The 461,373-nt window shown below is 63.4% G+C and carries 343 protein-coding genes, 1 tRNA gene and 5 pseudogenes (2 of these 349 cut by a window edge); 207 read left to right on the forward strand and 142 right to left on the reverse strand.

Annotation, left to right across the window (positions count from 1 at the left end):
- From LOY69_RS15100 to LOY69_RS15120, 5 genes and pseudogenes are all read left to right on the forward strand, one after another.
- On the forward strand, positions 1 to 8,084 hold the 3' portion of the coding sequence (locus tag LOY69_RS15100; protein ID WP_265074862.1) for an SDR family NAD(P)-dependent oxidoreductase. The gene continues 6,856 nt to the left of window position 1, outside the view; the window shows 8,084 of its 14,940 coding nt (coding positions 6,857-14,940); its start codon lies off the left edge, out of view; the stop codon is at positions 8,082 to 8,084.
- On the forward strand, positions 8,081 to 20,227 hold the full coding sequence (locus LOY69_RS15105; protein WP_265074863.1) for an SDR family NAD(P)-dependent oxidoreductase: 12,147 nt from the start codon (positions 8,081 to 8,083) through the stop codon (positions 20,225 to 20,227). Before LOY69_RS15100 ends, LOY69_RS15105 begins: the two co-directional genes overlap by 4 nt.
- Complete coding sequence (locus tag LOY69_RS15110) at positions 20,224 to 21,633, forward strand: cytochrome P450 (protein ID WP_110595677.1); 1,410 nt, start codon at positions 20,224 to 20,226, stop codon at positions 21,631 to 21,633. Before LOY69_RS15105 ends, LOY69_RS15110 begins: the two co-directional genes overlap by 4 nt.
- A gap of 65 nt (positions 21,634 to 21,698) precedes the next feature.
- Positions 21,699 to 34,151: an SDR family NAD(P)-dependent oxidoreductase gene (locus tag LOY69_RS15115; RefSeq protein ID WP_265073125.1), complete on the forward strand. Its 12,453-nt coding sequence runs from the start codon at positions 21,699 to 21,701 to the stop codon at positions 34,149 to 34,151.
- 274 nt (positions 34,152 to 34,425) lie between these two features.
- Positions 34,426 to 41,841: pseudogene (locus LOY69_RS15120) on the forward strand (beta-ketoacyl synthase N-terminal-like domain-containing protein).
- A gap of 37 nt (positions 41,842 to 41,878) precedes the next feature.
- Here LOY69_RS15120 and LOY69_RS15130 read toward each other — a convergent pair.
- A complete protein-coding gene (locus LOY69_RS15130; protein ID WP_110651709.1) occupies positions 41,879 to 42,745 on the reverse strand; it encodes a class I SAM-dependent methyltransferase in 867 nt (288 codons plus the stop codon).
- 160 nt (positions 42,746 to 42,905) lie between these two features.
- On the opposite strand from LOY69_RS15130, the gene fabD reads away from it, so the two are divergent.
- Both fabD and LOY69_RS15140 read left to right on the forward strand, forming a co-directional pair.
- Complete coding sequence (fabD, locus tag LOY69_RS15135; protein WP_265073126.1) at positions 42,906 to 44,939, forward strand: ACP S-malonyltransferase; 2,034 nt, start codon at positions 42,906 to 42,908, stop codon at positions 44,937 to 44,939.
- A 38-nt stretch (positions 44,940 to 44,977) separates the two neighbouring features.
- On the forward strand, positions 44,978 to 51,925 hold the full coding sequence (locus LOY69_RS15140) for a GNAT family N-acetyltransferase (RefSeq protein WP_265073127.1): 6,948 nt from the start codon (positions 44,978 to 44,980) through the stop codon (positions 51,923 to 51,925).
- Positions 51,926 to 52,220: 295 nt separating this feature from the next.
- Here the strand turns inward: LOY69_RS15140 and LOY69_RS15145 are convergent, their stop codons facing one another.
- Entirely contained in the window at positions 52,221 to 53,675 is a 1,455-nt protein-coding gene (locus LOY69_RS15145; RefSeq protein ID WP_265073128.1) for a TrkH family potassium uptake protein, read from the reverse strand.
- Positions 53,676 to 53,824: 149 nt separating this feature from the next.
- Between LOY69_RS15145 and LOY69_RS15150 the strand changes: the two genes are divergently transcribed.
- Positions 53,825 to 54,214, forward strand: a complete 390-nt coding sequence (locus LOY69_RS15150; protein WP_265073129.1) for a DUF2946 domain-containing protein — start codon at positions 53,825 to 53,827, stop codon at positions 54,212 to 54,214.
- A 159-nt stretch (positions 54,215 to 54,373) separates the two neighbouring features.
- Positions 54,374 to 54,955 (forward strand): putative natural product biosynthesis protein, encoded by a 582-nt coding sequence (locus LOY69_RS15155; RefSeq protein ID WP_170003477.1) that lies wholly within the window; start codon positions 54,374 to 54,376, stop codon positions 54,953 to 54,955.
- Positions 54,956 to 55,050: 95 nt separating this feature from the next.
- Here the strand turns inward: LOY69_RS15155 and LOY69_RS15160 are convergent, their stop codons facing one another.
- The 6 genes from LOY69_RS15160 to LOY69_RS15185 all read right to left on the reverse strand — a co-directional run bounded on the left by LOY69_RS15160 (position 55,051) and on the right by LOY69_RS15185 (position 60,620).
- Positions 55,051 to 55,614 (reverse strand): fasciclin domain-containing protein, encoded by a 564-nt coding sequence (locus LOY69_RS15160; RefSeq protein WP_265073130.1) that lies wholly within the window; start codon positions 55,612 to 55,614, stop codon positions 55,051 to 55,053.
- Between the two features lie 178 nt (positions 55,615 to 55,792).
- The gene (locus LOY69_RS15165) at positions 55,793 to 56,080 is read right to left on the reverse strand and encodes a c-type cytochrome (RefSeq protein WP_265073131.1); all 288 of its coding nucleotides are present in this window, start codon (positions 56,078 to 56,080) and stop codon (positions 55,793 to 55,795) included.
- Between the two features lie 242 nt (positions 56,081 to 56,322).
- Positions 56,323 to 57,495, reverse strand: coding sequence for an ABC transporter ATP-binding protein (locus LOY69_RS15170; RefSeq protein ID WP_265073132.1), 1,173 nt, complete (start codon positions 57,493 to 57,495; stop codon positions 56,323 to 56,325).
- A 27-nt stretch (positions 57,496 to 57,522) separates the two neighbouring features.
- Positions 57,523 to 58,365 carry a carbohydrate ABC transporter permease gene (locus LOY69_RS15175; protein ID WP_213666360.1) on the reverse strand — a complete coding sequence of 281 codons (843 nt, stop codon included), beginning with the start codon at positions 58,363 to 58,365 and terminating at the stop codon, positions 57,523 to 57,525.
- On the reverse strand, positions 58,362 to 59,324 hold the full coding sequence (locus LOY69_RS15180; protein WP_265073133.1) for a carbohydrate ABC transporter permease: 963 nt from the start codon (positions 59,322 to 59,324) through the stop codon (positions 58,362 to 58,364). Before LOY69_RS15180 ends, LOY69_RS15175 begins: the two co-directional genes overlap by 4 nt.
- A gap of 21 nt (positions 59,325 to 59,345) precedes the next feature.
- Positions 59,346 to 60,620 (reverse strand): ABC transporter substrate-binding protein, encoded by a 1,275-nt coding sequence (locus tag LOY69_RS15185; RefSeq protein WP_265073134.1) that lies wholly within the window; start codon positions 60,618 to 60,620, stop codon positions 59,346 to 59,348.
- Positions 60,621 to 60,785: 165 nt separating this feature from the next.
- Here LOY69_RS15185 and LOY69_RS15190 point away from each other — a divergent pair, with 165 nt between their 5' ends.
- Together LOY69_RS15190 and LOY69_RS15195 are read left to right on the forward strand one after the other, a co-directional pair.
- Positions 60,786 to 62,351, forward strand: a complete 1,566-nt coding sequence (locus LOY69_RS15190) for a carbohydrate porin (protein WP_213666363.1) — start codon at positions 60,786 to 60,788, stop codon at positions 62,349 to 62,351.
- A 126-nt stretch (positions 62,352 to 62,477) separates the two neighbouring features.
- Positions 62,478 to 63,374, forward strand: coding sequence for a carbohydrate kinase family protein (locus tag LOY69_RS15195; protein WP_265073135.1), 897 nt, complete (start codon positions 62,478 to 62,480; stop codon positions 63,372 to 63,374).
- A gap of 3 nt (positions 63,375 to 63,377) precedes the next feature.
- On the opposite strand, the gene LOY69_RS15200 is transcribed toward LOY69_RS15195, so the two are convergent.
- A complete protein-coding gene (locus LOY69_RS15200; RefSeq protein ID WP_102879344.1) occupies positions 63,378 to 63,767 on the reverse strand; it encodes a MerR family transcriptional regulator in 390 nt (129 codons plus the stop codon).
- 73 nt (positions 63,768 to 63,840) lie between these two features.
- On the opposite strand from LOY69_RS15200, the gene LOY69_RS15205 reads away from it, so the two are divergent.
- Positions 63,841 to 64,911, forward strand: coding sequence for an SDR family oxidoreductase (locus LOY69_RS15205; RefSeq protein WP_265073136.1), 1,071 nt, complete (start codon positions 63,841 to 63,843; stop codon positions 64,909 to 64,911).
- Between the two features lie 121 nt (positions 64,912 to 65,032).
- On the opposite strand, the gene LOY69_RS15210 is transcribed toward LOY69_RS15205, so the two are convergent.
- From LOY69_RS15210 to LOY69_RS15220, 3 genes are all read right to left on the reverse strand, one after another.
- Positions 65,033 to 65,893: a hypothetical protein gene (locus tag LOY69_RS15210; protein WP_102879342.1), complete on the reverse strand. Its 861-nt coding sequence runs from the start codon at positions 65,891 to 65,893 to the stop codon at positions 65,033 to 65,035.
- A gap of 124 nt (positions 65,894 to 66,017) precedes the next feature.
- Positions 66,018 to 71,474 (reverse strand): WGR domain-containing protein, encoded by a 5,457-nt coding sequence (locus LOY69_RS15215; protein WP_265073137.1) that lies wholly within the window; start codon positions 71,472 to 71,474, stop codon positions 66,018 to 66,020.
- Positions 71,462 to 72,664, reverse strand: coding sequence for a M48 family metalloprotease (locus tag LOY69_RS15220; RefSeq protein ID WP_265073138.1), 1,203 nt, complete (start codon positions 72,662 to 72,664; stop codon positions 71,462 to 71,464). The genes LOY69_RS15215 and LOY69_RS15220 overlap by 13 nt, the downstream gene beginning before the upstream one ends.
- Before the next feature lie 286 nt (positions 72,665 to 72,950).
- On the opposite strand from LOY69_RS15220, the gene LOY69_RS15225 reads away from it, so the two are divergent.
- On the forward strand, positions 72,951 to 74,642 hold the full coding sequence (locus LOY69_RS15225; protein ID WP_110595694.1) for a SulP family inorganic anion transporter: 1,692 nt from the start codon (positions 72,951 to 72,953) through the stop codon (positions 74,640 to 74,642).
- Positions 74,643 to 74,714: 72 nt separating this feature from the next.
- Here LOY69_RS15225 and LOY69_RS15230 read toward each other — a convergent pair whose 3' ends face one another.
- Positions 74,715 to 75,374, reverse strand: coding sequence for a hypothetical protein (locus LOY69_RS15230; protein ID WP_170003462.1), 660 nt, complete (start codon positions 75,372 to 75,374; stop codon positions 74,715 to 74,717).
- A gap of 339 nt (positions 75,375 to 75,713) precedes the next feature.
- Here LOY69_RS15230 and LOY69_RS15235 point away from each other — a divergent pair, with 339 nt between their 5' ends.
- The 4 genes and pseudogenes from LOY69_RS15235 to LOY69_RS15250 all read left to right on the forward strand — a co-directional run.
- A complete protein-coding gene (locus LOY69_RS15235) occupies positions 75,714 to 76,574 on the forward strand; it encodes an RNA ligase family protein (protein WP_265073139.1) in 861 nt (286 codons plus the stop codon).
- A gap of 14 nt (positions 76,575 to 76,588) precedes the next feature.
- Positions 76,589 to 77,734: an AAA family ATPase gene (locus LOY69_RS15240; RefSeq protein WP_265073140.1), complete on the forward strand. Its 1,146-nt coding sequence runs from the start codon at positions 76,589 to 76,591 to the stop codon at positions 77,732 to 77,734.
- Between the two features lie 117 nt (positions 77,735 to 77,851).
- Complete coding sequence (locus LOY69_RS15245) at positions 77,852 to 78,364, forward strand: Imm15 family immunity protein (RefSeq protein WP_265073141.1); 513 nt, start codon at positions 77,852 to 77,854, stop codon at positions 78,362 to 78,364.
- Positions 78,365 to 78,446: 82 nt separating this feature from the next.
- Positions 78,447 to 78,866, forward strand: a pseudogene (locus LOY69_RS15250) (transposase domain-containing protein); the annotation flags it as partial.
- On the opposite strand, the gene LOY69_RS15255 reads toward LOY69_RS15250, so the two are convergent.
- Complete coding sequence (locus LOY69_RS15255) at positions 78,852 to 79,451, reverse strand: histidine phosphatase family protein (protein WP_265073142.1); 600 nt, start codon at positions 79,449 to 79,451, stop codon at positions 78,852 to 78,854. The pseudogene LOY69_RS15250 and the gene LOY69_RS15255 sit on opposite strands and share 15 nt — an antisense overlap.
- 286 nt (positions 79,452 to 79,737) lie before the next feature.
- On the opposite strand from LOY69_RS15255, the pseudogene LOY69_RS15260 reads away from it, so the two are divergent.
- Positions 79,738 to 79,953, forward strand: a pseudogene (locus tag LOY69_RS15260) (IS3 family transposase); the annotation flags it as partial.
- 962 nt (positions 79,954 to 80,915) lie between these two features.
- On the opposite strand, the gene LOY69_RS15265 reads toward LOY69_RS15260, so the two are convergent.
- The 7 genes from LOY69_RS15265 to LOY69_RS15295 form a co-directional block, all read right to left on the reverse strand.
- Positions 80,916 to 81,899: a 5'-nucleotidase gene (locus tag LOY69_RS15265; RefSeq protein WP_265073143.1), complete on the reverse strand. Its 984-nt coding sequence runs from the start codon at positions 81,897 to 81,899 to the stop codon at positions 80,916 to 80,918.
- A 230-nt stretch (positions 81,900 to 82,129) separates the two neighbouring features.
- Positions 82,130 to 83,800: a hypothetical protein gene (locus LOY69_RS15270; RefSeq protein ID WP_265073144.1), complete on the reverse strand. Its 1,671-nt coding sequence runs from the start codon at positions 83,798 to 83,800 to the stop codon at positions 82,130 to 82,132.
- Between the two features lie 10 nt (positions 83,801 to 83,810).
- Positions 83,811 to 84,491: a hypothetical protein gene (locus LOY69_RS15275; protein ID WP_265073145.1), complete on the reverse strand. Its 681-nt coding sequence runs from the start codon at positions 84,489 to 84,491 to the stop codon at positions 83,811 to 83,813.
- Between the two features lie 321 nt (positions 84,492 to 84,812).
- A complete protein-coding gene (locus LOY69_RS15280; RefSeq protein ID WP_265073146.1) occupies positions 84,813 to 85,862 on the reverse strand; it encodes a hypothetical protein in 1,050 nt (349 codons plus the stop codon).
- Entirely contained in the window at positions 85,862 to 87,406 is a 1,545-nt protein-coding gene (locus LOY69_RS15285) for a hypothetical protein (RefSeq protein WP_265073147.1), read from the reverse strand. Before LOY69_RS15285 ends, LOY69_RS15280 begins: the two co-directional genes overlap by 1 nt.
- Entirely contained in the window at positions 87,407 to 88,216 is an 810-nt protein-coding gene (locus LOY69_RS15290) for a hypothetical protein (RefSeq protein ID WP_265073148.1), read from the reverse strand. It abuts the gene before it with no gap.
- A gap of 11 nt (positions 88,217 to 88,227) precedes the next feature.
- The gene (locus LOY69_RS15295; RefSeq protein ID WP_265073149.1) at positions 88,228 to 89,664 is read right to left on the reverse strand and encodes a hypothetical protein; all 1,437 of its coding nucleotides are present in this window, start codon (positions 89,662 to 89,664) and stop codon (positions 88,228 to 88,230) included.
- An 802-nt stretch (positions 89,665 to 90,466) separates the two neighbouring features.
- On the opposite strand from LOY69_RS15295, the gene LOY69_RS15300 reads away from it, so the two are divergent.
- From LOY69_RS15300 to LOY69_RS15335, 8 genes are all read left to right on the forward strand, one after another.
- Positions 90,467 to 90,802, forward strand: a complete 336-nt coding sequence (locus LOY69_RS15300; protein WP_102879333.1) for a hypothetical protein — start codon at positions 90,467 to 90,469, stop codon at positions 90,800 to 90,802.
- 92 nt (positions 90,803 to 90,894) lie between these two features.
- A complete protein-coding gene (locus tag LOY69_RS15305; protein WP_265073150.1) occupies positions 90,895 to 91,824 on the forward strand; it encodes a hypothetical protein in 930 nt (309 codons plus the stop codon).
- Between the two features lie 2 nt (positions 91,825 to 91,826).
- Positions 91,827 to 95,384, forward strand: coding sequence for a hypothetical protein (locus LOY69_RS15310; protein ID WP_265073151.1), 3,558 nt, complete (start codon positions 91,827 to 91,829; stop codon positions 95,382 to 95,384).
- Positions 95,381 to 96,748 carry a hypothetical protein gene (locus tag LOY69_RS15315; RefSeq protein ID WP_265073152.1) on the forward strand — a complete coding sequence of 456 codons (1,368 nt, stop codon included), beginning with the start codon at positions 95,381 to 95,383 and terminating at the stop codon, positions 96,746 to 96,748. Before LOY69_RS15310 ends, LOY69_RS15315 begins: the two co-directional genes overlap by 4 nt.
- Before the next feature lie 15 nt (positions 96,749 to 96,763).
- The gene (locus tag LOY69_RS15320; protein ID WP_265073153.1) at positions 96,764 to 107,188 is read left to right on the forward strand and encodes a hypothetical protein; all 10,425 of its coding nucleotides are present in this window, start codon (positions 96,764 to 96,766) and stop codon (positions 107,186 to 107,188) included.
- A 67-nt stretch (positions 107,189 to 107,255) separates the two neighbouring features.
- Complete coding sequence (locus LOY69_RS15325; RefSeq protein ID WP_102879328.1) at positions 107,256 to 107,765, forward strand: hypothetical protein; 510 nt, start codon at positions 107,256 to 107,258, stop codon at positions 107,763 to 107,765.
- Entirely contained in the window at positions 107,756 to 108,754 is a 999-nt protein-coding gene (locus LOY69_RS15330; protein ID WP_265073154.1) for a DegT/DnrJ/EryC1/StrS family aminotransferase, read from the forward strand. Before LOY69_RS15325 ends, LOY69_RS15330 begins: the two co-directional genes overlap by 10 nt.
- Positions 108,751 to 109,995 carry a hypothetical protein gene (locus LOY69_RS15335; RefSeq protein WP_265073155.1) on the forward strand — a complete coding sequence of 415 codons (1,245 nt, stop codon included), beginning with the start codon at positions 108,751 to 108,753 and terminating at the stop codon, positions 109,993 to 109,995. The genes LOY69_RS15330 and LOY69_RS15335 overlap by 4 nt, the downstream gene beginning before the upstream one ends.
- A 20-nt stretch (positions 109,996 to 110,015) precedes the next feature.
- On the opposite strand, the gene LOY69_RS15340 is transcribed toward LOY69_RS15335, so the two are convergent.
- A complete protein-coding gene (locus LOY69_RS15340; protein ID WP_265073156.1) occupies positions 110,016 to 110,840 on the reverse strand; it encodes an enoyl-CoA hydratase/isomerase family protein in 825 nt (274 codons plus the stop codon).
- Positions 110,841 to 111,004: 164 nt separating this feature from the next.
- Here LOY69_RS15340 and LOY69_RS15345 point away from each other — a divergent pair, with 164 nt between their 5' ends.
- The 7 genes from LOY69_RS15345 to LOY69_RS15375 all read left to right on the forward strand — a co-directional run bounded on the left by LOY69_RS15345 (position 111,005) and on the right by LOY69_RS15375 (position 117,241).
- On the forward strand, positions 111,005 to 111,814 hold the full coding sequence (locus LOY69_RS15345; RefSeq protein WP_253084759.1) for an AraC family transcriptional regulator: 810 nt from the start codon (positions 111,005 to 111,007) through the stop codon (positions 111,812 to 111,814).
- A gap of 85 nt (positions 111,815 to 111,899) precedes the next feature.
- The gene (locus LOY69_RS15350; RefSeq protein ID WP_265074899.1) at positions 111,900 to 112,535 is read left to right on the forward strand and encodes a LysE family translocator; all 636 of its coding nucleotides are present in this window, start codon (positions 111,900 to 111,902) and stop codon (positions 112,533 to 112,535) included.
- 190 nt (positions 112,536 to 112,725) lie between these two features.
- Positions 112,726 to 113,142, forward strand: coding sequence for an NUDIX hydrolase (locus LOY69_RS15355; RefSeq protein WP_102879322.1), 417 nt, complete (start codon positions 112,726 to 112,728; stop codon positions 113,140 to 113,142).
- A gap of 228 nt (positions 113,143 to 113,370) precedes the next feature.
- Entirely contained in the window at positions 113,371 to 113,976 is a 606-nt protein-coding gene (locus LOY69_RS15360) for an SCO family protein (RefSeq protein WP_102880055.1), read from the forward strand.
- Complete coding sequence (locus tag LOY69_RS15365) at positions 113,976 to 114,455, forward strand: copper chaperone PCu(A)C (protein WP_123390814.1); 480 nt, start codon at positions 113,976 to 113,978, stop codon at positions 114,453 to 114,455. The genes LOY69_RS15360 and LOY69_RS15365 overlap by 1 nt, the downstream gene beginning before the upstream one ends.
- A gap of 229 nt (positions 114,456 to 114,684) precedes the next feature.
- Positions 114,685 to 116,310 carry an ATP-binding protein gene (locus tag LOY69_RS15370; RefSeq protein WP_265073157.1) on the forward strand — a complete coding sequence of 542 codons (1,626 nt, stop codon included), beginning with the start codon at positions 114,685 to 114,687 and terminating at the stop codon, positions 116,308 to 116,310.
- Positions 116,297 to 117,241, forward strand: coding sequence for a hypothetical protein (locus LOY69_RS15375; protein WP_110651775.1), 945 nt, complete (start codon positions 116,297 to 116,299; stop codon positions 117,239 to 117,241). The genes LOY69_RS15370 and LOY69_RS15375 overlap by 14 nt, the downstream gene beginning before the upstream one ends.
- A 3-nt stretch (positions 117,242 to 117,244) precedes the next feature.
- Here the strand turns inward: LOY69_RS15375 and LOY69_RS15380 are convergent, their stop codons facing one another.
- From LOY69_RS15380 to LOY69_RS15390, 3 genes are all read right to left on the reverse strand, one after another.
- Positions 117,245 to 117,862 carry a class I SAM-dependent methyltransferase gene (locus LOY69_RS15380; protein ID WP_110651777.1) on the reverse strand — a complete coding sequence of 206 codons (618 nt, stop codon included), beginning with the start codon at positions 117,860 to 117,862 and terminating at the stop codon, positions 117,245 to 117,247.
- Positions 117,863 to 117,942: 80 nt separating this feature from the next.
- The gene (locus LOY69_RS15385; RefSeq protein ID WP_265073158.1) at positions 117,943 to 119,283 is read right to left on the reverse strand and encodes a DUF6687 family protein; all 1,341 of its coding nucleotides are present in this window, start codon (positions 119,281 to 119,283) and stop codon (positions 117,943 to 117,945) included.
- Between the two features lie 36 nt (positions 119,284 to 119,319).
- Positions 119,320 to 120,735, reverse strand: a complete 1,416-nt coding sequence (locus LOY69_RS15390) for an MFS transporter (RefSeq protein ID WP_110651781.1) — start codon at positions 120,733 to 120,735, stop codon at positions 119,320 to 119,322.
- Between the two features lie 214 nt (positions 120,736 to 120,949).
- On the opposite strand from LOY69_RS15390, the gene LOY69_RS15395 reads away from it, so the two are divergent.
- The 5 genes from LOY69_RS15395 to LOY69_RS15415 all read left to right on the forward strand — a co-directional run bounded on the left by LOY69_RS15395 (position 120,950) and on the right by LOY69_RS15415 (position 124,812).
- A complete protein-coding gene (locus tag LOY69_RS15395) occupies positions 120,950 to 121,627 on the forward strand; it encodes a helix-turn-helix transcriptional regulator (protein WP_180988385.1) in 678 nt (225 codons plus the stop codon).
- Complete coding sequence (locus LOY69_RS15400; protein WP_265073159.1) at positions 121,624 to 123,102, forward strand: alpha/beta hydrolase; 1,479 nt, start codon at positions 121,624 to 121,626, stop codon at positions 123,100 to 123,102. The genes LOY69_RS15395 and LOY69_RS15400 overlap by 4 nt, the downstream gene beginning before the upstream one ends.
- Positions 123,103 to 123,191: 89 nt before the next feature.
- On the forward strand, positions 123,192 to 123,662 hold the full coding sequence (locus LOY69_RS15405; RefSeq protein WP_102880054.1) for a sn-glycerol-3-phosphate transporter: 471 nt from the start codon (positions 123,192 to 123,194) through the stop codon (positions 123,660 to 123,662).
- 125 nt (positions 123,663 to 123,787) lie between these two features.
- The gene (locus tag LOY69_RS15410) at positions 123,788 to 124,498 is read left to right on the forward strand and encodes an AzlC family ABC transporter permease (RefSeq protein ID WP_265073160.1); all 711 of its coding nucleotides are present in this window, start codon (positions 123,788 to 123,790) and stop codon (positions 124,496 to 124,498) included.
- Positions 124,495 to 124,812: a hypothetical protein gene (locus tag LOY69_RS15415; RefSeq protein ID WP_102879316.1), complete on the forward strand. Its 318-nt coding sequence runs from the start codon at positions 124,495 to 124,497 to the stop codon at positions 124,810 to 124,812. The genes LOY69_RS15410 and LOY69_RS15415 overlap by 4 nt, the downstream gene beginning before the upstream one ends.
- Before the next feature lie 18 nt (positions 124,813 to 124,830).
- On the opposite strand, the gene LOY69_RS15420 is transcribed toward LOY69_RS15415, so the two are convergent.
- Positions 124,831 to 125,301 carry a hypothetical protein gene (locus tag LOY69_RS15420; RefSeq protein ID WP_265073161.1) on the reverse strand — a complete coding sequence of 157 codons (471 nt, stop codon included), beginning with the start codon at positions 125,299 to 125,301 and terminating at the stop codon, positions 124,831 to 124,833.
- Positions 125,295 to 125,750 carry a glucosaminidase domain-containing protein gene (locus LOY69_RS15425; RefSeq protein ID WP_242553852.1) on the reverse strand — a complete coding sequence of 152 codons (456 nt, stop codon included), beginning with the start codon at positions 125,748 to 125,750 and terminating at the stop codon, positions 125,295 to 125,297. Before LOY69_RS15425 ends, LOY69_RS15420 begins: the two co-directional genes overlap by 7 nt.
- A 224-nt stretch (positions 125,751 to 125,974) precedes the next feature.
- Here LOY69_RS15425 and LOY69_RS15430 point away from each other — a divergent pair, with 224 nt between their 5' ends.
- Positions 125,975 to 126,187, forward strand: coding sequence for a FecR/PupR family sigma factor regulator (locus LOY69_RS15430; RefSeq protein WP_265073162.1), 213 nt, complete (start codon positions 125,975 to 125,977; stop codon positions 126,185 to 126,187).
- Positions 126,188 to 126,198: 11 nt separating this feature from the next.
- Here LOY69_RS15430 and xerC read toward each other — a convergent pair whose 3' ends face one another.
- Entirely contained in the window at positions 126,199 to 127,143 is a 945-nt protein-coding gene (xerC, locus tag LOY69_RS15435; RefSeq protein ID WP_102864992.1) for a tyrosine recombinase XerC, read from the reverse strand.
- A 477-nt stretch (positions 127,144 to 127,620) separates the two neighbouring features.
- On the opposite strand from xerC, the gene arnB reads away from it, so the two are divergent.
- From arnB to LOY69_RS15490, 11 genes are all read left to right on the forward strand, one after another.
- Positions 127,621 to 128,760 (forward strand): UDP-4-amino-4-deoxy-L-arabinose aminotransferase, encoded by a 1,140-nt coding sequence (gene arnB, locus LOY69_RS15440; protein ID WP_102879314.1) that lies wholly within the window; start codon positions 127,621 to 127,623, stop codon positions 128,758 to 128,760.
- A gap of 5 nt (positions 128,761 to 128,765) precedes the next feature.
- Positions 128,766 to 129,785: an undecaprenyl-phosphate 4-deoxy-4-formamido-L-arabinose transferase gene (gene arnC, locus LOY69_RS15445; protein WP_102864990.1), complete on the forward strand. Its 1,020-nt coding sequence runs from the start codon at positions 128,766 to 128,768 to the stop codon at positions 129,783 to 129,785.
- On the forward strand, positions 129,782 to 131,788 hold the full coding sequence (gene arnA / locus LOY69_RS15450) for a bifunctional UDP-4-amino-4-deoxy-L-arabinose formyltransferase/UDP-glucuronic acid oxidase ArnA (protein WP_102879313.1): 2,007 nt from the start codon (positions 129,782 to 129,784) through the stop codon (positions 131,786 to 131,788). Before arnC ends, arnA begins: the two co-directional genes overlap by 4 nt.
- Positions 131,788 to 132,672, forward strand: coding sequence for a 4-deoxy-4-formamido-L-arabinose-phosphoundecaprenol deformylase (arnD, locus tag LOY69_RS15455; protein ID WP_110651792.1), 885 nt, complete (start codon positions 131,788 to 131,790; stop codon positions 132,670 to 132,672). The genes arnA and arnD overlap by 1 nt, the downstream gene beginning before the upstream one ends.
- Positions 132,669 to 134,318, forward strand: a complete 1,650-nt coding sequence (gene arnT, locus LOY69_RS15460) for a lipid IV(A) 4-amino-4-deoxy-L-arabinosyltransferase (RefSeq protein WP_265073163.1) — start codon at positions 132,669 to 132,671, stop codon at positions 134,316 to 134,318. Before arnD ends, arnT begins: the two co-directional genes overlap by 4 nt.
- A complete protein-coding gene (arnE, locus tag LOY69_RS15465) occupies positions 134,315 to 134,659 on the forward strand; it encodes a 4-amino-4-deoxy-L-arabinose-phosphoundecaprenol flippase subunit ArnE (protein WP_102879310.1) in 345 nt (114 codons plus the stop codon). The genes arnT and arnE overlap by 4 nt, the downstream gene beginning before the upstream one ends.
- Positions 134,656 to 135,069, forward strand: coding sequence for a 4-amino-4-deoxy-L-arabinose-phosphoundecaprenol flippase subunit ArnF (gene arnF, locus LOY69_RS15470; protein ID WP_110595721.1), 414 nt, complete (start codon positions 134,656 to 134,658; stop codon positions 135,067 to 135,069). The genes arnE and arnF overlap by 4 nt, the downstream gene beginning before the upstream one ends.
- Entirely contained in the window at positions 135,066 to 136,430 is a 1,365-nt protein-coding gene (locus LOY69_RS15475) for a UDP-glucose dehydrogenase family protein (RefSeq protein WP_110595722.1), read from the forward strand. Before arnF ends, LOY69_RS15475 begins: the two co-directional genes overlap by 4 nt.
- Positions 136,431 to 138,056: an ArnT family glycosyltransferase gene (locus LOY69_RS15480; protein WP_265073164.1), complete on the forward strand. Its 1,626-nt coding sequence runs from the start codon at positions 136,431 to 136,433 to the stop codon at positions 138,054 to 138,056.
- A 42-nt stretch (positions 138,057 to 138,098) separates the two neighbouring features.
- A complete protein-coding gene (locus LOY69_RS15485) occupies positions 138,099 to 138,614 on the forward strand; it encodes a GNAT family N-acetyltransferase (protein ID WP_265073165.1) in 516 nt (171 codons plus the stop codon).
- Between the two features lie 287 nt (positions 138,615 to 138,901).
- On the forward strand, positions 138,902 to 139,606 hold the full coding sequence (locus tag LOY69_RS15490; protein WP_265074900.1) for an HPP family protein: 705 nt from the start codon (positions 138,902 to 138,904) through the stop codon (positions 139,604 to 139,606).
- A 193-nt stretch (positions 139,607 to 139,799) separates the two neighbouring features.
- Here LOY69_RS15490 and LOY69_RS15495 read toward each other — a convergent pair whose 3' ends face one another.
- Positions 139,800 to 140,663, reverse strand: coding sequence for a LysR family transcriptional regulator (locus LOY69_RS15495; protein ID WP_110651802.1), 864 nt, complete (start codon positions 140,661 to 140,663; stop codon positions 139,800 to 139,802).
- A 263-nt stretch (positions 140,664 to 140,926) separates the two neighbouring features.
- On the opposite strand from LOY69_RS15495, the gene LOY69_RS15500 reads away from it, so the two are divergent.
- Both LOY69_RS15500 and LOY69_RS15505 read left to right on the forward strand, forming a co-directional pair.
- Positions 140,927 to 142,033 carry an enoyl-CoA hydratase/isomerase family protein gene (locus LOY69_RS15500; protein ID WP_265073166.1) on the forward strand — a complete coding sequence of 369 codons (1,107 nt, stop codon included), beginning with the start codon at positions 140,927 to 140,929 and terminating at the stop codon, positions 142,031 to 142,033.
- 4 nt (positions 142,034 to 142,037) lie between these two features.
- Complete coding sequence (locus LOY69_RS15505) at positions 142,038 to 143,189, forward strand: acyl-CoA dehydrogenase family protein (RefSeq protein WP_110595727.1); 1,152 nt, start codon at positions 142,038 to 142,040, stop codon at positions 143,187 to 143,189.
- Between the two features lie 398 nt (positions 143,190 to 143,587).
- On the opposite strand, the gene LOY69_RS15510 is transcribed toward LOY69_RS15505, so the two are convergent.
- Together LOY69_RS15510 and LOY69_RS15515 are read right to left on the reverse strand one after the other, a co-directional pair.
- Entirely contained in the window at positions 143,588 to 145,183 is a 1,596-nt protein-coding gene (locus tag LOY69_RS15510; protein ID WP_320110037.1) for a DUF2875 family protein, read from the reverse strand.
- Positions 145,183 to 147,348, reverse strand: a complete 2,166-nt coding sequence (locus LOY69_RS15515; protein ID WP_265073168.1) for a DUF3274 domain-containing protein — start codon at positions 147,346 to 147,348, stop codon at positions 145,183 to 145,185. The genes LOY69_RS15510 and LOY69_RS15515 overlap by 1 nt, the downstream gene beginning before the upstream one ends.
- A gap of 271 nt (positions 147,349 to 147,619) precedes the next feature.
- Here LOY69_RS15515 and LOY69_RS15520 point away from each other — a divergent pair, with 271 nt between their 5' ends.
- Positions 147,620 to 148,384: an SDR family oxidoreductase gene (locus tag LOY69_RS15520; protein ID WP_102879299.1), complete on the forward strand. Its 765-nt coding sequence runs from the start codon at positions 147,620 to 147,622 to the stop codon at positions 148,382 to 148,384.
- Between the two features lie 120 nt (positions 148,385 to 148,504).
- Here LOY69_RS15520 and LOY69_RS15525 read toward each other — a convergent pair whose 3' ends face one another.
- The 6 genes from LOY69_RS15525 to LOY69_RS15550 form a co-directional block, all read right to left on the reverse strand.
- On the reverse strand, positions 148,505 to 149,278 hold the full coding sequence (locus tag LOY69_RS15525) for an enoyl-CoA hydratase (RefSeq protein ID WP_102863560.1): 774 nt from the start codon (positions 149,276 to 149,278) through the stop codon (positions 148,505 to 148,507).
- A gap of 20 nt (positions 149,279 to 149,298) precedes the next feature.
- A complete protein-coding gene (locus tag LOY69_RS15530; protein WP_102879297.1) occupies positions 149,299 to 150,426 on the reverse strand; it encodes an acyl-CoA dehydrogenase in 1,128 nt (375 codons plus the stop codon).
- 12 nt (positions 150,427 to 150,438) lie between these two features.
- On the reverse strand, positions 150,439 to 151,629 hold the full coding sequence (locus LOY69_RS15535) for an acetyl-CoA C-acyltransferase (protein WP_102879296.1): 1,191 nt from the start codon (positions 151,627 to 151,629) through the stop codon (positions 150,439 to 150,441).
- A 12-nt stretch (positions 151,630 to 151,641) separates the two neighbouring features.
- Positions 151,642 to 152,403: an SDR family NAD(P)-dependent oxidoreductase gene (locus tag LOY69_RS15540; protein ID WP_123390772.1), complete on the reverse strand. Its 762-nt coding sequence runs from the start codon at positions 152,401 to 152,403 to the stop codon at positions 151,642 to 151,644.
- Between the two features lie 14 nt (positions 152,404 to 152,417).
- Positions 152,418 to 154,082, reverse strand: a complete 1,665-nt coding sequence (locus LOY69_RS15545) for an AMP-binding protein (protein WP_123390770.1) — start codon at positions 154,080 to 154,082, stop codon at positions 152,418 to 152,420.
- A 204-nt stretch (positions 154,083 to 154,286) separates the two neighbouring features.
- Positions 154,287 to 155,309, reverse strand: coding sequence for an AraC family transcriptional regulator (locus tag LOY69_RS15550; protein ID WP_110653176.1), 1,023 nt, complete (start codon positions 155,307 to 155,309; stop codon positions 154,287 to 154,289).
- A 388-nt stretch (positions 155,310 to 155,697) separates the two neighbouring features.
- Between LOY69_RS15550 and LOY69_RS15555 the strand changes: the two genes are divergently transcribed.
- From LOY69_RS15555 to LOY69_RS15585, 7 genes are all read left to right on the forward strand, one after another.
- Positions 155,698 to 156,969, forward strand: coding sequence for an ABC transporter substrate-binding protein (locus LOY69_RS15555; protein WP_265074901.1), 1,272 nt, complete (start codon positions 155,698 to 155,700; stop codon positions 156,967 to 156,969).
- Between the two features lie 157 nt (positions 156,970 to 157,126).
- Positions 157,127 to 158,053 (forward strand): carbohydrate ABC transporter permease, encoded by a 927-nt coding sequence (locus LOY69_RS15560; RefSeq protein WP_102879291.1) that lies wholly within the window; start codon positions 157,127 to 157,129, stop codon positions 158,051 to 158,053.
- Between the two features lie 10 nt (positions 158,054 to 158,063).
- On the forward strand, positions 158,064 to 158,894 hold the full coding sequence (locus LOY69_RS15565) for a carbohydrate ABC transporter permease (RefSeq protein WP_102863552.1): 831 nt from the start codon (positions 158,064 to 158,066) through the stop codon (positions 158,892 to 158,894).
- Positions 158,895 to 158,917: 23 nt separating this feature from the next.
- The gene (locus LOY69_RS15570; RefSeq protein ID WP_102879290.1) at positions 158,918 to 160,021 is read left to right on the forward strand and encodes an ABC transporter ATP-binding protein; all 1,104 of its coding nucleotides are present in this window, start codon (positions 158,918 to 158,920) and stop codon (positions 160,019 to 160,021) included.
- 31 nt (positions 160,022 to 160,052) lie between these two features.
- Positions 160,053 to 161,555 (forward strand): mannitol dehydrogenase family protein, encoded by a 1,503-nt coding sequence (locus LOY69_RS15575; RefSeq protein WP_265073169.1) that lies wholly within the window; start codon positions 160,053 to 160,055, stop codon positions 161,553 to 161,555.
- A complete protein-coding gene (xylB, locus tag LOY69_RS15580) occupies positions 161,552 to 163,045 on the forward strand; it encodes a xylulokinase (RefSeq protein ID WP_265073170.1) in 1,494 nt (497 codons plus the stop codon). The genes LOY69_RS15575 and xylB overlap by 4 nt, the downstream gene beginning before the upstream one ends.
- Before the next feature lie 13 nt (positions 163,046 to 163,058).
- Positions 163,059 to 164,003: a carbohydrate kinase family protein gene (locus tag LOY69_RS15585; protein WP_265074902.1), complete on the forward strand. Its 945-nt coding sequence runs from the start codon at positions 163,059 to 163,061 to the stop codon at positions 164,001 to 164,003.
- Between the two features lie 117 nt (positions 164,004 to 164,120).
- On the opposite strand, the gene LOY69_RS15590 is transcribed toward LOY69_RS15585, so the two are convergent.
- Positions 164,121 to 165,422 carry an OprD family porin gene (locus tag LOY69_RS15590; RefSeq protein ID WP_265073171.1) on the reverse strand — a complete coding sequence of 434 codons (1,302 nt, stop codon included), beginning with the start codon at positions 165,420 to 165,422 and terminating at the stop codon, positions 164,121 to 164,123.
- 647 nt (positions 165,423 to 166,069) lie between these two features.
- Between LOY69_RS15590 and LOY69_RS15595 the strand changes: the two genes are divergently transcribed.
- The 17 genes from LOY69_RS15595 (at position 166,070) to LOY69_RS15675 (ending at position 184,438) form a co-directional block, all read left to right on the forward strand.
- Positions 166,070 to 167,422 carry a UDP-glucose dehydrogenase family protein gene (locus tag LOY69_RS15595; protein WP_110653237.1) on the forward strand — a complete coding sequence of 451 codons (1,353 nt, stop codon included), beginning with the start codon at positions 166,070 to 166,072 and terminating at the stop codon, positions 167,420 to 167,422.
- The gene (locus tag LOY69_RS15600) at positions 167,419 to 168,438 is read left to right on the forward strand and encodes an NAD-dependent epimerase (protein ID WP_102879285.1); all 1,020 of its coding nucleotides are present in this window, start codon (positions 167,419 to 167,421) and stop codon (positions 168,436 to 168,438) included. Before LOY69_RS15595 ends, LOY69_RS15600 begins: the two co-directional genes overlap by 4 nt.
- A gap of 57 nt (positions 168,439 to 168,495) precedes the next feature.
- Positions 168,496 to 169,248 carry a sugar transferase gene (locus LOY69_RS15605; protein WP_102879284.1) on the forward strand — a complete coding sequence of 251 codons (753 nt, stop codon included), beginning with the start codon at positions 168,496 to 168,498 and terminating at the stop codon, positions 169,246 to 169,248.
- Between the two features lies 1 nt (position 169,249).
- The gene (locus LOY69_RS15610) at positions 169,250 to 169,894 is read left to right on the forward strand and encodes a CpsD/CapB family tyrosine-protein kinase (RefSeq protein ID WP_102863544.1); all 645 of its coding nucleotides are present in this window, start codon (positions 169,250 to 169,252) and stop codon (positions 169,892 to 169,894) included.
- A gap of 22 nt (positions 169,895 to 169,916) precedes the next feature.
- Positions 169,917 to 170,936, forward strand: coding sequence for a polysaccharide biosynthesis/export family protein (locus tag LOY69_RS15615; protein WP_102879282.1), 1,020 nt, complete (start codon positions 169,917 to 169,919; stop codon positions 170,934 to 170,936).
- Between the two features lie 11 nt (positions 170,937 to 170,947).
- On the forward strand, positions 170,948 to 172,540 hold the full coding sequence (locus tag LOY69_RS15620) for a GumC family protein (protein ID WP_265073172.1): 1,593 nt from the start codon (positions 170,948 to 170,950) through the stop codon (positions 172,538 to 172,540).
- Positions 172,525 to 173,652, forward strand: coding sequence for a glycosyltransferase family 4 protein (locus LOY69_RS15625; RefSeq protein WP_123390753.1), 1,128 nt, complete (start codon positions 172,525 to 172,527; stop codon positions 173,650 to 173,652). The genes LOY69_RS15620 and LOY69_RS15625 overlap by 16 nt, the downstream gene beginning before the upstream one ends.
- Positions 173,649 to 175,010: an O-antigen ligase family protein gene (locus LOY69_RS15630; RefSeq protein ID WP_170002835.1), complete on the forward strand. Its 1,362-nt coding sequence runs from the start codon at positions 173,649 to 173,651 to the stop codon at positions 175,008 to 175,010. Before LOY69_RS15625 ends, LOY69_RS15630 begins: the two co-directional genes overlap by 4 nt.
- A gap of 27 nt (positions 175,011 to 175,037) precedes the next feature.
- Positions 175,038 to 176,003, forward strand: coding sequence for a glycosyltransferase (locus LOY69_RS15635; protein WP_170002834.1), 966 nt, complete (start codon positions 175,038 to 175,040; stop codon positions 176,001 to 176,003).
- Positions 175,996 to 177,132, forward strand: coding sequence for a glycosyltransferase (locus LOY69_RS15640; RefSeq protein ID WP_102879277.1), 1,137 nt, complete (start codon positions 175,996 to 175,998; stop codon positions 177,130 to 177,132). Before LOY69_RS15635 ends, LOY69_RS15640 begins: the two co-directional genes overlap by 8 nt.
- A 1-nt stretch (position 177,133) precedes the next feature.
- On the forward strand, positions 177,134 to 178,132 hold the full coding sequence (locus LOY69_RS15645; protein ID WP_265073173.1) for a polysaccharide deacetylase family protein: 999 nt from the start codon (positions 177,134 to 177,136) through the stop codon (positions 178,130 to 178,132).
- Positions 178,129 to 179,436 (forward strand): lipopolysaccharide biosynthesis protein, encoded by a 1,308-nt coding sequence (locus LOY69_RS15650; protein WP_110653188.1) that lies wholly within the window; start codon positions 178,129 to 178,131, stop codon positions 179,434 to 179,436. Before LOY69_RS15645 ends, LOY69_RS15650 begins: the two co-directional genes overlap by 4 nt.
- Positions 179,436 to 181,361 (forward strand): hypothetical protein, encoded by a 1,926-nt coding sequence (locus tag LOY69_RS15655; RefSeq protein WP_265073174.1) that lies wholly within the window; start codon positions 179,436 to 179,438, stop codon positions 181,359 to 181,361. The genes LOY69_RS15650 and LOY69_RS15655 overlap by 1 nt, the downstream gene beginning before the upstream one ends.
- Complete coding sequence (locus LOY69_RS15660; protein WP_102863534.1) at positions 181,358 to 182,062, forward strand: GNAT family N-acetyltransferase; 705 nt, start codon at positions 181,358 to 181,360, stop codon at positions 182,060 to 182,062. The genes LOY69_RS15655 and LOY69_RS15660 overlap by 4 nt, the downstream gene beginning before the upstream one ends.
- A complete protein-coding gene (locus LOY69_RS15665; protein WP_102879273.1) occupies positions 182,059 to 183,183 on the forward strand; it encodes a GNAT family N-acetyltransferase in 1,125 nt (374 codons plus the stop codon). Before LOY69_RS15660 ends, LOY69_RS15665 begins: the two co-directional genes overlap by 4 nt.
- Positions 183,180 to 183,959, forward strand: coding sequence for a ChbG/HpnK family deacetylase (locus LOY69_RS15670; RefSeq protein ID WP_265073175.1), 780 nt, complete (start codon positions 183,180 to 183,182; stop codon positions 183,957 to 183,959). Before LOY69_RS15665 ends, LOY69_RS15670 begins: the two co-directional genes overlap by 4 nt.
- 215 nt (positions 183,960 to 184,174) lie before the next feature.
- Entirely contained in the window at positions 184,175 to 184,438 is a 264-nt protein-coding gene (locus LOY69_RS15675; RefSeq protein ID WP_102879271.1) for a DUF2790 domain-containing protein, read from the forward strand.
- 57 nt (positions 184,439 to 184,495) lie between these two features.
- Here LOY69_RS15675 and LOY69_RS15680 read toward each other — a convergent pair whose 3' ends face one another.
- A complete protein-coding gene (locus LOY69_RS15680; RefSeq protein WP_102863530.1) occupies positions 184,496 to 184,762 on the reverse strand; it encodes a DUF1652 domain-containing protein in 267 nt (88 codons plus the stop codon).
- Between the two features lie 339 nt (positions 184,763 to 185,101).
- Between LOY69_RS15680 and LOY69_RS15685 the strand changes: the two genes are divergently transcribed.
- On the forward strand, positions 185,102 to 185,407 hold the full coding sequence (locus LOY69_RS15685; RefSeq protein WP_102863529.1) for an NIPSNAP family protein: 306 nt from the start codon (positions 185,102 to 185,104) through the stop codon (positions 185,405 to 185,407).
- A gap of 89 nt (positions 185,408 to 185,496) precedes the next feature.
- On the opposite strand, the gene ilvA is transcribed toward LOY69_RS15685, so the two are convergent.
- On the reverse strand, positions 185,497 to 186,537 hold the full coding sequence (gene ilvA / locus LOY69_RS15690; RefSeq protein ID WP_265073176.1) for a threonine ammonia-lyase, biosynthetic: 1,041 nt from the start codon (positions 186,535 to 186,537) through the stop codon (positions 185,497 to 185,499).
- A gap of 301 nt (positions 186,538 to 186,838) precedes the next feature.
- Here ilvA and LOY69_RS15695 point away from each other — a divergent pair, with 301 nt between their 5' ends.
- On the forward strand, positions 186,839 to 187,039 hold the full coding sequence (locus tag LOY69_RS15695) for a ParD-like family protein (RefSeq protein WP_102863527.1): 201 nt from the start codon (positions 186,839 to 186,841) through the stop codon (positions 187,037 to 187,039).
- A complete protein-coding gene (map, locus tag LOY69_RS15700; protein WP_110597033.1) occupies positions 187,036 to 187,800 on the forward strand; it encodes a type I methionyl aminopeptidase in 765 nt (254 codons plus the stop codon). The genes LOY69_RS15695 and map overlap by 4 nt, the downstream gene beginning before the upstream one ends.
- Positions 187,801 to 187,803: 3 nt before the next feature.
- On the opposite strand, the gene LOY69_RS15705 is transcribed toward map, so the two are convergent.
- Together LOY69_RS15705 and LOY69_RS15710 are read right to left on the reverse strand one after the other, a co-directional pair.
- Positions 187,804 to 188,745, reverse strand: coding sequence for a magnesium transporter CorA family protein (locus tag LOY69_RS15705; RefSeq protein ID WP_110597034.1), 942 nt, complete (start codon positions 188,743 to 188,745; stop codon positions 187,804 to 187,806).
- A 7-nt stretch (positions 188,746 to 188,752) separates the two neighbouring features.
- The gene (locus LOY69_RS15710) at positions 188,753 to 190,339 is read right to left on the reverse strand and encodes a RimK family protein (RefSeq protein ID WP_102879267.1); all 1,587 of its coding nucleotides are present in this window, start codon (positions 190,337 to 190,339) and stop codon (positions 188,753 to 188,755) included.
- 93 nt (positions 190,340 to 190,432) lie between these two features.
- Between LOY69_RS15710 and rimI the strand changes: the two genes are divergently transcribed.
- Positions 190,433 to 191,536 (forward strand): ribosomal protein S18-alanine N-acetyltransferase, encoded by a 1,104-nt coding sequence (rimI, locus tag LOY69_RS15715; RefSeq protein WP_253085524.1) that lies wholly within the window; start codon positions 190,433 to 190,435, stop codon positions 191,534 to 191,536.
- Positions 191,537 to 191,633: 97 nt separating this feature from the next.
- Here rimI and LOY69_RS15720 read toward each other — a convergent pair whose 3' ends face one another.
- From LOY69_RS15720 to lpxO, 3 genes are all read right to left on the reverse strand, one after another.
- The gene (locus LOY69_RS15720) at positions 191,634 to 192,785 is read right to left on the reverse strand and encodes a PQQ-dependent sugar dehydrogenase (protein ID WP_102879265.1); all 1,152 of its coding nucleotides are present in this window, start codon (positions 192,783 to 192,785) and stop codon (positions 191,634 to 191,636) included.
- 78 nt (positions 192,786 to 192,863) lie between these two features.
- On the reverse strand, positions 192,864 to 193,238 hold the full coding sequence (locus LOY69_RS15725) for a hypothetical protein (RefSeq protein ID WP_102879264.1): 375 nt from the start codon (positions 193,236 to 193,238) through the stop codon (positions 192,864 to 192,866).
- Between the two features lie 162 nt (positions 193,239 to 193,400).
- Positions 193,401 to 194,300 carry a lipid A hydroxylase LpxO gene (gene lpxO / locus LOY69_RS15730; RefSeq protein WP_102863520.1) on the reverse strand — a complete coding sequence of 300 codons (900 nt, stop codon included), beginning with the start codon at positions 194,298 to 194,300 and terminating at the stop codon, positions 193,401 to 193,403.
- Between lpxO and LOY69_RS15735 the strand changes: the two genes are divergently transcribed.
- The 4 genes from LOY69_RS15735 to LOY69_RS15750 all read left to right on the forward strand — a co-directional run bounded on the left by LOY69_RS15735 (position 194,263) and on the right by LOY69_RS15750 (position 198,675).
- Complete coding sequence (locus tag LOY69_RS15735; protein WP_265074928.1) at positions 194,263 to 194,664, forward strand: hypothetical protein; 402 nt, start codon at positions 194,263 to 194,265, stop codon at positions 194,662 to 194,664. The genes lpxO and LOY69_RS15735 overlap by 38 nt on opposite strands.
- A complete protein-coding gene (locus tag LOY69_RS15740; protein ID WP_265073177.1) occupies positions 194,661 to 195,395 on the forward strand; it encodes an alpha/beta fold hydrolase in 735 nt (244 codons plus the stop codon). The genes LOY69_RS15735 and LOY69_RS15740 overlap by 4 nt, the downstream gene beginning before the upstream one ends.
- A 249-nt stretch (positions 195,396 to 195,644) precedes the next feature.
- A complete protein-coding gene (locus LOY69_RS15745; RefSeq protein WP_265073178.1) occupies positions 195,645 to 197,231 on the forward strand; it encodes an ABC-F family ATPase in 1,587 nt (528 codons plus the stop codon).
- Between the two features lie 256 nt (positions 197,232 to 197,487).
- Positions 197,488 to 198,675, forward strand: a complete 1,188-nt coding sequence (locus tag LOY69_RS15750; RefSeq protein WP_123390727.1) for an MFS transporter — start codon at positions 197,488 to 197,490, stop codon at positions 198,673 to 198,675.
- A gap of 1 nt (position 198,676) precedes the next feature.
- Here LOY69_RS15750 and LOY69_RS15755 read toward each other — a convergent pair whose 3' ends face one another.
- Both LOY69_RS15755 and LOY69_RS15760 read right to left on the reverse strand, forming a co-directional pair.
- On the reverse strand, positions 198,677 to 199,714 hold the full coding sequence (locus LOY69_RS15755; protein WP_110653195.1) for an alpha/beta hydrolase family protein: 1,038 nt from the start codon (positions 199,712 to 199,714) through the stop codon (positions 198,677 to 198,679).
- Between the two features lie 263 nt (positions 199,715 to 199,977).
- Entirely contained in the window at positions 199,978 to 200,589 is a 612-nt protein-coding gene (locus LOY69_RS15760; protein WP_265073179.1) for an FMN-dependent NADH-azoreductase, read from the reverse strand.
- Positions 200,590 to 200,719: 130 nt separating this feature from the next.
- On the opposite strand from LOY69_RS15760, the gene LOY69_RS15765 reads away from it, so the two are divergent.
- Both LOY69_RS15765 and LOY69_RS15770 read left to right on the forward strand, forming a co-directional pair.
- Positions 200,720 to 201,628 carry a LysR substrate-binding domain-containing protein gene (locus LOY69_RS15765; RefSeq protein WP_102863515.1) on the forward strand — a complete coding sequence of 303 codons (909 nt, stop codon included), beginning with the start codon at positions 200,720 to 200,722 and terminating at the stop codon, positions 201,626 to 201,628.
- An 11-nt stretch (positions 201,629 to 201,639) separates the two neighbouring features.
- A complete protein-coding gene (locus tag LOY69_RS15770) occupies positions 201,640 to 201,984 on the forward strand; it encodes an MmcQ/YjbR family DNA-binding protein (RefSeq protein ID WP_181433961.1) in 345 nt (114 codons plus the stop codon).
- Here the strand turns inward: LOY69_RS15770 and LOY69_RS15775 are convergent.
- Together LOY69_RS15775 and LOY69_RS15780 are read right to left on the reverse strand one after the other, a co-directional pair.
- Positions 201,981 to 202,403: a DUF1294 domain-containing protein gene (locus LOY69_RS15775; RefSeq protein ID WP_102879256.1), complete on the reverse strand. Its 423-nt coding sequence runs from the start codon at positions 202,401 to 202,403 to the stop codon at positions 201,981 to 201,983. The genes LOY69_RS15770 and LOY69_RS15775 overlap by 4 nt on opposite strands.
- Complete coding sequence (locus LOY69_RS15780; protein WP_102879255.1) at positions 202,400 to 203,230, reverse strand: undecaprenyl-diphosphate phosphatase; 831 nt, start codon at positions 203,228 to 203,230, stop codon at positions 202,400 to 202,402. The genes LOY69_RS15775 and LOY69_RS15780 overlap by 4 nt, the downstream gene beginning before the upstream one ends.
- A 295-nt stretch (positions 203,231 to 203,525) precedes the next feature.
- On the opposite strand from LOY69_RS15780, the gene LOY69_RS15785 reads away from it, so the two are divergent.
- The 9 genes from LOY69_RS15785 (at position 203,526) to LOY69_RS15825 (ending at position 211,634) form a co-directional block, all read left to right on the forward strand.
- Positions 203,526 to 205,160: a methyl-accepting chemotaxis protein gene (locus LOY69_RS15785; protein ID WP_102880051.1), complete on the forward strand. Its 1,635-nt coding sequence runs from the start codon at positions 203,526 to 203,528 to the stop codon at positions 205,158 to 205,160.
- 88 nt (positions 205,161 to 205,248) lie between these two features.
- A complete protein-coding gene (gene pnuC / locus LOY69_RS15790; RefSeq protein ID WP_102879254.1) occupies positions 205,249 to 205,812 on the forward strand; it encodes a nicotinamide riboside transporter PnuC in 564 nt (187 codons plus the stop codon).
- On the forward strand, positions 205,809 to 206,333 hold the full coding sequence (locus LOY69_RS15795) for an AAA family ATPase (protein WP_265073180.1): 525 nt from the start codon (positions 205,809 to 205,811) through the stop codon (positions 206,331 to 206,333). The genes pnuC and LOY69_RS15795 overlap by 4 nt, the downstream gene beginning before the upstream one ends.
- A 330-nt stretch (positions 206,334 to 206,663) precedes the next feature.
- On the forward strand, positions 206,664 to 207,116 hold the full coding sequence (locus tag LOY69_RS15800; RefSeq protein ID WP_102879253.1) for a hypothetical protein: 453 nt from the start codon (positions 206,664 to 206,666) through the stop codon (positions 207,114 to 207,116).
- A 1-nt stretch (position 207,117) separates the two neighbouring features.
- Positions 207,118 to 207,696 (forward strand): adhesin, encoded by a 579-nt coding sequence (locus LOY69_RS15805; protein ID WP_213666419.1) that lies wholly within the window; start codon positions 207,118 to 207,120, stop codon positions 207,694 to 207,696.
- 63 nt (positions 207,697 to 207,759) lie between these two features.
- Positions 207,760 to 208,755, forward strand: coding sequence for a heme utilization protein (locus LOY69_RS15810; protein ID WP_265073181.1), 996 nt, complete (start codon positions 207,760 to 207,762; stop codon positions 208,753 to 208,755).
- A gap of 64 nt (positions 208,756 to 208,819) precedes the next feature.
- Positions 208,820 to 209,500, forward strand: a complete 681-nt coding sequence (locus LOY69_RS15815) for a C39 family peptidase (protein ID WP_213666421.1) — start codon at positions 208,820 to 208,822, stop codon at positions 209,498 to 209,500.
- Positions 209,501 to 209,549: 49 nt separating this feature from the next.
- Positions 209,550 to 210,284, forward strand: coding sequence for a hypothetical protein (locus LOY69_RS15820; RefSeq protein ID WP_102879249.1), 735 nt, complete (start codon positions 209,550 to 209,552; stop codon positions 210,282 to 210,284).
- 54 nt (positions 210,285 to 210,338) lie between these two features.
- Positions 210,339 to 211,634, forward strand: coding sequence for a hypothetical protein (locus LOY69_RS15825; protein ID WP_123390718.1), 1,296 nt, complete (start codon positions 210,339 to 210,341; stop codon positions 211,632 to 211,634).
- A 69-nt stretch (positions 211,635 to 211,703) separates the two neighbouring features.
- On the opposite strand, the gene LOY69_RS15830 is transcribed toward LOY69_RS15825, so the two are convergent.
- Positions 211,704 to 213,029: a sigma-54 dependent transcriptional regulator gene (locus LOY69_RS15830; protein ID WP_265073182.1), complete on the reverse strand. Its 1,326-nt coding sequence runs from the start codon at positions 213,027 to 213,029 to the stop codon at positions 211,704 to 211,706.
- 353 nt (positions 213,030 to 213,382) lie between these two features.
- On the opposite strand from LOY69_RS15830, the gene LOY69_RS15835 reads away from it, so the two are divergent.
- Positions 213,383 to 213,649 (forward strand): hypothetical protein, encoded by a 267-nt coding sequence (locus tag LOY69_RS15835; protein WP_102863502.1) that lies wholly within the window; start codon positions 213,383 to 213,385, stop codon positions 213,647 to 213,649.
- A gap of 183 nt (positions 213,650 to 213,832) precedes the next feature.
- On the opposite strand, the gene LOY69_RS15840 is transcribed toward LOY69_RS15835, so the two are convergent.
- From LOY69_RS15840 to paaY, 4 genes are all read right to left on the reverse strand, one after another.
- Entirely contained in the window at positions 213,833 to 215,980 is a 2,148-nt protein-coding gene (locus LOY69_RS15840) for a phosphocholine-specific phospholipase C (protein WP_170002814.1), read from the reverse strand.
- Between the two features lie 241 nt (positions 215,981 to 216,221).
- Complete coding sequence (locus LOY69_RS15845; protein WP_265073183.1) at positions 216,222 to 217,232, reverse strand: adenylate cyclase; 1,011 nt, start codon at positions 217,230 to 217,232, stop codon at positions 216,222 to 216,224.
- 186 nt (positions 217,233 to 217,418) lie between these two features.
- A complete protein-coding gene (gene paaX / locus LOY69_RS15850) occupies positions 217,419 to 218,342 on the reverse strand; it encodes a phenylacetic acid degradation operon negative regulatory protein PaaX (protein ID WP_102863499.1) in 924 nt (307 codons plus the stop codon).
- Between the two features lie 64 nt (positions 218,343 to 218,406).
- Positions 218,407 to 219,000, reverse strand: coding sequence for a phenylacetic acid degradation protein PaaY (paaY, locus tag LOY69_RS15855; RefSeq protein WP_102879244.1), 594 nt, complete (start codon positions 218,998 to 219,000; stop codon positions 218,407 to 218,409).
- 448 nt (positions 219,001 to 219,448) lie between these two features.
- On the opposite strand from paaY, the gene paaG reads away from it, so the two are divergent.
- The 11 genes from paaG (at position 219,449) to nhaB (ending at position 231,578) form a co-directional block, all read left to right on the forward strand.
- Complete coding sequence (paaG, locus tag LOY69_RS15860; protein WP_102863586.1) at positions 219,449 to 220,240, forward strand: 2-(1,2-epoxy-1,2-dihydrophenyl)acetyl-CoA isomerase PaaG; 792 nt, start codon at positions 219,449 to 219,451, stop codon at positions 220,238 to 220,240.
- A 187-nt stretch (positions 220,241 to 220,427) separates the two neighbouring features.
- Entirely contained in the window at positions 220,428 to 221,747 is a 1,320-nt protein-coding gene (gene paaK, locus LOY69_RS15865; protein WP_102879242.1) for a phenylacetate--CoA ligase PaaK, read from the forward strand.
- Positions 221,748 to 221,925: 178 nt separating this feature from the next.
- Entirely contained in the window at positions 221,926 to 222,927 is a 1,002-nt protein-coding gene (paaA, locus tag LOY69_RS15870) for a 1,2-phenylacetyl-CoA epoxidase subunit PaaA (protein WP_102879241.1), read from the forward strand.
- A gap of 30 nt (positions 222,928 to 222,957) precedes the next feature.
- Positions 222,958 to 223,239 (forward strand): 1,2-phenylacetyl-CoA epoxidase subunit PaaB, encoded by a 282-nt coding sequence (gene paaB, locus LOY69_RS15875; RefSeq protein ID WP_110597045.1) that lies wholly within the window; start codon positions 222,958 to 222,960, stop codon positions 223,237 to 223,239.
- 8 nt (positions 223,240 to 223,247) lie between these two features.
- Positions 223,248 to 224,009 (forward strand): 1,2-phenylacetyl-CoA epoxidase subunit PaaC, encoded by a 762-nt coding sequence (gene paaC / locus LOY69_RS15880; RefSeq protein WP_110653204.1) that lies wholly within the window; start codon positions 223,248 to 223,250, stop codon positions 224,007 to 224,009.
- Positions 223,996 to 224,526: a 1,2-phenylacetyl-CoA epoxidase subunit PaaD gene (gene paaD, locus LOY69_RS15885; protein WP_265073184.1), complete on the forward strand. Its 531-nt coding sequence runs from the start codon at positions 223,996 to 223,998 to the stop codon at positions 224,524 to 224,526. Before paaC ends, paaD begins: the two co-directional genes overlap by 14 nt.
- 29 nt (positions 224,527 to 224,555) lie before the next feature.
- Positions 224,556 to 225,632 (forward strand): 1,2-phenylacetyl-CoA epoxidase subunit PaaE, encoded by a 1,077-nt coding sequence (paaE, locus tag LOY69_RS15890; protein ID WP_265073185.1) that lies wholly within the window; start codon positions 224,556 to 224,558, stop codon positions 225,630 to 225,632.
- Between the two features lie 49 nt (positions 225,633 to 225,681).
- Complete coding sequence (locus tag LOY69_RS15895) at positions 225,682 to 225,990, forward strand: DUF485 domain-containing protein (RefSeq protein WP_265073186.1); 309 nt, start codon at positions 225,682 to 225,684, stop codon at positions 225,988 to 225,990.
- Entirely contained in the window at positions 225,987 to 227,633 is a 1,647-nt protein-coding gene (locus LOY69_RS15900; protein WP_265073187.1) for a cation acetate symporter, read from the forward strand. The genes LOY69_RS15895 and LOY69_RS15900 overlap by 4 nt, the downstream gene beginning before the upstream one ends.
- A 63-nt stretch (positions 227,634 to 227,696) precedes the next feature.
- Positions 227,697 to 229,763, forward strand: a complete 2,067-nt coding sequence (paaZ, locus tag LOY69_RS15905) for a phenylacetic acid degradation bifunctional protein PaaZ (RefSeq protein WP_265073188.1) — start codon at positions 227,697 to 227,699, stop codon at positions 229,761 to 229,763.
- A 312-nt stretch (positions 229,764 to 230,075) separates the two neighbouring features.
- Positions 230,076 to 231,578 carry a sodium/proton antiporter NhaB gene (gene nhaB / locus LOY69_RS15910; protein WP_102879233.1) on the forward strand — a complete coding sequence of 501 codons (1,503 nt, stop codon included), beginning with the start codon at positions 230,076 to 230,078 and terminating at the stop codon, positions 231,576 to 231,578.
- A gap of 100 nt (positions 231,579 to 231,678) precedes the next feature.
- Here nhaB and zwf read toward each other — a convergent pair whose 3' ends face one another.
- Both zwf and gnd read right to left on the reverse strand, forming a co-directional pair.
- Positions 231,679 to 233,196 (reverse strand): glucose-6-phosphate dehydrogenase, encoded by a 1,518-nt coding sequence (gene zwf, locus LOY69_RS15915; protein WP_265073189.1) that lies wholly within the window; start codon positions 233,194 to 233,196, stop codon positions 231,679 to 231,681.
- Positions 233,193 to 234,173, reverse strand: a complete 981-nt coding sequence (gene gnd / locus LOY69_RS15920; protein WP_102879231.1) for a phosphogluconate dehydrogenase (NAD(+)-dependent, decarboxylating) — start codon at positions 234,171 to 234,173, stop codon at positions 233,193 to 233,195. The genes zwf and gnd overlap by 4 nt, the downstream gene beginning before the upstream one ends.
- 481 nt (positions 234,174 to 234,654) lie before the next feature.
- Here gnd and LOY69_RS15925 point away from each other — a divergent pair, with 481 nt between their 5' ends.
- The 5 genes from LOY69_RS15925 (at position 234,655) to LOY69_RS15945 (ending at position 239,772) form a co-directional block, all read left to right on the forward strand.
- Positions 234,655 to 234,828: a DUF6026 family protein gene (locus LOY69_RS15925; RefSeq protein ID WP_162884050.1), complete on the forward strand. Its 174-nt coding sequence runs from the start codon at positions 234,655 to 234,657 to the stop codon at positions 234,826 to 234,828.
- Between the two features lie 258 nt (positions 234,829 to 235,086).
- Positions 235,087 to 236,829, forward strand: coding sequence for a phosphoethanolamine transferase CptA (locus tag LOY69_RS15930; protein ID WP_110653209.1), 1,743 nt, complete (start codon positions 235,087 to 235,089; stop codon positions 236,827 to 236,829).
- 298 nt (positions 236,830 to 237,127) lie between these two features.
- Positions 237,128 to 237,352, forward strand: a complete 225-nt coding sequence (locus LOY69_RS15935; protein ID WP_102879229.1) for a hypothetical protein — start codon at positions 237,128 to 237,130, stop codon at positions 237,350 to 237,352.
- Positions 237,353 to 237,673: 321 nt separating this feature from the next.
- Positions 237,674 to 238,348, forward strand: a complete 675-nt coding sequence (locus tag LOY69_RS15940; RefSeq protein ID WP_102863484.1) for a heavy metal response regulator transcription factor — start codon at positions 237,674 to 237,676, stop codon at positions 238,346 to 238,348.
- Positions 238,345 to 239,772 carry a heavy metal sensor histidine kinase gene (locus LOY69_RS15945; protein WP_265073190.1) on the forward strand — a complete coding sequence of 476 codons (1,428 nt, stop codon included), beginning with the start codon at positions 238,345 to 238,347 and terminating at the stop codon, positions 239,770 to 239,772. Before LOY69_RS15940 ends, LOY69_RS15945 begins: the two co-directional genes overlap by 4 nt.
- Positions 239,773 to 239,824: 52 nt before the next feature.
- Here the strand turns inward: LOY69_RS15945 and LOY69_RS15950 are convergent, their stop codons facing one another.
- The 7 genes from LOY69_RS15950 to LOY69_RS15980 all read right to left on the reverse strand — a co-directional run bounded on the left by LOY69_RS15950 (position 239,825) and on the right by LOY69_RS15980 (position 247,095).
- Positions 239,825 to 240,316 carry a GNAT family N-acetyltransferase gene (locus tag LOY69_RS15950; RefSeq protein ID WP_102863585.1) on the reverse strand — a complete coding sequence of 164 codons (492 nt, stop codon included), beginning with the start codon at positions 240,314 to 240,316 and terminating at the stop codon, positions 239,825 to 239,827.
- Between the two features lie 157 nt (positions 240,317 to 240,473).
- Positions 240,474 to 241,601 (reverse strand): cell division protein ZapE, encoded by a 1,128-nt coding sequence (zapE, locus tag LOY69_RS15955; protein WP_102879227.1) that lies wholly within the window; start codon positions 241,599 to 241,601, stop codon positions 240,474 to 240,476.
- 104 nt (positions 241,602 to 241,705) lie between these two features.
- The gene (locus LOY69_RS15960; protein ID WP_102879226.1) at positions 241,706 to 242,044 is read right to left on the reverse strand and encodes a ketosteroid isomerase; all 339 of its coding nucleotides are present in this window, start codon (positions 242,042 to 242,044) and stop codon (positions 241,706 to 241,708) included.
- 52 nt (positions 242,045 to 242,096) lie between these two features.
- The gene (locus tag LOY69_RS15965; protein ID WP_102863480.1) at positions 242,097 to 242,816 is read right to left on the reverse strand and encodes a helix-turn-helix transcriptional regulator; all 720 of its coding nucleotides are present in this window, start codon (positions 242,814 to 242,816) and stop codon (positions 242,097 to 242,099) included.
- 221 nt (positions 242,817 to 243,037) lie between these two features.
- Positions 243,038 to 245,473, reverse strand: a complete 2,436-nt coding sequence (locus LOY69_RS15970; RefSeq protein WP_265074903.1) for a TonB-dependent siderophore receptor — start codon at positions 245,471 to 245,473, stop codon at positions 243,038 to 243,040.
- A 160-nt stretch (positions 245,474 to 245,633) separates the two neighbouring features.
- On the reverse strand, positions 245,634 to 246,590 hold the full coding sequence (locus LOY69_RS15975; protein ID WP_265073191.1) for a FecR family protein: 957 nt from the start codon (positions 246,588 to 246,590) through the stop codon (positions 245,634 to 245,636).
- Positions 246,583 to 247,095 (reverse strand): RNA polymerase sigma factor, encoded by a 513-nt coding sequence (locus LOY69_RS15980; protein ID WP_102879223.1) that lies wholly within the window; start codon positions 247,093 to 247,095, stop codon positions 246,583 to 246,585. The genes LOY69_RS15975 and LOY69_RS15980 overlap by 8 nt, the downstream gene beginning before the upstream one ends.
- A 257-nt stretch (positions 247,096 to 247,352) precedes the next feature.
- Between LOY69_RS15980 and LOY69_RS15985 the strand changes: the two genes are divergently transcribed.
- Together LOY69_RS15985 and LOY69_RS15990 are read left to right on the forward strand one after the other, a co-directional pair.
- Positions 247,353 to 248,792: a nucleobase:cation symporter-2 family protein gene (locus LOY69_RS15985; protein ID WP_102879222.1), complete on the forward strand. Its 1,440-nt coding sequence runs from the start codon at positions 247,353 to 247,355 to the stop codon at positions 248,790 to 248,792.
- A 167-nt stretch (positions 248,793 to 248,959) separates the two neighbouring features.
- A complete protein-coding gene (locus LOY69_RS15990) occupies positions 248,960 to 249,421 on the forward strand; it encodes an LEA type 2 family protein (RefSeq protein ID WP_265073192.1) in 462 nt (153 codons plus the stop codon).
- A 3-nt stretch (positions 249,422 to 249,424) separates the two neighbouring features.
- On the opposite strand, the gene glsB is transcribed toward LOY69_RS15990, so the two are convergent.
- A complete protein-coding gene (gene glsB / locus LOY69_RS15995; protein ID WP_102863474.1) occupies positions 249,425 to 250,333 on the reverse strand; it encodes a glutaminase B in 909 nt (302 codons plus the stop codon).
- Positions 250,334 to 250,838: 505 nt separating this feature from the next.
- Here glsB and LOY69_RS16000 point away from each other — a divergent pair.
- Positions 250,839 to 252,092, forward strand: coding sequence for a ferric reductase-like transmembrane domain-containing protein (locus LOY69_RS16000; protein ID WP_102879219.1), 1,254 nt, complete (start codon positions 250,839 to 250,841; stop codon positions 252,090 to 252,092).
- Here LOY69_RS16000 and LOY69_RS16005 read toward each other — a convergent pair whose 3' ends face one another.
- Positions 252,093 to 253,628 (reverse strand): MFS transporter, encoded by a 1,536-nt coding sequence (locus LOY69_RS16005; RefSeq protein ID WP_265073193.1) that lies wholly within the window; start codon positions 253,626 to 253,628, stop codon positions 252,093 to 252,095.
- 127 nt (positions 253,629 to 253,755) lie between these two features.
- On the opposite strand from LOY69_RS16005, the gene LOY69_RS16010 reads away from it, so the two are divergent.
- Together LOY69_RS16010 and LOY69_RS16015 are read left to right on the forward strand one after the other, a co-directional pair.
- The gene (locus tag LOY69_RS16010) at positions 253,756 to 254,670 is read left to right on the forward strand and encodes a LysR family transcriptional regulator (RefSeq protein WP_110653217.1); all 915 of its coding nucleotides are present in this window, start codon (positions 253,756 to 253,758) and stop codon (positions 254,668 to 254,670) included.
- Positions 254,667 to 255,215, forward strand: coding sequence for a GNAT family N-acetyltransferase (locus LOY69_RS16015; RefSeq protein WP_413787126.1), 549 nt, complete (start codon positions 254,667 to 254,669; stop codon positions 255,213 to 255,215). Before LOY69_RS16010 ends, LOY69_RS16015 begins: the two co-directional genes overlap by 4 nt.
- A 14-nt stretch (positions 255,216 to 255,229) precedes the next feature.
- Here LOY69_RS16015 and LOY69_RS16020 read toward each other — a convergent pair whose 3' ends face one another.
- Entirely contained in the window at positions 255,230 to 256,150 is a 921-nt protein-coding gene (locus tag LOY69_RS16020; protein ID WP_110596917.1) for a carbon-nitrogen hydrolase family protein, read from the reverse strand.
- Between the two features lie 84 nt (positions 256,151 to 256,234).
- On the opposite strand from LOY69_RS16020, the gene LOY69_RS16025 reads away from it, so the two are divergent.
- On the forward strand, positions 256,235 to 257,170 hold the full coding sequence (locus LOY69_RS16025; RefSeq protein ID WP_265073194.1) for a LysR family transcriptional regulator: 936 nt from the start codon (positions 256,235 to 256,237) through the stop codon (positions 257,168 to 257,170).
- On the opposite strand, the gene LOY69_RS16030 is transcribed toward LOY69_RS16025, so the two are convergent.
- Positions 257,142 to 257,396, reverse strand: coding sequence for a hypothetical protein (locus tag LOY69_RS16030; protein WP_011061196.1), 255 nt, complete (start codon positions 257,394 to 257,396; stop codon positions 257,142 to 257,144). The two genes, LOY69_RS16025 and LOY69_RS16030, sit on opposite strands and share 29 nt — an antisense overlap.
- 234 nt (positions 257,397 to 257,630) lie before the next feature.
- Between LOY69_RS16030 and LOY69_RS16035 the strand changes: the two genes are divergently transcribed.
- Entirely contained in the window at positions 257,631 to 257,951 is a 321-nt protein-coding gene (locus tag LOY69_RS16035; RefSeq protein WP_102863467.1) for a DUF883 family protein, read from the forward strand.
- Positions 257,952 to 258,007: 56 nt separating this feature from the next.
- Here LOY69_RS16035 and LOY69_RS16040 read toward each other — a convergent pair whose 3' ends face one another.
- Entirely contained in the window at positions 258,008 to 259,045 is a 1,038-nt protein-coding gene (locus tag LOY69_RS16040; protein ID WP_265073195.1) for an Ldh family oxidoreductase, read from the reverse strand.
- Between the two features lie 290 nt (positions 259,046 to 259,335).
- Here LOY69_RS16040 and LOY69_RS16045 point away from each other — a divergent pair, with 290 nt between their 5' ends.
- Positions 259,336 to 260,337: a FecR family protein gene (locus LOY69_RS16045; RefSeq protein WP_102863465.1), complete on the forward strand. Its 1,002-nt coding sequence runs from the start codon at positions 259,336 to 259,338 to the stop codon at positions 260,335 to 260,337.
- Between the two features lie 52 nt (positions 260,338 to 260,389).
- On the opposite strand, the gene LOY69_RS16050 is transcribed toward LOY69_RS16045, so the two are convergent.
- Positions 260,390 to 262,723 carry an acylase gene (locus LOY69_RS16050; protein ID WP_265073196.1) on the reverse strand — a complete coding sequence of 778 codons (2,334 nt, stop codon included), beginning with the start codon at positions 262,721 to 262,723 and terminating at the stop codon, positions 260,390 to 260,392.
- Between the two features lie 300 nt (positions 262,724 to 263,023).
- Between LOY69_RS16050 and LOY69_RS16055 the strand changes: the two genes are divergently transcribed.
- On the forward strand, positions 263,024 to 263,404 hold the full coding sequence (locus LOY69_RS16055; protein ID WP_102863463.1) for a fe2+ zn2+ uptake regulation protein: 381 nt from the start codon (positions 263,024 to 263,026) through the stop codon (positions 263,402 to 263,404).
- Between the two features lie 17 nt (positions 263,405 to 263,421).
- Here LOY69_RS16055 and LOY69_RS16060 read toward each other — a convergent pair whose 3' ends face one another.
- Positions 263,422 to 263,610 carry a hypothetical protein gene (locus LOY69_RS16060; protein ID WP_042941707.1) on the reverse strand — a complete coding sequence of 63 codons (189 nt, stop codon included), beginning with the start codon at positions 263,608 to 263,610 and terminating at the stop codon, positions 263,422 to 263,424.
- 171 nt (positions 263,611 to 263,781) lie between these two features.
- On the opposite strand from LOY69_RS16060, the gene LOY69_RS16065 reads away from it, so the two are divergent.
- Positions 263,782 to 263,910, forward strand: coding sequence for a hypothetical protein (locus LOY69_RS16065; protein ID WP_256596732.1), 129 nt, complete (start codon positions 263,782 to 263,784; stop codon positions 263,908 to 263,910).
- A 93-nt stretch (positions 263,911 to 264,003) separates the two neighbouring features.
- Here LOY69_RS16065 and LOY69_RS16070 read toward each other — a convergent pair whose 3' ends face one another.
- Entirely contained in the window at positions 264,004 to 264,918 is a 915-nt protein-coding gene (locus LOY69_RS16070; protein ID WP_102863462.1) for a LysR family transcriptional regulator, read from the reverse strand.
- A gap of 118 nt (positions 264,919 to 265,036) precedes the next feature.
- On the opposite strand from LOY69_RS16070, the gene LOY69_RS16075 reads away from it, so the two are divergent.
- Positions 265,037 to 266,032: an aldo/keto reductase gene (locus tag LOY69_RS16075; RefSeq protein WP_265073197.1), complete on the forward strand. Its 996-nt coding sequence runs from the start codon at positions 265,037 to 265,039 to the stop codon at positions 266,030 to 266,032.
- 48 nt (positions 266,033 to 266,080) lie between these two features.
- On the opposite strand, the gene LOY69_RS16080 is transcribed toward LOY69_RS16075, so the two are convergent.
- On the reverse strand, positions 266,081 to 266,617 hold the full coding sequence (locus tag LOY69_RS16080; protein ID WP_102863460.1) for a hypothetical protein: 537 nt from the start codon (positions 266,615 to 266,617) through the stop codon (positions 266,081 to 266,083).
- Between the two features lie 455 nt (positions 266,618 to 267,072).
- Between LOY69_RS16080 and LOY69_RS16085 the strand changes: the two genes are divergently transcribed.
- The 15 genes from LOY69_RS16085 (at position 267,073) to LOY69_RS16155 (ending at position 288,125) form a co-directional block, all read left to right on the forward strand.
- On the forward strand, positions 267,073 to 269,067 hold the full coding sequence (locus tag LOY69_RS16085) for a methyl-accepting chemotaxis protein (RefSeq protein WP_265073198.1): 1,995 nt from the start codon (positions 267,073 to 267,075) through the stop codon (positions 269,065 to 269,067).
- Positions 269,068 to 269,146: 79 nt separating this feature from the next.
- Complete coding sequence (locus LOY69_RS16090) at positions 269,147 to 269,602, forward strand: SRPBCC family protein (protein ID WP_102879210.1); 456 nt, start codon at positions 269,147 to 269,149, stop codon at positions 269,600 to 269,602.
- A gap of 85 nt (positions 269,603 to 269,687) precedes the next feature.
- Positions 269,688 to 271,454 carry a copper resistance system multicopper oxidase gene (locus LOY69_RS16095; protein ID WP_265073199.1) on the forward strand — a complete coding sequence of 589 codons (1,767 nt, stop codon included), beginning with the start codon at positions 269,688 to 269,690 and terminating at the stop codon, positions 271,452 to 271,454.
- Positions 271,444 to 272,373 carry a copper resistance protein B gene (locus tag LOY69_RS16100; protein WP_413787127.1) on the forward strand — a complete coding sequence of 310 codons (930 nt, stop codon included), beginning with the start codon at positions 271,444 to 271,446 and terminating at the stop codon, positions 272,371 to 272,373. Before LOY69_RS16095 ends, LOY69_RS16100 begins: the two co-directional genes overlap by 11 nt.
- A 154-nt stretch (positions 272,374 to 272,527) precedes the next feature.
- Positions 272,528 to 272,977: a DUF411 domain-containing protein gene (locus LOY69_RS16105; protein ID WP_102879207.1), complete on the forward strand. Its 450-nt coding sequence runs from the start codon at positions 272,528 to 272,530 to the stop codon at positions 272,975 to 272,977.
- On the forward strand, positions 272,974 to 273,411 hold the full coding sequence (locus tag LOY69_RS16110) for a YqaA family protein (protein ID WP_102863454.1): 438 nt from the start codon (positions 272,974 to 272,976) through the stop codon (positions 273,409 to 273,411). Before LOY69_RS16105 ends, LOY69_RS16110 begins: the two co-directional genes overlap by 4 nt.
- A 500-nt stretch (positions 273,412 to 273,911) precedes the next feature.
- Entirely contained in the window at positions 273,912 to 275,480 is a 1,569-nt protein-coding gene (glgA, locus tag LOY69_RS16115; protein WP_102863453.1) for a glycogen synthase GlgA, read from the forward strand.
- A gap of 14 nt (positions 275,481 to 275,494) precedes the next feature.
- Positions 275,495 to 277,291, forward strand: coding sequence for a malto-oligosyltrehalose trehalohydrolase (gene treZ, locus LOY69_RS16120; protein WP_265073200.1), 1,797 nt, complete (start codon positions 275,495 to 275,497; stop codon positions 277,289 to 277,291).
- Positions 277,288 to 279,369, forward strand: a complete 2,082-nt coding sequence (malQ, locus tag LOY69_RS16125) for a 4-alpha-glucanotransferase (protein WP_110596906.1) — start codon at positions 277,288 to 277,290, stop codon at positions 279,367 to 279,369. Before treZ ends, malQ begins: the two co-directional genes overlap by 4 nt.
- Positions 279,366 to 282,152, forward strand: coding sequence for a malto-oligosyltrehalose synthase (locus LOY69_RS16130; RefSeq protein ID WP_265073201.1), 2,787 nt, complete (start codon positions 279,366 to 279,368; stop codon positions 282,150 to 282,152). Before malQ ends, LOY69_RS16130 begins: the two co-directional genes overlap by 4 nt.
- A 21-nt stretch (positions 282,153 to 282,173) precedes the next feature.
- Positions 282,174 to 282,473 (forward strand): DUF2934 domain-containing protein, encoded by a 300-nt coding sequence (locus tag LOY69_RS16135; protein WP_123390651.1) that lies wholly within the window; start codon positions 282,174 to 282,176, stop codon positions 282,471 to 282,473.
- 115 nt (positions 282,474 to 282,588) lie between these two features.
- Entirely contained in the window at positions 282,589 to 284,748 is a 2,160-nt protein-coding gene (gene glgX, locus LOY69_RS16140) for a glycogen debranching protein GlgX (RefSeq protein WP_102879201.1), read from the forward strand.
- Positions 284,749 to 285,082: 334 nt separating this feature from the next.
- On the forward strand, positions 285,083 to 285,841 hold the full coding sequence (locus LOY69_RS16145; protein ID WP_102863443.1) for a PIG-L deacetylase family protein: 759 nt from the start codon (positions 285,083 to 285,085) through the stop codon (positions 285,839 to 285,841).
- Positions 285,842 to 285,925: 84 nt separating this feature from the next.
- Positions 285,926 to 286,744: an endonuclease/exonuclease/phosphatase family protein gene (locus tag LOY69_RS16150; protein WP_102879200.1), complete on the forward strand. Its 819-nt coding sequence runs from the start codon at positions 285,926 to 285,928 to the stop codon at positions 286,742 to 286,744.
- A gap of 403 nt (positions 286,745 to 287,147) precedes the next feature.
- Positions 287,148 to 288,125, forward strand: coding sequence for an autotransporter outer membrane beta-barrel domain-containing protein (locus tag LOY69_RS16155; protein WP_110653231.1), 978 nt, complete (start codon positions 287,148 to 287,150; stop codon positions 288,123 to 288,125).
- Positions 288,126 to 288,182: 57 nt separating this feature from the next.
- Here LOY69_RS16155 and glgB read toward each other — a convergent pair whose 3' ends face one another.
- The 3 genes from glgB to LOY69_RS16170 form a co-directional block, all read right to left on the reverse strand.
- Positions 288,183 to 290,417 (reverse strand): 1,4-alpha-glucan branching protein GlgB, encoded by a 2,235-nt coding sequence (glgB, locus tag LOY69_RS16160; protein WP_265073202.1) that lies wholly within the window; start codon positions 290,415 to 290,417, stop codon positions 288,183 to 288,185.
- Entirely contained in the window at positions 290,414 to 293,764 is a 3,351-nt protein-coding gene (treS, locus tag LOY69_RS16165) for a maltose alpha-D-glucosyltransferase (protein ID WP_265073203.1), read from the reverse strand. The genes glgB and treS overlap by 4 nt, the downstream gene beginning before the upstream one ends.
- Positions 293,765 to 293,901: 137 nt before the next feature.
- The gene (locus tag LOY69_RS16170; RefSeq protein ID WP_265073204.1) at positions 293,902 to 295,896 is read right to left on the reverse strand and encodes an alpha-1,4-glucan--maltose-1-phosphate maltosyltransferase; all 1,995 of its coding nucleotides are present in this window, start codon (positions 295,894 to 295,896) and stop codon (positions 293,902 to 293,904) included.
- Between the two features lie 555 nt (positions 295,897 to 296,451).
- Here LOY69_RS16170 and LOY69_RS16175 point away from each other — a divergent pair.
- The 8 genes from LOY69_RS16175 to LOY69_RS16210 all read left to right on the forward strand — a co-directional run bounded on the left by LOY69_RS16175 (position 296,452) and on the right by LOY69_RS16210 (position 304,855).
- Entirely contained in the window at positions 296,452 to 296,685 is a 234-nt protein-coding gene (locus LOY69_RS16175) for a DUF3203 family protein (protein WP_102879194.1), read from the forward strand.
- A 208-nt stretch (positions 296,686 to 296,893) separates the two neighbouring features.
- Positions 296,894 to 298,309, forward strand: coding sequence for a cytochrome c oxidase accessory protein CcoG (gene ccoG / locus LOY69_RS16180; RefSeq protein WP_102863435.1), 1,416 nt, complete (start codon positions 296,894 to 296,896; stop codon positions 298,307 to 298,309).
- Between the two features lie 155 nt (positions 298,310 to 298,464).
- Entirely contained in the window at positions 298,465 to 299,874 is a 1,410-nt protein-coding gene (gene mapR, locus LOY69_RS16185; RefSeq protein WP_053151441.1) for a GntR family transcriptional regulator MpaR, read from the forward strand.
- A gap of 803 nt (positions 299,875 to 300,677) precedes the next feature.
- Positions 300,678 to 301,733 carry a hypothetical protein gene (locus LOY69_RS16190; protein ID WP_123390633.1) on the forward strand — a complete coding sequence of 352 codons (1,056 nt, stop codon included), beginning with the start codon at positions 300,678 to 300,680 and terminating at the stop codon, positions 301,731 to 301,733.
- Between the two features lie 14 nt (positions 301,734 to 301,747).
- The gene (locus LOY69_RS16195) at positions 301,748 to 302,548 is read left to right on the forward strand and encodes a PoNe immunity protein domain-containing protein (protein ID WP_102879191.1); all 801 of its coding nucleotides are present in this window, start codon (positions 301,748 to 301,750) and stop codon (positions 302,546 to 302,548) included.
- 116 nt (positions 302,549 to 302,664) lie between these two features.
- Positions 302,665 to 303,450 carry a PoNe immunity protein domain-containing protein gene (locus LOY69_RS16200; RefSeq protein WP_110653287.1) on the forward strand — a complete coding sequence of 262 codons (786 nt, stop codon included), beginning with the start codon at positions 302,665 to 302,667 and terminating at the stop codon, positions 303,448 to 303,450.
- 14 nt (positions 303,451 to 303,464) lie between these two features.
- Positions 303,465 to 304,256 carry a DUF1911 domain-containing protein gene (locus tag LOY69_RS16205; RefSeq protein WP_265073205.1) on the forward strand — a complete coding sequence of 264 codons (792 nt, stop codon included), beginning with the start codon at positions 303,465 to 303,467 and terminating at the stop codon, positions 304,254 to 304,256.
- Positions 304,257 to 304,300: 44 nt separating this feature from the next.
- Positions 304,301 to 304,855 carry a hypothetical protein gene (locus LOY69_RS16210; protein WP_265073206.1) on the forward strand — a complete coding sequence of 185 codons (555 nt, stop codon included), beginning with the start codon at positions 304,301 to 304,303 and terminating at the stop codon, positions 304,853 to 304,855.
- Positions 304,856 to 304,970: 115 nt separating this feature from the next.
- On the opposite strand, the gene LOY69_RS16215 is transcribed toward LOY69_RS16210, so the two are convergent.
- From LOY69_RS16215 to LOY69_RS16255, 9 genes and pseudogenes are all read right to left on the reverse strand, one after another.
- Complete coding sequence (locus tag LOY69_RS16215) at positions 304,971 to 305,717, reverse strand: SDR family oxidoreductase (RefSeq protein ID WP_102879187.1); 747 nt, start codon at positions 305,715 to 305,717, stop codon at positions 304,971 to 304,973.
- Positions 305,718 to 305,855: 138 nt separating this feature from the next.
- Positions 305,856 to 307,931 carry a putative bifunctional diguanylate cyclase/phosphodiesterase gene (locus tag LOY69_RS16220; protein WP_253085939.1) on the reverse strand — a complete coding sequence of 692 codons (2,076 nt, stop codon included), beginning with the start codon at positions 307,929 to 307,931 and terminating at the stop codon, positions 305,856 to 305,858.
- Positions 307,932 to 308,152: 221 nt separating this feature from the next.
- Positions 308,153 to 309,646 carry an efflux transporter outer membrane subunit gene (locus LOY69_RS16225; protein ID WP_102879181.1) on the reverse strand — a complete coding sequence of 498 codons (1,494 nt, stop codon included), beginning with the start codon at positions 309,644 to 309,646 and terminating at the stop codon, positions 308,153 to 308,155.
- Positions 309,643 to 312,750 (reverse strand): efflux RND transporter permease subunit, encoded by a 3,108-nt coding sequence (locus LOY69_RS16230; RefSeq protein ID WP_102863428.1) that lies wholly within the window; start codon positions 312,748 to 312,750, stop codon positions 309,643 to 309,645. Before LOY69_RS16230 ends, LOY69_RS16225 begins: the two co-directional genes overlap by 4 nt.
- A gap of 37 nt (positions 312,751 to 312,787) precedes the next feature.
- On the reverse strand, positions 312,788 to 315,886 hold the full coding sequence (locus LOY69_RS16235; RefSeq protein ID WP_102863427.1) for an MdtB/MuxB family multidrug efflux RND transporter permease subunit: 3,099 nt from the start codon (positions 315,884 to 315,886) through the stop codon (positions 312,788 to 312,790).
- On the reverse strand, positions 315,883 to 317,205 hold the full coding sequence (locus LOY69_RS16240; RefSeq protein WP_265073207.1) for an MdtA/MuxA family multidrug efflux RND transporter periplasmic adaptor subunit: 1,323 nt from the start codon (positions 317,203 to 317,205) through the stop codon (positions 315,883 to 315,885). Before LOY69_RS16240 ends, LOY69_RS16235 begins: the two co-directional genes overlap by 4 nt.
- Positions 317,206 to 317,383: 178 nt before the next feature.
- The gene (gene tpx, locus LOY69_RS16245) at positions 317,384 to 317,884 is read right to left on the reverse strand and encodes a thiol peroxidase (protein WP_102863425.1); all 501 of its coding nucleotides are present in this window, start codon (positions 317,882 to 317,884) and stop codon (positions 317,384 to 317,386) included.
- Between the two features lie 318 nt (positions 317,885 to 318,202).
- A complete protein-coding gene (locus tag LOY69_RS16250; protein WP_265073208.1) occupies positions 318,203 to 318,880 on the reverse strand; it encodes a type 1 glutamine amidotransferase domain-containing protein in 678 nt (225 codons plus the stop codon).
- Between the two features lie 30 nt (positions 318,881 to 318,910).
- Positions 318,911 to 319,368 (reverse strand): annotated as a pseudogene (locus LOY69_RS16255) (SRPBCC family protein).
- A 387-nt stretch (positions 319,369 to 319,755) separates the two neighbouring features.
- Between LOY69_RS16255 and LOY69_RS16260 the strand changes: the two are divergent.
- The gene (locus tag LOY69_RS16260) at positions 319,756 to 321,378 is read left to right on the forward strand and encodes a J domain-containing protein (protein WP_110596851.1); all 1,623 of its coding nucleotides are present in this window, start codon (positions 319,756 to 319,758) and stop codon (positions 321,376 to 321,378) included.
- Positions 321,375 to 322,355: a YiiG family protein gene (locus tag LOY69_RS16265; protein WP_265073209.1), complete on the forward strand. Its 981-nt coding sequence runs from the start codon at positions 321,375 to 321,377 to the stop codon at positions 322,353 to 322,355. The genes LOY69_RS16260 and LOY69_RS16265 overlap by 4 nt, the downstream gene beginning before the upstream one ends.
- Positions 322,356 to 322,396: 41 nt before the next feature.
- Here LOY69_RS16265 and LOY69_RS16270 read toward each other — a convergent pair whose 3' ends face one another.
- The 3 genes from LOY69_RS16270 to LOY69_RS16280 all read right to left on the reverse strand — a co-directional run bounded on the left by LOY69_RS16270 (position 322,397) and on the right by LOY69_RS16280 (position 325,409).
- A complete protein-coding gene (locus LOY69_RS16270; protein ID WP_102879173.1) occupies positions 322,397 to 323,068 on the reverse strand; it encodes a DUF3313 domain-containing protein in 672 nt (223 codons plus the stop codon).
- Positions 323,069 to 323,244: 176 nt separating this feature from the next.
- Entirely contained in the window at positions 323,245 to 323,739 is a 495-nt protein-coding gene (locus LOY69_RS16275; protein WP_102879172.1) for a DUF934 domain-containing protein, read from the reverse strand.
- The gene (locus tag LOY69_RS16280; protein WP_102863418.1) at positions 323,736 to 325,409 is read right to left on the reverse strand and encodes a nitrite/sulfite reductase; all 1,674 of its coding nucleotides are present in this window, start codon (positions 325,407 to 325,409) and stop codon (positions 323,736 to 323,738) included. Before LOY69_RS16280 ends, LOY69_RS16275 begins: the two co-directional genes overlap by 4 nt.
- Positions 325,410 to 325,682: 273 nt before the next feature.
- Here LOY69_RS16280 and ccoN point away from each other — a divergent pair, with 273 nt between their 5' ends.
- Positions 325,683 to 327,110 (forward strand): cytochrome-c oxidase, cbb3-type subunit I, encoded by a 1,428-nt coding sequence (ccoN, locus tag LOY69_RS16285; protein ID WP_110653302.1) that lies wholly within the window; start codon positions 325,683 to 325,685, stop codon positions 327,108 to 327,110.
- 59 nt (positions 327,111 to 327,169) lie between these two features.
- Complete coding sequence (locus tag LOY69_RS16290) at positions 327,170 to 327,388, forward strand: cbb3-type cytochrome c oxidase subunit 3 (protein ID WP_110596855.1); 219 nt, start codon at positions 327,170 to 327,172, stop codon at positions 327,386 to 327,388.
- A gap of 197 nt (positions 327,389 to 327,585) precedes the next feature.
- Here LOY69_RS16290 and LOY69_RS16295 read toward each other — a convergent pair whose 3' ends face one another.
- The gene (locus LOY69_RS16295; RefSeq protein ID WP_102879170.1) at positions 327,586 to 328,077 is read right to left on the reverse strand and encodes a hypothetical protein; all 492 of its coding nucleotides are present in this window, start codon (positions 328,075 to 328,077) and stop codon (positions 327,586 to 327,588) included.
- Between the two features lie 156 nt (positions 328,078 to 328,233).
- Positions 328,234 to 329,040, reverse strand: coding sequence for a helix-turn-helix domain-containing protein (locus tag LOY69_RS16300; protein WP_253085928.1), 807 nt, complete (start codon positions 329,038 to 329,040; stop codon positions 328,234 to 328,236).
- Positions 329,041 to 329,118: 78 nt separating this feature from the next.
- Between LOY69_RS16300 and LOY69_RS16305 the strand changes: the two genes are divergently transcribed.
- A complete protein-coding gene (locus tag LOY69_RS16305; protein ID WP_102879168.1) occupies positions 329,119 to 329,811 on the forward strand; it encodes an aspartate/glutamate racemase family protein in 693 nt (230 codons plus the stop codon).
- Between the two features lie 277 nt (positions 329,812 to 330,088).
- Here the strand turns inward: LOY69_RS16305 and LOY69_RS16310 are convergent, their stop codons facing one another.
- A complete protein-coding gene (locus LOY69_RS16310; protein WP_265073210.1) occupies positions 330,089 to 330,601 on the reverse strand; it encodes a GNAT family N-acetyltransferase in 513 nt (170 codons plus the stop codon).
- Positions 330,602 to 330,692: 91 nt separating this feature from the next.
- Complete coding sequence (locus LOY69_RS16315; protein ID WP_146036623.1) at positions 330,693 to 332,588, reverse strand: hypothetical protein; 1,896 nt, start codon at positions 332,586 to 332,588, stop codon at positions 330,693 to 330,695.
- 254 nt (positions 332,589 to 332,842) lie between these two features.
- Between LOY69_RS16315 and LOY69_RS16320 the strand changes: the two genes are divergently transcribed.
- Entirely contained in the window at positions 332,843 to 333,238 is a 396-nt protein-coding gene (locus tag LOY69_RS16320) for a hypothetical protein (RefSeq protein WP_123390602.1), read from the forward strand.
- A gap of 66 nt (positions 333,239 to 333,304) precedes the next feature.
- Here the strand turns inward: LOY69_RS16320 and LOY69_RS16325 are convergent, their stop codons facing one another.
- The 10 genes from LOY69_RS16325 to LOY69_RS16370 form a co-directional block, all read right to left on the reverse strand.
- Positions 333,305 to 334,282, reverse strand: a complete 978-nt coding sequence (locus LOY69_RS16325; RefSeq protein ID WP_102879164.1) for a LysR family transcriptional regulator — start codon at positions 334,280 to 334,282, stop codon at positions 333,305 to 333,307.
- A gap of 171 nt (positions 334,283 to 334,453) precedes the next feature.
- Entirely contained in the window at positions 334,454 to 335,410 is a 957-nt protein-coding gene (locus LOY69_RS16330; RefSeq protein ID WP_265073211.1) for a peptidylprolyl isomerase, read from the reverse strand.
- Positions 335,407 to 335,892 (reverse strand): YbjN domain-containing protein, encoded by a 486-nt coding sequence (locus LOY69_RS16335; protein WP_102879162.1) that lies wholly within the window; start codon positions 335,890 to 335,892, stop codon positions 335,407 to 335,409. The genes LOY69_RS16330 and LOY69_RS16335 overlap by 4 nt, the downstream gene beginning before the upstream one ends.
- Before the next feature lie 20 nt (positions 335,893 to 335,912).
- The gene (locus tag LOY69_RS16340; RefSeq protein ID WP_265073212.1) at positions 335,913 to 336,560 is read right to left on the reverse strand and encodes a DNA repair protein; all 648 of its coding nucleotides are present in this window, start codon (positions 336,558 to 336,560) and stop codon (positions 335,913 to 335,915) included.
- A 17-nt stretch (positions 336,561 to 336,577) separates the two neighbouring features.
- Positions 336,578 to 338,269, reverse strand: a complete 1,692-nt coding sequence (locus LOY69_RS16345) for a putative porin (RefSeq protein ID WP_265073213.1) — start codon at positions 338,267 to 338,269, stop codon at positions 336,578 to 336,580.
- A 40-nt stretch (positions 338,270 to 338,309) separates the two neighbouring features.
- On the reverse strand, positions 338,310 to 339,026 hold the full coding sequence (locus LOY69_RS16350) for an energy transducer TonB (RefSeq protein WP_265073214.1): 717 nt from the start codon (positions 339,024 to 339,026) through the stop codon (positions 338,310 to 338,312).
- A gap of 3 nt (positions 339,027 to 339,029) precedes the next feature.
- Positions 339,030 to 339,455 (reverse strand): ExbD/TolR family protein, encoded by a 426-nt coding sequence (locus LOY69_RS16355; protein WP_011061113.1) that lies wholly within the window; start codon positions 339,453 to 339,455, stop codon positions 339,030 to 339,032.
- A gap of 11 nt (positions 339,456 to 339,466) precedes the next feature.
- On the reverse strand, positions 339,467 to 341,284 hold the full coding sequence (locus LOY69_RS16360) for a DUF2341 domain-containing protein (protein WP_265073215.1): 1,818 nt from the start codon (positions 341,282 to 341,284) through the stop codon (positions 339,467 to 339,469).
- A gap of 19 nt (positions 341,285 to 341,303) precedes the next feature.
- Positions 341,304 to 342,977, reverse strand: a complete 1,674-nt coding sequence (locus tag LOY69_RS16365; RefSeq protein WP_265073216.1) for a ShlB/FhaC/HecB family hemolysin secretion/activation protein — start codon at positions 342,975 to 342,977, stop codon at positions 341,304 to 341,306.
- A 32-nt stretch (positions 342,978 to 343,009) separates the two neighbouring features.
- On the reverse strand, positions 343,010 to 343,612 hold the full coding sequence (locus LOY69_RS16370) for a transposase (protein WP_019093945.1): 603 nt from the start codon (positions 343,610 to 343,612) through the stop codon (positions 343,010 to 343,012).
- Between the two features lie 976 nt (positions 343,613 to 344,588).
- On the opposite strand from LOY69_RS16370, the gene LOY69_RS16375 reads away from it, so the two are divergent.
- Entirely contained in the window at positions 344,589 to 344,852 is a 264-nt protein-coding gene (locus LOY69_RS16375; protein WP_123390584.1) for a short-chain dehydrogenase, read from the forward strand.
- Between the two features lie 213 nt (positions 344,853 to 345,065).
- On the opposite strand, the gene LOY69_RS16380 is transcribed toward LOY69_RS16375, so the two are convergent.
- The 7 genes from LOY69_RS16380 to LOY69_RS16410 all read right to left on the reverse strand — a co-directional run bounded on the left by LOY69_RS16380 (position 345,066) and on the right by LOY69_RS16410 (position 353,386).
- Positions 345,066 to 347,567, reverse strand: a complete 2,502-nt coding sequence (locus tag LOY69_RS16380; protein ID WP_185021121.1) for a DEAD/DEAH box helicase — start codon at positions 347,565 to 347,567, stop codon at positions 345,066 to 345,068.
- A gap of 179 nt (positions 347,568 to 347,746) precedes the next feature.
- Entirely contained in the window at positions 347,747 to 349,687 is a 1,941-nt protein-coding gene (locus LOY69_RS16385; RefSeq protein WP_123390580.1) for a DUF3732 domain-containing protein, read from the reverse strand.
- Positions 349,684 to 350,169: a three component ABC system middle component gene (locus LOY69_RS16390; protein WP_123390578.1), complete on the reverse strand. Its 486-nt coding sequence runs from the start codon at positions 350,167 to 350,169 to the stop codon at positions 349,684 to 349,686. The genes LOY69_RS16385 and LOY69_RS16390 overlap by 4 nt, the downstream gene beginning before the upstream one ends.
- 3 nt (positions 350,170 to 350,172) lie before the next feature.
- A complete protein-coding gene (locus LOY69_RS16395) occupies positions 350,173 to 351,384 on the reverse strand; it encodes an ABC-three component system protein (RefSeq protein ID WP_123390575.1) in 1,212 nt (403 codons plus the stop codon).
- 490 nt (positions 351,385 to 351,874) lie between these two features.
- Positions 351,875 to 352,252: a hypothetical protein gene (locus tag LOY69_RS16400; RefSeq protein WP_110596866.1), complete on the reverse strand. Its 378-nt coding sequence runs from the start codon at positions 352,250 to 352,252 to the stop codon at positions 351,875 to 351,877.
- 24 nt (positions 352,253 to 352,276) lie between these two features.
- The gene (locus tag LOY69_RS16405) at positions 352,277 to 352,840 is read right to left on the reverse strand and encodes a hypothetical protein (RefSeq protein ID WP_110596867.1); all 564 of its coding nucleotides are present in this window, start codon (positions 352,838 to 352,840) and stop codon (positions 352,277 to 352,279) included.
- A gap of 276 nt (positions 352,841 to 353,116) precedes the next feature.
- Complete coding sequence (locus LOY69_RS16410; protein ID WP_125063851.1) at positions 353,117 to 353,386, reverse strand: hypothetical protein; 270 nt, start codon at positions 353,384 to 353,386, stop codon at positions 353,117 to 353,119.
- 229 nt (positions 353,387 to 353,615) lie between these two features.
- On the opposite strand from LOY69_RS16410, the gene LOY69_RS16415 reads away from it, so the two are divergent.
- Positions 353,616 to 353,906: a type II toxin-antitoxin system HigB family toxin gene (locus tag LOY69_RS16415; protein ID WP_263010883.1), complete on the forward strand. Its 291-nt coding sequence runs from the start codon at positions 353,616 to 353,618 to the stop codon at positions 353,904 to 353,906.
- Positions 353,903 to 354,538 carry a helix-turn-helix domain-containing protein gene (locus LOY69_RS16420; protein WP_265073217.1) on the forward strand — a complete coding sequence of 212 codons (636 nt, stop codon included), beginning with the start codon at positions 353,903 to 353,905 and terminating at the stop codon, positions 354,536 to 354,538. The genes LOY69_RS16415 and LOY69_RS16420 overlap by 4 nt, the downstream gene beginning before the upstream one ends.
- Positions 354,539 to 354,592: 54 nt before the next feature.
- On the opposite strand, the gene LOY69_RS16425 is transcribed toward LOY69_RS16420, so the two are convergent.
- Positions 354,593 to 355,189: a hypothetical protein gene (locus LOY69_RS16425; protein ID WP_265073218.1), complete on the reverse strand. Its 597-nt coding sequence runs from the start codon at positions 355,187 to 355,189 to the stop codon at positions 354,593 to 354,595.
- 107 nt (positions 355,190 to 355,296) lie between these two features.
- On the opposite strand from LOY69_RS16425, the gene LOY69_RS16430 reads away from it, so the two are divergent.
- The 9 genes from LOY69_RS16430 to LOY69_RS16470 all read left to right on the forward strand — a co-directional run bounded on the left by LOY69_RS16430 (position 355,297) and on the right by LOY69_RS16470 (position 364,649).
- Positions 355,297 to 355,809, forward strand: coding sequence for a hypothetical protein (locus LOY69_RS16430; RefSeq protein ID WP_265073219.1), 513 nt, complete (start codon positions 355,297 to 355,299; stop codon positions 355,807 to 355,809).
- Between the two features lie 355 nt (positions 355,810 to 356,164).
- Positions 356,165 to 356,911 (forward strand): methyltransferase domain-containing protein, encoded by a 747-nt coding sequence (locus tag LOY69_RS16435; RefSeq protein WP_265073220.1) that lies wholly within the window; start codon positions 356,165 to 356,167, stop codon positions 356,909 to 356,911.
- A gap of 121 nt (positions 356,912 to 357,032) precedes the next feature.
- Entirely contained in the window at positions 357,033 to 357,842 is an 810-nt protein-coding gene (locus LOY69_RS16440) for a class I SAM-dependent methyltransferase (RefSeq protein ID WP_249735895.1), read from the forward strand.
- Positions 357,843 to 357,910: 68 nt separating this feature from the next.
- Positions 357,911 to 358,984, forward strand: a complete 1,074-nt coding sequence (locus LOY69_RS16445) for a M50 family metallopeptidase (RefSeq protein ID WP_265073221.1) — start codon at positions 357,911 to 357,913, stop codon at positions 358,982 to 358,984.
- 10 nt (positions 358,985 to 358,994) lie between these two features.
- Positions 358,995 to 359,153, forward strand: a complete 159-nt coding sequence (locus tag LOY69_RS16450; RefSeq protein ID WP_170003946.1) for a TglA family RiPP precursor — start codon at positions 358,995 to 358,997, stop codon at positions 359,151 to 359,153.
- 63 nt (positions 359,154 to 359,216) lie between these two features.
- The gene (locus LOY69_RS16455; protein WP_102879147.1) at positions 359,217 to 360,131 is read left to right on the forward strand and encodes a DUF692 domain-containing protein; all 915 of its coding nucleotides are present in this window, start codon (positions 359,217 to 359,219) and stop codon (positions 360,129 to 360,131) included.
- Positions 360,121 to 360,924, forward strand: coding sequence for a hypothetical protein (locus LOY69_RS16460; RefSeq protein ID WP_110653317.1), 804 nt, complete (start codon positions 360,121 to 360,123; stop codon positions 360,922 to 360,924). Before LOY69_RS16455 ends, LOY69_RS16460 begins: the two co-directional genes overlap by 11 nt.
- A gap of 3 nt (positions 360,925 to 360,927) precedes the next feature.
- Entirely contained in the window at positions 360,928 to 363,372 is a 2,445-nt protein-coding gene (locus LOY69_RS16465; protein ID WP_265073222.1) for a lantibiotic dehydratase family protein, read from the forward strand.
- Complete coding sequence (locus LOY69_RS16470) at positions 363,369 to 364,649, forward strand: MFS transporter (protein WP_102879144.1); 1,281 nt, start codon at positions 363,369 to 363,371, stop codon at positions 364,647 to 364,649. Before LOY69_RS16465 ends, LOY69_RS16470 begins: the two co-directional genes overlap by 4 nt.
- Before the next feature lie 105 nt (positions 364,650 to 364,754).
- Here LOY69_RS16470 and LOY69_RS16475 read toward each other — a convergent pair whose 3' ends face one another.
- Positions 364,755 to 365,948 carry a contractile injection system protein, VgrG/Pvc8 family gene (locus LOY69_RS16475; protein WP_265073223.1) on the reverse strand — a complete coding sequence of 398 codons (1,194 nt, stop codon included), beginning with the start codon at positions 365,946 to 365,948 and terminating at the stop codon, positions 364,755 to 364,757.
- Positions 365,949 to 366,114: 166 nt separating this feature from the next.
- Entirely contained in the window at positions 366,115 to 367,218 is a 1,104-nt protein-coding gene (locus LOY69_RS16480) for a polyamine ABC transporter substrate-binding protein (protein WP_102879142.1), read from the reverse strand.
- Between the two features lie 138 nt (positions 367,219 to 367,356).
- On the opposite strand from LOY69_RS16480, the gene LOY69_RS16485 reads away from it, so the two are divergent.
- The 3 genes from LOY69_RS16485 (at position 367,357) to LOY69_RS16495 (ending at position 369,656) form a co-directional block, all read left to right on the forward strand.
- Entirely contained in the window at positions 367,357 to 368,142 is a 786-nt protein-coding gene (locus tag LOY69_RS16485; protein ID WP_102863385.1) for a response regulator transcription factor, read from the forward strand.
- Between the two features lie 133 nt (positions 368,143 to 368,275).
- On the forward strand, positions 368,276 to 368,686 hold the full coding sequence (locus tag LOY69_RS16490) for a hypothetical protein (RefSeq protein ID WP_265073224.1): 411 nt from the start codon (positions 368,276 to 368,278) through the stop codon (positions 368,684 to 368,686).
- A gap of 187 nt (positions 368,687 to 368,873) precedes the next feature.
- Positions 368,874 to 369,656 (forward strand): DUF4253 domain-containing protein, encoded by a 783-nt coding sequence (locus LOY69_RS16495; RefSeq protein ID WP_265073225.1) that lies wholly within the window; start codon positions 368,874 to 368,876, stop codon positions 369,654 to 369,656.
- Between the two features lie 22 nt (positions 369,657 to 369,678).
- Here the strand turns inward: LOY69_RS16495 and LOY69_RS16500 are convergent, their stop codons facing one another.
- Positions 369,679 to 370,128: a GNAT family N-acetyltransferase gene (locus LOY69_RS16500; RefSeq protein WP_123390552.1), complete on the reverse strand. Its 450-nt coding sequence runs from the start codon at positions 370,126 to 370,128 to the stop codon at positions 369,679 to 369,681.
- A gap of 261 nt (positions 370,129 to 370,389) precedes the next feature.
- Positions 370,390 to 371,793 (reverse strand): PLP-dependent aminotransferase family protein, encoded by a 1,404-nt coding sequence (locus LOY69_RS16505; protein ID WP_265073226.1) that lies wholly within the window; start codon positions 371,791 to 371,793, stop codon positions 370,390 to 370,392.
- Between the two features lie 87 nt (positions 371,794 to 371,880).
- On the opposite strand from LOY69_RS16505, the gene LOY69_RS16510 reads away from it, so the two are divergent.
- The 3 genes from LOY69_RS16510 to LOY69_RS16520 are packed head-to-tail and all read left to right on the forward strand — an operon-like array spanning position 371,881 to position 373,404.
- Positions 371,881 to 372,327 carry a GNAT family N-acetyltransferase gene (locus LOY69_RS16510; RefSeq protein WP_170003931.1) on the forward strand — a complete coding sequence of 149 codons (447 nt, stop codon included), beginning with the start codon at positions 371,881 to 371,883 and terminating at the stop codon, positions 372,325 to 372,327.
- On the forward strand, positions 372,324 to 372,944 hold the full coding sequence (locus LOY69_RS16515; protein ID WP_265073227.1) for an FMN-dependent NADH-azoreductase: 621 nt from the start codon (positions 372,324 to 372,326) through the stop codon (positions 372,942 to 372,944). Before LOY69_RS16510 ends, LOY69_RS16515 begins: the two co-directional genes overlap by 4 nt.
- Before the next feature lie 28 nt (positions 372,945 to 372,972).
- Positions 372,973 to 373,404: a carboxymuconolactone decarboxylase family protein gene (locus LOY69_RS16520; protein ID WP_170003927.1), complete on the forward strand. Its 432-nt coding sequence runs from the start codon at positions 372,973 to 372,975 to the stop codon at positions 373,402 to 373,404.
- Positions 373,405 to 373,526: 122 nt separating this feature from the next.
- On the opposite strand, the gene LOY69_RS16525 is transcribed toward LOY69_RS16520, so the two are convergent.
- Positions 373,527 to 374,114, reverse strand: coding sequence for a TetR/AcrR family transcriptional regulator (locus LOY69_RS16525; protein ID WP_265073228.1), 588 nt, complete (start codon positions 374,112 to 374,114; stop codon positions 373,527 to 373,529).
- A gap of 149 nt (positions 374,115 to 374,263) precedes the next feature.
- On the opposite strand from LOY69_RS16525, the gene LOY69_RS16530 reads away from it, so the two are divergent.
- From LOY69_RS16530 to LOY69_RS16545, 4 genes are all read left to right on the forward strand, one after another.
- The gene (locus LOY69_RS16530; protein WP_265073229.1) at positions 374,264 to 375,364 is read left to right on the forward strand and encodes an alkene reductase; all 1,101 of its coding nucleotides are present in this window, start codon (positions 374,264 to 374,266) and stop codon (positions 375,362 to 375,364) included.
- Between the two features lie 54 nt (positions 375,365 to 375,418).
- A complete protein-coding gene (locus tag LOY69_RS16535; RefSeq protein WP_265073230.1) occupies positions 375,419 to 376,207 on the forward strand; it encodes an SDR family NAD(P)-dependent oxidoreductase in 789 nt (262 codons plus the stop codon).
- Between the two features lie 75 nt (positions 376,208 to 376,282).
- Complete coding sequence (locus tag LOY69_RS16540) at positions 376,283 to 377,152, forward strand: alpha/beta fold hydrolase (protein ID WP_265073231.1); 870 nt, start codon at positions 376,283 to 376,285, stop codon at positions 377,150 to 377,152.
- A gap of 66 nt (positions 377,153 to 377,218) precedes the next feature.
- Entirely contained in the window at positions 377,219 to 378,217 is a 999-nt protein-coding gene (locus tag LOY69_RS16545; RefSeq protein ID WP_123390541.1) for an NADP-dependent oxidoreductase, read from the forward strand.
- Between the two features lie 192 nt (positions 378,218 to 378,409).
- Here the strand turns inward: LOY69_RS16545 and LOY69_RS16550 are convergent, their stop codons facing one another.
- Complete coding sequence (locus tag LOY69_RS16550) at positions 378,410 to 378,799, reverse strand: hypothetical protein (RefSeq protein ID WP_265073232.1); 390 nt, start codon at positions 378,797 to 378,799, stop codon at positions 378,410 to 378,412.
- Between the two features lie 187 nt (positions 378,800 to 378,986).
- Here LOY69_RS16550 and LOY69_RS16555 point away from each other — a divergent pair, with 187 nt between their 5' ends.
- On the forward strand, positions 378,987 to 381,206 hold the full coding sequence (locus LOY69_RS16555; protein WP_110653347.1) for an OsmC domain/YcaO domain-containing protein: 2,220 nt from the start codon (positions 378,987 to 378,989) through the stop codon (positions 381,204 to 381,206).
- A 202-nt stretch (positions 381,207 to 381,408) separates the two neighbouring features.
- On the opposite strand, the gene LOY69_RS16560 is transcribed toward LOY69_RS16555, so the two are convergent.
- A complete protein-coding gene (locus tag LOY69_RS16560) occupies positions 381,409 to 381,774 on the reverse strand; it encodes a hypothetical protein (RefSeq protein ID WP_265073233.1) in 366 nt (121 codons plus the stop codon).
- An 84-nt stretch (positions 381,775 to 381,858) separates the two neighbouring features.
- Complete coding sequence (locus LOY69_RS16565) at positions 381,859 to 383,433, reverse strand: sensor domain-containing diguanylate cyclase (RefSeq protein WP_110653330.1); 1,575 nt, start codon at positions 383,431 to 383,433, stop codon at positions 381,859 to 381,861.
- A gap of 332 nt (positions 383,434 to 383,765) precedes the next feature.
- Between LOY69_RS16565 and LOY69_RS16570 the strand changes: the two genes are divergently transcribed.
- Both LOY69_RS16570 and LOY69_RS16575 read left to right on the forward strand, forming a co-directional pair.
- Entirely contained in the window at positions 383,766 to 384,356 is a 591-nt protein-coding gene (locus LOY69_RS16570) for a hypothetical protein (RefSeq protein ID WP_265073234.1), read from the forward strand.
- A 146-nt stretch (positions 384,357 to 384,502) separates the two neighbouring features.
- Positions 384,503 to 386,215 carry an amidase gene (locus LOY69_RS16575; RefSeq protein ID WP_265073235.1) on the forward strand — a complete coding sequence of 571 codons (1,713 nt, stop codon included), beginning with the start codon at positions 384,503 to 384,505 and terminating at the stop codon, positions 386,213 to 386,215.
- Between the two features lie 104 nt (positions 386,216 to 386,319).
- Here the strand turns inward: LOY69_RS16575 and LOY69_RS30580 are convergent, their stop codons facing one another.
- Together LOY69_RS30580 and LOY69_RS30585 are read right to left on the reverse strand one after the other, a co-directional pair.
- Positions 386,320 to 386,862 (reverse strand): methyl-accepting chemotaxis protein, encoded by a 543-nt coding sequence (locus LOY69_RS30580; RefSeq protein WP_371826212.1) that lies wholly within the window; start codon positions 386,860 to 386,862, stop codon positions 386,320 to 386,322.
- A pseudogene (locus tag LOY69_RS30585) lies at positions 386,857 to 387,633 on the reverse strand (PAS domain-containing protein); the annotation flags it as partial. The pseudogene LOY69_RS30585 and the gene LOY69_RS30580, both read right to left, overlap by 6 nt.
- Before the next feature lie 218 nt (positions 387,634 to 387,851).
- Between LOY69_RS30585 and LOY69_RS16585 the strand changes: the two are divergent.
- Both LOY69_RS16585 and LOY69_RS16590 read left to right on the forward strand, forming a co-directional pair.
- On the forward strand, positions 387,852 to 388,349 hold the full coding sequence (locus tag LOY69_RS16585; protein WP_110596888.1) for a hypothetical protein: 498 nt from the start codon (positions 387,852 to 387,854) through the stop codon (positions 388,347 to 388,349).
- A gap of 147 nt (positions 388,350 to 388,496) precedes the next feature.
- On the forward strand, positions 388,497 to 388,646 hold the full coding sequence (locus LOY69_RS16590; RefSeq protein WP_015635448.1) for a hypothetical protein: 150 nt from the start codon (positions 388,497 to 388,499) through the stop codon (positions 388,644 to 388,646).
- Between the two features lie 84 nt (positions 388,647 to 388,730).
- Here LOY69_RS16590 and LOY69_RS16595 read toward each other — a convergent pair whose 3' ends face one another.
- The 6 genes from LOY69_RS16595 to LOY69_RS16620 form a co-directional block, all read right to left on the reverse strand.
- Complete coding sequence (locus LOY69_RS16595) at positions 388,731 to 390,857, reverse strand: TonB-dependent receptor family protein (RefSeq protein ID WP_265073236.1); 2,127 nt, start codon at positions 390,855 to 390,857, stop codon at positions 388,731 to 388,733.
- A gap of 154 nt (positions 390,858 to 391,011) precedes the next feature.
- Positions 391,012 to 391,245, reverse strand: a complete 234-nt coding sequence (locus LOY69_RS16600; protein WP_102879127.1) for a DUF4287 domain-containing protein — start codon at positions 391,243 to 391,245, stop codon at positions 391,012 to 391,014.
- Complete coding sequence (locus tag LOY69_RS16605) at positions 391,242 to 391,745, reverse strand: hypothetical protein (RefSeq protein ID WP_110596890.1); 504 nt, start codon at positions 391,743 to 391,745, stop codon at positions 391,242 to 391,244. Before LOY69_RS16605 ends, LOY69_RS16600 begins: the two co-directional genes overlap by 4 nt.
- 128 nt (positions 391,746 to 391,873) lie before the next feature.
- Positions 391,874 to 393,448 (reverse strand): FGGY-family carbohydrate kinase, encoded by a 1,575-nt coding sequence (locus LOY69_RS16610; protein WP_110653336.1) that lies wholly within the window; start codon positions 393,446 to 393,448, stop codon positions 391,874 to 391,876.
- A gap of 20 nt (positions 393,449 to 393,468) precedes the next feature.
- A complete protein-coding gene (locus LOY69_RS16615; RefSeq protein ID WP_265073237.1) occupies positions 393,469 to 395,064 on the reverse strand; it encodes a glycerol-3-phosphate dehydrogenase/oxidase in 1,596 nt (531 codons plus the stop codon).
- A gap of 4 nt (positions 395,065 to 395,068) precedes the next feature.
- Entirely contained in the window at positions 395,069 to 396,664 is a 1,596-nt protein-coding gene (locus LOY69_RS16620; RefSeq protein ID WP_265073238.1) for an FAD-binding oxidoreductase, read from the reverse strand.
- 176 nt (positions 396,665 to 396,840) lie between these two features.
- Between LOY69_RS16620 and LOY69_RS16625 the strand changes: the two genes are divergently transcribed.
- Together LOY69_RS16625 and LOY69_RS16630 are read left to right on the forward strand one after the other, a co-directional pair.
- Positions 396,841 to 397,545, forward strand: coding sequence for a hypothetical protein (locus tag LOY69_RS16625; protein WP_265073239.1), 705 nt, complete (start codon positions 396,841 to 396,843; stop codon positions 397,543 to 397,545).
- 169 nt (positions 397,546 to 397,714) lie between these two features.
- Positions 397,715 to 397,789: transfer RNA gene (locus LOY69_RS16630), tRNA-Gln, on the forward strand.
- A gap of 13 nt (positions 397,790 to 397,802) precedes the next feature.
- Here the strand turns inward: LOY69_RS16630 and LOY69_RS16635 are convergent.
- Positions 397,803 to 398,711: a LysR family transcriptional regulator gene (locus LOY69_RS16635; RefSeq protein ID WP_265073240.1), complete on the reverse strand. Its 909-nt coding sequence runs from the start codon at positions 398,709 to 398,711 to the stop codon at positions 397,803 to 397,805.
- A 124-nt stretch (positions 398,712 to 398,835) separates the two neighbouring features.
- On the opposite strand from LOY69_RS16635, the gene LOY69_RS16640 reads away from it, so the two are divergent.
- The gene (locus LOY69_RS16640) at positions 398,836 to 400,041 is read left to right on the forward strand and encodes an MFS transporter (protein ID WP_265073241.1); all 1,206 of its coding nucleotides are present in this window, start codon (positions 398,836 to 398,838) and stop codon (positions 400,039 to 400,041) included.
- Positions 400,042 to 400,196: 155 nt separating this feature from the next.
- Here the strand turns inward: LOY69_RS16640 and LOY69_RS16645 are convergent, their stop codons facing one another.
- On the reverse strand, positions 400,197 to 400,616 hold the full coding sequence (locus tag LOY69_RS16645) for a hypothetical protein (RefSeq protein ID WP_265073242.1): 420 nt from the start codon (positions 400,614 to 400,616) through the stop codon (positions 400,197 to 400,199).
- Positions 400,617 to 400,812: 196 nt separating this feature from the next.
- Here LOY69_RS16645 and LOY69_RS16650 point away from each other — a divergent pair, with 196 nt between their 5' ends.
- Positions 400,813 to 401,265 (forward strand): hypothetical protein, encoded by a 453-nt coding sequence (locus LOY69_RS16650; RefSeq protein ID WP_110596895.1) that lies wholly within the window; start codon positions 400,813 to 400,815, stop codon positions 401,263 to 401,265.
- A 105-nt stretch (positions 401,266 to 401,370) separates the two neighbouring features.
- On the opposite strand, the gene LOY69_RS16655 is transcribed toward LOY69_RS16650, so the two are convergent.
- From LOY69_RS16655 to gspG, 10 genes are all read right to left on the reverse strand, one after another.
- Positions 401,371 to 413,751 (reverse strand): filamentous haemagglutinin family protein, encoded by a 12,381-nt coding sequence (locus LOY69_RS16655; protein WP_265073243.1) that lies wholly within the window; start codon positions 413,749 to 413,751, stop codon positions 401,371 to 401,373.
- Between the two features lie 192 nt (positions 413,752 to 413,943).
- Positions 413,944 to 415,104 (reverse strand): substrate-binding domain-containing protein, encoded by a 1,161-nt coding sequence (locus LOY69_RS16660; RefSeq protein ID WP_110653342.1) that lies wholly within the window; start codon positions 415,102 to 415,104, stop codon positions 413,944 to 413,946.
- Positions 415,105 to 415,255: 151 nt separating this feature from the next.
- Positions 415,256 to 416,413: a substrate-binding domain-containing protein gene (locus tag LOY69_RS16665; protein ID WP_265073244.1), complete on the reverse strand. Its 1,158-nt coding sequence runs from the start codon at positions 416,411 to 416,413 to the stop codon at positions 415,256 to 415,258.
- A 465-nt stretch (positions 416,414 to 416,878) separates the two neighbouring features.
- Complete coding sequence (gspF, locus tag LOY69_RS16670; protein ID WP_102863338.1) at positions 416,879 to 418,090, reverse strand: type II secretion system inner membrane protein GspF; 1,212 nt, start codon at positions 418,088 to 418,090, stop codon at positions 416,879 to 416,881.
- Positions 418,090 to 419,511 (reverse strand): type II secretion system ATPase GspE, encoded by a 1,422-nt coding sequence (gspE, locus tag LOY69_RS16675; protein ID WP_102879117.1) that lies wholly within the window; start codon positions 419,509 to 419,511, stop codon positions 418,090 to 418,092. The genes gspF and gspE overlap by 1 nt, the downstream gene beginning before the upstream one ends.
- Before the next feature lie 1,033 nt (positions 419,512 to 420,544).
- Entirely contained in the window at positions 420,545 to 422,935 is a 2,391-nt protein-coding gene (gspD, locus tag LOY69_RS16680) for a type II secretion system secretin GspD (RefSeq protein ID WP_265073245.1), read from the reverse strand.
- Entirely contained in the window at positions 422,932 to 423,513 is a 582-nt protein-coding gene (locus LOY69_RS16685; protein WP_265073246.1) for a type II secretion system protein M, read from the reverse strand. The genes gspD and LOY69_RS16685 overlap by 4 nt, the downstream gene beginning before the upstream one ends.
- A complete protein-coding gene (gene gspL, locus LOY69_RS16690) occupies positions 423,506 to 424,690 on the reverse strand; it encodes a type II secretion system protein GspL (protein WP_123390506.1) in 1,185 nt (394 codons plus the stop codon). The genes LOY69_RS16685 and gspL overlap by 8 nt, the downstream gene beginning before the upstream one ends.
- The gene (gene gspK, locus LOY69_RS16695; protein WP_102879111.1) at positions 424,687 to 425,670 is read right to left on the reverse strand and encodes a type II secretion system minor pseudopilin GspK; all 984 of its coding nucleotides are present in this window, start codon (positions 425,668 to 425,670) and stop codon (positions 424,687 to 424,689) included. Before gspK ends, gspL begins: the two co-directional genes overlap by 4 nt.
- An 8-nt stretch (positions 425,671 to 425,678) precedes the next feature.
- The gene (gene gspG / locus LOY69_RS16700) at positions 425,679 to 426,125 is read right to left on the reverse strand and encodes a type II secretion system major pseudopilin GspG (RefSeq protein ID WP_102879110.1); all 447 of its coding nucleotides are present in this window, start codon (positions 426,123 to 426,125) and stop codon (positions 425,679 to 425,681) included.
- A gap of 148 nt (positions 426,126 to 426,273) precedes the next feature.
- Between gspG and gspI the strand changes: the two genes are divergently transcribed.
- A complete protein-coding gene (gene gspI, locus LOY69_RS16705; RefSeq protein ID WP_265073247.1) occupies positions 426,274 to 426,660 on the forward strand; it encodes a type II secretion system minor pseudopilin GspI in 387 nt (128 codons plus the stop codon).
- A 3-nt stretch (positions 426,661 to 426,663) separates the two neighbouring features.
- Here gspI and LOY69_RS16710 read toward each other — a convergent pair whose 3' ends face one another.
- The gene (locus tag LOY69_RS16710) at positions 426,664 to 427,092 is read right to left on the reverse strand and encodes a type II secretion system protein N (protein ID WP_413787146.1); all 429 of its coding nucleotides are present in this window, start codon (positions 427,090 to 427,092) and stop codon (positions 426,664 to 426,666) included.
- A 127-nt stretch (positions 427,093 to 427,219) separates the two neighbouring features.
- On the opposite strand from LOY69_RS16710, the gene gspH reads away from it, so the two are divergent.
- The gene (gene gspH / locus LOY69_RS16715; RefSeq protein ID WP_265073249.1) at positions 427,220 to 427,684 is read left to right on the forward strand and encodes a type II secretion system minor pseudopilin GspH; all 465 of its coding nucleotides are present in this window, start codon (positions 427,220 to 427,222) and stop codon (positions 427,682 to 427,684) included.
- On the forward strand, positions 427,681 to 428,289 hold the full coding sequence (locus LOY69_RS16720; RefSeq protein ID WP_110653686.1) for a type II secretion system protein J: 609 nt from the start codon (positions 427,681 to 427,683) through the stop codon (positions 428,287 to 428,289). Before gspH ends, LOY69_RS16720 begins: the two co-directional genes overlap by 4 nt.
- Before the next feature lie 222 nt (positions 428,290 to 428,511).
- On the opposite strand, the gene LOY69_RS16725 is transcribed toward LOY69_RS16720, so the two are convergent.
- The 3 genes from LOY69_RS16725 to LOY69_RS16735 are packed head-to-tail and all read right to left on the reverse strand — an operon-like array spanning position 428,512 to position 430,699.
- Positions 428,512 to 429,462, reverse strand: a complete 951-nt coding sequence (locus LOY69_RS16725; RefSeq protein WP_102879105.1) for a FecR family protein — start codon at positions 429,460 to 429,462, stop codon at positions 428,512 to 428,514.
- 38 nt (positions 429,463 to 429,500) lie between these two features.
- Complete coding sequence (locus tag LOY69_RS16730) at positions 429,501 to 430,046, reverse strand: RNA polymerase sigma factor (protein ID WP_102879104.1); 546 nt, start codon at positions 430,044 to 430,046, stop codon at positions 429,501 to 429,503.
- Complete coding sequence (locus LOY69_RS16735; RefSeq protein ID WP_102863578.1) at positions 430,043 to 430,699, reverse strand: STN domain-containing protein; 657 nt, start codon at positions 430,697 to 430,699, stop codon at positions 430,043 to 430,045. The genes LOY69_RS16730 and LOY69_RS16735 overlap by 4 nt, the downstream gene beginning before the upstream one ends.
- 243 nt (positions 430,700 to 430,942) lie before the next feature.
- On the opposite strand from LOY69_RS16735, the gene LOY69_RS16740 reads away from it, so the two are divergent.
- The 3 genes from LOY69_RS16740 (at position 430,943) to LOY69_RS16750 (ending at position 433,875) form a co-directional block, all read left to right on the forward strand.
- Positions 430,943 to 431,257 (forward strand): hypothetical protein, encoded by a 315-nt coding sequence (locus tag LOY69_RS16740; protein WP_102879103.1) that lies wholly within the window; start codon positions 430,943 to 430,945, stop codon positions 431,255 to 431,257.
- A 182-nt stretch (positions 431,258 to 431,439) separates the two neighbouring features.
- Entirely contained in the window at positions 431,440 to 432,804 is a 1,365-nt protein-coding gene (locus LOY69_RS16745; protein ID WP_265073250.1) for a hypothetical protein, read from the forward strand.
- Between the two features lie 345 nt (positions 432,805 to 433,149).
- The gene (locus tag LOY69_RS16750; protein ID WP_265073251.1) at positions 433,150 to 433,875 is read left to right on the forward strand and encodes an META and DUF4377 domain-containing protein; all 726 of its coding nucleotides are present in this window, start codon (positions 433,150 to 433,152) and stop codon (positions 433,873 to 433,875) included.
- Between the two features lie 99 nt (positions 433,876 to 433,974).
- Here LOY69_RS16750 and LOY69_RS16755 read toward each other — a convergent pair whose 3' ends face one another.
- On the reverse strand, positions 433,975 to 438,834 hold the full coding sequence (locus LOY69_RS16755) for an NAD-glutamate dehydrogenase (protein ID WP_110653682.1): 4,860 nt from the start codon (positions 438,832 to 438,834) through the stop codon (positions 433,975 to 433,977).
- A 553-nt stretch (positions 438,835 to 439,387) separates the two neighbouring features.
- Between LOY69_RS16755 and LOY69_RS16760 the strand changes: the two genes are divergently transcribed.
- The 17 genes from LOY69_RS16760 to LOY69_RS16840 all read left to right on the forward strand — a co-directional run.
- Positions 439,388 to 439,744 carry a hypothetical protein gene (locus LOY69_RS16760; RefSeq protein WP_102863321.1) on the forward strand — a complete coding sequence of 119 codons (357 nt, stop codon included), beginning with the start codon at positions 439,388 to 439,390 and terminating at the stop codon, positions 439,742 to 439,744.
- 434 nt (positions 439,745 to 440,178) lie between these two features.
- Positions 440,179 to 441,138, forward strand: coding sequence for an AAA family ATPase (locus tag LOY69_RS16765; protein ID WP_003218556.1), 960 nt, complete (start codon positions 440,179 to 440,181; stop codon positions 441,136 to 441,138).
- Positions 441,139 to 441,143: 5 nt separating this feature from the next.
- Positions 441,144 to 442,085 carry a DUF58 domain-containing protein gene (locus tag LOY69_RS16770; protein ID WP_265073252.1) on the forward strand — a complete coding sequence of 314 codons (942 nt, stop codon included), beginning with the start codon at positions 441,144 to 441,146 and terminating at the stop codon, positions 442,083 to 442,085.
- On the forward strand, positions 442,082 to 442,576 hold the full coding sequence (locus LOY69_RS16775) for a DUF4381 domain-containing protein (RefSeq protein ID WP_110597237.1): 495 nt from the start codon (positions 442,082 to 442,084) through the stop codon (positions 442,574 to 442,576). Before LOY69_RS16770 ends, LOY69_RS16775 begins: the two co-directional genes overlap by 4 nt.
- Positions 442,569 to 443,645, forward strand: coding sequence for a vWA domain-containing protein (locus LOY69_RS16780; protein WP_102879098.1), 1,077 nt, complete (start codon positions 442,569 to 442,571; stop codon positions 443,643 to 443,645). Before LOY69_RS16775 ends, LOY69_RS16780 begins: the two co-directional genes overlap by 8 nt.
- Positions 443,642 to 445,384: a VWA domain-containing protein gene (locus LOY69_RS16785; protein WP_265073253.1), complete on the forward strand. Its 1,743-nt coding sequence runs from the start codon at positions 443,642 to 443,644 to the stop codon at positions 445,382 to 445,384. The genes LOY69_RS16780 and LOY69_RS16785 overlap by 4 nt, the downstream gene beginning before the upstream one ends.
- Positions 445,381 to 447,018 (forward strand): BatD family protein, encoded by a 1,638-nt coding sequence (locus LOY69_RS16790; RefSeq protein WP_265073254.1) that lies wholly within the window; start codon positions 445,381 to 445,383, stop codon positions 447,016 to 447,018. The genes LOY69_RS16785 and LOY69_RS16790 overlap by 4 nt, the downstream gene beginning before the upstream one ends.
- Positions 447,019 to 447,272: 254 nt before the next feature.
- Positions 447,273 to 448,517, forward strand: coding sequence for an exonuclease SbcCD subunit D C-terminal domain-containing protein (locus tag LOY69_RS16795; protein WP_265073255.1), 1,245 nt, complete (start codon positions 447,273 to 447,275; stop codon positions 448,515 to 448,517).
- On the forward strand, positions 448,514 to 452,155 hold the full coding sequence (locus tag LOY69_RS16800) for an AAA family ATPase (protein ID WP_265073256.1): 3,642 nt from the start codon (positions 448,514 to 448,516) through the stop codon (positions 452,153 to 452,155). Before LOY69_RS16795 ends, LOY69_RS16800 begins: the two co-directional genes overlap by 4 nt.
- On the forward strand, positions 452,152 to 452,778 hold the full coding sequence (locus LOY69_RS16805) for a glutathione S-transferase (protein ID WP_265073257.1): 627 nt from the start codon (positions 452,152 to 452,154) through the stop codon (positions 452,776 to 452,778). The genes LOY69_RS16800 and LOY69_RS16805 overlap by 4 nt, the downstream gene beginning before the upstream one ends.
- 1,031 nt (positions 452,779 to 453,809) lie before the next feature.
- Positions 453,810 to 454,451, forward strand: a complete 642-nt coding sequence (locus LOY69_RS16810; protein WP_253085812.1) for a DUF1345 domain-containing protein — start codon at positions 453,810 to 453,812, stop codon at positions 454,449 to 454,451.
- A gap of 623 nt (positions 454,452 to 455,074) precedes the next feature.
- Positions 455,075 to 456,919, forward strand: a complete 1,845-nt coding sequence (locus LOY69_RS16815) for an HAF repeat-containing protein (protein ID WP_265073258.1) — start codon at positions 455,075 to 455,077, stop codon at positions 456,917 to 456,919.
- A 281-nt stretch (positions 456,920 to 457,200) separates the two neighbouring features.
- The gene (locus LOY69_RS16820; protein WP_213665288.1) at positions 457,201 to 458,142 is read left to right on the forward strand and encodes a choline ABC transporter substrate-binding protein; all 942 of its coding nucleotides are present in this window, start codon (positions 457,201 to 457,203) and stop codon (positions 458,140 to 458,142) included.
- 30 nt (positions 458,143 to 458,172) lie between these two features.
- Entirely contained in the window at positions 458,173 to 459,105 is a 933-nt protein-coding gene (locus LOY69_RS16825; RefSeq protein WP_265073259.1) for an alpha/beta hydrolase, read from the forward strand.
- A gap of 156 nt (positions 459,106 to 459,261) precedes the next feature.
- A complete protein-coding gene (locus tag LOY69_RS16830; RefSeq protein WP_296414819.1) occupies positions 459,262 to 460,287 on the forward strand; it encodes a LacI family DNA-binding transcriptional regulator in 1,026 nt (341 codons plus the stop codon).
- Between the two features lie 75 nt (positions 460,288 to 460,362).
- On the forward strand, positions 460,363 to 461,145 hold the full coding sequence (locus LOY69_RS16835; protein ID WP_265073260.1) for a sugar phosphate isomerase/epimerase family protein: 783 nt from the start codon (positions 460,363 to 460,365) through the stop codon (positions 461,143 to 461,145).
- Positions 461,138 to 461,373: the 5' end (the start) of a sugar kinase gene (locus LOY69_RS16840; RefSeq protein WP_253085807.1), read on the forward strand. It continues 727 nt past the right edge of the window; the window shows 236 of its 963 coding nt (coding positions 1-236); it begins with the start codon at positions 461,138 to 461,140; the stop codon falls past the right edge of the window. The genes LOY69_RS16835 and LOY69_RS16840 overlap by 8 nt, the downstream gene beginning before the upstream one ends.

Below are 461,373 nucleotides of genomic sequence, written 5' to 3' on the forward strand. Positions count from 1 at the left end.
GTTGCTCGTCCTCGGCGGTGGCGATCCACCAGGCCTGTGAAAGCCTGCGCCACGGTGAAAGCCGCATGGCCCTGGCGGGCGGGGTCTATGCATTGCTGGACCAACGGGGGCTGATCAGCCTGTCGGCCATCGACATGCTCAGCCCCAGCGGCCAGTGCCACGCCTTCGATGCCGCCGCCGACGGCACGGTGATTTCCGAGGGGGTCGCCATGGTCGTGCTCAAGCGCCTGGAAGACGCCGAGGCCGAGGGCGACCCGATCTACGCGGTCATCGAGGCCTCGGGAGTCAACCAGGACGGGGTCAGCAACGGCATCACCGCGCCCAACGGCGAGGCACAAGAGCAACTGCTGCGCGACACCTGGCGCAGGTTTGGTGTCGACCCCGGGCACATCAGCTATGTCGAAGCCCATGGCACCGGCACCCGCCTGGGGGACCCGGTCGAGGCCAATGCGTTGATCCGGGCGTTCCGTGGCTTCACCGACGCCCAGGGCTACTGCGTGCTGGGCAGCGCCAAGGCCAACCTCGGCCATGCCGCTGCCGCAGCCGGTGTGATCGGCCTGATCAAGGTGCTGCTGTCGATCCGCCACCGCACCTTGCCGGCCATGCCGGGTTTTGAGCGGATCAACCCGCTGATCGAGCTCGAACACTCACCGTTCTACATCAACCGCCAAGCACAGGCCTGGCAAGCCAGTGGCGGCCAGCGACGGGTCGCGGCGCTCAATTCCTTTGGCCATAGCGGCACCAATGCACACCTGGTGATTGCCGAATACCCGGAGCTGCCGTCCCCTGTGCTCAGCACCGCAGCAGAGGTTGTCAGCCGGGTCATAGTGCTGTCGGCCAAAACCGTCGAAAGCCTGGGCGACAACGTCCGCGCCCTGGCGCGCTGGCTGGACAGAAGCGAAGCGCCACTGAGCGATATTGCCTTTACCTTGCAGACCGCCAGGGAACCGATGGCGGTGAGGGCCGCGTTGGTTGTCAGCGACCTGGACCAGTTGCGCACGCAACTGACCCGGCTGGCCAACGGCGACACCCCGGCGATGGCCGAGGGCGACAGCGGGCGACTGGCTCGGGACTGGCTTGCCGGAGGCTCTATTGACTGGGCGGCCCTGTGGCCGGCCGGTTCGGCCCGGCGTATTCATCTGCCGGGGTACCAGTTTGCCAAGGAGCGCTACTGGGCCGAGCAGACGTCGATCCCCCTGGTCCAGCCCGCAGCGGCGCAGCGGCTGGAGTCGCCTGCCACCGGGCTGTTTCTGGCGCGCCCGGTGTGGCAGGAGCCGCTCAGTAGCGGCGCTGATGCAAGCGCTGAGCTGGGCCAGTCTTTGCTGCTGTGGGTCGGCTTCAACGACGTCCAAGTGGCACAGTTGCAAGCCCTGAGCGCCGCCGCAGGCGTCAGCGGCGAGGTGCTGGCGTGCGCCAACAGCGGCCCGGCGGCCTGTTATCAGGCGCTGGCGATTGCGCTGCTGCAGCGTTTGCAGGCCCTCAAGGGCCGGGTTCACCTGGAGCTGATGATCGCCGAACAAACACCGGAGGACCGGCTGTACGCCGGCCTCGAAGGCCTGCTCAAAAGCGCCTGCCTGGAACAACCGGCCCTCAGTGCCAGGTGCCTGCTGGTCAAGACCGAGGACGAGCAGCCGTTGGCGGCCGCGCAACTGGCCCTGTTGCCTGGGCTACTGGGTGCCCGCCGCCTGCGCGCCCGCTCGGTGTTGCAGCGCCTCGACCTGCAAGGCCAGCACCAGGAACTGCAGTGGCAAGAGCTGGCGGACGATGTCGCCGCCGGTCGCACAAGCGATCGCCCCCTGTGGAAAGACCGCGGGGTGTACCTGATTACCGGCGGCGCAGGTGGCCTGGGGCTGATCTTTGCCCGGACGATTGCCGAGCAATGCCGGGATGTCACCCTGATTCTAGTTGGCCGCTCGCACCTTGATTCACGCCAGCAGGCGCAGTTGCAGGCCATTCGCGACCTGGGCGCCGCGGTGGTTTACCAGCCGCTGGACCTGACCGACGGCCAAGGGCTGGAGCGGCTGATTGCACAGATCTGCACGGCCCACGGAGGCCTCAACGGCGTGCTCCACGGCGCCGGGATCAACCGCGATCGGCTGCTGGCCCAGAAAACCCCGCAGGACGTGGTGGAGGTGTTTGCCGCCAAAGTGCTAGGCACCGATCTGCTGGACCGCGCCTGCCGTCGGCTGTACCTGGACTTCTTCGTGTTGTTTTCATCCTGTTCGGCGGTGCTTGGCAGCGTCGGGCAGGCCGATTACGCCGCGGCCAACGCGTTCATCGATCAGTTTGCCGAGCTGCGCAACCTGCGCGTCGAGCAGGGCCTGCGCTTCGGCCACACGCTGTCGCTCAACTTTCCCCTCTGGCGCGATGGCGGCATGCAGATCAGTGCCGCCGACCAGGCGCACATCCGCCAACAGACCGGCATGGCGCCGATGCAGTCGGTGCATGGCATCCAGGCGTTGCAACTGGGGCTAAGCGCCGGCCTGGCGCGGCTGTTGGTGATCGAAGGGGATCTGGCGCAGATTCGTGGTCAGTTTGGCGCCGCTGAGCCGGTCGATGCACAACCGGCGCCTGGCTTGCCCCGGGTGACGGTTGACCCTGCGCAGCTGTCGACGGCGGTTCTGGAGCGCCTCAAGGCGGTGTTCTGTGCCGTCACCAAGCTGCCGCCGGCCCGGGTCGAATGCGACGCCCCGCTGGAGCATTACGGCATCGACTCGATCATGATCATTCGCCTCAACCGGGCGCTGGAGGAGCGGTTCTCGGCGATGACGCAACTGCATCCGGCCGAGCGCCTGTTGTCGAAAACGCTGTTTTTCGAGTACCCCAGCCTCGACGCCCTGAGCGCCTACCTGGTGGCCGAACATCAGCGTGCCTGCCTGATATGGAGCGGCCTGGCCGAGGAGGCGCCAATTGCGGCGCCGGCCGTTGGCCAGGCCAGCCCAGTGCCCGCGTCGATGGCCATGGCCGCCGCCGAACCCATCGCCATCATCGGCATCAGCGGGCGTTATCCCCAGGCCGCCAACCTCGACGAATACTGGCGCAACCTCAAGGCGGGGCGCGACAGCATCACCGAGATCGCGCCGCAGCGCTGGCCGCTTGAAGGCTTCTACGTGGACTCGGTCGCCGAGGCGCTGAAGCAGGCTCGCAGCTACAGCAAATGGGGCGGTCTGATCGACGGTTTTGCCGATTTCGATCCGCTGTTCTTCAATATCTCGCCCCGTGAGGCGGTCAACATGGACCCCCAGGAGCGGCTGTTCCTGCAGTCCTGCTGGCAGTCCCTGGAAGATGCCGGGATCACCAAGGCGGACCTGGCGACGAAGTATCAGGGCAATGTCGGGGTCTTTGCCGGGATCACCAAGACCGGTTACGGCCTGTACGGGCCGGCACTGCGCGAGCAGGGGCAACTGGTCTTTCCGCGCACCTCGTTCGGCTCCACCGCCAATCGGGTTTCCTACGTTCTGGACCTCAACGGACCGAGCGAGCCGGTGGACACCATGTGTTCGTCGTCGTTGATCGCGCTGCACCGGGCCTGTGAAAGCCTGCGCCGCGGCGAGTGCCGCATGGCCTTTGCCGGCGGCGTCAATCTGTACCTGCACCCCTCCAATTACGTTGAGTTGAGCGCCGGGCAGATGCTTTCCAAGGATGGTCGCTGCCGCAGCTTCGGTGAAGGCGGCAATGGCTTCGTGCCGGGCGAGGGCGTCGGTTCCTTATTGCTCAAGCCCTTGTCCCAGGCCCTGGCGGATCGCGACAACATCCACGGGCTGATCCGCGCCGTGGCGGTCAATCATGGCGGTAAAACCAACGGTTACACCGTGCCCAACCCCCAGGCCCAGGCCAAGGTGATCCGCCTGGCCATCGATCAGGCCGGGCTCGACGCCAGCCAGATCAGCTACATCGAAGCCCATGGCACCGGCACCGAGCTGGGCGACCCGATTGAAGTCAGCGGCCTGACCCAGGCCTTCGCCCTTGACCATGTAGCCCTGGGCCACTGCGCGCTGGGTTCGGTCAAGGCCAACATTGGCCATCTGGAAGCTGCTGCCGGTATCGCCGGGGTCAGCAAGGTGATTCTTCAGCTCAAGCATCGGCAACTGGTGCCAAGCCTGCACGCGGCCACCCTCAACCCCAACCTGCGGCTGGACGCCACCCCGTTTTACCTGCAGCAGACCCTGGACGATTGGCGACCGGCCAACGCCGGACCGCGGATCGCCGGGGTCTCATCCTTTGGTGCTGGCGGCGCCAACGCCCATGTGCTGCTCCAGGAACACGACGAATACCGGCCGATGCCGCACGCCAGTGACGCCGAAGTGATCCTGCTTTCCGCCCGGGACGCGGACCGCCTGCGGGACTACGCCCAGGCCCTGCTGGCCTATATAGAGGCACGTCCGGGGCTGTCGGGTGCCGACCTGGCAAACCTGGCGTACACCCTGCAGCAGGGTCGGGAAATGATGGCGGCGCGGCTTGGACTGATCGTTGATGGTGTCGCCACGCTGGCGACCCGGCTGCGTCGCTTTATCGACCACGACACCACGGCGGATGCCGATTTTTATCGCGGCGACTTGCAGGGCAAGCGCCCGGCGGCCCAGGCCGATGCCGAGCAGGCCGCGCAGGTCAGCCAGTGGGTCGAGAGCGGCCAGTTGCACCAGTTGCTGCAGTCGTGGGTCAAGGGCGCGGTCATCGACTGGTCGCTGCTGCAGGCCCGGCGCAGCGGAGCGCTGCCGTACCGGATCAGTGCGCCGGTCTACCCCTTTGCCCGGGAAAGGTACTGGTTGCCGGCTGTGCAGCCTGGGGCCGGCGCGGTCACGCAAACGCCAGCGGCCCCAGCGCCGGCTGCCGCAGCCAGTGATGGCCTGAGCTACCTGGCGCGCTGGCAAGCCGTGGGACAGGGCGCTGAAGCGTCGAGCGTCGAGCCCGCGCCTGTGCAACAGCGCTGCGTGCTGATTGTCGCCGAGGCTGCGCTGCGGCCGGTGGCGGAGGCGATCACCGCGAACTACCTGCTCAGCGCCGGTTTTGCCACCGGTGCCGGCCGGGTGATACGCCTGGAACCGGGCAGGCACACGGCCTGTCTGGCAGCGGATCACTGGGCGCTGGATGCCTCTGATCCGCAAGCGCTGGAGCAATGCCTGGGCGCGGTGCCGGCCATCGATTGCCTGTATTTCTTCGCTGGCCATGCCGCGGCCGCCGACTGGCAAGCGCAGCTCGACAGCCCGCAGAACCACGAAATCCTGCTGCTGCGCTTGATCAAATGGCTCAAGCAGCACAGCCCTTGCCAGGCCATCGACAGTTACATCATCAGTCAGGACAACTTCGACATCAGTGGCGAGGCGGTGAGTGCCATGGGAGGCGGCCTGACGGGCATGGCCTATGCGATTGCCCAGGGCGAACACCGGTTCCGGGTGCGCAACCTGGATGTCGCCAGCCGCGAGCTGGCCGACAGCCGACGCCGCCCGCGCTTGTTGCGCCAGTTGCAGAGTGAGGCCGGGTTGGCTCGGGGAGAGGTGTTGGCCCTGCGGGACGGCGTGGCCTATCGCCAACGCCTTTTCACGTTGAGCTGGCAAGCGCAACCCTCGGCAGTCGACGGCGGTTTTGTCACCCCGGCGCTCAAGCAGGGGGGCGTCTATGTGATTCTCGGCGGCAGCGGCACGGTGGGCAGCATTATCAGTCGCTATCTGCTGGCCGATTATCAGGCCCGGGTCATCTGGCTCGGTCGCAGCAGCGCCGACGACCCCAAGGTGCAGCAGCGGCTCGCCAGCTGTGTGCAACGGGTTCAGGGCAGCGTGCAGCCGTCGCAGTTGCACTACCTGCAAGCCGACGCCAACGATCCGGCCTCGCTGCAACGGGCCGTGGCCTGGATCAAACAGCACCATGGGGCGATCAACGGCGCGATTTTCTCCGCCGTGGTGTTCAACCATGAAGACCCGATCACCCGCATCCCCGAGGCGCAGTTCGACGCCATCCTGCAGGTGAAAAGCCGGGGCGGCATCGAGTTCTACCGGGCTCTGGCCGATGAACCGCTGGATTTCATGTGCTACTTCTCCTCCGGGCAGAGCTTTGCCTTCTCGGGTGCGGCGCGGCTGGGCGCCTATGCCGCGGGCATCACCTTCGGCGACACCCTGGTGCGCAGCCTGCGCCAGCAGGCGGCGTTCCCGGTGGGGGCGATCAATTGGGGGTTTTGGCTGTCATCGCTGACCGAACAACAGGCAGCGGACCCGACGGCGCAACCCATGAGCCGCCACGCCGGGGCTCTGCAGGACCGCGAGGGTTTCGAGTGCTTTGCCCGCTTTATCGATGCCCTGAGCCAGGGCCAGCTCGATCAGTTGCTGTGCATGGCCGCCTCGGCGCCGGTCCAGCAGTTGATGCAGTTGCAACCTGAGCCCATCGTCCTGGGCCAGAGCGCCGGGCACGCGGCGGACGACGGCTGCGAGCGTTATCGCCAGGCGGCGGCGCCGTTGCTTGCGGCCCATGACCCGGCGCCGTTTGACCGTGCCATGGCGGCCATGACCCTGGTGCAACTGTGCCGCATGGGCCTGTTCAGCCAGCCGGGGCAGTTCGCCGACAGTGACGGGCTGCGGCGCCAGGCCGGTATCGGCGAGCAGTACGCTCGCTGGTGGGCCACCAGCCTGGAAATGCTGCAACAGCAGGGACTGCTGGAGCGCCGTGGCACGCAGGTCGCACTGACCGCGCCGGTGGATCTGCAGGCACTGGAGCAGCACTGGTGCCAGCTCAGGGATCAGTTGCTCGCCGAGCCACAACGCAAGGCCCAGGTGGAGCTGGTCGATGCTTGCCTGCAACAGCTGCCGGCGATACTCGGCGCACGGACCCAGGCCACCGACGTGATGTTCCCCCAGGGTTCGATGCACAAAGTCGAAGGGGTTTATCGTCACAACGCCTTGTCCGACTACTTCAACCAAGTGGTCGCCGGAGTGGTGCAACAGCACCTGGAGGGGCTGTCGATCCGTGAACCGCAACGGCAGATCCGCATTCTGGAAATCGGTGCGGGCACCGGCGGCACCAGTTCCATCGTGCTGCCGGCGCTGCAGCCCTGGCGCGAACGGATGGCCGAATATTGCTACAGCGACATCTCCCAGGCGTTCCTGATGTACGCCAGGAACACTTACGGTGCGGCCAACCCGTTTCTCACTTATCAGCTGTGGAACGTCGAACAGCCGCCGCAGGCCCAAGGCCTGGAACTGGGCGGCTATGACATCGTGATTGCCGCCAATGTGCTGCACGCCACCGGCAGCATTCGTCGCACCCTGGCCCATGCCGCGGCATTGCTGCGGCGCGACGGCATCGTGCTGCTCAATGAAATCAGTGACCGGTCGCTGTTCGCTCACCTGACGTTCGGCTTGCTCAAGGGCTGGTGGCTGTACGAAGACCCCGAACTGCGAATCCCCGGCACCCCGGCCCTGTACCCGCAGAGCTGGGCCCGGGTGCTGGGCGAGAGCGGTTTCCACAGCGTGGCCTTTCCAGCGCAATGCGCCCACGGCCTTGGCCAGCAGATCGTCGTGGCGCAGCGCAACGGCGTGGCCCCTGCGGCGCTGTTCGTGCCCGACGAAAAGCCCCAGCGCCAGCCCCAACCTGTGCCGCTTGCCACACGGCCACTGGCAGCGACTGTCGCCTCCGAGCCCCTGCCATCGGCGCCTGCGGCCAATGGCGGCGGCCGCGGGGCGCTGACCGCGTTGGCGCTGGACGGCCTGGCCAAGACCCTGCAGCTGGAACCGGGGCGGATTCAGGTGGATCAGCCGTTTGCCGACTACGGCATCGATTCGATCCTGGGCGTGAGCTTTGTCAGCCACATCGGCGCGGCCCTGGGCATCGAGCTCAACACCGCCTTGCTGTTCGACTACCCATCGCTGGAGAGCCTGGTGGATTACCTGCTCGCTCAATACCCGGCGCAGTGCGCGGCCTTGGGCGGTGATGCCGCGCCAGCGGCGGCAACCGAACCGGCGCCATCGGTGGGGCAACTGGAAGCGGCCTTTCTCTGCGGTGAACTGGCCATCGATGAATTGCTGCAACTCGTCAACCACAGCACTAGCGCACACCACGACGCAGCCCAGGCTACGGCCGGTAAAGGACAATCATGAGCAGCCAAGCATTTCACTCCATCATCGCCCGGCTGCAACAGCGCCAGATCAGCGCTGAACAGGCCCGGCAACTGCTGCAACAGCTCAAGGCCAGCGCCGAAACCAGCACCGAGGCCCGCGCCGAAACACCACCGGCGGTGCCGCCGCAGCTGCACGACGACATTGCCGTGATCGGCATGTCGGGGCAGTTTCCCGGCGCCGAGAACGTCGAACGCTTCTGGCACAACCTGAGCACCGGCGCCGATGGCGTGGTCGAGTTGGGCGAGCGTTACCTGGACCTGCAACGCAGCTATTCGGCCGAGCGCCAGCCCGGCAAGACCTACTGCAAATGGGGCGGTGTGCTGGCCGAGCGCGACGACTTCGATCCGCTGTTCTTCAACATCTCGCCCCGGGATGCGGAGTCGATGAACCCCCATCAGCGGCTGATCCTGCAGGAAAGCTGGAAGGCCCTGGAAGACGCCGGCTACAACCCGAAAAGTTTTCGCGACCAGGCGGTGGGCATCTTTGTCGGGGCGGAGCCGACCGGCTATTTCCACGAAACCTTCATCGGCGCCTCCGACGCGATCATTGCCTCGCGGCTGTCCTACTTCCTGGATTTCAAGGGGCCGGCGCTGGTGGTCAACACCGGTTGCTCATCCTCGGCCACGGCCATCCACCTGGCCTGTGAAAGCCTGCGCAACCAGCAAGCCGATCTGGCCCTGGCCGGAGGGGTCTTCGCCACCCTGGGCGAACCTGGGCTGATCAGCCTGGCGCAAATGGACATGCTTTCGCCCACCGGGCGCTGCCATACCTTCGATCAGCGCAGCGACGGCATTGTGCTGTCCGAGGCGGTGGGCATGGTGACCCTCAAGCGTCTTTCCCAGGCCCTGGCCGATGGCGACCCGATCTACGGGGTGATTTGCGCCTCGGGGATGAACCAGGACGGTGCCAGCAACGGCATAACCGCCCCCAGTGGCCAGGCCCAGGAGCGCTTGATCAGCGAGCTGTATCGGCGTTTTGCCATCGATCCCCGGCAGATCAGCTACGTCGAGGCCCATGGCACCGGCACGCCCCTGGGTGATCCGGTGGAGGTCAATGCCCTGGTCCGGGCGTTCCGTCAGTTCACCACCGACACCGGCTATTGCGCCCTGGGCAGCGCCAAGGCGCACATCGGCCATGCGTCGGCGGCGGCCGGGGTGGTCAGCCTGATCAAGATCCTGCTGTCGATGAAGCATGGCCAGTTGCCGGGGCTGCTGAATTTCCAGCAGCTCAACCCGCGGATCGAACTGGCGGGCTCGGCGTTCCATATCCACCCCGAGCCCCGGGAATGGCTGGCCGAGGCGCCGAAAATGGCGGCGCTCAACTCCTTTGGCCACAGCGGCACCAACGTGCACATGGTCATCCGACAAGCCCCGGAGCCTGCGGCCGCGCCGCTCAGCCACGAGCCGCGCCTGTGCCTGCTGCCGTTGTCGGCACGCACCGCCGACAGCCTCAAACGCTATGCCCGGCGTGTGCGCCAGGCCCTGCGAGATCCGGCGCTGCGCCTGGTGGATCTGGCGTACACCTTGCAAACCGGGCGGCAGGCCCAGGCCCATCGCTTGATCATCCTCTGCTCGGACAAGGAGCAACTGCGCCAGCAACTCAATGACTGGCTGGACGGCCACGCCTCCCGCGACGTCTATTGCGGGCAGATCGACACCGCAGAGGGGGGCGACATCGAGCTGCCGGACAGCGCCGAGCCACAGCGCCTGCAAGCCCTGGCTCAAGCCTGGGCCGCGGGAGGCAAGCTCGACTGGGACAGCTTCAATCGCCAACACCGGGGCGACGCCCGCCGAGTGCACGTGCCGGTCTATCCCTTTGCCCGGCAGAACTTCTGGATAGCGCCGGCGCAACGGGGCGCGGCGGCGGGCACGGTCAGCGCCGAAGGCTCTTGCGGCCCGCGCCAGTTGCATCCATTCCTGGCGCGCAACACCTCGGACCTGCAGCGTCAGCGCTTTACCAGCCGCTTTGATGGCGAGGAGTTTTTCCTCAAGCAGCACGTGGTGGGCGGGCAACGGATTTTCCCCGGTGTCGCCCATCTGGAAATGGCCCGGGCGGCGGTGGCGATGGCCACGCCAGGGCAACAGCCAACCCTGACTCAGGTGGTGTGGCTGCGGCCCTTGATCGTCGGCGCCCAGCCGCGCCAGGTGGATATCGAACTGATCCAGGATGAGGACGGGGCGATCCGCTTCGAGATCTCCAGCCGCGAACTCGATCCGCTCACCGGACAAGACACTGCAGAGGCGTTGCTGCACAGCCAGGGCCTGGCCGCTTTCACTTCGCCGCCTGCCCGGCAGGTGGATCTGGCGGCGCTCAAGGCGCGGATGAACGGCGGCCAGTTGAGCGCCGAGCAGTGTTACGAGGCCTACCGGGCCATGAGCTTTGCCCACGGCCCGGCTTATCAGGGCCTGGAGTCGGTGCACCTCGGGCAGGGTGAAGTGCTGGCACAACTGCGATTGCCCGCCTGTCAGCGCGATGGCCTTGAGGACTATGTGCTGCATCCGTCGCTCATGGACTCGGCGCTGCAAGCGGCCATCGCCCTGAGTCTGGGGGCCGACGTGGTGCTGAGTGAGGACCAGCGGCAACACTTGCCGCCGTTGACCCGACCAACCCTGCCGTTTGCCCTGGAAGGCTTGCAGATTCTGCAACCCTGCAGCGAACGGATGTGGGCTCGGGTCAGCTACGCCGAGCGCCGCGACGATCAGCAGGCCGATAGCGGCTTGCAGCGTTTGAACATCGAGCTGTTCGATGCCCAAGGCACGCTCTGCGTCTTGATGCAGGGCTTTACTTCACGGGTGCTGAGCGCCCCGAGCGAAGCACCAGGCGCCGAGCCTGAGTTGCTGGAAACCCTGTTGTTCCAGCCCCAATGGCTGGAGCAGGCGGCTCCGACGCTGCCCGCGCCGAGCCTTGGCCAGCGCCTGATCCTGCTCAGTGGCTTTGATCCGCAGTTGGCCGCCCAGGTGCAGCAGCAACTGAGCACCCAGGACGGCGCTTGCCAGTGCACGGTGCTGGAGGCTCCCGATCAGGACTGCGCGGTGGACTATCAACAGCTGGCCCTGGCACTGTTGCAGCAGATCCGCGGGCTGCTGGCCGGCGGTGGCGGACGCCGCTTGCTCCAGCTGGCGGTGCATAACCCGCGCGGCGAGCGGATGAGCGGCGGGCTGGCGGCAATGCTGCGCAGCTTGCAGCTGGAGGCGCCGCAGGTGCGCGGCCAGCTGATCGAGCTGGATCAACCATCGTCACTGGCACAACGGCTGGCGGAAAATATCGCCGCCGGCGATGTCGCCATCCGCTACCGGGAAGGCCGGCGCCAGGTTCAGTGCTGGCGGCCGTGCCCGCCGGTCGACCTGGCGATCGACGCGCCGTGGAAGGACCGCGGGGTGTACCTGATTACCGGTGGCCTCGGCGGCCTCGGCCGGCTGTTTGCTCAGGCCATCGCTGCCCGTGTCAGCGACGCCACGCTGATTCTCACCGGCCGCTCGGCATTGGCCGCAAACGGCTTGGCTGGGATTGATGCGGGCCGCAACCGGGTTCACTACCAGTCGCTGGATGTCAGCGACGCCCAGGCGGTACAGCGGTTGATCGACGGGATTGTCGCCGAGCACCACGGCCTCGACGGCGTGCTGCACTGCGCCGGGGTGATCCGCGACAGCCTGCTGATCAACAAGCAGGATGACGAACTGCGCCAGGTGCTGGCGGCCAAGGTCGCCGGCAGCCGCAACCTGGACCTTGCCACCGCTGGGTTGGCGCTGGATTTCTGGATCTGCTTTTCCTCCGGGACCGGTGTCGTCGGCAACGTCGGCCAGGCGGACTACGCGGCCGCCAACGCCTTTGTCGATCACTACGCCGCGTACCGCCAACAGCTCACCGTCCAGGGCCTGCGCCAGGGCCAGAGCCTGGCGATCAACTGGCCGTTGTGGAAAGACGGCGGCATGCAGGTCGATGCCGCCACCGCGCAGCACATGGCCCAAAGCACCGGCATGGTGGCCATGCCGAGCAACGCCGGGATTCATGCCTTGCGCCAGTGCGTGGCGCTGGCCTTGCCCCAGGTGCTGGTGATGCACGGGCGGCGCGAGCCGATGACCGCGCTGGTCAACGCGGCCACCGCCGCGGCACTGCCGGAGCCGCAGCCACAAGCGCTCTCAGCGCAGTCGGCATCGTTGTCGGCAGCAACGCAGCCGGCGGCGCCGCTGACTGAAGCCTTGCAGCGGGCGCTGATCGAACAGGTGTCGGCGCAGATGAAGATTCCCGCTGGCGATATCCGTCTGGATGTCGAGTTCAGCCAATACGGCTTCGACTCGATCAGCCTGACCACCCTGGCCAATACCCTGAAACAGCAATGGCGACTCAACCTGGCGCCGACGATCTTTTTCGAACACGCCACGGTCGGTCGTTTCTGCGCGTACCTGGAGCGCGAGCACCAGGCGGCGCTGGCTCCACGATTCGCGCCGCAGGCCAGCGCAGCGCCAGCCGCCGCGGCCCAGCCCCGGCAGCAAGCGCTGCCAACGGCGGCCCCGGGGCCAGGGGACGGCGTCAGCGGAGTCAGGCAAACGCCACCAGCAAACCGCATCGATGACGAGATCGCGGTGATCGGTATCAGTGGCCGCTTTCCCATGGCCGAGGACGTCGAGCAGTTTTTCCATAACCTCAAGGACGGGCGCGACTGCATCAGCGAGATTCCCGCCAACCGTTGGGACTGGCGCGAGTACTACGGCGATCCCCATCGCGAAGTCGACAAGACCAACGTCAAGTGGGGCGGTTTCATCCACGGCGTCGATCACTTCGACCCGCTGTTCTTCGCCATTTCGCCACGGGAAGCGCAGTTGATGGACCCGCAGCAGCGGCTGCTGATGACCTATGTCTGGCTGGCCATTGAAGACGCGGGCTACGCCAGCGCCGATCTGGCGGGCAGTGACACCGGGATTTTCGTCGGCACCGGCGTGACCGGCTACAGCAGCCTGATTGCCAAGGCCGGGATACCGGTGGAGGGCTACAGCGCCACGGCGATGGTGCCGTCGGTCGGCCCCAACCGCATGAGCTTCCTGCTGGATTTTCACGGCCCGAGCGAGCCCGTGGAAACCGCCTGTTCCTCGTCCCTGGTGGCGATCCACCGCGCCGTTCAGGCGATCCACAGTGGCGACTGCGCCATGGCGGTGGTCGGTGGGGTCAATACCCTGATCGCCCCCGAGGCGCAAATCAGCTTCAGCAAGGCCGGGATGTTGGCCCTGGACGGGCGCAGCAAGACCTTTTCGGCCCAGGCCAACGGCTATGCCCGTGGCGAAGGCGTGGGGATGATCGTGCTGAAAAAACGGGCCCAGGCCGAGGCCGATGGCGACAATATCTACGCGCTGATCCGCAGCACCGCGGAAAACCACGGCGGCAAGGCCAACTCACTGACGGCGCCCAACCCGCGGGCCCAGGCCGAGCTGTTGAAGTCGGCCTACCGCAAGGCCGGCGTCGATCCGCGCAGCGTCGGCTACATCGAGGCCCATGGCACCGGCACCGAGTTGGGCGACCCGATTGAAATCAACGGCCTGAAAATGGCCTTCCGCGAACTCAACCAAGAGCTGGGCAACGAGGCGTTGGCGCAGGGCTACTGCGGCGTAGGCTCGGTGAAGTCGAACATGGGGCACCTGGAGCTGGCGGCCGGGATCGCCGGGGTGATCAAGGTGCTGTTGCAACTCAAGCACAAGACCCTGTTCAAGAGCCTGCATTGTGAACAGCTCAACCCTTACATCGAACTCGACAACAGCCCGTTTTACGTGGTGCAGCACAATCGTCCATGGGCAGCCATCCAGGACCGCCAGGGCAACCAACTGCCGCGGCGGGCGGGGGTCAGCTCCTTCGGTTTTGGCGGTGCCAATGCCCATGTATTGCTGGAGGAGTACCGCGCACCGCAGGTGGAGCGCCCGCTGCTGGCAACCGGCGCGCGAGCGTTTGTGCTGTCGGCCAGAACCCCGGAGCGGCTGCGTGAGGCTGCCCGTCGCCTGGCGGCGTTCATCGCCGCACGAGCGCATCAGGACCCGCTCGAAAGCCAGGCCTACCTCGATGATCTGGCTTATACCCTGCAAGTGGGCCGCGACGCGATGCAGGAGCGGGTGGCGCTGTTGAGCGATTCCCTGAGCGATCTGCAACGCCAGCTCGATGACTTTGCGGCGACCGGCAAAGCCATGTATCGCGGCGTATCCGAGAGCGACAACCCGGCGCTGGCACTGTTTCGCCAGGACGAGGACATGGCTGGTGCACTGGCGGCCTGGATCGACAAACGCAAGTACCCCAAGTTGCTGGAGCTGTGGGTGCAGGGCCTGCAGATCGACTGGCGTCAGCTCTATCCAAGCAATCACCCGCTGCGGCGCCTGAGCCTGCCGGGCTATCCCTTCGCCCAGGAGCGCCACTGGGTCACAGACCTGGCCGGCGCTGCAGTGCCCGGCCGTGGGGCGCCGGCGGCGTGGCTGCACCCGATGCTTGAGCGCAACACCTCGGACTTCTATCAGCAGCGTTTCAGCAGCCGCTGGCAGGGCGACGAGGGCTGGTTCGTCGACCATCGGGTCAACCAGTGCAACACCATGCCCGGCGTCGGCTATCTGGAAATGGCCCGGGCCGCCGTGGTGCGCTCGCTGGATCGGCAGGCAGCGCAAAGCGGCACGCTGCAATTGAACAACGTCGTCTGGTTGACGCCCTATACGCCGACACCGGAGCGCAGCGAGCTGCATGTCGCACTGACACTGGAGCAGCACAAGATCGACTTCAGGATTTACTCGGACGCCGAGGGCGGGGTGCTTGAACACTGCAAGGGCAGTGCCCAGGTGATTGCCGCCGCCGAGGTGCCGGCGCTGGATCTGGCCACACTGTGCGCGGCGCCCTGGCAGCGCAGCCTGGAGGCGCACGAACTGTATCCGCTGTTTGCGGCGATGGGCATTGACTACGGCCCTGGCCATCGCGGTGTGTCCCAGCTGTGGTTGGGCGAGGGCAGGGTGCTGGCCCGCCTGGAGCTGGCGGCAGAGGGTTTTGCGGGGGATTGGGTGTTGCATCCGGGCATGCTCGATTCGGCGGTCCAGGCCTCCATCGGTCTGTTGCAAGACCACCAGGGCACAGGCCAGACGCTGCTGCCTTTCGCCCTTGAGCAAGTGCAGGTGTTTGCCCGGTGCCAAGCGCAGATGTGGGCACTGATCAGCCTCGACAGCCGCCACCCGGGCAGCGCGGTGCAGCGGATCGACATCCAACTGTGCGACGCCCAGGGCCAGGTGGCCGTGGCGCTGCGCGGTTTCAGTTCCCGGCCCATGCGTGATGGCCGCGGACAGCCGCTGGCGCAGGACAGCGAGCCGGTGCTGCCGGCGGGCTTGAGCCTGCTGGCCCCGCAATGGCTGATCGCCGACAGCCCGGCCAAGGTGATGCAAGCCTTGCCGACGCTGGCCATTGGTGCGTCCAGTGATCAGCGCGACTGGCTGGCCGGGTTGCACCCACAGATCCAGTTCGTGCCGACCCAGGCGTCCACCCTTGAGGCGCTCAGTGCTCAACTGGCCGCTTGTGCACCGTTCCAGCGCCTGATCTGGCTGGCTCCGGCGCAGCAGAGCACGCTGATGCTGTTCCGCTTGATCAAGGCCCTGCTGCAGTCGGGGTTTGCGCAACAGGCCTTGCAGCTGCAACTGATCTTCAACACCAGTGTTGCCGTGCACCCTGATGAACCCCTGGCGCCGGAACAGGCCGCCTGCCACGGGCTGGCCGGGTCCCTGGCCAAGGAGCAAACGCTGTGGCGGGTGGAACTGATGGACCTGCCGGCCCACGGCCAGGCACTGCCACAGACGCTGCCCGAGCCCGAAGTGGCCGGGGAATGCCTGGCCTGGCGTGACGGCGAATGGTTCTGCCAACGCTTGCTGCCACTGGCCGAGCGCGAGCCGGCCGAAGCGGGCGCCGTGCAGTACCGCGAAGGCGGCGTGTATGTGGTGATCGGCGGCGCCGGAGGCATTGGCCAAGTGTGGACCCGGCATCTGATCAGCCATTGGCGGGCCCGGGTGGTCTGGCTCGGCCGCCGCACCGCTGACGACAGGATCAAGCACTCATTGGAGCAACTGGCACGGTTGGCCCGGCAACACAACGCCGCGCCGCCGCTGTACATCCAGGCCGACGCCACGGACATCGGGCAATTGACCCAGGCCCGGCAGCATGTGCTCGAGGCCTGCGGGCCGATCAATGGCTGGGTGCATTCGGCCCTGGTACTGGACGATGGACGTCTGGCGCAGATGGACGAAGCGCAGTTCAGCGCGGTGTTCGATGCCAAGCGCCTGAGCAGCAGCGCCCTGGCGCAGGTCTGTGCCGCGGCGGACAACCCGGCGCTGGATTTCGTGCTGTTTTTCTCATCCATGATCGCCTTCAGCCGCGCTGCCGGTCAGAGCAACTACGCCGCCGGCTGCGCCTTTACCGATGCCTTGGCAGCCCAGCTCAGGCAGCGCGGCAGCTGCCCGGTCAAGGTCATCAACTGGGGTTATTGGGGTTCCGTGGGGGTGGTGGCCGATCCGGGCTACCGGGCGCTCATGACCGCCCAGGGCCTGGGTTCCATCGAACCCCAGGAAGGCATGGCGGCGCTGCAGCGGTTGCTGGCCAGCCCCTTGCCGCAATTGGGGCTGGTCAAGTTGCTGGAGCCCCGGGCGATTGCCGGCATCAACGGCCACTGGCAGCTCGATTGCTACCCGGCGCAAGCCGTACTGGCGGGCGCCGACTGGGTGCAGGTTGCCCAGGGCGCAGGCCCGGCGCCGCAACCTCATCCGGCGGCCAACGAGATGAACCGGCTGTTGCTGGCTCATATCTTCGCCTGCCTCGGCGCCCTGGCCGCCGGCGGGCCGCTGACCGAGCAACGGATCGCCGCCGATCCGGCGGTGGCGGCCAATCTGCGGGCCCAGCCGTTCTATCGCCGCTGGCTGCGCGAAAGTCTGGATTGGTTAGTGCAAAACGCTGATATCGATGAGCAGGGGCGGTTGTTGTCGGCCCTGCCTGATCAGGCGGCGTTGGCCGCGCAATGGCAGCTGGCCAGTGAACAATGGTGCCAAGACGCCGACCTGCAGGCGCAAGTGCAACTGCTGCAGACCTTTGTCCGGGCATTGCCGGGCATTCTGCGCGGTGAGCAGTTGGCTACCGCAGTGATGTTCCCCAATGGCTCGATGGACCTGGTGGAGGGCATCTACAAAAACAATCGGGTCTGCGATTACTTCAATGCCGTGCTGGGCCAGGTGGTCGTCGACGTCGCCCGCCGTCAGGCCGCTAACGGCCAGCCGCTGCGGATTCTGGAAATCGGCGCCGGCACCGGCGGCACCACTGCGGGGCTGATAAACAGCCTGGGCCCGTGGCAGCAGGGCATTGCCGAATACTGCTACACCGACCTGTCCCAGGCGTTCCTGAACCATGCCCAAACGCATTTCGCGCCCCGGGCGCCTTACCTGCGCACGGCGATTTTCGATGTGGGCAAACCCTGCGCCGAGCAAGGCATCCGCCTGCAGCACTATGACCTGGTGATCGCCACCAATGTGCTGCACGCCACCCCTGACCTGCGGCGCACCCTGCAAAACGCCAAGACCGCGCTGCGCCGGGGCGGGCTGCTGGTGCTCAATGAAATCAGCGACCGTTCGCTGTTCACCCACCTGACCTTCGGCCTGCTCGAAGGCTGGTGGCTGCACAACGACACCGCGCTGCGCATTCCCGGCTGCCCTGGTGTGTACCCCGAGCGTTGGCGGCAACTGCTGCTGGGCCAAGGTTTTGAGGACCTTGCCTTTCCGGCCTCGGCCAGCCATTCCCTGGGCCAGCAGATCATCGTTGCCGCCAGCGATGGCGTGGTCTGCCTGCCGGCCCGGGTCGACGTCGCGCCGCTGCCGGTCGCGCCCCAGGCGCCAAACCCCGGCCCCGAGGCCGAGATGGAAGAAGAGGTACTGGCCGGACACTGCCGGCAACTGATCACCGAGGTGCTGGCCAAGCTGGTGAACATGGCGCCCGAGCGTTTGCAGCGCGACACCGCGTTTGATCGCTATGGCATCGATTCCATCCTGCAGATCAGCCTGATCCAGGCGCTGGAAAAAAGCGCCGGCGAGCTGTCGCGCACCCTCTTGTTCGAACACAACACCATCAATCAGCTGACCCGCTACCTGGTGGCCGAACACCGGCCGGCGCTGACCCGTCATTTTGCCCCGCAACTGGCCGAACGCCCGGCACCGCTAGCACCGGCCGAGGCGCCGCTGCCGGCCCGTGGTCACACCCAGCTGCGGCCCGCGCCGCATACCTCAGGCAGGGTCGAGCCTCGGGCTGCGAGCCGCGACATCGCGATTATCGGGGTCAATGGGCGCTATCCGATGGCGGGTGATCTGGACGCGTTCTGGGACAACCTGCGCAACGGTCGCGACTGTATCAGCGAGGCCGGCGGCCAGCGTTGGTCAGCGGCCTTGAACGGCGACCAACGCTACTACGGCGGCTTCCTGGACCAGGTCGAGGCCTTTGATCACCAGCTGTTCGCGATTTCCGACGCCGAGGCGCAGCACTGCTCGCCGCCGCTGCGGCAGATGCTCGAAGTGGCCTGGCTGACCTTCGAGAGCGCCGGTTACAACAGCGATGCCCTGGCCCGGTTCCAGCAGGACGACACGCAGGCCATCGGAGTGTTCATCGGCTCGATGTACAACCCTTCCTCGCTGCGCGAGGACCCAGCTGCACAGGCGGCGATCAAGGCCAATGTCACCGACTGGCAGCTGCCCAACCGGATTTCCCACGCGTTCGATCTCAAGGGTCCGAGCCTGGCGGTCAACAGCGCATGCGCCAGTTCCATGTCGGCGATTCATCTGGCTTGCCAGAGTCTGTTGCAGGGCGAATGCGCGATGGCCATGGCCGGTGGCGTCAACCTGATCCTCGACCCGTCCCGCTACCAGACCCTCAAGCTGGCCAAGCTGCTGGGCAGTGGGCAATCGAGTCGCGGCTTTGGCCAGAGCGACGGCATGCTGCCGGGGGAGGGAGCCGGCGCCGTGCTGCTCAAACCATTGGCAGCGGCCGTGGCCGATGGCGACCGAATCCATGGGGTGATCAAGAGCACTGGCCTCAATCATGGTGGCGGCAAGCTGCAGTACTCGGCCCCCAATACCCGCCAGCAAGCCCGCCTGATCGCCCAGACCATCCAGCGCGCAGGCTTGCAGCCGGCGCAGATCAACTACGTGGAAGCGGCGGCCAATGGTTCGGAACTCGGCGACCCGATTGAAGTGGCAGCGTTGAAAAAAGTCTTTGCCGAACTGGCGCCGGGCAGCTGCGCGCTGGGCACGCTGAAGTCGAACATCGGTCACCTTGAGGCCGCCTCGGGGATCTCCCAGCTGACCAAGGTGCTGCTGCAACTGCAGCATCAAATGTTGGCGCCCTCGATCAATGCCGAGCCGCTGAACCCGCATATCCGTCTGGACGGCAGCGCCTTTTACCTGCAACAGCAGGCGTCGTCCTGGGCCACGGATGACAGCGGCCAGCCGCGCCGCTGCCTGATCAACTCCTTTGGCGCAGGCGGCACCTACGCCAGCCTGGTGCTGGAGGAGTATCAGCCAGCGCGACCAGCACTGAGCCCCATGCCCGGCGAGCAACTGCTGATCGTCGCCGCAGCCAGCCGGGGCAGCCTCTTGGCCTATCTGAACAAACTTCAGGGATTAATCGATGGGAATCGGCCTATCGATCTGTCAGATCTGGCCTACAGTTTAGCCCTGCGCGAACAGCGTCTGGCCCATCGCGCCGCCTTGGTGGTGGATGACTGCCAGCAATTGCGGGCACGCCTGACATTGTTGTTGGCCGGCACGCCGGATAACGGCTGCTGGCTGTCACCGCTGGATGGCATTGAAGAGGCTGAGCCGCAAATCGCCAGCGGATCACTGGCGCAAAAGGGCGAGGCCTGGTGTCGCGGTGCCGAACTGGATACTTCGGCGCTGTTTCCCCAGGGCGGCAATCGAATGCAACTGCCCGGTTATGAGTTTGAGCATCCACCGGCGCCGCCCCAGTCGGCCACGGCGCCCCGCGCGTTGTTCTCCAGTGATCTGTACCGGCGCATCAGCGGCGGTGAGCTGGACGCAGCGCAGTTTGCCCAGTTGCTCACCGGCACCACCAATGAACAGGGAAGGTTATGAGCCAGATTGAAGACACCACCGTACCCGCGCAGAGCACGGCCGACGCTGCCCAGCCGCGGCTCAAGGCTGCCCGGCCACTGGCGGCCAACATCAAGATCAAGGACGGATTCCCGGTGATGCCCGGCAAGATCCCCTTGCTCGGGCACGTGCACAAGATTGGCAAGGACGCCCTCGGCGAGTTGCGTCAGGCCGAGGCCGCGTGCGGGCCGATGTTCTGGACCTATTTCGGCAGCCAGTTGCCGGTGCTGCAAATCGTCGACGAGGCGGGGCTGGCGATCCTGCAGAACAAGTACACCGACAACTCATTCCTGCGTGAACAGATGCCGGTGATTACCGGCGAGGCGATGAACGCCTTCGATGGCCCGCGCCACCGCAATGCACGCAAGGCCAGCACCGATGCCTTCACCCCCAAGGGCCTGACCCGCGCCAAGGTGGGCCAGTTCATCGTGGAAACCATCGATCAGCGGCTCAAGCACTGGAGCCGGGAAAACCAGCTGGCGATTTTTCCCCAGACCAAGGACATCGCCCTGGAAGTGGTATTCCGGATTCTGGGGATTGCAACCCACGAGCTGGAGTTGTGGCGTCACCAGTACGAGGAGTTCTTCCTCGGCATGATTCCGTTGAAGATCAATCTGCCCGGTTTTCCGGCGTGGCGCTGTCGCAAGGCGCGGGGCTGGCTGGAGCAGCGAGTGGCGCAGATTGTCGCCACCACACGGGCCAACAATGACCACGACAGCCTGGTGGGGGCGATGATCCTGGGCCGCGATGAGCAGGGCAACGGCCTGTCCGAAGTCGAACTGGTGCACAACATTCTCGGGCTGGGGTTTGCCGGCTCGGAAACCACCGCGGCGGTGATGGCCTGGTCGGCGCTGATGCTGTCGCAGCATCCGGATGTCTGGCAGCAGCTGTGCGAGCAGGTCGCCGGGCTGGAAAGCCTGCCGGTGACCCACGAGGAACTGGTCAGGCAAGTGCCGCTGGCTGAAGGGATATTCCGTGAAACCATGCGCCTGTACCCGCCGGCGCCCTTTGAAATGCGCAAGGTGCACACCGAGTTCGAGTTGCTCGGGCAGAGGATTCCCGCCGGGGTCATGGCCGGGGTCAGCCTGCTGCACGTTTCCCGCAATCCCGAACGCTACCCGGACCCTGACAGCTGGCGACCGGAGCGTTGGCTGGGCCTGGACCGTGCGCTGAATCAGGTGGAAACCTGCCAGTTCGGCGGCGGCCCCCATGCCTGCCTCGGGCGCCATGTGGCGGCGCTGGAGATCACCCTGTTTATCGCCATGCTGGCCCGGGAGCTGGGGCCCAAGGGCAACGTGCCGCGCCTGGTGGGCAAGATGCCGCCGCCGGCCTACCTGCCGTTCCTGCGGCCCTCGAACAAAGCCTTCCTCGACTTCAGCGGCGCCTGAGGCGGCAAGGCGCAGAGTCGATTTCGTATTGCGAGCACTATCAGAACCAAGGATTGGAGAGAGCAGTGGACAGTAAAATCAGGGTTCTGCATGGCAAGATCCAACGGCAGGAAATCAGCGTCGAACAAGCGGCGCTGGAGTTCGAAAGGCTAAGGGCCCAGGCGCTGCAAGAGCCGGCGCCACGACGGATCGAAGCGCCACCGGCCAATGCCGAGCTCAGCGCCGCCGCCGTGTATCACTACGATGAACCGTGCCTGCGCGATCACCAGTTCAATCACCAGCAGATACTCCTGGGGCTGACCTACGCCAGCCTGGCACTGGAGCACGGGCTGGGCCAGCTCAGCGAGGGCCAGGCGCTGCAGTTGCAGAGGCTGACGTTTGCCGCGCCCATGGCCCTGGCCGCAGGCGAACAGCTTGAAGTGGCGATCCGTGCCGGGCAGCCCGGGTTCGAGGCCGTGTGCCGGCGTACGCCGCTGGAGCCCTGGCAGGTGGTGGCCAGTGGCGAATTGTTGGCGGTCGCGGCGGCGTCCCTGCCAATGAGCTCCCCGTCAGTGTCGCCAGCTGAGCTGCGCGCCGGCATGACCGCGGTGGAACTGGAGTCGATCTACCGGATCAGCGAGCAACTGCACATTGGCCAGAGCTATCGCACCCTGCAAGCGCTCTACCTGCAAGCCAACGGCCGTGAGGCGGTGTCGCGGGTGCTGCTCAAGGATGAGCGCCACTACGCCTTGCATCCATTGCTGATCAACAGCGCCTTCATGACCCTCATTCCCCTGTTGGCCGCGGAGCAACTGGCCAGTCATTACATTCCCCTGGGGATCAAGTCCCTGACGTTTCATCGGCGCCAGGCCCCGGCCAGCGGTTGGATTCATGCCCGTTTGCTGAAGAACTCCGGCGAACTGCTGTTGTTCGACGCTGACTTGTACAGCGACGACGGCGCATTGATTGCCCAGTTCAAGGGCTGCTCGCTCAAGCGCCTGCGCAGTGCCGGCCTGGTTGCCCCTGAAGCGCCGCACCGGACCGGCAGCGCCGCCGCGGTGGAAGACTATCTGCTGGCTCAGTTGCACGGCATTGGCGCGAGCCAGGTGGGCAAGCAGCAACGCCTGCGTAACCTGATGGACCTGGGCCTCGAATCCGTGCAACTGGTGCAGTTGGCGCAGTGCATCGCCAGCGCGGCGCAGATCGAACTGGAAGCCACGGTGTTCTTTGAGTACCCGAGCCTCGCCGAGCTGGCGACGTTTCTCTGGCAGGAACACCCCACGGCGTTCATCAGGCTGCTGGGGGAGCAGAGCGGGGCGGCGGTGCCAGTGCAGGTCGACTGGCCAGCCCAGCCTGTGACGGGGCCCGAGGTGATCAGCCAAACCCAGGCCACGCCCCAGGCGGGCAAGCTGCCCCAGAGCGATATCGCCATCATCGGCCTGCACGGGCAGTTCGCCGAAGCCGGGGATCTGGATCAGTTCTGGCGCAACCTCTGGCAGGACCTGGAGCTGATCAAGCCGGTGCCGGCGGATCACTGGGACATCGAGCCCTGGTTCGACGCCGATCCCGAGGCTCAGGACCGGACCTATTCGCGCTGGGGCAGCTTCATCGCCGACGTCGACAAGTTCGACGCCGGCTTTTTCAACCTGTCGCGCCGCGAAGCCCAGTGGATGGACCCGCAAGTGCGGCTGCTGCTGCAGAGCGCCTACACCTGCGCCGAGCATGCCGGGGTGATTGCGGGGCTGCGCGGCAGCAACACCGGGGTGTTCATCGGCTCTTGCTTCAACGAATACATCGACAAGATCAGCGAACTGGGCCTGCCGATGGACCCGTACATCGCCACCGGCAGCGGCACCATCGCCGCCAACCGGATCTCGTTCTGGTTCGACTTCAAGGGCCCGAGCCTGATGTTCAACACCGCCTGCTCCTCGTCGCTGGTGGCGTTGCATGCCGCCTGCATGGCATTGCGCAACGGCGAGTGCGGGATGGCCTTGGTCGGCGGCAGCAACTTGCTGCTGTCGTCCTGGCACTATCGTTACTTTTCGGCGATCCGGGCGCTGTCGCCCACCGGCCGCTGCCACACCTTCGACGCGCGCGCCGATGGCTATGTGCCCGGTGAGTGCGTCGCCACGCTGTTGCTCAAGCCACTGGCACAGGCACTGGCCGATGGCGATCCGATCCATGGCGTGATCAAGGGCTCGGCGGCGCTGCATGGCGGCTACACCCCCTCGCTCACCGCGCCGAGCGTGGCCGGGGAGGAAAACGTCATCGTCCAGGCCTGGCAGAACGCCGCGATCGATCCGCGCACCCTGAGTTACATCGAGGCCCACGGCACCGGCACCCGGCTCGGCGACCCGATCGAGATCAACGCGCTCAAGCGCGCCTTTGCCCGCTACACCAACGACCGGGGTTTCTGCCATATCGGTTCAGTGAAGGCCAACATCGGCCATACCGAGGGCGCCGCCGGCATTGCCGGGGTGCTCAAGGTGCTGCTGCAGATGAAACACAAGAAGCTGCCGGCACTGGGGCATTTCCAGCAGCACAACCCCCATATCAAGCTCGAAGACTCGCCGCTGCTGATCGACACACAGGGCTGCGACTGGCCGGAACAAGCCACGCCGCGGCGCGCGGGCGTCAGTTCATTCGGTTTTTCCGGGACCAACGCCCATGCGGTGCTGGAGGAGTATCGCGAGCAACGCACGTTCGCCACGCACCAGGGGCAGACGGTGCTGGTGCCCTTGTCCGCGCGCAATGAACAGCGTCTGCAGCAGCAGGTGGCGCGCCTGCTCGACTACCTCAAGCAACACAGCCCTGACCTCGCCGCGCTGGCCTACACCCTGCAAACCGGGCGCGAAGCCATGGCGGCCCGGGCGATTTTCAGCGTGGATAGCCATGAGCAACTGCAACAGCAACTGCAAGCCTGGATCGATGGCCAGCGCGCCGACCCGCCAGCCGGGCCGCTGATGACCTGCGAACAGGCCCTGGCTGCGGCTGACTTGGGGCAACTGGCGGCGCTGTGGCTCGCGGGGGCAGGCACTGAAAACGGCATCGACTGGGCGCAGCTCTATGGCAGCGGACGCCGTCCCGCGCGCATCGGCCTGCCGGGCTATGCCTTTGCCAAAGACCGTTACTGGCTGGAAGCGCCGACGCCCAGCGGCACTACCGCGACGCCTGAGACCTCGCTGCTCACCTGTAGCGAACAGTGGCAGGACGTCGAGGAACCCAGCGGCGGCGCCGGGATCAAGCGGCTGATCTGCCTGTTGGCCGAGCCAGGACTGCGTCGGCAACTGGCCGATGAGGTCCAGGCCCTGAGCCCGGACACCGAGCTGCTGTTCGTCGCGCCCGGCCCGCTCAATGAGCGTGACCAGGAGGGCCATTACCGGGTGGCAGTGCATCACCCGCACCTGCTGCAGCAAGGGCTGCAGCAGGTGCTGGGCAGCGCCGTTGCGACCCGGGTCCTGTATCTGTGGGGCATGGATGATCGCCGCTGGATCAGCGACAGCAGCCCGATTGTCGCCTTGCTCAAGGCCATGGCTGTCACCGCGGCGCCGGTGGCGCGGCTGTTGCTGGCAGGCCGGGCCAGCAATGGCCTTGAGCGTTGTCACCTGGAGTCCTGGATCGGCATTGAACGCTCCCTGGGCAGCCTGATGGCGTGCGCCGTCGAGGTGGCCATCGACGTGCCCGGCGCGGGTGCCGACGAGCGTCGCTGGTTGCAGCGCCTGTGGCGGCAACTGAGCGGCCAGCCGACGGGCAGCCGGCTGTACCGCGACACGCGGTCCCAGCGCCCGGTCCTGATAGCGGCCCCCGTGGAAGCTGCCGCCGAGCCGCTGGCCCTGGACCCACTCAATACCCTGCTGATCACCGGCGGCCTCGGCGAGCTGGGCTTGTTGCTGGCGGGCGAGCTGTCGAACCGCGCACGACTGCGCACTGACGGTCAATTGCAGTTGTTGCTTAACGGTCGCTCGCCACTGTCGGCCACCACCCGGGCACGGATCGACGCACTGAGCCATGAGCACTGCCGGGTGTTCCATGTCCAGGCCGATTGCGCGGATCGCCCGGCGCTGACGGCGGCATTGGCCCCGGTACTGGCGCAGAGCGGGCCGATCGATGGCCTGATTCATGCAGCCGGTCTGCAGGCCAGTGGCAGTGTTCTGGCCAGTTCGCCAGAGGCATTCGCCGCAGTACTCAATGCCAAGATCGGGGCCACTCAGGTGCTGGATCAGGTGCTGGCGGAGCAACCCCTGGCGTTGATCTGTCATTTCTCCTCCAGCTCGGCGTTGCTGGGGGATATGGGTGCATGCAGCTACGCAATGGCCAACCGTTTCCAGCAGGCCTATGCCCATTACGTACAGCGTGGGCGTGCCCGGCGGGTGGTGGCGATCAACTGGCCGCTGTGGCGCGAGGGCGGCATGGCGCTGGGCGAGCGCGAGTCCACCGAGTTCTACCTCAAGTCCAGCGGCCAGCGCATGCTGGAAAGCGCCGAGGGCCTGGCATTGCTGCGCCAGATTATCGGCAGCGATATCTCGCAGGTCCTGGTCCTGGCAGGCCAACCGGCGCGCTTGCAACAGCTGCTGGAGGGGATCAATCAACCGACGGCCAAAGCCGCGGCTAGCCGCCCGGCAGCCGTTCTGCCACGCGCCCCGGCCCACAGTCGCCCCGAACTCAAGGGCTTGAGCCTGGAACAATCCCTGGCCTGGGACCTGCGGGAACTGGCAAGCCGGCCGCTGCAGGCCGAACGGCAGAGCCTGGGGGAGGAGTGCAACCTCGCCGATTTCGGTTTCGACTCCATCAGCCTGGCCGAATATGCCGGGCTGTTGAACCGTCACTTCGGCCTGACGTTGACCCCGGAAGTGTTTTTCAGCCATTCGACCCTGGCCAAACTCGCCGCGCACTTGCTGGCGCAGCACCGCCAGGCGGTTGAAGCCTGCTACCTGCACCCCGTGACCCGCGGCCCGCAAGCCGAGCCAGAAGCACAACCCGAAGCACAACCGGCGCCACTGACGAGCTCTCCCAGCGCCTCGGCCCCGGCCACCGAGGCCATGGCCATCATTGGCATCAGCGGCCGCTTTCCCGGTGCCCGCACAACCGATGAGTTGTGGCAGGTGCTGGCCGAGGGCCGTGACATGGTCAGCGAGATTCCGCCCGAGCGTTATGACTGGCGCGAGCATTATGGCGACCCCCGGGAAAACCCGACCAAGACCCGCTGCATCTGGATGGGCAGCGTGCCGGGGATCGACGAGTTCGATCCGCTGTTTTTCGAGATTTCACCCCGCGAAGCCACCCACCTCGACCCCAGGCAGCGCCTGCTGTTGCAGGAGTCCTGGAATGTCCTGGAGGACGCTGGCATCGGCCCGCGTCAGCTGGCAACCCAGCGCGTCGGCATGTTCGTCGGGGTTGAGGAGGGCGACTTCCAGCGTCTGGCGGGCGAAGAGAGCCTGACCTCCAGCCATAACGGCATTCTGGCCTCCAGGCTGGCGTACTTTCTCAACCTCACCGGGCCCACCATGGCCATCAACACCGCCTGCTCGTCGGCTTTGGTGGCCTTGCATCAGGCGGCCTCCAGCCTGCGCAACCAGGAATGCGAGATGGCCATCGCGGCCGGCGTCAACCTGATCTTTTCCGCGGATGCCTTTATCGGCATGACCCAGGCCGGGATGCTCTCGCCGGATGGCAAGTGCTTTGCCTTCGATCATCGGGCCAACGGCATGGTGCCGGGGGAAGCGGTGTGCTGCGTGCTGCTCAAGCCCCTGGCCCGCGCTGAGGCCGATGGCGACCGGATCTACGGCACATTGCGCGCCAGCGGCCTCAACTACGACGGCAAGACCAACGGCATTACCGCCCCCAGCGGGGTGTCCCAGCAACGCTTGCTGGAAGAGGTTTATCGCCGCGCCGGGATCGATACCCAGGCGGTGGACTACATCGTCACCCACGGCACCGGCACCCAGTTGGGCGATCCGGTGGAGATCAACGCCCTCAACGATGCCTTTGGCGGCAACAGCCCCGGCCATTGCGCCCTGACCTCGACCAAGACCAACCTGGGCCATACCTTCGCCGCATCGGGGCTGGTCAGCGTCATCAGCCTGTTGCAGGCGCTGCGCCACGAAACCATTCCGGCCAGCCTGCATTGCGAGCAGGAAAACCACTACATCCAGTGGCAACAGAGCCCGTTCTACGTCAACAAGGCCAACAAACCCTGGCCCCAGGCCGGACGCGACCGCGAACGCCTTGGCGCGGTCAGTGCCTTCGGCATGAGCGGCACTAACGCCCACGTGGTTGTGCAAAGCTACAGTCAGCGCGCCGACGACGCGGCACTGCGGCGTCCCTGCTACGTGCTGGTGCTGTCGGCCAAGACCGCCGAGGCCCTGGAGGAAAAAGCCGCACAACTGAATGTTGCGCTGGAGCAGGGCGGTTACCAGGATGCGCAGATGCCTGCGATCAGCCATACCTTGCTCGAAGGGCGGCATCACTTTCGCTATCGCCTGGCACTGGTGGCCGCGGATCTGGAAGAAACCCGCTACGGCCTACAGTGCTACCTGGCCGGCGAGAAACGGCCCAACCTGTTTGCCGGTGAAGTGGAACGCGACTTTGCCCCGCGCAAAACCGTAGTGCGTTATATCGAGCAGTTGCTGGACGACAGCCTGACCTGCCATGACGCCGAGCTGCGCGAACTGTTGTCGGGGCTGGCGGACTGCTACCGCCAAGGTTATGAGATTGACGGCCGGCGCCTGTTTGCGGCGCCGCCCACTCGGGTTTCGCTGCCCGGTTATCCGTTTGCCCGCGAGCGCTACTGGCCCCAGGCGCGCCCGCGTTCGGCCGCCGCTGCCGGGCAGGCCAAAGAGCACCTGCACCCACTGCTGCAGCGCAATGTCTCAACCCTGGCGCGCCAGTGTTTTGTCAGCCGTTTCAGCGGTCGGGAGCGCTTTCTGGCGGATCACCGAATAGGCGATCAGCTGATTTTCCCCGGCGCCGCGTACCTGGAAATGGCTCGCGAAGCGATTGTCCGGGCCAGCGAGCGGCCCATGCAGCAGGTCACGCTGCGCAACCTGGTGTGGTTGCGGCCGCTGGCCTTTGCCCAGGGTGCAGACGCTGGCGAAGTCGAGCTGTTCTGTGAGTTGACGCTCAGCTCGGGGGACAGCCTGTCATTCAGGATCTACAGCCTCGACGGCACGGTGCAGCAGTTACATGCCCAGGGCGACGCGCTGCTGACCGATATTGCCCCCCCCATGCCGGCGGCGCTGGATCTGTCGCAACTGGCCGCTGAGTGCAACCTCGGCGAGCGTAGCCATGACGCGCTGTATCGCGACTTCGAGTCCATGGACGTGCATTACGGCAGCAGCTTCCGGGCGGCCGGGCAGATCCTTATTGGCCAGAACCGGGTGCTGGGCCAGTTGTCCGGCGCAGCCCTTGATCCGCAGATGGATGGCGTGCCATTGCCTCCGGGGATACTCGACAGTGCGCTGCATATCGCCGCGACCCTGGGTGCCGGGCAACAGGCGGCCGCTGCGGCACTGCCATTTGCCCTGGAAAGCCTGCGTCTGTACGGCTCGCTCGAACAATCCCTGCGCCTGGCGCCGTTGACGGTGATCGCCAGCCGCCGCGCCCTGCCGGATGGCGCGGCGGTAGACAAGGTGGATCTGCAGATTTGCAACCATGCCGGCGCATGCCTGCTGCACCTGGAGGGCTTCAGCTCGCGGCGCACCGGCGTTGAAGCCCCGGCGGTGTCCACATTGGCGCCGCGGGCGAGCGGCGAAGCACTCGGCCGTTTGATCCGCACCCCGTACTGGCAAGCCCTCGACAATCCAGGTCAAGCGCTGCCCAGCGATGCCCGGCCCCAACTGCTGCTGTTGGGGCTGCCGGACGCGGTCGTCGCGGATGTGCGGCGTCAGTTCGGCTCGCAAGTCAGCGTATTGCCCGGTGCACCGGGGGCGAGCGGCGCGGCGCACTACCAGACTGCGGCACTGGCCCTGCTTGAGTGCTTGCAGCAACGCCGCGCCGGGACTGGGGATTACCTGCAACTTTATGTCGGCCAGGGCCAGGACGACCTGCGCCTGACGGCCCTGGACGCATTGCTGAGTACGGCAATGATTGAAAACTGCGAACTCAAGGCCCGGCTGGTGGCGGTGGACCCTGACATGGGCGACGCGGCCATGAGTCAGGTCATCGCCCGGCAGAGTCGCTTTCATTGCGAGCAACGGGTGCGGGTCTTCGCCAGCGGCAGCCTCTACGCCCATCAATGGCGCGAACTGGCCGTGCAGCCGGCGCACTCCGATGAACCCGGGGCATTTCGCGATGGCGGGGTCTATGCCATCACCGGAGGGGCCGGCGGCCTGGGCCTGGTGTTCGCTAGGCAGATCGCCAGCAGTTGCCGCAACCCGGTGCTGTACCTGGCGGGGCGTTCCCAACCCAGTGCGGCGGCTCAAGGGATGTTCGAGCAACTGCAGGCTCTCGGTGCCCGGGTTGTGTACCGGTCGCTGGACGTCAGCGACGCCGCGGCGGTCAGCCAGTGGATGGATGGCATTTACGCTGAGCAGGGCCAGTTGCACGGGCTGATCCACAGCGCTGGGGTCATCCGTGACAGCCTGATCATGCACAAGTCCGCCAGCGACTTTGCCCAGGTGCTGGCGGCGAAAGTCGCCGGTATCGAGAACCTGGATCAGGCCATCGGCGAGCGACCGCTGGACTTTATGCTCTGCTGTTCGTCCCAGGCGGCAATGGGCAACCTGGGGCAGGCGGACTATGCCAGCGCCAATGCCTGGATGGACGCCTACATGCATTACCGGCAGAACCTGGCCGCCGATGGCAAGCGCAAAGGACGCTCGCTGAGCATCAACTGGCCGCTGTGGCGCGACGGCGGCATGGGCCTTGCGCCGGTGATCGAACAACAGCTGCGCGAACAGTTGGGCATCGTGCCGATGCCACAGGCCGAGGGCCTCGACAGTTTGCGCCAGCTGTTGACCCAGTCGGTCCACCCTCAGGCCTGGGTGGTGTATGGCCAGTTGTCGCGGCTGGCGAGCATTGGCCTGACGCCCGCTGTCCCGGCGCAGGCTGCACTCGAGCCTGCACCGCAGCCGGCCAGCGGCGCGGCGCAGTTGAGCGACAGCGAGCTGCGCACCTACATCGCGGCTTTTGTCACCCGGATCATCGCCAAGGTGACTCAGATCGATGAGGCGAAAATCCATCCGGCGGAAAAGTTCGAGGTCTACGGCTTTGATTCGATCATGGCCGTAGGGGTGACCAATGAACTGGAAAAACACCTGGGCTCACTGCCCAAGACCCTGTTGTTCGAACACGTCAACATTGCCGGCATGGTGGAGCACTTCGCGGTCAAGTATCGCCAGCGCTTTGCCGCGCTGCGGGCAGAAGAGGAGCAGCCACTGCCGGCCGCCGGCCCTGCGGTGCCTTCAGCGCAGCCACTGGCTGGCAAGCGTTTCGCCGTTGCCAGCAGCACGCCCACCTCGCCCGCCCCAGAGCCGGTGGAGGACAGTGACCTGGCGCAGTACGTCGCGGTGATCGGCCTGGGCGGTTATTACCCCGGTGCGGACAGCATCGACCAGCTGTGGCAGAACCTGGCCAACGGCGTCGATTGCATGAGCGAGTTCCCCGCCGAGCGCTGGGATCACCGCAAGCTCTACTACAAGAACCGTGAGGTGCTGGGCAAGAGCACCTGCCTCAACGGTTCCTTCATCAAGGACGTGGACAAGTTCGACTACAGCTACTTCAAGATGCCCAAGGTGTATGCCGATCACATGTCGCCGGAAGTGCGGCTGTTCCTGCAGACGGCGGTGCACACCTTCGAAGACGCCGGTTATTCGCGGGAAACCCTGCAAAGCCGCTATGGCGGCAATGTCGGCGTGTTGCTCGGTGCCATGAGCAACGACTACCACTACTACGGTTTCGAACACAATCTGTCCGGCGGTTCGATCGCGTCCGGCTCGGGCATGGCCACCATCCCGATGACGGTGTCGTATTTCTACGGCCTGACCGGCCCCAGCCTGTTTATCGACACCATGTGCTCGTCGTCCTCGACCTGCATTCATAGCGCCTTCCAGATGCTGCGCCACGACGAGACCATGATGGTGCTGGCCGGTGGCCTGAACCTGATGTACCACCCCTACACGGTGGTCAACACCTCACAGGGCAACTTCACCTCGATCACCTCGCAATCGGTCAACAGTTATGGGGTGGGCGCCGACGGCACGGTGATTGGCGAAGGGGTGGGAGCGGTGCTGCTCAAGCGCCTGGACCGGGCAATCGCCGACCGCGATCAGATCTACGGGGTGATCAAGGGCTCGGCGATCACCAACGCCGGCGAACGCAACGGCTTCAATGTGCCCAACCCGGACCTGCAGACCCTGGCGATTCGTCAGGCAATGGAGCAGGCCAAGGTGCACCCGGCGTCGATTTCCTATGTCGAGGGCCACGGTTCCGGCACCCGCCTGGGGGATCCGATCGAGGTGCTGGGGCTCAAGAATGCCTTTGCCGTCGACACCGACGAGAAGCAGTTCTGTTACCTGGGTTCGATCAAGTCGAACATCGGCCACCTGTTGGCCGCCTCGGGCGTGGCCGGGCTGACCAAGACCCTGCTGCAACTCAAGCATGGGCACATTGCGCCATCGATCCATTCCGGTTTGCTCAACCAGGACATCGACTTTGCCGATACGCCCTTCATGGTGCCGCAGCAGTTGACCCAATGGCGTCGCCCGGAGCGGATGATCCAGGGTGAACTGCAGCGCTTTCCACGGCGGGCCGGATTGACCTCGATTGCCGCCGGGGGCATGAACGCTCACCTGATTGTCGAGGAATATCCGCAGCCGGCAGACGCCGCCGGGCAGATCGCCGAGGAGCACCTGGCGTTTGTGTTCTCGGTGCACAAGCTGTCGCTACTGGTGGAGAACCTCAGCCGTTTGCGTGACTGGCTGGCCAGCAGCGAGGCCTCGCTAGCACAGATCGCCTACACGCTGCAGGTTGGCAAGAACAACCTGCGCAACCGCCTGGTGATCCGCTGCGACAGCCGCCAGGCGCTGCTGGAGGCGCTGACCGCCTGCATCGACGGGCAGTACGGCGGCGACACCTTCTACCGCTTCCAGGAAACCGATGCGGCGCAGCTACCCGAGGGCGACGGGCCTTTGACTTCACGCTTGAAGCAGTGGCTGGGGGGAGACAATCAGGTCGATTGGGCCAGCCTGTATCAGCGCCAGCCTCAGCGCATCAGCCTGCCGGCCTACGCGTTCGAAAAAAACCGCTGCTGGTACACCGAACCGGACTACGAGTCGGCCATCATCAATCCGCTGATGTTCACCGGAAAACTGCACCCCCTGGTGGCCGAGAACTGCTCGACAACCCAGCCCGGCGCGCTGTTTCGCACCGACTTCGTCCCGGCGCAATTGCTCGATTACCTGTACCAGGCACCCGGTGGGCAACGCATCAGCGCCTTCAACTTTGCCGATGTGGCCCTGGCGATGCCGGCGCTGGTGTCACGGTTTGCCGGCTGCACCCTGTCGGTGTCCTGTGCGTTCGAGCACTTCATCGCCGACTGGGCAAGCGTCAGCGGGCTCGCGTATCGCTTGCTGGAAATCGATGAAGGGCAGTTGGAACTCGAGTTCGATGTGCAACGTCCGGGGCAACCGTCACTCAACCTGGGGTTTGCCCTGATCAACCCGCTGACCGGCAACGAACCGGCGCTGGCCCAGTCGCTGCTGGACGCTGCCAGTGAGTTGCTGAACCAGACGCAGGCTGACGGCAGCTTGAGCGACGCCGATATCAGCCGGCGACTGGCCCAGGCCGGTTACGACTTTGCGCCTTACCTTGATCACCAGGGCAGGGGGGCCATCAGCCGCAGCGGCTTGCTGCTGGAGGGCCGGCCACCGATCAATCGGCACAATCACCATGCCGACAACCTGCAGCTGTCGCCCTACCTGGCGACCACCCTCGACAAAGCGCTTTATCTGCTGCTCGAAGAACTGGGACTGCCACAGGCTCGGGTCATCGTGCGCAACATCGAGCAGCTGTGTTGCTACGAGCCGCCCGCCGGGCCGTTTTCGGTGGTGCTGACGCAGATCGGCCTCAGCGGCGACGCCCTGGGGTTCAGCGTGCTGGTGCTCGATCAGCAGGCGCGGATCTGCCTCAAGGCCGAGCGGGTCAGCCTGCACCTTGGCGAGCAGGAGCGGGCGCATGTCCATCGGGATCACCCCTGGTTGGCGGGGGCGCTTGCCGCCGCCGGCGCGCCGGTTGCCCCCAGGCCGCAGCCCGTGGCCACCACGCCCCCGGCGCAGGATGGCCAGGCTGAAGCCGCCTTCGGCACGCGGATTCTGGCGTTTATCCAGCACCAGTTGCAGCACAAGCTGGGGTTTGCGCCGCAGGAGATCGGTGAGTCGGCGCAGGTCCATGACCTGGGGCTGGATTCGATCATGGTGATGCAGCTGACGGACAGCCTGAACAAACACTTCGGCACCCGGCTGATGCCGGACCTGTTCTATGAAAAGCAGCAGTTGGGCGAGCTGGCGGCAAAACTGCAAGCGGTCCAGGAACCATTGCATTGATCTGAAGAATTGACCCGGCTGGCCAGGCCGCCGGGTAAACCAGGACGGTAAGGGCATTCAGAACAATGGATAACACTACGTTGAACGATACACAGGACATCCGCCTGCCTAATCAGCGGCCCACTCAGCAACCGCCGCACCCCCAGGCACCCAGGCCGCGGCGGCAGATCGGCGCGGGGCCTCAAGGCGCCTTAGCGGCGCCCGTGCAGCCTCCCAGGGTGGCGATTGTCGGCTTCTCCGGGCGTTTTCCCGGCGCCGACACCGCCGAGCAGTTCTGGCAGTTGCTGCTGGAGGAGCGTTCGTCCATCAGCGAGTTGCCGTACTGGCATCTGCCGGGCATTGCCGAGCGTGTGCAACTGCGCGAAACATTCACCTGCCCGGGCGGCTTCATCAACGACCCCAGCGCTTTCGACGCCGACTTCTTCAAGATTTCCGCCCGTGAGGCCGAGGCCATGGACCCGCAGCATCGGCTGGTGCTGGAGCAGACCTGGGCGGCGTTCGAGGACGCCGCCATCTGTCCGCACGACCTGCGCGGCAGCAACACCGGGGTATTCATCGGAATCTCGTCCGCCGACTACAACGGCCTGTTGGCCCGTTCCGAGGCCGGGGCCCACGACGCCACGGGCAATGCCCACTCGATCATTGCCAACCGCATCTCTTTTGTGTTCGATTTTCACGGCCCCAGCGCCCCCATCGATACCGCCTGCTCCAGTTCGCTGGTGGCGGTACACAGGGCGGCGCAGTCGATCCTCAATGGCGATTGCACGGTGGCGGTCGCCGGCGGGGTCAATCTGTGCTTCGAACCCATGGTGTTCATCGGCGCGCTCAAGGCCGGCATGCTCAGCCCCACGGGGCGCTGCAAGGCCTTTGCCGCTGATGCCGACGGCTATGTTCGCGGCGAAGGCGTCGGTGTGCTGATCCTCAAGGACTATCAGCAGGCCCTGGCCGACGGCGACAACATTGTCGCGGCGATTATCGGTTCGGCGGAAAACCACGGCGGTCATGCCAACTCGCTGACGGCCCCCAACCCCAGAGCCCAGGCCGACCTGATCAAACAGGCCTGCCGCGGCATCGATATCAACAGCATCGGTTACATCGAGGTTCACGGCACCGGCACACGCCTGGGGGACCCGATCGAAATCAGCGGGCTCAAACAGGCCTTTGCCGAGCTGGGGGCCAACCCTGAACAGCGCTGTTACCTGGGCTCGGTGAAAACCAACATCGGCCACCTTGAATCCGCCGCCGGGATTGCCGGAGTGATCAAGACCTTGCTGGTCCTCAAGCAGGGCTATCTGCCCAAGAGCCTGCACAGCGAACAGCTCAATCCCTACATCGACCTGGCCGGCAGTCCGTTCGCGGTGTTGCAGACCGGGCGGGAATGGCCGCAAGTGTCCGACCGCCAGGGGCAAGCGCTGCCACGCCGGGCCGGGGTCAGCTCCTTCGGGTTTGGCGGAGCCAATGCCCATGTGGTGCTCGAAGCGGTTGAGCCGGTGATCCCGGGGAACGAGCCGCAGGGGGCGGCGTCGGTCTTTGTGCTGTCGGCCAAGACCCCTGAAGCGCTGCAGTCGCGGATCGAACAGTTGATCGACTTTGTGCAGCGCCAGCCGCAACTGCAGTTGGCGGAGCTTGCCGTCAGCCTGCAACTGGGCCGAGAGGCGATGGAGTACCGGTGCGGGTTCGTCGCGCACAGCCGCGACAGCCTCTTGAGCCAGCTGCGCGACAGCGGCGCCGGGGAGGGTGGCCCGCCTGCCGGCAAGATCGCGCCGGAGGCATTGCATCGGGCCCTGCAACAGCGGGATCTGGGCACCTTGCTCAGCCTGTGGCAGCAGGGCGCGACCCTGGACTGGCGGCAGCTCTATGAACAACCACGGCCACGGCGAATCTCGCTGCCGACCTATCCCTTTAGCCGCGAGCGCTACTGGATCAGCGAAGCTCCTGCCGCCTCACTCACGGGCGCCGCCTCGTTGCATCCCCTGGTGCAGCGCAACACTTCGGACCTGGCAGGACAGCGTTTCAGCAGCCGGTTTGACGGCAATGAATGGTTTTTCAGCGGGCACCGGGTCAACGGCCGCAAGGTCCTGCCCGGCGTGGCTTACCTGGAAATGGCCAGGGCGGCCGTGGAGCGCTCAATGGTCGATGCCGACGCTGTGGTGGCCCTGAAGCATGTCGCCTGGCGCCAACCCATGGTCCACGATGGCGGCGACCTGGACATCGACATCGAGCTGGTGGAGCAGGGCGAGGGCCAGATCCGCTTCGAGATTCGTGGCAGCGCGGCCGATGGCCCGAGCTATTGCACCGGCGTCGCCCTGGTTGGCAGCGCCGAACGCCTGGTGCCGCTGGACCTGGGCACCATCGCTGGCGTGACCAACCAGCAGCGACTGACCCCAGAGCAGTGCTATCAGGTTTTCGGTGAGATGGGACTGGCCTATGGCGAGTCCTTTCGCCGGATCAACACCCTGCAGGCGGGCAACGGCCAGGTGCTGGCCAGCTTGCTGCGTGGCGAGCAAGCCCCGGGCTGCGAACTGCCGCCGGGCCTGCTTGATTCTGCCTTGCAGGCGGCACTGGGGCTGGCGTTGCTGGAGCCACTCCAGGCGCAGCGGGAGCACCAGCCTTTGGTGCCCTTTGCCCTGGACCGGGTGGTGTTGGGCGAGCTGGATCTGCTCAAGCAGCCCTGCCAGGCCTGGGTGCGCTACAGCGCCGATCATCAGCCGGGACGCATCAACAAGCTGGACCTGGACATCTGCGACGAACAGGGCCGCATCGCGCTGCGCCTGCAAGGTTTCTCGTCGCGAAAACTAGCGGCGGCGCCCCCGTCCATGCTGGCGATGACCCCGGTCTGGCGCGACAAAGCCCTGATCGACCCACCCCAGCGCAGCCTTGCCCGGCAACTGATTGTGCTGGCCGGCGCTCAATCCCAGGACCTGGACCTGTTGACCCAGCGCTGTCAGGCCCTGGTGGGGAACCGCCGGCAGATCCACATTGTGCCTTTACCGGTGGTGACACAGGACCCGGCCATTGCGCTGCCGGCCTTGGCCGGGTTTGTGATCGAGCTGGTGCAGAAGAGCCCGGCAAACAGCCTGGTGCAACTGGTGCTGGCCGACCTCGAGCACGCCGGCCCGGTCTTCGCCTCGTTGCTGGCCCTGTTGAAGACGGCAAAAAACGAAGGCCTGATCGACGCCGCGCAGTGCATCGAGCTGCAGGGCAGCCTGCAGCCGCAGTGGCTGGTGGACAATGCCTTGCAGGACGACGAGCGGGTTCGGTACCGCGACGGTCAGCGTCAGGTGGCGTCCTGGCAGGAAACCCAGCTGGCCCAGGACACCGCGCTACCGTGGCGCGAAGGCGGGGTTTACCTGCTGAGCGGTGGCAGCGGCGGCCTGGGCTTGTTGCTGGCCGAACAGCTGGCCCGGCAAGGGCAGGGCGTCAGGTTGATCCTGGCCAGCCGTTCGGCCGGGCAACTCTCACCCGAGGCCAGTCAGCGGGTCGCCGCGATCAGGGCCTTGGGGGCCCAAGTGCAACTGCACGCGCTGGACATCGCCGACCGCGGCGCGGTCGAGGCCTTGATTGCCCAGTGCGAGCAAGAATGGGGCACCCTCAACGGGATTTTCCACTGCGCCGGAATCACCCGCGACAGCCTGCTGCAGCACAAGAGCGCGAGCGATCTGGCGGCCGTCCTGGCGCCCAAGGTGGCGGGGGTGCTGAACCTGGATCGGGCCAGCGCCCACCTGCCCCTGGACTGCTTTGTGTTGTATTCGTCGGTGAGCGCGGTGATCGGCAATCCGGGCCAGGGCGACTACGCCCTGGCCAATGCGTACCTGGACGAGTGGGCCGGCTGGCGTGGGGCCCAGGTGCGGGCCGGCCGCCGTCAGGGCCGCACGCTGGCGATCAACTGGCCGCTGTGGCGCAACGGTGGTCTGCAGATCGATGGGCAACGCGAGCAGCAGATGATCGAGCTGACCGGGATTGAGCCCTTGAGTGACAGCGGCGGCCTGGAGTTTCTGCAGCAGGCGCTGGCCCAGGCCAGCGGCGCCGAACGCTGGATGGTGCTCGAAGGCAACATTGCGAAGATCAAGCGGTTTATCGCCGGGCAGTGGCAGCCGGACAGGTTCGAGGAGCCACCCGCGCCGCAGGAGATGCCTGCAGCGACAGCCCTGGCGCCATCGACACCTTTGGCAGCGAGCGCGGAGAGCGATCTGCAGGCGCTGGCGATCCGCTACTTCAAGCAACTGCTGTCGACCACCCTCAAGCGGCCGCTGGAGAAGATCGACAGCGATGCGTCGTTCGAGCGCTACGGGGCCGACTCGATCATGCTCACCGAGCTGACCCGGCAGCTGGAGCGCCTGTTTGGCTCGCTGCCCAACACCTTGTTGTACGAGTACCAGACGGTGCGCGAGCTGAGCGCCTACTTCATCGGCCAGCATGCCCAGAGGCTGGACCAGTGGCTGAGGCCCGAGGGGGCCAAGGCCGGCGCACCCCGCGAAGAAACCAGCCTGATTGCCGAGGCCCCGGCCCGCCAGCGTGCGCGTAACCGGCAACAATACGAGACGCCCGCCGTGGCCGGTAACAGTCGCGATCTGGCGATCATCGGCATCAGTGGTCGCTACCCCGGCGCCGCAGACCTGGAAACGTTCTGGCACAAGCTGGCGGGTGGGGAAGACCTGATCAGCGAAGTGCCGAGCGCACGCTGGGATCACCAGGCGTACTTTGACCCGGCCCGTGACCGCTTCGACAAGACCTACTGCAAATGGGGGGCTTTCTTGACGGGGTCGAGGACTTCGATCCGTTGTTTTTCAACCTCTCGCCCCGGGAGGCCCACATCATCAACCCCAATGACCGGCTGTTTTTGGAAACCTGCTGGAACCTGCTGGAAAGTGCCGGGCTCACCCGGCAACAGATCCAGCAACGCTATCAGCAGCAAGTGGGTGTGTTTGTCGGGGTGATGTACCAGCAATACCAGGCGTTCGAGTCGGATCTGGTCCGGGAATCGCTGGTGTCAGTGACGTCCTACAGTGCCATTGCCAACCGGGTGTCGTATTTCTTCGATTTTCAGGGGCCGAGCCTGGCGATCGACACCATGTGCTCGTCGTCGATTTCGGCGATTCATGCCGCGGGTGAGGCGCTGCGCAATGGCGACTGTCGGCTGGCGATTGCCGGCGGCGTCAACCTGACCCTGCACCCGAAAAAGTACATCGGCCTGAGCGTCGGTCAGGTGTTGGGCAGCCATGCCGGCAGCCGCAGCTTTGCCGATGGCGATGGTTATCTGCCGGCTGAAGGCGTCGGCGCGGTATTGCTCAAGACCCTGGCCGACGCCGAACGCGACGGCGATCCGATTCTGGCGGTGATCAAGTCCACCGCGGTCAACCATGGCGGCCACACCCATGGCTTCTCGGTGCCGAGTGCAAAACTGCAGGCGGCGCTGATCGACGGCAACTTCAAGCGCGCCGGGATCGACCCGCGCACCCTGAGCTACGTCGAGTCGGCGGCCAATGGTTCGGCGATGGGCGATGCCATCGAGCTGAGTGCCTTGAGCCGTGTGTTCAGCGCAGCGGGAGTCGCCCCTCAGTCCTGCGCCATCGGCTCGGTGAAATCCAACATCGGGCATGCCGAGGCAGCTTCGGGCATGTCGGCGCTGAGCAAGCTGGTGCTGCAGTTGCAACACCGGCAGTTAGCGCCGTCGCTGCTACTGGGTGAGCTGAATCCGAAGCTGGACTTTGCTCACTCGCCGTTCGTGCTGCAACGCACACTGGCCGAGTGGCCGCAGCCGGTGCTGGAAATCGACGGCGTGGAGCAGCCGGTGCCGCGTCGGGCATGCCTCAGTGCCTTTGGTGCCGGGGGCTCCAACGCCCACCTGATCATCGAGGAGTACCCGAGCGCACCGATTCCGGACCTGGCAGCGTCAGAGCCGGACCTGATGCAGATCGTGCCGCTGTCGGCCCACAGCAGCGCTGCCTTGCAGCAGGGGCTGGAGCGGTTGGCGCGGCACCTGGATCGGCATCCGCAGGTTCGACTCCAGGACCTGGCCCATACCCTGCAGAACGGTCGTGAAGCGATGCCGCTGCGGCTGGCGTTGCGGGTGAGCAGCACGGCGCAATTGCGCGGGCTGTTGGCCGAGATCCTGCAGCGTCTGCAGCAGGGCCAGGCCCTGGCCAGCCTGGACAGCGCGGATTTGCCGTTGGCCCTGGGCAATGTCGACGAGGTGCCGGCGGCCCTGGCCAGCCTGCTGTCCGGCCCAGGTGCCGCGGCCCTCAGTGCAGGCCTGATTGCCGCCGCTGACCTGCAGCAATTGGCGCTGCTCTGGACCCAGGGCGGCGAGATCCCCTGGCACGCACTGGGGCACAACACCGGCGCGGCGCTGATCCCGCTGCCCACCTATGCCTTCGACAAGCAGCGTTACTGGCTGGAGCAGCCCTCGGCGGTCAAGGCGCTGCACGAGCCGCTCACGGCGGCCGCCAGTACGCACCATGTGGTTGGCCAAAAACCGCCGACGGCTGCCGAGCAGGGGCGGCAGCTGCTGGCCGACTTGCTGGGAATGCAGCCCCAGGACTTGTCGCCGAGCAAACCCCTGAGCGCTTACGGCGCTGATTCCATCGTGATGTTGCAGTGGGCCATGCAGGTGCAGGCGCAGATTGATCCCGGGTTGGCCCTGGCTGACATCCAGCAGTGCCAGACCCTGGGGGATGTCCTGCAACGGCTGAGCCGGGACGCCACGCCGGCCAGCGTGGCGGAGTCGGTACTGCCCGCGCATATCCTCGGTTTGCTCAGCGGCTCGACGACGCGCTTCCCGGAGTTGCAACGGCTCAACCCGGTGCAACAGGGGCGGCCGGTGTTCTGGTTCCATGGCGCCCTGGGGGGCAGTGAGATCTATCAGGGCCTGGCCCAGCATATTCAGCGGCCATTTTTCGGGCTGCAGGCCAGAGGCTGGATGACCGATCGGGCACCGTTGCAGGGGATTCAGGCCATGGCGGCCTACTACGTCCAGGTCATCCAGTCGGTGCAGCCACAGGGGCCCTATGACCTGGGCGGCTATTCCCTGGGCGGCATGCTGGCCTATGAAGTGACCCGACAGTTGCAGGAACTGGGGGAGACCGTCATCAGCCTGGTGATGCTCGACTCACCGGACGTGACCGGTGAACGTAGCGCACGCCTGGCCGACAAGACCCGCCTGTTGCAGACCGTCAACATGTCCTTGCAGATGACCCTCGGGCAGACGCCGGAGCGCTTCGCCGAGGTGTTGATCCACCGCGACGAGATCGATCTGGCACTGTCGCCAGCGGACTATCTGCAGCAGTTGACCGACCTGGCCCGACAGCGCGGCCTGAAGACCAGTGACCAGCGCTTGCAGCAGTTGATGGCGCAAGTGACGCAGATCCAGCAGGCGTATCAGGTCGAGCATTATCGGATTCAGCCCCTGCCCAGGGCGGCAGAGGTGGCCTGCTATTACTTTCGCAACGCCAGCGGTTTGTGGATGGGGGACCTGGAGCCGTTTTTCTCCACCGACAGTCAGGAGTTTGCCGCCTTCAACCATGCCTACTACTGGCAGGAGTGGCAGCGGCAATTGCCGAACTTCGAGATGATCGAGGTGGCCTCGGCCAACCACATGACGTTACTGACCCAGCCGGAGGTGTTCAGGGTGATCGCGCAATTTTGCGCGACCCTGTATGGCCAAAGGAGTGTGGAGAATGCCGTTGGCTAGTCTCCCGGACGGCTTCTCCACGGGCTGGCGCAACGGTTCAGGCGGCCTTTTGCAAACGCCAGAACTTGTACGCCAGATGGCCGTTTTTATAAGCCTTGATGCCGCTGTCGTCGAAGAAGTGGAACAGGGTATCGAACGCGTGCCAGACCTCGGGCGGCAGCGCCTCACGCTGCTGCTTTTTCTCCTCTACCAGGCTTCTGAGCAGGTGCTTGAGGTGGCCGTCCTGGCTTTCGAAGGCCCTGATCACGCCGTCGGAAATGTCACGGTGTTCTTCCACCTTGAAACGGGCGTGCTCAATCATGGCCTGGTGTTGGGCCAGCACGTTGCTGAAGAAGTCGACGCCTATGCTGTCAGGCTCGGACAGGGCGCTGGTGTTGTCGCCTTTCATGGTGTCGGCATAAAAAAAGCGCCCGTCCTGCTTCAACACCCGCTGCACCTCTGCACCAAAGGTGTTGAGGTCGGGGTAGCAATGGGACGACTCGATGTTGATCACGACGTCGAATTCGTTATCGGCAAACGGCAGGGCCATCGCGTCGCCGCCGACGAAGCTCAGCCCGGGCAACGCGTGCACCCGGTTGCACAGCTCGATATGGGCCGGGCAGAAGTCCAGGCCGGTTACCGACGCCGCGCCGGTGTAGCGGGCAAGGTAGGAGCAATTGCCGCCCCGGCCCGAACCGATTTCAAGGACTTTCTTGCCGCGCAGGTCGCTATCGCCCAACAGGGTGCGAATCAGGTTTACCGAACATTTTTGCTCAAGGTCTGCGTCGTTGATCCAGTCGAAGTCGCTGTCTTGGGCCAGGTAGCCGTAGTTGAGAAAGGTCAGGCGTTGGTCGGGGAACATCCGGGTCATCATGTCGTACCACTGACTGATCGGCGATACGGTTTCGGGTGCTGGTGTCGTCATGTCTACCTCCGTGTAAGAAAACCCAAATGGGGTCGCTCGAGGAGCATAGCGGGCGCAAGGCCAGGCCCCGGAAGATTTTTTTGTTGATGTCGCAGGCCGTTTCAGATCGGCTCCTATACTGCGAGCCGTCACCTCAGCCATCCATTTCAGGACGAAATTTATGCCGTATCTTTTTCAGGGACAGACGTCTTGCGTGGTGTTCATGTTTCCTGGCCAGGGTTGCCAGTTCTATCAGATGGGCCGCGAGCTCTATCAGAACAATGCAGTGTTCCAACGCTGGATGAACGAGCTCGATACGCTGATTCGCGCCGAACTGGGCCAGTCGGTGATCGCCGGGATTTACCACGACAACAACCCGCGCTCGCAGGTGTTCAATGACATTCGCCTGAGTCACCCGGCGATCTTCATGATCGAGTACGCCCTGGGCAAGACCCTGATCGAACACGGGATCACCCCCGATTACCTGCTGGGCGCCAGCCTTGGCGAACTGGCCGCCGCGGCGCTGGCCGGGGTGATGACGCTGCCTGAGGCGATTCGCCTGGTGGTGCGCCAGGGGCAACTGTTTCATCAACACCAGGCGCCGAGCGGAGAGGGCGCGATGCTGGCGATCCTGGCCCCGCAGGCGCTGTACCAACAGATGCCGGTGCTGCACGAACACTGTGACATCGCGGCTTACAATGCGCCGTCGCTGATCGTCGTGGCCGGCCCGTCCAGCCGCGTCGCCGAAGCCGAGCGCCAGCTCAATGCGCAGGACATCGTGTTCCAGCGTCTGCCGGTGAATCAGGCCTTTCATTCGCGTCATATCGATGTGCTCAAGCCGCCAGTCGAGGCGCTGTTCAGCCAGATTCGTCTGCAGCCGGCACAGATCCCGGTGATTTCCTGCCTGAACACCCAGACCTTGCAGGTGTTGGATCGCGACCACTACTGGCAGAGCATCCGCCAGCCGATCCGCTTTTCCCAGACACTGCAACGGATCGAGGCTGAGGCCGCCGAGCGTGGCCAATCGATGATCTACCTTGACCTCGGCCCCAGCGGCACACTGGCCAACCTGATCAAGCAGAATATTCGTGACCGCGCCTTGCCGACGATCCACGCGGTGCTGAGCCCGTTCGGGCGCGACCTGGAAAAATTCGACGAGGTGCTGACCCTGGGCCGGGCCTTGCAGCCGCTGCCGGCCGAGGCCGAGGCCGAGGCGATAGCCGTGCCAATGCCGCCAGTGGTGGCCCCCGAGCCGAGTCCGGTTGCGGCGCCGCTACAGGCAGCCGCGCATGCGGTCTTTGAGGTGCAACAGCCGAACCGCCTGGTACAGCGTCCCTCGGCGCCATTGGCGTCCGGGCCGAAGCGGGTCTATGTGTTTCCTGGGCAGGGCTCCCAGCGGCTGGGCATGGGCGCCGAGCTGTTCGAGCAGTTCCCCGAACAGGTGGCGCAAGCGGACCGCATTCTGGGCTATTCGCTGAAAACCCTGTGCCTGGAAGACCCCGAGCAACAATTGTCCAACACCCGCTTCACGCAACCGGCGCTCTACACCGTCAGTGCACTGGCGTTCCTGGCCAAACAGCAGGCCGACCCGCGCAAAGCCGACTTTCTCGCCGGTCACAGCCTGGGGGAATACTGCGCGCTGTTTGCCGCGGGGGCTTTCTCTTTCGAAACCGGATTGAAGCTGGTGAAAAAACGCGGCGAACTGATGGCACTTGCCAGCGGCGGCGGCATGGCGGCGGTGATTGGCCGCAGCCCTGAGGAGGTCAATTCGCTGCTGGTGCAGCACGGCCTCGGGGCTCTGGACGTCGCCAACTACAACTCGGCGTCCCAGGTGGTACTGGCCGGGCCCGTCGAGGCACTCAGCCATGCGCGGGAAATCTTCCAGGCGCTGGATATTACCTTTGTGGTGCTGCCGGTCAGCGCGCCGTTCCACTCCCGCTACATGCACAGCGCCATGGGCGCCTTTGGCGACTACCTCGCGACGTTCGACTATTCGCCGCTGCACACTCCGGTGATCGCCAACATCAACGCCGCGCCGTATCGGGACCAGGACCTGGTGGCCAACCTGACCCGGCAAATCTGCGGCTCGGTGCGCTGGCTCGACACCGTGCAGTACCTGATGCGCCAAGGGACCTTCGAATGCGAGGAGCTCGGGCCGGGCGAGGTGTTGACCAAGCTGGTCAAGAGCGTGCAAAACACCGCCGCCTTTTCGTGACCGCACTCGCCAATGGACGCCTTGTCATGGAAAGGACTATGAACGCCAGTTTCACCGATCAGTTGTTTGTCATCGCCAGTGTGCTGAGCCTGGAAAGCCGGCAGTTGATCTCGCGCCAGGCCATCAACCAGCCGTTCGACTTTGCGCCTTTTGTCGCCGCGGCTGCGGTCAATCCCGGGCCGCTGCGGGTGACCTTTGATGGCCTGAAAGCGGTTGGCTGGTTGAGCCAGCCCAGTGCCGAGCAGTATTTCTTCAATGGCCGGGCCTCGGCTATCGGCGCGCTGCCCGCGCAGGTGATCGAACTGTTTTCCTGGTTGGCGCCGCAGCGATTGCCACATGGGGATGACCTGCCGTGCCTGCGGCGTTGGCTGGCGCTGTCGGCGCTGGACTGGAATCTGCACTGTCCCGGGTTTGTTCATGGGCTGAACCAGTTGCTGTCGCTGGTGCTGTTACGCCGCTTGCAACTGCACGGGGCGCTTGACCTCGACAGCGGACGGGTTGATCTGCGGCGCATCGACCATGAGCCGGTCGACCCCGATGGTATTCGCCTGTTGAGTGACTTTCTGCGCCGCCAACAGTGGATTCGCCGCCAGGAGCGGCACCTGGTGCTGAACCCGCAGCATCGAGCCTGCCTGGCAGAACGGCTGAGCGAGCCTTTCCTGGCTTACTACGCCAGCCTGCCGGCCATCCTCGAAGACTTGTTGTTCAGTCAGGGCCAGCCATGGGCGGAGGTGTTGCAATGGCTCAAGGGGGCAGGGGAGCTGCAGCTCTGGCCGGGGGATCGGCCGGCGCTTGAGCGGCTGCTGGGCGAGATCTTCAATGCGCAGCCTTTGTCCTCGCAGCCGGACTGGATAATCGGCTTCGGCCGCCATCCCGGGGTTTGCTTGAGTGAGCTGTGGCAATGGTTGCGACAACACAGCGCGCGGGGCCAGGTGCTGGACAGCCAGCCGCTGCGCTGGCTGGTGCTGGAGGACGGGCTGGCGGGCGACCCGCAGTCCCTGCGCCAGCGTCTGCGCGACGCGGGTGTCGCGGCCACTGATCGGGTGATGTGGCTGGCTATCGGCCAGCAGAATCTGCAACCGCTGGAAGCGCTCTCGACGCCACAGCTGCCATTGCCTGCGCAGCGCTTCTACCTGGGTTTCGACGGCTCGGCGGTGCCGGGCGCCACGGTGCTGGGCAACCTGCAGCATTCGGCCAAAGCACTGGCCGCGTTGATCGGCGATCAACCGCTGGTGCTCAGCGAACGTCACTGGCGCCCGGACGGGCCTGTGGCGGATCACTTTGCCTGTTACTACCCGGTTGAGGCGGCGCAGTACCTGATGGCCCTGGCAGGGGCCGGGTTGTTTGCCGATCCGGGAATGCTGCACACGCAGCTCCAGGAGGGCGTCGACTGCGTGGCCAGCAGTGGTTGCTACAGGGCGCGTGATTATCAGGTGCGCCACGTGACGCTCGCGGACATGCCCGCGCTGCTGACCCTCGAACACGCCTGCTGGCCCGAAGGCGGCCGGGTCGATGAAGCCATCCTCCGGCGCCGCTTGAGCCAGGACCCCACCGGGCAACTGGCGTTGGAGTTCAGGGGCGAGTTGGTGGGGGTGATCTATTCCCAGCGCATCGCCCATAGCGACGGCTTGTTCAGGGTGGATTTCGCCAGCGTCGACCAGCTGTTTCACGGCAATGGCAGCACCGTCCAGATCCAGAGCCTGAACATTCTGCCGGCGCATCAGTACAGCGGCTACGGCGATCAGTTGCTGGAGTTCATGCTGCAATATTGCACCCTGCGCCATGGCGTCGACACCGTGGTCGGCGTGACTCGCTGCAAGGACTATCCCAAGTACCGCCATCTGGCCCTGGCGGACTACATCCACAGCCGTGACGCGCGCGGCGAGCTGCTGGACCCGGTGCTGCGTTTCCACGAGTTGCACGGCGCCGGTATCGAGCGCCTGGTGGCCGGGTATCGTCCCGCCGATGCCGACAATGGCGGGCATGGGGTTCTGGTGCGCTACGACCTGGCTCGCCGTCAGCCCCAGAAGGCTGCAGCGCTCACCGCCATGGCCGCTCAGCCAACCATCGCCATCGACGACGCCGTGCGCCAGAGCATCAATCATTGCCTGGGGCACGCCCGGGACAGCCGGGTGTCGCCGCGCCACAGCCTGATGGAACTGGGGCTGGACTCAGCCGACCTGCTAGGACTCAGTGAACAGTTGGGCATGACCTTGGGACTGCCCCTGGAGCCCAGCTTCTTCTTTCGCCACAACAACGTGGAAACAATCATCGCCGCGCTGCAAGAACGCCGCGCACCCCAGGGGCCGTCGCCCATCGACACTCAGGCAGCCCCAGACGAAACCGCGCCGCCAACGCCCGCCGGCCTGGACCCTGACTTTGCGGTGATCGGCATCAGCGGGGTATTCCCCGGTGGAGAGTTGCAGGGGTTCTGGGGGGCGATTCGCAATAGCCTCGGGCAGATCCGCCCGGTGCCCGGCGAGCGCGCCATGGCCGGACCGGTGGCGGGCTACATCGATGGGATCGAGTGTTTCGATCATGGTTTTTTCGCCGTCTCGGCGGCAGAAGCGGCGCTGATGGACCCGCAGCAGCGCTTGCTGTTGCAGCATGCCTGGCTGGCGCTGGAGGATGCCGCCATCGCGGCGCCTGACTTTGCCCGCCACCCCACGGGGGTATTTGTCGCAGCAGCGCCGAGCGAGTACCGCGAGGTCGTCGAGCTGCCCCGCACCAGCCCGTTTCTGCTGACGTCGTCTTCGCCGTGCATGTATGCCAACCGGATTTCCTGGTTTCTCGACCTGCGCGGGCCCAGCGAATACTGCAACACGGCCTGCTCGTCGGTGCTGGTGGCGCTGCATCGGGCCATGCAGGCGATCCGGGCCGGCGAGTGCCGACAGGCGCTGGTGGGCGCGGTCAACCTGCTGCTGTCGCCTGATGAAACGGCCGGCTACCGGCAGATGGGATTTCTCAGCGAACAGGCGCAAACCCGCTCATTCCAGGCCGGGGCCGATGGTTATGTGCGGTCCGAAGGCGTGGGCGTGTTGTTGCTCAAGCCACTGGCCGATGCCCTGCGTGACGGTGACCGGATTCATCTGAAGATCAAGGGCAGCGGAGTCGGCCATGGTGGGCGCGGACTTTCGCTGACCGCCCCCGATCACGACGGCCTGCAAGCGGCAATGGTTGCCGCTTACCGCAGCGCCGGGGTGACGCCCGACAGCGTCAGCTATGTGGAGGCCCATGGCACCGGCTCGGCGATGGGCGATGCCATCGAGGTCGACGCGATCCAGGCTGCACGCCGTCAACTAAGTGCTGGCAGGCAAGCCGGCACGCCCTGGAACATCAGTACCTTGAAACCGCTGATCGGGCATTGCGAGCTGGCCTCTGGCATGGCGGCCTTGTTCAAGGTGATCGATGCCGTGCAACAGCGCTATCTGCCGGGAATCCCGGGGTTGCAGCAACTGGGCCCGGCCATCAGGCTCGACCCGCAGCAACTGTCCCTTGCTCCCGAGAACCGGCCATGGCCGGCCCTCAAGGATGGGCAGGGGCAGGCATTGCCACGCCGGGCCAGCATCAACAGCTATGGCTTTGGCGGCGTCAGCGCCCATCTGGTGGTGGAAGAGTTTATCGCCCAGCCCCGACAGACGCCTGCGGCGACCGGGCTGCAACTGATCCTGTTGTCGGCACAAGATGCACAACGGCTGCGGGAGCAGGCAGGGCGCTTGAGTCAGGCTATCGGCCAGCTGGCACCGGTGTGTCTGGCCGACATCGCCTACACCTTGCAAGTGGGGCGCACAGCAATGGCTTGCCGCTGGACCTGCCTGGTGGACAGCGTCGCTGCTCTGCAACAGCAGCTCTCTGAGCTGGCCCAAGGTTTGCGCAACAACCTGGTGCAGGTTGACGAGCCGGCGAGCGCTGTTGACGGCGCGCTGGCCCAGGCACTGGCGCAACCAGACTGGCCGGCATTGGCCGAATACTGGCGACAGGGGTGGACGCTGGATTGGCACAGTCTGGCGCGCCAGGGGCAGCCCCGGCGCATTGGCCTTCCGGGCTACCCCTTTGCCCGACAGCGCCATTGGTTGGCGCCGCGACGGATTGCCCCCCATCAGCCGGCTGACCCCGGCACCGCGCCGCCAGCGAACAGCTTGCGCCAGGTCCTTGCCCAAGTGCTGGGTTGTGATCCGCAGAGCCTGGCAGGTTGCGAGTCACGGAGCCTGGCCAGCCTGGGCCTCAACTCCCTGGGCGCGGTGGGCCTCAAGGCCAGGCTGGAACAGCAACTGCACGTGTCGCTCTGCCTGGCACAACTGAGCCCGTACTTGAGTCTCGCCGAGGTCGAAGCCACTCTGGCGGCCCGCGAACCTCATGCGGAGGCTCAAGCCGGACCGGTATTGCAGCCGGCCCCCGACGCTGCCCATCAACCCTTTGCACTCAACGACATCCAGCAATCGTTCCTCTCGGGACGCACACTGCTGGCTGAGGCTGAACGGGTCGGTTGCCATATCTACCTGGAATTCGACTGGCCGGAACTGGATGTCTACCGGCTCAATCAGGCGTGGAATCGACTGTTGCTGCAGCACGACGCGCTGCGGCTCCGGGTGCTGGATGACGGCCGGCAACAGGTCGGCGAAGCCAAGCCTTATGGCTTCAACATCCGTGACCTGCGCCGCTGCGATCCCCAGGACCGTGAACGTTCCCTGGCGGCGCTGCGCGGATCGATGTCGCACAAGGTGTATCTGGCCGGCGACGACAGGCTCTTTGAAGTCGCCGTGTCGCTGCTGGATCGACAACACAGCCGGGTGCACTTGAGCATTGACGAGTGGATTGTCGATGCCACGTCCCTGGAGGTGCTGCTGCAGCAGTGGTTGATGTGGTATCGGGAGCCTGATGCCACGCTGGCGGATCAGGGGGTGTCGTTGCGTGACTATCAGCGGGCGCTGGAGTCTTGCAAAGACTCACCGCGCTACCGGCGCGACCTGCAGTACTGGCTCGACAAACTGGCGGCGGCGCCGCCGGGCCTGTACTTGCCCAAGGCACCGCGCCCGGCCGGCCGCCAGCGCCAACGGCTGACCTCGACCCTGGAGCCGAGCCGCTGGCAGCGCCTGAAAGAGCGGGGGGCGGCCCTGCAGGTTTCAGGCACGGCACTGCTGCTCAGCCTGTTTGGCCTGATCCTGCAACGGGCCCATGCCGGCCAGGCGTTCTCCTTGATCACCACCAGCTATGGCCGGCTGCCCCTGCACCCGGACATTGAGCGTCTGGTTGGCCCCCTGATCTCGACCCAATTCTTTGCCTTTGCCGCAGCCCGGGAACAAAGCCTGGGGGAATGGGTTCAAGGGGTGCAGCGCCAGTTGCTGGAGGACCTTGACCATGCCAGCGTCGGCGGCGTCGCGGCGCTGCGGGAAATCCGCCGGCGTGGCGAGCCATCGCAACCTTTCAAAGGCGGCGAGGTGGTCTTCACCTCGATGCTCAACAACCCGGTGCTCGACGCTGCCCCGAGCTTCGGCGATGCCCAGCACTACTGTGTGACCCAAACCCCACAGATCAACCTTGATCACCAACTGCGCGAGCGTGGCGGCGCACTGAGCCTGAGCTGGGACGTGGCCATCGACTGCTATCCCGACGGCCTGATCGAGCAGTTGTTTACCGACTATTGCCAGCTGCTGTGCCGGTTGGCGGACGCTGACGATCACTGGCAGGCATTGAAATCCACCGATCTGCTCCCTGTGGCGCCTTTTCAGCTGGCCTCCAGCGCGGAGCCAACCCAGCCCTTTGCACTGACGGATCAACAGCAGGCATACGCCTTCAGCCGCTCGCTGCACCCAGGACAGGGCGGGGCACAGCTCTACCTGGCCTTGAGCATCCCAGCCCTGGATGTTGCTCGACTGGCCCAGGCCTGGCAGCAATTGCAGGCCCACCATCCGCTGCTGCGCACGCGGGTTCTGGCCAACGGCACCCAACAGATCATGCAAAGCCCGCCAGGAGGACAACTGGAAACGCTGGGGCAGGGTGTCAGCCCCGCCCAAGTCGCCGAAGAGCTGCTCGGCCGGGTGACTGCACTGGGTGACTGGCCCTATGCCGTGCTCAAGGTCAGCAGCGCCGACGCAGGTCAGAGCCTGGTGCATCTGGCCGTGGACCTGCTGCTTGTCGACCTGCCCAGCCGAGACCTGTTGATCCGGCAACTGCTCAAGCTCTACCAGGGCGCAACACTGCCCCCGCTGACCATCCACTTCGCGGATTACATCGCAGCACTCGGACAGCACAAACGCAGCCCAGCGGCGCAAGACGCCGCGCTTTACTGGCAGGAAAAATTCCGCCGCCTGCCTCAGGGACCGCAACTCAACGCCAACCGCGACGTCAACGGCCTGTACCTGAAGTACGAGCACCGCCTCGACTGCTGGCCACTTCTGCGCAAACGCATCGAACATGCGGGCATCAGCGCCGATGCCTTACTGATCAGCGTCTATGCCTTTTGCCTGGCAAAACACTGCGCACTGCCAGCCTTCACCCTGGTGGCCCCGGGCTGGAAGCGCCCCCCCGTCCACCCACAGATCGACGCACTGGTCGGCGACTTCACCACCTTGAGCTGGGTCGACTTCAACAGCCAAGCCCTGACGTTCATCGAACAAGCCCGCCGTTGCGATCGGATCTTCACCGAGGATCAACAACACAGCGCCATCAGCGGCTTGCAGGCACTGCGCAAGGTCGCAACAGACAAGCAGCACCCACGCACCCTGGATTTCCCAGTGGTGTTTACCCGACTCAACCCACAAGGACCACTGGAGCTGCCCGAAGGCGTGACCCTGGTTGACAGTGCAAGCCGCACCCACGGCGTGGCGCTGGACAATCTGAGCATCGAGACGCCAGGGGCCTTGTTGATCCATTGGGATCTGGCGACTGATCGCCTGGCTGCGGCGCAGGGGGAGGCGATGTTTGGGGAGTATTGTCGATTGTTGGAGCGGTTGGCGGTGGAAGAGGGGGAGTGGGGGCAGCTCTAACCACCAGTTGTCATCAGTAAAGTTGAAAAAGCTACCCAACTCGCTGGGTAGCTGATTCAACACAACAAGGCGATAAGGATTGAGTCTTGGACTCGCAGAAAAAAGGTTATTTGTTCTACTGAGAGCGTTTGACCGATTTGCGCAAGTGCCGAACTCAATCGGCGCCAAGCTGCCACAAACGACGCTGTTGTTGATGAACTGTCGAATTTCGCTGAGGTGTATTTTTCGCTGGCTCGTTGCCGCGGCGGCTGGGGACTGTCATTGAACTTCGCCAGGACGCCAGAAACCGCAGCATTCAATAGCGCCAGAAAACCGGGGTAATCAGTACCAGCACCGTCAGGATCTCCAGGCGCCCCAGAAGCATGCCGATGGTCAGCAGCCATTTCGCCGCATCAGGCAGCGATGAGAAGTTGCCGGCAGGCCCAATGATGCTGCCCACCCCCGGGCCGACGTTGCACACTGCGGTTGCAGCGCCGCTCAATGCCGTCATCCAGTCCAGGCCGATCAGGCCAAGCCCCAGGGCCAGTAGTGCGATGGTGATGGTGAAGAAGAACGAGAACGTCAGCAGCGAGCGCACAATATCCTCGTCGATGGGATGGCCGTTGTACTTTTTCTGAATCACCGCCCGTGGGTGAATCAACTGCTTCAGACTGCTGATCAGCAGACTTGCAGCGACCTGGAAACGGAAAATCTTCAAACCGCCGGCCGTGGAGCCCGAGCAGCCGCCGACAAAGGTCAGGTAAAAGAACAGCAACACTGCAAAACTACCCCACGTGGTGTAGTCACCCACGGCAATGCCGGTGGTGGTGACCACTGACGTCACATTGATCGCCACAATCCGCAGTGCATCCCACCATCCGTAATCGCTGTTCCAGGACAGCCAGGTTCCCACCGCCAGGGAGATGACGATGAGGAAACCCAGGAAGCCACGGACCTGATGATCCTTCAACAGTGCACGCCGATTGCCTCGCAACGTCGCCACATAGAGCGTGAAGGGCAGGCTGCCGAGGATCATGATGACCACCGCGATCCAGTGTATGGCCGGTTGAGTCCAATGTCCGAGCGAAGCATCGGAAGTCGAAAAACCTCCAGTTGAAATCAGTGACATGGCGTGATTGACCGCTTCGAAAGGCGTCATCCCGGCAATCCACAGCGCCAGGGTTGCCAAGCCGGTGAGCCCCAGATAGACCAGCAGGATCGACTTGGCTGCGACGTGGGAGCGAGGCGCAACCTTTTCCGACCAGTCCGAGGATTCGGTCTGGAACAAGCGCATGCCCCCGACCCGTAGCAATGGCAGCACCGCCACTGCCATGCCGATGAAACCGATACCGCCCAGCCAGTGCAGCATGGAGCGCCAGATCAGCAGACCAGGCGAGGCCGAGTCCAGCCCGGTAAGGACGGTCGAGCCTGTGGTCGTGATACCAGACATCGTTTCGAAGAAGGCATCGGTGTAGCTGATTTGGTGAATGAACACCATGGGCAATGCGGCAAAGATACACACAACCAGCCAACTGCCCGTGGTCAGCAGGTACATGTCGCGGGGCCGCAGTTGAGTGCTTTTGGCGCTGCGTTGCACAACCAGCAACAGGCCCGTGACAAAGGTAATCATGCTGGACCAGAGGAACGCGGACAGCTCCTCGTTGCGGTCATGGATCAGTAACGTGATCATCGGAATAGCCATGCTGATGGCCAGGGTGATCAGAAAAATACCCAAGATGAAACCGATAAGCCGCATTGCCGCGATGGACATAAAAACCAGCCTGCTGAGTGATAACCGCGCAGCATCGGATATCTGTGCCTGGAGCGCTATAAAGTTTCAGTAAATTATTGCCGGGAGTGCGCTTACGCCATTGAAGTCCCGCTTCATCCGTTGTGTTGTTCGATGTTAAAGTCGCCGCCATGAAATTGTCCCGCCCCGACCGTTCGCTCATTGCCTGGACCCTGTATTTTTGTGTCCTGTTCAATGTGTTCGCCTGCGGTTTGGGGCACGGCCAGATGATGGGCTTTGCCCTCAACGGCGTGGGCGGGCAGTTCTGCTCCTCCCTGGGCAGCAAGGCTCCGGTGCAGACATCAGACTTCAGCGACCAGAGCGCCAGTACCTGGGCCGGCAGTTTTTCCTGCCCGGTCTGTTCGGGAGCCGCGCTCAGTCTGGTCCAGCTGTTTTGCCTGAGCTGGCTGCTGCGTATCGGCCAGCTCAGGCGCCGTGCGCTTGAACCGCGCTGCAAGGCGCCCCCACGCTATTCCTGGCCATCGGCCAACCCCAGGGCTTCTCCCCACGCTTGCGCATGACCTTTGTTATTCGCACGTCCCCCGGTCTATGGGCCGAGGACGTGTGCATGGTTATGGCTGAGATGGAAAGGAGCACGAGATGCCTCGAATCATTCAAGGTTGGCAACAGCGTCTGCTGCCCGTAGCCCGCAAAGCGGGCAAGCGCCGCTGGAGGCTGACATGCGCGCACTAGCAATCCCTTCTGGCGCCTCCCGTCTGGTGAGTAAAAGCACACGGGTAAATAACCACGGCGACTTTCTGCTGCCGTTTCCCGATTACCCGAGCAATGCTCGCAGCTTCGTGCACCTGGATGCGCGCCTGCTGCCGTACTGGCACACCCTGTTCGATGTCTGTCCGGGGCTGCTCAAGCTTGATCCTCCGGATGGCTTGAATATCTTCCGCGGGTTCATGACCTGGGCCTATCGCAATCATCCGCCGCTGAACTGGACCTATTACCTGAGCGTGTGCCGCTGGCTGCTGGGTTCACGCTACCAAGCGCGGATCAACGAGGAGCACATAGAGGCATTCATGAGCGCAGCGGCTGCGCGCTGGATCAACACCGACGACAGTCAGGCACGCGGCCTGGTGCTGGCCTGGCGCGAGTCACCGGACTGGGTGTTTGACTGGAAGGTGGCGTCGCGTTCGGTGCCGGCGGCCAATGGCGAGCCGGAAGAATATCCGCCGGTGCCTTGGGACTTTGCCTGGTGCCCGTTAAGCGGCAAGGGGGGCTCGGGTTTCCGGCGCTGGTTGCCGATTCCCTGAGCCCGGCATCGGTCCAACGCCTTGCGGTGCTTGCTGAGCGGCCTTGGCGCAAGCGCTGACTTCCGGCAGACGCAAGATCTGCCGGGGGCCTTGCATTACTGCGGCAGCAGCACGCTGTCCACCACATGAATCACCCCATTGGACTGCATGACATCGGCGATGCTGATCGCGGCCTTGGCGCCTTTGGCATCGATGACCCAGAGCTTGCCTTCATAGGGTTTGACGGTCAGCGCTTCGCCCTGGACGGTCTTGAGCGTGACCTGTCCGCCATTTTGCTTGGCCTCGGCCATCAGTTGCCCGGCGGTTTGGGTTCCGGGCACCACATGGTAGGTCAGGATCTTCGTCAGGTCGGCCTTGTGCTCAGGCTTGACCAGGGTCTCGACCGTGCCGGCCGGCAGCTTGGCGAACGCCTCGTTGGTGGGCGCAAACACGGTGAACGGGCCTTTGCTGTTGAGGGTGTCCACCAGCCCGGCGGCCTTGACCGCCGTGACCAGGGTGGTGTGGTCCTTGGAGTTGACCGCGTTCTCCACGATGGTTTTGCTGGGGTACATCGCAGCGCCACCGACCATCACCGTATCGGCGGCGAAAGCGCTGAGGGGGCCAGCGACGGAGAATACGGCGAAGCAGACAGCGGCCAGGCGTTTACTAAAGGTTTGCATGATGCAGCTCCTCGATTATTCGGCCCTCCTGATGAGGGTGCTGAATGTACGGTGCGCATCGGCAAACGGATGCAGCGCTGGCCGTTTTTTGTGACCAGCGCTCGGTCAAGCGACTCGGAAGCGCCTGCCCAGGCTGCGCTGCAAGCGCAGAACAGGGCCGGGCAGGGCGCGCGGCGCCTTACTTCGACATCCAGCTGATCACTGCTTGGTAATCCTCGGCGCTGCAATCCATGCACAAGCCACGGGGCGGCATGGCATTGAAGCCTTCGGTCACGTGCTTGACCAATACGTCAGTGCCTTGAGCCAGGCGCGGCTTCCAGGCTTCCTGATCGCCTTTTTTCGGCGCCATGGGCAACTGCCCGCTGTGGCAGGCGGTGCAGGCGCGGTTGAACACCGCCTCCGGGTCCTGGGCGGCGTGAGCCGTGGTGAATGCGAGTAAAGAGGCGGCAGCCAATAGGGTCTTCATGATGGTCCTCATCGTGTTCTTATCATCAGGTTGTCGTGCAGGTGCGCGATCGAGGCAGTGTAGGGAGGGGGTTCTTACGCACCCACTGCGACAGCCTGCCGCAGGTGCCGGCGGCGAGTGCTCGGTTGGGCGATCCGTCTGGAGGTGACCGTCGCCCTATGGCAGGTTGTCGCACATCAGGCCGGCAAAGCCTGCGTGCTACATTGCCGACCGACGGGATGCTTTCTCCAGGCAGGGTTACATCACGTCACTGAGTGCCGGTGTTTCGCGAGGAGCCCGGCACTCTCATGATCTACTACCGGCACCGCATGCGGCAGGTTTTCAACGGCTTGTGGGTGGCGCTTCAAGGCCGTGCCGTCGGCGGCGAACAGATGCAGGTTGTCGACTTCCAGCTGCAGTTCGACCCGATCACCCGCCTGCCATCCGGCGCTTACTTCACAACGACAGACCAGGGGCTCGTCCTGACCTGTTTCGAGGTGCACATAGGTTTCGCTGCCCAGGTATTCGACCCCGGTCACGACGATGCCGGCGGCTCCCTCAGCCGCTTTGAGGGAAATGTGCTCCGGGCGAATCCCCAGGCTCAGCGGCGTGTCTGCCGCCAGGTTCGAACTGTCGAAGGGCAGGGAGCTCATGCCCCAAACGGGGGTGTCGACCAGGCTGGTTTGGCCAGGTGTATGCAGGTGCACCGCCAGAAAGTTCATTCTGGGCGAGCCGAGAAAGCCGGCGACGAAGCGACTGGCCGGACGTTCATAGAGTTCGCGCGGTGAACCGACCTGCTCTACGCGACCGCCATTGAGCACGACAATTTTGTCGGCCAGGGTCATGGCTTCCACCTGATCGTGGGTGACGTAGATGATGGTCGAGCCCAGTCGAGCATGCAGGCGGGCGATCTCGTTGCGCATCTGCACCCGCAAGGACGCATCCAGGTTGGAAAGCGGCTCATCGAACAACAAGATGTCCGGTTCCCGCGCCATGGCTCTGCCCATGGCCACACGCTGACGTTGCCCTCCAGACAGTTCTTTGGGCTTGCGTTGCAGCAGTTTGTCCAATTGCAGGATGTGCGCGGTTTTCAGCACCCGCTCGCGCAAGCTGCTCTTTTCAGTCTTGGCCAGTTTGAGACCAAAACTGATGTTGTCGTAGACGCTCATGTGCGGGTACAGCGCATAGGACTGAAACACCATGCCGACGCCACGCTCGCGCGGCTCCAGGTCGTTGACCCGTCGCCCATCGATCAGCAGGTCGCCGGCGCAGATCGAATCCAGTCCTGCGACCAGTCGCAGCAGGGTCGACTTTCCACAGCCAGAAGGGCCGACGAAGACCACGAATTCGCCCGCAGCGATCTCCAGGCTGACATCACGAAGAATCCGCACGCCGCCCAATTGTTTGTTCACGTTATCTAGCTTCAGTTTGATCACGATGCTGTTCCTTGTAGTTGTTGGGCATCAACCCTTTAACGCGCCGGCCGTGAGACCGGAAACAATTCGGCGCTGGAAGATCAGCACCAGAATCACCAGGGGAACGGTGACCAGCACGGATGCGGCCATCAACAGTCCCCAAGGCAGCTCGTGGGGACTCCCGCCGGAAATCAGGGCGATGGCGACCGGCACCGTGCGCTGGGTGTCTGTGAGGGTGAAGGTCAGGGCAAACAGGAACTCGTTCCACGCGGCGATAAAGGCCAATAAGCCAGTGGTGACCAGTGCCGGCCAGAGCAGCGGCAGCAGCACACGAGTCAGCGCGACCCAGGGCGAAGCGCCATCCATGATTGCCGCTTCCTCCAGTTCGTGAGGGAGCTGCCCCATGAACGTGGTCAGCACCCAGACAGTGAAGGGCAGGGTGAAAATGGTGTAGCTCAGGATCAACGCCCAAGAGGTGTTGTACAGACCCAGGGCGCGGATCACTTCGAACAGCCCCGACAGTACAGCGACCTGGGGAAACATCGACACGCCGAGAACCATCATCAATACCGTGCCGCGCCCACGGAACTTCACCCTTCCCAAGGCATAGGCGGCCGTCACACTGAGGAACAGCGCCAGGGTCACCACGCACAGTGCGACCATCAGCGAGTTACCGATCGCCCGCAGGAATGAGGCTTGGTGAAGTACCGCCGCGTAGTGGGAGAAGTCGGGGCTGTCGATCCAGTAGCTGACTGCGAACAAGGCACTGGACGGCTTGAGTGAAGTCACGATGGCGTAATAGAAAGGGAAGACCGCATACAGCAACAGCACCCCGATCAGGCACCAGAATCCGCAGCGCAACAGCGCTTTTTTGAGGAGACGCGGGCTCATGCTCGAACCTCCATCTGACGGCGTCCGAGGTACAGGTAAAGCGTGGCGATTAGCGCAACGACCAGAAACAGCAGAGTCGAGGCCGCGCTGCCATAGCCAACATCCTGGAACTCCACCAGGTGTTGGCGGGCATAGACCGACATGCTCATGGTGCTGGACGAATTTGAGGTCAGCACATAGATGACATCGAATACCCGCAGGGAGTCGAGGATGCGGAAAATCGCGGCCACCAGCAATGCCGGCATCAACAGTGGAAGCGTGACGCGCCAGAACACTTTCAGCGGATGAATCCCATCGACCCTGGCGGCTTCGTAGCAATCGCTCGGCAACATCTGCAAGGCCGCCAGCATCAGCAGCGTGACAAAAGGCAAGGTCTTCCAGACGTCGACGATGATCACTGCCCACATCGACAGATCCGCATCTGCGGTCCAGGCCAGAGGCGCGTCTATCAGCCCGAGGCTCAGCATCAGGTGATTGATGATGCCGAACTGGTCATTGAGCATCCATGACCAGATCTTGGCTGAGACAATGGTAGGAATCGCCCACGGAATCAGAATCAGCGCTCGCACCAGGGAACGGCCTGTGAACTGGATGTTCAGCAGCAACGCCACCATCAGCCCCAGGACGACTTCCAGTCCCACCGACACCAGGGTGAAATACAACGTGTTGCGCACAGCGTTCCACCACTGTGGATCGACCAGGATGCCCGACCAGTTGGAACCGTCGTGGAACAGATAATTGCTCAAGCCGACAAAGGTGCCGCCAGCGGTGTCCGCCAGGTTGGCATCGGTCAGGCTGAACCAGAATGTGCGCAACAGCGGCCAGGCCGCCACCAGGGCCAGACACAGCAGCATTGGTGTCAGAAACAGCCATGCGGCGCGTACTCGGCGACGCTGTAGGGGCGTCTCCCGGGTGAGCAGGAGCGCGTCACTGGAGACGTGGGTAGTAGAGACAGACATGGTGATTTCCTTCCCTGTGGCTTACCAGTTCCGACGTTTGATGCGTGTGAGTTCGCTTTCCAGTTCGGCCAGTGCCTGATCGACAGGCAATTCGCCCGCCAGCACGCCATGCACGCGATCGAAGAACGCATTGGAGACCCGTGGATAGCGATCGGCGGTTATTGAGGCGGGGCGCATGACCCCGTCGTTGAGGATGCTGTGGAGCTGAGCGTAGTAAGGCATGGCCGCGAGCAGTTCGGGATCCTGATACAGCGACTCGATCACCGGGTTATAGGCGCCTATCAGGGCACGGTGTTTTTGCTGTTGGGCGCTGGTCAGGTAGCTCACCAGCTCTGCGGCCAGTTTGGGCTGGGTGCTGTAGCGCGATACCGCCAGGCCCCACCCGCCGAGGGTGGATGCATGGTTGCCGGTCTCGCCGCCTCGGGGCAGGGGAGCGACCCCAACCTTGTCTTTTACGGCACTGTCCTGGCTTTGCACCAGGGCCCAGACATAAGGCCAGTTACGCATGAACAGCGCATTTCCCGACTGGAATACGCCACGTCCTTCTTCCTCGGTGTAATTGAGCACGCCACGCGGGGAGATGTCTCCTACCCAGCTTTTGGCCAGGGTCAAGGCAGCTTTTGAGGCCTGGGTGTTAACGATGATGTCTCCTCGTGGATTGACCAGTCCGCCTCCCGGTTGGCTGCTGATCCACTCCAGCGCATTGCACGTCAGCCCTTCGTAGGCGCGCCCCTGAAATATGTAGCCCCACACATTGGGGTTGCCGGCGTTGCGCTCGGCCTGTTGCACATCTCTGGCGGTAGCGGTCATTTCCTCCCACGTCTGGGGCACCTGCTTGTTGTACTTCTCGAGCAAGTCCTTGCGGTAATACAGCAGGCCCGAGTCGGTGAACCAGGGCATGGTCACCAGCCGTCCGTTTACCGTGGCGTTATCAATCTGGGCCTGGAAGTAGCCTTGGGTCGCGTCGGCTGGCAGCCCCTCGCGCAGATCCATCAGATGTTTGGCCAGCATCCCCGGCCACACCATATCGATTTGAATGATGTCGATGTCGGTGGACTGCGCACTGAGGATCTGTTGGTAGAACGACAGCCTCTCGGTCGCCGAGTTAGGCGTGGAAACCACCTCGACGTGGTTGCCGGTCTGCTTCGACCACGCGTCGACTGCCTCCTTGCAGAGTTGTAACTCTGCACCTACCGCACCGCACGAGATCGTCAAATCAGCTGCGCTGGAGACAGACGGAAGTCCGGCACTGAGGGTGAGCAGCACTGCTGGAAGGAGAGATTTGAGCTGTTTCATGAAGGCCTCTTTATTTTTGTTTTTAGAGAAGTTAACGTTAACACGGCAAATGTAACAGCACATTTTCGATAAGGCATCTTTTTTGTCGAATTGGACCCTCACCACTCGCGAAAAAAGCGCTCTGTCGCTGGAACAAAACAATAAAAATAAAACAGGGAAATCCACATGCAGAAAGCATCAAGATGGCTACTTGCAGGCGTGCTCAGCAGCTCGGCGGCGACCTCTCAGGCCGCGACTCTGGAAGAGCGCATGGCCGCGTTCGAGGCCCGTGCCAGTGCAGCGGAAAAGCGCGCAGCCGCAGCCGAACAGCAAACCCAGGCACTTGCCAGAGAATTGCAACAGATCAAGCTCGCCACCTCCGCTTTGCAGCCTGCAGCATCCACTGCATCCCAGGCCACGAATCCCGTTGTGGACACCCGACTGGCAAAACTCGAAGCCCGCCAGGAAAGCATGGAAAAGCAGGCCAGCACTTCAAACCTCACTGATGGATTCAGCTTCAACGGCTACGCCCGTTCCGGATTGCTGATCGACGAGGGGCTTGGTGGTGGTCGCGGCGGCCCTTATACGACTCCGGCCGGATCGGTGGGGGGAGCAGTCGGGCGGCTCGGTAACGAAGACGACACCTACATGCGCATAGACCTGTCGAAAGAAATCTATGCGCAGAATGGCACCCGTTCCAAATTCACGGTGTCCATCGCCGACGGAGTGGAAAGCTCCAATGACTGGACCGCCGACGAAAGCAAACTGAACGTGCGCCAGGTGTTCACAACGCTCGACCATATCGCTGCGTTCAAGGGCAATCCCGTGTTCGAGAACGCCACCCTGTGGGCAGGCAAGCGATTTGACCGGGATAACTTCGATATCCACTGGATGGACTCGGACGTCGTCTACCTGGCCGGTACCGGCGGTGGAATCTACGACGTGCAGATGAACAAGGATTGGCGCTCGAATTACTCCTTGATCGGGCGTAGCTACGGGGATTTCAGTCAAGGGGGGCTTAATGCCGATGTGGCGAGTTACATCCTGACCTCCAACCAGTTCTTCGAGGAGGGCCAGTGGCAGTGGATGTTCAATGGCATCGGCGCAAAGAAAAACGATTTCGGTACCCGCACCAATAAAGCGGGTTTGACGCCTGCGGATTCCGGCTTGCACAGCATGCTGGCCAATCACCAGAAAAACTTTTTCGGCAGAGAAGGCTTCTTCAAAACGGCACTGCTCTATGGGCAAGGTCTGGGGGCAGAGGTCAAGAACGTTGGTTCGGATGGTGAACTGATTGACGAGGCCCGGGCTCTGCGTCTTGCTCTTTATGGCGAGACTCCAATTGCGCCTGACTGGCGCATCGGACCCAGCTTGCTGGCCGAGCAGAGCAAGGATAGATACGTCAAGGGTGACGACTACCGCTGGCTGACCCTGAACATGCGCTTGGCGAACACAATCAACAGCAACTTCGAGATGGCCTACGAACTGAGCTGGCAAACCATGGACCTCGACCCCAAGGGCTATCTACAACGTAATGCGGTCGACGGTAACTTCTGGAAATTCACCGTCGCCCCGACATTCAAACTTGACGTTGGAGACCTTCTCACACGTCCGGAAATGCGAGTGTTCGCAAGCTACATGAATTGGTCTTCGGATCTGGACAAGTACAGTACTTCAGACTCCTTCGGCAAGACGGACTTCAACGCCGGAGGTGTATGGCAATACGGTATACAAATGGAAACCTGGTTTTAATAGTTGAACGCGCCGGCAAACACGCCTTCAGCGCGTCTGCCGGCTGTTGTTGCATTGAGTAAGAGACTACCGCTCGGAACTGATCAGCCAGCAGTTATCCCGGTAACAAAAAATTGAGGAAATGAGATGGTATTGCCTCGCGCGGTCATATTTGGCGAAGCCCTGATCGACCTTGTCCAAGGCACGCCTGGACAGTGGAAGGGTTACCCCGGTGGTGCACCCTGGAACGTTGCACGAGCCTTAAGTCGCTTGGGTGTCAGCAGCGCTTTTGCTGGGTCGGTGAGCTTAGATTCATTGGGTGACGAGATCGTTTTGCAGTCGGAAGCGGCAGGATTGGATATGCGTTTTATCCAACGAGTCGATCGAGATCCTCTGGTCGCCATCGTTCCATCGAGCCGTCCTCCTAGGTACTTTTTTGCTGGAGAGGCCGATCTGTTTTTTGATCCGGACCTGATGCCCGAAGGATGGCTCAAGCAAGCAGAGCTGTGTCATTTCAGCTGCATCAGTTTAGCTCGGCAGCCACTTGCAGATACGCTGGTTAACATTGCTCAGCAGGCCAAAGCAGCCGGTAAACGGGTTAGCTATGATCCGAACTGGCGCAATTTAATGGGTAGCCATTATCGGGAGCAGACCTTCCCGACCATGACCAGCCTTGCTGACATGATTAAGCTGTCCGACGAAGACCTGCGGCACATTTATCCAGGGCTGAGCGAACAGCAGGCAATGCATGAGCTTCGCGCGCTTAATCCTCAGGCGCAGATATTGTTGACCCGAGGGGAACACGGGATGACCCTCCACACCCCGGACAGCCAACTCGATCAGGCGGCTATTGCCGTGAACGTGCAAGACACGGTTGGAGCAGGGGACGCTTGTATGGCCGGTTGGCTGGCTGCAGAGTTGTTGGGGATCGCAGGCTTGAGAGAGCGCCTGCGATTTTCAGCGGCTTGCGCATCCATATCCTGCCGCCATGCCGGAGCCCATGCTCCTTCGCTGGCTGATGTGGAAGGTTTGCTCACTACCTAGCGTTCAGTTGGAAGCGTTGCTCAATCGCTGAAGCTCAAGTTGCCTGGCGGCACTGGCTTCGAGGTTGGCACGCTCTTCATCCAGATACTGATAAATGCTTTGGAGGTTGGCGATCTTCTGTGTGATTTCTGCCATCTTCTTTTCAATTAACTTAGCGCCTTCAGCACAATCGATCTGCTTGTTGCGTTGCGCATCCAGAATCTCGCCTATTTCCCCCAGGGAAAACCCCATGCTTTGCGCGCGCTGGATAAAGTCCAGATCTTGCAGGGTTTGCGCTGTGTAAACGCGATAGTTGTTCGTTCGCCGCTGCGATGAGATCAGGCCGATTTGCTCGTAGTAGCGCAGCGTATGGCGACTGGCGCCACTGCGGGCCTCGATTTCACCGATCTTCATAAAACATCCCTTGACTGTAGAGTTGGGTCGATAGTTTACGCTTGATTTCTTACCTTAAACAAGGAACGGGGAAATGAGCGTGGAGTGCTTTGTCACGGGGGGTACCGGCTTTATCGGCCAACATCTGGTGGCTCATCTGAGTGCAAAAGGTCACACCGTTCGGGTGTTGATGCGGCGCCCAGAGCGACTGACTGAATTGCGCGAGCAAGTCGTCAAATTGGGAGGGAGTGCAGCCCGGGTATTTGCCGTAGCTGGCGATCTGGAGCGGGACAACCTCGGTCTGAGTCCTGCTGACCGAGAACAGCTAAGGCAGGCCAGAGTCGTATTTCACCTGGGCGCCCACTTCGCCTGGGGGCTGTCCTTGGAGCAGTCTCGTGCGGTGAACGTAGAAGGGGCAAAGCGGGTGGCGCTGTTGGCGGTGGAGCAAAACAGCCGGTTAGTGATGATCGGCGGCTACATGCTGAAAAACCATGAACATCTGCAACGCATCGGAATTGATCCTCGTTCTGCACAGCAGACCCATTGGCCTGCCGTCTACCGGCGTGTCGGCGGTTACGAGGCGAGCAAGCTGGAGGCGCATTTTGCGACCCTGGAGCTCATGTCCGCCAAGGGCGGGGAGATCACCGTTGTCCACCCCGCGACAGTTTGTGGCCACAGCCGCACGGGGCATATCCTTGACGGCCAGCCGCTGGTGGAGCTGATACGCAACCTGATACTGGGAAAGCTCACTGCCGTGCCCGGTACCGCCAAGCACTGGCTGCCACTGGTCACCGTGGATTACCTGGTTGAGCTGATGGTGGTGAGTGCTTTTGATCCTGCCATGGTGGGCCAGGAACTGCTGGCGCTGGATGAGCAAACTCCCAACTTGCAAGAACTGCTGGTACAGGTGGCACAACCTTTGGGCTTGAAGCCTCCCAGGCATCACATTTCGCTGCGATTGCTGAAGTTGCTGCTGAGCATTCCTCCCGTCGCCCGGTTTATGAATACAAAACCCGAAGCCTTGGACTTTATCCAGACCACTCGTTTTGATACGGCGGCGGTCGAGCAGTTTGCCAAAAGCCATGGAATCGCCAAGCCGGATATACGTCAGTCCTTGCAGCACACCGCAACGTTCGTCAACTCATCTTGCATAGCCAAGGGCTAAGCCCGCCGAGTTCGCCCTTCGGGGCGACACCGCAGTCATCCGCACTATGCTGCGGCAGCTGTGGCGGTGCTGATGGCCAGTGTCGAATCCAAGGCGTGCGGCTGGAGTACGCCTTTACACTTCAGAGGGCGATTAGCTTCCTGCTCGGGTCTTGCTGCATGAAGAGCAGGATGTCGAAAACCCGACCCGGTTCGACTTGAAGGGCAGGGTGATCGCTCTTCTGAACGGCCTTAATCAACAACTCCTTGTTTTGCCCCCAACAGTGGCCAAGCGAGAAGGGCAGTCTGCAGAGCTTTTGACCAGCAGCTTTGAGGGTGTCGCTGGGGAGCAGGTACTGAGTGCTACTGAATCCTCGAAAGCCCGCGTGCTTCAATCCATTCCTGACCTGGCTATCCAGTGCAGGCATGAATCCCGTTATGAGGAGTAATGCTTTCATGGGGTAGGTGACGTTGGTGTTATTAGCGAACAGCGCGTCTGCCAACATCCTCAAGACCCCGAGCAGCTCTGCATCAAAGTGAACCGCTGACGGATACATTCCCTCGGTGGTGAAGATCCGTCGATCTTCGGATGACAGCGCGAATGCCCCCAGTTGGTGAGTGTCAAAACGGACAAGCTTGGCGTGTAGGTCCGGATTGCAAAGCCCGGCTGCGGCTTCAGCCGGCAGATGCAGTATTGGGGCTTTCCGCGAGCCAGCGCCCCAGTTCAATAAGGCATTTCGAAGCACGTCGGCTAGTAACTCGGCGTTATGCGGCGTAAGTGTCGCCAGGTAGGCCTTGGAGATCTCCCTAACCCGAAAGAAGTCCTCATGATAGGAGGAGTTGAAGCTGTTGATCGCTGAACGAATATCTTGCTCTTCACCAATCACTCTAAGCATGTCTGATCCATTGAATAAGGCGGGCAAGCACTTTTGATTTGCGCCCTGGGGGTGATGAAATAGCGCAGCGTCCGGCGCCTTGCTCATGTTGTGGAGCTGAATGCTCATGAATTGATGTTCATGAGCATTCAGCTCTCTATGGGGCCGCCCCTTTTTCGGGTCGTTTTTTTCGGGTCGCTGCAGCGCGTGCAGATTGAATGCGCTTGTCTCTTTCGTGCTAGACCGACGCAGCTCACCCCTGGGCGATTGACCCTGCCTGCTCTTGATAGCCTTTGCGCAGTTTCTCCGCGATCAGCTTTTCTGCTTCACGCAAAGCGCGTTCGGGACTGTCGAGGGACTTGATCAGGGTCTGGCCCTTGGTGCCGATACGGCCGAAATTCACCATCACCTCAGCCTCGGCGACGCCGATACGCCAGAACTTGTTGGAATTGCCCTCACCAAAGGTGAACTCGCGCATCAAGGGTGACGCTTGAGTGGTGACTGGCGGCTGGGCTTGGATCTCGATGGTTTCCTCTGGCTGTTGCGGTTCTGGAAGTGCAGCGGCTTCCTCGCCCCTGAGTAACGCTTCGATGCGATTGAGCACCTCTTCTTGGTCGCGCAGCCAGTCATTACTGAGCACGTCGATGATCTTCCAACCAAAGCTGCGTAGTACCGTCGGGCGGAAAATGTAGCGCTCACGTACGTCAGGGGCGGCCGCGGTATCACTGTCCAGCAGTACGCCGAGGCTGAAGTGTTCACCACTGGCGTCACTGATCGCGAGGTCGCAACGGAACTGCGAACGTCCGACATATTCCTGAACCGAATGCCCGCGCTTTCGCAACGCGGCAGCGAGGGCGCCGCGCAGGTGATCCTTGGGCAGGCTGACGGCAAAGGACTGCTTAGCACCCGGATTGAGGTTGGCGAGGATACCCTGGGAGCGCGGCGCATCCCCGCTGGCACTGGCCTGGGCGAACTGCAGGAACGCGCGCAGTGCGGCGGCACCATCGTTGTGGGTGTTGGTGATGGCTTCGGACTCAATGCTGGAGACAATCGCCATGCGCTTGCGGGCGCGACTGAAGATCACATTGAGGCGTTTTTCCCCACCACGCTGGTTGATCGGGCCGAAGTTCATCAGCATCTTGCCGTTCGGTCCTGGTGCGTAACAGATGCTCAGGATGATCACATCACGCTCATCGCCCTGGACGTTTTCCAGGTTCTTGACGAACAGGCCATTGAATTGCCCGGCATCTTCACGCACGTACTCGCGCTCAAGCCGTGTGGCAAAGGCCGAATCGCCGCTGGCCAAGTCTTCCAGGGCCTGCTCGATGGCGCCTTGCTGGGCCTCGGAAAAGGCCACGATACCCAGGCTCAGACCCGTCTCCCGTTGCAGCAGCTCCCGTACCAGGTTGGCGATGTACCGCGCTTCGGCCAGGTTGCTGCGGCTGAGGTAGACACCGTCGGTCATCTTCAAGAAGCTGATCGGGCTGTCGAGCAGCGCGTCGGCACCGCGGATGACGGCCTGGGCGTCCGTGGAGTCCAGTGCGGTTTGGGCCGGGGCAGGGCGCTCGATACGACGGTCGGGAATGGTGATCAGCCGCCCTTCGTAGAACGCCGCGTTAGAAAAGCTGATCAAGGCTTCGTGGCGGCTGCGGTAGTGCCAGGCCAGGAGGGTTGCCGGCAAGTTTCGCGCGGCCTGGCTCAGCAGGCTGTCGGCATCAAGGTTGATTGCGATCTGCTCACCATCCTCCATGGCAATCAGTTCGTTGTCGTCCTGGTCGCCGGCACTGGAGAAGAAGTTGGTCGGTGGCAATTGCATCTCGTCACCGACCACAATCACCTGCTGCGCACGGCTCAGTGCCGGCACGGCTTCTTCGCTGGGGATCTGACTGGCTTCGTCGAAAATCACCACGTCAAACAGGTCCGGGGTCAAAGGCAGGGTGTCGGACACCGACAGCGGGCTCATCAACCAGATGGGCTTGAGGTCGTTGATCACGAGGCCACTGTCGCCACTCGCCATTTCGCGAATGGAGCGATAGCGCATGGTCTTGCCCAGTTCATGTTCCAGTTCACGTCGGCCTTTGGCGTAGGCTTTCTTGAACTCACGGGCCTGGGCGTCGAGTTGAGTCACCGACATCGCCGATTGCTTCACATGCTCCAGAAAACGCTGGTGCAACATGGCGCTAAGCACCTGCGCGTTGCTTTTGAGCAGGTTGCATTCAGCCTGGCTGACCGCGCGCGCGGCCAAACTCAAGGCCGGGCCGTCGAAGCGCGCCAGCTGCGGATTGGCGCGGTACAGGCGGGTCAGGTTTTCCTGGGCAATCAAACCGTCCAGTACGCGTTGCGCCAAGGCGTACTGTTGCACGACCGCCAGGCAGACAGGATCGGCTTGGTGCAGCTCATTGAGCAGGGGCAGGGTGTCGGGCAGTTCGTCGAGTTCTTCACGCAGATCGCGCAGGTACTCGGCCAACTCGACCAGGCTCAGCGCCGGGTCGAACACACAATGTTGCGCGACCAGCTCGGCCAAGCGCGCCACCGGCTGGCGCAGTCTGGCTTCCTGGCGTACACCGGACAGGGCGTCGGGATTACCCCGCAGGCCCTCAACCCATTGGCGCAACAGCGGTGATGCGCTCAGTTGCCGGAGCAAGGCTTGCAGGTTGTGCAGGAACAGGTCGACATCCGGGATGCCGTAACGCTCTTGCAGGCGTTGCTGCTCGGCGTGCAGCTCGGCAGTGACGCGATGCTCGCGGGCCAGGTTGTCTAGCACGCTCCCGAAACTGGGTCGAATCGCGTGCTGACTGAAGTCGTAGCGTCGTTGCAATTCACCGCGCAGCCGCCACCAGGCCGGTTGCAGCCAACGCAGCAGCGAGCCTTCCAGCCGCTGTACCAGATCGATGGCAGCCTGGGTGTCCTGGAGCGCGAGTTTTTCACGCCAGTGGTGGGTGGATTCACGGGCGTTGTGTTGCTGTACGGCCAGTGCTTGCAGCGCGGCCTGCTCGGCGTGCAGCGCTTGGGCGCCTGATGAGCCCGGTTCCAGCAGGTCGAGGTGCGCTGCCAGGTTGGCGCTGGTCAATTGTTCGGCGGCCTGGGTCAGCACGCACGCATCCGCCAGGCGGGTGTCCCCGGACAACAGGCTCGACGATGACTCAAAAAATTGCTCGACGCTGTCCATCAGCCCACTGGCTTCATCCAGGAACGCCTTGAGTTGGCCGTAGGCATGTTCGTGAGTAATCAGGCTTGAGGCCAAATGGCTGAAAGGATGACGTGCGAAGCTGTCGAGGCCGAAACGTTCTTTGAACGCCTGATACACGCGCCCCGTCAGCTCGCTTTGTGCCTGCCACTGACGCCATTCGGGTAAACGTTCCAAGGCTTCGGGGGGCAGCTTGGCAGCAACGGGCGGCAGTTCGATCAGATGACGTACCAGCTCGCGTACCGAACATGCCAAGGACTCCGGCGCCTCACGCATTGCCTGTTCAAAACGCTCGATCAAGCCCAGCTGTTGGCTCAGGCCAGCCAGCAAGGTGTCGCGCTGGGCTTGCAACTGCGACGACTGCGCATCACCGGCGATCCAGCGCTCATAGCACTCGCGCAGGTTGCTCACGAAGGCCTTCTTGTCGGTCTGGGAATCGTGGATCAGGCAGCACAACTCACCCAGTTGACTTTGTTGCAGGCGATGGAACACAACGTCCAGCGCTGCACGCTTTTCACAGACAAACAGCACGCGCAGGCCACGAGCGGCGTAGTCCGCGATCAGGTTGGTGATGGTCTGGGATTTGCCGGTGCCTGGCGGTCCCTGGATGATGAAGTTACGCCCGGTACGGGCCAGGCTGACGGCCGCATTCTGCGTGGCGTCGCCTGCCACCACGTTCCACTGTTCGGGCAACGGGGTCGGCTCGGGGGCCTGGACCTCGACGTCCCGAGGCTCGATGGAGAACATCCGGTCAAAGGCTTCGTTCTGCGCCGGTTCGTCGATCAACTGTGCATAGTCACGCACCAGCGACATCTTGCGATAATTGAAGTTGGCCAGGGTCACCTGGGTCAGGTCTATGTCCCAGGCGTAACGATGCCCCTGGTTCTCGGGCATGGCGAAGGTGCTGTTTTCGGCGCTGCTGGCAACCATCTGAGGGTGCTGGTTGCGCAGAACGGGCTTGGCGCCTATGGCCAGACGCAGCGGCAACTCGCTGGGCAGCACCTTCTGCTGGAACAACTGCAGGCCCAGCGGACGGAAATCTTCGCGGTCGTAGCTGAAATCCGGCTTCACCAAAGGCGTCGACATGCGCTGGCGGGCACGACGGCGCTGGAAGTGGTGCAGATGCTGCACGGCTTTCTGGTGGATCAGTTCGATTTGCGGTTTGCTTTGCAGGTGTAACTCGACGCCGGGCTCGGTCAGTTTGATCTGGCGCGCAATATCAGCGTGGATGTCTTCCACCGAAGTCTTTTGCAGGTCGACGGTTTCCGGCAACTGGATGTCGTAGAGCTGACGCAATTGATGACGCAGTACCGGGTTGAATTCGGCCTCGTTTTCGTCGCACTGCAACACGAACTGGTCACGTACCCCCTTTTTGCGACTCAACTCTACCGGCAACCACAGCAGCGGGGTGACGATGCGTTCTTCCGGCGTGTCCTTGAGGTTGTGCCAGCGCATGAACGCCACCACCAGGCGCAGGTTGCTGAAGCCGAATTCGGCGCGGTCGCGACGGGTTTCCTGGATGATGCGCTCCAGCGACGCCTGCAGCCAGGTCTGGTCTTCAAAGCGCAGCCATTGCTGCAGGCCGACAGGTTTGCCGCCCAGCACTTGTTCGGAGAATCCGCCGAAGGTCGGTTGCCAGGTGCACAGCGCTTCGGGCCGGATACTTTCAATGCGCATCACCAACGGAACGCTGGCCACGGTCAAGTTGACGCTGGTCTGGGTCGGCCGGAAATACAGCAGGCGATTGCGACGCGAAAGGTCAAACAACCGGTTGCGCAGATGTTCCAGCACCACAGTGCGTCGCGAAGCCGGGCCTTCGGCCTGGGCCAACACACGCTCGACATCCAGGCTGGCCGGCTGTTCGCGCCAGGACTCCAAGCGGCGTGCCAGCGAGCCCACATCAGTGGCGCGCTCATGGCGGTTGAGCTCGGTCATCTCGACGATCAAGTTGGCCAGCACCGGGTTGAGCCGGCCATTGAGCTGGAACAGGTTGCGCCGGTGCGCGGCGAACGACTTGAGGTCGTTGACGTCGGCAAAATCCAAGCCGCAGGCCAGGCACGCGAGCAACTGACCGAGCTGGAAAATATCGGTGATTTCGTCGTGATGCCCGAGCCGATGTTCCCAACTGTGCAAGTCCGTGAGGAACACCGGGTGGTTGATGGGTTGCTGCGGGTCTTCCTGGACTTGCAGGTCGGTAATGGCCACGCCGGTTTCCGAATCCCGGGTCAGGCGGACCTTGCCGACAATATTCAGCGCCGACTCTGGATTGGGCTGCACCTGCTTGATCGCCTCCAGCGCCAGGCGCGGCGACTGGCCGTCGGGGTGGCGCAGTTGCAGGGTGCGTTCCGGGCCTAGCACCACATCCAGGTAACTGAGCTGGGCAACATGCCCCCGCTCATGCAATTGCGCCACCTGGCGCAGCAGCGGCAGCGTCAGGAACAGCACATCGTCGATGGGCACGGCGGCGCCATCGTGGCTCTGCAGCAATTGAGCGAAGTTCAGCGGTTGAGTTATTGGGTCCATGTGTCGACCTCCGCCTTGAGCGCATGAACAATCGGGTCGAGCTCACGTTTGGGGAATTTGATATCGCGCTTGAGCACGTTGATGAAGTCGTCGGCGCTGCCGAGTTTTTTCGCCGTGCGAGCGGCATGCAGCAAGGCTTCATCCCGCAGGTCACGGTCGACCAGGCACAGGTCGAGCATGATGAAGTGCAGGTATTCGTGAATGCTCGCGTCGATGCGCTCGGCATTCAGCGTGCTGAGGTCCAGCGGTGTTTCAGGCGCCTTCCAGTCGGGAAAGAAGCCACGCACCTGATTGAGCACCGCCTCGGACTGCAACACCGTGTTGCCGATGAAGCGGGCGATGAAGCCGCGGGTGAGGGCGGTCAACTCGACCTGATCGGTCACGTCCAGGCGGTTGAGCGACAAGGGCCCGCGCAGTCGGCGGTGCAGCCAGGCGTCGGTATCCGGGAGCTGTCGCCACCAGCTTTCCACCGCTTGGGAACGCAGAAAAGTCTCCGGATGGGAAACGCCCTGGGACAACGGCGCATCCTTGCCATCCAGTTCACGGGCCTGTTGCAGATAGCTGGCGGCATCGACGCTGAGAATCCCGGTGTGGACCTTGACCAGCGAGGTGATGGAGGCTTGCGCACAGCCAGCCGCCAACGCCGCCCCGCGGTCGGCGTAGATTTCGGTGTGCAGGCTATATAAACGTGCGGTCTGTTCCAGGCTCGGAGGCGTGTACACATCGGCCATCGCGTGATTGAGAATCCGCTCGGCGGTGAGGTAGTCGCCCTCGTGCTCCGACCACAAGCGGTAATGCGCCAGTTCATGCCCCAGCAACGCCAGCAGCTCCTGAGCATCGAGTCGTTCAAGGATCGGCCCGTAGAACACCACATGCACCTCACCGGCCAGGTAATACAGGCTGGCATTCATGGTGCCATCGCCGGCCTGGTAGAGGGTCGCGGGGGCCTCGATCTGCAGGCGTTGCAACGCCGTCTCACAGGCCTGATAAGCCTGCGAGTGCGTTTCCGGGCTCAGGCGATAGGTGTCTCGCAGCAATTGGGCGCGCACATCCTGGGCGTGTTCCTGCTGAACGCCCAGGGATGAGGCCCAAGCCCACACCGCAGGTTCACTGGTTTTCAGGTAGTCGACCACCTGCTGGTGGTAAGGCAATGGCGTCAGGCTGGTGATATCCAGCGCGGGGGTACTCATCGTTCAAACATCCTTGAGGATACGGCTCCATGAGCTGCGCCTGCGCAGCAGAGGCTTGGGCTGGCATCCCGGTATCAGTGATCGGCAATAAAAGCGGAGCATACCTAGGGGTTAGTGAAATTACTTGTGAAAGTACATAACCCTTTCGATCGACGCAAAAGCTGCTCCAGCTCATGGCACCAAGTGGCCCGATTCGCTTGAATACGCGCCCGCGTCGCCTGGCCAAACAAGAGGGCCGCCAGAGCGCAACCAAACATTAGAACGCAATACTTCGAAAGGACCCGGCATGTCGTTATCGCGCTGTCTATCTGGCCTGTCCAACTTGTTGCACTACCGCCGCGAATGGTTTCGCGCCGACCTGCGGGCCGGGTTGTCCGTGGCGGCTATCCAGATCCCGATCGCCATTGCCTATGCGCAGATTGTCGGCCTGCCGCCGCAATACGGGCTCTACGCCTGTGTGCTGCCGATGATTGTCTATGCCTTGATCGGCAGCTCGCGGCAACTGATGGTCGGCCCCGATGCCGCCACTTGCGCCATGCTCGGCGGGGCCGTGGCGCCTTTGGCCATGGGCGACCTGCAGCGTACCGTCGAATTGTCGATGATCGTCACCGTGCTGGTGGGCCTGATGCTGATTGCCGCCGGGATCGCCCGGGCGGGTTTTATCGCCAGCTTCTTCTCGCGGCCGATCCTCATCGGCTACCTCAACGGCATCGGTCTGAGCCTGATCGCCGGGCAAATGGGCAAGGTGGTGGGCTTCAAGATCGAAGGCGACGGCTTCATTCTGGGGTTGGCGGACTTTCTCCAGCGGCTGGGGGAGATCCATGGCCTGACCCTGGCCGTTGGCCTGGCCAGCCTGGGCCTGTTGATCTGGCTGCCGCGACGCTACCCGCGGCTGCCGGCAGCGCTGCTGACGGTGGCGCTGTTCACCTTGCTGGCCGGGCTCTTGGGCTTCGACCGCTTCGGGGTGGCGATCCTCGGCCCTGTGCCGGCCGGGATTCCCGAGTTGTCCTGGCCCAAGACCACCCTGGAGGAAAGCAAGAGCCTGCTGCGCGACGCGCTGGGCATCGCCACCGTGAGTTTTTGCAGCGCCATGCTCACGGCCCGCAGCTTCGCCGCGCGCCATGGCTACGCGATCAACGCCAACCATGAATTCATCGCCCTGGGCCTGAGCAACCTGGCGGCCGGAGCCTCCCAGGGCTTTGCCATCAGCGGCGCGGATTCGCGTACCGCGGTCAATGACATGGCCGGAGGCAAGAGCCAGTTGGTGGGCATCATCGCCGCCCTGGCGATTGCGCTGATTCTGCTGTTTTTCACCGCGCCCATGGCGTGGATTCCGCAGCCGGCCCTGGGCGCGGTGCTGTTGATGGCGGGCTGGGGCTTGCTCGACGTCAAGTCCCTGAAGCAGATCTACCGCCTCAGCCGCTTCGAGTTCTGGCTGTGCCTGCTGACCACTGTCAGCGTGCTGGGCCTGGGCGTGCTGCCGGGCATCATCTTCGCGGTGACCCTGGCCATCCTGCGCCTGCTGTACAGCATCTACCAACCCACCGACGCGGTGCTGGGCTGGATGCCGGGCATCGAAGGCCAGGTGGACATCCGCCAGTACCCGCAAGCGCGCACCGTGCCCGGCCTGGTGGTGTATCGCTTCGACGACGCGATCCTGTTCTTCAACGCCGACTACTTCAAGATGCGCCTGCTGGAAACCGTGCAGCGCGAGAGCCAGCCCGAGGTGGTGCTGTTCAATGCCGAGGCGGTGACCGATATCGATGTCAGCGGCATCGCGGTGCTGCGGGAAATCCGCGAAACCCTGGCCGCCCAGGGCATCTACTTCGCCATCGCCCGTGCCCGCGGTACTTTCCTGGCGATGCTGGAACGCTCGGGGATGACCCGGGAAATGGACGGCCAGTTGCTGTTCAGTTCGGTGCGTTCGGGGATCAGGGCCTACCGCATATGGCGCAACAGCATGCGCGGCAAGCAGTGATGCAGAGGAGGGTGACCGGCAGGGAGCGACCCTGCCGGCGCTGGAGCGACGTTCAGCCGAGCCGGCGAGGCCTCACTGTGTGATGGTCATGCTGCTGGTGGCCTGGACCGAGCCGTAGCGGATGCGCGGATAAGTCGGATCGGCGTAGCTGAAATCCATCACTGTGCCGACGGAGCCGAAGTATAGGGCCTGGCAATTGAAGTTCACCGCCACCTGGCCGCCGTAAGGGGTGACCCCGATGGCGACCTGGGTCGGCCCGGTCCATTCGATCTTGCACCCCAGCGTACCGCCTGCTGCGCCGGCGTTGTATCCGCGACAGTTCAAGGTGGCGTTGCCGTTGCTGGTATTGGGAAAGCCCGCCCATTTGGCGATGGCCAGGTTGGCCGAGCAGGACGTGTTGACGCTGCTGGCGCCCGGGGCGAGCTTGTAGACCCCGGACGGTGGCGCAAGCGTTGCCGTGACGGGCGTCAATGGCAGGGCGGCAAGGCTCGATGCCGCCTGGTTTTCCACCACGGTGGTGGGCGACGGCGGGAGCTTGCACACCACCACGGCGCCGACGTCGTCGGACTTCTTCAACTCACCCAGCGCAGTGATATCGGCGCCGCCCTTCGACTCGCAGAAGAGTTTGCGTAACTGGGCTTTTTCTTCGCGGTCAGCCGTGGACGAGGCCTGGGCCAAAGGTGCAAGGGCCAGGCCAATGACGCCAGCCATCAGCACGCTTGAAAGTTTCATGATCGATTCCTTATCGGGGTTATGACTGGCTGCACCCTATGAGCACCAGGCGGTTTTTTTCATGACAAAAGCTCGGGTGTTGCGCGCAAACAGGGCCGCTGGAGTTTTGCCCTTTCGGGACTTGACCTGATGCCGCTATCTGCTGTTGAATGCGCGCCCTAAAGCCTCTGCAACCTTTTCTCCAAGTGGTGAAGCCAGTGCCCTACGCCAGCCAACACGCCTGATACCGACGACGGTCCATCCTGCCTGATGTCTGCCCGTGCCTATGCGCGGCGGCGCTTGATTGCCATGCCTGCCTGATCCTGTCGTTGGTTTTTCTCTGTTTTCGAGGACAAACCCATGCACACGGATGTTCGTGCCACCGCGCACAACCTGGAACTGCTCAAATACCCCCGCACGCCCCATCTGCAAGGCTCGCGCCTGCAAGATGGCGACACTGACACTGGCCAGGTGCGCTATGCCGCCCTGGCCGGGCAGTGGCTGGTGGTGGAAGAAAAACTCGATGGCGCCAACGCCGGCATCAGCTTCAGCGCAAGCGGCGAGTTGCGCCTGCAATCTCGCGGTCACTACCTCACTGGCGGTGGTCGCGAGCGCCAGTTCAATCTGTTCAAGCAGTGGGCCGTGGCTCACGAACACTGGTTGCTGGAGCGCCTGGAAGATCGCTTCGTGCTGTATGGCGAATGGCTGCACAAGAAGCACTCGGTGTTCTACGACCGCTTGCCACATTATTTCTGCGAGTTTGATGTGTGGGACCGCGCCACAGGGCTGTTCCTCTCCACCGCGGCGCGCCGGTGCCTGCTTGAGGGAGGGCCGGTGCTGTCGGTGCCGGTGCTGTACGAAGGCCCGGCGCCGCGCCGGCATGCCGAGCTGATGGCGCTGGTGGGCGATTCGCTGGCCAAGACCGAGCGCTGGCGCGAGGTGTTCGAGCAGGTGGTGCGCCGCGAAGGCCTCGACCTGGCCCGTGCCTGGCGCCAGTGCGACCGTTCCAGCCGCATGGAAGGCCTGTACCTGAAGCTCGAGGACGAGCAGCAGACCCTCGGCCGACTCAAGTGGGTACGCCAGGACTTCGTCCAGGCCATCCTCGATGCCGACCAGCACCATGCCAACCAACCCTTCATCCCCAATCAGCTGGCCGACGGCGTCGACCTCTATGCCCCGCGCCTGTCCATGGACTGGCAGGGCCCACGCCACGGCTACTGAAGGAGCATCCCGATATGGATATTCGACAACTGCAACAACTGGTCCCCGAGCCGGGGCGCGATATGGACGTCGCCGCTTGCCTGGCGACCATCCCGGCCCTGGCGCGCCTGGCCGATACACCGCAAGACCCGACCTACCACGCCGAGGGCGATGTGTGGATTCATACCCGCCTGGTAGTCGAAGCCTTGCTGGCCCAACCCGCCTACCAGCAGGCCAGCGCCGAGCAGCGCTTTGTGCTGTTCTTCGCCGCCCTGTTGCACGATATCGCCAAGCCCGACACCACCGTGATCGACCCGGATACCGGGCGTATCGGCCAGCCCGGTCACTCGCGCCGGGGCGCAGTGGATGCGCGGCTGCTGTTGTGGCGCGCCGGCGTGCCATTCGAGCTGCGCGAGCAGATCTGCCGCATCATCGCCGTGCACCAGGTGCCGTTTTTCGCCTTGCAGGGTGATCGCAGCGGCCGCAGCGCTGAGTTCCTGTTGCACAAACTGTCCTGGGAACTGCCGCTATGGATGCTCTGTGCCGTGGCTGAGGCCGATATGCAGGGCCGCGATTACGCCGGCAAGGCCGATGTACTGGACGCCATCGAACTGTGGCGCGAACTGGCGCAGGAGGAGGGCTGCCTGCACGGGCCGCGGGCCTTTGTCGACGAGTACACACGCATTCAGTACCTGCGTGGCGCCCGGGTACATCCCGACTACCCACTGCACGCGCCGCAGGGCTCGTCGGTGGTGATGCTCTCGGGCCTGCCGGCCAGCGGCAAGGACACCTGGACCGCGCAACATTACCCGGAGCTGCCGGTGGTGTCGTTCGACGACGCGCGCCAGGCCCTGGGCCTGCGCCACGGACAGAACGAAGGCGCCGCTGCGCATTACGCCATCGACCGGGCCAAGGCCTTGTTGCGCGAGCACAAACCCTTTGTGTGGAACTCCACGCACCTGTCGGCGCAGATGCGCAACCGCACCCTGGACTTGCTCTACGGCTACGGCGCCGAGGTGGAAATTCTTTACCTGGAGCGGCCCGAAGACGAAATCATGCGGCGCAACCAGAAGCGCGACACCTCGCTGCGCAACGATGATATCCGCCGCATGTTGTTCAAGTGGGAAGTGCCGCTGCCGACCGAGGCGCACCGGGTGGTTTATCAGGCGGTGACGGGGTGAGTGGCACTTACGTTCCTGATATAAGTCCGCACTTCATTAAAAGCATTCAAAGTTTATAGCAGAGCAAAAGAAAATAAATAAATGACTTAACAAGTACGGATGGAGCCCCTCCTAAAAATGAAGCTTACAGATATCTACAGCAAAATAATCAGCGAAGAACCGTACAATGACATGGATGTATTCTTCGAGAACTATGAAAGCTTTGAAGAAATTCCACTTGTGTCAAGATACAGTCGCTTAAAGCTCTTGAAGGATGAGCTGAGCGGCAGCGGGGCTTCTAACTTTCTGACAGGGCTCGCTGTGTTTCTTTTGAATACTTTAAGATTGTTAGAAGCATCAAGAAGTGAAAGTGTGTTTTTTGCCGTGAGCTTTACAGACTTTGAGGGGTTGGAGGAACAAGGCATCCTCATACCTAATATATTTATTTATCCAAAGCCGGCCTCGGTCGGTTTTTTGGAAAAAGTACGAGAAAATGATGGAGGTCTTGAGTCGTGGGAGATGCAAGAAGTAAAAAGCCATTTTTCTAACTGCGGGGTAGAAACTGCTTTTGATTTTTATGAAAGTAGATTTCATGACGCCGTTTGCGCTGAGGAGATTGTAAGGGTCTTTGCTGTTCCCAGGACTTGTTGAGTGCAAAGAACTCGTCTGTTCGATGAAGATGAGAAATTTCTTTGGCGCCAAGTTAACGTTCAGTCCGTAGCACTGTAGGTGTTACTCAAGTCAGCACTATGCCAAGGAAATGAGCGACGAAGACCGTTGGCGATTACGCCAGAAAACGGCGGTACCCATCGCTGAAAAACTGCATGAGTGGATGCTCGCCCAACGCGAGCTTGTGCCCGATGGCTCGGCTACGGCAAAGGCCTTGGATTACAGCCCCATCGACAACAACCAGATCGAGAACTTGATCCAATCGTGGGCGCTTGGGTGGTCAAACTGATTGTTTGCTGGGTCGCTGCGCAGCGGCAAGCGGGCGGCGGCGATCATGAGCTTGATCCAATCGGCACGTATGAATGGGCATGATCCGTATGCGTATTTGAAGGACGTGCTGACTCGTCTACCGACGCAGCGGGCAAGTGAGATTACGGAGCTGCTGCCGCAAAGCTGGCAGCAGCCGACATCAAGCTACGGGTAGAGAGCGTCTCAGAGTTTCAAAATCTTGTATAGGTATATTGAAGCTTTGCAAAAACAGCATGTTACCGTTTGAAAGTTGCCATTCGTAGAAGTCTGAAAAGTCTCCTATGGCCAGTGCTCGGACTACTTTTGCAACAAAGCCGTGTGCTACAAGCAAAACAGTTTTGGAGGGATATTTCGATTCCAGCTCAGCTAAACCGTCTCGCACTCGTTTCACAACGTCAGAGATCGATTCACCATTGGTCGGCCCAGCATCCCAAAGTCGCGTGATGTTTTGCGACCAGAGTTGTGGATAGCGCTTCTTGGCATCGCCTTGGGTCAACCCCTCGAAAACGCCGACATCCCGCTCTCTGAAGCAATCCATTATTTCAGGCGAGAGCTTGAGGCGTTCGTTCAGAATACTCGCGGTTTGTACCGCCCTGAGGCGTGGAGAAACGACAAGTACATCAAGGCTTGCGGGCAATTGCTCGCAAAGCGTTTGAGCTTGCTGGCGGCCCAGCGCGGTAAGTTCTGGATCAAGAGATCCAAGGTATCGATGTTCGGCATTAGCCCAGGTTTCACCATGCCGCACGATGTATAAATGCATGAAATCCGTCTCAACGAAATAAGAGATAGATTGTACCTTTCCATCGCCGGTGAACGCACCAAGACCGGGTTTTGGGACAGGTGTATTCCTCAGACGCTTACACAGGGATTGCCAGATTTGAGATAAGCATCCCCCACCATAGAGTCCGAAGCTGTTGGGCAGATCGTGCACTCGCATCAGTTTGGTTTGAGGTGGAATCTCTCCCAGTCAGCGGCCTGGCAGGGGAGGTAGACTAAATCGCCCATTCTCTAGATACCTCTTTGCCTTAGCCTACATGCCTGGATAAATGAAGCCCTACAGCAAACCTCTAGAAGAACGACAGCAAGACGATGATCAACACACTGAACTGCGTCGTCTGCGAGCAGAACTCAAGCGCGTCACTGAAGCAGGCCGCCGCATACTTGGTTGTCTGATCCGCAATCTGCACGTGCTAAAGACAATCAGCGATTACTGGATTTGATCAAGCATTCGCAAAATCCATGACGATCTGCGCGAGGTCGGTTCAGCTGTCGCCGGTAGAGTTTGAAAAGCGTTACGCAATGAGTTTGCAAGGTGTCTAGAGAATCCGGGGCGATTCAGTGGCATATGATTTAACATAATATACATTATGCGAATATTTGTATTGAGGCTTCTGGGCCAGTGGAGGCCAGATTTGCAGAGCCTGCTCCTGGCCTTCCAACCTCCGGCCTCTTCGTGATGTGGCCCTCCCTTAGAGATGGCGCCTAGCGTTTCCACCCGAAAGCCTCGCAATCCGCGCCTTCGCGAGCAATCAACCACCTCGGCAATCTCCATTTCATTGTTTTTTAATTCTGGCAGCATCGGCCATAACGCATGGTTTGGTCATTTTTTGTGGGATCGAGACGCCGTATGCCGACATTTCGACGAGGCTCGTTCAGTGCAACAAAGCGCCAGGATACGAGACATCTTTTAAAAATGGCTGACGCTCACTGTCAGATCGTTTCAGTCTCAACCGCCGGTGCACGATTAGCTACTGAGGTCGAATATCAACGAGAAAACTCGGGAGCCATAAAGGACTGTTTAACTCAACTAAATGTTTATTTAGTTGAGTTAAGTGAACGGTACGGCAGCCCGCCCTCCCTTCGTCACATTGGCGGCCTTCACTAGTGGCTGAACTTCAGCATGGAGGCGATGGTACTCCTCAAATTCTGAAGATACCTTTTGATCTACCAACGTGAGGTTCTCTCCGCTTCCGGTCGTTTGTTGCACACCTCACCGGCAGTCCAAGCGCATCACGAAATGCGATCAGTTGAGAGCGCACGGTAAATCTCAATGCCTCGCATACCTTACCGTGGGATGACTGGATGACGCCCGTGATGCAGCGCTTGTAGGAAAAGCTATCTTCGCTACCATCCAAACGGACAAGTCTGATCCCCCTATGTAAACCAAGTCGCACTCACAAGACGCGGGGTTTCAGCACCAGCAAGTGAATCTCAAGTAACCGTCTCACACTGCCTCATCAACCTGTCCAACATTAGGCGCAACCTCAACCTCCGCTGCCACATTGTTGGTGATGCCGAAAGGAATGTGCACAGACGGCGCAACCGCGCTGGTGGATTTAAGATGCCCGGATTGGTCGTCGAAGAAGATGTGCGGCTTCAATACGCCCAAAATTTTGCCTTTCTCGATGCCACCCAGGAAGAAAGCGTCGTTAGCCATGACGCCCCAACTCTTGAGCGTATTCATCGCACGCTCATGTGACGGAGCATTGCGGGCGGTGACGATCGAGACGCGTATGCGGTTTTCGTATTCAGGATTGAGCTTCTTGTGCTTTTCCTCGACGGTTTGGATCTTGGATATCCGCACCATGAACTCCTTCAGCGGTCCAGGGTTATGAGGCTGCATGACGTTCTTCACCTCATGGGCATGAAACTCTGTCAGCCCGGAAGACTGCATGATTGATTCAGATTCATCGCCGGCGAGTACGCCATCAAAGTCGAATGCGATGCGCAGGGTTTTGTCAGTTTCATCGTCCTCGAATTTTGAGTCAAGCACCTGCCCTGCCGGATATCCCGCCTTAATCGCGCCCTCCACGTCTTTCTTTTCACCAGACAAAAACAACGCGATATTCAGTGCAGGGATGTACTCATACGGGGATTTTCCTTGCATGAAAATCGCCCTGGTCATCCCCAGCCCATAGTGCTCGATTGTCTTCAGTACACGCAGCCCGGTGTCAGGATCATTCCGCGAAAGAAGGATCACCTCTACAAGCGGATCCTCAGGATCGTCGCTCAGGTCATTCACAGACAACAAACGCTTGATGAAAGGGAACGCAATCCCCTTTGGTAGCGGGTCATGGAGATGTTCTTGCTGAAATTTGCGGTACTCCTCCTCCCCCTGGCTCTTAAACACAGCGTCCGATGCCACTAGGTCAAACACAGCGCTGGAAGCCACTCCGATCACCAAGCGGTTTTCTAATTCGTAAGGCATTGCAACCTCTCTCGATCCTTTGAGCGCAAACTTTGACGGGCACTGAGGGTGCTCTGGGCGTGATCGCATTTGTACGACTAGTAAAGAGGATCCGTATGCGCATCTCATTAATGCGTTGACGCCCTGATCGGCGTGCCCGTGGATGCCCACCTGAGTCGTTTCAGATGACTTCGGTGGGCGTTTACTTGCAAATCATGGTCTTCTGCTCCGCAATAATCAGAGTCTTAAACCTAGCACTCAAGCGTCGCTTCAAGCGTAATCAGCAGGCTGTCATTGCGCCCCATAACCTCTGCCAATTCCGAATCCAAATGCTTGTGCAGAGCTTCCAGTTCTCGGCTGCGATTTACTCCTAGAGGATCCAGCTGATCGATCATGTACACGACAAAGACGCTTGTAACTCCAGTCAACGCGCCGATGATGACTGCGGAAACGACAGGGCCAATCAGTCCCAGACCAGGAATGGTCAATATAGACTTTTCAATAAACTCCTCCAGTGCAACGCCGCCAATGACCACTGCGCCGGCACAGATAACCTTCAAGGCTTCATGAGCGCCTTCCCTAAAGGCCATCCCTTTCGGCGGCATTGTCAGTGTTTTGAGTGCGCGTAATAGAGACATGAAACCTTCTCGAAACATGCGAATCACGCGTTTACTAGTGGTCATTAAGGTATTTAGGAAAACGGTGATCAGGTTTGAAAGCACACCAGCAACGAAGCCGGCTCCGCCGGCCGCTAGGGCTTCCTTCCATTTACTACCCACTCGCGATGCCACCCGCTCCATCCGGGAACGCAGCTCTGCCCACCAGCGATCATGACTGGCACCGTTACGATAGAAATCCTGAAGCTCGTCAAAACTCGCCGCAAAAAATTCGACAAGCATGAGACCAAACGCTTGCTGGAAGGCCATTTTTCCGCCCTCCTTCACACTGGTGTCAAGCAAGTTTTTTTTGAACTTTTCACTCTTATAATAGGCGTCGTGAAGCTTCGCTTCGTACTCTGCGCGAGCAGCCTTGTCCTTGGCAAGAATCAGGTCTGGGTTGTCAGCAATGGTTTGCTTCTCCAGGCTGAGCTTGAGCTCGTTCCGCTCCTTGATTGTCAATTCTGATTCGGATTTGGCTTGCAGTTCGGCTATCCGTTCACGCCGGCCAGGGCTTTCTTGCTGCAGGCGCTTAACCAGGGCCTCTACTTTCTGGTCGCCTTTGGATTGGTTGAAACGCTCCTTCGTAGGGTTCAAATTAGACTCGCTGTTTGCCAGGGATATGGCATCAAGACCTGCGAGATCTCGACCACGATCTCGATGGATTTCAGCAGCTGAAATCGTATGATCAAGGTTACGTTTATCGACTTGTTTCGGGGAAAAGATCTCGCCCGTGTAGGCGTCTTTAAGAATCCCTGCTGCCTGATCAGCAGTGTCCACACGGTTCTTATCAATGTAGCGCGAGTCACGATCAAAAGGTTTACGAATGGCCTTGTCCATAGGAGGAACTTTCGCGTACTTGTCGCGTGCCTCGTCGGTTGCGTAAACCTCTTTGCGGGCATTGTGGATGGTATCTACGTTACCCCCCACCTTGTCGTAGGCAGCCAGAACCTTACCCAGGCCAAATGGAACTGCCACCGCTTGGAGAACCTCGCGGCGACTGTCCCGCATCAGTTGATCAAAACGTTCCCCATCATAAGTCTTTGTGAAATCTTGTAGCGCTGCATCAAGCTGCGCGTCGGTGACATGCGTATCGAGGTCTACTGAAAGGGCGCTGAACGCTAAGTCGACTCGCTGGGTGTCGATGGGTTGTTGCAGCATCGCTAAAGCGTCTGCGGGTGTTGGAAGAGCGATGAGTACGGGTTGCTCGCGTAGCTGTTTCTGCAGTTGGCGGCGGGCTTTGAAGCGATCGATCCGATCCGTCATGTCACACTCCTTAAGCGCTGGCGCGCAACTGAACCCAACTGGACAAGAATCGCGTCTCAGCATCCGTGACTTCATCATCCAGGTGAATCACAAAACGAATGATCTCCTGGAACAGGTCTTGAGCATCACTGCCAACTTCCTGCGCGATCGCGAATGCTTCTTTTAACGAGGGAGGCTGGGCGATCTGAGCATCCAGAGCGCTACGAACTTGGGGAGGCAGCCACTTTGCCCCCATGCCTAGTAATAATTCGTCGATTTGCTCCTGTTCGTCCCGGCTCACCTGGCCATCGCAGGTTGCACACGCTTGAGCCACAGCTTGCATGGCTATGAGCATCTGGAAATAACTGTCGTTGTCCTTAATGCGGGAGGTGGCCTTTTCAAGTGCCGACTCAAATCTATTTTCGCGCTCCAAATACAACGCCTTTACCTTTGCCTCTCCTCTGGACTCCGCCTCCTTGATCTTTGCGTTTTCGCGATTTTTGCGGGAGGCCCAGAACTCAGTCATGGATTGGCCAAAGTTACCGACGTAATCCTTGGATGAGTCGAAACTGCTGCTTAATGCGTCCCGTGTCGATTCATAGGTGTCAGCGATGGCAATAGCAACGACGCCCGCAGCGTTGGAAACGGTATTGTGGGTGACGTCGAAAGCATTCGATGCAGCTGCCGTAGCTTTTTCCGAAGTCTCAGACACAGTGGTGATAGTGGAGTCGTAAGCATCGCTGACAACATCGACAACTCTGTCGGACGCATTAGATACAGCTTCCTTTGTGGAGTCGATGGCGTCAGAAATGCCAATTGAGGATCCAGTACCAACTCAAATGATCGAAAAAATGCCCCTGTTACTGGGGAACGGTGCGATCGTTAAATACTGAGATTTTCAACATGGAATGTCGTGTTCGCCTTGCCATACGCGGAGATACAGCAGCGATTAGTCGGGTCGTGATCACGGCCCTGCGAGAGTCAAACTCACTTTGCTTCTGAAGCCGTCAGCAAGGACTGAGAAGCGTAAGACTTAACGCCTGACTTCAACCTTGTAGAATTGCGTTTCTATCATCAACCGACGCCGGTCGGACATAACCGCGCCCTGAATCTGACTCGCCAATCGAACGTAGAACTTACATTCGCGCTGGTTGGCCAAATCTGAAATGGGGCGAGTAGCCTGAAGAAAATCCTCGTACGTCCGAGAGGTATTCGACATCAGCGCGGAGAAGTTCGGAAGTGCCTCTGCATCCGCTTGACGAGTCGGCGGCCATGCGGGCTCAAAGCTCAGTGAGTCGTCCTTCAAGTAGACCGTGAGAAACATCTCGGCCTTACCTGCCTCATTCGCCCAGCAAGGTGGGAGGTCACCTCCCTTACCCCTATTCAGCTTGTTCTGCAGAAACTGAACCTGCCCTTTCAGATCACTGTTGGTTTTCTGCAGCGTTACCGGGTTCGTCCCCTGCTTCTCAGCCTGAGCAAAGGCTTCTGCATTTTTGACGAGCTCTGAAATTTGCTCGGAGGTCGGGACGCCTTCTTGCCCTAACGCCGTTTTCAGCATTTGCTCGGTTGCCTGGAGTGCACCTATTCGCTTGATGACATCTGTGGGCTGAGCGTCCTTTTCCTCGTCTGGATTGACCACAAGCTTTTTCAGCTGATCAAACGACATCATCGTTTCAAGGATCAGGCGCTTGGCATCTTCGCCCTTGTTTTTACTGCCAGCTTCCTGCAAGGCCTTATCGATCGCGGCCAGAGCAGTCAGCTGTTCATCTTTCTGAGTCAGCAGCACCTTGAGGCGGCCAGCTTCTTCTTTTGCCTTGGAGGCGTCGACGAGCTTCGAAATGATCTCGTCTGGATTTTTCACCTTGAGCGAAACCATTCGCGCTTTGAGTTCATCACTCGCACGCTTGATCGCCTGTTCGCGATCATCGTTATTCTGATAGGAGGAGATTTTGTCTGCCATCTCCGTATTCTTATGGGTGAGCTCCCAAACCTTGTAGCCCATCAACAACAGCAGAATGAAACACAGAATGATCCAAATTTCGGTAAGTGAGAGCTGAAATACCTGATCGTTTTTAGAACTCATCAGGCAGTTCTCATGTCAGCCGGGCTCGAATTCTCCAACGCCAATGTTGCCTCGGCAATCGATTCGAGTGACGAGCCCGGAGCTGTTTCACCAATGCTTGGCGAACGCATCTCAGGATTGCTGATGAGATCAATCTTGCCCATTAGCTCGTCCAACAAATGTGAATGGGCCGTCTCGAGTCCGCGGTTGCTTGACTCGACATTGGCAGCCAACACTTTATGCGCATCGGTACTGGCCATCACCGCGTCTACCAAAGGCGTGAGCGTGGTGCGCATGTTGTCAGCGAGCGCCTCGTTGTTTTTGATACCAGCAACACTGATGGCGTTCAGCGCCCCCGTTACTTCCTGGGTGAAACGCTCTAATGTGCTGTCGTCTTTTACTGTGGTACGCAGCTCTTCAAGCTTGTCGGCCACCTTGGCGAACACTTGCTGATTAGCCTTCATGTCTTCCATGAAGTCTTCCCGCTGATCATCCAACGAATCCAGGTAGTCCTTCTGGAGGCGCTCTACTCGCTCCATCACCTCCTGACTCTGCGCCTTCATCGACTCCACGAGGCGCTCCTGACTTTCAACGATCGAGCCTACGGCAGTAACAGCTTGTCCTATCGATTCAGTTTTGGTGTTCAAGCTGCGAATAGCAGTGCCCACCATCCTGGCTGCTGTCTTGACGTCGAGAGCCAACGTCGAAACGCCTTCGTTGAGGCTTTCTGTGGTGCCGGACAGCGCATCAATAGCCGGGTTGAGCTTTTGCGAGAACAGGTCATCAGGGAACAAGGTCTGATCTAGCCTATCCTGAGCTTTCTTGCCGAAATCGAGAGCGTGCGTTTCCATGCGATCGAGCGTCTGCTCGCTCTTCTCACGCAGACCATTGATGGTGGTCAGTAAATCCGTACTCGCATCGTTGGCTTGCGTGAGGATGCGCTCGAAGGCATCGTTGCTTTGGCGGGTAGCGTTCGCAAAAAAAGCCTCCATTGCATTGGTGCTGTGCTGGGAGATGGCTGTGATTTGTTCATGGACGCTCTGCACGGCTTCCTTGGCGGCGGCCATAACCTGATCCCTGAAAACTTCAAGTTGCTGGCTGGCAGCATCAAACGACATGGCCAGGCTTTCGGCCGACTGAATGGCGCGCTCCTCGACTCCCTTCACCGCATCACTGGTGTCCACCCTAAAACCTGTGTGAAACACCCTCGCCGCCATGCCGATGGCGGTACTCACCATGGCCACGCCGAAACGGGCAGCCATGCCATTGAGATTGTCACCAATGGATTTGATGTCGATCAGGCAGACAATGATGCTGAACACAGTGAATAGAAAACCGAGGTAGTACACCGAGTCCGCAAATTTTGCGAGCGTGAGTTGAGTGTTCCATTTCCTTCTTACGTGGTAGCCCACTATCCAGTAACCACCCATTACCAACAACGGAAGCGCAAAGCCCAACCATTTCGGATCGTTCAACTGGAGGCTGGCGTAGGCAAAACCTGCCTTGAGGACTAGAGCGGCGAAGAAATAGGTCTTCACTCGATGGACGAGCTTGTTCGGTTCCATTTACAAACCCTCCATGGCAGCAATTGTTTCAACCGATGCCCCATTGGCTTCGAAATAGTGAGCCCAAAAATCGCCAAGACGATTGGTCTGTGGGGTTTGCTGTTCGTTTGCCAGCAAGTTGATCGTCACATTGGCACCGCTCAGTCCTGGTGCCTGTGCGTTGCGACCATAGGGAGATTTAGCGAAATCCGGGTAGTTGAGCGGTGTACCTTTATACATTGAGAAGTCAGGCATATTCGCCAGCATGTCCGAGTAGATGATGAGCTTGCGATCACCTTTCACATTGGCATGGTCGAAGCCATTGATACCCACCAGCTGGAGCATCTGAAAAATGGGCGACAGCTTGCTGTGCTCGTCGAGTGAAATCTGTCGCACCACTGCGTCGAGTGGCTTGGCAAACCTCTCATTGAAATCCTTATCGACAAACTTCTTGGTCGAAGTGAGCTGATTTCGATCACTCCATTGACCTGGGTTGCAGCGCTCGAAAATAGGCTTTTCGTGCTGCTCGAATTTCTCCCCAAGCAAGAACACGGAGAGCAGGTAGCCTTCCGGTATGTCGTTCAGCACCATCGACTTGAGACGCTGGGCCAAAGCAGCTTTCTGAGTGAACGGGAACGGCGAGGTATTATCAATCAACACTACGTACTGGCCTTTCGCGCCGTTGCTTGGGCACAGCGTCTCTTTGTCCAAAGTCTCGTGGTTCAATTTGTAGTAGCCAACGCCACAGAGCAGCGAGATTACTGCAACGCCGAGAACGCTTCCCCAAACCCAACTCCCAACGTGACTTTCACGCTTGGCATAAACCGACATTACTATCCCCCTTATACCAAGTCCTGCAATGGCTGAAGCTGGTTGTGTTGGTGATTGAAGGACGACTGGACTCTTGCACGAATCGGCTCAACCTCAGCGACCAATTCGCGCAGTAACTGCTCCTGCGCATCCAGGCGCGCCTCATCTTTTTGAACTCCGAAGTCCGGCATTTCCAGTGTTCCAAAGGTCACCGGGTGATCGAAATACTCAGGTGGTGGAGCATCATTGGGACGCGCCATCATGTTTTCGTTTTGGTAATACCGGGTCAGGCTCTGCAGCGTTTCATCAGCCATGACCAATGTTTCGCTCACCTGTTTTTTTACGACCGACTTCTGGTTCATGTTGAATTTGAAGGTCTGGATCGCCTTTTCAGCTACCTGCACACCGCTATCAATCTTCTGCAGTACGTCAGCCTTCTCGCTTTCAAGCTTGTTTCGCAGTCCTTCGATCAGTTCGATGTAGTTGCGGTGAGCCTCGGCATATTGAACCCAGACACCTGCATAGCCCGGATAGCGATCTGTAAAGCTGTAGCCATCCCATACGCCGATACATCCAAAAAATATTGTTCCGAAAAACAAAATCAGTGACTCGAAATCCTGAATGGGGAATACACCCTCGAGAACGCTCTGCCAGAGCAGCGGGAAGGCGTTTTGACTCCCGTCTTCGTAGACGGTCAATACATAGCGGAAATAGGAGATCAACACCCCTAACACCAGCATGACGGTGAGTGCCAAAGTGAAAGATCCCCACCCTCCGAGCCGTCGTGAGCCTTTGACATGGTTTTTGTACCTAAAACCAAGCCCCGCGAAAAAACAGATAAACACGTTGAAAAACGACAGCATGAAAGCCATCGAGAACCCGCTTAGCAAACCACCTTCCAGACCCGAGCCGAAAAATGTGGCATTGAGAACACCCTCCCCGACACAACAGACCAGCACCAGCATTATCTTCAGAAATTTATCGCCGCCACTGAGGCATTTCGCAGGAATATTTGGCAGGCGATTCTCGTTGCGAAAATCACTGAGAATCTGAAGTTTTGTTCTCGTATCTGCGCCAAAGTCCTTAATGCGAGCGTCCTCACGCGTAAGGTAATGGTCGGACGTGCGTATAAACTCGTTTCCCATCTCAATAGCGCGGTTCATTTCCAGCGTGATATCGATCGAGTCGAGGCGGTTCTGGATCTGCTTGATGCGCTGCTCACCGTATTTCACCGTCTGCTCTCGCATCCGGCCTAGCTCCGCACGAACGGCGTGCTCGGCAGCAGTCAACTGTGTGTCAGTGCTTCTCGGGATTCCCTTAGCGCCGTGCTCTCTAGCGATTTTTTGGAGATCGAGCTTTTTTTTAATCTTTTCAGGGTCGATTTTCGGTATGAGCGGATCGCTGTGCTCTGTTTCCTGGCTCGAAAAAATGGATGCAATAAAAGCAAAGAGTCGTTTTATAAAATGCATCGGAATATTTATACTCGTTATTTTTCAACGACTTATGACTCTCTATGCGCGTGCGAACTCCGCGACATGGATTGCCGTTGTTATCGTTTTGGAGGGTGGGCTCAGGAGTCTTCGTCGTCCGTAACGTACATTCACATCAAATAGCCACTAAGGTGGTAAAATGATGACCGTACTACTGTTCCGTGGCAAGTAGGCAACGTTGGTTTGCAGACTAACGGGACTTACCTAAGGCCTATTAGGACTGGACAACAAGAACCGCTAGCCGTCGCTCTAGAATTCCCATCTTCCCCGCCACGCGCCCTCACGGGATCCAGTAAAATTCGCCAGACTTAACCGTTCTGCGAGCTGATCGATGAGTACCCTGGTAAGGAGCGTTGAGGAGGCAAAACCGTTGCTCAAAGAGCTCAGAAGCATAGAGCGCCAGGATCTCGAAAATCCAATTGGTGACGCCTATGGACTGCCCTCTTTCCCATATCCCCTCGCCCCACAACTGCCGGCTTAGTTGCGGTTTCACTCTATCCGTGGGCATCGACGCAAAACTCGGGAGTGTCCAACTATTTTGTATTAACAGTGATAACAAAACGCTATTAGAGGCCTTGTTCCTCGAGCTCGCATTCAGGCAAAGAGCCTTTAAGTTATGCGGTCTACAGCGCTAAACGCGGTGTGTCCGGAGCATCGCCAGAGGGTCAAAAACGCCTTTCGAACGCTTGTTCAGCGACCTCGACAGACCAAGAAGCACACCTAGACTCTCACCCGGTTCAGCCAGCTGAATCATGCCCAACACACGAAAAGGATATTCAACATGAACGCCTTCACCTCGGTAAACACCGTCACCACCCCCCTGACCATCAACAGCCAGTCCACCGCGACCTACAACGGCGACCCCAACCAGACCACCAAAGTGACCTTCAGCTATCAGAACAACCTGCTGTGGGCCACCCAGGTCAACAACACCGCAACTGTCCAGACTCTCAGCGCTGACACCTCCGCCGGCCCGGTCATCCTGCGCAAGGGTGCCCAGGTCAAACTGCAGAACGTGGGCTCGGCGTTCAGCATCCTGTTCACCGGGGTGATTATCGACAGCGGCTCGGAAACACCGTTCAACAACACCAACATCGGGACCTTCACCCTGTCGTGATCGACTCGGGCTCCTAGGCCGGAGCCCATTTGCGAAGCCGGCATGGCGCCGGCTTTGCTTCATGCAATATGGGACATGGACGGTACCCTCGCGTGACCAGGCAACGGATGCTCTACACCCGGATTCTCTGGGCAACCCTCGGCGCGATCCTGGCGACTGCAATGTGGCTGATGACCACCGGCAGCCGCTTGCCAACGGTATCCAGCAGCCACGACCAGGCCCTTTCCAGCAGCGATGCCATCGCGCCAGCCGCGGATTGCGTCGACCTCTCGCCCTCCTCCTCTGCCACCACCAATGATCCTTGCGTACCGGGCCCCGTGCTGCTGCCCGGGATGAAGGTCAATCGCCAGGTCGGTCCGGTGATGTTCGTGCTGGTGGTGGACAGCAACGAAGCCCGGGTCAATGCCCAGGTTTCCCTCGGCGACGCCGCCCTGACCGGCTTGAACATGACCGCCGCCGCTCCCACCGCCGACTTCAATCTGGCCAACGGCGATGGCCAGCGAGTCTGGGGCAGCCTGGGCGCCTTTTTCTGCGCACCACCCAACACTTCGCACCTGCTGGCCGACTTCACCATCGAGAACCTGCGCGACAGCGGCAAACCCGTGACCCAGGCCTATCGTGGCGACCTGATCCGCTGGCAGAGCCCGATCACCAGTGTCCTGGCCCGCTACCGCCAGCCCTTGCTGCCGGACCTGCAGGTGATCGTGGAGCTGCTGGACCCTTACAAGGCCGACAGCAGCAACGCGCTGACCGCCCAGGTGAGTTTCTATTACGCCAGCGATCTGATCGACCGCTACACCCTCATGGCCACCGCCACCCCGGTGAGCCTGCGTCAGTCCAGCGTCGGACCGGTGCGCATCGAGGGCGGACTTCTGGACTTTCGTCCCGCCACCCAGGAGCAGCAAGGGCAGCTCAGCCTGGATGGCACTTTCCAGTCCGGTCACAACCCACCGAACCACTACGTTGGCAGCGTCGCCGACTGGTCGTGGATCCGTGGCCGCGCCGACAATTGCAGGGGATAGACATGACCAGCACGTCCGACTATCAGCAGATCGCCCACAGCGCCGCCTACGCCCTGCCGGATGCCAGCGGCTATGGCTGGCGCGGTTATGTCATGCCCAAAGGCACCGCGCCCGGGAGCCTGCCGGCCAGCCTGAGCCCGGCCGACGCCTTCGACAAATATGCCGGCCATTACCTGTTCGCCCCCAGCGAACCGGCCGCCCTGCGCAGCGACCCCACGGCATTCGTCAACGCCCTGTACGACTTTCTATTCGCCGTCGACCAGCGCAACTTCATCGGCCGCGCGCTGCTGTGGCTGCCCGGCTCCAGCCTGCCGGCGCCTCAGGCCTTCAACAGCTACGGCCTGCGCATCAGCGTGACGGCCCCCAGCCAGGTGCAGAACAACCTCAACCTGCAGCTTGGCGATCGCCTGACGTTCTTCATCAACTTCGGCACCTACGTCAAATACGACCCGGACTTCAACGCCCTGCGCCTCAAATCCAATGCCGGCATCACCATGGGCTTGATCGACAAGCTGGCGGCCGACAGCGGCCTGCAGCTGACACCGCCGCAACAGCCGCTGGCCTACGTGCCCCTGGACGGCAATCAGGCCGGCAGCCTGACCTACGCCTTGACTTACAGCAGCCAGCCCGCCCTCAAGTATTTCCCGACCGGCTTTACCTATGTGGCCAACACCACAGGCGGCCAGAGCGTGCTCAATTACCCGGTGTTCAACCCCAACGGCATGCCCGCCAAACTGACCATGGGCGGCGTGCTCGACCCGCTGGACCCGCTCAATCAGAACATCCCTGCGGCGCAACTGGCCGCCGGTCTGATCCGTACTGCCATGAGCTTCGCCAACACCGGCACGACCGCGTTGCCCAGCCAGTGGCGCAGCACCGCCGGCAACCCGATCAGCCTGATCCCGCTCAATGGCCTGGACGCCAACGGTTGGCCCCGGCCCTACGCCGCCAGCCTGGTGTTCTGTGCCCAAGGCGGCAGCTACAGCCTGACCCTGGCCGGCGACTTTGGCTTGAGCCTGCCGGCCGCCAGTGCCGGGCAGAACCTGCTGTGCGGGATCTTCGGCACCGAGTGGCTGAGCTTTACCGCCTACAACTCTTCCCTGAGTCCGCAGGACAACGACCGCTTGCGCCTGTTGGCGGCGCAAGCGGCCTATGCCCCGGTGTTTCCGTTCCAGACCAGCAGCCTGGTCACGCCCACCAGTGGCGCGGTCAGCGCCCTGCTGAACGGCGCGCACCGGACCTCCTGGTGCAGCCTGGTGGCCGGCGCCTCCACCCCGGCCTACAGCGCCCAGCCCGACGGCAGCCCGCTCTATGGCCAGAGCCGCAGCAACGGCGCCACACCGCTGCTGGCCCCGGCCGCGCCGAGCACCCCGCTGCCCCAGGACGCCGGGTTTGCTTTCCCGCTGGTGCCCTACGCGGGGGTCAGCAGCAACGCCAGCCTCAACCTGACCCAGTTTGAAAGCGAGATCCTCGCCGCCTCGCGCAAGAGCCTGATCAGCGCCGCGACCCTGCCGGGCAAACAAGCCGCGCGGGCCCGGCGCCTGCAACGGCTGCTGACCGCCGACGCGGCACAACCTGATCGGGCGACCACCCCGCAAGGCCTGCTGGTGGACCTGGACGCCGACGGCATCGGCTACGCCAAGGTGCTGCTGGCCCGCTCGCCATCCACCCAGGGGCCGCTGGACTTTGCCTTCGTGCAGCCCAGCGAGGCCCTGCACGAGGCTTTGCAGACCAACCAGCTGTTTCTGGTGGGGGTCAATCCGCTGCCGTTCTTCACCCAGGGCGCAAGCTTCAGCAACCGCATGGACATCGCCGACTGGCGCTTTATCGCCAACATCGGCGTCGGCGTGCAAACCACCAGCTACCGCAATGTGCTGATCATGAAGTACTGCGCCGGCAGCCTGAAGGAGCGCATCGACAACCCCAATCGCTGGACCATGCCCGAGACGTTCTCGAAAACCGCGGACCTGGCGCCGGGCCTGGAAACCCTGGCCTACACCGGTCTGTCCCAGTGGCTGCAGGACTTCATCGCTGTCGCAGAAGCCAAGGCCGCGGCCAGCCCCGACAGCCTCTACGCCGACTTCGTCGCCCAGGTCAGCGACCCGGCCTGGAACGGCTTCATGGTGCTCAACGCCGACCTGCCCCTGGACAGCCTGCCCGAGCAACTGGCCGGCATCGCCGCCGGCATCGACTACAGCCGCTTCCTGGCCCACCATTTTGGCGCCAGTGTCAGCCGCATCAGCCAACAGGGCGACACCCTGGATATCCAGGGCATCTCCACCCTGTTCGGCCTGATCGACTACCAGAACCCCGCCTATGAGCAGGCCCAGGCCAACGGCGCGACCCCGGACATGCCGGTGGCCCTGAGCACCAGCAACGGTTACGCCTTCAGTGTCCTGCAGTTGCAGGCGCTGTTCCGCCAATCCCGGCTGGTGACCTTCAACAGTCGCATCCAGCTGAGCCTGGACCTGCTGTTCGGCTCGCCGATCCGCGCCACCCTGCGCGCCGGCCAGCCCAGCGCGGTGAACGCCATGGTGCTCGACGGCAGCGCCCTGCAACAGAACGACACCACCACCTACGTGTTCGAGCAGAGCCAGAGCTACCTGTTCAACCTCGACAGCAACGTGCTGCCGGCCGCCTCGGTCAACCGCATCCAGTTCAACACCCTGGGCAGCCCGGACGGCGGGGTCACTACCGCCAGCCGCTTTCTGCTGTGGGGCAAGCTGGATTTCACCCTGCTCAAGACTTCGGACGGGCCCTTCGACCTGCTGTCCTTCGGCAGCGCCGACGGCAGCCCGAGCAACCAGGGCCTGGCCTACACCAACCTGGAAATCGCCATGGCCTTTCCCAGCGCCACACCCAATGCCGTGGGCTTTGCCTTCAACCCCGACAACCTCGGGTTCGACCCGGCCACCAGCCAGGTGCGCGGACAGAGTCTGTACAAGGGCTTCACCCTGCAGCTCAAGCAGTTCATCCAGGCACCGGCGCAGAAAAAGCCCGCGGACTATGGCTTCCTCCCGGTGCTGCCGCAGGACCTGGCGCTCAAGGCGCTGTCGGGCGCCTGGTCGGGCATCGTCTACAAGGTCACCATGGGCTCCCCCGGGTCCCTGGTGTCGGGCACCGGTTTCGAGTCCGACCTGCTGATCGCCTGGTCGCCCGGCAGCAAGAGCAGCGACGCCAGCCCAATGCTTTTTGTCGGCCTCAGCCTGCCCGGCGCCGCGCCGTCGGCCAGCGTGTTTTCCCTGCAGGGCATCATCAAGGTCTCCACCGGGCCGATCAAACTGCTGTACCAGACCATCCCCGGTCAGACCGACACCCAGGCCAGGTTCTTCAACCTGCAACTGACCGATATCGGCATCAAGATCCTCGGCATCGCCAAGTTGCCGCCGGGCGCCACCCTGCAGTTCTTCCTGTTCGGCGACCCGCAATCCTCCGGCAGCCTGGGCTGGTACGCCGCCTACGTCAAAGACCCGCAGAGCAAGACCGCCAGCCTGCTCGCCGTGGAGTCGGGCCAGTCCACGCAACCGGCATTGACCGGACCATCGGAGGTGACGCCATGACTCGGGTCCTGTACTGGAACATCGAGAGCTTCGGCTACAACAAGATCCGCCCGCTGAGCACCAAGCGCGATCGCAACGGCGCCCTGATTCCCGACCTTGACGCCGCCGACCGACTGGCTCTGATCCTGGCCCATATCACCGCGTTCAACCCGGACATCTTCGTCGTGGTGGAGACGGCCAGCGGTCCGAGCCATGGCCCCGGATCGCTGATCTCCCCCACCGGCGGCTGGCAGGGTTGCGCCGAACTGCTGCTGCGCATCCGCAACCAGACCGGCGTGCCCTGGAACCTGGTGCCGCCCCTGGTGGTCGGCCAGGCCGGGCGCGCCGAGGGCGTCGCGGTGTTCTACAAGCCGGTGATTCCGGCGGGCGGCGGCGTGGCGGCGGGCAAGCGCTTGTTCACCGGCCCCAACGCCTGGTCGCCGGCGGGCAATGGCATCAGCTTCAACCCCCAGGTGCTGGCCCCGCCGGCCGCCGGCAACTACCCGGCGTTGCAGACCCAGACCTGCTTCAGCGTGCCCAACCGGGCCATTCCGCCTACGGCGCTGAACCCGGGCAACCTCAACGAGAGCCGCTGCGCGGCGCGGGTCGCGTTCGTCGACAATTTCGGCGCCGCGATCAACTACGGCGGCTTGCGCGAACCCTACATGGTGACCTTCTGCGAAACCGTCGATGGCCCACCGGAGGTGGTGCAGCGCAACCTCACGCTGTTCGCCATCCACTCGCCGCCGCAATATGTCGCGGCCAATGCCTACCTCAACGCTCTGGCCAATGTGCGCGACATCAGCGCCGCCCTGGGCGCGCTGGAAACCCGGATCATCACCGGCGACTTCAACGTCAACCTGTTGAGCCAGAACGGCAACGATCCGGGGCGCTATGGTGCCCTCACCGCCCTGGGCTACGGCCTGCAACTGCAACCTCCGGCCCTGGCCCCGCCGCCGGCGCTGGAGGCCTACACCGGCTACTTCGCCACCCACCTGCGCAGTCGCAACGCGAGCATCTTCTGGTCGACCAACGCCGGGGCCGTGCCCTATCCGGGCTACCGCTACATCGGTTCGTCCAACAGCAGCAGCCTGTATTCCATCGACAACATCCTGGTGCGCGGCGGCGCAGCGGGCAATTTCACCATTGCCAACACCGTGGTCGGGGTGCCGCTGAACGTGGTCAACCCCGCGCCCGGCGGTGCGCCCATGGGCCTGGTGGCCATGGCCAGCGATTTCCAGGCGCCGCCGCTCGCCTGGATCCCGGCGCCCCCCGCCCCCGCCCCGGCATTCGCCGTGGGCGATCGGCAACGCTACCGCGGCTGGCGCAACCTGGGGCACATCCGCTCCACCAGCGATCACCTGGCCCTGTTTGTGACGGTCTGAACAAGGAGAAGACAGATGGCCAACAGCCCCCTGAGCAACCTCGCCGCGGCCCTGACCGGCGATGCCGGCGCGCCGTTCGTCCTCACCCGCGACTACCTGATCGCCGGCCTGGCGGATGCCACGGTCAGCGTCTCCGCGACCCTGGACAACGACCTCAAGGCGGCCTTCCAGTCGCCGGTCGCCGGGCTCACGGTCAACCTCACGGCGCAGAGCGTGCAGCCGCTGAACCCCGCCACCCAGAGCTTCAAGGTCACCGGGGTCAGCGCGCGCTTCCTGCAACAGGACATCCAGCAAGGGCTGGTACTGACCTTCGGCCTCACGGGCGCTGTCGGGGCCCAGAGCCTGAGCCTGGAAATCGTCACCACCCCAGCCAGCTGGACCTGGGCCGACCTGTCGAGCTTCGCCACCGGCATTCCCTTCAAGTGGACCGGAATCAGCAACGCGGTCTTCACCTTCAAGGCCAGCCAGGGCCCGCGCCAGAGCTTCGCCGCCCAGCTGACGCCCCCGCCCCAGCTCAGCACCGCGGTCGCGGTGGTGCAGAACCTGGGATTCCCGACCCTGGCCCTGCCCTTTACCGGCAGCATGGACTTCGCCAAGGTCGACGGGGTCGAGGTGTTCATGCCCACCACCACCTTGCAGGCGCCGTTCCTCAACGTCAGCGGCGGCCTGAAGCTGCTGTACCTGAACGTCGATACCCCGGTGTTCGGCCTGATCATCGGCCCGCCGGAACTGCAGGACGGCGAAGACCCGGCCGAAGCCTTCTACGACCAGCAGGTCAGCCTGTATTTCGGCCTCAACCTGAGCCTCACCGACCAGAACGGCAAGTCCGTCGACTACCAGATGCGCGCCCTGGCCCAGATCAACAACGGCAGCGCCTTCAATTTCTACCTCGGCCACAGCGACGACGGCAGCGCCCTGCTGACCCCGGCGACCATCATCGGCCTGCTGGACAACAACGGCAGTTTCTTCAGCGGCACGCCGCCGGTGCTGCAACAGTTTCTCTCCGGAATCGGCCTGCGCAGCCTGGCCCTGAGTGGCGTCACCCGCCCGAAACTGGCCCTGAGCACCGCCAGCGTGACCCTGGGCGCCGACCCCACGGTGATCAATCTCGAGCATCCCTGGGTGCCCCTGCAGGACCCGACCAACCAGCTGGTGTTCGGCGTCACCGATTTCGAACTGGTGTGGGGGATCAACTTCCTGCCCGAGGGCAACGCCCAGAGCTTTCTGTTCCAGACCCGCTTCCTGTTGTTGCCCGAGGTGTTCAAGGGCAAGACCGCGGACGAAAACGGCCTGTTCTTTGTCCAGTTCAATTCCGACCTGCAACTGCTGGCGCGCTTCGACGGCACGGCCAACCTCAATGACCTGATCGCCACCCTGACCGCTCAGTTGATCCGCATCCCCAAGAGTTTCGTCGACGCCTCGCTGTCCGACGTCGGCCTGAGCCTGGATGTGGGTGCCAAGAGCTACGCCTTCAACGCCGGTTTCGAGCTCGACCTGAACCTGTTCAGCGTCGCTGGCAAGCCGATTCTCTCGGTCACCGACGGCCAGCTGTACATCAAGGCCACCACGCCCACCAGCGCCAGCGGCAACAATGCCCCGGCGGTGACCACCTACCAGGCGGGGATCGGTGGCCTGGTCGGCATCGGTCCGTATTTCGCCAATGCCAGCCTCGACTACGACGGCAGCAAGACCCCGGCCACCTGGCAAGTCGCCGCGCAACTGGCGCAGCCGGTGGACGTGCAACAGCTGGTCAGCCAGTTCCTCAGCTTCGGCGGGACCTTCAGCTTTCCGGATTTCCTGCCCGGCCAACTGCTGGTCAACACACTGGAGGTGGACGCCAGCCTGAGCACCGGCAACACCCCGCTCGACAGCTACACGGTGGCCGGCAGCCTGCGCTGGACCTTCAACCTGGGCCAGGCCTTCAGCGTCGACACCCTGGCCACCCTGAGCCTGAGCTACGACGCCAGCAAGCCAGCGAACCAGCAGTACAGCGGCAGCGCCACCACCCTGTGGGATTTCAGCTTTCTCAACGACAGCGTGCTGCTGGGCTACAGCTTCGCCCCCGACAACCAGGGCAGCAACGCCCAGCTGACCCTGTCCTGGGAAGGCCTGACGGCGATCTACCAGGTCGACAAAAAGGCCCTGACCTTCACCCTGAAGAACTGGAGCCTGGGCCGGCTGATCCAGAAACTCATGCAATCGCTGAGCGACCCGTATTTCACCCTGAGCTCGCCCTGGGACGTGCTCAACCAGATTTCCCTCGACGGCCTGTCGCTGATCATCAACCTGGAAAACAGCAGCGGCAGTAGCGTGCCGAGCATCAGCGCCAAGTACACCCTGGCGAGCAAGATCGACCTGGGGTTCATGAGCATCGACGGCCTGGTGTTCGAGCGCAAAAAGGTCAATGGCGTGGACAAGATCACCCTGGGCATCGACGGTTCTTCGGTGTTCAAGGGCAACAACCCCCAGGAGCAGCAGGACTGGAGCAACCTGCTGGACCCGAGCAAAGGCCAGCCAGTGGACAAGCTGCCTACGGTGCCGGGCCAGGGCACGGACTACTTCAGCCTGCCGCTGCTGGTCCTCGGCCAGCGGGTGGCCATCAGCGGCTACGACAGCTTTGCCAACACCAAGGCGGTGATCGACGCCCTGAAGGACGTGCCGTCGACTACCGGTTCCAGCAACCCGCTGAACCCCAGCGACAGCGGCAGCAAGGGCGTGCCCTACTACAACCGCAACAGCGACTGGCTGATCGCCGGGCAACTGTTGCTGCTCAAGACCGGCAAGGACTGGACCGTCGACCTGATGCTGGTGTTCAACGACCCCAACCTCTATGGCCTGCGCCTGGCCCTGGCCGGGGAGAAAGCCAAGGCCCTGGGCAACCTGGTGCTGGACATCCTGTACAAGAAGATCACCGACGACGTCGGCGTGTACCAGATCGAATGGACCTTCCCCGACAGCATCCGCAACCTCAACTTCGGCGCGGTGTCCATCGTGCTGCCGGAGATCGGGGTGAAGATCTACACCAACGGCGACTTCTTCATCGACATCGGTTTTCCCTACAACCTGGACTTCACCCGCTCGTTCTCGATTTCCGCGATCGTCTACGGCGTGCCGGTGCTCGGCGCCGGCGGTTTCTACCTGGGCAAGCTGTCGTCGGTGACCGCCACCCAGGTGCCGAAAACCACCCAGGGCACCTTCGACCCGGTGATCGTCTTCGGCCTCGGCCTGCAGCTGGGCCTGGGCTACAACTTCGTCAAGGGGCCGCTCAAGGCCGGTTTCGCCCTGACCGTGTTCGGCATTCTGGAAGGCACCATCGCCGCCTTCCACGCCTATCGTCCGTCCACCGCCCTGGTGCCAGCCGGCAAGAGCGTGCAGGACGACTACTACTTCAAGATCCAGGGCACGGTCGGGGTCATCGGCCTGCTCTACGGCAGCATCGACTTCGCCATCATCTCGGCCGCGGTCAACGTGCGCATCACCCTGTCGCTGTCCCTGACCTACGAGAGCTACAAGCCGATTCCGATTGCCGCCCGGGCCACGGTGGAGGTCAGCGTCAAGGTCAAGATCGACCTCGGCCTGTTCAGCTTCAGCATCAGTTTTTCCTTCCATGCCGACGTCTCGGCGCGCTTCGAGATCAACGCCATCGAGAGCGGCCCGGCGCCCTGGGCCGAACCCGGCCTGCTGCTGGCGCGCCAGGCCCGCCATGACCAGCTGGCCAGTGCGCGGCGGGCCACCACGCCGCAACCGATGACGCTGCTGCGCGCCGCCGGCAAACCGCTGCTGAACCTCTACGCCACGCCGCAATTCACCGTGCTGTGCAACGAGGGCGCCAGCGACTACGCCGACCAGCAAGGAGCCTTCGTGTTCCTGCTGACCATGGACGCGCCCTCGCCGACCCGGGCCTCGGCCGACAGCGCCGGCAACAGCAGCTTCGAACGCCTGTGCGCCGACTACCTGCCCTGGCTGGTGGGCAGCCTGGGCTCGGCCAGCAGCGAGCAGGACACCCTGGCCGACATCCTCGGCACTTTGGTGGACAAGGCCATGCTTGTGGAGGACATCAAACGCCTGGCCGACCTGGCCAACCCGCCGTTCGGCATCAGCGAGCTGCTGACCTTCCTGTCGTCCTTCGAGGTCAGCATCACCCTGCCCGACGCCACCAACCAGGCGCAGATCCAGCAGGTACTGCAAGCCGGCTCGGTGCTGTTTCCGGTGTTCGACGGTCTGTCCCTGGGCGTGCCCCTGGCCAATGCCGGCAGCGCGACCGTGGATTTCGCCCACTACGTGGGCACCAACAGCACCTACCGCAGCAATGTCGCGCAGATGTTCAAGGAGCTGGCGGCGCTGGTGACCAGCGAGGAAACGCCGACGCCGGCACTGCGGGCCGCGGCGGACGACAGCGAATCCATGGCCGCGGTGATCTTCACCGACGCCTTCATGGTTATCGGCCGGCAACTGTTGCAGGTCGCGCTGAACGCCTTCGACGATTACGCCTACACCACGGCCAATGGCAATTCCGTCAGCGCGATCCTGAGCTGGACCAACGACCTGCGCGGCAACAACCTGACCCTGGACGACATCGTCCGGCCCAACGCCGAAGTCGCCCTGAGCGACGGCCTGACCCTGGATATCCCGCTGCCGGCCTACACCTTGCAGAGCAGCGACACCCTGGCCAAGGTCGCCGCGGCCTGGTCCGACAGCAGCGTGCCGGCGCGCTGGAGCACCAGCGCCTCGGGGCTGATCCTGGCCAATGGCAACTCGTTGGTGATCGCCGCCAATCAGGTGATCAGCCTGCCGGTGGGCAACGACATCCACCAGTGCACCACCGGCCCCGGGGAAACCTTCAACAGCCTGGCCCGGACCCTGGGCGTCACACTGGCGCAACTGGCCCAGGACAGCGCGCTCTACGCCATGCCCGGGCTACTGCTGGCCGGCCAGCCGCTGCTGCTGCCGAACCTGGCGTACCGCACCGCCGGCGACAGCCTCAACAGCGCCGGCGCGCGCTTCGGCGTCAGTGCCATGGCCCTGTTCAGCGACCCGGCGTCGGCCAACTTCAGGGTGGCGCCCCTGTTCGACAAGCCGCAGATCACCCTGACCTCACTCAACAGCCTGTACACCGAGGACCTGTGGAATCTGCTGGTGACCACCGACCAGCTGTCGCAACTGGCGGGCATGCTCTCGCGCTTTCTGGCCTACGGCCTGCGCCTGCCGGCGAACCCGGCGGGCATGGGCGGCCTGAGCCTGAGCTCGGCGTTTCTCTACCCCGCCCAGCAGAACGCCTATGGCCTGTACCAGTTGACCGGGCAGCAGTTCCCGACTCCGGCCGACCTCTTGCCCGGCAGCGACTTGCCCATCAGCCTGAGCCGGGCCGCCACCAGCCACGGGGTCGATCTGTCGTTCGTGCAGATCGCCGGGGCCAGCAGCGGCTCGATGAACCTGAATCAGGCCTACAGCAACCTCAGCGGGGTACTGGCCTACGCCCGGCAAGGCAAATTCCAGCCGGCGCCGCGCATCGAGCTGCTGCCCACCGTGGCCCACAGCCCGAAAGACTACGCGGTGAAAAGCGTGTCTCTGTGGTCGACCGCCGACCTGCAGCAATTGCGCAACCTCTGTCAGCCGGGGCTGCGGGCCAGCAGCGAGGGCGGCGCCAGCGTGCAGCCCATGCTCTGGTCCCTGCCCGACGGCCTGATCCAGCTGATCAACCAGCGGGTCGGCAACCTCGCCCGGCAGTTGCCGAAGCTGACGCAGCAGATCCCCTACCTGCCGGCGTTCACCCCGTGCGAGGTGTCCACCGACCCGGCGACCCTGGAAACCACCCGCCGCGAGATCCCGGCCTACAGCTACGCGACCCGGGTCGACTTCACCATCAAGCGCCTGCCCCAGGCCGAACCCGGGGCCATCGCCGGCAGCGGCAGCAACCTGTCCTACACCTATGAACTGCTCGGCCCGTCGGCCACCGATGCGCAGTTGCTGGAACGCCTACTGATCGCGGTCAGCGAGCTGGGCAGCGGGATCATCAGCGGCCAGTTCCTGCTGATGCCCCAGGGCAACGCCAAGGCCAGCAACCTGCTGAGCCAGGCCGCCAGCGATTTCCTGGCCTTCCTGACCCAGACCAACCTGTCCACCGAAACCAACCCGCCGCCGGCCCTGATGGCCGCGCGCCTGGCCGAAGAAGCCGGGCCGCGGGGCATCCTCAATCCGCCCGAGGAAGTGGTCAAGCTGCTCTGGGAACTGTCCACCGTGCGCTCCGGCGGCTACTACCTGAGCTACTACGATGCGATCGCCGCCGCCGGCCTGCCCGACAGCATCTTCGACGACAGCGGCACGGCCACCCTGACCCTGGTGGTGACCTACCCCCGCGACGCGCTCGACGGCCGCCTGTGCAACTTCGTCAACGCCTTCGTCAGCACCGACACGGTGATCCAGCAAGGCAGCCACATGACCCTGCGCTCGGCCGCCACCGCCGACAGCAGCCAACCGACCAGCGCCGGCGACAGCCTGGACAGCCTCGCGGCCTTCTACGGCATCGGCACTGGACGCATCGCCGAGCTCAATGCCGGCGTAACGCTGAGCAAGGCGGCGCAGGTGCCGGTGGACGGCATCATTCACCTGGTGACCCCGGCCGAGGCCAGCGCCGGCAACGGCCAGAGCGCAAGCATTCTCGACAACCTGGCGCGCTACTACTCGGTGGGCGCGCTACAGCCGATCAGCGCCACGCAGATCGCCAACCTCAACCCCGGGGTCAGCGCCGCCGGCGGCGTGGCGCTGTTCATCCCGGCCCTGACCTATGTCGTCGACGCCAGCCTGGCGCCGGGCAACAGCCTGCAGTCTCTGGCTACCTACTACGGCCTTGACCTGGACGCCCTGGCGGTGAGCGCCGCGCAGGTCACCGGGCTGTTCAGCGTCGGCAGCAGCCTGAGCATCGACACCCAGACCTTCGATCTGCAAGCGGTGTTCAAACAGGGCAACGCGGCCTTCAGTGTGCTGCGCAACAACCCGCCGCCGGTGGATTCGCCAAGCCTGGACCCGAACGGCTACGCCAGCGCCTACCTGTACAACCTGTACTCGGTGCTGTCCGCCGGGCTCGACGGTTCGCCCTGGTTCAGCGCCAGCGAGCTGGCCCTGCCCTTCGGCCCGCAGCGGCCGGACAGTGGCGTCGACTCGCCCGAGGCCCAGGCCCACCGCCAGGCCATGCGCGATCCGCAAAGCCGCGCCCGGGCCCTCAATGCCCTGGCCGAAGACAGCCAGTACAGCTACCAGCAGACCCTTGGCCTGGCCCGGCGCGCCACCAGCAATGCCGCGCCAGTGCCGGCCCGGCCCGGGCTGCCGAGCGCCGCGGACAACCCCTACCGTGGCGTGGGCAGCTTCGCCCAGGTCAACCTGACCTGGCTGGACATCTTCGGCAACATCACCGTCACCCCCTTCCAGGCCCCCACGCCTGGTTATCCCGGCAGCCTCAATCACCCGCCGCTGCCGCTGCGTTACTGCGACCGGCTGATCGCCCTGTCGGCCTGGCCCAATACCCGCAGCTTCTATACCTACGAAGCCGTTGCCGGTGGCGCGCAACTGGTGATCAGCCTGAGCCTCGACACTTCCAGCTATGACCCGGCCGGCGGTGACAACGTCAAGGAGCAGGCCAAGAAGGACCTGGGGATGTTCAACCTGATCTACTACCAGCTGAATCAGTCCTACAAGGATTTGCAGTTGCCCTGGTGCCAGGGCCGCGCAGTCAGCGTGGAGCTGGTCAACAGCCTGTTCGCCCAGCCCCTGAGCCGGCTCGACGACAGCCAGGCGCAGCCACTGCTGGACTACGTCAACGAGGTGATCCTGTACCTCGCCCAAGTGGTCCAGGGCATCCGCCCCGCCGCGCCGGCCACGGTGCAACTGAAGCTGGCGGTGGACATCGACGCCCTGGCTCCGGGCTCGATCCTGCCCCTGAGCCTGACCCTCAGCCTGCGCCGGGTGGCGGCGCTGGTGGAGCCGGATGTCGCCGGCCTGGAAGGTGGCGTGGCGGTGACCAGCACCCTGCTGCCGGTCCCCGACGCGCTGAGCGCCAGCACCAGCGGCTACAGCCAGTTCGCCCGGGCCTTCGAGGCCCTGTTCCAGCGGGCCGGGGCCTGGATGACCCGGGTCGGCAGCGGCACCGCGGACCCGGGCAGCACTCCGGACGGCCGCAGCCAGACCCTGTGGGCCGCGCGCTTCGCCCTCGGCGACGGCAACGACGGCATCCGTTACCGCATCGATCCGGCCCCGGGCTACTTCGCCGCCCAGCCGATCGCCCGCAGCCTGACCTCGGACAGCGTGCAGATCTACCCCAACTACCAGCCGGACCAGCCATTCCCGAGCGGCGATCCAGTGACCCTGACCCTCACCGGGGTCGATCAGAACCTGTGGTTCGAAACCGCCCTCAAGGCCATCGACGGCTTCCTCGCACCGACCTACGCGCCCTCGGTGTTTCTGCTCGACACCCTGCTGGGCAGCAAGGACCCGCTCAAGGACGGCAACCTGGGGAAAATCCTCAGCGCCAAGCAGACCCTGGCCGACGCTATTGCATCGACCATCAAGCCGGTGCTCTCGGCGGGCCCGCAGGATGGCCCGGCGCGGGCCGCGGCGGGCGAGAAGCTGCGCCAGACCCTGCTCAACCAGTTGTATTCGGCCTACAGCACCACCGCCATCGTCGGTTTCTCGGTGCAAGGCAGCGCCACCGGCGAGCCCCTGTCGTTGTACGGCCAGCCAACGGTGGCGAGCGCCGCCAAAGTGGCGGGCAACAGCGAAGCGCCGGAGGCCGGCAACGACAACTATGCCTTTGGCAGCGGTCGTATCGGCCTGCCCGACGCCCCTGGGGAGAGCGCCCTGGCGTTTGTCTTCAATTCGCGCAACGAGGCGGCAAGAAGCTACGTGCCGCTGGACCTGGAGCTGCAGATCAGCCACCTGGAGCATGACGTGCGCAACGTGCCGGGCATCAGCGGCTACACCCAGTCGAACTGGATCTCGCTGATCTCCGGCCCCTTGCGGGTGCCCCTGGCCGACGGTCAGACCCTGAACCTGCCGGTGCTGCTGCGGGCCCTGCCCGAGCCGCCGACCATCCAGGGGCAGACGGCGACGGCCTGGGCCCAGGTGCCGCAGCAAGTCTCGGACCTGAGCAAGTGGACCTACGCCTTCGACTCACTGGTGCGCGGCACGGCCCAGGACAGCCTGAATGTGGCCATCGCCCTCAACACGCCGACCGTCGATGCTGCGCTGCGCAGTGTCGACAAGAGCCTGGTCACCGCCCTGGCGCAATTCGTCAGTGTGTACCCGAGCATTGAAGTGGCGATGCAGGACAATCTCAGCGCGATCAACTTCGGCGAACCCACCGCGGTGCAGATTGCCGCGGCGCAACAGGCGGTGGAGGCCTTCGTCTACATCGTCCAGCAAGTTACCGAGGCCTACGATGCCTGGGCCCGGCCGCTGTTGCGCAGCGCCGCGGCGTTTGTCGCGCCCCAGGCCCTGACCTGCAGCTTCAGCCAGGTCCTGGCACCGGTGACGGTGGATGGCCAGGAGCGGGCCGAAACCCTGCTGCTGGATGTCAGCATCAATCAGGTGGCGGCCAGCTACGATCCGGCCAGCGGGCAGATCAGCGCCACCCTGCCAGAGTTCGGCAAGGTCAGCCTGCCGGTGCCACTGGTGCAGATCGCCCCGCAACAGTACGAGGCGGTGAGCGTGGTCGATCCGAGCAACCCGGGGCTGATCGCCTACCGCTACCGGCTCAAGGGCAGCCAGCCGGCCGTCTGGCTCGACTACGCGGACGCACTGCTGATCGACGAGCGCCGCACCAGCCTGCCGGCCCTCAACCTGTTCGACCACCAGAACGCCTGGGCCTCGCTGTCGGTGGAGCGCAACCGCATCCTGTTCCCCGCAGCGGATATCGGCACCCTGCAGACCAATGCGCTGTTCCGCTTCTCGACGCCGGTGGTGCGCTTTGTCGAAAGCATCAGCCCGCACATCAGCCAAGGCACCTTCTCCCTGGACAACCTGCCGGTGCCGAACGCCAGCCTGGACGACTACCTGGAGGTGTTTTTCGCCGCCCTGGGCGCCGGCAGCAATGGCACCACGGTGCAGGTCGGCATGGAGGGCCGCTACAGCTACGAGGTCGCAGCGCCCGGCGTGGTCGCGCGCACCGTGCTGCCGGCGGCGCTGCTGTTGCCGGTGGCGACCTCGCTGAACAGCCCGCCGGCCTTCACCAGCGCCTTCAGCCAGGCCATCGACCGCTGGCGGCTGGCCGAACAGGTCACGCTCCAGGGCAACGCCCGGGTCGACCTGACCCTGCGGGCCTTCAGCGCCGACGATCCGGCGCAACTGGCACGGGGCGCGGTGGCCGCGGACAACCAGCCACCGCTGCTGAGCATCGAAACCCTCTGGGTATCCGCAAGCAAGGTTCCACCGGAACAAGGAGGTGCATGAGGCCACCACTACCGCGCACTGTTGATGAAGATGACCGGTTTAAATCAAACATATTGGAGTACACCACATGAACGGACACACCAATCCCTCCTTTGACGAAGCCATGCCACTGGGGGTGTCTGATGCGCAATTCATCAATGACCTGCATGAGCTACTGGAGCGCCACGGCAACCTGGATCGCTTCGGACTCTGCCTGCTGCACGATCACTTCGCGGTCGCCGAGGACGAGATCCTGCTCGAATGCAACGACCATGAAGCCCGCACCCTGCACCTGGATGTGGTCAAGCGCGGCGCGCTGCCGGAGAGCAAGTTCACCAGCTGGCGCATCGGCGGCCCTCGGGCCGAGGCCCTCACCGCTTGCGCCATGGACAAGTGCAAGGTCGAAGCCCTGACCGCTTGTGCCATGGATAAGTGCAAGGTCGAAGCCTTGACCGCTTGCGCCATGGATAAGTGCAAGGTCGAGGCCCTGACTGCTTGTGCCATGGACAAGTGCAAGGTCGAAGCCTTGACCGCCTGCGCCATGGATAAATGCAAAGTTGAAGCCCTGACTGCTTGTGCCATGGACAAGTGCAAGTAGTTCCAGGTCCTGCCGATGGCCAGTGGCGGGCACGGGAGGCCGATCGGCTGCCGTGCTCGTCCTGGCTCGCGCAGTTTTATCAGCGGCGCCACGGTGCCTTGGTCGGTTCCGGCACCGCGGCGCTGGAACTGGCGTTGCGCCAGCTGGGGGTCACCGGCACCTGGCGGGTCGCGGTTCCGGCCGCCACCTGCCATCAAGTGGTGGCCGCCGTCCTCAATGCCGGCGCGATACCGGTGATTATCGAAAACGCCGCCGACCTGCTGCTCAGCAGCGAGGCGCTGGCGCCCCATATCCCTGGCCTGGACGCGGTGATCGCGGTCCATCAATACGGCTTGCCTTGCGACATCCCGGCCTTGCGCCAGTTGCTCGGCCCGCGCCTGCCCATCATCGAAGACAGCGCCGGTGCCTGGGATCTGTGCTGTCCCGGCGCATCACTGGTGGTCACCTCCCTGGGCCACGGCAAGGCCCTGGACATTGGCGGCGGTGGCGCGCTGTTCGGTGACCTCGCGGTGGATGGCGATATCGACGTCTGGTCGCCGGGCCAGCGTTCCCGCGCACGCCCGGCCTTGAGCCCGGCCCTGTCGATTCATGCCCTGCCGGCGCTGATACCCGCCGTCGCCAGGGCCCAGGCCCGCAGCCAGCGCCTGCGGCAGCAGATGCCCGGGCTGCTGGCACGCCTGCGCGATGCCGGCCTGGAGCCCTGGACCGCGGCTGGATCGGCGCTGCCCAACGGTCAATACCTGGCGATCCGCACCCGCGAACCGCAGTTGTTCGAACGCCTGCGCCACAGCCCCCATGCCGAAGCATTGGGGATATGCGCCCCGGCGTCCGGCGCGCTGCGGGAGCTGCCCATGCTGCGCGGCCGTGGCGAGGTGGCCCAGGGGCCGCAAGCCAGCCTGGAACTGCGCCGCAACTGGGTCCTGCTGGACCCGATCGCCGCCCTCGACCACCCCGGGCGCCTGGATGCCTGGGCCGGAGACACTCGATGAACAGTCCCGCCGCCTGGCAACCCCAGCACGATCTGAACCAGCCTTTCGCCGCAGGCCCACGGGTGCAACGACTGGCCGACTACGCCCAGAGCGGTCAGACGCTGAGTACGGAACAGTTGCTCGGGGTGGCCGGTGCGCGGGTGCTGTTCGCCAACTACCCGGCGCTGCGCGCCGACTTCGACGCCCCCTGGGAGGGGGCAACGGAGGAGTCCCAGCAGGCGGCCATCGATCGCTGGCTGCTGGACCACGCTGCTTATATATCCACCAGCCAGGCGGCGGCCCAGGGCATCAACACCCCGATTGCCCTGGACGATCGACGGGTAACGGGCTGGCGTCCGCCGCGTTATGGGCGCGCCGCGGTGCTGTGCGCGCCGGCCAGCGAGCAGGTGCTGTTCGACATCAAGGGCATTGGCGTGCCGCCGGACGAAGCCCCGCAGTTGCCCCATTCCAACGGCTTGCTGACCCTGGCCGAGGCGGTGCATGAAGTACTGATGGAGCACTTGGTGTTCGCCGCCATGAGCCACGCCGGCGGCGCGATCACGCCATTGCCGGCCTATGCCCTGATCGACCTGGGCTTCGATGCCTTGTGGCATGACGGGCGTGCGGCGGAACCGGCGGTGCTGCTGTTGCGTCGGGCCTGCACCCGCCCGCGCTGCCAGTGGCAACGCTATTGGCAGGGCCCCGAACTGGCCGGGGCCCTGATGCAGGCCGAGCTTCTGCTGCGGCGTTATGGCTTGACCGCCAGCAGCTGCGGCGCGGTGCGCTTTCACCTGTGCCAGGAGAACGGCGAGCTGCAAGTCAGGCGCGATGAGCAAAGGCTGGCGGTCAGTGCTCAGGTGGCCGAGACGCTGCACCGCCTGTTGAGCGCCAACCGGGGTGCGCCGTTACTGATCGATGGGGTCAATGTGCAACTGGCGGGGGTGTCCAGCGTGGCGCCGTTACAACTGCAGGTGATGGACTTTGGCCGCTATCAGTTTGCCGAAAGATTCGAACATCACCTGTACGCCTGGATCGACGCCGATTACCAGAACCTCAACGGCCTGTACCTGGCACCGGACGATCCGCGCTACGTCCAGCCCGATCCGCGCCTGAGCCTGGCACGCAGTGCCGAGGGCCGGTGTTTCGCCGAACTGCAACGCCAGGTCGAGGGGTTTCGCCAGGGCGGCGAACCCCAGCGTCTGTGCCAGGCGTTGCGCGCCGCCCTGGCAGAAGCCTGCCGGCCATTGCACGGCCAGGCCTGAGTCCTGGGGCTGGACAGGGCTCAGTGCTTGACCATGCCTGTCGCGGGGCGGCCTCCACGATCAGGGTGATCGCGCTCAATGAAGCGGCGCAGTCCTTCCTGGGTTTCAGGGGCGTGGATCGAGCGATTGAAGCACTGGGCTTCTATCTTCAAGCCTTCGGCCAAGGGCAATCCGTATCCCCGGATGGCCGCTTCCTTGTCCGAGCGCATCGCCGGTTGCGGCAGACCGGCCAGCACCTGGGCCAATTCCAGCGCGCGCTTGAGGGAGCGCCCGCTGGGCACTATTTCGTTGACCAGGCCGATGCGGTAGGCCTCTTGGGCATCAATCACCTTGCCGGTCAGAATCAGTTCCATGGCCCGGCCCATGCCGACAATCCGCGGCAGGCGCTGGGTGCCGCCGTCCGCCAGGCCGATGTTCCAGCGGCGGCAGGTGACGCCGAACGAGGCATGCTCTTCGGCAATGCGCATATCGGCAAAACAAGCCCACTCCAGGCCACCGGCATAGGCCACGCCATTGACGGCGGCGATCACCGGTTTATAGACGTCGACCCAACGGCTGGGGCCGATGATTCCGGGACGTTCGCCACGATCATGGGCGGCCATTTCCTCGGCGCTCGACGGCACCAGTTGCGCGGCGGCCTTGAGGTCGCCGCCGGCACAAAAGGCCCGGTCGCCGGTGCCGGTAATGATCGCTACCAGGGCCGTCTCGTCGTCGCGAAAACGCGTCCAGGCGTCGATCAATTCAAGGTGGGTCACAGGGCCGATGCAGTTGCGCTGCTCGGGGCGATTGAAGCGGATGACCACTACGGGTCCGTGCTGCTCGTAGGCGATTTCCTTGAAGTTCATGGCAGCTCCTGTTGCAGGTCGTGGCGCGGTTGAGCGAAACCCGAGTGCAGTATAGGCAGCCCTGGCGAGCGCTCCCGTCCGGCATCCGCGCTCAGCTCGAACTGGCACCCTTGCAATCCACCCTGTTAGCCTGCTCATCCGTCCCCTGACCGCAGAGCTGCAGCATGACGCCTTCAGCGCAATTCTGGCGCGACCCGAACCTGCCTTACGTAGAAAGCCGCCGAGCCTGTGACAGCCGCGCCAACTACAGGGCCCACAGCCACCCGACAGTGTCCATCGGCGCCGTGGACCGTGGCGTCAGCCTGTTCAGTGGCGGCGCCGAGGGACCCACCCTGATCCAGGCCGGCAGCGTGGTGTTCGTCCCGGCCCATTGCGCCCATGCCTGCAATCCCCAGCCCGACACGGCCTGGAGCTACCAGATGCTGCACCTGGAGCCGCGCTGGGTCGAAGGCGTGCGCCTGGAAGCACAGCAGCAGGCGGCATTGGCGCCTGGCCAGGTGCTGTTGAGTCACGACGGGGATCTGTACCAGCGCTTTTGCCGCCTCAACGACCTGCTGTTCTCCACCGCCAGTTGGCAAGACAAGGAAGCAGCGCTGATCGAGTTCATTGGCGACTTTCCGCTGCAGGGGCAGCCGGTGATTGCCCTGGCCGCCGATCCGGGCCTGGCCGGCGCCGGGGTCCGGCGGGTCATGCAATTTCTGCAACAGGAGGCGCAACAGGCTCACCCGCTGCAGCGCCTGGCAACGCTGGCGGGCCTCAGCCGCTACCAACTGATCCGGGCCTTTCGCGCCGCCACCGGGATGACGCCCCACGCCTACCAATTGAACCAGCGCATCATCCAGGCCCGCACCTCGCTGCAGGCCGGCGAGGCCCCGGCGGCCCTGGCCCAGCGTTTGGGCTTTGCCGATCAGGCGCACTTCCAGCGGGTGTTCAAGGCCCATGTCGGGGTCACCCCGGGTTTGTACAAGCGCTGAAGGCCGCGCAATTTTCTTCAATACCCCAGCGCTGACGCCCGGCAGACTTCCAGCCCCTTCTCGCCTCTGGAAGTCTGCCTTCATGATTCAACAGTTCCTGCTGGTCGCCGCCGCGCATTTTCTCGCCCTGCTCTCCCCCGGGCCGGACTTTTTCCTGGTGGCGCGCCTGTCCATGGCCAGCGGCTGGAAACCGGCCACCGGCGCCTGCCTGGGCATCGCCCTGGCCAACGGTCTGTTCATTGTCCTGGCCTTTGGCGGGGTCTCGGTATTGCGCCCCGACAGCTGGCTGTTCCTGGCGATCCAACTGGCCGGTTGTGGCTACCTGCTTTACCTGGGCTGGCTGTTCATCCGTCATGCGGGCACCAGTTCCCTGGCTGCGGTGGATGCCCAGGGCGACAGCCGGGCGCTGCACCGGGCCACCTGGTGGCGCGGCCTGGGCGCGGGTCTGCTTTCGGGCCTGCTCAACCCGAAGAACGCCCTGTTCTATGTCAGCCTGGCCTCTCTGGTAGGCGCCCAGACCAGCACCGCCTGGAAGCTGGTCTATGGCGTATGGATGTTCAGCGTGGTGCTGCTGTGGGATGTGTTGGTGGCGCTGGCCATTGGCAATGGCCGGGTACGGCAGCGCTTCTCCTGCGCCCTGCCCTGGCTGGAACGAATCACCGGGGTGATCCTGATCCTCATGGCACTGGCGGTGATCGCGGCCACCCTGTTGCGCCACTGAGCCGGGCACTTGAGTCAGGTTCTAAACGGGGCACTGAATCGACGGCCGTCCTGCACGTTGAAAGTTACAAATAAACAACAAAGCAACACGCGGTTGTCATCCTTGACAGTCGATAGTGTGCGAAGCGCACATCAGCTGCCGGGCAGGACCACGGGCCTTGCCCTTCTCCCCAACGCACAGGAGTACAGCCATGTCACAACAGCCTCGCCTGGGATGCGGCGCCGCTATCGTCCGCGATGGCCAGTTATTGCTGGTCAAGCGCCTGCGGGACCCCGAGGCCGGTTGCTGGGGATTGCCCGGAGGCAAGGTCGATTGGCTGGAACCGGTGGAACAGGCCATGCGCCGTGAAATCCTCGAAGCGCTCGGACTGACCCTGCAAGGCGTCAGCCTGTTATGCGTGGCGGACCAGATCGACGCCGAACGGCAGGAACATTGGGTTTGCCCGGTGTACCTGGCCTCCGCCCCGGCCATGGCGCCGCGTAACAACGAGCCGCACAAGCACAGCGACATCGCCTGGTTCGAGCTGGACCGGTTGCCCAAGCCCCTGACCCTGGCCACCCGCGCCGCCGTGCGGGCGCTGGTGCAGATCGCGGCGCTGGAAGATTGAACGCGCATATCGCCCAAGGCCCAGAGGTTGATCGTCCGGGGCATGGCTGCAACAGCAGGACCCGCCTCCGGGCAGCGTTCGACACTTGGCCGTGAGTCCGGCTCAATCCACAACCCAGACTGCGACCGATGGCCGCAGGCATTGGTCTAATTAGCCCGCCGCTGCTTTCGTCTGTTTGCTACCATGCGCGGGTTTTTGCCTGTCTGGCTGTTCAAAGGGCGTTATTTCATGAGTGTTTTGCTGACTCGCCGCACCCTGCTTACCAGCGCCGGGGTGCTTGGCCTGGGCCTGCTCGCCGGTTGCGACAACAGTCCCCGACTGTCCTTCAAATATGGCAAGGACCTGAGCAATCAGATTCTCGGCCGCACCTTCAAACTCACCGATTCCCAGGGCGAAACCAAGTCGCTGTCCAGCTACCGTGGCCTGATGCCGATGATCTTCTTCGGCTTCACCCAGTGCCCGGCGGTCTGCCCCACCACCCTGGCCCGCGCCGCCCAGGCCAAGAAGCTCATGGGCCGCGACGGCGACCGCCTGAAAGTGGTGTTCATCACCCTGGACCCCGAGCGCGACACGCCCGAGGTGCTTGACGCCTACGTCAAAGCCTTCGACCCGAGCTTCGAGGCGCTTTACGGCACCCTGGAAGAAACCGCGGCCACCGCCAAGGAATTTGGCGTGTTCTACGAAAAGATCCCCAGCGGTTCGACCTACACCCTGTCCCACACCGCCACCAGTTTCGTCTACGACTCCCGGGGCACCTTGCGCCTGGGTCTGTCCCAGTCCCTCAACGCCCAAGAGTGCGCGGAAGATCTGCTCACCGTCATGGAGGTCTGTTAATGAACTCGCAACGTCGCCCATCCCGGATCCAATCCGCCCTGCTGATGCTCTCCCTGCTGGGCCTGGCCGGCACCGCCAGCGCCGCGACCCAGGTGGACAACGCCTGGGTCCGCGCCACCGTCCCTGGCCAGCACGCCAGCGGCGCCTTCATGGACCTCACCGCCAGCAGCGACAGCAAGCTGGTTGAAGTGCAATCGCCCGTGGCCAAGAACGTGCAGATCCATCAGTCGAGCATGCACAACGACGTGATGAGCATGCAGCAAGTGGACGCCTTGGCCCTGCCGGCCGGGAAGAAAGTCAGCCTGGACAGCCACGGCTATCACGTGATGCTCATGGAGCTGACCGGCCAGATCAAGGCCGGCGACACAGTGCCCCTGACCCTGATCGTGGAAAACGCCAAGGGCGAGAAGGAAACCATCAAGGTCCAAGCCCAGGCCCGCGCGCTGAATGCGCCGGATCACAGCATGATGAAGCACTAAAGTGAGCTGAAACACAGGCTCCCGGGCCATAAAAAAGCCGCGCCAGAGACAGCAAGCGCGGCTTTTTTTTGCCTGGATCTCAACCGCGCGGGGCTATTTCCCCACGCCGATCCGTATGCCACTCTACGCGCCACTCGCCAAAAAACATGGCTAAAAGCCATTTCCCCGCGTTGACCCGATCGATCATCGAGCACGCCACGACCTGGGCAAGCACCATCAAGGATTCGATATGTCGCCAGACCGCACAGTGATTCATGTGCTTTTTTTCGCCGATAAGCCAGGGCAACCGGTGGTGTTGCCGCTCACCGACGACTATGAAGTGGCTTTTGAAAAAACATCTCCGATCACCGACCAGCCTTCTTACTGCCTGCAGATTGCACGGCGGTCGACGCCGATAGCCTCTGCCGAATTGAGCGTTGCGTCATTCACCACGCTTTATGGCGAAAATGGCAGTGGCAAAACCGCGATGCTGCTTGAGTTGTGCGAGGGTCTGGTCAACTGGAGTAACGACTCGAACATCAGTGTGCTTTGGGAGGACCGGACTGGCCTGCACCTGGCAAAAGGCACCTCGCTTCAAGGCGTCGAACTGCAAGCTGGTGAGGTGATGAATGAACTCAACAGATCCGCGATGCCTGATTTTTTCACGGCTTTCTATACGACCTCTCCTTTTGAAAGAGCCAGACTGAATCGTTTGAAGGCGCGGGGAGTCAAGGACCTCAGCACACAAGCGTGGCAGGCCAGGCAATCGGACCCGATCGCAGCATTCAGTGCCTATCCCTACCTCAAGGGGCGAGCCGATTTTGTTTCCACGACCCAGGTCAACATAACGGTCAAGCCGATCTCTCTGGTAGAAGCGCTCAGGACCTACGGCAGGCACGGTACTCGGACGTACAGCAATCTGCAGCCAGAACTCAAATCCTATATGCAAGAGTTGGATCGAAGCGCTTCGGTCGCAACCAAGTTCATCTTGTCCTTTACCCTGTTGAGGGCTACCGACAGGTTTTATGAACATCAACGTCATGAGTTGATAAATGCGTTGGTAACGATGATCCGAGAAAACCAGCCTTGGTTGGATGATCACCTGACATCCAACCTCGAGCAGCTCAACCTGCTTTCGAACGACCCATTGCTGATGGAACTGTTATTCGAGGCACAACAGGCCCTGGAGGTGGTCGCGAAACTCTTTGACGGTCTTCGCCAATGGAACCGCAGAGCAAGCCTGTCATACCTGAATCGAAAGATCGGTCAGCAGATCCGCCGGCATGAAGGCCTGCTTTCTGAAGTCGCGGCACTCGGTCTGCTGGAGCTCTCCTTTGAAGCACTGAGCTCCGGCCAGGCCAGCATGATGTCCCTCTACTGTTCGGTCGCCAAGGCCATCGGTGAGTTCGAGCTCCAGTCTGAAGCCAGCAGCCTGGTGTTATGCCTGGATGAAGCCGAGTTGTTCATGCACCCCAAATGGCAGAGCCTTTACATTCACGACTTGCTGGAATTCATTCAGCAGTTCGCAAGCGTTGCCAAACGCACCCACCTGTTCATTTCAACCCACTCGTTGCTTGTTGTAGCGGACACCCCCGCCAATCGCCTCTTCGACCTGGACTGCAAGCGATTGGACAATGCGTTCGGGTACACCGCCAAGCAGACCCTGACGAAGGTGTTTAAGGTCGACAGTTTCACCGGTTCCTGCAACGCCCAGCGACTGAGCGAATTGTCCAGGCTCCTCAACCGGGGCAGGCTCGACTCCCAGCAAATGAACAGGGCCTTGAGTATCACCAAAACCCTGGCCAGTGAAACGCTGCAATCCCACGTCATGGATCAACTGTTGGTGCTGGGGATGAAATCAGATGCTCAAGTTTAAGGCCCTCTCTCGCGAGGTCGAAGATCTGCACTTGAAAACCCTGGGAAAACGTTTCGACGAGGTACTCAATCACTGGACGGAACTCGACGACTACCCGGCCTGTGCCACTAAATTGCGCGAAAGGTTGAAAGACAGGCGCCGGGATATTCTCATCGGCGGCGTGCAGGAACTCCGGAGTGTGATTGATCAAGTCGAAGACGATGCGCAAGATCTATTGGAGTATTTAGTAAAGCGTCCTCGAGGCAAGAAAAGGAAAGATCATCCGCAAATGGAGCTTCTGATTAATAAGCTCAATGAACTATTCAACTACGCGAAATTTGACGATAAGGATGACGGATGGAATGCCTACAAGCTGGTAGCTCAGCACTCTCTCCGTATCTGCCCTTATTGCCATATGAACCATGTGAACTACCACGAACAACGGGCAAAGAACTCAGGGGAGCTGGAGCTGCGCCCACCTCTGGATCATTTTCTGCCTCAATCGATCTACCCGTACCTGGCCGTTTCGCTGTACAACCTCATCCCCTGTTGTGACCGCTGCAACTCCACGACGATCAAGGGCGCCAAGGACCCCAAGCAGACGATTCCGCACCCATTCGACGATTCCGCTCTCAGGATGAGTTTCAAGGTGGAGGGCTCCGCACTGGGAATACACGGACTCACTGATGAAGAGCTCGGACTGAGTGTCACCGGCGATGGCGCCTGGCAGAATTTCGCCGAATTCTTTCGCCTGCAAGAGCGTTATCAATGGCATCGCGCCGAAATGAACGACATGCTCCTGCGCATCCAGACCCTGGAGGAAAGTGATGATGTCCTTGAAAAGTTGATGATACGTCCGTTGTTCATCCTTGGTTTCGCCCCGTATGACGTTGAAAAACGTGCTCTGGGCATCTGCCTGCTGGATATCGCCAAAAACCTCAAGGCGCTTTGAGCCTCAGCAAATTCCCCGCGCCAACCACACCGTAAGCCCGCAGCACTCCGGGTCTTCACTGACCTGCTGCACCACCTCGAAACCATGGGTGTCGAGCAAGGTGCAGTATTCCCCCGGGTCCAGGCTCGCGTGGTACAGGGCCTCGCCTTCGAACTCGCCGATAGCCTCCCCTGCTGCAGGTCCGCTGGTGAACATCAGGGCGCAGCCGGGGCCGGCATGGCGTTCGAACACGGCGAACATGGCGCGCTGATCGTCCGGGCTCAGGTGGAACAGGCTGTTCCAGGCCAGAATGCCGGCAAAGTCCTGGTCCAGGGCCAGACCGCGCATGTCGGCATTGATCCACTGCTGTTGGGGAAAGCGCTGGCGACACTGATCCAGCAAGGCGGCGCTGCTGTCGACGCCAGTGACCGCGTATCCATGTTCGAGCAGATAGCGCGCTACCGGCTCGCCACCGCCACACCCCAGGTCCAGTACCTGCCGGCCAGTCCCCATGACCTGGCGAAAGCGTTCGAACCAGGCTTGTTCGCTGTGAAATGCCTGGGTGTTGGCCCTACGCGCCCGGTCCCAAGCCTGGGCATGACGCTGGTACAGATCGACGATGTGACGGGCGGATTCGTGCATCCACAGGCTTCCTTGTGCTGTTCGGTGGCCGCGGATTACAGCACAAGGGCGCCAGGCAAAGCGAAGTTGGCGGTGCTGCGTTATGTGGCCTGGCCGTTGGCATCCCAGGCCACCGGGGCGTGGCCAAGGAACTGACGCAGTTCGGCCAGCAACTTGTCGCTGGAGTGGCTGCTGGGCCGGTCGGCGACAAACCTCAGGCCCGGCATGATTGCCTGCACCCCGTCGTAGTGCCACTGCCCAGGAGTGCGCTCCGTTTCCTGCAAGGCCCGGGCGAAGATCGCCAGGTCCCGACGGGCCCGGGGAATGCCGCTGCTGCGCTCGACCCAGCTTTCATAACGCTGGCGGATTTCGATACGCCCCTGATTGACGATGGCCAGCACCGCGCAGCGGCTGCGATTGTGCAACGCCACCGGCGACAGGCCGAAGTACTCGCCCTCGCCCTGCCATGCGCCGTCAGGCAGGCGAAAGATCGCCAGATCGATGTCCGGGTACTCTTCGATCCGTGTGGCGGGATGCTCCACCAGCGCCGTGCTGCGCTGCAGCTCCTGCATGGCCGGGTCGTACAGCTCGGCGTAACGCCGGGTGTTATCCAGCACATCGGCCAGTTGCGGCAGCAGTGCGGTGAAACGCGCCATGAGTTGCCGGTCGTTGCCGCCCTGGCTGTGGCTGCGCACTCGGGCGGCCAGGGCATGCAGGGTAAAGGCGCAGTGCAGGGCCTGGGACGAAGTGCCCCGGGTGAAGTCGCCGAGTCGTGCGATATCGATCAGCAATTGACGGTGCCGCAGGGCCTGCTCGGGGGCCAGGAAGGCGTAGACCGAGGCCAGCCCGTCAAGATCGAAATGATCGCTGGTGATCACCTGCGCCTGTTCCACCCTCAGCCCCTGCTGGAGAAAGATCAGGGCGCTGGTGGTGGACAGGTTGGCCTTGTAGGCGCTGGGAGTCTTGTTGGCCGGCCAATGGGACAGGGTCAGCACGGTGGCCGGATTGTCGATGGAATCCAGGGAGATATTGGACCGTCTGCGGGTCTGGCCCAGGGGCAGGAATCCATAGGGGCTGTGGGGCCCCAGGCGCCAGGGTTGCAAGCCAAGCTCCAGCGGCGCTTCGCCGGCGCCGGGCGCCAGTCGCTGATGCAACTGCCGGGGCAGCTCCCGCAGCGCCGGCGTTGCGCTGCTGAGTTCGCCCGAACCGTCCAGGCGATAGCTGAACTGGCGCAGGTTCTCCCGGCGCAGGTCCCGAGGGTTGCCATTGCACACCCCGCAGCCCGGGCCGCCGAGGACGCTGAACAGATCGGTGAACTGATTGTCGGCAATGCCGATGGCGCGTCCCCCCAGCAGGCGAAGGTCCAGGTGCGCGAACAATGGGGCGACTCCTGGATCGAAAAGGAAGCCCTGTTCCTGGCAAGCGGTATTGAGGCTGTTCATCTGTATGTCCTTGAAGTGTGATGAGTCAGGCAGGCCTCAGGCCTCGGCCAGCGCCCGGGTATGGTGGCGCCGGACCTGACGCATGCTGATAAACAGCAGGGCCGATACCCCGGCGTAGAGACCGAACAGCCAGGCCGCGGCCTGGGCCGTACCGGCAACACCGGCGCTGGAGCTGAGTCCGGCCAGGTTGACAATCATCCCCGCCAGCGCCGCGCCCAGGGCCGTGGCCACCAGTTGCACCGTGGTGATCGAGGCGCCCGCCAGCTCCTTCTGGTCATCGGCCGCGTTTTCCAGGACTCGGGACAACAGATGGGGCCACGCCAGGCCGATCCCTGTGCCCACCAGCAACATGGCCAGGCACACCGCCCCCAGGCTCAGGAGCGGCGTGGCCGTGGCAGGCATGAACAGACAGGCCAGGAGCAGGCCGGCCACCACCAGAAACGGCCCGCTGGCGATGGCCCGGGCCGCGCCCAGGGGGCTCAGGCCAGAGCTGAAGATCGCCCCCAGGGTCCAGCCGGCCGCCATCAGCGCGGCGATGTAACCCGCCAGCAAGGGCGTCTGCTGATGCAGTTCTTGCAGGAACAGCGGCACAAAGACCTCGCTGGTCATGCCCACCACCAGCAGCGCCATGGAGAGGTACAGCGCCAGCAAGGGGCTGCCGGACTTCAGGCTGTCGCGGGGCAAGAGACGTTTGCCGGAGCGGTTCTCCAGCACCACCACCAGCAGCAACAGGCCCAGACCGACGCCCAGCCCCAAAGCGTTGTACCCGGGCGAAGGTGTGATGCTGCCAATGGAGATCGCCAGCACCACCGCGGTCAGCAACACCAGTTGCAGCCCGGGAATGGGGCTGCGGGGCGCCGTTTCGCGGCTTTTGCCCGGTAACAGGGCGATCGCCAGCAGCATGAACAGCAAGGTGCAGGGCAGCAGCACCCAGAACGCCGCACGCCAGGCGCCGTGTTCGGCGAAGACCCCGCCCACGGCTGGGCCGATCAGGGTGGCCGCGCCCCACATGGCGGAAATCAGCGCCATCGCCCGGGGCCATAGCGGCTCGTCGAACACCAGGCGGATCATCGCGTAGGGCAAGGCGAACAGCAGCCCTCCGCCCAGGCCCTGGACACTGCGCCCGATGATCAGCCAGCCCATGTCCGGGGCCAGGGCACACAGGCCGCAACCGAGCATGAACACCAGGCCGGCCAGGGCATAGGCGAGCTTCGGCCCCAGTATCCCCAGGGCCCGGGTGGACAGCACCGAACCTATGATCGAGGCCACCACGAACAAGGTGGTATTCCAGGCGTAGTAGTCCAGGCCGCCGATATCCTTGACCACCGAAGGCAACAGCGTGGTGACCAGGTACACATTGATTGCATGCAGCGCCACGCCACCGGCCAGGGCTGCCGAGCGCAGTCCGTTCTTGCCCAGTAACAGTGCTGACCATCCGTTTGTCGAAGCCATGCCTTGCTCCCTTAGGGTGTTCGATAAAGCCGCACTGTATTACACAAGCAATTACTTTGATAATTAATTTTTCATCGTCTCGCTCTCTTGCCCAATCCGCCGTTCAAAGCGCGACAATCGCCGGGCCCCTTGGCCGGAGCCTGTTATGCTTGCGCGGTTAGCAGCGTCCAGCACGCCCTTGATACCCCACTTGCGCATTGGTTAATGGCCCAGCATGTCCTCGATATCCTCCCCTGCCGAGAAGAAGAACCCCGGAGCCACCGCCGAGCGAATTCTGTTTCTGCTGAAAACCCGCGGCCCCTTGAAAACCGCCGACCTGGCCCCGCTGCTCAAGGTGTCCCTGGAAGCCACCCGCCAGCAGCTACAGAAACTGCTGGACGCTGAACTGATCGCCGGGCAGATGATGCCGGCCCAGGGCGCCGGGCGTCCGTCGCAGAAATGGGTGTTGACCGAGCAGGCCCAGGCCCGTTTTCCCGACACCCATGCCCACCTGACCCTGCAACTGATCGATTCGATTCGCGCGGTCTATGGGGCCGACGGCGTGGAACGCATCGTCACTGATATGGAGCGGGTCAACACCGCGCAGTACCTCGACGTCTGCGCCCCGCTACCAACCCTGGAAGAACGGGTCCGGGCCCTGGCGCAGATCCGTGAAGTCGCCGGCTACATGGCCAGTGTCGAGGCCGACGGCGAGGGCTGGCTGTTGATCGAGAGTCACTGTCCGATCTGTGTCGCGGCCCAGCAGTGCCAGGGTTTCTGCCGCTCCGAACTGCAAGTGTTCCAGGCCGCCATTGGCGATCTGGGCCAGGTGCAGCGCGTGGAGCACCTGATCACTGGCGATCGACGCTGCGTTTATCGCATCAGCGCCCTCCAACCGAGTCCCCGCCCGTGATCGCCCCGACCCTGTCGCGCCTGCTCAAGGGTGGCGCGCTGATCCTCGGCGTTGCCGCACTCACCCTGCTGGCCTGGCGTGCCTACGACAGCGAGCGGGGTCCGGCGCTGCAACCCTGGCACCTGCGGGTGCCCCATGAACTGAGCATCGAACAGATCGATCGCGCCGACTGGGCGGCCTGGATGCAGGCCGAGGAGCGTTTGTTTGCCGAAGTCCGGCGTGAAGTCAGCGACCGCCTGGACCCGACCCAGGTCCCGCCCTTCAACCGTTATCGCGTGGACAGCCGGGTCTACCCGCCCCGCTTTGCCACCGACTGGAACCGCTCCTACCTGCTGCGGCCCTCAGGCACGCCACGGGGCGTGGTGGTGCTGCTGCATGGTTTGACCGACTCGCCCTACAGCTTGCGCCACGTTGCCAGGCGCTACGTCGAACACGGTTACCTGGCCATCGGCCTGCGCCTGCCCGGCCACGGCACGGTGCCGGCCGGCCTGACCGACGCCCACTGGCAGGACTGGCTGGCCGCCACCCGCCTGGCCCTGCGTGCCGCTCGGGCCGAAGTCCCGGCGCCTGCGCCCTTGCATGTCGTCGGTTACTCCAACGGTGGTGCCCTGGCGGTCAAGTACGCCCTGGACGCCCTGGACAATCCGCAGTTGCCGCAGGCCCAGCGCCTGGTGCTGATTTCGCCGATGATCGGCGTGGCCCCGTCGGCGCGCTTTGCCGGTGTGGCCGGCTGGCCGGCGGTGTTTCCGGCCTTCAGCAAGGCGGCCTGGCTGAACCTGCGCCCTGAGTACAACCCGTTCAAGTACAACTCGTTTCCGGTCAATGCCGCGCGCCAGTCATGGCTGCTGACCGATGCCCTGCAAAGCCAGTTGCTGGCCCTGGTGGGCGACCCGCGCCTGAACCGGTTGCCACCGATCCTCAGCTTCCAGTCACTGACCGATGCCACGGTCAGTACCCCTGCCCTGGTCTCCGGCCTGTACCGGCAACTGCCGGCCAACGGCAGTGAGCTGGTGATTTTCGACCTCAACCGGGACCGGGACTTCGAAGGCCTGCTGGACCCCGCCAGCCTCACCTCCCTGGCCAGCCTGCTGCCGGCACCGCCGCGCAACTACAGCACCCGGGTGCTGACCAATGAAGGCAGCGACGGCGCGACCCTGGCCGAAGTCAGCACCCCCGCCCTGAGCCTGGACAGCCAGCGACGGCCCCTGGATCTAGCCTATCCGGCGGGGGTGTTTTCCTTGTCCCACGTGGCCTTGCCGTTCCCTGTGGACGACGGTTTGTACGGGACCCAGCCCACCCCCGGAGAAGACTTCGGCGTGCACCTGGGCACCATCGCCGCCCGCGGTGAACGCGGCGTGCTGGTGGTGCCCATGGAGGAACTGATGCGCCTGACCGCCAACCCGTTCTTCCCCTACCTGATCCAGCGCATCGAAGCCGATATAGATCAAGCAACAGTTCAATCATTGATTCGCTGAATAGCTGGATGTTAGCGTCTGCCCCCTTTTCCCCCTTGATTTCCGAGGGGGCACGACTGCCGCGATGGCAGGGAACCCTGATGAAAGCAATGCTTCGAACCCAAGCCGCGGGCCTGGCCCTGCTGCTGGCCGCCGCCAGCCAGACGCTGCAAGCCGCCGCGCAACAGGACTACTGGTACGTGCAGACCAGCGTCTACACCAACCACTGGAGCAACGATCCCGACCACAACAACCACCAGGATCTGATCGGCCTGGAGCGCAACTACGCCGACGGTCAATTGTGGGGCGTGAGCACCTTTCGCAACTCCTTCTCCCAGCGCTCCTACTACGCGTACCTGGGCAAGGCCTGGGAACACGCCGACTGGCCGGTCTACGCCAAGCTCAGCGGCGGCCTGATCCAGGGCTACAAGGGCGACTACAAGGACAAGATCCCGTTGAACCACTTTGGCGTGGCGCCGGTGCTGATTCCGGCGGTGGGCGTGCACTACGGACCGGTGGGCACCGAGCTGGTGGTGCTGGGCGCTGCCGCAGTGATGGTCAACGTCGGCTACCGCTTCTGAGCCCCGGCAAACTCGCACAATCGTACAAGACGCTGTCTCGCTGCCTTTCCTAGACTCCCTCGACCAATGACTGGGGCGCCGCTCCGGGTCTTTGCCTCGGTAATGAGCAAAAGGTGAGGAAACCTATGCAGGTCGAGCAACAGATGCCGTTCGCACAAAGCACGTCAGGTGCTCTGCGCAGGGTGGCCCCGGCCGCGCTGGCCATTGTCCCGGTGAGCATGCTGTTCGGCCTGCTGGCAGGTCGCGCCGACTGGTCACTGCTGGAGGTGGCACTGGTGGGGCTGCTGGGATTCACCGGCAGCGGTCAGTTCGCCGCCCTGCCCCTGGCCCAGTCGGGAGCCGGGTTCTTCACCCTGCTGCTGGTCTCGGCTTCGATCAACAGCCGTTACCTGCCCATTGCCTTCACCTCCAGCCCACGGTTGCCCCGGGGGTTCCTGCAAAAGGCCGCGGCGGCCCATATGCTGGGGGACGAGGCCTACGCCACCGAGCACGAACGGGACAATCCGGTCACGGTGCTGGTGATACGCGCAACGATCTTCCTGACCTGGGCACTGGCCGGGGTGCTGGGGGCATGGCTGGGCAAATGGCTGCCGCTGCAGTGGATCGGCACCGAGGTCAACCTGGGCTACCCGGCCAGCGTGGTGTTGATGTACCTGTCGCTGGCGCAGTTGCGCAGCCGCTTGAGCCTGGCGCACGAACGTCGTCTGGCCATCTTGTCGATGGTGGCGCTCTGTGTCGCGGTGACCCTGGTATTGATCATGCTCCTGGGCACCCTGTACTTCTGGATTCCCAGTGTGCTGATCAGCACTGTCCTGCTTTCCAGGGCCAAGCCATGAACGATTCGGCCTGGGTCACCATTGCTGCGCTACTGGCCACCAGTTGCCTGGTGCGGATCATTCCGGCGTTCGTGAGCATCCGCCTGCAACCCGGCCTGCAGCGTTGCCTGGAGCGGGTGCTGCCGGTGGCGGTGTTCATCAACTTCGCGGTGTACATCGCCTTCAGCGAGATGAGCCGCGAGCCCCTGGCAGCCTCGGTGTCCCTGTTGCTGGTGGGGCTCATTGCCCTGAGCAACAGCCTGGGCCTGATCAGCACCGCGGCGATTGGCACGGCGGCCTATTTTACGGTCCTGCACCTGAGCGCTGCGGCCTGATGCAGGCCGGTTTCGGGACTATGGTTGATCCTCGCAACCCAGTCCCTGGCGCTGGGGCTCTTCATCCGCCAGGGTCTTGCCGGTACGGGCCATGATCTGCCCCTGCAAGGCCCGCAACTCACTGCCGTCCAGACGCTTGCAGCTGTTGATTTCCCAGACATCGCCGGTGGCGGTACTCACCGAGAACAGCCCCCAGTACTCAGTGGCGCCGGCCTTGGGATCGTTGTAGCCGAGGCTGAAGTCGAAGTAGCCCGGATGCGGCGGCTGGCCGCTGTCGTCCTGCAGGTCACCATCGACAAAGACCCCGGGGTTGCTCAGTTGATAGTCCTGATGCTTCAAGGCTACCAGCAGCACTTCCTGGGCCTGCTCGCGGGTCAGGCCCGTGGCCTTGACCTCATCCGGCTGCAGCACTGCACCGGCACAGGCGACGAGTGCCGCGCAGGCCAGGGGCAGGCCCAGCAGCCATGCGTGGGGATTTTTTCTCAGCACGCCATGCGCCCTCTGACCGCGACAATGATCTTCGCCAGGTACTCGGCAAAACCGTTGCGGCCACCGGAGGCCGCGTCGCCACTGTTGTAGCCGCTGCGCACCAGGGCCTGGGCGAACTCCATGGGGTCGCGCTTGCTGCGCACCGACGAGCCATAGCGCAAGGCGAAGGACTGGGCACACTTCTGGAACGAGTCGAACTTCGCCACCTTGATGTTGGCGTTGCCCTGGGGCGCCTCGGCCCCGCTCTGCAGGGGCGCCGGGGCATGCAAGGAGAAATAGTTATTGAGCTCGCGGGCAATGCGTCCGGCGCCGTACTGGCTCTCCTGGGCCGCCAGGCCAAGGATGTTTTCCACCGGCAGGTCCAGTTGATCGGCGATCGGCTGGCAGGCTGCCTTGTATTTGCTGACAAAGGTCACGGCATTGGTGTTGTTGCACAGTTTGGCGCTCACGATTGCTCCCTCATTTGACTGGTCGATTCCATTTGCCACAGGTGAAACATGCCGATTATAGAGCAGCATCCAGGCCTTGCCTCAGGCCTGCGCACCGATACCAATGACTGATTTCACGCAAAAAATTGACGCTTTTTTCTCGTTATACACTCTAGATTGCAAGTGATTTCTACGTGCCGCGCCTGTTCCTCATGAGCGGCGCCACTTTGAACAAGGACCGCACGATGAACAGTCCTGCCAGCGAAGCAGATGAATACTTGATGATGCAGGCCGCCCACTGGTGCATCCGCCTGCGTGAGGCCGATTGCAGCCTGGATGAACGCCAGGCGTTCGAAGACTGGCTGCAGAGTGACCCAAGCCACGCCTTTGAGTACGCCAAAATGCTCGAGGCCTGGGACCTGACCGGGCATCTGTCCCCTTCCCGGCCGACCTATTGAACGGCTGACACTCACAGGTCGAAGCGGTCGATGGCCCGGCGTCGTTCATTGTCATCACGCATGTCATAGCTGGCGGTGGTCTGGATATTGGTGTGGTGCGCCAGCTTCTGGGCGATCGACAGGTCATGTTCCTCGATCACCCGGGTAATGAACGAACGACGAAAGTCGTGGGGCATGATGCGCACGCCAACCTGGGCGCCCCGCTGGCGGGCGATGTAGTAGATGGCGTGCTTGCTGATGCGTTCACGGGTGATATGACCACCGCGACGAATCCGGTTGAACAGGAAAGCGTCGTCCTCAAGGCCTGCCGGCAAGTCTGCGCGACGCAGGTCCAGCCAGGCCTGGAGCTTGTCGAAGGCCCAGGCCGGGGCGTACTTGATCAGTTGCTTGTTGCCCTTGGCCAGCACCTGCAGGCTGCGCTGGACGAAGTCCACCTGGGCCAGGTCCAGGTTCACCGATTCGGACTTGCGCATGCCCGAGCCGTACAGCACCGCGATGATTGCCGCGTCGCGCACGCCCTGGGGCCGCGGGTCGGCGGCACACACCGCCATCAGGTCCTGGATCAGCCCGCGCTTGAGATTGCGCCCCCGGGACAGGCGCGTACCGCCCATGGCCTTGACCGAGCGCATTTTCAGCAGATGGTCCTGGCTGATCAGACTGCTGCGCCAGGCTTCGTTCATCACCCCGCGCAGGGCATTGACGTACAGCGACGAGGTATTCGGGGCATAGCCGTCACGGCGCAATGTGGCCACCAGGGCCGTCACCTGCTCGGGTTGCAGGTGGTGCCAGGGGATGTCCTCAAGGTTGAGTTCGTCATACCCCAGGCGATCGGCGGCGTCCTGCAGCACGTAACGCAGGGTCGACTGGCTGGAGGGCGCCAGACGGGCCAGGTACAGGCGCAACGGGTTGGCCTTGTGAGCGTTGTCGGCAACGGCCGGTTGTTCCTGCGAAGTCATGCTCCCCCCGAAGGCAAAGACGATGCCGGAGCGCAGTTCCCTGCGCCGTTCATGGCCAAGTTCAAGACACCGTTCAAAGCCTCCTGCAAGCGCTCCTTAAAGTGCTTCTTCAAGCCCTTGAAATGGCTGCCGGCACCCCGCCGCACTACAACCTTGACAGCAAACTGAACACTAGCTGTCTGGCCCGCAGAAAAACGGACTTTTGCCCTATTTTTCATATTCGTTTCACATTTTTCCGCTTAATCTCAGCCACCAACAAGCCTCCTGCCGAACGCAGTGCTTTCTCAGGTTGTCAAGATAACACCTTGATCTGCATTTACTTTTAACAAACACCTTCTTTACTCAAACGCTGCATGGATCGCCACCCCGGCCCAATAACTGGATGAGCCTTGATGACTGCATGACCTCCCCCGCGCTCCATCAATCGTTCGTTCGCATCACCCCGTATTTCCGGCATCAGCTAAACCCGAGGTAACCATGAACCAGGCTTTCCTTCCTTTCTCGCGCCCGAGTATCGGCGACGAAGAGATAGCTGCAGTGGAGCAGGTTCTGCGCTCCGGCTGGATCACCACCGGCCCGAAAAACCAGGAACTTGAACAGCAATTCGCCGACCGCGTCGGCGCCCGCCACGCCGTGGCCCTGTCGTCGGCCACCGGCGCCATGCACATCACCCTGCTGGCCCTGGGCATCGGTCCGGGGGATGAAGTCATCACCCCGTCGCAGACCTGGGTCTCCACCGCCAACATGATCTGCCTGCTGGGGGCGACCCCGGTATTCGTCGATGTCGATCCCGACACCCTGATGAGCGACGCCGCCACCATCGAGGCGGCCATTACGCCACGGACCAAGGCCATCATCCCGGTGCACTACGCCGGCGCCGCCTTCGACCTGGACCCGTTGTACGCCCTGGCGGACAAGCACGGCATCCCGGTGATCGAAGACGCCGCCCACGCCGCCGGCACCACCTATCGCGGCCGCGCCATCGGCGCGCGGGGCACGGCAATCTTTTCCTTCCATGCCATCAAGAACATGACCTGCGCCGAAGGTGCGATGTTCGTCAGCGACGACCAAGCCCTGGCCGACCGGGTGCGCATGCTCAAGTTCCACGGTCTGGGGGTGGACGCCTACGATCGCCTGACCCACGGTCGCAAGCCCCAGGCCCAAGTGATCGAGCCCGGATTCAAGTACAACCTGGCGGACATCAACGCCGCCATCGCCCTGGTACAGCTGCAGCGCCTGGACGACATCAACGCCAAGCGCGAAGTGCTGGCCAAGGCTTACCTGCAGCGCCTCGAAGGCCTGCCGGTGCAACCCCTGCACCTGCCCCAGTACCCGCAGCAGCACGCCTGGCACCTGTTCATCCTGCGCATCGACGCCGAACGCTGCGGCCTGGACCGTGAAGCCTTCATGAAGGGCCTGCAGGAGCAGAACATCGGCACCGGCATCCACTTCATCGCCACTCACCTGCATACCTATTATCGACAGCGCTTCGCCGATGTGCGGCTGCCACACACCGAATGGAACTCGGCGCGTCTATGCTCGATCCCACTGTTCCCGGACATGACCCTCGACGATGTCGAACGGGTCTCCGATGCCATTGCCAACCTCCTGGACTGAAGCCTTTGAAACCTTACCCAATCCAGTTCGTGTCGATCGTCATTCCGGTCTACAACGAAGAACAGAGCCTGCCGGAGCTGCTGCGCCGCACCGAAGCGGCCTGCCGCCAGCTCAAGCACGACTTTGAAATCGTCCTGGTGGACGACGGCAGCCGCGACCAGTCGGCGACCCTCCTGCAAGAAGCCGCCGAGCGCGAAGGCAGCCCCGTAGTGGCGGTGATCCTCAACCGCAACTACGGTCAGCACGCGGCGATCATGGCCGGCTTCGCGCAGTGCCGCGGCGACGTGGTCATCACCCTCGACGCCGACCTGCAGAACCCGCCGGAAGAAATCCCGCGCCTGGTGGCCCAGGCCGAGCTCGGCTACGACGTGGTCGGCACTGTGCGCAACAACCGCCAGGACTCGGCCTTCCGTCGCTGGCCGTCGAAGCTGATCAACCTCGCTGTGCAGCGCTCCACCGGTGTGGCCATGAGCGACTACGGCTGCATGCTGCGGGCCTACCGCCGCACCATCATCGACGCGATGCTGGCCTGCACCGAACGCAGCACCTTTATCCCGATCCTGGCCAACAGCTTCGCCCGGCACACCACCGAGGTGCTGGTGGAGCACGCCGAGCGCGAGCACGGCGACTCCAAGTACAGCCCGATGCGCCTGATCAATCTGATGTTCGATCTGATCACCTGCATGACCACCACCCCCCTGCGGCTGCTGAGCATCATCGGTTTCGGCATGGCCGGCGTCGGCGCGCTGTTCGCCCTGATGCTGATCATCCTGCGGCTGATCTTCGGCGCCACCTGGGCCGGCGACGGCACCTTCGTGCTGTTTGCGGTGCTGTTCGTGTTCACCGGTGGCCAGTTCATCGGCATGGGTCTTTTGGGTGAATACCTGGGACGCATGTACAGCGACGTGCGGGCCCGCCCGCGCTTCTTCATCGAAAAAGTCTTGCGCAGCCAGCCGGCGGTCCCCGCCCCGGCTGTCACTGTCGACGGTTTAACTTCCACTCATACTGATCAGGTTTCGCCATGAGCAATAAAGCTGTTGTCTTCGCCTACCACGATATTGGCTGTGCGGGCATCGAAGCCCTGCTCAATGCAGGCTACGAGATCGCTGCCGTGTTCACCCACGCCGACGATCCCAAGGAGAACACCTTCTACGGCTCCGTCGCCCAGCTGTGCGCCCGCAAAGGCATTGCCGTGCATGCCCCGGAAGATGCCAACCACCCGCTGTGGATCGAGCGCATCAGCAAACTCGACCCGGACTATCTGTTCTCCTTCTACTATCGCAATCTGCTGAGCGAACCCCTGCTGGCCACCGCCCGCAAGGGTGCGTTCAACCTGCACGGCTCGCTGCTGCCGAGCTACCGCGGCCGTGCTCCGGCCAACTGGGTACTGGTCAAGGGCGAAACCGAAACCGGCGTGACCCTGCACCGCATGGTCAAGCGTGCCGACGCCGGGGCCATCATCGCCCAGCAGCGCGTAGCCATCGAACGCAGCGACACCGCCCTGAGCCTGCACCACAAACTGCGTGACGCCGCTGCCAGCCTGCTACGCGACACCCTGCCGGCGCTGGCCCAGGGCAAGATCACCGAGACCGCCCAGGACGAATCCAAGGCCAGCTACTACGGCCGTCGTACTGCCGCAGACGGCAAGATCGAGTGGAAACGCCCCGCCGAAGAGCTGTTCAACCTGGTCCGCGCGGTGACCCAACCGTACCCGGGCGCCTTCTGCGCCGTCGGCGAGCACAAGCTGATCGTCTGGAGCGCGGAAGTTGCCAAAGGCAACGAAGGCCAGGCCCCGGGCCGGGTCATCAGCGTCGACCCTCTGCGCATCGCCTGTGGCGAAGACTCCCTGGTGATCACCTCCGGCCAGCGCAACGCCAACGGCCTGTACCTGGGTGGCCCGCAACTGGCCAATGAGCTGGGTCTGGTGGACGGCTCCCTGCTGCGCGGTGCCGAGTCCGGCCGCAAGCCACGCCGCACCCGCGTGCTGATCCTCGGCGTCAACGGCTTTATCGGTAATCACCTGTCCGAGCGCCTGCTGCGTGACGACAAGTACGACGTCTACGGCCTGGACATCGGCTCGGACGCCATCGAGCGCCTGCGCAGCCATCCGAACTTCCACTTCGTCGAAGGCGATATCAGCATCCACTCCGAGTGGATCGAATATCACATCAAGAAGTGCGACGTGGTCCTGCCGCTGGTGGCCATCGCCACCCCGATCGAATACACCCGCAACCCACTGCGCGTGTTCGAGCTGGACTTCGAAGAGAACCTCAAGCTGGTTCGCTACTGCGTCAAGTACAACAAGCGGGTGATCTTCCCGTCGACCTCGGAAGTCTATGGCATGTGCCAGGACAACAACTTCGATGAAGACAGCTCCAACCTGATCGTGGGTCCGATCAACAAGCAACGCTGGATCTACTCGGTGTCCAAACAGCTGCTGGACCGGGTGATCTGGGCCTACGGCGCCAAGGGCCTGAACTTCACCCTGTTCCGTCCGTTCAACTGGATGGGCCCGCGCCTGGACCGCCTGGACTCGGCCCGTATCGGCAGCTCCCGCGCCATCACCCAGCTGATCCTCAACCTGGTGGAAGGCACGCCGATCCGTCTGTTCGACGGCGGCGAGCAGAAGCGCTGCTTCACTGACATCGCCGACGGCATCGAAGCCCTGGCGCGCATCGTCGACAACGACAACGACTGCTGCAACGGCCAGATCATCAACATCGGCAACCCGGACAACGAAGCCAGCATCCGTCAGCTGGGCGAAGAACTGCTGCGTCAGTTCGAAGCTCACCCGCTGCGCAGCAACTTCCCGCCGTTCGCCGGTTTCCGCGACGTCGAGAGCAAGGCGTTCTACGGTGCCGGCTACCAGGACGTGGAACACCGCAAGCCCAGCATCGCCAATGCCAAGCGCCTGCTGAACTGGGAGCCGACCGTGGAGATGAGCCAAACCATCGGCAATACCCTGGACTTCTTCCTGCGTGAAGCGATGCTGGAAATCGCCGATCGTTCCAAAGAAGAAGCTCGCTGATGCAGGCAGGTCTGCGCATTGACGTCGATACCTACCGCGGCACCCGGGAGGGGGTGCCACGGCTGCTCGAATCGCTGGACGAAGCCGGGGTCAAGGCCACGTTCTTCTTCAGCGTCGGGCCGGACAACATGGGGCGCCACCTGTGGCGTCTGATCCGTCCGCAGTTCCTCTGGAAAATGCTGCGCTCCAATGCCGCGGGCCTGTACGGCTGGGACATTCTCCTGGCCGGCACCGCCTGGCCGGGCAAACCCATCGGCCGCGACCTGGGGCACTTGATGCGCCAGACCCTGGCCGCCGGCCATGAAGTCGGCCTGCACGCCTGGGATCATCACGGCTGGCAGGCCAACACCGGGCGCTGGAGTCAGGCACAGCTGATCGAACAGATCCGCCGTGGCGTCGACAGCCTCAACGATATTCTCGGGCAAGCGGTGAGCTGCTCGGCGTCTGCCGGTTGGCGCGCCGATGAACGCGTCATCGAAGCCAAGCAACAGTTCGGCTTTCGCTACAACAGCGACTGCCGCGGCCAGAGCCTGTTCCAGCCACGACTGGCGGACGGCAGCCTGGGCGCCCCACAGATTCCGGTGGACCTGCCGACCTTCGACGAAGTGGTCGGGCCGGTGGTGGCCGCCAAGGATTTCAACCGCTACATCCTCGACCGGTTCAGTCCGGACAAACTCAATGTCTACACCGTGCATGCAGAAGTAGAAGGGATTCTCATGGCCAATGATTTCCGCCAGTTGCTGGCCAGCGCCAAGCAACGCGACATCCACTTTCAACCCCTGGGGCAGATGCTCCCGGCGGATCTGGCCAGCCTGCCGGCGGGCAAGGTCGTGCGTGGCGCGCTGGAAGGTCGTGAAGGCTGGCTGGGAGTGCAAGGCGCATGACCAGACGTTGGGCTCTGCCGCTGCTGCTGATCGCTTTCGGTCTGTTCTACCTGTTGCCCATGGCCACCCACGGCCTGTGGATTCCCGATGAAACCCGCTACGCGCAGATCAGCCAGGAAATGCTCCTGACCGGCAAATGGGCGTCGCCGCACTTCATGGGCATCCGCTATTTCGAAAAACCCGTGGCCGGCTACTGGATGATCGCCATCGGCCAGGCGCTGTTTGGCGACAACCTGTTTGGCGTGCGCGTGGCGTCGGCCCTGAGCACCGGCTTGAGCGTGGTCCTGGCCTACCTGTTGGCCCGGCGCCTGTGGAATGACCCGCGCAAGAGCCTGGCCAGCGCCCTGCTCTACATGAGTTTTACCGTGGTGGCGCTGCAGGCCGGCTACGCCAACCTCGATCCGCAGTTCACCTTCTGGGTCAACCTGAGCCTGGTTGCACTGTGGTTCACCTTCGACTGCCAGAGCCGACGCGGACAGATCGGCGCCTGGGTGCTGCTGGGGCTGGCCTGCGGCATGGGCTTCATGACCAAGGGCTTTCTGGCCTGGCTGCTGCCGGTGCTGGTGGCCCTGCCCTACGCCATCTGGCAGAAGCGCCTGCGCTCGCTGCTGACCTATGGCGGCATCGGCGTGCTGGTGGCGATTCTGGTCAGCCTGCCCTGGGCCCTGGCGGTGCATGCCCAAGAGCCGGACTACTGGCGGTTCTTCTTCTGGCACGAGCACATCCGCCGCTTTGCCGGTGAAGACGCGCAGCACGCCTCGCCCTGGTGGTACTACCTGCCGTTGCTGGTGGGCTTCTGCGTGCCTTGGGTGCTGCTGTTGCCGGCCAGCCTGAAGCAGGCCTGGGAACAACGGCGGCTGAACAGCAGCGGCTTCCTGCTGCTGTGGCTGGTGCTGCCCCTGGCCTTCTTCAGCCTGAGCAAAGGCAAGCTGCCGGCCTACATTCTGCCCTGCCTGCTGCCTGTGGCCCTGCTGATGGGCCACACCCTGATGGACCGTCTGACCGCCGGCAAGACCCGGATCCTTAGCCTCAATGGTGTGCTCAACCTGCTGGCCGGCCTGTTGGCCCTGCTGGCCTTGGTGTACTTCCAACTGAAGAAACCGGTGTATGTGGACGAGCCCCAGCACCTGGTCCTGGTATACATCCTGTTGCTGGGCTGGATCATCAGCAACCTGTTGCAGGCCATGCGCCCCTTGAGCCTGTGGGCCGCCCCGGCCCTGGGCAGCTTCCTGCTGGTGGCCCTGGCCCCGGCGGCGCTGCCGAACAAGGTGGTCTACAACAAGATTCCCGACCAGTTCATCATCGATCACGTGGCCGAACTGCGTCAGGCCAAGGCCCTGCTGAGCAACGACCTGGGCGCTGCCGCTGCGCTGGCCTGGCGCCTGCGTCGCCCCGACGTGACCCTTTACAACACCCAGGGCGAAGTGAAGTACGGCCTGGGCTACGAGGACACTGCGGCGCGCAAGGTCGACCTGAACCAAGTCCAGCCGTGGATCGAGCAAGCCCGTAAGCAAGGCTCGATCGGCGTGGTGATGCGGGTCAAGAGCAGCGACGAGGAACATGAAGTCGAGCTGCTGCCCAAGGACGCCAAGCGCTACGAGCAAGGCAATATCGTGATCTTCATCATTCCCCAGAGTCAGCCATGAGCCTGTTGCTGCTGTTGCTCGCCTGCGGGCTGACCTGCCTGGGCCAGGTGGCGCAGAAGTTTGCCGTGGAAAGCTGGCGTGACCAGCCCTCCGGCATCCTGCAAAAACTGCGTTCCGGCTGGCTGTGGCTGGCCCTGTTCAGCCTCGGCCTGGGCCTGCTGGTGTGGCTTTTGGTGCTACAACGCATGGAGGTGGGCGTGGCCTACCCGATGCTCAGCCTGAATTTCGTGTTTATCACCCTGATCGCCCGCTTCGTCTTCCATGAGCCCATCGACCGTCGCCATTGGCTCGGCGTGGCCCTGGTGATTGGCGGCGTGCTGCTGTTGAGTCGCCACGCATGAGCCGGGTCAAGGGTTTTGCCTTCGCCCTGGGCAGTGTGGCTCTGGTCAGCGGCGCCCAGTTGGGCATGCGCTGGAGCATGACCCGCCTGCCCGCCCCGGATCAGTGGCTGTCGGCGCTGAGTGCTGGCAGCGTCGATCTGGCCGCCCTGGGGGTGGTGATCGCAGCCATCGGTGCCTACGCCCTGTCGATGCTCTGCTGGCTCCTGGCCCTGCGCGACCTGCCCCTGGGCCGGGCCTATTCGCTGCTCAGCATCAGCTACGCCCTGGTCTACCTGCTGGCCGCCAGCCTGCCGCTGTTCAACGAACCCTTCACGCTTGCCAAAAGCCTCGGGGTGGCCCTGGTCATCCTTGGGGTCATCACCATCAACTCTCGATCTGCACCCGCGACAAGTCCCAGGAATACCCCATGAAAATCAGTGTATTTGGAAGTGGTTACGTCGGCCTCGTACAAGCCGCCGTATTGGCTGAAGTCGGCCACGATGTCATCTGCATGGACATCGACGAGCAAAAGGTCAAACAGCTGCAACAAGGCTACGTGAGCATCTTCGAGCCGGGGCTGGCCAGCCTGGTCAAGGAAAACCTCGAAGCCAAGCGCCTGCACTTCACCACCGATGAAAAACTCGCGGTGCAACACGGCCAGGTGCTGTTCATTGCCGTGGGCACGCCGTCCAGCGAAGACGGCTCGGCGGACCTGCGCTATGTGCTGTCGGTAGGCGACGCAGTGGCCCGCCACCGTGAGAAGCCGGTGATCCTGGTGGAAAAATCCACGGTGCCGGTGGGCACCGGCGACACCTTGAAGGCGCACATAGAGAAGGTCCTGGACGGCCGCCCGCTGCAGTTCGATATCGTTTCCAACCCGGAATTTCTCAAGGAAGGCTCGGCCGTCACCGACTGCCGCCGTCCGGACCGGATCATCATCGGCTGTGAACGCGAGGAAGTGCGCGATGTGATGCGCAACCTTTACGCGCCGTTCAACCGCAACCACGACCGCATCATGTTCATGGACCTGCGCAGCGCCGAGCTGACCAAGTACGCGGCCAACTGCATGCTGGCCACCAAGATCAGCTTCATCAACCAGATCGCCGAGCTGGCCGAGCACCTGGGGGCCGACATCGAATCGGTGCGCTTGGGCATCGGCGCCGACTCGCGGATCGGCTATCACTTCATCTACCCCGGTTGCGGCTACGGCGGCTCCTGCTTCCCCAAGGACATGCGCGCCCTGATCCACAGCGCCGAGCAAGCCCACTGCTCCAGTGACCTGTTGCAAGCGGTGGAAGCCATCAACGAGCGGCAGAAACACAAGCTGTTCGAACGCATCAAGGCGTTCTACAAAGGCGACCTTGAAGGCAAGACCTTTGCCCTCTGGGGCCTGGCGTTCAAGCCCAACACCGACGACATGCGCGACGCACCGAGCCGGGTGCTGCTGGACGCGCTGTTCGCGGCCGGTGCTGAAGTCCGGGCCTTCGACCCGGAAGCCATGCAGGAAACCCAGCGTCTGTACCCGGACGAATCGCGCCTGATGCTCATGGGCACTCCGGAATCGGTGCTCCATGGCGCCGACGCGCTGATCATCTGCACCGAATGGCAGCAGTTCAAGGCGCCGGATTTCGACCTGATCCAGCAGCGTCTCAAGGCCCCGGTGATCTTCGACGGCCGTAACCTGTACGACGCCGAACGCCTGGCGCGCAACGGTTTCACCTACTTCCCGATCGGTCGCGGTGAATCGCGCAACCTGCCGATTCCGCACCAGCAGTGGTCCACCGAGGCCTGAATGAACCCGCACTCCAGTTCCCCTGCGAACACATTACTTTGGCAATCGTTGGGGCTGGGGCTGCTGGCCTTGCTGCTGTTCTGCGCCGGCGCCGGCCACGATTCGGTCATCGGCTTCGACTCGCGCTTTGTGCTTTTCGCCAAGGAGATGCTGCGCCATGGGCCGGGGTTCTTTCCTACCACCTATGGCCAGCCCTATGCTGACTATTCCAGCGCCTCGACCCTGCTGGTGTGGCTGTTTTCCCTCCCCACCGGGCAGGTCACCAGCTTTACCGCCTGGCTGCCGACGGCCATTGCTTCAGCGCTGATCGTCAGCCTGATCTATCGCCTGCTGGCGCCCTACTCCCGCACCTGGGCCCTGCTCAGCGTCGCCTTGCTGCTGCTGAGCAATACCTTTATCAGCGAAACCCGTGCTGTCTCCCTGGACCAGATGCTCGCCGCAGTGTCCCTGGCGGTGTTCTACCTGGGTTATGCCCACGACCATTTCGGTGCCCGCCGGCACCTGGACTGGATCTTCCTCTTGCTGGTGCTTGGCTTTGCCATTCGCGGGCCCATCGGCCTGGTGATTCCCACCGGCATGCTGTGCAGCTACTACCTGCTGGGCGGTCAATGGCGCCGTTTGTTCGGCGTCGGTTTCAGCGCGCTGTTGCTGCTGGTGGCCTGCGTCGGCCTGCTGCTGTGGCTGGCCAAGCTCAGCGGTGGCCAGGCCTTTGTCGACGAGGTGATCCGCATGCAGTTCATGGGACGCATGGACGGCAGCGAAGGCTCCAGCGACGTCTTCTATTACTTCACGAGTTCCCTGGGCAACTACGCCCTGGCCTATCCCCTGGCGATCCTGGTTTGGGTTGCGGTGTTGCTCAATCGCCCTGCGGAACAGGGCCCGGCCCTGAAACTGTTGCGTCTGTGCACTGCTGCCGGGCTGATCGTAATGATCGGCTTGTCGATTCCCCAAGCGAAAAAGGCCCGCTACCTGCTGCCGATGCTGCCCATGGCGGCGATCGTTGCGGCTTATCCGTTCCAGGCCGGACGCGGGCGGGTCATGGGCTGGCTGCGGGGGCTGATCCAGGGCCTGTGGCTGCTGCTGCCCGGGTTACTGATGGTGGGACTGCTGGTACTGCGGCGCAAATTCCCTGAACAGCTCACCCACCTCTTGCCCATGCTGCTGATCCTCGGCCTGTTGCAAGCGCTGTCCCTGGGGTTGCTGTTCAAGCGCCAGTGGCGCGCCGTGGGCCTGGCCTACAGTGCGGTGCTGGCGGTCTGGGCCTGTTACATCGGGGTCTTCGAACCGGTGGAGCACCGTCTCTATGACACTCGCGCCTTCAGCCTCGGCGCCATGCAACTGATCGAGGCCGACCCGGCACCGGTAGTCCTGCACCGCATGGGCAAGGACGCCAAGGCGATCAAGTTCATGGTCAACCTGGATCGAGACCTGCAGCCACAGTTCACCGATCAGGCTGCCGCCCTGGCCCAAGTGCCGGCCCCGGCCTGGGTGATTCTTGATCAGAGCGATCTGCCCAGCCTGCAAGGCACGCCCCTGGCCGGGCTGACTCCGGTGCTGAGCGGGCGTTTCGACAAGAACGACTTCGTCTTGCTGCACCTGCCCAAGAGCGCTGCCACGCCACCCTGAAAGCGTTGCGCAACCCCCTGGCGGCTCCTTACACTCGCGCCCATGACTATTCAGATCCGCCGGGCGCGGGTGGCTGACGCGGCCTTCCTCCCCGCCATTGAAACCTCGGCTGCGGCACTGTTTCGCAGTGATCCGCAACTGGCCTGGCTGGCCGACGCCGAGGTGGCCGATGCCCAGAGCCATCGAGAAAACATCCAACACCACCCGGTCTGGGTTGCGCTGACAGAGGACGGCACCCGCTGCGCCTTTCTCAATGCCCAGGTCTGCGACCAGGAACTGCATGTGTGGGAAATTTCCGTTGCCACTGGCCACCAGGGCCAAGGCATTGGCAAGCGCCTGTTGCAGGCGGCACGGGAGTTCGCCCTGGAACAGCAGCTCACGGCCCTGACCCTCAGCACCTTCCGCGAACTGGCGTGGAACGAACCTTTCTACCAGCGCCAGGGCTTTGTCACCCTGCAACCTGCAAAGCTGAGCCCGCGCCTGCGCCAGGTCCTGGCCGATGAAACACAGCACGGCCTGCCCGAATCACGCCGCTGCGCCATGCGCCTGAGCTTGTAAAAACGCACTGCCACAGCTGGCTGTATGAGCTGGCTTGCCAGCGAAAGCGCCCTCAAGACCCAGCACCCGACTCAAAGCCCCTTTCGCCGGCAAGCCGGCTCCTACGCGGGGTGAAATACAGCAAAATAAATGCACTTAAACGGCATTATTATGAATTTGTCAGCTACACCAATGCTCGGCACACTGTGCCCGTTCCTCCCCCAAATGTTGGAACGTTCAAGGGCTTTCTGGTGATCCAGGCAAGCCCTTCTTTTTGCCCGTCGTTTAGCCCTGGACCGTTCTTGCCGATGTTTGCCCGCTGGAAACCCGCCGCCATCAATACCCGCCCACTGGAATGGAGCCGTGCCGCCATCGGCATGGCCCTGGGCACCCTGTTCAGTGTCTGGATCTGCGCCCAGGTGTTTGGCATGCCGGTGGCGCTGCACCTGATCGGTCCGCTGGGGGCCTCGGCGGTGCTGCTGTTTGCCGTGTCTTCCGGGGCCCTGGCCCAGCCCTGGTCGATCCTCGGCGGCTACCTGTGCGCCGGGGTCGTGGCCTTGCTGGTGGCTCATGTCCTGGGCCGGACCCTGGGCAGCGCCTGCCTCGCGGCGGGCATGGCCCTGGTGCTGATGTGCTGGTTGCGTTGCCTGCATCCCCCGGCCGGCGCCCTGGCCCTGACCCTGGTGCTGGCAGACCCGGCCAGCGTGGCTTTGGAGTGGCGGGAACTGGGTCCGGTGATGCTCGCGGCGGCCAGCCTGTTGGCCAGTGCCTTGGCCTACAACAACCTGACGCGGATTCGTTACCCCAAGGGCCCGAGCGATACTCCGGTGCTGCTGCCCTCGGCGGCCCCCGCCGACAGCCTGGCGATCACCGCCGAAGACCTCAAGCAGGCCCTGGCCGAGATGGAAGAATTCTTCGACGTCACCCCTGAAGACCTTGAGCAACTGATCCACGCCAGCGAAGCCCACGCCCGCCGGCGCAGCATTGGCCAGGTCCTGTCCTCGCGACCCTGATAGCGCCCCAACCTTCGCCCTCGCTGGTGCTGACTTGCCAGCCAAGACAGCTTCAGAAGCGCCGCACGCGTAAAAGGCCTGTTCGCTGGCAAGCCGGTTCCTGCAAGGGCATCGTCGATTGCGCGCCAGGCTTAGCCACCGGCTGGCCAGCGCAGGCGCGCTCAAGTGCGGTGCCAGGCTCAAGTCAGTGGGTTCAAACCATCGGCGACCAGCGCTGGGACCAGTCGTGGTCTTGTTCGATCACCTCGCGCAATACCGTAAAAGCCTGCTGCAGCTGCGCCGAGTCGCGCTCCCGGGCATACAGCAGGTAAGTGGGAAAACTGAATTCCGGGGCCTTTTCCACCCGTTCCAGCACACCGCTGTCCAGGTAGCTCTGCACCACCCGGGTGCGGAAATAGCCGCTGCCACCGGCGTCGAGGATGAACTGCAGCGCCAGGGGCCCAAGGTTGAAGCCCACCGCGGCCTTGGCCTGCTCCGGCAATGCGGCGTCGTGCTGACGGCGAAAATCATCGCCCCAGTCGATGTACACATAAGGCTCGGGACGTCCCGCCAGGCGCACCTGGATCAGTTTCTCCTCCAGCAGTTGCTCGACCTGCAATCCCGCGCAATACAGCGGCTGGAACACCAGCGCCGCGTCCAGCACGCCCAACTCCAGTTGCCGTTGCAGGCTCGCGCCTTCGGCGATCTGGGTGCGTACCGCATGGTTGGGCAGTGCCTGGCGCAGGCCTCGTACCCAATTGAGCATCAGCGGATTGCACAGGCTCAACTCACCGCCGATGTGCAGCACGTTGCGATAGCCCGCCAGCAACGGCAGGTCGCGCTGGGCGGCCTCCCAGGTCTGCACCAGCTGATTGGCATAGGCGATAAAGGCCTCGCCATCGGCGGTGGGTCGGGCGCCGGCGCGGTTGCGTACCAGCAGTTTGCAGTTGAGCTGGCCTTCCAGGTTCTGCACCCGGGCGCTGATGGCGGTCTGGGTCAGGTGCAGGCGTTCGGCGGCGGCGATCAGGCTGCCGCTGCGGACGATTTCCAGGAAGGTGCGGGCCAGATCGATGTCCATGGTGCCTCGCCGGCAAAAAATTCGAGCGCCATTGTAGCGGCGCTCGCACCGTCGTGCGCCTAGGCCGCGGACATTCGCCGGATCGGCACCGACGCTGCGGGCCAGAGCGCTGGCGCAAGATTGAGGGCGGCTTTTTCAACATGCAAAAATGCACAGTCAACCTGCAGTTTTCGGGGTTGTACTGGGCAAAATTGCACTGTTACGATCCGTCGATGCTCGCGCGCGAGCCTCATATAAAAAACAATAAAAGCAGGGAGTTAGTGATGACTGCTCAGGTTTCATCCCAGGCGACACAGGACCTCGACGCCACCCCCGACGAAGTGCTGGTCGAGGTGCGCAACCACATCGGTCACCTGACCCTCAACCGCCCCGCCGGTCTCAATGCCATCACCCTGTCGATGGTGCGTACCTTGCAGCAGCAACTGAACATCTGGGCCCAGGACCCGCTGATTCACGCCGTGGTGCTGCGCGGCGCCGGTGAAAAGGCTTTCTGCGCCGGCGGCGACATCCGCTCGCTGTACGACAGCTACCAGAGCGGCGATACCCTGCACGAGGATTTCTTCGTCGAGGAGTACGCCCTGGACCTGACCATCCACCATTACCGCAAGCCAGTGCTGGCCCTGATGGACGGCTTTGTCCTCGGCGGCGGCATGGGCCTGGTGCAAGGCGCCGACCTGCGAGTGGTGACCGAGCGCAGCCGCCTGGCGATGCCGGAAGTGGCCATCGGTTACTTCCCGGATGTGGGCGGCAGCTACTTCCTCTCACGGATTCCCGGCGAACTGGGCATCTACCTTGGGGTCAGCGGCGTGCAGATCCGCGCCGCCGATGCCCTGTACTGCGGCCTCGCGGACTGGCACCTGGAGAGCGACAAACTGAGCCTGCTGGACCAGCGCCTGGATCGCCTGCACTGGAGCGACTCACCACTCAAGGACCTGCAGGGCCTGCTGGCCAAGCTGGCGGTACAGACCTTGCCCGATGCGCCACTGCAAGCCTTGCGCCCGGCCATCGACCACTTCTTCGCCCTGCCGGACATGGCCAGCATCGTCGAGCAATTGCGCAGCGTGACGATTGCCGACAGCCACGAGTGGGCCAAGACCACCGCCGACTTGCTGGAAATCCGCTCGCCCCTGGCCATGGCCGTGACCTTGCAGATGCTGCGCCACGGCCGCCACTTGAGCCTGGAACAGTGCTTCGCCCTGGAGCTGCACCTGGACCGTCAATGGTTCGAACGGGGTGACCTGATGGAAGGCGTACGCGCCCTGATCATCGACAAAGACAAGACCCCCCGCTGGAATCCGCCGACCCTGGCAGCCCTTGAGGCTGAACGGGTAGCCAGTTTCTTCAGCGGTTTCGACGGCAGCGGGAGCTGAACTCATGCACGACATCGAATTGACCGAAGAACAAGTGATGATCCGCGACATGGCCCGGGATTTTGCCCGGGGCGAGATCGCGCCCCATGCCCAGGCCTGGGAAAAGGCCGGCTGGATCGACGACGCCCTGGTGCGCAAGATGGGCGAACTGGGCCTGTTGGGCATGGTGGTTCCTGAAGAATGGGGTGGTAGCTACCTGGACTATGTGGCCTACGCCCTGGCGGTGGAGGAGATCTCCGCCGGCGACGGCGCTACCGGGGCCCTGATGAGCATCCACAACTCGGTGGGCTGCGGGCCGATACTCAACTACGGCAGCGAGGAACAGAAGCACGCGTGGCTGCCGCGACTGGCCAGTGGCGAAGCCATCGGCTGCTTCTGCCTGACCGAACCCCAGGCCGGCTCGGAAGCCCACAACCTGCGCACCCGCGCCGAACTTCGCGATGGCCAGTGGGTGATCAATGGCGCCAAGCAGTTCGTCAGCAATGGCAAACGGGCGCAACTGGCCATTGTCTTCGCGGTGACCGACCCGGAACTGGGCAAGAAAGGCCTCTCGGCGTTCCTGGTGCCCACCGACACCCCGGGGTTCATCGTCGACCGCACCGAACACAAGATGGGTATTCGCGCCTCCGACACCTGCGCCGTGACCCTCAACCAATGCACGATCCCCGAAGCCAACCTGCTGGGCGAACGGGGCAAGGGCCTGGCCATTGCCCTGTCCAACCTCGAAGGCGGCCGCATCGGCATCGCCGCCCAGGCCCTGGGCATCGCCCGTGCGGCTTTTGAAGCGGCCCTGGCCTACGCCCGGGAACGGGTGCAGTTCGACAAACCGATCATCGAACACCAGAGCATCGCCAACCTGCTGGCCGACATGCACACCCGACTCAATGCCGCACGCTTGCTGATCCTGCATGCCGCGCGCCTGCGCAGCGCCGGCCAGCCGTGCCTGTCCGAAGCCTCCCAGGCCAAGCTGTTCGCTTCGGAAATGGCCGAGAAGGTCTGCTCCTCGGCGATGCAGATCCATGGCGGTTACGGGTATCTGGAGGACTATCCGGTGGAGCGCTACTACCGCGATGCGCGGATCACCCAGATCTACGAAGGTTCCAGCGAGATCCAGCGCCTGCTGATTGCCCGCGAGCTCAAGCACTATCAGCTCTAGGCACCAGTGGCGCCCACAAAAAATCGCAGCCCAGGCTGCGATTTTTTTGTGGCTGCTCCCCCGGAGCCGGCTTGCCGGCGAAGAAGCCTTTGAGCGTGGCGTCGCCCTGCTGGACGCCATCGCTGGCAAGCCAGCGCCTACACAAGCCTGCCCCTTCGCAAGCGGCTTTCTACAACAAGCGAGGTTCAACGGTCATGGGGGAAGCCTTCCTGTCTGAGGTATAGGCCGTCACGGGCGGGGCCGGACTGGCGAAGCAACGTCCAGAGGTCAGGGGCTGCTCAGCGGCTTGAACACCGTGATTGAGTAACAACAGGCAGCCCATCAACAACATTATGCGGTGCATCGAAACAGCCCTCTCCCTTTGACCCGGGTCTTCAGCGCAGCTTGATCAGCCAGCGCTAGAGATCATCCATCCAGTTGTCCTTGGGCCTCAGCTCAGCCAGAAACTCTTCCAGCGTGTAGTCCTCTTCCACAACCGGCCTCCGCGATGCGGCAGGAGCAGCCGGCGCTGGTTTTACCGAGGCGCCGTCGTCATGGCTGGCGGTTTGGGGCATCAGGTTGATGCCAAATTTGTTGCCAACGGGCTTTTGCCCAGGTGTCGGCGAGGTGATGGTGATAAGGGTCGCTTGATCCTTGCGACGCAGAGGCATGACCACGCTGGTGTCGGCATTCTGGTAACTGGCCATGGTCGCCAGCGCGATGCCCACGAACGGCGAGGCGGCGCCGGTATCGCCCAGGCGCTGGGTCAGGTCGTAGCCTTCGCGGGAGTCGAGCAGATCCAGAGAGCTGCGGGCAGCCGTCAGCGCAGGAAGCAATTCGGCCAGTGGCGTGCTGTTCAGGCCGCCGTCGTAGAACACCCGGGCTGGTGCTGGTGTAACGACATCAGTGGCTTTGCTCCAGCCAGCGGCCAGTTGAGCGGTCAAGGCTTCGCGCTTGAGGCGCTCGCCGTTATCCGGGCGCTGCAGGGAAACCGTGACCGGGCGATGAATCCTGGCCAGCACCGGCAGGGCGTCCCACTGTTCAAAAGCGCGCTCGGTCCAGGGTTGTGGGATGAACTCCGAAGGTTGGAACTCGACGGCAGGTTTACGCCAGCCCCAACCGGTGAATTCAGGATCGATCTTGTTCTGGTTGACCTTGGTGAAGGGGGCGTAATAGCGCAGCCATTCGACACGTTCGGGGCGACCGACGACCAGGGCGACCATTGCGTCGGTGAGTTCACCTGGTAAGCGAGGACCATTCCCCTGGCCAACCGGCCATGTACTTTTGTCCTTGCTTGCGAGCGCAAAGCTCATGTTATGACCTTCAGCGCTATAAACCAGAATGGCCGGTAAGTCTGGATTACGCTCGAATATTAGGAAAAGCTTCTCAAGCAACTCCTCGGAGGTATTTCTACAGACAATTCCATCAGGAAAATTACGAATGCGGTGCCAATGTAACCCTGCGGGGGTTCGCATATTGTCGACCATGACGGACAGACTATGTTGAGTTCTTTCAGGAGTGAAACGTAAATTCGGTGTCTTAGGGCTCCAATCACTTACCACGGTGATAGTCGGGATTGGCCACTTCTCCAAAAAGTCTCGTAATCCCATTTCCAGCGCATCTGCCTTACGCTTATCCCAAGCCATATCCTTATCACTAGCAGTTACCGGATACTTCTTCGGGTCTGTAGGCAGCACACTACCTACGTGCAGTGACTCCGTCTGTTTCAGACTCTGCTCTTGCAACACCTGCCAAAGTTGCCCTTGACGAAAAACATCCAAGCTCACACCGAGGCTGAGCACATCTAGGGTTTCCAATCGCGACGAGCTGGTGGGTGCACGGTAATGGGGTTCAACGGTCATGGAGTAAGCCTTCCTGGACGAGGTATAAGCAGACACAGCCGTGGCCGGACTGGCAAAGCAACGGATAGATGTCAGTGAAGACTCAGTGGCCTGAGTCAAGTGACTGATCAGTAATAGGCTGGAGAAAGACCAGTATGTAAACAAACGGCACATCAAACGGTTTCCCCAAAACTGACAGGAGTTCCCGCTTTACGTCCCGCCAGAGACTGGGTGGCTACCAGAGAAGGCATTTTATCCCTCACACTTGTCGGCAGTACGCCAGTCATGCGATACGCAGTTGTGGAGTCAATCAGCTTGCGAGACTCGACCTCTTCTAAAAAGTAAAGCTTCTCCACAGCCTCGTCTGGCAGATCTTGCTCCAAACTCTTTACCTCATACCCTCCTCCGTCTGTGCTCTCCCAATCCAACCGCCAATCCGCCACCCGACACAAATACGCATAAAACGTCACATCATCCACGCTCTCCCCCGCCCCTATCGCCACGTCATACGCCAGCACTCGACGGCTGTGTTCCGGGTTGTTTGGAATGGCCGAGTGGAAAGACAGCGCTTCTTCGTGCTCCTTGCCCTTGCCGCCACTTTGCAGGCGCATGCGTGCCTCGTAGGGTGTTTCTGAACGCGTCACCAGCACCTTGCCGTCATCGGTCGCTCGGGCGGCAAACACGTGGGTGGTTTCAGATATCTCCTTGCCTTCGTTGAGGGCCTTTTGAACGCTACCAATGTCGCGTCCGTGCTTGAAGGCGACGGCCTCATCGATTGCCTCCAGCCGGCTGTGCCGGGTGCTTTCGGGGGTCCAGGCTTTATTGCTGATCGCAATCGCGGCGTCGATGGGCGCCAGTTTGTCCTTGATCTGATAGACACCGCTGTTGGAGTCCGCTCCCGGCATGACCACCGTGCCATCGGCGTCAAAGTTGGTTTCAACGGGCACTGGCAATAACGGTGCGGTCAACATCACCGACTTCCCTTGCTCAAGGGAGGCGCGGGCCACGGACATCCGCTGCAGGCAAGGCAGACCGGTGTCTTCCCAGGTGTCCTCCCCCTGAAGCAGCAATGGGTAGGCATGGGGCGGCGTGTGCAAACCGATCAGTTCCTTTTCGCCACCGCGCTTGCGCAGGGTAAAGATTCGCTGGTGGAAACTCAGCGGCAAGGTCCGGCGCAATGGCTTGCCATACAGCTGCTCGTCAACACCCTGCCAGCCGATTCCCTGGACGTTGGCCAGGCCAACGGTCTGGTCCTGTGGGGTGAAATACAGGTAGACACTGCCTCGGTTATCGCGCTCGTTGAAGGCAATGCGCTTGGCGTCAATCGTGGTTTCGCAGGCGCTGCCACCGCTCCAGCCAGGCCCGCCAATAGCGCCATAACCCTGGCAGTTCTTGAGGGCGATACTCGACAAGGCCGGGTACGGATTGGGCGCTGCGGTAATGAACTTCAGGATGGCGTCAAGCGTCGCCAGGCGGGCCTCGGCCGTCTGCTGCGCGCCGAAGCCCTGAAGCTTCTCCATGTTGGGTTCGCACAGGCTGTAGGGCGAGTTGATCATCACCACGCCGTCGGCTGGCCGCACCTTGTCTTCATTGAGAAAGGCATGGGCCAATAACGTGATGAGCGTGCCTTGGCTGTGGCCCACCACATTCACCGTGTCGTTGGGGTAGCGCTTGCGGATGATCCTGATCAGCATCGCCAGGCGCATCGCCGCCAGCACCATGTAGCGGCGTCCAGGCGCGGAGAACAATGGGTGAGTCAGCTCTCCAGCAAACAGATCCAGGGAAATGAAGCCAAATAGCTTGCCGTTGAAACCCTTGCCCCACATGTCCGGCAGGTTGGTGGTGGCATTGACGAAGTGCCCACCCTCCAGGGTGCCCGCCTTGTCCAGGCGGTTTCTGTTGCGATCCATCCACTCGCCGTGGGGCGCATCCTTGATGATGTGCCGCTCTTCCTCGCGAAAGCCCCAGTAGAACGGAATGACCACGCTGCGGGCGTCGGTGCCATTGGCCGCGGCGGCGAACTTGCGCCGGTAGTACACCGCGTCGGGGTTGCGGGCCTTGCCCTCATCGTCCTCGGGCAAGCTGTAGCCGGCCGGACGCAGAAAGCCCGGATTGCTCACGCCATTGGGCAGGGTCGGCGCCATGTCCAGGCGCTCGTTGAGCCCCTCGCACAGGCCGCGCTCGATGCGCTCGTAGCAACCGGCCAGGTCGTTGACGCCGTGCACCACGATGGTCACGCAGGGCTTGGGGGGCGGCGCGATCAGGTGCACATCGCCACCGCCTGGCAGGGTGATCGCTTCACCGGTGCAAATGGTCCTCATCCGAACGGCGTCATTCATCGTGCTAGTCCTCCTTGATGGCACTGATGCGGCGCAAAACAAAGCCGGCGCCGCACCATAACAAAGGACCAGGACGATAAATCTAGGAGTTCTCTGAAAGGCGCTCGGACTCGGGGCGCCTGATTGTCACAGGTGCCGCCGAGGCAAAAAACATCGATTTGCCGGCGATCAGCGCTGTGCGTTGAAAAAGACATTCAACGCAAGATCCGGAGTTCAGCGCCGTTCGCCGCGGCCTAGGGTTGGCCCAACGCTCATGCAAAGGAGGTCAATCATGAAACAACTGCAAGACAAAGTCGCGATTGTGACGGGGGCCACGTCGGGAATCGGTCAGGCTGCCGCCCGGCTGTTCGCCCAAGAGGGCGCGCGCCTGATAGTGACCGGTCGTCGGGGCGACGCCCTGGATGCGTTGGTCGCCCAGATCCAGCAAGCCGGTGGCGAGGCACTCGGGGTTGCCGGTGACATTCGCAGCGAGGCACTGGCCGAACGTCTTGTGGCGCTGGCACTGGAGCGTTTCGGTGGCTTGGATATCGCGTTCAACAACGCCGGAATGACCGGTGAAACCCGGTCCGTCTCCGAGTTGACCCTGGGCCAGTGGCAGGCCGTGCTCGACTGCAACTTGACCAGTGCCTTTCTTGGGGCCAAGTACCAGTTGCCTGCTCTGCGCAGCCGGGGCGCAGGGTCGATCATTTTCACTTCCAGCTTTGTCGGGCACCACGTCGGTTTTCCCGGCATGGCGGCGTATGCCGCGAGCAAGGCCGCGCTGATCGGCTTGACCCAGGTCATCGCGGCTGAAGAAGGCCCCCATGGCATTCGCGCCAACGCGCTACTGCCCGGAGGCACCGACACGCCAATGGGCCGAGCAGCCACCGACACGCCAGAGAAACGCGCCTTTGTCGAAAACCTGCATGCCCTCAAGCGCCTCGCCCGTCCCGAGGAAATTGCCCGTGCGGCGCTGTTCCTCGCGTCGGACGCCGCCAGTTTCGTCAGCGGGACGGCGATGCTGGTTGAGGGGGGAGTTTCCATCAACCGCAGCTAGGGTCTGTTCCCGTTTGGTGACGAGCCGCGTTGCTGGGCCAAACGGGAACAGCCCCTAGGCGCTGCGGTTGAGGCTGCAGGGACGCTGGATGAACGCCGCGTCCTGCCAGGGGCGGTGCGCTTACTGATCCTTGAACTGCGGATCACGCTTGGCGATGAAGGCGGCCATGCCCTCTTTCTGGTCCTGGGTGGCGAACGCCGCGTGGAACACCCGGCGTTCGAAGCGCACGCCTTCGGACAGGCTGACTTCGAAGGCGCGGTTCACGCTTTCCTTGATCATCATGCTCACCGGGATCGATTTTGCGGCAATCAGTGCGGCGACTTTCAGGGCTTCTTCCACCAGGTCGTCCGCTGGGACGATGCGCGCGACGATACCGCAACGCTCGGCTTCCACGGCGTCGATAAAGCGTCCGGTCAGGCACATTTCCATGGCCTTGGCCTTGCCCACGGCGCGGGTCAGGCGCTGGGTGCCGCCCATGCCCGGCAATACGCCAAGGTTGATTTCCGGCTGGCCGAACTTGGCGTTGTCGCCGGCCAGGATAAAGTCGCACATCAAGGCCAGTTCGCATCCGCCACCCAGGGCGAAGCCGTTGACCGCGGCGATGATCGGCTTGCGCCGGTTGGCCACGCGGTCGCTGTCGCTGAACAGGTCGTCGAGGTAGATCTGCGGGTAGGTGAGTTCGGCCATTTCCTTGATGTCGGCACCGGCGGCGAAGGCTTTCTTCGAGCCGGTGATGACGATGCAGCCGATCTGCGGGTCGGCTTCCAGGCGGTCCAGGGCCTGGTTCACCTCGCCGACGATCTGCGCGTTGAGGGCATTCAGCGCCTGGGGACGGTTGAGGGTGATCAGACCGACGCGGTCCTTGATGTCCAACAAAATGGTTTCGTAGCTCATGAATCAGCTCCTGCTAAAAGTCAGAGATTGCGCGAAATGACCATGCGCTGGATGTCGCTGGTGCCTTCGTAGATCTGGCAGATGCGCACGTCGCGGTAGATGCGCTCCAGCGGGAAGTCGCTCAAGTAGCCATAACCGCCCAGGGTTTGCAACGCCGCCGAACAGACCTTCTCGGCCATTTCCGAGGCGAACAGCTTGGCCATCGAGGCTTCCACCAGGGCCGGCTTGCCGCTGTCGCGCAGGGCGGCGGCGTAGTGCACCATTTGGCGCGCCACGGCAATCTGGGTGGCCATGTCCGCCAGGCGGAACGCCACGGCCTGGTGCTCGATGATCGGCTTGCCGAAGGTCTCGCGCTCACGGGCGTAGTCGCGCGCCGCTTCGAACGCCGCCCGGGCCATGCCCACCGACTGCGAGGCAATGCCCACGCGCCCGCCTTCAAGGTTGGCCAGGGCGATCTTGTAGCCCTCGCCCTCCTCCCCCAGGCGGTTGGCCAGCGGCACCTTCACATCCTCGAAAAGGATCTGGCAGGTGTCGCTGGCGTGCTGGCCGAGCTTGTCCTCGATGCGCGCGACCTTATAGCCCGGCGAGTCGGTGGGCACGATAAAGGCACTGATGCCGCGCTTGCCGGCCGCCGGGTCGGTGACCGCGAACACGATCACCACCCCGGCGTTCTGCCCCGAGGTGATGAATTGCTTGCAGCCGTTGAGCACATAGTGATCGCCATCGCGACGGGCCCGGGTCTTCAGGCTGCTGGCATCCGAGCCGGCCTGGGGCTCGGTCAGGGCGAAGGCGCCGAGCATGGCGCCGCTGGCCAGGGGCTTGAGGAAACGCTCTTTCTGCTCGTCATTGCCGAATTTGAGGATCGGCACGCAGCCCACCGAGTTGTGCACGCTCATGATGGTGGAGCAGGCGCCGTCACCGGCGGCGATTTCTTCCAGGGCCATGGCATAGGCCAGGTAGCCGGTGTCGCAGCCACCCCACTGTTCAGGCACCAGCATGCCGAAGAAACCCAGCTCGGCCATCTCGGCAATGGCTTCCTTGGGAAAGCGGTGCTCGCGATCCCACTCGGCGGCGAAAGGCTTGAGGCGTTCCTGGGCAAATTGCCGGGCCGCGTCGCTGATCTGCAGTTGTTCGTCATTGGGCAACATCGGGATTCCTCGTTACAGGCATTCAACGGCCATGGCCGTGGCTTCACCACCGCCGATGCAGATCGCGGCCACGCCACGCTTGAGGCCTTTCTGGCGCAGGGCCGACAGCAGGGTCACCAGAATCCGCGCACCGGAGGCACCGATGGGATGGCCCAGGGCGCAGGCGCCGCCATGGACGTTGACCTTGGCGTGGGGGATTTCCAGCTTGCTCATGGTCACCAGGCTGACCACAGCGAAGGCTTCGTTGATCTCGAACAGGTCCACGTCCTGCAAGGACCAGCCGGTCTTTTTCATCAATCGCTCGATGGCCCCCACCGGCGCCACCGGGAACAACCCCGGGGTGTCGGCAAAGGCCGAGTGGCCATGGATCACCGCCAAGGGCTTGAGGCCGCGTTGCTCGGCTGCGGAACGACGCATCAGCACCAGGGCCGCGGCGCCGTCGGAGATCGAACTGGAGTTGGCCGCGGTGACCGTGCCGCCGTCGCGGAACGCCGGCTTCAGGGTGGCGATCTTGTCCAGCTTGGCCTTGGGCGGCTGCTCGTCATCGCTGATCAGCTTCGACTCTTTGCCGATCATCACCTGCAGGGGAACGATCTCGTCCTTGAACAGACCGTCCTTGATCGCCTGCTGGGCACGGGTCAGGGAGGCCACGGCAAATTCATCCTGAGCCTGACGGGTGAAACCGTTGGCCTCGGCGCAGTCTTCGGCGAAGGTGCCCATCAGGCGGCCCTTGTCGTAGGCGTCTTCCAGGCCATCGAGGAACATGTGGTCGAGGACCTTGCCGTGGCCCATGCGGTAGCCGCTGCGGGCACGGTCCAGCAGGTACGGGGCGTTGGACATGCTTTCCATGCCACCGGCGATCACCACCTCGGCGCTGCCGGCCAGCAGCATGTCGTGGGCCAGGATGGTGGCCTCCATGCCCGAACCGCACATCTTGTTCAGGGTGGTGCAGCGGGTGCCCTTGTCCAGGCCCGCGCCCAGGGCAGCCTGGCGCGCCGGGGCCTGGCCGAGGCCGGCAGACAGCACGCAGCCGAACAGCACTTCTTCTACTGCGTCAGCCGCAATGCCGGCGCGCTGCACCGCGGCGCGGATGGCCTCGCTCCCCAGTTGCGGGGCGCTGAGGCCTTTGAGCTCACCCTGGAAACCGCCCATGGGGGTGCGGACGGCGCTGACAATGACAATCGGATCGTGGGCAATGGACATGAGAATTCCTCCTTACTTGGCGGCCATACGCAAGGCACCGTCGAGACGGATCACCTCGCCGTTGAGCATGCTGTTTTCAATGATATGCCGCACCAGCGCAGCGTACTCGGCGGGTTTGCCCAGGCGCGGCGGAAACGGCACGCCAGCGGCCAGACCGGCCCGTACTTCCTCGCTCATGCCGGCCATCATCGGGGTTTCGAAGATCCCCGGAGCGATGGTCATCACCCGGATGCCGAAGCGTGCCAGCTCACGGGCCACCGGCAGGGTCAGGCTGGCAATCGCGCCCTTGGAGGCGGCATAGGCGGCCTGGCCGATCTGCCCGTCGAAGGCGGCGATGGAGGCGGTGTTGATGATCACCCCGCGCTCGCCCTCGGCATTGGCAGTGCTTTCGGCGATGGCCGCCGCGGCCAGGCGCAACAGGTTGAAACTGCCGATCAGGTTGACGTTGATCACCTGGCTGAAGCTGGCCAAAGCGTGGGGGCCATTCTTGCCGAGGATTTTCTCGCCCCGCACGATACCGGCGCAGTTGACCAGCCCGTTGAGCTTGCCAAAGGCCTTGACCGTGGCCTGCACCGCCGCTTCGGCCGCCGCTTCCTGGCTGATGTCCGCCACCACGCTCTGGCAGCCCAGTTGCTGGGCCTTGGCCGCCACGGCCTCGGCGTTGAGGTCCACCAGCATCACTTTTGCGCCGGCGGCGACGAGCATTTCAGCGCTGGCGGCACCGAGGCCCGACGCACCGCCACTGACGAGAAACACCTGGTTTGCAATGTCCATCATTCAAATCCTGTTCATGCGGTAGCTGTTGACGCCGCGGCCTCTTGAGCCTTGGCGATTTCCTGGTTGCGCAAGATAAAGCGCTGCAATTTGCCGCTGGGGGTTTTCGGCAAGTCGCTGACAAATTCGATTTCGCGGGGGTAGGAATGGGCCGCCAGGCGCTTGCGCACGTGCTGGCGCAACTCCTCGGCCAACTCCGGGGTGGCGCGGTACTGCTCGCTGAGCACCACAAAGGCTTTCACCAGCTCGGTGCGTTCGGGATCGGGCTTGCCTACCACCGCCGCTTCCACCACCGCCGGGTGTTCGATCAGGGCGCTTTCCACATCGAAAGGGCCCACCCGATAGCCGGAGGTGGTGATCACATCATCGCTGCGGCCGACAAAGCTGATGCTGCCGTCCTGGTTCAGCTCGACGGTGTCACCGCTGAGGTAGTAATCGCCGACAAAGGCCTTGGTCGGCACCCCGGCGTAACCGGCGAACCAGCACATCGGCGACTGCCTGCGGTCGATGGCCAGGATCCCCGGCTGACCGACACCCAGCTCCCGGTACTCTTCGTCCAGCACCACGATGCGGTGGCCCGGCGAGGCAAAGCCGGCGGCGCCGACATGCACCGGGTGGTCCAGTCCGTGGTGGTTGCACAGCACCATGCCCAGCTCGGTCTGGCCGTAGTGGTCGTGGATCACCACGTCCAGCTGCTCGGCGAACCAACGGATCACTTCCGGGTTCAGCGGCTCGCCGGCGCTGCTGACGATGCGCAGGCGGCCCTTGATCGACCGGGCGAACTGGTCGCCACCGGCGATCAGCAGGCGGTAGGCCGTGGGCGAACCGGTGAGGTTGGTGATGCCGTACTTGTTGATCACCCGGCAGGTGCTTTCCAGGGTGAAGGGGCCGTCGTAGAAAGTGATCGGGTGGCCCAGGCCCAGGGGCCCGGTGACGCCGAAATAGATGCCATAGGCCCAGCCCGGGTCGGCGACGTTCCAGAAGGCGTCTTCCGGGCGCAGGTCCACGGCGTCGCGGGTGTAGGCCTGGAACGCGACAATGGCCTTGAGCGGCACTTCCAGGGCCTTGGACGGGCCGGTGGTGCCGGAGGTGAACATCAGCAGGAAGGGGTCTTCACCACTGAGCAGCAGCGGTTCGCACTGGGCCGGGTACTGTTCCAGCTCGGCCCAGAAACTGAAATCGCCGCGCACGATGCCCTGGCCCTTGGCGCCTCCCACTGTGACGACGGGGGGGCAATCGGCGACCTCCAGGAGCTTGGGTCGGTTGACCCCATCGGTGACCACCACCTTGGCCTGGGAGCTGTTCAAGCGATGCTCGATGGCCTTGGGGCCAAAGGCAGTGAACAGCGGCTGGTACACCGCGCCGATACGCCAGGTGGCAAGCACCGTGATCAAGAGTTCGACATTGCGCGGCAACAGTCCGGCGACCTTGTCGCCCTTGCCGACCCCCTGGGCCAGGAGGAAATTGGCCAGGCGAGCGGCCTTGTCCTGCAATTCAGTGAAGGTGTAGGTGGCGCTGCTGCCGTCCCGGCCTTCCCAGAACAGCGCGATACGACCAGGCAATGCATGCCGGTCACAACATTCGACACAGGCATTGAGCGCCGACAGCGAGCCTGCAAGGGCGGCGTCGACGGTGTGCTGATAGTTGAACTCTTTGATAGCGGACAGGTAGTTGCGCATTGCCAGAATCCCTCGCTGTTCTTATTAGGATGGGAACCTCATGAAAACCGGGGAAATACTGGCGCCAGAGCCCTCGCGGAACAATGGTCAAAGCTATCAAGTTGCGTGACCGGTTTGGCCAAGCGCCCGCGCTGCCCCGGCGAGATGGCCGGATCTGTCGGAGCGGCGCATGGCTTGCGGGCCTCTTCGCCGGCAAGCCGGCTCCTACGAGAGGTCCGGGTCGTTGAGGATCAGGCTGCGATAGTGCCCGGGGTTGGAACCGGACCATTTGCGAAACGCCTTGTAGAACGAGCTGGTATCGGCAAACCCCAGGCGCCCGGCTATCTCGGCGAAACTCAGTTGCGGCTCCGCCAGCCAGACAATCGCCAGTTCCTTGCGCACGCTGTCCTTGAGGGCCTGGTAGCTCTGGCCCTCTTCCGCCAGGCGCCGGCGCAGGGTCGAGGCGGACATGCACAGGCTCTGGGCCAGGCTTTCACTCTCCGGCCACTGCTCCCCCGGCAATTGCCGCAGTTGCTGCTTGATGCGGCTGGCCAGGCTTTCGGGATCGCGGTATTTCACCAGGATATTGGCCGGGGCATGGGCCAGAAAGCGCTTGAGTTCCGCCTCGCTGCGCTTGATGGGCAGGTCCAGGCAGTCGGCGGCGATGATCATCCGCGTGCGCGGTCGATCAAAGCGCAGGTTGTCGGAGAACATCACCCGGTAGTCGTCGCAGAAATCCGGCTGCGGGCAACGCAGTTCGATGGCCAGGATCGGAATCCGCCGCCCCGCCAGCCAGCAGGCCACGCCGTGGACGATCATCCAGTAAGTGAAGTAGGTAAAGGCCCGCCGCGGCTCGTGTTCATCCTCCAGCAGGACGATTTCCGCCAGGCTCTGCTGGTGCACCAGTTGCGCCGGCAGGCGCTCGAACATCAGCGACAGAAAGCCCAGCACCGAGTCCAGCCCCGTGGCCAGGGTCGGCTGGGCCATGGCCGAGCGGCAGAGAAAGGCCAGGCTGCCGGACTTCAGCTTGCGCGGGTCCATACCGAAGAACTCGTCATCCAGACGCCGAGCCAGCAGGCGCCAGAGCCGCGCATAGGCACTGGCCGGGACCCGTGCCCGGCCCTGCTGCAAGCCCGCCGGATCGATGCCGACCTTGTGTAGCACTTCATCGGTGGCCGCGCCCGGAGCGCAGCTTTGCAGCAGCGCCTCACGCACCAGTTGCATGGAGATGGTGTCTTTTTCGGACATCGTGGCCAAGGGTTTCCTGGATCGGGGTTTAGGACGGCCATCTTAGGCAGTGATCGGAAAAATGCCAGTGGGCTTTGGGCTAAGAGTCACCTCCCGCCGCCCTTGAAACCGATACGGATTCGCGGGCTCCGTAGCGGCTTGAACCCGGGGCAAGCCCTGCAAATCGAGACCCGGGCCCTGGCAGCGGCAGCAAAGCAGTGCAAAAAAGTATCAACTCCAGTGTCATGGATGATTTGTCAGCGCCGCGTTTGAGGGCTGTAATCAGCCCACATTCTTCCTCTCTGGCGGAAGACATAACAACAATAACCGTCCTTCTGTCGTCAGCACTGGCGCAGAAGAGGAGTGACCGATGAAACCTTGCACCCAAGCCCTGCTCCTCAGCACCTGCATGACCCTCAGCAGCGTCACCTTCGGCGCCCAGACCCTGACCATCGCCACCGTCAACAACAGCGACATGATCCGCATGCAACGGCTGTCGAAAACCTTCGAGAGCCAGCACCCGGACATCAAGCTGAACTGGGTGGTGCTGGAAGAAAACGTCCTGCGCCAGCGCCTGACCACCGACATCGCCACCCAGGGCGGCCAGTTCGACGTGCTCACCATCGGCATGTACGAAGCCGCACTCTGGGGCGCCAAGGGCTGGCTGCAACCGATGCAGGACCTGCCCGCCGCCTATGACCTGGACGATGTCTTCCCTTCGGTCCGTGAAGGGCTGTCGGTCAAGGGCACCCTCTACGCCCTGCCGTTCTATGCCGAAAGCTCCATGACCTACTACCGCACCGACCTGTTCCAGGCGGCCGGCCTGAGCATGCCGGAGCGGCCGACCTGGGAACAGATCGGCGAATTCGCCGCCAAGCTCAACAAGCCCGAGCAGGAGCAATACGGCCTGTGCCTGCGGGGCAAGGCCGGCTGGGGCGAGAACATGGCCCTGATCACCACCTTGGCCAACAGCTACGGCGCACGCTGGTTCGATGAACAATGGCAGCCCGAGTTCAGCGGGCCAGAATGGAAGAACGCCCTGAGCTTCTATGTCGACAACATGAAGAAGTCCGGCCCGCCCGGGGCCTCCAGCAACGGTTTCAATGAAAACCTGGCGCTGTTCAACAGTGGCAAGTGCGCGATCTGGGTCGACGCCAGCGTGGCCGGCTCCTTTGTCACCGACCAGAGCCAGAGCAAGGTCGCCGAGCAGGTGGGCTTCACCTACGCGCCGCACCAAGTCACCGACAAAGGCAGCGCCTGGCTGTACTCCTGGTCCCTGGCGATCCCCGCCAGTTCCAAGGCCAAGGACGCCGCGAAGACCTTCACCACCTGGGCCACCTCCAAGGAATACGCAGCCCTGGTGGCCGAGAAGGACGGCATCGCCAATGTGCCGCCGGGCACCCGCGCCTCCACCTACAGCCAGGCCTACATGAGCGCCGCGCCGTTCGCTCGGATCACCCTGGAATCGCTGAAGGCCGTGGACCCGAGCAAACCGACCCTCAAGCCGGTGCCCTACATCGGCATCCAGCTGGTGACCATTCCCGAGTTCCAGGCCATCGGCACCCAGGTCGGCAAGCTGTTTTCCGCAGCGCTGATCAGCCAGACCACCGTGGACCAGGCCCTGGCAGCCGCGCAGCAGAGCACCGAGCGGGAAATGAAGCGCGCCGGCTATCCGAAATAACCCGGCACGCCTTGTAGGAGCCGGCTGGCCGGCGAAGAGGCCCTTGAGTCTTGCGCAGTGTTCAAGGACGCCTTCGCTGGCCAGCCAGCTCCTACGCGCAGCCCGGCCACGCCAGCGCAGTGTCGCGCCCCCTCATACCCAACTGGTTGTGATCCTCATGAATACCTCGACTGCCAAGCTCCATCTGCCAGCGCAGGCGGCCCCCCGCAAGCGTCGCCTGGCCAGCCCCGGCTGGTTCCTGGTCAGCCCCTCGGTGGCGTTGTTGCTGCTGTGGATGATCGTGCCCCTGGGCATGACCCTGTACTTCTCGCTGATCCGCTACAACCTGCTGTACCCCGGTGAAAACCAGTTCGTGGGCCTGGAGAACTTCAGCTACTTCCTCAGCGACTCGGGCTTTGTGCCCGGGGCCACCAACACCCTGTTGCTGGTGGGCAGCGTGCTGCTGATCAGCGTGGTGCTCGGAGTGCTGATCAGTGCCCTGCTGGAGGCCAGCGAATTCCTCGGCCGGGGCATTGTCCGGGTCCTGCTGATCTCGCCGTTCTTCATCATGCCCACGGTGGGCGCGCTGATCTGGAAGAACCTGATTTTCCACCCGGTCTCGGGGATTCTGGCGGCGCTGTGGAAGCTGTTCGGCGCCCAGCCAGTGGACTGGCTGGCCCACTACCCGCTGCTGTCGATCATCATCATCGTCTCCTGGCAGTGGCTGCCGTTCGCCATCCTGATCCTGATGACCGCCATGCAGTCCCTGGACCAGGAACAGAAAGAGGCCGCGCGCCTGGACGGTGCCGGCCCCATCGCGATCTTCTGGCACCTGACCCTGCCCCACCTGGCGCGCCCCATCGCCGTGGTGGTGATGATCGAGACCATCTTCCTGCTCTCGGTGTTCGCCGAAATCTTCACCACCACCAACGGCGGCCCGGGCTACGCCTCGACCAACCTCGCCTACCTGATCTACAACCAGGCGCTGGTGCAGTTCGACGTGGGCATGGCTTCCGCCGGCGGCCTGATCGCCGTGGTCATCGCCAACATCGCCGCAATCATCCTGGTACGGATGATCGGCAAGAACCTGACTGACCAGAGCTGAGGTGCCCGCCATGACCCTGCAACAATCCCGACGCCTGCAAAGCCTGCTACTGGGCACCCTGGCCTGGGCCATCGCGATCCTGATCTTCTTCCCGATCTTCTGGATGGTGCTGACCAGCTTCAAGAGCGAAATCGACGCCTTTGCCACGCCGCCGCAGTTCATCTTCACGCCAACGCTTGAGAACTACCTGCACATCAACGAGCGCAGCAACTACCTGGCCTTCGCCTGGAACTCGGTGGTGATCTCCTTCAGTGCCACCGCTTTGTGCCTGCTGATCGCGGTGCCGGCGGCCTACTCCATGGCCTTCTACGAAACCCGCAACACCAAGCGCACCCTGCTGTGGATGCTCTCCACCAAGATGCTGCCGCCGGTGGGCGTGCTGATGCCCATCTACCTGCTGGCCAAGAGTTTCGGCCTGCTGGACACGCGCATCGCGCTGATCGTGATCTACACCCTGATCAACCTGCCGATCGTGGTGTGGATGGTTTACACCTACTTCAAGGACATCCCCCGGGACATTCTCGAAGCCGCGCGCCTGGACGGCGCGACCCTGGCCCAGGAAATGCTCCGGGTGCTGATGCCCATCGCCAAGGGCGGCCTGGCCTCCACCGCGCTGCTGTCGCTGATCCTGTGCTGGAACGAAGCCTTCTGGTCGCTGAACCTGACCTCCTCCAATGCCGCCCCGCTGACCGCGCTGATCGCCTCCTACTCCAGCCCCGAAGGGCTGTTCTGGGCCAAGCTCTCGGCGGTCTCGACCCTGGCCTGCGCGCCGATCCTGATCTTCGGCTGGATTAGCCAGAAGCAACTGGTGCGCGGCCTGTCCTTTGGCGCGGTGAAGTAACCCTCGAATTCTGGAGACATCCCATGGCTCACCTGAAAATCAGCAACCTGCAAAAAGGCTTCGAAGGCTTCGAGATCATCAAGGGCATCGACCTTGAAGTGAACGACAAGGAATTCGTGGTCTTCGTCGGCCCCTCCGGCTGCGGCAAATCCACCCTGCTGCGGCTGATCGCCGGGCTGGAGGAAGTCAGCGACGGCAGCATCGAGCTGGACGGGCGCGACATCACCCAAGTCAGCCCGGCCAAGCGCGACCTGGCCATGGTGTTCCAGACCTACGCCCTGTACCCGCACATGAGCGTGCGCAAGAACATGTCCTTCGCCCTGGACCTGGCCGGGGTCGACAAGGCCCAGGTGCAACAGAAGGTCGACGAGGCGGCGCGCATTCTCGAACTGGGGCCGATGCTCGAACGCAAGCCCAAGCAACTCTCCGGCGGCCAGCGCCAGCGCGTGGCCATCGGCCGGGCCATCGTGCGCAACCCGAAGATCTTCCTGTTCGACGAACCCCTGTCCAACCTCGATGCCGCGCTGCGGGTGCAGATGCGCCTGGAGCTGGCACGCCTGCACCAGGAGCTGCAGGCCACCATGATCTACGTGACCCACGATCAGGTCGAAGCCATGACCCTGGCGGACAAGGTGGTGGTGCTCAACGGCGGCCGGGTGGAACAGGTGGGTTCGCCCCTGGAGCTCTATCACCGCCCGGCCAACCTGTTTGTCGCAGGCTTTCTCGGCACACCGAAGATGGGCTTTCTCAAGGGCAGCGTCAGCCAGGTGGACGGCCAGGGGTGCGAGGTGCAACTGCAGGCCGGAGCGCGCCTGCGCCTGAGCCAGAGCCATCCGCAGCTCAAGGTCGGCAGCCCGGTCACCCTGGGCATTCGCCCCGAACACCTGGAGCTGGGCGAGCCCGGCCCCGGCAGCCTGCCAGTCACCAGCGACGTGGCCGAGCGCCTGGGCAGCGACACCTTCTGTCATGTGCGCAGCACCTGCGGCGAGGCCCTGACCCTACGCATCCGCGGTGATCTGGCCAGCCGCTGCGGCGAGCAACTGCACCTGCGCCTGGACCCCGAGCACTGTCACCTGTTCGATGCCCAAGGCGTCGCTGTTCCCCGTTCCCTGCGCGCCGCCGCCTGATGGCCGCCGCCCGATTACCGAGAGCCCTTGCATGAAACTCAATCGCTTCAACCTCAGCCAGCTCCCGCCCCAGGTGCAGGTGCCGGCCTACAGTGCCGCCGACACCCGCCAAGGCATCGTGCACATCGGCGTCGGCGGTTTTCACCGGGCGCACCAGGCCTACTACACCGACGCCCTGATGAATCAGGGCCAGGGCCTGGACTGGAGCATCTGCGGGATCGGCCTGCGCCCCGAGGACCGCCGCGCCCGGGACGACCTGGCGGGCCAGGACTGCCTCTACACCCTGTTCGAACTGGGGGACGGTGACGACCACGAAGTGCGGGTGATCGGCTCCATCAGCCAGATGCTGCTGGCCGAAGACGGCCCCCAGGCGCTGATCGACAAGCTGGCCAGCCCAGAGATCCGCATCGTCTCCCTGACCATCACCGAGGGCGGTTACTGCATCGATGACAGCAGCGGCGAGTTCATGCTCCACCTGCCGCAGATCCAGCACGACCTGGCCCACCCCCAGCAGCCACGCACGGTGTTCGGCTTCCTCTGTGCCGCCCTGGCCAAGCGTCGCGCCGCGGGCATTGCGGCTTTCACCCTGATGTCCTGCGATAACCTGCCCCACAACGGCGCCGTGACCCGCAAGGCACTGCTGGCGTTTGCCGCCCGGCGCGACGCCGACCTGCACGACTGGATCGCCAGCCGAGTGAGCTTCCCCAATGCCATGGTGGACCGCATCACCCCCATGACCAGCACCGCCCACCGCCTGCAACTGCACGACCAGCACGGCATCGACGATGCCTGGCCGGTGGTGTGCGAGCCCTTTGTGCAATGGGTCCTGGAAGACCAGTTCGTCAACGGCCGCCCGGCCTGGGAACAGGTGGGCGTGCAGTTCACCGACGACGTCACGCCCTACGAAGAGATGAAGATCAAGCTGCTCAACGGCAGCCACCTGGCCCTGACCTACCTGGGCTTTCTCAAAGGCTACCGCTTCGTCCACGAAACCATGAACGACCCGCTGTTCGTCGCCTACATGCGCGCCTACATGGACCTGGACGTGACCCCGCAACTGGCGCCGGTGCCGGGCATCGACCTGGCGGCCTACAAGGACACGCTGGTCCAGCGCTTTTCCAACCAGGCCATCGCCGACCAGCTGGAGCGGGTGTGCAGCGACGGCTCGTCGAAATTTCCCAAGTTCACCGTGCCCACCCTCAACCGCCTGATCGCCGAGGGCCGCGATACCGAGCGGGCGGCCCTGGTGGTGGCCGCCTGGGCCCTGTACCTGCGGGGCGTGGACGAAAACGGCGTGCGCTACACGATTGCCGATCCGCGGGCCGAGTTCTGCCAGGCCCTGGTGGCGGACGACACCCTGCTGACCCAGCGCCTGCTGGGAGTGGAGGAAATCTTCGGCCCGGCGATCCCCAGGTCCGCCGAGTTCGTCGACGCCTTTGAGCACTGCTTCAACAGCCTGCGCGAGCATGGCGTCAGCCGGACCCTGGAACGCCTGCTGGCCAAGCCAGCGCGTCTAGCGCGGAGCGCAGGATGAGCACAGCCGCGCTGTACCTGGGTCTTGATTGTGGCACCCAGGGCACCAAGGCCCTGATCCTCGACAGCCACAGCGGCGCCGTCCTGGGCCTGGGCGCCGCGCCCCACAGCCTGATCAGCGGCGCCAACGGCCGACGCGAGCAAGACCCCGGGCAATGGCTGCAAGCCTGCATCAGCGCCACCCACCAGGCGTTGCAGGCGGCCGGGGTCGATGGCCGGGACATTCTTGGCCTTGCGGTCTCCGGCCAGCAGCACGGCCTGGTGCTGCTGGATGACCAAGGCCAGGTGCTGCGTCCGGCAAAGCTCTGGTGCGACACCGAAACCGTGGCCGAGAACCAGCGCCTGCTGGATCACCTGGGGGGCGAACAAGGGTCCCTGGAGCGCCTGGGTATCGCCCTGGCGCCGGGGTACACCCTGTCGAAGCTGCTGTGGACCCGGGAACAGCACCCCACCTTGTTCCAGCGCATCGCCCATATCCTGCTGCCCCACGATTACCTCAACTTCTGGCTGACCGGGCGCTGCTGCAGCGAATATGGCGATGCCTCCGGCACCGGTTACTTCAATGTCCGCCGGCGTGACTGGGACCGGGCCCTGTTGGCCCACATCGACCCCGAGGGCCGCCTGGAGCGTGCCTTGCCGGAACTGATCCAGGCCCAACAGCCGGTGGGGCCGATACTGCCGCAGATGGCCGGGCTCCTGGGCATCAACCCCCAGGCCCTGGTGGCCAGCGGCGGTGGCGACAACATGCTCGGGGCCATCGGCACCGGCAATATCGAGCCCGGCATCATCACCCTGAGCCTGGGCTCTTCCGGCACCCTGTATGCCTATGCCGAGCAGCCGCTGGTCAGCCACGCGTCGGTGGCGTCCTTCTGCTCGTCCAGCGGTGGCTGGCTGCCGCTGATCTGCACCATGAACCTGACCAACGCCACCACCCTGGTGCGCCAACTGCTGGAGCTGGACCTGGACAGCTTCAACCGCTTGGCGGGCCAGGCGCCAATCGGCGCCGAAGGCTTGTGCCTGCTGCCGTTCTTCAATGGCGAGCGGGTCCCCGCCCTGCCCCAGGCCCGTGGCAGCCTGCTGGGCATGACCCTGGACAACCTGACCCAGGCCAACCTGTGCCGCGCGGTGCTGGAGGGCACCACCTTCGGCCTGCGCTACGGCCTCGACCTGTTGCGGGCCAATGGCTTGCAAAGCCAGAGCATCCGCCTGATTGGCGGCGGCTCGAAGAGTCCGCTATGGCGGCAGATGGTCGCCGATATCATGCACACCCCGGTGATCTGCACCCGTGAAGCCGAAGCCGCCGCCCTGGGTGCGGCGATCCAGGCGGCCTGGTGCCATGGACGGCAGACGGACCCGGCCTTTAGCCTGGCGCAACTCTGTGAACGCTGCGTAAGCCTCGACCTCGACAGCCAGACCTGGCCCCAGGCCGAACAGGTGAAGGCCTACGAGCCGGCGTATGCGCGCTATCAACAGCATCTGGCAACCCTTTGAAGAGCGAATGACTATGTATCTGGTGTGTGGCGAAGCGCTGTTCGATTGTTTCAGCGTCGATGACGCAAGTACCCAAGCCAATAAAGTGCAGTTCCAGGCCATTGCCGGGGGCTCGCCCTTCAACGTGGCGCTGGGCCTGCGCCGAATGGGCATTGACGTGGCCCTGCTGGCCGGGCTGTCGCGGGATCACCTGGGCCAACGCCTGCGACGGGTACTGCAGGACGAAGGGGTCAACACCCGATACCTGCAGGAGTTCGACGCCCCCACCACCCTGGCCATGGTGGCGGTCGGCGCCGACGGCTCGCCCCACTACAGCTTCCGTGGTGAAGGCTGTGCCGATCGCCAGCTTCTGCAGGAGCACCTGCCGGAGCTGGAGCCGAGCGTGCGCGGCTTGCACATCGGCTCGTTTTCCCTGGTGGTGCAGCCGATTGCCGACACCCTGCTGGCCCTGGTGCTTCGTGAGCGGGGGCGACGCCTGATCAGTCTCGACCCCAATGTGCGACTCAACCCGCAGCCGGATATCCAGCTGTGGCGCCAGCGTATCGGTGAACTGGTGCAGCATGCCGACCTGATCAAGGTCAGCGACGAGGACCTGGCCCAGTTGTATCCCGGGCAGGCGCCCGAGGAACTGATCCAGGGCTGGCTGCAAGAGCATGCGCAGTTGGTGTTCCTGACCCGGGGCAGCCAGGGAGCGACGGTGTTCAGTCGCGACCATGGCAGTTGGTCGGTAGCGGCGCAGACGGTGGTCGTGGCCGACACCGTGGGCGCCGGTGACACCTTCCAGGCGGCGTTGATCGCCTGGCTCACCGAACAGGGCCTGGACTCGCCTCAGGGCCTGGGGCAACTGACCCCTGCCCAGATCGACAGCCTGCTGCGATTTGCCGTCCAGGCCGCGGCGCTGACCTGCACCCGCACCGGCCCGGACCTGCCCTACCGCCATCAACTGCAACCGCTGTAGGAGCCGGCTTGCCGGCGAAGAGGCCCGTCAGCCTTGCGCCGATTCGGGCGACGCCTTCGCTGGCAAGCCAGCTCCTACAACATTCAGCGCCACCGTGGTGCTTTTCCTGGGCCTTGGTCAGAGCAACGAGAAGTTGTAGCTGACGATCAGGCGGGTCTCGTCCATGTCACGGGCGATCTTCTGGTAGTTGCTGCGGTAAGTGGCGTTACGCAAGCGCAGGCTCACGTCCTTGAAGGTGCCGCTCTGCACCACGTACTTGAGCTCGCTGTCGCGCTCCCACTCGCGACCTTCACGCAGGCTGCCCGGCACCTTGATGTGGTCACCGCTGACGTACCGGGTCAGGAAGCTCAAGCCATTGAGGCCGAGTGCCTTGAAGTCGTAGTCGTAGCGCAGTTGCCAGGAACGTTCCTGGATCGCGGCGAAGTCGTTGACCTGGACGTAGTTCACCAGGTACGGGTTGCTGCCATCCAGGTAGGGCATCGAGTTGTCGCCATACATGCGCTGCCAGCCGGCACTGAACACATGGCCGCCCAGGCTGTAGCCCAAGAGGGTGCTCAAGGCACGGTTATCGATGCTGCCGGCGCGCTCGGCGCCACTGTCGGCGCTCTTGAGCAGGCGCAAGTCGCCCTTCAATACCCCGGGCCCCAGCGGCTGGTTGGCCAACAGGCCGACAAAATGCTGGCGGTAGATGTCTTCCAGCTCGGCGTAGTGGTACTGGCCCGTGAGGCGCTCATTGAACTGGTAGTCCACGCCATAGGTGTCGAAGTGGTCCGCGGTGGTGTTGCAGGCATAGCGCTTGTTCTTGCAGTGCACGCGAATGTCCTGGGCATCGGTGGAGTCCCGGGCGGTGTAGCGGTTCAAGCGCGCAGCCGTCAGGGTCAGGCCCTTGACCTCCTTGGACGTGAGCACGGCACCGTTGAACATCGTCGGCAGCAGGCGTCCGTCGTTGTACTTGAGCAATGGCAGGTCCGGCAGTTGCGCACCGTATTTGAACACCGTCCGGGACATTCGCACCTTGGCGGTCAAGCCCAGCTTGGCGTACTGATCCGCAGAACCCCGTGGGTCGTGTCCGCTGGAAGGCAAGAGACCACTGTTGCTGCGGTCAGGGCTGGAATCCAGCTTGATACCCAACATGCCCAAGGCATCCAGGCCAACACCCACGGTGCCTTCGGTGTAGCCCGATTGCAGGTTGAGGATGAAACCCTGGGCCGACTCTTCACGCTTGGAAGCCCCCTGATCAGTGCGGGTGTGACCGTCGCGAAAGTCCCGATTGAAGTAGACCGTGCGTGACTCCAGCTTGGCGCTGCTGTCCTCGATAAAACCACCGGCCTGGGCCAGCGGGGCAAATCCTGCGCACAGGACGACAGCTCCGAGGCCCAGGAGTGGGCACGGATTGAGTAACGCAAAAGGGGGACGCATGAACGGGCTCCAGCAGAAAATCAGTGACGCGAGGTAAAGAAAGACCCAGGTGAAATCCATCCCACGAATCAAAAGTCGCAGGCTGAATTGATTGAATCAATGAAGGTCGGCAATGATGGCAGATGGCCCGCCCTGCCCCCAACCCGACTTTAGTCTGACTCCCCCAGTCGCCGCGACTGCACTCACTGCCCAAGCCGTCGAACAGCCATAACCAGCAGAAAAGCTGTCAATTTTGGCAAATTTCAGCACGATAAGACCGGTCAAAAAACCTGACTAAATAATCAGAAAACCACCTGACCAAGACAGCGCAGTAGTCAATAGTGGCGAAAAAGCATCATATTTTTTACGTTTTTACCTACCGTTCGTCGGTTTTATTATCCTTTCTGAACAACTGATCAAGTATTTGACGCTTTCCATTATGACCATCATCAATCACTTTAACTTACTGTTTTAAAAGGATTTTCTATCAATAAAAGATTCGCCGAAAACGCCAGCGTCATTTATGCATCACTGCAAAACGTCAATTAACCGTCTCAACCTTATGATAGTGTCAAAAAAAGAGCGTGATAGCGGCCATGTGCCACACGCCTTTTTCAGAAGGTGAGGCATGCCCTCACCCAACACTCATCATGGACGAGGTCGTTCCCTTGGAAGTCAGCGTTTTTGGTACTGGCTATGTTGGCCTGGTGCAAGCAGTTGCCCTCGCCGATGTCGGGCATAACGTGGTCTGTGTCGATATCGACAGCCATAAGATTGCCCAGCTGCAACGTTCCATTCCTCCGATTCACGAGCCGGGTCTGGCGACCCTGATCGAAGAGAATCAAAAGGCCGGCCGACTGCACTTCACCACCCAGGCCAGCGATGCAGTGGGCCATGGCCAGGTGATTTTCATCGCAGTCGGCACGCCCTCCAACGAAGACGGCTCGGCGGACCTGGACCATGTCCTGGCGGTGGCCCGCAACATTGCCAGTCTGATGCACAGCGACAAGACCCTGGTGATCAAATCCACCGTACCGGTGGGTACTGCTGACCTGGTGATCGAGACGGTCGCCGAACAACTGGCGGACCTGGGCAAGTCCCAACTGCGGGTGCACGTGGCCTCCAATCCGGAGTTTCTCAAGGAGGGCTCGGCGGTGGCCGACTGCATGCGTCCGGACCGGATCGTCGTCGGCTGTTCCCACGAACGGCCCCGCCAGCAGTTGAGCGAGCTGTACGCACCGTTCAACCACAACCATGACCGCCTGATGTTCATGGATAACCGCAGCGCCGAACTGGTCAAGTACGCCGCCAACGCGATGCTTGCCACTCGCATCAGCTTCATGAACGAGATGGCCAACCTGGCGGAGCGCCTGGGGGTGGACATCAATGCTGTGCGCAAAGGCATCGGCGCCGACCCGCGCATCGGCTACCACTTCATTTATCCCGGCGCCGGTTTCGGCGGCTCGTGCTTCCCCAAGGACCTGCGGGCGCTGATCCACACCGCGGAAAGCCACGGGCTGGAGCCGCACATGCTCAAGACCGTGCGTGACGTCAATGAACAGCAGCGCCATGTGCTGTTTCGCAAGCTCAAGGCGCACTTGGGGGACAACCTCAAGGGCAAGGTCATTGCGTTGTGGGGGCTGGCTTTCAAGCCCAACACCGATGACATGCGCGAAGCCACCAGCCGCTACCTGATGGAAGCGCTGTGGCAGGCCGGGGCCAAGGTCCATGCCTATGACCCGGAAGCCATGACCGAATGCCGACGGTTGTACGGCTACCGCGACGACCTGCAGCTGTGCGCAACCCGTGACGACACCCTGCAAGGCGCAGACGCCCTGGTGATCTGCACCGAGTGGAAAGCCTTTCGCGTGGTGGACTTCAAGCTGCTGCACGACACCCTCAACGATCGCCTGATCGTTGACGGCCGCAACCTGTACAACCCGCAACAGGCAGCGGACGCCGGCCTGCATTACCTGAGCATCGGCCTGCCCTACCGCGTACCGGAGGCGCTGCGCGCATGAATATCCTGATCACCGGGGCCGCCGGTTTCATCGGCGCCCATACCGCACTGCGCTTGCTCAAGGATGGGCATCAGGTCACCGGACTGGATAATTTCAACGACTACTACGACCCCCAGCTCAAACGCGACCGGGTGCGCTGGGTCGAACAGCAAGTGGGACACTTCCCCCTGCAACGCCTGGACCTGGCGGACAGCGAGGGCCTGGAGCGGCTGTTCGCCGAAGTCCGGCCCCAGGTGGTGATCAACCTCGCCGCCCAGGCCGGGGTGCGCTACTCCCTGGAAAACCCCAAGGCCTACCTGGACAGCAACCTTTCAGGCTTCCTCAACCTGCTGGAAATGTGCCGGCGCTACCCGGTGGAGCACCTGATCTACGCCTCATCGAGCTCGGTGTACGGGGCCAACCAGCAGACGCCGTACAAGGTCAGCGACAACGTCGACCACCCGCTGTCGCTGTACGCGGCGAGCAAGAAAGCCAACGAGCTGATGGCCCACAGTTACAGCCACCTGTTCGGGGTGCCGGCCACCGGCCTGCGCTTCTTCACCGTCTACGGTCCCTGGGGCCGGCCGGACATGTCGCCGATCCTGTTCGCCGACGCCATCAGCCAGGGCCGGCCGTTGAAGCTGTTCAACTACGGCCTGCACCAGCGCGACTTCACCTATGTCGACGACATCGTCGAGTCCCTGGTACGCCTGCTGGGCAAGCCGCCGGTGCGCGACCCGCTGTGGGACCGCGAACAACCGGACCCGTCCACCAGCATGGCGCCCTGGCGGCTGTTCAACATCGGCGGCCAGCGTCCGGTGGAACTCAAGGAGTACGTGGCAACCCTGGAAAAGCTCCTCGGACGCCAGGCCCAGGTGGAGTACCTGCCCCTGCAGCCCGGTGACGTGCTCAACACCTGCGCCGACGTCAGTGCCCTGGAAAACCTCACCGGCTTCGGCCCCCAGGTGACCCTGGAAGAGGGCCTGAAGCACTTCGTCCAGTGGTACCTGAGCTACTACCCGGGCGGCGCGTCCTGAGCCCGCGCCCCTGGGCGTTTTTACCCAACCTTTGCTATGGAAGTATTCCCGGTGGATATGGAAAGACCCTTCTCATTGCCTGCAACCGAGGTGCCGGCGCCTGCTCGCATCGACCGGCGCAACGATCCGTTCCGGCGCAAAGTCCAGGCCGCCATCGAGCTGCAACAGCATGGCTGGATCAGTGGCCGCGACGGCGGCCGGCCCTGGACCCTGTCACGCAGCAAGCGCCTGACCTCGGCGCTGCTGGCGGCGACGCTGCTGGTGCTGCTGTCGCCGGTGCTGTTGACGGTCGCGCTGTTGATCAAGCTCAGCAGCCCCGGGCCGGTGTTCTTCGTCCAGTTGCGCACCGGTTTTCGTGGCCGGCGCTTCGGCATGTACAAATTCCGCACCATGGTGGTCAACGCCGAAGCCTTGAAGGACTCGGTGCGCCACCTGAACAAGCACGGCCCGGATTCGGTGGATTTCAAGATCGACCGCGACCCGCGGATCACCGGCATCGGCGGTTTCCTGCGGCGCACCAGCCTCGACGAATTGCCGAACCTGATCAACGTGGTACTCGGCCAGATGCGCATCGTCGGCCCGCGCCCGACCTCGTTCCACGCCCAGACCTACAAGGAACACCACCTCGGACGCCTGAGCATCTACCCCGGGATCACCGGCCTGTGGCAAGTGTCCGGACGCAGCGACGTGGACTTCGACGGTCGGGTCACCCTCGACATGACCTACATCTTCCAGCAGAGCCCCTGGCTCGACCTGAAGATCCTGATCAAAACCCCTTTCAAGGTCCTCAATGGCCATGGAGCAAGTTGAAATGGCGGCAGCAACCCTAGCCAGTCTGAAGATCCAGCGTCCCAGCGAAAGCAACCTGGCGGTGACCGTGCTCGACCGCGAGCTGCGGGTGATCCTGCTGACGGCGGCCAACCGCAACAGCGGCATCACCAGCAGCAGCCTGAGCATGGCCAGCGAACTGGCGCGCACCAGCCGCGGCCGGGTCCTGCTGGTGGACACCAGCCTTTCGGACAACAGCCTGACCCGGCGCCTGGACCTGGGCGAACGCCCGGGCTTTCTCGACCTGGCCCTGGCCGATACCCCGCCGCTCCTGGCGCAGTGCATCGAAAGCAGCGATGAACTGGGCTTCGATTTCCTGCCACTGGGCCGCCGCCAGCAATACGCCGAGCGCCTGACCCCGGAACTGCTGCAGGAACTGTTGCAGGCCCTGGCCGCGGACTATCGCTTCGTGATCATCGACGGCGATCCGGTGTACAGCAGCGGCGACATCCTCACCCTGAGCACTCAGGTGGACGGCGTGGTGCTGGTGGTACGCAGCGAGGAAACCCGCTGGGAAGTGGCCCAGGCCGCGGCGCAGCGCTTGATCCAGGCCGAGGCGAAGCTGATCGGCAGCGTGTTCAACGCCCGCAAGTACTACATGCCCAAGTGGGTTTATGACCGTCTCTGACCGGCACAAGGACCGTGTAACCATGAACAAGCCAAGACTCTCCCTGCTGGGCCTGTCGTTGCTGGCCGCCCTCGGCGGCTGCGTCAACCGCGAGCCGCAGCAGATGCCGGTGCAGATCCTCAGCGCCCCGGCCGACCAGGCCCAGCTCACCGAGGTCATGCCCATCGAACAGGTGCTGCGCCCGCAGGACGTGCTGGACGTGATCTTCCATATCGGCACCACCAGCCAGCAGCCGTATCGGGTGCAGCCCGGCGATCAGGTGGACGTGAGCTTCCTCACTGCCCCGGAACTGGGGGGCAGCAAGCTGGTGCTGCCCGACGGCAGCATCGACATGCCCTACGTGGGCAATCTCCAGGTCGCCGGGCTGTCCGCCGAACAGGCGCGCCAGGCCCTGGAAGCCCAGTACGCCAAGGTGCTGAAGAAGCCGCAGATCACCTTCTCGATCTCCCACGCCATGGCCCAGCTGGACAACCTGCGCACCAGCCTGACCAACCCGGCCACCGGCCTGAGCCGGGAGATCGTGGTGGGTTCCGATGGCCGCGCCAGCTTTCCGCTGCTGGGCAGCCTGTCCTTGCAGGGCAAGAGCCTCAGTGAGCTGCAGACCCTGATCAACCAGCGCTACGCCAAGGAAGTGGGCCAGGTCAGCGTCGATGTGCTGCTCAAGACCACCGCCGCCAACGAAGTGTTCGTGATGGGCGAAGTGGGCCAGCCCGGGGCCTACCCGATCCGCCGGCCGATCTCGGTGCTTGAAGCCCTGACCCTGGCCAAGGGCGCCGGACCCACCGCGCGCCTGGACTCGGTGGTGATCATGCGGCGCAAGGGCAATCAGGTCGAAGCCCGGGTCTATGACGCCGATGCGGCGCTGGACGGCAAGGCCCTGCAGTTCGCCTACCTGCAACCGGACGACATGCTCTACGTGCCCAAGACCCGCCTGGCCAAGGCCGGGGCCCTGAGCAAGCAGCTGGCGGACGTGATCATGTTCCAGGGTGTCGGGTTCAGCTTCGGCTACCGCGTCGACAACAAAGAAACGAACAACAACTGAGTTCCCTCTTGATGACCAAGATCGAAAACTACCTGCACGAGTTTCTGCTCGTGTTCTTTGTCAATCGACGCCTGATCAAGCGGGTGTTCCTCGGTTTCGCCCTGATTGCGCTGGTGCTGCCGCTGGTGCTCAAGCAGAGCTTCGAGATCACCGCCGAAGTCATTGTGCAGTCCAAGAAACTGTCGCAGACCGACGCCAACACCGTGCTCACCCCGGACAGCGACAAGTTCATCCCGCCGTCCCTGGCGGACATGGAGACCGAGAGCAACATCCTGCGCTCGCCGACCCTGATTCGCGACACCATCGACCAGCTGCGCCGCGAAGGCCAGTTCGGCGGCAGCGAAGGCCTGTTGACCCGGCTGATCTTCAAGCCCATCCGCAATGGCCTGATCGATCCGCTGCGCAACCATGTGTTCAACCCGGTACGCGGTTTCTTCGGCCTGGCCGTGGACCCGGTGCGTGACACCAGCCTGGATGCCTTCACCGATCAGGCGGTCAAGGATCTGAAGATCGGCACCCTGCCCGGCTCCAATGTGATCTCCATCGTCTACGCCAGCCCCAATGCCGCCGAAGGCACGCGCTTCGTCGAGCGCCTGCTGGCCAACTACCTGAAGAACCGCCAGGACCTGCAATCCAACGAACTGCCCGAAGCCTTCTACGAGCAGAAGAAGGCCCAGTACCAGTCGCGCCTGGATGACCTGGAAGGCAAGCGCCAGGCCCTGCTGGAAGCGGCCCATGCCTCCGACCCCAAGGAAGAGATCACCTTCCGCCTCAATGCCATCAACACCGAGGAACAGTCCCTCAACGGCTACCGCGACCAGGCCCTGGAGAACCAGCGCCGCCTGGATTACCTGCAGAAGAACCTGAGCGCCGCACGCAAGGCCGGCATCACCGACTACACCTTCCCCTTCGCCTTCGCCAACACCGTGGACAACGTTGCCTACGAAGACCGCGAGATCAAGCAACTGGGCGAACAACTGACCAATCTGGTCAGCCAGTACGGCACCACCGCCGACACCTACCGCGCCGACAGCGTGCCGATGCAGCAGCAGCGCGAGCAGATCGTGCGGGCCCGGGCGCAGTTCCTCAAAGTGGTGGAAAACCGTGTTCGCGAGCGCAGCAGCGACCTGCAGATCACCCAATCGGTGATCGCGCAGAAAACCGCGCGCATCAACGACTACAAGGCCCGAGTCCGCGACCTGCAGGAAGTGCTGAGCAAGCTGCGCCAACTGGACACTGAAATCGACGCCTTGCACAAAGCCTTCTTCACCTACACCCAGCGCTACGAAGAGAGCCGCGGCGAGCGCCTGATCAGTGGCGAGCTGTCCAACGCCCGGGTGCTCAGCCAGCCTTACGAACCCAGCGAAGCGGCCTTTCCCAAGCCGATGCTGATCATTCCCCTGGGCCTGCTCACCGGCCTGCTGCTGGCGATTGCCCTGGGTTATGTCTACGAGTTCTTCGATCACCGCTTCAAGCACCCGGCCCAGGTCAGTGATCACCTTGGCCTGCCGGTGCTGATGGTGCTCAACGCGGTTGAAGAGCAACAGGTCAATCCCTATCCACGCTGGACCTGGCGCTGGGCCTGGTATTGGGCCAAACAGTGAACGACCTGAGCCTGGCCGCACAGCCTATCGTGCACCTGATCCACAGCGGCGGCTTCTATGGCGCCGAACGCATGCTGCTGGATCATTGCCGGATCACTCCGGGACAGCATCGGGTGGTGTTCATCAATGCCCCGCAGAGCTTGCTGCAGCGGTTCAACGAGGCCGGAGTGCCCAGCCATAACTGCCACTGCTTGAAGGCGCTGCTGGCCCATCTGCGGCAGCAGCCCGGCCTGCTCAACGCCCACAACTTCAAGGCCCAGGTGTTCGCCTGGGTCTGTGCCCGGCGCCTGCAACTGCCCCTGGTGCTGACCCAGCACGGCTTCACGCCGCGCAGCCTGAAACAGAAGCTCTACACCTGGATCAGCCTGCGCCTGTGCCGCAGCCCTCAGGTGCGCCGGGTGGCCTGTGTGGCCCAAAGCATTGCCCAGTTGCACCGCCAGGCCGGCGTGGCCGAGGGCAAGCTGCGGGTCATTCCCAACGGCCTGCCCGAGCCCAAGCGGGTGCTGCCGGTGAACCAGGATGGGCCGCCGCTGCGGGAGGCCGAAATACGCCGCGACGAGATGGAGCCGATGGTGGGCTTCGTCGGACGCCTGAGCGCGGAAAAGGGCCCGGACCTGTTTCTCGACGCACTGATCAGCCTGTGCCGGCAGCGCCCCACGCTCAAGGCGGTGTTGCTCGGTGATGGCGAACAGAACCAGGCCCTGCGCCAGCGCATCGACGCTGCCGGGCTGTCGCTGCGGATTCTGTTGCCCGGTTACCAGCAGGACATGCAGCCCTGGCTCAAGCGCTTGAATGTGCTGGTGCTCAGTTCGCGCACCGAAGGCACGCCGATGATCCTGCTGGAAGCCATGCAGGCCGGCACCCCGGTGGTGGCCTTTGCCGTGGGCGGCATTCCCGATGTCCTGCAACACCGGCAGAACGGCTTGCTGGCCAAGCCCCTGGACAGCGTTGACCTGGAGCGGCGCATCGGCCAATTGCTGGATCAGCCGGCCCTGGCCGAGGAACTGGCCCAGGCCGCCCGCGTCACCCAGCGCAAGCACTATCACCTGCCCACCCTGGCCCGCAGTTGGGATGAGCTGTATCGCCTGGCCAGGGAGAGCACCCCGGTATGATCGCCGCCCCGTTTCTCGGCCTCCTGCTGGGCCTGGCCAGCCTGCTGCTGCTCGCCAGCCCCTGGCCGTTTCTGGCGCCGCTGGTGGTGGTCGGGCTGGTGGGCCTGGCCCTGCTCTATCGCCGCCCGGGCTGGGGCCTGCTGGGCATCTGCGCCCTGGTGCCCTTCGAGGGCCTGTTCAAGGACAGCGCGTTCTCCGGGGCCAAGCTACTGGGGGCCTCGCTGATCCTGATCATGCTGTTCAAGCTGCTGTTGCGGCACATCCCCGATACCCGCCTGCGCAGCAACCTGTGGCGGGCCCTGGGGCCGTTCCTGCTGTGCCTGCTGCTGAGCCTGATGTACAGCGAGAACCTGCTGGTGTCCCTGGACAGCCTGCGGGAGCTGGCCGTGGGCCTGGTGCTGTTCTTCGTCACCTTGCTGATCGCCCGGGAAACCAACCTGCTGATGCTCTGCCGCCTGCTGGCGGTCAGCGTGGCCATCACCTGCGTGATCGCGCTGATCTCCGCCAAGTATCAGGTCGGCGGCCGGGCCATCGGCCTGCTGCAGGACGCCAACTACTTCGCCCTGCTGATCGCCATGGCGGTGCCGCCGGCGATCCTCCTCGCCCTGCGCTCGCCCCACTGGCCGGGGCGGCTGTTCTGGGTCGGCATCAGCCTGACCCTGATGGCCGGGATGACCAAGACCGACTCGCGCTCCGGCCTGTTGGTGGTGCTGTTCACCATCGCCATTGGCCTGTGGCACTACCGCGACCGGCTCAAGGGCCTGCGGCCCAAGCACCTGGGGTTCGCCATGTTCGCCGTGGCGATCGTCGTGCCCCTGGGCATCGCCGTGCTGCCAGCCGAATACGTGGCGCGAATTCAGTCCCTGAGCATGCTCAAGTCCGGCGCGCATTCGGCGGACACCTCCCTGGGCCGACGGACTTCCTACCTGGTGGTGGGCGGCCAGATGATCCGCGAGAACCCGCTGCTGGGCTCGGGCCTGGGCACCTTCCCGATTCATTACGCGCAGACCGGCTTCGCCAGCAGCTTCTCGGAAAACATGAACGAGCCCGACCTGTTCCGCCGGGCCCACAACACCTACCTGGAACTGTTCAGCGAACTGGGCATTCCCGGCGGCTTGAGCTTCGTGGTGCTGATGCTCATGGGCCTGCGCAACTTCGAGCGGGCGCGCCAGGGCTTCCTCGCCCGGGGCCAGCGTGAACAGGCGGACATCGCCACCCACCTGGGCCTGAGCCTGTTGGCCATGGCGCTGTTCCTGCTGTTTCTCAGCGCGCCGAACCACAAGTACCTGTGGATCTTCCTGGCCCTGTCCAGCGTGCTACGGCTCGAAGCCGAAGAAGATCCGGCGCCCACCTCATAAATGCAAACCTGGCCAAGGGAGGCAAAGATGCAAAGGATCAGCGTGATCGTGCCCATGTACAACGAGGCACGTCACATCACCCGGACCCTGGACAGCGTGATCCTCGCCGCCCGGGTCGCAGCCATCGACTACGAGTTGATCGTGGTGGACAACGGCTCCACCGACCAGGGGCCGCAACGGGCCCGTGAGCTGGGGGCGCGAGTGCTGCTGTGCCCGGGCCTGGGCATCGGCGCCTTGCGCAATCGCGGCGCCGCCGTGGCCACTGGCGATTGCCTGGCGTTTCTCGACGCCGACATCGAGGTGCCCGGCAACTGGCTGCAACTCTGGCAGCAGGCCCTGGCGGACAACCGCGCCGAGGTCTTTGCCCTGGACTGCGCCGCCCCGGACTGCGCGCCCTGGTTCGCCCGGGCCTGGCAGCGCCGCAGCCTGGCGGGCAGTCAGCCGGCGCGCCTGCTGCATTGGATGCCAACCCCCAACCTGTGCCTGAAACGGGTCTGGTTCGAGCGGGTCGGCGGCTTCGACGAACACTTGCGCACCGGCGAAGACAAGGACTTCGGTCTGCGGCTGCACGCTGCCGGAGCCCGCCAGTTGAGCCTGTCTGAGCCCCAGGTGCTGCATTGGGGCTTTGAAGGCAGCTGGGGCGAATGGGCCGGCAAGGAGCGCTGGCGCCAGGGCAGCCACCTGCAGCTGCTCAAGGGGGGCGGCCTCAACCTGCGTCTGTTGCGCTTTCCCCTGCTGTGCCTGGCCTGCGCCTTGCTGAGCCTGCTGGCGCTGTTCGGCCTGCTGCTGGGCCAGCCGGGCGGCGCCGCGCTATGCCTGCTGCTGGGTTCCCTGGCGCCCCTGGTCCTGGCCCTGCGCCAGGGGCTGCGCCAGCGCGATCTGCTGTTTGTCCTGCAACTCTGGCTGCTGCATTGGGTGCGCTTGCACCTGGGCGCCGTGGCCCTGGTGCAGGGTCTGTTCAACCGTTCTGTCGTGAGACCTGACCGTGGCTAAAACTATTTTCTGGCTGTGCCTGTTACTGCCCTTCTATGCCTGGATCGGTTATCCCCTGCTGCTGGCCCTGCTCAGCCTGTTCGTGCGGCCGCGCCCACTGCAGACGGGTGAGCCGCTGTCGGTCAGCGTGATCATCGCCGCCCACAACGAAGGCCCGCACATCGAGCACAAGCTGCGCACCTTGCTGCAGCAGGACTACCCGGCCACGGACCTGCAGATCATCCTCGCCAGCGACGGTTCCAGCGACGATACCGTGGCCACCGCCCTGGCGGTGCGCGACTCGCGGGTGCTGGTCCTGGACCTGCCCCGGGTGGGCAAGGCCGGGGCCCTGAACGCCGCAGTGGAACTGGCGCGCAACGACATCCTGGTGTTCACCGACGCCGACAACCAATGGTCCGGCGACACCCTGGGCAAGCTCCTGGCGCCCCTGGCCGACCCACAGGTCGGCGCCTGCGGCGGGCACATGATCATCCCCGACCCGGGGCACAACCTGAGCCTGGGCGACAGCCTGTACCGGCACTACGAAGCCTGGTTGCGCCAGGCCGAGAACCGCACCGGCTGCATGGTGTCCGCCGACGGCGCGCTGCTGGCCCTGCGCCGCGAGCTGTTCCAGCACATTCCCGCCGAGGTCAACGATGACTTCTTCATCAGCACCTGCGCCCCGGTGGCCGGCAAGCGCATCGTCTATGTGGAGGAGGCCCAGGTCCTGGACCAGGGCGTGGACGAAGCCGGCAAGCAATATCGCCGGCGCCTGCGGGTCACGGTCGGCGGCCTGCAGAGCCTGGCTCAGCGCCGCGAGCTGATGAACCCCTTGCGCCACGGGGCCTACGCCATTGCCCTGATCAGCCACAAGCTGATCCGCCGCCTGGCCCCGGTGCTGTTGCTGCCATTGCTGTTGAGCAATCTGTGGCTGTGGAACGCCGGCGCTTTCTACAGCCTGGGCCTGGCGGCCCAACTGCTGGGTTACGCGGCCGGCGTGATGGGGCTGCTGGACAGTCGCGGGCGCCTGCCCAAGGTATTTCGTCTCGCCGGCTTCGTGCTGGTGACCCTGGCCGGCATGAGCATGGGCCTCTGGCAGTTTCTCCGCGGGCGGCGCTACGCCCTGTGGAACCCACAACAGAATCGCTGACATGGCCATCAAACAATCCTTCAAGCGCCTGCTGGGCAGCGCCTATCTGCACAGCTTCGGCCGTATCCGCCTGAGCGACGCCGGCGCGGTGCTGATGCTGCACCGGGTAGTGGCCGATTCCACGGACGCCAGCCTGCCCCATCGGGCGCCGCTGTGCGTCGGCCAGGGGCATTTCGAACACTTGCTGCGCTGGCTGCGTCGGCACTTCGACTGTGTGCCCTTGCAGCACCTGCTGGAGTTGCCTGCGGGCGACCGGCCCCGGGTGGCCCTGACCTTCGACGATGGCTGGCGGGACAATGCCGAGGTCGCCTATCCCCTGCTGGAGCGCTACGAGATGCCGGCGAGCATCTTCCTGTCCACGGACTTCATCGGCAAGCGCCAGGGTTTCTGGTGGGAGTCCATTGGTGAAACCCTGTGGCAACAGGCCGACAGCGCCGCCGCTCAACCGCTGTTGACACAGTTGCGGGCCCTGGCGCTGGCACCACCACCGGAGCTATTGCAACCCGGCGCCAGCCGCGCTCGCAGCGGCATCCTCGGGGGCTACCTGCAACAGCTCAAAGGCCTGCCGCCCCAGACCCTGCAAGCCCTGGCCGACAGTTGCCCCGACGACAGCGCGCCCCACAGCCTGGACTGGGCCCAGGTCCAGCGCCTGGAACGCTCGGCACTGGTGCGCTTTGGTCCCCATGGTGCCAGCCACGGCATTCTCACCCGGCTTGACGGCGCCGCGATGCGGGCCGATCTGCAGCGCTCCCACCACGCCTTGCAGGAGCACTGTCAGGCGCCGCTGGAGGTCTATTGCTACCCCAATGGCGATCACAATCCCGAGGTGCGCGCAGCGGTGGCCGAACTGGGTTATCGCTATGCCCTGGGCACCCGCCCGGGGCTGATCGAGGCCGATGGCAATCCGCTGCTGGCCCTGCCCCGCATCGATGTCAGCCACGCCAGCGCCGGACGCCCCGGGCTGCTGGCCTGGCGCCTGCTCCAGGGAGCCCGGGCATGAAGCGCGGCAGCTACCTCTGGCACCTGGCCCTGAGCATGGGCACCCGACTGGCGATGATCGGCCTGCGGCTGCTGCGCAACGTGTTGCTGGCGCGCCTGCTGGGCCCGGCGGATCGCGGCCTGTTCGCCCTGCTCAGCACCCTGCCGGACCTGATCGCGGCCCTGACCAGCGGCGGCCTCAATACCGCCGTCGGCTATGAAGCCGCCCGCCAACGCCCCATGGGACTGTTGCTGACTCAGGTGCTGGTCTACGGCTGCCTGCTGGCCAGCCTGCTGACGCTGGCCGGGCTGGCCCTGATGAACACCTGGGGCAGCCACTGGGAACTGAGCCTGCAACTGGGCGACCTGGCCTGGCTGTTGTTGCTGGCGGTGCCGATCACCGTGCTCAAGAGCGGTCTGTTGACCCTGCACAACGCGGACGGTCGGGTCGAAGCCTTCAATGCCCTGCGTCTGCTGGAATCCCTGGTGCCACTGCTGCTGTTCGTCGGGCTGTGGTGGATCTGGCGCGACCAGCCGCTGTCGGCGGCCCTGGTCAGCTGGCTGGGCGGCACCGTGCTGGTGGTGGTGGTCGGCTGGTGCTGGCTGCGCCGCTGGCATGACCTGCGCTTGCGCTGGCAGGCCGGTGAGCAGGGCAAGCTGCTGCGCTACAGCGCCCAGAGCCACCCGGGGGTGTTGTCGCAACAGTTGATGCTGCGCTCGGACTACCTGTTCATCGGCGCCCTGCTGGACCCCGTCGCCCTGGGCTGGTACGCCATGGCCAGCGCGGCCGCCGAACTGCTGCTGATCATTCCCGAGGCGGTGACCACGCCGCTGATGAAACGCCTGCTGCAACAAGGTTCCGGTATCGAAGAACTGACGGCCCTGGCCCTGCGCCTGACGGCCACGGTAATGCTTGGCGCCTGCCTGGGCATGGCGCTGATCGGCCAGTGGCTGATCGTCACCCTGTTCGGCGCCGCCTACGCCCCAGCCTACGACGCGCTGCTGGCCCTGCTGCCAGGGCTGTTCGGCCTGTGCTACGCCAGCATCCTGCGCCTGGACCTGCTGGGCAAACAGCGCCCCGGCAGCCTGTCGCTGCTGCTGGCCGGGGGCGCCCTGCTGAACCTGATCCTCAACGCGGTATTGATTGCGCCACTGGGCATCGTCGGCGCCGGCCTGGCCTCGTCGATGGCCTACCTGGCGGTGAGCCTGGTGATGCTCGGCCTGTACTGCCACCTCAGCGGCGTGGCCTGGTACCGCACCCTGATCCTGCTACCTGGAGACATTGTCTACGTGCGCCATCTACTGCGCCCTAAGGAAACGGCCTGATGAAACCCTGTTCCCTGCTCGCCCTGATGCTGATCGCGGCGGCCTCATCCCTGCACGCGGAGCCCATGCAATGGGGGGATATCCGCGACGGCAGCCTGTATCTGCAAGCCGACAGCGCCGACACCCTGCAACTGCGCTGGAGCCCGGCCTGGCAAAGCGACGCCAACCAGGAACAGCTGTACCTGCTGCAACCGGACGGCCAGTTGCTGCAACAGCTGGACATCCGCGCCGACCAACCTTACGGCCAGCGGGAGATCCAGCTGCCCGCCGCCCGCGGCGACTATCGCCTGCAAGTGCCGGGCTACAGCTTTCGCAACTTCAAGGTCGGCCACGACCGTTCGACCCTGGCCCAGTTCGAGCCGGCCAAGGTGCATTTCAGTGCCGATGTGCCCAGCGGCGTCGAGCTGTACTTTCGCGTGGCCGCCGGAGAGCAGGCGCAGCTGGCGGGCAAATACTACGGCGGGGTCAGCGTGCTTCAGGCCACGCGCCTGAGCGACGGCCAGCAGGTACGCCTGCCGTTGGTGGAGCACCCGCACTATGGGCAGTTCGACCAGAGCGCCTTGCCGGTGGCCCAGCAGGACGAAGTCTGGCGCCTGTCCCTGGGCGGCTCCGGCAAGGTGGCGTTCTGGCTCGACGGCACTGCCAACCTGTTCGCCCAGGACCTGCGTCAGCTGCACCCGCTGCAATGGACCCCGGCGCGGGTCGAGCTGCGCCTCAAACCCCAGGTGCGCGGTCCCAGCCCGCACCTGGGGATCGCCCTGCCCTATGCCGAACCACCGTCGTCGACCTTCGAACTGCTGCGCGCCCTGGGCCCGCAGGCTGCCAACTTCTACAGCTTCGTCGATGTGATCCAGCAAGAACCCCAGCGGGAAATCACCTTTCGCCGGCTGTACCGCGAAGACTTCAAGATCGAGCGCGACATCACCTTGCTGGCCGGCACCGGCCGCCGGGCCGTGCTGGACGCCGACAGCGCCACCCTGGCCGGGCTCGACGCCTGGCTGGCGGACAGCGTGCGGCTGGGCAACCAGGGCCTGCATTACCTGGCCTTTGCCGACGAACCCAACCTCAACTTCCCCAGCTACGCAGCGTTTGCCGCCTATTTTGCGCAAATGCTGGAACACACCAAGGCCAACTCCGACGCCCGCGCCGCCGGAGTGCGCATTGCCATGCCGGTGAGTTCACGACTGCTGGACGGTCCCTTTCGCATTGGCGCCGGGCAACGCCGGGGCATCGACTGGGCCCGGCAGTTGCTGGCCAAACACGGTGCCGACATCGATGCCCTGGCCTGGCACGAATGGATGGTCCGCGACCTGCTGGCCACCCGTCGCTATCGCACCAGCGTGCGCGCCGCCGCCGATCTGGTGGGCCTCGATGAGCAGGGCCGGCCACGCAAGGCGCTGTTGCTGAGCCAGACCAACATCTCCAGTGGCCCGGACCTGAGCCCCTATCAGCAGGACACCCACTACGCCGCGCTGTGGTGGACCTCGGTGGTGATCAACGCCTCCCAGGACGGTCTGCTGGACATGCTCAACTGGTTTCAGGCCGCCGACGAACCCGAATACCCCAAGGGCATGCTGTCCCAGCAGGATGCCCAGCGCTTCAGCCTGAAGCCGGTGGCCGTGGCCCAGCAGTTCATCCGGCAGCATTGGCTGGGCCAGGTCCAGGCCCTGGACAACCCCTCCTTTGAGGTGGATGCCCTGGCCCTGCGCGACGGTCAGCGCCACAGCCTGTTGGGGGTGGCCAAGACGCCGCGCACGCAAAACGTCGAACTGGGCGACGCCAGCATCTGCCAAGCGAACCCCACCCTCGAACTGCTGGGCGCCGATGGCCGCAGCCGTCACACCGAGCTGCACTGCAGCGATGGCCGGGCCAGCTTCCAAGTGCCCGGTGAAACCCTGTTTGCCTTGACCTGGAAAACCCTATGAGTCGCTTGACCGGCCTGCTGGCCAAAATCCGCCGCAAGGGCCTGCGGGGCAGCCTGCGGGTCTTTTCTGAACGCTTCTTCTATTACCACTGGGAGCTGCTGACCCTGGAGCGCTCCCTGGCCTTGCCGGTGCCCTGCCCCATCAACCCCAGCCGCTGGCCCCAGGTGCCCATTACCCGGGAGTTGCTGCCGGCCTTCGACAAGTACTTCAAGGCCCAGCTGCCGGCCATTCGCGGCCTGCTGGACAAGGGCAACCGGGGCAGCGCGCACCTGGACCCCGACGGCAACGTGATGATGATGGTCTGGGTCAGCGAGCGCGATTACTACGACGATCAGCTGTACCGCTGCTGGATGCGCATGCCGCCGGGCTGCCTGTATCAGTTCGCCGGTGAATGCGCGCCGCCGTTTCGCGGCTCGGGGGTGGTGATCCTGGCGCAGAAGATGCTCTGGGACGAGTACCGCGAGCGGGGCTTCAAAGCCACCCGGGCCCTGGTCAATGTGCGCAACGAGCCGGCGCTGAAGATGCACATGCGCCTGGGTTTCCAGGAAGTCGGCGAATCCCTGCACGTCTACTGCCTGCTGCGCTGCCTGCATTTCCACCGGCGTCGCCCTTATCACCAGACGCGCCTGCATCACTTGCGCCGGGGTCGCCTGGCCGAGTCACCGGCCCCAGCCACTGAAATAGACAAGGAGCGGACGTGAACCTGCGTTGGCAATGGTGCACCAGCCTGAGTGCCCAGGATTTCCCCGTAAAGGCCTATGAACAGCTGCGACAAACCGTCGAGCAGGCCACGCCGTTCAATCGTTTGAGCTGGTTGCGAGGCGCCGAACAGGCACTGCAGGATCAGCAGCTGCAGATTCTGCTGGGCTGGCAGGACCAGCGCCTGCTGCTGTGCCTGCCGCTGATCCGCGGCCGCGAATCCAGGGCCGGGCTGACCCTGCAGGTGGTCCGCCACCTGGGCCATCCCTTGAGCGACCGCCTAGCGCTGCTGGTGGCCGCTCAAGCACAAGACGCCATGCCCGCGGCCCTGCGGGAAATCCGCCGGCAACTGCCCCATGACCTGCTGCAATTCCATGAACTGGTGGATGCCGCCCCCCTGCTGGCGCCCTGGCGCCGGGCAAGCGGGTACAGCGAACAGTCCCTGAGCTGCCGCGCGCCAGAACACCTGATCGTCCCCAGCGACCAGGAAGAAGCCAGCGGCACCCTGCGTTACGAGCTGCGCCGGGCCAAAAAGCGCTGTGCGGAGATTGACGCCCGGGTGATCCGCGTGACGCCCCAGGCCGACGGTATCGATGCGGTACTGGACATGCTCCGCGAGGTGGAACAAGCCAGCTGGAAAGGCGCCGACGGCCTGGGGATCTTCTCTGGAGCACAACGCCAACAGTGGATGCACACGGCGTTGCATGGCCTGGCGGCCGAGGGTTGCGTGCGGGTGGTGATGCTGGAACACCAGGGCCGCTGCATCAGCTATCGCCTGGGCCTGCTGGAGCGCGGTCGCCTGTATGACTACAACATCGCCTTCCTCGCCGACTACGCCAACCTGGGCAGTGGCCGCCTGCTGCTGGACGAATGGATTCGCTGGGGCCTGGAGGAAGGCTGGCAGTGGGTGGACGCCTCCAGGGTCAGCCTCAGCCGCTCCAGCCATCAGTTGCATGAACGCATGAGCGGCCTGGTGGAGCACCAGCGCTGGAGCTTCTACTCCTGGCGTCCCCGGGGCCTGCTGGCCGGTGTTGCCGAGCGCCTCTGGCAACAGCTCAAACCTCATCTCAAGGCCTGGCGCGAGCGCCGCCAGACCACCACCGCACAAGGGGCTCGCCCATGAAACACACCCCGGCCGTCACCCGAGCGCAGCGGGTCATCGTCAACGCCGACGACTTCGGCCTCGACCTGGACTACAACCAACTGACCCTGCGTGCCTTCCAACGCGGGGTGATCAGCTCCGCCACCCTGATGGCCAACATGCCGGCCTTCGAGGATGCCTGTCGCTTGAGCCACGAGCACGCCTTGCTAGGACGCATAGGCCTGCATTTCAACCTCACCTACGGCGCGCCCCTGAGCCAGGGCATCCGCAGCCAGGCACTGTTCTGCAATGCCCAGGGGCAGTTCGACCTGAACCTGCCGCGCTCCGTCCTGCGCCTGCCGCCGGCAGCCGCCGAGGCCGTGTGGCAGGAACTGGCGGCGCAATGGCAGCGCTGTGTCGACCAGGGGCTGCGGCCCAGTCATATCGACTCCCACCAGCACGTGCACAATCTATGGCCGGTGGCGGCCATCGTTGCCCGCTTCGCCGCCCGCCAAGGGGTGCCGGTGCGCCTGGCGCGCAATGTCGGCGGCAATATCGGCCCCCTCAAGCGCCTGTTCAAAAGTGCGTTGAACCGGCGCATTGGCTGGCTCGCGGGACGCTGGGTGAACACGGTGTGTACGCCGAAGGATCTGCTGGACGGCTTCATCCCCGAGGGGGTGGTCGAAGTGGTGGCCCACCCGACGCAGTTGGCCGACGGCGATTTTGGCGACGATTACCTGCCCCCGGAACAATCCCTGGAGCAACTGTTGAACCGCGCCTTGCCCAGTCATCAGCGGATTGCCTACAGCGAACTGTGAAAGCGGACCGGGCGTGACCCGGGAGCATTCGGTCGCTGGATCGTATATGGGACGGGAACTAAATATTTCAAAATCTATCAATGATCTCTTAATGATAGATTAATCCTAAATCAGCACTCTGTTCCGGAGCGCACTGGCCCGCAACGCTTTCAGGGCTTCGTGCAGCGGGTTCAGTCCCCAGACTGAACCGTCATTGCCTGTAATGGAGAACCAGTATGAACACACACAAGCGCTTTGCCCTGGCCGCCCTGGCCCTGTGCGGATTCAGCGGCCTGGCCCAGGCCTCGGATGTCAATGTCGAGGTGGTGCCCTATGAGTACGGCATGCGCCTGGACGTCGCCAAGGTCATCTCCATGACCGAGCCGCCGACCAGCCGCTGTGAAGTCGTGACCGCCAATATGCGCTACATCAACAAGGCTGGAGAACTGGCGGAAATCTCCTACCAGAAGCACGCCCATGCCTGCATGTACGAAAACTGATGCGCCGTGCCCTAGCCAGAGCGGCCCGCGCTGGTGAGCGTTGTCAGGGGACCGCGCTCAATGGGCCCTGCGCTTGAGTCCAGACAGCCCGCCCGGGGCATTGGCCAGGTCGTAGCGCAGTTCGGCGATCAGTTCGTTGATTTCCCGGCAGCCATTGAGCTGCGCAGCGTCGATACCGCTGACCACCAGCTCGACCCGGTCGGTTTCATGGTCACCATAGACCTTGACCGTCATCGACAGGTCCGGGCTCAGGGTGCATTGGCAGCGTTTGGGCAGAAAGCTGCTCTCAATGATGTTGCGCAGTTCCAGGGCAGATAAAAACATGCTGACGCTCTCCTTTTATTCAACACGACCAATGATTGGGCGAATGCCTGCTGGCCGCGACGTCCATGTTCGCTAGCGATTCTGGCTCAGGTCCGTTTTGTCCTGACAGACGGAGCCAGACTACAGAGTAAGCGGCTTTGGCGACCTTGCTAAATTCGATTTCGCTCTCAGTACCAGGGGTTTTGACTTTAACGCCGGGAATGGCAGGCGGTTGCGCTGTTGGTTTGCCGCCCCGCAGAATGCCCGGGTCGTTGTGCCAGCCTTGCTCAACAGCGTGGCCCGCTCGAAGAGTCACACCTGATACAAGGCTGATCCTTGCCCTCGCCCGGAGTTCCCTCCTTGATTACCTGCCATGTCAAATACGTGATCGATCCCTACCAACTGGCCGAGTTCGAAGCCTATTCCAAAGCCTGGATCGCTGTGGTCAGGCGTTTGGGCGGCACCCATCATGGCTATTTCCTGCCCTCGGAAGGGGCCAGCAACATTGCCTATTGCCTGTTCAGCTTCCCGTCCCTGGCCGATTACGAAGCCTACCGCCAGAGCGCTCTGAGCGATCCGGACAGCGTGGCCCTGGTGGCGTCGGTGATGAAGAAAAAATTCATCCTCAGTTACGAGCGCAGCTTCCTGCGCCCGCTGCTCTCCTAAGAACCTGCCGGGCAGTGTTCCGCTTGCCGGCGAAGAGGCCTGAAAGGCGGGTGCCGCCCTAGCCGGCATCTTCGTTGGCAAGCTCGCGTCTACATCGGCAGGCTGCTCAAGGCGGCGCGTTCGACGACGTGGCGCAGGCTGTCGAAATTGATGTTGGCGCCGGAGTCGATGGCCACCAGGGTCTGGCCGCTGCTGCCGCTGCGGGCTACGTATTCCTTGATCCCGGCCACCGCCAGGGCGCCCGACGGCTCGGTGATGGAGCGGGTGTCGTCGTAGATGTCCTTGATCGCGGCGCACAACTGGTCGTTGCTGACGCTGATCACCTGATCCACGTGATGGCGGCAGATCTGGAAGCCATGCTCGCCGATCTGCGCCACTGCAACGCCGTCGGCAAAGGTCCCGACCCGGGGCAATACCACCCGTTCCCCCGCGGCGAGCGCCTGTTGCAGGCAATTGGAATGCTCGGATTCGACACCCACGATACGGATCTCCGGCCGCAGGTATTTGACGTAGGCAGCGATCCCGGCGATCAACCCACCACCGCCCACCGGGACGAAGATCGCGTCCAGCGCCCCCTGTTGCTGGCGCAGGATCTCCATGGCCACGGTGCCTTGGCCGGCAATCACATGGGGGTCATCGAAAGGTGAAATAAAGGTGCCCCCAGTGCGCTGGGCCAGGCTCAGGGCGTGGGCCAGGGCAAAGGGAAAGCTTTCGCCATGCAGGATCGCCTCGGCGCCACGACTGCTTACGCCCAATACCTTGAGCTCAGGAGTGCTGTCGGGCATGACGATGCTGGCCTTGATCCCCAGCTCCCGCGCGGCCAGGGCCACCCCCTGGGCATGATTGCCGGCGGACGCGGTGACCACCCCGCGCTGCCTTTGCTCGGCGGTGAGCTGGGCCAGACGGTTATAGGCGCCGCGGATCTTGAAGGAAAAGGTCGGCTGCAGGTCTTCGCGCTTGAGCAGGATCTGGTTGCCCAGCCGCTGCGACAAGGCGGGCGCCGCCTGCAGCGGCGTGCAGATCGCCAGGTCGTAGACCGGCGCGGCGAGGATCATCTTCACATAGCGTTCCAGCAGGGCCATGTCGGCGCTGGGCTGGGGCGTGCTGGCAAGACGGCTGGGGCAATGCATGATGGATCTCCTGGCTGTGTTCGGAGCCCGGGAGACAGAGAGAAAAAACCCGCCTCCAGGGCGGGTTGGGTGCAGTCGTCAGCAAGCCCGCCAATCAGGAATGGCGGTAATAATGCTTGGCTGGGAACGATTGGCAGAAAAAGTCATGGACCGGAAACTAACCGCGCCAGCCCCTGGCGGTCAACGCATTTCTGCGAGGCTCACGCACAGCAACACCGCTCCCCCACCTGCTCCCCGCTTGCGGCTGACTATACGAAACATATACGATTCATATATTCCCTCAAGAGAGCCCCCTATCCACATGGGTATCGTCAAAATCTCCGATGAACTGCACCAGCAGATCCGCGTCGCCAGTGCCGCCATGGACCGCTCGATCAACGCCCAGGCCGAATTCTGGATCAAGATCGGTCTCTTGGCCGAGCTCAACCCACACCTGGCCTATAACGACCTGATCAACAAACTGCTGCTGAACAAACCCGACCTGCTCAGGGGGCGCCCATGACCCAGGCCCTGATCAAGACCCCGGAACAACTGGCACTGATGCGCGAATCCGGGCGCCTGCTAGCCCAGGTGTTCGACTTTCTCGACGGTTTTGTCGCCGCCGGCCTGTCCACCCTGGAGCTGGACAGCGCGGTGGAACATTTCATCCGCCATGAGCTCAAGGCACGCCCGGCGAGCAAGGGTCAGTACAACTACCCCTACTGCATCAACACCTCGATCAACGAAGTGGTGTGCCACGGCATGCCGCACCCCAAGGCGGTGCTCAAGGACGGGGATATCGTCAACATCGACATCACCCTGGAGAAGCACGGCTACATCGCCGACGCCAGCAAGATGTACCTGATCGGCCAGGTCGGCCCCAAGGCTCAACGCCTGGTCGACACCACCTTCGAGGCCATGTGGGCGGCGATCAAGGTGGTGCGCCCGGGCGCTCGCCTCGGCGACATCGGTCATGCCATCCAGTCTCACGCCGAAGCCAGGGGTTACAGCGTGGTCCGCGAATACTGCGGCCACGGCATTGGCCGGCAGATGCACGAAGAACCGCAGATCCTGCACTTCGGCCGCCCTGGCACCGGCCTGGAACTGCGCGAAGGCATGGTCTTCACCATCGAACCCATGCTCAACCAGGGCAGTGCCCGGGTCCGCGGGCTCAAGGACGGCTGGACCGTGGTCACCCGCGACCATGGCCTTTCCGCCCAGTGGGAACACACGGTGGCGGTGACCCGCGACGGTTTCGAAGTGCTGACCCTGCAAGCGTCTTAAGGCTCACATGACCTTGTCGCCATGGCCGGTGAGCCGGCGCAGCCCCAGGGACATGGCCCCAGCGGCCAGCAACATGGCCAGCAGCAACAGCGAGTACGCGATCCACCACGGCGTGCCTGCGGTCATCATGCTGAATTCGGACATGCCGCCGATGCTGGCAATCAGGTTGAGCGGCAGGAACACCACGTTGATCAGGGTCAGTTTGCGCAGCAACTGGTTGGTGCTGTTGTTCATCAGATTGCCCCGGGCATCCATCAGCCCGGCGAACACCGTGGAGTAGATCTCCGCCTGCTTGTAACACTGGTTGTTCTCGATGATCAGGTCGTCGATCAGGCCGATGGCCTGGCTGCCGAACTGCTCCTTCTCGGCGTGGTTGCGCAGGCGGGTCAGCAGCGCGCCGTTGCTGTGCAAGGCATTGAGGTAATAGATCAGGCTCTCGCTGAGATTGAACATCTGCATCAGGTGGCGGTTTTCCATCGAGCTGTTGAACTTGTGCTGCAGCTCCCGGGCCACCAGCTTGATCACCTTGAGGTGGCCCAGGTAGTGATGGATGTTGTTGAACAGCAGGTCCAGCAGCACATCCAGCGGGCTGTGCAGGTTGTGCCGCGCCCCCAGCCCCTGGAGCGGCGTATCGTCGGGAGCGATCACCAGCAACCGGTCCGCAGAAAACAGCAGGCCGCAGGACGACACCTCGAAGGACAGGCTACCGCCGCCGGAATAGTTTTCCGGGCGCTTCCAGATCAGGAACAGGTAATCGGGATGAAACTCGATGCGCGACACCTCGTCCGGGTCCAGCGCCGAGGCCAGGGCGTGCTCATCGAGCTTGAAGGCACTGTGCAGCAAATCACGCTCTGCCAGGTCCGGGTTGCTGAACAGCATGACCTGGGCATCCAGTTCCGGGACGGCTTGCAGGCCGCCATGGGCCAGTCGATAGCTGTGGATCATCGCCGCCTCACCAGGCCTGGCCGCGACGCTTGAGCTCCAGGCGGCGCACGAACTCTTCCAGTACCAGGGAATACAGGTCGTCCTGCAGGTAGGCGTCCTCGATACCGGCGTCGAGATTGGGGTTGTCGTTGACCTCGATCACCACCACCTTGTCGCCGGACTGCTTGAGATCGACCCCGTACAGACCGTCGCCGATCAGGTTGGCCGTCTTCACAGCCAGCTCCACCACGGCCCGCGGCGCCTCGTGTACCGCCAGGGTGCGGCACTCGCCGTTGATGTCCTGGCCCTTGGCCTTGTGGTTGTAGATCTGCCAGTGGCCCTTGGACATGAAGTACTGGCAGGCAAAGATCGGCTTGCGGTTGAGCACGCCAATGCGCCAGTCGTACTCGGTGTAGAAGAACTCCTGGGCCAGCAGCAGCACCGAGTGCTCGAACAGTTCGGCGGTGGCCGCCAGCAAGGCCTGTTGGCTCTCGACCTTGATCACGCCTCGCGAGAAACAGCCATCGGGAATCTTCAGCACCAGGGGAAAGCCCAGGCGTTCGCCGACCCGTTCGAAGTCTTCCGGTCGCTCCTTGTAGAGGATCTCGGTGGCGGGCATCCCCAACTGATGGCCCTTGAGCAGGTCAGTGAGGTAGACCTTGTTGGTGCAGCGCAGGATCGAGGTGGGGTCATCCATCACCACCAGCCCTTCACTCTCGGCCTTCTTGGCAAAACGATAGGTGTGGTTGTCGACGCTGGTGGTTTCGCGAATCAGCAACGCATCGTATTCGGCAAGACGGGAGTAATCCTTCTTCTCGATCAACTCCACATCGATGCCCAGCCCCTTGCCAACCCGGATGAAGCTTTCCAGCGCCCGGGCATTGGAAGGCGGCAGGACTTCTTGGGGATCGTGAAGTATCGCCAGGTCATAACGGGCCAACTGCCTTGAGCGTGGAATACGCCAGACCTTGCGACTGAAACTGTCCAGAGAGTTGGCGAACTGATCTTCCTGATCCTCTCGCAACTTATGCAAGGCCCCGGACTTCACGCCTTCGATACGCCATGTGTTAGTTCGTTTGAAATCAACTAACAAGATCGGACACGGAAACAGCTCGAACAACTGACGAGCCAGTTCCTGCAAGGGCTCGATATGGGTCCGGCCAAAATACAGCGTCAGGGTAAAACCTTCGGTATCACTGTAGAGGTGATTGCTCAGGGCTTTTTCCAGGGCCTTGTCCAGGTCGTCCAGGGCCAATCCATAGAGGGCCTTGCGGGTCAGTTCACTGATGGTCCGTACCGATGGAATCACCCGGTGGCCGCGGGCTTCAGCCAGCAGCGAGCAGTAGTAGCCGTGTCCCAGGTACTTGTAGCTGCGGCACAGGTTGATCACCTGAACCCGTTTTCCCGGAGCACGTTCGCGGCTCTGCTCGAGGTACTCCTGGGCCGTGAGAATATCTTCACTGGGAAAGTAGGAAGCCCAGTCTTCCTTGCGTTCGACAATGATAATCACCTGACTTGAAGCTTTATCCCCAGGGGAAAAATAACTTGCCGAAGTGATTGTCGCCGGCAAACTTTGCTCGGATACTTCTCGCCAATGACCTTGTACCGCTGACATAAAGTTCGCTCTCGCTTAAGAACCTGACCCTTTCTATTAAGCACGAACTTTTTTCGAAGTCTCGTTTCGTTACGCAACTTTTACGGCGGTTATATGGATCTTGTCTTTCGCACTGCAACCCCCGACGATCTGCCGGCGCTGGTGGCCCTGGAACAGCAATGTTTCACCAGCGACCGGCTGACTCCACGCAGCTTCCAATGGATGATCAGCCGCGCCCACGGGCAACTGCTGGTGGCCGAGCATCAAGCGCGATTGCTGGGCTATGCCGTGGTGCTGTTTCATCGCGGCACCTCGCTGGCGCGGCTGTATTCCATCGCCATTGCCGAAGACGCCCGGGGCCTTGGCCTGGGCCGGCGCCTGCTGCAACGGATCGAGGCCTGTGCCCTGGAACACGACTGCGCCTATCTGCGCCTGGAAGTGCGCACCGACAACCCGGCCGCGATTGCCCTGTACGAACGCCATGGCTACCGGCGTTTTGCCCGCATCCACGACTACTACGAAGACCACGCCGACGCTTTGCGCCTGGAGAAACGCATTCTCCAGCACCGTGAGACCCGCAGCATCCGCGTGCCCTACTACCAGCAGACCACCGACTTCACCTGCGGTCCGGCCTGCTTGCTGATGGCCATGGCCGCCCTGCAGCCATCGCGGCCCCTGGAGCGCCGAGAGGAACTGCAGATCTGGCGTGAAGCCACCACCGTATTCATGACCGCCGGCCATGGCGGCTGCAGCCCCCAGGGCCTGGCGCTGTCCGCCTGGCGCCGCGGCTTTGCCGTGCGCCTGCAGGTCAACAGCGCCGGGCCATTGTTCCTCAGCGGCGTGCGCGACGAGCATAAAAAGGACGTCATGCGCCTGGTCCACGACGAGTTCTGCAAGGAGCTGGATGCCAGCGATGTGCAACAGGTACTGGGTGGCCCTCTGGACCTGCCGAGGTTACTGAGTGCGGGCGGCCAGCCCCTGGTGCTGATCAGCAGCTATCGCCTGACCCGCTCCAAGGCGCCCCATTGGGTGATAGTCACCGATTGCGACGAGGACTTCGTCTACCTGCATGACCCGGATGTCGACCATAGCCAGCATCGCCAACCGATGGACTGCCAGCACCTGCCGGTCAGCCACAGCGAGTTCGACAAAATGTGCAGCTTCGGCAGCAGCAAACTGCGGGCCGCCGTCATCCTCTCCACGCGCGCCCAAGCGTAGGAGCCGGCTTGCCGGCGCAGCGGCCCTGCCCTCGCCGCCCCTTGGTTGGCGAGCCCGCTACAGCAGCGAGCTGGCTCGGGGATGGGGATGGCGCGGATTATTCCAGGCCAACCTTGTACAGGCCGCCCTGATCCTCGTCGGTGAGGATGTAGAGATAACCGTCCGGGCCCTGGCGCACGTCACGGATACGCGCATTGAGGTCGCCCAGCAGGCGCTCTTCATGGGTGACACGGTCGCCATCAAATTGCAGGCGGATCAGTTCACGGCTGGCCAGGGCGCCGATAAACAGGTTGTGCTGCCAGGGTTTGAAGCGATCACCGTCATAGAACGCCATGCCGCTGATGCCGGGTGACTTCTCCCAGACATGATGAGGCCCCACGGTGCCTGGCGCTGTCTGGCCGCCGGCCTCGGGAATCGGTTGGCCGGAGTAGTTGACCCCGTGAGTCGCCAGAGGCCAGCCGTAGTTCTTGGCCCGTTCGATGAGGTTGATCTCGTCACCGCCCTTGGGTCCGTGCTCGTTCTCCCACAAGGTGCCGCTCCAGGGGTTGAGCGTCGCGCCCTGTGGATTGCGGTGGCCGTAGCTCCAGATCTCCGGACGCACCCCGGGCTGGCCGACAAAGGGGTTGTCGTCCGGCACCCGGCCATCGGCGTACAGGCGCACGATCTTGCCCTGGAGTTTGTCCAGGTCCTGGGCGGTGGCCCGGTTGTTGTTCTCGCCCAGGGTGATGAACAAGTAGCCGTCGCGGTCGAACACCAGGCGAGAACCGAAGTGGTTGCCGGTGGACAGCTTCGGCTCCTGGCGGAAGATCACCTTGAAGTCCTTGAGCCCGCTCAGGTCGTCGGCCAATCGGCCCCGGCCGACCGCAGTGCCGGCTGTGCCGTTCTCGCCACCGCCTTCGGCGTAGGACAGATACACCAGGCGGTCCTGCTTGAAGTCCGGCGACAGCACCACGTCCAGCAAGCCGCCCTGGCCATTGGCCCAGACCTTGGGCACCCCGTTCAAGGGGGCCGAAAGCTTGCCGTCCGGGCTCACCAGCCGCAGGCTGCCGGGACGCTCGGTGACCAGCATGCCTTGGCGATCCGGCAGGAAGGCCAGGGCCCAGGGGTGGTTCAAACCTTGCACCAGCGGCGTCAGGCTCAGAGTGCCCTGCTCGCTGGGAAACGACTGTTCGCCCGCCGCCGAGACCGGCAACGCGCTGCCCAGCAGGACGCTGGCGCACAAGGTGGCGAAAAGGGTTTTACGCAACATGCTCGCTTCCTTCTGTGGATCAAGAAATTCCTTCGCGCCCCCAGGCAGGCGGCGCCGACAACGCAGTACACCGGCATCTTAGCGCCGGTTGTTCGGATCGTTGGCTCGGGGGCTTTGCACTCGGGGATCGGGGTTGGGGCGCTGCACGCCGCCCCGGGGATAACCGTTGCCGATACCACCGTTCTCCAGGGTGGGCCGCCGGACGCTGGGGGCGGTGCTAGGGCCGCGCACAGGCGGGCTGATGGGCTGGGTGCCCTGCATGCTGTTGGGATTGGCCCGGCGAATGGGGTTGCTGTAGGGATCGTTGTTGCCGCTGTTGGGCAGGTTCTGCGCCAGCAGCAGAGTGCTGGGCAAGTGCGGGGACGGGAGCGGTTCAGGAGCGGCGGCCCAGACGGCGCCACTGGCCCAACTCAGCGCGATGAATGCGGCAAACCTGCGAGCCAGACTGTTCATGACAAGCCTCCTGAAGAGCGACAAGGTATCGAATACGATTCCACGCTACGCCCAGGGTTCGGCTTTGTTAATTAAATAATCCTGCAGAACATGTAACACCCGGTATCCGCGGCCCGCCATTGGCGGCGCCGCGTTACCGCTGTGCAGAAGGCGGATGGCCCATCAGATATAGATGAACAGCAACAGCAGTGCGGCGAAGATCGCCCACTTTTCCAGGTAGTAACGGGTGCGGTTGCGCTTCTTCAGTTCCTTGCCCCGCAGGCGGATCTTGTACAGCTTGTTGAAGGCACGGTTCAGGCCACCGGTCTTGTCCCCGGCATCGTTGGGCGAACCGGCAGCGGACATCACCGTGCGGCTGAACCAGCCGTTGAACGCCGCAGCCCAGCGATACTTCATCGGCCGCTCCACGTCGCAGAACAGAATGATGCGGTTCTGATCGGTGGTGTTTTCCGCGTAGTGGATGTAGGTCTCGTCGAACATTACCGCTTCGCCGTCGCGCCAGTGATAGCGCTCGCCATCGACCTCGATGTAGCAGCCTTCGTTGTTCGGCGTGGACAGCCCCAGATGGTAGCGATAGGAACCGGCATACGGATCGCGGTGACGCACCAGCTTGGAGCCCGGTGGCAGCTCGGCAAACATCGCTGCCTTGATCGAGCCGATGCTCTGCACCAGCTCGGTGGTGCGCGGGCACAGCTTCATCGCCGAAGGGTGGCTGTCGCCGTACCACTTCAGATAGAAGCGTTTCCAGCCGGTCTTGAAGAACGAGTTGAAACCCACATCGTTGTACTGATCCGAGCGCTTGATCTCACCGGCCTGCAACAGGTTCTGGCCCTCGGCACGAATCTCTTCCCAGTGTTCCTGCAGCTTGTTCATCTCGGGAAAGTCGGCCGGGTCCAGGTAGGGCCGGTTGGGAAACTTGGAGAACAGATAAAGGAAGCAGTTGATGGGGGCCAGGAAGGTGGAGTGATCACTCAGTTGGCGACCCAGCTTGTGGCGCACGCGCCCCCGCAGGTGTACGTACGCAATGGATAAAACGTATACAGCGGCAATGATGAGTTTCACGGAAATTGTCACACTTCAGAAGAGAGCATGCTGCGCCCCTGAAAGCCCGAAGGGCCAAAGGCAAATGGCAGCGTCTGAGTTGAAAAAAGCGCAATCGGCGAACATCTTCGTCGTCGATCCGACCCTCGGCGTCCGGCCGTCGGATCGCATTTTAGCCACAGTTTGTAACCAATGGTTAACTCAAATTTGTGAAAAGCTGCGCGACTTCTGTCGAAATTTGCCTGTATTGCGCCAGGTTTTGCTTCAGCTCAATAAAATGCCCTCCAGCGCTCTGGCCGGCACAAACGAGCTGTGTTGGCCGGACTCCCGAGGTATCCTGCCGGGCGCTTTTTTTCTTTGTACCCGGCAAGGATCGCTGAATTGATAGACCCCACACCGCTCCCGATCCTGGTCCTGCTGCCTGGAATGGATGGCACCGGCAGGCTGTTCGACCCCCTGCTCCACGCCCTGCCCCCGAACGTAGCGGTGCAGGTGCTGCGCTATCCCACCGATCAGGTGCTGGACTACCCCGCCCTGGTAGAGCGGGTATGGCAACAACTGCCGCTGGACCGTCCTTTCGTGTTGCTGGGCGAGTCGTTTTCCGGGCCGGTGGCCGTCAGCATCGCCGCCCGACGACCCAGCGCCTTGCTGGGGCTGGTGCTGTGCAGCAGTTTTGTGCGCAATCCACGTTCGGCACTGGCGCCGCTGTCACCGTTGCTCAAGCTGCTGCCCTTGCGACACCTGCCATTCTGGCCGATGGATGCCTTGTTGCTCGGCGGCTTTTCCACTGCCTCCCTGCGCAGTGCCCTGGCGGCAGCCATCGCCCAGGTGACGCCCCAAGTACTGCGGGCCCGGTTGCAGTCAGTGATTGCGGTGGATGCTAGCCAGGCCCTGGTGGCCACGGATGTACCGCTGCTTTACCTCCAGGCCCGCCACGACCGGCTGGTGCCGGCCTCGGCATCCATCCTGATCCGGCAACTGCGCAAGGACGCCCGACTGGTGGCCATAGACGGCCCCCACTGCCTGCTTCAGGCCGCACCCACTGAGGCCGCCGTGCACTTGCAGCGGTTCATGCACGAGTTGGCTCAGGCCCGGGTTGCACTTAACGGCAGTTGAACATCGGCCATTGCGGCGAAAATCCCTACCCGAGCGTCATACAACTGCTCGGTTACATATGCGACAATGCGCACAAATTCCAACATGCACCCCGCACTCTTTGCTCAGCAACCCGGCCCCGTCGCCGGAATGTTGCGCTCGACGTACGCCCGCTGGCTCAGTTCCACACCCAGACCGGCCCGACCTGGAAGGCTCCAGATCGCGCTTCGTGGATTCAAGGCTGGCGCTAAATCATTGGTAGGTAAGTAATTGATCTCCACAGCTAACATCACCATGCAGTTCGGCGCCAAGCCACTGTTCGAGAACGTTTCGGTCAAGTTCAACGGTGGCAACCGTTACGGCCTGATCGGCGCCAACGGTTGCGGCAAGTCGACCTTCATGAAAATCCTCGGTGGCGACCTCGAGCCGTCCGGCGGCCAGGTCATGCTGGAGCCGAACGTGCGCCTGGGTAAACTGCGCCAGGACCAGTTCGCCTACGAAGAATTCACCGTGATCGACACCGTGATCATGGGTCACGAAGAGCTGTGGAAGGTCAAGGCCGAGCGCGACCGCATCTACTCGCTGCCGGAAATGACCGAAGAAGACGGCATGGCCGTGGCCGAGCTGGAAACCGAATTCGCCGAGATGGACGGCTACACCGCCGAATCCCGCGCCGGTGAGCTGCTGCTGGGCCTGGGCATTCCCCTGGAACAGCATTTCGGCCCGATGACCGAAGTCGCTCCGGGCTGGAAGCTGCGGGTGCTGCTGGCCCAGGCGCTGTTCTCCGATCCGGAAGTGCTGCTGCTGGACGAACCGACCAACCACCTGGACATCAACACCATCCGCTGGCTGGAAAACATTCTCACGGCGCGTAACAGCACCATGATCATCATTTCCCACGACCGGCACTTCCTCAACAGCGTCTGCACCCACATGGCCGACCTGGACTACGGCGAGCTGCGCCTGTTCCCGGGCAACTACGACGAGTACATGATCGCTGCGACCCAGTCCCGCGAGCAGCTGCTGTCGGACAACGCCAAGAAGAAAGCCCAGATCGCCGAACTGCAGACCTTCGTCAGCCGCTTCTCGGCCAACGCCTCGAAAGCCAAGCAGGCCACTTCCCGGGCCAAGCAGATCGACAAGATCCAGCTGGCCGAAGTCAAGCCATCGAGCCGGGTCAGCCCGTTCATCCGCTTCGAACAGACCAAGAAGCTGCACCGCCAGGCGGTGACCCTGGAGCGCATGTCCAAGGGTTTCGATGGCAAGACCCTGTTCCAGAACTTCAGCTTCACCATCGAAGCCGGCGAGCGCGTGGCGATCATCGGCCCCAACGGTATCGGCAAGACCACCCTGCTGCGCACCCTGGTGGGCGAGCTGACCCCGGACGCCGGTACCGTCAAGTGGACTGAAAGCGCGGAAATCGGCTACTACGCCCAGGACCACGCCCATGACTTCGAAGACGACGTCAGCCTGTTCGACTGGATGGGCCAGTGGACCCAGGGCGAGCAGATGATCCGTGGCACCCTGGGCCGCATGCTGTTCTCCAACGACGAGATCCTCAAGTCGGTGAAGGTGATTTCCGGTGGTGAGCAAGGCCGCATGCTGTTCGGCAAGCTGATCCTGCAAAAGCCCAACGTGCTGGTGATGGACGAACCGACCAACCACTTGGACATGGAATCCATCGAGGCCTTGAACCTGGCCCTGGAAAACTACCCGGGCACCCTGATCTTCGTCAGCCACGACCGTGAGTTCGTCTCGTCCCTGGCCACTCGCATCATCGAGTTGAGCCCAAGCGGCGTGACCGACTTCAGCGGCACCTACGACGACTATCTGCGTAGCCAGGGCGTGATGTTCTAAAGCAGCAGCCTGTTTCAAGCCACAAGCGTCAAGAGAAGCCCCGTCCGTTGTGACGGGGCTTTTTCGTATGCGCCCCCCTCTCGTAGGAGCCGGCTTGCCGGCGAAAAGGCCCTTGAGTCGGCATTGCCCCTGAGAACGCCTTCGCTGGCAAGCCAGCTCCTACGGGGCGGAGGGGCAAGATAGTTAGCCTGCTTCCTTTTATGATCGCGGCACGCGATGATGCGGATCTCTAACCGCCGCCCGCGAACGAGCCTTCATGCCCGAGCCACAGACCTCCGCTCAAAGCTCCATGGCGATCACCCTGCAGATCGTCTCCATCGTCTTCTATACCTTTATCGCCTTCCTCTGCATCGGCCTGCCAATCGCCGTGCTGCCGGGCTACGTCCACGAACAGCTGGGCTTCAGCGCGGTGATTGCCGGGCTGACCATCGGCGCGCAATACCTGGCCACCCTGCTCAGCCGGCCCATGGCCGGGCGCATGTCCGACACCGTGGGCACCAAGCGCTCGATCATCTACGGCTTGCTGGGGATTCTCCTCAGCGGGCTTTTGACCCTGATTTCAGTGTGGCTGGAACACTGGCCACTTCTGAGCCTTGCCGTGCTGTTGGGGGGACGCCTGCTGCTGGGCGTGGCCCAGGGCTTGATCGGGGTCGGCACCATCAGCTGGTGCATGGGCCAGGTGGGCGCGGAACACACGGCACGCTCGATTTCCTGGAACGGCATTGCCTCTTACGGCGCCATTGCCATCGGCGCGCCGCTGGGGGTGGTGATGGTTGAGCAATACGGTTTCACCAGCCTGGGCATCGCCCTGTCGGTTCTGGCGGTGCTGGCCCTGCTGCTGATTCGCAACAAACCCTCGGTGCCGGTGATTCGCGGCGAGCGCCTGCCGTTCTGGGCGGTCTTCGGGCGCATTGCCCCCTTCGGCGCCAGCCTCAGCCTGGCCTCCATCGGCTATGGCACCCTGACCACCTTCATTACCTTGTTCTACCTGAGCCGCGGCTGGACCGGCGCCGCCTATTGCCTGACGGTGTTCGGGGTGTGCTTCATCTGCTCGCGGTTGCTGTTCATCTCCAGCATCAGCCGCTTTGGCGGCTTTCGCTCGGCCATTGCCTGCATGTGCGTCGAAACCCTTGGGCTGACCCTGCTCTGGCTGGCGCCGTCCACGGCCTGGGCGCTGATCGGCGCCGGGCTCACCGGCTTCGGCTTGTCGCTGGTGTACCCGGCGCTGGGGGTGGAAGCCATCAAGCAAGTGCCCAACAGCAGCCGCGGTGCCGGTTTGAGTGCCTATGCGGTGTTTTTCGATCTGGCCCTGGCCATCGCTGGCCCCTTGATGGGCGCGGTGGCCCTGAACCTGGGGTATTCGTGGATTTTCTTCTGCGCCGCCCTGCTCTCGATCACCGGCCTGGGACTGACGCTGCTGCTCAAGCGCCGGGCCGGTGCCTGAGTTACTGGTCGGCGGTCTGCATCCCTGCCCGGCTCGGCCGGCCCAGGGTATGGGTGAAGAACCTGCCGGCCTCGGCAATCAGGTTGCGATGGATATCCTCGCGGTCGACGCCGTCGGCATCGGTGCACAGGGCCGGCATGGCCGCCAACTGCTCGGCGCTGCACGGCGCCATGAACACGAAGTGCCCGGCGCCGGCCAGCAGCTTGAAGTCCGGAGCCACGGGCAGCTTGCGCGCCAGGGCCGCGGCATTCTTGTCCAGAGCCACCAGCTGGTCGCCATCGCCGCTGTAGAGCAGCACAGGCACATGCACCCCGGCCAGGGTCTGGCGACCGAATTTCAGGCTCAGGGGCGCCATCAGCATCAGTGCATGCACCCGCGGGTCGGCCACTGGCTGCAGATCCTCGCGGTCGACAATCAGTTCGCCCTGGGTATTGCAGGCATCGCGATCATCGGGACGTTCCTGGCAGTAACGCCGCAGGCGGTCCAGGTCAGGCGTGGCGCCGGACAGGATCAAGGCGGTCTCGCCGCCGGCGGAATAACCGATGACCCCGACCTGATCGGCATTGACGAAGGGCGACAGCATCGGGTCGCCAAGGGTGGCGGTTATGGCTTCGGAAATCTGGATCGGCCGTCCGTAGAGGTTGCTCAAGGTGCCCAGGCGGCTGTGGTCCTTGGAGTTGTCACCGGGATGAATCACCGCCACCACGACAAAACCCTTGCGTGCCAGGGACGTCGCCAGGTCATGCAGGGCCAGGGGTGTACCGGTATTGCCGTGGGACAGCATCAGCATCGGGAAGCGGCCGATGGCGACCTTGGCATCCCGGGATGCGGCGATCTGATACCCCTCGACCCGACTGGGGTGCTCGATGCCGGTGGACGGGTAAAAGGCAATGGCGCGCATCGGCTGCAGGTCCAGGGGATCGAGAAAGCTCATCTCATGGAAGCCGACGCTCCAGTGCGGGTGTGGCGCGGGAGCGGCCTGCACTGAAATCGGGCTGCCGAGCAGGCACATCAGTAACACTGCACAAACACGCTTCATCACACGCCCACCTTTGCCGCCGGATCGAGAAAGCCCGTTACCCCTGCCATCCCTTGCTGCCAAGGCCTTGAAGCAAGATTGGCCCATCAATGCGAATGCACCGCCAGGGAGCACGACTCCCGGCCTCGAAAAACCTGCATAACCTGGGCCAGCAACACTGAAAACGCCCACAAAAAAACTCCGCATTCTGATCACTTCAAGCAGTCATCAGAATACGGAGTCTAGTGGCGCTTGCCGTACCGGAAAGCGTCTTTACACAAGCCTTACGCCGCGGCGAAGAGCTGTTCGCTGATCTGCGCCTGGGCGTCGCTCATGGCTTTGTTGCGCACGTCTTCACCGTAGGCCAGACCGTGGGCACGAACGAATTCGATATCGGTGATACCGAGGAAGCCGAACAGCACCTTGAGGTAGTCCTCATGAGCCGCCCCAGTGGCCTGGCCGACATGCAAGCCGCCGGAGGTGGAGACCACTATGACCTTCTTGCCGCCGCACAGGCCTTGCGGGCCGGCTTCGGTGTAGCGGAAGGTCTGGCCGGCCACGGCAATGCGGTCGATCCAGGCCTTGAGCTGGGTCGGGATGGTGAAGTTGTACATGGGCGCCGCGATCACCACCGCGTCGGCGGCCTGGAATTCGGCCAGGGCCTGGGCGCTGAGTTCGGCTTCGTGCTTTTGCGCAGCATCACGCAGCTCGGCGGCGGTGCCGGCGGCCACCAGGGTCGCAGCGGAGAAGTGGCTGATGGCATCGCCGGCCAGGTCGCGATAGGTCACTGCCAGGTCAGGCTGGGCGGTTTTCCAGGCCTGGACCACGGCGTGGCTCAGTTGGCGAGACGCCGAGTTGTCACCCAGGATGCTGGAATCGATATGCAAGAGTTTCATGTGGGATCTCCAAGTGAGGACCGCCACTGGGCGATCGGATGCTGGCAATCCTACAGGTGAATTCAATAGCTGATTAGTCGGCATAAATGCGATAGTTCGTCCCATCAGCAGGACAATCGAGCCTTTCCCCATGCAAGACCTCAACGATCTCTATTACTTCGCCAAAGTGGTGGAAGCCGGTGGCTTCGCCGCCGCCGGGCGCCAATTGGGCATTCCCAAGTCGCGTCTGTCGCGGCGTATCGCCGAACTGGAGGAGCGCCTCAAGGCCCGGCTGCTGCAGCGCACGACCCGGCAGCTCAAGCTCACCGCCGTGGGCGAGCGCTACCTGCGCCATTGCCAGGCCATGTTGCTGGAAGCGGAGATGGCCGACGAAGCCGTGGCCAGCATGGCCAGCGAACCCCGGGGACGCCTGCGGGTGTCGAGCCCGGTGGGCCTGGCCCATGAATTGCTGACGCCACTGGTGAGCAGCTTTCTGGAGAAATACCCGCAGGTGCAGCTGGAGATGCTGTTGCTCAACCGCCGTGTCGACCTGGTGACCGAAGGCATAGATGTGGCCCTGCGAGTACGCGAGCAAGGCGACGAAGACCCTTTGTTGGTCACCCGGCGCCTGCGCCCGGCGCAAACGGCGATGGTCGCCTCCCCGGCCTTCCTGCGGGACAACCCGGTGACCCACCCGCAAGACCTGAGGCACCTGCCCATACTCGGCGCCCTGGAAGCCGACCGGCTGGTACACCTGCGGCTGCTGGATCAACAGGGCAACGCCTGCGACCTGGCCCTGGAAGCGCGCCTGGGCATCGATGACTTCATCGTCCGTCGCGCCTGCGCCCTCGCCGGCCTGGGCTGCACCGTGCTACCGATGCTGTACTGCGAGGCCGAACTGGCCAGCGGTCAGCTGGTGCAACTGCTCCCCCAGTGGTCACTGCCCGGCGGCTGGCTGCAAGCGGTGTATCCTCACCGCCGGGGTGTGCTGCCGGCCGTGCGGGCCTGGATCGAACACCTGAGTGAATCCTTCGAACGTTGTGGAGAACGTGCCCTGTGAAAGCTGCAACCCTGAATGAAGAGCAAGTGGCGCAATTCTGCCTGGGCCTGCCAGGCGCGCGGGAAGACTACAAATGGGGCGGCGTGCGGGTATTCTCGATTGCCGGCAACAAGATGTTTGCGTTGCAGAACCTGCGGGGCGAGTCCCTGGCCTTCAAGGTCGACCGGGAACTGTTTCTTGGCCATGTCGACCGTCCGGGCATTGCCCCGGCGCCCTACCTGGCCCGGGCTCACTGGATCATCATGCACAGCCCCTACCCGCTGGGGGCCGATGAACTCAAAGCCCTGCTGCAAGCGTCCCATCAATTGGTGGTGAGCAAGCTGCCCAAGCGCACCCAGGTCGGCCTGCTGCTCTAGAACAGGCTCAGCAGCCCGCTTTCCAGGAACAACCGATCAATCCAATAGACCTGATGCAAGGCCACGATCAGCCAGAACAGCGCCTGATAGGACACCTTGCGGGTCTTGTGCCGCAACAGTTGCTGAGCCAGCAAGGCACCGGGCCAGCCACCGGCCAGCTCCAGAGCGTGCAGGACCTTCTCCGGCGTGCGCTGCCCCTCGGCCCTGGCCCGGCGCTTGTCGTGCCAGTACAGCAGGAAGGTCAACAGGCTGACGGCGCCATAGGCGACCAGGGGGATGATCGAGATTGCTCGCCACCACAGGGATAACGAGCCGAACAACGGCAGTGCGCACAGCAGGCCCCATACCAGCAACTTGAGCTTCAGATTGTGGATGCGCGCGCCACTGCCGGCGCGCGGTTCGCTGCGGCCCGTCGTCACGGCTGGACCGCCGTCCAGTCGACCCAACCGAACTGCCAGGTCGCCAGGATCAGCAGGCCGAAGGCAATGCGATACCAGGCAAACGCCGCATAGCTGTGGCTGGCAATGAACTTCAGCAGGCCCTTGACCGCGATCATGGCGAAGATGAAGGCCGTGACGAAGCCGATGGCGAACACCGGAAAATCATCCGGCTGGAACAGGTCGCGGTACTTGTAGCCGGAGTACACCGCGGCCCCCACCATGGTGGGCATCGCCAGGAAGAACGAGAACTCGGTGGCGGTCTTGCGCGACAGGCCGAACAGCAGCCCGCCAATGATGGTCGAGCCGGAACGCGAGGTCCCCGGGATCATTGCCAGGCATTGGGCGCAACCGACCTTGAGCGCGTCCTTCCAGGTAATGTCGTCCACCGTCTCGGCATGTACCTGATGCTGCCGGCGCTCGGCCCACAACATGATGATGCCGCCAACCACCAGGGCCGAAGCCACGGTGATGGGGTTGAACAGGTAAGCGTGAATCAGGTCGGCGAAGATCACCCCCAGCACCACCGCTGGCAGGAAAGCGATCAGCAGGTTGACGGTGAAGCGCTGGGCCTTGGGTTGGGTGGGCAAGCCCAGTACCACATCGAAGATCTTGCGCCGAAATTCCCAGACAACCGCAAGAATCGCCCCCAGTTGAATGATGATGTTGAAGGCCATCGCCCGCTCGCCCCCGAAGTCGAGCAAGTCGGCGACGATGATCTGGTGCCCGGTACTGCTGATGGGTAAAAACTCGGTCAGGCCTTCGACAATCCCAAGTATCAATGCCTGCGCGGCGGTCCAAAAATCCATCAATCCCCCATAAGGCGATGCTCCAGGCATGCCTCTTTTTTAAGTATTCAAAGCCATTACTGCGACGAGCGTAGCCGAGTTTTCGGCGCCCATAAGATCAACACAAACCTATGAAAATTCTGTGAAAAATTCAGAAAGGTTCAGGTTTTGCGTGAAGGCGCCGAAATCCTAACAGACAGGCGCAAAATGCGCCTGTGGTGTTATTGGACTTCCGTAGGGTTGGCGCTCGAAGGCAGGCGTGCTTGGATGCTCACGGCCTTTTATGACAAGAACAAGAATCTGGAGTGACCGGATGATGAATAGCTTACGCAAGATGTCCATCAGTCAGCGTTTGTGGCTGATCCTGATCGTGGCGGTGCTGACCCTGGTGACCCTGGGCGTGATGATGCTCAAGCAGATTCATGGCGACCTGTACCAGGCCAAGGCGCAGAAGACCCAGCACGTGGTGCAGACCGCCGCCGGCGTGCTCACTTACTACCAGGGCCTGGAAGCCGCCGGCAGCATGAGCCGCGAACAGGCACAGAAACAGGCGCTGCAGGTGATTCGCGGGCTGCGCTACAACCAGAACGACTACTTCTGGATCAACGATCTGACGCCGGTCATGATCATGCACCCGGCCAACCCCAAGCTCGACGGACAGAACCTGGCGGCAGTCAAGGACCCGGACGGCTTCGAAGTCTTCAACGAAATGGTGGCCCTGGCCAAGTCCAAGGGCGCCGGCATGGTGGACTATCGCTGGCCCAAGCCCGGGGCCGAGCAGCCGGTGCAGAAGACCTCCTATATCCAGCTGTTCCAGCCCTGGGGCTGGATCATCGGCTCCGGGATCTACATCGATGACCTGCAACAGGAGTTCTATGCCCAGGTACTGCGGGCCTCCTCTGTCGGCCTGGTGATTGCCCTGCTGATGGCGGGCCTGGTGGTGCTGATCGTGCGCAGCATCGTCAGCCCGCTGCGCGAGACCGTGCACGCCATGGCCAATATCGCCAGCGGCGAAAGCGACCTGACCCGCAGCCTGGATACCCATGGCCAGGATGAAGTCACCGAGCTGGCCCGACACTTCAACGGTTTCACCGCCAAATTGCGTGGGGTCGTCACGCAGTTGCAGACCAGCGCCGCGGCCCTGGAACAGTCCTCCAACGAGCTGGGCAGCAACGCCGCCGAGGCCCAGGAGCGCAGCCAGCAACAGTCCCAGCAGATGGAACAGGTGGCCGCAGCCATCAGTCAGGTCACCAGTGGCGTTCAGGATGTTGCGAGAAATGCCGAGCACGCCGCCAGTGAAGTGCGCGAGGCCGAAGCCCAGGCCCAGCAAGGCCAGGTCAATATCGACGGCAGCCTGCAGCAGATCGATCAGCTGTCGAGCACCATCGATCAGGCGGTGGAAGTGATCCGCACCCTGGCGGCAGAAAGCACCCAGATCGGCACCGTACTGGAAGTGATCCGCTCCATTGCCGAACAGACCAACCTGCTGGCCCTGAACGCCGCCATCGAGGCGGCGCGGGCCGGGGAACAGGGTCGGGGTTTTGCCGTGGTGGCCGACGAGGTGCGCCTGCTGGCCCAGCGCACCCAGCAATCGACCGCAGAAATCCAGGGCATGATCGAGCGCTTGCAGAATCACTCGGAAGCGGCGGTCAAGGTGATTGGCGACAGCAGCCGCGCGTCGCAGTTGACCATCGAGCAGGCGGGCCTGGCCGGTACCAGCCTCAATGCCATCGGCCAGGCACTGCGTACCCTCAACGGCCTGAACGCCTCGATTGCCAGCGCCACCCTGCAACAGGCCCATGTGGTGGAAGACATCAACCACAACGTCGGCCAGGCGGCAGGCCTGTCCCAGGGCACCGCTCTGGCGGCCCAGCACTCCAGCGCCGCCAGCCGCCACCTCAAGGAGCTGTCGGAACAGCTCAATGGCCTGCTGCGTCAGTTCCGCGTCTGAGTCACTTCAGGGTCTGGGCCCCGGGCTGACGCCCAGGGCCCAGACTGGGTACAATCCGCCCCCTCCTCCACTTCCCCAAGGAACCGCCATGTCCGGGCTTGAACTGTTTGCCGCTGCGCTAGGCGTCATCGCCGTCTGGCTGACGGTTAAACAGAACCCCTGGTGCTGGCCCATCGGCCTGGTCATGGTGTTGCTCTACAGCTGGATCTTCTACGAGGTCAAACTCTATTCCGACATGCTGCTGCAGGTGGTCTACGCCGTGCTGCAGCTCTATGGCTGGTGGCAGTGGACACGGGGCGGCGACCGCCATCAGGGGCGCCCGGTCAGCCAGTTGCAGCCCGTCGGCTTGCTCCAGGGCCTGACCCTCGGCGCACTGGGCAGCCTGATGCTGGGAGCGGCCATGGCCCACTGGACCGATGCCGCGCAACCCTGGCTCGACGCCGCCCTGACCGCCTTCAGCCTGGTAGCCCAATGGTGGATGGCGCAGAAGCGCGTGCAATGCTGGCCGCTGTGGATCGCCGTGGATGTGATCTTCGTGGGTCTGTTCATCTACAAGGAGCTGTACCTGACCGCGGCCCTCTACGCCCTGTTCACCCTGCTGGCGGTCCAGGGCTGGCGCACCTGGCGCGCCGACCCGGCGTTGCAGTCGTGAAGGTACTGGTGCTGACCGGCCCCGAGTCCAGTGGCAAAAGCTGGCTGGCGGCCGAGCTGCAAGCGCACTTCGGCGGCCTCCAGGTGGGTGAGTACGTGCGCCACTTCATCGAGCAGGAGTGCCGCGATACCTGCCTGGCGGACATCCCCGAGATCGCCCGTGGCCAGTTGGCCTGGGAGGACCAGGCCCGGGCCCGGCAACCCGCCCTGCTGATTCTCGACACCCACCTGCTGAGCAACCTGCTGTGGAGCCGGACCCTGTTCGGCGACTGCCCGCCGTGGCTGGAAACCCAGTTGCTGGCCCGGCATTACCACCTGCACCTGCTGCTGTCCCCGGAGGATGTGGCCTGGAGCGACGACGGTCAGCGCTGCCAGCCGCAACTGGCGCAGCGTCAGGCTTTCTTCGACGCCACGCAGCAGTGGCTGGACCTGCACGCGCAGCCTTATCGGGTCATTCGCGGCGATTGGCAGGAGCGCCGGCAGCAGGCCTTCGCCCTGGTTCGACAACTGCTGCTGGACTGATCCCGCCGCAGGTGCGCCCCCCGCAGAGTGTCCATTCCTGAAACACTCCCCTGGCGATCAGGCCGCCATTTTCGGGGGCGGCGCCCACTGTCGGCGAAACTGTTGCGCCACTGATACACCCCCGCAGCAACCCTTGTTCCAGAGCATTGTCCCGGTTATGGCCAATGGCCGTCGGTGGTGTCTGTCTCAATCCTGAAACACCTGCTGCGCCCTTTTTCCCAGCATTTTCCCAACCCATTGATTCTTCGCAAGAAATCAAAAGCGGCACGGCTTCTGCTCTCTCCCTCTCAACGCTGACTAGGGCCAGCACTGAGAAGAAGGAATACCGCCGTGGGGACTCTGAACAAAAGTTTCACCCGCTTACTGCTGATCGGCTGTGCCGTCAGCGCGGTGTCCAGTCTTCCGGTTCTGGCGGCGGGCAATGGCGAGATCATCATCCAGCGCACCTTACAGGCACAGCCCCTTGGCCGTGCGCCTCTGCAGAAAGATCCCAATCCTGTTTCGGTCAATACCAACCCTTCAACGTTGGTCAATCAGATGACCGGCAATGAAATGACCGATGGCGATTTCGCCGGCATCAGGACTGGCGCGCTGATCCGCGGCACCGTGCTGTCCGGCAACAGCGGTGTACCGGGGATGAATGTCCTGAGCAACAGCAATAGCCATGGCCTGCCAGGCATGGCAGTGGGTCATGGTGGCGGCGCCGGGGCCAGTATTTCCGGCTCGATCAATCGGAGCATCAACACCGGCATGGCTCCCTTGAAAAATATCGGGGGCCAATAAGATGAATCGCTCAGTCCTGTTCCTTGCCTTGCTCGCCTGCTCCGGGGCCATGGCCGACTCCACCAATCAAGCCGCCGCCACCTCCAGCATCCAGAACTCCGGCACCGGCTACACAGGCAACTTCAACGTCAACCAGGCCGCCGGCGACCAGCAACAACAGACCAACGTGCGGGCCATTGCCATCGGCACCAACGCCACGGCCACCACCAGCGTCAACCAACGCATCACCACGCCAGCCGACCGCTCGGTCAATACCAGCAGCACCATCGGCGGCAACTCTTTCAGCAACGGCAGCGGCGCACTGGGCGTGAACCAGTCGGCCGGGGCCAACAACCAGATGGCCAATGCCCTGCGGATCAGCATCAGCGCCAATCCGCAAAGCATTGACGACAGCGCCCTGTCCCAACAGAACGTGGCGCTGTTACCAAACTCGGGAGCAACTGGCACTCAACAAGGCAGCCGCCAGGTCGTTACCAGCGACCAGGCCTTCACCGGCAGCCGTGGAGTGATTCAGGTGAACCAGAGTGCCGGGGTGGGGAACCGAATGGCTAACACCCTGAGCATACGGGTCGCAGATTGACCCCTCGTAGTGCAATTAGAAAGTACCAACACTTAACCAACTAATAAGCACCGGAGAAACACCATGAAACCTACAATGGCTCTCAAACCACTGGTTTTCGCACTGGCCGCAGTCATGGCAATGGCCGCCCAGGCAGGTGGAAATAACAACGGTCACAACGGCGGTCATGGCAATGGCCATGGCGATCATGATAGAGGTCCAGATCTCGGCACTCTGCTGCAAATCACCGCCGGGGCCGGTGCTGCAGTGATCGACGTGCAGACCAGCACCTCCAACGTGGTGAAAAACCAGGGCACCAACAACAACGCCAAGATGGACAACTCCCTCAACAACTCCAACGGCAACATGGGCGCCAACGTCGCCGCCGGCGACGGCAACCAACAAGACAACGCCGCTGCCCTGGCAACCGCTGACGAAAGCTTCATCTTCGGCAGCGCCGTGGCGGCTTCCAGCGCCACCCAGATCAATAGCAACAACCATGTGAAAAACTCTTCGACACAGAACAACGCTGTGTTGAACAACTCCGGCAACAACGGTTCCGGCAACATCGGCATCAACGTCACCGCCGGCAACTTCAACCAACAGAAAAACAACCTGGCCATCGCCGTGTCCGGCGGTCGCGTGGCAACCGCAGCAGCGGCGGCCAACCAGTCTACGACCAATCTGGTCGTAGAGAACAAAGGCGTCCAGGCCTACAAAAAAGACACCCTCTCGGGCGGCTTCGTGGCCTACGGCACCTACAAAGGCACCGGCAGCGGCAAGATCGAAGGCGACGATGGTCACGGCGGCGGCCATGGCAACAACAACCGCGGTGGTGGCCACGACAACGACGATCAAAAATTCACCTTCAAGGAACAAGGCACCATCGAACTGGCTGGCTACTGGACCCAGCAAGTGCTGACCAAAGACGGCTGGAAAAACCCAGTGGTCAACAACGCCAGCATGACCAACTCGATGAACGGCTTCTCCGGCAACGGCGGCGCCAACGTCTCGGCTGGTGTGGGCAACCAACAAAGCAACTCGCTGTCCATCGCCGCTGGCTGCAAAGCCTGCATGTAATCGCGATCGTAACGAAAGCCCCGGAAACGGGGCTTTTCCACAGTCCGACTCAGGCGTAACGATCATGCGTACTGCGATCCTCTCCCTCCTGCTGTGCCTCTGTGTTCCCGTTGAGGCTGCGCAGATGGCCGTCGCCGGCCTGCCCGGTGGCAACCTGATCTTCAAACAGGTGCAGAGCGTACGTGAACGCAAGTTCAGCGACATCGTCGAGCAGAAGACCGACTTCAGTTGCGCCGCCGCCGCGCTGGCGACCGTTCTGCGCCAGGCCTACTGGCTTGACGTCGATGAGGAGCACGTCATCAAGGGCATGCTGGTCAATTCAGATCAGAATCTGGTCCGCACCCAGGGTTTTTCCATGCTCGATATGAAGCGCTACGTGGAAAGCATCGGCATGCGCGCCCGAGGCTACCGGATTCCGCCCGACAAGCTCGAAGCGGTGACCATTCCGGTGGTGGTACTGATGGAAATTCGCGGCTACAAGCACTTCGTGGTGATGCAGCGGGCCCAGAAAGGCTGGGTCTACATCGGTGACCCGGTATTGGGTCACAAGCGTTACTCCCATGAAGACTTCGTCAAAGGCTGGAATGGAATCGTGTTCGCCATCATCGGTCCCGGCTACGACAAGACCAATGCCTTGCTCGACCCGCCTGCCCCGCTGACCGCGAAAAACAAGCTCGATGGTTTCTACCCGGTCAAAGACACGGACCTGATGGACTTCGGTTTTATCCAGAGCGACTTCTTCTAGAAGCCCGAACAATCATAAAGGGGCAGGACGCTCCGGGAGCAGCAAGCAGATGAAGACTTCATACTGGCTGGCAGCCGCCTGCCTGGCAGCAGCTCTTCCAGCCCATGCTGGTTTCAAGCCCGAACTTATCCAGGATCAGGAATTATCGCAGTTACGGGGCCGTTACGTGATGCCGGGGCGGATTATCAGCTTCGGCATTGTCATGAGCAGTACCTGGCGCAACGCCAGCGGTGACCTGATCGGTGCGACCACCTCGCTGCAGATCCAGCAAGCCACCATCAAACCGGAATTCTACGTCTCCACCATCACCCAGACCGGTGACGGCACCACGCCGCCCCCAGGCACCGGCAATGTGATCGGCGGCGCAGGCCTGGCCAATGGCCAGGGCGTGACCCAGAGCGTGAGAGCCGCCGGTGATGGCAACTCTGCCTACAACAACATCAGCATCAATGTCACAGAGGCTAACCAGGCGCCCGCCTTGGCCGCTGGGGCCGGCCAGGCCTTGATGAGCGGCCAGACCATCACCGGCAGCAACGCCGCCGGTAGCGTGGCAGTATCGGCCCTCAATGGCGGTATCCAGATGGCGATACAGGCCAACGGCAATCAGGGCAGCGCCCTGCAGCAAGTGGCCCAGGGCAATCTGTTGCAGAACACCCAGTTGATGGGTAACAGCAACCTGGTCAACAACCTGACTCAACTCAATGTGGTGCTCAGAAACAACGGGCCCAGCAACGGTGTTTTGGACTGCAACCTGACAACGCTAGACGCTCTACGCAAATTCTGATCTTGAACTACGCTGATTCTCGACCATTGGGGTTCAAAAGGGACGGTTTATTTCATGTATCGATCGGTTTCACTGCGCGCAGTCATGTGTTTAAGCACTCTATTTCCAGCGGCGCTGGTTCAAGCCGCGCCGGATGCCGATGTAGAGACCCTGAAACGCGAACTTCTGGAGCTCAAGCAACGTTACGAAGTGCAGCAGAAGGCCCTGGCGGTACTGGAGCAGCGAGTCCGGCAGGTAGAAGATCAACCCGCGGCACCACCGCCCAAGCGCCTGGCCAAATCGCCAGCTGATCTCAGAGGCAATCAACAGGTTGCCGGCACTGGCGCCGCAGCGGCGTCCGGAGGAGCAGCCGGGGGCGCTTCCTACGGTCAGTCGCTCAAGGATGATTCGGCTCCGGCCCAAAGCGTCAGCAACCTGTACGACGAGGCCAGTGGCTTCTTCGGTGGCGGCAAGTTCAGCGTCGAGACCGGCTTGACCTACGCCCGCTACGACGCTCGGCAACTCACGGTCAACGGCTTCCTTGCGCTGGACTCGATCTTTCTCGGCAACATCAACCTGGACCGGATCAAGTCCGATACCTGGACCCTGGACCTGACCGCTCGCTATAACCTCAACAACCGCTGGCAATTCGACATCAACGCCCCCGTGCTGTATCGCGAGTCCACCTTCCAGTCCGGTGGCGGCGGCGGTGCCGGCACCCAGACCACCGAAGAATCGGTGACCCGTGACCCGACATTGGGGGACGTGAACTTCGGCGTGGCTTACAAATTCCTCGACGAATCGGAGTTCTGGCCCGACGCCGTGGCGACCCTGCGAGTCAAGGCCCCCACCGGCAAGGAACCGTTCGGGATCAAGCTGGTGCAATCTGCGGGCAACAACAACCTGTACGTGCCTGAAAGCCTGCCGACCGGTAACGGTGTCTGGTCGATCACCCCCGGGATCTCCCTGGTCAAGACTTTCGATCCGGCGGTGCTGTTCGGCACCTTGGCCTACACCCACAACCTGGAAGAGTCGTTTGACGACATCAGTTCCACGGTTGGCAGCAAGACCCCTGGCAAAGTCCGCCTGGGCGACAGCTTCCAGATCGGCGCCGGTGTGGCTTTCGCCCTCAACGAGAAGATGAGCATGTCCTTCTCGGTGTCCGACCTGATACAGCGCAAGAGCAAACTCAAGCAGGATGGCGGCGATTGGCAGTCGGTGGTTTCCAGCGACGCCAACGCCGGTTACTTCAACGTCGGCATGACCATTGCGGCCACCGACAACCTGACCATTGTGCCCAACCTGTCCATCGGCATGACCGAGGACGCCCCGGCCTTCACCTTCAGCCTGAAATTCCCTTACTACTTCTGATCCACCGGCAAAAACGCCAAGGCCCGCGGCGATTCCCCAATCGCAGCGGGCCTTGGCGTTCTTGCCGCCCTAGCGGATCCGGTGTTTGTGCAGCAAACGGTAGAAAGTCGGACGCGAGATGCCCAGGACCCGGGCGGCAACGCTGAGGTTGTCACTGTGCCGGTTGAGCACGTCGCACAGGGCCTGACGCTCGGCGCGGTGCTTGTAGTCCTCCAGGGTGCCCATGGGCAGATCCTGGGCTTGCAGGCCTTGCAAGCCCAGATCACTGGCCTGAATCTGCCGGCCCTCGGCCAGTACCAGGCCCCGGCGCACCCGGTTGGCCAGTTCGCGGACATTGCCCGGCCAGTCGTGCTTGCCCATGGCCACCAGGGCGTCCTCACTGAAACTGCGTGGCCGGCGTCCGGTTTCCTGGCTGTAGAAGTGGGCAAAGTGGCTGGCCAGCATCCCTAAATCGCCATGACGCTCACGCAGTGGCGCGGTAATCACCTGCAGCACGTTCAACCGGTAATACAGGTCCTCACGAAAACGACCGCTGGTGATGGCCGCCTCAAGGTCCACGTGGGTCGCAGCCAGGACCCTGACATCCACCGGTATCGGCTGGCTGCCGCCCACACGCTCGATGTGCTTTTCCTGCAGGAAGCGCAGCAGATTGGCTTGCAGCTCCAGCGGCAGATCGCCGATCTCATCGAGGAACAAAGTGCCGCCGTGGGCCGCCTCGATGCGCCCGACCTTGCGCTGGTGCGCCCCGGTAAAAGCGCCCTTTTCATGGCCGAAGAGTTCGGACTGGATCAGGTGTTCGGGAATCGCCCCGCAGTTGATCGCCACAAATGGCTTGTCGTGACGCTGGGACTGGCGATGCAGGGTACGCGCCACCAGCTCCTTGCCGGTGCCGCTCTCGCCGCGGATCAGTACCGGCGACTCGGTGGGCGCCAGCTTGCTCAGCAGCTTGCGCAGGTCGCGGATGGGCCGGCTGCTCCCCAACAACTCGTGCTCGGGCTGGTCCACATGGACCGCGCCCTGGCCCCTGAGGCGGGCCATGCCGAAGGCCCGTCCAAGGGTCACCTGGACCCGGGAGACGTCGAACGGCAGGGTATGGAAGTCGAAAAACCATTCACAGACAAAGTCACCGACCTTTTGCAGGCGCAGGACTTCCGGACTCAGCACCGCGATCCACTCGGTGCCGCTGTGGCTGATCAGGTCCTTGACCGCTTCCGGACGCTCCAGGTGAAAGGGTTGCAGGCGCAGCAAGCCGACATCGCAGGAGCGCTCGCGGGCAGACTCCAGGTCACAGCTGTCCACATCCCAGCCAATAGCGCGCAGCCCGGGCAGAAGACGATGGCAGTCATCACAGGGGTCGACCACCAGCAAGCGGCGCTGCACGGGAGCTTCGAGCATGACTGGTCCTTGGCGCCAAAAGAGGGAAAAGTTATTAGAAACAGTGGTTTGGCAAACCTGGCTGTAACGTTAGCAAGAACTTGACGCTTGAATGTATCAATTGCTTATAGCGCTGCTTACCAAAGGAACTAACGCGCAGCCAGAACTTCGCCCCGAGCGACTGATTGTCGCAGTCTTTTTTTAAGAACCCCGTAACTAATGGTGTTGTCACAGGGCCCACGTACGAAAGTTGTAAAAACTTGTTTTTCAGTGTGACCCGATCACTACCTCAGTGCATCAGTACAAGTGACCAGCCGAACGGTAAGCCCAACCGACGGCACATCATCTGATTGGGCACATAGAGAGAAGACCCCATGAACGCCCCGCTCCGTAGAAACGAAGCACTTTTGATCGCCGACCGCGCATTCAAGCCTTTTCAATGCGTGGCCTGGGCCCCACAGGACGGGAACGGCGAGCTCAGCCTGAGCGTCATCGACCGCACCAGTACCCGTATCGGTCACACCCAGATTCCCAGCAGTGCCTACTCCGATCCAGCCCAACTGGAAGACCTGCTCAAACAAGCCCGCGCTGAACTGAGCCAGGAAGGTTATATCTTGCAGTCCTGGGCCATGCCCAAGTAAGTGATGCTGTTAGCGGATCACCCGAACAGGTGATCCGCTATTTAGGCAAAACAACTAAGCACGCTATCTATTTTTCCCTCGCTGCAACTTTTATCTTCAGCGTAGTGGTTGTTTTCGCTAGTGCAGAAGCTGCACCTCCTCGCTATTTCCAACCAGTGTCCCTTTTGCTTCATCGATGCCCTATCAGGGCCGCCCCATCAGCGGGTCACTGATACTGTGTGCCCCGGTTTCCAGTCGTCCGGCTACCCTGCGCAACCAGCCTGCGTCACTGCGCAGGGTCAAGTCATACCAGCCACCGCTGGACTCACAGGCGAAAACCTGGCGCACCTCTGCCCCCCCAGGCACGACCAGGGTCCATGGTCCCTGTTGGGTATAAGGGCAGCGATCGATAGTGACCGATACCCCACGCGTCCCCGGATTGCTCAGGGTGAACTGCAGTTGGTTATTGCTGGACGTCACCAACAGCTCAGGCTGGAGCTGTTGCAGTTGGCCGCTGAAGCTGCGGTGGAAGCCATTGGGACCCAATACCCACAGTTGGTAGCGCTCCACCACTGGCCAGCTGTCCTGCAGCGCCTTGCCGGCCTCCACCGTGTAGCGCCGCGGGATATCGCTCAGGTGCAGGCCGTCGTAGACATGGAACACCGCGCCCTGCTCGCCAGTGTTCTGCAGGCTCAGGGACAGGGTCTTGGCCTTGGGGTCCACCTGGCTGTCGACATGCAGACGATAAGGCAGTGCCCGTGAAGGTCGGGCCAGCCGCGGCTGGTGCGGTGGCAACTGCTGGCTGGCCAAGGGTAGCGGCACCTGGAGCAGCTTCTCCTGGCGCTGACGCAAAGCGTCGGCGGCCTGCCGGGTGGTGGTCTGCAGCGCCGGCAATGGCTCATGGTTGGGGTCGACGAAATTCAACGCCGACGTCAGGTCGCCACATACCGCCCGCCGCCATGCACTGATATTGGGCTCGCGCACGCCAAAGCGTTTCTCGAGAAATTGCAGCACCGAGGTGTGATCGAACACCTGGGAGTTGACCCAGCCTCCCCGGCTCCAGGGAGACAGCACCAGCATCGGCACCCGCGGCCCGGGGCCATACACGCCGCCATCGGGCAGCGGTTGCTGGGTCGAACCGGGTGGCGCCGGATGCTTGAACAGTTCGCTGTCGAAACCCAGCGTGGACTTGCCGGCAAAGCTGCCATCCTGACGCTGGGAAGGTGCCGACGGCGACGGCATATGATCGAAGAAGCCATCGTTTTCATCGTAGGTCAGCAACAGCACGGTCTTGCTCCAGACCTCGGGATTGCGAGTCAACGCCAGGAGAATCTCCTGGGTGAACCAGCCGCCCTGGACCGGACTCGATGGGCCGGGATGCTCGGAATAGGCGGCCGGCGCCACAATCCAGCTGACCTGGGGCAACTTGCCGGCCTGCACGTCATTGCGAAATCCACCAATGATCGCCTCCAGATTGCTGCCGCTGCTGGCCGGCAAGGTATTGCCATTGCCCTTGTACAACGCAGCGACGGCGTTCAAGGCATCGCTGTAAGGCACAAAGGCATTGAAGTCCTTGGGCGGTTGGGCCGGATTGCCCACCTGTACGCTGGCGGCGCGGTACTGACGGAAGCCGGCCAGGGGGTTGTCGCCGAAATTGTCCGGCAGGTGCTGGTAGACCTTCCAACTGACACCCTGCTCTTCCAGGCGTTCGGGATAGGTCTTCCAGCTGTAGCCGACGTTTACCGCACCCGGGCCATCCCATTCATTGACCACCGCGGCGACCTTTGCCGCGCTCGGGCCGTTGCTGCCGGTCCAGAGAAACAACCGATTGGGGTTGGTCCCGGCGTGTACCGAACAGTGATAGGCGTCGCACAGGGTGAAGGTATTGGCCAGGGCGAACTGGAATGGCAGCTCCTGCTCACGGTAATAGCCCATGGACGTCGCTGTCTTGTGGGTCGGCCAGGCACTCATGCGGCCATTGTCCCAGGCCGAATGGGCATCCACCCATGAATGAGGCGTGCCACTGACGCGCTGGGCGTTGCCTTTGCTGCTGTCCAGGTGATAGGGCATCACCAGCCGGCCCTTACCCTGTTGCTCCCAGACCGTGCGCTGACCGGGCAGTGGAATGGTAAAGCGGTCGCTGAAGCCCCGTACCCCGGGAAAAGTACCGAAGTAATGATCGAAAGAGCGATTTTCCTGCATCAGGATCACTACGTGTTCGACATCCATGATCGTCCCCGTACGGTTATTCGCCGGTATGGCCAGGGCTTGGCGAATAGCCAGGGGCAAGGATGAAAAGAATGAACCGATAGCGGCCGCTTGCAATAGCTTCCTGCGTGAAAGACTGGGCATGGGTCTTTGAATCCTTGTGGTTGCAGCGCGATATATGACGCTGCAAGCAAAAGTATTCATTTCAAATAACAAGGCAGTGACATTGCCATTGCAATTGCATCAAGCCGATATTGCCCAGACCTGCGACTTCGCAAATTGACCATGTTTTCAAGTTTGCAAAAGAATGTTTTATGAAGAAAACACCCGAGCCTGCAAACTTTTCATCAACAGCCAGGTCCAGAAACAATATCGACCCGTTGCCTTACTGAAGATTGTCCGCCACTTCATTGCGTTGAACCCGCAACGGATTGAACGCCAGCCGGATAAACTGCGGGTCCCGCGCGAGTTTGTAGTTCGGACCGACAAAGTACTCCTTGGCCCCCGGATCATTCTTGCCGAGATATAGAATCCAGGCCGTTGTAATACCGGCGAACTCGTTTTCCCGGACACTGCGCACCGGACTGAAATGGGTGGCGTTATGGGCCGTGGCACTCCATCCCGGCACCGCCTTGATCAACCCGCCCTGCCAGAGTCGCGGCCAGGCCCAGGCCGGCACCACCACATCCGCGGCCCCGGTAAGCACCAGGGTCGGGGTCTTGACGGTGGAGCCCAGGCCTATGGGCCCGGGTTCGATGGGCAGCGAGCCGATGTAGCGCAGCTGTGGATCGATGCCCTGCAAGGTGCCAGGCAGCAGGCTCGACGAGAGGATCGACGCCCCGCCGCCAGCGGAATGCCCCGCCACTATCGTGCGAGACAGATCGACCTTGCCGAACAACGGTGAGGTTGGGTCCTGGTTGAGCTTGCTCAGCTCAAGGGCACCCAGGACATGCATGGTGGGCGCGGTATTGATGAAGTCGGAGGAGATGATCACGATAAAGCCGTAACTCGCCCACAGCCTCATCAAATCGGTGTATTGCCCCTGATTGGAAAGGATGCCGCCAACAAAGTTGACCACCGGCAACTTGTCCAGAGCCCCTATATTGCTCGGATAATAAACACTGGTGGAAACCGGACTGGCAAACCCATAGGGAAAGGACGAATTGCATTGAACGCTGTTGTCCAGCAGCATGATCCTTGCCAATACACCCAACAGACCGCGACAGTCACTCAAGACCGCATTGGTAGTGACCTTGTAGGGCCCTGGAGACTTGGCATATTGATCATTGGCCAGCCCCAGCGCCGGAACAAGTTGCGAGGCACTGGCCAGACTCCCAAAAGCAACTAAGACTCCAGCCAAACATAGTTGCACTGCCACCTTGCGTATCGATCTCATTGATAGTTCCTTTATCTGCCTGCTTTCCCTGCAAGACCGGATACTCCCTCCTGGCCGTGCACTCACTACTGCCAATCACCTGAACTTCATCTCACTGCAACAAGCCTGAAACACTCAACCTTAGTTGCCCAGCGGACTCTGGCGACCCTAGAACAAGACAAATTCCAAGGTCAATCCTTATTCAAGCTAGAGCAGCCCACCGAAGCGCCGATAGAAGCTTTCCCCCACATCCGGTAGCGGACCATCAGCGCTCTCCAGAGCCGTGGCCAGCCACTCCTCGGCCTTGGCCTGGATCAAGCGATAGATGTTGCGACACAGCTGGCGCGCAGCACGACCCTCCCAATCGCCGGGAAGCAGTTCGTCCGGCAACTGCGGGTCGCGCAGCAACAGCTTGCGGTACTCATGAATCAGCAGCAGGCGAGCCAGGAAACAGTCGGATGGTTGCAACTGCTCCTGCTCGCGCAGGGCCTGCCAGAGGGGGCGAAACAGTTGGATGAATTCACTGTAATGGGCTGCCAGTTCGTCAATGTTCCAGCTCTCGCGCACCTGCTGGCGCAGGGCTCTGGAGCCGAGCACGTCCTCGGGTGCAGTGGCAAAGACAATGGTGTCGTCCTGGGCGCCAAGCTCCAGCAAGGTGGCATTGATATCGGCGCGATCGCTGCGCGGGCACGCCAGCATCAGCGGCGACATCGCGGCAAACCCCTGCCACTCCAACTCTTCACGCACTTGCTTGCGCAACTCCGGTTGCAGTTGTCCGAGCATTACCAGGCTCCAGGAACCATCCCAGGCCGGCACACCGGCGCTGTAGACCCGCTTGAACGCCTTGTCGAATCGTCGGCGACCGGCCAGGGTCAGGCTGTAGTAACTGCGGCGCCCGACCTTTTCGGCAGTCAGCCACCCCTCCTTGCTCAGGCGGAAGATCGAAGTGCGGATCAGCCGCTCGTTGATCCCCATGGGCTCCAGCAGTTGAATCAGGCTGCCCAGCCAGACGGTGCCGCCATGGGGTTCGATGGCATCGCCGTACAGGGTGATGATCAGCGAACTGGCGCGGATCGGGGTCTGCTCCTGAAAGCGTTTGATCAGATGGTTCAGTGGCGCTAGGGACGACATGGGCGTACCGGAAAAAAAGGAAGGAATATAGCCGGTTTCAGGCCGTCGCAGCGGCCCGGGGTGTTCATTGGCCGGCCTTGGGACGAAAGCCGCCGTCGGCGATTCGCGGCCGGTCGTCCTCGACCCGAGACAGCGGCTCACAGACTTGCATCTGCTCCAGGCAGCGACGGGTCAAGTGCTGGTACTCCCGAGTGCCGGCCAGCTTCCAGGCCACTTCCTCGTCGCTCAACTGACGCGTGACCCGCGCCGGCGCGCCCATCACCAGCGATTGCGGCGCGCATTCGAAACCGGCCTTGACCAGCGCCGCCGCCGAAACGAAGGAACGCGGCGCAATGAAGGCGTTGTCCATCACCACCGCATTCATGCCCACCAGCGCGTCGGCGCCAATCCGGCAACCGTGCAACACTGCGCCATGGCCGACATGGCCATTGCGCTCCACCACCGTGTCGCTATCGGGGAAACCATGCATCACACAGGTGTCCTGCAGATTGGCCCCCTCTTCGAGGACAATCCGGCCAAAATCCCCCCGCAGGCTGGCCAGGGGGCCGACATAGCAATGGGGGCCGACTATCACATCGCCGATCAGCACCGCCGAAGGGTGCACATAGGCACTGGGATCGACCACCGGAATCAAGCCATCAAGGCTGTAGCACGTCATGCTGCTTCCCTCTCTGATCAGCAGAAACTGCTGTTGTTGGAGCGGCTGGGGGGCGCTGCACTTGCCCGCGAATACAACGCCGAGAATGCACGACGCCACCCAATCCAGGATACCGATACAACGCGGACGGCATTTTGTATCAGGTTATTCTCGGTACACAACCGTTCTCCAAGACACAGGCCTGACTCGCCACAGGCGCCACAACCCGCAAAGCATAAAGGATACGGCCTCAATTACCGGCCCAAGGCAGCATCCCATCGACCTGCCGCCCCGAATAGAACGCAGCTGAAGCCGAAAGATAGGACACATTAACAATCTATTAATCTTGATTTTATGTATCACATTGGCGATATACTCGGCGAAAACCGGCTCCCGGGCCGACCCGACAATCGAGCCGGCAACCGGCCGCATCACTCCGAGGACATCCACCATGCCTCAACACCCGACCATGAACTTTGCCACCATCCTGTTCTCCATCAGCGAGGGCGTCGCCCTCCTCAGCCTCAACCGTCCCGAACAACTCAACAGTTTCAACCCACAGATGCATGGCGAGGTGCAGGCGGCCCTCAAGCACGTGCGCAACAACCCCGAGGTGCGGGTCCTGCTCCTGACCGGCGAAGGCCGCGGCTTCTGCGCGGGGCAAGACCTTGGCGAGCGCGACGTCGCCCCCGGCGATGCAGCGCCTGACCTGGGGGAATCCATCGAACAGTTCTACAACCCGCTGGTGCGTGAGCTGCGCGACCTGCCATTGCCGGTGATCTGTGCGGTCAATGGCGTGGCCGCCGGCGCTGGCGCCAACCTGCCCCTGGCCTGCGACCTGGTACTGGCAGCGCGCTCCGCGAGCTTTATCCAGGCCTTCTGCAAACTCGGGCTGATTCCCGATTCCGGCGGCACCTGGCTGCTGCCACGGCTGGTGGGCATGGCCCGGGCCAAGGCCCTGGCCCTGCTCGGCAACCGCCTGAGCGCCGAACAGGCCGAGCAATGGGGACTGATCTACCAGTGCGTGGACGACGCCTTGTTGCGCGATGAAGCCCTGAGCCTGGCCCGACACCTGGCGACTCAACCCACCTATGGCCTGGCGCTGATCAAGCGCAGCCTGAATGCCAGCCTGCACAACAGCTTCGACCAGCAACTGGAGCTGGAGCGCGACCTGCAACGCCTGGCGGGACGCAGCGAAGACTATCGAGAAGGTGTCAGCGCCTTCATGGACAAGCGCCCTCCTGTGTTCAAGGGGCGCTGACATGGCCCCGCTGCGTCGTACCGCAGAGACTGCCGCAGTGGGTGCCGGGGCATGGCCCCCCCCTGATCCTCCAGAGGCGCCAACCCGCGCCTGCTGAACTCCCCGCAAGCCCTTCGTGCCTCTTGCGGGTCATGCACTCAGAACCCGCAGTGACGGGTTGAACGACAACAACAATACGAGTGACACCATGAACATGCCGATAGCCAGAACCGTGCCCGAAGCGCCGCTGGACCCGATGGAAACCGCCAGCATCGACCACTTGCGCCAGCATCAGCTGGAGCGCCTGCGCTGGAGCCTGAACCACGCCTACGCCAACGTCCCCCTGTATCGCCAGCGCTTCGACGCCCTGGGCGTGCACCCCCAGGACATACAGCGCCTGGAGGACCTTGCCCAACTGCCCTTCACCACCAAGTCCGACCTGCGGGACAACTACCCCTACGGCATGTTCGCGGTGCCCATGCAGGAGGTGGTACGCCTGCATGCCTCCAGCGGCACCACCGGCAAGCCCACGGTGGTGGGCTATACCCGCAACGACATCGACACCTGGGCCCAGGTGGTGGCCCGGTCGATCCGCGCGGCCGGCGGCCGGCCCGGCGACAAGGTGCATGTTTCCTATGGCTACGGCCTGTTCACTGGCGGCCTGGGGGCACACTACGGTGCCGAACGCCTGGGGTGCACCGTGATTCCCATGTCCGGCGGCCAGACCGAGAAGCAGGTGCAACTGATCAAGGATTTCCAGCCGGACATCATCATGGTCACGCCGTCCTACATGCTCAACATCGCCGACGAGATCGAACGCCAGGGCCTCGATCCCCACAAGCTGGCCCTGCGCCTGGGAATCTTCGGTGCCGAACCCTGGACCGACGAACTGCGCAGCGCCATCGAGCAGCGCCTGGGCATCCGCGCCCTGGATATCTACGGGCTGTCGGAGATCATCGGTCCGGGAGTGGCCATGGAATGCGCCGAGACCCGCGACGGCCCGACCCTCTGGGAAGATCATTTCTACCCCGAAATCATCGACCCGCTGACCGCTCAGGTGCTGCCCGATGGCGAAATGGGCGAGCTGGTGCTCACCTCCCTGAGCAAGGAGGCACTGCCGATGATCCGTTACCGCACCCGCGATCTGACCCGCCTGCTGCCGGGGACGGCGCGGCCCATGCGGCGCATCGACAAGATCACCGGGCGCAGCGACGACATGCTGATCATTCGCGGGGTCAATGTGTTTCCCACCCAGGTGGAGGAGCAAGTGCTCAAAGCCGTGCACCTGGCCCCCTGTTACGAGATCCATCTGTATCGCCACGGCAACCTCGACAGCGTCGACATTCACGTCGAGCTCAAGAGCGAGCATCAGCAACTAGGGGATGAACAGCAGAGGGCCATCTGCAGCGAGCTCAGTCGCCACATAAAGACCCATATCGGCATCAGCTCACGTATCGTTTTACAGCCCCCCTTCAGCATCAAGCGTTCGGAAGGCAAGGCCTGCCGAGTGGTCGACCGCCGCAAATAACGTTGACGCAAGCACTGGAGCCCCGCCATGACGGGGCTTTTTTTCGCCCGCCATTCAAGCCGCGAGGCAAAGCGATACAGAAACAAAACATGACACGTTATTTTGTGTTTGATATTTATTTATGTATCACATATAAACATTCACAGCCTCACCCACACCTGCAACCCGGGAGACACTCATGTACGCACAGCTGGTAGAGACGGGGATCAAGCGCATCAAGCCGCTGGCAGAAATGTCCGAGCAGGAGCGCACCTTCCAGGAAAAGATCGACGGGGAAATCAAGATCGAGGCCAAGAACTGGATGCCCGATGCCTACCGCCAGACCCTGATCCGGCAGATTTCCCAGCACGCCCACTCGGAAATCGTCGGCATGTTGCCCGAAGGCAACTGGGTCACCCGCGCCCCGACCCTCAAGCGCAAGCTGCAACTGATGGCCAAGATCCAGGACGAAGCCGGCCACGGCCTGTACCTGTACAGCGCCATGGAAACCCTCGGCGCCGATCGCGACGAGGAAATCGCCAAGCTCCACAGCGGCCGGGCCAAGTATTCGAGCATCTTCAACTACCCGACGCTGAACTGGGCCGACATGGGCGCCGTGGGCTGGCTGGTGGACGGTGCCGCCATCGTCAATCAGGTGGTGCTGCAACGCACCTCCTATGGCCCCTACTCCCGGGCCATGGTGCGCATCTGCAAGGAAGAGAGCTTCCACCAGCGCCAGGGCTACGAAATCCTCCTGACCATGATGCGCGAGGGCAACCCGGCACAGCGGGAGATGGTCCAGGACGCCATCAACCGCCTCTGGTGGCCAGCGCTGATGATGTTCGGCCCCAGCGACGAACACTCCCCCAACAGTGCCCAGTCCATGGCCTGGAAGATCAAGCGCCAGAGCAACGACGAACTGCGCCAGCGCTTCATCGACCAGACCATCCCGCAGCTGGAATTGCTGGGCTGCACCTGCCCCGACCCGGAGCTGAAGTGGAACGCCGAGCGCGGTCATTACGACTTCGGCGAAATCCAGTGGCAGGAATTCTACGAGGTGCTCAAGGGCAACGGCCCGTGCAACCAGGAGCGCCTGGAGACTCGTCGCCAAGCCATCGACGACGGTGCCTGGGTGCGGGCCGCCGCCGTGGCCCACGCCCAGAAGAAAGCCCAGAAGAAAGCCAACAAGAACGCCGCCTGAGCGCGCCCAGCCTGATCCGGAGTCAATGCCATGTCTGAATGGACCCTTTACGAAGTCTTCGTGCGCAGCAAGCACGGCCTCAATCACAAACATGTGGGCAGCGTGCATGCCGCCGACGACGCCATGGCCATGAACAATGCCCGGGACCTGTACACCCGACGCAGCGAAGGCGTCAGCCTGTGGGTGGTGCCCTCGGCGCAGATCGTCGCCTCCTCCCCGGATGACAAGGACCCGCTGTTCGACCCTGCGGACGACAAGGTCTACCGCCACGCCAGCTTCTATCAGTTGCCCCCCGAAGTCGGACACATGTGAGGCCGGCCATGAACCCTGCAAACGATCTGATCAACCACCTGCTGCGCCTCGGCGACAGCGCCCTGATCCAGGGCCAGCGCCTGTGCGAATGGTGCGGCCGGGCCCCGGCCCTGGAAGAAGAACTGGCGCTGATGAATGTCGGCCTCGATCTGGTGGGCCAGGCCCGCAACTGGCTGGACTATGCCGCCGAACTGCTGGCCGATGGGCGCGACGCCGATCACCTGGCCTTCCGCCGGGACGAGCGGGCCTACCGCAACCTGTTGCTGGTGGAGCAGCCCAATGGCGATTTCGCGGTGACCCTGCTCAAGCAGTTTTTCTACGACGCCTGGCACCTGGAAACCCTCAAGGGCCTGAGCCAATCAACGGATGAACGGATGGCCGGCATCGCCGCCAAAGCGCTCAAGGAAGTCACCTACCACCTGCGCCGCTCCAGCGAATGGGTCGAGCGCCTGGGAGACGGCACCGAGGAAAGCCACCAGCGCATGCTCCAGGCGATCCCGCGGCTGTGGCGCTTCACTGGCGAGCTGATCGACCAACACGCCGCTGAAATCGAACTGCACCGGGCCGGCCTGTGGGCCGATCCGGCCCAGGTGGCCGACGCCTGGCGCGCCTGCGTCGAAACCCTGTTCGCCCGCGCCACCCTGCCCGTGCCCGAAGCCCCGAGCCACTTCTACCTGGATGCGCGCCAGGGCCTGCACACCGAGCACCTGGGCCCGCTGCTGGCCCAGATGCAATTCCTGCCGAGGGCCTATCCCGATGCGGTCTGGTGAATTGATCGGCAGCGACCAGGGTGCGCGCGCGCTGCAACAAGGCGATCTGGAGCTGGCCTGGAGCACCCTGGATCAGGTCATGGACCCGGAGGTGCCAGTGGTCAGCGTGCTCGACCTGGGTATCGTGCGCGACCTGGGCTGGCAGGCCGGCCATTTGCAGGTGGCGGTCACGCCGACCTACTCCGGCTGCCCGGCCACCGAAGTGATCGAGAGCGATATCCGCCAGGCCCTGGAACAGGCCGGTTTCCAGGCCCCGCGGCTGATACGCCAGCTGACCCCGGCCTGGACCACCGACTGGATCACCGAGCGCGGTCGCCAGCGCCTGCAGGCCTATGGCATCGCGCCGCCCTCGGGCAGCAGCAAGCGCAGCCTGCTGGGGGACGCGCCCCAGGTGCTCTGCCCGCAATGCGGCAGCGCCCATAGCGAACGCCTCAGCGAGTTCGGTTCCACCGCCTGCAAGGCCCTGTACCGCTGCCGCGACTGCCTGGAACCCTTCGACTATTTCAAGTGCATCTGAGCCGCTCGCCGCCTCAGAGGAGAACCATCATGAGCCAGTTCCATCCCCTGACTATCAAGGACGTGCGCAGCGAAACCCGCGATGCGGTGTCCATCGCCTTCGACATACCCCAGCACCTGCAAGCGCAGTTCCACTTCACCCAGGGCCAGCATCTGGTGCTGCGCGCCGAGCTTGAGGGCGAGGAGGTACGGCGCTCTTATTCGATCTGCAGCGGCGTCAATGACGGCGAACTGCGCATCGCGGTGAAGCGCGTCGTCGGCGGGCGCTTTTCGGCGTTTGCCAACGAACAGCTCAAACCCGGGCAGTCGCTGGACGTCATGCCCCCCGCAGGCCGCTTCCATGTCGAGCTTGATCCGGCGCGTCACGGCCACTACCTGGCGGTGGCCGCAGGCAGCGGCATCACGCCGATCCTGTCGATCATCAAGAGCACCCTGGAAGGCGAGCCGCTCAGCCGCTTCACCCTGCTCTACGGCAACCGCTCCAGCGCCTCGGCACTGTTTCGCGAACAGCTGGAAGACCTGAAAAACCGCTACCTGCAGCGCTTGAACCTGGTGTTCGTCTTCAGCCGCGAGCAGCAGGACGTCGACCTCTACAACGGCCGCATCAACCAGGAAAAGTGCCAGCAGCTATTTACCCGCTGGCTCGACGTCAGCCAATTGGACGCGGCCTTCATCTGCGGCCCCCAGGCCATGACCGAAACCGTGCGCGACAGCCTCAAGGCCGCCGGCATGGGCGCCGAGCGCATCCACTTCGAACTGTTCCACGCCGCCGGTGACAGCCAGAAGCGCCAGGCCCGGGAAGCCGCCCGCGCCCAGGACCCGCAGGTCAGCCAGATCACTGTGATCAGCGATGGCCGGGCCCTGGCCTTCGACCTGCCGCGCAACAGCCTGAGCCTGCTAGATGCCGGCAACGCCCAGGGCGCCGAACTGCCCTATTCGTGCAAGGCCGGGGTCTGCTCCACCTGCAAATGCAAGGTCGTCGAAGGTGAGGTGGAAATGGACAGCAACCACGCCCTGGAAGACTACGAAGTGGCGGCCGGTTACGTCCTTGCCTGCCAGTCGTTCCCGGTCAGCGACAAGGTGGTGCTGGACTTCGACCAGCTCTGAGCGAACCGGTAGTGCGCGTGCCCATAACAAGAACAACAGAGAAAACCTCATGAGCCCACAAGAGATAGACCGCATCACCTGCCACCCGGACTTTATCCAGCTGGTGCGGCGCAAACAGCGACTCTACTGGTCACTGACCCTGATCATGCTCCTGGCCTACTACGGCTTCGTCCTGCTGGTGGCCTTTCACCCCGGCCTGCTGGGCCAGTCGCTGTCCGGCGGGGCCACCAGCGTCGGCATGCCAGTGGGGGTGGCGATGATCGTCCTGGCCTTCGCCCTGACCGGCTTCTACGTTTACCGAGCCAACCAGCGGCTGGACCCGCTGAACGACAAACTCAAGCGCGAGTACCGGTCATGAAGCGCGGTGCAGGAGTCATCCTGCTGCCCTGCCTGCTGGCCTCGGACCTGGCCCTGGCCGCCGACGACAGCGCCCGCGCGCTGAACTGGAACGCCATCGGCATGTTCCTGGTGTTCGTCCTACTGACCCTGGGGATCACCCGCTGGGCCGCCTTGCGTACCCGCTCGGCCAAGGACTTCTACACCGCCGGCGGCGGCATGAGCGGCCTGCAGAACGGCCTGGCGATTGCCGGTGACATGATCTCCGCGGCGTCCTTCCTCGGCATCTCGGCGATGATGTTCCTCAATGGCTACGACGGCCTGCTGTACGCCCTGGGGGTCCTGGCCGGCTGGCCGATCATCCTGTTTCTGATCGCCGAACGCTTGCGCAACCTGGGCACCTACACCTTCGCCGACGTGGTCTCCTATCGCCTGGCCCAGACCCCGGTGCGCCTGACCTCGGCGTTCGGCACCCTGACCGTGGCCCTGATGTACCTGGTGGCGCAGATGGTCGGCGCCGGCAAGTTGATCGAACTGCTGTTCGGCCTCAGCTACCTCCATGCAGTGATGCTGGTGGGCCTGCTGATGGTCTGCTACGTGACCTTCGGCGGCATGCTGGCCACCACCTGGGTGCAGATCATCAAGGCGGTGATGCTGCTGTCGGGCACCAGTTTCATGGCCTTCATGGTGCTCAAGCACTTCGGTTTCAGCACCGAGGCGCTGTTCGCCCGAGCCAGTGCGGTACACGCCAAAGGCAGCGCGATCATGGCCCCCGGCGGGCTGCTGTCGAACCCCATCGACGCCATTTCCCTGGGCCTGGGAATGATGTTCGGCACCGCCGGGCTGCCCCATATCCTCATGCGCTTCTTCACCGTCAGCGACGCGCGGGAAGCGCGCAAGAGCGTGCTCTATGCCACTGGCTTCATCGGCTACTTCTATCTGTTGCTGATCGTGGTCGGCTTCGGCGCGATCGTCATGGTCGGCACCGAGCCCGAGTATCGCGACGCCAGCGGCGCCATCATCGGCGGCGCCAACATGATCGCGGTGCATCTGGCCCAGGCGGTGGGTGGCAACCTGTTCCTGGGTTTCATCTCGGCCGTGGCCTTCGCCACCATTCTCGCGGTGGTGGCCGGGCTGGCGCTGTCCGGCGCCTCGGCGGTGTCCCATGACCTGTATGCCTGCGTGATGCGCAAAGGCCAGGCCAGCACCCAGCAGGAAATGCGCATCTCGAAGATCGCCACCTTGTGCATCGGTGTCCTGGCGGTGCTGCTGGGGCTGTTGTTCGAGTCGCAGAACATCGCCTTTCTCTCGGGGCTGGTGCTGGCGATAGCCGCGTCGGTGAATTTCCCGGTGCTGTTTCTTTCCATGTTCTGGAAAGGCCTGACCACCCGGGGCGCGGTGGGCGGCAGCCTGGCCGGGCTGATCTCGGCGATTGTCCTGCTGATCCTCAGCCCGGCGGTCTGGGTCAATGTGCTGCACCACCCCCAGGCGCTGTTTCCCTACGCCAACCCGGCGCTGTTCTCCATGAGCCTGGCGTTCTTTGCCGCTTGGGCCTTGTCCGTCAGCGACCGCTCGCCCCGGGCCGAGCTGGAGCGCGGCCGCTACCTGGCGCAGTTCATCCGTTCCATGACCGGCATCGGCGCCTCCGGCGCCAGCCATCCCTGAGTTGCCTCCCGGCGCCCAGTACGCTGCGCCGGCCCTCAATTGACCCTTCGGAGCCTTTCTCCCATGCCACAGTCTCCTACCCTGCAAAGCTTTATCGGCGGCCGCTGGATCGGCCAGCACCCGGCCCAGGCCTTGCGCAGCGCCATCGATGGCCATGAAGTGGCGCGTACCCATGAAGAGCCCCTGGACTTCGCCGAAGCGCTGCAACATGGGCGCGTGAACGGCGCCCGGGCCCTGCTGGCCCTGGATTTCCAGCAGCGGGCCCAGCGCCTCAAGGCCCTGGCGCTGTACCTTGGCGAACGCAAGGAACAGCTGTACGCCCTGTCCCACCACAGCGGCGCGACCCGGGCCGACAGCTGGATCGACATCGAAGGCGGCAACAGCACCTTGTTCAGCTACGCCGGACTTGGCGCCCGCGAGCTGCCCTCGGGCAACCTGCTGCACGAAGGCCCGGCGCAATCCCTGAGCAAGCTCGGCAGCTTTGCCGGCACCCATATCCTGGTGCCCCGCGGCGGCGTGGCGGTGCACATCAACGCGTTCAACTTTCCCATCTGGGGCATGCTGGAGAAGTTCGCCCCCTGCTTCCTTGCCGGCATGCCGTGCATCGTCAAGCCCGCCAGCGCTACCAGCTACCTGACCGAGGCCGCCGTGCGCCTGATGCAGGAATCCGGCTTGCTGCCCGAAGGCAGCCTGCAACTGGTGATCGGCGGCACCGGCGACCTGCTGGATCGCCTGCAAGGCCAGGACCTGGTGACGTTCACCGGTTCCGCCGTCACCGCCGGCAAACTGCGATCCAACCCCAACCTGATCCGCCACTCGGTGCCTTTCAATGCCGAAGCCGACTCGCTGAACTGCGCGATCCTGGCGCCGGACGTGACCCCGGACGACCCGGAATTCGAGCTGTTCATCAAGGAAGTGGTGCGGGAAATGACGGTCAAGGCCGGTCAGAAATGCACCGCCATCCGCCGCGCCATCGTTCCGGCCAAACAGCTGGACGCCGTGGCCACGGGCTTGCGCGAGCGCCTGTCGAAGGTGGTGGTCGGCGATCCGTCGGTGGAAGGCGTACGCATGGGCGCCCTGGCCTCCCATGAGCAACAGCGGGACGTGGCCGAACGCCTGGAGAGCCTGCTGCACAGCAGCGATCTGTTGTTCGGCGCCCGGGACGGCTTCGAGCCCCGGGGCAACAACGTCAGCCAGGGCGCGTTCTTTGCCCCAACCCTGCTGCTGTGCCGTGATCCCCTGGCACAGGGCGGCGCCCACGATATCGAGGCCTTTGGCCCGGTCAGCACCTTGATGGCCTACGACGACCTGGACCAGGCCCTGGACCAGGCCCTGGACCTGGCCGCTCGCGGCAAGGGCAGCCTGGTGGCCAGCCTGGTGACCAAGGACCCGGGCATCGCCGCCCAGGTCATTCCCCGGGCAGCGGCCTGGCATGGCCGGCTGCTGGTGCTGGACCGCGAGTGCGCCGGCGAATCCACCGGCCACGGCTCGCCATTGCCGCAACTCAAGCACGGTGGCCCCGGTCGCGCCGGTGGCGGTGAAGAGCTGGGCGGCCTGCGGGCGGTCAAGCACTACCTGCAGCGGGCGGCTGTCCAGGGCTCGCCGAGCATGCTGGCGGCAGTGACCGGTGAATACGTGCGCGGCGCCAAGGTCATCGAAACCGAGGTCCACCCGTTCCGCCGGCACTTCCAGGACCTGCAGATCGGCGAGTCCCTGCTGACCCACCGCCGCACCGTGACCGAGGCCGATCTGGTGAACTTCGGCTGCCTGTCCGGGGACCACTTCTATATGCACTTCGACGAGATCGCCGCCAAGGACTCCCAATTCGGCAAGCGTATTGCCCACGGCTACTTCGTGCTCTCGGCGGCGGCCGGGCTGTTCGTGTCCCCGGCGCCGGGCCCGGTGCTGGCCAACTATGGCCTGGACAGCCTGCGCTTCATCAGCCCGGTGGGCATTGGCGACACCCTGCAAGCGCGGCTGACCTGCAAGCGCAAGATCGACCAGGGTAAACAGAGCCCCCAGGGCACGCCGCAGGGGGTGGTGGCCTGGGACGTGGAAGTGACCAATCAACTGGGTGAGCTGGTGGCCAGCTACGACATCCTGACCCTGGTTGCCAAGCGCACCCCCTGACCGCAGGCGCCGGCTTGCGAGCAAATGGCCCTCACGACGCTGTCGCTCTTGAGAACACCTTCGCCAGCCAGCTGGCTCCTACAAGAACTGGCCGCAACACCACCCGCTGTAGGAGCTGGCTTGCCGGCGAATGGCCCTCACGACGCTGTCGTCCTTGGGAACGCCTTCGCCAGCTAGCTGGCTCCTAAAAGTGGGTGCCGGCGCTCGTGCGGATGCTTGGGTGGGGCAGATTGTGGCAAAAGATTTCATGGGTTCTTGATTCTCAATCCGGCTTGCGGCAAGTTGCGCGCTTCTCACTATTAGGAGCAGCCCATGTCCGGCTCAATGGCCCAGGCGTTCGCGCACAATTTTCTCGGCCACTCACCCCGCTGGTACAAGGCAAGCATTGTCGCGTTCCTGCTGCTCAATCCGCTGCTGTTCTTCGCGGTCAGCCCGGCCGCAGCGGGCTGGTGCCTGGTGATCGAGTTCATCTTCACCCTGGCCATGGCCCTCAAGTGCTACCCCTTGATGCCCGGTGGCCTGCTGTTGGTGCAAGCGCTATTGCTGGGCATGGCCACGCCCCAGGCGCTGTACGACGAGCTGGTGCACAATTTCCCGGTGATCCTGCTGCTGATGTTCATGGTGGCCGGCATCTACTTCATGAAAGAACTGCTGCTGTTCCTGTTCTCCCGGCTGCTGCTGGGAGTGCGCTCCAAGGCGCTTTTGGGGCTGCTGTTCTGCTTTCTGTCGGCCTTCCTCTCGGCCTTTCTCGACGCCCTGACCGTGACCGCGGTGATCATCAGCGCCGCGGTGGGCTTCTACTCGGTGTACCACCGGGTAGCCTCCGGCAATGACCCGCGCCAGGACAGCGGCTATGGCGACGATCAGCATCTGCCAACCCTGCACCACGACGACCTGGAGCAGTTCCGCGCCTTTCTGCGCAGCCTGTTGATGCACGGTGCCGTGGGCACGGCGCTGGGAGGCGTATGCACCCTGGTGGGCGAACCACAGAACCTGCTGATCGGCCATGAGATGGGCTGGCACTTCGCCGAGTTCTTCCTCAAGGTGGCGCCGGTTTCCCTGCCGGTGCTGGCCGCCGGACTGGTGACCTGCGTACTCCTGGAAAAACTGCGCTGGTTCGGCTACGGCACGCTGCTGCCGGACAACGTGCGCAAGGTACTGGCCAACTACGCGGCCGAAGACGACGCCCAGCGCACCGCGCGGCAGCGGGCGGCGTTGCTGGTCCAGGGGCTGGCGGCGCTGATCCTGATTGTCGGCCTGGCCCTGCACGTCGCGGAAGTCGGGCTGATCGGCCTGATGGTGATAGTGCTGATCACCGCCTTCACCGGGATTACCGACGAGCACCGCCTGGGCAACGCCTTCAAGGACGCCATGCCCTTCACCGCCCTGCTGGTGGTGTTTTTTGCCGTGGTGGCGGTGATTCACCAGCAACAGCTGTTCGTGCCGCTGATCCAGTGGGTGCTGGCGCTACCGGCGGACCAGCAGCCAGGCATGCTGTTCATTGCCAATGGCCTGCTGTCGGCCATCAGCGACAACGTGTTCGTCGCCACCATCTACATCACCGAGGTGAAACAGGCCTTTGTTTCCGGGCAGATGAGTCGCGAACACTTCGAGACCCTGGCGATCGCCATCAACACCGGCACCAACCTGCCTAGCGTCGCCACGCCCAATGGCCAGGCCGCCTTCCTGTTTCTGCTGACCTCGGCGATTGCGCCGCTGGTGCGCCTGTCCTACGGACGGATGGTGTGGATGGCCCTGCCCTACACCGTGGTGATGGGCCTGCTGGGCTGGTATGCGGTGAGTTACTGGTTGTAGCGCTGGAGGATGTTTTAAGGGCTAAAGCGCTGATCCGGGTGCAACAGGGTGCCGTCCATATCGCTGAGCAGGAACGCGATGGACCGCACCTTGCCCCCCTTCACCCGAGGGCGTGCCAGACGCGGCCATCCCGGGCCAGCAACTCATCAGCGGCATCCGGGCCATCCTCACCCGCAGGGTAAGTCTGCACGCTCGCGTCCTGCTTCCAGGCATCGAGGAAAGGCTGTACGGCGCGCCAACCGTTCTCGATATTGTCCGCCCGCTGAAACAGCGTCTGGTCACCGACCAGGCAGTCGTAGATCAGCGTCTCGTAGCCGGTGGACGGCTGCATTTCGAAGAAATCCCGATAGGCGAAGCCCAGTTCGATATTGGCCATGTCCAGGCTCGGCCCGGGCTTTTTCGCCAGCAGGTCGAACCACATGCCTTCATTGGGCTGGATCTGAATCCGCAGGTAAGTCGGCGACAGCTGATCGACTTCGGTATCGCGAAACTGCGCGTAGGGTGCCGGCTTGAAGCAGATGACGATTTCGGTGTCGCGCACGCTCATGCGCTTGCCGGTGCGCAGGTAGAACGGCACCCCGACCCAGCGCCAGTTGTCGATCATCACCTTCAGCGCGACATAGGTTTCGGTGTTGCTGTCCGGCGCGACATTAGCTTCTTCGCGGTAACCCGCCAGGGCCTTGCCCGCCACTTCGGCGGCGCGGTACTGGCCGCGCACCGAGTTGGCCCGCGCCTCCTCCAGGGACCAGGGGCGGATCGCCCCCACCACCTTGGCCTTCTCGCCGCGCACTGCATCGGCGCCAAAGGCCGCTGGAGGCTCCATGGCCACCATCGCCAGGAGTTGGAACAGGTGGTTGGGCACCATGTCTCGCAGGGCGCCGGTGTGTTCATAAAAGCTGCCACGGGTTTGGACCCCGACGGTTTCCGCCGCGGTGATCTGCACGTGGTCGATGTAATGGTTGTTCCAGAACGCCTCGAACAGGCTGTTGGAAAAACGGCTGACCAGGATGTTCTGGACCGTTTCCTTGCCCAGGTAATGGTCGATGCGATAGATCTGCTTCTCGCTCATGACCTTGAGCAAGCAGGCATTGACGGCCTCGGCGCTCTGCAGATCGGAGCCGAAGGGCTTCTCGATGACCACCCGGCGAAAGGCCTCCGGCCCCTCCGCAAGCAACCCCGAAGCCCCCAGGCGCTGCACCACTTCACTGAAGAAGCGCGGCGCGGTGGCCAGGTAGAACACCGCGTTGCCGGTGCCGCTGGCGGCAATTCGCGCCGCCAGTTCGGCATAGGTGGAGTCGTCGAGGAAGTCGCCCTGGACGTAGCTGATGCCACGGGTCAGGCGGGCCCAGACGGCGGCGTCCACGGACGCCCCCTGGCCTTGTTTGCTCAGCACTTCATCGCGAAGGAAGTCTTCCAGCAAGGTGGCGAACTCAGCGTCGCTCACCGCGTTGTGGTCGACGCCGACAATCCGCAGCCCCTCATCCAGCAGACCGTCGCGGCTCAGGTTGTACAGCGCCGGCGTCAACAGGCGCTTGACCAGATCACCGCGGGCGCCGAACAGGAACAGCGTGGTCGGCGGCGCGGGCAACGCCTTGGACTTCTTTCGCGTAGAGGTCATTTCTTACCGGTCTCCACGTGGCCGCCAAAGCCGAAGCGCATGGCCGACAGCAGCTTGTCGCCGTAGGTGCCCTGGCCGCGGGAGCGGTAGCGGGAGAACAACGAGTTGGACAGCACCGGAACCGGCACCGCCTGCTCCATGGCTGCTTCGATGGTCCAGCGCCCTTCGCCACTGTCGGCCACGGCACCGGAAAAACCGTCGAGCTTCGGATCGCCGGCCAGGGCATCGGCGGTCAGGTCCAGCAACCAGGAGGACACTACGCTGCCACGCCGCCAGACTTCGGCGATGTCCGCCACATTGAGGTCGAAGCGCTGATCCTCCGGCAAGATGTCCGAAGACTTGGTCTTGAGAATGTCAAAGCCCTCGGCGAAGGCCTGCATCATCCCGTACTCGATGCCGTTGTGGATCATCTTGACGAAATGCCCGGCACCGGCAGGACCGGCATGGATATAGCCACGCTCGGCACGGTCGTCATCAGAAACGCGGTCCTTGGTCCGTGGAATCGAACCCAGGCCAGGGGCCAGGGCCGCGAACAGCGGGTCCAGGCGCAGCACTTCATCGGCATCGCCGCCGATCATCATGCAGTAGCCGCGCTCCAGGCCCCAGACGCCGCCGGAGGTGCCGACATCGATGTACTTCAGGCCCTTTTGCGCCAGGTCCCGGGCACGGCGGATGTCGTCCTTATAGTAGGTGTTGCCGCCGTCGATGATCACATCACCCGGTTCCAGCAACTGGCTCAGGGTGTCGATGGTCTCTTCGGTGGGTGCGCCGGCGGGCAGCATGACCCAGACCGCGCGGGGTTTTTCCAGGCCGGCCACCAGGGCCGGCAGGTCGGCGACGCCCTTGGCGCCTTCGGCGGCCAGGGTGCTGACGAAATCGGTGTTGCGGTCAAAGACTACGGTCTCGTGCCCATTGAGCATCAGGCGCCGTGCAATGTTGCCGCCCATGCGGCCCAGTCCAATAATCCCCAGTTGCATGTGCTGATGCTCCTACTGCAAAAAATTCAGATCAAAAATGTATAGCCCAAAGGGCTGGGTGCAAACGTCGAGGGGCGCAACTATACAAGGCGAGACGCTTCAAGACAGCGCAATCTTCAGACATAACGCCAGTTTTTGCGGCCACCTGCGCGCAACGCAGCGCGCCCAAGCCCGATCTCTTGCCCCTCGGCCGGCGCGAACCGCGTGGAGATTAGTCCCGGCACTGGGGGCGAAGTTTCTCAGAAACTGGGGGGATAACGACGCAAAACACCAGGAAGGCACAACGACCACGAAAAATAAAAAAGTTCCAATTGCGCTAAAAAGAAATAAAATTGCCGCCTTCAGGCTGCGTGAAAACGTCACGAGTGAAGGCAAGACGGTTGCCTGACACCGTCATTTTCGCGCTGCCGACGATAGTGCTTTGCGCAAGGGATGCGACCAGCGAAGCATAGTTGAGGCACTCCATTTGCGAGGTGAAGCAATGGGCACAGTACTACCGGCACGACCAGCACAGACTCTCTACGTGACCATTCGTCGTGACGAATTGCGCCAACTCAAAGACGAGCGCGATCAACTGCAACGGGAACTCGCCCAATTGCGCCTGATGTTGCAGAACCAGGGACAAGCCCCTGCCGTAGCGCTGCAGCGCCCCTGAGCAACCTCAGCTGTGCCCCGGAACGCAGGCCCGGCCTGCGTTCACCGCTCTACCCGCTCCCTTTCCTGCCACCTATCTCCCGCCACACCTGATCCCGCCGCCTGCTACGCCGGACAAAAATCCAACGCTGCGCTAACGAACTTTTCACACTTGCCTATCGATACTCCCGGCCATTGTGGCCGTCTTGTTACAGACGGCGGCCTTCATTCGCAGCGCTGAACCGGCGCGCAATGATCACGGAACGGCGGGGAGCGCTGAATGGCATTGTTCAAACGCAGTAACACGTCTGCGACAGGTTTTGACTGGATGGGGCTGCTCTGGCTGTTCCTGTTCTTCTGGTATTTCTCCGGCATCACCCAACTGCTGATTCAACTGACGGACACGTCCGGCTTCGCCGGTTTCCGCCAGGCGTTCTTCATGAGCGCCATCTGGCTGGCGCCGATGCTGCTGTTCCCGGCACGCACCAGAGTCATGGCGGCAGTGATCGGCGTGGTGCTCTGGGCCTGCTCCATGGCCAGCCTGGGCTATTTCTTCGTCTATCAGCAGGAGTTCTCGCAAAGCGTCATCTTCATCATGTTCGAGTCCAACCCCTCGGAGGCCGGTGAATACCTGACGCAGTACTTTGCCTGGTGGATGCTCCTGGCGTTCCTGGCCCACACCGCCTTCGCCCTCTTCCTCTGGACCCGCCTGCGCCCGGTGTACCTGCCCCGGGGCCAGGCCCTGGCGGCTGCCGTGGCAATCCTGGTGGCGATTGTCGGCTACCCGCTGATCAAGCAAATCGCTCGCACCGACACCCTGGCCGACGGCCTGGAGAAATTCGAAACCCGTATCGAACCCGCCGTGCCGTGGCAGATGGTGGTCGCTTATCGCCGCTACCGTGAGCAACTGAACGGCATGCAGGGCATGCTCGACAGCGTCAGCAAGATCCCGCCGCTGACCAACCTCAAGGACAGCATGGCCAACCAGCCGGCCACCCTGGTGCTGGTGATCGGCGAGTCCACCAACCGCCAGCGCATGAGCCTCTACGGCTACCCGCGCCAGACCACCCCGGAGCTGGACAAGCTCAAGGACCAGCTGGCGGTGTTCGACAACGTCATCACCCCGCGCCCCTACACCATCGAGGCGTTGCAACAGGTGCTGACCTTCGCCGACGAAGAAAACCCCGATCTCTACCTCAAGACGCCGTCCCTGGTCAGCGTGATGAAGCAGGCGGGCTACAAGACCTACTGGATCACTAACCAGCAGACCATGACCAAGCGCAACACCATGCTCACCACCTTCTCCGAGCAGGCGGACGAGCAGGTGTACCTGAACAACAACCGCAACCAGAACGCCCGCCAGTACGACGGCGACGTGCTCGAGCCCTTCTCCAAGGCCCTGGCCGACAGCGCCCCGCGCAAGTTCATCGTGGTCCACCTGCTGGGCACCCACATGAGCTACCAGTACCGCTACCCGCCAAGCTACGACAAATTCACCGATCGCCAGGGCGTGCCGGCCGGTGTGCGTGACGATCAACTGCCGACCTACAACAGCTACGACAACGCGGTGCTGTACAACGACTTCGTGGTCTCCAGCCTGATCAAGGATTACGCCAAGACCGACCCCAACGGTTTCCTGCTGTACCTGTCGGACCACGGCGAAGACGTCTTCGACTCCGCCGGCCACGACACCCTGGGACGCAACGAAGGCAAGCCCACGGCGCCGATGTACACCATCCCGTTCATGGCCTGGGCCTCGCCGAAGTGGCGGCAAACCCACGACTGGAACTTTGCTTCCGACCTCAGCCGCCCTTACAGCAGCTCCCAGCTGATTCATACCTGGGCCGATCTGGCGGGCTTGAGTTTCGACCAGCTGGACCACAGCCGCAGCCTGGTCAGCGACAGCTTCAAGCCGCGCCCGCTGCTGATTGGCGACCCCTACTCGCGCCAGAGCAAGGCGCTGATCGACTTCAGCCTGATGAAACCCAAAGCGCCGACGGAAGCGACCGTGGTCCAGAAATAAGAACCCGACTCGGGGGCCGCAACGGCCCCTTACCTGCAGGGGCCCGGCGTGCCGGCGAAGGCGCCATCCTGCCTTGCAGCGAGCTCTGCGACGCCCTCGCTGGCCAACCAGCTGCTACAGGCTTTGATTGTCTGCAGACACAGGCTGTGACTGCCTGCAGACACATAATGTCAAGAATGTAATATCCCGCTCAGGCTGACGTTAACCCTCACTTAATACACTTCGCTGAAACTTGCCCCATCACTTCTTGTGCAGGGACGAAACAAGTTACCGAACACTCTTAAGTAGGAAACGCAGTATGAAACTTTCAACTTTGGTATTTAGCGGTTTGATTCTCGCCACTTCCAGTGCAGCCTTTGCCGAAGGCGGAGCCGAGCATATGCAACGCTTTTACGAGAACTTCCGGGTCAATCAGCAACAGATTCACGGCGATAAAAACCAGAACCTCGCCAAGACCGAGCAAGACAAGGCCGGTACCCACTATTCCGCACCGGACGCCAAGCAACAACAGCCCGGCGCCTGATACCTCTTCAACGCAGTACCCACTCTGGACAATGTGCTCCTTTGGCAGAGATGGACGTTTGGCGCCCTCTATAGGGCGCCTTTTTTTATCCGCTGGCAGGCCCTCACTGTCACGCCAATGACAGGAATATTACAACTCTGTCATCCGCCACTTTCCCTGCGTGCAATCAACTAGCATGCCTGCGCCCAAGCACTCACCCGCTATCGGGTGACCTGGCTAATCCTATGAATTAGCTGATTAATTTTCTTGACCCTGTAGCTACTTCAGGCTTCACCCTGCACTCATTCGATAATGCCCAAGCGGTTTGGAGAGGATCTGGCAATGCGTATTCTGGTGGTTGAAGACGAACCCAAAACAGCGGACTACCTGCATCAAGGCCTGAGTGAAAGTGGTTATGTCGTGGACCGCGCCAACAATGGCGTGGACGGCCTGCACCTGATACAGCAACAACCTTACGAGTTGGTGATCCTGGATATAAACCTGCCGGGCCAAGATGGCTGGCAAGTGTTGGAACATATGCGCGGACATTCTCCGGCCCGGGTCATGATGTTGACCGCTCGCGGGCGCCTGGAAGACAAAGTCAAAGGGCTGGATATGGGCGCCGATGATTATCTGGTCAAACCTTTTCAATTTCCCGAGTTGCTGGCCCGGGTCCGGACCTTGATTCGCCGCAGCGAACCCGTGTCCCAGCCGCAAGTATTGCAAGTGGCCGACTTGCAACTTGATCCTCGCCGGCATCGGGCTTATCGCGGTGACCGCCGGATAGATCTCACGACCAAGGAATTCACCCTGTTGCATGTATTGATGCGCCACTCGGGGGAAGTGCTGACCCGCACGCAAATCATTTCCCTGGTCTGGGACATGAACTTCGACTGCGACACCAATGTGGTGGAAGTCTCCATCAGCCGCCTGCGGGCCAAGATCGATGATGCCAGTGAGGTCAAGCTGATCCACACCCTGCGCGGTGTCGGTTATGTCCTGGAAGTGCGCCAATGACGCACCAGCCGGCGGCGCCGACCAACAGCAGCCTGTCCATGCGCCTGGGGCTGACCGTCAGCCTGATGGGGGCGGCCCTGGTCCTGCTGCTGGCGACCCTGGCCTATCTGGCCCTGAACCACGAGTTGGACAACCTGGCGCGCAAGGGCCTGGAGAGCAAGCTGGAACAGATCCAGCACAGCCTCACCAGCGACCTCAAGAGCAGCGACCTGGCCGCCCGCCCCCACTCCCTGCTGGACCTGGTGATGGGCCACGACAATCTGCAATTGAACATCCTGAGCAGCGCCCCTCTGGCCGAACCCTTGCTCAATGTTGGCGGCATCGCTGAGCAACCGCTGCCCCGGGCCCTGAGGGAGAGCAGCGCCGAGGGTTACCTCGACTGGCGCGACAGCCGCGGCAATCCCTTGCTCAGCGCCACCCGGCAAATGAACCTGCGCAATGGCGAGCCGGTGCGAGTGGTGTTGAGCCTGGACCGTGGCAATGACCAGGCACTGCTCAGCGCCTACCTGCGCTCCACGGTGATTGCCCTGCCCCTGTTGCTGCTGCTGATCGGCATGGGTGCCTGGTGGCTGGTGCAAAGGGGCCTGCTGCCCCTGCAGCAGTTCACCCGGGTCGCCGCCAAGGTCACCACCCAGGACCTGACCCATCGCCTGAACCTGGACAAGCTGCCCCGGGAACTGGCGGAACTGGGCCAGGGCATCAACGTCATGCTGCAGCGCCTGGATGGCGGGGTGCAGCGCCTGTCGCAGTTCTCCGATGACCTGGCCCACGAACTGCGCTCGCCCATCAGCAACCTGATGGGCAAGGCCCAAGTGACCCTGTCCCGGGAACGTCCCCCAGAGGAATACAAGGCCGTGCTGGAGGCCAGCATCGAGGAGCTGGAGCGGGTCACACGAATCGTCGCCGACATGCTGTTCCTGGCTCAGGTCAGCCAGCCGGCTTCCCAGGCCCGCTTTGCCCGGGTGTCTCTGGGCGAGGAGGCGCGGCGGGTCATGGACCTGTTTGCCCTCAGCGCCGAGGACAAGCAACTGCAGCTGGAACTGCGCGGTGACGCCTGGGTGCTGGGGGATCGCCTGATGATCCAGCGGGCCATTTCCAACCTGTTGTCCAACGCCATCCGCCATTGCCCGGATCAGGGCCGGATCGAGCTGCGGATCGAGCGCCAACTGCAGAGCGTGAGCCTCGCCGTGGGCAATCCCGGGCCGGGCATCGCCGCCTGCCACCTGCCCCATCTGTTCGAGCGTTTCTATCGGGTCGACAGCAGTCGCGCCCGAGCCGAAGGCGGCACCGGGCTGGGCCTGGCAATCGTGCGCTCGATCATGAACCTGCATCAGGGCCGCACCGAGGTCGACAGCGTACCGGACAGCCTCACCGAGTTCCGCCTGGTGTTCCCCAAGCTCGACCCGGCATTGCACGACGCTTAGAGCAGTCAGCCCCGCTCCCCTACAGCACCAGGGCGGGGCCTGACATCGGACATTACAAAGCTTTGCTCCAGAACAGCATGCGGCCATGGGCGGGATCGAGCATGGCATTGGCGAAACCGCAGGCCTGGTAGGCGGCCTGGGCCTGGGCGTTGCCTTCCAGCACTTCCAGGGTGATCTTGCAGCAACCCCGTTGCCGGGCAATGTCCTCGACCTTCTGCAGCATCCGCTTGCTCAGGCCCTGGCCACGAAAGCTGTCCAGCACCACCACATCATGGACATTCACCAGAGGCCGGCAGGCAAAGGTGGAAAAGCCCTCGAAGCAGTTCACCAGCCCCACCGGCTGGCCACCGGCAAAGGCCAGTACGCTGAACGCCTGAGGTCGCTTGGCCAGCTCTGCCGGCAGTTGCTGAAGCTGGTCCGGCGCCAGGGCCTGGCCGCCGCCCATGGGGTCCTGGGCGTAATGATTGAGCAGCACACCTATGGCTTCGGCATGCACCGGGTTGCTGTAACTGGCTTGCAGCACCACGACATCGGCAACGTCCATGTTCATCCTCGATCAATGCAGTGAAAGTGAGCGTTCAGGGCTCAGGCAGCCTCGATTGTAGGCTGGGGGATTTGACCAAACGAAGATTTTTCTCCCTCCTTCTGCAGAAAAATCCTAATGATTGGCCAGGATGAACCACAGCCGGAAGCCCTTCCCCTCAAGCGCGAGGCTGGCTGGCAAACCGTTGCAACTGCATTTCCTGCAGGCGGCTCAAGGTGCGGCGGAAGGGAAACTCCAGGTAACCCTCGGTGTACAGCTGCTCCATCGGTACCTGGGCCTCCAGATAGAGCGGCACCTTGCGGTCGTAACATTCATCCACCAGGGCAATGAAGCGGCGCACGCTGTCGTCATGGATCGACAGTTGCGGCAATTCGCGATCCCCTGCCACCACCCGCTGGGCGCCATCCTCGGTGCCTCGGGCAATGCGTCCCGGGCGTTGCTGGGCACTGAGGTTGGGAACCTGGCTGAGGAGGATTGCGCTGAACCTGTCACACAGCGCCATGAAGTCCATGGCGGAAAACGGCTGTTCGCACAGATCGGCAAAACGGCACCAGATCACGCTGCCGGCGGCCTTGACCACCTGCACCGGCCGATAGCCGATCAGCAGCGGCTCAGTGGAGACCGCCTGGCCGCCGCTCAACTGCTGGAACAAGGGTTCCAGGGCGCTGGGCTGGCCCTCGGCACTGAGCCAGTAGCGCTGCGCGGCAGCCCCCGGGTGCAGACGGTGATCCTGCTCGCCGTCCACCGCCACCACTTGCATATGCTGGCTGATGGCGCTGATGGCCGGCAGGAAACGTTCACGATTGAAGCCCTCGGCATACAGCTGCTCGGGAGGCTGGTTGGAGGTGCAGACCATGACCACGCCCTGCTCGAACATCACCTGGAACAGGCGCCCGAGAATGATCGCATCACCGATATCGTTGACGAACAACTCATCGAAGCACAGCACCCGCACCTCTTCGGCGAGCTCTCGGGCCAGGGCTTGCAAGGGATCGGCGGTGCCGGTGAGCTGGAACGAACGTTGGTGCACCCAGCCCATGAAGTGATGAAAGTGCTGACGCCGCGCCGGCACCCGCAGGCTCTGGTAGAACTGATCCATGAGCCAGGTCTTGCCCCGCCCGACCGCCCCCCACAGATAGACCCCTTGCACCGCTGTACGCCCCTGATGCAGGGCCTCGTGGCAGTTCTGCAAGGCTTGCACGGCCCGCGCCTGTGCCTCGTCGGCGACGAAGCCGTCCTGCTCCAGGGCATGCCGATAGGCGCTCAAGGGGGAATCGAATGGCATGGGCCGCGGGCCTCCCGGCAAAAAAGCCGCAGTATGCCACCGCGCCCCACTCCATGGAGGAACCGGCTTGCCGACGAACCGCTCGACACACCGGTCGACAAGCCTCAGCGGGAGATATCCAGCCGTGCAATCCGTCCCTGCGGGTCCAGGCGAAAGGTGTAGCGCAGCGTCTGGGGGCTGGCGGAAAAATCCCCGCAGACCAGGCTGTCCAGCAACACCTTGCCGGTGCGCTGCTGGACCCCGAGGATCTGCAGTCGCGGACGCACGCGATGGCTGGCGTCCATCCAGCGGGCAATCTCCTGCGGCCCGACCCGGTGTTCTCGCTCGTCGAACACCTGGGCCTCGGCGGCAAAGATCGCCGCCGCCACCGAGCTGTCGCCAGTGTTGGCCGCCATCACGTAGGCGCGGATCGCCGGGGCCAGTGAAACGTCGATACCTGACATGAGAAAAGCTCCTGATGAGTCGATGATCGCGCCATGTTAAAAGCCCCGCGTGTCATTTCCTGTCAGGAGTGAATTGACCGCCCTGCTCGTCCTTTTGCAGGCACTGGCGCCAGGCCCGCAGCCAATCGCTGCGCCGCCCCGGATAGGCCTGTCCCTGCTCCTGGGCCGCGGCAATGCGGTCGGTACGAAAGGTCCGGTAATCGCCCCGCAGCTCACACCAGGCAACGATCACCCGGGCCTCGTTGAGAAACCCCAGAGCCAAGGGCCAGATCAGCCGCTGGCTGGGGTTGCGATTGACGTCGGCATAGTCGATCAACAGCTTGGCCTGGTGCCGGATCGCCTGGCGGAACACGTTCAACGACACGCTGTTGTCGGGAAAGCCCCAGCCCGCGGGGCCCGGCAGCAAGGTCGGATTGCGCAGGGCATCCTGGGCCGCCGGGGCCAGCACCGCGGCGATCTTGGCCATGGCATCGGCCGCGGCCTTGCTCAGCACCTCGTCGCCACGCTGATCGACATAACGCAAGCCCAGGACCACGGCCTCGGTCTCGTCGGCATTGAGCATCAAGGGCGGCAGGAACAGCCCGCTGCGCAACACATAGCCGATGCCCGCCTCACCGTAGATCGGCGCGCCCAGTGAAGTGAGCTCGGCGATATCGCGGTACAGGGTGCGCTCGGACACCTCCAGCTCCGCCGCCAGGGTGGCTGCGGTAACGGGACGGCTCTTGCCCCGCAGCATCTGCAACAGGGTGAGTAAACGGCTGGCTCGCGACACCTTGGGTGGACTCCGGAGAAAAAACACCGGCGCAGAATATCAGAGCCTCCTGACAGTCAGTGTCAGGAGGCTTGCGAGGCGAGACAGGCAATGTCCACGGATGCCACGGGCCCGAAGCGTGCTCCGCAACGGCTGGTGGTGCCGGTGTCGAAGGGCACGCCACCGAGGAAGACCTGCTGCGGGCCTTTGCCTGGGCCGTGCCGATCCCGGGGCATGGCCCCTCAGTAGGTCATGCTCCAGCTCAGGGTGTAGGTGCGGCCACGACCCTGGTAGTCATACAAGTAGTCCGGCCCATAGGTCGGTGAGTAGAACAGCTTGGCGCGCTGGCCCCAGACGGTGCTGTATTGCTTGTCCAGCAGGTTCTGGATACCGCCGCTGAAGGTGCCGAAGTCGGTGTCGTGGCTGCCCAGCAGGTCGAAGGTGGTGTAGCCGTCGATGGTGTTGGGGGCATCAACGCTGTGAGTGGCGTCGATGACCTTGACCGCATCGTCCTTGAGGGTGAAGGCGTGGTTGCCCTGCAAGCGAACGTTGCTGCTGTCACCCTTCCAGCCGACGAAGGCGGTGAGTTTCGACAGCGAGGCATAACGGGCGTCGCGCTTGCTCCAGCCGCCGTTCTTGTTCTCCTCCTCGGAACGCACGGCATGCAGGGTGCCGCCCACTTCCCAGCCACTCTGGAAGTGCCGGGTCAGGGCGCTCTCAAAGCCGTAGTCGCGGCTTTTCTGATCCTTGACGTCAATGGTCAGGGTGGCCTGGTCGGTGCTGATCACCTTGTCCGACCAGATGTAGTACAGCGCCGCCTGGGCCTCCCAGTCGCTATCGGAGAAGCGCCAGCCGGTCTCCACCTGGCGGCTCTTGATCCCGGCCAGGGGGTTGTCGTCGACGCTCAGGCCCGGCTTGCCGTAGAACTTGGCCGGGTCCGGCAGATCGAAGCCCTCGCCGTAGTTGACCCAGACCTGATGACCGTTCTTGAAGTCGTAGATGCTGCCCAGGTTGTACAGGTTGACCGCATATTGGTTGCTGCCACCGGGGACGTTCTTGAAGCGGCCGACATCCACGTCCATCTGCTGACGCCGGTAGCCGCCGGAAACCGTCAGGTTGTCGGTGGCATGCCAGTCCAGCTGGGCGTAGCCGGACAGGCCGTCGACCCGATAGCTGGGATAGCGCGGCGCCTTGCTCAGGGTCACCAGATCCAGACCGCCACTGTCCGAGGAAATCTGCTGATCGAAGGTGCTCTGCTCGGCGTTGAAGCGCTCCCGGTCCAGGTCAACGCCGTAGGTGAGCTTGAAGGCATCGAGCTCCTTGGCGAACAGCGCCTTGAGGCTGGTGACCTCGAAATTCTGCTGCGACGCGGCAAAGTACACGCCCTTGGAGCCCGCGGGACTGCCGCTGTTGTAGTAGGGGAACGGGAAGAAGTTGTTGTCTTCCTTGCGGTACGAGGCCTGCAGGTAGAAGTCCTGGCCCAGCACATCGCTGTGGTGATAGTTGGCGTTGAGCAGCAGGCGCTTGGTACGCGGCTCCAGGTCGGTGGAATAGCCGCCCCGCAGCTCGGCGTTTTCCAGGTTGGACGGTGCCCGGTACTTGAGGTTGGGGAAATAGATCCCGGTGCTGCCGTGGTTGCCCGAGTCGTAGTACTGGGCCAGCAGGTCCAGGCTCTGCTCGTCATTGAACTGCAGGGCCAGGCTGCCCATCAGGTCCAGGGTGCGGTTGTACTGCAGGTCGGTCTGGGTGTTGTCGATGAAGATCTGTTTGCCGGCGCCGTCATAGAACGCCTGGTTCTGCTCCCCCGCCACCGCCAGCCGGCCGCTGATGGCTTCGTTGCCGCCGCTCACCGACTGGGCGACGCGGGTGCTCAGGTCGTCGCTGTTGTTGAAGCCACTGCTGGCCCCCAGCTGGGTCTCGAACCGCGCCGGGCCCGGTTCGCCTTTCTTGGTGACGATATTGATGATGCCGCCGGTGGCGCCGCCGCCGTAGATGGCGCTGGCCCCGGACAGCACTTCGACGCGCTCGACGTTGAACGGCGAAATGCTGTCGAACTGCCGGGACAGGCCCCGGGAACTGTTCTGGCTGACCCCGTCGATCATCACCAAGACGTTGCGCCCGCGCATGTTCTGGCCATAGTTGGTGCGCCCTTCAGGGGCCAGGTCGAGGCCCGGCACCAGCTTGCCAATGGCTTCCTTGAGGCTGACGCCAGTGCTCAGTTGCTCGCGCAGCTGGCTCTGCTCCACCACCCACACCGTGCCGGGGATCTCACTGATGGCGGTGCTGGTGCGCGACGCCACGCTGACCTGGGTCGGCTTGAGGTTGAGGCTGGCGGCCGGCGCCGCGCGGCGCAGGATCACAGTACGCGAATCACTGAAGGACCAGCTCATGCCGCTGCCGGCCAGCAGTGTCTGCAGGGCCTGGGCCACCGTGACCTCGCCATTCAGGGCCGGTGCTTGCAGGCCGTCCACATCAGCGGTGGTGTACAGCAGGCGCAGGTCGGCCTGATCGGCAAAACGGGTCAGCGCCTGATCCAGGGGCTGGGCCACCAGCTTGAGCGCCACCCGGCGCTCCTGGGTGCTGCTGCCCTGGCTGGTGGAGCTGGCGTCCTGCGCCTGGGCCAGCAGTGGGCTCAAGGCACCGGCGAACAGCGCCTGGGCCAGTAATGTGCGGCGCATGAGGTGTTGACCGCGCCCCAGTATCGACAGCTTGAACATAGCTTTCACGTGTTCCTTCCCAGCCCGTTGAAATGACGTCAATGAGAATGATTGTCTTCTCAGTCTCACTACGACGATTGGCCGGGAAAGAACTTGCAGTGCCCCAAGCAAAAAAATCCACTCAGTGCAAAACCGCCAGCCACGGCAGGTAGGTAACCTGCAGCGGATAGCGCTGCTGCAAGGCCTGCAGCGAACCCTGCGGGTCGTGCAGATCGAACACACCGCTGATGGCCAGGGCCGCCAACTGGCTATCGGAGATCAGAATGCGACCATGCTGATAACGCTCCAGCTCGCCAATCACCTCCCCCAGGGGGCGACCGTTGAAGATCAGCTTGCCCCGCTGCCAGGCGGTGAGACTGGCAGCGTCCACGGCTTGCTGGGCCAGCAGCGGCTGGCCGGATTGATACTGCAGACGCTGATCGGCCTGGAGCAGCACTGGCGCATGATCACCAGTGAACTGCACCTGGCCTTCACGCACCACCACCGTCAACCGGCTGCCGTCGCGGCGCAGGCTGAAGGCGCTGGCGGCACTGTGCAGGTATTGGGCGTCGGCCTGCACCACAAACGGCCGTCGCGGGTCGGCAACCGGCTCGAACAGCGCCTCGCCAGATTGCAGGATCACCCGGCGCTCGCCCGCCGAGTACGCCACCGACAATGCGCTACCGCTGTTGAGCGTGACCCTGGAACCGTCCGCCAGGGTGATGTGCTGTTGCTGGCCGACCGCGGTGTGGTAGTCCGAGGTCAGGGCCGGCCACTGCCACCAACCGACGCCGCTGGCCACGGCCAGTACCAGGGACGCCACCAGCGCCGGCCAACCACGCCAGGAACCGGTGGCTGTCGCCGCCCGGTGCTGTTCGGCGGCCCGGGTCTGGCCCAGGTCGCCCCACAGCTGCTGCGCCTCTTGCGCTGCTGCCGCGTGGGCCGGGCTGGTCTGGCGCCATTGCTGATAGGCCATGCGCTGGGCCGCCGTGGCGTTGCCGGAATGCAGCAACACCTGCCATTCGAGTGCAGCGTCTTCAAGGCTTTGGGAGTGTTCGGTCATGGGGATGTCGGCGGCGGGCAAGGGGGAATCACTCATGATGCTGTTGCAGCCAGTCGCGGCAATGGCGCAGGGCCTGGCCGATGTATTTTGCCACCATGCTTTCGGAAACGCCCAGGCGTAACGCAATCTGCGCCTGAGTCAGGCCTTCCAGGCGATTGAGCAGCAAGGCCTGGCGGGCGTTGTCCGAGAGTTGCGCCAGGGCCTCGTCGAGCACCGCCAGGCGTTCCTTGGCCAGCAGCACCGCTTCCGGCGCCGGTGCCGGGTCCACCACTTCACTGTGTTGCTCAGTGTCGCTGAGATTGGCCGCCAGACGCTGCTCGCGGCGCAGGGTATCGATGGCCAGGTTGCCGGCAACGCGAAAAATGAAACGGCGATCGTTGTGCACCTCCACCGTCTGCTGGTCGACCTTGAGCAGCTTGAGATAGGTGTCCTGGGCCACGTCCGCCGCCCGTTGGCGATCGCTCATGCGCCGGGTGAGAAACTTCAGCAGATCGTCGTAGTGCTCTTGAAAGCTGCGCAGCAGGCTGGGTATGGGCAGCATCGAGGGAAGGTCCGCAAATCGGGGAGGCGGATTATTCCACAACGGCAAATGAGAAACAGTATCTTTCGTATCCCTGCAAAATTGACCCTTTGCGCCTGTTTGCCCTTCTGACAACAGGACCTTTCTGGCATCCTGCGCCTCCTTTTTCTGACCGGGTGCGCAAGTCTTGTCTGATGCCATGACATTGCGGCCCAAGTCCCGTCCACTTTCCGGCGTGCGCCCTGGCGTTTTCGCACGCCACTGGCAGGCCTTCTCCCATGACCGCACCTGATCGTTCCCCTCCCCGCTACAAGTCCGACCTGATCTACGGCCTCAATGACCGTCCGCATTTCAGCGCGGCGATCTTCGCCGCCCTGCAACATGTGCTGGCCAGTTTTGTCGGCATCATCAGTCCAACCCTGATCTTCGGCGGCGTGCTGGGCCTTGAGAGCGAACTGCCCTACCTGATCAGCATGGCGCTGTTCGTCTCCGGCCTGGGCACCTTCGTCCAGGCCCGGCGCCTGGGGCCCATCGGCTCGGGGCTGCTGTGCGTGCAGGGCACCAGCTTCTCGTTTATCAGCGTGCTGCTCAGCGCCGGCTTCATGGTCAAGGGCCGTGGCGGCGACACCAATGAGATCCTCTCCACCATCTTCGGCATCTGCTTTGTCGCGGCCTTTATCGAGATGTTCCTCAGCCAATTCATCGGCAAGCTGCGCAAGCTGATCACCCCGGTGGTCACCGGTACCATCATCACCCTGATGGGCCTGTCGCTGATCAAGGTGGCAGTCACCGACATGGCCGGCGGCTACGGCGCCAGCGACCTGGGCGCGGCGAGCAACCTGGGGCTGGCGGCCCTGGTGCTGCTGACCATTGTCGTGCTCAACCGTTTCAATCACCCGATGCTGCGCCTGGGCTCGATCGTCATCGGCCTGACCCTGGGCTTCGTGGTGGCCTGGATGCTGGGCCGGGTGGACATGGCGGCCATGCCCGAGGTGCCACTGGTGAGCGTGCCGGTGCCGTTCAAGTACGGTTTTTCCTTCGACCTGATTGCCTTTATTCCGCTGGCGGTGATCTTCCTGATTTCGCCCCTGGAAGCGGCCGGCGACCTGACCGCCAACTCGATGATTTCCCAGCAGCCGGTGAAAGGCCCGCTGTACATCAAGCGCATCAAGTCCGGGCTGCTGGCGGATGGTTTCAACTCGGCGGTGGCGGCGGTGTTCAACAGCTTGCCGATGGTGACCTTTGCCCAGAACAACGGGGTGATCCAGCTGACCGGCGTCGCCAGCCGCTACGTGGCCTACTTCATTGCCGGGCTGCTGGTGTTGCTGGGGCTGTTCCCGGTGATCGGCGCGGTGCTGCAACTGATGCCCAAACCGGTCCTGGGCGGCGCCACCCTGATCATGTTCGGCACCGTGGCCGTGGCCGGGATCAAGATCCTCGCCGAAGCCGGCCTGCATCGGCGCAACGTGCTGATCGTGGCCATTTCCTTAGGCATGGGCCTGGGGGTGGCGGCGGTGCCGGAAGTGCTGCGTGAGCTGCCCAAGGCGCTGCACAATATCTTCGAGTCGCCGATTACCGTGGGCGCTTTCTGCGCGATCTTCCTCAACATTTTCCTGCCGGAGGAATTCCTTGAGCTGGAAGAGGATGAGTTCGACCCCGAAGCGGCGACCCTCAAGGTGATGCAAGACCCGGACATGAGCGCTAAAGCGAACTCCTGAGGCTGGCGGGCGTCTATGCTGCGTGCGCGGGTGATGGACTCTCGGCCTTGGAGGTTGGTCGGGGGCTTTCCAGGCAAGGCCCTGCGGGCCTTGTCGCAGCCTCGCAGGCTCGGCAGCAGCTACAAGGTGCCGGTCCGCCATTCATTTCCATTGCCGACAGGTATGCCATGCGTAGATTGATCGCCTTGACCCTGGTACTGCTCAGTCTCAGCGCCTGTGCGCTGTTGCCCAACCGCGACCCGCTGGCGATCAACGTGGTGGGCATCGAGCCACTGCCCAGCCAGGAGCTGGAAATGCGCTTCGCGGTGAAGCTGCGCCTGCAGAACCCCAACGAAAATGCCATCGACTACAACGGCGTCGCCCTGGACCTGGAAGTCAACGGCCGCCCGCTGGCGTCCGGGGTCAGCGACCAGCGCGGGCATATCGGCCGTTACTCGGAGGACATCCTGGTGATTCCGGTGAGCGTCTCGGCGTTTTCCGTCCTGCGCCAAACCCTGGGCCTGAGCCAGACCCAGACCTTGGACAACCTGCCCTACGTACTGCGAGGCAAGCTGGCCGGCGGCCTGTTCGGCACCCAGCGTTTCATCGATCGCGGGCAAATCAGCCTGAGCAACCCGGGCGCCCGGTAAGTCCTAGAACACCGACCAGCCGATGCGTTGGCTGAGCAGCTCCAAGGCCGCCATGCCCACCAGGGAGTTGCCGGCGCTGTTGAGCTCCGGTGACCACACGCACACCGTGAACTGCCCCGGCACCACCGCGACAATCCCCCCGCCCACCCCGCTCTTGCCCGGCAAGCCGACCCGATAGGCGAAATTGCCGGCTTCGTCGTACAGCCCGCTGGTGGCCATGATCGAGTTGACCTGCTGGGTCTGGCGCCGGGTGAGGATCTGTTCACCGCTGTGCTTGCAGAAACCGTCGTTAGCCAGAAAGCAGAACGCCCGGGCCAGATCGACGCAGCTCATGCGCAAGGCGCAGTGGCTGAAATAACTGCGCAGCACCGCCTCCACATCGTTATGGAAGTTGCCAAAGGACTGCATCAGGTAGGCCATGGCCGCGTTGCGGGCGCGATGCTGGTATTCCGAATCGGCCACGCGGCCATCCACCATCACCTGACTGTTGCCCGACAGGCGCCGGACAAAGTCGCGCATGGACAAGGCCGGCGCGGCGAAGCGCGACTGGTTGATGTCGCAGATCACCAGCGCCCCGGCATTGATAAAGGGGTTGCGCGGCCGACCCCGCTCGAACTCCAGCTGCACCAGGGAGTTGAACGGCTGCCCCGAAGGCTCATGACCCAGGCGCTCCCAGATCGCCTCGCCGGAGTGACCGATGGCCTGCACCAGACTGAAGACCTTGGAAATACTCTGCACCGAGAACGGCGTGTCGGCGTCACCGGCGCTGAACACCTGGCCGTCGTTGCCATACACGGCAATCCCCAGCTGGTTGGCTGGCACATCGGCCAGGGCGGGAATGTAGTTGGCGACCTGGCCTTGGCCGATCAGGGGGCGGACTTCATCGAGGATCTGGTTCAACAGGGCTTGCATGGTCGGGCTCATCGTCACGGGCCCCGATACGGCTGCGGGGCTATGGCTGCTAGACGCGCGCCAGAGCCTGCGCAGCACACCCGCGTGCAAATCCTCCGCACCTCGCAGGCGCTAGCCGGGCCAACGCCATCGCGTAGGAGCTGGCTTGCCGGCGAAAACAATCCAAGCCCTGCACAGGTCCCGAGGGGCCCTTCGCCGGCAAGCCGGCTGCTACTCGCCAGTTGCAGCAATGCCCAGCACATGAAATCGAAATGCAATTGAGATTCGATCATTTTCAGCAGTCATAAAACACCGGATCGATGACCAACATCAGCTTGAATTAAGGTTCAAGCGCTAGAATGGCACTCGGTCACGCGCACAAAAACCTGTCACATCCAGCTTTGCCCCAGCGCCACACCATTCCATGCATCGCTCCCTTTGGCAGCGCCCACCCGTTGCAAAGGGGCCCTTTGCGGCAGTCGATGTTCATGCCATGACGGCATTTCCTGAGCGGAGTCATGCACCCTTGAAAACCTGGCACACGATCGTCGGTGTCCTGCTGATCACCACCTTCACCCTCCTGCTGGAGATTCCTTCCGCCACCTGGCTGACCTCCGCCACCCTGAGCATGATCCTGGGCAGCACGGCCTTGGCCTACATGGCCCTGTCCTGCTTGCTGGCCGCCCGCTGGGGCTTGGTCGAGCGCCTGTTCGGCGGCCTCGACCGGGTCTATGAGGTGCATAAATGGCTGGGCATCTGGGCCCTGGCGTTCGCCAGCTATCACCTGGTGTTCAAGGCCAACCTGGAAGAATGGAACAGCGTGCCGATCCTCGAACTGTCGAAGTACTGGACACGCCTGGTGCGCCAGCTGAGCTACGTGGCCCTGGGCCTGATCGTGCTCCTGGCGCTGAACCGCAACATTCCCTACAGCCAGTGGCGCTGGTGGCACAAGCTGTCCGGACCGCTGTTTCTGATCGTCATCCTGCACGGGCTGAGCTTCAAGTCGCCCATCACCCTGGACTCGCCCTCGGGTATCTGGCTCGGCGCGCTGTGCATCCTCGGGGTGCTCGGGGCCCTGTACAAGCTGCTGCTCTACCCTTTCGTGGCCAAGGTCGGCGAGTACCAGGTGAGCGCGGTCAAGGTGGAGAAGAACTCCCTGCACCTGGAACTGACGCCCCTGGGTCGGGGCTTTCCGTTCAAGGCCGGCCAGTTCGCCTTTTTGTCGATGCAGGAAAAGGGCCTGCGCGAGCCGCACCCCTTCACCATCGCCAGCGCCCAGAGCGAAGACGGGCGTATCGAATTCGTGATCCGCGCCCTCGGCGACTACACCCAACGGCTGCGCAAGCAGGTGCAACCCGGCATGCGTGCTGACCTCTACGCGCCTTATGGTCGCTTCAAGCGGCCCCAAGAAGCGGCTCGGGAAATCTGGATCGGCGGCGGCGTGGGCATCTCGCCGTTCATTTCCTGGCTGCAGGATTCGGCCGCCGGGCAGTTCGACAAGGCGACCCTGGTGTACTGCTACAACCCGTCCCGGGCCTTTCCCAGCGTCGACACCCTGCAAGGCATGGCCCAGGCCCGTGGTGTGGACTTCGTCGCCAACAGCGGCGGCACCGAGTCCCTGGCCCAGACCCTCAAGCGCACAGCCACGGAAACCGACCCGCAGCAGATCCAGATCAGCTTCTGCGGACCCAAGGGCCTGCTGGCCCAGGTGCGGGAGTTGATGAACGAGTACCGGATTCCCGAAGGCAACCTGCACTACGAGTTCTTCGAGTTCCGCTGATCAGTCACGGGCCTGACACGGGTGGCGCGGCTCATGCAACGCCACCCTCACCACCAGGGCCGCCAGCAGGGTGATGACCATCAACACCTGCAACAGCTGGCTGAACGCCTGGGAGTAGATGTGCAGCAACCCTTCCCGGGACAACGTCGGCAAGGACCCGGCACTGGCCGCCAGATCGCCACCGGCCAACTGCCGCGCGGCCAGCAGCGACTCCCCCGGCGGTGCCAGGCTTGCAAGGCCGTGCTGCAACAGCCCTGCCAGCAGCGCCACCACCAAGGCCAGGGCAATGCCCTCACCCGCCACCCGGGTGGTACTGAAGATGCCACTGGCCATGCCGGCCCGCTCCTTGGGCACCACGCTCACCGACAGCCCATCCATCAAGCCCCAGGGCAATCCGCTGCCCAGGCCGATCACCAGTAATGGCCAGACCCGCTCGACCGCGGCCTGCCCCGGCTCGACCCGACTGAGCCAAAACAGCCCGCCGGCAGCCACCAGCAAACCCAGGCTCGACAGGTTGCCGGCGCTGAACCAGCGGTTGAGCCAGCCCGCGGCAAAGGGCACCACCAACATCGGCGCCGACAGGGCCATCATCAGGATTCCGGCGTCGATCTCGCTGTAGCCTTCGACGCCGATAAAGCGGATCGGCAGCAGGATCAGCAGCACCACGTAGCAGTAGCAGGTGGCGATGGGCAGCACTTGCACCCCGACAAAGCGCGGGTAGCGAAACAGCGACAGGTCAAGCATCGGCCGCGAGGCCCGGCGCTCCACAACAATGAACAGCCCCAGCGCCAGCAGCGCTCCCGCCAGCAACAACAGGACCCAGGGGCTGTCCCAACCACTCTGGGGCGCCAGCAGAATGCCCCAGGTGAGCAGCACCAGGGCCAGGGTGAAACTCAAGGTGCCGGGCCAGTCCACGCCCCGGGCCTCGGGGTCCCGGGATTCCTCCATGCGCGGCACGCCAAAGCCCAGGGCCAGACCGCCGATCAGCGCTCCGGAGACAAAGATCCCGCGCCAGCCGCTGTGCTCGATCAGGACCCCGGCAAGGATCGGCCCAAAGGCCAGACCGACGCCGAAGGTGGTGCCCAGCAGGCTGAAGACGCGGGTTCGCGCAGGCCCTTCGAAGGCCTGGGCCAGGGCGGCCGAGCCACCGGCCAGGGCAGCGGCGCCTGCCAGCCCCTGGACCCCGCGCAACAGGTTGAGCCACAGCAGCGACGGCACGAACACCAGGGCCAGGGAGCTCAGGCCGAACAGCGCCACCCCCAGGCTGAACAAACGCTTGCGACCGTACTCGTCGGCCAGGGTGCCGGCCGCCATCAGCACACTGCCAAAGGTCAGCATGAAGGCGTTGGTGGTCCAGCTCAGGGCCAGCGGGCTGCCCCCCAGTTCGCGGCCAATGGCCGGGGTCGCCACCGCCACGCCGACAAAAGTCAGGGGCAACATCAAGGCCGCCAGACAGACCGCAGCCAGTACGCCATAGGAAGCCCGCTCGCGAGCACGGGCCGGCTGCCCCAGGGACAATTCGAGTTCAGGATTCACACACACCTCTCAGCCCTGGCAACCCGGGCGATTTGCAGAAAAATCCATGATAGGTGTGCCGCAATAGGCGAAAAACCAGGCATTCTTCCGCTCTTTACGGACAAAAACGCTGTAATCGAGGTGAGCGATGGACAACCTTAACGGCCTGCAGGTGTTTGTCTGCGTGGTCCGCAGCGGCAGCCTGGTGGGGGCCGGCGAGCGTCTTGGACTGTCCGCCTCAGCGGTGGGCAAGGCCCTGGCGCGCCTGGAACAACGACTCGGTGTGCGCCTGCTCAATCGCAGCACCCGGCGCCTGAGCCTGACCGACGAAGGCGCGCTGTTCTACGAGCGCGGCCAGCGTATCGTCGACGAGGTGCTGGAGGCCGAGGCCGAGCTGGCGCGGATCAGCGACAAGCCCCGGGGCCGGCTGCGGGTCAGCCTGCCCGCCATCGGCTATCGCATGCTGCTGCCGATCCTGCCGGAATTCGCCGCGCGCTATCCGGACATCGAGCTGGACCTGGACTTCAACGACCGGCTGATCGACGTGATCGCCGAAGGCGTCGACGCGGTGATCCGCAGCGGCGAGCTGCCAGACTCCCAACTCAAGTCCAGGAGCCTCGGTCCCTTCGGCTTCGTGCTGATCGGCGCCCCCGGCTACTTTGCCCAGCGCGGCATCCCGCACACCCCCCAGGACCTGGAGCGGCACGCCTGCCTGCGCTACAAGTTCCCCGGCGGCAGCGTGCTGCAGCCATGGAATCTGCGCCTGCCCGACGGCGCGCCGCCGCTGGTACTGGGCAGCGCCCTGACCAGCAACAACCTGGAGTCATTGATCCACGCCGCAAGCCAGGGCCTGGGCATCGCCTACGTGCCCGAATTCGTGGTTTGCGGCGCCCTGGCAGACGGCAGCCTGATCTCGGTGCTGGACGACTATCAGCAAGAGCGCGGCAAGTTCTCCATTCTCTGGCCCAGCAGCCGGCACTTGCTGCCAAAATTGCGGGTCTTCGTCGACTTTCTCAGCCAGCGACTGAGGCTAGGCAACGCCCACAAGGAGTCCCGCTCATGATCGACCCTGTTCCCACCCTGCACACCGAACGCCTGCTGCTGCGCCCCCTGGAACTGGCGGACGCCGAGGCCATCCAGCAGCTTTTTCCGCAGTGGGAAGTGGTGCGCTACCTCAATGCCGTGGTGCCCTGGCCCTACCCGGCCGACGGCGCCCTGAACTACCTGCGGGACATGGCCCTGCCGGCCATGGCCCGGGGCACAGAATGGCACTGGACAATCCGTTTGCGCAGCGAGCCTAAGCAAATGATCGGCAGCATCAGCCTGATGGACGAAGCCGACAACAACCGCGGTTTCTGGCTGGCCCCGACCTGGCAAGGCCAGGGCTACATGAGCGAAGCCTGCACCGTGGTCGACGAGTTCTGGTTCGAAGTGCTGCAACGACCGCTGATGCGGGTGCCCAAGGCTGCGCCGAACCGGGGCTCGCGGCGCATCTCCGAGCGTGGCGGCATGCGCCTGGTGCGCTCCGAGAGTGGCGACTTCGTCGGCGGGCATTTCCCCCTGGACATCTGGGAAATCACCCGCGAGCAGTGGCGCCGCCGACGCTGATCGACACCGGCGACTCAGGTAAAGCGCACCCCGGATCGGGGGCGCTGGTCCACGCTCAGTTCAAACACATCCGGACGCGCATAGTGGCCGACCACGTCGTAGTCATAGCGGGCCTTCACCAGGTCAGCCGTGTCGATCTCGGCGCTGATCAGCCCGGCGCTGCCCACCAGCGGCCCGGCCAATACATCGCCCATGGGCCCCACGATGACGCTGCCACCGGCAATCAGCGGACGCTCTGCCGGCCAATTGGCAATCTCCAGCCCCAGTTCCTGGGGCGAGGCCTGGACCTGACAGGCGCTGACCACGAAACAACGACCTTCATGGGCGATGTGACGCATGCTCACCTGCCACATCTCGCGCTCGTCCACCGTGGGCGCACACCAGACTTCGATGCCCTGGGCGTACATCGCGGTGCGCAGCAACGGCATCATGTTTTCCCAGCAGATCACCGCGCCGACCCGTCCCACCTGGGTGTCCAGCACCGGCAGGGTCGAGCCGTCACCCTGGCCCCAGATCAGGCGCTCGGTGCCGGTGGGCATCAACTTGCGATGCTTGGCCACCAGCCCCTGCTGTGGATCGAAATACAGCGCCGTGCAATACAGGGTGCTGCCACTGCGCTCAATCACCCCCAGCACCAGATGGGCTCCGGTACGGGCCGACAGCCCAGCCAGCGCCTCGGTCTCCGCACCCGGCACATCGATGGCATTGGCAAAGTAACGGGCAAAGGCTTCGCGCCCCTCCGGCAGGCGATAACCCAGTTGGGTGCCGAAGCCTTCGCCCTTGGGATAGCCCCCCAGCAGCGCTTCGGGCATCACCACCAACTGCGCCCCCGCTTCGATGATGGCGCCCTCATAGGAGAGGATCTGCTCCAGGGTGGCGGCCTTGCCTTCTGGCAAGGCCCCGATTTGCAGCGCGGCGACGATGGACTTGGGCATGACATGACTCCTCGAACGATCAGGTGTTGCGCATTGTCCTGCCGCCGCTGATCATCGATAAACCCCAACCCAGTGCTTAATGATATGAACCAGATGAATATCGCCAGCGTCGACCTCAACCTGCTCAAGGCCTTCGAAGCCCTGCATGACGAGTCCAGCGCCAGCCGCGCAGCCCTGCGCCTGGGAGTGACCCAATCGGCCATGAGTGCAGCCTTGCGCCGCTTGCGCGAGTTGTATGGCGATCAATTGTTCGTTCGCACCGGCCGCGGCCTGGCGCCGACCCTCAAGGCCAATCAATTGAAGCCGGTGGTCACTGAGGCCCTGAACAAATGTCGCCAGAGCCTGGCCATGGTTGCCCCGCACAGCGCCGATTATCAGGGACGCTCGGTGACGCTCGGCCTGTCGGATGATTTCGAGATTGCCTACGGCCGGCGCCTGATCGAAGCCGTGGCCCGCCGCGCGCCCAAGTTGCGGCTGATCTTCCGCCAGACCCACAGCCAGATCGTCGCCGAGGCGCTGTTGCAGCGCAGCGTCGACCTGGCCATCAGCGCCGGTGGCTTTGCCGAGCGCCTGCTCAGTCGGCAGGTGCTGGGGGAAGGCGACTACCTGTGCCTGGCGGACCCGGCCAGCCTGGCCCCCGGGCAACGACAGATCGACCTTGAGGAGTTCGTTCGGCGCGAACACCTGCTGGTGTCGTCACAAGGGTTTATCGGCATCACCGATGAAGGATTGGCGAATCTGGGACTCAGTCGCCAGGTCTGCGCCTCGACCACGCATTTTGCCGCGCTGCCCTTTCTGCTCAAGGGCAGCCAGGCGGTGGCGACCATTCCTGCCCATGCCGCACGGCGCATCGCCGAGTTCACCGGCCTGCAGCTGCTGCCCTGCCCCCTGGCGCTGCCGCGCTATCCGATCGAACTGGGTTGGCGCACCAGCCCGCAGATAGACCCGCTGCTGGTAAAGGTACGTGAAGCGATTGTCGAGTGTTTCGCGGTTACTTGTTCGCCGCCATCAGCCGATTGACTTCACTGCGCACCATGTTGGAGTACTCCGGCGGCGACATGCCGTCCAGTTCCGCGCGCACCCACTCGGCCCACTTGCCCTTGCGCTTGCCGCGCTCGCCGAACAACCGTGCCGCCTCGCCCTTGGCCTTGCCCAGGTTGCTCTGCCACAAGTCGAACAGACGGGACTTCTCGTCCTCGATGGCGGCGCGTTCGGCCAGGGTCTTGTTAGCCAGATTGAAACTCATGGGAAATTCCTGCTGCGTAAAATAGGCGCCATCTTACACTGTAGGGGCTGACGGTTTTACTCAAGGGTGGCGAGCAAGGTGCAAAATGGCTGCAACTTTTGCCCCAGCGCCGGACTCCATTGCTTGTACCCGATGACTGCAGCCGCTGCCGCAGGCTGCTAGCGACTTGGGCAATACGCCTGATACCGCAGGCGTGCCCTTGCACCACCGACCACATTTCCAAGGAAAAACTTCATGGCTCGCAAATCTGCCGCGCAAGCGGAAAACGATCAAATCAAGGACCAGGCCTTCAGCGAACTGCAGGCGCTGATCGAAGAATCGGAAAAGCTGCTCAAGGGCAGCGCCAGCCTGGTGGGCGAAGAAGGTGAAAGCTTGCGCCAGCAAGTGAGCCTCAAACTCAAGCAGGCGCTGGACTCGGTGAACAACGTGCGCGAGCGCAGCAAGCCGGTGGTGGATGCCACCGAGCAATACATCGGTGGCCACCCGTGGCAGACCGTGGCCATCTCCGCCGGCGTTGGCCTGGTGGTCGGCCTGCTGCTGGGCCGGCGCTCGTAACCGCCCCGCTCGCTCCAGGGCCAGGTGCGCCAGTGGCGGCCTGGCCTTTTTTCGTTTCAGGCCTGCGCCAGCGCCCGCAGCTGCTGCAGTTGCTCCACGCCAATGGCGATTCCCTTTTGCAGCGAACGTTCGCGCTGCTGATGCCGACGATCCCCCGGTAGGCGCTTGAGTCCCACCGCGTGCATCTGCCGCACCAGTTCCTGGCTGCGCTCGGCGAAGCTCTGTCCGGCGGCCTTGCTCGGATCGATGACGATCAGCAACTGCCCGGTCCAGGGCGTCTTGGCCCCAGGATGGTTGGACCAGTCGAACTCGAAGGAGAAGTGACCTCCGGTCAGGGCCGCGGCCAGCAACTCCACCATCATCGACAGGGCCGAACCTTTGTGGCCGCCAAACGGCAGCAAGGCGCCACCTTCGAGAATCGCCTTGGGGTCCTGGGTCGGCTGCCCCAGGCTGTCGACGCCGATGCCAAGGGGCAAGCGCTCGCCCTTGCGCGCGGCGATCTGCACATCGCCGTGGGCGATGGCACTGGTGGCCAGGTCGAAGACGATCGGCTGGCCCTGGGCCTGGGGCGCGGCGAAGGCAATCGGATTGGTGCCGAACAACGGCCGGTCGGCGCCGTAAGGCACGACACAGGTCATGCTGTTGACCACGCTCAGGGCCACCAGCCCCTCTTCGGCAAAGGGCTCGACATCAGGCCAGAGTGCGGCGAAATGGTGCGAGTTACGGATCGCCAGCACCGCGATCCCGGCGTTGCGGGCCTTGCTGACCAGCAGCTCGCGAGCGGCCGCCAGGGCCGGTTGGGCAAAGCCGTTGCCAGCGTCGACCCGGACAAAGGCCGCCGCAACGTCTTCCACCACAGGCACCGCCCGACCATCGACCCAGCCACTGGCCAGGGTCGAGACATAGCCGGGGATACGAAACACACCATGACTCTGGGCACCGTCGCGCTCAGCGGCGGCGCAGTTCTCGGCCAGGCAACGGGCCACTTCGGCGCGGCAGCCATGACGCAGGAAAATCGTCTCCAGCAACTGCACCAGGGCCGGCAGAGAGAGGTATTGGCAAGGCGTTTCAACAACCAGGGACGATGCAGACATCTGAAGCTCCAGAGTAATTATTGGAGGGGGCGACAGCGTGTGACCCGGCGATTAAACAACGCTGACTGTTGGCCCTGTCAACCCGATCCCACGGCTCGCAAGGAAGGTGCCAGAGTTGCTGGCCAACAGACACGGCCGCAAGGCGTGCCCATTTGTAGACACTTTCGATACACAGCGGGTTTTCAGGGCGTGGCCGATGAAAATAAGTTCACTTTGATGCGCATTAGCCATGACGGCTGTTCTACAAGCCTTGCGCCGGAGGGTAGAATGCGGGAAATCAGGAAGAGTCAATGAGCGAACAGATCCTCTCAGAAGCCGAATACGACGCCATTACCCAAGCTGCCGCGCAATGGTGCATGCGTTTGCATGAAGCCGACTGCAGCGATGCGGAGCGTCTGGCCTTTCAGCAATGGCATGATGCCGACCCCCTGCACGCTTTCGAATACGAGGCGATGCGGGAGATATGGGAAGTGGCCGATCAACTGCCGCCCTCCACTCTGGCGCCGGCTCCGGTCAAGCCTGCCCCCCGGCGCACCTGGCAGCATTACGGTGCGGCCGCGGCCGTCGCCCTGTGCGCCCTGCCCCTGGCCGCCTACAGCGGTTGGGAACTGGGCTGGCTGCCATCGTCCTACGAACATTTCGAAGCCGGCGACAGCCTGCGCAACGTGACCCTGGCCGACGGCAGCCAGGTGGAACTGAACCTGGGCAGCAGCCTGACCTACAGCAACTACAAGGATCAGCGCCGGGTCACCCTGAAGAAGGGCGAGGCGTTCTTCAAGGTCAGCCACGACAGCAGCCATCCGTTCGTGGTCAAGGCCGCCCAAGGCCAGATCAAGGTCACCGGCACCCAGTTCAACGTGTGGATGTATGAGGATCAGGTACGGGTCACCCTGCTTCAGGGCTCGGTGCTGGTCACCAGCAATACCGCGCTGCCCGGCGAAGGTTTCCGCCTGGAACCGGGCATGCAGGCCCACTACAAGGATGGCGACTACGCGCCGCAGATCAGCCAGACCTACAGCAACGACAGTTCCCTGGCCTGGCGCAACGGCAAACTGGTGCTGGACAACCTGGCCCTCAGCGATGCCCTGCCACTGATCAATCGCTACCTGGACACCCCGGTGCAGCTGGCTGACAGCTCGACCGGCAAGATCCGCGTGGGCGGCATCTACAACACCCGGGAAATCAGGAGCCTCCTGACTTCGTTGCCCAAGGTGCTGCCGGTCTACCTGACGCGCAATCGCGACGGTAACCCGGTGATCAATTCGTTGCCTCAGTCCCCGCCAAAAAGCTGAAGGCCGCCCCGTTACGGGGGCGGCCTCGATTCCTGTCAACCTCTGACACCCACTACTTGGCCAATGGCTGCGAATCCTGGCGCGGCTCCTGGATCAGTTGCGACTGATACTGGCCATCGGCGCGGATCTGCGCCTCGGTAAAGGGCAGCACACTCCACTGATTCCGGGCAAAGGCCTCGGTCTGGTCGCGAAAGTGCGGCGACGCCGGATCGCTGGACAGGGAAAACGCCAGCAGGCCCAGGGCCCGCGGCCCCTGCTCATCGAAACTGACCACATTCAGGTAGCTGGTGCCGCTCACCACCTCGCGCTTGCCGTCGGCGCCCGGCACGCTCTGGATAGCGTTGTACACCCCCAGGCTTTCCGGGCCGCCAGGCACCGGGGTCGGCCGCCCGCCCTGGCTCACCTGCTGGATATCGCCCCAGCGCACATCGGCGCCCAGCCCGGCCTGCGTCACTTGCTGCGCCGAGGCCAGCATCGCCTCACGCAGGACCTGGGCCACTGCTGGACGGCTGATGGCCAGGCCCCGTGGCGTGTGCTGCGGGTCCTTGGGGTCGAAGGCGACACGCCAGATATCCGGACGCTGCAACAGCGGCTGCATGATGCCCTGGAAATGCACGAAGCCCAGGCCCGTCTGCAACCCGGCGCTGCGGTCCCAGGACTTGAGGCTGGCGCACAGCGCGGCCAGTCGCTGGGCGTCGGGCCCCAGGTCCTGCGCGCAGAATTGCAGCAGGTCCGGCATCACCTGACCGGCCAGGTACACCTGATCATCGGTGACCATATGCTGCAGATCGCTGACCTGGGCCTTGGGCATCCGGCTCAAGCGATCCAGGGCGAAACGCGCACGCATCTTCAGGGGTACGTCCTGCTGGCTGATCACCGGCGAAAAGCCCTGCAGCGGCGCCGCCGGATTGACCATCCAGGCCGAGTCGTTGGAGTGCTGCAGGTAATCGTTGCGCGCCAGTTGCGGCAATTGGCCGGCAGCGAAGATCCCCGGCTGGGCCGCCGCCGGGTCGATGTCCCAGGCGCAGGTGCTGCGGGAACCATCAAGGACGATGACCTGGGTGCCGACCCGTGGATCGCTGCATTGGGCGAGCTTGGCCTGGGTGACGTTGGGCACCACCGACTGGTTCATGTACAGCGCACGGCCCTGGTCATCTGCCGCCAGGGTGTTGACCCAGGGAATGCCCTGCAACTGATGCACGCTGTCTTGCAGGCCCGTCACGCTGTCGGCCTGGTTCATCGCGTACCACTGGGCCAGCACCCGGGTGTTGTCGAGGTTGGCATCACGCAGGCTGTAGGCATGTTCGCGGTCCCAGTCCAGCTCCCCCGGCCACTGCACCACCGGGCCGAAGACCGAGCTGTAGAGGGTCCGCGACTCGCTATGCAACTGACCATCCGCGCCTTTGACCTGCACCGTCACACTCTGGCGCTCCAGGGGTTGCGAGCGGCCGTCCAGCAAATAGCGGGTCGGGTCCTTGGGGTCCAATTGCAGGCGGTACAGGGTGAAATGCTTGGATGCATCCACCGTGTGGGTCCAGGCCAAGTGCTGGTTGAAACCTATATTGATCAGCGGCAGGCCGGGCAAGGCGGCCCCCATCACATCCAGCTGGCCGGGAATGGTCAGGTGCATCTGATAGAAACGCATGGCGCCGATCCAGGGGAAATGCGGGTTGGCCAGCAGCAGGCCGCGACCGTTGAACGAACGCTCGCTGCCGATGGCCACCGCATTGCTGCCACGGTCCAGGGCGAAACCTTGCTGGCGGGCTGCCGCCAGTTGCCAGTGCCCCTCGCTCAGCGCCGCCTGGGCCGTGACGCCCGGTGGCGTGGCTCCCGCCAGGGCCTCGGCGAACTGCCCTGCGCCGCCTTCCACCAGCAAGCGCCGGGTCAGCTTCACCAGGTCCGAGGTGGCCAGCGGCCGTACCCAGTCGCCCTGGCACTGCTCGGGCAGCCCCCGAACCCGGCGCTCCGCCAACTGGCGGTTGTAGCCCTCGACATAACCCTGCATGCGCTCACGCACCGCCGGCGGCTGCGCCTGCCAAAAGCCCGCCACCGCCTGGGGCGTGTTCAGCCAACTGAAAAACACATCGCTGCTCAGGTTGTCCCGTTGCTCCAGAGTCTGACCTTCGGCACCGAAGTACCGGGCCCGCTCGGCGTTCACCGTCAGCACTTCATTGGCCATCAGGCACAGATTGTCCTGGGCGTAGGCGTAACCGATGCCATAGCCCAGGCCGCGCTCGTCGCTGGCACGGATATGCGGGACACCAAAGCTGGTGCGGCGAATCTCGGCGCGGGTCGGTTCGGGCTGCGCCTGTGCATGGGCACCGCAACTGAGACTTAGAAACAGGGCTGCAAGGCAAAAATGCGGTAACTGCCTGGAAATGATCACGCCGACTCCTGATGCAAAAATACAGAACCAGGACTGGTGTGCAGGAAGGGTTTGGCAACGCCGCCAGTCTGGGAATCCGGCCGCGCACGGATCAACCGACGCCTGCCTGCCCCTATGGACGAATGGCCGCCGAAAAAATTACCCCCCGGAGGTCATCACCGACCTGGCGCTGACAGGTCAGCGACTTGATACCGACAATTTTTCTACATCCCGGGCTTCATGATTTGCCGTGCTCGTTCGTCTAGTTACTAGAGCACCCATCATTCTTTTCCTGATACGGCTCTGCTAAGGAGTTTTTGCATGTACAACCCGCAACTGCCAATGGACGGCATCACCGTGAACAACACGCCTTCCCTGAATGCCGGCGCCGGTGTCTTCGGCAAGAACGCCGAGCGCAACAGTAACGAACGGATCAAGCAGCTGCTGAAAAGCTTTGGCCTGCGCACCAGCCTGATTCGCCTGAAAGTCATCGACGCCCTGCTCACCGCCGCCCAGAGCGAGCGCTCCCTGGGTGTGCGGGGGGTCCACAGTCAACTGCTGGAGCTGGATATTCCGCTGTCGTTCTTAAGCGTGCGGGAAGTCTTGAAGCGCCTGTGCAGCGAGGGCGTGCTGACCCTCAACGCCGACAAGAGCTACAGCCTGCATCAGCAGGCTGCGGCAGTGCTCGACGGTCTCTCCTGAGACGGTCGAGCCACGGCTCAGGGCTTGACCTTGCGGCGCATCACGCCATTGATCACCACCACGACCACCGCCACGCCAATGGCGATGTACTGGAACAGTTTTTCACTGATGACGCCGTGGTTCTGCAGGTAGGAAAGGCCAAGCATGATCCCCAGTACCACCAGGGAAATCAGGATCGAGTATTTCAAGCGTTGTGACTGGGTCATTGCGGGGTCCTGAAGCTGAAAATGTATCCGCCGTGTATCAAGAACGATGCCAAGCACCTACCCGGATTCGGGGATGCGCCGGGGAAATCGGGGTCACATGGTACAGGCGCGAAAGAGATTTTTCTCCTTCATCGTCCTGTCGAGTTCCCTGTGCCCTTTGAGGATTGAGAAATGTTCCGTCGAATCACACTGCTGATTCCCCTGCTGGCGATCCTGACCCTGTCAGGCTGCATCATCATGCCCCGCGATGGCGGGCATCACCGTTACTACGACGGCGGTCCGGGCTACTACCACCGCTGAGTCATTCGGCCAGTCCATCGGCCCCGCTGAATCTGCCACTCCCCCAACCAACGCCCGCCCCGCTGCGGGCGTTCTGCTCTTTGTGACAAACCTTCAGGGTCGCGAGGTGCCATTGCCAGGGCGGGCGAACAACTCCAGCAGCCAGTCGACGAAGACCCGCACCCGGGTGGACAGATGACGCTGAGGCGGATACATCGCGGTCAGCGGCAGCGACGGCACCGGAAAATCCTCCAGGACCTCGCGCAAGACCCCGGCCCGCAACTGTCGGGCAACGTTGTAATACGGCGTCTGCACCAGTCCGTAACCGGCTTCGCAGGCCGCCAGGTAGCCGTCGGCGCTGTTGACCGCCACCTGCTTGGGCAACTCCATCGGGCGCAACTGGCCATCGATGTAGAACTCCAGGCCATAACGCTTGCCGCTGACACTGGAGAAATACTCCACCATCCGATGCCCTTGCAGGTCGGCCAGCGACTGGGGCGTTCCCTGTTGCTGCAGGTAGCCCGGGCTGGCGCACGTCACTTGCTGCAACTGCACCAGCGGCCGGGCCACCAGGCTGTCATCCAGGGTCGGGCCGCCCCGCAAGGCGCAATCCACGCCCTCCCGGATCAGGTCCACGGGGCGGTCATTGAGGCCGATCTCCAGTTCGATCAGCGGGTAGCGGGCGGAAAACTCCGGTAACGCGGGAATCACGATCAGCCGACCGATGCCCACCGGCATATCGATGCGCAAGAGCCCCCGAGGGTTGTGCCGGGTCACCGAAAATGCCGCTTCGGCCTCCTCCAGGTCCGCCAGCAGGCGCACGCAGCGCTGGTAATAGGCGGCGCCGTCCAGGGTCGGGCTCACCTGACGGGTAGTGCGGTGCAGAAGCTGCACGCCCAGGTGAGCTTCCAGTTGCTTGATCAGGATGGTGACCGAGGCCGCCGGCATGTGCAGATCCTCGGCGGCCCTGGCAAAGCCGCCCAGCTCGACAATTCGGGTGAAGACACGCATGGCGTTGAAACGGTCCATGAAACAGGCTCAGGATTATTTAGATAATGATAATAGTGATAGCGCTTTTAGCCTGTTTATACAGTTTTTGTCGAGTAGCACACTGAGCGCTCTTTCCCCCTCATCGGAGTATTGAGCGATGCACACTCGACAACTGGGCCATCAGGGACCGCAGGTTTCTGCCATTGGCCTGGGCTGCATGGGCATGAGCGATTTCTACACCACCGGCAACGACCCCAAGGAGGCCATTGCCACCCTGCACCGCGCCCTGGAACTGGGGATCAACCTGCTGGACACCGCCGATATGTACGGCCCCCACAGCAACGAGGAACTGATCGGCCAGGCGATTCGCGGCAAGCGCCAGCAAGTGTTCCTGGCCAGCAAGTTCGGCATCGTCCGCGATCCGGGCGATGCGCAGGCTCGCGGCGTCAACGGCCGTCCCGAATACGTGCGCGCATCCATCGACGGCAGCCTGCGGCGCCTGGGCGTGGAAACCCTGGACCTGTATTACCTGCATCGGGTCGACCCGGACGTGGCCATCGAAGAAACCGTCGGCGCCATGGCGGAGCTGGTCCAGGCCGGCAAGGTGCGCTATTTGGGCTTGAGCGAAGCCTCGGCCAGCACGCTTGAGCGCGCTCATAAGGTGCATCCCATCAGCGCCCTGCAAAGTGAATACTCGCTGTGGAGCCGGGATCAGGAAGACAACGGCTGCCTGGCCGCCTGCCAGCGCCTGGGAATCGCCTTTGTCCCCTACAGCCCGCTGGGCCGTGGTTTTCTGACCGGCGCCCTGAAAAGTCCTGATGACTTTGCCGCCGACGATTTCCGGCGTTCCAACCCGCGTTTCCAAGGCGAGAATTTCCAGCGCAACCTGCAACTGGTGAAGCAGGTGCAGCAACTGGCGGCGGACAAACAGGTCAGCGCCGGGCAACTGGCCCTGGCCTGGGTGCTGGCACAGGGCGACTACCTGATCCCGATTCCCGGAACCAAGCAACGGCGCTATCTGGAGGAAAACGTGGCAGCGCTGCAGATCCGCCTGAGTGCCGCGGAGCTGGCTTCGCTGGAGGGCATTTTCAGCCCGCAGGCCACCGCAGGTCCCCGGTACACCGAGGAGGTGATGGCGCTGCTGGATCGCTAACGCAAGGAACGCGGCGCGGGCTCGGCAAGAGCGCGCGCCGCGGCTGGATCAGGCTTTGGCGGAGACGTTCTTGTCGGTCACCGTAGTGCCGTTGCCCTTGCCATAGTTCTGCAAGCTCTGCAGGACGTAGATGGCCTTCTTGTACTCGGGAACCAGGTAGTTGGCGTACTTGTTGCCCTTGATGTTGTTGTTCTGGATGTCATCGAGCTTCATCGCGAAGTATTCCAGGGCATTGAACGGCTCATCCGGGTTCTTCGGAATGCCGAAACGGTCGAACTTGTCGCCGGCGTTGATCAGGTTCAACGCGGTGATGTCGGAAATCAGGCCGTTGTTCTTGAGGAAGGTACTCATGCCACCCAGGGACTTGGTGGTCACGTTGGTCGGGTCGAAACCCTTGATCTGCTTGTGAAGCTTCAACTGGTCCATCTTGCGGATATCCAGCACGGTGGGGTTGCTTCCCACCAGGCTCAACATCTGCCGTACCTTGGCACTTTGCGAGACCGGCTTGGAGGAACCGCTGCCACCGCCGTCCTGCACCAACAGACCCGCCTTGCTGGTCCAGCCTCCAACGTATCCGATTGCCATGCTGACACTCCTGTAGTCCGGCTTGCCAATCCTCCTGTTCAGCCTGGCTCAGAGAGGACCGGAAAAGTCTTACCTGGCGTCTGAAACTGGGTGCAAGCCGTGTTGAATCATCTGAATGGGCGCAAGTATCAACGCCAGGACGACCTCCCAACAACGCTTTATTTCCACAAATTACAATTTCTGTACAAACTCGACACAATTAGCCAGAAGGCCCGATTTAAGCGGCGCCGGCTGTTTGCAGCACCCGCAAACCCTGATCTTTTCCTGCTCGCAATCGAACCGTTCAGCGGCTGTCTGACCCTCCTCTGTGTCACCTGCGACACTTTTTCAACGACATCGAAGTTTTTTGGACGATCGTACTAAAGAGCAGAAAAACCGCGCCGACATCCTGAGGATGCCCCGACAAGGCTCCCCCCTCTCCAAATAATAAAAAACGCTCGGTAAGGACAGGTCCCATGCCCGCTTTGCGCACGATTCAAGCCCGCTACACGCTCTTTCTGGTCCTGTTCATTGTCCTGATGCTGGTACTCACAGTCGTGGGCATCAGCCAAATGGTGGCGCCCAAGTTGCGCCATACCGAGGAACAGGTGGTCCTCAATCGCATCGCCGAAGTGGCGCAGCGCATTCAGGGCGAGTTGAACAAGGTCCAGGCCCAGCAACGCAGCATCACCCAGACCGTGCCCCTGCTCGACAGCGACAGCATCGACAAGGTCCTGCCCGGCCTGGTGGACCAGTACGGCGAGCAGAAGGTCTTCGGCGGCGGGATCTGGCCCCTGCCCGGCCAGCGCACTGCGGGGCGCAACAAGCACAGCACCTTCTGGCACCGTGATGCGTCGGGCCAGCTGGTGGTCAACACCTTCTGGAACAGCGATCCGGCCCCCAACTACTACGACCAGTCCTGGTACAAAGGCGGCCTGCAGAGCGCTCCCGGCCAGTGCGCCTGGGCCGCGGCCTACAAGGACGACGCCAGCGCCGAGCCACGCACCAACTGCGCCATGACCATCCGCCGCGACGGCCAACCCTGGGGCGTGGCCACCATCGACGTCACCCTGGGTTTCTTCAACGACCTGGTGGCCCGCCAGGAGAAAGAGCTCGACGCCCAAATGCTGATCGTCGAGGCCGACGGCAAGGTCATCAGCAACAGCTCGCGGATCAATGGCCCGATCGTGCTGAAGAACATCCGGGAACTGGCCGCCGGCTCGCCCTTCGCAGCCCAGGTCAAGAGCGCCCTGGAACGTCGCGACAACAGCGCCCAACGTATCGAGTTCGATAACGCCGGGGTGCCCAGCACCTTCTTCATGCGCGCCATCGAAGGCACCCCGTGGTTCCTCGCCAGCGCCCTGCCCACCCACCTGATCACCGCCCAGCGCGACGATGTGCTGAGCACCCTGAGCCTGTTGCAGATCCCCATGGTGATCCTGCTGGTGCTGCTGCAGGTCTATGCGATCCGCCAACTGGTGCAGCGGATGAAGATCCTCAAGGGCAATATCGATGCCCTGGCCACCGGTGACGCCGACCTGACCCGGCGCATCGTGATCCGCGCCGAGGACGAACTGGGGGCCATCGGGCACTCGGTCAACCACTTCATCCAGTACCTGCAGAACATGATCGGCGAAGTCACCCAGGCCACCGAAGCCATGGCCGGCAGCCTGGCGCAGTTGCAGCAGACCTCGGCCCACAGCCAGCAGATCCTGATGCGCCACGCCTCGGAAACCGACCAGACCGTGACCGCCATCACCGAGATGAGCAGCACGGCCGACAGCGTCGCGGCCAACGCCGCCCAGACCGCGGACTTCACCCGGCGCGCCAACGAGCATGCCGAACACTCGCGGGTGGTGGTGGGCGAAGCCTCCGGCAGCGTGATTGCGCTGATCGACGAAGTGGCCGATGCCACCCACAAGGTCGAGGCCATGCAAGCCGACGCCCAGCGCATCACCGAGATCCTCGGGGTGATCGGCGCGATCGCCGGGCAGACCAACCTGCTGGCCCTCAACGCCGCCATCGAGGCGGCCCGGGCTGGGGAACAGGGACGCGGCTTTGCCGTGGTCGCCGATGAGGTCCGGGCCCTGGCCGCGCGGACCCAGGACAGCACCTCGCAAATCAACGAAATGCTCAGCCGCCTGACCCAGGGCGTGAGCTCCTCGGTCAGCGCCATGGAAAACACCCAGGCCAGTTGCCAGTCCGCGGCGGATGCCACGGCCCGGGTCAACAGCGGCCTGGATGAAATGGCCGACTCGGTGAACCAGATCAACAGCCTGAGCACCCAGATCGCCACCGCCGCCGAACAGCAGAGCGCGGTGACCGAGGAGATCAACCGCAGCATGGTCAGCATCCGACACATGGTCGAGGAGCTGGTGGAGAGTGCCCGAGCCGGTGAAAGCAATACCCAGAGCCTGCTGCAGGCCAATGCCCAGGTCAGCCACCTGATGAGCCGCTTCAAAGTCCGCTGAACGGTCTGCCGCCGCCGCTGGCACCCCCAGGCGGCGGGACTATATTGGAGGCTCCGGTCACAAGGAAGTGGGGTGCATCATGGGTCAGCGCCAATCACATCTGCTGCAAGAGCGGCTCAGCCACGAGCTGTATATCCAGGCCGATATCGACACTGTCTATTACTACGTGACCCAGCCGGACCGCTGGCCGGAGTGGCAGCCCTCCTGCCTGCGGGCCGACACCGGCTTTTGTGGCTCGCTGCCGGCGGGTCACCGCTTCAGCGAAGTCATGAATCTCCTCGGAGTACAGATCCCCATGAGCTATCGCGTGCTGAACGCGGTATTTCCCAAGGAGTTCAAGGCCGTCTTCAGCTCCGCGGCCCTGGACGGCACTGTCCATTACCAACTGAACAAGCAGAGCGACGGTACGCTGTTGCGGCACACGCTGGACTATTGCACCGACCTGCAACTGAGCGGCCTGCGGGCGCGCATGGAACAACTGTCGACCCAGGCCCTGGGCAATCTCAAGCAACGCCTGGAGCATCCGGGCGACTGACAAATCTGTAATGCCCGCCTCAGTTTCCTGACAGCCAGCGCTGATTAGAGTCCCCTCCAATCCGCTGACCGACTGGAAGCCTGCCATGCCGTTCCCCCCATCAAGACACAGCCCGTCCCGACGCACCTTCGTCAAGGCCCTGGCGGCCGGAGGCGTTCTCGTCGGTCTGGGGCTGTGGCGCAATCCGGTCTGGGCCATCAGCAGTCCGGGTCAGCCCGAGGTCGCGGCAGGCACCGATTTCGACCTGTCCATTGGCCAGTTGCCGGTGAACTTCAGCGGCCAGCCGCGCCAGGCCATGACGGTCAACGGCAGCCTGCCCGGCCCCCTGCTGCGCTGGCGCGAGGGCGACCGGGTCACCCTGCGGGTGCGCAACCGGCTGCACCAGATGACGTCGATCCACTGGCACGGGATCATCCTGCCCGCCGATATGGACGGCGTACCCGGCCTGAGCTTCGAAGGCATCGAGCCCGGCGGTCTGTACCGCTATTCATTCCCGGTCAAGCAGCATGGCACCTACTGGTACCACAGCCATTCCGGGCTCCAGGAACAACTGGGGGTGTACGGGGCACTGGTGATCGACGCCCGGGAGCCGGAGCCCTTCACCTACGACCGCGACTACGTGGTGCTGCTGTCGGACTGGAGCGACGAGGCGCCGGAACAGATCCTGCGCACCCTGAAAAAGCAGTCCGACTACTACAACCGGCACAAACGCACCCTCGCTGACTTCATCGAAGACGTCGGCCGCGACGGCTGGGCCGCCACTGTGGCCGAGCGCACAATGTGGGCGCAGATGAACATGACCCCCACCGACCTTGCCGACGTCAGCGGCGCCACCTACACCTACCTGCTCAATGGCCAGGCACCGGACAACCACTGGACCGGACTGTTCCGCCCCGGCGAACGCCTGCGCCTGCGGCTGATCAATGCCTCGGCCATGACCTACTTCGACCTGCGCATTCCCGGCGTGAAAATGACCGTGGTGGCCGCCGATGGCCAGCACGTGGAGCCGGTATCGGTGGATGAGCTGCGGATCGCCGTGGCAGAAACCTTCGACGTGCTGGTGCAGCCCAGCGCCGGTGCCCATAGTCTGTTCGCTCAGGCCATGGACCGCAGCGGCTACGCGCTGGGTTCCCTGAGCAGCGTCCCCGGCCTCAAGGCCCGTGCGCCGGCCCTGGACCCCCGGCCGCTGCTGACCCTGGACGACATGGGTATGGCCTCGATGCCCGGCATGGACCACGCGGAGATGCCGGGCCTGCCGCACCAGTCGATGGCCATGCCCGGCATGGACCACGGCGCGATGAGCAGCCAGATCCCCCATCCAGCCTCGGAAACCGCCAACCCGCTGGTGGACATGCAAGCCATGAATCCCCAGCCACGCCTGGACGACCCTGGCCTCGGCCTGCGCCACAACGGCCGTCGAGTGCTGACCTACGCCGATCTGAAAAGCACCTTCGCCGACCCCGACGGCCGCGAACCGAGCCGTACCCTGACCCTGCACCTGACCGGCCATATGGAAAAGTTCGCCTGGTCTTTCGACGGCATCGCCTTTGCCGAGGCCGAGCCCCTGCGCCTGGAGTATGGCGAGCGGGTGCGGATTGAACTGGTGAACGACAGCATGATGAGCCACCCCATCCACCTGCATGGCATGTGGAGCGACCTTGAGGACGAACACGGCCGTTTCCAGGTGCGCAAGCACACCATCGACATGCCGCCGGGCACCCGCCGCTGCTACCGGGTCACGGCCGATGCCCTGGGGCGCTGGGCCTACCACTGCCATCTGCTGTACCACATGGAGAGCGGCATGTTCCGCGAAGTCCGGGTCGAAGAACGGGAGGTGCCCCATGCCGATTGAGACGCCCCTGCTGCCACTGCTGCCGGGCGGGCTGACCGGTCTCGGCCTGGGCATCGTCCTGCTGGCCTGGCCCGGTACCCCGGCCCATGGTCAGTCCATGCCCGGCATGGACCACGACACCCGGGCACCACAACAGATGCCCGGACACGACATGCGCGGCATGGATCACTCAGCGATGCCGGGCCTGCAAGTCGCAGCCCCCTTGCAAAGCCGTACACCGATTGCGCCGTTGACCGATGCCGATCGCCGGGCGGTCTACCCAAGCGCGGCCGGTCACGTCCTCCACGGCAAGTCGCTGAACAGTTTTTTCCTGGTGGAGCGGCTCGAATGGCAGGACGCCGAGCGCGGCACGAGCCTGGGCTGGGAGGTCAATGGCTGGATAGGTGGCGACCGTGACCGGCTGTGGCTGCGCAGCGAGGGTGAACGCACCCGGGGCGTCACTGAGCATGCCGAGCTGCAAGCCCTCTGGGGACACGCCATCAGCCCCTGGTGGGATCTGGTCAGCGGCTTGCGTCAGGACTTCAAGCCCGGCACGGCCCAGACCTGGGCAGCCCTGGGCCTGCAAGGCATGGCGCTGTACAACGTCGAAAGCCAGGTCACCGCCTATCTTGGAGAAGGCGGCCAGAGCGCCTTGCGGGTCGAGGCCGACTACGACCTGCTGCTGACCCAGCGCCTGATCCTGCAGCCGTCGGCGCAACTCAACCTGTACGGCCGCAACGATCCGCAACGGGGCCAGGGCGCCGGCCTGGCCGAAAGCGAAATCGGCCTGCGGCTGCGCTATGAACTGCGCCGGGAATTCGCACCTTATATAGGTGTGACCTGGAACCGCAGCCATGGGCGGACCGCCGACTACGCCCGCAACGACGGCGAACCGGACAACGGCGCTCGCCTGGTGCTGGGGCTGCGAATGTGGTTCTAGAACCCTTGCTCCGCGCCCGGGGCTTGGTATCAACTTGAAACAAAAGCCGCCGGCAGCTGGCAAAAAAAGCCGCAAAATGCACCACCCCCAGCGTGTCCCCACAAGGGCCGGCCCTGCCAGCGCCCCTTATTCAACAGCGACAACGAGACTTTCGATGAAAACTTCACTGCGTCTGGCGGCCCTGTCCGCCCTGCTGATCGGCTCCCTGGCTCAGGCGGGCGAACTGATCCCCATCGACGTGCACCGCGACGCCAACTGCGGCTGCTGCAAAAAGTGGATCGAGCACCTGCAGGACAACGGCTTTGCCGTCACCGACCACGTGGAAAGCAACATGAGCGCGGTCAAACAGCGCTTGGGCGTGGCCCCGCGCCTGGGCTCCTGTCACACCGCGGTGATCGACGGCAAGTTCGTCGAAGGCCACGTGCCTGCTGAACAGGTCCTGGCCTTGCGCAAGCGCGACGACCTGCTGGGCATCGCCGCCCCGGGCATGCCCATGGGCTCCCCCGGCATGGAAATGGACGGCATGGGCGCCGACGCCTTCCAAGTCATCGGCCTGACCCGTGACGGCCAGGATGTCGTGGTAGCGGACTACCCGGCCCGTTGATCGCCAGCGCCTACCTCGGCCTGTTTCTCGCCGCCTTCGCCGCCGCCACCCTGCTGCCCCTGCAGTCGGAAGCGCTGCTGGTGGGCCTGCTGCACAACAGCCAGCTGACGGTACTCGGGCTCTGGCTGGTGGCAACCCTGGGCAACGTCCTGGGCTCCCTGGTCAACTGGTGGCTGGGGCAGCGCCTTGACACCTACAAGGAGCGTCGCTGGTTTCCCGTTAGTCCGAAGCACCTGGAGCGGGCCCGGGTGCACTACCAGCGTTACGGCCACTGGACGCTGCTGCTGAGCTGGATGCCGGTGATCGGCGATCCGCTGACCCTGGTGGCAGGCGTCATGGGCGAACCCCTCAAGCGTTTCCTGCTGATCGTCAGCCTGGCCAAAGGCGCCCGCTACGCCGTGCTGGTGTGGCTGACCCTGGGCTGGCTCGGCTGAGCCGCTCGCGCTCAACCGGGCCTTGGGTCGCTAACAAATCCCCGGGGCCCTGCCCATTTTCGGGCAAGGCCACCAGCGATCTGCACCAACCCCTGGCGCGCCCTCACCGTTTTCGCGCCGAGGCCATTTCACCCGCGCTCTGCTGCGGTGCACGGCCGACCTTTCGTCGGGATAGATCCGTCGCCCTGCGCCCGCGCCGAATCAACGCCCCGCCCTGCCCGACGCTGCTCTAGGTTCTGTCCTAGACTGATTTTCGCATTGTGACCGAGCGGTCACTTTGGCATTGAAAAAGTCGAAACTTTTCGCGTCGGCCCAAGGTCAGGTTAAAGGTAGGGTCGCTGCCACTGGTGCATTCCTTGCAACGGCTCCTCCACCCTTTCTGCTGCAGCGCTCGAGCAGCTCAGGCTGATCGATGTGTGGCGCAATTGCGCCCGGCCACAGGAATGGCCCGACAGCAGCGCTTGAGACAGCAGAACAGATCAATAAAACGGGAGAGACCTATGATCAGCGCCGCATTGGACACTCAGGGAGAGCATCCTCAACAGCAGGCCGGTGAACGTGCCCCCCAGGCGATTTCCATCCCTGGAGGCAAGACCCTGCTGCCGCTGGCTCGTCAGAATCCCAACCGCAAGCGGGTGCTGTTCGTCACTTCGGAAATCGCCGATCTGGTGAAAACCGGCGGCCTGGGCGACGTCTCCGCCGCCCTGCCCCGGGCCATGGCCCACCTGCACGATGTGCGGGTGCTGATTCCCGGCTATCCCCAGGTGCTGCACAGCGAGAACCCCATCCATATCATCGGCGAGCTGGGGGGCCACGCGGCGCTGCCGGCCTGCAAGATCGGGCGCATGGACATGCCCGACGGCCTGGTGATCTATGTGCTGATCTGCCCGGAGCTGTACGAGCGCGAAGGCACGCCCTACGGCGCCAACAATGGCCGCGACTGGCCCGACAACCACATTCGCTTTGCCCGCCTGGGGCTGGCCGCCGCCGACATCGCCGCCAACCTGGCGCAGATCCACTGGTGCCCCGACCTGGTGCACGCGCACGACTGGCCCGCCGGGCTGGCCCCGGCCTACATGCACTGGCGCGGGCAGCGCACCCCGACCCTGTTCACCATCCATAACCTGGCCTACCAGGGCGTGGTCAGCCTGGCCTCGTGCCCGGAGCTGGGCATCCCCGAACACGCCCTGCAACAGGAAGGCATGGAGTTCTACGGCAAGCTGTCGTTCCTCAAGGCCGGCATGGCCTACGCCAGCCACATCACCACTGTGAGCGCCACCTACGCCCAGGAAATCACTACCCCGGCCTTCGGGTGCGGCCTCGACGGTTTTCTCGCCAGCAAGACCCAGCAAGGCTTGCTCAGTGGCATCCCCAACGGCATCGACGAAAGCTGGGACGCAGCCACCGATGCGCACCTGTTCTGCCCCTTCAGCATGGGTGATTGGGACGGCAAAGCGGCCAACGCCGCCCATGTGCGGCAGATGTTCGGTCTCGACCCCAGCAACGGCCCGCTGTTCGCCGTGGTCTCGCGGCTGGTCTACCAGAAGGGCCTGGACCTCACCGAGGGCGTGGCCGAATTCATCGTCGCCAACGGCGGCCAGATCGCCATCATCGGCCGCGGGGAACCGGAAGAGGAACAATCCATGCGCGCCCTGGCCCGGCGTTTTCCCGGGCGCATCGGGGTCAATATCGGCTTCAATGAAACCGACGCCCGGCGCATGTTCGCCGGCAGCGACTTTCTGCTCATGCCGTCACGCTACGAGCCCTGCGGGCTGAGCCAGATGTACGCCCAGCGCTTCGGTTCGCTGCCGGTGGCGCGCAACACCGGCGGCCTGGCGGACACCATCGAGAATGGTGTCACCGGCTTTCTGTTCGACGAATCCACGGTCGCCAGCTACCAGGAGGCGCTGACCCGGGCGTTCAAGGTCTTCGCCTATCCAGCGTTGCTCAACGCCATGCGCTGCCGGGCCATGGCCGCCCCGTTCAACTGGTGCAAGGCGGTGGAACCCTACGCCGAACTCTACGAACAACTGGTGGCCAAGGCCCTGGGGCAGGCCACCCGACAATAAAGGGGCCTGGACCCATGCCATCAAGCACCCTGCACAGCTGGACCCACGGCGCAGTGATGCTGGATAGCGAGCACACCCGGTTCGCCCTGTGGGCCCCGGATGCCCGTGAAGTCAGCGTTGCACTGGCGGACGGCCAATCACTGCCGATGCGGCCCGAGGCCGACGGCTGGTTCGTGACTCAGGCGCGCTGCCCGGCGGGCAGCCGCTACCGCTACACCATCGATCGGCAGATCCAGGTGCCGGACCCGGCCTCCCGGGCCCAGGACGGCGATGTACATGGCCCCAGCCTGGTGGTCGACCACAACGCCTACGCCTGGCAGCAGCCCCAGTGGCGTGGCCGGCCCTGGCACGAGGCGGTGATCTACGAACTGCATGTCGGGGTCATGGGCGGCTACCTGGCGGTGCAGCAGGCCCTGCCGGCCCTGGTGGACCTGGGGGTGACCGCCATCGAGCTGATGCCCCTGGCGGAGTTCCCCGGCGAGCGCAACTGGGGCTACGACGGCGTCCTGCCCTACGCCCCGGAAGCCTCCTACGGTGCTCCCGACGACCTCAAGGCCCTGATCGACGCCGCCCACGGTCTGGGCCTGGCGGTGATCCTCGACGTGGTCTACAACCACTTCGGCCCCGACGGCAACCACCTGCAGCGCTACGCCAAGGGCTTCTTCCGCGAGGATCTGCACACCCCCTGGGGCGCGGCCATCGACTTCCGCCGGCGGCAAGTACGCGACTTCTTTATCGACAACGCCCTGATGTGGCTGCTGGAGTACCGTTTCGACGGCCTGCGCCTGGACGCCGTGCACGCCATCGACGACCCGGACTTTCTCCATGAACTGGCCCAGCGGGTACGCCAGGCGGTGCCGGCGTCGCGCCAGGTGTGGCTCAACCTGGAAAACGAGTTCAACCAGGCCAGCCTGCTGCAGCGGGGTTTCGACGCCCAGTGGAACGACGACGGGCACAACGCCCTGCACGTGCTGCTCACCGGGGAAACCGACGCTTACTACGCCGACTTCGCCGACGACCCCACCGCGCAACTGGCCCGCTGCCTGAGCCAGGGCTTCGCCTTCCAGGGCCATGCCAACCGCCACGGCCAATCCCGGGGCGAACCCAGCGGCCACCTGCCCCCCAGCGCCTTTGTGCTGTTCCTGCAAAACCACGACCAGATCGGCAACCGGGCCTTTGGCGAGCGCCTCAACCAGCTGGCGCCGACCCAGGCGCTGCAGGCGGCCACGGTGTTGCTGCTGTTGTCGCCGATGATCCCGCTGCTGTTCATGGGCGATGAAGTGGCGGCCCAGGAGCCGTTCCTGTTCTTCACCAGCCACCAGGGGGAACTGGCCGAGGCCGTGCGCCAGGGCCGGCGCAACGAGTTCGCCGCCTTCAGCGCCTTTGCCGACGCCGCCCAGCGCCAGCGCATCCCCGATCCCAACGCCCCCTCGACCTTCCAGGCATCACGGCCCCGGCCCCAGTCGCAACAGGCCGAAACGACCCGTGAGCTGTACCGCAGCCTGCTGCGTATCCGCCACCGCGAACTGATCCCACGCCTGCCCGGCGCCCAGGCCCTGGACACCCGGGTGCTGGCCGAAGGCGCCCTGAGCGCACGCTGGCGCCTGGGTGACGGCAGCCTGCTGCGCATCGACCTCAACCTCAGCCCACACCGGGTCGAACTGGAGCCCGAAGCAACAGCACAACTGTGGTTTGAACACCCACCGCGAGCACTTGAACACTGGCAGCAGGGCTGGTTACCCGCCTTCAGCGCAGTGGTGCAACTGGACAGCGGGCCTTGCCCCACCGCCCCCGATGGAGAACGCCGATGAGCGATGCGCAACTGGAAATACTCGCCAGCCGCGCCGGCCTGGCAGTGGATTGGATCGACGCCAACGGCCGACCGCAAAAGGTTGAGGCGCGGGTGTTGCGGGCCGTGCTGGCGGGCCTGGGCCACCCCGCCGACAGCGACCAGGAAATCGCCGACAGCCTGCAGCAGTTGCACCAACTGCAGCAAAGCCGGCACCTGCCACCGCTGCTGACCGCCGACGTCGGCCAGGGCCTGGACCTGGCCCGGTACTTCGCACCCGGGACCCGCTGTGCCATCGAGCTGGAAAACGGCGAACCACTGTCGTTGCAGCTCGATGAACAGAGCGTGCTGCCAGGGCAGATCCCGGTGGGTTACCACTCGGTGCGCATCGAGGAGGAACACTTCACCCTCGCGGTGGCCCCCGCACGCTGCTACAGCGTGGCCGACGCCGTGGGCCAGCCGACCCCGCGAGCCTGGGGCCTGAGCGTACAGCTGTATGCCCTGCGCCGCCCCGGTGACGGTGGATTCGGCGATACCCAGGCACTGGAAGAGCTGGCCCGGCAAGCCGCCGAGCGCGGCGCCGATGCCCTGGCCATCAGCCCGCTGCACGCCATGTTCAACAGCGATCCTCAGCGCTACAGCCCCTACTCGCCCTCCAGCCGGCTGTTTCTCAACAGCCTGTACGCCGCTCCCGGGGCCATTCTCGGCGACCGGGCCTGGCGCAGCGCCATCGAATCCTGTGGCCTTGGCCAGACCTTGCAAGCCCTGGAACAGCAACCACTGATCGACTGGCCCCAGGCGGCCCAGGCCAAGCAACAAGCACTGCGCGCCCTGTACGAAGGCTTCTGCCACGGCCAGCACCCCCTGCACGAGGACTTCGCCAGCTATCGCCGCAGCGCCGGCGAAGCCCTGGAAAACCACTGCCGGTTCGAGGCCATCCAGGCCGAGCGCGCCGCCCGCGGCGAAGACCTGGACTGGCGTCACTGGCCGCAACACTGGCGTAACCCGGCGAGCCCGGCCCTAGCCCGGTTCGCCGAGGAGCAGGCCCATGAAATCGGCTTCCATGCCTTCTGCCAGTGGCTGATCGCCCGCAGCCTGGAACGGGCGCAGAGCGCGGCCCACAGCAGCGGCATGGGCATCGGCCTGATCGCCGACCTGGCGGTGGGCGCCGACGGCGGTGGCAGCCAGGCCTGGAGCCGCCAGGAGCAGTTGCTGGCGTCCCTGACCGTGGGTGCGCCACCGGACATCCTCAATCGCCAGGGCCAGGGCTGGGGCATCTGCGCCTTCTCTCCCGAAGGTTTGCAGCGCCATGGTTATCGCGCCTTCATCGAAATGCTCCGGGCCAACTTCGCCCATGCCGGCGGCTTGCGCATTGACCATGTGATGGGCTTGCAACGGCTCTGGGTGATCCCGTCGGGAGCGCCGCCCTGCGACGGCGCCTACCTGTACTACCCGGTGGACGATCTGCTGCGCCTGCTGACCCTCGAATCCCATCGGCACCAGGCCATTGTCCTCGGCGAGGACCTGGGGACGGTGCCCGACGGCCTGCGGGAAAAGCTCGCCGCCCGGGCCATGCTCGGCATGCGCGTGCTTTTGTTCGAACAGGACCACGGCTGCCACTTCAAGCCGATCCTGGACTGGCCGGACAACGCCCTGGCCACCACCAGCACCCACGATCTGCCCACCCTCAACGGCTGGTGGCAGGGCCGCGACATCGACTGGAACCTGCGCCTGGGCATGGTGGATGAACAGGGCGCGCGACAATGGCGCGAACACCGCCAGCGCGAGCGTGACGGCCTGCGCCAGGCCCTGGCCCAGGACCCACAGAACTTTCACCAAGAGGCCCACGAAGCCGACCAAGTGCTGGACGCCAGCGTGCGCTTTCTTGGCCATACCCGTGCGCCCCTGGTGCTGCTGCCCCTGGAAGATGCCCTGGGCATCGATGAACAGGCCAACCTGCCCGGCACCCTCGACAGCCACCCCAACTGGCGCCGCCGCCTGGCCAGTGCCAGCCGACGCCTGCTGGACGACAGCGATGCCGCCCGGCGCCTGGAACTGCTGGCCTGTGCCCGGCAACAAGCCCTAGAGCGTGACCGATGAACCTGCCGTCCCTGCCCTTGCTGCGGGCCAGCCTGCGCCTGCAGTTTCATCAAGGCTTCACCCTCGACGACGCCGTACCCCTGGTGCCCTACTTCGCCCGCCTGGGCATCAGCCATCTCTATGCCTCACCCCTGCTCCGGGCCCGGGCCGGCTCCCAGCACGGCTATGACGTGGTGGACCCGACCCAGATCAACCCGGAGCTGGGGGGCGAAGCGGCCCTGCGGCGCCTGGTGGCGGCCCTGCGTCAACAAGGGATGGGGCTGATCCTCGACATCGTGTCCAACCACATGGCCGTGGGCGGCAGCGACAACCCCTGGTGGCTGGACCTGCTGCAATGGGGGCGGCTGAGCCCCTACGGCGAATTCTTCGATATCCAGTGGCACTCCGCGGACCCGCTGATGGAAGGCCAGTTGCTCCTGCCGTTCCTCGACAGCGACTATGGCGTGGCGCTGCAGGAAGGCCGCTTGAAGCTGCGCCTGGACGACGACCTGGGGGGCTTTCACGTACAGCACCACGAACATTGCTTTCCCATCTGCCCCTGGGACTACGCACCACTGCTGCGACTTCCGGAGCCGCTGGACGCCGAGTCCAGCGGCGCCCTGAAATCCCTGGCCGACGGTTTTGCGGCGTTACGCTTCAACGGCGCCGCCCATGCCCAGGCCCGGCCCCTGCAACAAGCCCTGGCACACCAACTGCGCCAGCCGTCAGTGCGCCAGGCCATCGACGCCCACTTGCAAGGCTACGACGCGCGCCAGGCCTGCGGCTTCACGCGTTTGCATCAGTTGCTGGAACAACAGAGCTACCGTCTGGCCAGCTGGCGCACCGCAGCCGATGACATCAATTGGCGGCGTTTCTTCGACGTCAATGAACTGGGGGGCCTGCGGGTCGAACGCCCGGCCGTGTTCGAAGCCACCCACGCCAAGGTCTTCCAGCTGATCGAAGAAAACCTGGTGGATGGCCTGCGCATCGACCACATCGATGGCCTGGCCGATCCCCGGGGTTACTGCCGCAAGCTGCGGCGCCGGGTCGACCGCCTGCGTCCGGGCCAGCACCTGCCGATCTACGTCGAGAAGATCCTCGGCGCGGACGAGACCCTGCATCGCGACTGGGGCGTGGACGGCAGCACCGGCTACGAATTCATGAACCAGCTGTCGCTGTTGCAACAGGCCCCCGCCGGCCAGCCGCTGCTGGCAGAGCTGTGGAGCCGGCACAGCCAGCGGACGCCGCAGTTCGGCGAGGAAGCCCTGCAGGCACGCCAGCAGATCCTCAACGGTTCCCTGGCCGGTGACTTTGAAAACGTGGCCCAGGCGCTGCTGCAAGTGGCGCGGCTGGACCTGATGAGCCGCGACCTGACCCTGGGGGCCATCCGCCGGGCGCTGCAGGAGCTGATCGTGTACTTTCCGGTGTACCGCACCTACATCGGTGCCCAGGGCCGCGGGCCTCAGGACCAGCGGTTTTTCCAACAGGCCATGGACGGCGCCCGAGGCCGCCTGAGCGAAACCGACTGGCCGGTACTCGATTGCCTGGAGCGCTGGCTCGGCGGCCAGGGCTGGCGCCGGCAACCCCCGGGCCGGGCGCGCAAGCTGCTGCGCCACGCCTGCGTGCGCTTCCAGCAACTGACCTCGCCGGCCGCGGCCAAGGCCGTGGAAGACACCGCCTTCTACCGCTCCGCGGTGCTCCTGGCGCGCAATGACGTGGGCTTCAACAGCGAACAGTTCAGCGCGCCGATCTCGGCCTTCCACAGCGCTTGCCAGCAGCGCCTGGACAGCTTCCCCGACAACCTGCTGACCAGCGCCACCCATGACCACAAGCGTGGCGAAGACAGCCGCGCGCGCCTGGCCCTGCTCAGTGAGCGGGCCCCCTGGTATGCCCGCCAAGTGGCCAGCTGGCGGCTGTTGGCTGCCCCCTTGCACCAGCACCCCGACGCCCCTTCGGCAGGCGATGAACTGATCCTCTATCAGACCCTGCTGGGCAGTTGGCCCCTGGATTTGCAGGCCGAGGATCAGCCGGGCCTGGAGCGCTATGCCCAGCGCATCTGGCAATGGCAACTCAAGGCCCTGCGTGAAGCCAAGCTGCACAGCAGTTGGGCAGCCCCCAATCCTGATTACGAAGAGAGCGTTCAGGCGTTTGTCAGCGCCGTGCTGGTCTCGCCGCAAGGCCTGGCCCTGCGCCAGTCGCTTGCGGCGGCAGCCAACAGCATCGCCCCTGGCGGCGCCCTCAACAGCCTGGCGCAAACTTTGCTGCGCATGACCGTACCAGGGGTGCCGGACCTGTATCAGGGCAACGACTTCTGGGACTTCAGCCTGGTGGACCCGGACAACCGCCGACTGCCGGACTACCCGGCCCGGCACCGGGCCCTGGACAGCCCGCGCGATCCTCGGCAGTGGCTGGCCCAGTGGCGTGACGGACGTATCAAGCAGGGCCTGATTGCCCGCACCCTGGGCCTGCGCGGTCAGTACCCGCAGCTGTTCCAGCGCGGCAGCTACCAGCCGCTGACGGTGCTGGGGCAGGAAGCCGGCCGGGTGCTGGCGTTCATGCGTGAATACCAGGAGCAACGAGCCGTGGTGATAGTGCCGATCCAGGTCGCCGGCCTGCTGGATGACAGTGCAATCCCCAAGGTGGATGCGCAGCGATGGGGCGATACCCGGGTGCAACTACCGTTCACCGCTTCGGGCCGCAACCTGAATGGACTTTTTTCAACCGGAGCAGTCACACCCCACAAGGAATTGCTGATCAGCGCCGTATTGCAAGACTTTCCACTCAACCTTTTGATTCAACATTGAGTTCAGTCCAGGAGCATTGCGATGAGTACCGACGACAAACGCATACGTGAATTCGCCTATCAGATCTGGGAGTCGGAAGGGAAACCGGAGGGCCACGAAGCCCGACACTGGGAAATGGCCCGCAAGCTCGCCGAGGCCGAGGCCCTGGCCCCGAGCCAGCCGCCCAAGGGCGCCAAGAGCAAATCTGCCGCCGCCAGTCCGCCCGGCAAGAGCACCAGCAAACCCAAGGCCAAGTCGGCCGCCGCGGTGGTAGTGCCGCCGGGAGAGAAGCCTGCGGCGCCGAAGAAACCCCGGGCACCGCGCAAGCCGCCAGCCCACTGACGACACTCCCGCCCCTCTATCGCCCTGAACCGGTGGCGCGCCCGCACGCCACCCTGGATGGCTTCGCCCTGGAAAACCCACGGCGGGCCCCCTGATCCTTTTTGCAGGAGCAACCATGAGCAGATCCAAGCAGACTCCGCCGACTCCCGAGAACGAACCCTCGCGCATCCGTGAAGGCCTGCCCTTCCCTCTGGGCGCCACCTGGGATGGCCTGGGCGTCAACTTCGCACTGTTCTCGGCCAATGCCACCAAGGTCGAACTGTGCCTGTTCGACGCTGCCGGCGAAGTGGAGCTCGAACGTATCGAACTGCCCGAATACACCGACGAAATCTTCCATGGCTACCTGCCCGACGCTCACCCCGGGCTGATCTACGGCTACCGAGTGCACGGTCCCTATGAGCCGGCCAACGGTCACCGTTTCAACCCCAACAAACTGTTGATCGACCCCTATGCCAAGCAGCTGGTGGGCCAATTGAAATGGTCCGAGGCGCTGTTCGGCTACACCATCGGCCATCCTGACGCCGACCTCAGCTTTGATGAACGGGACAGCGCGCCCTTCGTGCCCAAGTGCAAAGTCATCGACCCGGCCCATACCTGGGGCCACGACCATCGGGTCAGCGTGCCCTGGGACAAGACCATCCTCTACGAGACCCACGTGCGCGGCTTCACCATGACCCACCCCGCAGTGCCGGAACACCTGCGGGGAACCTTTGCCGGGCTGATGGTGGACGACGTGCTGGAGCACATCCGCAAGCTTGGCGTCTCGTCGGTGGAGCTGCTGCCGATCCATGCCTTCGTCAACGACCAGCACCTGCTGCACAAGGGCATGACCAACTACTGGGGCTACAACAGCATCGCCTTCTTCGCCCCGGACCCGCGCTACCTGTCCAGCGGCAAGATCGCCGAGTTCAAGGAAATGGTCGCGCACCTGCATGAGGCCGGGCTGGAGGTGCTGCTGGACGTGGTCTACAACCACACCGCCGAAGGCAACGAGCAAGGCCCGACCCTGTCCATGCGCGGCATCGACAACGCCTCCTACTACCGCCTGATGCCCGACGACAAGCGCTTCTACATCAACGATTCCGGCACCGGCAACACCCTGGACCTGAGCCATCCCTGCGTGCTGCAGATGGTCACCGACTCACTGCGCTACTGGGCCACGGAAATGCACGTGGACGGCTTCCGCTTCGACCTGGCGACCATCCTCGGCCGCTACCACGATGGTTTCGACGAGCGCCACAGCTTTCTCGTGGCTTGCCGCCAGGACCCGGTGCTGCGCCAGGTGAAAATGATCGCCGAACCCTGGGACTGTGGCCCCGGCGGCTATCAGGTGGGCAATTTCCCACCGGGCTGGGTGGAGTGGAATGATCGTTTCCGCGACACGGTGCGGGCCTTCTGGAAAGGCGACGACGGCCAGTTGGCGGACTTTGCGGGACGCCTGACCGCCTCTGGGGAGATGTTCAACCAGCGCGGCCGCCGCCCCTATGCCTCGCTCAACTTCGTCACCGCCCACGACGGTTTCACCCTCCGCGATCTGGTGTCCTACAACGACAAGCACAACCAGGCCAATGACGAGAACAACCAGGACGGCAGCAACAACAACCTGTCCTGGAACCATGGCGTCGAAGGTCCCAGCGACGATCCCGAGATCAATGCCTTGCGCCTGCGCCAGATGCGCAACTTCTTCGCCACCCTGCTGCTGGCCCAGGGGACGCCGATGCTGGTGGCCGGCGACGAATTCGCCCGCACCCAGCACGGCAACAACAACGCCTACTGCCAGGACAGCGAGATCGGCTGGATCAACTGGAACCTGGATGCCGACGGCAAGTCGCTGCTCAAGTTCGTCAAGCGCCTGATCAAGCTGCGCCTGAGCTACCCGATCCTGCGCCGCGGGCGTTTCCTGGTGGGCAACTACAACGAGGACATCGGCGTCAAGGACGTCACCTGGCTGGCTCCCGATGGCAACGAAATGACCACCGAGCACTGGCAGGATGCCCATGGCCGCTGCCTGGGCATGCTGCTGGACGGCCGCGCCCAGGAAACCGGCATCCGCCGCCCCGGGTCCGACGCCACGGTGCTGCTGGTGGTCAACGCCCACCACGACATCGTCAACTTCCGTCTGCCGCAAGTGCCGGCCGGTGAGTTCTGGACCTGCATGCTCGACACCCACCAGCCGGCGGTGCACGGCCAGGAGCGCTTCGCCTTTGGCCACGAGTACTCGGTGACCGGGCGATCGCTGCTGTTCTTCGAGCTTGAGCATGAACAGGACGACTGAGCGCCAGCCTTGCAGCGCGCCCTCGATGCCGCCTTGGCCGACAAGCCAAGCGTCGGCAAATTCCAGGTATTCGTCAGGAGTTCGGGCCTGGCAACAAAATGCGACTACCCTGAGAAACGGGTCGCAATCGACAAATTCAACTCAACCCTCTGTGTAGGCAGCCACGGGCTGAGTATGATTGCGCTCGGATCAGGGTGCCCCAAAGGTATGGAGCACCGGTACATGACGCTGAGGCAGATGCCATGGAATCAGCGTACGTGCAAACCCAGGGTCGCCACTGAACGGATGTTCAGGCCTCATTGCCGTGACCCGGAAAACAGGGATGTGACACCTCATGAAAGCCATAACCGCAATAGACAACAGCTGGCCCAGCCAGATCTGGAACGGTGCCCGCCACCTGGCCGACGTTCCCCCCATCAACCTCGGCAATCTGGTTCCACCCGGCTCCCGGGCCGTGATCATCGCCCCCCACCCCGGCGATGAAGTGGTGGCCAGCGGCGGCCTGCTGCAAGTGCTGGCCCACCATGGCCACCCCCTGCAACTGATCTCCATCAGCGACGGCAGCGCCAGTCACCCAGGTTCCGAGCTGTGGCCCAAGCGCCGCCTCAGCGTGTTCCGGCCCCAGGAAAGCGCCGAGGCCCTGCGCCGCCTGGGGCTGCCCCTGCACAGCCTGAAGTGGATTCGTGGTGGCTTTGCCGACAGCGCCCTGAGCGAGCGCGAACAGCAATTGGCACCATTCATCAGCCGTTACCTGCGCGACAGCGATGTGGTGTTCAGCACCTGGCGCGGCGACGGCAACCTCGATCACGAAGCCGTGGGCCGGGCCGCGGCCAAGGCTGCCGGCCAGGTAGGCGCGCGCTTCTACGAGATTCCGATCTGGGCCTGGCACTGGTCCTCGCGCGAGGAGCACCAGATTCCCTGGCAGCGGGCACGCAAGCTGCGCCTGGACACCTGGACCGTGGCCCGCAAGCGCCACGCGGCCCACGCCTACGCCAGCCAGCTGCAGGGCGAACCGGAAATCGGCCTGGAACCGTCGCTGTCGCCGATTCTGCTGGAGCGCCTGCGCCTGCCCTACGAAATCATCCTGATGTAGGCCGGGCCCGGGCGGAAAATAACCTGAACGCGAGTGCCGGCCATCAGTCCCATGAGAAACCGTCACTGATTCACAGGAGTGAGCGTGAGCAGCGAGTCCACCCGCCAGCCCCAGCCGGGAAGCATCCAGCGTCTGCAGATCCTGACCGTCAACACCCACAAGGGTTTCACCGCCCTCAACCGACGTTTCATTCTCCCGGAGCTGCGCGAAGCGGTACGCAGCACCCAGGCCGACCTGGTGTTTCTCCAGGAAGTGCTGGGCGAGCATGAACGCCATGCGTCGCGCCTGGACAACTGGCCGCAGCAGTCGCAGTACGAGTTTCTCGCCGACAGCATGTGGAGCGATTACGCCTACGGACGCAATGCGGTGTACCCCGACGGTCATCACGGCAACGCCCTGTTGTCCAAGTACCCGATCCGCCAGTACCGCAACCTGGATGTTTCCATCACCGGCCCCGAGCGCCGCGGCTTGCTGCACTGTGTCCTGGATGTACCCGGATACGCCGAGGTGCACGCCATCTGCGTGCACCTCGGCCTGTTGGAAAGCCACCGGCAACTGCAGCTGGCGCTGCTCTGCCAGCTGCTCGAATCCCTGCCCGAGGACGCGCCGGTGATCATTGCCGGCGACTTCAACGACTGGCAGATGCACGGCAATGTCGCCCTGGGCCGGCGCGACGACCTGCACGAAGCCTTCGAACGCCATCACGGCCGCCCGGCCAAGACCTACCCCGCGCGCTGGCCCTTGCTGCGCCTGGACCGGGTCTACCTGCGCAATGCCAGCAGCCACCGGCCACAGATCCTCGGCAACAAGCCCTGGACCCACCTCTCCGATCACCTGCCCCTGGCGGTGGAGGTGCAACTGCCGCCCGTGGCCGCACCGCGGACATCGAGCGATGAACGCTGAAACCGCGATCGTCCCGGCTCACGGATTCCGGGGCGGTGCCGCCCAGTGGCAGCAGGTCTGGTCGACCTGCTGAACCCTGGCGACGAGCAAATCCACGCGCTGGAGTCGCCCCTGATCCCCCTGCCCACCTCACATCCCTGGCATCCGGACAAAGTGCCATTTTTCAGTGATTTGGCCGCCCAAAAATAACCCTTCCGTTTGTCAGTCATTTTCTTGACGAGCCCCCTGCTCTCTCCTTAGCTACCAATGACCACCCCTGGAAAAAGTAACCGGGAAAAGGCCGAAAAAACCTGCTGCAGAGCGGGTCGGCGGACTTTACCCGATTGAATCCGGCTGCCTCTCGAACGGGGGTGGGAGAGGCGCCCCCAACGAGATAAAGCATGCATTTGCAAGGTAGGCCTCCATGAATACCTCACTCACCTCAAGCCCTCTGCCGTTCGCCTTGTGCAGCCTGTACACATCCTTGCTGTTGTGCTCCATGGAGGTCGCGGCGTCCCCGGGGGAGGACACCGACAACACCGGGTACCCCTCAACCCTGAGCAGCCTGCCGATCAGCGCCCCACCCCTGGGCAGCCCGCGACCGAGCGACTTCGCGGTCCTGGACCGGCCCGGACTGCCGACGCACCTTGAAGTCGGCTACCTGGCGCTGCCCGGCGCTGGCGGCGAACCGCGCAAAGGCCCCCTGCTCTACAGCATCCAGAACAACGGCACCACCCAACAGATCGGCCTGCTGAGTACCCCCAACACCTACACCCTCACCCAAGGCAGCGCCCCGAGCACCGTCAACGACCCACGCAATGCCGGGCTCAGCGTCCAGGGGCAAGGCCTGGGCGCCTTCTGGAGGCTGCAGGGTGCCGAGGGCTGGCACCTGGACATGTCCGCCAGCGGCGGCCGGGTCAGCGGTTTCAGTCGCAATGAGCAGGGCCGGGGCATGACCACCGAAGGCAACGCCATGACCTTTTCCGTGCAGGGCGGCGTGGCCATAGGCCTGAGTGACAACTGGGTGATCGAACCCCAGGCCCAGGTGATCAACCAACGCATTCGCCTGGACGGTGGCAATAGCAGTAACGACCTCAACGCCTGGAGCGGCCGGGTCGGCGCGCGCCTGCAAGGGCGCTATGACGTCCACGGCCTGCCCCTGGAACCCTATGTGCGCACCAACCTCTGGCATACGGTCTACAGCGGCGAGACCCTGAGCCTGGACCAGGTGGACAAGATCAGCAGCAGCCGCAAATCCTCCACCGTAGAGGTTGGCCTGGGGCTGGTGGCCAGGGTCACCCCCGCCGTGAGCCTGTACGTCAGTGCCGACTACAGCAGCGATGTGGATGACAACGACCTCAACGGCCTGATCGGCAGCCTGGGCGTGCGCATGCGTTGGTGATGCACCCAGGACGGTGCCGGTAATGGCCTGATGTTGACCATTACCGGCCACCCGCGGCTAAAGGCTGTCGGGGCGCAGGATCAACACCGCCAGGGGCGGCAGGTTGAGCACCAGGGACAGGGCCTGGCCATGGCTGCCCTGTTCTTCACTGAAGGCTTCGCCGCCATTGCCATAGTTGGAACCGGCATAGAGTTGCGAATCGCTGTTGAGCAGCTCGCTCCAGCGTCCCGCCAGCGGCACGCCGACGCGGTAGGCCTGGCGCGGCACCGGGGTGAAGTTGGCCACCACCAGCAAGGGCTCACCGGTTTTGCTCCAGCGCAACCAGGCATAGACGCTGTTGATCGCATCGTCGCCGATCAGCCACTGGAAACCCTGGGGCACGTCGTCCTGGTCATGCAACGCCGGGTACTGGCGATACAGCCGGTTGAGGTCGCCCACCAATTGCTGCACGCCCCGGTGCTCCGGGTACTGCAGCAGGTACCAGTCCAGTTGCTGGTCGTGGTTCCACTCACGCCACTGGCCGAACTCGCAGCCCATGAACAGCAGTTTCTTGCCCGGATGGGCCCACATGAAGCTCAGGTACGCTCGCAGGTTGGCGAACTTCTGCCAGCGATCGCCTGGCATCTTGTCGATCAGCGAATGCTTGCCGTGCACCACCTCGTCATGGGAGATCGGCAGGATGAAACGCTCGGACCAGGCGTACACCAGGCCGAAGCTCAGTTCGTTGTGGTGATGGGCGCGGTACACCGGGTCCTGCTGGATGTAATGCAGGGAGTCGTGCATCCAGCCCATGTTCCATTTGTAGGCAAAGCCCAGGCCGCTCTGGTCGGTGCGCTGGCTGACCCCGGGCCAGGCGGTGGATTCCTCGGCAATCACCAGGGCGCCCGGCGCTTCCAGGGCCACCACATCGTTGAGGTGGCGCAGAAAGTCGATGGCTTCCAGATTCTCGCGGCCACCGTGGCGGTTCGGCACCCATTCACCGGCCTTGCGCGAATAGTCGCGATAGAGCATCGAGGCCACCGCATCCACCCGCAGACCGTCGACATGGAAATGCTTGAGCCAGTGCAGCGCCGAGGCCAGCATGAAACCGTGCACTTCCGTGCGCCCGAGGTTGTAGATCAGGGTGTCCCAGTCCTGGTGAAAGCCCTCCAGGGGGTTGCCGTACTCATAGAGCGCGGTGCCGTCGAACTGGGCCAGGCCATGGGTATCGGTGGGAAAGTGCGCCGGCACCCAGTCGAGGATCACGCCGATATCCGCTTGGTGGCAGGCATCGACAAAAGCGGCGAAATCCTGGGGCGAGCCATAGCGGGCACTGGGGGCGAACTGTGACAGCGGTTGATACCCCCAGGAGCCGCCGAAGGGGTGTTCCATGATCGGCATCAGCTCGATATGGGTGAAGCCCAGGTCCTTGACGTAGGGGATCAGGCGTTCGGCCAGCTCGGCCCAACTGTACTGGCGGGCCACTTCCCCAAGGTCATCCACTTCGCACTGCCAGGAGCCGGCGTGCAACTCGTAGATGGACAAGGGCGCATCGGTTCGCTGATGTTCGCCCCTGGCCTGCATCCATGCCTGGTCCTGCCAGTGGAATTGCAAGGGCTCGGCGACCCTGGACGCGGTGTCCGGCGGCAACTGGGTGGCCAGGGCCATGGGGTCGGCCTTGAGCGGCAGGATGCCCTGGGGCCCGAGAATCTCGTACTTGTAGGCCTCTCCAGGTTGCAGGCGCGGAACGAACAGCTCCCAGACCCCGGAGGGATGCCGCAGGCGCATAGGGTGGCGCCGCCCGTCCCAGATATTGAAGTCCCCCACCACCGAGACCCGCCGGGCGTTGGGCGCCCAGACTGCAAAGCGCACGCCCTGGACGCCGTCCACGGTGGTCGGTTGCGCCCCCAGGCAGGAGCCGAGGTCCCGATGATTGCCTTCGGCAAACAGATACAGATCCATCTCCCCCAGCAACGGGCCGAAGCTGTAGGGGTCTTCACTGACCTGCTCGCCACCGGCCCACTGCACCCGCAGCAGATAGGGCCGGCCCTGGCTGAAATGCCCGGCAAACAGCCCGGGCACTTCGGCGGCGTGGAGGCTGCCGAGCACTTGCTGCTGCTCCCGGTCCAGCACCTGCACGCTCAGGGCGCCGGGCAGATAGGCCCGGATGAATTGCCCGCCGGCACCGTCTCCGTGGGGCCCGAGCACAGCGAACGGATCAGGATGCTCGGCCCGCACCAAGGCATCGATGACCTCGGCTGAAGGGAGCAATGCCGGTTGGTTCTTTCCCTGTTCCTTGTTCGAGACACTCATGACTGCTCTCCATCACGCTCAAGATCGGAAAAGGGTTCCAGTTCACGCAACAGTCCCACCAGGCCGTGCAAGGGCACAGGCAGCCAGGTGGGCCGGTTTTCCGCTTCATAGGCCAGCTCATAGGCGGCCTTCTCCAGACTGAACAGGGCCAGTGCGGCATCCGCAGCCGCCGGGTCCTGCCACTCATGGGCAAGACTAGCCGTCGCCAGCCGATACGCCTGGACAAAGGCTTGCCGCGCCTCCTGCAGATAACGACGAACCACCCGTTGCCGGGCCTGCTCGGCCATCTGCGCGCCCTCCACCGCTGGCGTCTCCAGGGCCATGGCGGCAGCGTAGTCGAAGGAGCGCAACACCCCGCTGACATCCTTGTACGGGCTGTGCTTGCCCCGACGCTCTGCCAGAGGCCGCGCCGGCTCACCCTCGAAGTCGATCAGGTAGGCATCGCCTTTGACCACCAGCACCTGCCCCAGATGCAGGTCACCATGCACCCGGATCCGCAGCCCACCCACCAACTGCCTGGCCAGTTGCTGGATGTGACCGAGGATTTTCGTCTTGTGCTGCAACAATCGGCTCACCCGTTTCTGGTCGCCAGGACTCAGCTCGCCCTGACGCTGCTGGAGCAACTGCAACCCCCGTTCCACTTGTGCCGCCACCTGACGATTCCAGGCCTGGGTGTCCTTGAGGGTGCTCACTTGCGGTGCAAAGTCCGGTGGGCTGTCGGGGGCCGCCAGCAACAGGTGCATTTCTCCCAGGCGCTGCCCCAGCAGGCCGGCGAAATCCTCAAGCTCCCCGAGGGCGTTGTAGTGTTGTTCCTGCTCGGACATGGCCTGCGCCCACTCATCGCGGATGGCCCGTTCCAGGTTGTTCTGGGTCCACTCCCAGGCATCCCCCTGATTGCTCAGGTAGCCCTGGGCGATCATCAGCAGATGATCCTCGCCCTGCTCATCGCGGCGCACCACCGAGCCCAGCAAGGGCGAGATATGGCGGAATCCGGCGGCCGTGAGGAAGGCGCCCATTTCCAGTTCCGGGTGAATGCCTCCTTCCACCCTGCGAATCAGCTTGAGCACCAGGCTGCCCCCCACCACCACCGAGCTGTTGGACTGTTGCGCCGAGAGGTAGCGCACCTCGGAGTCGCCGGTCAGCCCCAACTCGGCCAACAGCTCGGTGCCGTCGAAACGGATCTGCCCGGCAGCACTGTCCAGCCGGGTCTGCGCCTGCAGGGCCTGCAGCACGCTGCGCACGAAACTGTCGAGGGCGAAGGCGTCGGTGATCAGCCCGACCTGGCGCCCGCGCCGCACCCGGGCCATGGCCAGTTGCTGAGGCAAGGCACTGCCGAGCGGCTCTTCCGCGAGCAGGCCGAAGGGCAGTTGATAGCGCTGGCGCTGCCCATCGCTGGTGACCTCGATCTCGCTGAGCAGCACCGGATGCTGGGGATCGCCAAAACCTACGCCGTAGGCGATCTGTACCTGCTCGATGGCGCTGTCCTTGCCAGCGAACCAGCGGCGCTTGGGCAGCCAGTGAGGCAAGACGCTGTGCTCCAGCGTGGTGCGCGATGGCGCTTCGAGCAATTCTTCGAGGCGTTTTTTCAGCACCAGGGTGGTGAAGTCCGGCAGGCTCTGGGCCGGTTCCACATGCCAGCTGGGCATCTGGTTTTCTGCCGCCAGAACGAACCAGTAGAAGCCGTAGGGCGCCAGGGTCAGGAGGAAACTCAACTGGCCGATGGGAGGAAAGGCATTTCCGCCGAGCATCTCCACCGGCACCATGCCAGCGAAGGCCGACAGGTCCAGTTCCGCCGCCTGGGCACTGCGCGAGACGTTGGCCACGCAGAGGATGATTTCCTGCTTGCCGTCAGGCCCCGTGTATTCCCGGGTATAGGCCAGAATCCGCCGGTTGCTCGGCGACAGCATCTTCAGCGTGCCCCGGCCAAAAGCCTTGGACTGCTTGCGCACCGCCAGCATGCGCCGGGTCCAGTTGAGCAACGAGTGGGGATCGCCGGACTGGGTCTCGACGTTGACCGACTGATAGCCATACAGCGGGTCCATGATCGGCGGCAGCACCAGGCTCGCCGGGTCGGCGCGGGAAAAGCCGCCATTGCGGTCGATGGACCACTGCATCGGCGTGCGCACGCCGTCGCGGTCCCCCAGGTAGATGTTGTCGCCCATGCCGATCTCGTCGCCGTAATACAGGGTCGGGGTGCCAGGCATCGACAGCAGCAGACTGTTGAGCAGTTCGATGCGCCGCCGGTCGCGCTCCATCAGCGGCGCCAGGCGCCGGCGAATCCCCAGGTTGATCCGCGCCCGGCGGTCGGCGGCGTAGTAGTTCCACAGATAGTCACGCTCCTTGTCGGTGACCATTTCCAGGGTCAGCTCATCGTGGTTGCGCAGAAAGATCGCCCACTGGCAGTGGGCCGGAATCTCCGGGGTCTGGCGCAGGATATCGGTAATGGGGAAGCGGTCTTCCTGGGCCAGGGCCATGTACATGCGCGGCATGAGTGGAAAGTGGAAAGCCATGTGGCATTCGTCGCCGTCGTCGCCATTGGTTGATTGGCCAAAGTACAGCTGGGTGTCCTCCGGCCACTGGTTGGCCTCGGCCAGGAGCATGCGGTCCGGGTAGTGGGCGTCGATCTCGGCGCGGATCTGCTTGAGCACGTCGTGGGTCTCGGGCAGGTTCTCGTTGTGGGTGCCATCGCGCTCGATCAGGTAGGGAATGGCGTCCAGGCGCAGGCCGTCGATGCCCATGTCCAGCCAGTAGCGCATCACCGAGAGCACCGCCTTCATCACCTGGGGATTGTCGAAATTGAGGTCCGGCTGGTGGGAATAGAAGCGGTGCCAGAAGTACTGGCCGGCCACCGGGTCCCAGGTCCAGTTGGACGTTTCGGTATCCAGGAAGATGATCCGCGTGCCGGCGTATTTCTGCTCGTCGTCGGACCACACGTAAAAGTTGCGCGCCGCCGAACCGGGCCGGGCCTTGCGCGCCCGCTGGAACCAGGGGTGCTGGTCCGAGGTGTGATTGATCACCAGCTCGGTGATCACCCGCAGCTCGCGCTTGTGGGCCTCGGCGATAAAGCGCCGGACGTCGGCCAGGGTGCCGTAGTCGGGGCTGACCCCGCGGTACTCGGCGATGTCGTAGCCGTCGTCACGGCGTGGCGAGGGGTAGAACGGCAACAGCCAGAGGGTGTTGACCCCCAGCTCCTTGATGTAGTCGAGCTTGGCGATCAGCCCGGGAAAGTCGCCGATTCCGTCGTTATTGGAATCGAAATAGGACTTCACATGCACCTGGTAGATCACCGCGTCCCTGTACCAGAGCGGGTCCTTGATAAAGGTCGCTGAGCGGGGTTTCTTGGCCATGTCGGACTCCTGAAAAAATGAATGAGCGCCGACGCACCTGCCGATGCGCCACGACAACCGTAGGAGCTGGCTTGCCAGCGAAGGCGTCAGCCAGCCCGGCGCAAGGCTCACGGGCCTCTTCGCCGGCAAGCCGGCTCCTACAGGGGACTGATGCGCCAGATGCCGAAGGGTTGCGCCGGCTCCAGGCGCATGAATTGGGTCTTGCCGTACCAGGTCCAGCGATGGCCGTTCATCAGGTCCTCCCCCTGGGTGGCGGCATCGTCAGCCAGCCCCAGCTCCCACAGCGGCAGTTCGAAATGGGCCTCCTGGGCATTGAAGGGATCGAGGCTGACCGCCACCAGGACGAAGTTGTCGCCCTCGGCGTTGCGTTTGCCGAAATACAGGATCTGATCGTTCCAGGCGTTGTACAGCTTGAGCCCCAGGTGACTGTGCAGCGCCGGGTTCTGCCGACGGATGCGGTTGAGCTGGGCGATCTCGGCAATGATGTTGCCGGCGGCGTTGAAATCCCGGGGCCGGATCTCGTACTTCTCCGAATCCAGATACTCCTCCTTGCCCGGCACCGGCGCCGATTCACAGAGTTCAAACCCGGAGTACATGCCCCACAGTCCCGAGCCCATGCTGGCCAGCACCGCGCGGATCAGAAACCCCGGGCGCCCCGAGTCATGCAGAAACGTCGGATTGATGTCCGGGGTGTTGACGAAGAAGTTCGGCCGGAAGCACTCGCGCCACGGCGACTGATTGAGCTCGCTGAAGTAGCTGGCCAGCTCGCTCTTGGTGTTGCGCCAGGTGAAGTAGGTGTAGCTCTGGGTGTAACCGACCTTGCCCAGGCGCGCCATCATCGCCGGGGTGGTAAAGGCCTCGGCGAGGAAGATCACCTCCGGGTACTGGCGGCGCACGTCGCCGATCAGCCATTGCCAGAACGGCAGCGGCTTGGTGTGGGGGTTGTCCACGCGAAAGGTCTTGACCCCCTCCTCGACCCAGCCGATGACGATGTCCCGCAGTTCCAGCCACAGGCTGGGTATGGCGTCAGCGGCATAGAAGTCGAGGTTGACGATGTCCTGATACTTCTTCGGTGGGTTCTCGGCGTACTTGATGGTGCCGTCCGGGCGCCAGTTGAACCAGCCCGGGTGCTGCTTGAGCCAGGGATGGTCCTGGGAACACTGGATGGCGAAATCCAGGGCGATCTCCAGGCCGTGGTCGGCAGCGGCGGCTACCAGACGACGGAAGTCATCCAGGCTGCCCAACTGCGGATGGATCGCCTCGTGGCCGCCCTCCTCGCTGCCAATCGCGTAGGGACTGCCGGGATCGCCCGGGGCCGCCGTCAACGCGTTGTTGCGCCCCTTGCGGTGGCTGCGGCCAATGGGATGGATGGGCGGAAAATACAGCACGTCGAAGCCCATGTCATGGATCATCGACAGTCGCGAGTGGACGTCGTTGAAAGTGCCATGGCGGGACGGATGCTCGGTGATCGAGCGCGGAAACAGCTCGTACCAACTGGCGAACTGCGCCTGTACCCGCTCCACATCCAGCGGGTACTCGGGGCTCAGGCTCAGGTAGGGCCGGTGGTCGGCCTCGGCCATCAGCCGGGCACTGGAATCCTTGAGAAACAAGGCGACCTGCTCGGTCTCCAGCAAGCCGGCAAGCTGTTGTTGCAGCGCCAGCAACCGCTCGCGCAACGGCCCTTCGCTACGCTCGGCGGCTTGCTGCACCGAAGTCCGCCCCTCTTGCAACTCCAGGCTCACCGGCACCCCGGCCCGGTGTTTTTTCTCCAGTTCGTAACAGAAGCTGGCGAACTGATCGATCCAGGCTTCGATACAAAAACGATAGCGGCCCACGGTGGGCACGGGAAAGCGCCCCAGCCAGCCGTCGTTGCCCTGATCCTCAAGGGCCTGGCTGCTCCAGGCGTCCTGCTGCTCCTCGCGCCAGCGCACCCGCACGGCCAGTTTGTCGTGGCCGTCGGCGAACACCTTGCACGTCACCTCGACCTCTTGGCCGGCCACCGCCTTGACCGCGAACTGCCCGCCGTCGAGGACCGGGCGGGTGTTCTCGATGGCAATGCGCGGCAGCAACAAGGCCTGAGACAAGGGCAACTGCGCCTGGAATTGCTGTTCAGTCGGTTTTTCTGCAGTCATTGAGCATCACCCCTTTAACGCGCCATGGACGCTCTGGTCGCAGGGCGCCCAGCGCCCCGATGAATCAATGCACCTTGTTTCCGAGCCACCGGCATCGGCGAAAGTTCACCGCGATCGCTGGCCAAATCGACGGGAATCAATTCCCTGCTCCCAGGGTCCACCCAGAGAGCCCGTGCATCGACAAGCACAAAGGAGGCCACAGCGATGAATATCCCGATCCCGGCAGAAACTCCCGATCCGAACATCGACCAACCGACCCTGCCCCCAGCGAGCCGCAACCGGTTCCCGAGCAGGAACCACCAGAGACCACCCCACCGCCCAAGGGCGATCCTCCCAATACCATGCCGCCGGTGGTGGTCACGCATGGAGCGTCGACCCGCTGACACCACAGCAGCCAGCTTGCCGGCCAAAACACCCGCCCTCTTCACGGGCCTGTTCGCCGGCAGCCGGCTCCTGCACCCGCCGGCCTGCAACGACCACCGTTGATCGCCGCTGCCGAACCCTGGCCAGGCCCTGCAGCCTAATCTGTACGCCCATTGCCAAGAGGTACGCATCATGAGCCTGCGCATCGAAAACCAGACCTGCTACATCGACACCGACACCCTCCACCAACGCCTTCCCGCCAGCGCCCTGACCGTCATCACCGACGCTGCCAAATCCATGTCGGCGGTGGAGCTGGCGGGAGAACGCATCTACGTCACCGAAGCAGAAGCCGATGCTTTGACCGTAGCAGGCGCCACCGACGGTCGGCGCCATCTGAAGGCCACCGACGGTGATTCGGTGATTTGACTGATCTGGATCAGGGCTCGCCGCGAAGGCCTGTGCCAGAGGCCCCTGCGGCCTTCCCTGGTGGCTCTTGAGGGGGTGCAGCAAGTTGTCGCAGGGGCACCGTAAAGGCTCATCTGATACGGTTTTTTATCAAATACCTGAGTCTGTTATGCAAACAGATCCGTGGTCATAGTTGCGCGGCCTGATGGAGGCTGATGAGCGAACGACCATGAGCGAAAGAATCCCCGTCCGATTAGTAGAGACCTTCGAACCTTCACCCCCTAAACAGATGAAGTCGAAGACCACCGACAAACACGTTTACACCCGCAGCTTCACCGGTTTGTTCCGTACCCTGCGCATGACCGGCGCAGGTTTCCTGTTCCTGCTGTTCTTCGGCACGGTCTGGTTGAACTGGGGCGGCCGCCAGGCGGTGCTCTGGGACCTGGCCGAAAGCAAGTTCCACATCTTCGGCGCGACCTTCTGGCCTCAGGACTTCATCCTCCTCTCGGCGCTGCTGATCATCTGCGCCTTCGGCCTGTTCGCCATCACGGTGTTCGCCGGCCGGGTCTGGTGCGGCTACACCTGCCCGCAAAGTTCATGGACCTGGCTGTTCATGTGGTGCGAGAAGGTCACTGAAGGTGAACGCAACCAGCGCATCAAGCTGCAAGCTGCGCCCTGGGGCCTGAACAAGCTGGCCCGCCGGGCCATGAAGCACACCTTGTGGCTGGGCATCAGCCTGCTCACCGGTCTGACCTTCGTTGGCTACTTCACCCCGATCCGCCCTCTGGCCCAGGAACTGCTGACCCTGCAGATCGGTGGCCTGAGTCTGTTCTGGGTGCTGTTCTTCGCTGCGGCCACCTACATCAACGCCGGCTGGCTGCGTGAGGCGGTGTGCATGCACATGTGCCCTTATGCGCGCTTCCAGAGCGTGATGTTCGACAAGGACACCCTGACCATCTCCTACAACCCGGTGCGCGGTGAAAGCCGCGGCCCGCGCAAGCGTGACGTCAAGCCCGCCGACGTCGGCCTGGGCGACTGCATCGACTGCCAGGTGTGCGTGCAGGTCTGCCCTACCGGCATCGACATTCGCGACGGCCTGCAGATGGAATGCATCGGCTGCGCCGCCTGCATCGACGCCTGCGACTCGATCATGGACAAGATGGGCTATGCCCGGGGCCTGATCGCCTACACCTCGGAACACCAACTGCAAGGGGGCAAGACTCACCTGCTGCGGCCGCGCCTGGTGGGCTACAGCGCGGTGCTGCTGGTGATGATCGGCGCCCTGGCCCTGGCCCTGGTACAACGGCCGATGGTGTCCCTGGACGTGAGCAAGGACCGTGGCCTGTTCCGCGAAAACGCCTTGGGGCAGATCGAGAACATCTACAGCCTGAAGATCATCAACAAGACCCAGGAGCGCCAGAACTACCGCCTGGCCCTGGTGGATGGCGATGGTTTCGAACTGCAGGGCAAGACCGAACTGAGCCTGGCCCCGGGCGAAATCACCGACCTGCCGGTCTCGGTGGCGATGACCCAGGACCGCCCACAAAGCAGCTCCCAGGCCATCAGCTTCAAGGTCGCCGACAGCGATGAGCCAAGCGTCTACGCCATCGCCAAAAGCCGTTTTGTTGCGCCGATGAACCGCTGAGCCTCTAGAATGCCGTGGCCAGGGAGCCTGCTGCCGTCCCTCGGCCACGGGAACCCTGTACTCGACGCCGCCATGGGCCCCACCCTGGCCGTCGAGCCTTCCCTTGCGAATCTGAACACCTAGACCCGATGACCAGACTGGATCTTGCACCGCAGATGAAACGCTACGAAAAATTCGCCGACGACATCGCCGAACTGATCCGCTCCGGGGTCCTGGGCCCTGGCCAGCGCGTGCCTTCGGTGCGCTACGCCAGCCAGACCTACGGGGTCAGCCCGTCAACCGTGTTTCAGGCCTATTACCTGCTGGAGCGTCGCGGCCTGATCCGTGCCCGCCCGCGCTCCGGCTACTTCGTCAATGCTCACGCACCGAGCCCGTTCTCCGAGCCGGTGATCAGCAGCGAAGTCAACGAATCCACCGAAGTCGATGTCAGCGAACTGGTGTTCTCGGTGCTCGACTCGATCAAGGACCCGAGCACCGTGCCCTTCGGCTCGGCCTTCCCCAGCCCGACCCTGTTCCCCTTGCAACGCCTGTCCCGCTCCCTGGCCAGCGCCAGCCGCGAGATGGACCCGCGGGTGGTGGTCACCGACATGTCCCCGGGCAACCCGCAACTGCGCCGCCAGATCGCCCTGCGCTACATGGTGGCCGGGCTGATGCTGCCCATGGAGGAGCTGCTGATCACCAACGGCGCCCTGGAGGCCCTGAACCTGTGCCTGCAGGCCGTGACCGAGCCCGGCGACCTGGTGGCCATCGAGGCCCCGGCCTTCTATGCCAGCCTGCAAGTGCTGGAACGGCTCAAGCTCAAGGCGGTGGAAATACCCGTGCACCCGCGAGACGGCATCGACCTTGGGGTCCTGGCCCAGACCCTGGAGCGGCACCCGATCAAGGCCTGCTGGTGCATGACCAACTTCCAGAACCCCATGGGCGCGAGCATGCCCGAGGCCAAGAAGCAGGAACTGGTGGAACTGCTGCGCCAGCATCAAGTGCCACTGATCGAAGACGACGTCTACGCCGAGCTGTACTACGGCCAGCAAGCGCCAAAACCGGCCAAGGCCTTCGACACCGAAGGCCTGGTGATGCACTGCGGCTCCTTCGCCAAGAGCCTGGCCCCCGGCTACCGCATCGGCTGGGTGGCCGCCGGGCGTTACGCGCAGAAAATCGAACGGCTGAAACTCATGACCTCACTGTGCGCCTCGATGCCGGCCCAGGCGGCGATTGCCGACTACCTGCAGCACGGCGGCTACGACCGCCACCTGCGCAAACTGCGCTACGCCCTGGAAGAACAGCAGAGCGCCATGCTGGCGGCGATTGCCCGCTATTTCCCGGCGCAGACCCGGGTCAGCCAGCCGGCGGGCGGCTACTTCCTGTGGCTGGAACTGCCACCGCAGATGGACTCGTTGAAACTGTTCCAGATGGCCCTGGCCCAGGGCATCAGCATCGCCCCCGGGCCGATCTTTTCCCCGACCCAGCGCTTTCGCAACTGCATCCGCCTGAACTACGGCAGCCCCTGGAACGAAGCGGCGGAACAGGCCATGGAAACCCTGGGGCGGATCATCCGCTCCTTTTGAGTGGTGCGGCGCAGGGGGTAGCAGGTTTAGCGTCTGCTGCCTCGGAATGCCGCCCAAGCCGTTCGCAGCCTGCGGCAGCGTCTACACAAATCCCCGATCGGCATTGGCCCTGTAGCCGCTGCTGAGCCACGGCGAAGCTGCGCAAAGGTCCGCAGGACCTTGCTTGGCGATCACCTGTCGAACGCACAGCAACCTAAAGATCGTAGCGTCTCCTGCGGAGCCGTTCGCAGCCTGCGGCAGCGGCTACAGAGTAGGTGCGTTCTGTAGCCGCTGCTGAGCCTGCGAAGCTGCGAAAAGGTCCGCAGGACCTTCGCCCCTGCCAAGAGCAACGTCGCCCTGTAAAGGACAAATGAAACAAGGCCGGCCGCCAGGCCGCCGTCTTGCTCTTGATCTTGATCTGAACGCCCCGTTAACCACGATGGCCGAACGCAGGCATTGAGCCGTGGGTAACCCGGCAGGACGCCGGGTTAGCCGCCACCCGGCCAGGGATGGCCGGTGGCGGCGGCCCACGGATCAATGCCGGAGTTCGGGCATGCCGAGCCTAGGCGAGGCACCGAGTGGAGGGGCAGAAGCGTTTTGCTCACTTTTGCGCTCTTCAAAAGTGAGTCGCTGTAAGAGCGAAACCGCCAACCGCCCCACCCGCAGCAACGGATATCCCCCTCACCCCCCCACACAAAACCAAACGTCCCCCTCACCACAACAATGAACACCTCCCAACATAAAAAAACCGCCAAAGCACCTTGCCCCACCCCCTCAATTCATTCAGCATCCGCGCTCCAATTTTCCAGGGAAAGGAACACGTCATGGTCGAAGACCTGTATTACGACGATTACCCAGAGGCCAAGGCCGAACTGATCAAGGCCATCGAACGCGGCCGCCTGCCACTGCTGACCCAGGAACTCAACGCCTACGACTGCATCCAGGCGATCTTCGAACTGGACGCCATCAACAACCCCAAGGACGAGGAAGACGCCTTCTTCGACCTGGCCCTGGCCCTGATCGGCTGGATTCCCGGCCCCGGGCACGGCCTGAAGATCCTCCTGCGCCTGATCAACCGCGCGCCCCAGCGCCACGCCGAAAAACTCTTCGACCTGATCCGCCACACCCTCTTGGCCTGCCGCCTGAAAACCAGCCCCGAACAACTGCTGGAAAAGTGCCTGGACCCCGTGCGCCTGGCCGAAGAGCTGCCCGAGATCATCCGCGGCGTGAGCGCCTCCACCACCTTCAACGGCCTCACGCCCCAGCAGCAGCGCCTGGTGCTGCACAACCTCAACGAAGCCTGCGAACACACCGACTTCCTCATGGTGACGGTGCAAGAGCGCATCGCCCCGTGGATCGCCGAACAGCGCAACAACTCGGCCGCCGCCCACAGCCGCGGCCCGGCCCTGCAGCCCAAGCCACAGTCCTCCCTGGAAGCCGGCACGCCAACCATCAACCGCGCTGCGCAGCCTGAAACCCGCGATGCCGCGCGCATCACCCGGGACGTCAACCAGGGTATGGAACAGCTCACCGGCGAAGACCACTGGCTGGAGCTGAACCTGCACTACCCCAACCTGGAACCGGTGTCCGGCGCCGCCTACCGAGTGATCTTCAGCGACGGCTCGCAAGCCGAAGGCAACCTTGACGAAGAGGGCTTCGCCCGCCTGGAGGGCATTCCTCCCGGTCCGGCCAAGGTGTATTACGGCGAAGACCCGCGCCCCTACCTGCGCCAGCCGATCTCGGCCCTTCCCGCCAATGCACAGCAGCTGGAAGAGGAACTGGAGCAGCTCGACCTGGAGCCGGCCGAAGTGGACCTGGCGACCCTGCTGCTGGAAACCTCGCAGCGCAAGGCGCCCTTCACCCTGATTCCCGTCTACTGAGACAAGGCGCCAAGATGAACCGCAGACAAGTGTTTCTCAGCCACGCCCATTACCACCGCTACCTGGAAAGCCTGGCGGGCACCGAAGCCCGCTGGCAGATGCACTCGATGACGGCCGACAGCCCCGAGCAAGAAGCCGCCCTCAAGGCCGCGGAAGTCAAGGACGCGCGCCTGCATCATCTGATCCTGAACTACACCGGCGGTGCATCCATGGAGGCGTTGGCCCAGGAGCTGGACGGGGTGATCGAGGGCTACGAGGACTACCAGCGCAAGCTGGGGCTTTGTGAAGAACTGCCGAATATCGCGCCGCTGAACATCGACGACTACCCCCACGATTACGAAGAATATGTACAGGTCATCAGCCTGTGCATCCTGCTGCAACGCGGCGACCTGCTGCCCCGGGTGGCGCTGTTGCAGGACCGTGCCGGCTACCATGCCGAGGACACCCTGATCGAGGATCTGCTCAAGCCCTACCTGCCGGATCGCGCCGACCTCGATGAGTGGTACCACACCCTCTACTCGCCCCTGATCTGGGCGATCTACAGCGAAGACCCGGACGAACCTCGGGACCTGCTGGTGGAGTACTGCAACCAGTGGTACCAGTCCTTCGAGCACGCCTCGTGGTACGACAGCCACCTGGACATGGACGAGGGTGGTTACTACTTCGGCTACTGGGCCTTCGAGGCCGCGGCGGTGGCCTACCTGTATGGCCTGGACGACAGTGCGGTCAAGCACATGGTCTTCCCCCGGGACCTGCTCGACTACGCCCGGCGCTTTACCCCGCCGCCGATTCCCCAGCAGGCGGCGCAGGACTGAAACACGCCTCCTGCCGGCGATGAGTGCCCCATTCCATCCTCGATCCAGCCCTGCGGGCCAGCCCACTCGCGGGCGCCCTTATCCCTGATTCGCGTCTACCGAGCCAAGGCACCGACATGAACCGCAGACAAGTGTTTCTCAGCCACAAGCAGTACCACGACCTCCTCGAAAGCCTGGCCGGCGAAGAGGCCCATTGGCAGGCCCATTCGATGATGTCCGACAGCCCCGAGCAGGAAGCCTCCCTCAAGGCCTCCAATGTGTGCCGCGCGCGCCTGCACCACCTGATCCTGGGCTACACCGGCGGTGCCCCCATGGAGCAACTGGCCCGGGAGCTGGATGGGGTGATCGAAGGCTACGAGGACTACCAGCGCAAGATGGGGGTTTATGAAGAACGGCCGGATGTCGCGCCGCTGAACATCCAAGACTACCCCGACGAGTACGAGGAATATGTCCAGGTCATCAGCCTGTGCATCCTGCTGCAACGCAGCGACCTGCTACCGCGTCTGGTGCTGCTGCAGGACCGTGCCGGCTTTGGCGGCCAGGACACCCTGATCGAGGACCTGCTCAAGGCCTACCTGCCGGATCGTGAAGACGTTGATCAGTGGTTCCACGACGTCTCCACGCCCCTGATCCGGGCCATCTACACCGAAGATCCGGATGAACCCCGGGAGCTGCTGGTGGAGTACTGCAACCAGTGGTACGAGGCGTTCGAACAGGCCCCATGGCACGACAGCCACCTGGACGGCGACGAGGGTTCCTATTTCGGCTACTGGGCCTTTGAAGCGGCTGCTGTGGCCTACCTGTATGGCCTGGACGACAGCGCGGTCAAGCACATGATCTTCCCCCGGGAGATGCTCGACTACGCCCGGCGCTTTACCCCGCCGCCGATGCCCTTCCACTGAGACCAGGTACTGACATGCAACGCAGGCAAGTGTTCCTCGACCCGAAGCAGTACCACATCCTCCTGGAGTTCCTGGCGGGTACCGAAGCCCATTGGCAGACACATTCTATGGAAGAGGACTACCCCGGGCAGGAAGCCTCGCTCAAGGCCTATGAGGTCAAGCGAGCACGCCTGGACCATCTGATCCTGGGCTACACCGGCGGCAAGGCCATGCCGGAGCTGGCCCAGGAGCTGGACGCACTGATCGCCAGCTACGAGGAGCATCAGCGCACCTTGGCCCTGTGCAACGAGGTGCCCGATATCGCGCCGCTGAACATCGAGGACTACCTCGACCAGTACGAGGAATACGTGCAGGTCATCAGCCTGTGCATCCTGCTGCAACGCCGCGACCTGCTGCCGCGCATGGTGGCGCTGCAGGACCGCGCCGGCTTCCACGCCGAGGACACCCTGGTCGAGGACCTGCTCAAGCCCTGCCTGCCGGGCCGCGCAGACATCGATGAGTGGTACCACCCGGTCTATACGCCGCTGATCAGGGCCATCTACGCCGATCAAGCGGACGAGGCCCGCGAGCTGCTGGTGGAGTACTGCGACCAGTGGTACGAGGCGTTCGAACAGGCCCCATGGCACGACTCCCACCTGGACGGTGAATCCTACTTCGGCTACTGGGCCTTTGAAGCCGCGGCAGTGGCCTACCTGTACGGCCTGGACGACAGCGCGGTCAAGCACATGATCTTCCCCCAGGAGATGCTCGAATACGCCCGGCGCTTTACCCCGCCGCCGATTCCCCAACAGCTGGCGCAGCACTGATAGCCCCCCGTTTACCGCCCCTGCTTAAAGGTTATGCATTGCCCATGAAATCCTGGATCAAGACCCTGCTGATCACCCTGCTCGCGGCCGCCCTGTGCCTGCTGTTCGCCCGCGTTGTGCTGCCCCCGCTGCTGGTGCAGCTGATACCGCCGAGCTGGGAAGGCGGCCCGTGGTTCTGGGTCAATCTGCTGCTGGCGGGTTTCCTGGCCGGGCTGGTGGTGGCGCCCCTGCTGCGGACCCGGCGTTACTACCCGGTGCCGCTGCTGCTTCTGCTGTCCGTCCTGGTGGTGGTCGGCAATTGGGCGCATAACCGCTGCAACGACGCTCAGCTGCAGGCCATCGAACAGCTGGAAAGGCGCAGCGCGAGCCATTCGAACCTGGGGCTCTCCAATGAGCAACCCGCACCTTCGGCGCCTGTGGACGTGAGCAGCACACCCGGCGTCTGGGCCCATGAACAAGGCAATGGATATGGCTACAGCTGCACCCGCCCAGGGGAAACCCAGGGCTACCTGATGCCACAGTTGATGAGCTTTGGCATCAGCGTGCTGGGGCTGCTGCTGGCCCTGCTGATCGGCCCCGGCCGCCGCCGCGCCCGCTGAGAAAACCGTAGGAGCTGGCTTGCCAGCGAAGGCGCCTGCGAGGTCGGCGCAAGGCTTGAGGGCCCCTTCGCCGGCACGCCGGCCCCTACGGGATAGGCCGCAGACTTGCGGGGGCTCAGCGGCCGCCGCCCAGGTCGACGAAGGTGCCGGTGGCGTAGGAAGCCTTGTCCGACAGCAGCCAGAGAATGGCTTCGGCCACTTCGTCGGGACGTCCGCCACGCCCCATGGGAATCGCCGACTCCAGTTTGCTGACCCGGTCGGCATCGCCGCTCAGGGCATGAAAATCGGTGTAGATGTAGCCCGGGCGCACCGCATTGACGCGGATGCCCTCGCCCGCCACTTCCTTGGACAGGCCGATGGTAAAGGTGTCCAGCGCGCCCTTGGAGGCGGCGTAGTCGACGTACTCGCCGGGAGCCCCCAGGCGCGCGGCCACCGACGACACGTTGACGATGCTGCCACCCTGCCCGCCATGGCGCGGCGACATGCGCAGCACCGCGTGCTTGGCGCAGAGGATCGGCCCCATGACATTGGTCTTCATGATCTTCTGGATACGGAATTCGGACATTTCGTCGAGACGGGACTTGTGCCCCACGGTGCCAGCGTTGTTGACCAGGGCAGTGACCCGGCCCAGTTCGTTGTCGACCCGGTGAAACAGGCCAATGACCTCGTCCTCGATGCTGACATCGGCCCGCACCGCAATGGCCTGGGCGCCCAGGGCACGGACCTGCTCCAGAACCTGCTGAGCCGACTGTTCATCGGCCTGATAGTTGATGCACACCTTGAAACCCTGCTGAGCAGCCAGCAACGCCGTGGCTGCGCCGATTCCCCGCCCGCCACCGGTGATGACGATGACTTTGTCCATGCTGCCGACTCCCTGACTGATCGTTTCAACGCCCGTCATTAAACACTGCACCGGCAGCGATGAAAACCGCAGTGACATCAATCAGCCCCTATCCAAAGGTCGCAGGAACTGCAGCCAGGGATACGGTCAGGGCCCTGCTCAGGACTTGTGTTCAGCCAGCTGAATGCCCTGCATGAAGCCTTCGGGCGGCAATGGCTGGCCCAGGTAATAGCCCTGCAACGAATCGCAGCCCAGTTGGGTGAGGAAGGTCTGCTGCACCCCGGTTTCCACCCCCTCGGCGACGATGCGCAGGCCCAGGGCCTGCCCCAGGGCGACAATCGCCGAGACGATGGCGGCGTCGTCGCTGTCGTGCTCCAGGTCGCGGACAAAGCCACGGTCGATCTTCAGCTCGTTGGCCGGCAGGCGCTTGAGGTACATCAGGCTCGAATAGCCAGTGCCGAAGTCGTCGATGGACAGGTCCACCCCCATGTCCGCCAACTGCTGCAGGACGATCATGCTGACGTCGGCGTCGTTCATCGCCGTGGTCTCGGTGATCTCCAGGGTCAGGTTATTGGCCGGCAACTGGTAGCGCTGCAAGGCCTCCTGCACGCTCTTGACCAGCCCCACGTGACAGAACTGCAGGGCCGAGAGGTTCACCGCGATCCGCCAGTGGGTATAGCCCAGGACATACCACTCGCGCATCTGTCGGCAGGCTTCCTGCAGCACCCAGTCGCCGATGGCGATGATCAGCCCGCTCTTCTCCGCCAGTTCGATGAACTTGTCCGGCAGCAGCAGGCCGTGCTGCGGATGTTCCCAGCGCAACAGGGCCTCGGCCCCCACCGGACGACCATTGCTGGCATCGAACTTGGGTTGGTAATACAGGCGGAACTGCTGATGCTCCAGGGCATTGCGCAGGTCCTGAAGCAACTGCAGTTGACGCCGGGCATTGGTGTTCATCGAAGCGTCGAAAAAGCTGTAGCCGTTCTTGCCGGTGGCCTTGGCGTGATACATGGCCGCGTCGGCGTTCATCAACAGTTCCTGGGCGGTCAGGCCATTGCCCGGATACACCGCGATGCCGATGCTGGCGGAGATCTGCAAATCGTGGTCGGCCACGCGGAACGAACGGGACACCAGGCCCACCTGGCGTGCCGCCAGCCGCAGGGCATCTTCCGGCTCACCGAGCTGTACCAGCAGCACGAACTCGTCGCCACCGATCCGCGCCAGGGTGTCCTCAGTGCGCAGGTCCTCGCGCAGGCGCTGGGCCACTTCTCGCAGCAACTGGTCGCCCATGTGGTGACCGAAGGCGTCATTGACCGGCTTGAAGCCGTCCAGATCGATGAACATCAGCGCAAAGCAGCCACCATGGGCGGTGACCCGGTGCATGGCCTGATCGATGCGGTCCGCCAGCAGGATGCGATTGGGCAACCCGGTCAGGGTGTCGTGCAGGGCCAGCTGGGTCAGTTCTTTGTTGGCCTCGGTCAAGGACTGCGCCAGCACTGCGGTGCGGGCTTCCAGGCGCGCATCCAGCACCGAGGTCAGCAAGGCAATGATCAGCACCGCCAGGGTGGTGATCAGCACCAGATTGTCCAGGCCGTTGCCGCTCAAGCCACTGCCCAGCGCACCGCAGAAGCTGCCATCGGCGAAACGCGCCGCGGCCATGCCGGTGTAGTGCATACCGACAATGGCAAAGCCCATCACAATCGCCGCGCCGATACGGGCAAGGCGCACATGGGGCGTGTTCTGGCGCAGGCGAAAGGCAATCCACAGCGCCGCCAGCGAAGCACCAAAGGCAATCAGCAACGAGGCGCTGAACAGGCTCGGGTCGTAGTCGATACCCGGCTGCATGCGCATGGCCGCCATGCCGGTGTAGTGCATGCCGCTGATGCCGGTGCCCATGATCAAGGCGCCGAACAGCAATTGCCCCAACGGCAGGCGCGGCTGGCTCACCAGCCACAGGGCAAAACCACAGGACAGGATGGAAATCAGCAACGACAAGGCGGTCAGCACGATGTCGTAGCCCAGGTCGATGGGCAGCTCGAACGCGAGCATGCCGATAAAGTGCATCGACCACACACCAACGCCCATGGCCAGGGCTCCGCCGCACATCCATAGATAGGCTGCACGGCCTTTGGTGGTGGCAATGCGACCGGTGAGATCAAGGGCGGTATAGGAAGCGAGGATCGCCACGAAAATGGAAATCACGACCAGTGCGGGGGAGTAACTACCGATGAGCATGGGGCATCTCTTGGTCGTTGTGCCGACAGTTTGCTCGGCGGGAAAAAGCGCAGATTGTACTGATTGCGTAGAAGAACGCATCTACAAAGTGAGCAAAAAGCCAGTAGCCAGACAGAACGTCTGGCACGGGCCCTTAATACCCCTACAGCCCTTGTGGCCAAAGGCTTTGCCCATGTCGCAGGGGGCCTGCATCTCCCCCTGCGCAAAGCCCTGGCGGCGGCCTATTTCTGCTCTTCGCCCTGCACCTGACCATCCCAGCCACCCCCCAGCGCGGCGATCAATTGCACGCTGGCAATCAGCCGGCTCTGCAGCAGGCTGAGGACGCTGCGTTCGTTGCTCAGGGCAGTGGCCTGGCTGGTGACCACGTCCAGGTAGGCGATCAATCCGGCCTTGTACTGGTTCTCGGTCAGGCGCAGGGCCTCACGCGCCGAATCCAGGGCCTGCTGGCGCACCTGGGCTTCGTCTTCCAGAACCTTGAGCTGGATCATGTAGTTCTCCACCTCGCGGAAACCGTCGAGCACAGTCTGTCGGTACTTGGCCACGGTCTGGTCGTAGGCGGCTTCAGTGCGATCCACTTCCGCCGAGCGCTGGCCACCATCGAACAGGGTCATGGCCAGTTTCGGCCCCACCGACCAGAACCGGTTCGGCACGCTGATCCAGTCGGCGTAGGTACTGCTGCTGTAGCCTCCGGCCAGGCTCAGGGTCAGGTCCGGGTAATAGGCGGCCTTGGCCACGCCGATATTGGCGTTGGCCGCGATCACCGAACGCTCCGCCGAGGCGATGTCCGGACGCCGCTCCAGCAACTGCGAGGGCAGCGCTAGGGGCACCTGGGGCAGCGCCGGAATCTGCGAGGTTTCTGCCAGGTTGAACTGCGCCGGCGGCACGCCGATCAACACTGCGATGGCGTTCTCGAACTGCGCCCGCTGCCAGATCAGGTCGATCAGGTCGGCCTGGGTGCTTTTGAGCTGGGTCTGGGCCTGGGCCACCGCATCCTTGCCGGACACCCCGGCCTGATACTGGTTCTGGGTCATGGTCAGGGAGCGCTGGTAAGCCGCCACCGTGGCTTCCAGCAAGCGCTTCTGCTCATCGATCACCCGCAGTTGCAGGTAGTTCTGCACCAGCTCCGACTGCTGGCTCAGGCGCATGGCCGCCAGATCGGCGAAGCTCGCCTCGGCACTGGCTTGATTGGCTTCCAGGCCGCGGCGCAGCTTGCCCCAGATGTCCGCCTCCCAGCTCACCCCCAATTGGGTGTTGTAGGTGTCACGAATGCCGCTGCTGGAACTGCTCAGCCCCGAGTTGCTGCTGCCGGTGCCCTGGCTGGCCCGGGTCTTGCCGGCGCTCAAGTCGACACTGGGAAAGAACGCCCCCCGGGAGCTGCGCACCAGGGCCTGGGCCTGACGGTATTGCGCTTCCGATTGAGCGACGCTCTGGTTGGAGTTGTTGAGCTTCTCGATCAGGCCATTGAGCTGGGTGTCGCCGTACAGCTCCCACCAGGCGCCACGGGCCAGGGCATCGCTGGGGTTGGCCTGACGCCAGCCCTGGGCCTCCTTGTACTGCACCGGTTCGGCCACCTGGGGCCGCTGATAGTCGGGACCGATGGCGCAGGCACTGAGCAGCGCCACGCACAGGCCCAGGCTCAAGGCCCGCGAACCCCGGGCCATGGCCAGGCGCTGGGCGGACAGCGGAGAAACAGGACGGGACGATTGGTCGGTCATAGCGGCGTTTCCAGAGCGGCATCGGTACGGACCCCACGCCAGTGGTTGAACTTGTGGCGCAGGCGATCGAGGTAGAGGTAGACCACCGGGGTGGTGTAAAGGGTCAGGATCTGGCTGAAGACCAGGCCGCCAATGATGGTCAGGCCCAGGGGCTGGCGCATTTCCGAGCCTTCGGCGTTGCCCAGCAACAAGGGCAAGGCACCCAGGATCGCCGCCAGGGTGGTCATCAGGATCGGCCGCAGGCGTTGCAGGCAGGCACTGCGGATCGATTGCAGCGGGTCCAGGCCCTGGTGGCGCTCCAGTTGCAGCGCCAGGTCGATCATCAGGATCGCGTTCTTCTTCACCACCCCGATCAGCAGGAACAGCCCCAGCAGCGAGATCAGGCTGAACTCGCCGCCCAGCACGTAGATCGAGAGCAAGGCACCGACCCCGGCCGACGGCAGGGTGGAGAGGATGGTCAGCGGGTGAATGTAGCTTTCATAGAGCACCCCGAGCACCAGGTACACCGCCAGCAATGCCCCGAGAATCATGAACGGCTGGCTCTTCTGGGTGGCGGCGAAGGCGTCGGCGGTGCCGGCCATCTTGACGATCACGTCCTCGGGCATGCCCAGCTTGGCAATCGCCCGCTCGATGGCCGCGGTGCCCTGCTCCACCGTCACGCCTTCGGCCATGTCGAAGGAAATGCTTTCCGAGGCGAACTGCCCTTCGTGGCTGACCCGGTCGTCTTCCAGGCTGTTTTCATAGTGGGCGATGGTCGACAAGGGAATCCGCGCGCCCTCGCTGGTGATCACCTGCACCTGATTCAGGGTAATCGGGTCCCGGGCGTATTTCGGGTTGACCTCCATCACCACCTGATACTGGTTGAGGCTGTCGTAGATGGTGGAGATCTGCCGCTGGCTGTAGGCGTTGTTGAGCACGGCGGTGACCATGTCCATGTCCACCCCCAGGCGCTTGGCCTGGTCACGGTCGACGATCAGAGTCACTTGCTGGGCGCCGTGGCCTTCGCGGGCGTCGATGGCGGTCAGCTCAGGCAAGGCGCGCAGCGCGGTCACCACTTTCGGGTACCACTGGCGCAGCTCGCCCAGATCGCCGCTTTGCAGGATGTAGGAGTACTGCGAGGTGGTCTGCTCGCGGCCGCCGCCGAACTGCAGGTCCTGATCGGCCATCAGCATCAGTTGCGCGCCGGGCACCTTGGGCATTTCCTTGCGCAAACGCTCGATGACCTTCTGCGCCGAGATGTCGCGCTCCTTGATCGGCTTGAGGCGCACCAGCATGAAGGCGTTGTTGGTGCCGTTGCTGCCGCCGATAAAGCCGGCCACGCTTTCCACCGCGGCGTCCTTGAGCACCGCGCGGCGGAAGATCTCCATCTTCGGCTGCATCACGCTGAAGGACAGGCCGTCGTCGCCGCGCACGAAGCCGATCAACTGGCCGGTGTCCTGCTGCGGCATGAAGGTCTTGGGCACCACCACGTACAGGGCCACGTTGACGCCGATGGTGACCAGCAGGCTGAGCAGAGTCAGGCGCTTGTGCCGCAGCACCCAGTCCAGGCTGGTGGCGTACTTGCCCACCATCCACTCGTTGCTGCGCCGGCTCCAGCGTTGCAAGGCGTTTTCCTGGCCCGGGGTGTGGGGCTTGAGCCAACGGGCGCAGAGCATCGGGGTCAGGGTCAGGGACACCACCAGGGACACCACGATGGCCGCTGCCAGGGTGATGGAGAACTCACGAAACAGGCTCTCGATGATCCCGCCCATGAACAGGATCGACAGGAACACCGCCACCAGCGACACGTTCATCGACAGCAGGGTGAAGCCCACCTCCTTGGCCCCCAGGTACGCCGCCTTCATCGGCGCGATACCTTCGTCGATGTGCCGGGAAATGTTCTCCAGGACCACGATGGCGTCGTCCACCACCAGCCCGGTGGCGAGGATCAGCGCCATCAGCGACAGGTTGTTCAGGGAGAACCCGTACAGGTACATGATGGCGAACGTGCCCACCAGGGACACCGGCACCGCCAGGGTCGGGATCACCGACGCGCGGAAATTGCCAAGGAACAGGAACACCACCAGGATCACCAGGGCCACGGCGATCAACAGGGTCATCTCCGCCTCGTGCAGGGTGGCCTTGATCACCGGCGAACGGTCCATGGCCAGGTTGAGCTTGACGCTGGCCGGCAGCACCGCCTGCAACGCCGGCAACTGGGCCTTGATCTCGTTCACCGTCTCGATGATGTTGGCCCCGGCCTGACGGTTGATCACCAGCAGCACCGCCGCATCGTCGTTGAAGAAACCGCTGTTATAGCGGTCTTCCACGCCGTCGCTGACCTTGGCCACGTCTTTCAGACGCAGGGCCGCACCGTCCTTGTAGTGGATGATCAGCGGCTCGTAGTCGCGGGCCTTTTCCAGCTGATCGTTGGCCTGGATCTGCCACAGCCGCTGGTCATCCTCCACCGAACCCTTGGGCCGACGCTGGTTGGCGTTGGCAATGGCGTTGCGCACGTCGTCCAGGGCCACGCCGTACTGGTTGAGCAGTTGCGGCTCCAGCTCGATGCGCACCGCCGGCAAGGAGCTGCCGCCGATCTGCACTTCGCCCACGCCCTGCACCTGGGACAGGCTCTGGGACAGGATGGTCGAGGCCAGGTCGTAGAGCTGGCCCTTCTCCAGCACATCGGAGGTCAGCGACAGCACCATGATCGGCGCCTGGGACGGGTTGACCTTCTTGTAGGTGGGCATGCTGCGCATGCCGCTGGGCAGCAGGTTGCGCGAGGCGTTGATGGCCGCCTGCACTTCCCGGGCTGCGCCGTTGATGTCGCGGTCCAGGTCGAACTGCAGGATCACCCGGGTCGAGCCCTGGCTGGAGCGGCTGCTCATGGTGTTGACCCCGGCAATCGCGCCGAACGAGCGCTCAAGCGGCGTGGCCACGGTGGACGCCATGACCTCGGGGCTGGCCCCGGGCAGGCTGGCCTGGACCACGATCACCGGGAAATCCATCTGCGGCAGCGGCGACACCGGCAGCAGGCCGAAGCTGACACCGCCCAGCAGCATGATCGCCAACGACAGCAGCATGGTCGCCACCGGGCGTTTGATGAAAGGTCCGGACAGGTTCATGGCTGAACACCCCGGGCTGGAGGCTGGCTGCGGCCCTTCATGCCTCCACCTCTTGGGCGTCTTCACCTTTGCCGAAGCGCCGGCCCAGGCGGTCGAAGTACAGGTAGATCACCGGCGTGGTGAACAGGGTCAGCACCTGGCTCACCAGCAGGCCGCCGACCATCACCAGGCCCAGGGGCTGGCGCAGCTCGGCACCCGAACCCGTGGCCAGCATCAGCGGTACGGCACCGAACAGCGCCGCCAGGGTGGTCATCAGGATCGGCCGGAACCGCAGCAGCGCCGCCTGGTAGATAGCCTGTTCCGGGGCCATGCCCTGGTGGCGTTCGGCGTCGAGGGCGAAGTCGATCATCATGATCGCGTTTTTCTTGACGATGCCGATCAGCAGGATGATGCCGATGATCGCGATCATGCCCAGGTCATTGCCGCTGAGGATCAGCGCCAGCAAGGCCCCCACCGCCGCCGAAGGCAAGGTGGAGAGAATGGTGATCGGGTGGATGTAGCTCTCGTAGAGCACGCCGAGCACGATGTACATGGTCACCACCGCCGCCAGGATCAGCAGCAAGGTGCTCGACAGCGAGGCCTGGAAGGCCTCGGCGGCGCCCTGGAAGCGGGTCTGCACCCCCACTGGCATGCCAATGTCCTGCTGCACCTGTTCGATGACGTTAACCGCCTCCCCCAGGGCCACTCCGGGCGCCAGGTTGAAGGACATCATCACCGCCGGGAACTGGCCGATATGGGCGATGGCCAGTTGCGCCTGGCGCTCCTCGACATGGGCCAGGCTCGACAGCCGCACTTGCCCGCCGTCGGTGGTCTTGACGTGGATCTGCTCCAGGGCCTGGGGGCCGATGCGCTCGCCGGCCTGGGCCTGGAGCACCACCCGGTACTGGCTGGCCTGGGTATAGATGGTGGAAATCTGCCGCTGGCCGAAGGCGTCATACAGGGCGTCGGTGATGTTGGCCACCGAAACCCCGACCCGGGACGCCGCATCGCGGTCGATCACCAGGTACACCTGCAGGCCCTTGTCCTGCAGGTCGCTGGCCACGTCGGTGAGTTCCGGGCGCTGGGCCAGGGCTTCGCTCAGGCGCCCGCTCCACAGGGCCAGCAGCTCGGCGTCCGGCGAAGACAGGCTGAACTGGTACTGGGTACGACTGACCCGGTCCTCGATGGTCAGATCCTGCACCGGCTGCATGAACAGGCGGATGCCCAGCAGTTTGTCCACCTCAGGCTGAATCCGCGCAATCACCTGGGCCGCGCTCAGGTCACGCTGGTTGTGGGGCTTGAGGTTGATCAGCAGACGGCCACTGTTGAGGGTCGCATTGTCGCCGTCGACGCCGATGTAGGACGACAGGCTTTCCACGGCCGGGTCCTGCAGGATGATCTTCGCCAGGTCTTGCTGGCGTTGGCTCATGGCGGCGAAGGACACCGACTGCGGCGCCTCGGAAATGCCCTGGATGACCCCGGTGTCCTGCACCGGGAAGAAGCCCTTGGGCACCACCAGGTACAGGAACACGGTCAGGCCCAGGGTGCCGACGGCCACCATCAGGGTCAGGAACTGGTGCTTGAGCACCCATTGCAACTTGCGCCCGTAGCTTTCGATCAACCAGTCGATCCAGGCGCCGCTGGCGCGGTAGAAACGCCCCTGCTCTTCAGGCTTGGGCTCACGCTTGAGCAGCCGCGCGCACATCATCGGCGTCAGGGTCAGGGACACCACCAGGGAAATCAGGATCGCCACCGCCAGGGTGATGGCGAATTCGCGGAACAGCCGGCCCACCACATCCGCCATGAACAGCAGCGGGATCAGCACCGCGATCAGCGACAGGGTCAGGGAGATCAGGGTGAAGCCGATCTGCTTGGCGCCCTTGAGCGCCGCCTGCATCGGGCTGTCGCCCTCCTCGATAAAGCGCGAGATGTTCTCCAGCATGACGATGGCATCGTCCACCACGAAACCGGTGGCGATGGTCAGGGCCATCAGGGTCAGGTTGTTCACCGAAAAACCGGCCAGGTACATCACCCCGAAGGTGCCGATCAGCGACAGCGGCACGGCAATCGACGGAATGAGGGTGGCGCTGGCCCGACGCAGAAAGAGGAAGGTCACCATCACCACCAGGGCGATGGCGATGAAAAGCTCGTGCTGCACATCCTTGACCGAGGCGCGGATGGTCTGGGTGCGGTCGGTGAGCACCGTGACGTCCAGGCCCGCCGGCAGGTTGTCGGTGATGCTCGGCAGCAGCGCCTTGATCCGGTCCACCACCTCGATCACGTTGGCCCCGGGCTGGCGCTGGATATTGAGCAGCACTGCCTGGTTTTCGTTGGCCCAGGCCGCCAGCCGCTCGTTCTCGGCGCCGTCGACGATCTCGGCGACATCCTTCAGGCGCAGCGGTGCGCCATTTTTGTAGGCCAGAATCAGCTCGGCGTAATCCTTGGGCGAGGTCAGCTGGTCGTTGGCATCGAGCATCGAGACCCGGGTCGGGCCGTCGAAGTTGCCCTTGGGCTGATTGACGTTGGACGCGGCAATCAGGGTGCGCACGTCCGCCAGGTTCAGGCCGTTGGCCGCCAAAGCCTCGGGGTTGACCTTGATCCGCACCGCCTGGCGCTGGCCCCCGGCGATGCTGACCATGCCGACGCCGCTGATCTGGGCGATCTTCTGTGCCATGCGGGTGTCGACCAAGTCATTGAGCTTGGGCAACAGCATGGTCTTGGAGGTGATGGCCAGGGTCAGCACCGGGGTGTCCGCCGGGTTGACCTTGTTGTACACCGGCGGCGCCGGCAGGTCCTTGGGCAACAAGTTGGTGGCGGCGTTAATGGCCGCCTGCACCTGTTGCTCGGCCACGTCCATATTGATGTCGAGGCTGAACCGCAGGGTCAGCACCGAGGCGCCACCGGAGCTGGTGGAGGCCATTTGGGTCAGGCCGGGCATCTGCCCGAACTGGCGCTCCAGGGGCGCGGTGACCGCGCTGGTCATCACGTCCGGGCTGGCCCCGGGGTACAGGGTCATGACCCGGATAGTCGGGTAGTCCACCTGGGGCAAGGCCGAGACCGGCAACAGGCGATAGGCGATCAGGCCGGCCAGGACAATGGCCAGCATGCTCAGGGTGGTGGCTACCGGACGCAGGATGAACAGTCGCGAGAAATTCATGCGCCGACCTTTTGCGCCTTGCCATCAGCCGGCTTGCCATCCGCGGCCGGTGCAGCGGCGGGCTTGCCCAGCAGGTGTTCGGTGGGGCTGGTGGGCACTTCACTGCTGTCGTTGACCACTTCCACCTCGCTGCCGTCCTTGAGGCGGTCGGTGCCTTCCATCACCACCCGGTCACCGGCCTTGAGGCCGTCCTTGATCACCGTCAGCTCGCCGTTGCTGTCGCTCACCTGCAGTTGGCGGATCTTCACCTTGTTATCACCATCCAGGGCGTAGACGAAGGTGCCGTTGGTGCCGAACTGGATCGCGGCCGAAGGTGCCAGCACCACATTCTTCAGGGTGTCGGCCAGCAGCCGTACATTGACGAACTGATTGGGGAACAGGCCCTGGTCGCGGTTATCGAAGCGCGCCTTGAACTTCAGGGTGCCGGTGGTGGTGTCGATCTGGTTGTCCAGGCTTTGCAGCATGCCGCTGGCCTGCAATTTCACATCGCCACGGTCCCAGGCTTCCACCGGCAGCTTGGCGCCGCTGTGGTAGCGCTTGAGCACGGTGTCCAGGCTGTTCTCCGGCAGGGTGAAGGCCACGCTGATGGGCTGGGTCTGGGTGATGATCACCAGTGCCGTGGTGTCGTTGGCCGACACCAGGTTGCCCACGTCCAGCTGACGCAGGCCCACGCGTCCGGCGATGGGCGCACGGATATTGGTGAATTCGAGGTTGAGCTTGGCGTCGTTGACCGCCGCCTGATTGGTCTTGACCGTACCCTGGTACTGGCCCACCAGCGCCGCAGCGGTGTCCAGGGTCTGTTTGGCGATGCTGTCCTGGGCGTACAGGCCGCGATAACGCTCAAGGTCGACCTGGGCGTTCTTCAGCTGGGCCTGGTTCTGCAGCAGGGTGCCCTCGGCCTGGAGCAAGGCATTCTGATAAGGACGCGGATCGATCTGCGCCAGCAGGTCGCCGGCCTTGACCATCTGCCCTTCCTCGAAGTTGACCTTGACCAACTCCCCCGCTACCCGGCTGCGCACATTGATGGTGTTGAGTGCCGTCACCGTGCCCAGGGCCTTGTAGTACAGCGGGAAGTCGCCCTGAGTCACCGGCGCCACCCGCACCGGGATCGGCCCGCTGGCACCGCCGAAGCCAGGGCGCAGGCTGCCGCTGCGTCCGGTATGCCCGGCCGCGGCCTTCGCCTGAGCACCCTCTTTGGGGGCGCTGCCGGCGGGCCAGAATTTCCAGCACAGGCCGATCACCAGCAGCAGGACAAACAGGCCGAACAGCCAGCGACGAGAGTTGCGGGGAGCAGAGGATTGCATGGAGTGATCAACCATTGGGCGCGTGGGAGTCTTCTTTGGGGAAGGCTGAAAGATAAGCACTAGAGCGGTTTTAGCAAAGCGCCTTTACCGGCAATTTACCTTTGACTGACGTTTCAAGGTGCGGCGCTAAGCCACTGAAGCACAAATAAAAACGGCCTGGACAGAGCCAGGCCGTGAATAATTGTAAAACCTGTTACTTGAGCACGGCCAGGGCCGCGTCGTAGTTCGGCTCTTCGGCGATTTCCTTGACCAGCTCGCTGTGCAGCACGGTGTCGTTTTCATCCAGCACCACCACGGCGCGGGCGGTCAGACCGGCCAGCGGGCCGTCGGCGATGGCTACGCCGTAGTTTTCGATGAACTCGCGACCGCGCAGGGTCGACAGGTTCTGCACGTTTTCCAGGCCTTCGGCGCCGCAGAAACGGGCCTGGGCGAACGGCAGGTCAGCGGAGATGCACAGCACCACGGTGTTGGCCAACTCGTTGGCCTGGGCGTTGAACTTGCGTACCGAGGTGGCGCAGGTCGGGGTGTCGACGCTTGGGAAGATGTTCAGCACCTTGCGCTTGCCGGCGAGGCTGCTCAGGGAAACATCGGCCAGACCGGCGCCTACCAGGGAGAACGCAGGGGCTTTGGAACCCACTTGCGGCAGTTGGCCGTTGACCTGAACCGGGTTGCCTTTGAGAGTGACTTGAGCCATGAACGGAGTCCTTTATTGAACAGTGATGATGGAACAGCAATGAGAAATTCTTGAGAGGCCGAAGTTAAGCATGAAACGGCGCAGGCACCTATTGCCGGGCGGATAAATTGTCCAACAAACCGCTTCAGCAGCGCCCCGGCGAGCCGCGCAATGATCGTGGATCGTGGATCGGCAATCGGTAATCGGTAATCGGTAATCGGTAATCGGTAATCGGTAATCGGTAATCGGTAATCGGTAATCGTAGGAGCTGGCTTGCCAGCGAAGACGTCCGCAAGAGCACCGCAAGGCTCAAGGGCCCTTTCGCCGGCAAGCCGGCTCCTACAGGTGCGCCAGCAGCAAGTCCGCTACCGGGCCGCCGGAGGCCGGGTTCTGCCCGGTGATCACCCGCTGATCCTGTACGGCAAATGGTGCCCAGGGCGCGGCGGCCTTCTGGTACAGGGCACCGCGCTTGACCAGTTCGGTTTCCGTCAGGTACAGCACGTATTGGTCCAGCTCGGCCAGCTTTTCCTCTTCATTGGAGAACCCGGTGACCTGCTTGCCAGCGATCAGCAACGAACCGTCCCCCAGCTTGATGTTGAGCAAGCCCGCCGCGCCATGGCAGACCGAACTGACATAACCACCCTGCTCGTAGATGTCACGGCTCAGGGCCTGCAACTCGGGGTTGTCGGGAAAATCCCAAACCACGCCATGCCCGCCGGCGTAATAGATAGCCAGGTAATCCTCGGAGCGGACCTGCTCCGGCTTCAGGGTCGCGCCCAGGCGGCTCATGAAAGCGCTGTCCTGGTACCACTGCCAGTCGGTGTCGTCCGCCATGGCCAGGCTGTGGGGATCGATGGGCACATAGCCGCCCTTGGGGCTGACGTAATCCACCTCGAACCCTGCCGCCTCGACCTTTTTCACAAAGTGCACCGCCTCACCCAGCCACAGGCCGGTGGCACGGTTCAAGGTCGGGTACTTGGCCACGCTGGTCAGGACCACCAGAATTTTCTTGCTCACGGCATGCTCCTTGGCTATCCACACAGAGAATCACGAAGACGGCTCGACGCTCAGCAAGCGCACCATGTTGCGGTGCCGGGCATCGAAAATACGCGCCATGTAGGCGTTGACCACCAACCGTTCCAAAGGTGCACCGCCGATGGCCCGATAGGTCACCCGGTCGGTGTACAGGGTCCCCCCTTCGGCGGCCTCCACCCGATGCTCATGGCGAAAGGCTCGCAACGGCCCCTTGAGCATTTCATCGACAAAATGCCGGTCGCTCACCTCACGTATAACCACCGTCCATGTCGCCGGAATGACACCCCACATCCAGTGCCTGAAGCTGAACTGGCGCCCGGCGCTGATCCGCAGATCGTGCAGATCGATGCCCCCAAGGGCGTGACGGGCTCGGGAAAGATCTTCGGAAAGTTGGCCCCCTCAAGACAGAAATCCAGGACCTGAGCCGGGCTGCAACCTGCCAGAAAAGTCGTGCGTTCAACTACGGGCATACCTGAAGGCTCCTTCCTCAACCAGAATACACATCACATAACGGATTAGGATAATCCTATAACTAGTTGTTTTTATTGGCTTTATTATTCTACAAACAACATTAACTTAACCTTATAAATAACAAGGTAATAGTCATAAATAACTTGAGGTTGCCCATTCCCTTCGAGCAGCCCCATACAGCTCGGAGCACAGCTTCCGCGCATGGCAAATCAGCGCAGACCCGATCCCTGCCGCCCCCTACGGCCAACGCTGAACCGTCCTGGCCTTCCTGCTTTTCAATAGACAGATTCGAGTCGGGGACTTTTATCCGGGAAACCGGTAGGGTGCGCAATTTCCTCCATCCATTACTGGATGTTGCTGCCGGTTGCACGGAGTTTTACCGCCCAATGAGTTGCTGGACCCTACTCGGCCTGCCCGCCACCGCAGATACCCGGACCATCAAGCGCCACTACGCCAGGCTGCTCAAGCAGACCCGTCCGGATGAAGACCCGCAAGGTTTCCAACGCTTGCGCGACGCCTATGAAGAGGCACTGGCCCATAAGGATTGGGAGCAACAGAACGAGCCCCTGGAGACGCTCGAGACCTGGGCAGACAACGCGCCGGCAACCTTGGCGCTGTCACCGGTGCAGCGGGTGGCCATGTTGCTCAAGGAGCTGCCTGTCGATCAGCTCGACCAGCGCTATCAGCAGGCCCAGGAGCAGGCGTGTGCCTATGAGTTCGAACTAGCCCTGCTGCGCTATTGCGTCGAACACCCGGCGCAAGCCGACGCGGTGTTGCACTGGGGGTTCGAGCGTCTGCGCTGGATGAGTGCCTGGCAACGCCTGGATCTGCCGGAGTATCTGGTGCAGGAGTTGCAGCAGCAGCTCTATCAGCGAGTACAAGAGCCACTGGCCGCAGCCCTGGAGGCCAAGGATGAAGCGGCGTTCCTGAAGGCCTACGCCCAGCGTTCAGCCCATGCCTGGCTGCTGCACCTGCAACACCGACAATGGTTCAACCAATGGCTGGCACAAACACTGGCCAACAGTCCTTATTGGTCGGTGGCGGTGTTCCAGGCGGTCTGTGCCGGCCAAGGCTGGCACACCAACAGTGCAGACAACTGCCCGGAACAGCTCTGGCCGCGGCTGTTGAAACGCCATCAGGCACCGCTGTACCTGGCCCACCAGCAACAACTGGCGAGCGAACCGCCGAGCACCCCGGAACACCGTGCGGCACGCTTGTTACTCGCGCCCCTGAGCTTCAGTCAGCGCCGCGCCTGGGCCCGACACCTGGGCAACCTGGACTGGCAGGCCTGCCACAAGCTGGCCGCAAGCCTGGCGGCAGACTACCCGCAAGTCGCCGCCGGCATGCCCGCCAGCAATCCCTACTTCTGGCGGGACTGGGAACACGCGATCAACAGCTGGCCGATGCTCCTGGGGGTGGTCCTGGCCTGCCTGACCGGCGCCGTGAGCCAGTACAGCGGGCAAGACGCCAGCCCCTGGGAGATTGTCGGCGTCACGCTGGTCTGGGCCCTGTGCTTCTGCGCCGCGGGCGAAGGGCTGCAGCGACTTTGGCGCCCCCTGAGCCAACGCCTGTTCCAGTGGGACGAGCGCCTCAGCCAACACCTGCCTCGGCACCAGACGCCCTATCACGACGTGCAGCTGATCCGCGACCTGCTGCCCGCGGCGCTACTGGGCGCACTGCTGGGCGTGGCGATCCACCCAGTAGCCACTATCACTTATCTCGGGGTCCTGCTGCTGGTGGCCCTGGCCCGTCAGCGCCAGATCGACCCGCTGAACGCCTGGCAACGCATCAACCCCTGGCCGCGTCGCCTGCTGCTGGGCACAGGACTGGTGCTGCTGGTGGCCGTCATCGCCACCCTCAAGTGGTTCGACGAGCGCTACACCGCCGGGCGTTATCAGGGCCTGCAGCCCTGGACCGAACGGCTGTGCGCGCGCATGCCGGCCGATACCCCCGAGTGCGCAGCACCGGCCACCCAGGAGCAGTGGTACCCCAAGGAGGAGCGGCCATGAGCCAACGCCCCTTGTTGCTTTTCGGTTGCACGCTGATTTTCGGCTTGTTTGCGCTCCTGGCTGCCGGAGCCCCGATCGCCCGCTTCGAACTGTGGCTGGCCGGCCTGGACAGCCCCGCCAGCGCCCAGGCCGCGGCCAGGGCGCCGCTGATCGACTGCGTCAACCAATACGATGTGCCTTGGCGCCTGGGCTACTACACCTACGGCACTCAAGCGGCCTGGCGCGCGGCGTTCACCGACCTGCTGAACAATGCCAAGGACTTCGCAGACGGCGCGAAGACCGACATGGATACCCTGCCCGCCCGCGACTGCGAACCGCGCATGCTCTATCGGCTGCGCCACCTGCAACCCGACGCCCCGCTGATCGGCCTGGCCGAGCGCTACATCGACGCACTGCACCAGGCCAACCTGGCCCGTCGCGCTCATTCCAGCGCCGTACCCGGTGCTTACATGCCGGCCGAGGAAGACGCGGCCACTGTTGCCCTGCTCAAGCCCAAGTTCGACCACTATCTGCAAGCCTCCGCCGACCTGCGCGCGGCCCTGGCGAGCGCAGACATCGGCGCCCGACGCGAGCAACAGCGGCTGCTTGAGCAACGCCTGGGGCAGGACATCCACTGGCACCTGCTGGACTACATGATCCAGGCGCGGCTCACAGTGGAGCAGATCAGCCAGGGCATGCGCGAGAAAACCCTGACCCCGGAGCAACTGGCGCAAGCCAGCCAGTATCTGCAACAGGCCTGGGATGCCGGGCAGCCCTTGCGCAACCGACCACAGAGCAGCCGCACCCAACCGGCCTATTACCTATGGAGCCAGATCACGCGGCCAGCGCAGCGCTACCAGCAAGCCCTGCTCGCCCTGCAGCAGGACTGGCAGAAACAGGCTGAGCCACAGCATCTGAGCGAGGACTATCACGCCATCATGCGGGCCTACGACTCGCTGCTCAGCTACTACAACAAGCAGGCCCAGATGGACTATTGAAGCGGCAGCGGCGCTGTTGGCCGCCGCCGGACAGCCAGGCCCTAACGCCCCTTGAACTTGGCGAAAGACTGGTGGAAGTCCGCCGCCCAACCGTCGATGACGTTCTTCACGTCATCGGCCTTCATCACTTGCGTGTCGTTTTCCAGGGGCTTGCCAGTGCCCTTGCGCACCACCTGGGCAATGACCTTGCCGCTGCTGCCATCGAGAAACACTGCCTCGGTGCCCAGCGTGGTTTGCTGGTCGCGAATTCCGCTGGCGGTGCTGACCGCCGCTGCCACCAGGGCCACAGGAATGATTTCATAAGGCTTCAGGCCTTCGGTTTTACTGCTGACCGCCGTGATTGCCGCCCGCACCACTAGCACCCCCGGCCCGGGGCCTTGAGCCAGGGGCAGGCTGCGCGCCGCCTCACGCCTGAGGGCCTGGTCGTAGTACTGATTGATGCCGTCGAGGGTGCTCTGGGGAATCTTCGCCGTGGCTTGTGGCTGCGGATAGAACTGGGTGGGTTCGATGTAGATCGCCCGGTACCGGTCGGTATCCAGCTTGGGATCGATCCAGCGCATCACCTCCACCCCGGAGGGCGACTTGGCCTCCTTGAGTCGGCTGTAATCCTGGAGAAACCCGGAGTATTCGTCGGGCTGGGTCACGTTGCTGGAGCAGCCGACCATGGCCAAAGAGGCAAGGCACGCCGTGCCGATCATCAATGCAAGTTTCATGGGTAACTCCTGTAGGTGAAACAGCCAGGAACTGGCCAGGGGAGTTACAGGTATAGCCAAAAGTTTGTCGCTGGGCAGGGTGTTTTTAGGATGGAAAGGCCCCAGGGGCCCCGGCGAAAGCCATCTTCGGGGCCCCTTCGCCGGCAAGCCGACTCCTACGGAGAAGGTGCCGGCGGTTACCGACGGCGGAACAGCGGCCGCGGCTCGATCACTGAGCGGCCATAGAGCACGCTCATGCCCACCAGTCCCTTGAGAGCGTCCAGGGCGCATTTGTCTTCGCGCACGGCAAAGCTGTCGAAGCCGCACTGGCGCATATGGCTCAGTTGATCGCGCAGCACGTCGCCAATGGCCCGCAACTCGCCCATCCAGCCCAGGCGGGTACGCAGCAGGTAGGCCTGGCTGTAGCCCCGGCCATCACGAAAGCTCGGGAAGTCCACGGCAATCAGCGGGATCAGCTTGAGCCAGGGCTTGAGGCTTTCCACTTCGTCATCCGGGCCGATCCATACGCCGTCCCGGGCCGGGTGATGCTCGATGCGACGCATCAGCCACAGAGCCAGGGGCAGGATCAGCGGCCCGTCGGGCAGCGTATCGTCAACCCCGCGCACCAGGCTCCAGGCATCGTCCTCGACCAATTGGGCTTCGCCCTCGCACAGCCGCAGCAGATTGTTCATGCCAGCGCCTCCAGGGCCTTGGGATAGACCCGCTCCTTGAACGGCTCCAGGCCGATGCGCTGCAGGGTCTCGACGAAGGGTTCGTCGCTTTCGCGGTAGCGCACGAAGGTGGCGATGATGCGCTCGATCACTTCGGGGATTTCCTCGGCGCTGAAGGACGGCCCGATCACCTTGCCCAGGGCGCTGTCACGGCCCTTGGCGCCGCCCAGGGTGACCTGGAACCACTCGCTGCCGTTCTTGTCGACCCCGAGGATGCCGATATTGCCGATGTGGTGGTGGCCGCAGGCGTTCATGCAGCCGGAGATGTTCAGGCTGATGTCCCCCAGGTCATGGAGGTAGTCCAGGTCCTCGAAGCGCTGCTGGATGGCCAGGGTAATCGGCAGCGACCGGGCGTTGGCCAGGGCGCAGAAGTCGCCGCCCGGGCAGGCGATGATGTCGGTCAGCAAGCCCGCGTTGGCGGTGCCCAGGCCGTGCTCAGAGGCACACTGCCAAAGCTCGAACAGCTGCGACTTGGGCACATCCGGCAAGACGATGTTCTGTTCATGGGCAATACGGATCTCGCCGAAGCCGAAACGCTCGGACCAGTCGGCCACCGCCTCCATCTGCTGACCGGTGACGTCCCCCGGCGGCGAGCTTGGCCCCGGTTTGGTGGACAGCACCACGCAGGTGTAACCCGGCACCTTGTGCGGGTGCACATTGCGCGCCACCCAGCGGGCGAAGGCCGGCGACTCGGCCAGGTGGCTGCCGTAATCCAGATCGGTGTCCGCCAGGCGCTCGTAGATCGGCGGCACGAAGGCGCTGGCGACCCGCTGGTACTCTTCGTCGGTGAGCTGCGCCGGACCGTCCTTGAGGTGCTGCCACTCCTCCTCCACTTCCTTGGCGAAGGCCTCGATGCCCAGGGCCTTGACCAAGATCTTGATCCGCGCCTTGTACTTGTTGTCACGCCGGCCATAGCGGTTGTAGACCCGCAGCACCGCCTCGACGTAGGACAGCAGGTGCTGCCAGGGCAGCCCGTCACGAATCTGCAGGCCAAGGATCGGCGTGCGCCCCAGGCCCCCGCCGACGATCACGCGCAAAAGCATTTCGCCGCTGCGGGCACGATAAAGATACAGGCCGATGTCATGCATCATGATCGCCGCGCGGTCCTGCCTGGCCGAGCAGATGGCGATCTTGAACTTGCGTGGCAGGAACAGGAATTCCGGGTTGATGGTGGACCACTGGCGCAGGATCTCCGCCAGGGGGCGCGGGTCCAGGTACTCATCGGCGGCGACCCCGGCAAAGGCCTCGGTGGTGATGTTGCGTACGCAGTTGCCGGAGGTCTGGATGGCGTGCATCTCCACCTCGGCCAGGCGCTGCAGGATGTCCGGCACCTGGGCCAGCTCGATCCAGTTGAACTGCAGGTTCTGCCGGGTGGTGAAGTGACCGTAGCCGCGGTCGAAATCCCGGGCGATGCTGGCCAGGGTGCGCATCTGCCGGGCACTCAGGGTGCCGTAGGGAATCGCCACCCGCAGCATGTAGGCGTGCTTCTGCATATACAGGCCGTTCTGCAGGCGCAGGGGCAGGAACTCCTCCTCACTCAGTTGGCCGCCCATGAAGCGCTCGACCTGATCACGAAACTGCGCCACCCGCTCAAAGACCAGGGCCCGGTCATAGTCGTCGTACTGATACATGTGCCTACCTCATCCTCATCGGTGCTGGTCGTGCTCGAAACGGCGCGTATTGTGAGGGGGCGACTATGCGCGTACGGCGCAGAACGTTACAGATTCAGGTAAAAACTAAAAAACCATATCAGCCGCCACCATAGCGCCGTGGACATGAGATAAATCTGATCCGTATTAATGCAGTTTTTCTGAGCCTGTTTTGTTTCCCCGCTGATTCCTACAGTGCACCCCGTGCCAGACCGGGTGGCCTGGCAAGACTTTGCAAACGTGGAAGCATTGACCATGAACTCAGCAACAATCGGACAGGCTTACAACTACAAGGTGGTTCGCCAATTCGTCGTCGCAACCGTGGTATGGGGCGTGATCGGCATGGCCATGGGGGTGTGGATCGCCTCGCAACTGGTGTGGCCGGAGATGAACCTCGATCTGCCCTGGAGCACCTTCGGCCGCCTGCGGCCGCTGCACACCAGCCTGGTGATCTTCGGCTTTGCCGGCAGCGCCCAGTTCGCCGCCAGCTACTACGCCGTACAGCGTACCTGCCAGGTGCGGCTGTACTCCGACACCCTGGCCGCCTTCACCTTCTGGGGCTGGCAGTCGGTGATCGTGATCATGCTGATCACCCTGCCCCTGGGCTACACCACCACCAAGGAATACGCCGAGATCGAATTCGCCGGCGCGGTGTGGATGGCGGTGGTCTGGGTGGCCTATGCCATCGTCTTCTTCACCACCGTGGTGCGGCGCAAGAGCCAGCACATCTATGTCGGCAACTGGTTCTTCGGCGCCTTCATCCTGGTGATCGCCATGCTTCATGTGGTCAACCACCTGTCGATCCCGGTGGACTGGTTCAAGTCCTACCCGGTGTATTCCGGCGCCACCGACGCCATGGTCCAGTGGTGGTACGGGCACAACGCCGTGGGCTTCTTCCTGACCACCGGCTTTCTCGGGATGATGTACTACTTCGTGCCCAAGCAAGTGGGACGCCCGGTGTATTCCTATCGCCTGTCCATCGTGCACTTCTGGGCGCTGATCACCCTGTACATCTGGGCTGGCCCGCACCACTTGCACTACACCGCCCTGCCGGACTGGGCGCAGTCCCTGGGCATGGCCATGTCGCTGATCCTCCTGGCCCCCAGCTGGGGCGGCATGATCAACGGCATGATGACCCTCTCGGGCGCCTGGCATAAGTTGCGCACCGACCCGATCCTGCGCTTTCTGGTGCTGTCCCTGGCGTTCTACGGCATGTCGACCTTCGAAGGCCCGATGATGGCGATCAAGACCGTCAACGCCCTGTCCCACTACACCGACTGGACCATCGGCCATGTGCACGCCGGGGCCCTGGGCTGGGTGGCAATGATCACCTTCGGTGCGATCTACCACATGGTGCCCAAGGTCTTCGGCCGCGAGCAGATGTACAGCGTGCCGCTGATCAACCTGCACTTCTGGCTGGCCACCATCGGCACCGTGCTCTACATCGCTTCAATGTGGGTCAACGGCATCACCCAGGGCCTGATGTGGCGCGCGGTCAACGAAGACGGCACCCTCACCTACTCCTTCGTCGAGGCCCTGGTGGCCAGCCATCCGGGGTTCGTGGTGCGTTTTGCCGGTGGTGTGTTCTTCCTCAGCGGCATGCTGCTGATGGCCTACAACACCTGGCGCACCGTACGCGTGGCCGATGAAGATCTGGCCCTGAGCGACGCGCAGATCGCCTGAGCCAGGCATTGCCCGCCGGTCCCAGTGACCGGCGGCTTTTTTAGGGAGCCGGATGAGCGATGGATATTCTGTTCAATCTGCTGGGGGTGGCGTTTCTCTACCTCAGCATCGAGTACTGCCTGCGCCACCAGAGCGCCAAGAGCCTGGATGACGCCAGCCTGATTCCCTTTGCCGACGACCCCGACGTGGCGCATCGCGTGGAATTGGCCACTGGCAAGAAGATCAACGCCGTGGCGCCGGAAGAGCCCAAGCCGGGATGGATCAACCTGGACATGTAACGCACTCCGTAGGAGCCGGTTTGCCGGCAAAGAGGCCCGCAAGACTTGTACATGGCCGGAGGCCGCTTTCGCTGGCAAGCCAGCGCCTAAAGTTGCCGGTGCTGCGTGTTACCCATAAGAGCCGGCTTGCCGGCGAAGGGGCCCGCAAGACCTGCACATGGCCGGCGCTCGCTTTCGCCGGCGAGCCAGCGCCTGCATCAGGCGCGCTCGCGGGGGATCAGGCTCTGCAATTGGGCCGCCAGGAAATTGCCGTCGAAAACGAAGGTGTCGGGGTCCTTGAGGCCGTTGGTCTTGCGCCATTGCCAGGCGCCACTGGCCTCGCCCACCAGGGAAACACTGCCCAGGCGCGCCGCCGTCAGGCCGATCACCGCCAGGGAAATCTGCCCATTGGGCCCCATCACATCCGGGACGAACTCCACTGGTTTGCCAGCGATGACGATGGTCAGCTTCTCGCTGTAGAAGCTGGAGCTTTCCAACGGCAATGCCGGGCTGAAGGCCACATAAGGCTCGCGGTGCAGCTCCAGCAGATCCGGCAGCAGCACCGGTGCCAACCACTGTTCAATCTGCCCGAACAGCTCATGAATACGCCGGGCCCAAACCACCGACTGGCTGTCGAACAGCTGCTTCTTGTGGGCTTCGCTGGCGGCGTAGTGGCGGAGCATCTCGCCCAGTTGCTGGATATCGTCCATTGCGGTGTGTCCCTGGCATCGACCTTTGGGAACTGCAGGTCGCCGGTATTGATCATGGCAGATGCCGGTCCCGGGCGTTGGGGTGTTTACCCCAGGGCCAGCCCATTCCTCTAGCCGCTGGCACCGGCCTTGCCCCGGCATGTCGCTGCGGGCCGTTTACTGCCCGCGGCTGGGATACCGGACAGGTACAGGGAGACAGGAGTGAAAACGCAGCCGGTACTGGCGCGGGGTCAGGCCGAGGCTTTTGCGCAAGGCGCTGCCCAGGTGCGATTGGTGGGCAAAGCCGCTGTCGTGGGCAATGGCCGCCAGGGGCAGGTCCGTGCGTTCCAGCAAGCGCCGGGCTGCCTGCAACCGCACCTCGGTGATCCAGGCATGGGGCGTCAGGCCGACGGCGCGGCGAAAGTCCCGCAGCAGGCGCAGTTCGTTGTGACCGTAAGTGAGTGCCAATTGCGCCAGGGACAAGGGCTGGGCGTACTGGTCGGCGATCTGCTCCAGCACCTGGCTCAGGCGTGGTAACGCTGCGGTGGGGCGCTGGCGGGACTGGGACAGGCCGACAAAGGCCAGGGCACAGTGCTCCAGGGACAACTCATCGATGACAGGCGCCAACAGCAGGCGCCGGGCTTCACGCCCCAGGGCCAGGGCCTCGGCATGCCCCGGACGCTGCAGGCGGCGCTCGCCGGGGATCAGCGGCGTCTGCTCCTGCCAGCGCGCCAGCAGGTATTCGCCGCCACGGGCAGATTCGGAGAACACCTCAACGCCCTTGGGCGTCAAGGCCAGGGTGCCGGGCCAGGTGTCGAAATCCTCGCGCCGATCGGAGTCGATGGCATGCACCCCGCGCTGGCGTTCCAGGGTCACACCCAGGGTCTGCCACTGCGCCGGATCGCGCGCGCTGTAGGCGGCTGCGGGCAACAGTTGCAGAAGCAGCCGACCGCCCAGCAGACGGTGTTCGAGGACCTCGGGCATGTGAAATTTCCTGATAGATCGCCAGCTCAGGCGAGACGAAACTGAAGCTCACTCACCCACACCACAGAGGAGTTGCCCATGCGCACCATCGGCCTGATCGGCGGCATGAGCTGGGAGTCCAGCGCTGAATACTACCGCCTGATCAATCAGCAGGTTCGCGATCAATTGGGGCCGCTGCGCTCGGCGCGGTTGCTAATGTACAGCGTCGACTTCGGGCCTGTCGAACAGGCCCAGCACGCCGGGCGCTGGGATGAGGCGGCGCGGATTCTGATAGACGCCGCCCAGCGATTGCAGGACGGCGGCGCCGAGTGCCTGGTGCTCTGTACCAACACCATGCACAAGGTGGCCGAGCAGATTCAGGCGGCCACTGCCGTGCCCTTCCTGCATATCGCCGACCCCACGGCCCAGGCCGCTCTCGCGGCCGGCACCCTGAACGTCGGGCTGCTGGGCACCGCCTTCACCATGGAGCAGGAGTTCCTCAAGAGCCGCCTGAGCCAACAAGGACTGAATGTGCTGGTGCCCGATGCGCAGGAGCGCCAGGCGGTGCACCGGATCATCTACGAGGAATTGTGCGTGGGGGTCATCAGCGACGCGTCGCGCCGGGTGTACCAGCAGGTGATCGAATCACTCAGGGCCCGCGGCGCCCAGGCCATCATCCTCGGCTGCACGGAAATCGGCCTGCTGCTCAAGCCAGAGCACAGCCCCCTGCCCCTGCTCGACACCACCGAATTACATGCCCGGGCGGCGGTGGATTTTGCTTTGCTGGAGTGAACCTCAAGGCCCGCAGGGCCTTGCTTGGCGATCGCCTGCCGAACTTCGGGCGGCCTCAAGATCCCCGCGTCTCCTGCGGAGCCGACCGCAGCCTGCGGCAGCGGCTACAAAATGGCTCGGCACTGACCTGTAGCCGCTGCCGAGCCCTGGCGAGGCTGCGCAAAGGCCCGCAGGGCCTTGCTTGGCGATCACCTGCCGAACCTGGGGCAGACTCAAGATCCCCGCGTCTCCTGCGGAGCCGATCGCAGCCTGCGGCAGCGGCTACACAAACCCGGCCTCAACGACGCAGACGGGCCATGCTCAGCACGTCGACGTATTGCCCGCCACGGATGGCGTAGTCCCGCAGCTGGCCTTCGGTTTCAAAGCCGAACTTCTGGTACAGGCCGATGGCCGCCTGGTTGTCGGCATACACCGTGAGTTCGACCCGGCGCAGGTTCATCCAGTTATCCGCCACCTCCAGCACCGCCGCCAGCAGACGGCTGCCGACGCCCTGGCGCTGCCAGGCCGGGGACACCCCCATGGCTACGTCCGCGCAATGGGCGCGGCGCACCCGCGCCACCTGCAGCAGGCTGCAACTGCCGATCACCGCGCCCTGGTGCAGGGCCACCAGGGCCACCAGCCCTTCATTGTCCTGCCCCAGCCCCACGCGCTTGCGCCACAACTCGCGGGACTGGTAAGGCAGTTGCAGGGTCTGGGCCGCCACGCTGGGTTCGCTGTACAGCGCCGTCAGACCCTCGATATGGGCTTCGGTGCAACGCTCGATAACGATAGTGGGGTTGGCGTTAGGCATGGCCGGTCTTCCTTGAAGTGGAAATGGCCATCGAGTGTAAGGGCATGAGTGCGACTCTGGCGAGGCACTCAAGCGCAGAGCGGCACAGGCCTCAGAAACCATTGCCCTGCAGCTCGGGCGACTGACTGTGCTGGCGCCGCAGATCCTCGGCGTAGCGTGCAGGTGAAAGCCATTGCAAAACCAAGCGTTGCAAGGCATCTGGCAATGCCAGGTAGCGAAACACCCCCGGGTTCAAGGTTTCTAGCGGGGCCAGGTGCAATGCCGACAGATAGAAGCGCACATCACGCAGGCACTCGTAAGGACGCAGGCCGCCAATGCGCATGACCGACTTATCCTTGCCCGTTCCGAACGCTGCATTGATGCAGCGCTTGAGGATCGCCGCCTCGATCTCCCCCTCGGCACTGGCGGCGCTCAAGGCAGCCTGCAGAAGCTCGCTCAGGCGCTGCAACGGATTGCACAGGTACTCAAGCGGGTGTTCACAGTGAGCGAGGATGTAGCGGTTGTATTGGTGGATCATGATGAGCGCCACATCCGTGCCCATCGGGCTCAGGGTGCGCGTACAACGGCCGAATTGGGTTTCATAGGCAATCCGGTGACGGATGTCCCGTTGATCGACACAGTCATCGAGAATCGCCTCCAGCTTGTCCGTGGCATGGGGCTGGAACCCTGGGTCGTACTTGTATTTGAAGGCATAGACGAAGGCAAGGAGCTCCATCGCCAGCCACCCCAGGTGATGCTGGGCGTGATAGGTATCCAACAGCATCTTGAGCGCCTTGATCTGCTGTTGAGCCGCCACTGCAAGCAGTTGCTCACGCTGCGGCCCTTCGGTTTGTGCAGCCTCGACCAGGGGCCTGAGGGCCAACGCGGCCTTTGCGAACGCCTCCTCACCCAGAAGCCGCTGAATCAGGGTCAAGGAAGAAGAAAAGATTGCGTTGAGCAGGAACAGCGACAACGGCATGTCCTGGAACAGTGCCAGCCAGTGCTCCCGGTCTGCCCCGTATCTCCTAACCAACACCTGAACACTGTTTTCGACCCGTTGCAGCCGGCGCCCGACATCAAGGTCACTCTTGATCTGCTCCAGCAAGACATAGGCATGGAACTGCCCGGCATTGTGCTCGATCAGGCTGCGAGTCGCCTTTGAGCGCCCTACTTGCCTGGCGTGTTGCGACAGAAAGTCACCGGGTTCCACATGCTTGATCCGGGCTTTGAAAAGGCTCACCAGGGTGCCGAACTGCAAGCTCGGCAAGCGTCCGCCAACCCTGGCATCACGCCTGGCCTGCCGATAAAGGTTGCGGTGTACTTCGTGCAACTCATCAGGCAGCACCGGCCGGGGCTCCGGCAACGACCAGCGACCAGCGGCATGCAGCACCTTGGCACCTTCGAGCAACTGCTCCAGTTGCTGGATGACGGCCTGGGCTTTCTTCAGCGGTCGACCCAATGCCAACTCCAACGCCTTCAAGGGCGCGTCGACCGAAGTTCTAGCGGGAAACGAATCATGACGAATCAGGCGCCCCAAGCATCGCAGGAACTGCAAGACAGCCACCAGCGCCCTTTGCTGGGGAATCTTCAAGCCCTGCGCGACCTGTAGCAGAGACGCTTCCAGGCTCGCCAGAATGGCCTCCCGGGTCGCCTCCGGGTCGCCGAACAGCCGGTCCCCATAGCACTCATGGCAACGTGCCAGATAGCGCAATGGGATCGATGCCTGCTCGTTCTCCAGCGCGTCCTCAAACATCTGCTCAAGCTGTGGCCACACGATCAGCCAGAAATACAAGTGCGCAGCACCTACGTCCTTGTCGGGAAACAGGGCCACAACCCCCAGGTGCTTGTGAATCTCCCGCACATTGCCCAACACCGGGGTCAGCAGCGGATCATCGGTCCCGCCCGTGATTCGCCGTGTCACTACGTCAAGCATTGCCGCCTCGCGCTTCTGGCGCTGCTCCAGGCTTTGGCCCTGCCGTGGCAAGGGCTCCTTCGACCTTTTGAACACTGCACGCTCGTAAAACAGCTCGATGACTTCGTGAAACTTGGGAATCCTGTTAATCAAACCGCGCCCACCCTCCGTTGTTCTGCGCCCATCCTGAGAGGTTCGTCGTGGCGCTACAACATTTTCCCGTCATCCCCTCGTTGAATTGCACAAATTGGGGCGCGGCCATCAATTAACGTGTCGGGCCTCCGAGGTCAGTCACAAACCGCCTCGGTGGACCCCATCCACTGAACAAGCAATGCACAAGGAACCACCCGATGTCCTACAAAGATGACAACGACGCATTTGAGCTCAAACAACGGCAAATCGACGCCATGGAACAAGCACTGCTTGTGGCCCGTGGCATTCCCCGGGCTGAAGCAGCCGAGATCGTGGCAGAGCGCAAGCGCCTGCAAGACGCCTACGCCGGTGACCCTGGCGTCAACCCGGTGCCAGGGGTATGGATCAACCCAGAGGGCGAGGACCTTGAGGGTGACGTGCCGGCAAACCGGCAGGAGGCCATCAAAGCCAACGCTATCGCCAAAGACCTGCTCGGCGACGAGTTCAGTACCGACACCCAGTGGAACATCGCCCACTTCCCCGACAAGAACACCAGCACCGCCGACATGCCAGACGACTGGGAGGATCTCATGCCCCCTGAAACCAAGGCATGAGCCTGAGTGCCCGGTCCGGACAGCGCCAGGCGTTCGGACCGGGCCACTCCCACGAGGCCGCGCGCCTCAAACAAACCAATCCTCACGCTCGCTGAAGGTGTTGAGGATCAGCTCCACCAGTTGCTGCACCTGTTCCTCATGCTGCACCTGGGCATTCACCGCCAGCCAGGCCCGGCGCTGCATGGGCTCGCTGAACAACCCCGGCAAGGCAGTCAGGCCGCGGTCGAAATGGCTGATGTACTGAGGCAGCAAGCCGATGCAAGCGCTGCAGCGGATCATCTCCAGCATCAGTTCATAGACATGGACGTGCACCACCCCTGCCAGGCGTTGTTCCACCAAGCTGTTCCAGGGCCGGAACGGCTCTACCTGACAGTCGTGCTGCCACTGCACCAGCATGTAGTCGGCCAGGTCGTCGAGGCTGTCGGGACGGGCCGCCACCCGCGAGTAGCGCTTGGCGATGTGTGGCAGGTAGTCGATGCGCGCCAGGGGCAGCGGCTCGCGGGTGGCGAAACTGGGCCCCGGCAGCGGTGAGTCTTCGGCCGCCAGCCACAGCACCAGATCGGCGCTCAGGGCTTGCAGGGACAGGTCGCTGTCGATGGAGATGATCTCCAGGCGGGCGCTGGCATTGCGCCGCAGCAAGGCGATCAGGTCGCGACCGAGAATGTCGTGGAGAATGGTTTGCGCCACGGCAACCCGAATCAACGGCTGCTCGATCACCGGCAGCCGCCGCTGGTGGGCCAGGGCAATCAGTTGTGCCTGCAGTTGCAGGCCCTCGCGGCTCAGGCTCAAGGCACTCCCCTGATAACAGAACAGTGAACGGCGCAGGTGCTCTTCCAGCAAGGCCAGTTGCTTGCGCAACAGCGTGGCCTTGATGTTCAGGCTGCGGGCTGCCTGCATGAAGCAACCGCAGCGGGCACTGACCAGGAAATACTGGGCGACCTCAGGATCGACCCCGGCGGCCAGGGCCAGCCAGGCTTCCCGGGGTTCCTGGGGCGCAACGTAGGGTGCGACACCCTGGTGTGGAGCGGGTTCGAGAAATGACATTGGTGACTCCCTGTCTTGTTGAGTGTTGCTTCCTTGGCGGGCGGCGGGGACCGTGAGACCGCCTTCGCTGGCAAGCCAGCGCCTACAGTTGCCGGTGCTGCGTGTTGCCCCGTAGGAGCCGGCTTGCCGGCGAAGGGGCCCGTGAGATCGCCTTCGCTGGCAAGCCGGCTCCTACAGCTTGTCCTCCAGGACCTGGTTCAGTACGGCGCCGTCGATGCTCAGGGTCGCGGTGTTGAGCATGCCTTCCAGGTAGGCCTTGGCGATCTGCTCCTGGCGCTGGGCGCGCAGGGCCTGGGTCAGGCGATCACGCAGTTCGTCCAGGCTGGCAGTGCGCGCCGGTTGCTGTTCGGTGAGCTTGAGCACGTGGAAGCCCGCCGCGCTCTGCACCACCTCAGAGACGCCACCGACCTTGAGCCGGGCCACGGCGCTGCGCACTTCCGGTACCAGTTGCTGCAAGGGTTGCAGCCCCGAGTCGCCACCGCGCTGGGCGCTGTCCCGGTCCTGGGAGTACTGCGCCGCCAGCGCGGCAAACTCCCCCGGCGCGGCCTGGGCCTTGCGGCTCAGTTCCTGCGCCTGGCGGCGTACCGGCTCGACAGCCTGCGGGTCGGCGACGGCGAGGAAGATCTGGCTGACCCGGTACAGCGGCGGGGTCAGCCACGCCGACTTGCCGCTGTCATAGGCCTGCTGCAATTCCGCCGCGCTGGGGTAGTCCGCGGGGACCTGGCTGACCGACTGCAGGTAGTCGCGAAACACGATCTGTTCGGTGGCGGCGCGGGTCTGCCGCTCCACCTCCGGGCGCTGGCGCCAGCCCTGGGCATCGGCCTGTTCCAGCACGGCCTTTTCTGCCAGTCGCGAGCGAATCCAGGCTTCCAGCGCCGGGCGATTGCCGCGCAATTGCCCGCGGGACTCCTCGGGCAGGCTGGCGAACAGCGCCTTGAGTTCCTCGGCCGCCACCTGCTGGTTGCCCAGGCGTGCCACCGCCGGTGTTGTCGCCAGTTGCTGCTGCAACACGGCCGGCGCCGGCTGCTGCGCCGCCACCGGGTCGTTGCCCGGGCGCAGGGCCAGCCCCAGCGCCAGGCCGAGCAAGGTCAGTGCCCCGGCACCGACCACCAGGGTCGGCTTTTTCACAGGCTCACCGCCTCTTCACGGGGTTGCTCCGCCGACGTCTGAGGCTGCTCGACCTGCTCCTGCAAGCGCGCCGCCTGCTGGCTGTATTCGCGCAGGTAGACGATGAACTCCTGCAGCAACCGATCCCACAACTCCAGCTGGCTGCGCAGGTGAGTCTCGCCGACCCCGGCCACCACCACGTCCATCTCCATCACCAGGAATTCGCCCTGCAGCGACAGCCGGGCAAAGCGCCGCGAAGCGTTCCACAATTGCGCCAGCCCCGCCGGCAGCTCACCCTGCACCCGCAAGGCGCAGCTGTAGGTGAAGTCCACATAGTGCCCGGCTTCGCTGCCCGGGTTGCCGAAACGCACGGCGTAGCCGATGCCCTGGCTGGCGCTGAGCAGTTGCACGATGCCGTTCTGTTCGGTCTGGTTGACCCGGTAGCCGGCGCCTTGCAGCAGGTCGGTGAGGCTGTCGGTGGTGACGCTGGTAATCAAAGTCATGGTCATCTCTTCCCTGGTGATCAGTGGGCGCTCGCCGCCTGCGGGGCGTCGAACTGGGTCTGGTAAAGCTCGTCGCCAAAGCCCTGGGCCAGTTCCTCGAACTTGACCCGGGCGCTGCCGGCGAAGGGCTGACGGATTTTCACCAGCTCAGCCACATCGATTTTTTCGTAGGCCGCCAGGATCTGTTTGGCGATGCCGTACATCTGTTGATTCTTGACCGCGCATTGCTGCACTTGTGTGTCACGTTCGCTCAATTGCGCCTGCAATTTCGCCCGCTCGGCCTCCTTGCCCCGGGCCAGCACCAGCAGGTCCTCGTAGGCTTTCTTGAACTTGCCCAACTGCTCGCTGCTGGCCGCCGCCTGGGCTTGGGCCTGGCTTTGCAGGTTCTGCTGCTGGCTGGCCAGTTGCTCGGCCACGCCGCGGGTCTTGGCCAGCTCGGCGCTCAGTTGCTTGACCTCGGCCTGGGCTTGCTTGGCCGCGTTCTCGGCGGCAATCCGCGCCGCCGCGGCCTGGGCCTGCTCGCTTTGCAGGGCCTGCAACTGCTGGGTGGTGCTGCGCAACTGGGTGCGCAGGCGTTCTTCCATGCCTTCGGCGCTAGCGCTGGCGCTGGCCAGCACGCCACAGGCCACTAACAGGCTGACCGCCCCTGCCCTCGCTCGGCTGTTCATAACCTTCCTCCTGATGCTTAGAAGCGCGTATTGAGTTCAAGCTGCATGACATCGACTTCATAACGCGGCCCGTAGACTTCCGAGGCGCTCATGTAGCGGGCCGTGGCGTAGATGTTCTTGTCGATGCCGTAGTTGCCGCCGACGAAATAGCCCTTGGCGTTGGTGCCGCCCAGATGGAACGAGGAATCGTTGAAACCGTCGGGCAAGGCATCGGGCTGGATGTACTTGTAACCAGCCAGCAGGTTCCAATCGCCGGACTTCTTCATCTCCAGGGCGTTGCCCAGGGTGAACTGCACCATCAACGCATTGCCGCCGCTTTCGAACTGGCCGTTGCGGTTGATGTTGTTGACGATCTCGCCCTCGCTGCGCTTGAGCATCTCGCCCTTGTCGTAGGCCAGGTTGCGGATGAAGTTGGTCTGGCTGCGCAGGCGCAGGTCGTCCGGCAATTCGGTGTCCCAGGCGAGGTTCAGGTCGAGCACGTCGAACTTGGAGGCCAGGCCGACGAACTGCGGCTGCGGGGTCAGGCCCGGGGTGGCCGGGTTGGGGGTGATGTCGCGCAGCAGGAACACGCTGTTGCCCTTCTGCATGAAGGCCACCCGCGAGCCGTCGGTGTCGCAGCCCGGAGCCCCGGCCCAGGGCGCGCAGGGACTGGAGCGCTGGCCTTCGATGTCGTCGAAGCGGTAGTAGGCCAAGGCGCCTTTGAGGCTGTTGCTGCGGTTGATCTTCCAGTTGGCGCCGATCTGCCCGCCGAACAGCCACTTGGTGTCGCTCTCGTTCTTGTCGAAGCCGTTGCTGGTGGCGGTGTCGTTGGTGTACTCCACCGGGAAGGCGCCCAGGGTGCCGAACAGGCCCCAGTCGCTGCCCAGCTTGTGGTTGAAGATCGCCGCCACGCCGTCGAAGTTCAGGTCGTTGGAATACAGCATGTCGGTTGCATAGAACGGGTTGGCGATCCGCCCGCCGGTCAGGGTCAGGTCCTGGGTGGCCTTCCAGGTCAGGTAGCCCTGGTCGAGCCAGATGTCCTTCTTGCCGAAGCCGCCGCCCAGGGTCTGGGTGGTGGACACCGGGTTGTTGTCCGAGCCGGTGCCGATGCGGATGCCGGCGGTCCATTCCGGCGAGATCACCGCCTTCATCCCCAGGCGCGCCCGCAGGCGGAACAGGTTGTCGCGGTCCTCACGGCTGTTGAGCAGCGGCGGCAGCTTGCTGTTGGTGTCCTTGTTGACGTCGTAGGGGCCGTTGTCGTTGAGCTTGGCGTAGTCGACAAGCTCGTTGCTGTTGTTGTCGGCAAAGAACCGCGATTCCTGGCGCAGGCGGATGTCACCGTCAAAGCTGATGCGCGAGACCCAGTCCGGAAAGGTGTTGGGCTGGGCCCAGTTTTCCTGCTTGGCGGTGGCCATGACCTCGGCCTTGACCTGATCGCGGATCTGCTCGCGGACGATGGCCGGTACGTATTGCACCCGCACATCACCGGGCGCCGCAGCGGGGCCGGTAGCGGCCACGGCGGTGGCGGCGCGGGCCTGCTGGGCCTCTTTCTCGGCCTGGGCAATCAGCCCGTCGGCCTGTTCCTGCTTCAATACCCCCTGCTGCACCAACAGACGGATCAGGTTGATCGTGGCGTTCTCCGAAGGCGCGGCAGCAGCCGCGGCCTGTCCGGCCAAGGTCAGGGCGACCATGCCGAGCGCCAGGGTCAATCGATTCACGGTGGAAATCATCTGCACACAACTCCTGTAGAAACTGCAAATAGGGGTTCGCTCATTCCGGACGCCGGCCCTTGAGGGACAGGCGCACCGGCAAGGTCAGGGAGGCCGGCATGCGCTCTTTCAGGCGCGGCGTGGCCCGCAGTGCCGCCAGCACCTGCTGGTCGGTCTCGGGATTGCCGCTGGAGCCGGCCAGTTCGGCGCGGGTCACTTGGCCGTCGGCGCCGAGCCACAGGTCCACCTGCAGCGCATAAGCCTTCTTGCGCAGCTCCGGGTCCTCGCGCAGCGCACGCTGGAAGGTCGCCGCCAGGTACTGCTTGTAGGTGCCGGTGCCCAGCCCGCCGCCACCGGCGCCGGCCATGCCGCCGCCCTTGCCGGCACCGACGTTGAAGCCGTCGTTGCCGGCCTGGGCATCGCCGTCCATCTGCATCGGGTTGGCCAGGTCGTCCGCCGGCGATGGCGGTGCTTCTTCCTCCGGCTTGACCTCCTCGGGGGTGGGCGTGGGTTCGGGTTCCGGGATCTTTTCTTCCACCGGCTCCGGCTCCTTGGGTTTTTCCGGCGGCGGTGGCGGCGTTTCCGGAGGCGGCGGCAGCGGGATGATGGTTGGCACTTTGGGCGCCTCCCGGCGCACCCCGGCCATGTCATTGGCCCACTGCCACAAAAACCAGGCGGCCACGGCCCCCAGCAGCAATCCGGCGCCCCACTTCAGCAGCTGCACGGCTCGCGGTTTGTTCTGCACCGGAGGCAGTTCGATGGGTTGTTGTGCAGTCATGGCTCAGCCCTGGCTCGGTTTGCCGGTGACCAGGCCGACCTGGGACAACTCCAGGCGGCGCAGCAGGTCGAGGACTTCGATGACCTTCTGGTACTGCACCGTGGCATCGCCACGGACGATGATCGGGAAGTCCGGGTTCTGCGCCTTCTCGATGCGCAGGCGCTCTTCCAGCTCGCCCAGGGTCACCGGGTAGGCATCGAGGAATACCTGGCCGCCGTCGTTCACCGAAATGGCCTTGGTCTTGGCCTCGGACAGCGACACCGAAGCGCTGGCCTTGGGCAGGTGGATCTGGATGCCCGAGACCTGGGCGGTGGCGGTGAGGATGAACATCACCAGCACCACCATCAGCACGTCCACCAGGGGCGTGATGTTGATGCTGTCGACGGCGGCATCGTCTTCGTCGTCATGGGAGGCGTTCACGGAAGCCATGGCAGTTCTCCTCAGGCCGGAACCGACGCGTTGCTGTGACTGACCCGCCAGTGGGCGTTCTCGCTGTGCTGGCTCTCGCCATGCAGCTCCGCCAGCCGGGTGATGAACTCGTCGACGAACACCCGCATGTCGGCGCCGACTTCCTTGTTGCGGGTGATCAGGCGGTTGTAGCCAAACAGCGCCGGAATCGCGACGAACAGGCCCATGGCGGTGGCCAGCAAGGCCGCGGCCATGCCCGGGGCGATGGCGTTGATGTTGACGTCACCGGCCATGGCGGTGCCGAGGAACACCACCATGATCCCCAGCACCGTGCCCAACAGGCCGATGTAGGGGCCGCCGGCAATGGCGTTGGACAGGGTCGAGAGCTTGGAACTCAGCTGCTGGTTTTCCCGGGTACGCACCCCGTCCATGGAGCAGCGGATAGCCTCGATGGTGGCCGCCGACACCGAGGAGGTATCGGCGCCCTGCTCGCGGCGGGTGCGGATCTCTTTCACCGCCACCAGGTACAGGCGCCACAGCGAGGAGTGCTCCAGGCGACTGGCCAGGACCTGATCGTCGGCGAACATCTCCAGGCGCGTACCGACCTTGGCGAACTGCTCGCGAAACAGCGCATTGGCGGCGCTGACCCGGCCGACCATGCGGTTCTTGCGCAGCATGATCACCCAGGACTGGATCATCATCCCCACCAGCACCAGGATGATCACCCAGGCATCCACCGGCACCGCTTTGAGCAAGAAGCCCAGGCTGCCAAAACCAAAACCCGACTGTTCTTCATCGACGCCATAAGCCACCAGCTTCGACTCGGCGCCCTGGGCGCTGGCATCGGCCAGGATCAGCGCCGCCGGACGCGCCACCTTGGACAGGCGCAGCTCGTCCAGGGCCCCGGTGAACGGCTGGAAGTGGCTGGCCTCGGCCCCGGCAGCCGGCGGCAAGTCGGCACCGATGGCCAACGGCGAATTGAAGGTGGGAATAGCCTGGGCCAGGCTCGCGGTTTCGCGGCCGTTGACGTACAGCGCGAGTCGGCTGCCCTCGCCGCTCAGGGCCAGGTGCTGCCACTGCCCCGGGTTCAGCGGCTGGGTGGAGGCGGCGCGCTGGCCGTCCACTTCGACGAAGGGCAGGCCCTGGTTGATGCCGATCAGCAAGCTGCCGGCGCCTTCGCGGCGGGCCAGCAGCAATTGTTCGCCGCTGGCCTGATCCAGGCGCACCCAGGCGCTGAAGGTGAAGGCGCCGCCGGCGTTGTGCTGCAGCGACGGGCTGGCCGGCAGCAACAGCGGCTGGCCGCTGAACTGCAAGGCCCGGCCGATGACCCCGTCAATCGCCGCGCCGGTGGCGTTCTGCGCGGTGTTGCCGTAGGCCGTGGTGTCTTTGGCCGGAGTGCCGTTGCTGCCGTCGAAGTGGTAGATCGCGGTGTAGCTGGGGTCAAAGGTCAGCTGGCCATTGGCGGTGCTCGGGGCCTTCTGGTTGCCGTAGTACATCCAGATGTCCTGGCGCTGGCCGCCTTCGACCTTGGGCACATCGACCCAGATCAGCGCCATGCCCATCAGCGGGTCGAAGCTTTCGATCTGGTGATTGAGCAGGGTCTTGTCATCGGCGGCGACAAAGCGCAGGTCGGCGCCGTCTTCCTTGACCCCGTCGAAGGTGAAGTTGCCGGTGTGCAGGCGCACCAGCAACGCGGTGCGGCCCAGGGCCTCGTTGATGGCGGCGCCTTGCGGGGTGGTGTCCACGCTGATCTGCTTGCGGTAATGCCAGTCGTCCTGCCACCAGGCATGGGCCGTGGCCGGGAGCACGAAGCCCAGGCAGATCAACAGGCTCAGGAATAAGCGTTGCATGTGAAGGGTCTCCGTAAAGTCAGAACGTCGCTTGCACACTGAAGTGCAGGCGCGGGTCGTATTTCTGGGTGTTGGGGCCGTCCTTGAGCGGGTAGCCCCAGTCGAGGCTGCCGGACAGCCACTTGCTCAAACTGGCGCGGGTGCCCAGGCCAACGCTGGCCAGGCTGTATTCGTCCTCCTGCTCGGGCAGCGGGTCGTGCAGGGACAGGTGCGCGCCTTCGGCAAAGGCATAGAAGCGCCACTCCTGCACGTAGCTGCCGAGGAACTTGGCCAGGGACGGCGTGCGCAGCTCCTGGGAGAACAGATAGCCCTCATCCCCGGTGCGCTCGGCGGCCAGATAGCCGCGTACCGACGTGGCGCCGCCAGCGGAATACTGCTCGTTGGACACCAAGGGCCCCGAGGCCAGCTGGAAGGCGGTCTTGGACGCCGACTGCCAGTCGTTGGCAAAGGTGTAGGTGAAATTCAGGTCGCCCTTGAGCACCGAGAAACTGGCGCTGGCCTCATCGCGCTTGTAGTGGAACTCCTCGGCGTCGCTGCCGTAGCCGAAGAAGCGCCGGGTGCCAACGATCAGGTTCAGGCCCAGGCCGAGCTGGGATTTTTCGCTGTAGCGGTAGCCGTTGTAGCCAAAGGTCACCGGGGCGTACTTCAACGGAATCTGGTCGCTGCTGCGGCCAAAGCGCATCTCTTCCTCGAAGTCCTTGAAGTCCACGCCCACCGACAGCGAGTTGGCCCAGTTGCCGGCCGCGGGCAAGGTGTAGATCGCCGACACCCCGTAGGAATGGCCCTTTCCCAGCACGTTGCTGCCACCGATGGTGGCGATGTTGCTGTCGGACTGGTAACCGGAGAACTGCAAGGCCCAGCGCTCGCTCAAAGGCGCGCTGTAGGAGCCAGACCAGACCTTGGCGTTGTCGGTGTCCTGGGGCGCGGTGAAATAGGTCAGGGAAATGCTGTGGCCCAGTTGCCAGAGGTTGTCGTAGCCGACATTGACCACCGTGCGCAGCTTCTCGGTGTCGGCGCTGTAGTCGTTGTTCAGGCCGACGCTGGCGTGCCAGGGGTTCTGGTCTTCCACTTGCAGGTCCACATCCATGGTCCCCGGGCGCTGGCCTTCACGCACCAGCGGCATGACCTGGCGCCCGGCGCCACGATTGAGCCCGGCCAACTGGGTCTGCACCGTGGCAAAATCCGGTACCTGGCCTTCTTGCAGCGCCGGCACCTGATCGCGGATCTCCACTGGCGAGTAATGCTTGGCCCCCACCACCCGCACCCGACCGACCTTGGTTTCACTGACCTGCAGGTAGACGATGCCGTCCTCGACCTTCTGCTCCGGCAGCTCGACGAACACCGACTGGTAGCCGCGCTCCTGATAGACCTTCTGCAGCGCATCCCGGGCGCCTTCGATATCGGCCAGGGCTTTTTGCGGGCCGAGGAACGGGTACACCGCCTCCTCGATGGCCCGGGCATCGAGCACCGTATTGCCGCGCACGAAGTATTCATTGACGTCCACCAAGCGCGCCGCCGTGGCTTCAACCGCAACCGGCTCGCCCTCCTCGGCCTGCACCGCTGGCGCCAGCGCCAGCAACGTCAACCAGCCGCACAACGGCCACCAGCGCCCGCCACTGCCGGGTCGCCCTGATTTGCCCAGATGCTCCACACCGCCCCCTAAAAAACTGAAAATTGGCGCGCGTACGCGCATTGCCGTCGCCGTCTGCACAGCGTTTGGCCGCTTCAATTGCTGCTGATCGAGGTGTTTTCGTGGCGCGCCAGCCAGGTGTGCAACAGCGCAAAATTCAGCGAGAACTCGGGCATTTGCAGCAGAGCGCCGCAAAACACTTCACCGATGATTTTCTGGATCAACTGCACCGCCCGCGGGTTGTTCAACAGCGTGGCGATGTCACGACTCAGGACACTGAAGCTCCAGACCTTCTGGTTCAGATCAAGACCCACGAACCAACGGAACAACAGGTTGTAACTGAGCTGTTCATAGAGCTGCTGCTCACTGGGCACCGAATACAGCAACTGCAGCAACAGAATGTGCATCACCGTACGCGGCGCGATCAGCATGCCGGGCTCGGCATTGAGGCCCTGGAGCAGATCGCGGTGCTGATCCAGCAACTCATCGATCTGCGGACGCAGCAGCACCAGCGAATGCCCCGGCGGGATATAGCTGGCCACCTCCTTCAAGGCGCCCTGCCAATCATCCTGGGACACGATCCAGACCCACGGCGCGCCGTAGCGATAGACCGACACCGGCTTCTTGCGCGCCGCCTCGACAATCTTCGACAGCCGTTGATCCAGCTCCTGCATGCCCACTTTCGAGTAGCGTTCCATAGTCCCCATAGCCTCACTCCCGGCGTCCCGCCTCGGCTTAAAAAAGTGGCCTGGCGGCCCCCTCAAGCGCGTTACATACCCAAGACGTGCGTGGCCATGTGCTACCGAACTTTTGTCATAAAAGCTTCATTCACAAGAGGAACGCGCGAACGTTGTAGGAGCCGGCTTGCCGGCGAAAACCGCCGCCAGGACAGCGCTGACCTGTCTTTATTCCGCGCACGACCAGACCGCCCTCCTCGCCGGCAAGCCGGCTCCTACGGGAAGGAATTGTTGAGCTGGAGAAGGCTGAGAAATGCGCCGCCCGGACGGGCGCGCCGTTTACCGTGGCTTTGGCTTTGGCTTTTGATCTTGATCTTCAAGCCCCTTCCCAGCCGGCCGAACGCAGGCGTTGCGTAGGGGGCAGCTCGGCAGGGATGCCGAGCTAGCCGCCACCCGGCCATGGATGGCCGGTTGGCGGCGGCCCCCGGAGCAATGCCGGAGAGAGGGAACCCCGAGCCTTAGCGAGGGGCCCATGGAGGGGCAAGCCCTTTTGGTTACTTTTACGGCGTTTGGTAAAAGTGACTCGCTGTAAGAGCGAAACCGCCAGCGGCCGCACCCGCAGGAATGGATATGTACCCCCAACAACCCAGAAAGACTGGCCGGCTCGCAGGCCGCCAAGTCCCCCTCAGCAATCCTACAAAACTTGCAGACGCGTCTGACTTGTCCCCCTAAGACCCAACATCCATAGTCCCCACTCGCCCCAATGGCGACCGGGTTTGGCGACCTGGAAATCAACCAACAGGCAGTCACGCTTGCAGCGCTAGCCGTCGAACATTTATGGTCACGGCTGCTTTTCTATGGTGGCTGTGCGCGGGAGACCTTCAGGGTCTGCCGGTTTTCTGTTGGTTAATCCGGTTCGCCAACCTGCGTACAGCTGCCACCCTTTCGTTTGGCGACGATCTGAGCAGCTCCCTTAACCAACAGCGGAGTGATCCTCATGAACCAACGATTTATTCCCATCACTGGCATCGACTGCCTGATTCCCTGCCTGTTTATCGACAAGACCGCCCCATTGGACGTGCTGCATGCCAACGGCGCCGCACGTTTACTGGCAGTGACTCAACTGCTGGAAAGCCTCTCCCGCGCAGAGTTCAAGAGTGCTGACGACACCGATCTGCAACATATCTCCAACGCAGCGGCGATTCTGCTGCGTGACAGTTGCGACCTGTTGGGAGTGATGGGCTGGCGCCTTCAAGCCTGACGCCTGAGCGCTCCGCGCTGCTTGGTAGCGCGGAGCGTTTCAAATGGGGCCTTGGACTTTTTAGGGGGAAAAAGTCTTTTAAAAGTGGCTGCAATCGGCCATAAGCAGCCTGCCAAGAACGCCTGCCATCGAACAGGAAGCGCGGACCTGCACGACTGACGCAGCCTGCGCCCGCCGTGCACTGATGTCAGAAGTGCTTTGCCTGGATATCTACTACCCCTCCACGAAAGGCATCAGATAGTTGACCAACCTATCTGCCCGTATTGGCGAGTGCTCGATTGAATGCTGACACTGCCCTTCAAGCTCGATGTCAGTTAATTGAGACTCACATAGCTCTCTCAGCAATACCCGGGATTCGGCAACCAGTTGATTCAACCGATCAAGCGTGAGCGCATAGCTCTCGTGCGCTGATGCTGCAGCGGTTGCCTTGTTAGTGGGGTGCACAACCACACGGTGACTTGAGTAGCCGGGGTAGTTTTGAACAAACCACTGTTCTGCGACCAGAAGCTGACCATGCTCCTCCTTGGTCAACGGATTTTTGTCCTGTTTGCGACTTTTTGCTTCCAGGATCAGAGCAGCCTTGTTGGGTAAAAGCCAAAGAACATCAGGCCCTTCCCCGCCGACATCATGGCGCTCTGTAGTAAGCCCTATCAAGCTACCAAGGTCTGCAAGCGCCTGCTCGAACTGATTGGCAGAAGCGTTGCCGTGTAACTTGGACACCACCTCCTCGAAGCGTTGAAGCAGGCCACGTCTGATCCGGTATCCACGGAGCTGAGCGGCAATCGCTGCGCCTTGTGCACCGGGAGACTGCAGGGGGCGGTAGGGAGGAGAAGTGCGCGGGCGTAAAAGGTTACGGTTAGCGGAAAATGCCGATCGTTGAAGCTCGTCACTGCGCTCGGCTTGTCCCCAGTTATCCGCGATACGGCCTGCCAATTGGTACAGCCAACCGCGCGTCTGGTCATCCACCGCGTCCTGAGAGCCCGCTACCTGATCCAGGCGCGCGATCGCCTTGTCATAAAAGCCATCGGCCCACAGATTGAAGGCCTTGCGTTCTGTTGAGGCCGTATTGAACCGCTTCGGATCTGGCGCCTCTGGCCCCACGTTCTCCGCGAGGGTAGCAGCATGGTACTCAATCCATCTGATGTCCCGATTGATGCTGAGCGCGATTGTATTGGTCAAATCGTTGACGTCACTGACTTCCTTGCTGACTGTCGACCCCATTTCGAGCTGTGCCCGAGTCGCGCTCGTGAGCAGCCTGAAGTTCGCGTCCTTGGCAATCCAGCCGGCTAAATCCGAGCCAAGAAGCAGTACTACGCAATGGTCACCCGCCCCACGTGCTCCGCGTCCGATCCCCTGCTCTATGCGCTGAGCGAGCATGCGACTGATGGTAGCTCCACCGTAGAGGATCGCAGCACGTAAAAGCTCATAATCAGACGTGCCGGAGGGAAGCCCTTCCATCACCAGGACTCTGCAAGAGTCACCTGGTAGATCGATTCCATCGTAACGGTTGGCAAATACGAACGGCCCATTGGTTCTACGCGATTGCAACGCCTCGATCGCATTCTCCACCTGGTCTGAGCCTTCGGCGAACTGCGCAGTGTCAGTCCATGCCTGCGCGGCATAGTTGGCATGCACCAACGCAACAGCCCCCAGGTTCATCCCAGCCACTTGCTTAAGAGTTGACTTAGCGACCTGTTGCGGGTCGAAATCGAACGGCATCAGACTAGGGATCAGGATCATCCGCTCACTGATCCCCGCGAGAGACCTAGAGGTTAAAGCGTTGTTCACAAGCTGAGGATCGGCGTCGAATGTGCGGACAATTTCGCTATCGTCAGCGATGGTTGCCGACATATAGATACGCCGAGGGGCATCAGCAAATGTGGGGAAATTGTTGACCTGGGGCAGAACGCTCGTAATGGTGAAGGCTTTGCTACTGATCAGCGCATGGCACAGATGCAGATTGTCTCGCAGCAATGGCCAAGCAAAGGGAACGTTCACACCGTCGCCTCGCAACATTCCTCTTACGGTATCCAACTGCTCATTCCAGGCCCAATAAGGCACTTCCACGACGCCGTTATTCAGCCCTGAAACGGTATCGTCAAAGGTGCCTAGTCGATCGATGTCTCGAAAAGCATTGCGGAACAAGGTGCACAACGCCTTATACGTTTCGTTGTCATCCTTAGAGGAAACCTCAAGGGTGAACGACTCGCGCACCACAGAGAATGCTACGTGGGCGTCATCGAGGATGATTGCACCCACTCTGATGGGCATTTTTTGCCCACGAACCCCAAACTTGCTATGGCCGTTGAACAAGGCTTTGTACGAGGCGACCATGACAGCCTTGCCGTTCACAAAGTCGTCGTGCAGGGGCTGACCTCGGGTATATGGGACAGCGAGAATCCCCAGCGATTTCGCTTTCTCCAAGGTCTGTTTGACTAACTGTGTGGTCGGAGCCAGATACAGAACGGGCTCTTTGAGGTCATTCAGGGTCGACTGAGCAATCAGCAGACCAACCAGAGTCTTCCCGCCCCCAGTGTGGAGTTTGACCACCGTGTCACGCTCATCCTTTCGCTCGAACCATGCCTCCAGCACCTCAGCTTGACTGGTGTACAGATCATTGATGCCCTGAGGCTTGGGCATGCGCCTGAAGATTTCAAGGGGATCTATCGGTGCCGGTCGCTGAGACTGCGATCTGAGTTTGTTGAAGTCCACCATCCTTGTTTACCTCGCAGTCTTCGTTGAGCTTCAGTCGCTCATGATCATTGGGTTGAATCTCATCATTAGCGATTACTTGTTCTGCTCTGCCATGCTGGAAACCCGCGATCCAGCCACGGGACTATTCCCAGCATGGGCTACCAAAGCGCTCGCCGCATGACGGGCGCAGTTGCTGCCTGTCAAATAGTGTCTGGCCGCCTAGGCCAATTTCGAGGAATCAGAGCATCCTCTGACTTCTTGTTCCATCGCATACGAGTGGCCTTGACGTACCGGGGGTCGTCACCGAAGAACGCGTGCTCAATCAGCAACACCTGTAGACCCTTTTGAGCAGCTGTCTCATCAAAAAGGAAGTCGAGGTGCCGGCGCATGGCTGATACTTCTTCGTTCTCCTCGATGGTCGACTCGTCTTCCCCTCGTTGCGGGTAATAGGGCCGACTGATCTGGTCAAACGCGAGAAAGGCAGGTACCGGGGCGTTGATCTCTCCCAGGTACTTCTGCATCGCGAAAGACAGGGCAACGTGAATAGCCAGATAGTTTTCGTCCGACCCGGCGTCATGCAGCCGCAACACAGCCCTGGAGCCTTGCTCGATGATCGCGACATCTGGTGGTCTGGAGGAAAACTGAAGGTCTGCCCCGATACAGGGGGCCACCGTAGGCAACTGGCCGAACGCCTCCGACAGGTATTCGGACACTTTGCGCTCGGCAAACCGCAGCAGTTTTTCCTTGGCTTCGGTGTCGATTTGCCCTTCCAAGCTCTGGATTTGGTCTTTCAGGACACCCAGGTCTGACCCAGGCTGCGGCGTAGTCGGATTCATCTCCAGAAATTGTGAAACCTTGCCCTGCAGGTTCGCATGGTACTCGGCCAAGGTGTTCAGCTGCTTGGCCTCCTCACTCTGCCGAATCCAAGTCTTGATGCGCTCATCAACCTCACTCAGTTGGCGGTTCAGGCGATCAATTTCCATGCCCAACGAGTCTTGGTGCTCGATCAGTCGAGGACGCACGTTCTCAACCGCGACACTCTCCGACCGAATGACGGCCATGGAGTGGCGGATAGCCTCGGAAATTGCAGCACCACGCTCAGTCGGACTGTCACACACCGGGCACGTGTCTGCTGTCGGCTTGAGATGCTCCGCAATTTTCAACTTTTCATATTGGCGTCGTACCGTTCCCTCGAACCCCACCATGTCCTGTAGAGCTGAGCTGGTCGCACGTGATTGCCTTTTCGTTTTTTCGAGGGTGCTCAGCAAACTACGACGAGTGTCGTATAACTTGCCGAGTTCACTCTCATTCGGGTTCGAACCGGTTCTGCTGGCAGAGCGCTGAACACGTTTGAGGACGCCCTCCAATTCTTTTTCGGAGGACTCCTGGGATGGCGTGTCGCACAGGCCACTTCGGCTTGCATCATGCAGCAAACGCAAGGCGTGTTTTTTGTAGTCGCTGCCGGCTGTATGGCGAACCCGTTGCTGCCGCTCCTCTCGCTCAAGCTGCTTGCGAAGGTCACGCAGACGCCGTTCCTGGAGCACCGAGTCTTCGCTCACAACACGAAGGAAGTAGGGCATCGTTTCGACGATGGCCGGGGCTTCATCAGCCTGATCTAGCCCATGCAGCAGGGCAGTTTCGTTATAGATGACATCCTTGGGCACGAACATGTAAGCCGTCGCGTGACGTACCGTGGGACGCCATTTACGGGCGGTTTTGTCATCGGAAGCATCGGGCACACCAGCAATCCCAAAGGCGCGCTCGATGAAGCCTTTTGCTGCCTCAAGTGTCGTTAAGCCTTGAAGCTGCTCGACATGGCTTGGGATTGGCAGATTCCGCCCGTTGCTCACGTACATTTTAGTGCTGGTGGCCTGCCCCACAGGCGGGACTATCCGCGCAGTAATCATCTGCGCATCTCCGAGCACCCATTTCACCCCCACCGCGAGACTATGTCGTTTCACGTGCGCTGCCAGCTCGCACTTGCTGGAGCCAAGGCAGTAATCGATAGTCTTGATCAGGGTCGATTTACCCGTACCGGATGCACCGGTGAAGATGTTCACTTCTCCCAATTTCAGCGGAAGGTCGCGTACCCGACCACCTTCGCCGATGAAAAAAATATTTGAGATATTCCAGCGGCTCATAGCTCCAGCCCCATCATGTCGAATACTGTCCGTGTAGTACCCGCCGAGGCAAACCAGTAACCCAAGCGGTGAATTTTCTTGAAGATTTGTTGAGTGTCCTCACTCAATTGCGCGATGAGATGTCTAGGCATTGAGGACGCCCCTTGGATTACATCGCCTTCGGGGTTGAGCGCTAACAACTGGCTGAAGCAGGCGAATTGGATTGCTTCGGTCACAATCTCCAATGAGCCGTTAATCCTGTCCGCGAGCCGGATCTGAATGACTGGGCTACGGTGCAGCCACTCCAACAGGCCTGTGCTTCGGTTGGTACGATCAAAGGTCGAAGCCAGGTCACCCGAGAGTGCTATCGGCAGAGCCGCGTAGCACAACGTGATGTCAGGAGCGCTGGTTCCAAACGACAAGTACCCTGCTACGAAATGGGTCAGTAATGCGGCGCAATATGCCGGGTTAGTTTCGGCATAGATATCGTGTGTGATGACCATTCCCTATTCCTTCAGAAGCTTCAGGTACTGGGCGTGCCACCCCACCTTCAGATCGATGGCCAATAGCTGATATGTTCCTCGCACATAGTAGTGACCGCTCCAGCTTGATGAGATCGGCTCGACTTCTTTAGGCGCAGAATCGTGAGTCCAGCGCAAGACATCCAGCCCCATGCATGCAATCTCTTCGGAGCTGCACGCTTCGCAATCTTCGACCATCCGGGTGTGAATATCCGACCAGGACTCCTGGAGCTTGGCGTCGTACGAGGCGATCTTTGAGCGCAGCTGAGGCTTTTCGAGAATCCATTTTGCTCGCTGGTTTACCGCCCGCCATTGCTCGCGAACGGCTTTGCTGATGTCCGAGGGCTTGCCGCCGACCAAAGCGATCTGACGGTAAAGCATGCTGTCAGCCTCATAGTCGTCCGGATGGTTCACCATATCGAAGTCAGCGGTCAGCCTATCCTCGTCCAACTGCGGGATAATCGAAGAGAGGGTGTGCTCCACTTCACTGCGGTAAATGACCCGATCGCGTTTACCACACAACGTGTAGACCACTTGCAGATCCCACCATGCAAGGAGGCTCTCAGCCGCGCGTAGACGGTGCTCTTTGGGCAATAAATGCATGTGTCGGGATAAGTCAGCAGGAATTTCACTGACCGTGACTTCATCAGGCTTTATAAAGATTCGTTTGAACAGACTGGATCTGATGGTCGGGTCAAGCGCGAGGAAGGCCTCACAGCCTTTGGCACGAGCAGCATGGCGAAGGCTGACGTTGTTTGCTCTGTCGTCAGCGCGCTCTGCGACAACTCTCTCCGCCTCCTCAAGCATTGCCTTGAGTAAGGGCTCTCGATCAGTTTCCTTGTCGCACAGTGCCATCAACGGAGAGCCGTCGGGGACTGGGCCCACTGCGACGAGGTGGAACCTCGTATCAGCGAGCGACACTAGCGGAATGGCGTCGATCCATACCTTGATGGTCTTCCATAGCGCCACACATGCGAGGGTGACTGGAGGCGGGTTTTCCTGGATGGAGTGCTTGAGCTGGTACAGCAAGGACTGTCCATTGGCCTTGATTTCAATGTCATCAAGCCGCTCAATGGCCACAGCAGCATCATCTGTTCTCAGCTGTACCAACATCAGTAGCGCATACTGGCTCTGATAGTAAAACCCCAGCGCAGCCGCCGATGCGTCATGAACAGTGTTCGAATCTGCCCCATCCATTCTCGACCACAAGCCTCCCTGGTACTGTATGCGATCCAATAAAAAATCACAGAATGATACCAGAGTGCCATCCCTCAAGCTTGCTTCAGGTGGCTAAGCACTGCCTCAAACTACGCTAAAGCCCAAATCAGCAACCAGTGAACCGCCCCCGGCTTTGTAGGCGCCCCCAAATCTCAAAATAGAACCTTGGAGAATGTCCGCTCCTGGCCGGTTCCTGCCCTACGTGAAGGGCAGCTTTGGGAGACTCTGTACAAAAACCCGGAACTCCAATCATGCACCCTCGTTAGCTCAGTTTTTGTAGAGCCCCTACTCCTCCACGAGAAGGAATTCTGCAATTGCAAAACGTTACGAGTTCTCGGATGAGACCTGGTACAGGGTTGCCGATCTCTTCAAACCCCAAAGTGGGCCATACACGCGCCCGTAGCGCAGGTCGACGACCACTGTCTTGATGTGCCTGTTCGTGGAATCTGCTCTCGCCAGTGGCCCACTCCTACCCTGCCGGCCCCATCTCGACCGCTACACAACGCCCTTTAGTTCGCACCTTCTCCACCAGTCGCGCTCTGTTGACGAACACATTGATTTCGCAACTGCCTGAGTGCTGCACGTCTTCCCAGTATTCTGCGTGCACAAGTTGCCCGTTCTGCGGCCCCGTATAAGTACCCGCTGCTTCACGTGAAACATAGCTACTGTCACGTACATATCTGAGCACGACCATATCTTCCTTCGGCGCCACCATGATCTGCCTTGGCACGCCGAAGAAGTCGATCAGTTCGCCCACCGGGCGATCTTTCCAGGCACTGCTGGCCGACAATGATGCGCAGCCACTGAGCAAGGTGGCGAGCAGGGCCAACATAAACAATCGGTTCATAAGGTCTTCTCCCTGAAGGCCGCGTTACTTGGCAGACATCTGCGCGAACCCTTCATCTATCTTCTGCATGATGGCCGCCTTGGCCGCCTCGCGGTTCAATATCTCGAAGAACTGCGGCCCTGCCTTGCTCATTTGCGACGCAGACATCACACCCAAGTGCTCCATCTTCTTGGCTTGGCGTTCAGTCGGCTTACAGACAAAGTCACGGCTTTGTGCCAGCCAGGCGTCAGGTTTGCTCTGCCATTGGCTGGAATACTTCGCATTGCGAAATTCATTGAACACGCTGTGGAAATCCGCCGCATCCATGATGCGCACGCGGTTCTTCGCACAATCGATTTCGACATCGTAAGAGGTGAAGTTGGGTTTGCCGGGCTCTTCGTAAAGTTGATAGACACCCAATGATTTCGCGCCACCTGGACGATTGATGATGTGAGTGGGGTCGCCGTCGGCGATGAACACCTGATTCTTGCCCAAGGCACCCTGGTAGTGAACGACCCAGAAGTCGCCCTTCAGCACTTCGCTCGCCTGGGCAGCGAGGGCACTACACAGTAATGCGGCAGGCAAAAGCTGCCTTGTAAAAGCGATCATGGGGGCGGTCCTTTGCCGTTGTTTTTGAAGGCAATAGCTTCGCACCCTGAACATGTAGCAAAGGGCTATCTAGCACATCCGTCCTATGTCTTTGACGAGAACAGCGGTCGCAAGCCCCCCATGGAGCAAGCCTGCGGAACCCTCGCTGCGCCGCCAGGTGGGCCATTGCGTTGGCCATGGTGGCCGAGGAACGTCCGCAAGTGGCCGCGAGCATTTTCGCGGACAAAAACAAGCGAAGTGCAATCTGCCAGACCGTCTTACTTTTTAAATTCCACCCTATATATGTTCCAGGTACTCCAAGAGAACCTCTCCGCCGATGTAAGGGCCGTCATCACTGCAATCCATTGCCGGCTCGTCAAAATCAATCCATACACAGGTAATAATCCTGTCTTTTCCAGCCATAGTTCGTTGAGTACTAGAGAGCGCCACTTCACCACCCAAGGCTTCCTTCACATATTCTGGGGGTAACGAAACCACTCCAACCCCGCCATTCGGCCACCACACGTGGGGCTTAACTTTTACCCTGTCACCGTCATTGAATTTCATTTATTTACTGACCCGTTCTCAAACCGCCAAGCCCCATATTGCAATCCTACAAAACTTACAGACGCGTCTGACTTGTCCCTTCCGGGACCCAACGCCCATAGTCTCTCTCGGTTCGCCAACCCGCGTTTCGAGCGCATCTCGCGCACCGAAAAAATGCTGACGACACCAACCGGCAGCACATCACCAAGATCGCTGAAATGACTCTGCGCGACGGTCGCAACTTGCGATTTTGTATCCGAACGACAAGGCCGGGCTTGATCGTTGCCTGCGGATTTTGAGGATGGCACGCCCGAAAGGATTCGCAGACCTGCAAAAGCTTTTCGGTACGCAAGGGATCGACTTGTTCAAACCGAGAGCCGCAGCGAACTGGGTCGTGATCGACGTAGGCGGCAACAATCTCAGGGTGATCGGCGGCGTCAACTACACCCGACAGAAGTTTTACGTCAAACACATCTACACACATGCCGACTACGACCTTGCCAACGCCTGGTATGCAAGAAACCAAGGGGTAAAACGATGAGCCAAGCCCGAAACGAACTTCAAACCGTGATCGCAACGCTTGGCGAACTGCACGCGGTACTGGAGCGCCTGCGTGGTGAGTTTGTGCACGGCATCAAGACCCCCGCCGACTATGAGCGTGCGACCGACCTGCTCGATGAACTCACTGACGGGCGCGAGCTGAGCAAGGTCGAAGAGAAAGTTCTTGTCGAACTTGAGGATGAAATCCTGGCCTACCATCGCCACTCCGAGCAGTTTCGCGAATCGAACGCCGCATTTGAGGCGACCTGCACCCCCGTGCAGTTGATCAAGGATCTAATGGAAACGCTCGGGCTCACGGGCTCTGACCTCCCTGAAATTGGCGATAAAACAGCGGTATCCAAGGTACTCAGTGGAGATCGCCCCATCAGTCACAAGATGGCATACGCGCTGGCAGAGCGATTTTCGATGGAGCCTAGGGCGTTCGTATCGGCCGCTTCGGGAAAGGCGCCGCCACTCGAAACCGTTCGGACGAAGGCCAAGAAAACGCCAGCCCATCACCGCGTTCGCAACATCTCCAGGAACTTACGCCCAGAGCAAAGTGCCGATACCGGCGAGTCCAAACGGGTAGCTTCCAAAAGCCGCAGACACTTAGGCAAAGCTCCGACCAAGTGATAGGGCGTTTCCATGCTGCCTTTCTGAGCATCAGTTCAATAGCGCCGTATCGCCCTACCCCAACTGCAAAAAGAACCGACCAATCCCCGCGCCTGTCCTCTCTGAAAAGTCCTCATCCAGAAACAGATACCCCATGCCATCCGAAAGCACGCCTTTGTGCTCAGGCAGCGCTCTATCCAGATCGCCCCCATAAATGGAAATCCTTCTGCGCCCTGTCCCCGATAAAACAGGCGACTGTAGCCAGGCGTCCACGCCATCCAACTTCGAGGCCAGGTTTTCATCATCGTCCACGTCGGCGTTCACCCCCAGCCGCACCGTCCCGCGATCTGAAATCGGCTGAGCCGCCTCATTCCGCTCGGAACCGGCTCGAACGTAGCCCATGACAACTGCTTGCGAACGACCGTCAATGGCGCGCAGCTTTCGATAGTGAGCCACTTCACCCGGCTGGTAAGGCATAAAAACCGAAACCCAATAATTCCTGTCGATCAAGGCTCCTGAAAACCAGCTTCCTGGCAAGGCCATGAGGTGTGTCAGCGGCACTCCATCAGGCGAACAGGGCCAAGCCAGATCAGTGGGCAGGCAGGCCCCAGCACCGACATAAGCATCTTTTTTCTCAGGTACTTCACAGGTAAACGTCAGCTCATCAAACATCCGTATCGTTCCGATCAGTCATGGGCGCAGCATCCGTTAACTGCCGCTCGCCACTATACATCGGACACAGTACAGTCCCTTCTCGGCTTCTCTGACGATTGCAAATCATGGATGACACTCACTTCACTCCCGAACAACTGGCCAATAGAACCGGCACAGCCGTCGTGGACCATCAGACGCCAATCCCCATGAAGTTCACCTCAGCCGACCAACTCATCGACCCAAAAACCATCGGCTATCGCAGCCTGGGCTTCGGCGAGGCACTGACGATCCCAGCAACGCCCTATGAACTGCGCATCCACCACCACGATCTGCCGCAGTGTTTTCTTGACTGCGCCGACACCTTTGCCGCCGAATGCAAAACCGACGATATCGACCAGGGTTTTGTCGACATTCCGGAGCTTGCACAGCTGGGCTACCCAAGCTTCAGGGCGCTCTTGCAAGGCCATCCCGATCTGGCGGCGCGCCTGGTGCAGGACTACCTGTATTTCGAGTTGTTGTTTTCGCTGTTCCCGCATTCAAGCGGCCTTAATGTCGTGATCAACAGCATCACCCGCGTCAGCTCAAAAGAAGGCGTCATGCTGCTGACGGGCGAGACCTACGCTGCCAAACAGTCATGAAAAAGCCCTGGCCTCAAGATCGATACCGGGAATCAGGCCGATGATGTCAAACAACGCATCACTATCGAGCGCGGTCCGAGCCCTCTGCCTGGCGGCTTGATGCGCCTTCAAGGCGATGGAAGATCCATCGCCTCAAACAGTGCAACCTCAAGTACCGAGAACATCAACAATCGGTGTGTACTGCGGACTATTCTCAACAGCGATTTATCGCACCTTTTTGGTGCGCCCGCACCTTTATTGTTCGCAAAAAAAAATGATGACACGTTAACTAAGACTGGATACTCTCCCGTCCAAGAGAAAGGAATCTCGTTGTACTAGTACACCCCTATTGGTATCGGACAAGGATGTGACATACATGTCTTCCCTAATTACCTCGCCTGCCACTCTCTACGAAACCGTCGGTGACGGCGTAGAGTCGAGTAATGCCTCATGGAGTTTCGGAGGCAGTACCCCGCAACACTTTGACTCCCATGTTTCGAAGTCCGTACCTAAATATAAGGACGGGCATAACATCGTGCTGTCGCTCAGCGACTTTTTTGTAAAGAGTGATAGCACCTGCTACGAACTGGGTAGTTCCACCGGCACCCTCACTCGGCAACTTGCACAGCGCCACTGCGCCTCGGTGAAGTGGGTGGGCATTGATGTGGAAGAGGCCATGACGCGCAAGGCGAATGAGCTCTTGAGCGCGTCGCCGCAGCACAACGTCAGCTTCGTTACCGACGATATCCTGACCTTTCCCTATGAAAAAAGTGATCTGATAGTTGCTTATTACACTATTCAGTTCGTGCACCCGCGCATTCGCCAAGCCTTGTTCGATCGTATCTACGAGAGCTTGAACTGGGGCGGTGCTTTTATCATGTTTGAAAAAGTACGCGGCCCAGACGCACGCTTTCAAGACATCCTCAGCAGCCTGTATGTAGATTATAAGCGCGACCAAGGTTATAACGCCGAGGAAATCCTGGCGAAGACCAGAAGTTTGAAAGGTGTACTTGAACCTTTTTCCACAGCCGGCAATATCGACATGTTATCCCGCGCCGGCTTCAAGGATATAACCAGTATTTTCAAATATATTTGCTTTGAAGGCTTCTTCTGCATTAAGTGAATGGAGCTTCATTGTGAGTACAACTATAGAACAACAGTATTTGCAACTATTGCAAATGCCTGAAACCTTTCGTGCGCAGAAAATTGATTGTGAACTTTGCAACTCCAAAGATCATCGGGTTTTGCTGGAAAGTGTCCAGGGGCCCGGTGACCAGGCGGTGGCATTGCCAGTGCTCGGCTGCCAGGATTGTGGGCACATTTTCCAGCAATACCGCTTCGACGAAGCCTTCTACAGCGCTTACTACGACAAGTTCTACCGCCTGAGTTTGTTCGGCAATACGGAGCCGGAGCGCGCCTTCTTTCTGGACCAGGTACGCCGCGGCGAACACCTGTATCAGTACCTGCAAGATGTGCTTCCCGCCAAAGGCAAAATGCTTGACGTCGGTTGCTCCGCCGGCGGCCTGATGATTCCTTTTGCCAAGCGCGGCTGGACAGTCAGAGGCAATGACCCCGACCGGGCCTACGTCGAATACGGCAAGAATATCGGCCTGGACATCGACCTGGTGGGCGCCGAACACATGAGCCCCACGGGTGATTACAACCTGATCATCATCAATGGTTCGCTGGAGCATGTTCATGACGTCAACCAGGTCATGCAGCTTTGCCGGCAGGCCAGTGCCGAGGACGGATTGCTGCTGATTGAAGGTCGCGCGTTGGGTTATGGCATCAAACAAGGGTTTCTAACCCATAACCATCGCCGCTACTTGAGTGCCAGCAGTATCGAGCACCTGATGTACCGGCATGGTTGGGAGCCGATCCAGACCACCCATGAGCCCGTGTGCGGGCCGACCCGACCGGGGGCGGTGTTTGTACTGGGGCGAGCCTGTGCCCAGCCTGCCACCGAGCACCTCGATAGCATCAAGGCTCAGGGCCGCAAGGCACTGCAGGAGTCCTACATGCCAAGCCTGCACTCGATGCGACCCCGCACATGAGTGCCTCGGCCTATGCCCTCGAAAAGTCGAGTGCCCGCGTCCATTCCTGTTTCAGGGATGATCTGGTCGTGACACCACCGCCAGCAGACGCGGTCACCCGGCGCTACAACCTCTACGACCCCCATAGTGATATCGGTTTTGAACTGGGCCAGGCCGAGTACTCACTTGCCTTGCTGTTCGATGGCCAGCGAAACCTGCAAGCGATTGTCGACGCCGCCCTGGCGCAGCATCGAATCAAGGTCAGCCCTGAGAAGCTTGCGCAGTTCGAGCGCAAACTGCTCAACCTGAAACTGCTGAGCAGCGAGCAAACGGATCATAAAAAGGACCTGCGCGATCCCGCCACGGGCATAACCTATGGCCCGCTGAAAGAGCATTTGCTGATTAACCTGGTTAAAACCAACCCGCAGCCATTGCTTGATCATCTTTACCGGTTGGCGCCCTGGTGCTGCCGCGCGGCATTCATTTTGCCGCTGCTGGCCTTGTCCCTGTTGAGCTTCGTGTACCTGGGCGCGCACTTGGACAGCTTCATGGCCGATGTCAGCGCCACCTATATCCAGAGTTACCGCTGGCTGCTCTGGCACTTCCCGGTGATCTTGACCTCCATCGCCCTTCACGAACTGGGGCACGCGATGGCCTGTCGTCACTATGGGGTCAAGGTCAACGATTTCGGGATCGGCATCTACTTGTTGCTCGCCACCGGTTGGGTACGTCCGGTGCAGACGCAATGGTCGCAGCTACCGCTGAACCAACGGGTGATCACCATTCTGGCAGGCCCCTTGCTCAGCCTTCTGTATGCGGGAGTGGGCATTGCCCTGTGGGCGATGTTCCGTGACACCCAAGGGGTTTTACCCGCCCTTTTCGTGGTGATGATCGTGGCTTCGTGCATTTCCCTCATCCCCACCCTGCTGCCCATCTTCAATGGCGACACCTACCTGGCGATTACCGAAGTGCTGGGGCAACCGCGCCTGCGCCAGCGTGCTTTCAACTATGTAAAGCGCCATTGGCGCAGCGCGCCGCAGGAAAGCCTTTCCCCTGCATTGCGCAGGCTCTACTGGAGCACATTCCTGTTGACCTGCCTGGGCTGGGTCATCGCCTGGAGCTTCATCGCAGCCACCCTGATTCGCCTTTTCAACCACCCATAAGGACAGTGTCATGACTCAACCTACAGTGACTCCGGCTATTGCCACCATGGATGAACCCACCACCACAACCGCCCCGGCCGACGTCGCGCCGCAAGCCCTTACCGATGCACCGTTCGAGGAGTTCGACCTCGACGATATCGAAATCATCGAAAGCAAAGTTTTCGCCTGATCGCTCCGGGCTTCCTCGGCTTGACGTCGAGGGAGCCTCCCCTTCCTCAAACTGGGCAACCACATGGCTCACTTCGTTAAGCCCGAACCGATTGGTGTGGGTATCCAGTACAACCCCGAGATCCTCGACTGGTTTCCATTTGAGGACATCGAAGTCGATGTGCTGGAAATACTGCTCGACAACATCATGGCCCCTATGGATGGCCCGCAGATCATCAAGCCCGCGGCCCAGGCGATGATCAATCGGCTGGCTGAGAAATTCACCTTGCTGGCGCATTCCAACTACGGTTGCGACTTTGGTTTCAGCCCGCTTGAAGAAACCGCCGCTGTGCAACGCCATGTGCCCCTGGCCAAGATGCTGAACAGCCCATGGGTCGCCAACCATTGTTTTTATGGCGACAACTCCTGGCTGGATATCTGGAGCAGCCCGCTGCAGTTTTCCAATGCAGAGGTTCTGCGCTGCGCCGAACGCGCGAAGGCTTTGCAGGCACATTATGGGATGCCACTGGCCCATGAAAACGCCGCTTATTACTTGCAATGCCCGGGTGCAGAAATGCGCGAAGCCGAGTTCCTGGCCCGTCTCGTGCAGCAGTCCGGCACCTTCTTGCACCTGGACTTGCACAACATCTACACCAACCACCTGAACCTGAAAAACTTCGACTTGCGCGACTACCTCGACACCTTGCCGTTGGACAAGGTGATCTCTGTACATCTGGCAGGTGGCAGCTGGCATGAGGGGCTCTACCACGACTGGCATGACTCGTGTGTGCCCGAACCTGTTTGGGATCTGTACCAGGAACTCATGTCCCGCTGCCAACCCTCGGCGATCATCCTCGAATACCAGGGGCAGGCTCACCACGCACTGACACGCGTGATGGACGCCAACGACGAACACATGATCGTCACCGATGTGCGGCGCGCACAGAACATCTGGAATCACTACACAAAAGCGGCACAGGAGCTGACGCATGGATGCTGAGCAGGTCTGGAAGCTGTGGCGACGCCTGCTACGCGATGAAACACTGCAGCAGCAGTTGTTCGAAGCTCAAGGCGCGACTCAATGGCTGGAACACTTTCCTGATAACGAGCGGGTGATTCTGCAGGCCTATGGCAGTCAGTTTGAAAGAGTGAAATGGTTCGTCGAAAACTATCAGTTCCGCTTGGTCAATTCCTTTATCAATGCGCTGGAAACCGGCGCGCCATTGACGCTGCGCGCGCTGCTCAACATCGACCTGGACCTGCCGGCACTGTCCAAGGCATTCCTGCGCCAACAAGAGTGGTTCGACTACGGGCCAAGAGTGTATGGCTATTGCGATGCGGCATTGGGCTTTCTGCTCGAGCGCCAGGAACTCGCCGACTACCCGCAGATTCGCGACCTGATGGGCCTTGAGCGCGAATCTGTGCGCCTCTACATCGGGCTGGTGGAAACCAGTGCCGCAGTGCCGGGCACTTATCAACGCACCGACGGTGCACGCATTTACCAGAGCCGCTATGCGCTGTCGCACTGGTTGCGTGATAAAAGCCTGCTCGGGCGTAGCAGACCGGAGGAAGCCAGCGAGCACATCTTGGTGTATTTGCCCACCCCTGAGGCGCGCCACAAATTCACCCTGATCAGCCCGCGCGCTGCGTACCTCTATCACTGCCTGGAGCAACCGCAGTCACTCGCAAGCTTGATGCAGATACTGGGTTCCAGCGCCGCACAACCCAGCGGCGAAGACTTGGCACTGCTCGACAAGCTGCATCGACTCAACGCCATCAGGATGCCGGCCTAGACCATGGAAAGCTCACAGTACTTCTGGCTGCGCTCGACCGGCTTCCCCATTCATCACTTGACGGATCTGGGCCGATTCGCCGACCTGCCGGCGTGCCGCGCCTTCGAGCAAGACTTCCGCTCCTTGCAGGCGCTGAAGGCGACGCTACTTGAAAAGGCCAACGCGCATTCGCCCCAGGCCTGCCGCAAATTCATCCGCAAACTCAACGAGAACCAGGCCCTGCAACCCACCGATCTGCCAGAAGTACTGCGCGAACCTCTCGGTGAGGCTTTGCAACACTGGAATGCTTTGCTGGCGCGAACGTCAGCGCCTGAAGAAGCCGCCCGGGAATATGACGCCTATCTGGAGAGCGCCCGCCAAGGGCTGATCGACTTCCTGGATGACGAGGCGGTGGCCGAGGCCTTGTTCATCTCCAACCCGTCGGCGTTGACACGCATCCGTGAGCTGATCAGGGATCGGCACAGCAGGAACGACACCCGCAAAAAGCAGAAGCTGCGCTTGGGCTGGAGTTACGCGCAACGTTTCTGCGCCAAGAACGATACCTCCAGTTTTTTCGGACCTTTGGCCTGGGGCCGGTTCGATACCCGGCAGACGGCCAATGTGCATCTGACCCAGGATGACACGGCGTGGATCAAGGATCGCCACACCTTCTTCGAGAATTGGGTGGTACAGCGGTTGGTCGAACAGATCAACCAGCAATGCCCAGACACCGACCTTATGCCCTTGCAGCTCAATACCGGTTGCTACCTGCACGAACAGACCCTGTTCATGCCGATTGGCAAAAGCCAGCGCCTCAACCCGCAAACCGCCCAGGTACTGCAGTACATCAGCGAGCAGCAGGATCGAGCCGCCACTTATGCGGGGATATTGAACAACTGTCCGCAAGACGCGGCTGGCACATTGCGCGATCTGCTGGAGCACCTGGTGAGCAAACGTATCGTGCGCCGAGGCTGGCAAATGTCGCCCCGTGAGCGTCACCCCATCGTGCAGCTGCAACGCTGTTTGGCCAACGCGGGGGTATCCGACCCGTTCAACCAGCTCTGGCAATCGCGCCTTGAAGCGCTGGAGGGCTTGCGCCGTGACTATGCCCACGGCGACCTGATGCGTCGGACCGAATGCCTTGAGCGCTTGAACCAACTGCTTGGCGAGGCCGGGGTCGACCTCAGCCGAGAAACCGGCGCCATGTATGTTGGGCGTTACCCGCTGTACGAAGATTGTTCGAGAAACATGAACATCAGCCTTGGGCAAGCCATGCTCGACCAAGTCAACCAAGAACTGGCGCCGCTGATGCGCATCAATCAGTGGCTGATCAAAGCCATCGCGCACCAGCTCAATCAGGCCTTCATTGAGGTCTGGGAGCAGCGCCAGGTGGCCAACCCCGGCAAACCGGTTGATTTTCTCGACCTGCTCAACACCCTTGCCCCTCTGTTGCCTGCACTTGAAGCGCGCATCATCGGCGACCTCGATCAGTGCCTGGAAACCGCTTGGGCGCAACTGCTGCAGGACTTCCCGGGGCATGCCGAAGTGCGTCTGTGTGCTGCGGACGTCGAGCGCCTGATCAGCCTGCTGAACAGCCGTCTGGATGTCGAAGGCTTCGAGGTGTTCGGCAGCGACTTTCACTCTCCGGATATCCTGCTCTCCAGCGCGTCGGTCGAGGCTTTCAATCGCGGCGACTACGAAATCATCGTCGGTGAAGTGCACCCGGCAGTTCATACGCTGAGCCAGCCCGTTGCCGCCCCGTTCGGCCCCTTCAATACGCAGATAAACCAACAGGTGGAGGCGATTTTCCAACGCCCTCGCCTGGTACTGGCTGACTCGCCCGAGAGCTATCAGCGCTCCCACATCGACTGGCCATTGCAGCCCTCCTACCTGCAATTGGTGCTGCCGTCTGGCGGCGGTTGTGTCGCAGCGCACCAGCAGTTTGCCGCCGGCAGGGCAAAAGTGCTGCGGGTGAACGGTCGCCTGCAAGTGGTCGACGCCCTGGGTCAGTTCAGCGAAGACTTGCTGTGCGTGTATTCCACGCCCTTGCATCGGCTGGGCTTCGCCCTGGCCGGTAGCGCCGTGGCCAAACACGATCACCGCCGTATCTGGTTGGGCCGGACCCTCTACAAGCGCGCTTCCTGGCTATTTGCCCGCGATCGCCTGCCGGAACCGAAGGGCTCGATCGACGAGCTTGAACACACCCTGCAATGGCGTGCCTGGGCTGGCGCTCACGGTTTGCCCCGCTATGCCTTCGTCAAGATCGATACCGAACCCAAACCGCTGTTCCTCGACTTCGACAACCCTTTGTCCTTCGACGGCATCAGCAATGCGCTGAAGAACGCTGGCCACGTCAAGTTCTCGGAAATGCGACCGTGCCCCGATGAACTTTGGCTTGAAGAGGCACGGGGGCGTTTCTGCTGTGAAATACGCACAACCTTTTCCACATGCGAGGCTCTTGCGACATGAGTAAAGAAAATACAGCCTCTTGCGCCAAGGCCGACCAGGAAATAAAGCACACGTTTGTGTACCTGTTTTTGACCATATTCATTCCCTTTGGCCTCGGCCATTTCGTCTCGTACCTGTTTCGCACGGTCAACGCTTTGATCTATGTGGACCTGGAGCAGGAACTGCACCTGCCGGCCAGCAGCATGGGCCTGCTGACCGGCGTGTACTTTCTGACCTTCGCCGCGGCGCAGATTCCGCTCGGCGTCATGCTCGACCGCTACGGTCCGCGCAGCGTGCAGGCCCCCATGCTGTTGTTCGCGGTATTGGGCTCGCTGATTTTCAGCTTCTCCCATACTGAGCTGGGTCTGATCATCGGTCGCGGCCTGATCGGCCTGGGGGTTGCCGGTTCGCTGATGAGTGCGATCAAGGCGTGCACCATCTGGCTGCCGGTCGAGCGTCTGCCGCTGAGTACGGCGTGCCTGTTGTCGGTAGGTGGCCTGGGCGCCATGGCGTCCACCACGCCGCTGCATGAACTGCTCAAGTGGATCTCATGGCGTGAAGCGTTCTTGATTCTGGCGCTGTTGACTCTGTTCGTCAGCGCGGTCATTCACCTGAGCGTGCCGCGCACCTACAAACCCAAGCACACCACTCTGGCCGAAATGTCCAAGGCCGTGGGGACGCTTTACTCCTCGTGGGTATTCTGGCGACTGGCGTTGTACTCGGTGTTTGCCCATGCGATCTACATGTCGGTGCTGTCGCTGTGGATGGGACCGTGGCTACGCGATGTCGCCCAGCTCAGCGAGTCGAGCATGGCCAATACCTTGCTCTGGGGCACCGTGGCGATGGTGGCAGGTTCGCTGGCCTTCGGCTCGATCACCGACTACCTGCGCCGCTTTGGTGTGCAGCCGATCATGGTGTGCGGCGCCGGGGTTGCGATCTTCATCGTGTTTCAATCGCTGATGATCAGCGGACTGCCGGTGTCGCCGCTGCTGATTGCCATGGGGTTCAGCTTCTTCGGCACCTCCACCACCATGAACTACGCGATCGTAGCCCAGTCGGTATCGCCTGAACTGGCCGGGCGGGTCAGCTCGTCGTTCAACCTGGTGGTGTTCGTGCTGGCGTTCGCCTTGCAATGGTTGATGGGAGAGATCCTGAACCTGTGGCCGGCCAATGGACAAGGGCATCCGGTGGAGGCTTATCAGTGGTCGCTGGGGGTGATGATTGCGTTGCAGGTACCTGGGGTGTTGCTGTGGCTGAGTTTCAAACCGTGGCAACTGAAAACAGCGACGGCGCGGTAAACGCTGGCGGCCAGCTGGTCTTCGTTGACCACAGGTCCGTCAACCCGCCGCAAAAACCCGCCAGTTGCGCTGCGTATGAGCGAGCAAGGCATGCTCAGCATCGAATCACTGACAGCACAGGCAACCGCTGATCAACGGTTGATCGGGGTCGCTTTCAAGAAAGGTGACCCTGACTTCCACCCCCGTTCGCAGTGGCGTCAATTCGCACTGCCAATTGGCAGCGCCTCCTAGCCAACAGCTGCTTTTGTCGTCAAACCGACCTTCCCGATCCCAGGGAAACTTGACCTTGAGCCTCGCGCAGCGCCCATCAGTGCGCAGCGCTTCATCTTCCATGGCGATAACCAGCGCAGTCTGGCTGGGCACCTGCGGTTTCTCGTGAGCCAAAGGCGGACGATAGAGCGCATCCCCCGGCACAAGCATGAAGCGATTGCAGTAACCCGGATGCCGGTCATCGTCAGCCGGGTCGCCACTGGCGTACTCATTCAATACCTGTGGCTGTCTGCCTTCATGGATGACCCGAGTCAGAAGCCATGGCTCATTGCGCTCTTGGCCCGGCGGGCCGGGAATTTCCAGAACATGACCACTGGCTAACCCGGTTTGCTGACCTTGGCTTTCAAGCGGACGGTAAGCCGCGCGGCGGTGCTCACCGGCCTGCGGGGTGAGCTGCCTGGCGGGCTTGATCAGTCGCTCGTTGGCCCGCCTGTCGCCCTCGGGGGCGACAGCCGTGGCTTGCTCGATCCTGGGAAAAACCGCCTGATGATCGCCAAACACCAGCACATGACCTTGAGCACTGTGCTGGAAGTGAAAGTGAATCCCCTCCTCCTCACACAAGCGCTGGATGAAGTGCAAATCCGTTTCACCAAACTGGGTACAGCAATCACGCTCGGGGTAGGTCGAGTCCAACTCAAAGCGGTAGGCATCGCCCAGAATCCCGTGCTCTTCGAGAATCAGGGCAACGATGGCCGGCACCGAAAACTGCTGATAGATCCTCTGGTTGGTGCGGTGGCGCAAATAGGACAGGTGCGGAACCAGGGCCAGGTTGTAGCACTGGGTGTCCGCACATTGGGCGATGTGATAGATGCGCCCGTGAATGCCATTGCCGTGGCCATCGAAAGCCAGGAAGGCCTCCCTGTCGACGAGGCTTTGCAGTTCCAGGTCGGGTCGCTCACTCACACACTCCACCTTGAAAAAGTAAGGCTTGCTGATCGCCTCTTCCCCGGTGAATGCGAGCACTTGAACCTCATGCGCAAAACCGTCGATGGTCAAACAGAAGTGCGTTTGATTGGCTGGGCTGAACATCCACTGTGCTCCTCTTGGATCAGGTATTGAATGGACACAGGCGCATACCGCCATGCGGGAAAGTTAATTTCCCGCATGACGAATACATTTCAACGAATGTTTTAAATAATGAGCCCGCACTCGCTATAAAACGTGCATGGCGCAGGAGAGGAAGAGTCAAACCCGATCAGATACTGCTCTTCACCTTAGTCCAGACCCGCGTCCGGATGCGCTCCAACTTCAATGGCAGCGGTTCAAGCGGAACCAGTGTTGCGACGGTTGCCTTGTCTGGATATATCCATGGGTTATCGCGCAACTTCTGCTGGACAAACTCGGTGGCATCCTTATTGGCATTAGGATACAGCGTGTGATTTGACGTTTTGGCAATCACTTCCGGACGCATCATGTAATTGATAAACGCCAGGCCTTCTTTTGGGTGAGGGGCGTCTTTGAGCAGCACCAGGTTTTCCGACCAGACCAACGCGCCTTCGCGAGGCAGGCTGTAGCTGATCGTGCGTCCGGTATTGGCACTCTCGTTGGCAGCCTGCGCCGCCAGGGCACCATTGGCCCAACCCACCACGACACAGATATTGCCGCCCGCCAAGTCAGTATCAATTCTGGAGGAATCGAAATAAACGATATAAGGCCGGATCTTCAACAGCAGTTCCTGAGCCTTCTGGTAATCATCCGGGTTCTTGCTATTGCTGGGGAGCCCAAGGTAATTCAAGGCAATCGAAATGATCTCGCTGGGCGAATCAAGCATGGCCACACCGCAAGACTTGAGCTTGCTGATGTTCTCTTCCTTGAAGATCAAGTCCCAACTATCGACCGGCGCATGATCACCCAATGCCGCTTTGACTTTATCCACGTCATAGCCAATGCCGGTGGTGCCCCACAAATAAGGCACAGCGTAGCGATTGCCAGGGTCGTTGACCGCAAGTTGGGCCAGGATGGCCGGGTCGACGTGGGACAGGTTACTCAGTTGGGCAGGGTCCAGCGGCTGCAGCACCCCCGCCTCGATCAGGCTGGGCAACACATTGGAGGTCGCCACCACCACGTCATAGCCGGTGCGTCCGGCCATGACCTTGCTCTGCATGATCTCGGCGCTGTCGAAGGCATCCATGTGAATTCGGGTGCCCGTGGCCTGTTCGAACTCTTTTGGCGTTTCCGGAGCCAGCAGCCCGAACCAGTTGTACAGGTACATCCCTGGCTCTACTGCACCCGCGGATGTACTGATTCCGGCGCAGAGCAACGCGACCGAAAAAACGGTTCGCAAAGGTGATTTTCTCATGCAACATCCCTGTCTAGACGACGTGCCCTCATGGCTGTCGTAAACCTTGAAGGCGAATATACCGAGCCTTGGGCAATAGTAAATACCTACGATTACTTACCTTTTACCTACGACTCCCTAACCCTAAAGGGGTAGAAAATGCCACTCGACCTGCATAGCCTGGCTTGGCACCGCTCGATTGGAAAACTGATCATGCAGCTGAACCGTCCAGACTTCTGGAGTTCGCTTATTCGCACACTCAATGAATATGTGCAGATCGATAACTGGGTCGTGCTGATCTTCAGCAATCAACAAGTACAAGTGGTCAGCCTTCCCGAAGTAGCCGATGTGGAAGAGGTGGATGCGTTTATTCACCTGTATGTAAAGGGGCTATATCTGCTGGACCCCTTTTATATCGCCAATCGAGAAAACCCGCAGAGCGGTTTCTTTCACCTGCTGGATATTGCGCCGGAGTACTTTCGGGAAACCGAGTACTACCACAAGTACTTTGCGCAATACATTTCTGTCGATGAAGTGCAATACAACATCCAGCTCGATGCCGACAGAACCCTGTGCATCTCCATTGGCAGCGGCGTGCACTTCAATCAAGAACAGATCACGATGCTGGATCTGATCAAGCCGTGGGTCACTGCATTGATGCATCAGCGCATGTGCTTTGAAACGGATGTCGAGAAAAACCTCAGCGCCCCGCCGCAATGGCCCGAAACCATTAGCCAGCTAGGCACACAAATAACCACCCGCGAGAGCGATGTACTCAGGCTGTTGCTCAGTGGCTTTTCCAACAAGGAGATCGCTGGCAAACTTTCCCTCTCGGCAGAGACGATAAAGGTTCACCGTCGCAACATTTACGCCAAGCTGAACATCAAGTCGCAATCCGAACTCTTCGCTCGATTCTTCATGCCAAAACAGGATGTTCTCTCTTGACGCTATCGACCTCGATGACGATCCCTGCCGGGAAACCGTAAGCAAACCACTGCATAGCCTGGATGCCTCACGAACCCCGCATCCCATCAGCAACACCCTCCAAGCCCCTCTCAACACGGATGTCGAACACCCCATGTTTAAAGCCATTCTCTTCGGCCTGCTCTCCTGCGCCCTGATGCTGCCTGTTTTCGGGCTGGTCATTGCACAGTTTCTCCCGCCTGCGTTCGTTGCCCTTGGCGAACCGGGTTGGAAACAACAGCACAATCAACTGGTCAGCCTGCATAGCGTTCAATGGCTGACGGTGCTGAGCTGGGCCCTCATGGCAGGGCTGGGGGGATTTGTCAGCACCCGGACCCACGCGACCCGCTCCTTGCGTCCCGCCATCTGGGTCGGGGTCATCATTTTGTTGGTCTGGGGCGTTCCCGTGGGGATCTTCTCCTTGAGCCAGATAAGCTGGGTGCATATCAGCTGCTGCCTGGCCATCATGCCGGCGGTGCTGGCAGGTGGTGCGCTGGCGCGCAGAAAAGCTGAATCATTGACCTGAACATCAACCCTAGGCTCTGTACGAAAAGCCTTGATACTCGGTGATGCTGCGTTGAAAACGGTCTCGTGCGCGAGTCCGATCGGAATGCTCATTTACAACCCGTAAACTCCGCTTCCTCGACCGTTTTCGCCTTGCCTGACCTTCGTCTCAAAACTTTTCGTACAGAGCCTAAGCAGGGAGCACTTCGATGGATATGCAATTTCGCGGTAACGCAATGCCTGGCAACCCCGCTGCCGGCACCTGCGATGAGTACAGCCTGAGCGGCATTTCCAGCCTGGATGAGCTAATCGACGCCTACCGCCAGATCGCCGGCAACCACCCAGGCTTCAGGCCCCTCTTCTCGCTGGATGATCTGCCCCAGGCTCGCTACACCTGCGGGCATGCCCGCAACAACCTGGGACTGGACGAGGCCTCGGAACAGGACATCGCCCAGTTACCAGCCGAATGCTTCGAACAGGGCGAATACCTGGGCTATCCCACCACCAAAGCCGAGTTCGCAATCTGCTTGCGCAACTTCACCGAGCTGGTGGCCGGCAGCTCGTTCGAAGATGCTTGCGCCCACGGCCTGACCCTTGACCAGACCGCCCTGCAGGAATGGATGGACTATCAGGACAATCCGGTTTCACTGCTCGACCAACCTCTCTCGGCGCTCCTGGTTCCGGTCGAGCATGCCTGCCAGGCACTGGCTGCGTTTCCCAACGGCTATTTCAGTTGCGACCTGGGCCCCGCGCAAAACTATGCGCTAGCGCGCCATTTTGCCCAGGCCCACGGTTATGAATTGATGGGGGTTGGCGCGTCTTACCTCGGTTTCCTGCGTGCAGCGCCTGCCGACCTGCACGTCGCCAACGCCGTGGCGAAGGATTTTTGTGCGCTCTACAACACCCCTGATGAGAACCGGCAAGCGGTGATTTCAGCGGTCGTCCAGGCGATCCGCGAGCGGACACACCTGTGGCTGCGCTACGTGGAATGACGCTCGGAGAAAGGGGGTGGATTCACAGGCTCAGCCGCTTCTCCATCGGCTGATAGATCAGCCCGGCAAACTCACCCTCCTCCCCAGCCAAGGCAAAACCGTAACCTTCGTAAGCTGCCACTGAGGACAGAGACGCTCTGACGGTTACCACATCGGCTCTGGCCTGCTCCAGAGCTGCGTTCACCAAGCGTTTGCCAACGCCGCGACGCTGCCACAGCGGCGCAACGAACAGCATCGCCACATGGCGTCCTTCCTTGAGCTCGATCAGTCCGACCAGGGTTCCCTCTGCGACACAAACCAGCATCAGGTTGTCGCTCGCCATTCGTTCGGCAAACGCCTCCTTTGCCGCTACCTTGGCGAAGGTTTCCACACCCTGCGCTGAGAGCGAAGGCGCAACCGCCAGCATGAACGCTTCCAGGCAAAGGGCAGCGGCGCTCGGCAGGTCTTCGTGAGTCATCTTGCGTATCTGCACAGTCGTCGTCCTTGGCTTGAGTGGAGTGTTTCTATACCAGAACATCCAACCTTGCGATACGCAGCAACGCCGCGGCAAACAGACACCTCGTTCAGCGATGTCGCTGCTTGCTTCGGCAGGGTTGGTATAACCACACCGCCACATGCGTTCCATTTTCAAGCTCAGAAAAAAATGCTCCATCGCGAAGTGGTCCCGGCGGGACTGTTGCGACTCAAACCTTGCTGCGGGCCATTTCGCGCCAGTAACAATCAGCTCCATTCTTCACTGGATGACTTGCGCCAAACGCAGCGCCAGCGTCGATGCCTGTTCGGCACTGGCAACGTTGGTGAAGCCCATCCCCAGCCCCTGCCTGGACCGGGCTTCCAGGTACCACTGTGACAGCGGCTCAACCGCGATGCCCACCGCCCGGGCGCGCTGGGCGAGCTCGACATCATTCCCTTGCCCAAGACCGGCGACCAAGTGCATGCCGCCTGCTTGAGGGTTTATCTGTAAACCCTCGGCAAACTGTTGATGCAACGCATCGATCAGCCATTGACGGCGTCGCGCGTAGAGGCCGCGCATTTTATTTAGATGCCGTGCGAAGTGACCCTCGTTGAGGAAGGCGGTGACGGTCGCTTGAAGTAGATGCGGGCAGTGATTGTGCAGACGATCCGCCTGGCGGGCGAACGCTGGGGTCTGTTCGGCGGGCACCACCAGGTAGGCCAGGCGCAGCCCTGGAAACAGGACTTTGCTGAAGGTGCCGGTGTAGAGCACGCGGCCCTGCTGGTCGAGGCTCTTGAGGGCGGGCAAGGGTTTGCCTTGGTAGCGGAACTCACTGTCGTAATCGTCCTCGATGATCCAGCTGCCTTGGCGGTTGGCCCAGTCCAACAGGGCCAGGCGCCGCGGCAGGGACAGCGACATCCCCAGCGGGCTCTGATGGGTCGGGGTGACCACGGCAAAGCCGGCCTCTGGGGCGCGGGCGATGCCTTGGGCGACATCCAGGCCCTGATCGTCCACGGGCACCGGCACCAACTGTGCGCCGGCTTCCAGCAGCGCGTTCCTGGCCATGAAGTAGCCGGGCTCTTCCAGCCAGCAGGTGGCGCCCGGGCCCATCAGCGTGTGGCTGATCAGGTCGAGGCAGGCGCGGTAGCCGGCGCAGACGAAAATCTGCTGCGGATGACAGGTGATCCCCCGGGAAATCCCCAGGTAGGACGCGATGGCTGCGCGCAACGGTGCATAGCCCTGCGCGTCCGGGTAGACGAGACCTTCCAAGCCCGTCTGGCGCAGTTGCCGGCCCGCCAGTCGCGTCCAGAGCTTGCGCGGAAAAGCGTCCAGCGCTGGCAGGCCCATTTGCAGTGCCAAGGGCGATGTGCCGGCATGGGTGGCCTGGTAGGTCGTTGCAGCCACTGGGACGCGCTGCACGGGCGCGCAAACCGGCGCCAGTTGCGGGGTGACAATGGTCCCGGCGGCCCCGCGAGCAGTCAGGTAGCCCTCGCCTATCAGCAGTTGATAGGCCGCTTCCACGGTGCCTCGCGCCAGGTTCAGCTCCGCCGCCAAGGCGCGAACGGCAGGCACGCGGTCTCCCGGACGCAGGCGGCCATCGGCAATCGACTCGCGAAACCGCTGGTAAAGCTGGCGATAGATCGGCGCCGTCTGGCTGCGGTCCAATTCGAAAGGAAGGATCATGGCCTAGTCATTTATGCATTTTTTGGCCCTGTAGCTTAAGCCATTGACCTTCTACAGTGGGTCATCTTTTTGCAGCGGATGACGACCATGCCCTACCCCCTTCAACACCTCGACAGCGAAGCGGCCCTGGCGGCCAGTTTCGACTTGATGCGTGTCTTGCGCCCGCACCTCACCAGCCCGGCAGCCTATGTCGCCCAAGTAGCCCGGCAAACCGAGCAGGGCTATCGCTTGCTCGCCGCATGGGACGCTGAGCGCATCGTCGGCCTGGCGGGTTACCGCGAGCTGGAAAACCTGCTCTACGGGCGTTTCATCTACGTCGATGACCTGGTCGTGAGCCCGGAGCTTCAGCGCAGCGGCTTGGGAGCGCGGCTGTTGAGCGCGGTGCGGGATGAGGCCGTGCAGCGTCAATGCGAGCACTTGGTCCTGGATACCGGCCTGCATATGCCCCTGGCCCAGCGCTTCTATTTCCGCCAGGGGCTGCTGGCCCGGGGCATGCATTTCACTCAGCGACTTCAGGGTGGGGAGCCGGCATGAACAACCTGCTGCTGATCAACGCCAGTCCCCGTGGCCAGGTTTCCCATGGCCACCAGTTGGCATTGGAACTGGTGAGCGCCCTACGCCAACGCTATCCGCACCTGGAACGGGTCGAGCGCGATCTGGGGGCCAATCCGTTGCCGCCGCTGGGCATGGACTACGCCCACGCTCTGACCACCGCCACGCCCTTCGACGCGCCACTGTTCGAGGTATCCGAAGAGCTGATTCGTGAGCTGGAACGCTGCGATGTGCTGCTGATTGCCACGCCCATGCACAACTTCACCCTGCCGGCCGCGCTCAAGCTGTGGATCGACTATGTGCTGCGCATTCACCGAACCTTCAGCTCCGGCCCGGAGGGCAAGGTCGGGCTATTGAAGGACCGCCCGGTGCATGTCCTGGTCAGTTCCGGCGGTTTTCACCAGGGCGAACGGGCACGCCAACCGGACTTTCTGACGCCTTACCTGCGCCAGGTGTTGAACACCCTCGGCCTGTTCGACCTGCAGTTCACCTATCTGCAGGGCTTGGTATTCGGTGACGAGGCCGTGCGTGCAACCCTCGACGAGGCCCGCAGCGCACTGTCCTTGCAGCCCCTGTTCAACCCCCTCGTTTGTGCCTGATCACTTTTTTCCCTATCGGAGTTTCACCATGAGCCAACTCAGACTGCCCTTTGCCACTTTGTCGCCTGCTGCCTATCAAGGCCTGCTCGCCACCAACACCGCCCTGGTCGCCAGCCCCCTGGGCTTGCCCCTGGTGGAACTGGTGTTTTTGCGCGTGTCGCAGATCAACGGCTGCTCGTTCTGCCTGGGCAAGCACTCGCAGACCCTGCGTGAATGTGGAGTCGCCCAGGAAAAGCTGGATTGCCTCGCCGGCTGGCGCGTCAGCGAACTGTTCAACGACCGCGAGCGCGCCGCCCTGGCATGGACCGAGACCCTCACCTACGTTCACGACAAGGGCGCACCCGACGCGCTGTACGATCCCCTGAAAGCGCACTTCAGTGACGTCGAAATTTCCGATCTGACGTTGGCCGTGTCCTTGATGAATGCCTTTAACCGACTGGCGGTGGGCATGAAGCTCTAAGAGCAAGCAGAGCACAGCAGCCTCAATGGTTCAGCCGTTAACCGTTCGCGCGGGTGAGTCCACCGCCGGGGCTGCTGCGGGTGCTGGTGCGCCACACCACTATCGGCTTGAATCGTCGCCCTTCACGCCGGCTGGTCTTTATCAACCGGCAACGAAGCAAACATCTCAGCGCGGCACACCTCAAGAATCTCATCCGCCAGCGCGGAATCATCCGGGCAGGCACGGGACAAAATAATCGCACCGACCGCACGCGACAGCAGGTCGATCATTTTCTGCCTGCCCTCACCCGGTGCGGCATCCGGCCGGGTCGGATACTTGTCCCCCAGGGTTTTCAGGGTGTGCTCGATCCCTTCGGCAAACCTCGCTTTCACATCATCCGATTGACGCGCCGCGTCGCCACCCAATGCGGCCATGGTGCAACCGCCGCCACGTTCGTCGCGGTGTTCTCGGGTCACATAGACGTCGATGAAGCCAGGCACATCGAGCGCTTGCAGGCCAGTCAGCGACTTGGCAAGGCTGCAGGCCGAGGCCTCGGCCATGAGATCGGCCTTCGAACCGAAATGCTTGTAGAAACCTCCATGGGTGAAACCGGCCGCCGCCATGAGGTCCGACACCCCCACACCGTCGAAGCCGCGCTCACGGAACAACTCAGAAGCCGTTTCAACGATGTGCTCTCGATTGGCCTGCGCCTGGGCCTTGCTCACTCTCACCTGCAATACCTCCTATGCATCGGAAAATCATGGGGCCGATCATACATAGATGTCGACCATAATCAAAACCGTTGACAGCTTAGATTTCGATCATCATCCTAATTGCACGCACCACCGACCTCCACCCACGGGCACGCAAGAGACACCAGATGACCGATCAGAACCTGTTCACCCCTTACACCCTCGGCGCCCTCGCGCTGTCGAACCGCATCGTCCTCGCGCCACTGACCCGCAACCGCGCCGGCGCAGGCTCTGTTCCCAGCGAATTCGCCGCCACCTATTACAGCCAACGCGCTAGCGCCGGCTTGCTGATCAGCGAAGCCACGCAGATTTCCCAACAGGGCCAGGGCTATCAGGACACCCCCGGGATCTACACCCAGGCGCAGATTGAGGGCTGGCGCACCGTGACCGACGCCGTGCACGCCAAGGGCGCAAAGATCTTTGCGCAACTGTGGCATGTCGGCCGCGTGTCCCACGTTGACCTGCAAGAAAACGGCGCCGCCCCCGTGGCTCCTTCCGCGTTGCGCGCGGCCACCCAGGTGTTCGTCAATAACCACTTTGAAGACGCCAGCGAGCCTCGCGCACTGGACATCAGCGAACTGCCGGGGATAGTCACCGACTTCCGCCAGGCCGCGGCAAACGCCATTGCCGCCGGGTTTGACGGCGTGGAAATTCACGGCGCGAACGGCTACTTGCTGGATCAGTTCCTCAAGGACAGCGCCAACGTGCGCACCGATGCTTACGGCGGCTCGATTGAAAACCGTGCGCGCCTGTTGCTCGAAGTCACCGCAGCCGTGATCAATGAAATCGGCGCAGATCGCACCGGGGTGCGCTTGTCGCCGGTGTCGCCGGCCAACGGTGTCTCCAGCAGCAATGCGCAGGCGCAATTCGATTACCTCGTCGATCAACTCGACGCCCTCGGCGTGGTTTACCTGCACATGGTCGAAGGCGCGACCGGTGGCCCGCGTGACGTGGCGCCATTGGATTTCGCCGCCCTGCGCCAGCGCTTCAAAAACACCTACATCGCCAACAACGGCTATGACCTGGAGCTGGCGACCTCGCGGCTCGCCGAAGACCAGGCCGATCTGATCGCCTTCGGTCGCCCGTTCATTGCTAACCCGGATCTGGTGGAGCGCCTGCAAAGCGGTGCGCCGCTGTCCGCCTTCAATCCCGCCACGCTCTATGGCGGCGGCGCGACGGGCTATATCGACTACCCGACCTTGGCCGAGTCGGGCACCCGCGCCAACTGAGCCCTACCCGCTCACACCAGCTGTCTGTCCCTTTCCTGAAAGAGAGATCCCCCCATGAACACTCGCCCTACCGTTCTCATCACCGGCGCCTCCAGCGGCATTGGCGCCACCTACGCCGAGCGCTTTGCACAACGCGGCCACGACCTGGTGCTGGTCGCCCGCGATCAGGCGCGCCTGGACGCACTGGCCGCCAAGCTACGAGACGAACACCAGGTCGCCATTGATGTCATGGTCGCGGACCTGACCCAGCCCGGCGATCTGACGGCGGTGGAAGCCCGCCTGCGCGACGACGCCCAGATCGACATCCTGGTCAACAACGCCGGCGCCGCGCTGTCCGGCCGCTTCACCGAGCAAAACGCTGATCACATGGCGCAACTGGTGGCCCTCAACACCACGGCGCTGGTACGCCTGTCCAGGGCCATCGCCCCGCGTCTGGCCGAAGCAGGCGCCGGCGCGATCATCAACATCGGTTCGGTGGTGAGCCTGGCACCGGAGTTCGGCATGTCGGTCTATGGCGCCACCAAGGCCTTCGTGTTGTTCCTGTCCCAGGGCCTGAGCCTGGAGCTGTCGCCCCTGGGCGTGTACGTGCAAGCCGTGCTACCGGCGGCCACCCGCACGGAAATCTGGGACCGCTCCGGCATCGACATCAACACCCTGGACGAAATCATGGAAGTGGGCGATCTGGTGGACGCCGCACTGGTCGGCTTTGATCGGCGCGAAGCGGTGACCATCCCGCCGCTGCAACAGGCTGAGCGCTGGGATGACCTGCAGAACGCGCGTCAAGCCCTGCTCGGGCAGGTCCGCCAGTCCGAGGTTGCCCAGCGTTACCAGTCCCAACAGTGATCTTCAGGTAGCGAGCTTTCGCGGCGGATTCGCGGCAGGTACTGCGACGAATCCGGTCCGCTGTTCGGAGTAGTAATGAACCCAACACAGACAACTCTCCCCCCGGCTTTGCAGACGTCGTTCATCAACGCGGCGAACCAGTCGATCACGGTCAGGGGCATTCCCTTCGCCTATCGCGATACCGGTCCCGCGGGCGGCGTGCCCCTGGTGCTGTTCAACCATTGGGGCGCGGTGCTGGACAACTTCGACCCGGCCATCATCGATGGGCTGGCACAGACCCGACGAGTCATCACCACCGACTATCGCGGCATCGGCGGCTCGGGTGGCGTCGCCCCCCGGACGATCGGCGAAATGGCGCAAGACGCCATTGAGTTGATCCAGGCCCTGGGGTTCAAGAGCGTCGATGTACTGGGCTTTTCACTCGGCGGCTTCGTTGCTCAGGACATCGCCCTCAAGGCCCCCGAATTGGTGCGCCGCTTGATTCTCACCGGCACCGGACCGGCCGGCGGCAGCGGTATCGACAAGGTCGGCTCGGTGACCTGGCCCTTGATGCTCAAAGGCTTGCTGACCTTGCGCGATCCCAAGGTCTACCTGTTCTTCACGTCGACGGACAATGGTCGCCGAGCCGCCTCGGCGTATCTGCAACGGCTCAAAGCACGCCGAAAAAATCGCGACAAGGGCCCGACGCCGAGGGCTTTCCTGCGGCAGTTGCAGGCCATCACGGCATGGGGCAAACAGACGCCGCACGATCTGCAACACCTGAAAACGCCGACGCTGGTGGTCAACGGCGACAACGACCTCATGGTGCCCAGCGTCAACTCGCGCGCCCTGGCTGAGCGCATCCCCCATGCGCAGCTTGTGCTGTATGAGGACGCCGGCCACGGCAGTATTTTCCAGCACCACACGGACTTCGTGACCCGGGCATTGACGTTCCTTGATGACTGACAGCACCTGGCCGCAACCGCAACAGAACACCCCCTACTGACGCCAACCCAATAGAGCCGCACCCCCATGAAGGCATTTTCAATTGATCGCTACGGCAAGAACAGCGGACGCCTGAGCGAAGTCCCCACGCCCGAGGTGGGGCCCCACGATGTATTGATCGAGGTTCATGCCAGCAGCGTCAACCTGCTGGATTCGAAAATCCGCCAGGGCGAATTCAAGCTGATCCTGCCTTATAAATTGCCGCTGATATTGGGCAATGACCTGGCAGGGGTCGTGGTCGAAGTCGGCCCGCAAGTGCGGCGTTTCAAACCCGGCGATGCCGTTTATGCTCGCCCGCCGCAAACGCGGATCGGCACCTTTGCCCAATGGATCGCCGTGCATCAGGACGCGGTCGCTCTCAAGCCGGCCAACATCGACATGGCGCAAGCCGCGTCCATTCCCCTGGTGGCCCTGACTGCCTGGCAAGTGCTGGTGGAAACCGCGCAACTGAAAAAAGGCCAGAAAGTGCTGATCCATGCAGGCTCAGGCGGCGTCGGCACCCTGGCCATCCAACTTGCCAAGCACCTTGGCGCCTTTGTCGCGACCACCACCAGCACGGGGAATGTCCAATGGGTCAAAGCGCTGGGGGCCGATCAGGTGATCGACTACACGCAGCAGCACTTCGAAGACGTCCTGCACGGCTACGACGTGGTGCTCAACAGCCTCGGCGACGACGTGCTGAAGAAATCACTCCAGGTGCTCAAGCCCGGTGGCCAGCTGATTTCCATCTCCGGGCCACCCACGGTGCAGTTCGCCCAGGAGCAAGGGCTGGCCTGGCCGTTGCAGCAGGTCATGCGCCTCTTGAGCTTCGGTATCCGGCGCAAGGCGCGCCAGCGGGATGTCCGCTACGCCTTTGTGTTCATGCGGGCCGATGGCGCCCAGCTGCAACAGATCACCGCGCTGATCGAGGCCGGCATCATCAAGCCCGTGGTTGACCGCAGCTTCAGTTTCGAATCGACGGCAGAGGCCTTGCAGTACGTCGAGCAGGGACGAGCCAAGGGCAAGGTGGTGATCAAGATCAAATGACCACAGCGCCTACCGATGACCCGACTGAATCGACGACAGCCCCTGAACCCGACGAGGCAACGCCAGCGCAGGCGCCGGACAAACCTGCACCGCAAGTGCCGGCGGATGCTGTTGCGCCGCCACAGATCCTTTGGCGCCGCTTGATGCTGGAGCCGTAGGTCCGTCGGCTTTTCTGGCGACAACCCAGGCCGGCTAAACCTCGGCCGACGCCCCCTCATCGGCTTCGCGCAGAATCCGTTCAAGCGCCGGCCGCGTCCACTTTTCCCAAGGCAACTCATCCTGCCCATCCCCCGGGTGACGATACTCTCCGGCATCAAACGCGAGGTAGATGGAAAAGGCCGGCTCGGGCATGTCAGCGTTCAAGGACAGATCAACCATGTCACTGAACAAGGTATTCATGACCGCATCACCGTAATGAAAGTCGCGCCGCCCCTCGATAAAGAGCCGGGCCACCGCCATGGCGACTTGATTGAAAAGAGCACACCGGTCTATCTGCATCCCGTCATACAGACGATTCAGGTCATGGCAGGCGTCGCTTTCGATCGCTTCCAGCACCTTGTAAAGCTCGGCTTCACTCAACATCCTCTGCATCCACTGGCCCACCGTTTGTCCGGGAGGCGCAGATTAACATCCGCCAAACGCCCTGTTCATCGGATCAAGGCCACCGCTTGGCGCCCGTGGGTACGCGCCGGCCCAAAAACCGCCCCACTGCCGCGCAAAAACCCGGATAATGCCCGCCATTTTTTGCTTTGTGATGCCGGTGCCCCCCATGGAAATCAAGGTCAACTTTCTCGACAACCTTCGACTTGAAGCCAAGTTCGACGACTTCACGGTGGTGGCCGACCAACCGATCCGCTACAAGGGCGATGGTTCGGCGCCGGGTCCGTTCGACTATTTCCTGGCTTCTTCGGCACTGTGCGCGGCGTACTTCGTCAAGCTGTACTGCCAGACCCGCAACATCCCCACCGACAATATCCGCCTGTCGCAGAACAACATTGTCGATCCGGAAAACCGCTACAACCAGATCTTCAAGATCCAGGTCGAACTGCCGGCGGACATCTCCGACAAGGACCGCCAGGGCATCCTGCGCTCCATCGACCGTTGCACCGTGAAGAAGGTGGTGCAGACCGGCCCCGAGTTCATCATCGAGGAAGTGGAAAACCTCGACGCCGATGCCCAGGCGCTGTTGATGCCGCAATCGGGCGCCAGCGCAGGCACCTACATTGCCGGCAAGGACCTGCCCCTGGAGCAGACCATCGCCAACATGTCCGGGATTCTCGCGGGTCTGGGGATGAAGATCGAAATCGCTTCGTGGCGCAATATCGTGCCCAACGTCTGGTCGCTGCATATCCGCGATGCGCAGTCGCCGATGTGCTTCACCAACGGCAAGGGCGCGACCAAGGAAAGTGCCCTGGCCTCGGCCCTGGGCGAGTTCATCGAGCGCCTGAACTGCAACTTCTTCTACAACGACCAGTTCTGGGGCGAGGAAATCGCCAACGCCGAATTCGTGCACTACCCGGACGAGCGCTGGTTCCAGCCGGGGCGCAAGGATGAGCTGCCCAAGGAGATCCTCGACGCGCACTGCCTGGCCATCTACAACCCGGATGGCGAGCTGCGCGGCTCCCACCTGTACGACACCAACTCGGGCAATATCGAGCGCGGCATCTGCTGCCTGCCCTACGTGCGCCAGTCCGACGGCGAGGTGGTGTACTTCCCCTCCAACCTGATCGAGAACCTGTACCTGAGCAACGGCATGAGCGCCGGCAACACCCTGGCCGAAGCCCAGGTGCAGTGCCTGTCGGAGATCTTCGAGCGGGCGGTCAAGCGCCAGATCCTCGAAGGCGAGCTGGCCCTGCCGGACGTGCCCCAGGAAGTGCTGGCCAAGTACCCGAGCATTCTGGCGGGCATCCAGGGCCTGGAAGAGCAAGGCTTCCCGGTGCTGGTCAAGGACGCGTCCCTGGGCGGTGAATTCCCGGTGATGTGCGTGACCCTGATGAACCCGCGCACCGGCGGCGTGTTTGCTTCGTTCGGTGCTCACCCGAGCTTCGAGGTGGCGCTGGAGCGCAGCCTCACCGAACTGCTCCAGGGCCGCAGCTTCGAAGGCTTGAACGACCTGCCGCAGCCGACCTTTGAAAGCCAGGCGCTGATGGAGCCGAACAACTTCGTCGAGCACTTCATCGATTCCAGCGGCGTGGTGTCGTGGCGTTTCTTCAGTGCCAAGGCGGACTTCGAATTCGTCGAGTGGGACTTCACCAGCCAGAGCGGCTTCAGTGAAAGGGAAAAAGCCAGCGCCGAGGAAGCCGCGACCCTGTTCGGCATCCTCGAAGGCCTGGGCAAGGAAGTCTACATGGCGGTGTACCAGCACCTGGGGGCCACCGCCTGCCGCATCCTGGTGCCGGACTATTCGGAAATCTACCCGGTGGACGACCTGATCTGGGACAACACCAACAAGGCGCTGTTCTTCCGTGAAGACATCCTCAACCTGCACAGCCTGGACGAAGACGGTTTGCGCTCACTGCTGGAGCGCCTGGAAGAAAGCGAGCTGGACGACTACACCGACATCACCACCCTGATCGGCATCGAGTTCGACGACAACACGGCCTGGGGCCAGTTGACCATCCTCGAACTCAAGCTGCTGCTCCACGTGGCCCTGGGGCAGTTCGACCCGGCCAAGGAGTTGGTGGAGATGTTCCTGCAATACAACGACAACACCGTCGAGCGCGGGCTGTTCTATCAGGCCTTGAACGCGGTGCTGGAAGTGGAGCTGGACGACGAACTGGAGCTGGGCGACTACGAAGCCAATCTGCGCCGCATGTTCGGCAACGAACGGATGGACGCGGTGATCGGCTCGGTGGACGGTAGCGTGCGCTTCTACGGCCTGACCCCGACCAACCTGCAGCTCGAAGGCCTGGACCGTCACCTGCGGCTGATCGACAGCTACAAGAAGCTGCACGCGGCACGGGCCAAGTGGAGCGCAGCCAACCGCTGACACAGCGCCCGCCTCTGCCTGTACCCGTAGGAGCGAGCTTGCTCGCGAAGCACTCAAAAACGCCGCGTTCACCCAGTGAGCGCGGCGTTTTCGTTGACGGCCATCGCCAGCCTGCTCGCTCCCACAACTAGCCAGACGCCCCCTGGCTGATCACACAAGCAGATACCTGAGGAGCGCGTTTGCTCGCTCCGACAGCGACCCGTTAGCCATTGCGCATCCCCGGCGGCCAGGGCTTGCGGTCTTCTCGCTCGGGCGGGCCATACAGCTCCTGCTCCCAGTCCTCGAACGCCGGCGATGCGCTGTATCCCGGATCGCAATACTGGCGAATGTATTGAGCGGCACGGTACTCGGCGTACTTGGCATTCACCGGTACGCCCTCTTCGTCCAGCTCCAGCACATTGGCAAAAATCGCGTAGGCCATCTCCAGCATGCTCGGCTCTTCGCTCAGGCAACTGCGATAGTCGACGCCTTCCAGCAGCGGGTAGCCGAGGGTGCCGTTGGCGACCCAGAAACTGAAGGTGCGCAACGCCCCGGAAAACTCCGGGCTGAGTTGTTTCGGGTAATGCATGCGGCTTGCCTCTGCTGGGTATCGGACCGGGTGGATTCTCCGGTACTGGCCGCTGTGCAAGCAAGCCGACGGCAGCCGCCGTGTTCAACTGACGGCTAGCGAGCGCTGTTCGGCTACCACGCAATTACGTCCCTTCTGCTTGGCCTGATACAACAACTGGTCGGCCTTTTCCAACGCAGCGGTGATCGAACCACTTCCCGGCTGCCACACGCTGACGCCCAACGAAACCGTAATGTGCCCGACGGTATCGATCTGCGCCGCGGCGATCGAGGCTCGCAGGCGCTCTGCGACATCGGTTGCAGCCCGTAGCGAACTGTTCGGCAAGAGCAGGACAAACTCCTCGCCGCCCACCCGGCACGGCAGGTCGTCAGTGCGCGAGTTTTGCTTCATCAGGTCGGCAATCGCTCTCAGGGTTTCATCCCCCACGCCATGGCCGAAGGTGTCGTTCACCCGTTTGAAGTGATCGATGTCCATGGAAACAATGGCGAACGGCTGATTGGCCTGTTGCCAGTGCGCCAGGGTGTCCTGCATCGCCCGCCGGTTGGCCAGCCCGGTCAGCGCGTCACTTTGCGCCTGCTGGTTGAGCCGGCCGATCTTTTCCTGGAGCAGGCTGGTGCCCAGCAGCAGCGCCCGACGAATCTGCCAACTTTCAGAATACTGCGCCGGGATCGCGCTGATGCGCTCATAGCTCTCAGGGCTGTCCAGGCGCTTGGCACTCTCGGCCAGCCGCGACAGCGGCGCCGAAATCCTCGTCCCCAACCACCAGATCAGCACCAGGCCGAATAGCGCCAGCGGCAGTATGCCCTTGGCGACTTTGGACATGGTTACCTGCAGCGTGGCCTGGATGTTGCCGAGGGGCTGCTGGGCGATCACCCCCCAACCGCTGCTGGGCACATGGGTGAAACCCGCGAGCATTTCCACGCCCTGGGCATCCAGCGCCTGCAATGAACCTCCGCCCTGGCTCAAGGCCGCATCGACGATCGGGTCCTCGGCAACGATCTGGCCGATTTGCTCGGGATAGGGGTGATAGAGAACCCGCCGATTACTGTCCACCAGATAGACATGGGCGCCATCCTCACGTACCTGCCGGTCCATCAAATCTTGAAGGGCGTTCTTCTGTTCAAGCCGGATGCTGCCGCCGACCAGCCCCAAGTACCGCCCTTTGCCGTCAAACACCGGCTGGGATACAAAAACCAGCAGATTGCCGGCAATGGACTTGAAGGCCTTGCTGATGATCGGTTGACGCAGCCTGAGCGGTGTCTGGTCTTGCAGGGACTGGCCATTGAGATTCAGGTGCTCGGGCATTGAGGCGATGATGGTGCCGGTCGCGTTGGTGATCAGTACCGAGTTGAAGCTGTTGTCCTGCCCCAGCAAGCGCCGGGCTTCGCCGGCCAGTCGTTGCGAGTCGTCAAAGTCCCCGCCCAGGACAGCGGCGGCATACTTCAAGCGTTCCTGATCGGAACTGAGCACCTGCTCCACACCGGAGGCGATCCGAGCGGCATAGGCCTGGTTGACTTGCAGGGCGTTTTCGATGAGTTCCTGCTTCTGGATCTTGAACATGACCCAGAAGCTGTTGGCCAGGGTGGCTAATGCTGCAAACAGTACGAAGACCAGAATCAGCACACGAAGATTAAGCTTGGGCTTGGGCCGGGTAGGCATGTAAAAAAGTCCGGATGAGCAAGCAGACAGTGGATTTCGATGTTGCGCCAACTGCCTGCCGGCTATGGATCATTCACGTCCGTGCGCCCTAGTCACATGGATAATCATCCGTCGAACATCGTCGAAACGCCTGCACTGTTTGGCTATAAAGGCGTCAGGTGTTAGAGCCGCGCAGTCTACCCGGGTTGCTCCGATTGGCAATCGATAAAATGACCAGGCGTCCAGTGGCGCACGGCCCGTGGTGTTCAGACCCGCCCCAACCCGGCACAATGCGCCACCCCAGGCCAGGGTTGCCCCCCAACCGCCCGCATCACTGATCGCAAGGACCGTCCATGAGCGTCTTCAGCACCTTGTTCGACCCTCTCGAAAATCCAGCACCGTCGGCCACTGACACACTCCAGGCGCCCCATGAAGAGGATGCAACGCTCGATCCGGCCCAGCCCCAGGAACAGGCCGAGTCCGCCAACCTGGCCCTGCTCGAAGCCGCCGAGGCCTACTTCGCCTTTCACCTGTTCGCCGCCCACTTCCCCAGCCAGGCCGAGGCTGAACGGTTCGCCTTCGAACAGTGGGAGCCCGAACCTGCGGCGGATGCCAGCGACGCCGAATTCAGCGCCTGGGAAGCGCGCAATCCCAGCTGGCGCCTCAGGCAGGAATTGGGCTACTACATGGACGCCGATTTCGTCGAGCTGATCGGCAAAGACGACTGCCCGCAATACCTGGACTCGCTGATCCGCAGTGATGCCGAGCAACAGCGGCTGCGCTCGCGGATCAAGGCGCATTACAGCCACTTCATCATCGTCGGCAGCGAGTCGATTGATGGCGACCAGCGATCGGTTGCCTCCGGGCCCAATCAGCGCCCGCCGCAAAGCACGCCGACACTGGACTACCTGGGCGAGTTCAACGGTTCCTCTACCCCGCACTAGATGCTAAAAAGGCCCACAGTTTCCCTTGCACCCCTTGTCGTGCCCAGCCGTACCACGAGAATCACCATGCACAGCCATTACCCGAACACCCGCGCTCCGTTGCGCCCTCTTTACCTCATCACCCACCAGCCAACGGCGGTAGCCCCATGATCGAAGTCACCGAAGTTTCCATTGCCGAACTGCGCGCCGCCCTGGAATCGGGCCGGACCACTGCCGTGGAACTGGTCCAGGCTTATCTGGCGCGGATCGACGCCTACGATGGCCCCGATACCGCCACCGCCCTCAACGCCGTGGTGGTGCGCAACCCCGAGGCCCTGAAGGAGGCCGAAGCGTCCGATGAGCGTCGCGCCAACGGCCAGACCCTGGGCCCGCTGGATGGCATTCCCTACACCGCCAAGGACAGCTACCTGGTCAAGGGCCTGACGGCTGCATCGGGCAGCCCGGCCTTCGCCGAGCTGGTGGCCTACCGCGATGCCTTCACCATCGAGCGCCTGCGGGGCGCCGGGGCCATCTGCCTGGGCAAGACCAATATGCCGCCCATGGCCAACGGCGGCATGCAGCGCGGGGTGTATGGCCGCGCGGAAAGCCCCTACAACGCCGCTTACCTGACCGCGCCCTTTGCCTCGGGCTCCTCCAATGGCGCCGGCACGGCCACCGCCGCCAGCTTCGCCGCCTTCGGCCTGGCCGAGGAAACCTGGTCCAGCGGGCGTGGCCCGGCCTCCAACAATGGCCTGTGCGCCTACACACCATCGCGTGGGGTGATTTCGGTGCGCGGCAACTGGCCGCTGACCCCGACCATGGACGTGGTGGTGCCCTTCGCCCGGACCATGGCCGACCTGCTGCAAGTGCTGGATGTGGTGGTGGCCGAAGACCCGGACACCCGCGGCGACCTGTGGCGCCTGCAACCCTGGGTGCCGATTCCCAGCGTGAGCTCGGTGCGCCCTGCGTCCTACCCGCAACTGGCGGCCGATGCCGCGGCGCTCAAGGGCAAGCGCTTTGGCGTACCACGCATGTACATCAACGCTGACCCGGAAGCCGGCACCAGCGACAAGCCCGGCATCGGCGGCCCCACCGGCCAGCGCATCCACACCCGGCCGTCGGTGATCAGCCTCTGGGAACAGGCGCGTCGCGCCCTGGAAGCCGCCGGCGCCGAAGTCCTGGAAGTGGATTTCCCGCTGGTGTCCAACTGCGAAGGCGACCGCCCCGGGGCTCCGACGGTGTACAACCGCGGTTTGGTCAGCAAGGAGTTCCTGCATGACGAACTGTGGGAACTCTCGGGCTGGGCCTTCGACGACTTCCTGCGGGCCAACGACGATCCCAAGCTCAACCGCCTGGCGGATGTCGACGGGCCGCAGATCTTCCCCCACGACCCCGGCACCCTGCCCAACCGCGAAGACGACCTGGCCGCCGGCATGGACCAGTACGTAACCATGGCCAAGCGCGGGCTCAAGACCTGGGACCAGATCGCCTCCCTGGCCGACGGCCTGCGCGGCCTGGAGCAGACCCGGCGCATCGACCTGGAAGAGTGGATGGATCGCCTGGGGCTGGACGCCGTGCTGTTCCCCACCGTGGCCGACGTTGGCCCGGCCGATGCCGACATCAACCCCGAGTCGGCGGACATTGCCTGGAGCAACGGCGTGTGGGTGGCCAACGGCAACCTTGCGATCCGCCACCTGGGCGTGCCCACGGTGACCGTGCCGATGGGCGTGATGGCAGACATCGGCATGCCGGTCGGCCTGACCTTCGCCGGCCGCGCCTATGACGATTCGAGCCTGCTGCGCCTGGCGTCGGCCTTCGAATCCACCGGCAGCAAGCGCCTGATTCCACCACGCACGCCGGCCTTGTCACCCGCTCGCTAAGCGCAAAGGCCCGGGGCGCCCATGAGGCGCCCCGGGCCTTTACCAGCCTGACAACGCACCACAGCGATGCACCGCCAGGGGCGCGCGACGGTATGCTGCGCAGGCTATTTCAGCTGATTGGCGAAACGCCCCACGGCCCCCACAACCTGGCGCGCACCCTCCTGGATTTCGAGAATCACCGAGCCGGCCTCGTTGGCAAGTGCCAGGCCTTCTTCAGCCTGCCCGCGACTGTTGGCCATGCCGCTTACGGCTGCATCCGCCAGACTCTGGTTCTGCTGTACAACGCTGACGATTTCTTCGGTAGCGGCACTGGTGCGCCCCGCCAACTGCCTCACTTCATCGGCGACCACGGCAAACCCCCGGCCCTGCTCACCGGCCCGCGCCGCCTCGATTGCTGCGTTGAGCGCGAGCAAGTTGGTCTGTTGGGCAATGCCGCCAATGGTCTGGACAATCGAGCTGATCAGCAGTGATTGCTTGCCCAAGGCTTCAATCCCGGCGGATGCCGCCTGCATTTCATCCGAGATCATGCGCATCGTTTGCACGGTGTTCTGCACCACGTCGGCGCCTCGGCGGGCGCTGATGTCGGTTTGTTGGGAGATCTCGAACGCGATGGTCGCCGCCTCGTTCACCTGCTGCTCGCGAGCCACTTGCTCGGTAATGACCGTGGCGAACTTGACCACCTTGTAAAGGACGCCCTGTGCGTTGTGCACCGGGTTGTAGGTCGCTTCCAGCCAAACGACTCGACCGTGGGCATCGACGCGCTTGAAACGGTCAGCCACGAATTCACCGCGATTGAGGGTCGCCCAGAACTCCTTGTAATGACTGGACGCGGCATCGGCTGGGTCACAGAACATGCTGTGGTGCTTGCCTTTGATTTGCCCAAGTTCATAGCCCATTGAGCGCAGAAACTGCTCGTTTGCTTGCAGGATATGGCCTTGAAGATCGAACTCGATCACCGCGGTGGAGCGCAGCAGCGCTTGAATGAACGCCGAATTCTCCGCCGAAGTGTCAACGGTCTCGGTGATGTTCGAACCAAAGGCATGGATACTTTCCAATTGCCCCTGTTGATTGACAATCGGTTGCCAGAGGCCACGAAACCACGACAGTCCGCCATCGGGACGCTGAAAACGGTAAGTATCGATAACCGCGTCGTGGTTGTTCACGCTGTCGAGCAAACGACGATAACAATCCATCTGCCGCACATACTGCGGAATGAAATTGTCGAGCGGTTTGTTCAGCACTTGGTTGGCGCCACACCCCAACATGTTCAGAAAGCCTTCATTGGCATCTATAACGTTGTAGTTGGCGTCAAGGACCGCACGCACAAGGCAAGTCTCAATCCCGTTGAGCAACTGTCGAGCCACTGAAAGCTCCGACTGAAGAGACTGCAACTGCATTTTCAAACGAGTATTGAACATGGGCGCATCCTGCTAAAGGAGAGACTCTTTGCTATCGGCAACCGTTGGGGGTTTGTTTTCAGCTTTTTTTATGCTGCAAAAACACTATAGAAGCATTGTTTGCAGCGCTCCATTTTCTCCCCTGATATAAAGCCATGCCCCCAGCCTGGTGGTTACAATCCCCGCGCCACGCCACTAGCGCCCTTCCCCCATGCACCGCCCGAGCCGGACTACTCACCATGACCACACACCGCATTACCCTCGCCAACGGCTGGATTGCCGAATTTGCCGAACAAGGTGAATTCCGCATGGGCGCCATCAGCTGGAACCTGCACCTGCGCGGCCCCGAGCAACAGGCCATCCGCTATTTCGAAACCCAGATCGTGCTGGTCAACGACGAGGATGGCGAGCAGGCACGAAATCACATCAGCCTGTCCGAGGACGGGGTCTACGGGTACCTGGGCAACGGTATGAGTCACGGTTGGGTGATCGACTTTTCCCGCGGCATGATCGCGCCCCACCGGGTGACGATTTCCCACTACCACTACGCCTATGACGAATACATTTCGCTGCTGGAGCAACCGGCGTACAAGCGGGTGCGGGAGTACATCAGTGTCATCGGTCGCACCGTCTACCTGACCTTTCCCTTCACCCGGGACGAGGACTTTCCCAAGGTCTGGGAGGAGTACCTGGTGATCCGCCGGCGGCAGCTGGACGAGCTGTATTTTCGTAACTGAGTCAGCGCCAGACGCAATAATGGGAATGGGCCATTAGCACACTCGGGCTAATGGTCCCTGGCCCAGGGCGAGCTTATAGTCCGCACCACCACCCCCTTCAGGATGGCGCTCACAAGAACGTGCGGATTCATAACAAGGAGCTTTCCCATGTCACTCAAGAAAATCGTCTACGCCTCGGCCATCGCCCTGGCGCTCACGGCCTCCAACGCCCACGCCTTCGCCAGCGACTGCGGCGATTCGTTGTGGAAATTCAGCGCCATCGAAGCCCTGACCTGCGTCTTCTCGGGTCAGTGGTAAGCCGCGTCTGCCTGGGCTGACGCTGCCAGGCAGGAACAGAGTGCCCGCTACTGCGGGCACTTTTTTGCTCTGGGCGCCCGGCTGTCAGCGCAGGCTCCAGGACACGCCCAGGTACACCCCCAAGCCTTCTCCCGGCGTCGAGCGCGCCGCGTCCAGCCCCTTGTCGTCGTAGCCCGGAGTCACGGTGGCGGCGTAGCGTTTGTCAGTCAGGTTGCGCACATCGACCCAGGTCTGCCAGTCGTTCTTTGGCGCGTTGTAGCCCAGGGTGGCGCCGAACAGCGCGTAAGGATCGGCGTAGTAACTGTTGGCGTAATCCACCGCCACCTTGGACACCAGTTGGGTGTTGACGGCGGCGAAGAAACCCAGGGGCCAGTCGTAGCGCAGCTCGCCCTGGTAATAGTGCATCGGCAGGCCCGGTAGGCGGTTGTCGCCAAAGCGCGAATCGTCGCGGTAGTGGAAGTCGCTGAAGGTGTAGGCCTGGCGCAGGCTCAAGCGGCCGACGCCCGGCTGCGACCACAGCTCACTCAGCAGGCTGGCCTCCACGCCCTGGTGCACTGTGGGGCTGGCGTTGAGTTCATAGGGCGTGGTGGCGCTGGGGTCCGGCAACACCGAGAGCAGTTCGTGGCGCACCTGGGCGTAGTACCAGGCCAGGCTCCACTCGCCCAGGCTACTATCGCCGCGGCCGCCCAGCTCCAGGGTGGTGGCGGTCTGGTTGCGCAGCTCGATCGGATCGCGCTGGGCGCCCGTGGCAACGCCGCTGCCAGCCGGGAAGCGCAGGTTCGAGCTGTAGATCAACGACCAAGGGTGCGGTGCTTCCACCGAGCGGCTGAGGTTGCCAAACAGCTGCACATTCGGTGTCAGTTGGTAGCGCAGGCCCAATCGCGGCGCGTAGTCCCAATCGCCGAGGCTGGTCTTGCCGCCGCCCTCGGGGTAGGTCACCGCGCTTTCGCGCCGGGTGTAGATGGCCGCCAGCCCCGTGGTCAGCCACAGGTCATCGGCGATCTCCAGATCATTGCCAAAGTGCAGGACCGTATCCGAGCCCTGGTAAGTGAAGTTGCGGATTCGCGTGCCTGGCGCATAGCTGGCGGTGTTGCCTGTGGGAATCCGCACAAACTCGCTGGCCCCGTCATTGGGCAGGTGCTTGGTGACCCGCAGGCCCAGGGTGCTGCGGCTTTCCCGGCCCCAAAGGCTGTCGCGGCGCTTGTAGTCGAAGGTGCCGCTGACGTCGCTGTAGGCCACCTTCAGGCGGTTGGGGCCTTCGCGCAGGTCCATGGGGTAGTCGTGGTAGACCAGACCGGTCTGGATGCTCGAATCGTCGTCGATGTAGTAGGTGGTCTTGTTGCCGACAAAGGTGCTGCCCGGTTGCTTGCGCCGGTCATCGCGGCTGACATACAGCGGGTTGGCCGCCCGCGGGTCGTGCTCGATGGAGCGTTTGCTGACCCGCCCGGCCAGATCGTTGTCGGTCTCGCGGTAGCGCAGGTAGAAACGCGTCTCCAGGTTCGGGTTGAAGCGGTAGCCGAAGTTGCCAATCACCCCCTTGCTCTGGCTGCGGGTGTGGTCCTGGTAGCCGTCGGCGTTGGCGTCGGTCAACGACACGTAGTAGTCGAAATTCCCCAGCACTTGCCCGGAACTGAGCTGACGCTGCTGATAACCGTGGCTGCCGGTGGCGTAGCGCACCTGCAACAGTGGTGCGTCGTAGCCGGTGTGGCTGATGTAGTCGATGGCGCCCCCCAGGGCCAGGGCGCCACGGTCGAAACCATTGGCGCCGCGCAGCACCTCTACGTGATCGACCCACAGGGGCTCCAGCAACTCATAGGGGGTGCCGCCGGGGCCGGTCAGGGGCAAGCCGTCGAGCATGGTGTACAGCCCCGAGGCATGGGCCCCCGGCGCGCGGTTGATGCCCGAACCACGGATCGAGATCTTCACCCCTTCGTTCCCGGCGGACTGGGCGTAGACCCCGGGCTGATAGGCCAGCACATCCTGGTTGCTGGCCACCCGCCCCTGCAGCGGCCGGCGCATGTCCACCACATTGCCGGCGCCCGGCACCTGGGCCAGCCGCGCCTCGGCCTCTTCCACCCGCTGTCCCTCAGCGCCCTGCTCCTGCCCCAGGACCTGCGCCGGGGCCAGCTCCACGCTCCGGGTCTCGGCGATTGCCGGGCAGGCAAGGGCCAGGCCCAACAGGGCCGTGGGCAAGGATTTTGGCGAAGACATCGAGAAAACTCCGACAGGCAGAAAGGGGGCAATGCAAGTTGCGACGCAGGAAAGAACCAAGAGAACACAGGGGAATTGGGCTTTTTTTCGCCAGGAAAGCGGATGTCGGCAGTCACGCCTTCACTGGCGAAGCCACAGCGTCCAGCACGCAGCGCTAAGGGTTCTTGGCCCCCGCCAGAAAGTGCGCCACCAAGGCATTGGCATGACCATGGCCCATGCCGTGTTCGGACTTGAGCCAGGCCACCAGTTCCATGTGCTTCTTGCCGCTGAGGGCGCCAAGCAGCTCCAGCCAGTGGCTGATGGGCTGACCGTAGTTTTTTTCAATGGAAGGAAAGTACGACGCCGGGCCTTTGACCTGGCTGGCTTGGCTCTTGTTGTCTTCGCTCATGCTTCACCCTGCGCTTTTTTACTGCCCTTGATGTTTTCGATCAGATCGACCACGTAGTTCTGGTTGAAACCCGCAACAAAGGACCAGAACAGCAACTTGCCATAGGCGGCGTAGCCGTCAGCGTGCTGGCAGAAAATCACATAGAAGCTGTTCTCGGGGTAGTTGCAACTCTTGTCCCTGACGATCTCGGGAAACAGCTCCCCTTGCACCACGCCGGAGATGAACAGGATGTACAGCAAGCCCGCCAGGATGCCGCCAATGAACGACGGCAGCAGCACATTGAACCAGGAACTGCACAGGCTGATGATCTCCTCCTCGCAAAGGTGTGACAGTTGCCGGTGAAACCCCACATAACCACCAATATTGCCGACGATGAACACCACCGAGGGGATGGTGTAACCGTCGGCCATGGCGACCGCTCCCAGGGACGCCGCCAACAGCAGCACAAAGATGATGAACAGTCGCTTCCATAGGATGTTCAGTGCTTCCTGGCGGTTCATGTTCAGCTCGTCGGTTCAGGTTTTCGGAGAGATCCGTCTACCTTGATGACGATAGATGAGCCTTGCCCGGCAGGACCTTTTTTTTCGCCAGGGAATCCTTGCCCCTGCGACCTGCGCCTGCCGTGTCCTCAGGCCGGATACCCGGTGATCTCGCGGATGCTCTGATACAGCGGCTTGAGCTGGCGGTACATGCGCAGGTAGACCTCGCTGTACAGCCGCTGATACATCTGCTGCGCTTGCGGCTGTGGCTCGAATACCGCGCCGACCCGGGTCATGGCGCTGATGGCCGTGGGAAAGTCCGGGTACAGGCCCAGGCCCACCGCACAGGCGATCACCGCCCCCAGCCCCGAGGCTTCATAGACATGGGGGCGCTCTACCGGCAGGCCGAAGATGTCCGCCGTCAGTTGCATCGCCGCATCGCTCTGGGAGCCACCACCGGCCACCCGCAGGCGAGTGATCTTCAGCTTGGAGCGTTTCTCCATGCGCTCCATGCCCTGGCGCAAGGCGTAAGCCAGGCCTTCAAGGATGGCCCGGTAGATATGGGCCCGGGTGTGCACGTCGCCAAAGCCGATCATCGCGCCCTTGGCTTCCATGCCCGGCTCGCGGATGCCCGGCGACCAGTAGGGTTGCAGGGTCAGGCCCATGGACCCGGGCGGCACCGCCTGGACCAGGGCATCAAACAGCTGTTCCGCCTCCAGCCCCTGCTCGGCCGCCTGCTGCACTTCCCGCAGGCCGAACTGTTGCTTGAACCAACTGACCATCCAGTAACCGCGGAAGATCATCACCTCGCAGTTGTAGTGGTTCGGCACCGCCGCCGGGTACGGCGGGATCAGCGGCACCACTTCCAGATAGCGGGAACGGGTGGTGGTGATGGTCGCCGTGGTGCCGTAGGACAGGCAGGCCGTGGTGGAATCCTGGACGCCCGAGCCCAGGACTTCGCAAGCCTTGTCGGCACCGGCGGCAATCAGCGGCAGGCCCTCGGGAATACCGGTGTGGCGGCTCGCTTCGGCGCTGATCCGGCCCAGGGTTTCACCGGGTTTGAGCAGGGTCGGCAACTGCTCCTGACGCACCGCCAGGGCCTGCCATTTCCAGTCGCTGGGGGCGGCCCAGCGCAGGCGCTTGTAGTCGAACGGCAGGTACGCCACGCAACAGCCGACGGAGTCGACGAAGTTGCCGGTCAGGCGATGGGTGAGAAAGCCCGACAGCAGCAGGAACTTGTCAGTGGCGGCCCACACCTCCGGTTGCTGCTGGGCCACCCAGTTGGCTTCGGCCTGGGCCCGAAAATAGTCCACTGTGGCCTCGGCGCCGATCAGCTTGAACAGCCAGCCCCAAGGTCCCTTGATGCGGCCTTCGACCTCGGCCTGGCGCTGGTCGAGCCAGAGAATGGCCGGACGCAGGGCCTTGCCCTGGGCGTCGACATTGATCAGGGTGCCGCGCTGGGTGGTCAGGGACACGCCGCGGATCTGCGAACGGTCGATACCGGTCTGCTGCCAGAGCAATTGGCAGGCTTCGCCGAGCTTGGCCCAGTAATAGTCCGGGTGCTGTTCGGCCCAGCCGGGCTGGGTCGAAAAATAGGCCTCCAGCTCCACCTTGCCCTTGCCCAGCAAGTTGCCCGACAGGTCGAACAGCAGCGCGCGCACACTTTGGGTGCCGTTGTCGATCGCCAGCAGGTAGTCCTGCTTATTGTTGTTGTGGTTGTCCATGGGGCTCTCTTGGTTGGGGCTCAATCGGTGACGGGGGGCAGGCTGTGATGGCGCTGCCACAGGTCGCGATAGCGCTGTTCTTCGGCCAGCCAGCGCGCATCGTCCCAGCCCAGGCGGGGCTGGCACAGGCGGCGGATGGCCGGCAAGTACTGCGCCGCGCCTTCGGCCAGCAACAGACCGAGCCGGGTACGGCGCAGCAGCAGGTCGTCCAGGTGCAGGACCATTTCCGCCTCGGCGGCAAAGGCCAGCTCGGCCCACAGGGTGTCGCTGGCGCCGACGCAATCGCCGCCCAGCTCGGCCACCCGCTGCGCTACGCGGGGCAAGTCGCGGCCATGGCGCCCGGCCAGGCGCCGCACTTGAGCCGCGCTGAGCCCGGGAATATCCACCGACGCCTGGGGGGCGAACACCGGTTCGCCGTCGTCCTCCACGTTGCGCCCGAGCATGGCGCCACAGGCTTGCAGCACCTCGATGGCCTGGGGCCGGAAGGTGGTGAGCTTGCCGCCGGCCAGGGTCACGCAGCCCGGCTCCTGCCACAGCACATGCTCGCGGGTTTCGTTGGACGGCTTGCCCTGTTGCTCCCCGCCCGCGCCGGCCACCACCGGGCGCACCCCGGCCCAGGTCGAGAGCACATCGGCGGCGCTGACCTGAGCCTGGGGAAACTGCTGGGCGCAGGCGGCCAGCAGGTACTTGAGCTCTTCCTGGCTGATGCTGGCGCTCTGGTCCAGATCGTCGCGGTGATCAAGATCGGTAGTGCCCACCACCGTGGCGCCTTCCCAGGGGAAGACGAACACCGGCCGACCGTCCTCGGCATGCATGAAGCTCAAGGCCTGGGCCACCGGCAGGCGCCAACCCGGCAACAGCAAATGACTGCCGCGCAAGGGGCGCAGTTGGCGCGGAGCCTGGGCCGGGCGCAGGCGCTCGGCCCAGGCTCCGGTGGCCACCGCCAGGGCCGCGCAGCCAAGGGTTTGCACTGCACCCGTTTCACTGTCCTCGATCGCCACCCCGCAGACCCGCCCGTTCTCCCGCAGCAGGCGGGTCACCCGCAGGCCATTGATGGCCACGGCGCCATCGGCCCGGGCTTCGGCCAGCACCCGCATCACCAGGCGCGCATCGTCGGTCAGGGCATCCAGGAAACTGGTGCCCCCCAGCAGGCCCGGCTCCTTCACCCCCGGAGCCAGGAAGCGCAGGTGCGCGGCATCGTGAAAGCAGTGGTTGCGGCGCCCGGCCAGGGCGTCATACAGGGTCAACAGGCCGCCGAACACCTTGGGTCCGGGAAACTTGCCGCGGTAATGGGGCATCAGGAAACTCATGGGCTCCACCAGCCCGGGGGCTTCCTGCAGCAGGCGCTGGCGCTCGCGTACCGAGTCCCGGGTCAGGCGCCACTGGCCCTTGGCGATGTAGCGCAAGCCGCCATGGACCATCTTCGAGGAGCGGCTGGAGGTGCCCCAGGCAAAGTCCCGCTGCTCCAGCAACAGGCAACGCCAGCCGCGCCGCGCCGCTTCCCGCAGGATGCCGGCGCCGCTGATGCCGCCGCCGATCACGATCAGGTCCCAGGGTTGCGCCCCCAGCCCGGGCAGCGCCTGTTGGCGCCACTGGCCGTTCCAGTCCTGGCTCATGGCGTCACTGCTCCAGCAGGGTGCCGGGGTTGAGGCGCCCGGCGGGATCGAAGTGGCGGCTCAAGGCCTGCAGGGTGTCGATGGCCAGCGCGCCCTTCTCCCGCCGCAGGTACGGCGCATGGTCCTTGCCCACCCCGTGCTGATGACTGATGGTGCCGTGGTGGTTGACGATGGTCTGGCTGGCGGCGTGCTTGAGGGCCTGCCAGCGCGCCAGGGTCGCCGGGTACTGGGCGTCGGGGCGGAATACGTAAGTGGTGTAGATGCTCGACCCTTCGCCATAGACGTGGGACAGGTGGGTGAACACATGCACCTGCTCGCCCTCGGCGGCCAGGCCATCACGCAGGCTGCCCTCGATGCGTTGCAACAGGCGGTCAACGTTGCTCCAGTCGGTGGCGGTTTCCAGGGTGTCCACCAGGTAGCCGGCGTTCCACAGGCTTTCGCGCAGGTAGGGAAAGCGAAAACGGTTCTGCGCCCACTTCTTGCCCAGCAACGTCCCGGTAAAGACCCCGCCAAACCCCTTGAGCTGGCGCCGGGCGTGACGCAGGGACAAGGCGTTCTGCTGGCGATTGCCGGTCACGCCGAAAGTCAGCAGGCACTTGCCCGGCCCCGCGCCGCGCAGGGCCAGGTATTTTTCCAGCCAGGCGATCTGCGTGGGATGGCCGGCCAGGGCCAATTGGGTTTCGGTCTCCAGGGCATTGGACAGGCGCAGCATCGACAGCGGCACCCGGGCCTGGGCCAGGGCGCGCACCGCTTGCAGCGCCTGGGTCCAGTCCGGCAGGAACACCCCATAGAAGCGCTCGTCGTCCGGCAAGCGGCTGACCCTGACCTTGACCTCGGAAATGATCCCGAAGCGCCCTTCGCTGCCCAGTACCACTTCCCGCAGATCCGGCCCGGCCGCAGACGCCGGAAAGGTCGCGATGGGCATCGGCCCGGCAAAGGTTTCCAGGGTGCCCCCGGCGAACAGCTGCTCGATGCGCCCATAGCGCAGCGACTGCTGGCCACTGGAGCGGCTGGCCACCCAGCCCCCGAGGGTCGACAGCTCCCAGGACTGGGGGAAGTGCCCCAGGGTGTAACCCCGGGCGCGCAGCTGGCTCTCCACCTGCGGGCCACTGGCCCCAGGGCCGAAGGTCGCCAGCTGGCTGTCTTCGTCCAGCTCCAACAGGCGACTCATGCGCGCCAGGGACACCGTCAGCACCGGCCGCTCGGACCAGCCTGGATTGATGTGCCCGGCCACCGAGGTGCCGCCGCCGTAGGGAATCAGGCACAGGTCCCGGTCCTCGGCCAGGGCCAGCAACTGGCGGATCTGCTCGGCGGTTTCCGGAAAGGCCACGGCATCCGGATAAACCCCCAGCTCGCCTTCGCGTAGGGCCAGCCAATCCGGCAGGCTCTGGCCGCGGGCATGCAGCAGGCGCTCCTGGGGATCGATGCAATACAGCGGGTGGGCAGCAAGGCGTGAGGCCGGCACCTTGGCCAGCGCCTGCTCCAGAGTCGCCTCCGGCAAGCGGCGCCCCGGCCCCAGGCGCTCGGCGAGAAACCCCGCGCCCTGGGCCGGCAATTCGACCACCGTGGATGCATCCCCCCAGCCGTTCCAGCGTCGCATACGTGTGTCCTTGTGCTGTTCTTATAGGTCTTGCTTCAGGCTCCCTATACTAGTGCGCGGCTGAACGCTGTCACGGTCGCATCGCGCCAGAGGATGTAGCCGATTGAGTCAGGCACAGGTGACATCCGGCGCCAGTTACCGAAGAATCCTCCCCTCCCCATCACAGGCTCGCGTCCATGCCGGCAACCCTGAAAACCTGCGCCCCGCTGTTCTGGTCCACCGACCTGGGCATCGACTACGGCGCGCCGACCCTGCACCTGCACGATTTGCTGCCCGTGGTGGGCGAGGAACACTCGGCCTTCTTCCAGCACCGGGACGGCATCTTGATCGGCGAAACCCTGCAACTGATCTGGTGCCCGCCGGTTGCCGACCTCAATGGCTGGAACGAACAGCCTTCGGAAATTGCCCTGAGCCAGCTGCTGCAGGTCCGGATCACCGGCCCGGCGCCCGAGCCGCCGGCACCACGCAATGCCATCCACCATGGCCGGCCGAGGTACCGCTTCCTGGTCCTGTCCTGCCAGCCACTGCCGGCGGCCCTGCGCGCCCAACCGCTGGCACAGGACGCCTGGTCCATGCCCCTGATCGAGAGCGAACAGGGTAGTTGCCTGACCTGGGATGCCATCCATGACTGTGGTCGCGCCGAGGTCCAGGGGCTGATCTACCTCAGCGCCTACCGCCGCGACGAAACCTATATGGAAATCTTCCTCGAAGCCGTGGGCGAGCAACTGTTTGGGCTGTTTTCGGTGCACCTTGGCCCCGGGGGTGACGACTATGAATTGGGCCGCCGCGCCCTTGAAGGCGCAGAGTTGCGGGCCATCCGCCGCGCCCTGGACAGGGCCCAACCCTTGACGGATTCACAGGCCGCTTACCTGACGAGCTGAGCCCTACCGACAGCAAAAGAGCACTGAAAAAGACTAAGCAGCTGTTTTCAAACTCATTTTTTTGCTTTTGGGGCTTCACAGCCCGCGCAGAAATTGATAAATTTGCGCCCGTTCTTGCAGCGGCCCTCCCCGGGCCGGCAGTCAAAGCAAGTAACGTCGCAACAGCTACAGGGGCGTCGCCAAGCGGTAAGGCAGCAGGTTTTGATCCTGCCATGCGTTGGTTCGAATCCAGCCGCCCCTGCCATTTTTCTTCATGTTCATCCCCCCAGACTCCGTTCCAGCACCTCCAGCAATGCACTGACCTTGGGCAACCCCTGCCGGCTTTTCAGCCACAGCAGATGAATCGCCTGCCCTTCGCTGGCCCACTGCGGCAGCACTTCGACCAGGGTGCCTTGCGCCAGCTGCTGCTTGACCAGCCACGACGGCAACTGCGCGATGCCGTAACCGTCCAGCACGGTCATCAACAGCCCCTCGCCATCCCCCACCACGCAACTGGCGGACATGACCCGGCGCTCGCTCTCGCCCGGACGCCCGGTCGCAAAGTTCCAGGGGCTGACCCGGCCGTCCACCCAGCCATAGGCAATGCACTGGTGCCGTTCCAGGTCCTGGTCGGTCAGCGGCGTGCCATGGCGCCGCAAGTAATCGGGAGAGGCGCAGAACAGGTGCCACTCGCGGCCCAGGCAGCGATGCCCCAGTGCCGCCGGCCACAGCTCAGAACCACCGAGGCGCACAGCAATGTCCACGCCGGCTTCGAGGGGGTCGATGCCAGAATCGGAAAAGGTGATGTGCGGCTGCAAGCCGGGGTGTTCCCGGGCAAACCGCAACACGGCAGCCAGTACCTGGGAGCGGCCAAAGGTCCCGGGCAGATCGATGCGCACCCGCCCCCGCAGCTCGGTGTGTTCCGCGTTCAATGCCAGCTCGGCCTCTTCCAGATCGGCCAGCACACCGCTGCAGGTGCGGTAGAAAGCCGTCCCCGCGTCGGTCAGCGCCAGGCTTCGAGTGGTGCGCTGGAACAGCCGCGCCTGCAACCGCCCTTCCAGCCGGGCAATCGCCTTGCTGACTGCCGAGGCCGTGAGGTTGAGGCGCTCGGCGGCGGCCTTGAAGCTGCCGCAGTCGGCGACGCAGACAAATACATCGATCCCCTTCAAGCGTTCGGAAGAAAACATCGGTGCCTCGCATTCATGAATCTGATTCCATTCATTGGGTAAAAATCATCATAAAACAGAATCAGATTCCCCAGTAAGCTGGCTGGCATTCTCCCAAGACCCTGCTACAGACGATGAGGCACGGATGCTGCGCACCCTGAAAGGCTACCCAAAGGCGATCAACCTGCTGCTCACCGGCACCCTGGTGCTGACCCTGGCCCGGGCCATCACCCTGCCCTATCTGGTGATCTACCTGAACAGTGCTTTCGGCCTGCCGGTCAGCGACATCGGCCTGGTGATCGGCAGCAGCCTGATCCTCGGTTCGCTGCTGAGCCTGTATGGCGGATTCCTGGTGGACAGGACCCCCAGCCACCGCCTGATCCTCGGCTGCTGCGCGCTGTTCACCCTGGGTTTTGTCGGCACCTTCACCGCCCGCCAGCTGTGGCTGTTCTACCTGTGCCTGGTGCTGATCAACCTGGCCTACGCGGTGATCGACATCGCGATCAAGGCCGGCTTTGCCCAGCGCCTGCCGGTGGAGCAACGCAGCGAAGCCTTTTCGATCAAGTACACCCTGACCAATATCGGCTACGCCGTGGGCCCGTTTCTCGGCGCCGGGCTGGCGCACCTGAGTATCAGCCTGCCGTTCCTGATATCCGCCGCCCTGGGCGCCGGGTTCCTGGCAATCCATCACATCTGGGGCGACAGACAGCTGGATGCCGCTGGCGCCACAGCCACGCCACTCTCCTTCCTGACCCTGGGCAAACAGCTGCTGCGGGACTACCGCCTGGTGTGCTTCACCCTCGGCGGCCTGCTCAGCGCCGTGGTCTTTGGCCAGTTCTCGGCCTACCTCTCGCAGTACCTGGTGGTCACCACGTCCCCGGAGGCCACCTACCGCATCATCAGCACCCTGGTGGCGACCAACGCCCTACTGGTGATCGCCTTGCAGTACAGCATTGGCCGCAGGATTTCCCCGCGCCATCTGAACCGCTGGCTGGCAACCGGGCTGGGGCTGTTCCTGCTGGGGATCAGCGGGTTTGGCCTGTCCACCAGCCTGCCGCTGTGGGTACTGTCGATGGTGGTGTTCACCCTGGGGGAAATCATCGTGTTTCCCGCCGAGTACATGTTCATCGACCTGATTGCCCCTGAGCCGTTGCGGGGCCTGTACTACGGCGCCCAGAACCTCTCCAGCCTCGGCGGCGCCCTGGGCCCGATACTCTGCGGCATGGTCCTGGCCAGCCAGCCGGCGCACTGGATCTTCTACATGCTGGGGGCGTTCATAGTCGCCGGGGGGCTGTTCTACTGCCTGGGCGCGGCCAACTTGAGCCAGCCTGTAGCCAGGAAGGCGGATTGAGGCTTGATCCCGGGTACGGGTCCGAGTTGCTCATAGGCACGGGCCAGCAAGGGTGACACTTCATCCAGGACGTCAATGAAATCCGCTCGCAGGCGGCGTACTCGCTCAGGCATAAAAGCCAGTCATCATGGGGCAGAAAACCCTCCACTCGCCAATCACCCGTGATCGACCTGTCCCAGCAACTCGCGCCGGACTTGCAGCGCGATGGCCGCAAAGCCCTTGCCTGTACCTCGGTTACACGTCGAATGATTCAGAGTGGCGGTGATGTCATTCCAGCACTCCACCGCTTCAACCTGCCGGTGAGTGGGGTCGGTTTCGATTTCAAAATCGATGAAGCGCTCGTCCTGGGTCAACAACAAGCCAAACAGACTGGACATTCCGGGAAAGTCGATATCCAAATTGAGGACGATGGTTGCCGACCAGTCGACTCCCTGTGACTCGGCGTAATCCAACAAGGCCTGGGGCACACCCTCGTCCCGCCAGCTCCTTGCGGTGCATTCCAGTTCGTAGGCTCTGAGAGTGTTTTGTTCCTGAACATTGAGCTGACGTTTTTTCAGGAGACGTTCGATGTCCATATCCAACCCGTGTGCTTCGTTGATGACTGCCGGAATCCGCAGGTAGAACCTTCATTTGGCGCCATGGGGTAATGACCGGCACTGTTCATTGCGGGCCGCGAAGAATAGCCCACCCCACCCATGATCTGGCCAGCAGATTCACACCCGCCACCTTCCGCACGTTCCTCTTTGCACCCCCAACAAAGAGGAATACCCGATGAAAAACACCGACCTCAGCCAACTCATCCTCAGCGACCACGCCCGCATCGAAGCCGCCATCAGCACTGGCGCTGCCTGGGAGGTGTGGTTTCAAGTGGAGTTTCTGATGCTGCTGCGTTCGGCCCATGTGGCCGCCGCCCGCGAAGTGCCCTATCCCAATCCGAATTCAGGCCTGCGCCTGGACGTGCTGGCCCAGCAAAACGGTGAGAACTACGCCATTGAGCTGAAGGTGGAAAGTGCCACCAACGCCGGCAACAAGCTGCTGGCCGAAACCCAGAAGGACATCGAAAAACTCACCAAGTACACCAGCCCCGTCGCGGCACGCTGGGCTGTGGCCGTGGGGTACAGCGACGTCGCCAAACGTGGCTTGCGGGACTTCGCCAACGCCCACAACACCCGGGTCATCTACCAGGAATCCGGCGCCATAGGCTGCATGATCGCCACGGTTTGACCACCCGCTGCAAAACGGCCCCGCCACGGCGGGGCCGTCGCTGCCCAGGGCCATACGCCCCCTGGGCAGCACCTTCATCCCACGCCTTGCTACCACGAGAGAACCTTACAGCGTCAGTTGCCCACGCTCCTCATCGGTCAGGCGCGCCCGGGCCTGTTCGCTCAAGGGCCCGGCCCCCAGTACCTGCACCGGGCTGTCGGGGTTGTAGCCCGGGGTGCGGCTGGCTTCTTCACGCTGGCGCTGCACCGGTTCGGAACCAAAGCCCAGCACTTCCACGGTGACGATGGACGCCCGGCCCTGCTTCGCTGCCGCTTGCTGATTGCGCGCCGCGTCCTCCGCTGCCTGGGACGCCGCCGAGCCTGCGGCACTGGCCGAGCTCATGGCGCCGGTGTTGACCGCCGCCGTGACCGGCACCCCGGACGACTTGCCCTGGGTCTGGATGTTCGCCGCGTTGACCACTCGCAGGGCGGCGATGTTGACGTTGCCCGAGACCCGGATACCCGCCTCGCCGGCATCGATTGTGCCCAGGGGCGCGATCAGGTCGATGTCGCCGGCCGCCACCTCGGGAATCGGGTTGAGGGTGGCGATCCCGGCCCCGGTGCTGGGCACCGACGGCGACAGGCTGACATTGCCCCAGGTGTCGTAGACCCGCTTGGGCGGGGTGTAGACCACGGTGGTCTTGGAGCCCCGGCCGGCGTTGATGTCGCCCGCCGCCGACCAGCCCATGATCGAGCCGCCGAAGGTGGTCATGATCCGGCTCTGGCCCAGGAGGATGCTACCCAGGGAGTACAGCTGGATGTCCCCCGCGCCCTGGGTGATGACCCCGGCCGAGGCCGGCGGCGCGGTGCCTTCGATGCCGAAGGTCTGGTGGCCACCCGGGGTCAGCATCTGGATATTGCCGCCGAAATCGGTGTGCACCCCGGCACCGCCGAACAGGGTGATATCGCCCTTGTAGGTGATCGGGTTGCCGGCCACATCGGTACTCGGGAACAGCCCGGCAATCGCCGCCCGGCCCCGGGCGTAGCTGCCCTGGCGTATCCCGCCGTCCTGGGTGTACTCGCGGCCGGCGGCCTTGAGCTCGGCAAAATACACCTCCCGGGCAAACACCCGCTGCTGCTCCGCCGGCAAGGCCGCGTAGTAGGCCCGGGCCTGGGCGCTGTCGCCGACAAAATCGAAGCGCTGCGCCAGCCAGTCCGCCAGCTCACCCTCGTAGGTCTTGGCTACCTTGCCCGCCGAGAGGCTTTCGCCAGGCTGAGCCAGGCGGCTCGGGTCCAGATAGCCCTCGACAAAGCGTCGATAATCCGGGCCGCTGGCACCGACCCCGGCCTGCATCACGATGCTCGCCCCGGGACGGCTGTCCCCCGCCGCCACGGCGCCGAGGCTGGTGACGCTGACCCGATCTTCCATGAAGATGTTGCGCCCCGCGGTCAGCTCCAGGGTCCCGGGGCCGGCAACGTTGAAGCTGCTGTAGAGGATGTCGCGCCCGGCACTGGCGATGGAGATGTCGCTGGGGTTGTGGTGCACGAACAGGTTGCCGCTGAAGGTGTATTCGCCATAGGTGCTGTTGCCGCCCTTGGCCCCGCCAAGACCGGTGCCGCTGCTGACGATGTCCTGGCCGGCCTTCATCCAGACTGCGCCACCGCCTTCATAGTAGGTCTGCCCCAGGCGTGGGTCGGACGCCGTGGTGAGGGTCAGGACGCGGCCGCTGCTGACCCCCAGCAAGTCGCCGTTGATGGCATAGAACCGCGACGGCTCGGTGTTGCCCGCCCACTGGTTGGTCGCCGTGTTGGGGCCGAAGGCAAACAGCGGGAACACCCCGCCGCGGGCTCGGTTGCCATCGGCGGAGAGATTGCCGCTGGCCGCCAGGGGAATCCCTTCCAGGGTCGCGCTGGTGGCCATGAAGGCTGGGTGCTCGGGGGTCGCCAGCGCCTGCGCCGAGGCGCTGGAGCGGCTGACGGTCAACTCGCCACCGTAGATCGAGTCACCGGCCAGCAGCTGCAACTGACCGTTCAGCGAAGGCGCCAGCACCAGTGCCGCCGGAACCACCGCCGCCCCCGCCTCATACAGGCTGGATTGGCCGTAGTAGAGGCTGCCGCTGGCCGCCACGGCGCGCAAGGTCGGCGGGTAGACGGTGGCCATGTCGGTTTCCGTGCCCCTGGTCAACGGCGTGAGGTTGCCCCCGGCCGAGTACAGGTCGATGGCGCTGCGCTCGGTCCACAAGGAGAACCAGCTCTGGCCGATGCCGGTGGCCCCGCTGGCGCTCTGGTAAGCCCAGCCATTGGCCAGGGGCGCGCGCCCGGGGTCGGCCACGGTCTGCAGCACCAGGTCGCCACGGGTCGACAGGCTGAAGGTGGCATCGCCCGGCATCAGGGTCATGCCGCCTGCGGCCACCGCCAGGGTCGCCCGCTGCGGCTCGAAGGCCCGGGTTTCGCTGCGGCTCTGGTCCGCCGCCTGGGCGCCGTAGTGCAGGTTCAGGCTGCCCAGGGCCGCGCTGCTCAGTTGCGCATGGCCGCGCAGGTTCACCAGGGCGCCGTTGAACACGCCAAAGCCGACCTGGCTGTAGGGGTTGACCTGCCCGCCGACGCGCAGGGTCAGGTCGCCACCGCCGGTCACTTGCCGACTGCCATCGGCGGCCACCCGGCCGGTGCTGCCCACCGCCAGGATCAGCCCGGTACTGCGCGGGTTGACGTAGCTGGCGTAGACCGGCGCTGCCATGGGCGCCAGGGCACCGGCATCACCGCCGACCTCGACCTCCAGGTTGCCGCCGCCCAGGGTGCCGAAGCCGGTGAAGCCGACCATCTGATCGGCGCCGCCGGCGCTGTTGGCGGTGTAGGTGCCGAAGTTGATCCACCAGGCGGTGTCCCGCGCCACGCCGCCGTTCAGGTCGTTGCCCTGGCGCCACAGCCAGTTGCCCACGTTGCTGGAGTCGTTGCCGGTGTCGCTGGCCACCGGGCGGCCCGGGGGCAGTTGGTTGGGCAGGGTCACGATGTTGCCACCGAGGTTCGCCCCGACCTTGATCCGCAGGTTGCCGCCGCCGTCCGGGTACCAGGCCCGGTAGACACTGCCAGCGCCACCGTCCACCAGGGACTCGTAGCCGCCAGCGACGTTGTTCAGCACTTTCTGGCCGTTGCCTCCCCGCGCCAGGTTGTAGGGATCGCTGGCCGAGGTGGCACTGGAGGAGGTGCCGGCGGTGTACACGCCGAACAGCGAATCCATGCTCAGGTTGCCCGCCGCCAGCAGGTCGAGGTCGGCGGCGCCGGTGCGCACGACGCTGAACCGGGTGCTGCTGGGCACCAGGGTGTAGGAATCGCCAACGGCGCAGTAGCTGGGGGTGTTATCACACAGCGCAGGGTCACCGAACTCGTCGAAGTTGACCGGCTGGCCGACCATGCTGTCGTCGCCGAAGAAGTCCAGGGAGCCCTCTTCGGTCCAGACATACTGCGCCTGGCCGAACATCCCGTAATGGCTGTCCGCCAGGTGCAGGTTGCCGGCCGTGGGCTGGCTCTGCAGCACGCGGCTGTCGGCCGCCGCGGTGTCGGCCCCGGCCACCAGGCGCAGGGACCAGGACTGTGCACCCTCTGTCAGCATCGGCGCGATGGCCCAGAGCTTGCCCTGGCGCCCGCCGTTTTCCGGCCGCAACAGCACCGAGGCCACCCCGCCCGGCAGCTTGATATCGGTGCCCGAAGGAATCAGCGCCCCACGGGACAGGTCTTTGCCACCGTCGAGCACCACCAGGTTACGCGCCCCGGCTACGCCCGGCAGGGGCACGCCCTTGGGCCAGGTCAGGGCATTCACCGCGGTATTGGCGGTCAGCAGGGTGCCGGCCTCCAGCACGCTGCCCGGGTTCAGGGTCAGGCTCTGGTTCAACAGGGTGCCGGCGGCGAACAGCAGCGTACCGTTGCTGTCGCGCACCGCGGCGGCCAGCACCGTGCCCGCCGGCAGCACCAGGCTCTCGCTGAGGGTTGCCGCCACTGGCAGGCGCGTGCCCTGCGGCAGGATCAGGGCCTTGATCGGCAAGTCGTAGTTGAGGGTGCTGCCCCCGGGGAACAGGGTGCCGTCGGCCAGGGACAGGCCGCCCCCCGGAATCACGATATCGCCACCGGTGAAGTCGATGCCGGCCCGCAAAATCCAGCCATTGTCGTCATCGGTGCCCGGCGGCGGCGCGAAACCATCGTTGATGCTGCCGTAGACGTTCAGGTCGCCACCGGCGCGCAGGCTCAGGCTGCCCACTTCACCGGAGCCGTAGACGTTGTCGTCCTTCTGGGTGTGGGGGTTGAGGCTGGCGTAACGGTAGCCGGACAGGTCCAGGTCGCCCTGCACCACCAGGTCGCCGTCGGCGGTCTTGCTGACGATCTGCACCCCGGGCCGCAAGTGCAAGGCATCGGCGTAGGTGGCGTTGTTCAGGCCGGCCAGCTTGTTGTGCAGCAGGTCGTTGTTCTGCAGCGCAGCGTTGATAAAGGCAGTGCTTTGCAGGTGCTTGGCATCCAGGTAGGCCTGGGTGATCTCCTGGTAAGGACGCCCGCTGGCGGTGGTGTCGGTTTTTTCCGGGGCATCGTCGTAGCTGATCATGCCGTTGACCGCGATCGAGCGCGCACCCTGGATATCCAGGCGGCCACGAGCCTCGATGTCGATGTCATTGCTGCTCTGGTCCGCCTGGACGATGCGCGGCGCGTTCAGCTCCAGGGTGCCGCGGCTGCGGCCGTCGTTCTGCCCCGGGGCGCTGCCCGACGCCACATCGGTGCCGTGGCGCAGGTCGATGCGTGCGCCGTCGGCCAGGGTCAGGCGGCCCTGGCCCGAGCTCAGGACCACGCTGGCGCGGTTCGGCGAGTCGATGATCTTGCCGAAGCTGTCGACTCGCAGCGTGCTGCCGTGGGCGTCCAGCAGCGCGCCGCTGTCCAGGGTCAGGCCCTGGCTGGCCGCCAGGTTGATGCTGCCGACCCGTGCGCCACTGGCGTCCACCCGCCCGGTGACTCGCAGGCTGCCGTGGTCCAGCGAGACGTTGACGCTGCTGGCCTTGACCCCGTCGCCAATGCTCAGGTCGCCCTGCTTGAGCTGGAAGCTGCGGGCGCCAAAGACCTGCCCCTGGTTCAGGCGCTGGTTGAGGGCGGCGAACTGCTCGTCCAGGCTGCCGCTGCTGCCCAGGTGCTGGGCCTGGATTTCCACCGCGCCGCCGAGGAACGGCACCAGGGTGCCGCCGGCATCGTACTGGCCACTGCTGCCGCCGAGGATGCTGCCCGCCAGGTCGACCCGCCCGGCCGCGCTGTCCAGCGCCACCACCCGCAGCTTGCCGGCCTGGTTGTGGCTGGCCGAAAGATCGATGGTCGAGCCGGCCGCCTGCAGCACGTTGCCGCTGCGGCTTTGCAGCAGCACTTCGCCGCCGGCGCCGTATCGGGTCAGGTCGTTGAACGCGATGGCGCGACCGGCCACATCGACCCGCGCCGCGTCGGTCAGCAGCACATCGCCACGGGCGCCCAGGGTCACCTTGCCGCTGGGCAGGACCACGGCGCTGGCCAGACGGATGCTGTCGCCCTGCAGGGACAGTTCCGCGCCCTGGCCATTGGCCGCGCTACGGGGGCCCGCCGAGGCACCGATGTCGATGGCGCCACCGGCAGTGATGCGGTTCACCGAGCCGGCCTCGCCAGTCATCAGCGGGGTGAGGATATTCAGGTTGCCACCACTGTAGGCAAAGCCGCTGAGCGGGTCGAAGGCGCCCTGGCTCTGGTAGACCGCCAGGCTGCCCTTGTGGTTGGCGGTGATGCGCTGGCTGGCATTCAGGTTGACGTTGGCAAAGCCCAGGGCCAGGCGGTCGAAGCTCTGGGTGGTGCTGGGCTGGGCGAAGGCGCCGTAGCCGAACTCGATGCGCTCGGCGTCGATCGCAAGGCGCCCGCTGCCGGTCCCGGCCCCTCCGGCCACCACCGCCCCGGCCGGGGTCACGGCGCCCTGCCAGATTAGGTTGGCGGTGTGGATGCTGGCCACGTCATTGGCCCCGCCCGCGCCGTAGATCGCCGGAGTGGAGAGCATCAGGTTGCTCAGCAGCGACTTGCCGGTCAGCGGGTCGTAGGTGTCCAGGGTGGCGCTGCCGTAGAAGTTGAAACCATCCCGCGCCGAGAGCTGCAGGGTCTCCAGGGCCGGCGCACCGAACTGGGTGTCGCCGCGCAGCAGGCGGTCCAGTACCTGCTGGGTCAGGGTCATGCCACTGGGCAGGCGGTTGCCCGCCGCCGCGGCCGCCAGGGCTTCGGGGCTGCCGACATTGATGTTGTTCAGGCCCAGGTTCAGGTGGCGGGTGCCGTAGCGCACCTGATCGCCCAGTTCGAAGGTGTTGTCGGTCAGGGCGACGATGCTGCCTTCGGAATACAGCGCGGTCTGCCCGCTGCAGGGCGCGCTGGCGCAGGAACCGACCTTGATGCCGCCGCTGCTTTGCCCGCCGGCCTGGACCTTGCTGATGACATTGAGCAGGCCATTGGACACCGCCAGCATATTGGCCACCTGGTAGGTGAAGCCGTCCCGGGCGTCATAGCTGGCCTTGCCGCGACCCAAGGTGTTGATGGAGGCGCCCTGCTCCAGGACGATCTCGCCGCTGTTGCTCACCAGGAACACTTCCGGCGCGGCCAGGGTCACGCCTTCGCGCAAGGTGATGGAGCCCTTGGGCGTGTTGATGCCTTCGGCCAGGGTGATGTAGTTGCCGCCCTGGCCGTATTTGACCAGCGTCAGGCCACCGAGCATCAGCCGCGCCGCGCCCAGGTTATTGAGGCTGTCCGCGTCCAGGGTGACGCCGCTGAAGCCGCTGGTGGCCGACTTGCCGCTGGTCACCACTTCAATGCCGCCGCTGCCCATGTTCAAGATCGCCACGGTGCCGCCGTAGCCGCCCTGGGCGGCGTCGAAGCGACCGATGCCGCGGAACGAGAAAGCCTCCGCCCCGGCCCCCGCTTGCAGCGCCAGCTTCAGGGTCTTGGCGTCCACCGGCAGCATCGGCCGGGGCACCCCGAGGCGCGCCGCATCGGCCAGGGCGAACTGGGCGTAGCCGGTTTCGTTGTACTGGGAATAACGCCGCAGGGTATCGGCCGAGGTCAGGATCAACTGGCTGGCCACGCTGTTGCTGATCCCGGTGTTGGCGATCGACAGGCGCCCGGCAGTGGACCAGGAGCCATTGCGCAGCTGCTGGGCCGCGCTTTCGCTGCCAAGCCCGGCCAAGCCGTTGATTTCGACGCGAAAGGCCCCCGGCATCAGCGCATAGGTGGACGGCATCAGGGTGTAGGTGCCCGCCGCCAGCCCCGGCACGCCACTGCCGATGGTGATCTGCTGGCCGATCAACGGGTCCACCGCGCCGCCTTCCGGGGCCACCGGCGCATAGCCTGGCTGTGCCCCGGGGACAATGGCGTAGATCGGGTTACTGCCCAGGCCCGGCAGGATGAAGCTGCCGTTGGCGCCGATCTGCACCAGCGGGCTGTAGCGCGCATCGGTGGAACCGCCGCGCCCGGAAATGAACCCGGCCCCCAGCAGCTCGCCGCCACCGGACAGGTCCACGGTGGCATTGGGTTGCACCTGCACCGACTGGCCCCCGAGGATCACCCCGACGCTCAGGTCGCTGTTCTCATTCACCAGGGCGCCCTGGCCGAGGAAGGTCACGGTCTTGCCGTTGTACTTGTAGACCTGACCGTCGACGGTGCCGCCGTAAGGCAATACCAGGCCCTTGCCGCTGACCGAGGTCAGGCTGCCGGGCAGCAACTCCACCTGGCTGGCGCCCAGGTTGCCGATCTCGATCAGGCCCAGGGGCGCACGGATCACCCCGCCCTGCTTGATGGTGGCCGCGCCCAGTTGCAGGCGGCCGAAGGCCGAGTACGGCACCGCCGGGTCGCCATTTCCGGTGCGGCCGATGGTCAGGGTACGGCTGGGGTCGAAGTTGATGCGGGTGCCGGAGATATCGTTGAGGTAACCGGCAATCACCCGGGCCCCGACCTCGGTGGCCGGGTACAGCTGCGCGGCCCGCAGGGTCATGTCGCCCTGGGTCAGCAACTGCGTGCTGATGCCCTTGGCGATCACATCGGCACCGGCCCCGGCGAGGAAACGCATATCGCCCTGGCTGGTCAGTTGCACATGGTCGAAGCCACGGCGCTCGACGCTCAGCAGGCTGTTGTCGGCCTGGCGCAAGCTGCCCTTGCTGCCGAACACCACGTTGCCGCGCACATCGATCAGGTTGGCGCTGGCATTGAACTGCGCCTGGGTGGCCCGTTGCGACGGCGTGCCGGTGGACACCGGCCGCAGGTACTGGTCCTTGGCTTCCAGTGGCGCGAGGATGCCCGCCAGCAACAGGTAGGGCGCCGACAGATTGACCCGGGCGTTGGCCGCGGCACTCTCGCTCAGGTTCAGCGCGCCGCTGTACAGGCGCAGGCTCTGGCCCATGTTCAGCGACACATCGCCGTCGAAACTCAGCAGGCCGTTGCTCAATAGCGCCAGATTGTCGAAACCGCCAGCCGTGACCTGATCCACCCCGAGACGGCCATGGCCGTACTCCAGGCTGGCGGCTGCGGCGTCGGCGCTGGCGGGTAGCCCACTGCCCTGGTGGATCTGGCTGAGCACCAGCTCCCGCGCCTTGAGCACCCGGTCGTTGACCGCGTTCTTGATGTAGTACGGGCTTTCCAGGGCCAGGGACAAGGTGCCCCCCGCCGCGCCGGCGCCCCCGGCCCGGGCGACGAAGCTGCCGTCCAGGTACAGGCCGTTGTTGGAGGCGAAGCTGATGCTGCCACCGTTGCTGGCCACCTGCACCCGGCCCTGGCCGGGAATGTCCAGGGCCGCCTGGGCCCCGGAAGCGTCAAGACGCGCACCGTCGCGCACCACCACAAACAGGTCGCTGGCCTTGGCAATGCCGCTGGCCAGGTCGATCTCGCCGCCGATGGCGATCTTGCCGCCATTGCGCACCTGACCGTAAAGGCGCCCGCGATTGTCCACCGCGCTCACCGCCCGCGCCGCCACGTCGATCAGCGCCTGCTCGCCGACCCAGATCGAACGCCCGTGGCCGGCGGCATTGGCGGCCTCGGAACTGGCCACGGTCAAACCACCGAGGCTGACGCTGCCACCCCAGGCATTGAGGGTGCCGTTCATCGTCAGTTGACCGACGCTGCGCAGGTTGATGGCCTGCCCCGGGTCGACACTGATCACCGCGCCCTGCCCCACGGTCAACGCCGTGGTGGCCAACTGGGCAGCCGTGGAGTACTGATTGCCGGCGCTCAGGGTCAACCCGGCGCCACGGCGCTGGGTCAGCACGCCCTTGGCCGCGTCCTGCTGGTACAGGTCCGGCAGCCAGGGCTGCAGAACGCTGGCCGGATCGCTGCCAGTGGCACTGCTGCCAGCCTGGGCAGCGAAGCGGTAGACCGGCATCTTGACCTCGACCTGGGCGCCGTCGGCCACCGTCAGGCCTTCATTGCCGGTGATGTCGTAGGCACCGAAACCCTTGTTGAAGAAGTCCCCCGCCAGTTGCAAGGTTCCGGCTTGCGGGGCCACGTCCTTGGCGCCGATCAGCACCTTGTGCGCCTGCAGGGCCAGGGCGCCGCCACCGTTGACTCCATGGCCGCGCAGCTCGCCCTTGAGGTCGAGCTGGCCGTCGGCGGCCAGGGTCACGTCGCCGCCCTTGCCACCGCTGGCCTTGCCGTCATAGCCGAGGCTGGCGCCGGAGCTGGCATCCACCAGGGTGCCGTTGCCCAGGTTGAGGTCGCCGCTGCTGCGCAACGACAGCTTGCCACCGTTGATAAAGGCCAGGCCGCTGCTGTCCGACGGGTCCAGGGCCAGGTTGCTCCAGCGTCCGCTGACATCCAGCTTGACCCCATCGGCCACATTGACCCGGGCCTGGGCGCCGCCGCTGGGCGCGAGGATCACATCGCCGACCACAAAGTTGCGGTTCACATCCACCTGGTTCAGCACGTTGCCGGCGTTGATGCTGCCGCCGTGGGCCGTGAGGTTGGCGTTGAGCTGGACCTCTGGCCCGAACAGAGTGATGTCGCCACCGTGCGCCACCTGCAGCGCGCCGTTGACCTGAATCTGCTGTTTGGCGCCGACCTTGATCGCCCCCAACTGGAAGCCGTTGAGGGTGTCGCTGTCGAGCACCAGCTGGCCCTGGCGGTTGGCCGGCAGGGCTGTGGTGAGGTCCAGGCCGGCGGCAATCTGCTGCTGGTTGGCCTCGATCAGCACCTTGTCCACGGTCGGGCTCAGGGCATAGCGCAGGGTGCCGCTGGCCTTGTTGTAGATCGGCGTGTAGTTGCCAATGATCAGTTGCGCGCGCTGGGCCGCGGCCTTGTGCGATTGCTGGTAGCCGTCGAGGTTGACGTTGGGCGCCTGGGTCTGGCGGTCGCCCTTGAACACTTCGCTGACCAGCTGGCCTTCAAGCACTGCATTGCCGGTGCCGATCACCAGCTTGCCGGCGTCGCGGCCCACGGTATAACCGGCCTCGTAGCGGCGCTGCTGGGCAATCAGCGGGTTGTAGTAGTAATCGGTGCGGCCCCAGCGCGGGCTGCTGTCCACGTAGCCCTTGTAGATGCCGGTGTAGAGCAAATCCCCCGGGGCTCGGGACAGCTCGTACAGGCGCCCGTCAACGCCCTTGAGCCAGGTCTGCTGGATGTAGCCGGCCTGCACGTCGACGGTGCCGCCGGACAGGTTCAACTGGGCCCCGGACTGGGTCACCACCTCCTTGCCGGTGAAGGTCAGGGTGCCGCCCTGGGCCATCCACTCGCCAATGTTGTGGCCCTGGGTGCCCAGGTAGCCGCCCACTTCCAGCAGGCCGCCGGCGGTGTACCAGCGATCAGTGGCATAGCCGTTGGTACCCGCCGGAACGAACACCAGCTCGCGCAGGTCGACCCAGACGTCGTTGTTGATCAACTGGCCGCTGTCGCGGTTGCCCGCCGAGTCGCGCTGCTCGTTGCCCTGGACGTTGATCTTGATGGTGTTGGACTCCATCGCCACCTTGACCCCGACCGCGCCGGCCACGTCGATCACCGCGCCGTCGCGCACCAGACTGCGCTGCCCGGCACTGACCGCCACCTGACCACCGGTGGCCAGGGTGATGGAGCCGTTCTGGAAGTCCACGGTGCCGCCGCTGACGATCTCCACCCGCGACTGGTCGCTGCGGTCGGCCACGCTGCTCAAGTTGTTGAACTGCCCGGTGATCAGGTTGGTCGGGGTGCCGTCGAGGTTGATCAGGCCATTGTTACGCTGGCTGTCCAGGGCGGTGTTGCCACTGCTGTCCAGCAGGATCGCGGTGGTGCTGCCCTGCCCCAGGGTCACGCTGCCGGTGCTGTCGCTGGCGGCGTTGAGCAAATGGATGGTGCCGCGAGTGTCCACCGAGGTGCTGGCCAGGGCCACGCCGTTCTGTTGCACCCGGTGCCCGGTCAGGGTGATGTCGCCGGTGGACGCCATGATCAGGCCAGTGTTGTTGACCGTGCCCGCCGTGCTGCCGGGCTTGAGCGAGGTGGCGACCTCGTTGCCCCGTGTCGTCGAGTGCTGGTTGCCGCTGGTGCCGACCCCGCGGCGGATGTAGAAACTGTCGCCGGCAGCCAGGGTGGTCTGGCCCTTGGCGGTGACGATGGTGCCGGCGTTTTCCACTTCCGACCCCAGCAGCAAGGCGTAGCCACCGGACTCGGTGGAGCTGGCCGCCGGGTGGGTCTGGATCAGCGCACCGCGCTGCACCTGGACCTTGCCCAGGGCATCGGTGAAGGTCGGCTGGGTGCCGTTGGCGTCCACATAAAGGCCTTGCTTGGTGAACTGCTCGTCGCTGATGGTGGCCGCAGCCGCCACCAGGTTGCGCACGTTGACCTGGCTGGTGCCGCTGAAGATCACCCCGTTGCGGTTCATGATCATCACCGTACCGGCACCCTTGATCTGGCCCTGGATCTCGCTGGGCCGACCGTTGGGGTCGTTGACCTTGTTCAGCAGCGCCCAGTTGGACTGCTGCTGGAAATCCACGGTGGTGTTGCGCCCGACGTTGAAGGTCTCCCAGTTGAGGATGGCTTTGTCGGCGGTCTGTTCGATGGTCACCGTGGTCTTGCCGCCGGACTGGCTCTGCACCGGACCCTTGGCGTTGATCCAGCCCTGGGCCAGGCTGTTGTCGACCTTGAGCCCGCCCTGGCCGAGGCCATCGGGAATCTGGCTCACCGTGCCGAACGCCGCCTGACGCGCTGCGGCCTGGGCCGCCTGCTGGGCGGCAATGGCGGCGACGCTGGCGTTGAGATTGCTCAAGGAACGCTGCAACTGCTGGTTGGCCCGGGTCTGCTGGGACAACGACGGAATCCCCGGCACCTGGCCGTTGGTGCGCGCGGCGGTGGCGGCCTGGGACGCGCCCTTGGCGGCGAACCAGCCGGAACTGAAGGCCGTGGCGCCATGGGCACTGCCCGCCACCATCAGCAAGGCAATGGCCTGGGCCAGGGGCTTGAGCCGCAGGCTCGGCATCTCGCCATCAAGGCGCAGGGCTGGGGATTTGACCGGTGGTTTGCAGCGAACCATGACTACTCATCCTTTGTTATGACGCCCACGGGAGCGCGACGCTGATAGGGCCCAGGGCACGCGTCACTGCTTTAGGGGATAGGCCGTTGGCGCGGGGCGCGACCGAACGGATGTCACGGAAAATTCATCTAGCGGGTGTAATGCAGGCGACGTTGGGCTCCGGCAACGGCCCAAGCCGCTGCCGGAGCCAGCTCACAGTGGCCGGCCGATGCCGTTGCAGACGTTGGGATTGCCGATGCTCAAGGCATTGGTGGCGCTCAGGAAGCTGGAACGCACGGCGACTTTCCAGGACGGGTGCAAGGGCAGCATGCCCTGAGCCCTGATTGCCTGGTCATTGTTTCGGGCCTCAAGCGCGCCATAGTGGCGAGCCAAGAAGTCACGGACCTGATTGCTTTGAGTGGCATCGGCATAGCACTGGCTGAAGATCAGGTTGGTGTAGCCCAGGATCGGATAGCCGCTCTGCGGATAAGGCAAGACGCCCTGTTCCCAGTTCCTGCCGAACACCGGCACCCACTTGTCCGGGTTACTGCGCTCGGCGATGGGAGGCAGCGCAACGCTGTTGATGGCATTGACAATGTTGGCCGGCGCCGGCGAGACGCCGGTAATCCTGGCCACCTTGTTCCCGTCATCCAGACCGGCCAGGGTCGGTGCCGCAAGGGCCGGGCTCATGAAAGTGATGGCGCCATCCCAGGCATTCACCGCCGTCATGATGGCGTCACCGCTATTGGCCGCCAGCGCGCCGGCCGGCAGCCCGCCCGAATAGCTGGAATCAAAGTAGGTGGTCACGGCAAAGGTCCCGGTTTCATTGCACTTGGCATTCAGGAAACGCGTGAACAGCTCGGTGAAGCCGCTGCTACCTTTGGGATAAACCACAGTGATCGGGCCGCTACGTGCGGAACCCTGGATCAACTCCCAGCGGGACAGACGCCCCGAGAACACCCCACACAAGGTGTCGATGCTCAGGTCCAGTTCATGGCTGCCGGGCTTGTTGAACGGAATTGCAACGCTCGTCGCTGCCGAAGGCACCTGGATCAGCTTGCCGAACTGCGCCTGATGGGCCAAGGCGTAGTTGCTCAGTTCCACCGCGCTAAGCCTCGACTCACTGGCCACCCAATGCACGGTCTTGGGGGCTGCGCCAGGCACCAGCACGCTGTAGTTGTTCTGTAGAAAAGCCACCTTGTCCCGGCCCTGATCCGCGCCAATGTAGGGCGCAAACCCCGCGGTCAACACCCCGGCGGTCTGATACAGCGGTCGGGTAAAGGTCGAGCCTCCACCGTTGATATCCGCCTGGGCCTGCTGGACGCAGAACGCGCCGTATAACAGTGAAGCGATCAACCATTGAGCTTTGGGCATGACAAGACTCCTGTCCTATCCGGTGATGTCACTGGCCGTTCGGAGGGCGTAAGCCCGCTGGATGCGCGCTCTGAACAGATGCTGGATGAAAAAAATCAGCAACGGCCGAAACCGTTGCTGATCGGGTGTTGCCGCTCGGTGGGGTTCGCCGTTACAGCGGACGACCGATGTTGTTGCAGACGTTGGTGTTGCCGATGCTCAGGGTGTTGGAAGCGGTCACGAAGGTGGTGCGGATCGCGGTTTTCCAAGCGGTAGGCAGTGGTACGAAACGGTTGGCGGTGATGGCCGCGTCGTTGTTGGTGGTCGCGCCGTAGTGACGGGCGAAGAAGTCACGCACCTGGCCGCTCTGAGTGGCGTCGGCATAGCACTGGCTGAAGATCAGGTTGGTGAAGCCCAGGATTGGGTAGCCAGTATCGGGATAAGGCACGGTGCCGGTTGCGCCGGCCTTGCCGAAGACAGGTACCCACTTGTCCGGATTGCCGCGATCGGCCGCAGCTGGAACCGGAACGCCACCGATGGCGGCGGAAACGTTGGCAGGTGCAGGCGAAACGCCGGCCACCTTGGCCACCTTGGTGGCGTCGTCCAGACCGGCCAGGCTTGGCGCGGCGTAGTCCGGGCTCATGTAGGTGATGCGGCCTTCGCCGGCGTTCAGGGCATCCATCACGCCTTGGCTGCCCACTGCGGCCACAGCGCCGGCAGGCAGGCCACCGGTGTAGCTGGTAGCGAAGTTGGTGGTCACGCCGAAGGTGCCGGTCTCGGCGCATTTGGCGTTCAGGAAGCGGGTGAACAGCTCGGTGGTGCCGCTGCTTTCGTTGCGGTAAACCACGGTGATGGCGCCAGTACGGCCTGAACCGGCGATCTGGCTCCAGTCGGAAACACGGCCGGAGAACACGCCGCACAGGTCATTGACGCTCAGGTTGACCGCAGCAGTGCCGGCCTTGTTGAACGGAATGGCAACCGAAGTGGCCACCGAAGGCACCTGGATCAGTTTGCCCCAGGCCGCTTCGTGACCGGTGGCGTAGGCGCTCAGTTCAGCGGCAGAGAGCTTGGAATCGCTACCGGCCCAGTGCACGTTCTTGCCGGTAGTGCCGGCCACGAACTTGGTGTAGTCGTTGTTCAGGAAGGCAGCCTTGCCGTTGCCGCTGCCTACGCCGATGTAGGGAGCGAAGCCGGCGGTCAGTACGCCAGCGGTCTGGTACAGCGGTTGTGGCAGGGTGGCGCCACCGCCGTTGATATCAGCCAGGGCAGCCTGTGCCGAGCACAGGGCAGCCAGGGTCAGGGATGCCGCGAGAACGTTGCGCTTAAACATGAAGAATCTCCTTTCGTCGTGTTCGTACGTTGGGTGAATAGCTCTTGCATGACGCCATGGCACTCGGGCCAGAAGCCTTGATCCAGAGGGCTTGAGGGGTGAGGCCATGGAGAGAGAAGTTCGCAGCTTCCGGTGACAGATAAAGGAAAAAACCTCGGGAGAAACCGACTGTTTTGGCAAAAGATTCTCGGGTGTTTGGCGCCGTTTTCCGGGCCTTTCCCGGGTAGGTGAGCGCCAGGTTGCCCGAGCTGGCGCCGGCATCGCTCTGCAAGCGCCGAAGCGAGTGCAGACAGCGCCGGAACATGACAGAACAAGGAACCCGAGCTTGGCCGATTGCCGGGTCGGGAGTGAGGCAGGCCGCGTGAAATTTTCTGGCTGCCCTGCCCTGCGCTTCGGACCACACCTTCGCTACGCCCCTCGTAGGAGCCAGGCCGGACGAGGTCAGGTCGGGTCGGGTTGTGCGGTTCAGGTCACCAGTTGGTTGATCTCGATGATCGGCAGCATCACCGCCATCACGATCACCAGCACCACACCGCCCATGACCACGATCATCAGCGGTTCGAGCAACGCGGTCATGCCCATGGCCCGGCGTTCGATATCCCGCGACAGGGTCAGGGCCGCCCGCTCCAGCATCGGCGGCAAGGCCCCGGTCTTTTCACCACTGGCGATCAGGTGGATCAGTACCGGCGGGAAGACTTTCTCCACCCGCAGCGCAGCCGCGAGGTTGGCCCCCTCGCGCACCTTGGCCGTGGCCTCGCTGACGCTCTGGCTCAGGCGGTCGTTGGACAGGGTCTGGCGCGCCGCGTCCAGGGCCCGCAGCAGCGGCACCCCGGCGCCACTGAGAATCGCCAGGGTCGAGGCGAAACGCGCGGTGTTCAACCCCAGGACAAAACGCCCGAACAGCGGCAGGCGCAGAATCCGGCTGTGCCAGCTCAAGCGTGCCCGGGGGTTGCGCAGGTACAGCCGCCACCCCCAGAACCCCGCCACCAGGGCGCCGAAACACTGGATGCCCCAGGCACGAATGAAGTCGCTGGCATTGAGCATGGCCAGGGTCAGCCCCGGCAGGTCCTGGCGGGCCTGGGAAAAGGCGCTGACCACCTGGGGCACCACATAACTGAGCAGAAAGATCACGATGCCGATGGACACCAGGCCCACCACCCCGGGGTAGATAAAGGCGGTGAGGATCTTGCCCCGCAGGCCGTTGCGCTCCTCGATATAGTCCGCCAGCCGCTCCATGACCTGGGCCAGGTCACCGGATTCTTCACCTGCGGCAATCAGTGCCCGGTAGATTTCCGGAAAGTCCCGGGGACGCGCCGCCAGGGCCTCGGCCAGGCGCATGCCGCTGCGCACATCCGCGCGCACCGCGCTCAGGGTCTGGGCAATGTGCTTGCGCTCGGCCTGCTCCACCGTGGCGCTGAGCGCCGCCTCCAGAGGCAGACTGGCCCCCAGCAGGCTGGCCAGCTGGCGCGTGGCCCAGGCCAGGTCGTTGTCGCTGAGCCTGGGGCTGAAGAGCCCCCCAGCTGCGCCGCTGCCAGGGTTGCTGTCCAGTTGCACCTGCAGTGCGGTCAGGCCGCGGCTGCGCAGGCTGGCGAAAGCCGCGCCCTGGCTGTCGGCTTCCAGGTGTCCGGATTCGATCTTGCCGAGGGCATCGGCGGCTTCGTAGCGATAGCGATTCATCAGGCGTCCCGTGTCACACGTAGGATTTCTTCCGGTGCGGTGGCGCCGCTGCGTACCCAGCGCTCGCCGTCCTCACGCATGCTCAGCATCCCGGCTCGCCGCGCTGCGGCCCGCAGGGCCTGCTCGTCAGCGCCCTGGTGGATCAGGCTGCGGATGTCATCGTCGATGCAGAACAGCTCATGAATCCCGGTGCGGCCGCTGTAGCCGATGTGGTTACAGGCCGGGCAACCCACCGGGTGCCAGGTGCCGGGATTGGCCGGATCGGCTTGCTTGCACTGGTTGCACAAGCGCCGCACCAGCCGCTGGGCCAGCACCCCGAGCATCGACGAGGCCAGGAGGAACGGCTCCACCCCCATGTCGATCAGGCGGTTGACCGCCGACACCGCGTCGTTGGTGTGCAGGGTGGCCAGCACCAAGTGCCCGGTAAGCGAGGCCTGGACCGCGATCTGCGCGGTTTCCAGGTCGCGGATCTCGCCGATCATGATCACGTCCGGGTCCTGGCGCAGGATCGCCCGCAGGGCCAGGGCGAAGGTCATGTCGATCTTGGCGTTGACCTGGATCTGGCTGATGCCCGGCAGGTCGTATTCCACCGGGTCTTCGACGGTGAGGATATTGCTGGTGCTGGCATCCAGCCGGGCCAGGGCGGCGTAGAGGCTGGTGGTCTTGCCGCTGCCGGTGGGCCCGGTGACCAGGACGATGCCGTGGGGCTGGCGGATCAGGCCATCCAGACGCGCCAGCAGGTCCGGGTCCATGCCCAGGGTTTCCAGTTGCAGGCGCCCGGCCTGCTTGTCCAGCAGCCGCATCACCACCCGCTCGCCATGGCCGGTGGGCACCGTGGACACCCGAATGTCGATGGGCCGCCCGGCCACCCGCAAGGCGATGCGCCCGTCCTGGGGCAAGCGTTTTTCGGCGATATCCAACTGGGCCATGATCTTGATCCGCGACACCAGCGCCCCGTGCAGCGCCTTGCGCGGCGAGACCACGTCGCGCAGGGTGCCGTCGACCCGGTAGCGCACCACCGAGTGGGTTTCAAAGGGCTCGATATGGATATCACTGGCCTCGTCCCGCGCGGCCTGGGTGAGCAAGGCGTTGATCATGCGGATCACCGGGGCGCCGTCCTGGGTGTCCAGCAGGTCGGTGATTTCCGGCATGTCCTGCATCAGGCGGTCCAGGTCCACCTCGTTCTCCGCGGCCCCGACCACCGCTGCGGCGCTGCCGGTGTCGGCGTAGGCCGTGGCCAATAGACCGTCGAGTTCGTCGTCGCGGATGCGTTCCAGGCGTGCGGGGCCGAACTGGCGGCGGGCTTCGCTGATGGACCAGCCGGGGGTCGAGGGGCAGACCAGCAGGGTGGCGCCCTGCTCGCTGTGACGCAGGAGAATGCGTTGGGATTTGGCCCAGGCGTAGGGGAGCTGGGTGGTCATGCTTGTGTCTCCTGGTGGGGTGCATATCCGGGACTGCGGGTGTGGCTGATTACGGTTTTTGTTCTTACCGTGGGTTTGGGTACATATCCGTTCTTGCGGGTGCGGCGGCTTACGGTTCCGCTCTTACAGCGGCTTTGGGTACATATCCGTTCTTGCGGGTGCGGCCGCTGGCGGTTCCGCTCTTACAGCGGCTCACTTTTGAAAAGCGCAAAAGTAAGCAAAACGCTCTGCCCCTCCACTCGGTGCCTCGCCTAGGCTCGGCATGCCCTCACTCCGGCATTGATCCGTGGGCCGCCGCCACCGGCCATCCCTGGCCGGGTGGCGGCTAACCCGGCGTCCTGCCGGGTTACCCACGGCTCAATGCCTGCGTTCGGCCATCGTGGTTAACGGGGCTAACAGATCAAGATCAAAAGCCAGAGCAAGATCAACATCTGACGGCGGCCTGCCGGCCGGCCTGTTTCATTGCCGCTCGCGTTACCTGTAGCCGCTGCCGAAGGCTGCGACCGGCTCCGCAGGAGACGCTAAACCTGCCTCCCCGATATTCCTGACATATCACGTCGCCCTCTTTCGCAGCCTTCGGCAGCGGCTACAAAGAGCCGGCCTGCGCACCTTGGCTTTGGCTTTTGATCTTGATCTTGATCTTGATCTTGATCTTGATCTTGATCTTGATCTTGATCTTGATCTTCCGGCCCCTTCCCAGCCGGCCGAGCGTAGGCATTGCGTAGGGGGCAGCTCGGCATGGATGCCGAGCTAGCCGCCACCCGGCCATGGATGGCCGGTTGGCGGCGGCCCCCCGGAGCAATGCCGAAGCGAGGGAACCCCGAGCCCCAGCGAGGGGCCCATGGAGGGGCAAGCGTTTTTTGGTTCCTTTTTTTGGCGTTTGAAAAAAAGGGACTCGCCGTAAGGGCGAAACCATAAGTAGCCACACCCGCAGCAACGGATATGTACCCCCTCCATTGGCCGTCAAAGCCCCTGCAAAAGTGGCCATGACCACAACAACGGACATAGGCTCCATGCCTCTGAATGAACACCTTCATTGCACCGGCACCGCCCTGATCGTCGCCCGCGGCCCCTGCCCAACCCCAGGCGTCTGCAACGACACCGGCACCGCCCCCGGAATCGCCTTCGCCGCCGAAGGCAACTGCGGCGCCTGCATATCCGGCATCGCCCAACTGCGCTCCGGCTGCAACTCCCCCTGCGCCCGGCGCATGAAGTCGTAACGATTGAGGGTAATGCTGCGCCCCGCGCCACTGTCACGAATGATGTAGGGCCGCAGGAACACCATCAGGTTGGTCTTGGTAATGCTGCGCTTCTCATTGCGAAACAATGCCCCAAGCCCGGGAATACTCGACAGCCACGGCACCGCGTCATTGCTCTGGCTGTAACCGTCCTGCAGCAGCCCCCCCAGCACCATGATCTGCCCGTCATCCAAGAGGATGCTGGTATCAATGGCGCGTTTGTTGGTCACGGTCCCGGCATCCACCGAGGCGCGAGGGTCGACGCTGCTGACTTCCTGGTAGATGTCCAGCTTGACCGTGCCACCCTCGGAAATCTGCGGCCGCACATTGAGCTTCAGGCCCACTTCTTCACGCTGCACGGTCTGGAACGGGTTGTTGCTGGTGCCGCCGCCTCCGGTGACATAGCTGCCGGTGACAAAGGGAATGGTCTGGCCAACAAAAATGCTCGCCGCCTCGTTGTCCAGGGTCAAAAGATTCGGCGTCGACAACACGTTGGTCCCGCCCTTGCTCTTCAACGCCCGGGCCAGGACCTTGAGGTCCAACACCTTGCCGATCCCCGGGATGTCCACGGTGCCGTTGACCACGCCGATGTTCAGGCCCTTGGGCAAGACGTCGATGCTGGTCTTGCTGGTCGGTGTCCCCACCAGCCCGCTGCCGCCCAGGTTGACCCCGCCAAAGCCGCCACGTCCACCGAGGTTGCCGGCCTGCCATTGCACGCCGAATTCGCTGGCGTCGTCCTCGCCCACTTCGACGATCAGGCTTTCGATCACCACTTGGGCGCGCCGCTGGTCGAGCTGGTCAATGACTTCCCGCAGGTTGCGGTACAGCGGGTCCGGGGCGGAAATCAGCAAGGTGTTGGTGGTGGCGTCGGCCTGGATGGTGACCCCGCCGGCGCTGAAGGCGGTGTTCTGATCCGCTGACTGGCCAGTGCCGCTCAAGCCGCTGCCGGAATTGCTGCCCTGGCCGTAGGCACTGCTGCCACTGTTGCTGACGTTGCCGCTGCCGGTGGGCGTGCCGCTGCTGTTCTGGGTTGGGCTCTGGCCGCTCTGGCTGTTGCCGCCCATGCCGCTGAGCATGGCCCGGGCGCCGTCGTTGCCGCCGCTGTCGCTTTCGCCGGTCAGCAGCCCGCGCAGGGCCTGGGCCAGTTTGCCGGCCTGGGCGTTGCGCAGGTAGACCACGTGCAGGTTGCTCGGGTTGCTCTGGGCGTTGTCCAGTTTGTAGATCAGGTTGCGCGCCAGCTCGGTGCGCTCCGGGCTGCCGGCACGGATGATGATGGAGTTGGAGCGCGGGTCGCCAATCACGCTGATTTTCTGGGTCTGGTCGGCGCCCTGGGTTTCCAGCAGTTCGGCCACCATGGTCGCGATGTCCACGGCGATGCCGTTCTGCACCGCTACCACATCGGTGTCGATGGCGCTGGGGGTGTCGATGCCGTCGATAATCTGCGCGACACGCTGCAGGTTCTCGGCATAGTCGGTGACCACGATGCTGTTGTTGCCCGGGTAGGCGTTGATCGGGTTGTTTGGCGAAACGATAGGCCGCAGCACCGGGATCAGGTTCACCGCATTTTCGTATTGCAGGCGAAAGGTGCGGGTCAGCATGCCGTTGCCCGCTGGCTTGTCGGCGCTGTAGATCGGTCCGCCCAGCAGCTTGGCATCAGCCTCGGGCACCACCTGGGCCACGCCGCCCACGTCCACCACGGAAAAGCCCTGCATGCGCAGCGCCGCCAGCAGCATGTCGTAGGCCTGGTGGGCCGGCACCTGGCCTTCGCTGACCAGGGTCAGGCTGCCCTTGACCCGTGGGTCCACCAGGAACTGCTGGCCGGTGGAGCGGGACAAGGCCCGCACCACCGCCTGGATATCGGCGTCGACGAAGTTCAGTTGCACCGGCTGATTACCCAGGGGGCTGCGCGGCACACTGGTGCTGCGCGGGCTGCTGTGGCCGCGACTGCTGTTGGTCACCGGGTGCAGCACTTTCGGCCGTTGAGCCTGTTGCGCCTGCAAGCGTTGGCGATCCAGCAGGGCATCGCCGCTGCGCTGGGTATTGGCCAGGGGCTGGCCCAGTTCGCTGTCCACCAGCAAGGGCGGCGGCGTGGTGGACGGGGTGTTGCTGCAGGCCCCCAACGCCAGCAGCAGAAAAGGTGCGGCCTTGCGACACTGGCGCACGTAATTGCAACCTGACCACTTCATGAAGCTTCCTTAGCGCCCTGCGCCTGATCCATGCGAACGGTCCCGGACAGTGTGCCTGCCGAGTCTTGGGCGGCGGCCGCGGCTGCGCGTTGCAGACGGGCCTCCACCACCTGCAGTGAAAGCTGCCGGGGAGCCCCCAGCAGCCAGCCGACCACGGCATCCGCCGGGGCCTGCTCAAAGGTCAACCGCCAGCTCTCGGGGCCGGCTTCATCAGGCTGTTGCAACTGGTAGTGGTCCTTGAGCCCGGCGCCGTCCAGGGTCTGGCGCAAGGAGTGTTCAAGGCTCGCGCCCCGGCTGTTACTGCCTGCCGCCGCCTCGTGCAACAACACTTCCAGGGCCTCGGCCTGGGCGCGCAGCTTCGGCGTCTCGGCTTGCCAATAATCGATCGTCTTCAGCGGCGGCTGGATCAGCAGCCACCACAGCAACAGCCCCAGCACGCCCAGGGCGGTGGCGCTCAACAGGCGTTTTTCCCTTGGTGCCAGCGTGTTCCAATGGCCCTGGCCCTGGACCTGGATATGGACCTGGGTCCGCAGGCGCGACCAGCGCGCCTGATACTGCGCCAGCCTGGCCTTATTCATCTTCAGCTCCCGAGGTGTTGTCGGCGACGTTGGCCGGCTCGTCTGCGGCCGGGCTCAGGCTCCAGCCGTTGCCCTGCGCCTGGACGCTGTAGCCGGCCTGGGTCAAGGCGCCCTGCCAGGCGCTGTCGGCGCTCTTCGGGGTGTCCGGCAGCAGCTCCAGCTGCAAGCGGTCCTCGGCGAAACTCAGGCTCTGCACGCTGCCCACCATAAAGGGCATGGCACTGCCGGCCTGCTGCAACAGACGGCTGAACACCTGGGTCGGGTCAGCCGCCCCGCTCTGCTGCGCCGCCAGTTGCTGGCGGGCCTGTTGCAGGGGATTGAGCACTACCGGCAACTGCGGGAACACCTGCTTGACCCGCTGACTCATCTGCGCCTTGAGCCGCTGGCCCTGCTCGGCCTCACGGGCGGCATACAGGTTCAGCCCCACGACCCAGACCAGCACGGCCAGGGCGCAGCACCCCAGGGCCCGGCCCCAGCCTTGGACCTTCACGCCCCCCGCCACCGCGCCGGCGTGCAAGCCCCATCCCGGCAGCGGGCCACTCCAGCGTTGCTCGCCCGGCAGCAGCTGGCAGACCGGCGGCGCGGCATCGCCGATCCAGCCCACCTCGCAGCCCGAAGCCCGCAACTGCTCCAGGGTTTCTTCCACCAGCGGCTGCACGCTGCCCTGCCCGCTGCTCTGGCGCAGCAGCAGCTGGCCATCGAGCAGGCACAGGTTGGCTTGCCCCGGCGGCGGCACCGGCAAGGCATAAGGCGCCGGGTACAGCCCCTGAAGCTTCAGGCCGGCCTGTGCCAACAGACGCCCCAGGGCTTGCAATGCGGTCTTGGGCAACCAGCTCAGGGCCACCTGCCCCTGGGCATCCCGGGTGCCATGGGCCACGTGCATCTGCTCACTGGGGCCGAGGATCAGCGCCTGGGCGGCGCAGTCCACCGCGGCCTTGATCCGCGCCGCCGGCAACTGAGGCAACTCGATATGGGTCAGCAGGCTGTCCAACGGATGCAGGAAGCACTCCACCGGCACCGGTTTGCCGCCCTGGGCCAGTTGCCCCAGGGGACAGCGGCCGATCTCCCCGACCCGCCCACTGCGATCGAGCCGGGCGAAGTCCACCGGGCAGGCCAATGGCGCTTCAGCCGCAATCAACTCGGCCAGGGGCGGCAAGGCGATGCGCAAGCGACTCATGCCCCCACCCGCGACCAGATCACCTGGGGCATGCGGTCCTCGGGACGGTGCAACAGGGCCTCCAGGCTGACCCGGCGCTGATCGCGGCGAGCCCGGCCCTGGAGCAGGAACCATTCGCTGGTGATGCCGACCTTGATCTGCTCTACCGCAAGATGGGGCATGCGTAGACGGTTGAGGAAGTCGCCACGGTTGATGAACCAGTGCCCGGCATCGCGTTCCGCCACCAGGGCCTTGGCCCGGGACAGTGGCAGCCCCGGCACCGCCGCCGTCAGTACCTCGGCGCTGGCGGTATTGCCGTTGATCCAGGTGTTGCCCGGCAGGATGCTGACGTAGGGTTCAAGACGGGCCAACCGGGCCTCGTCCAGACCCTGGATGCCCAGCAGGTCGTCCAGGCTGCGCAGCATCGGCTGACGGGGCGGCAAGGTCTGGGTCGCCGCGCCCGGAGACGTCAGGCGACCGCTGTTGAAGGCGCCCGGTTGGCTGGCGGCGGACGCTGTGCTGCCCAAGCGCTGGGGATAGGAAGCGATCACCCGCTGGCTGATGCGTCGGCTCAGGGCGCTGTCGATGCCGATCAGCTGACACAGTTGTTCGAAGGCCTGCAACTGCACCGGGTCCACTTGCTGGTTGAACACCAGATTGCGCAGGTTGAACTTGCCTTGCAGGTCTTGCAGGCGGCCCTGGAACCCCGCGTTGAAGCCGCCCAGGGCCTGATCGCCGATGGGCCGTGCCCAGGCCTGGTCGAGTCGGGTCAGGACGTCGCGCTGACGGGCGTCCCAGAGCAATTGCCGGCTGTATTCCAGGCCGCCCTGCAACACCCCGATCCCCACCACCCGCGCCTGCTCGGCTTCCACGCTGCGGGTCAAGGTGCTTTGCCGGGAGAGCATGGCGGCGGCCAGCACCGCCACCACCGCGGCGATCAGCAAGGCGCTGATGATGGCCATGCCACGCTGCTTCGCCGCATGGGGCGAATGGCTGTTCATGGCCGGCCTTACAGCTGCCAGGAGCCGATATCGGCATTCACGCCGTCGCCATCGGGCTGGCCGTCGGCGCCGAGGGAGAACACGTCCACCTCACCATTGGCCCCCGGGTTGAGGTAGTGATAGGGACGGCCCCAGGGATCATTGGGCAGCCGCTCCAGGTAGGAGCGCCAGTTGCTGTCCTTGGCATTGGCCGGACGCTCCACCAGCACCTTGAGGCCCTGGTTCATGTTCGGGTAGCTGCCGTGGTCGAGGCGATACAGCTTCAAGGCTTGCATCAGGCCGGCGATGTCCTGCTTGGCCGCCGTGGCCCGGGCTTGATCGGGACGGTCCAGGACCTTGGGCACCACCATCGCGGCCAGAATCCCGAGGATGACCACCACCACCATGATCTCGATCAGGGTGAAGCCACGCTGGCTTCGGGGTGCAGCGGTTGAGGTGACAGGCGCGATATCCATCTCGACATTCCTTGGCTTGAGTTCGATTCGTCGCGCAGTGTTGCAAGAAGATATGTCAGTGGTATTGAAAAACCTCGGGAGTTTCAGTCGCCATTCGGTCAAGCCCGCAGGCTAGTCTGCGAGGCTGTTTCCCAGTCGCGAGGGGCCCATGCGAGCCGTGTCCAAACAAGCTGGATTTACCCTGATCGAGGTGCTGGTGGCCCTGGCCATCATTGCCGTGGCGATGGCCTCGGCAGTGCGCGTGGCCGGGCTGATGACCCAGAGCAACGGCCTGCTGCGGGACAAGTCCCTGGCCTTGCTGGCGGCGCAGAGCCGGCTCGCCGAGTTGCGCCTGGAAGGTCGTTTGCCCAGCGGATTGAAGAGCGTCGATTGCGATCAGGGGCGCCTGCAGCTGCGCTGCGAACAGGCGATTGGCGCGGCGACCGCGCCCGGGCTGTTGCGGGTCAGCGTCCAGGTGCGCGAGCGCAGCCGCGAGGCGCCGCCCCTGGCCCGCCTGGAAACCCTGGTCAGCCGGCCCCAGGTGCCGCGCCAGTGAGGGTCAGCGTGTCAGCCGTGGCAGCAGCGGCGAGTCCGGCAGCTTGCTGACCTTGATCCGCGACTGTTCGCCGCCGCGCTCGATCAGCACGCCGTCGGCCTCGACGGCGGCCAGGCGCACCCCCTGGGTCAGTTGCTCGCCGGCCAGGAAGCTGCGCGGCGGACCGTCGTTCAGGCTCAGGATCGCCACCGCGCCACGGGCGCCGGCCATGACCCCGGACACCTTGATATCCACCTGCACCGGCTGGTTGGCAAACCACTGCAAGGCCGGGTTGTCGGAGCGCGCGGCGAGCACCTGGGGCGCCACTGCCGGGGGTTGGGATTGCGCCGGGGTCAGCAGCAGCGACGACCAGGTGGCAACACCGGCCAGGGCCGCCAGCAACGCCGCGTATTGCAGCAACCGGGGGGTGTCAAGGCGCGACGGAAATGACATGGCACGTAGCATCGGCGGGACCTCCTGTTTGTCCGTTGCCACAGCCTACAGCTCAATTCTCACGGTTTTATTTCACTGCACGATCATCTGCGTCGGGCGCGCCCGTCCCGTCGCCAAGGAGCACAAGGTGCGACACACAGGCAAGCAACAGGGCTTCACCCTGATCGAACTGATGGTGGTGCTGGTGATCATCGGCATCGCCAGCGCCGCCGTGGGCTTGAGCATCCGCCCCGATCCGCTGCAGACCCTGCGCAAGGACGCCGAGGGCCTGGCCCAGTTGCTGCAAGTGGCCCAGGCCGAAGCCCGGGCCGACGGCCGGCCGATCACCTGGCGGGCCACGGCCAAGGGCTATAGCTTCAGCCGCCGCGAAGACGAGAGCAGCGGCATCGACGACTTTCGCCACGACCGGCAACTGCGGCCACGGCAGTGGCTAAGCCCGGCGCTGCAGGTGCATATCGAGCCCAGGCAGCGCCTGGTACTGAACGCCGAATGGATCAACCCGCCGCTGCAGGTGGTGCTGTCCGACGGCCAGAACAGCTTGCGGGTAGAACGCAGCGCCAGCGGCCAGTTGCGAGTGGTGAGCCAGCCATGACGACACAACGCGGCTTTACCCTGATCGAGGTGATGGTGGCGATCATGCTCATGGCGCTGGTCAGCCTGATTGCCTGGCGCGGCCTGGACAGCGTCACCCGGGCCGACAGCCATCTGCGGGCCAGCACCGAACAGACCGAGGAACTGCTGCGCAGCCTCAATCAGCTGGAGCGCGACGTGGCCTTGCGGGCCGCTTCCCAGTTGCGCGAACCGAGCCTGGGAGAGACCGACGAGGCCGAACCCGACAGCCCCGCCCCGCTGAGCGTGCGCAGTTCCGACAGCAAGGGCTTTCGCCTGGAAGTGATCCGCAGCGCCCCCGCCCCGGGGGTAGGCTTGCAACGCGTGCGCTGGTGGCTCAAGGGCGACACCCTGTACCGCGCCGAGGCCGAGGTTCGGGACCGCTATCCCTTGCCGGCGCCCAAGAACGGAGTGGCCGTGCTCGGCCGGGTCAGCGACTTGCAGGTACGGGTCTGGAACCCTGACAAAGGCTGGCGTCAACTCAGTGGCAATCGCCAGGACAATCCCCCGGGCCTTGAGATCCGCCTGGTGCGGCAAACGCCCCAGGGCGAAGAGCGCTACCGGCAAGTGCTAGGGCCCTTGCTCTAACACGCTGCGAACGGCTGCGTCGGTGACGCTGCGAGTTCGAAACGCTGAGGGTTCGACGCAAGATCGCCAGGCAAGGTCCTGCGGACCTTCGCGCAGCCTCGCCACGGGCTCGGCAGCGGCTACAGGGCCAATGTCGATCCGGAGTTTGTGTAGCCGCTGCCGCAGGCTGCGAACGGCTTGGGCGGCATTGCGACGCAGGAGACGCAGGGATATCGCGGGGTGTCAGCTGAGCAGTACCACGCCACCGGGCAGCTCGGTGCATTTGGCGCCATAGGCGTCGCGGATCAGCAAGGCAACGCCCGCCAACTGGTTGAGGTTGAAGCGCGCCTGGACCTTGCGCTGGCCCAACTCGGCATTGAGCAGCACCAGCATCCCCGGACGATAGCGGTTGATCTCGCTGATCACGGTGTTGAGGCTGGCGTTGTCGAACACCAGCACCTGCTCGCGCCAGGCGATCACGCTGCGGGGGTCCACGGCGATCGGCTCGCCCACCGCCCTGGCGTCGTAGGTCAGTTGCCGGCCGCTGTCCAGGCGAATGCTGCGCCCCGCCACTGCCACTTGCAGGCTGCCTTCGATGCAGGTCACGCACACCTGATGATCGGTGTTGCGCAAATTGAAGCGCGCCTGGCGCGCACTCAGCCAACCATCACCGGCCTGGACCTTGAGCGCCTGGGTGCTGTGGCTGAAGACTTCCACCTCGCCCTCCAGCAGCTCGATGCCCTGCTCGCCCGCGCCCGGGTCGCGGCGGCTGATGCGGGTCTGGGTATTGAGCTCCAGGCTCACGCCCTCGGCCAGGTCCACCCGCCGCTGCTCACCGACGTCGGTGGCGAAATCCGCGGTCAGCCCGGCAAAGCCGCCCGGGACAGTGAACCGCACCATGAACAGCGCCGCCGACGCCGCAATCGCGCCACCCAGAAACGCCCGACGCCCCAAGTGCCGGGGCCGGGACTGTTGCTCCAGCTGCTGGGCTGCCGGTTGCAGACAGTGCCACAGGGCCTTGGTGTGCTCGAAGGCGGCCGCGTGCTGCGGGCTTTGTGCGCACCATTGGCGCAGCGCCCGGGCGTCGGCCACGGTGGCCCGACCCGAAGTCAGGAGGACCAGCCAGTCCTGGGCTTCCCTCAACAGTTGCGGGTCCGCCGAGGCCTGGGGGGTGCAGATGCTAAAAATGTTCAAGCGCGCAGGTACTCACGGATTGATCAGGGACTCTTTGTCTAGGACAGTTTTCCGGCCCCGGGACCGAACCGCTGAATGACTTTTCTTTCAAGGCGCAAGGCGCAATGGCCCAGGGCAGCCTTGATTTCTTTCTCCACCATCCGTGTGGAAATGCCGAAACGCTGGGAAATTTCCAGGTGCGGCGCCTCTTCCAGGCGCGCGGCGATAAAGATCTTGCGCCGCCGCGCCGGCAGTTCGTAGAGGGCTTTGAGCAGGGTCTGGATTTCTTTCTGGCCGCCCACCACCCGCGACGGGTCCTGGGTGTCATCGGCGATGTGCAGCAGTTCCTCGACCTCGTCGCCGGTCAGCAGCCGGGCGTCGGACTGGCGGCGGTCGGCGGCAATGTTCAGGGCCATGCGATAGAGGTAGGCATTGGGTTGCAGCAGGTTGGGCGGCTCTTCCATGCGGTCGACCCGCAGGTAGGTTTCATGCAGGACGTCGTTGGCCAGGTCCTCGGAGCCCAGGCGCCTGCGCAAGCGCACCCGAAAGTCCTCGTAGGACGTCAGGAACAGCCTGACCATCGCACTCTGTGCGGTATTTTTCATACCCCGGAAGCTCCTTCCCATTCCCTGCAGTCCATGCGTTTCCCTGTTGTGTCCGGTATCAAGAGTAAGGTCAGCGGCTGGCGCAGCGAGCTGGGCGCCTGGCGCTGAACCCGGGTGTCCGCCAGGCGCTGCACCAAGGCTTCATCGCGCTGCAGATCGCCGGTGGAGCTCACCAGGCGGCTGTGCTGCACCCGGCCATCGGCGCCGATCCACAGTTGCAGCAAGGCGCGAAAGCGGCCCGGACGGGTCAGCGCCGAACCACACAGACTGTGCTCCACCGCCTGTTGCACGGCACTGGCATAACTGCTGTTGAGCCGCGCCGCCCGGCTGCTTCCCGCACCCGGTAGCGGCGTGGCCGGCGTGGCCTGCGGCACCTGCAGGGTGAAGGCATCGCTGCGGGCATAACGGGCCATCAGGCCACTGCCCGCCAGCAGGCGACTCAAGCCCTCCTGAGCGCTGTAGCGGCCCTTGATCCCCACCGACCGCCGCCCCCGGGTCAACTCCCGATCCACCAGCACCGCCATTCCTGTGGCGCGACTGAACAACTCCAGGGCATCCACCAGGTTCTGCGCCGGAATCTCCAGCGTCAGCAAGGCCTGGGAATCCACCCGGGGCGGTCCCTCGACAGCGGGCTGGCCCCAGCCCTGCGGCATCGGCGCCAGCAGCACGAACCCCAGCACACAGGTCGCCAAGCCCCCGTGCAATGAAGTCCATCGCCCGACCTGCGCGCTGCGTCGCTGCACTGCAGTCCAATCCCTAAAAGCGTCATCCTGAGGCCAGTTTATGAATCTGGTGTTACGGCCACGGCAAAAAAACCATCACTTTTTCAGTCATCGGTTTGCACTACACTCGGCCGGCATCGAGGCTCGCTTTCCCGGGCCTGCCAGGAGGCCAGGATGAATCGTTCAAGCCAATACGCCGCCACCTTGTTGCTGCTGTGCGCCCTGCCCTGGACGCTGCAGGCCGAGGAGGCCCGCGAGGGTTGCGTGGAAGTCAGCGTCGGCGGCTACAAGGCCCCCGACTACAACTGCCTGAGCAAACAGATGGGCAACGACCCGGACGCCGTCAAGGCGGCCCAGGCCAATCAACAGGCCATGGAGGACCCGGTGCACAAGCGCCCGCCGAACCAGGTCGGGCTCTCGACACCGGCCGCCACCAGCGTGCGCATGGGTAATACCTTCGGCACTTCGGTCAAGCCGCAACGGCCCTGAGGGCCAGCTCCTCGGGCCTGAAGCGGCCACTGCCGGGACTGCGCCCCTATACCGGCCGTTAACCTCGGCCGCGCTAGATTGCTGCACCCAAAAACCGGTGCCAGCAACCTGCCACGCCGCCATTCGTGCACGCGTTCGAGTGCTGGCCACCATACCGTCGGCTTTTTTTGTGTGTTGTGAACATGGAAAGCGTTCAAAAACAAATCTGGCAACGACCCGGCCTGAGTATTTTCCTGGTGGCCCTGGTGCTGTTCATGGGCCTGCAATACAAACCGGCCGTCCTCAACTACACCACGCGCTTCGTCGACTTCGCCGAGTACATGCTGCAGCACGGCATGACGCTGTTCCCCATCGCCGACGATCTGCAGCCGTATCCCGACTACACCGTTGTCAACACGCTGCTGGTCTACCTGGCGTCGCTACCCTTCGGCCAGCTGTCCGTGCTGTCGATGGGCCTGCCCTTGTGCATTGCCGCGTCGCTGATGCTGGTGTTCATCTACAAACTGGGGGCCCTGCATGAGCAGAAATGGGGCGTCTGCGGCGTGCTCTTTGCGCTGTTCACCTGGGCGTTCCTGGACAGCGTCAACTCCCTGGCCCTGGACATCTACCCCGCCCTGATCACCGCGGGCTGCTTCTACCTGGCCTACACCGCCGATCTCAAGCAACAGCGCGCACGCCTGGCGCTGGTATTGCTTGGGCTGATCCTGGGCTTTGCCCTGCGTGGACCGATCGGCATGATCGGCCCGGCACTGGTGGTCGGCACCTATTACCTGCTGAGCCGGCAGTGGCGGACCCTGGTCGGGTTCTCGCTGCTGAGCGGCCTGCTGTTCGCCGCCGGGGTCGCCCTGCTGGCCTGGGCCGCCCACGTGCAGGGCGGTGACGCCTTCATGCAGCAAGTGCTGGAGATGCAGGGCCTGGGCCGGATCGCCAGCAATCACTCGCCACGCTATTACTTCTACTTCAGCGTCGGGCTGATCACCTACAGCTTCACCGCGTTCTACGCCCTGTGCGTCATGGTCAGAAGCGCCAGGCAGGGGTTCAGCGCGCCGCCGCCGTCGGCACCGCGCCTGCTGCTGTACCTGGGCGCCTGGTTCTTGGTGCTGATCCTGTTCTTCAGCATTCCCAACTCGAAGAAGGCGCGTTACATCGTGTCCATCACCCCGGCCATTTCCCTGCTGGCGGCCTATATATTCATCGACCCCAACGGCCTGTTCAGCGCCACCCGCAAACGCCTGCTGCGTCTGTGCCTGAACCTGCCGGCCAGCGGCGCGGTCCTGGCGCTGCTGGTGCTGGGCTACAACAGCTTTGCCGCGCGGCCCTTGCAGCCCAACTTCGCCGGGGTGTTCGCAAGCTTTGTCCTGCTCAGCGGCGTGCGCTACTGGATCGGCCGGCAATACGCCGAGCACCGGCATTACGAGGTGATCGTCCTGGCGTTCGGCGTGGCGGCGTTTCTCTTGCTCGATGGGTTCTTTTTCAACGCCATCACCTATCACCTGGAACTGGCCAATGAGCCAACGCCCAAATTCCTGCCTTACTGGTTCTGGTAAGCCCGGGACACTGGGCGGCGGGCAATCCGGGGCGCTGCTTGCAACGCGTGTGCAAGATTTGGTAACACTCCCGCTGGCCAGCGGCCATGAAACCGAACTGGCACAGTGCTGTCACATCGCAATCGGTAACGGCAGCGGTCGTCCGGCGGCGCCCGGCCCAGGTGGCGGGCGCCGCGCATCACTGCCACAGGTTACCGGCCTGGGCCTGCCGCCCATGCGCCAGGCCATACTCCATCAAGGCTGAAAGAGCGAACCATGAAGCAAAACATCCTCCTCGTATCCGTCTGTGCCGCCCTGCTCCAGGCCTGCACCCCGGCGTCCACTCCCCCTGAAGGATCCTCTTCCATGCCCGCCAGCACTGCCTCCGTCAGCGCCCAACCCGCACTGGCCGCCTACTACTGGCAACTGGTCTCGGCCAGCGACGCGGCGGGCAAACCCGTTGCCGCCCTGGACAAGGGCATCGAGCGCCAGCTGCGCCTGACCTTCACCGGGCAGAACCTCAACATCAGCGGCGGCTGCAACCGCCAGTTCGGCGGTTTCCAGTCTGAAAACGGCGTGCTCAAGGTCCAGTCCCTGGCCTCGACCATGATGGCCTGCGACCCCAGCCTGATGAGCCTGGATACCGAAGTCGGCCGCCTGTTCAAGGGCGACCTGCGCACCACCTTCGGCGGCGACGAATCGACTCCGACCCTGCAACTGACCACCCAGGACGGCACCCAGCTCAAGTTCGTAGGCCAGCCCACCCCCGAAACCCGCTACGGCAGCCAGGGCCAGACGCGCTTCCTGGAAGTGGCGGCCCAGACCGTCAAATGCAGCCACCCGCTGATCCCCGACTTCCAGTGCCTGCAAGTGCGTGAGCGCCGCTACGATGCCGCCGGCCTGCAACTGCCAACCCAGGACGCCTGGCATCCGCTGTACCAGTCCATCGAGGGTTACGAGCACCAGGACGGCGTGCGCAACGTGCTGCGGGTCAAGCAATACGAATGGAAGAACCCGCCCGCCGACGCCCCGTCCACGGTCTACGTGCTGGACATGGTGGTCGAGCAGGACGCCTCGGCCAAGACCCGCTAAGCCTTACCCGACAACCGCCTGCCGGCACCGACGCCAGGCAATAAAAAAGCCCCGTATCTTGCGATACGGGGCTTTTTTGCTTGGGGCGGGGTCAGGCCGTTACAGCACCGACTGACCGCTCATGGCCAGGTCCAGCAGTTCCCGGTTGGCCACGGCATACATGGCGTAGTCGGTGCCGCTAGCGGCACGGATTTCCACCATCATGGCGCGCCAGCGATCAGCCATGCTCGCGTTCTGCTCCAGCCACAGCGCCACGCGGGCTTCCATGTCGTCCGGCGCATCGGCCATCTGCAGCACCTTGATGGTGATCGCCCGTTGCTGCCAGTCCACGTCATCGCGGAAGGCTTCACGGGCCTGGGCCTGCCAGTTGTTGCCCACCGGCAGATCGCTGATCTGCTGCAGGTACCACGGCAGGTCCAGGGCGCTGCCCACGGCGAAGTAGGCCTTGGCCACATCGGCCGCGCTCTGACCGGTCACGTCGGCCGCTTCGATGATCGGCAGCAGGGTGTACAGGTGAGTGGTGCCTGCAACCATGCGCGCCAGCAACTCCGGTACGCCGGCTTCGACATAGGCCTGGTAACGGTTCTGCCAGCCTTCGCGGGTCGGGCCTTCCAGCAGTTCGTCGAGCTTGAGGCCCAGCGCCGCCAGGTGCGGACCGAAGTGCGCGACATCGCGCGCGGCATCCTGCTCGTTGCGCCGGCTGCGCAGGAACCAGCGGGTGGCCCGACGGCCCAGACGCATCAGCTCGTCCATCAGCTCCAGTTGCACCTGGGCCGAGACCTGGTGATCCAGGGCTTCGATCTGACGGAACCAGTGCGGCAGGTGGAAGATGTCCCGCACGATCACATAGGCACCGGCGACGTTCGCCGGGCTCATGCCGGTGGACTCCTTCAGGCGCTGCACGAAGGTGATGCCCATGTGGTTGACCAGGTCGTTGGCGATCTGGGTGCTGACGATCTCGCGCTTCAGGCGGTGGCGACGCATGGCTTCGGAGAACTTGGCCACCAGGCTCGGCGGGAACGCGGTCTCCATGTCACGGGTCAGGTAGTCGTCATCCGGCACCAGGGACTTGAGCAGGGCTTCCTTGAGGTCGATCTTGCTGTAGGAAATCAGCACCGACAGCTCGGGACGGGTCAGGCCCTTGCCGGTGGCGGCGCGCTCGGTGAGCTGCTCCTCGGTCGGCAGGTACTCGATGGCGCGATCCAGCTTGCCGCGGCCTTCCAGGTCGCTCATCAGGCGCTTGTACTCGGCAGCACGCTCGTAGGCACGGCGCGCGGCCAGGGACAGGGCCTGGGTCTGCTTGTAGTTGTTGCCCAACACCAGGCCGCCGACTTCGTCGGTCATGCTGGCCAGCAGCTGGTTGCGCTGCTTGTCAGTCATGTCGCCGGCCTGCACCACTTCGTTGAGCAGGATCTTGATGTTCACTTCGTGGTCGGAGCAGTCCACGCCACCGGCGTTGTCGATGAAGTCGGTGTTGGAACCGCCGCCATTGAGGCCGAACTCCACACGACCCAGTTGGGTCATGCCCAGGTTGCCGCCCTCGCCCACCACTTTGCAGCGCAGCTCGTTGCCGTTGACGCGCAGGGCGTCGTTGGCCTTGTCGCCGACGTCAGCGTGGCTCTCGGTGCTGGCCTTGACGTAGGTGCCGATACCGCCGTTCCACAACAGGTCCACCGGCGCCTTGAGCAAGGCGTTGAGCAGCTCGGTCGGGGTCAGCTTGTCGGCCTGGATGTCGAAGCGTTCTTTCATCTGCGGCGAGATGGCGATGCTCTTCGCGCTGCGCGAGAAGATGCCGCCGCCTTCGGACATGATGCTCGTGTCGTAGTCGGTCCAGGCCGAACGCGGCAGCTCGAACATGCGCTTGCGCTCGACGAAGCTGGTGGCCGGGTCCGGGTTCGGGTCGATGAAGATGTGCAGGTGGTTGAACGCCGCCACCAGTTGCAGCTTGTCGGACATCAACAGGCCGTTGCCGAACACGTCGCCGGCCATGTCGCCGATGCCGACCACGGTGATGCTGTCTTCCTGGACATTGATGCCGCGCTCGCGGAAGTGGCGCTGCACGCCGACCCACGCGCCCTTGGCGGTGATGCCCATCTTCTTGTGGTCGTAACCGGCGGAACCGCCGGAGGCGAAGGCGTCGCCGAGCCAGAAGCCGTAGTCGATGGCAATGCCGTTGGCGATGTCGGAGAAGGTCGCAGTGCCCTTGTCCGCCGCCACCACCAGGTACGGGTCATCGTCGTCATGCCGCACCACGTTGGCCGGTGGCACCAGGGCGCCGTCTTTCAGGTTGTCGGTGATGTCCAGCAAGCCGGAAATGAAGATGCGGTAGCAGGCGATGCCTTCGGCCGCGATCTCGTCCCGGCTGCCGCCCAGTGGCAGGCGACGGGGCAGGAAGCCGCCCTTGGCGCCCACCGGCACGATCACCGAGTTCTTCACTTGCTGGGCTTTTACCAGGCCCAGGACTTCGGTACGGAAGTCTTCTTCACGGTCGGACCAGCGCAGGCCGCCGCGAGCGACGTTGCCAAAGCGCAGGTGCACGCCTTCAACCCGTGGCGAGTAGACGAAGATTTCGAACTTGGGCACCGGCTTGGGCAGCTCGGGGATCAGGTGCGGGTTGAACTTGAAGCTGAAGTAGGACTTGTTCTGGCCGTTGGCGTCGGTCTGGTAGAAGTTGGTCCGCAGGGTGGCCTTGATCAGGTCCAGGTAGCGTCGCAGGATGCGGTCTTCGTTGAGCACCTGAACGTCGTCCAGGGCAGTGAGGATCGCTTGTTCCAGACGCTGCTGCTTGTCTTCCAGGTCTTCACTGGTGAGCTTGCGCGCCAGGTAGAAACGGGTCTTGAACAGCCGGGTCAACTCGCGGGCGATGTCGGTGTGGTTGTTCAGGGTGCTGGCGATGTAGCCCAGGTCGAAGCCCAGGCGGATCTGCTTCAGGTAGCGGGCGTAGGCACGCAGCAGCGCCACGTCGCGCCATGGCAGGCCGGCAGTCAGCACCAGGCGGTTGAAGGCATCGTTCTCGGCATCGCCACGGACGATGTGGACGAAGGCGTCCTGCAGCGTGTCGTTGAGCTGCTGGATGTCCAGGTCCAGGCCTTCGGCGGCGGTGAAGGCGAAGTCGTGGATCCAGTACTCGCGGCCGTTGTTGTGGCGCAGGCGGTACGGGAACTCACCCAGCACGCGCAGGCCGAGGTTTTCCAGGATCGGCAGCACGTCGGACAGCGCCAGCGGGGTGTCGGCGTGGTACAGCTTGCAATGCAGCTCGCGCTGGCCGGAGACCTGGCCCAGGGGCTGGTAGAAGCTCATCACCAGCGGGTTGGCTTCGGTCAGGCTCAGCAGGTGCTGCATGTCCACCACCGCCGAGTGCGCGGCAAAGCGCTCGCGGTAGCCGGCCGGGAAGCCTTTGGGGAAGTCCGCCAGCACGTTGGTGCCGTGGGCTTCGCCGAAGCTTTCCACCACCAGGCTGGCGTAGTCGTCCTGCCAGCTGCGGCAGGCCTGCACCACTTCTTTTTCCAGCAGCAGCGGGTCGATGTCGATGCGTTGTTTCGGGTCCACTCGCAGGATCAGCTGCACGCGGGCCAGCACCGACTCGGAGAAGAAGGTCCAGAACTCGCAGTCAGTGGCTTGCAGGCGATCCATCAGCACTTGCTGGATCTTTTGCCGCACTTCGGTGGAATAGATGTCGCGCGGCACATAGGCCAGGCAGTAGGCGAAACGGCCGTAAGGGTCCTTGCGCAGGAACACGCGGATCTTGTTGCGTTCCTGGATCTGCACGATGGACATCACGGTGCTGAACAGCTCGTCCACCGGGGTCTGGAACAGATCGTCGCGTGGCAGCACTTCCAGGACCTGGGCCAGTTCCTTGCCCAGGTGCGCCTTGGCCTGGAAGCCCGAGCGCTGCTCGATGACTTCGACCTTGCGGCGGATGTAGGGAATCACCCGCACGCTTTCGCCGTACACCGAGGAGGTGTAGAGGCCCATGAAGCGGCATTCCTTGATCACCTTGCCGTCGGCATCGATCTGGCGGATCGAGACGAAGTCCGGGTAGGCCGGACGGTGCACGCGGCTGGGGTGCGCGGCCTTGGCGAACGACAGCGGCGTCGGTTCGCGCAGGTAGTTGACGGCATAGTCTTCGATGCGCAGGTCATCGCTGGTGAGGCCGGCGCGCAGCAGCTTGGCCAGGCCGAGGAAGGAGCTTGGGTCATAGTCGATATGCCCGCCTTCCTGATCGGTGCCGACCACGAACTCTTCGTAGCCGAGGAAGGTGAAGTGGTTGCCCACCAGCCATTCCAGAAAGCTCTTGATCTCGGTCTTTTCATCGGCAGCGATGGCGAACTGGCTGTTGTCGATGCTTTCGATCAGTTCCTGGACCTTGGCCTTCATCGGCTCGAAGTCGGCCACGGCGACCCGCACTTCACCCAGTACCTGTTCCAGCTCCTTGCCCAGTACGCTGAGTTCGGCGGCGTTGGCGCAGCGGTCGATCTCCAGGTACATCAGCGACTCTTGCTGCACGCCCTCGCCCTGGGTGCCCTTGGGCAGGATTTCTTGCAGCTCGCCCTTGCTGCCGCGGCGCACGCTGAGCACGGTGGTCTGCAGGGTGTGGATGCTGTAGCCGCGACGGTTGAGCTCGGTACGGACCGAGTCCACCAAAAACGGCAGGTCGTGGTGCAGGACTTCCACCGCGGTGTGGGTCGACTGCCAGCCATGACGTTCGTAATCGGGGTTGTAGACGCGCACTTGCGGTTGCGCGTGATCGAAGCGCTCAAGCAGGCGCCAGGCAGAAAGGGTGCAGCCCGCCAGGTCGGACATGCGACGCTGGGTGAGTTCGTCCAGGGAAATGATGCCGAAGAATTGTTCAGCGAACAGCGCCACTTGTGGCAGTGCCTGTTCACTGATGTGCTGGGCCAGTGCCGCTTGCAGTTGGTGCTGGAAGTCGGCCTTGCTGGCTGCGGTGAAGAACGCCATCTGTGGTACTCCGCTTGGGCTTGTTATTGATGGTAGCGTCGCGTGCAAACCCCTTGCGGGGCGGTGGTGCATCCTGCTCCTGGTCTCGGGCAGAGGTTGCAGGATGCCAGGTGGGTGAAGCTGGACGAGACGCACAGGTCACATTCACCTTCCCGGGATGGGCATCTGCAAAAACGACTGGCGCTTTCAGAGCGCGCAATGCCTTTACAGGTGACCATCGCAAATCAGACGCAACCTATTGCACTTGAGAACAAATTGTCCGCTGCGCAGCTTAACGAGTGGAACGCGACAGCTGCTTGCGATGCTGCGACATATTCGGTCAACGGCACGCAACTGGCGGACGGTGCCCTGAACAACACTAGCAGGCGACGGAGAAAAACCAGGGTTTTTCCCCGGTTTCACGGTACTTGCGTACCAGAAGTGACGCTGCAGGTGATGACTGTTCACGACCTGTTCTCTGACAGACAAGCCAGCAGAAATTCCCTCGGGCTGGCAGAATTGTTTCTTTTTGCCCTGTCCGGCCGCTGCCGGCCCCCGCCCCAGGAATGCCCCCATGCTCATGACCACTGCCCACCTGATCGCCAACCCTTGCGACGACGAAGAAGACAACATGGCCATGCTCTGCTGCCACAGCAGCCAGGGCGAGATGTTCCTGATGAGCCGCTACCCGGACGAGGACGAGCTGGAGATCACCCTCGACGGCGAGCCCTCGACCCTCGATGGCGTCAAGGTCACCCTGAGCCCGACCACCCTGCTGATCGAAATCGCCGCGGCCGACGCCGACGCCCTGAACGGTTCTGACCACCTGGAAATCCGCCACAGCACCGCCGCCTCGGACCTGGCCGAAGTGGAACTGACCCTGCAGAACATCCTCAAGGGCACCGGCACCTACATCAGCCAGCTGCCCTGACCCGCCGTCAAACCTGCGGCGCCCTCAAGATCCCCGCGTCTCCTGCGTCGGTATGCCGCCCAAGCCGTTCGCAGCCTGCGGCAGCGGCTACAACAGCCGCACATCCTGGCAACGCCTGTAGCCGCTGCCGAGCCTGTGGCGAGGCTGCGATAAGGTCCGCAGGACCTTGCCTGACGGCCTCCCGCCAAACCTCGGCGGCCCTCCAGATCCCAGCGTCTCCTGCGTCGGTATGCCGCCCAAGCCGTTCGCAGCCTGCGGCAGCGGCTACAGGAACCGCCCGCGGGAATCGGTGGGTGGCGGTGTTTTTTTTCGACTAATTGGCTAAATCAGGTTTTCCCCGTTAGTCGCCGACCCCCGCTATGGATTAAAGTATCGCCCCCAGCCCCGACGTTAGTTCAACGCCCGGGGCGCACCCTCTCCAGGAACAGTCACCGATGGAACATCGTGAAGCGCTATTGGCGCTGCGAACCTTTCTTTCAACGCAGATTCTCGGCCAGGAAAAACTCATCGAGCGCTTGCTCATCGCCCTGCTCGCCGACGGCCACATGCTGGTCGAAGGCGCTCCAGGACTGGCCAAGACCAAGGCCATCAAAGAGTTGGCCGAAGGCATTGAAGCGCAATTCCATCGGATTCAGTTCACCCCCGACCTGCTGCCCGCCGACATCACCGGCACCGAGATCTATCGCCCGGAAACCGGCAGCTTCGTGTTCCAGCAAGGCCCGATCTTCCACAACCTGGTGCTGGCGGACGAAATCAACCGCGCCCCGGCCAAGGTCCAGTCGGCGCTGCTGGAGGCCATGGCCGAGCGTCAGGTCAGTGTCGGGCGCAGCACCTATGAACTGTCGCCCCTGTTCCTGGTGATGGCGACCCAGAACCCCATCGAGCAGGAAGGCACCTATCCCCTGCCCGAAGCCCAGCTGGACCGCTTCCTGATGCACGTCAAGATCGGCTTCCCGGACGCCGCCGTGGAGCGCCGCATTCTCCAGCAGGCCCGCGGCGAAGCCTTGAATGGCGAAACCAAGCCCGAGCGTCGGGTCAGCCAGCAGGCGATCTTCGCCGCGCGCAAGGAAATCCTCGGCCTGTACATGGCCGACGCGGTGGAGGAATACCTGGTGCAACTGGTGATGGCCACCCGCACCCCGGCCAAGTTCGACCCGGAAATGGCCGAGTGGATCGCCTACGGCGCCAGCCCCCGCGGCTCCATTGCCCTGGACCGCTGCGCCCGGGCCCACGCCTGGCTCGCCGGGCGCGATTTCGTCAGCCCGGAAGACATCCAGGCGGTGCTGTTCGACGTGCTGCGCCACCGCATCATTCTGTCCTTCGAGGCTGAAGCGGCAGGCATCGACCAGGACCGTGTGGTACAGCGCATCCTCGACGTCGTTGCCGTCGCCTGATCTCCATGACTCAAGCCATCGCCGAACCCGGCATTCGCATCACCCTCGGCGAGCTGATCGAGATGCGCCATCGCGTGCGCGAGGTGCAGCTGTTCTCCACCCCCAGCCAGCGCAGCCCGCTGATCGGCTTGCATCACTCCAAGCTGCGCGGACGCGGTGTGGACTTCGATCAGGTGCGGGTCTATCAGGCCGGCGACGACGTGCGCACCATCGACTGGCGGGTCACCGCCCGCACCCAGGAACCCCACACCAAGCTGTTCCACGAGGAGCGCGAGCGGCCGATCTTCATCATGGTCGAGCAGAGCCGCCAGCTGTTCTTCGGTTCCGGGCTGATGTTCAAGTCGGTGCTCGCCGCCCAGGCCGCGAGCATGATCGGCTGGGCCGCCCTGGGTCATAACGACCGGGTCGGCGGCCTGGTCTACGGCGACGACGAGCACTACGAGATCAAACCGCGACGCAGCAAGCAGAGCCTGTTGCAACTGCTCAACCGCCTGGTGCGGGTCAACCAGTCGCTGCACAGCGAAGCCCAGCCCCAGCGCGATGCCCTGGGCACCGCGCTGCTGCGCGGCCGTGAAGTGCTGCGCCCCGGCAGCCTGGTGATCGTGATCTGCGACGAGCGCGCCTTGAGCGACGCCGCCGAACAACAGCTGAGCCTGCTGTCGCGGCACTGCGACCTGCTGCTGATGCCGCTGTCCGACCCCCTGGACCATGCCTTGCCCGCCGCCGGCCTGTTGCGCTTTGCCGAGCGCGGCGCGCAGTTGGAACTGGACACCCTGAACTACGAACTGCGCCAGGCCTACCGGGCCCAGAGCGAAGCGCGCATCGCCCGCTGGGAACGCCTGGCGCAAAAACTGCGGGTGCTGCTGATGCCCCTGAGCACCCAGAGCGAAATGGTCGAGCAGTTGCGCGAGTACCTCAATCCGCAGCGTCCGGGAGCCGGCCGATGAGCAGCCTGGAACAACTGCAACCGCTGCTGCTGCCGCCCGATATCGGCCTATGGCCGCCAGCACCAGGCTGGTGGCTGCTGGCGCTGCTACTGCCGGTGCTCGGCTTCGCGGCCTGGCGTTGGCGTCATCTGTGGCCGCGCAAAGCTGCGCGCGCACGCAGCGAACAGCCCCTGGACCCGGTGCGCCTGGCCGCCCTGGCGGAACTGGCGCTGTTGCCCAAGCCCTATGACGGCGCCCCGGCCGGCGCCTGGCTGCAGGCCCTCAACGCCCTGCTCAAGCGCCTGTGCCGCAACCACTATCCCTACAGCCAGAGCCACACCCTCAATGGCCGCAAGTGGCTGGCGTTTCTCGACAACCGCTGCCCGGCCGCCGGCCTGACCCGCTGGATGGTGCTGGTGGAAGGCGCCTACAAACCCGAGTGCAAGCTCGACGACAAAGCCATCGCCGGCCTGACCCAGGCGGTGGACACCTGGATTCGCAAGCATGTTTGAGTTCGCCTGGCCGTGGATCTTCGCCCTGCTGCCGCTGCCCTGGCTGCTGCGCCTGGTGCTGCCGGTGGCCGACAGCGGCGAGCCGGCGCTGAAGGTGAGCTTCCTCAGTGACCTGGAAGGCCTTTCCAAGCGCCGGGCCCGGGCCCACCTGCCGGCCTGGCGCCAGCAGGCCCGCTTCATCCTGCTCTGGGTCCTGTTGCTGTTGGCCGCGGCACGCCCGCAATGGCTGGGGGAACCGCTGCCGGTGGCCGCCAGCGGCCGCGATCTGCTGGTGGCGGTGGACGTCTCCGGTTCCATGGACTTTCCCGACATGCAATGGCAGGACGAAGACGTCAGCCGCCTGAGCCTGGTCAAGCACCTGCTGGGAGACTTTCTCGAACACCGCGAAGGCGACCGGGTCGGCCTGATCCTGTTCGGCAGCAAGGCCTACCTGCAAGCGCCCCTGACCTTCGACCGGCGCACGGTGCGGATCTGGCTGGATGAAGCGAAGATCGGCATCGCCGGCAAGAACACCGCCATTGGCGACGCCATCGGCCTGGCCCTCAAACGCCTGCGCCAGCGCCCGGCGCAGAGCCGGGTGCTGATTTTGGTCACCGACGGCGCCAATAACGGCGGCGAAATCCCGCCCATTACCGCTGCACGCCTGGCCGCCGAGGAAGGGGTGAAAATCTACCCCATCGGCATCGGGGCCGACCCGGACCAGGGCGCGACCCTCGGCCTGCTGGGGCTCAACCCGAGCCTGGACCTGGACGAGCCGGCCCTCAAGGAACTGGCCGAAGTCACCGGCGGGCGCTACTTCCGTGCCCGTGACGGTCAGGAGCTGCAAGCCATCAAGGACACCCTCGACCAACTGGAGCCGGTGGCCCAGCAGCCGACCCAGGCTCGCCCGGCCCAAGCCCTGTACCACTGGCCCCTGGCCACGGCGCTGCTGCTCAGCGTGCTGCTGGTGCTGCGCGAGCGCTGGCCGCACAACCCGCTGCAGCGCTTCTTCACCGAGTCGAACTTCCTGCTGCCTGCCCATGACTGGCGCCAGCGGCTCAAGCGCCTGCGCTTGCGGAGGCGTCGATGATCAGTCTCTGGCCCCATTGGTTCCGTCCCGGGTGGTTGCTGGTGCTGCCACTGCTGGCGCTGCTGCTGTGGAAGCTCTGGCACCGACAGAAGCGCGCCGGACGCTGGCAGATGATCCTGCCACCGGCCTTTCACGCTGCCCTGCTCAGCGGCGGCAACGGCCGCGAAAGCAAACTGCCCTGGGTGGCCCTGGGCCTGGCCTGGCTGCTGGCGGTACTGGCACTGCTGGGCCCCAGCTGGCAGCGGGTGGAGCAAACCAGCCAGAAACCCGCCGACCCGCTGGTGGTGCTGCTGGAGCTGACCCCGCAAATGCTCGCCAACGATGTGCCGCCCAATCGCCTGGAACAGGCCCGGCACAAACTGCTGGACCTGCTGCAATTGCGCAGCGACGCCCAGACCGCGATCGTGGTCTACGCCGGCAGCGCCCACACCCTGGTGCCGCTGTCCGATGATCTGGCCACCAGCCGCAACCTGCTGGACGCCCTCAAGCCATCGATCATGCCCCAGGCCGGGCAGCGCGCCGACCTGGCCCTGCTCAAGGCCCTCAAGCTGCTGGACCAGGGTGCCCTGGGCCAGGGCCGGGTGTTGCTGATGGCCTCCTCCCTCAGCGAACAGGAACGCCAGGGCATCCGCCAGGCGCTTGACGGTGAAACACCGCAATTGCTGATGCTCGGCCTCGGCAGCCGCGACGGTGCCCCGGTGACCCTGGAAGACGGCAGCTACCTCAAGGACGACCTGGGGGCGATCCTGGTGTCGCGCCTGGACAGCCCGGACCTCAAGCAGTTCATTGGCGAGGTGGGCGGCCGTTACCGTCAGGCGCGCCTGGACGACAGCGACCTCAAGGGCCTGGGCCTGACGGGCGGGCCGCAAGGCGTGCGCAGCGACGGCCAGACCCTGCGCCTGGACACCTGGGCCGACCAGGGCTATTGGCTGCTGCTGCCCCTGTTGCTGCTGGCGGCCTGCGCCGGACGCCGGGGCTGGCTGTTCTGCCTGCCGCTGCTGCTACTGGCCGCGCCGCAACCCAGCTACGCCTTCGACTTCAACGACCTGTGGCTGCGCCCCGACCAGCAAGGCCAGCGCCTGCTGCAACAGCAGCGCCCGGCCGAGGCTGCACGACACTTCCAGGACCCGCAATGGCAAGGCGTGGCCTTGTACGAGGCCGGCAACTACAATGCCGCCGCCGAGCGTTTTGCCGAAGGCAACGACGCCCGCGCCCACTACAATCGCGGCAATGCCCTGGCGCGCAGTGGTGAGCTGGAAGCCGCCATCGACGCCTACGAACAGGCCCTGGAACGCCAGCCCGAGCTGCAGCCGGCGCTACACAACAAGGCCCTGGTGGAAAGCCTGTTGCAACAGCAGCAAGCCACCCCGCCAACACCGCCGCAGCAGCCGGAAAACCCCGACAGCGACGACAGCAACCCCCCCGGACCCAGCGCGACGGCCACCCCGCCGAGCACCGCCAGCGCCCCGCCGGACAACCCCGGACAGCCTGCGGCCAACGAGGGCCAGGCCACAGCGCCCGACCCGCAGCGCAACGGCTACAGTGAAGTGCCCGGCAGTGAGCTGGACGACCAGCACACCACCACGCCCCTGCGTCCGGCCCAGGACAGCCTGGACGCCGAACACCAGCAGGCACTGGAGCAATGGCTGCGCAAGATCCCGGACGACCCGGGGGAACTGCTGAGGCGTAAATTCTGGTACGAACAGCAACAACATCAGGATCAGGGAAAACTTCGATGACCCGCTGCACCGCCCTTCTGCTCGCCCTCGCGCTCTGGACCTCGGCGTCCCAGGCTGCCGGGCTGCTCGCCAGCCTGGACCGCAACCAGGTGAACTCCGGCGAGACTGTCGAGCTGACCCTGGAGTCCACCGACGTCACCCAGTTCGGCAAGCCCGACCTGACGTCCCTGGACAGCCAGTTCGAAGTGCGCGGTACGCGCCAGGTCAACCAGCTCAACAGCCTCGGCGACAGCCACGCCAGCACCCGCTGGATCGTCACCTTGCTGCCGCGCCACACCGGCACCCTGGAGATCGCCCCGCTGCAACTGGGCAACCTGCAGAGCCAGGCCCTGACCCTGCAAGTCAACGCCAGCCCGGTGCAGGATCAGGACAGCCGCCTGGAACCGGTGTTCATCAACGCCGAACTCGATCAGCCCAAGGTCTATGTCCAGGCCCAGGCCCTGCTGACCCTGCACATCTACCATTCGGTGCCGCTGTTCGACGACAGCAGCCTGAGCCCGTTGCAACTGAGCGATGCCCGGATCGAGCAACTGGGAGAGCCGCGCACCTACGAAAAACTCATCAATGGCGTGCGCCATGGCGTGATCGAGATGCGCTACGCCGTCTATCCCCAGCGCAGCGGCGAACTGCTGATCCCGGCGCTGACCTTCACCGCCACCCCGGCCAACCCGGGCACAGGCACAGAAGAGCCCGCGTCCCAGGCACCCAAGCCCGGCAAGCTGATCCACGTCAGCTCCGCCGAACTGAGCCTGCAGGTGCTGGCCAAGCCTGCCGCCTACCCCGCCGATGCCCCCTGGCTGCCGGCCCGCAGCCTGAGCCTGAGTGAAAGCTGGAGCCCGGAGCCCGATCACCCGCAGGTCGGCGACTCCCTGACTCGCAGCCTGACCCTGAGTGCCGAGGGCTTGTCCAGCGCCCAACTGCCACCGCTGCCCCAGGCCGAGATCAATGGCCTGCGCAGCTACCCGGACCAGCCGCAACTGAGCAACCAGCACATCGAGCACGGCCTGCTGGGGACTCGCGAAGAGCGCCAGGCCCTGGTGCCGACCCGCACCGGTGACCTCGAACTGCCGGCCCTGGAGATCACTTGGTGGAACACCCTGGAAGATCGCCTGGAACAGACCAGCCTGCCGGCGCGGACCCTGCAAGTGGCGAACAACCCGAGCCTGGTGGTGGACACCCCAGCCGGCACGCCCCAGGCCAGTGTCGATAACAGCGACCTGTGGCTGTGGCAGCTGAGCACCCTGCTGCTGGCCTGCACCACCCTGCTGGGCTTTGGCCTGTGGTGGCGCGCGCGATCGCAACCGGCGGTGCTGCGGGCGGCCCAGACCGGCCCCAGCCCACGCTCGCTGCTGGACGACCTCAAGCGCGCCTGCCAGGCCAACGACCCACAGACCACCCGCCAGGCCCTGGATGCCTGGGCGCGCCAGCAACCGGAAACCCTGGCCGACATGGCCGCGCGTTTCATCCCCCTGTCCGATGCCCTGGACGGCCTCAACGGCGCCCTCTACAGCGAGACCGGCCAATATTGGCAAGGTGAGGAACTCTGGCGAGCGATCCGCGCCATCCCCATCAACGAGCGAGTGCAGGACCCGGTGGCGGACACCACCAGCCTGCCGCCGCTGTACCCCAAGTAACAGCAGCCGTGCAGCCCCCTGCCGCGTAGGAGCCTGCTTGCCGGCGAAGAGGCCCGTAAGTCATGCCGCGCCTGGGCGGGCCCTTTCGCTGGCAAGCCAGCTCCTACAGCCACCTCCCTGGAGCCAAGCCGCTGGGCCAATCGCGCCTGCATTTGCCGCAGCGTCGGGCATAAACACGCGTTTGCCAGTAAACTCTCGACCCTTTCGCCGCGGTCATCTTCTGTGCGGCCAGCCTTTTTCATGCGGAGTTTGCCTTGCGTCTGTTTCACACCTCCGACTGGCACCTGGGCCAGAACCTCCACGGCCAGGAGCGCGACTTCGAACATGCCTGCTTTCTGGAGTGGCTGTTGCGCCAGCTCAAGCACGAGCAACCGGACGTGCTGCTGATCGCCGGCGATATCTTCGATACCGTCAACCCGCCGGTCAAAGCCCAGGAACGCCTCTACGACTTCATCGTCAGCGCCCACGAGCAGCTGCCGGCCCTGACCATCGTGATGATCGCCGGCAACCACGATTCCGGTTCGCGTATCGAACTGCCCGCCCCCTTGATGCGCCGCCTGCGCACCCACGCCCTGGGCCGGGTGCTGTGGCTGGACGACGGCCAGCTGGACGCCGAGCGCCTGCTGCTGCCCCTGCCCGACGCCAGCGGCGCGATTGTCGGCTGGTGCCTGGCCCTGCCCTTCCTGCGTCCGGCGGAAGTCACCGGCCCGCAGTTGGGAGACGACTACCTCAAGGGCATCGCCCAGGTCCATGAATGGCTGATCGCCGCGGCCAATGCCAAGCGCCAGCCGGGCCAGGCCCTGATCGCCGTGAGCCACGCGCACATGGCCGGCGGCTCGGTGTCCGAAGACTCCGAGCGCAGCCTGATCATCGGCAATGCCGAGGCGCTGCCCGCCAGCCTGTTCGGCGCGGACGTCAGCTACGTGGCCCTGGGGCACCTGCACAAGCCGCAGAAGGTCAATGGCGAGGAGCGCATCCGCTACAGCGGCTCGCCGATTCCCCTGTCGTTTTCCGAAATCGACTACCCGCACCAGATCCTCGATGTGCGCCTGGACGGCCAGACCCTGGTCAGCGTCGAACCGCGGCTGATTCCCCGGGCAGTCAACCTGCAACGCCTGGGCCCGGCGCCCCTGGGGCAGATCCTGACCCAGCTCGGCGAGCTGCCGGACATCGACCTGTTGGCCGAAGAACAGCGCCAGCCCTGGCTGGAAGTGCGGGTGCGCCTGGACGAGCCGCAACCGGACCTGCGCCAGCAAGTGGAAAGCGCCCTGCAAGGCAAGGCCGTGCGTCTGGTACGGATTGCCGCCGAATACGCCGGCAATGGCGGCCGCGATGGCGAGGACGAGACTGCCGAGCTGATCGAACTGGATCAACTGAGCCCCGAAGAACTGTTCCGCCGGGCCTGGCGCGACGCCTACGCCAACGAAGTGGACGACGCCACCCTCAAGGATTTCGCCCTGCTGTTGCAGGACGTTCAGCAAGAAGGTGAACAGCCATGAAGATCCTGGCCATCCGCCTGAAGAACCTGGCCTCCCTGGCCGGCCCGTTCGAAATCGATTTCACCGCCGAGCCCCTGGCCAGCGCCGGCCTGTTCGCCATTACCGGGCCCACCGGCGCCGGCAAGAGCACTCTGCTGGACGCCCTGTGCCTGGCGTTGTTCGGCGCGGTGCCGCGACTGAACAAGATCGCCAAGGAAAACAAGGTTCCCGAGGTCGACAGCGATATCTCCACCGGCGACCCACGCACCCTACTGCGCCGTGGCACCGGCAGCGGGTTCGCCGAAGTGGACTTTGTCGGCATCGACCGGCGCCGCTACCGCGCCCGCTGGGAAGCCAACCGCGCCCGCGACAAGGCCAACGGCAAGCTGCAAGCCAGCCGGCAGAGCCTCACCGACCTGGACAGCAATCAATTGCTGGCCAGTAGCAAGCGCGACTACGAACAGCTGATCGAATCCAAGCTGGGCCTCAACTTCGAGCAATTCACCCGCGCGGTGATGCTGGCCCAGAGCGAGTTCAGCGCCTTTCTCAAGGCCGACGACAAGGAGCGCAGCGAGCTGCTGGAAAAGCTCACCAACACCGCGATCTACAGCCAGCTGGGGCGCCGGGCCTACAGCAAGAGCAAGGAAGCCGACGAGGCCCACAAGGCGCTCCAGGCCCAGGCCAGCGGCATCGTCCCCCTGGACCCCGAGGCCCGGGCCGAACTGGACCAGCAGTTCAACGACGCCCAGCAACAGCTCAAGACCCAGCAGGCCCAGCTCAAGCAACTGGAAGCCCAGCACAGCTGGCTCAAGGAATTGCGCCAATGGCAGGAGGCGCAGCAGGACGCCACCGAGCAGTTGCAACAGGCCGAGCAGGAGGCTCAGACCCTGGCTCCGGAGCGCCTGCGCCTGCAACGGCTGGAGCAACTGGCGCCGCAGCGTCACCAATTCCTGCGCCAGATCGAGCTGCGCCAAGCGCTGGAGCCCCTGCGCCAACAGATCGAGCAGCAGGCCGCGCAACAGGTTGAGCTGCAACAACGTCACCAACAGCTGCAACAGCAAGTGCTCGACGCCGACAGCGCCCTGACCCAGGCCCAGAGCCAGCACAGCGACAGCGTCCCGCTACTGCGCGAAGCCTTTGCCGAACAGGGCAACCTGAGCCGTCTTGGCCAGAGCCTGAGCGACGCCGGCGAAACCCGTGACCGCGCGCAAAGCGCCAGTACCCAAGGCCAGCAAAGCATTGCCGAACTGCTGGAGAAGCAGCGTCTGGTGGGTGAGCGCCTGGAGCGGATTGCCGGGCAGCTGGCGCACAGCGCCGCCCTCGCCCCCTTGAGCGAAGCCTGGACGCTCTACCGCGAACGCTTGCAGCAACTGATGCTGATCGGCAACCGCCTGAATCAGGGCCAGGCCGAACTGCCGGCCCTGGAACAGCGGGCCGGCAGCGCGGCTCAGCAACTGGCCGAACAACGTACCCACCTTGAATTGCTCTACAGCGAAGCCGGTGCCGAACCCCAGGCCGTGGCCGAGCAGATCCAATTGCTGGACGGCTTGCTCAAGGACAACCGCAAGCAACAACGGGCCACCGAAGAGCTGGCACGGCTCTGGGCCCAGCAACAGGAACTGGACCTGCGCGGCCGCGCCCTGCAAGACAAGCAACAAGCCGTGGCCGCCCAGCGTGAAGCACTGAACCAGGCCGGCCTGCAAGCCAAGGCCGAACTGAGCGTCGCCGAGCAGACCCTGAGCGTCACCCAGGCCTTGCTGGAGCGTCAGCGCCTGGCCCGCAGTGCCAGTGTCGAGGAACTGCGCGAGCAGTTGCAGGACGATCAGCCCTGCCCGGTGTGCGGCAGCGTCGAGCACCCCTATCACCAGCCCGAAGCCCTGCTGCAAAGCCTGGGGCGCCATGACGAAAGCGAAGAAGCCAACGCCCGTCAGGCGGTGGACAGGCTCAAGGAACAGCTCAACGAACTGCGGGCCCAGGTCCAGGGCCTGATCGCCCAGCAGAAGGAATTCCTCCAGCAACAGGAACAGCTGGCCAGCCAGCAACAGGCGCTGGCCCCCAGCCTGCAAGCCCATCCGCAGAGTGCCAGCCTGCTGGACCAGGACCCGGCTCGACGCGATGCCTGGCTACGCCAGCAACTGGAACAGTTGCAACAGAGCATCACCCAGGATGAGAGCCGCCTGGATGCCTTGCTGACCTTGCAAAAGGACGCCACGCGGCTCCAGCAGCAGTTGCAGCAAGCACAAGACGCCAGCCAGCAGGCAGCCCAGCAACTGCACAAGCAGCAGGAGCAATTGGCCGCCGACCAGCAGCGTCTGGAGGAAGAACTGGCCAGCTTCAACAACCTGCTGCCGGCCGAGGTGCTCGAAGGCCTGCGCCGTGATCCGGCCAGCACCTTCATGCAACTGGACCAGCAGGTCCTGCAGCGCATCGAACAACTGCGCGAGCGCCAGGACGAAACCGAAGAACAACAGCAGCGCCAACTGCTGCTGGACAAGGAACAGGACCGCCAACTGACCCGCCAGCAGCAACTGAGCGACGCTCAGCAGCAGCTCGACGCCCTGAGCCAACAGCAGCAGGCCTGCCAGGACCGGCTGGCCGCCCTGCTGGGGTCGCACCCTAGCGCCGAACTCTGGCAGCAACAGCTCGATCAAGCCGTGGAACAGGCCCGCACCGCCCAGGCCAAGGCCCAGCACGAGCAGCACGAGCTGCAGCAGCAACTGATCCAACTGAGCGCCGAACTCAAGGCCCGGCAAGAGCGTCTGCAAGCCCTGGACAGCGAACAGCAGCAACTGGCCGGCAGCATCGAGCAATGGCGCGCCCAGCACCCGGAACTGGATGACGCCGGCCTGCAACAGTTGCTGGAACTGGATGAGGAGCAGATCCAGCAACTGCGCCAGCGCCTGCAGGCCAACGACAAGGCCATCGAACAAGCCAAGGTCCTGCTCCAGGAGCGTCAGCAGCGCCTGCAACAGCACCAGGCCCAGCACAACGGCAACCTGGAAGCCGGACAACTGCTCCAGGCCCTTGAACAGCTGCAGCAACAAGCCCTCGCCAGCGAGCAGCACGTAGCGGAACTGCGCGCCCGACAAAGCGAGGACCAGCGCCGCCAGGAAGCCAACCAGGCCCTGAGCCAGCGCATCAACGAGGCCTACAACCAATGGCAGCGCTGGGCCCGCCTGAATGCCCTGATCGGCTCGGCCACCGGCGACACCTTCCGCAAGATCGCCCAGGCCTACAACCTCGACCTGCTGGTGCACCACGCCAACGCCCAGTTGCGCCAACTGGTGCGGCGCTACCGCCTCAAGCGCGGCGGCAGCATGCTCGGCCTGCTGGTGCTGGACACCGAGATGGGCGACGAGCTGCGCTCGGTGCACTCGCTGTCCGGTGGCGAGACCTTCCTGGTGTCCCTGGCCCTGGCCCTTGGGCTGGCCTCCATGGCGTCCAGCACCCTGAAGATCGAATCGCTGTTTATCGACGAAGGCTTCGGCAGCCTCGACCCCGAGTCCCTGCAACTGGCCATGGACGCCCTCGACGGCCTGCAGGCCCAGGGACGCAAAGTGGCGGTGATTTCCCACGTGCAGGAAATGCACGAACGGATTCCGGTGCAGATCAAGGTCAGCCGCCAGGGCAATGGCCTGAGCACCCTGGAGGTGAAATGAGCAGCATGGACACGCCAGAGGTGACCCTCTACTCGTTCCGCCGCTGCCCCTATGCCATGCGTGCACGCCTGGCGCTGCGCTATGCCCGGGTGCCGGTGCGGATCGTCGAGGTCAGCCTCAAGGCCAAGCCACCCGAGATGCTCGCACTGTCGGCCAAGGGCACGGTGCCGGTGCTGGATCTGCAGGGGCGGGTGATCGATGAGAGCCTGGAGATCATGCACTGGGCGCTGGAGCAGCATGATCCGGACAACTGGCGGCTCATCGGCGCCCCCGAGGCCCAGACGCAGATGGCGGCCTTGATTGCCGAGAATGATCAGGTGTTCAAGGTGCACCTCAATCGCTACAAGTACGCCGAGCGTTATCCCGAAGCGCCCATGGAGCATTACCGGGCCCAGGGCGAGGTGTTTCTGGCGCAGTTGGATCGCCTGCTGCAGGAGCGACGCTATCTGCTGGCGGCGCATCCGAGCTTGGCGGACATGGCCCTGCTGCCGTTTGTTCGCCAGTTTGCTCATGTGGACCGGGAGTGGTTTGCGCAGACGCCTTATCGTGCGTTGCAGGAGTGGTTGCGGGGGTTTCTTGAATCGGAGTTGTTTGTGGGGGTCATGGCCAAGACTTTGGCGTGAGTTTTTGTTGTGGGGTTGGGTACATATCCAGGGCTGCGGGTGTAGCCTCTGGTGGTTTCGCTTTTACAGCGGGGTTGGGTACATATCCGTTCCTGCGGGTGCGGCGGCTTACGGTTCCGCTCTTACAGCGGGGTTGGGTACATATCCGTTCCTGCGGGTGCGGCCGCTGGCGGTTCCGCTCTTACAGCGGCTCACTTTTGAAAAGCGCAAAAGTAAGCAAAACGCTCTGCCCCTCCACTCGGTGCCTCGCTTAGGCTCGGCATGCCCGAACTCCGGCATTGATCCGTGGGCCGCCGCAATGGGCCATCCATGGCCCAGTGCGGCTAACCCGGCGTCCTGCCGGGTTACCCACGGCTCAATGCCTGCGTTCGGCCATCGTGGTTAACGGGGCGCTCAGATCAAAATCAAAAGCAAGATCAAAATCTGACGGCGGCCTGCCGGCCGACCTGTTTCATTGCCGTTCGCGTTACCTGTAGCCGCTGCCGAAGGCTGCGACCGGCTCCGCAGGAGACGCTAAACCTGCCTCCCCGATATTCCTGACATATCGCGTCGCCTGGTTTCGCAGCCTTCGGCAGCGGCTACAAGGAGCCGGCCTGCGCACCTTGGCTTTTGCTTTTGCTCTTGCTCTTGCTCTTGATCTTCCGGCCCCTTCCCAGCCGGCCGAGCGTAGGCGTTGCGTAGGGGGCAGCTCGGCATGGATGCCGAGCTAGCCGCCACCCGGCCATGGATGGCCGGTTGGCGGCGGGCCCCCGGAGCAATGCCGAAGCGAGGGAACCCCGAGCCCCAGCGAGGGGCCCATGGAGGGGCAAGCGTTTTTGGTTCCTTTTTAGGCGTTTGTAAAAAGGGACTCGCCGTAAGGGCGAAACCCTAAGTGGCCGTGACCGCAGGAATGGATATGTACCCACCCCCCAAACCCCAAACCATCAAGACAAACCCGCCAGCCGCCACCCCCGCAGCAACCGCTATCCCCCCCATATCCAAATCCCCCCACATGCTAGTGTTCCCCCTCTGCCCAGAAGCTGCGAGCCCCTATGTCTTTCGTGATCCGAACCCACCCCCGCCTGACCTTCGGCGTGCTGATCGGCTGCGCCGTCGGCATCCTCGCCCCCGCGCAAACCCTGACCGGCAAGCTCCTCATCGGCTGGAACGCCGCGGTCTGGACCTACCTGGCGCTGATGTTCTGGCTGACCGTGCGGGCCCGGGCCGAGGACGTGAAACGCATCGCCGAAACCGAGGACGAAAACGCCGGGCTGGTGCTGTTGATCGTCTGCGTCGCCGCCATCGCCAGTCTGGTGACCATTACCCTGGAACTGGTGGGCAGCAAGGACCTGGATACCCCTCAGCGTCTGCTGCATTACGGCTTCACCGGGTTCACGGTGATCGGTTCCTGGTTGCTGGTGGGGGTGATCTTCAGCGTGCATTACGCCCGCCTTTACTACACCTGGAATGGCAAGGAACCGGCCCTGCGCTTTGCCGAGGAACTGACCACGCCGAACTATTGGGACTTCCTCTACTTCTCCTTCACCATCGGCGTGGCGGTGCAAACTTCGGACGTCGGCGTGGCCACCCGCGAGCTGCGCAAGATCGTCCTCGCCCAATCGTTGATCGGCTTTGTGTTCAACACCGCGATCCTCGGCTTTTCCATCAATATCGCCGCCGGGCTGTTCAGCTGAACCTTTACATAACGGCTAGAACCCAGTCCTGGCCCCTCGCTAGTTCGTCGGTAAAAATCGCGACAGCTTCCTCCGAAAGCCATATAGCGAGTGTCAGGATGGGTGACAGCACTTGATCTAAGTCGAACGACTGCCAAAACTAATCAACTAAAACCAGTTGCACAGATCAATCTGCCCCAAAAAAGCCGCCCCACCACCTTAAGACTAATTTAAGAATCATCTTAAAGACCCGCCCTCTTACTTAAAATAAAATTGCCGACTTTTGCAATCATGGATTTAGTTAACTAACTTCTTAAAGTTAGTTTCGAGCTTTCAAGTAACTTCACATCCCTGCTCCACTCTTGAAGTTCGCCAGCCTCGTCATACCCAAATGACGAGACCACCTGCACTACAGAGCTCGCATGCTCAATCCATGGTTCCAAAGCAATCAGCCAAACCCAAAAGCAGCCTGTAATTTCTACAGGCTGTTATGTTTTCTGCTTCGCAAAAAGGTTATGGAATTGAAATACCCATCCGTGATAACAGCGATCACTCTGCTATGCAGTGCTGTTTACTCAAACCAGTCTCATGCACTAACTACGATCGACACCATTGACTTAAGTTCTTCGAATCCAGGATTTTCCATGGCCTTTGGCGTATCCGCTGACGGTCGTCTAGTTGCCATAAACGTAACGTCAGACACAAACGAAGATCGCGCCTTCAAATACAGCGATGAGACTGGCATGGTCGATCTGGGCACCTTGGGCGGAGACTATGCCTTTGCCCATGCCATATCCGCCGACGGCAATGTGGTCGTGGGAAAGGCCGCCACCCCTGACTCAATTCACGCCTTCAAGCACTCCGATGCGACCGGCATGATCGATCTAGGCACATTGGGCGGCGCGGCATCCAGCGCCAATGGCGTATCCGCTGACGGCGCCGTGGTGGTTGGCGACTCCTTGAATCTCCAGGGGAACATGCGTGCCTTCAAGCACACGGAGGCAACCGGGATGGTCGATCTGGGTACCTTGAATGCAAGCAACAGTGGCAAGTCCTATGCATCTGCGGTGTCCGGCGACGGTCGCGTGGTCGTGGGGCAGGCGGACATCGATACGGTTTCGGGCATACAACACGCGTTCAAACATACCGATGCAAGCGGCATGGTCGACCTGGGCACCCTCGGCGGAGAGTCCTCCCTGGCTTTGGGTGTATCTGCCGATGGCCAGGTTGTCGTGGGCAGTTCACAAACAATCACCGGTGGCACTCAAGCGTTTAAACACACTGACGCCAACGGCATGGTCGAGCTCGCTTCCTGGGGCGGCAACTCCAGCGCTTACGCAGCCTCCGCCGACGGCAGCGTTATCGTCGGGAGCGCCATCACCGCACAGGGTGATAGCCACGCGTTCAGACACACCGATGCTGGCGGCATGATCGATATGGGCACTTTAGGTGGGCAACATTCGGCAGCATCTGCCGTGTCCGCCGACGGCAATATTGTCGTGGGTCTTAGCCTCACGGCGAGTGGCGCCGTACACGCCGCGCTGTGGAAGATCACGGAAACCGGCACTCACCTCCTTGATCTGGACAACACCCGGACCGCGATGGCCAAAAGCGCCAATCAGGCATGGGGAGTCCTGGACCTGCGCAGTGCACAACTGGATCGGTTGATGAGCCAGGAGTGCCAGATCGACAGCGGCTCGTTCTGTATAGGTGTTGGTCCGAGCTACAGCAGAAACCGCGAGACCCGCCAGACCTCCACGAGCCTGACCCTGGGCGCCCGTCCCAGCGAACATCTGCGCGTAGGCATCACCCTGGATCAGAACCTCGATCAACAGTTGCCGGACAACTACACCAAGGCAGGGTCCAACGCACCCGCAGTGGCGATGTTCGTTGCCGTGGACGAATCGGGCCAGGGCCTGGGTTGGCAGGGGCGTCTGGCTGCGGCCTATCTGTCGTCCAAGGTCGATATCCGCCGTGAGCAACTGGCTTATACCGAAGCCGGTAAAGGACGTTCGAGCCTGCGTGGCAGGGCCTTCAGCATAGAGGGGGCCTATGGCCTGAGGCTCGATAGCCTGACCGTCACCCCTTATATCGGCCTCAGCCAGACCCAAGTCAGCCGCCAAGGCTATAGCGAGGACAGCGGCGCCGTCATGGCGGCCAGCTACGCAAAAATGGACCGTTCGGTGACCAGCCTGAACGCCGGCGTACGAACAGCCAAGCGCCTGACAAAACAGCTGGAGCTCAATGCCAACCTGGGCCTGATCCAGGACCTGAACAAAGACCAGGATGCCTTTCAAGCCCGCATGGACTACTTGGGACGCTATACCTACCAGGCCGATAAACAGCACTACACGCGTTTTGCCGCGAGCACCGGGGCAAGCTATGCCTTGGACCAGAACAGCGCCGTGCATGCCGGTGTGTTCTGGACACAGGAACCAGGCGGCAACGACACGACCGGTATTCAAACCGCCTTTACCTATCAGTTCTGATAGCGGCCCCGGCCCTGTTTCGCGGTATTGCCTATCAGCCCAACTGAGGCTGCACCACACTGCAACACCCCAGCCCTGGCACAACGGCCAACCGCCAGGGCTGCTGCTGATCGCAACCTGGATGAGCCTGCGGGCGTGAAGTGCGCCCGGGCAGTCGCCACAGGGCAAAAGCCGGTCGCTACAGAGCGCTTCCCGGACCATCAGGGCCACGTAAGGTGGCCAGTACGGCGCAACAAGACGCCGCTCTGAACAACAAGCCACCTGCCGGAAGAGATCCTCTGATGAAAACACCGTTCAAGCGTTGTTTCCTGCTCCTCTGCGCCACTGCACTGCTCAGTTCCCCCACCTGGGCCGCCGAGCCTGCGTCCTGCAAGACCGTGCGCATGGGGGTGGTCAACTGGACTGATGTGATCGCCACCAGCGCCGTGGCCGATGTGCTGCTGGGTGGTCTGGGCTATGACAGCAAGCAGACCAGCGCGGTGCAGCAGATCATCTTCGCCGGCATCCGCGACCAGCGCCTGGACATCTTCCTCGGCTACTGGAAGCCCGCCATGGACCAGAACATCGCGCCCTTCCTCGAGGCCGGGCAGGTCAAGGTCATGGCCCAGCCCAGCCTCGTCGATGCCCAGGCAACGCTGGCGGTGCCGGACTACGTGGCCCAGGCGGGCCTGAAAACCTTCGCCGACATCGCCCGTTTCAAGGACCAGCTGGGGGGCAAGATCTACGGCATCGAGCCCGGTAGCGGCGCCAACACCACGATCAAGACCCTGATCGACACCGACCACTTCGGCCTCAAGGGCTTCAAGCTGATCGAGTCCGGCGAGGCCGGGATGCTGGCGGCGGTGCAACGGGCGATCAATCGCAAGGAGTTCGTGGTGTTCGTCGGCTGGACCCCGCACCCGATGAACATCAACATGGCCATCACCTACCTCACCGGCAGCGAAGACGTGTACGGCCCCAACGAGGGGGCGGCCACGGTGTCCACAGTCACCGCGCCGGACTACGCCGAGCGCTGCCCCAACGTGCATCGGCTGCTGCAGAACCTGACCTTCAGCGCCGCCCAGGAAAGCCAGCTGATGGTGCCGATCATGCAGCGCAAGGCGCCCCAGGACGTGGCCCGCCAGTGGCTGCGCGAGCACCCCGAAGACCTGCAGCGCTGGCTGACGGGGGTCACCACCTTCGACGGCCGCGATGGTGTGGCTGCGGTCAAAGCGAACCTGTAACCGCCCGGCGCCTACCCTCCAGGACTGTCCATGAGCCATTACCCGCTTTCTGCCGAACTGGCGGCCTTCGTCCAGCGCACCCTGAGCTACACCAGCGCCGACAGCAGCCTCAAGGGCCTGCGCGACAGCTATGAGCGCATGTGCCGGGACTTCACTCCGGCCCATCCGCCCGGCCTCGCCGTGCATCAACGGCAACTGGCCCAGGTGCCGCTGCGTTTCTATCACCCCGACCGCGCCGCCCCGGAGTGTGGCTGGCCCTGGCTGCTGTACCTGCACGGTGGCGGCTGGGTGCTGGGCAGCCTGGATTCCCACGATTTCATCACCGCCCATCTGGCCCACGAGTTGCAGGCGCTGGTGATCGCGGTGGACTACCGGCTGGCCCCGGAACACCCGTTCCCGGCCGCCTTCGACGATTGCCTGGCGGTATGGCGGGCTCTGGAGCAGGGGCTGGGCCCTGTGCCTCTGGATCACCGCCGTCGGCTGGTGATGGGCGACAGCGCCGGGGGCAATCTGGCGGCGGCCCTGTGCCTGGCCCTGCGGGATGCCGGTGAACCCTTGCCCGCCGCCCAGGTGCTGGTCTATCCCGGGCTCGGCGGTGCCGCCAACCTGCCCTCGCGCAGCCAGTGCGCCGATGCCCCGCTGCTCAGCAGCAGTGACCTGGAGTGTTTCCAGGCGCTGTACCTGCCGGAGCCCGAACCCACCTCGCCCTATGCCCGGCCGCTGCTGGCAGAGGACTTCATTCACCTGCCGCCGGCCTTTATCGCGCAGGCACAGTTCGACCCCTTGCGCGACGACGGCCAGTGCTATCACCAGCGCCTGCTGCAGGCCGGCGTCGCCAGCCAGCTGTACCCGGGCCTGGGCCTGGTGCATGGCTGCCTGCGGGCCAGAGGGCTGGCGGCGGAAGTCGATGGGCTGTACGACGCCCTACTGCGGGCCCTGCGCGAGTTTCTTGAGCCAGCCTGAGCCCCTACCGTTGGTCAGCCAACTTGAGCCCTGATAGCGATTTATCGACGTTGCGCCCTTGACGGCAGAATGGGTTTTGCGGTTTCCTGAAACCGGTTTCAGAACCGTACCCGGAAGCACTGCAAACCGATAATTCCAAGAATAAGGTCGTTGCCCGTGAATCAGTTTTCCGCCGCCCAGCGCAGCCGCGTCACCATGCTCGATGTCGCCCGCCACGCCGGGGTCTCCAAGGCCAGCGTGTCGCGCTTTATCGGCGAAGACCGCGCCCTGCTCTCCGATGCCATTGCCTTGCGTATCGAGCAGGCCATCAGCGCGCTGGGCTACCGCCCGAACCAGATGGCCCGCGGTCTGAAACGCGGGCGCACCCGCCTGATCGGCATGCTGGTGGCCGATATCCGCAACCCCTACTCGATTGCCGTGATGCATGGCGTGGAAACCGCCTGCCGCCAGCATGGCTATAGCCTGGTGGTGTGCAACACCGACCGTGACGATCAGCAGGAAGCCCAGCACCTGGCCAACCTGCGGGCCTACAACATCGAAGGCCTGATCGTGAACACCCTGGGTCATCACCTGGAGCAGTTGCTGGAGTTGCAGCAGGAAATGCCCATGGTCCTGGTGGACCGCAAGCTTGAATCACTGCACGCCGATCTGGTGGGCCTGGACAACCCGGCGGCGGTGCACAGCGCCATCGAGCACCTGGAGCAGCAGGGTTATCGCGACCTGCTGCTGGTCAGCGAACCCCATGACGGCACCAGCTCACGACTCGAACGCAGCGCCGCCTTCCAGGACGAAGTCGCCCGGCGCCCGGCCTTGCGCGGCCAGTCACTGGAGACCGGCGCGGCCCTGGCCCGCCACCTGAAAGACTTTCTCGACGCTCCCGGCCCTGGCCCCAAGGCGCTGTTCTGCGCCAACGGCGTGGCGGCCCTGGCGGCGACCCGGGTCCTGCGTGAACTGGATTGCCCCTTGTTCGAAGGCATCGGCCTGATCGCCCTCGACGACCTGGACTGGTACCCCCTGGTGGGCAGCGGCATCACGGCCCTGGCCCAGCCCACCGAGGCCATAGGCACCGCCGCTTTCCAATGCCTGCTCAAGCGCCTGCGAGGTGATGCCGGCCCGGCGCGAGTACTGGACTTTGCGGCGCAACTGATGGTTCGCGGCTCCACCCGAAAACACCCTGTGTAATCCCGAGCACCCTGCATCGCAGCGTGTCCCGGGTTTTCTCGAATAAAAATGAAACCGGTTTCAGAGGTCTGAAGCATGCATCAATCAACCGTCTCCATCAGTCTGTCCAGCTACGGCGCGGATCTGGTCCGCCAGCACGGCCAGGGCCATTTCATTCCCCTGGTGGCCGCCGCCGGCGCTTCGTGCATCGAGTGGCGCGAAGAACTGCTGACCCACGAGAAGCCCGAGGAACTGGCCCGCAGCGCCCGGGAGCACGGCCTGGAAAGCGTATTTTCCTCGCCCCTGGAGCTGTGGCTGGCCGAGGGCTACGAACCCAACCCCGAGCTGTCCGCCACCTTGCAACGGGCCCGGGCGTTCGGCGCCAAGCGTCTGAAAGTGTCCCTCGGTCAGTTCACCGAACATCACGATCTGGGCAGCCTGGCCAGCCTGCTGTCAGGCCAGCCCCTCACCCTGCTGGTGGAAAACGACCAGACCGTGCATGGCGGACGCATCGAGCCCTTCCAGGTTTTTTTCAACGCCGTGCAAGGGTGGAACCTGCCCCTGCGCATGACCTTCGATATCGGCAACTGGGAGTGGCAAGAGCAGTCGGCGCTGACGGCCGCGCGCCTGTTGGGCCGGCATGTGGACTACGTGCACTGCAAGGCGGTACGCCTGCGGGGCGACGGCAAGCGGGTGGCCCTACCGCCCGGCACCCCGGAGTTGCAGCAGTGGGAACACCTGCTGCAGCACATGACTCAAGGTCTTACCCGGGCCGTGGAATACCCCCTGCAAGGCGACGACCTGCTGCAGGTGAGCGCCGAGCAGGTCGGCTTGCTGGCCCGCCTCGGCCAGTCGCGACTGGAGCCAGCCCATGTCTGAGATCGATGTTCTGTCCTTCGGGGAAACCATGGCCATGTTCGTCGCCGAGCACAGCGGTGACCTGGCCCAGGTCGAACACTTTCACAAGCGCATTGCCGGGGCCGACAGCAACGTGGCCATCGGCCTGTCGCGCCTGGGTTTCAAGGTGGCCTGGCTGAGCCGGGTCGGCAACGACTCTCTCGGGCGTTTCGTGCTCGACACCTTGCAGGCCGAGGGCCTGGACTGCCG

It is taken from the genome of Pseudomonas sp. B21-059, assembly GCF_026016285.1.
In the GTDB taxonomy this organism is placed as follows: Bacteria; Pseudomonadota; Gammaproteobacteria; order Pseudomonadales; family Pseudomonadaceae; genus Aquipseudomonas; species Aquipseudomonas danubii.

Coding starts and splice junctions, on each gene's coding strand:
- LOY69_RS16230 (WP_102863428.1), bottom strand. CDS start 312,750: ATGAACCTGTCCGGACCTTTCATCAAACGCCCGGTGGCGACCATGCTG.
- LOY69_RS16070 (WP_102863462.1), bottom strand. CDS start 264,918: ATGGACCGTTTCAACGCCATGCGTGTCTTCACCCGAATTGTCGAGCTG.
- LOY69_RS16775 (WP_110597237.1), top strand. CDS start 442,082: ATGAGCAGCCTGGAACAACTGCAACCGCTGCTGCTGCCGCCCGATATC.
- LOY69_RS16810 (WP_253085812.1), top strand. CDS start 453,810: ATGTCTTTCGTGATCCGAACCCACCCCCGCCTGACCTTCGGCGTGCTG.
- arnF (WP_110595721.1), top strand. CDS start 134,656: ATGAGCCGGGTCAAGGGTTTTGCCTTCGCCCTGGGCAGTGTGGCTCTG.
- LOY69_RS16505 (WP_265073226.1), bottom strand. CDS start 371,793: ATGATCCTTCCTTTCGAATTGGACCGCAGCCAGACGGCGCCGATCTAT.
- LOY69_RS15325 (WP_102879328.1), top strand. CDS start 107,256: ATGAACGGACACACCAATCCCTCCTTTGACGAAGCCATGCCACTGGGG.
- LOY69_RS16555 (WP_110653347.1), top strand. CDS start 378,987: ATGGAAATCAAGGTCAACTTTCTCGACAACCTTCGACTTGAAGCCAAG.
- LOY69_RS16805 (WP_265073257.1), top strand. CDS start 452,152: ATGAGCAGCATGGACACGCCAGAGGTGACCCTCTACTCGTTCCGCCGC.
- LOY69_RS15620 (WP_265073172.1), top strand. CDS start 170,948: ATGACCAAGATCGAAAACTACCTGCACGAGTTTCTGCTCGTGTTCTTT.
- arnE (WP_102879310.1), top strand. CDS start 134,315: ATGAGCCTGTTGCTGCTGTTGCTCGCCTGCGGGCTGACCTGCCTGGGC.
- LOY69_RS15190 (WP_213666363.1), top strand. CDS start 60,786: ATGCAGAAAGCATCAAGATGGCTACTTGCAGGCGTGCTCAGCAGCTCG.
- gspL (WP_123390506.1), bottom strand. CDS start 424,690: ATGAGTCGCTTGCGCATCGCCTTGCCGCCCCTGGCCGAGTTGATTGCG.
- LOY69_RS15635 (WP_170002834.1), top strand. CDS start 175,038: ATGCAAAGGATCAGCGTGATCGTGCCCATGTACAACGAGGCACGTCAC.
- LOY69_RS15245 (WP_265073141.1), top strand. CDS start 77,852: ATGAAGCTTACAGATATCTACAGCAAAATAATCAGCGAAGAACCGTAC.
- LOY69_RS15105 (WP_265074863.1), top strand. CDS start 8,081: ATGAGCAGCCAAGCATTTCACTCCATCATCGCCCGGCTGCAACAGCGC.
- LOY69_RS16340 (WP_265073212.1), bottom strand. CDS start 336,560: ATGAACAGCCGAGCGAGGGCAGGGGCGGTCAGCCTGTTAGTGGCCTGT.
- LOY69_RS16640 (WP_265073241.1), top strand. CDS start 398,836: ATGCTGCGCACCCTGAAAGGCTACCCAAAGGCGATCAACCTGCTGCTC.
- LOY69_RS16395 (WP_123390575.1), bottom strand. CDS start 351,384: ATGGATGGGGCAGATTCGAACACTGTTCATGACGCATCGGCGGCTGCG.
- LOY69_RS16325 (WP_102879164.1), bottom strand. CDS start 334,282: ATGTCATTTCTCGAACCCGCTCCACACCAGGGTGTCGCACCCTACGTT.
- LOY69_RS15160 (WP_265073130.1), bottom strand. CDS start 55,614: ATGCAAACCTTTAGTAAACGCCTGGCCGCTGTCTGCTTCGCCGTATTC.
- LOY69_RS15765 (WP_102863515.1), top strand. CDS start 200,720: ATGCAAGACCTCAACGATCTCTATTACTTCGCCAAAGTGGTGGAAGCC.
- LOY69_RS15705 (WP_110597034.1), bottom strand. CDS start 188,745: ATGATCCACAGCTATCGACTGGCCCATGGCGGCCTGCAAGCCGTCCCG.
- LOY69_RS15165 (WP_265073131.1), bottom strand. CDS start 56,080: ATGAAGACCCTATTGGCTGCCGCCTCTTTACTCGCATTCACCACGGCT.
- LOY69_RS16300 (WP_253085928.1), bottom strand. CDS start 329,040: ATGCCCGAGGTCCTCGAACACCGTCTGCTGGGCGGTCGGCTGCTTCTG.
- LOY69_RS16575 (WP_265073235.1), top strand. CDS start 384,503: ATGATCGAAGTCACCGAAGTTTCCATTGCCGAACTGCGCGCCGCCCTG.
- LOY69_RS16625 (WP_265073239.1), top strand. CDS start 396,841: ATGCCGGCAACCCTGAAAACCTGCGCCCCGCTGTTCTGGTCCACCGAC.
- pnuC (WP_102879254.1), top strand. CDS start 205,249: ATGTCCGGGCTTGAACTGTTTGCCGCTGCGCTAGGCGTCATCGCCGTC.
- LOY69_RS15985 (WP_102879222.1), top strand. CDS start 247,353: ATGACCGCACCTGATCGTTCCCCTCCCCGCTACAAGTCCGACCTGATC.
- LOY69_RS16200 (WP_110653287.1), top strand. CDS start 302,665: ATGAACCGCAGACAAGTGTTTCTCAGCCACAAGCAGTACCACGACCTC.
- LOY69_RS16040 (WP_265073195.1), bottom strand. CDS start 259,045: ATGTCTGCATCGTCCCTGGTTGTTGAAACGCCTTGCCAATACCTCTCT.
- LOY69_RS16530 (WP_265073229.1), top strand. CDS start 374,264: ATGACCGATCAGAACCTGTTCACCCCTTACACCCTCGGCGCCCTCGCG.
- LOY69_RS15970 (WP_265074903.1), bottom strand. CDS start 245,473: ATGCGCCGCACATTACTGGCCCAGGCGCTGTTCGCCGGTGCCTTGAGC.
- LOY69_RS16205 (WP_265073205.1), top strand. CDS start 303,465: ATGCAACGCAGGCAAGTGTTCCTCGACCCGAAGCAGTACCACATCCTC.
- paaY (WP_102879244.1), bottom strand. CDS start 219,000: ATGACGTGCTACAGCCTTGATGGCTTGATTCCGGTGGTCGATCCCAGT.
- LOY69_RS15675 (WP_102879271.1), top strand. CDS start 184,175: ATGAACACACACAAGCGCTTTGCCCTGGCCGCCCTGGCCCTGTGCGGA.
- LOY69_RS16750 (WP_265073251.1), top strand. CDS start 433,150: ATGCCCGCCAGCACTGCCTCCGTCAGCGCCCAACCCGCACTGGCCGCC.
- LOY69_RS15480 (WP_265073164.1), top strand. CDS start 136,431: ATGAACCCGCACTCCAGTTCCCCTGCGAACACATTACTTTGGCAATCG.
- LOY69_RS16730 (WP_102879104.1), bottom strand. CDS start 430,046: ATGAAAAATACCGCACAGAGTGCGATGGTCAGGCTGTTCCTGACGTCC.
- LOY69_RS15320 (WP_265073153.1), top strand. CDS start 96,764: ATGGCCAACAGCCCCCTGAGCAACCTCGCCGCGGCCCTGACCGGCGAT.
- LOY69_RS15230 (WP_170003462.1), bottom strand. CDS start 75,374: ATGAAACTTTCAAGCGTGCTGATGGCTGGCGTCATTGGCCTGGCCCTT.
- LOY69_RS16260 (WP_110596851.1), top strand. CDS start 319,756: ATGAGTTGCTGGACCCTACTCGGCCTGCCCGCCACCGCAGATACCCGG.
- LOY69_RS15780 (WP_102879255.1), bottom strand. CDS start 203,230: ATGGATTTTTGGACCGCCGCGCAGGCATTGATACTTGGGATTGTCGAA.
- LOY69_RS16100 (WP_413787127.1), top strand. CDS start 271,444: ATGCCGATTGAGACGCCCCTGCTGCCACTGCTGCCGGGCGGGCTGACC.
- LOY69_RS16265 (WP_265073209.1), top strand. CDS start 321,375: ATGAGCCAACGCCCCTTGTTGCTTTTCGGTTGCACGCTGATTTTCGGC.
- gspD (WP_265073245.1), bottom strand. CDS start 422,935: ATGAAGTGGTCAGGTTGCAATTACGTGCGCCAGTGTCGCAAGGCCGCA.
- LOY69_RS16590 (WP_015635448.1), top strand. CDS start 388,497: ATGTCACTCAAGAAAATCGTCTACGCCTCGGCCATCGCCCTGGCGCTC.
- gspF (WP_102863338.1), bottom strand. CDS start 418,090: ATGAATCGCTATCGCTACGAAGCCGCCGATGCCCTCGGCAAGATCGAA.
- ccoN (WP_110653302.1), top strand. CDS start 325,683: ATGAACTCAGCAACAATCGGACAGGCTTACAACTACAAGGTGGTTCGC.
- LOY69_RS15950 (WP_102863585.1), bottom strand. CDS start 240,316: ATGGACGTTGCCGATGTCGTGGTGCTGCAAGCCAGTTACAGCAACCCG.
- LOY69_RS15225 (WP_110595694.1), top strand. CDS start 72,951: ATGTCGTTATCGCGCTGTCTATCTGGCCTGTCCAACTTGTTGCACTAC.
- LOY69_RS15195 (WP_265073135.1), top strand. CDS start 62,478: ATGGTATTGCCTCGCGCGGTCATATTTGGCGAAGCCCTGATCGACCTT.
- LOY69_RS15695 (WP_102863527.1), top strand. CDS start 186,839: ATGGGTATCGTCAAAATCTCCGATGAACTGCACCAGCAGATCCGCGTC.
- LOY69_RS16105 (WP_102879207.1), top strand. CDS start 272,528: ATGAAAACTTCACTGCGTCTGGCGGCCCTGTCCGCCCTGCTGATCGGC.
- LOY69_RS16375 (WP_123390584.1), top strand. CDS start 344,589: ATGAACCAACGATTTATTCCCATCACTGGCATCGACTGCCTGATTCCC.
- LOY69_RS15270 (WP_265073144.1), bottom strand. CDS start 83,800: ATGACGGATCGGATCGATCGCTTCAAAGCCCGCCGCCAACTGCAGAAA.
- LOY69_RS15615 (WP_102879282.1), top strand. CDS start 169,917: ATGAACAAGCCAAGACTCTCCCTGCTGGGCCTGTCGTTGCTGGCCGCC.
- LOY69_RS16665 (WP_265073244.1), bottom strand. CDS start 416,413: ATGTTTAAGCGCAACGTTCTCGCGGCATCCCTGACCCTGGCTGCCCTG.
- fabD (WP_265073126.1), top strand. CDS start 42,906: ATGCCGTATCTTTTTCAGGGACAGACGTCTTGCGTGGTGTTCATGTTT.
- LOY69_RS15280 (WP_265073146.1), bottom strand. CDS start 85,862: ATGAGTTCTAAAAACGATCAGGTATTTCAGCTCTCACTTACCGAAATT.
- LOY69_RS15545 (WP_123390770.1), bottom strand. CDS start 154,082: ATGCGCAACTACCTGTCCGCTATCAAAGAGTTCAACTATCAGCACACC.
- LOY69_RS16235 (WP_102863427.1), bottom strand. CDS start 315,886: ATGAATTTCTCGCGACTGTTCATCCTGCGTCCGGTAGCCACCACCCTG.
- LOY69_RS16485 (WP_102863385.1), top strand. CDS start 367,357: ATGCCACTCGACCTGCATAGCCTGGCTTGGCACCGCTCGATTGGAAAA.
- LOY69_RS15130 (WP_110651709.1), bottom strand. CDS start 42,745: ATGACGACACCAGCACCCGAAACCGTATCGCCGATCAGTCAGTGGTAC.
- LOY69_RS16215 (WP_102879187.1), bottom strand. CDS start 305,717: ATGGACAAAGTCATCGTCATCACCGGTGGCGGGCGGGGAATCGGCGCA.
- LOY69_RS15375 (WP_110651775.1), top strand. CDS start 116,297: ATGCTCAAGTTTAAGGCCCTCTCTCGCGAGGTCGAAGATCTGCACTTG.
- LOY69_RS15940 (WP_102863484.1), top strand. CDS start 237,674: ATGCGTATTCTGGTGGTTGAAGACGAACCCAAAACAGCGGACTACCTG.
- zwf (WP_265073189.1), bottom strand. CDS start 233,196: ATGACCTCTACGCGAAAGAAGTCCAAGGCGTTGCCCGCGCCGCCGACC.
- LOY69_RS15975 (WP_265073191.1), bottom strand. CDS start 246,590: ATGAGTGATTCCCCCTTGCCCGCCGCCGACATCCCCATGACCGAACAC.
- LOY69_RS15255 (WP_265073142.1), bottom strand. CDS start 79,451: ATGCATTTATACATCGTGCGGCATGGTGAAACCTGGGCTAATGCCGAA.
- paaK (WP_102879242.1), top strand. CDS start 220,428: ATGAACATGCCGATAGCCAGAACCGTGCCCGAAGCGCCGCTGGACCCG.
- LOY69_RS16660 (WP_110653342.1), bottom strand. CDS start 415,104: ATGCCCAAAGCTCAATGGTTGATCGCTTCACTGTTATACGGCGCGTTC.
- LOY69_RS15185 (WP_265073134.1), bottom strand. CDS start 60,620: ATGAAACAGCTCAAATCTCTCCTTCCAGCAGTGCTGCTCACCCTCAGT.
- LOY69_RS15785 (WP_102880051.1), top strand. CDS start 203,526: ATGAATAGCTTACGCAAGATGTCCATCAGTCAGCGTTTGTGGCTGATC.
- tpx (WP_102863425.1), bottom strand. CDS start 317,884: ATGGCTCAAGTCACTCTCAAAGGCAACCCGGTTCAGGTCAACGGCCAA.
- paaD (WP_265073184.1), top strand. CDS start 223,996: ATGCGGTCTGGTGAATTGATCGGCAGCGACCAGGGTGCGCGCGCGCTG.
- LOY69_RS15155 (WP_170003477.1), top strand. CDS start 54,374: ATGCGCGCACTAGCAATCCCTTCTGGCGCCTCCCGTCTGGTGAGTAAA.
- LOY69_RS16060 (WP_042941707.1), bottom strand. CDS start 263,610: ATGACCCAGTCACAACGCTTGAAATACTCGATCCTGATTTCCCTGGTG.
- LOY69_RS16790 (WP_265073254.1), top strand. CDS start 445,381: ATGACCCGCTGCACCGCCCTTCTGCTCGCCCTCGCGCTCTGGACCTCG.
- LOY69_RS16175 (WP_102879194.1), top strand. CDS start 296,452: ATGAGCCTGCGCATCGAAAACCAGACCTGCTACATCGACACCGACACC.
- LOY69_RS15570 (WP_102879290.1), top strand. CDS start 158,918: ATGGCTCACCTGAAAATCAGCAACCTGCAAAAAGGCTTCGAAGGCTTC.
- LOY69_RS16710 (WP_413787146.1), bottom strand. CDS start 427,092: ATGTCATTTCCGTCGCGCCTTGACACCCCCCGGTTGCTGCAATACGCG.
- LOY69_RS15410 (WP_265073160.1), top strand. CDS start 123,788: ATGCAGGTCGAGCAACAGATGCCGTTCGCACAAAGCACGTCAGGTGCT.
- LOY69_RS16145 (WP_102863443.1), top strand. CDS start 285,083: ATGAAAGCCATAACCGCAATAGACAACAGCTGGCCCAGCCAGATCTGG.
- LOY69_RS16370 (WP_019093945.1), bottom strand. CDS start 343,612: ATGGAACGCTACTCGAAAGTGGGCATGCAGGAGCTGGATCAACGGCTG.
- LOY69_RS16210 (WP_265073206.1), top strand. CDS start 304,301: ATGAAATCCTGGATCAAGACCCTGCTGATCACCCTGCTCGCGGCCGCC.
- LOY69_RS16290 (WP_110596855.1), top strand. CDS start 327,170: ATGGATATTCTGTTCAATCTGCTGGGGGTGGCGTTTCTCTACCTCAGC.
- LOY69_RS16780 (WP_102879098.1), top strand. CDS start 442,569: ATGTTTGAGTTCGCCTGGCCGTGGATCTTCGCCCTGCTGCCGCTGCCC.
- LOY69_RS16820 (WP_213665288.1), top strand. CDS start 457,201: ATGAAAACACCGTTCAAGCGTTGTTTCCTGCTCCTCTGCGCCACTGCA.
- LOY69_RS15405 (WP_102880054.1), top strand. CDS start 123,192: ATGCTTCGAACCCAAGCCGCGGGCCTGGCCCTGCTGCTGGCCGCCGCC.
- LOY69_RS16280 (WP_102863418.1), bottom strand. CDS start 325,409: ATGTATCAGTACGACGACTATGACCGGGCCCTGGTCTTTGAGCGGGTG.
- LOY69_RS16835 (WP_265073260.1), top strand. CDS start 460,363: ATGCATCAATCAACCGTCTCCATCAGTCTGTCCAGCTACGGCGCGGAT.
- LOY69_RS15605 (WP_102879284.1), top strand. CDS start 168,496: ATGGAAAGACCCTTCTCATTGCCTGCAACCGAGGTGCCGGCGCCTGCT.
- LOY69_RS15295 (WP_265073149.1), bottom strand. CDS start 89,664: ATGCATTTTATAAAACGACTCTTTGCTTTTATTGCATCCATTTTTTCG.
- LOY69_RS16090 (WP_102879210.1), top strand. CDS start 269,147: ATGGGTCAGCGCCAATCACATCTGCTGCAAGAGCGGCTCAGCCACGAG.
- LOY69_RS15140 (WP_265073127.1), top strand. CDS start 44,978: ATGAACGCCAGTTTCACCGATCAGTTGTTTGTCATCGCCAGTGTGCTG.
- LOY69_RS15220 (WP_265073138.1), bottom strand. CDS start 72,664: ATGAGTACCCCCGCGCTGGATATCACCAGCCTGACGCCATTGCCTTAC.
- rimI (WP_253085524.1), top strand. CDS start 190,433: ATGGATCTTGTCTTTCGCACTGCAACCCCCGACGATCTGCCGGCGCTG.
- LOY69_RS16460 (WP_110653317.1), top strand. CDS start 360,121: ATGGATGCTGAGCAGGTCTGGAAGCTGTGGCGACGCCTGCTACGCGAT.
- xerC (WP_102864992.1), bottom strand. CDS start 127,143: ATGACTTCGCAGGAACAACCGGCCGTTGCCGACAACGCTCACAAGGCC.
- arnA (WP_102879313.1), top strand. CDS start 129,782: ATGAGCAATAAAGCTGTTGTCTTCGCCTACCACGATATTGGCTGTGCG.
- LOY69_RS16755 (WP_110653682.1), bottom strand. CDS start 438,834: ATGGCGTTCTTCACCGCAGCCAGCAAGGCCGACTTCCAGCACCAACTG.
- LOY69_RS15805 (WP_213666419.1), top strand. CDS start 207,118: ATGAATCGCTCAGTCCTGTTCCTTGCCTTGCTCGCCTGCTCCGGGGCC.
- LOY69_RS16030 (WP_011061196.1), bottom strand. CDS start 257,396: ATGAGTTTCAATCTGGCTAACAAGACCCTGGCCGAACGCGCCGCCATC.
- LOY69_RS16510 (WP_170003931.1), top strand. CDS start 371,881: ATGCCCTACCCCCTTCAACACCTCGACAGCGAAGCGGCCCTGGCGGCC.
- LOY69_RS15355 (WP_102879322.1), top strand. CDS start 112,726: ATGTCACAACAGCCTCGCCTGGGATGCGGCGCCGCTATCGTCCGCGAT.
- LOY69_RS16685 (WP_265073246.1), bottom strand. CDS start 423,513: ATGAATAAGGCCAGGCTGGCGCAGTATCAGGCGCGCTGGTCGCGCCTG.
- LOY69_RS16025 (WP_265073194.1), top strand. CDS start 256,235: ATGAACCAGATGAATATCGCCAGCGTCGACCTCAACCTGCTCAAGGCC.
- LOY69_RS16170 (WP_265073204.1), bottom strand. CDS start 295,896: ATGACTGCAGAAAAACCGACTGAACAGCAATTCCAGGCGCAGTTGCCC.
- LOY69_RS16475 (WP_265073223.1), bottom strand. CDS start 365,948: ATGTTCAGCCCAGCCAATCAAACGCACTTCTGTTTGACCATCGACGGT.
- paaG (WP_102863586.1), top strand. CDS start 219,449: ATGAACTTTGCCACCATCCTGTTCTCCATCAGCGAGGGCGTCGCCCTC.
- LOY69_RS15815 (WP_213666421.1), top strand. CDS start 208,820: ATGCGTACTGCGATCCTCTCCCTCCTGCTGTGCCTCTGTGTTCCCGTT.
- xylB (WP_265073170.1), top strand. CDS start 161,552: ATGAGCACAGCCGCGCTGTACCTGGGTCTTGATTGTGGCACCCAGGGC.
- LOY69_RS16570 (WP_265073234.1), top strand. CDS start 383,766: ATGAGCGTCTTCAGCACCTTGTTCGACCCTCTCGAAAATCCAGCACCG.
- LOY69_RS15390 (WP_110651781.1), bottom strand. CDS start 120,735: ATGGCTTCGACAAACGGATGGTCAGCACTGTTACTGGGCAAGAACGGA.
- glsB (WP_102863474.1), bottom strand. CDS start 250,333: ATGCAAGCCCTGTTGAACCAGATCCTCGATGAAGTCCGCCCCCTGATC.
- LOY69_RS16495 (WP_265073225.1), top strand. CDS start 368,874: ATGGATATGCAATTTCGCGGTAACGCAATGCCTGGCAACCCCGCTGCC.
- LOY69_RS16035 (WP_102863467.1), top strand. CDS start 257,631: ATGGCTCGCAAATCTGCCGCGCAAGCGGAAAACGATCAAATCAAGGAC.
- LOY69_RS15825 (WP_123390718.1), top strand. CDS start 210,339: ATGTATCGATCGGTTTCACTGCGCGCAGTCATGTGTTTAAGCACTCTA.
- LOY69_RS16095 (WP_265073199.1), top strand. CDS start 269,688: ATGCCGTTCCCCCCATCAAGACACAGCCCGTCCCGACGCACCTTCGTC.
- LOY69_RS16425 (WP_265073218.1), bottom strand. CDS start 355,189: ATGTTTGATGAGCTGACGTTTACCTGTGAAGTACCTGAGAAAAAAGAT.
- LOY69_RS16055 (WP_102863463.1), top strand. CDS start 263,024: ATGTACAACCCGCAACTGCCAATGGACGGCATCACCGTGAACAACACG.
- LOY69_RS15150 (WP_265073129.1), top strand. CDS start 53,825: ATGAAATTGTCCCGCCCCGACCGTTCGCTCATTGCCTGGACCCTGTAT.
- malQ (WP_110596906.1), top strand. CDS start 277,288: ATGAGCGATGCGCAACTGGAAATACTCGCCAGCCGCGCCGGCCTGGCA.
- zapE (WP_102879227.1), bottom strand. CDS start 241,601: ATGCCATTCGATTCCCCCTTGAGCGCCTATCGGCATGCCCTGGAGCAG.
- LOY69_RS15475 (WP_110595722.1), top strand. CDS start 135,066: ATGAAAATCAGTGTATTTGGAAGTGGTTACGTCGGCCTCGTACAAGCC.
- LOY69_RS16655 (WP_265073243.1), bottom strand. CDS start 413,751: ATGGTTCGCTGCAAACCACCGGTCAAATCCCCAGCCCTGCGCCTTGAT.
- LOY69_RS15145 (WP_265073128.1), bottom strand. CDS start 53,675: ATGTCCATCGCGGCAATGCGGCTTATCGGTTTCATCTTGGGTATTTTT.
- LOY69_RS16585 (WP_110596888.1), top strand. CDS start 387,852: ATGACCACACACCGCATTACCCTCGCCAACGGCTGGATTGCCGAATTT.
- LOY69_RS16450 (WP_170003946.1), top strand. CDS start 358,995: ATGACTCAACCTACAGTGACTCCGGCTATTGCCACCATGGATGAACCC.
- LOY69_RS16815 (WP_265073258.1), top strand. CDS start 455,075: ATGGCCTTTGGCGTATCCGCTGACGGTCGTCTAGTTGCCATAAACGTA.
- LOY69_RS15510 (WP_320110037.1), bottom strand. CDS start 145,183: ATGTGCCGTTTGTTTACATACTGGTCTTTCTCCAGCCTATTACTGATC.
- ilvA (WP_265073176.1), bottom strand. CDS start 186,537: ATGCATTGCCCCAGCCGTCTTGCCAGCACGCCCCAGCCCAGCGCCGAC.
- LOY69_RS16455 (WP_102879147.1), top strand. CDS start 359,217: ATGGCTCACTTCGTTAAGCCCGAACCGATTGGTGTGGGTATCCAGTAC.
- LOY69_RS16390 (WP_123390578.1), bottom strand. CDS start 350,169: ATGGTCATCACACACGATATCTATGCCGAAACTAACCCGGCATATTGC.
- LOY69_RS16720 (WP_110653686.1), top strand. CDS start 427,681: ATGACGACACAACGCGGCTTTACCCTGATCGAGGTGATGGTGGCGATC.
- LOY69_RS16220 (WP_253085939.1), bottom strand. CDS start 307,931: ATGCTCATCGGTAGTTACTCCCCCGCACTGGTCGTGATTTCCATTTTC.
- treS (WP_265073203.1), bottom strand. CDS start 293,764: ATGGCCAAGAAACCCCGCTCAGCGACCTTTATCAAGGACCCGCTCTGG.
- LOY69_RS15210 (WP_102879342.1), bottom strand. CDS start 65,893: ATGAGCATTCAGCTCCACAACATGAGCAAGGCGCCGGACGCTGCGCTA.
- ccoG (WP_102863435.1), top strand. CDS start 296,894: ATGAGCGAAAGAATCCCCGTCCGATTAGTAGAGACCTTCGAACCTTCA.
- LOY69_RS15235 (WP_265073139.1), top strand. CDS start 75,714: ATGCACACGGATGTTCGTGCCACCGCGCACAACCTGGAACTGCTCAAA.
- LOY69_RS15300 (WP_102879333.1), top strand. CDS start 90,467: ATGAACGCCTTCACCTCGGTAAACACCGTCACCACCCCCCTGACCATC.
- LOY69_RS16735 (WP_102863578.1), bottom strand. CDS start 430,699: ATGCCGCAGGGCTGGGGCCAGCCCGCTGTCGAGGGACCGCCCCGGGTG.
- LOY69_RS16190 (WP_123390633.1), top strand. CDS start 300,678: ATGGTCGAAGACCTGTATTACGACGATTACCCAGAGGCCAAGGCCGAA.
- LOY69_RS15205 (WP_265073136.1), top strand. CDS start 63,841: ATGAGCGTGGAGTGCTTTGTCACGGGGGGTACCGGCTTTATCGGCCAA.
- LOY69_RS16240 (WP_265073207.1), bottom strand. CDS start 317,205: ATGGTTGATCACTCCATGCAATCCTCTGCTCCCCGCAACTCTCGTCGC.
- glgA (WP_102863453.1), top strand. CDS start 273,912: ATGATCAGCGCCGCATTGGACACTCAGGGAGAGCATCCTCAACAGCAG.
- LOY69_RS16765 (WP_003218556.1), top strand. CDS start 440,179: ATGGAACATCGTGAAGCGCTATTGGCGCTGCGAACCTTTCTTTCAACG.
- LOY69_RS15600 (WP_102879285.1), top strand. CDS start 167,419: ATGAATATCCTGATCACCGGGGCCGCCGGTTTCATCGGCGCCCATACC.
- LOY69_RS15670 (WP_265073175.1), top strand. CDS start 183,180: ATGAAACACACCCCGGCCGTCACCCGAGCGCAGCGGGTCATCGTCAAC.
- LOY69_RS15655 (WP_265073174.1), top strand. CDS start 179,436: ATGAAACCCTGTTCCCTGCTCGCCCTGATGCTGATCGCGGCGGCCTCA.
- LOY69_RS15900 (WP_265073187.1), top strand. CDS start 225,987: ATGAAGCGCGGTGCAGGAGTCATCCTGCTGCCCTGCCTGCTGGCCTCG.
- LOY69_RS15200 (WP_102879344.1), bottom strand. CDS start 63,767: ATGAAGATCGGTGAAATCGAGGCCCGCAGTGGCGCCAGTCGCCATACG.
- LOY69_RS16470 (WP_102879144.1), top strand. CDS start 363,369: ATGAGTAAAGAAAATACAGCCTCTTGCGCCAAGGCCGACCAGGAAATA.
- LOY69_RS15340 (WP_265073156.1), bottom strand. CDS start 110,840: ATGAACTTCAAGGAAATCGCCTACGAGCAGCACGGACCCGTAGTGGTC.
- LOY69_RS16135 (WP_123390651.1), top strand. CDS start 282,174: ATGAGTACCGACGACAAACGCATACGTGAATTCGCCTATCAGATCTGG.
- LOY69_RS16610 (WP_110653336.1), bottom strand. CDS start 393,448: ATGGACAACCACAACAACAATAAGCAGGACTACCTGCTGGCGATCGAC.
- paaX (WP_102863499.1), bottom strand. CDS start 218,342: ATGTCGTCCCTAGCGCCACTGAACCATCTGATCAAACGCTTTCAGGAG.
- LOY69_RS16380 (WP_185021121.1), bottom strand. CDS start 347,567: ATGGTGGACTTCAACAAACTCAGATCGCAGTCTCAGCGACCGGCACCG.
- LOY69_RS16540 (WP_265073231.1), top strand. CDS start 376,283: ATGAACCCAACACAGACAACTCTCCCCCCGGCTTTGCAGACGTCGTTC.
- LOY69_RS16605 (WP_110596890.1), bottom strand. CDS start 391,745: ATGAACCGCCAGGAAGCACTGAACATCCTATGGAAGCGACTGTTCATC.
- LOY69_RS16435 (WP_265073220.1), top strand. CDS start 356,165: ATGTCTTCCCTAATTACCTCGCCTGCCACTCTCTACGAAACCGTCGGT.
- glgX (WP_102879201.1), top strand. CDS start 282,589: ATGAGCAGATCCAAGCAGACTCCGCCGACTCCCGAGAACGAACCCTCG.
- LOY69_RS15960 (WP_102879226.1), bottom strand. CDS start 242,044: ATGTCAGGTATCGACGTTTCACTGGCCCCGGCGATCCGCGCCTACGTG.
- LOY69_RS15395 (WP_180988385.1), top strand. CDS start 120,950: ATGTCCTCGATATCCTCCCCTGCCGAGAAGAAGAACCCCGGAGCCACC.
- LOY69_RS16565 (WP_110653330.1), bottom strand. CDS start 383,433: ATGCCTACCCGGCCCAAGCCCAAGCTTAATCTTCGTGTGCTGATTCTG.
- LOY69_RS15540 (WP_123390772.1), bottom strand. CDS start 152,403: ATGGACATTGCAAACCAGGTGTTTCTCGTCAGTGGCGGTGCGTCGGGC.
- LOY69_RS16020 (WP_110596917.1), bottom strand. CDS start 256,150: ATGCCCAAGTCCATCGTCGCCGCGCTGCAAATCGGGGCCTTGCCAGAA.
- glgB (WP_265073202.1), bottom strand. CDS start 290,417: ATGAGTGTCTCGAACAAGGAACAGGGAAAGAACCAACCGGCATTGCTC.
- LOY69_RS15430 (WP_265073162.1), top strand. CDS start 125,975: ATGAACAGTCCTGCCAGCGAAGCAGATGAATACTTGATGATGCAGGCC.
- LOY69_RS16405 (WP_110596867.1), bottom strand. CDS start 352,840: ATGATCGCTTTTACAAGGCAGCTTTTGCCTGCCGCATTACTGTGTAGT.
- gspG (WP_102879110.1), bottom strand. CDS start 426,125: ATGGATATCGCGCCTGTCACCTCAACCGCTGCACCCCGAAGCCAGCGT.
- LOY69_RS15750 (WP_123390727.1), top strand. CDS start 197,488: ATGCCCGAGCCACAGACCTCCGCTCAAAGCTCCATGGCGATCACCCTG.
- gnd (WP_102879231.1), bottom strand. CDS start 234,173: ATGCAACTGGGGATTATTGGACTGGGCCGCATGGGCGGCAACATTGCA.
- LOY69_RS16295 (WP_102879170.1), bottom strand. CDS start 328,077: ATGGACGATATCCAGCAACTGGGCGAGATGCTCCGCCACTACGCCGCC.
- LOY69_RS15490 (WP_265074900.1), top strand. CDS start 138,902: ATGTTTGCCCGCTGGAAACCCGCCGCCATCAATACCCGCCCACTGGAA.
- LOY69_RS16515 (WP_265073227.1), top strand. CDS start 372,324: ATGAACAACCTGCTGCTGATCAACGCCAGTCCCCGTGGCCAGGTTTCC.
- LOY69_RS15550 (WP_110653176.1), bottom strand. CDS start 155,309: ATGTCCGAAAAAGACACCATCTCCATGCAACTGGTGCGTGAGGCGCTG.
- LOY69_RS15565 (WP_102863552.1), top strand. CDS start 158,064: ATGACCCTGCAACAATCCCGACGCCTGCAAAGCCTGCTACTGGGCACC.
- LOY69_RS15760 (WP_265073179.1), bottom strand. CDS start 200,589: ATGAAACTCTTGCATATCGATTCCAGCATCCTGGGTGACAACTCGGCG.
- LOY69_RS15710 (WP_102879267.1), bottom strand. CDS start 190,339: ATGTCAGCGGTACAAGGTCATTGGCGAGAAGTATCCGAGCAAAGTTTG.
- LOY69_RS16770 (WP_265073252.1), top strand. CDS start 441,144: ATGACTCAAGCCATCGCCGAACCCGGCATTCGCATCACCCTCGGCGAG.
- arnT (WP_265073163.1), top strand. CDS start 132,669: ATGACCAGACGTTGGGCTCTGCCGCTGCTGCTGATCGCTTTCGGTCTG.
- LOY69_RS16275 (WP_102879172.1), bottom strand. CDS start 323,739: ATGAACAATCTGCTGCGGCTGTGCGAGGGCGAAGCCCAATTGGTCGAG.
- LOY69_RS16320 (WP_123390602.1), top strand. CDS start 332,843: ATGTCCTACAAAGATGACAACGACGCATTTGAGCTCAAACAACGGCAA.
- LOY69_RS16310 (WP_265073210.1), bottom strand. CDS start 330,601: ATGCCTAACGCCAACCCCACTATCGTTATCGAGCGTTGCACCGAAGCC.
- LOY69_RS15895 (WP_265073186.1), top strand. CDS start 225,682: ATGAGCCCACAAGAGATAGACCGCATCACCTGCCACCCGGACTTTATC.
- LOY69_RS16225 (WP_102879181.1), bottom strand. CDS start 309,646: ATGACCGACCAATCGTCCCGTCCTGTTTCTCCGCTGTCCGCCCAGCGC.
- LOY69_RS15265 (WP_265073143.1), bottom strand. CDS start 81,899: ATGCCTTACGAATTAGAAAACCGCTTGGTGATCGGAGTGGCTTCCAGC.
- LOY69_RS15980 (WP_102879223.1), bottom strand. CDS start 247,095: ATGCTGCCCATACCCAGCCTGCTGCGCAGCTTTCAAGAGCACTACGAC.
- LOY69_RS15575 (WP_265073169.1), top strand. CDS start 160,053: ATGAAACTCAATCGCTTCAACCTCAGCCAGCTCCCGCCCCAGGTGCAG.
- LOY69_RS16595 (WP_265073236.1), bottom strand. CDS start 390,857: ATGTCTTCGCCAAAATCCTTGCCCACGGCCCTGTTGGGCCTGGCCCTT.
- LOY69_RS15530 (WP_102879297.1), bottom strand. CDS start 150,426: ATGTTGCCCAATGACGAACAACTGCAGATCAGCGACGCGGCCCGGCAA.
- LOY69_RS16400 (WP_110596866.1), bottom strand. CDS start 352,252: ATGAACCGATTGTTTATGTTGGCCCTGCTCGCCACCTTGCTCAGTGGC.
- LOY69_RS16490 (WP_265073224.1), top strand. CDS start 368,276: ATGTTTAAAGCCATTCTCTTCGGCCTGCTCTCCTGCGCCCTGATGCTG.
- LOY69_RS15720 (WP_102879265.1), bottom strand. CDS start 192,785: ATGTTGCGTAAAACCCTTTTCGCCACCTTGTGCGCCAGCGTCCTGCTG.
- LOY69_RS16520 (WP_170003927.1), top strand. CDS start 372,973: ATGAGCCAACTCAGACTGCCCTTTGCCACTTTGTCGCCTGCTGCCTAT.
- LOY69_RS16480 (WP_102879142.1), bottom strand. CDS start 367,218: ATGAGAAAATCACCTTTGCGAACCGTTTTTTCGGTCGCGTTGCTCTGC.
- LOY69_RS15555 (WP_265074901.1), top strand. CDS start 155,698: ATGACCCTCAGCAGCGTCACCTTCGGCGCCCAGACCCTGACCATCGCC.
- LOY69_RS16650 (WP_110596895.1), top strand. CDS start 400,813: ATGAAAAACACCGACCTCAGCCAACTCATCCTCAGCGACCACGCCCGC.
- LOY69_RS16355 (WP_011061113.1), bottom strand. CDS start 339,455: ATGGCTTCCGTGAACGCCTCCCATGACGACGAAGACGATGCCGCCGTC.
- LOY69_RS15365 (WP_123390814.1), top strand. CDS start 113,976: ATGAACTCGCAACGTCGCCCATCCCGGATCCAATCCGCCCTGCTGATG.
- LOY69_RS16645 (WP_265073242.1), bottom strand. CDS start 400,616: ATGGACATCGAACGTCTCCTGAAAAAACGTCAGCTCAATGTTCAGGAA.
- LOY69_RS16270 (WP_102879173.1), bottom strand. CDS start 323,068: ATGAAACTTGCATTGATGATCGGCACGGCGTGCCTTGCCTCTTTGGCC.
- gspE (WP_102879117.1), bottom strand. CDS start 419,511: ATGACCACCCAGCTCCCCTACGCCTGGGCCAAATCCCAACGCATTCTC.
- LOY69_RS16620 (WP_265073238.1), bottom strand. CDS start 396,664: ATGCGACGCTGGAACGGCTGGGGGGATGCATCCACGGTGGTCGAATTG.
- LOY69_RS16740 (WP_102879103.1), top strand. CDS start 430,943: ATGAATCGTTCAAGCCAATACGCCGCCACCTTGTTGCTGCTGTGCGCC.
- LOY69_RS16065 (WP_256596732.1), top strand. CDS start 263,782: ATGTTCCGTCGAATCACACTGCTGATTCCCCTGCTGGCGATCCTGACC.
- LOY69_RS15590 (WP_265073171.1), bottom strand. CDS start 165,422: ATGCGTCCCCCTTTTGCGTTACTCAATCCGTGCCCACTCCTGGGCCTC.
- LOY69_RS15285 (WP_265073147.1), bottom strand. CDS start 87,406: ATGGAACCGAACAAGCTCGTCCATCGAGTGAAGACCTATTTCTTCGCC.
- LOY69_RS16600 (WP_102879127.1), bottom strand. CDS start 391,245: ATGAGCGAAGACAACAAGAGCCAAGCCAGCCAGGTCAAAGGCCCGGCG.
- mapR (WP_053151441.1), top strand. CDS start 298,465: ATGAAACGCTACGAAAAATTCGCCGACGACATCGCCGAACTGATCCGC.
- LOY69_RS16560 (WP_265073233.1), bottom strand. CDS start 381,774: ATGCATTACCCGAAACAACTCAGCCCGGAGTTTTCCGGGGCGTTGCGC.
- LOY69_RS15215 (WP_265073137.1), bottom strand. CDS start 71,474: ATGGACCCAATAACTCAACCGCTGAACTTCGCTCAATTGCTGCAGAGC.
- LOY69_RS15500 (WP_265073166.1), top strand. CDS start 140,927: ATGACTGCTCAGGTTTCATCCCAGGCGACACAGGACCTCGACGCCACC.
- LOY69_RS15930 (WP_110653209.1), top strand. CDS start 235,087: ATGGCATTGTTCAAACGCAGTAACACGTCTGCGACAGGTTTTGACTGG.
- LOY69_RS15175 (WP_213666360.1), bottom strand. CDS start 58,365: ATGAGCCCGCGTCTCCTCAAAAAAGCGCTGTTGCGCTGCGGATTCTGG.
- treZ (WP_265073200.1), top strand. CDS start 275,495: ATGCCATCAAGCACCCTGCACAGCTGGACCCACGGCGCAGTGATGCTG.
- LOY69_RS15725 (WP_102879264.1), bottom strand. CDS start 193,238: ATGAACAGTCTGGCTCGCAGGTTTGCCGCATTCATCGCGCTGAGTTGG.
- LOY69_RS15360 (WP_102880055.1), top strand. CDS start 113,371: ATGAGTGTTTTGCTGACTCGCCGCACCCTGCTTACCAGCGCCGGGGTG.
- LOY69_RS15925 (WP_162884050.1), top strand. CDS start 234,655: ATGGGCACAGTACTACCGGCACGACCAGCACAGACTCTCTACGTGACC.
- LOY69_RS15495 (WP_110651802.1), bottom strand. CDS start 140,663: ATGGACATCGATCTGGCCCGCACCTTCCTGGAAATCGTCCGCAGCGGC.
- LOY69_RS16365 (WP_265073216.1), bottom strand. CDS start 342,977: ATGCGCGTACGCGCGCCAATTTTCAGTTTTTTAGGGGGCGGTGTGGAG.
- LOY69_RS16825 (WP_265073259.1), top strand. CDS start 458,173: ATGAGCCATTACCCGCTTTCTGCCGAACTGGCGGCCTTCGTCCAGCGC.
- gspI (WP_265073247.1), top strand. CDS start 426,274: ATGCGAGCCGTGTCCAAACAAGCTGGATTTACCCTGATCGAGGTGCTG.
- LOY69_RS15345 (WP_253084759.1), top strand. CDS start 111,005: ATGACGCCTTCAGCGCAATTCTGGCGCGACCCGAACCTGCCTTACGTA.
- LOY69_RS15935 (WP_102879229.1), top strand. CDS start 237,128: ATGAAACTTTCAACTTTGGTATTTAGCGGTTTGATTCTCGCCACTTCC.
- paaA (WP_102879241.1), top strand. CDS start 221,926: ATGTACGCACAGCTGGTAGAGACGGGGATCAAGCGCATCAAGCCGCTG.
- LOY69_RS15240 (WP_265073140.1), top strand. CDS start 76,589: ATGGATATTCGACAACTGCAACAACTGGTCCCCGAGCCGGGGCGCGAT.
- LOY69_RS15315 (WP_265073152.1), top strand. CDS start 95,381: ATGACTCGGGTCCTGTACTGGAACATCGAGAGCTTCGGCTACAACAAG.
- LOY69_RS15945 (WP_265073190.1), top strand. CDS start 238,345: ATGACGCACCAGCCGGCGGCGCCGACCAACAGCAGCCTGTCCATGCGC.
- LOY69_RS16465 (WP_265073222.1), top strand. CDS start 360,928: ATGGAAAGCTCACAGTACTTCTGGCTGCGCTCGACCGGCTTCCCCATT.
- paaE (WP_265073185.1), top strand. CDS start 224,556: ATGAGCCAGTTCCATCCCCTGACTATCAAGGACGTGCGCAGCGAAACC.
- LOY69_RS16410 (WP_125063851.1), bottom strand. CDS start 353,386: ATGAAATTCAATGACGGTGACAGGGTAAAAGTTAAGCCCCACGTGTGG.
- LOY69_RS16350 (WP_265073214.1), bottom strand. CDS start 339,026: ATGACTGCACAACAACCCATCGAACTGCCTCCGGTGCAGAACAAACCG.
- LOY69_RS16085 (WP_265073198.1), top strand. CDS start 267,073: ATGCCCGCTTTGCGCACGATTCAAGCCCGCTACACGCTCTTTCTGGTC.
- LOY69_RS15610 (WP_102863544.1), top strand. CDS start 169,250: ATGGCGGCAGCAACCCTAGCCAGTCTGAAGATCCAGCGTCCCAGCGAA.
- LOY69_RS16075 (WP_265073197.1), top strand. CDS start 265,037: ATGCACACTCGACAACTGGGCCATCAGGGACCGCAGGTTTCTGCCATT.
- LOY69_RS15335 (WP_265073155.1), top strand. CDS start 108,751: ATGAACAGTCCCGCCGCCTGGCAACCCCAGCACGATCTGAACCAGCCT.
- LOY69_RS16800 (WP_265073256.1), top strand. CDS start 448,514: ATGAAGATCCTGGCCATCCGCCTGAAGAACCTGGCCTCCCTGGCCGGC.
- LOY69_RS15310 (WP_265073151.1), top strand. CDS start 91,827: ATGACCAGCACGTCCGACTATCAGCAGATCGCCCACAGCGCCGCCTAC.
- LOY69_RS16545 (WP_123390541.1), top strand. CDS start 377,219: ATGAAGGCATTTTCAATTGATCGCTACGGCAAGAACAGCGGACGCCTG.
- LOY69_RS15845 (WP_265073183.1), bottom strand. CDS start 217,232: ATGAGATCGATACGCAAGGTGGCAGTGCAACTATGTTTGGCTGGAGTC.
- LOY69_RS16045 (WP_102863465.1), top strand. CDS start 259,336: ATGAGCGAACAGATCCTCTCAGAAGCCGAATACGACGCCATTACCCAA.
- LOY69_RS15520 (WP_102879299.1), top strand. CDS start 147,620: ATGAAACAACTGCAAGACAAAGTCGCGATTGTGACGGGGGCCACGTCG.
- LOY69_RS15755 (WP_110653195.1), bottom strand. CDS start 199,714: ATGAAGCGTGTTTGTGCAGTGTTACTGATGTGCCTGCTCGGCAGCCCG.
- LOY69_RS16155 (WP_110653231.1), top strand. CDS start 287,148: ATGAATACCTCACTCACCTCAAGCCCTCTGCCGTTCGCCTTGTGCAGC.
- LOY69_RS15525 (WP_102863560.1), bottom strand. CDS start 149,278: ATGAGCTACGAAACCATTTTGTTGGACATCAAGGACCGCGTCGGTCTG.
- LOY69_RS15810 (WP_265073181.1), top strand. CDS start 207,760: ATGAAACCTACAATGGCTCTCAAACCACTGGTTTTCGCACTGGCCGCA.
- LOY69_RS16420 (WP_265073217.1), top strand. CDS start 353,903: ATGAGCCAAGCCCGAAACGAACTTCAAACCGTGATCGCAACGCTTGGC.
- map (WP_110597033.1), top strand. CDS start 187,036: ATGACCCAGGCCCTGATCAAGACCCCGGAACAACTGGCACTGATGCGC.
- paaZ (WP_265073188.1), top strand. CDS start 227,697: ATGCCACAGTCTCCTACCCTGCAAAGCTTTATCGGCGGCCGCTGGATC.
- LOY69_RS15680 (WP_102863530.1), bottom strand. CDS start 184,762: ATGTTTTTATCTGCCCTGGAACTGCGCAACATCATTGAGAGCAGCTTT.
- LOY69_RS16550 (WP_265073232.1), bottom strand. CDS start 378,799: ATGTTGAGTGAAGCCGAGCTTTACAAGGTGCTGGAAGCGATCGAAAGC.
- LOY69_RS15830 (WP_265073182.1), bottom strand. CDS start 213,029: ATGCTCGAAGCTCCCGTGCAGCGCCGCTTGCTGGTGGTCGACCCCTGT.
- LOY69_RS15835 (WP_102863502.1), top strand. CDS start 213,383: ATGAACGCCCCGCTCCGTAGAAACGAAGCACTTTTGATCGCCGACCGC.
- LOY69_RS15110 (WP_110595677.1), top strand. CDS start 20,224: ATGAGCCAGATTGAAGACACCACCGTACCCGCGCAGAGCACGGCCGAC.
- arnB (WP_102879314.1), top strand. CDS start 127,621: ATGAACCAGGCTTTCCTTCCTTTCTCGCGCCCGAGTATCGGCGACGAA.
- LOY69_RS15660 (WP_102863534.1), top strand. CDS start 181,358: ATGAGTCGCTTGACCGGCCTGCTGGCCAAAATCCGCCGCAAGGGCCTG.
- LOY69_RS15535 (WP_102879296.1), bottom strand. CDS start 151,629: ATGTCCATTGCCCACGATCCGATTGTCATTGTCAGCGCCGTCCGCACC.
- paaC (WP_110653204.1), top strand. CDS start 223,248: ATGAACCCTGCAAACGATCTGATCAACCACCTGCTGCGCCTCGGCGAC.
- arnD (WP_110651792.1), top strand. CDS start 131,788: ATGCAGGCAGGTCTGCGCATTGACGTCGATACCTACCGCGGCACCCGG.
- LOY69_RS15735 (WP_265074928.1), top strand. CDS start 194,263: ATGGATAAAACGTATACAGCGGCAATGATGAGTTTCACGGAAATTGTC.
- LOY69_RS15650 (WP_110653188.1), top strand. CDS start 178,129: ATGAAGCGCGGCAGCTACCTCTGGCACCTGGCCCTGAGCATGGGCACC.
- LOY69_RS15515 (WP_265073168.1), bottom strand. CDS start 147,348: ATGAATGACGCCGTTCGGATGAGGACCATTTGCACCGGTGAAGCGATC.
- LOY69_RS16335 (WP_102879162.1), bottom strand. CDS start 335,892: ATGACTTTGATTACCAGCGTCACCACCGACAGCCTCACCGACCTGCTG.
- LOY69_RS16130 (WP_265073201.1), top strand. CDS start 279,366: ATGAACCTGCCGTCCCTGCCCTTGCTGCGGGCCAGCCTGCGCCTGCAG.
- LOY69_RS16785 (WP_265073253.1), top strand. CDS start 443,642: ATGATCAGTCTCTGGCCCCATTGGTTCCGTCCCGGGTGGTTGCTGGTG.
- LOY69_RS16430 (WP_265073219.1), top strand. CDS start 355,297: ATGGATGACACTCACTTCACTCCCGAACAACTGGCCAATAGAACCGGC.
- LOY69_RS15645 (WP_265073173.1), top strand. CDS start 177,134: ATGGCCATCAAACAATCCTTCAAGCGCCTGCTGGGCAGCGCCTATCTG.
- LOY69_RS15380 (WP_110651777.1), bottom strand. CDS start 117,862: ATGCACGAATCCGCCCGTCACATCGTCGATCTGTACCAGCGTCATGCC.
- LOY69_RS16305 (WP_102879168.1), top strand. CDS start 329,119: ATGCGCACCATCGGCCTGATCGGCGGCATGAGCTGGGAGTCCAGCGCT.
- LOY69_RS16745 (WP_265073250.1), top strand. CDS start 431,440: ATGGAAAGCGTTCAAAAACAAATCTGGCAACGACCCGGCCTGAGTATT.
- LOY69_RS15630 (WP_170002835.1), top strand. CDS start 173,649: ATGATCGCCGCCCCGTTTCTCGGCCTCCTGCTGGGCCTGGCCAGCCTG.
- LOY69_RS16535 (WP_265073230.1), top strand. CDS start 375,419: ATGAACACTCGCCCTACCGTTCTCATCACCGGCGCCTCCAGCGGCATT.
- LOY69_RS16195 (WP_102879191.1), top strand. CDS start 301,748: ATGAACCGCAGACAAGTGTTTCTCAGCCACGCCCATTACCACCGCTAC.
- LOY69_RS15415 (WP_102879316.1), top strand. CDS start 124,495: ATGAACGATTCGGCCTGGGTCACCATTGCTGCGCTACTGGCCACCAGT.
- LOY69_RS16760 (WP_102863321.1), top strand. CDS start 439,388: ATGCTCATGACCACTGCCCACCTGATCGCCAACCCTTGCGACGACGAA.
- LOY69_RS15990 (WP_265073192.1), top strand. CDS start 248,960: ATGCGTAGATTGATCGCCTTGACCCTGGTACTGCTCAGTCTCAGCGCC.
- LOY69_RS15820 (WP_102879249.1), top strand. CDS start 209,550: ATGAAGACTTCATACTGGCTGGCAGCCGCCTGCCTGGCAGCAGCTCTT.
- LOY69_RS15370 (WP_265073157.1), top strand. CDS start 114,685: ATGTCGCCAGACCGCACAGTGATTCATGTGCTTTTTTTCGCCGATAAG.
- LOY69_RS15180 (WP_265073133.1), bottom strand. CDS start 59,324: ATGTCTGTCTCTACTACCCACGTCTCCAGTGACGCGCTCCTGCTCACC.
- LOY69_RS15385 (WP_265073158.1), bottom strand. CDS start 119,283: ATGAACAGCCTCAATACCGCTTGCCAGGAACAGGGCTTCCTTTTCGAT.
- LOY69_RS16635 (WP_265073240.1), bottom strand. CDS start 398,711: ATGTTTTCTTCCGAACGCTTGAAGGGGATCGATGTATTTGTCTGCGTC.
- LOY69_RS15290 (WP_265073148.1), bottom strand. CDS start 88,216: ATGTCGGTTTATGCCAAGCGTGAAAGTCACGTTGGGAGTTGGGTTTGG.
- LOY69_RS16360 (WP_265073215.1), bottom strand. CDS start 341,284: ATGCAACGCTTATTCCTGAGCCTGTTGATCTGCCTGGGCTTCGTGCTC.
- gspK (WP_102879111.1), bottom strand. CDS start 425,670: ATGAACAGCCATTCGCCCCATGCGGCGAAGCAGCGTGGCATGGCCATC.
- LOY69_RS15585 (WP_265074902.1), top strand. CDS start 163,059: ATGTATCTGGTGTGTGGCGAAGCGCTGTTCGATTGTTTCAGCGTCGAT.
- LOY69_RS16385 (WP_123390580.1), bottom strand. CDS start 349,687: ATGAGCCGCTGGAATATCTCAAATATTTTTTTCATCGGCGAAGGTGGT.
- LOY69_RS15485 (WP_265073165.1), top strand. CDS start 138,099: ATGACTATTCAGATCCGCCGGGCGCGGGTGGCTGACGCGGCCTTCCTC.
- LOY69_RS15505 (WP_110595727.1), top strand. CDS start 142,038: ATGCACGACATCGAATTGACCGAAGAACAAGTGATGATCCGCGACATG.
- LOY69_RS16015 (WP_413787126.1), top strand. CDS start 254,667: ATGATCGACCCTGTTCCCACCCTGCACACCGAACGCCTGCTGCTGCGC.
- LOY69_RS16345 (WP_265073213.1), bottom strand. CDS start 338,269: ATGATTTCCACCGTGAATCGATTGACCCTGGCGCTCGGCATGGTCGCC.
- LOY69_RS15560 (WP_102879291.1), top strand. CDS start 157,127: ATGAATACCTCGACTGCCAAGCTCCATCTGCCAGCGCAGGCGGCCCCC.
- LOY69_RS16615 (WP_265073237.1), bottom strand. CDS start 395,064: ATGAGCCAGGACTGGAACGGCCAGTGGCGCCAACAGGCGCTGCCCGGG.
- nhaB (WP_102879233.1), top strand. CDS start 230,076: ATGTCCGGCTCAATGGCCCAGGCGTTCGCGCACAATTTTCTCGGCCAC.
- LOY69_RS16010 (WP_110653217.1), top strand. CDS start 253,756: ATGGACAACCTTAACGGCCTGCAGGTGTTTGTCTGCGTGGTCCGCAGC.
- LOY69_RS16080 (WP_102863460.1), bottom strand. CDS start 266,617: ATGGCAATCGGATACGTTGGAGGCTGGACCAGCAAGGCGGGTCTGTTG.
- paaB (WP_110597045.1), top strand. CDS start 222,958: ATGTCTGAATGGACCCTTTACGAAGTCTTCGTGCGCAGCAAGCACGGC.
- LOY69_RS15840 (WP_170002814.1), bottom strand. CDS start 215,980: ATGCCCAGTCTTTCACGCAGGAAGCTATTGCAAGCGGCCGCTATCGGT.